Source organism: Pectobacterium parmentieri, assembly GCF_001742145.1.
In the GTDB taxonomy this organism is placed as follows: domain Bacteria; phylum Pseudomonadota; class Gammaproteobacteria; order Enterobacterales; family Enterobacteriaceae; genus Pectobacterium; species Pectobacterium parmentieri.
Genome location: NZ_CP015749.1, coordinates 2,130,814 through 2,592,186, shown reverse-complemented (window position 1 = coordinate 2,592,186; position 461,373 = coordinate 2,130,814). Strand labels below are relative to the sequence as shown.

General features: G+C 48.2%; 441 protein-coding genes, 9 tRNA genes and 18 pseudogenes (2 of these 468 cut by a window edge). 231 read left to right on the top strand and 237 right to left on the bottom strand.

The features are described from left to right. The 3 genes from gspL to A8F97_RS11775 form a co-directional block, all read left to right on the top strand. Window positions 1-168 carry the 3' portion of a type II secretion system protein GspL gene (gene gspL, locus A8F97_RS11785; RefSeq protein ID WP_033071094.1) on the top strand. 1,110 nt of this gene lie to the left of the window's left edge, so the window shows 168 of its 1,278 coding nt (coding positions 1,111-1,278); its start codon lies beyond the left edge, outside the window; it ends in the stop codon at window positions 166-168. After that, window positions 165-659 carry a type II secretion system protein GspM gene (gene gspM / locus A8F97_RS11780; protein ID WP_033071095.1) on the top strand — a complete coding sequence of 165 codons (495 nt, stop codon included), beginning with the start codon at window positions 165-167 and terminating at the stop codon, window positions 657-659. The genes gspL and gspM overlap by 4 nt, the downstream gene beginning before the upstream one ends. 63 nt (window positions 660-722) lie before the next feature. Then, on the top strand, window positions 723-1,571 hold the full coding sequence (locus A8F97_RS11775) for a prepilin peptidase (RefSeq protein WP_033071096.1): 849 nt from the start codon (window positions 723-725) through the stop codon (window positions 1,569-1,571). A 141-nt stretch (window positions 1,572-1,712) separates the two neighbouring features. On the opposite strand, the gene ypdK is transcribed toward A8F97_RS11775, so the two are convergent. After that, window positions 1,713-1,787: a membrane protein YpdK gene (gene ypdK, locus A8F97_RS23890; RefSeq protein ID WP_099606229.1), complete on the bottom strand. Its 75-nt coding sequence runs from the start codon at window positions 1,785-1,787 to the stop codon at window positions 1,713-1,715. A gap of 356 nt (window positions 1,788-2,143) precedes the next feature. Beyond that, window positions 2,144-3,169, bottom strand: coding sequence for an LLM class flavin-dependent oxidoreductase (locus A8F97_RS11770; RefSeq protein WP_025919199.1), 1,026 nt, complete (start codon window positions 3,167-3,169; stop codon window positions 2,144-2,146). 351 nt (window positions 3,170-3,520) lie between these two features. On the opposite strand from A8F97_RS11770, the gene A8F97_RS11765 reads away from it, so the two are divergent. From A8F97_RS11765 to A8F97_RS11740, 6 genes are all read left to right on the top strand, one after another. Continuing rightward, complete coding sequence (locus A8F97_RS11765; RefSeq protein WP_033071097.1) at window positions 3,521-4,585, top strand: ABC transporter substrate-binding protein; 1,065 nt, start codon at window positions 3,521-3,523, stop codon at window positions 4,583-4,585. Continuing rightward, window positions 4,582-5,601, top strand: coding sequence for a FecCD family ABC transporter permease (locus A8F97_RS11760; protein WP_015729956.1), 1,020 nt, complete (start codon window positions 4,582-4,584; stop codon window positions 5,599-5,601). The genes A8F97_RS11765 and A8F97_RS11760 overlap by 4 nt, the downstream gene beginning before the upstream one ends. A gap of 1 nt (window position 5,602) precedes the next feature. Next, complete coding sequence (locus A8F97_RS11755) at window positions 5,603-6,373, top strand: ABC transporter ATP-binding protein (protein WP_033071098.1); 771 nt, start codon at window positions 5,603-5,605, stop codon at window positions 6,371-6,373. After that, complete coding sequence (locus tag A8F97_RS11750) at window positions 6,370-7,104, top strand: molybdate ABC transporter substrate-binding protein (RefSeq protein ID WP_014699090.1); 735 nt, start codon at window positions 6,370-6,372, stop codon at window positions 7,102-7,104. The genes A8F97_RS11755 and A8F97_RS11750 overlap by 4 nt, the downstream gene beginning before the upstream one ends. 119 nt (window positions 7,105-7,223) lie before the next feature. After that, window positions 7,224-8,606 carry an ATP-dependent RNA helicase DbpA gene (dbpA, locus tag A8F97_RS11745; protein WP_033071969.1) on the top strand — a complete coding sequence of 461 codons (1,383 nt, stop codon included), beginning with the start codon at window positions 7,224-7,226 and terminating at the stop codon, window positions 8,604-8,606. Between the two features lie 38 nt (window positions 8,607-8,644). After that, window positions 8,645-9,232 carry an alpha/beta hydrolase gene (locus A8F97_RS11740; protein ID WP_015729959.1) on the top strand — a complete coding sequence of 196 codons (588 nt, stop codon included), beginning with the start codon at window positions 8,645-8,647 and terminating at the stop codon, window positions 9,230-9,232. Between the two features lie 91 nt (window positions 9,233-9,323). Here A8F97_RS11740 and A8F97_RS11735 read toward each other — a convergent pair whose 3' ends face one another. Continuing rightward, on the bottom strand, window positions 9,324-9,854 hold the full coding sequence (locus tag A8F97_RS11735) for a hypothetical protein (protein WP_014699093.1): 531 nt from the start codon (window positions 9,852-9,854) through the stop codon (window positions 9,324-9,326). A 525-nt stretch (window positions 9,855-10,379) separates the two neighbouring features. Between A8F97_RS11735 and A8F97_RS11730 the strand changes: the two genes are divergently transcribed. From A8F97_RS11730 to A8F97_RS11720, 3 genes are all read left to right on the top strand, one after another. Continuing rightward, the gene (locus tag A8F97_RS11730) at window positions 10,380-10,646 is read left to right on the top strand and encodes a hypothetical protein (RefSeq protein WP_014699094.1); all 267 of its coding nucleotides are present in this window, start codon (window positions 10,380-10,382) and stop codon (window positions 10,644-10,646) included. 128 nt (window positions 10,647-10,774) lie between these two features. Further along, window positions 10,775-11,536: a hypothetical protein gene (locus tag A8F97_RS11725; RefSeq protein ID WP_033071970.1), complete on the top strand. Its 762-nt coding sequence runs from the start codon at window positions 10,775-10,777 to the stop codon at window positions 11,534-11,536. 313 nt (window positions 11,537-11,849) lie between these two features. Further along, the gene (locus tag A8F97_RS11720; RefSeq protein ID WP_033071099.1) at window positions 11,850-12,641 is read left to right on the top strand and encodes an NPP1 family protein; all 792 of its coding nucleotides are present in this window, start codon (window positions 11,850-11,852) and stop codon (window positions 12,639-12,641) included. Between the two features lie 256 nt (window positions 12,642-12,897). Here A8F97_RS11720 and A8F97_RS11715 read toward each other — a convergent pair whose 3' ends face one another. The 4 genes from A8F97_RS11715 to A8F97_RS11695 form a co-directional block, all read right to left on the bottom strand. Further along, window positions 12,898-13,701 (bottom strand): hypothetical protein, encoded by an 804-nt coding sequence (locus A8F97_RS11715; RefSeq protein ID WP_033071100.1) that lies wholly within the window; start codon window positions 13,699-13,701, stop codon window positions 12,898-12,900. Then, entirely contained in the window at window positions 13,698-14,495 is a 798-nt protein-coding gene (locus A8F97_RS11710) for a lysozyme inhibitor LprI family protein (RefSeq protein WP_025919203.1), read from the bottom strand. Before A8F97_RS11710 ends, A8F97_RS11715 begins: the two co-directional genes overlap by 4 nt. A 22-nt stretch (window positions 14,496-14,517) precedes the next feature. Then, the gene (locus A8F97_RS11705; RefSeq protein ID WP_033071101.1) at window positions 14,518-15,144 is read right to left on the bottom strand and encodes a hypothetical protein; all 627 of its coding nucleotides are present in this window, start codon (window positions 15,142-15,144) and stop codon (window positions 14,518-14,520) included. Between the two features lie 1,245 nt (window positions 15,145-16,389). Continuing rightward, entirely contained in the window at window positions 16,390-17,184 is a 795-nt protein-coding gene (locus A8F97_RS11695) for a TIGR02642 family protein (protein ID WP_033071102.1), read from the bottom strand. Between the two features lie 48 nt (window positions 17,185-17,232). On the opposite strand from A8F97_RS11695, the gene A8F97_RS11690 reads away from it, so the two are divergent. Then, on the top strand, window positions 17,233-18,069 hold the full coding sequence (locus tag A8F97_RS11690) for a hypothetical protein (RefSeq protein ID WP_033071103.1): 837 nt from the start codon (window positions 17,233-17,235) through the stop codon (window positions 18,067-18,069). A gap of 21 nt (window positions 18,070-18,090) precedes the next feature. Here the strand turns inward: A8F97_RS11690 and A8F97_RS11685 are convergent, their stop codons facing one another. The 12 genes from A8F97_RS11685 to A8F97_RS11630 all read right to left on the bottom strand — a co-directional run bounded on the left by A8F97_RS11685 (window position 18,091) and on the right by A8F97_RS11630 (window position 29,004). Then, window positions 18,091-22,236, bottom strand: a complete 4,146-nt coding sequence (locus A8F97_RS11685; RefSeq protein WP_033071104.1) for a hypothetical protein — start codon at window positions 22,234-22,236, stop codon at window positions 18,091-18,093. Window positions 22,237-22,249: 13 nt separating this feature from the next. After that, window positions 22,250-22,546, bottom strand: coding sequence for a hypothetical protein (locus tag A8F97_RS11680; RefSeq protein WP_033071105.1), 297 nt, complete (start codon window positions 22,544-22,546; stop codon window positions 22,250-22,252). A gap of 5 nt (window positions 22,547-22,551) precedes the next feature. Next, complete coding sequence (locus A8F97_RS11675; protein WP_033071106.1) at window positions 22,552-22,836, bottom strand: helix-turn-helix transcriptional regulator; 285 nt, start codon at window positions 22,834-22,836, stop codon at window positions 22,552-22,554. Next, window positions 22,833-23,357 carry a hypothetical protein gene (locus A8F97_RS11670; RefSeq protein ID WP_033071107.1) on the bottom strand — a complete coding sequence of 175 codons (525 nt, stop codon included), beginning with the start codon at window positions 23,355-23,357 and terminating at the stop codon, window positions 22,833-22,835. The genes A8F97_RS11675 and A8F97_RS11670 overlap by 4 nt, the downstream gene beginning before the upstream one ends. Window positions 23,358-23,505: 148 nt before the next feature. After that, the gene (locus tag A8F97_RS11665) at window positions 23,506-24,321 is read right to left on the bottom strand and encodes a DUF2971 domain-containing protein (RefSeq protein ID WP_050512638.1); all 816 of its coding nucleotides are present in this window, start codon (window positions 24,319-24,321) and stop codon (window positions 23,506-23,508) included. Window positions 24,322-24,733: 412 nt separating this feature from the next. After that, a complete protein-coding gene (locus A8F97_RS11660) occupies window positions 24,734-27,436 on the bottom strand; it encodes a TOPRIM and DUF927 domain-containing protein (protein ID WP_033071108.1) in 2,703 nt (900 codons plus the stop codon). A gap of 10 nt (window positions 27,437-27,446) precedes the next feature. Next, window positions 27,447-28,076, bottom strand: coding sequence for a hypothetical protein (locus tag A8F97_RS11655; RefSeq protein WP_050512639.1), 630 nt, complete (start codon window positions 28,074-28,076; stop codon window positions 27,447-27,449). After that, window positions 28,073-28,273, bottom strand: a complete 201-nt coding sequence (locus A8F97_RS11650) for a hypothetical protein (RefSeq protein WP_033071109.1) — start codon at window positions 28,271-28,273, stop codon at window positions 28,073-28,075. Before A8F97_RS11650 ends, A8F97_RS11655 begins: the two co-directional genes overlap by 4 nt. After that, a complete protein-coding gene (locus A8F97_RS11645) occupies window positions 28,270-28,455 on the bottom strand; it encodes a hypothetical protein (protein ID WP_033071110.1) in 186 nt (61 codons plus the stop codon). The genes A8F97_RS11650 and A8F97_RS11645 overlap by 4 nt, the downstream gene beginning before the upstream one ends. After that, window positions 28,448-28,648 carry a hypothetical protein gene (locus A8F97_RS11640; protein WP_033071111.1) on the bottom strand — a complete coding sequence of 67 codons (201 nt, stop codon included), beginning with the start codon at window positions 28,646-28,648 and terminating at the stop codon, window positions 28,448-28,450. Before A8F97_RS11640 ends, A8F97_RS11645 begins: the two co-directional genes overlap by 8 nt. Beyond that, entirely contained in the window at window positions 28,638-28,823 is a 186-nt protein-coding gene (locus A8F97_RS11635) for a hypothetical protein (RefSeq protein WP_033071112.1), read from the bottom strand. The genes A8F97_RS11640 and A8F97_RS11635 overlap by 11 nt, the downstream gene beginning before the upstream one ends. Next, the gene (locus tag A8F97_RS11630) at window positions 28,813-29,004 is read right to left on the bottom strand and encodes a host cell division inhibitor Icd-like protein (protein WP_033071113.1); all 192 of its coding nucleotides are present in this window, start codon (window positions 29,002-29,004) and stop codon (window positions 28,813-28,815) included. Before A8F97_RS11630 ends, A8F97_RS11635 begins: the two co-directional genes overlap by 11 nt. Before the next feature lie 192 nt (window positions 29,005-29,196). Between A8F97_RS11630 and A8F97_RS24455 the strand changes: the two genes are divergently transcribed. Beyond that, complete coding sequence (locus A8F97_RS24455; RefSeq protein WP_005971433.1) at window positions 29,197-29,370, top strand: YlcI/YnfO family protein; 174 nt, start codon at window positions 29,197-29,199, stop codon at window positions 29,368-29,370. Between the two features lie 90 nt (window positions 29,371-29,460). Here the strand turns inward: A8F97_RS24455 and A8F97_RS11625 are convergent, their stop codons facing one another. The 7 genes from A8F97_RS11625 to A8F97_RS11595 all read right to left on the bottom strand — a co-directional run bounded on the left by A8F97_RS11625 (window position 29,461) and on the right by A8F97_RS11595 (window position 33,538). Next, the gene (locus A8F97_RS11625; RefSeq protein WP_033071114.1) at window positions 29,461-30,258 is read right to left on the bottom strand and encodes an antA/AntB antirepressor family protein; all 798 of its coding nucleotides are present in this window, start codon (window positions 30,256-30,258) and stop codon (window positions 29,461-29,463) included. 13 nt (window positions 30,259-30,271) lie between these two features. After that, entirely contained in the window at window positions 30,272-30,718 is a 447-nt protein-coding gene (locus A8F97_RS11620) for a hypothetical protein (protein WP_033071115.1), read from the bottom strand. Continuing rightward, window positions 30,715-30,912 (bottom strand): helix-turn-helix transcriptional regulator, encoded by a 198-nt coding sequence (locus tag A8F97_RS11615; RefSeq protein WP_033071116.1) that lies wholly within the window; start codon window positions 30,910-30,912, stop codon window positions 30,715-30,717. Before A8F97_RS11615 ends, A8F97_RS11620 begins: the two co-directional genes overlap by 4 nt. A gap of 218 nt (window positions 30,913-31,130) precedes the next feature. Beyond that, window positions 31,131-31,595: a hypothetical protein gene (locus A8F97_RS11610; protein ID WP_033071117.1), complete on the bottom strand. Its 465-nt coding sequence runs from the start codon at window positions 31,593-31,595 to the stop codon at window positions 31,131-31,133. 14 nt (window positions 31,596-31,609) lie between these two features. Then, window positions 31,610-31,939 (bottom strand): hypothetical protein, encoded by a 330-nt coding sequence (locus tag A8F97_RS11605; RefSeq protein WP_033071118.1) that lies wholly within the window; start codon window positions 31,937-31,939, stop codon window positions 31,610-31,612. Between the two features lie 144 nt (window positions 31,940-32,083). After that, window positions 32,084-33,298: a tyrosine-type recombinase/integrase gene (locus A8F97_RS11600; protein WP_033071119.1), complete on the bottom strand. Its 1,215-nt coding sequence runs from the start codon at window positions 33,296-33,298 to the stop codon at window positions 32,084-32,086. Between the two features lie 165 nt (window positions 33,299-33,463). Beyond that, a tRNA-Arg gene (locus A8F97_RS11595) sits at window positions 33,464-33,538 on the bottom strand. A 701-nt stretch (window positions 33,539-34,239) separates the two neighbouring features. On the opposite strand from A8F97_RS11595, the gene mlaA reads away from it, so the two are divergent. Both mlaA and mqo read left to right on the top strand, forming a co-directional pair. Further along, a complete protein-coding gene (gene mlaA, locus A8F97_RS11590) occupies window positions 34,240-35,001 on the top strand; it encodes a phospholipid-binding lipoprotein MlaA (protein ID WP_014699100.1) in 762 nt (253 codons plus the stop codon). 378 nt (window positions 35,002-35,379) lie between these two features. Next, a complete protein-coding gene (gene mqo / locus A8F97_RS11585; RefSeq protein ID WP_014699101.1) occupies window positions 35,380-36,963 on the top strand; it encodes a malate dehydrogenase (quinone) in 1,584 nt (527 codons plus the stop codon). Window positions 36,964-37,141: 178 nt separating this feature from the next. Here the strand turns inward: mqo and A8F97_RS11580 are convergent, their stop codons facing one another. Beyond that, the gene (locus A8F97_RS11580) at window positions 37,142-38,044 is read right to left on the bottom strand and encodes a LysR family transcriptional regulator (RefSeq protein ID WP_014699102.1); all 903 of its coding nucleotides are present in this window, start codon (window positions 38,042-38,044) and stop codon (window positions 37,142-37,144) included. Window positions 38,045-38,186: 142 nt separating this feature from the next. On the opposite strand from A8F97_RS11580, the gene A8F97_RS11575 reads away from it, so the two are divergent. Beyond that, window positions 38,187-38,939: an SDR family oxidoreductase gene (locus A8F97_RS11575; protein WP_014699103.1), complete on the top strand. Its 753-nt coding sequence runs from the start codon at window positions 38,187-38,189 to the stop codon at window positions 38,937-38,939. Between the two features lie 216 nt (window positions 38,940-39,155). Here the strand turns inward: A8F97_RS11575 and fadL are convergent, their stop codons facing one another. After that, entirely contained in the window at window positions 39,156-40,487 is a 1,332-nt protein-coding gene (gene fadL, locus A8F97_RS11570; RefSeq protein WP_033071120.1) for a long-chain fatty acid transporter FadL, read from the bottom strand. Between the two features lie 381 nt (window positions 40,488-40,868). Here fadL and A8F97_RS11565 point away from each other — a divergent pair, with 381 nt between their 5' ends. The 3 genes from A8F97_RS11565 to fadJ all read left to right on the top strand — a co-directional run bounded on the left by A8F97_RS11565 (window position 40,869) and on the right by fadJ (window position 44,904). Beyond that, window positions 40,869-41,165, top strand: a complete 297-nt coding sequence (locus tag A8F97_RS11565) for a YfcZ/YiiS family protein (protein WP_014699105.1) — start codon at window positions 40,869-40,871, stop codon at window positions 41,163-41,165. Between the two features lie 245 nt (window positions 41,166-41,410). Continuing rightward, window positions 41,411-42,724 (top strand): acetyl-CoA C-acyltransferase FadI, encoded by a 1,314-nt coding sequence (fadI, locus tag A8F97_RS11560; RefSeq protein ID WP_014699106.1) that lies wholly within the window; start codon window positions 41,411-41,413, stop codon window positions 42,722-42,724. Next, window positions 42,721-44,904, top strand: a complete 2,184-nt coding sequence (gene fadJ / locus A8F97_RS11555) for a fatty acid oxidation complex subunit alpha FadJ (protein ID WP_033071121.1) — start codon at window positions 42,721-42,723, stop codon at window positions 44,902-44,904. The genes fadI and fadJ overlap by 4 nt, the downstream gene beginning before the upstream one ends. On the opposite strand, the gene A8F97_RS11550 is transcribed toward fadJ, so the two are convergent. The 5 genes from A8F97_RS11550 to A8F97_RS11530 all read right to left on the bottom strand — a co-directional run bounded on the left by A8F97_RS11550 (window position 44,897) and on the right by A8F97_RS11530 (window position 50,409). Next, the gene (locus A8F97_RS11550; RefSeq protein WP_033071975.1) at window positions 44,897-45,910 is read right to left on the bottom strand and encodes a Csu type fimbrial protein; all 1,014 of its coding nucleotides are present in this window, start codon (window positions 45,908-45,910) and stop codon (window positions 44,897-44,899) included. The two genes, fadJ and A8F97_RS11550, sit on opposite strands and share 8 nt — an antisense overlap. Window positions 45,911-45,914: 4 nt before the next feature. After that, window positions 45,915-48,284 (bottom strand): fimbria/pilus outer membrane usher protein, encoded by a 2,370-nt coding sequence (locus A8F97_RS11545; RefSeq protein WP_033071122.1) that lies wholly within the window; start codon window positions 48,282-48,284, stop codon window positions 45,915-45,917. A 58-nt stretch (window positions 48,285-48,342) separates the two neighbouring features. After that, window positions 48,343-49,113: a fimbrial biogenesis chaperone gene (locus A8F97_RS11540; protein WP_033071123.1), complete on the bottom strand. Its 771-nt coding sequence runs from the start codon at window positions 49,111-49,113 to the stop codon at window positions 48,343-48,345. Window positions 49,114-49,148: 35 nt separating this feature from the next. Next, window positions 49,149-49,685 (bottom strand): Csu type fimbrial protein, encoded by a 537-nt coding sequence (locus tag A8F97_RS11535; protein ID WP_014699111.1) that lies wholly within the window; start codon window positions 49,683-49,685, stop codon window positions 49,149-49,151. Window positions 49,686-49,860: 175 nt separating this feature from the next. Continuing rightward, window positions 49,861-50,409: a Csu type fimbrial protein gene (locus A8F97_RS11530; protein WP_014699112.1), complete on the bottom strand. Its 549-nt coding sequence runs from the start codon at window positions 50,407-50,409 to the stop codon at window positions 49,861-49,863. 939 nt (window positions 50,410-51,348) lie between these two features. Between A8F97_RS11530 and sixA the strand changes: the two genes are divergently transcribed. After that, on the top strand, window positions 51,349-51,831 hold the full coding sequence (gene sixA, locus A8F97_RS11525) for a phosphohistidine phosphatase SixA (protein ID WP_015729972.1): 483 nt from the start codon (window positions 51,349-51,351) through the stop codon (window positions 51,829-51,831). 98 nt (window positions 51,832-51,929) lie between these two features. Here sixA and smrB read toward each other — a convergent pair whose 3' ends face one another. Further along, window positions 51,930-52,472 carry an endonuclease SmrB gene (gene smrB / locus A8F97_RS11520; protein ID WP_014699114.1) on the bottom strand — a complete coding sequence of 181 codons (543 nt, stop codon included), beginning with the start codon at window positions 52,470-52,472 and terminating at the stop codon, window positions 51,930-51,932. A gap of 171 nt (window positions 52,473-52,643) precedes the next feature. Here smrB and prmB point away from each other — a divergent pair, with 171 nt between their 5' ends. The 6 genes from prmB to A8F97_RS11490 all read left to right on the top strand — a co-directional run bounded on the left by prmB (window position 52,644) and on the right by A8F97_RS11490 (window position 57,290). Continuing rightward, a complete protein-coding gene (gene prmB, locus A8F97_RS11515; RefSeq protein WP_014699115.1) occupies window positions 52,644-53,576 on the top strand; it encodes a 50S ribosomal protein L3 N(5)-glutamine methyltransferase in 933 nt (310 codons plus the stop codon). Window positions 53,577-53,650: 74 nt separating this feature from the next. Beyond that, the gene (gene aroC / locus A8F97_RS11510) at window positions 53,651-54,736 is read left to right on the top strand and encodes a chorismate synthase (protein ID WP_033071124.1); all 1,086 of its coding nucleotides are present in this window, start codon (window positions 53,651-53,653) and stop codon (window positions 54,734-54,736) included. A 5-nt stretch (window positions 54,737-54,741) separates the two neighbouring features. Continuing rightward, complete coding sequence (gene mepA / locus A8F97_RS11505; RefSeq protein WP_014699116.1) at window positions 54,742-55,587, top strand: penicillin-insensitive murein endopeptidase; 846 nt, start codon at window positions 54,742-54,744, stop codon at window positions 55,585-55,587. 9 nt (window positions 55,588-55,596) lie between these two features. Further along, window positions 55,597-56,397, top strand: coding sequence for a sulfite exporter TauE/SafE family protein (locus tag A8F97_RS11500; RefSeq protein WP_014699117.1), 801 nt, complete (start codon window positions 55,597-55,599; stop codon window positions 56,395-56,397). A gap of 28 nt (window positions 56,398-56,425) precedes the next feature. Then, window positions 56,426-56,971: an elongation factor P hydroxylase gene (locus A8F97_RS11495; RefSeq protein ID WP_025919213.1), complete on the top strand. Its 546-nt coding sequence runs from the start codon at window positions 56,426-56,428 to the stop codon at window positions 56,969-56,971. Window positions 56,972-57,005: 34 nt separating this feature from the next. Next, window positions 57,006-57,290 carry a YfcL family protein gene (locus tag A8F97_RS11490; protein WP_010285074.1) on the top strand — a complete coding sequence of 95 codons (285 nt, stop codon included), beginning with the start codon at window positions 57,006-57,008 and terminating at the stop codon, window positions 57,288-57,290. A gap of 66 nt (window positions 57,291-57,356) precedes the next feature. On the opposite strand, the gene mnmC is transcribed toward A8F97_RS11490, so the two are convergent. Beyond that, a complete protein-coding gene (mnmC, locus tag A8F97_RS11485; protein ID WP_033071125.1) occupies window positions 57,357-59,384 on the bottom strand; it encodes a bifunctional tRNA (5-methylaminomethyl-2-thiouridine)(34)-methyltransferase MnmC2/FAD-dependent 5-carboxymethylaminomethyl-2-thiouridine(34) oxidoreductase MnmC1 in 2,028 nt (675 codons plus the stop codon). Window positions 59,385-59,556: 172 nt separating this feature from the next. On the opposite strand from mnmC, the gene fabB reads away from it, so the two are divergent. Then, the gene (gene fabB, locus A8F97_RS11480) at window positions 59,557-60,774 is read left to right on the top strand and encodes a beta-ketoacyl-ACP synthase I (protein ID WP_014699120.1); all 1,218 of its coding nucleotides are present in this window, start codon (window positions 59,557-59,559) and stop codon (window positions 60,772-60,774) included. Between the two features lie 104 nt (window positions 60,775-60,878). On the opposite strand, the gene A8F97_RS11475 is transcribed toward fabB, so the two are convergent. The 3 genes from A8F97_RS11475 to A8F97_RS11465 all read right to left on the bottom strand — a co-directional run bounded on the left by A8F97_RS11475 (window position 60,879) and on the right by A8F97_RS11465 (window position 64,140). Then, on the bottom strand, window positions 60,879-61,805 hold the full coding sequence (locus A8F97_RS11475; RefSeq protein ID WP_014699121.1) for an alpha/beta hydrolase: 927 nt from the start codon (window positions 61,803-61,805) through the stop codon (window positions 60,879-60,881). 98 nt (window positions 61,806-61,903) lie between these two features. Next, window positions 61,904-63,169: a flagella biosynthesis regulator Flk gene (gene flk, locus A8F97_RS11470; protein WP_033071126.1), complete on the bottom strand. Its 1,266-nt coding sequence runs from the start codon at window positions 63,167-63,169 to the stop codon at window positions 61,904-61,906. A gap of 86 nt (window positions 63,170-63,255) precedes the next feature. Next, window positions 63,256-64,140, bottom strand: coding sequence for a DMT family transporter (locus tag A8F97_RS11465; protein ID WP_181374901.1), 885 nt, complete (start codon window positions 64,138-64,140; stop codon window positions 63,256-63,258). Between the two features lie 309 nt (window positions 64,141-64,449). On the opposite strand from A8F97_RS11465, the gene pdxB reads away from it, so the two are divergent. The 14 genes from pdxB (at window position 64,450) to hisP (ending at window position 78,203) form a co-directional block, all read left to right on the top strand. Then, window positions 64,450-65,586, top strand: coding sequence for a 4-phosphoerythronate dehydrogenase PdxB (gene pdxB / locus A8F97_RS11460; RefSeq protein WP_033071127.1), 1,137 nt, complete (start codon window positions 64,450-64,452; stop codon window positions 65,584-65,586). Window positions 65,587-65,716: 130 nt separating this feature from the next. Further along, a complete protein-coding gene (locus tag A8F97_RS11455) occupies window positions 65,717-66,727 on the top strand; it encodes an aspartate-semialdehyde dehydrogenase (RefSeq protein ID WP_014699125.1) in 1,011 nt (336 codons plus the stop codon). Then, window positions 66,727-67,578, top strand: coding sequence for a tRNA pseudouridine(38-40) synthase TruA (truA, locus tag A8F97_RS11450; protein ID WP_014699126.1), 852 nt, complete (start codon window positions 66,727-66,729; stop codon window positions 67,576-67,578). The genes A8F97_RS11455 and truA overlap by 1 nt, the downstream gene beginning before the upstream one ends. A gap of 194 nt (window positions 67,579-67,772) precedes the next feature. Continuing rightward, the gene (locus A8F97_RS11445) at window positions 67,773-68,435 is read left to right on the top strand and encodes a DedA family protein (protein WP_025919216.1); all 663 of its coding nucleotides are present in this window, start codon (window positions 67,773-67,775) and stop codon (window positions 68,433-68,435) included. Window positions 68,436-68,659: 224 nt separating this feature from the next. Next, entirely contained in the window at window positions 68,660-69,577 is a 918-nt protein-coding gene (gene accD, locus A8F97_RS11435) for an acetyl-CoA carboxylase, carboxyltransferase subunit beta (protein ID WP_005969895.1), read from the top strand. 105 nt (window positions 69,578-69,682) lie between these two features. Next, window positions 69,683-70,951, top strand: coding sequence for a bifunctional tetrahydrofolate synthase/dihydrofolate synthase (gene folC, locus A8F97_RS11430; RefSeq protein ID WP_033071128.1), 1,269 nt, complete (start codon window positions 69,683-69,685; stop codon window positions 70,949-70,951). Then, a complete protein-coding gene (gene dedD / locus A8F97_RS11425; protein ID WP_033071129.1) occupies window positions 70,941-71,693 on the top strand; it encodes a cell division protein DedD in 753 nt (250 codons plus the stop codon). Before folC ends, dedD begins: the two co-directional genes overlap by 11 nt. A 174-nt stretch (window positions 71,694-71,867) precedes the next feature. After that, on the top strand, window positions 71,868-72,368 hold the full coding sequence (gene cvpA / locus A8F97_RS11420; protein WP_005969889.1) for a colicin V production protein: 501 nt from the start codon (window positions 71,868-71,870) through the stop codon (window positions 72,366-72,368). 21 nt (window positions 72,369-72,389) lie between these two features. Further along, window positions 72,390-73,907, top strand: coding sequence for an amidophosphoribosyltransferase (purF, locus tag A8F97_RS11415; protein WP_005969887.1), 1,518 nt, complete (start codon window positions 72,390-72,392; stop codon window positions 73,905-73,907). A 196-nt stretch (window positions 73,908-74,103) separates the two neighbouring features. Then, window positions 74,104-74,676, top strand: a complete 573-nt coding sequence (locus tag A8F97_RS11410) for a UbiX family flavin prenyltransferase (protein WP_014699130.1) — start codon at window positions 74,104-74,106, stop codon at window positions 74,674-74,676. 413 nt (window positions 74,677-75,089) lie between these two features. Continuing rightward, a complete protein-coding gene (locus tag A8F97_RS11405) occupies window positions 75,090-75,869 on the top strand; it encodes a lysine/arginine/ornithine ABC transporter substrate-binding protein (protein ID WP_014699131.1) in 780 nt (259 codons plus the stop codon). A 147-nt stretch (window positions 75,870-76,016) separates the two neighbouring features. Next, on the top strand, window positions 76,017-76,706 hold the full coding sequence (locus tag A8F97_RS11400) for a histidine ABC transporter permease HisQ (protein ID WP_005969882.1): 690 nt from the start codon (window positions 76,017-76,019) through the stop codon (window positions 76,704-76,706). Next, on the top strand, window positions 76,699-77,415 hold the full coding sequence (locus A8F97_RS11395; protein WP_025919220.1) for an ABC transporter permease: 717 nt from the start codon (window positions 76,699-76,701) through the stop codon (window positions 77,413-77,415). Before A8F97_RS11400 ends, A8F97_RS11395 begins: the two co-directional genes overlap by 8 nt. Window positions 77,416-77,429: 14 nt before the next feature. Further along, on the top strand, window positions 77,430-78,203 hold the full coding sequence (gene hisP / locus A8F97_RS11390) for a histidine ABC transporter ATP-binding protein HisP (protein ID WP_005969879.1): 774 nt from the start codon (window positions 77,430-77,432) through the stop codon (window positions 78,201-78,203). A 366-nt stretch (window positions 78,204-78,569) separates the two neighbouring features. Here hisP and A8F97_RS11385 read toward each other — a convergent pair whose 3' ends face one another. The 3 genes from A8F97_RS11385 to yfcG all read right to left on the bottom strand — a co-directional run bounded on the left by A8F97_RS11385 (window position 78,570) and on the right by yfcG (window position 80,818). After that, window positions 78,570-79,475 (bottom strand): TIGR01777 family oxidoreductase, encoded by a 906-nt coding sequence (locus tag A8F97_RS11385; RefSeq protein ID WP_015729984.1) that lies wholly within the window; start codon window positions 79,473-79,475, stop codon window positions 78,570-78,572. Between the two features lie 206 nt (window positions 79,476-79,681). Continuing rightward, window positions 79,682-80,068 (bottom strand): dihydroneopterin triphosphate 2'-epimerase, encoded by a 387-nt coding sequence (folX, locus tag A8F97_RS11380; protein ID WP_033071130.1) that lies wholly within the window; start codon window positions 80,066-80,068, stop codon window positions 79,682-79,684. 123 nt (window positions 80,069-80,191) lie between these two features. Then, window positions 80,192-80,818 (bottom strand): GSH-dependent disulfide bond oxidoreductase, encoded by a 627-nt coding sequence (gene yfcG / locus A8F97_RS11375; RefSeq protein ID WP_033071131.1) that lies wholly within the window; start codon window positions 80,816-80,818, stop codon window positions 80,192-80,194. A 265-nt stretch (window positions 80,819-81,083) separates the two neighbouring features. Between yfcG and yfcE the strand changes: the two genes are divergently transcribed. Beyond that, window positions 81,084-81,635, top strand: a complete 552-nt coding sequence (gene yfcE, locus A8F97_RS11370; protein ID WP_033071132.1) for a phosphodiesterase — start codon at window positions 81,084-81,086, stop codon at window positions 81,633-81,635. 123 nt (window positions 81,636-81,758) lie between these two features. After that, entirely contained in the window at window positions 81,759-82,409 is a 651-nt protein-coding gene (gene yfcD / locus A8F97_RS11365) for an NUDIX hydrolase YfcD (protein ID WP_015729986.1), read from the top strand. Between the two features lie 87 nt (window positions 82,410-82,496). Here the strand turns inward: yfcD and A8F97_RS11360 are convergent, their stop codons facing one another. The 3 genes from A8F97_RS11360 to ackA all read right to left on the bottom strand — a co-directional run bounded on the left by A8F97_RS11360 (window position 82,497) and on the right by ackA (window position 87,022). Then, entirely contained in the window at window positions 82,497-83,357 is an 861-nt protein-coding gene (locus A8F97_RS11360; RefSeq protein ID WP_033071133.1) for a DUF817 domain-containing protein, read from the bottom strand. 244 nt (window positions 83,358-83,601) lie between these two features. Continuing rightward, the gene (gene pta, locus A8F97_RS11355) at window positions 83,602-85,740 is read right to left on the bottom strand and encodes a phosphate acetyltransferase (protein WP_033071134.1); all 2,139 of its coding nucleotides are present in this window, start codon (window positions 85,738-85,740) and stop codon (window positions 83,602-83,604) included. Window positions 85,741-85,819: 79 nt separating this feature from the next. Further along, window positions 85,820-87,022 carry an acetate kinase gene (ackA, locus tag A8F97_RS11350; RefSeq protein WP_005969866.1) on the bottom strand — a complete coding sequence of 401 codons (1,203 nt, stop codon included), beginning with the start codon at window positions 87,020-87,022 and terminating at the stop codon, window positions 85,820-85,822. 442 nt (window positions 87,023-87,464) lie between these two features. On the opposite strand from ackA, the gene yfbV reads away from it, so the two are divergent. The 4 genes from yfbV (at window position 87,465) to A8F97_RS11330 (ending at window position 91,269) form a co-directional block, all read left to right on the top strand. Beyond that, the gene (yfbV, locus tag A8F97_RS11345; RefSeq protein WP_014699142.1) at window positions 87,465-87,920 is read left to right on the top strand and encodes a terminus macrodomain insulation protein YfbV; all 456 of its coding nucleotides are present in this window, start codon (window positions 87,465-87,467) and stop codon (window positions 87,918-87,920) included. Window positions 87,921-88,085: 165 nt separating this feature from the next. Further along, window positions 88,086-88,580: a YfbU family protein gene (locus tag A8F97_RS11340; protein WP_005969861.1), complete on the top strand. Its 495-nt coding sequence runs from the start codon at window positions 88,086-88,088 to the stop codon at window positions 88,578-88,580. Window positions 88,581-88,601: 21 nt separating this feature from the next. Next, the gene (locus tag A8F97_RS11335; RefSeq protein ID WP_033071135.1) at window positions 88,602-89,258 is read left to right on the top strand and encodes a sugar phosphatase; all 657 of its coding nucleotides are present in this window, start codon (window positions 88,602-88,604) and stop codon (window positions 89,256-89,258) included. 178 nt (window positions 89,259-89,436) lie between these two features. After that, window positions 89,437-91,269, top strand: a complete 1,833-nt coding sequence (locus A8F97_RS11330) for an SLC13 family permease (RefSeq protein ID WP_033071136.1) — start codon at window positions 89,437-89,439, stop codon at window positions 91,267-91,269. A 29-nt stretch (window positions 91,270-91,298) separates the two neighbouring features. Here the strand turns inward: A8F97_RS11330 and yfbR are convergent, their stop codons facing one another. Next, on the bottom strand, window positions 91,299-91,898 hold the full coding sequence (yfbR, locus tag A8F97_RS11325; protein ID WP_014699145.1) for a 5'-deoxynucleotidase: 600 nt from the start codon (window positions 91,896-91,898) through the stop codon (window positions 91,299-91,301). Between the two features lie 142 nt (window positions 91,899-92,040). After that, window positions 92,041-93,255 (bottom strand): pyridoxal phosphate-dependent aminotransferase, encoded by a 1,215-nt coding sequence (locus A8F97_RS11320; protein WP_014699146.1) that lies wholly within the window; start codon window positions 93,253-93,255, stop codon window positions 92,041-92,043. A gap of 500 nt (window positions 93,256-93,755) precedes the next feature. On the opposite strand from A8F97_RS11320, the gene lrhA reads away from it, so the two are divergent. From lrhA to elaB, 15 genes are all read left to right on the top strand, one after another. Then, window positions 93,756-94,706: a transcriptional regulator LrhA gene (gene lrhA, locus A8F97_RS11315; protein ID WP_014699147.1), complete on the top strand. Its 951-nt coding sequence runs from the start codon at window positions 93,756-93,758 to the stop codon at window positions 94,704-94,706. Between the two features lie 675 nt (window positions 94,707-95,381). Beyond that, window positions 95,382-95,822 carry an NADH-quinone oxidoreductase subunit A gene (locus A8F97_RS11310; RefSeq protein WP_005969847.1) on the top strand — a complete coding sequence of 147 codons (441 nt, stop codon included), beginning with the start codon at window positions 95,382-95,384 and terminating at the stop codon, window positions 95,820-95,822. Between the two features lie 17 nt (window positions 95,823-95,839). Further along, a complete protein-coding gene (locus A8F97_RS11305; protein ID WP_014699148.1) occupies window positions 95,840-96,514 on the top strand; it encodes a NuoB/complex I 20 kDa subunit family protein in 675 nt (224 codons plus the stop codon). A 98-nt stretch (window positions 96,515-96,612) separates the two neighbouring features. Next, entirely contained in the window at window positions 96,613-98,412 is a 1,800-nt protein-coding gene (gene nuoC / locus A8F97_RS11300; RefSeq protein ID WP_025919227.1) for an NADH-quinone oxidoreductase subunit C/D, read from the top strand. Between the two features lie 2 nt (window positions 98,413-98,414). Further along, window positions 98,415-98,960, top strand: coding sequence for an NADH-quinone oxidoreductase subunit NuoE (gene nuoE / locus A8F97_RS11295; protein ID WP_005969842.1), 546 nt, complete (start codon window positions 98,415-98,417; stop codon window positions 98,958-98,960). Then, a complete protein-coding gene (gene nuoF, locus A8F97_RS11290) occupies window positions 98,957-100,306 on the top strand; it encodes an NADH-quinone oxidoreductase subunit NuoF (protein WP_014699150.1) in 1,350 nt (449 codons plus the stop codon). Before nuoE ends, nuoF begins: the two co-directional genes overlap by 4 nt. A 187-nt stretch (window positions 100,307-100,493) precedes the next feature. Continuing rightward, a complete protein-coding gene (gene nuoG, locus A8F97_RS11285; RefSeq protein WP_014699151.1) occupies window positions 100,494-103,220 on the top strand; it encodes an NADH-quinone oxidoreductase subunit NuoG in 2,727 nt (908 codons plus the stop codon). Further along, window positions 103,217-104,191 (top strand): NADH-quinone oxidoreductase subunit NuoH, encoded by a 975-nt coding sequence (gene nuoH, locus A8F97_RS11280; RefSeq protein ID WP_011094550.1) that lies wholly within the window; start codon window positions 103,217-103,219, stop codon window positions 104,189-104,191. Before nuoG ends, nuoH begins: the two co-directional genes overlap by 4 nt. A gap of 17 nt (window positions 104,192-104,208) precedes the next feature. Further along, window positions 104,209-104,751, top strand: a complete 543-nt coding sequence (gene nuoI, locus A8F97_RS11275; protein WP_010278884.1) for an NADH-quinone oxidoreductase subunit NuoI — start codon at window positions 104,209-104,211, stop codon at window positions 104,749-104,751. A 9-nt stretch (window positions 104,752-104,760) separates the two neighbouring features. Next, window positions 104,761-105,321, top strand: a complete 561-nt coding sequence (gene nuoJ, locus A8F97_RS11270) for an NADH-quinone oxidoreductase subunit J (RefSeq protein ID WP_005969837.1) — start codon at window positions 104,761-104,763, stop codon at window positions 105,319-105,321. Then, window positions 105,318-105,620 carry an NADH-quinone oxidoreductase subunit NuoK gene (gene nuoK, locus A8F97_RS11265; RefSeq protein WP_005969835.1) on the top strand — a complete coding sequence of 101 codons (303 nt, stop codon included), beginning with the start codon at window positions 105,318-105,320 and terminating at the stop codon, window positions 105,618-105,620. Before nuoJ ends, nuoK begins: the two co-directional genes overlap by 4 nt. Then, complete coding sequence (gene nuoL / locus A8F97_RS11260; protein WP_033071137.1) at window positions 105,617-107,467, top strand: NADH-quinone oxidoreductase subunit L; 1,851 nt, start codon at window positions 105,617-105,619, stop codon at window positions 107,465-107,467. Before nuoK ends, nuoL begins: the two co-directional genes overlap by 4 nt. 100 nt (window positions 107,468-107,567) lie before the next feature. Then, a complete protein-coding gene (gene nuoM / locus A8F97_RS11255; protein ID WP_014699153.1) occupies window positions 107,568-109,103 on the top strand; it encodes an NADH-quinone oxidoreductase subunit M in 1,536 nt (511 codons plus the stop codon). Window positions 109,104-109,109: 6 nt separating this feature from the next. Further along, window positions 109,110-110,567, top strand: coding sequence for an NADH-quinone oxidoreductase subunit NuoN (gene nuoN / locus A8F97_RS11250; RefSeq protein WP_014699154.1), 1,458 nt, complete (start codon window positions 109,110-109,112; stop codon window positions 110,565-110,567). 241 nt (window positions 110,568-110,808) lie between these two features. Beyond that, the gene (elaB, locus tag A8F97_RS11245) at window positions 110,809-111,120 is read left to right on the top strand and encodes a stress response protein ElaB (RefSeq protein WP_010295366.1); all 312 of its coding nucleotides are present in this window, start codon (window positions 110,809-110,811) and stop codon (window positions 111,118-111,120) included. 153 nt (window positions 111,121-111,273) lie between these two features. Here the strand turns inward: elaB and treC are convergent, their stop codons facing one another. From treC to A8F97_RS11195, 10 genes are all read right to left on the bottom strand, one after another. Next, the gene (treC, locus tag A8F97_RS11240; protein ID WP_033071138.1) at window positions 111,274-112,959 is read right to left on the bottom strand and encodes an alpha,alpha-phosphotrehalase; all 1,686 of its coding nucleotides are present in this window, start codon (window positions 112,957-112,959) and stop codon (window positions 111,274-111,276) included. A 63-nt stretch (window positions 112,960-113,022) separates the two neighbouring features. After that, a complete protein-coding gene (treB, locus tag A8F97_RS11235; RefSeq protein ID WP_025919228.1) occupies window positions 113,023-114,441 on the bottom strand; it encodes a PTS trehalose transporter subunit IIBC in 1,419 nt (472 codons plus the stop codon). A 180-nt stretch (window positions 114,442-114,621) separates the two neighbouring features. Next, a complete protein-coding gene (locus tag A8F97_RS11230; protein WP_033071139.1) occupies window positions 114,622-115,419 on the bottom strand; it encodes a hypothetical protein in 798 nt (265 codons plus the stop codon). A gap of 88 nt (window positions 115,420-115,507) precedes the next feature. After that, a complete protein-coding gene (locus A8F97_RS11225) occupies window positions 115,508-116,671 on the bottom strand; it encodes an MFS transporter (protein WP_033071140.1) in 1,164 nt (387 codons plus the stop codon). 105 nt (window positions 116,672-116,776) lie between these two features. Continuing rightward, complete coding sequence (locus A8F97_RS11220; protein ID WP_014699159.1) at window positions 116,777-117,583, bottom strand: hypothetical protein; 807 nt, start codon at window positions 117,581-117,583, stop codon at window positions 116,777-116,779. Between the two features lie 5 nt (window positions 117,584-117,588). After that, window positions 117,589-119,034 (bottom strand): radical SAM protein, encoded by a 1,446-nt coding sequence (locus tag A8F97_RS11215; RefSeq protein WP_033071141.1) that lies wholly within the window; start codon window positions 119,032-119,034, stop codon window positions 117,589-117,591. Beyond that, window positions 119,034-120,311 (bottom strand): glycosyltransferase family 2 protein, encoded by a 1,278-nt coding sequence (locus tag A8F97_RS11210; RefSeq protein WP_033071142.1) that lies wholly within the window; start codon window positions 120,309-120,311, stop codon window positions 119,034-119,036. The genes A8F97_RS11215 and A8F97_RS11210 overlap by 1 nt, the downstream gene beginning before the upstream one ends. Then, window positions 120,304-121,695: a glycosyltransferase gene (locus A8F97_RS11205; protein ID WP_014699162.1), complete on the bottom strand. Its 1,392-nt coding sequence runs from the start codon at window positions 121,693-121,695 to the stop codon at window positions 120,304-120,306. Before A8F97_RS11205 ends, A8F97_RS11210 begins: the two co-directional genes overlap by 8 nt. Window positions 121,696-122,760: 1,065 nt before the next feature. Beyond that, window positions 122,761-123,306, bottom strand: coding sequence for a GNAT family N-acetyltransferase (locus A8F97_RS11200; protein WP_015730003.1), 546 nt, complete (start codon window positions 123,304-123,306; stop codon window positions 122,761-122,763). Window positions 123,307-123,325: 19 nt separating this feature from the next. Then, window positions 123,326-124,222: a PhzF family phenazine biosynthesis protein gene (locus A8F97_RS11195; protein ID WP_014699164.1), complete on the bottom strand. Its 897-nt coding sequence runs from the start codon at window positions 124,220-124,222 to the stop codon at window positions 123,326-123,328. Between the two features lie 117 nt (window positions 124,223-124,339). Here A8F97_RS11195 and A8F97_RS11190 point away from each other — a divergent pair, with 117 nt between their 5' ends. Beyond that, window positions 124,340-125,932 (top strand): ABC-F family ATPase, encoded by a 1,593-nt coding sequence (locus tag A8F97_RS11190; protein ID WP_014699165.1) that lies wholly within the window; start codon window positions 124,340-124,342, stop codon window positions 125,930-125,932. A 96-nt stretch (window positions 125,933-126,028) separates the two neighbouring features. Here the strand turns inward: A8F97_RS11190 and A8F97_RS11185 are convergent, their stop codons facing one another. Next, a complete protein-coding gene (locus tag A8F97_RS11185; protein ID WP_033071144.1) occupies window positions 126,029-128,212 on the bottom strand; it encodes a TonB-dependent receptor plug domain-containing protein in 2,184 nt (727 codons plus the stop codon). A 407-nt stretch (window positions 128,213-128,619) separates the two neighbouring features. Here A8F97_RS11185 and hutW point away from each other — a divergent pair, with 407 nt between their 5' ends. From hutW to fdhE, 7 genes are all read left to right on the top strand, one after another. Continuing rightward, a complete protein-coding gene (gene hutW, locus A8F97_RS11180) occupies window positions 128,620-129,933 on the top strand; it encodes a heme anaerobic degradation radical SAM methyltransferase ChuW/HutW (RefSeq protein ID WP_005969807.1) in 1,314 nt (437 codons plus the stop codon). 14 nt (window positions 129,934-129,947) lie between these two features. Then, window positions 129,948-130,448, top strand: coding sequence for a heme utilization cystosolic carrier protein HutX (hutX, locus tag A8F97_RS11175; RefSeq protein ID WP_014699168.1), 501 nt, complete (start codon window positions 129,948-129,950; stop codon window positions 130,446-130,448). Next, window positions 130,445-131,074, top strand: a complete 630-nt coding sequence (locus A8F97_RS11170; RefSeq protein WP_033071145.1) for an NAD(P)H-binding protein — start codon at window positions 130,445-130,447, stop codon at window positions 131,072-131,074. The genes hutX and A8F97_RS11170 overlap by 4 nt, the downstream gene beginning before the upstream one ends. Before the next feature lie 181 nt (window positions 131,075-131,255). Next, entirely contained in the window at window positions 131,256-131,732 is a 477-nt protein-coding gene (locus A8F97_RS11165; protein WP_227001608.1) for a YlaC family protein, read from the top strand. A gap of 221 nt (window positions 131,733-131,953) precedes the next feature. Then, window positions 131,954-132,676, top strand: coding sequence for a glutamine amidotransferase (locus A8F97_RS11160; RefSeq protein ID WP_015730006.1), 723 nt, complete (start codon window positions 131,954-131,956; stop codon window positions 132,674-132,676). 108 nt (window positions 132,677-132,784) lie between these two features. Then, a complete protein-coding gene (locus tag A8F97_RS11155; protein WP_025919236.1) occupies window positions 132,785-134,236 on the top strand; it encodes an aminotransferase-like domain-containing protein in 1,452 nt (483 codons plus the stop codon). Between the two features lie 244 nt (window positions 134,237-134,480). After that, window positions 134,481-135,410, top strand: a complete 930-nt coding sequence (gene fdhE, locus A8F97_RS11150) for a formate dehydrogenase accessory protein FdhE (protein ID WP_014699173.1) — start codon at window positions 134,481-134,483, stop codon at window positions 135,408-135,410. Window positions 135,411-135,463: 53 nt separating this feature from the next. Here the strand turns inward: fdhE and A8F97_RS11145 are convergent, their stop codons facing one another. From A8F97_RS11145 to A8F97_RS11120, 6 genes are read right to left on the bottom strand one after another with little or no spacing between them, the layout of a single operon-like run. Next, a complete protein-coding gene (locus tag A8F97_RS11145; protein WP_033071146.1) occupies window positions 135,464-135,790 on the bottom strand; it encodes a DUF202 domain-containing protein in 327 nt (108 codons plus the stop codon). A gap of 3 nt (window positions 135,791-135,793) precedes the next feature. Next, window positions 135,794-136,159, bottom strand: coding sequence for a YidH family protein (locus tag A8F97_RS11140; protein ID WP_005969796.1), 366 nt, complete (start codon window positions 136,157-136,159; stop codon window positions 135,794-135,796). Window positions 136,160-136,173: 14 nt separating this feature from the next. Further along, the gene (locus tag A8F97_RS11135; RefSeq protein WP_227001607.1) at window positions 136,174-137,187 is read right to left on the bottom strand and encodes a MurR/RpiR family transcriptional regulator; all 1,014 of its coding nucleotides are present in this window, start codon (window positions 137,185-137,187) and stop codon (window positions 136,174-136,176) included. Continuing rightward, window positions 137,138-138,022, bottom strand: a complete 885-nt coding sequence (locus tag A8F97_RS11130; protein ID WP_082218606.1) for an aldose epimerase family protein — start codon at window positions 138,020-138,022, stop codon at window positions 137,138-137,140. The genes A8F97_RS11135 and A8F97_RS11130 overlap by 50 nt, the downstream gene beginning before the upstream one ends. 7 nt (window positions 138,023-138,029) lie before the next feature. Then, entirely contained in the window at window positions 138,030-139,790 is a 1,761-nt protein-coding gene (locus tag A8F97_RS11125; RefSeq protein ID WP_033071148.1) for a sulfatase, read from the bottom strand. A gap of 20 nt (window positions 139,791-139,810) precedes the next feature. After that, entirely contained in the window at window positions 139,811-141,352 is a 1,542-nt protein-coding gene (locus tag A8F97_RS11120; protein WP_014699178.1) for a PTS transporter subunit EIIC, read from the bottom strand. Between the two features lie 192 nt (window positions 141,353-141,544). On the opposite strand from A8F97_RS11120, the gene A8F97_RS11115 reads away from it, so the two are divergent. After that, complete coding sequence (locus tag A8F97_RS11115) at window positions 141,545-142,762, top strand: anaerobic sulfatase maturase (protein WP_033071149.1); 1,218 nt, start codon at window positions 141,545-141,547, stop codon at window positions 142,760-142,762. A gap of 84 nt (window positions 142,763-142,846) precedes the next feature. On the opposite strand, the gene cydX is transcribed toward A8F97_RS11115, so the two are convergent. The 5 genes from cydX to A8F97_RS11090 all read right to left on the bottom strand — a co-directional run bounded on the left by cydX (window position 142,847) and on the right by A8F97_RS11090 (window position 148,670). Further along, window positions 142,847-142,948 carry a cytochrome bd-I oxidase subunit CydX gene (gene cydX, locus A8F97_RS11110; RefSeq protein ID WP_014699180.1) on the bottom strand — a complete coding sequence of 34 codons (102 nt, stop codon included), beginning with the start codon at window positions 142,946-142,948 and terminating at the stop codon, window positions 142,847-142,849. Between the two features lie 20 nt (window positions 142,949-142,968). Next, window positions 142,969-144,108: a cytochrome d ubiquinol oxidase subunit II gene (gene cydB, locus A8F97_RS11105; RefSeq protein ID WP_033071150.1), complete on the bottom strand. Its 1,140-nt coding sequence runs from the start codon at window positions 144,106-144,108 to the stop codon at window positions 142,969-142,971. A gap of 14 nt (window positions 144,109-144,122) precedes the next feature. After that, complete coding sequence (gene cydA / locus A8F97_RS11100; protein ID WP_033071151.1) at window positions 144,123-145,700, bottom strand: cytochrome ubiquinol oxidase subunit I; 1,578 nt, start codon at window positions 145,698-145,700, stop codon at window positions 144,123-144,125. A 538-nt stretch (window positions 145,701-146,238) separates the two neighbouring features. Then, window positions 146,239-146,856, bottom strand: a complete 618-nt coding sequence (locus A8F97_RS11095; protein ID WP_014699183.1) for a tail fiber assembly protein — start codon at window positions 146,854-146,856, stop codon at window positions 146,239-146,241. Between the two features lie 11 nt (window positions 146,857-146,867). Beyond that, window positions 146,868-148,670, bottom strand: a complete 1,803-nt coding sequence (locus A8F97_RS11090; protein ID WP_033071152.1) for a phage tail protein — start codon at window positions 148,668-148,670, stop codon at window positions 146,868-146,870. A 295-nt stretch (window positions 148,671-148,965) separates the two neighbouring features. Between A8F97_RS11090 and A8F97_RS11085 the strand changes: the two genes are divergently transcribed. The 8 genes from A8F97_RS11085 to A8F97_RS11050 all read left to right on the top strand — a co-directional run bounded on the left by A8F97_RS11085 (window position 148,966) and on the right by A8F97_RS11050 (window position 162,874). Then, window positions 148,966-150,255 (top strand): nitrate regulatory protein, encoded by a 1,290-nt coding sequence (locus A8F97_RS11085; RefSeq protein ID WP_033071153.1) that lies wholly within the window; start codon window positions 148,966-148,968, stop codon window positions 150,253-150,255. Between the two features lie 742 nt (window positions 150,256-150,997). Then, a complete protein-coding gene (locus tag A8F97_RS11080; RefSeq protein ID WP_033071154.1) occupies window positions 150,998-152,257 on the top strand; it encodes a CmpA/NrtA family ABC transporter substrate-binding protein in 1,260 nt (419 codons plus the stop codon). Between the two features lie 12 nt (window positions 152,258-152,269). Beyond that, on the top strand, window positions 152,270-153,184 hold the full coding sequence (gene ntrB / locus A8F97_RS11075; protein ID WP_033071155.1) for a nitrate ABC transporter permease: 915 nt from the start codon (window positions 152,270-152,272) through the stop codon (window positions 153,182-153,184). 10 nt (window positions 153,185-153,194) lie between these two features. After that, window positions 153,195-153,989, top strand: a complete 795-nt coding sequence (locus A8F97_RS11070) for an ABC transporter ATP-binding protein (protein ID WP_014699188.1) — start codon at window positions 153,195-153,197, stop codon at window positions 153,987-153,989. A 19-nt stretch (window positions 153,990-154,008) separates the two neighbouring features. Beyond that, window positions 154,009-158,196: a nitrite reductase large subunit NirB gene (gene nirB / locus A8F97_RS11065; protein ID WP_082218645.1), complete on the top strand. Its 4,188-nt coding sequence runs from the start codon at window positions 154,009-154,011 to the stop codon at window positions 158,194-158,196. Beyond that, the gene (locus tag A8F97_RS11060; RefSeq protein ID WP_033071156.1) at window positions 158,193-160,901 is read left to right on the top strand and encodes a nitrate reductase; all 2,709 of its coding nucleotides are present in this window, start codon (window positions 158,193-158,195) and stop codon (window positions 160,899-160,901) included. Before nirB ends, A8F97_RS11060 begins: the two co-directional genes overlap by 4 nt. Window positions 160,902-160,926: 25 nt before the next feature. Next, on the top strand, window positions 160,927-161,760 hold the full coding sequence (cobA, locus tag A8F97_RS11055) for a uroporphyrinogen-III C-methyltransferase (protein WP_033071157.1): 834 nt from the start codon (window positions 160,927-160,929) through the stop codon (window positions 161,758-161,760). Between the two features lie 157 nt (window positions 161,761-161,917). Next, window positions 161,918-162,874 carry an Rpn family recombination-promoting nuclease/putative transposase gene (locus tag A8F97_RS11050; RefSeq protein WP_033071158.1) on the top strand — a complete coding sequence of 319 codons (957 nt, stop codon included), beginning with the start codon at window positions 161,918-161,920 and terminating at the stop codon, window positions 162,872-162,874. A gap of 90 nt (window positions 162,875-162,964) precedes the next feature. On the opposite strand, the gene A8F97_RS11045 is transcribed toward A8F97_RS11050, so the two are convergent. From A8F97_RS11045 to A8F97_RS11035, 3 genes are all read right to left on the bottom strand, one after another. Next, window positions 162,965-163,426, bottom strand: a complete 462-nt coding sequence (locus tag A8F97_RS11045) for a YehS family protein (RefSeq protein WP_014699193.1) — start codon at window positions 163,424-163,426, stop codon at window positions 162,965-162,967. 84 nt (window positions 163,427-163,510) lie between these two features. Continuing rightward, the gene (locus tag A8F97_RS11040; protein ID WP_014699194.1) at window positions 163,511-164,032 is read right to left on the bottom strand and encodes a 1,2-dihydroxy-3-keto-5-methylthiopentene dioxygenase; all 522 of its coding nucleotides are present in this window, start codon (window positions 164,030-164,032) and stop codon (window positions 163,511-163,513) included. 79 nt (window positions 164,033-164,111) lie between these two features. Then, a complete protein-coding gene (locus tag A8F97_RS11035) occupies window positions 164,112-164,417 on the bottom strand; it encodes an ArsR/SmtB family transcription factor (RefSeq protein ID WP_033071159.1) in 306 nt (101 codons plus the stop codon). Between the two features lie 87 nt (window positions 164,418-164,504). Here A8F97_RS11035 and A8F97_RS11030 point away from each other — a divergent pair, with 87 nt between their 5' ends. The 3 genes from A8F97_RS11030 (at window position 164,505) to A8F97_RS11020 (ending at window position 167,479) form a co-directional block, all read left to right on the top strand. Beyond that, window positions 164,505-165,593, top strand: coding sequence for an NADH:flavin oxidoreductase/NADH oxidase (locus A8F97_RS11030; RefSeq protein WP_015730024.1), 1,089 nt, complete (start codon window positions 164,505-164,507; stop codon window positions 165,591-165,593). Between the two features lie 669 nt (window positions 165,594-166,262). Then, a complete protein-coding gene (locus tag A8F97_RS11025) occupies window positions 166,263-166,739 on the top strand; it encodes a nuclear transport factor 2 family protein (protein ID WP_033071160.1) in 477 nt (158 codons plus the stop codon). A 167-nt stretch (window positions 166,740-166,906) separates the two neighbouring features. Next, window positions 166,907-167,479: a hypothetical protein gene (locus A8F97_RS11020; protein ID WP_227001622.1), complete on the top strand. Its 573-nt coding sequence runs from the start codon at window positions 166,907-166,909 to the stop codon at window positions 167,477-167,479. 67 nt (window positions 167,480-167,546) lie between these two features. Here the strand turns inward: A8F97_RS11020 and A8F97_RS11015 are convergent, their stop codons facing one another. From A8F97_RS11015 to A8F97_RS11000, 4 genes are all read right to left on the bottom strand, one after another. Beyond that, window positions 167,547-168,728 (bottom strand): mandelate racemase/muconate lactonizing enzyme family protein, encoded by a 1,182-nt coding sequence (locus A8F97_RS11015; RefSeq protein ID WP_014699200.1) that lies wholly within the window; start codon window positions 168,726-168,728, stop codon window positions 167,547-167,549. A 107-nt stretch (window positions 168,729-168,835) separates the two neighbouring features. Continuing rightward, complete coding sequence (locus tag A8F97_RS11010; protein WP_033071161.1) at window positions 168,836-170,335, bottom strand: SulP family inorganic anion transporter; 1,500 nt, start codon at window positions 170,333-170,335, stop codon at window positions 168,836-168,838. A gap of 210 nt (window positions 170,336-170,545) precedes the next feature. Beyond that, window positions 170,546-171,331, bottom strand: a complete 786-nt coding sequence (locus A8F97_RS11005; protein WP_014699202.1) for an SDR family NAD(P)-dependent oxidoreductase — start codon at window positions 171,329-171,331, stop codon at window positions 170,546-170,548. A gap of 77 nt (window positions 171,332-171,408) precedes the next feature. Then, on the bottom strand, window positions 171,409-172,896 hold the full coding sequence (locus tag A8F97_RS11000; RefSeq protein ID WP_033071162.1) for an efflux transporter outer membrane subunit: 1,488 nt from the start codon (window positions 172,894-172,896) through the stop codon (window positions 171,409-171,411). 87 nt (window positions 172,897-172,983) lie between these two features. Between A8F97_RS11000 and A8F97_RS10995 the strand changes: the two genes are divergently transcribed. The 3 genes from A8F97_RS10995 (at window position 172,984) to A8F97_RS10985 (ending at window position 177,860) form a co-directional block, all read left to right on the top strand. Then, window positions 172,984-173,598 (top strand): TetR/AcrR family transcriptional regulator, encoded by a 615-nt coding sequence (locus A8F97_RS10995; protein WP_014699204.1) that lies wholly within the window; start codon window positions 172,984-172,986, stop codon window positions 173,596-173,598. A 75-nt stretch (window positions 173,599-173,673) separates the two neighbouring features. Beyond that, window positions 173,674-174,783, top strand: coding sequence for an efflux RND transporter periplasmic adaptor subunit (locus tag A8F97_RS10990; protein WP_033071163.1), 1,110 nt, complete (start codon window positions 173,674-173,676; stop codon window positions 174,781-174,783). Further along, window positions 174,780-177,860: an efflux RND transporter permease subunit gene (locus tag A8F97_RS10985; RefSeq protein WP_015730029.1), complete on the top strand. Its 3,081-nt coding sequence runs from the start codon at window positions 174,780-174,782 to the stop codon at window positions 177,858-177,860. The genes A8F97_RS10990 and A8F97_RS10985 overlap by 4 nt, the downstream gene beginning before the upstream one ends. Before the next feature lie 69 nt (window positions 177,861-177,929). Here the strand turns inward: A8F97_RS10985 and A8F97_RS23220 are convergent. Beyond that, window positions 177,930-178,070: pseudogene (locus A8F97_RS23220) on the bottom strand (Arm DNA-binding domain-containing protein); the annotation flags it as partial. 604 nt (window positions 178,071-178,674) lie between these two features. After that, window positions 178,675-179,097 carry a GNAT family N-acetyltransferase gene (locus A8F97_RS10980; protein WP_033071980.1) on the bottom strand — a complete coding sequence of 141 codons (423 nt, stop codon included), beginning with the start codon at window positions 179,095-179,097 and terminating at the stop codon, window positions 178,675-178,677. Window positions 179,098-179,454: 357 nt separating this feature from the next. On the opposite strand from A8F97_RS10980, the pseudogene A8F97_RS10975 reads away from it, so the two are divergent. The 11 genes and pseudogenes from A8F97_RS10975 to A8F97_RS10925 all read left to right on the top strand — a co-directional run bounded on the left by A8F97_RS10975 (window position 179,455) and on the right by A8F97_RS10925 (window position 184,004). After that, a pseudogene (locus A8F97_RS10975) lies at window positions 179,455-179,889 on the top strand (DUF6387 family protein). Between the two features lie 150 nt (window positions 179,890-180,039). Continuing rightward, on the top strand, window positions 180,040-180,258 hold the full coding sequence (locus A8F97_RS10970) for a helix-turn-helix transcriptional regulator (protein ID WP_033071164.1): 219 nt from the start codon (window positions 180,040-180,042) through the stop codon (window positions 180,256-180,258). A gap of 29 nt (window positions 180,259-180,287) precedes the next feature. After that, window positions 180,288-180,602, top strand: a complete 315-nt coding sequence (locus A8F97_RS10965; protein WP_033071165.1) for a hypothetical protein — start codon at window positions 180,288-180,290, stop codon at window positions 180,600-180,602. Between the two features lie 79 nt (window positions 180,603-180,681). Continuing rightward, window positions 180,682-180,925: pseudogene (locus A8F97_RS10960) on the top strand (hypothetical protein). Between the two features lie 53 nt (window positions 180,926-180,978). After that, on the top strand, window positions 180,979-181,215 hold the full coding sequence (locus A8F97_RS10955; protein WP_015730035.1) for a hypothetical protein: 237 nt from the start codon (window positions 180,979-180,981) through the stop codon (window positions 181,213-181,215). A gap of 39 nt (window positions 181,216-181,254) precedes the next feature. Continuing rightward, on the top strand, window positions 181,255-181,605 hold the full coding sequence (locus A8F97_RS10950) for a hypothetical protein (RefSeq protein WP_015730036.1): 351 nt from the start codon (window positions 181,255-181,257) through the stop codon (window positions 181,603-181,605). Between the two features lie 69 nt (window positions 181,606-181,674). Then, window positions 181,675-181,917, top strand: a complete 243-nt coding sequence (locus A8F97_RS10945; RefSeq protein ID WP_183042273.1) for an H-NS family histone-like protein — start codon at window positions 181,675-181,677, stop codon at window positions 181,915-181,917. 111 nt (window positions 181,918-182,028) lie between these two features. Next, window positions 182,029-182,352, top strand: a complete 324-nt coding sequence (locus A8F97_RS10940; RefSeq protein ID WP_015730037.1) for an antibiotic biosynthesis monooxygenase family protein — start codon at window positions 182,029-182,031, stop codon at window positions 182,350-182,352. Then, window positions 182,345-182,737 carry an amino acid-binding protein gene (locus A8F97_RS10935; RefSeq protein ID WP_015730038.1) on the top strand — a complete coding sequence of 131 codons (393 nt, stop codon included), beginning with the start codon at window positions 182,345-182,347 and terminating at the stop codon, window positions 182,735-182,737. Before A8F97_RS10940 ends, A8F97_RS10935 begins: the two co-directional genes overlap by 8 nt. Before the next feature lies 1 nt (window position 182,738). Then, window positions 182,739-183,440 carry an ArsR/SmtB family transcription factor gene (locus A8F97_RS10930; protein ID WP_015730039.1) on the top strand — a complete coding sequence of 234 codons (702 nt, stop codon included), beginning with the start codon at window positions 182,739-182,741 and terminating at the stop codon, window positions 183,438-183,440. 51 nt (window positions 183,441-183,491) lie between these two features. Beyond that, window positions 183,492-184,004, top strand: a pseudogene (locus tag A8F97_RS10925) (GrpB family protein). 116 nt (window positions 184,005-184,120) lie between these two features. Here the strand turns inward: A8F97_RS10925 and A8F97_RS10920 are convergent. Next, the gene (locus tag A8F97_RS10920) at window positions 184,121-184,519 is read right to left on the bottom strand and encodes a nuclear transport factor 2 family protein (protein ID WP_033071167.1); all 399 of its coding nucleotides are present in this window, start codon (window positions 184,517-184,519) and stop codon (window positions 184,121-184,123) included. Between the two features lie 95 nt (window positions 184,520-184,614). Here A8F97_RS10920 and A8F97_RS10915 point away from each other — a divergent pair, with 95 nt between their 5' ends. From A8F97_RS10915 to A8F97_RS10905, 3 genes are all read left to right on the top strand, one after another. Further along, window positions 184,615-185,271 (top strand): AraC family transcriptional regulator, encoded by a 657-nt coding sequence (locus A8F97_RS10915; protein ID WP_033071168.1) that lies wholly within the window; start codon window positions 184,615-184,617, stop codon window positions 185,269-185,271. A 310-nt stretch (window positions 185,272-185,581) separates the two neighbouring features. Further along, window positions 185,582-185,869 (top strand): hypothetical protein, encoded by a 288-nt coding sequence (locus A8F97_RS10910; protein ID WP_015730042.1) that lies wholly within the window; start codon window positions 185,582-185,584, stop codon window positions 185,867-185,869. 28 nt (window positions 185,870-185,897) lie between these two features. Next, complete coding sequence (locus tag A8F97_RS10905; protein WP_033071169.1) at window positions 185,898-186,182, top strand: conjugal transfer protein TraD; 285 nt, start codon at window positions 185,898-185,900, stop codon at window positions 186,180-186,182. An 89-nt stretch (window positions 186,183-186,271) separates the two neighbouring features. Here the strand turns inward: A8F97_RS10905 and A8F97_RS24635 are convergent, their stop codons facing one another. Next, entirely contained in the window at window positions 186,272-186,520 is a 249-nt protein-coding gene (locus tag A8F97_RS24635) for a GNAT family N-acetyltransferase (protein WP_232830243.1), read from the bottom strand. A 260-nt stretch (window positions 186,521-186,780) separates the two neighbouring features. Continuing rightward, window positions 186,781-186,885 (bottom strand): annotated as a pseudogene (locus A8F97_RS25025) (H-NS family nucleoid-associated regulatory protein); the annotation flags it as partial. A 262-nt stretch (window positions 186,886-187,147) separates the two neighbouring features. Between A8F97_RS25025 and A8F97_RS10900 the strand changes: the two are divergent. The 7 genes and pseudogenes from A8F97_RS10900 to A8F97_RS24100 all read left to right on the top strand — a co-directional run bounded on the left by A8F97_RS10900 (window position 187,148) and on the right by A8F97_RS24100 (window position 193,260). Continuing rightward, the gene (locus tag A8F97_RS10900; protein WP_033071170.1) at window positions 187,148-187,870 is read left to right on the top strand and encodes a hypothetical protein; all 723 of its coding nucleotides are present in this window, start codon (window positions 187,148-187,150) and stop codon (window positions 187,868-187,870) included. A gap of 2 nt (window positions 187,871-187,872) precedes the next feature. Continuing rightward, window positions 187,873-188,361, top strand: coding sequence for a hypothetical protein (locus tag A8F97_RS10895; protein WP_033071171.1), 489 nt, complete (start codon window positions 187,873-187,875; stop codon window positions 188,359-188,361). A 333-nt stretch (window positions 188,362-188,694) separates the two neighbouring features. After that, a pseudogene (gene pilV / locus A8F97_RS10890) lies at window positions 188,695-190,218 on the top strand (shufflon system plasmid conjugative transfer pilus tip adhesin PilV). A 188-nt stretch (window positions 190,219-190,406) separates the two neighbouring features. After that, window positions 190,407-191,797: pseudogene (locus tag A8F97_RS24505) on the top strand (S-type pyocin domain-containing protein); the annotation flags it as partial. Window positions 191,798-191,830: 33 nt separating this feature from the next. Beyond that, window positions 191,831-192,124: pseudogene (locus A8F97_RS23875) on the top strand (VENN motif pre-toxin domain-containing protein); the annotation flags it as partial. Window positions 192,125-192,156: 32 nt separating this feature from the next. Beyond that, window positions 192,157-192,507 carry a contact-dependent growth inhibition system immunity protein gene (locus A8F97_RS10880; protein WP_269150520.1) on the top strand — a complete coding sequence of 117 codons (351 nt, stop codon included), beginning with the start codon at window positions 192,157-192,159 and terminating at the stop codon, window positions 192,505-192,507. Window positions 192,508-192,741: 234 nt separating this feature from the next. After that, entirely contained in the window at window positions 192,742-193,260 is a 519-nt protein-coding gene (locus A8F97_RS24100; RefSeq protein WP_127087865.1) for a hypothetical protein, read from the top strand. A gap of 220 nt (window positions 193,261-193,480) precedes the next feature. Here the strand turns inward: A8F97_RS24100 and A8F97_RS24500 are convergent, their stop codons facing one another. Continuing rightward, window positions 193,481-194,086, bottom strand: coding sequence for a hypothetical protein (locus tag A8F97_RS24500; RefSeq protein WP_050512640.1), 606 nt, complete (start codon window positions 194,084-194,086; stop codon window positions 193,481-193,483). A 13-nt stretch (window positions 194,087-194,099) separates the two neighbouring features. On the opposite strand from A8F97_RS24500, the gene A8F97_RS24360 reads away from it, so the two are divergent. Continuing rightward, window positions 194,100-194,456: a hypothetical protein gene (locus A8F97_RS24360; RefSeq protein ID WP_025919272.1), complete on the top strand. Its 357-nt coding sequence runs from the start codon at window positions 194,100-194,102 to the stop codon at window positions 194,454-194,456. A gap of 173 nt (window positions 194,457-194,629) precedes the next feature. Here A8F97_RS24360 and A8F97_RS24445 read toward each other — a convergent pair whose 3' ends face one another. Then, complete coding sequence (locus A8F97_RS24445; RefSeq protein WP_162939881.1) at window positions 194,630-194,800, bottom strand: hypothetical protein; 171 nt, start codon at window positions 194,798-194,800, stop codon at window positions 194,630-194,632. Between the two features lie 360 nt (window positions 194,801-195,160). Between A8F97_RS24445 and A8F97_RS10860 the strand changes: the two genes are divergently transcribed. After that, window positions 195,161-195,607: a DUF6998 domain-containing protein gene (locus A8F97_RS10860; protein ID WP_025919273.1), complete on the top strand. Its 447-nt coding sequence runs from the start codon at window positions 195,161-195,163 to the stop codon at window positions 195,605-195,607. 35 nt (window positions 195,608-195,642) lie between these two features. Here the strand turns inward: A8F97_RS10860 and A8F97_RS10855 are convergent, their stop codons facing one another. Further along, on the bottom strand, window positions 195,643-196,914 hold the full coding sequence (locus tag A8F97_RS10855; RefSeq protein ID WP_033071175.1) for a tyrosine-type recombinase/integrase: 1,272 nt from the start codon (window positions 196,912-196,914) through the stop codon (window positions 195,643-195,645). A 674-nt stretch (window positions 196,915-197,588) separates the two neighbouring features. Between A8F97_RS10855 and A8F97_RS10850 the strand changes: the two genes are divergently transcribed. The 4 genes from A8F97_RS10850 (at window position 197,589) to avs1c (ending at window position 205,986) form a co-directional block, all read left to right on the top strand. Further along, a complete protein-coding gene (locus A8F97_RS10850; protein WP_014698559.1) occupies window positions 197,589-198,626 on the top strand; it encodes an IS630 family transposase in 1,038 nt (345 codons plus the stop codon). Between the two features lie 139 nt (window positions 198,627-198,765). Beyond that, the gene (gene avs1a, locus A8F97_RS10845) at window positions 198,766-199,953 is read left to right on the top strand and encodes an AVAST type 1 anti-phage system MBL fold metallo-hydrolase Avs1a (RefSeq protein ID WP_050512641.1); all 1,188 of its coding nucleotides are present in this window, start codon (window positions 198,766-198,768) and stop codon (window positions 199,951-199,953) included. Then, on the top strand, window positions 199,947-205,712 hold the full coding sequence (avs1b, locus tag A8F97_RS10840; protein WP_033071176.1) for an AVAST type 1 anti-phage system protease Avs1b: 5,766 nt from the start codon (window positions 199,947-199,949) through the stop codon (window positions 205,710-205,712). Before avs1a ends, avs1b begins: the two co-directional genes overlap by 7 nt. 13 nt (window positions 205,713-205,725) lie before the next feature. Beyond that, on the top strand, window positions 205,726-205,986 hold the full coding sequence (gene avs1c, locus A8F97_RS25020; RefSeq protein WP_033071177.1) for an AVAST type 1 anti-phage system protein Avs1c: 261 nt from the start codon (window positions 205,726-205,728) through the stop codon (window positions 205,984-205,986). 298 nt (window positions 205,987-206,284) lie between these two features. Here avs1c and A8F97_RS23205 read toward each other — a convergent pair. Next, window positions 206,285-206,500, bottom strand: a pseudogene (locus tag A8F97_RS23205) (integrase core domain-containing protein); the annotation flags it as partial. Between the two features lie 615 nt (window positions 206,501-207,115). On the opposite strand from A8F97_RS23205, the gene A8F97_RS10815 reads away from it, so the two are divergent. The 3 genes from A8F97_RS10815 (at window position 207,116) to A8F97_RS10805 (ending at window position 211,272) form a co-directional block, all read left to right on the top strand. Further along, window positions 207,116-208,227 (top strand): IS3 family transposase gene (locus A8F97_RS10815; protein WP_099092839.1). Its coding sequence is split into 2 segments (ribosomal slippage): window positions 207,116-207,377 and window positions 207,377-208,227, totalling 1,113 coding nucleotides; the frame shifts between segments, so codons are not numbered across the junction. Between the two features lie 175 nt (window positions 208,228-208,402). After that, a complete protein-coding gene (locus A8F97_RS10810) occupies window positions 208,403-210,088 on the top strand; it encodes an AAA family ATPase (protein WP_050512642.1) in 1,686 nt (561 codons plus the stop codon). After that, entirely contained in the window at window positions 210,085-211,272 is a 1,188-nt protein-coding gene (locus A8F97_RS10805; protein WP_033071180.1) for a hypothetical protein, read from the top strand. The genes A8F97_RS10810 and A8F97_RS10805 overlap by 4 nt, the downstream gene beginning before the upstream one ends. Before the next feature lie 439 nt (window positions 211,273-211,711). Here the strand turns inward: A8F97_RS10805 and A8F97_RS10800 are convergent, their stop codons facing one another. The 20 genes from A8F97_RS10800 to A8F97_RS10710 all read right to left on the bottom strand — a co-directional run bounded on the left by A8F97_RS10800 (window position 211,712) and on the right by A8F97_RS10710 (window position 228,171). Continuing rightward, a complete protein-coding gene (locus A8F97_RS10800) occupies window positions 211,712-211,999 on the bottom strand; it encodes a hypothetical protein (protein WP_033071181.1) in 288 nt (95 codons plus the stop codon). Between the two features lie 271 nt (window positions 212,000-212,270). Next, window positions 212,271-212,597: a hypothetical protein gene (locus A8F97_RS25150; protein WP_416348679.1), complete on the bottom strand. Its 327-nt coding sequence runs from the start codon at window positions 212,595-212,597 to the stop codon at window positions 212,271-212,273. Between the two features lie 125 nt (window positions 212,598-212,722). Beyond that, entirely contained in the window at window positions 212,723-212,920 is a 198-nt protein-coding gene (locus A8F97_RS10790; protein ID WP_127087866.1) for a hypothetical protein, read from the bottom strand. A gap of 1,100 nt (window positions 212,921-214,020) precedes the next feature. Continuing rightward, on the bottom strand, window positions 214,021-214,305 hold the full coding sequence (locus A8F97_RS10780; protein ID WP_033071184.1) for a hypothetical protein: 285 nt from the start codon (window positions 214,303-214,305) through the stop codon (window positions 214,021-214,023). A gap of 107 nt (window positions 214,306-214,412) precedes the next feature. Continuing rightward, a complete protein-coding gene (gene mobC, locus A8F97_RS10775) occupies window positions 214,413-215,159 on the bottom strand; it encodes a MobC family replication-relaxation protein (RefSeq protein ID WP_033071185.1) in 747 nt (248 codons plus the stop codon). A gap of 10 nt (window positions 215,160-215,169) precedes the next feature. Continuing rightward, on the bottom strand, window positions 215,170-217,044 hold the full coding sequence (locus A8F97_RS10770) for a type IV secretory system conjugative DNA transfer family protein (RefSeq protein WP_033071986.1): 1,875 nt from the start codon (window positions 217,042-217,044) through the stop codon (window positions 215,170-215,172). Further along, window positions 217,041-217,238 carry a hypothetical protein gene (locus A8F97_RS24090; protein WP_127087867.1) on the bottom strand — a complete coding sequence of 66 codons (198 nt, stop codon included), beginning with the start codon at window positions 217,236-217,238 and terminating at the stop codon, window positions 217,041-217,043. The genes A8F97_RS10770 and A8F97_RS24090 overlap by 4 nt, the downstream gene beginning before the upstream one ends. Window positions 217,239-217,768: 530 nt before the next feature. Then, on the bottom strand, window positions 217,769-218,071 hold the full coding sequence (locus A8F97_RS10765) for a TrbM/KikA/MpfK family conjugal transfer protein (protein WP_033071186.1): 303 nt from the start codon (window positions 218,069-218,071) through the stop codon (window positions 217,769-217,771). A gap of 43 nt (window positions 218,072-218,114) precedes the next feature. Further along, on the bottom strand, window positions 218,115-219,131 hold the full coding sequence (virB11, locus tag A8F97_RS10760; RefSeq protein ID WP_033071187.1) for a P-type DNA transfer ATPase VirB11: 1,017 nt from the start codon (window positions 219,129-219,131) through the stop codon (window positions 218,115-218,117). After that, window positions 219,121-220,353: a VirB10/TraB/TrbI family type IV secretion system protein gene (virB10, locus tag A8F97_RS10755; RefSeq protein ID WP_033071188.1), complete on the bottom strand. Its 1,233-nt coding sequence runs from the start codon at window positions 220,351-220,353 to the stop codon at window positions 219,121-219,123. The genes virB11 and virB10 overlap by 11 nt, the downstream gene beginning before the upstream one ends. Continuing rightward, window positions 220,350-221,243, bottom strand: coding sequence for a P-type conjugative transfer protein VirB9 (gene virB9, locus A8F97_RS10750; RefSeq protein WP_033071189.1), 894 nt, complete (start codon window positions 221,241-221,243; stop codon window positions 220,350-220,352). The genes virB10 and virB9 overlap by 4 nt, the downstream gene beginning before the upstream one ends. Next, window positions 221,240-221,923: a VirB8 family type IV secretion system protein gene (locus tag A8F97_RS10745; RefSeq protein WP_025918850.1), complete on the bottom strand. Its 684-nt coding sequence runs from the start codon at window positions 221,921-221,923 to the stop codon at window positions 221,240-221,242. The genes virB9 and A8F97_RS10745 overlap by 4 nt, the downstream gene beginning before the upstream one ends. After that, window positions 221,916-222,056, bottom strand: coding sequence for a hypothetical protein (locus tag A8F97_RS24440; RefSeq protein WP_025918851.1), 141 nt, complete (start codon window positions 222,054-222,056; stop codon window positions 221,916-221,918). Before A8F97_RS24440 ends, A8F97_RS10745 begins: the two co-directional genes overlap by 8 nt. Before the next feature lie 87 nt (window positions 222,057-222,143). Further along, window positions 222,144-223,184 carry a TrbL/VirB6 family protein gene (locus tag A8F97_RS10740; protein ID WP_033071190.1) on the bottom strand — a complete coding sequence of 347 codons (1,041 nt, stop codon included), beginning with the start codon at window positions 223,182-223,184 and terminating at the stop codon, window positions 222,144-222,146. 11 nt (window positions 223,185-223,195) lie between these two features. Next, the gene (locus A8F97_RS10735) at window positions 223,196-223,420 is read right to left on the bottom strand and encodes an EexN family lipoprotein (protein WP_033071191.1); all 225 of its coding nucleotides are present in this window, start codon (window positions 223,418-223,420) and stop codon (window positions 223,196-223,198) included. 10 nt (window positions 223,421-223,430) lie between these two features. Then, the gene (locus A8F97_RS10730) at window positions 223,431-224,147 is read right to left on the bottom strand and encodes a TrbJ/VirB5 family protein (protein WP_033071192.1); all 717 of its coding nucleotides are present in this window, start codon (window positions 224,145-224,147) and stop codon (window positions 223,431-223,433) included. Between the two features lie 23 nt (window positions 224,148-224,170). Further along, window positions 224,171-226,918, bottom strand: a complete 2,748-nt coding sequence (locus A8F97_RS10725) for a VirB4 family type IV secretion/conjugal transfer ATPase (protein ID WP_033071193.1) — start codon at window positions 226,916-226,918, stop codon at window positions 224,171-224,173. Window positions 226,919-226,927: 9 nt separating this feature from the next. Then, the gene (locus A8F97_RS10720) at window positions 226,928-227,209 is read right to left on the bottom strand and encodes a TrbC/VirB2 family protein (RefSeq protein WP_099092837.1); all 282 of its coding nucleotides are present in this window, start codon (window positions 227,207-227,209) and stop codon (window positions 226,928-226,930) included. Further along, the gene (locus tag A8F97_RS10715; protein WP_033071195.1) at window positions 227,206-227,871 is read right to left on the bottom strand and encodes a lytic transglycosylase domain-containing protein; all 666 of its coding nucleotides are present in this window, start codon (window positions 227,869-227,871) and stop codon (window positions 227,206-227,208) included. Before A8F97_RS10715 ends, A8F97_RS10720 begins: the two co-directional genes overlap by 4 nt. Before the next feature lie 78 nt (window positions 227,872-227,949). Continuing rightward, window positions 227,950-228,171, bottom strand: coding sequence for a hypothetical protein (locus A8F97_RS10710; protein WP_033071196.1), 222 nt, complete (start codon window positions 228,169-228,171; stop codon window positions 227,950-227,952). 759 nt (window positions 228,172-228,930) lie between these two features. Between A8F97_RS10710 and A8F97_RS10705 the strand changes: the two genes are divergently transcribed. Together A8F97_RS10705 and A8F97_RS10700 are read left to right on the top strand one after the other, a co-directional pair. Next, window positions 228,931-229,428, top strand: a complete 498-nt coding sequence (locus A8F97_RS10705) for a hypothetical protein (protein ID WP_033071197.1) — start codon at window positions 228,931-228,933, stop codon at window positions 229,426-229,428. A gap of 264 nt (window positions 229,429-229,692) precedes the next feature. Then, window positions 229,693-230,298, top strand: a complete 606-nt coding sequence (locus A8F97_RS10700; protein WP_227001604.1) for a hypothetical protein — start codon at window positions 229,693-229,695, stop codon at window positions 230,296-230,298. A 290-nt stretch (window positions 230,299-230,588) separates the two neighbouring features. Here the strand turns inward: A8F97_RS10700 and A8F97_RS10695 are convergent, their stop codons facing one another. The 5 genes from A8F97_RS10695 to A8F97_RS10670 all read right to left on the bottom strand — a co-directional run bounded on the left by A8F97_RS10695 (window position 230,589) and on the right by A8F97_RS10670 (window position 233,337). Next, window positions 230,589-230,798 carry a TraR/DksA family transcriptional regulator gene (locus tag A8F97_RS10695; RefSeq protein WP_033071199.1) on the bottom strand — a complete coding sequence of 70 codons (210 nt, stop codon included), beginning with the start codon at window positions 230,796-230,798 and terminating at the stop codon, window positions 230,589-230,591. Continuing rightward, window positions 230,788-231,372, bottom strand: coding sequence for a DUF2857 domain-containing protein (locus tag A8F97_RS10690; protein ID WP_033071200.1), 585 nt, complete (start codon window positions 231,370-231,372; stop codon window positions 230,788-230,790). Before A8F97_RS10690 ends, A8F97_RS10695 begins: the two co-directional genes overlap by 11 nt. A gap of 16 nt (window positions 231,373-231,388) precedes the next feature. Continuing rightward, a complete protein-coding gene (locus A8F97_RS10685; RefSeq protein ID WP_015730137.1) occupies window positions 231,389-231,583 on the bottom strand; it encodes an AlpA family transcriptional regulator in 195 nt (64 codons plus the stop codon). 153 nt (window positions 231,584-231,736) lie between these two features. Beyond that, window positions 231,737-232,651, bottom strand: a complete 915-nt coding sequence (locus tag A8F97_RS10680) for a hypothetical protein (protein WP_050512643.1) — start codon at window positions 232,649-232,651, stop codon at window positions 231,737-231,739. A gap of 413 nt (window positions 232,652-233,064) precedes the next feature. Then, window positions 233,065-233,337: a helix-turn-helix domain-containing protein gene (locus tag A8F97_RS10670; RefSeq protein ID WP_033071202.1), complete on the bottom strand. Its 273-nt coding sequence runs from the start codon at window positions 233,335-233,337 to the stop codon at window positions 233,065-233,067. Between the two features lie 146 nt (window positions 233,338-233,483). On the opposite strand from A8F97_RS10670, the gene A8F97_RS10665 reads away from it, so the two are divergent. Together A8F97_RS10665 and A8F97_RS10660 are read left to right on the top strand one after the other, a co-directional pair. After that, window positions 233,484-233,798, top strand: a complete 315-nt coding sequence (locus A8F97_RS10665; RefSeq protein ID WP_033071203.1) for a helix-turn-helix domain-containing protein — start codon at window positions 233,484-233,486, stop codon at window positions 233,796-233,798. A gap of 185 nt (window positions 233,799-233,983) precedes the next feature. Further along, window positions 233,984-234,298 carry a helix-turn-helix domain-containing protein gene (locus tag A8F97_RS10660; RefSeq protein ID WP_025918867.1) on the top strand — a complete coding sequence of 105 codons (315 nt, stop codon included), beginning with the start codon at window positions 233,984-233,986 and terminating at the stop codon, window positions 234,296-234,298. A gap of 134 nt (window positions 234,299-234,432) precedes the next feature. Here A8F97_RS10660 and A8F97_RS10655 read toward each other — a convergent pair whose 3' ends face one another. Continuing rightward, window positions 234,433-235,704, bottom strand: coding sequence for a tyrosine-type recombinase/integrase (locus tag A8F97_RS10655; RefSeq protein WP_033071204.1), 1,272 nt, complete (start codon window positions 235,702-235,704; stop codon window positions 234,433-234,435). Between the two features lie 742 nt (window positions 235,705-236,446). Here A8F97_RS10655 and A8F97_RS10650 point away from each other — a divergent pair. Beyond that, entirely contained in the window at window positions 236,447-236,740 is a 294-nt protein-coding gene (locus tag A8F97_RS10650) for a hypothetical protein (RefSeq protein WP_014699387.1), read from the top strand. A gap of 270 nt (window positions 236,741-237,010) precedes the next feature. On the opposite strand, the gene A8F97_RS10645 is transcribed toward A8F97_RS10650, so the two are convergent. Further along, window positions 237,011-237,193: a hypothetical protein gene (locus tag A8F97_RS10645; RefSeq protein ID WP_033071205.1), complete on the bottom strand. Its 183-nt coding sequence runs from the start codon at window positions 237,191-237,193 to the stop codon at window positions 237,011-237,013. 165 nt (window positions 237,194-237,358) lie between these two features. Between A8F97_RS10645 and A8F97_RS10640 the strand changes: the two genes are divergently transcribed. The 3 genes and pseudogenes from A8F97_RS10640 to A8F97_RS10630 form a co-directional block, all read left to right on the top strand. After that, on the top strand, window positions 237,359-238,210 hold the full coding sequence (locus tag A8F97_RS10640) for a DUF6387 family protein (protein ID WP_014699389.1): 852 nt from the start codon (window positions 237,359-237,361) through the stop codon (window positions 238,208-238,210). 122 nt (window positions 238,211-238,332) lie between these two features. Beyond that, on the top strand, window positions 238,333-238,515 hold the full coding sequence (locus tag A8F97_RS10635) for a helix-turn-helix transcriptional regulator (protein WP_014699390.1): 183 nt from the start codon (window positions 238,333-238,335) through the stop codon (window positions 238,513-238,515). Between the two features lie 863 nt (window positions 238,516-239,378). Then, window positions 239,379-239,537 (top strand): annotated as a pseudogene (locus A8F97_RS10630) (conjugal transfer protein TraD); the annotation flags it as partial. A 256-nt stretch (window positions 239,538-239,793) separates the two neighbouring features. Here A8F97_RS10630 and A8F97_RS10625 read toward each other — a convergent pair. The 3 genes and pseudogenes from A8F97_RS10625 to A8F97_RS10620 all read right to left on the bottom strand — a co-directional run bounded on the left by A8F97_RS10625 (window position 239,794) and on the right by A8F97_RS10620 (window position 241,905). Continuing rightward, window positions 239,794-240,195, bottom strand: a complete 402-nt coding sequence (locus A8F97_RS10625) for a hypothetical protein (protein ID WP_014699392.1) — start codon at window positions 240,193-240,195, stop codon at window positions 239,794-239,796. Window positions 240,196-240,627: 432 nt separating this feature from the next. Beyond that, window positions 240,628-240,922: pseudogene (locus tag A8F97_RS23190) on the bottom strand (IS30 family transposase); the annotation flags it as partial. A 57-nt stretch (window positions 240,923-240,979) separates the two neighbouring features. Next, window positions 240,980-241,905, bottom strand: a pseudogene (locus A8F97_RS10620) (IS5 family transposase). A gap of 417 nt (window positions 241,906-242,322) precedes the next feature. Between A8F97_RS10620 and A8F97_RS10615 the strand changes: the two are divergent. From A8F97_RS10615 to A8F97_RS10590, 6 genes and pseudogenes are all read left to right on the top strand, one after another. Then, window positions 242,323-243,513: a tyrosine-type recombinase/integrase gene (locus tag A8F97_RS10615; protein ID WP_014699395.1), complete on the top strand. Its 1,191-nt coding sequence runs from the start codon at window positions 242,323-242,325 to the stop codon at window positions 243,511-243,513. Then, a complete protein-coding gene (locus A8F97_RS10610) occupies window positions 243,510-244,814 on the top strand; it encodes a site-specific integrase (protein ID WP_014699396.1) in 1,305 nt (434 codons plus the stop codon). Before A8F97_RS10615 ends, A8F97_RS10610 begins: the two co-directional genes overlap by 4 nt. Continuing rightward, window positions 244,807-246,474, top strand: coding sequence for a DNA-binding protein (locus tag A8F97_RS10605; protein WP_014699397.1), 1,668 nt, complete (start codon window positions 244,807-244,809; stop codon window positions 246,472-246,474). Before A8F97_RS10610 ends, A8F97_RS10605 begins: the two co-directional genes overlap by 8 nt. 48 nt (window positions 246,475-246,522) lie before the next feature. Beyond that, window positions 246,523-246,912, top strand: a complete 390-nt coding sequence (locus A8F97_RS10600; protein ID WP_014699398.1) for a hypothetical protein — start codon at window positions 246,523-246,525, stop codon at window positions 246,910-246,912. A 124-nt stretch (window positions 246,913-247,036) separates the two neighbouring features. Beyond that, window positions 247,037-247,447: a hypothetical protein gene (locus A8F97_RS10595; protein WP_014699399.1), complete on the top strand. Its 411-nt coding sequence runs from the start codon at window positions 247,037-247,039 to the stop codon at window positions 247,445-247,447. Window positions 247,448-247,611: 164 nt separating this feature from the next. Beyond that, window positions 247,612-247,952: pseudogene (locus A8F97_RS10590) on the top strand (SOS response-associated peptidase family protein); the annotation flags it as partial. 120 nt (window positions 247,953-248,072) lie between these two features. Here A8F97_RS10590 and A8F97_RS10585 read toward each other — a convergent pair. The 9 genes from A8F97_RS10585 to A8F97_RS10545 form a co-directional block, all read right to left on the bottom strand. Further along, window positions 248,073-248,378 carry a hypothetical protein gene (locus A8F97_RS10585; protein ID WP_014699401.1) on the bottom strand — a complete coding sequence of 102 codons (306 nt, stop codon included), beginning with the start codon at window positions 248,376-248,378 and terminating at the stop codon, window positions 248,073-248,075. A gap of 13 nt (window positions 248,379-248,391) precedes the next feature. Further along, entirely contained in the window at window positions 248,392-249,390 is a 999-nt protein-coding gene (locus tag A8F97_RS10580) for a hypothetical protein (protein ID WP_033071206.1), read from the bottom strand. Window positions 249,391-250,467: 1,077 nt separating this feature from the next. Beyond that, on the bottom strand, window positions 250,468-250,794 hold the full coding sequence (locus A8F97_RS10575; RefSeq protein WP_226311113.1) for a hypothetical protein: 327 nt from the start codon (window positions 250,792-250,794) through the stop codon (window positions 250,468-250,470). 36 nt (window positions 250,795-250,830) lie between these two features. Then, entirely contained in the window at window positions 250,831-251,205 is a 375-nt protein-coding gene (locus A8F97_RS10570) for an META domain-containing protein (protein ID WP_033071207.1), read from the bottom strand. Window positions 251,206-251,241: 36 nt separating this feature from the next. Beyond that, window positions 251,242-252,045 carry a hypothetical protein gene (locus A8F97_RS10565; protein ID WP_033071208.1) on the bottom strand — a complete coding sequence of 268 codons (804 nt, stop codon included), beginning with the start codon at window positions 252,043-252,045 and terminating at the stop codon, window positions 251,242-251,244. 318 nt (window positions 252,046-252,363) lie between these two features. Then, complete coding sequence (locus A8F97_RS10560) at window positions 252,364-253,749, bottom strand: relaxase/mobilization nuclease domain-containing protein (RefSeq protein ID WP_033071209.1); 1,386 nt, start codon at window positions 253,747-253,749, stop codon at window positions 252,364-252,366. After that, window positions 253,718-254,095, bottom strand: coding sequence for a hypothetical protein (locus A8F97_RS10555; protein ID WP_033071210.1), 378 nt, complete (start codon window positions 254,093-254,095; stop codon window positions 253,718-253,720). Before A8F97_RS10555 ends, A8F97_RS10560 begins: the two co-directional genes overlap by 32 nt. A 455-nt stretch (window positions 254,096-254,550) precedes the next feature. After that, on the bottom strand, window positions 254,551-255,093 hold the full coding sequence (locus tag A8F97_RS10550) for a hypothetical protein (protein ID WP_033071211.1): 543 nt from the start codon (window positions 255,091-255,093) through the stop codon (window positions 254,551-254,553). Window positions 255,094-255,387: 294 nt separating this feature from the next. Then, window positions 255,388-256,299 carry a hypothetical protein gene (locus A8F97_RS10545; RefSeq protein WP_033071212.1) on the bottom strand — a complete coding sequence of 304 codons (912 nt, stop codon included), beginning with the start codon at window positions 256,297-256,299 and terminating at the stop codon, window positions 255,388-255,390. Window positions 256,300-256,920: 621 nt separating this feature from the next. Between A8F97_RS10545 and hxsD the strand changes: the two genes are divergently transcribed. From hxsD to A8F97_RS10520, 5 genes are read left to right on the top strand one after another with little or no spacing between them, the layout of a single operon-like run. Beyond that, window positions 256,921-257,196 carry a His-Xaa-Ser system protein HxsD gene (gene hxsD / locus A8F97_RS10540; RefSeq protein ID WP_033071213.1) on the top strand — a complete coding sequence of 92 codons (276 nt, stop codon included), beginning with the start codon at window positions 256,921-256,923 and terminating at the stop codon, window positions 257,194-257,196. Beyond that, window positions 257,193-258,587 (top strand): His-Xaa-Ser system radical SAM maturase HxsB, encoded by a 1,395-nt coding sequence (hxsB, locus tag A8F97_RS10535; RefSeq protein WP_033071214.1) that lies wholly within the window; start codon window positions 257,193-257,195, stop codon window positions 258,585-258,587. Before hxsD ends, hxsB begins: the two co-directional genes overlap by 4 nt. Further along, on the top strand, window positions 258,580-259,692 hold the full coding sequence (gene hxsC, locus A8F97_RS10530; RefSeq protein ID WP_033071215.1) for a His-Xaa-Ser system radical SAM maturase HxsC: 1,113 nt from the start codon (window positions 258,580-258,582) through the stop codon (window positions 259,690-259,692). Before hxsB ends, hxsC begins: the two co-directional genes overlap by 8 nt. Next, window positions 259,689-260,345, top strand: coding sequence for a His-Xaa-Ser repeat protein HxsA (hxsA, locus tag A8F97_RS10525; protein WP_033071216.1), 657 nt, complete (start codon window positions 259,689-259,691; stop codon window positions 260,343-260,345). The genes hxsC and hxsA overlap by 4 nt, the downstream gene beginning before the upstream one ends. Window positions 260,346-260,392: 47 nt before the next feature. Further along, a complete protein-coding gene (locus tag A8F97_RS10520) occupies window positions 260,393-260,674 on the top strand; it encodes a hypothetical protein (protein WP_033071217.1) in 282 nt (93 codons plus the stop codon). Window positions 260,675-260,855: 181 nt separating this feature from the next. Here the strand turns inward: A8F97_RS10520 and A8F97_RS10515 are convergent, their stop codons facing one another. From A8F97_RS10515 to A8F97_RS10500, 5 genes are all read right to left on the bottom strand, one after another. Then, the gene (locus A8F97_RS10515; RefSeq protein ID WP_033071218.1) at window positions 260,856-261,653 is read right to left on the bottom strand and encodes an aKG-HExxH-type peptide beta-hydroxylase; all 798 of its coding nucleotides are present in this window, start codon (window positions 261,651-261,653) and stop codon (window positions 260,856-260,858) included. Then, on the bottom strand, window positions 261,643-262,230 hold the full coding sequence (yhhC, locus tag A8F97_RS10510) for a cyclophane-containing peptide 2OG-Fe(II) oxygenase YhhC (RefSeq protein WP_033071219.1): 588 nt from the start codon (window positions 262,228-262,230) through the stop codon (window positions 261,643-261,645). Before yhhC ends, A8F97_RS10515 begins: the two co-directional genes overlap by 11 nt. A 1-nt stretch (window position 262,231) precedes the next feature. Next, window positions 262,232-263,359: a cyclophane-forming radical SAM/SPASM peptide maturase YhhB gene (gene yhhB, locus A8F97_RS10505; protein WP_033071220.1), complete on the bottom strand. Its 1,128-nt coding sequence runs from the start codon at window positions 263,357-263,359 to the stop codon at window positions 262,232-262,234. A gap of 4 nt (window positions 263,360-263,363) precedes the next feature. After that, window positions 263,364-263,522: a YhhA family cyclophane-containing RiPP gene (yhhA, locus tag A8F97_RS24435; RefSeq protein ID WP_167353658.1), complete on the bottom strand. Its 159-nt coding sequence runs from the start codon at window positions 263,520-263,522 to the stop codon at window positions 263,364-263,366. 700 nt (window positions 263,523-264,222) lie between these two features. Then, window positions 264,223-264,402, bottom strand: a complete 180-nt coding sequence (locus tag A8F97_RS10500; protein ID WP_033071221.1) for a hypothetical protein — start codon at window positions 264,400-264,402, stop codon at window positions 264,223-264,225. 237 nt (window positions 264,403-264,639) lie between these two features. On the opposite strand from A8F97_RS10500, the gene A8F97_RS10495 reads away from it, so the two are divergent. Both A8F97_RS10495 and A8F97_RS10490 read left to right on the top strand, forming a co-directional pair. Beyond that, on the top strand, window positions 264,640-264,834 hold the full coding sequence (locus A8F97_RS10495) for a toxin-antitoxin system HicB family antitoxin (RefSeq protein WP_033071222.1): 195 nt from the start codon (window positions 264,640-264,642) through the stop codon (window positions 264,832-264,834). 81 nt (window positions 264,835-264,915) lie between these two features. Continuing rightward, window positions 264,916-265,734, top strand: coding sequence for a hypothetical protein (locus A8F97_RS10490; protein WP_033071223.1), 819 nt, complete (start codon window positions 264,916-264,918; stop codon window positions 265,732-265,734). Between the two features lie 94 nt (window positions 265,735-265,828). Here A8F97_RS10490 and A8F97_RS10485 read toward each other — a convergent pair whose 3' ends face one another. The 4 genes from A8F97_RS10485 to A8F97_RS10470 all read right to left on the bottom strand — a co-directional run bounded on the left by A8F97_RS10485 (window position 265,829) and on the right by A8F97_RS10470 (window position 269,597). After that, entirely contained in the window at window positions 265,829-266,971 is a 1,143-nt protein-coding gene (locus A8F97_RS10485; RefSeq protein WP_033071224.1) for a protein NO VEIN domain-containing protein, read from the bottom strand. 150 nt (window positions 266,972-267,121) lie between these two features. Beyond that, a complete protein-coding gene (locus A8F97_RS10480) occupies window positions 267,122-267,889 on the bottom strand; it encodes a hypothetical protein (protein WP_033071225.1) in 768 nt (255 codons plus the stop codon). Between the two features lie 175 nt (window positions 267,890-268,064). Then, the gene (locus A8F97_RS10475; RefSeq protein WP_033071226.1) at window positions 268,065-269,342 is read right to left on the bottom strand and encodes a tyrosine-type recombinase/integrase; all 1,278 of its coding nucleotides are present in this window, start codon (window positions 269,340-269,342) and stop codon (window positions 268,065-268,067) included. Between the two features lie 179 nt (window positions 269,343-269,521). Then, a tRNA-Asn gene (locus A8F97_RS10470) sits at window positions 269,522-269,597 on the bottom strand. 379 nt (window positions 269,598-269,976) lie between these two features. On the opposite strand from A8F97_RS10470, the pseudogene A8F97_RS10465 reads away from it, so the two are divergent. Together A8F97_RS10465 and iraP are read left to right on the top strand one after the other, a co-directional pair. Then, a pseudogene (locus tag A8F97_RS10465) lies at window positions 269,977-270,246 on the top strand (LysR family transcriptional regulator); the annotation flags it as partial. Between the two features lie 393 nt (window positions 270,247-270,639). Further along, a complete protein-coding gene (gene iraP / locus A8F97_RS10460; protein WP_014699210.1) occupies window positions 270,640-270,906 on the top strand; it encodes an anti-adapter protein IraP in 267 nt (88 codons plus the stop codon). Window positions 270,907-271,216: 310 nt separating this feature from the next. On the opposite strand, the gene cycA is transcribed toward iraP, so the two are convergent. Further along, window positions 271,217-272,629 (bottom strand): D-serine/D-alanine/glycine transporter, encoded by a 1,413-nt coding sequence (gene cycA / locus A8F97_RS10455; protein ID WP_014699211.1) that lies wholly within the window; start codon window positions 272,627-272,629, stop codon window positions 271,217-271,219. A 336-nt stretch (window positions 272,630-272,965) separates the two neighbouring features. Here cycA and A8F97_RS10450 point away from each other — a divergent pair. Both A8F97_RS10450 and A8F97_RS10445 read left to right on the top strand, forming a co-directional pair. Then, window positions 272,966-273,041, top strand: a tRNA-Lys gene (locus A8F97_RS10450). A 757-nt stretch (window positions 273,042-273,798) separates the two neighbouring features. Next, window positions 273,799-274,086 (top strand): hypothetical protein, encoded by a 288-nt coding sequence (locus tag A8F97_RS10445; RefSeq protein WP_014699212.1) that lies wholly within the window; start codon window positions 273,799-273,801, stop codon window positions 274,084-274,086. 93 nt (window positions 274,087-274,179) lie between these two features. On the opposite strand, the gene A8F97_RS10440 is transcribed toward A8F97_RS10445, so the two are convergent. Continuing rightward, window positions 274,180-274,404 (bottom strand): DUF2594 family protein, encoded by a 225-nt coding sequence (locus A8F97_RS10440; RefSeq protein WP_005974410.1) that lies wholly within the window; start codon window positions 274,402-274,404, stop codon window positions 274,180-274,182. Window positions 274,405-275,036: 632 nt separating this feature from the next. Between A8F97_RS10440 and uvrY the strand changes: the two genes are divergently transcribed. The 6 genes from uvrY (at window position 275,037) to A8F97_RS10410 (ending at window position 278,559) form a co-directional block, all read left to right on the top strand. Beyond that, the gene (gene uvrY / locus A8F97_RS10435; RefSeq protein WP_014699213.1) at window positions 275,037-275,693 is read left to right on the top strand and encodes a UvrY/SirA/GacA family response regulator transcription factor; all 657 of its coding nucleotides are present in this window, start codon (window positions 275,037-275,039) and stop codon (window positions 275,691-275,693) included. Then, window positions 275,686-277,518, top strand: coding sequence for an excinuclease ABC subunit UvrC (gene uvrC, locus A8F97_RS10430; protein WP_014699214.1), 1,833 nt, complete (start codon window positions 275,686-275,688; stop codon window positions 277,516-277,518). The genes uvrY and uvrC overlap by 8 nt, the downstream gene beginning before the upstream one ends. Before the next feature lie 58 nt (window positions 277,519-277,576). After that, window positions 277,577-278,125 (top strand): CDP-diacylglycerol--glycerol-3-phosphate 3-phosphatidyltransferase, encoded by a 549-nt coding sequence (gene pgsA, locus A8F97_RS10425; RefSeq protein WP_014699215.1) that lies wholly within the window; start codon window positions 277,577-277,579, stop codon window positions 278,123-278,125. Between the two features lie 139 nt (window positions 278,126-278,264). Then, window positions 278,265-278,340: transfer RNA gene (locus A8F97_RS10420), tRNA-Gly, on the top strand. 50 nt (window positions 278,341-278,390) lie between these two features. Next, window positions 278,391-278,464 (top strand) — tRNA-Cys (locus A8F97_RS10415). 8 nt (window positions 278,465-278,472) lie between these two features. Continuing rightward, window positions 278,473-278,559, top strand: a tRNA-Leu gene (locus tag A8F97_RS10410). 210 nt (window positions 278,560-278,769) lie between these two features. Here A8F97_RS10410 and A8F97_RS23185 read toward each other — a convergent pair. The 8 genes from A8F97_RS23185 to A8F97_RS10375 form a co-directional block, all read right to left on the bottom strand. Continuing rightward, window positions 278,770-278,988: a DNA-binding transcriptional regulator gene (locus A8F97_RS23185; protein WP_082218609.1), complete on the bottom strand. Its 219-nt coding sequence runs from the start codon at window positions 278,986-278,988 to the stop codon at window positions 278,770-278,772. Between the two features lie 86 nt (window positions 278,989-279,074). Continuing rightward, window positions 279,075-280,232, bottom strand: a complete 1,158-nt coding sequence (locus tag A8F97_RS10405; RefSeq protein ID WP_033071227.1) for a phage late control D family protein — start codon at window positions 280,230-280,232, stop codon at window positions 279,075-279,077. Beyond that, window positions 280,229-280,714: a phage tail protein gene (locus A8F97_RS10400; RefSeq protein WP_033071228.1), complete on the bottom strand. Its 486-nt coding sequence runs from the start codon at window positions 280,712-280,714 to the stop codon at window positions 280,229-280,231. Before A8F97_RS10400 ends, A8F97_RS10405 begins: the two co-directional genes overlap by 4 nt. Window position 280,715: 1 nt before the next feature. Further along, window positions 280,716-283,463 (bottom strand): phage tail tape measure protein, encoded by a 2,748-nt coding sequence (locus A8F97_RS10395; protein WP_033071229.1) that lies wholly within the window; start codon window positions 283,461-283,463, stop codon window positions 280,716-280,718. Beyond that, a complete protein-coding gene (locus A8F97_RS10390; protein WP_050512644.1) occupies window positions 283,456-283,575 on the bottom strand; it encodes a GpE family phage tail protein in 120 nt (39 codons plus the stop codon). Before A8F97_RS10390 ends, A8F97_RS10395 begins: the two co-directional genes overlap by 8 nt. A 14-nt stretch (window positions 283,576-283,589) precedes the next feature. Further along, complete coding sequence (locus A8F97_RS10385) at window positions 283,590-283,886, bottom strand: phage tail assembly protein (protein WP_033071230.1); 297 nt, start codon at window positions 283,884-283,886, stop codon at window positions 283,590-283,592. Window positions 283,887-283,946: 60 nt separating this feature from the next. Then, window positions 283,947-284,468 (bottom strand): phage major tail tube protein, encoded by a 522-nt coding sequence (locus tag A8F97_RS10380; RefSeq protein ID WP_033071231.1) that lies wholly within the window; start codon window positions 284,466-284,468, stop codon window positions 283,947-283,949. Between the two features lie 12 nt (window positions 284,469-284,480). Further along, entirely contained in the window at window positions 284,481-285,650 is a 1,170-nt protein-coding gene (locus A8F97_RS10375; protein WP_033071232.1) for a phage tail sheath protein, read from the bottom strand. Window positions 285,651-285,996: 346 nt separating this feature from the next. Here A8F97_RS10375 and A8F97_RS25145 point away from each other — a divergent pair, with 346 nt between their 5' ends. Further along, window positions 285,997-286,212, top strand: a complete 216-nt coding sequence (locus A8F97_RS25145) for a gp53-like domain-containing protein (protein ID WP_375154049.1) — start codon at window positions 285,997-285,999, stop codon at window positions 286,210-286,212. A 62-nt stretch (window positions 286,213-286,274) separates the two neighbouring features. Here A8F97_RS25145 and A8F97_RS10370 read toward each other — a convergent pair whose 3' ends face one another. Genes A8F97_RS10370 through A8F97_RS10350 form a run of 5 tightly spaced genes read right to left on the bottom strand, consistent with a single transcriptional unit; the run spans window position 286,275 to window position 290,600 of the window. Then, window positions 286,275-288,110 carry a phage tail protein gene (locus tag A8F97_RS10370; protein WP_227001603.1) on the bottom strand — a complete coding sequence of 612 codons (1,836 nt, stop codon included), beginning with the start codon at window positions 288,108-288,110 and terminating at the stop codon, window positions 286,275-286,277. After that, complete coding sequence (locus A8F97_RS10365) at window positions 288,107-288,718, bottom strand: phage tail protein I (RefSeq protein ID WP_033071233.1); 612 nt, start codon at window positions 288,716-288,718, stop codon at window positions 288,107-288,109. The genes A8F97_RS10370 and A8F97_RS10365 overlap by 4 nt, the downstream gene beginning before the upstream one ends. Continuing rightward, window positions 288,711-289,619 (bottom strand): baseplate assembly protein, encoded by a 909-nt coding sequence (locus tag A8F97_RS10360; RefSeq protein ID WP_033071234.1) that lies wholly within the window; start codon window positions 289,617-289,619, stop codon window positions 288,711-288,713. The genes A8F97_RS10365 and A8F97_RS10360 overlap by 8 nt, the downstream gene beginning before the upstream one ends. A 4-nt stretch (window positions 289,620-289,623) precedes the next feature. Then, complete coding sequence (locus tag A8F97_RS10355) at window positions 289,624-289,968, bottom strand: GPW/gp25 family protein (RefSeq protein WP_033071235.1); 345 nt, start codon at window positions 289,966-289,968, stop codon at window positions 289,624-289,626. Then, window positions 289,965-290,600, bottom strand: coding sequence for a phage baseplate assembly protein V (locus A8F97_RS10350; RefSeq protein ID WP_033071236.1), 636 nt, complete (start codon window positions 290,598-290,600; stop codon window positions 289,965-289,967). Before A8F97_RS10350 ends, A8F97_RS10355 begins: the two co-directional genes overlap by 4 nt. Window positions 290,601-290,706: 106 nt before the next feature. On the opposite strand from A8F97_RS10350, the gene A8F97_RS10345 reads away from it, so the two are divergent. Then, window positions 290,707-291,456 (top strand): hypothetical protein, encoded by a 750-nt coding sequence (locus A8F97_RS10345; RefSeq protein WP_127087869.1) that lies wholly within the window; start codon window positions 290,707-290,709, stop codon window positions 291,454-291,456. 45 nt (window positions 291,457-291,501) lie between these two features. Here A8F97_RS10345 and A8F97_RS10340 read toward each other — a convergent pair whose 3' ends face one another. Continuing rightward, window positions 291,502-292,131, bottom strand: a complete 630-nt coding sequence (locus A8F97_RS10340) for an ORF6N domain-containing protein (RefSeq protein WP_033071238.1) — start codon at window positions 292,129-292,131, stop codon at window positions 291,502-291,504. A 343-nt stretch (window positions 292,132-292,474) separates the two neighbouring features. On the opposite strand from A8F97_RS10340, the gene A8F97_RS10335 reads away from it, so the two are divergent. Then, entirely contained in the window at window positions 292,475-292,789 is a 315-nt protein-coding gene (locus A8F97_RS10335; RefSeq protein ID WP_033071239.1) for a type II toxin-antitoxin system RelE/ParE family toxin, read from the top strand. A gap of 11 nt (window positions 292,790-292,800) precedes the next feature. Further along, window positions 292,801-293,142 carry a HigA family addiction module antitoxin gene (locus A8F97_RS10330; protein ID WP_015841345.1) on the top strand — a complete coding sequence of 114 codons (342 nt, stop codon included), beginning with the start codon at window positions 292,801-292,803 and terminating at the stop codon, window positions 293,140-293,142. Window positions 293,143-293,170: 28 nt separating this feature from the next. Here A8F97_RS10330 and A8F97_RS10325 read toward each other — a convergent pair whose 3' ends face one another. The 11 genes from A8F97_RS10325 to A8F97_RS10280 form a co-directional block, all read right to left on the bottom strand. Then, window positions 293,171-293,620 carry a phage virion morphogenesis protein gene (locus tag A8F97_RS10325; protein ID WP_033071240.1) on the bottom strand — a complete coding sequence of 150 codons (450 nt, stop codon included), beginning with the start codon at window positions 293,618-293,620 and terminating at the stop codon, window positions 293,171-293,173. After that, a complete protein-coding gene (locus A8F97_RS10320) occupies window positions 293,613-294,068 on the bottom strand; it encodes a phage tail protein (RefSeq protein ID WP_033071241.1) in 456 nt (151 codons plus the stop codon). The genes A8F97_RS10325 and A8F97_RS10320 overlap by 8 nt, the downstream gene beginning before the upstream one ends. Continuing rightward, on the bottom strand, window positions 294,031-294,273 hold the full coding sequence (gene lysC, locus A8F97_RS24630) for an Rz1-like lysis system protein LysC (RefSeq protein WP_227001619.1): 243 nt from the start codon (window positions 294,271-294,273) through the stop codon (window positions 294,031-294,033). The genes A8F97_RS10320 and lysC overlap by 38 nt, the downstream gene beginning before the upstream one ends. Beyond that, window positions 294,158-294,601, bottom strand: a complete 444-nt coding sequence (gene lysB / locus A8F97_RS10315; protein WP_033071242.1) for an Rz-like lysis system protein LysB — start codon at window positions 294,599-294,601, stop codon at window positions 294,158-294,160. The genes lysC and lysB overlap by 116 nt, the downstream gene beginning before the upstream one ends. Then, a complete protein-coding gene (locus A8F97_RS10310) occupies window positions 294,598-295,107 on the bottom strand; it encodes a lysozyme (RefSeq protein WP_033071243.1) in 510 nt (169 codons plus the stop codon). The genes lysB and A8F97_RS10310 overlap by 4 nt, the downstream gene beginning before the upstream one ends. After that, window positions 295,091-295,312 carry an HP1 family phage holin gene (locus tag A8F97_RS10305; RefSeq protein WP_033071244.1) on the bottom strand — a complete coding sequence of 74 codons (222 nt, stop codon included), beginning with the start codon at window positions 295,310-295,312 and terminating at the stop codon, window positions 295,091-295,093. Before A8F97_RS10305 ends, A8F97_RS10310 begins: the two co-directional genes overlap by 17 nt. Then, window positions 295,303-295,506: a tail protein X gene (locus A8F97_RS10300; RefSeq protein ID WP_033071245.1), complete on the bottom strand. Its 204-nt coding sequence runs from the start codon at window positions 295,504-295,506 to the stop codon at window positions 295,303-295,305. Before A8F97_RS10300 ends, A8F97_RS10305 begins: the two co-directional genes overlap by 10 nt. Next, window positions 295,506-296,009: a head completion/stabilization protein gene (locus A8F97_RS10295; protein WP_033071246.1), complete on the bottom strand. Its 504-nt coding sequence runs from the start codon at window positions 296,007-296,009 to the stop codon at window positions 295,506-295,508. The genes A8F97_RS10300 and A8F97_RS10295 overlap by 1 nt, the downstream gene beginning before the upstream one ends. 91 nt (window positions 296,010-296,100) lie before the next feature. After that, window positions 296,101-296,760 (bottom strand): phage terminase small subunit, encoded by a 660-nt coding sequence (locus A8F97_RS10290; protein ID WP_033071247.1) that lies wholly within the window; start codon window positions 296,758-296,760, stop codon window positions 296,101-296,103. A gap of 3 nt (window positions 296,761-296,763) precedes the next feature. Next, window positions 296,764-297,879 (bottom strand): phage major capsid protein, P2 family, encoded by a 1,116-nt coding sequence (locus A8F97_RS10285; protein WP_033071248.1) that lies wholly within the window; start codon window positions 297,877-297,879, stop codon window positions 296,764-296,766. A gap of 47 nt (window positions 297,880-297,926) precedes the next feature. Beyond that, window positions 297,927-298,781: a GPO family capsid scaffolding protein gene (locus A8F97_RS10280; RefSeq protein WP_033071249.1), complete on the bottom strand. Its 855-nt coding sequence runs from the start codon at window positions 298,779-298,781 to the stop codon at window positions 297,927-297,929. Window positions 298,782-298,920: 139 nt separating this feature from the next. Between A8F97_RS10280 and A8F97_RS10275 the strand changes: the two genes are divergently transcribed. Both A8F97_RS10275 and A8F97_RS10270 read left to right on the top strand, forming a co-directional pair. Continuing rightward, window positions 298,921-300,690 (top strand): terminase ATPase subunit family protein, encoded by a 1,770-nt coding sequence (locus A8F97_RS10275; protein ID WP_033071250.1) that lies wholly within the window; start codon window positions 298,921-298,923, stop codon window positions 300,688-300,690. Beyond that, window positions 300,687-301,712 (top strand): phage portal protein, encoded by a 1,026-nt coding sequence (locus A8F97_RS10270; RefSeq protein ID WP_033071251.1) that lies wholly within the window; start codon window positions 300,687-300,689, stop codon window positions 301,710-301,712. Before A8F97_RS10275 ends, A8F97_RS10270 begins: the two co-directional genes overlap by 4 nt. A 33-nt stretch (window positions 301,713-301,745) precedes the next feature. Here A8F97_RS10270 and A8F97_RS10265 read toward each other — a convergent pair whose 3' ends face one another. The 12 genes from A8F97_RS10265 to A8F97_RS10220 all read right to left on the bottom strand — a co-directional run bounded on the left by A8F97_RS10265 (window position 301,746) and on the right by A8F97_RS10220 (window position 308,302). Next, on the bottom strand, window positions 301,746-302,051 hold the full coding sequence (locus tag A8F97_RS10265; RefSeq protein ID WP_082218610.1) for a DUF1493 family protein: 306 nt from the start codon (window positions 302,049-302,051) through the stop codon (window positions 301,746-301,748). Next, window positions 302,045-302,503 carry an STM2901 family protein gene (locus tag A8F97_RS10260; RefSeq protein ID WP_033071253.1) on the bottom strand — a complete coding sequence of 153 codons (459 nt, stop codon included), beginning with the start codon at window positions 302,501-302,503 and terminating at the stop codon, window positions 302,045-302,047. Before A8F97_RS10260 ends, A8F97_RS10265 begins: the two co-directional genes overlap by 7 nt. Before the next feature lie 418 nt (window positions 302,504-302,921). After that, on the bottom strand, window positions 302,922-303,110 hold the full coding sequence (locus A8F97_RS10255) for a hypothetical protein (protein WP_033071254.1): 189 nt from the start codon (window positions 303,108-303,110) through the stop codon (window positions 302,922-302,924). 148 nt (window positions 303,111-303,258) lie between these two features. Continuing rightward, window positions 303,259-305,556 carry a replication endonuclease gene (locus tag A8F97_RS10250; RefSeq protein ID WP_033071255.1) on the bottom strand — a complete coding sequence of 766 codons (2,298 nt, stop codon included), beginning with the start codon at window positions 305,554-305,556 and terminating at the stop codon, window positions 303,259-303,261. Window positions 305,557-305,743: 187 nt separating this feature from the next. After that, window positions 305,744-305,968: a TraR/DksA family transcriptional regulator gene (locus A8F97_RS10245; RefSeq protein WP_033071256.1), complete on the bottom strand. Its 225-nt coding sequence runs from the start codon at window positions 305,966-305,968 to the stop codon at window positions 305,744-305,746. Further along, complete coding sequence (locus A8F97_RS10240; protein ID WP_033071257.1) at window positions 305,968-306,276, bottom strand: DUF5405 family protein; 309 nt, start codon at window positions 306,274-306,276, stop codon at window positions 305,968-305,970. The genes A8F97_RS10245 and A8F97_RS10240 overlap by 1 nt, the downstream gene beginning before the upstream one ends. Next, window positions 306,276-306,494 (bottom strand): DUF2732 family protein, encoded by a 219-nt coding sequence (locus A8F97_RS10235; protein ID WP_375154055.1) that lies wholly within the window; start codon window positions 306,492-306,494, stop codon window positions 306,276-306,278. The genes A8F97_RS10240 and A8F97_RS10235 overlap by 1 nt, the downstream gene beginning before the upstream one ends. Window positions 306,495-306,586: 92 nt before the next feature. After that, entirely contained in the window at window positions 306,587-307,087 is a 501-nt protein-coding gene (locus A8F97_RS10230) for a hypothetical protein (protein WP_033071259.1), read from the bottom strand. Beyond that, entirely contained in the window at window positions 307,084-307,260 is a 177-nt protein-coding gene (locus tag A8F97_RS24430) for a hypothetical protein (protein ID WP_162939882.1), read from the bottom strand. Before A8F97_RS24430 ends, A8F97_RS10230 begins: the two co-directional genes overlap by 4 nt. 76 nt (window positions 307,261-307,336) lie before the next feature. Next, complete coding sequence (locus tag A8F97_RS23865; protein WP_099092836.1) at window positions 307,337-307,498, bottom strand: DUF3927 domain-containing protein; 162 nt, start codon at window positions 307,496-307,498, stop codon at window positions 307,337-307,339. After that, entirely contained in the window at window positions 307,498-307,932 is a 435-nt protein-coding gene (locus tag A8F97_RS10225) for a tellurite resistance TerB family protein (RefSeq protein WP_033071260.1), read from the bottom strand. The genes A8F97_RS23865 and A8F97_RS10225 overlap by 1 nt, the downstream gene beginning before the upstream one ends. A gap of 130 nt (window positions 307,933-308,062) precedes the next feature. Next, entirely contained in the window at window positions 308,063-308,302 is a 240-nt protein-coding gene (locus A8F97_RS10220) for a hypothetical protein (RefSeq protein ID WP_033071261.1), read from the bottom strand. Here A8F97_RS10220 and A8F97_RS10215 point away from each other — a divergent pair. Further along, window positions 308,295-308,558: a hypothetical protein gene (locus A8F97_RS10215; protein WP_033071262.1), complete on the top strand. Its 264-nt coding sequence runs from the start codon at window positions 308,295-308,297 to the stop codon at window positions 308,556-308,558. The genes A8F97_RS10220 and A8F97_RS10215 overlap by 8 nt on opposite strands. 49 nt (window positions 308,559-308,607) lie before the next feature. Here the strand turns inward: A8F97_RS10215 and A8F97_RS10210 are convergent, their stop codons facing one another. Together A8F97_RS10210 and A8F97_RS10205 are read right to left on the bottom strand one after the other, a co-directional pair. Next, complete coding sequence (locus A8F97_RS10210) at window positions 308,608-309,117, bottom strand: phage regulatory CII family protein (protein WP_033071263.1); 510 nt, start codon at window positions 309,115-309,117, stop codon at window positions 308,608-308,610. A 45-nt stretch (window positions 309,118-309,162) separates the two neighbouring features. Beyond that, window positions 309,163-309,375, bottom strand: coding sequence for a hypothetical protein (locus tag A8F97_RS10205; protein ID WP_033071264.1), 213 nt, complete (start codon window positions 309,373-309,375; stop codon window positions 309,163-309,165). Between the two features lie 117 nt (window positions 309,376-309,492). On the opposite strand from A8F97_RS10205, the gene A8F97_RS10200 reads away from it, so the two are divergent. The 5 genes from A8F97_RS10200 to A8F97_RS10180 all read left to right on the top strand — a co-directional run bounded on the left by A8F97_RS10200 (window position 309,493) and on the right by A8F97_RS10180 (window position 314,071). Then, window positions 309,493-310,080, top strand: a complete 588-nt coding sequence (locus A8F97_RS10200) for a phage repressor protein CI (protein ID WP_033071991.1) — start codon at window positions 309,493-309,495, stop codon at window positions 310,078-310,080. A gap of 27 nt (window positions 310,081-310,107) precedes the next feature. Beyond that, the gene (locus A8F97_RS10195; protein WP_033071265.1) at window positions 310,108-311,442 is read left to right on the top strand and encodes an AAA family ATPase; all 1,335 of its coding nucleotides are present in this window, start codon (window positions 310,108-310,110) and stop codon (window positions 311,440-311,442) included. Beyond that, entirely contained in the window at window positions 311,439-312,287 is an 849-nt protein-coding gene (locus A8F97_RS10190) for a DUF4435 domain-containing protein (protein WP_033071266.1), read from the top strand. The genes A8F97_RS10195 and A8F97_RS10190 overlap by 4 nt, the downstream gene beginning before the upstream one ends. Before the next feature lie 82 nt (window positions 312,288-312,369). After that, entirely contained in the window at window positions 312,370-313,380 is a 1,011-nt protein-coding gene (locus A8F97_RS10185) for a phage integrase (protein ID WP_033071267.1), read from the top strand. Between the two features lies 1 nt (window position 313,381). Further along, on the top strand, window positions 313,382-314,071 hold the full coding sequence (locus tag A8F97_RS10180) for an HNH endonuclease (protein ID WP_033071268.1): 690 nt from the start codon (window positions 313,382-313,384) through the stop codon (window positions 314,069-314,071). A 162-nt stretch (window positions 314,072-314,233) separates the two neighbouring features. On the opposite strand, the pseudogene A8F97_RS10175 reads toward A8F97_RS10180, so the two are convergent. From A8F97_RS10175 to mtfA, 4 genes and pseudogenes are all read right to left on the bottom strand, one after another. Beyond that, window positions 314,234-314,416: pseudogene (locus A8F97_RS10175) on the bottom strand (transposase); the annotation flags it as partial. A 41-nt stretch (window positions 314,417-314,457) separates the two neighbouring features. Beyond that, window positions 314,458-314,670: pseudogene (locus A8F97_RS23180) on the bottom strand (Arm DNA-binding domain-containing protein); the annotation flags it as partial. Between the two features lie 173 nt (window positions 314,671-314,843). After that, window positions 314,844-314,919, bottom strand: a tRNA-Asn gene (locus A8F97_RS10170). 110 nt (window positions 314,920-315,029) lie between these two features. Beyond that, entirely contained in the window at window positions 315,030-315,827 is a 798-nt protein-coding gene (gene mtfA, locus A8F97_RS10165) for a DgsA anti-repressor MtfA (protein ID WP_014699207.1), read from the bottom strand. A gap of 80 nt (window positions 315,828-315,907) precedes the next feature. Between mtfA and A8F97_RS10160 the strand changes: the two genes are divergently transcribed. Further along, window positions 315,908-315,997 (top strand) — tRNA-Ser (locus A8F97_RS10160). Window positions 315,998-316,679: 682 nt separating this feature from the next. Here the strand turns inward: A8F97_RS10160 and A8F97_RS10155 are convergent. The 3 genes from A8F97_RS10155 to A8F97_RS10145 form a co-directional block, all read right to left on the bottom strand. After that, window positions 316,680-317,951: a tyrosine-type recombinase/integrase gene (locus A8F97_RS10155; RefSeq protein ID WP_033071269.1), complete on the bottom strand. Its 1,272-nt coding sequence runs from the start codon at window positions 317,949-317,951 to the stop codon at window positions 316,680-316,682. Window positions 317,952-318,840: 889 nt separating this feature from the next. Continuing rightward, window positions 318,841-319,389 carry an SLATT domain-containing protein gene (locus A8F97_RS10150; RefSeq protein ID WP_033071270.1) on the bottom strand — a complete coding sequence of 183 codons (549 nt, stop codon included), beginning with the start codon at window positions 319,387-319,389 and terminating at the stop codon, window positions 318,841-318,843. Window positions 319,390-319,453: 64 nt separating this feature from the next. After that, window positions 319,454-320,725, bottom strand: a complete 1,272-nt coding sequence (locus A8F97_RS10145) for an SMODS domain-containing nucleotidyltransferase (RefSeq protein WP_033071271.1) — start codon at window positions 320,723-320,725, stop codon at window positions 319,454-319,456. Between the two features lie 434 nt (window positions 320,726-321,159). Between A8F97_RS10145 and A8F97_RS10140 the strand changes: the two genes are divergently transcribed. The 10 genes from A8F97_RS10140 to A8F97_RS10095 all read left to right on the top strand — a co-directional run bounded on the left by A8F97_RS10140 (window position 321,160) and on the right by A8F97_RS10095 (window position 325,714). After that, entirely contained in the window at window positions 321,160-322,035 is an 876-nt protein-coding gene (locus A8F97_RS10140) for a DUF6387 family protein (RefSeq protein ID WP_033071272.1), read from the top strand. Between the two features lie 187 nt (window positions 322,036-322,222). Then, complete coding sequence (locus tag A8F97_RS10135; RefSeq protein WP_033071273.1) at window positions 322,223-322,441, top strand: helix-turn-helix transcriptional regulator; 219 nt, start codon at window positions 322,223-322,225, stop codon at window positions 322,439-322,441. A 32-nt stretch (window positions 322,442-322,473) separates the two neighbouring features. Further along, the gene (locus A8F97_RS10130; protein WP_033071274.1) at window positions 322,474-322,788 is read left to right on the top strand and encodes a hypothetical protein; all 315 of its coding nucleotides are present in this window, start codon (window positions 322,474-322,476) and stop codon (window positions 322,786-322,788) included. Between the two features lie 80 nt (window positions 322,789-322,868). Next, window positions 322,869-323,165: a hypothetical protein gene (locus A8F97_RS10125; protein ID WP_033071275.1), complete on the top strand. Its 297-nt coding sequence runs from the start codon at window positions 322,869-322,871 to the stop codon at window positions 323,163-323,165. A 79-nt stretch (window positions 323,166-323,244) separates the two neighbouring features. Further along, the gene (locus A8F97_RS10120) at window positions 323,245-323,481 is read left to right on the top strand and encodes a hypothetical protein (protein ID WP_033071993.1); all 237 of its coding nucleotides are present in this window, start codon (window positions 323,245-323,247) and stop codon (window positions 323,479-323,481) included. Between the two features lie 39 nt (window positions 323,482-323,520). Next, window positions 323,521-323,871: a hypothetical protein gene (locus A8F97_RS10115; RefSeq protein ID WP_033071276.1), complete on the top strand. Its 351-nt coding sequence runs from the start codon at window positions 323,521-323,523 to the stop codon at window positions 323,869-323,871. 70 nt (window positions 323,872-323,941) lie between these two features. Then, window positions 323,942-324,184 carry an H-NS family histone-like protein gene (locus tag A8F97_RS10110; protein ID WP_033071994.1) on the top strand — a complete coding sequence of 81 codons (243 nt, stop codon included), beginning with the start codon at window positions 323,942-323,944 and terminating at the stop codon, window positions 324,182-324,184. A gap of 118 nt (window positions 324,185-324,302) precedes the next feature. Further along, window positions 324,303-324,626, top strand: coding sequence for an antibiotic biosynthesis monooxygenase family protein (locus A8F97_RS10105; protein WP_033071277.1), 324 nt, complete (start codon window positions 324,303-324,305; stop codon window positions 324,624-324,626). Beyond that, window positions 324,619-325,011, top strand: coding sequence for an amino acid-binding protein (locus A8F97_RS10100; protein ID WP_033071278.1), 393 nt, complete (start codon window positions 324,619-324,621; stop codon window positions 325,009-325,011). The genes A8F97_RS10105 and A8F97_RS10100 overlap by 8 nt, the downstream gene beginning before the upstream one ends. A 1-nt stretch (window position 325,012) precedes the next feature. Then, the gene (locus tag A8F97_RS10095; RefSeq protein ID WP_033071279.1) at window positions 325,013-325,714 is read left to right on the top strand and encodes an ArsR/SmtB family transcription factor; all 702 of its coding nucleotides are present in this window, start codon (window positions 325,013-325,015) and stop codon (window positions 325,712-325,714) included. A gap of 6 nt (window positions 325,715-325,720) precedes the next feature. Here A8F97_RS10095 and A8F97_RS10090 read toward each other — a convergent pair whose 3' ends face one another. Further along, complete coding sequence (locus A8F97_RS10090; RefSeq protein ID WP_033071280.1) at window positions 325,721-326,203, bottom strand: DUF4756 family protein; 483 nt, start codon at window positions 326,201-326,203, stop codon at window positions 325,721-325,723. Between the two features lie 314 nt (window positions 326,204-326,517). On the opposite strand from A8F97_RS10090, the gene A8F97_RS10085 reads away from it, so the two are divergent. Further along, window positions 326,518-326,790 (top strand): hypothetical protein, encoded by a 273-nt coding sequence (locus A8F97_RS10085; protein WP_033071281.1) that lies wholly within the window; start codon window positions 326,518-326,520, stop codon window positions 326,788-326,790. A gap of 144 nt (window positions 326,791-326,934) precedes the next feature. On the opposite strand, the gene A8F97_RS10080 is transcribed toward A8F97_RS10085, so the two are convergent. Further along, entirely contained in the window at window positions 326,935-327,669 is a 735-nt protein-coding gene (locus A8F97_RS10080) for a helix-turn-helix domain-containing protein (protein ID WP_033071282.1), read from the bottom strand. A 1,597-nt stretch (window positions 327,670-329,266) separates the two neighbouring features. On the opposite strand from A8F97_RS10080, the gene A8F97_RS10075 reads away from it, so the two are divergent. From A8F97_RS10075 to A8F97_RS10065, 3 genes are all read left to right on the top strand, one after another. Continuing rightward, the gene (locus A8F97_RS10075; RefSeq protein ID WP_033071283.1) at window positions 329,267-329,461 is read left to right on the top strand and encodes a hypothetical protein; all 195 of its coding nucleotides are present in this window, start codon (window positions 329,267-329,269) and stop codon (window positions 329,459-329,461) included. 145 nt (window positions 329,462-329,606) lie between these two features. Then, window positions 329,607-330,293: a hypothetical protein gene (locus A8F97_RS10070; RefSeq protein ID WP_033071284.1), complete on the top strand. Its 687-nt coding sequence runs from the start codon at window positions 329,607-329,609 to the stop codon at window positions 330,291-330,293. Between the two features lie 66 nt (window positions 330,294-330,359). Then, window positions 330,360-331,349: a phospholipase D family protein gene (locus A8F97_RS10065; RefSeq protein ID WP_050512645.1), complete on the top strand. Its 990-nt coding sequence runs from the start codon at window positions 330,360-330,362 to the stop codon at window positions 331,347-331,349. A gap of 81 nt (window positions 331,350-331,430) precedes the next feature. Here A8F97_RS10065 and A8F97_RS10060 read toward each other — a convergent pair whose 3' ends face one another. Both A8F97_RS10060 and A8F97_RS10055 read right to left on the bottom strand, forming a co-directional pair. Further along, on the bottom strand, window positions 331,431-331,760 hold the full coding sequence (locus tag A8F97_RS10060; RefSeq protein WP_033071285.1) for a hypothetical protein: 330 nt from the start codon (window positions 331,758-331,760) through the stop codon (window positions 331,431-331,433). Between the two features lie 186 nt (window positions 331,761-331,946). Continuing rightward, window positions 331,947-332,324, bottom strand: a complete 378-nt coding sequence (locus A8F97_RS10055; protein ID WP_033071286.1) for a hypothetical protein — start codon at window positions 332,322-332,324, stop codon at window positions 331,947-331,949. 634 nt (window positions 332,325-332,958) lie between these two features. Here A8F97_RS10055 and A8F97_RS10050 point away from each other — a divergent pair. Both A8F97_RS10050 and A8F97_RS10045 read left to right on the top strand, forming a co-directional pair. Beyond that, on the top strand, window positions 332,959-333,513 hold the full coding sequence (locus A8F97_RS10050) for a membrane lipoprotein lipid attachment site-containing protein (RefSeq protein WP_033071287.1): 555 nt from the start codon (window positions 332,959-332,961) through the stop codon (window positions 333,511-333,513). Between the two features lie 17 nt (window positions 333,514-333,530). Next, window positions 333,531-334,184 carry a hypothetical protein gene (locus A8F97_RS10045; RefSeq protein WP_033071288.1) on the top strand — a complete coding sequence of 218 codons (654 nt, stop codon included), beginning with the start codon at window positions 333,531-333,533 and terminating at the stop codon, window positions 334,182-334,184. A gap of 394 nt (window positions 334,185-334,578) precedes the next feature. On the opposite strand, the gene A8F97_RS10040 is transcribed toward A8F97_RS10045, so the two are convergent. Beyond that, complete coding sequence (locus A8F97_RS10040; protein ID WP_033071289.1) at window positions 334,579-335,163, bottom strand: hypothetical protein; 585 nt, start codon at window positions 335,161-335,163, stop codon at window positions 334,579-334,581. Between the two features lie 173 nt (window positions 335,164-335,336). After that, entirely contained in the window at window positions 335,337-336,737 is a 1,401-nt protein-coding gene (gene mobQ / locus A8F97_RS10035) for a MobQ family relaxase (protein WP_033071996.1), read from the bottom strand. A 974-nt stretch (window positions 336,738-337,711) separates the two neighbouring features. Here mobQ and A8F97_RS10030 point away from each other — a divergent pair. Beyond that, complete coding sequence (locus A8F97_RS10030) at window positions 337,712-337,960, top strand: hypothetical protein (protein WP_033071290.1); 249 nt, start codon at window positions 337,712-337,714, stop codon at window positions 337,958-337,960. Window positions 337,961-337,962: 2 nt separating this feature from the next. Next, window positions 337,963-338,247: a conjugal transfer protein TraD gene (locus A8F97_RS10025; RefSeq protein ID WP_033071291.1), complete on the top strand. Its 285-nt coding sequence runs from the start codon at window positions 337,963-337,965 to the stop codon at window positions 338,245-338,247. 187 nt (window positions 338,248-338,434) lie between these two features. Here A8F97_RS10025 and A8F97_RS10020 read toward each other — a convergent pair whose 3' ends face one another. Both A8F97_RS10020 and A8F97_RS10015 read right to left on the bottom strand, forming a co-directional pair. Beyond that, a complete protein-coding gene (locus A8F97_RS10020) occupies window positions 338,435-339,145 on the bottom strand; it encodes a DUF5710 domain-containing protein (protein WP_050512646.1) in 711 nt (236 codons plus the stop codon). A 138-nt stretch (window positions 339,146-339,283) separates the two neighbouring features. Beyond that, a complete protein-coding gene (locus A8F97_RS10015; RefSeq protein WP_033071292.1) occupies window positions 339,284-339,685 on the bottom strand; it encodes an H-NS family histone-like protein in 402 nt (133 codons plus the stop codon). 380 nt (window positions 339,686-340,065) lie between these two features. Between A8F97_RS10015 and A8F97_RS10010 the strand changes: the two genes are divergently transcribed. The 5 genes from A8F97_RS10010 to A8F97_RS09990 all read left to right on the top strand — a co-directional run bounded on the left by A8F97_RS10010 (window position 340,066) and on the right by A8F97_RS09990 (window position 344,632). Next, window positions 340,066-340,422: a hypothetical protein gene (locus A8F97_RS10010; RefSeq protein WP_033071293.1), complete on the top strand. Its 357-nt coding sequence runs from the start codon at window positions 340,066-340,068 to the stop codon at window positions 340,420-340,422. Between the two features lie 59 nt (window positions 340,423-340,481). Next, window positions 340,482-340,727: a hypothetical protein gene (locus A8F97_RS10005; protein ID WP_033071998.1), complete on the top strand. Its 246-nt coding sequence runs from the start codon at window positions 340,482-340,484 to the stop codon at window positions 340,725-340,727. 89 nt (window positions 340,728-340,816) lie between these two features. Next, window positions 340,817-342,406, top strand: coding sequence for a shufflon system plasmid conjugative transfer pilus tip adhesin PilV (gene pilV, locus A8F97_RS10000; RefSeq protein ID WP_033071294.1), 1,590 nt, complete (start codon window positions 340,817-340,819; stop codon window positions 342,404-342,406). A 160-nt stretch (window positions 342,407-342,566) separates the two neighbouring features. Next, entirely contained in the window at window positions 342,567-344,369 is a 1,803-nt protein-coding gene (locus A8F97_RS09995) for an S-type pyocin domain-containing protein (RefSeq protein ID WP_033071295.1), read from the top strand. After that, window positions 344,366-344,632 (top strand): bacteriocin immunity protein, encoded by a 267-nt coding sequence (locus A8F97_RS09990; RefSeq protein WP_005969624.1) that lies wholly within the window; start codon window positions 344,366-344,368, stop codon window positions 344,630-344,632. The genes A8F97_RS09995 and A8F97_RS09990 overlap by 4 nt, the downstream gene beginning before the upstream one ends. Window positions 344,633-344,685: 53 nt before the next feature. On the opposite strand, the gene A8F97_RS09985 is transcribed toward A8F97_RS09990, so the two are convergent. Beyond that, window positions 344,686-345,087, bottom strand: a complete 402-nt coding sequence (locus tag A8F97_RS09985) for an H-NS family histone-like protein (protein ID WP_005969621.1) — start codon at window positions 345,085-345,087, stop codon at window positions 344,686-344,688. Between the two features lie 152 nt (window positions 345,088-345,239). On the opposite strand from A8F97_RS09985, the gene A8F97_RS09980 reads away from it, so the two are divergent. Together A8F97_RS09980 and A8F97_RS24495 are read left to right on the top strand one after the other, a co-directional pair. Then, the gene (locus tag A8F97_RS09980; protein ID WP_127087901.1) at window positions 345,240-345,758 is read left to right on the top strand and encodes a hypothetical protein; all 519 of its coding nucleotides are present in this window, start codon (window positions 345,240-345,242) and stop codon (window positions 345,756-345,758) included. A 12-nt stretch (window positions 345,759-345,770) separates the two neighbouring features. After that, on the top strand, window positions 345,771-346,958 hold the full coding sequence (locus tag A8F97_RS24495) for a hypothetical protein (protein ID WP_183042258.1): 1,188 nt from the start codon (window positions 345,771-345,773) through the stop codon (window positions 346,956-346,958). Window positions 346,959-347,156: 198 nt separating this feature from the next. Here A8F97_RS24495 and A8F97_RS24425 read toward each other — a convergent pair whose 3' ends face one another. After that, window positions 347,157-347,327, bottom strand: coding sequence for a hypothetical protein (locus A8F97_RS24425; RefSeq protein ID WP_162939883.1), 171 nt, complete (start codon window positions 347,325-347,327; stop codon window positions 347,157-347,159). Between the two features lie 882 nt (window positions 347,328-348,209). After that, the gene (locus tag A8F97_RS09970; protein WP_227001601.1) at window positions 348,210-348,521 is read right to left on the bottom strand and encodes an excalibur calcium-binding domain-containing protein; all 312 of its coding nucleotides are present in this window, start codon (window positions 348,519-348,521) and stop codon (window positions 348,210-348,212) included. 672 nt (window positions 348,522-349,193) lie between these two features. Here A8F97_RS09970 and A8F97_RS09965 point away from each other — a divergent pair. Next, window positions 349,194-349,601, top strand: a complete 408-nt coding sequence (locus tag A8F97_RS09965; RefSeq protein ID WP_033071299.1) for a GNAT family N-acetyltransferase — start codon at window positions 349,194-349,196, stop codon at window positions 349,599-349,601. 74 nt (window positions 349,602-349,675) lie between these two features. Here A8F97_RS09965 and A8F97_RS09960 read toward each other — a convergent pair whose 3' ends face one another. From A8F97_RS09960 to A8F97_RS09910, 11 genes are all read right to left on the bottom strand, one after another. Continuing rightward, complete coding sequence (locus A8F97_RS09960) at window positions 349,676-350,953, bottom strand: tyrosine-type recombinase/integrase (RefSeq protein WP_033071300.1); 1,278 nt, start codon at window positions 350,951-350,953, stop codon at window positions 349,676-349,678. 179 nt (window positions 350,954-351,132) lie between these two features. Continuing rightward, window positions 351,133-351,208, bottom strand: a tRNA-Asn gene (locus A8F97_RS09955). Between the two features lie 148 nt (window positions 351,209-351,356). Then, window positions 351,357-352,613, bottom strand: coding sequence for an MFS transporter (locus A8F97_RS09950; protein WP_014699429.1), 1,257 nt, complete (start codon window positions 352,611-352,613; stop codon window positions 351,357-351,359). Window positions 352,614-352,741: 128 nt separating this feature from the next. Further along, window positions 352,742-355,873, bottom strand: coding sequence for a beta-galactosidase (locus tag A8F97_RS09945; protein WP_033071301.1), 3,132 nt, complete (start codon window positions 355,871-355,873; stop codon window positions 352,742-352,744). 295 nt (window positions 355,874-356,168) lie between these two features. Continuing rightward, entirely contained in the window at window positions 356,169-357,245 is a 1,077-nt protein-coding gene (locus A8F97_RS09940) for a LacI family DNA-binding transcriptional regulator (RefSeq protein ID WP_033071302.1), read from the bottom strand. A 181-nt stretch (window positions 357,246-357,426) separates the two neighbouring features. Beyond that, a complete protein-coding gene (gene fbpC / locus A8F97_RS09935; RefSeq protein ID WP_033071303.1) occupies window positions 357,427-358,485 on the bottom strand; it encodes a ferric ABC transporter ATP-binding protein in 1,059 nt (352 codons plus the stop codon). A gap of 5 nt (window positions 358,486-358,490) precedes the next feature. Further along, entirely contained in the window at window positions 358,491-360,569 is a 2,079-nt protein-coding gene (locus A8F97_RS09930) for an ABC transporter permease (RefSeq protein WP_025918871.1), read from the bottom strand. A 176-nt stretch (window positions 360,570-360,745) separates the two neighbouring features. After that, the gene (locus tag A8F97_RS09925) at window positions 360,746-361,780 is read right to left on the bottom strand and encodes an ABC transporter substrate-binding protein (protein ID WP_033071304.1); all 1,035 of its coding nucleotides are present in this window, start codon (window positions 361,778-361,780) and stop codon (window positions 360,746-360,748) included. Window positions 361,781-361,816: 36 nt separating this feature from the next. After that, window positions 361,817-363,142: an MFS transporter family glucose-6-phosphate receptor UhpC gene (gene uhpC, locus A8F97_RS09920; RefSeq protein ID WP_033071305.1), complete on the bottom strand. Its 1,326-nt coding sequence runs from the start codon at window positions 363,140-363,142 to the stop codon at window positions 361,817-361,819. An 88-nt stretch (window positions 363,143-363,230) separates the two neighbouring features. Beyond that, complete coding sequence (locus tag A8F97_RS09915) at window positions 363,231-364,790, bottom strand: MASE1 domain-containing sensor histidine kinase (RefSeq protein WP_033071306.1); 1,560 nt, start codon at window positions 364,788-364,790, stop codon at window positions 363,231-363,233. A gap of 3 nt (window positions 364,791-364,793) precedes the next feature. Then, on the bottom strand, window positions 364,794-365,423 hold the full coding sequence (locus A8F97_RS09910) for a response regulator transcription factor (RefSeq protein WP_014699437.1): 630 nt from the start codon (window positions 365,421-365,423) through the stop codon (window positions 364,794-364,796). A 229-nt stretch (window positions 365,424-365,652) separates the two neighbouring features. Between A8F97_RS09910 and A8F97_RS09905 the strand changes: the two genes are divergently transcribed. Both A8F97_RS09905 and A8F97_RS09900 read left to right on the top strand, forming a co-directional pair. After that, window positions 365,653-366,468 carry a MetQ/NlpA family lipoprotein gene (locus A8F97_RS09905; RefSeq protein WP_033071307.1) on the top strand — a complete coding sequence of 272 codons (816 nt, stop codon included), beginning with the start codon at window positions 365,653-365,655 and terminating at the stop codon, window positions 366,466-366,468. Window positions 366,469-366,683: 215 nt separating this feature from the next. After that, window positions 366,684-367,628: a pectate lyase family protein gene (locus tag A8F97_RS09900; RefSeq protein ID WP_015730219.1), complete on the top strand. Its 945-nt coding sequence runs from the start codon at window positions 366,684-366,686 to the stop codon at window positions 367,626-367,628. 127 nt (window positions 367,629-367,755) lie between these two features. Here the strand turns inward: A8F97_RS09900 and cuyB (A8F97_RS09895) are convergent, their stop codons facing one another. After that, window positions 367,756-368,472, bottom strand: a complete 717-nt coding sequence (cuyB, locus tag A8F97_RS09895; RefSeq protein WP_015730220.1) for a cysteate racemase — start codon at window positions 368,470-368,472, stop codon at window positions 367,756-367,758. A gap of 222 nt (window positions 368,473-368,694) precedes the next feature. Here cuyB (A8F97_RS09895) and hypT point away from each other — a divergent pair, with 222 nt between their 5' ends. Then, window positions 368,695-369,594: a hypochlorite stress DNA-binding transcriptional regulator HypT gene (hypT, locus tag A8F97_RS09890; RefSeq protein WP_014699441.1), complete on the top strand. Its 900-nt coding sequence runs from the start codon at window positions 368,695-368,697 to the stop codon at window positions 369,592-369,594. A 75-nt stretch (window positions 369,595-369,669) separates the two neighbouring features. On the opposite strand, the gene A8F97_RS09885 is transcribed toward hypT, so the two are convergent. After that, complete coding sequence (locus tag A8F97_RS09885; protein ID WP_014699442.1) at window positions 369,670-370,977, bottom strand: dicarboxylate/amino acid:cation symporter; 1,308 nt, start codon at window positions 370,975-370,977, stop codon at window positions 369,670-369,672. A 790-nt stretch (window positions 370,978-371,767) separates the two neighbouring features. Then, entirely contained in the window at window positions 371,768-373,918 is a 2,151-nt protein-coding gene (fdhF, locus tag A8F97_RS09880) for a formate dehydrogenase subunit alpha (RefSeq protein ID WP_014699443.1), read from the bottom strand. Window positions 373,919-374,440: 522 nt separating this feature from the next. On the opposite strand from fdhF, the gene A8F97_RS09875 reads away from it, so the two are divergent. From A8F97_RS09875 to A8F97_RS09840, 8 genes are all read left to right on the top strand, one after another. Beyond that, window positions 374,441-376,120: a methyl-accepting chemotaxis protein gene (locus tag A8F97_RS09875; protein ID WP_033071308.1), complete on the top strand. Its 1,680-nt coding sequence runs from the start codon at window positions 374,441-374,443 to the stop codon at window positions 376,118-376,120. A 542-nt stretch (window positions 376,121-376,662) separates the two neighbouring features. Further along, entirely contained in the window at window positions 376,663-378,567 is a 1,905-nt protein-coding gene (locus tag A8F97_RS09870; protein WP_033071309.1) for an FTR1 family iron permease, read from the top strand. Window positions 378,568-378,693: 126 nt separating this feature from the next. Beyond that, a complete protein-coding gene (locus A8F97_RS09865) occupies window positions 378,694-379,221 on the top strand; it encodes an iron transporter (protein WP_025918878.1) in 528 nt (175 codons plus the stop codon). Window positions 379,222-379,397: 176 nt separating this feature from the next. Next, window positions 379,398-380,795, top strand: a complete 1,398-nt coding sequence (locus tag A8F97_RS09860) for a Fe-S-containing protein (RefSeq protein ID WP_033071310.1) — start codon at window positions 379,398-379,400, stop codon at window positions 380,793-380,795. A gap of 2 nt (window positions 380,796-380,797) precedes the next feature. After that, window positions 380,798-382,087: an ABC transporter permease gene (locus A8F97_RS09855; RefSeq protein ID WP_033071311.1), complete on the top strand. Its 1,290-nt coding sequence runs from the start codon at window positions 380,798-380,800 to the stop codon at window positions 382,085-382,087. After that, the gene (locus tag A8F97_RS09850; RefSeq protein ID WP_014699448.1) at window positions 382,077-383,216 is read left to right on the top strand and encodes an ABC transporter permease; all 1,140 of its coding nucleotides are present in this window, start codon (window positions 382,077-382,079) and stop codon (window positions 383,214-383,216) included. Before A8F97_RS09855 ends, A8F97_RS09850 begins: the two co-directional genes overlap by 11 nt. Window positions 383,217-383,220: 4 nt before the next feature. Then, window positions 383,221-383,937, top strand: a complete 717-nt coding sequence (locus A8F97_RS09845) for an ABC transporter ATP-binding protein (RefSeq protein ID WP_033071312.1) — start codon at window positions 383,221-383,223, stop codon at window positions 383,935-383,937. Beyond that, window positions 383,924-384,421, top strand: coding sequence for a TlpA family protein disulfide reductase (locus A8F97_RS09840; protein WP_033071313.1), 498 nt, complete (start codon window positions 383,924-383,926; stop codon window positions 384,419-384,421). The genes A8F97_RS09845 and A8F97_RS09840 overlap by 14 nt, the downstream gene beginning before the upstream one ends. A 49-nt stretch (window positions 384,422-384,470) precedes the next feature. On the opposite strand, the gene A8F97_RS09835 is transcribed toward A8F97_RS09840, so the two are convergent. Next, the gene (locus A8F97_RS09835; RefSeq protein ID WP_033071314.1) at window positions 384,471-385,448 is read right to left on the bottom strand and encodes a DMT family transporter; all 978 of its coding nucleotides are present in this window, start codon (window positions 385,446-385,448) and stop codon (window positions 384,471-384,473) included. 95 nt (window positions 385,449-385,543) lie between these two features. Next, on the bottom strand, window positions 385,544-386,377 hold the full coding sequence (locus A8F97_RS09830; protein WP_033071315.1) for an AraC family transcriptional regulator: 834 nt from the start codon (window positions 386,375-386,377) through the stop codon (window positions 385,544-385,546). A gap of 348 nt (window positions 386,378-386,725) precedes the next feature. On the opposite strand from A8F97_RS09830, the gene cbl reads away from it, so the two are divergent. Beyond that, complete coding sequence (gene cbl, locus A8F97_RS09825) at window positions 386,726-387,679, top strand: HTH-type transcriptional regulator Cbl (protein ID WP_014699452.1); 954 nt, start codon at window positions 386,726-386,728, stop codon at window positions 387,677-387,679. Between the two features lie 428 nt (window positions 387,680-388,107). Further along, complete coding sequence (gltP, locus tag A8F97_RS09820; protein WP_014699453.1) at window positions 388,108-389,424, top strand: glutamate/aspartate:proton symporter GltP; 1,317 nt, start codon at window positions 388,108-388,110, stop codon at window positions 389,422-389,424. An 83-nt stretch (window positions 389,425-389,507) separates the two neighbouring features. Here the strand turns inward: gltP and A8F97_RS09815 are convergent, their stop codons facing one another. From A8F97_RS09815 to A8F97_RS09800, 4 genes are all read right to left on the bottom strand, one after another. Continuing rightward, on the bottom strand, window positions 389,508-390,611 hold the full coding sequence (locus A8F97_RS09815) for an iron-containing alcohol dehydrogenase family protein (RefSeq protein WP_033071316.1): 1,104 nt from the start codon (window positions 390,609-390,611) through the stop codon (window positions 389,508-389,510). 117 nt (window positions 390,612-390,728) lie between these two features. Next, on the bottom strand, window positions 390,729-391,595 hold the full coding sequence (locus A8F97_RS09810; RefSeq protein ID WP_014699455.1) for an ABC transporter permease: 867 nt from the start codon (window positions 391,593-391,595) through the stop codon (window positions 390,729-390,731). Continuing rightward, window positions 391,567-392,421 (bottom strand): ABC transporter ATP-binding protein, encoded by an 855-nt coding sequence (locus A8F97_RS09805; RefSeq protein WP_014699456.1) that lies wholly within the window; start codon window positions 392,419-392,421, stop codon window positions 391,567-391,569. Before A8F97_RS09805 ends, A8F97_RS09810 begins: the two co-directional genes overlap by 29 nt. A 54-nt stretch (window positions 392,422-392,475) precedes the next feature. Continuing rightward, window positions 392,476-393,498, bottom strand: a complete 1,023-nt coding sequence (locus tag A8F97_RS09800; RefSeq protein ID WP_033071317.1) for an ABC transporter substrate-binding protein — start codon at window positions 393,496-393,498, stop codon at window positions 392,476-392,478. 321 nt (window positions 393,499-393,819) lie between these two features. Between A8F97_RS09800 and A8F97_RS09795 the strand changes: the two genes are divergently transcribed. From A8F97_RS09795 to cuyB (A8F97_RS09770), 6 genes are all read left to right on the top strand, one after another. Continuing rightward, the gene (locus tag A8F97_RS09795; protein WP_033071318.1) at window positions 393,820-394,842 is read left to right on the top strand and encodes a malate/lactate/ureidoglycolate dehydrogenase; all 1,023 of its coding nucleotides are present in this window, start codon (window positions 393,820-393,822) and stop codon (window positions 394,840-394,842) included. Between the two features lie 61 nt (window positions 394,843-394,903). Next, window positions 394,904-395,932 carry a taurine ABC transporter substrate-binding protein gene (locus tag A8F97_RS09790; RefSeq protein WP_033071319.1) on the top strand — a complete coding sequence of 343 codons (1,029 nt, stop codon included), beginning with the start codon at window positions 394,904-394,906 and terminating at the stop codon, window positions 395,930-395,932. A 6-nt stretch (window positions 395,933-395,938) separates the two neighbouring features. Beyond that, window positions 395,939-396,712 carry an ABC transporter permease gene (locus tag A8F97_RS09785; protein WP_015730232.1) on the top strand — a complete coding sequence of 258 codons (774 nt, stop codon included), beginning with the start codon at window positions 395,939-395,941 and terminating at the stop codon, window positions 396,710-396,712. Next, complete coding sequence (locus tag A8F97_RS09780) at window positions 396,709-397,512, top strand: ABC transporter ATP-binding protein (protein WP_033071320.1); 804 nt, start codon at window positions 396,709-396,711, stop codon at window positions 397,510-397,512. The genes A8F97_RS09785 and A8F97_RS09780 overlap by 4 nt, the downstream gene beginning before the upstream one ends. 20 nt (window positions 397,513-397,532) lie before the next feature. Then, complete coding sequence (gene cuyA / locus A8F97_RS09775; RefSeq protein ID WP_033071321.1) at window positions 397,533-398,546, top strand: D-cysteate sulfo-lyase; 1,014 nt, start codon at window positions 397,533-397,535, stop codon at window positions 398,544-398,546. Further along, window positions 398,543-399,259 (top strand): cysteate racemase, encoded by a 717-nt coding sequence (gene cuyB, locus A8F97_RS09770; protein WP_033071322.1) that lies wholly within the window; start codon window positions 398,543-398,545, stop codon window positions 399,257-399,259. The genes cuyA and cuyB (A8F97_RS09770) overlap by 4 nt, the downstream gene beginning before the upstream one ends. Window positions 399,260-399,378: 119 nt before the next feature. Here cuyB (A8F97_RS09770) and A8F97_RS09765 read toward each other — a convergent pair whose 3' ends face one another. From A8F97_RS09765 to A8F97_RS09750, 4 genes are all read right to left on the bottom strand, one after another. Continuing rightward, window positions 399,379-400,719, bottom strand: coding sequence for an anaerobic C4-dicarboxylate transporter (locus A8F97_RS09765; protein WP_014699472.1), 1,341 nt, complete (start codon window positions 400,717-400,719; stop codon window positions 399,379-399,381). 876 nt (window positions 400,720-401,595) lie between these two features. Then, complete coding sequence (locus A8F97_RS09760) at window positions 401,596-404,274, bottom strand: TonB-dependent receptor (protein ID WP_033071323.1); 2,679 nt, start codon at window positions 404,272-404,274, stop codon at window positions 401,596-401,598. A 277-nt stretch (window positions 404,275-404,551) separates the two neighbouring features. Next, a complete protein-coding gene (locus tag A8F97_RS09755; RefSeq protein ID WP_033071324.1) occupies window positions 404,552-405,505 on the bottom strand; it encodes a FecR family protein in 954 nt (317 codons plus the stop codon). 99 nt (window positions 405,506-405,604) lie between these two features. Next, entirely contained in the window at window positions 405,605-406,114 is a 510-nt protein-coding gene (locus A8F97_RS09750; RefSeq protein ID WP_005970817.1) for an RNA polymerase sigma factor, read from the bottom strand. Window positions 406,115-406,358: 244 nt separating this feature from the next. On the opposite strand from A8F97_RS09750, the gene A8F97_RS24355 reads away from it, so the two are divergent. The 4 genes from A8F97_RS24355 to A8F97_RS09735 all read left to right on the top strand — a co-directional run bounded on the left by A8F97_RS24355 (window position 406,359) and on the right by A8F97_RS09735 (window position 412,321). Continuing rightward, complete coding sequence (locus A8F97_RS24355; protein WP_154665127.1) at window positions 406,359-406,526, top strand: hypothetical protein; 168 nt, start codon at window positions 406,359-406,361, stop codon at window positions 406,524-406,526. Between the two features lie 120 nt (window positions 406,527-406,646). Continuing rightward, window positions 406,647-408,071, top strand: coding sequence for an aminobutyraldehyde dehydrogenase (gene patD / locus A8F97_RS09745; RefSeq protein ID WP_014699477.1), 1,425 nt, complete (start codon window positions 406,647-406,649; stop codon window positions 408,069-408,071). Between the two features lie 330 nt (window positions 408,072-408,401). After that, window positions 408,402-409,808, top strand: coding sequence for a putrescine aminotransferase (gene ygjG / locus A8F97_RS09740; RefSeq protein WP_014699478.1), 1,407 nt, complete (start codon window positions 408,402-408,404; stop codon window positions 409,806-409,808). Between the two features lie 851 nt (window positions 409,809-410,659). After that, on the top strand, window positions 410,660-412,321 hold the full coding sequence (locus tag A8F97_RS09735; RefSeq protein WP_015730245.1) for a methyl-accepting chemotaxis protein: 1,662 nt from the start codon (window positions 410,660-410,662) through the stop codon (window positions 412,319-412,321). Between the two features lie 241 nt (window positions 412,322-412,562). On the opposite strand, the gene A8F97_RS09730 is transcribed toward A8F97_RS09735, so the two are convergent. Beyond that, window positions 412,563-413,549: a class I SAM-dependent methyltransferase gene (locus tag A8F97_RS09730; RefSeq protein WP_014699480.1), complete on the bottom strand. Its 987-nt coding sequence runs from the start codon at window positions 413,547-413,549 to the stop codon at window positions 412,563-412,565. Window positions 413,550-413,668: 119 nt separating this feature from the next. Between A8F97_RS09730 and A8F97_RS09725 the strand changes: the two genes are divergently transcribed. Next, window positions 413,669-414,607, top strand: a complete 939-nt coding sequence (locus tag A8F97_RS09725) for an AraC family transcriptional regulator (protein ID WP_227001600.1) — start codon at window positions 413,669-413,671, stop codon at window positions 414,605-414,607. A 123-nt stretch (window positions 414,608-414,730) separates the two neighbouring features. Here the strand turns inward: A8F97_RS09725 and A8F97_RS09720 are convergent, their stop codons facing one another. The 11 genes and pseudogenes from A8F97_RS09720 to A8F97_RS09675 form a co-directional block, all read right to left on the bottom strand. After that, the gene (locus tag A8F97_RS09720; RefSeq protein ID WP_033071326.1) at window positions 414,731-416,191 is read right to left on the bottom strand and encodes an AMP nucleosidase; all 1,461 of its coding nucleotides are present in this window, start codon (window positions 416,189-416,191) and stop codon (window positions 414,731-414,733) included. A gap of 135 nt (window positions 416,192-416,326) precedes the next feature. After that, entirely contained in the window at window positions 416,327-418,105 is a 1,779-nt protein-coding gene (locus A8F97_RS09715) for an ABC transporter permease subunit (protein WP_033071327.1), read from the bottom strand. Window positions 418,106-418,142: 37 nt separating this feature from the next. Beyond that, the gene (locus tag A8F97_RS09710) at window positions 418,143-419,651 is read right to left on the bottom strand and encodes an ABC transporter substrate-binding protein (protein ID WP_025918899.1); all 1,509 of its coding nucleotides are present in this window, start codon (window positions 419,649-419,651) and stop codon (window positions 418,143-418,145) included. A gap of 10 nt (window positions 419,652-419,661) precedes the next feature. Further along, window positions 419,662-420,909, bottom strand: a complete 1,248-nt coding sequence (locus A8F97_RS09705) for an MDR family MFS transporter (RefSeq protein ID WP_014699485.1) — start codon at window positions 420,907-420,909, stop codon at window positions 419,662-419,664. A gap of 100 nt (window positions 420,910-421,009) precedes the next feature. Then, complete coding sequence (locus A8F97_RS09700) at window positions 421,010-421,828, bottom strand: ABC transporter ATP-binding protein (RefSeq protein ID WP_033071328.1); 819 nt, start codon at window positions 421,826-421,828, stop codon at window positions 421,010-421,012. Continuing rightward, window positions 421,825-422,688, bottom strand: coding sequence for an ATP-binding cassette domain-containing protein (locus A8F97_RS09695; RefSeq protein ID WP_099092835.1), 864 nt, complete (start codon window positions 422,686-422,688; stop codon window positions 421,825-421,827). The genes A8F97_RS09700 and A8F97_RS09695 overlap by 4 nt, the downstream gene beginning before the upstream one ends. A 180-nt stretch (window positions 422,689-422,868) precedes the next feature. After that, window positions 422,869-423,249: pseudogene (locus A8F97_RS09690) on the bottom strand (RpnC/YadD family protein); the annotation flags it as partial. Between the two features lie 112 nt (window positions 423,250-423,361). Continuing rightward, window positions 423,362-423,529 carry a hypothetical protein gene (locus tag A8F97_RS24350; RefSeq protein ID WP_154665128.1) on the bottom strand — a complete coding sequence of 56 codons (168 nt, stop codon included), beginning with the start codon at window positions 423,527-423,529 and terminating at the stop codon, window positions 423,362-423,364. 110 nt (window positions 423,530-423,639) lie between these two features. After that, a complete protein-coding gene (locus tag A8F97_RS09685; protein ID WP_033071329.1) occupies window positions 423,640-425,433 on the bottom strand; it encodes an aryl-sulfate sulfotransferase in 1,794 nt (597 codons plus the stop codon). A gap of 23 nt (window positions 425,434-425,456) precedes the next feature. Further along, complete coding sequence (locus A8F97_RS09680; protein ID WP_033071330.1) at window positions 425,457-426,257, bottom strand: ABC transporter ATP-binding protein; 801 nt, start codon at window positions 426,255-426,257, stop codon at window positions 425,457-425,459. Beyond that, complete coding sequence (locus A8F97_RS09675) at window positions 426,254-427,831, bottom strand: ABC transporter permease (protein WP_033072002.1); 1,578 nt, start codon at window positions 427,829-427,831, stop codon at window positions 426,254-426,256. The genes A8F97_RS09680 and A8F97_RS09675 overlap by 4 nt, the downstream gene beginning before the upstream one ends. 237 nt (window positions 427,832-428,068) lie before the next feature. Between A8F97_RS09675 and A8F97_RS09670 the strand changes: the two genes are divergently transcribed. Next, window positions 428,069-429,199 carry an ABC transporter substrate-binding protein gene (locus tag A8F97_RS09670; RefSeq protein ID WP_033071331.1) on the top strand — a complete coding sequence of 377 codons (1,131 nt, stop codon included), beginning with the start codon at window positions 428,069-428,071 and terminating at the stop codon, window positions 429,197-429,199. Between the two features lie 10 nt (window positions 429,200-429,209). Here the strand turns inward: A8F97_RS09670 and A8F97_RS09665 are convergent, their stop codons facing one another. The 3 genes from A8F97_RS09665 to A8F97_RS09655 all read right to left on the bottom strand — a co-directional run bounded on the left by A8F97_RS09665 (window position 429,210) and on the right by A8F97_RS09655 (window position 432,098). Beyond that, a complete protein-coding gene (locus A8F97_RS09665) occupies window positions 429,210-430,148 on the bottom strand; it encodes a LysR family transcriptional regulator (RefSeq protein WP_015730256.1) in 939 nt (312 codons plus the stop codon). Window positions 430,149-430,284: 136 nt separating this feature from the next. Continuing rightward, window positions 430,285-431,037 carry a CDP-diacylglycerol diphosphatase gene (locus A8F97_RS09660; RefSeq protein WP_025918907.1) on the bottom strand — a complete coding sequence of 251 codons (753 nt, stop codon included), beginning with the start codon at window positions 431,035-431,037 and terminating at the stop codon, window positions 430,285-430,287. A 323-nt stretch (window positions 431,038-431,360) separates the two neighbouring features. Continuing rightward, window positions 431,361-432,098 carry a helix-turn-helix transcriptional regulator gene (locus tag A8F97_RS09655; protein WP_014699495.1) on the bottom strand — a complete coding sequence of 246 codons (738 nt, stop codon included), beginning with the start codon at window positions 432,096-432,098 and terminating at the stop codon, window positions 431,361-431,363. Between the two features lie 1,073 nt (window positions 432,099-433,171). Here A8F97_RS09655 and A8F97_RS09650 point away from each other — a divergent pair. After that, window positions 433,172-434,137: a chemotaxis protein gene (locus A8F97_RS09650; RefSeq protein ID WP_005970758.1), complete on the top strand. Its 966-nt coding sequence runs from the start codon at window positions 433,172-433,174 to the stop codon at window positions 434,135-434,137. A 142-nt stretch (window positions 434,138-434,279) separates the two neighbouring features. Here the strand turns inward: A8F97_RS09650 and A8F97_RS09645 are convergent, their stop codons facing one another. Then, entirely contained in the window at window positions 434,280-436,457 is a 2,178-nt protein-coding gene (locus tag A8F97_RS09645) for a TonB-dependent siderophore receptor (RefSeq protein ID WP_033071332.1), read from the bottom strand. A 183-nt stretch (window positions 436,458-436,640) separates the two neighbouring features. After that, on the bottom strand, window positions 436,641-437,918 hold the full coding sequence (locus tag A8F97_RS09640; RefSeq protein WP_033071333.1) for a TetR family transcriptional regulator: 1,278 nt from the start codon (window positions 437,916-437,918) through the stop codon (window positions 436,641-436,643). Window positions 437,919-438,011: 93 nt separating this feature from the next. On the opposite strand from A8F97_RS09640, the gene A8F97_RS09635 reads away from it, so the two are divergent. Then, entirely contained in the window at window positions 438,012-439,268 is a 1,257-nt protein-coding gene (locus tag A8F97_RS09635) for a multidrug effflux MFS transporter (protein ID WP_015730260.1), read from the top strand. 46 nt (window positions 439,269-439,314) lie between these two features. On the opposite strand, the gene yghU is transcribed toward A8F97_RS09635, so the two are convergent. After that, on the bottom strand, window positions 439,315-440,154 hold the full coding sequence (gene yghU / locus A8F97_RS09630; RefSeq protein ID WP_014699500.1) for a glutathione-dependent disulfide-bond oxidoreductase: 840 nt from the start codon (window positions 440,152-440,154) through the stop codon (window positions 439,315-439,317). A gap of 181 nt (window positions 440,155-440,335) precedes the next feature. Here yghU and A8F97_RS24620 point away from each other — a divergent pair. Then, a pseudogene (locus A8F97_RS24620) lies at window positions 440,336-440,497 on the top strand (transcriptional regulator); the annotation flags it as partial. 43 nt (window positions 440,498-440,540) lie between these two features. Here the strand turns inward: A8F97_RS24620 and A8F97_RS23160 are convergent. After that, on the bottom strand, window positions 440,541-441,545 hold the full coding sequence (locus A8F97_RS23160; RefSeq protein ID WP_015730262.1) for a threonine ammonia-lyase: 1,005 nt from the start codon (window positions 441,543-441,545) through the stop codon (window positions 440,541-440,543). 52 nt (window positions 441,546-441,597) lie between these two features. Between A8F97_RS23160 and A8F97_RS09620 the strand changes: the two genes are divergently transcribed. Both A8F97_RS09620 and A8F97_RS09615 read left to right on the top strand, forming a co-directional pair. Continuing rightward, entirely contained in the window at window positions 441,598-441,948 is a 351-nt protein-coding gene (locus tag A8F97_RS09620; RefSeq protein WP_015730263.1) for an ArsR/SmtB family transcription factor, read from the top strand. An 82-nt stretch (window positions 441,949-442,030) separates the two neighbouring features. Next, window positions 442,031-442,258 carry a hypothetical protein gene (locus tag A8F97_RS09615; protein ID WP_050512648.1) on the top strand — a complete coding sequence of 76 codons (228 nt, stop codon included), beginning with the start codon at window positions 442,031-442,033 and terminating at the stop codon, window positions 442,256-442,258. Between the two features lie 168 nt (window positions 442,259-442,426). Here the strand turns inward: A8F97_RS09615 and A8F97_RS23155 are convergent, their stop codons facing one another. Together A8F97_RS23155 and A8F97_RS09610 are read right to left on the bottom strand one after the other, a co-directional pair. Then, on the bottom strand, window positions 442,427-442,645 hold the full coding sequence (locus A8F97_RS23155) for a KTSC domain-containing protein (RefSeq protein WP_015730264.1): 219 nt from the start codon (window positions 442,643-442,645) through the stop codon (window positions 442,427-442,429). 276 nt (window positions 442,646-442,921) lie between these two features. Beyond that, window positions 442,922-444,316, bottom strand: coding sequence for a diguanylate cyclase (locus A8F97_RS09610; protein ID WP_227001598.1), 1,395 nt, complete (start codon window positions 444,314-444,316; stop codon window positions 442,922-442,924). A gap of 209 nt (window positions 444,317-444,525) precedes the next feature. Between A8F97_RS09610 and dsrB the strand changes: the two genes are divergently transcribed. Continuing rightward, complete coding sequence (gene dsrB / locus A8F97_RS09605; protein WP_033071334.1) at window positions 444,526-444,729, top strand: protein DsrB; 204 nt, start codon at window positions 444,526-444,528, stop codon at window positions 444,727-444,729. 68 nt (window positions 444,730-444,797) lie between these two features. On the opposite strand, the gene A8F97_RS09600 is transcribed toward dsrB, so the two are convergent. Continuing rightward, window positions 444,798-446,510, bottom strand: coding sequence for a methyl-accepting chemotaxis protein (locus A8F97_RS09600; RefSeq protein ID WP_015730267.1), 1,713 nt, complete (start codon window positions 446,508-446,510; stop codon window positions 444,798-444,800). A gap of 318 nt (window positions 446,511-446,828) precedes the next feature. Between A8F97_RS09600 and A8F97_RS09595 the strand changes: the two genes are divergently transcribed. The 14 genes from A8F97_RS09595 to flhA all read left to right on the top strand — a co-directional run. Beyond that, window positions 446,829-447,755: a DMT family transporter gene (locus A8F97_RS09595; RefSeq protein ID WP_014699506.1), complete on the top strand. Its 927-nt coding sequence runs from the start codon at window positions 446,829-446,831 to the stop codon at window positions 447,753-447,755. A 765-nt stretch (window positions 447,756-448,520) separates the two neighbouring features. Further along, a complete protein-coding gene (gene flhD, locus A8F97_RS09590; protein ID WP_005970732.1) occupies window positions 448,521-448,871 on the top strand; it encodes a flagellar transcriptional regulator FlhD in 351 nt (116 codons plus the stop codon). 2 nt (window positions 448,872-448,873) lie between these two features. Further along, entirely contained in the window at window positions 448,874-449,452 is a 579-nt protein-coding gene (flhC, locus tag A8F97_RS09585; RefSeq protein ID WP_005970730.1) for a flagellar transcriptional regulator FlhC, read from the top strand. Between the two features lie 135 nt (window positions 449,453-449,587). Next, entirely contained in the window at window positions 449,588-450,475 is an 888-nt protein-coding gene (gene motA / locus A8F97_RS09580) for a flagellar motor stator protein MotA (protein ID WP_014699507.1), read from the top strand. Continuing rightward, window positions 450,472-451,524: a flagellar motor protein MotB gene (gene motB / locus A8F97_RS09575; RefSeq protein ID WP_014699508.1), complete on the top strand. Its 1,053-nt coding sequence runs from the start codon at window positions 450,472-450,474 to the stop codon at window positions 451,522-451,524. Before motA ends, motB begins: the two co-directional genes overlap by 4 nt. Before the next feature lie 39 nt (window positions 451,525-451,563). After that, window positions 451,564-453,552, top strand: a complete 1,989-nt coding sequence (cheA, locus tag A8F97_RS09570) for a chemotaxis protein CheA (RefSeq protein ID WP_014699509.1) — start codon at window positions 451,564-451,566, stop codon at window positions 453,550-453,552. Window positions 453,553-453,583: 31 nt separating this feature from the next. Then, complete coding sequence (cheW, locus tag A8F97_RS09565) at window positions 453,584-454,081, top strand: chemotaxis protein CheW (protein WP_005970723.1); 498 nt, start codon at window positions 453,584-453,586, stop codon at window positions 454,079-454,081. A 135-nt stretch (window positions 454,082-454,216) separates the two neighbouring features. Then, entirely contained in the window at window positions 454,217-455,902 is a 1,686-nt protein-coding gene (locus tag A8F97_RS09560; RefSeq protein ID WP_014699510.1) for a methyl-accepting chemotaxis protein, read from the top strand. A 491-nt stretch (window positions 455,903-456,393) separates the two neighbouring features. Next, entirely contained in the window at window positions 456,394-457,266 is an 873-nt protein-coding gene (gene cheR / locus A8F97_RS09555; protein ID WP_005970718.1) for a protein-glutamate O-methyltransferase CheR, read from the top strand. Continuing rightward, window positions 457,266-458,318, top strand: coding sequence for a protein-glutamate methylesterase/protein-glutamine glutaminase (locus tag A8F97_RS09550; RefSeq protein ID WP_005970716.1), 1,053 nt, complete (start codon window positions 457,266-457,268; stop codon window positions 458,316-458,318). Before cheR ends, A8F97_RS09550 begins: the two co-directional genes overlap by 1 nt. A gap of 38 nt (window positions 458,319-458,356) precedes the next feature. After that, window positions 458,357-458,746, top strand: coding sequence for a chemotaxis response regulator CheY (gene cheY / locus A8F97_RS09545; protein ID WP_005970714.1), 390 nt, complete (start codon window positions 458,357-458,359; stop codon window positions 458,744-458,746). Window positions 458,747-458,755: 9 nt separating this feature from the next. After that, window positions 458,756-459,400 (top strand): protein phosphatase CheZ, encoded by a 645-nt coding sequence (cheZ, locus tag A8F97_RS09540; protein WP_005970711.1) that lies wholly within the window; start codon window positions 458,756-458,758, stop codon window positions 459,398-459,400. A 246-nt stretch (window positions 459,401-459,646) separates the two neighbouring features. After that, the gene (gene flhB / locus A8F97_RS09535; RefSeq protein ID WP_033071336.1) at window positions 459,647-460,798 is read left to right on the top strand and encodes a flagellar biosynthesis protein FlhB; all 1,152 of its coding nucleotides are present in this window, start codon (window positions 459,647-459,649) and stop codon (window positions 460,796-460,798) included. Then, a protein-coding gene (gene flhA, locus A8F97_RS09530) for a flagellar biosynthesis protein FlhA (protein WP_033071337.1) crosses the window boundary here: on the top strand, window positions 460,791-461,373 show its start. It continues 1,499 nt past the right edge of the window; only the first 583 of its 2,082 coding nucleotides appear in the window; it begins with the start codon at window positions 460,791-460,793; its stop codon lies off the right edge, out of view. The genes flhB and flhA overlap by 8 nt, the downstream gene beginning before the upstream one ends.

Sequence of the window (461,373 nt, the reverse complement as noted above, 5' to 3'; positions counted from 1 at the left end):
TACGACGGTTCTGCTGGTGAATTCCGGTTGGCGTTGCAGGGTTCGTCTTATCAGGAGTTAGAGCAGTTTCAGCAGCAGGCGGCTACCTATTATCAGGTGCAGGCAGGAGAGATGCGGCAGGAAAACGATCGGGTTGAAGGCCGGTTAACATTAAGGAGCCAGCAATGAATGAATTACGACAGCGCTGGCAGGCGATGAGCCCACGCGAGCGTCAGCTTATGGTCGTGTGCGCGGCGGTGCTTCTGCTCTGTCTGGTGTATTACGCTATCCTCCAGCCTTGGCTGGAGCGGGAAGAACTGTGGGAACGTACAATTTCCCGTGAGCAACAGACTGTCAACTGGATGCAGAAACAGGCCCCATCGATTCCGCAGGGAAATCAGGCGCAGGGGGAAAATAGTCAGAGGGAAGCCAGTCTGCCTATTTTGATTTCGCAAAGTACCCAGCGTTATGGACTGACCGTTGCACGCTTGCAGCCGCAGGGCAATCAGGCGTCGGTGACGCTCGCTCAGAGCGATTTCAATAGTCTGCTGCGTTGGCTTAGCGAGTTGGAACAGCAAAACGGCGTGCGAGTTGTGTCGCTGGATGTGAATGCCGTCGAGCAAAGTCCGGGGATGGTGGATGTCACCCGGTTGATGTTAGAACGGGCGGATGAAGGCTAAGTCAGGTATTAAAGAATGAAACGCTCACCTACGCCGCTTCTTTATCAATAATCAGGGACTAACGTGGACGATTTGAGGGAATTTGCACTGGTTTTTCCAGCATGGTGGTTCTGTACGCTAGGCGTGTTGGGGCTGATTATTGGTAGTTTTCTGAATGTCGTGATTTATCGCCTGCCAATTATGCTGGAACGACATTGGCTGCAGGACACTGATATTCAGGCGGGAATAACGGATTCCAATTGTGATAGTACGCGCTATAACCTGTGGTGGCCGCCTTCGGCTTGTCCACATTGCCAGCACGCTATTGCGGTGAAAGATAACATCCCGCTGTTCAGTTGGTTGTGGCTACGCGGTCGCTCCCGCTGCTGTCATCAACCTGTGTCTGTGCAATATCCGCTGGTGGAGGCTATCACCCTGCTGGTTTTTCTAACGGCGGGTTTGCTATGGACGCCCGGTATGGCGCTGTGTGGAGCGTTGATTCTGCTGTCTTTCCTGTTGGTATTGACCGTTATTGATATAAAAACGCTGCTGCTGCCGGATGTACTTACGCTATCGCTCTTATGGGTGGGGTTATTGTTTAATCTGTCGGAAACGTTTGTCCCATTGGGCGATGCGGTGGTAGGTGCAATGGCTGGTTATTTGTCACTGTGGCTACTCTACTGGGTATTTAAATATGCCACAGGCAAAGAGGCGCTAGGGTACGGTGATTTTAAGTTACTGGCTGCGCTGGGTGCCTGGCTAGGCTGGCGGGCATTGCCGAATCTCGTCTTGGTGGCGGCGTTGAGCGGGTTGGTTGTGACTCTGGTCTGGCGTGGATTGCGCAAAGAAGAGACGAACAAACCGCTGGCTTTTGGCCCCTGGCTGGCAATCGGCGGTGTGTTCAGTGTAATAATGAACGGCGTCAATTTGTAGATAATGGCACAGACATGGCTACATCATTATTCGACGGCGGATTAAGGGTATAAAAATAGGCTGAGGGTATAAATACCATCAGCCTTTTTTATCTCTGTGTGTGCCCTTCAGCGAATACATCTTTGCCGGGCAAATGACAGGTTATTCTACCATCAGCATAAAGGTACTCACCCAAACGACTAAGCAGAATGAGATACCCATAAAAAAATACTTCACCGATTTATTCTCCAGCAGAAACCACGCCAGCAACGATCCCGATTGTGCGTTTTATTATGGAAGGAAGTAATTACGCTGTTGGTTATATCACCGAAGGGTAATCTTTTCCGTTGTCATCACCAGAATCACACTAGTTATGACGGGATCGGCGCTAAATTTACGCCGAGTGAGGGGGGGAATTCAAGAGGTCCAGACACTATATTTTCAAAATAGCATTAAAAAGCGTTGCGTCGTTTCAGCGGTAGAAAAAACCGGGGGAATTACGGTAAAAATCGTACCTTATTCCCCTGATTCTTGGCGGCGTTAACGGCTCGTGTGACGGTATGGTTACGAGCCCATCATTATAGGTGATGAGGCTAATCTCTCCACCCCATCGCAGGCGCGACATGCTTCAGAATTGCCTCGATAACATGCGCATTGTAATCAACACCGAGTTGATTCGGCACAGTCAGCAATATTGTATCTGCTTCGGCAATTGCTTCATCCTGTTTTAACTGTTGGATGAGTGCTTCTGGTTCGGCAGCATAACTGCGTCCGAAAATCGCGCGCGTTTTCTCATCGAGAAAACCGACTTTATCGCTATCGTTACTGCTTCCGCCGAAATAGGCACGATCGCGCTGATCCATCAGTGCAAAAATACTACGGCTGACGGAGACGCGAGGTGTGCGTGTATGTCCGGCTTCAGCCCAGGCTGCCCGGTATGCGCGAATTTGCTGTGCTTGTTGAATATGAAAAGGTTCGCCGGTTTCATCATCCTTCAGCGTAGAGCTTTGCAAATTCATTCCCAGTTTTGCTGCCCATACTGCCGTGGCATTCGAGCCAGCACCCCACCAGATTCGTTCGCGTAACCCTTCAGAATAGGGTTCCAGACGCAACAGGCCCGGTGGATTCGGGAACATGGGCTGCGGATTCGGTTTTGCAAACCCTTCTCCACGCAGCACATCCAGCAGTGCCTCGGTATGATGCCGTGCCATATCGGCTTCAGACTGACCTTCTGTAGGCTGATAACCAAAATAGCGCCAGCCATCGATCACCTGCTCAGGGGAACCCCGGCTGATGCCGAGCTGTAAGCGTCCCCCAGATATCAAATCGGCGGCACTGGCGTTTTCAGCCATATACAGTGGGTTTTCGTAGCGCATGTCGATGACGCCAGTACCAATTTCAATACTGCGGGTTTTCGCGCCAATCGCCGACAGCAGTGGAAAAGGTGAGCCCAGTTGGCGGGCAAAATGATGCACCCTGAAATAAGCGCCATCAGCGCCCAACTCTTCTGCAGCGACAGCAAGATCGATGGATTGCAGTAATGCATCTGCTGCTGAACGTGTGCCGGACTGCTGCGATGGTGTCCAGTGGCCAAATGATAAAAAGCCAATCTTCTTCATAGGGTATTTATCCTTATATTCAGACAAATATTTAGCACGTTCGCCCTGCACAGCAAGGTGCTACAAATTCAGTAATGGGAACACTTTACGCGATTAATAGTGAGAATAAATATCATTTTTTTAACGTAATAATTCAGTTTATCTGACCAAGCGTTAGCAGAATAAATAATCCTTTTGGGAGATGATTTCTGACGTTGCTCGTGTAAATAGCGCCTTTGTTATTTAGGGAATTATGCGCCCCTGTTTATCTACCCCAAAATTGGTATCTAAATATTATTATGAGTGAGATCAGTATTTTCTTTTTCCTTATCGCTGTATCATTTTATACATAACGAAAACTAGGATACGAACATGATAAAGAAATTTGGCTACACGCTGTGGTTTACCGGGCTGTTTTTGGTGTTTTCCAACGCCTGGGCGGCGCGTCAGGTCACCGATCAACTGGGGCGCGATGTGACGATCCCAGACCATGTTAATCGTGTGGTGGTGTTGCAGCACCAAACACTAAATTTGTTGGTGCAGTTGGATGCGCAGGAGAGCGTCGTTGGGGTGCTGTCCAGTTGGAAGAAACAGTTGGGTGAGCATTATTTGCGCTTGGCACCGCGTCTAGCGGATCTACCGATGCCGGGAGACCTCACGCAGGTCAATATTGAAAGTTTGCTGAAGCTGTCGCCGCAGGTGGTTTTTGTAGCTAACTATGCACCGCCGGAAATGATTTCACAGATTGAGCGGACGGGGATCTCTGTTGTGGCGATCTCGTTACGTCAGGATCAACCGGGAGAAGCCGACAAGATCAATCCTACGATGGGTGATGAAAACACTGCGTATAACGAAGGGCTCAAGGCAGGAATTCGGCTGATTGGTGAAGTGGTTGAACGTCAAAAACAGGCGGAAGCGCTGATTGACTATACCTTTACGCAGCGGCAGAACGTTAGCGCACGGTTGGAGCCTATCCCAGAGGAAAAGCGAATCCGCGTGTATATGGCCAACCCAGATCTGACAACCTACGGTTCAGGAAAATATACCGGCCTGATGATGTCGCATGCAGGAGCGTTGAACGTGGCTGCAGCCTCGATAAAAGGCTTCAAACAGGTATCGATTGAAAATGTACTGGCCTGGAACCCACAGGTGATTTTTGTGCAGGATCGCTACCCGGATGTTGTGAAGCAGATCGTCAACGATCCCGCCTGGCAGGCGATTGATGCGGTGAAACAGCATCGCGTGTATCTGATGCCGGAATACGCCAAAGCCTGGGGTTATCCGATGCCGGAAGCGTTAGCGATTGGCGAATTGTGGATGGCGAAAAAGCTGTATCCCGAACGCTTCGCTGATATCGATATGCAAAAAGCTGCTGATGAGTATTACCAGCGCTTCTATCGCATGGATTACCGTGCAGAAGCCTCTGCGGCGCAATGAGTTATCGCACCTACCGGATCACACTGCTGACGGTGGTGGTGTCCACGTTGTTGATTGCCGTTTGCTCGCTGGGGATAGGGCGTTTTAGCTTATCCCCGTGGCGCATCATCCAGATCCTTATCGAACCACTGTCTGATGGCAATCCTTTACTTGGTGATATCGAGCGGCAGGTGGTGTGGAGTGTACGCTTACCCCGCGTGCTATTGGCCTGGTGTGCAGGTGCGGCACTGGCGCTGAGTGGGGCCACGCTGCAGGGCGTTTTTCGTAATCCGCTGGTGGATCCGCATATTATCGGCGTTTCCGCTGGTGCCGCCTTCGGCGGCACGCTGGCAATTTTATTAAGCTGGACGCCGCTGCTTTTGCTGCTGTCTGCGTTTACGTTCGGCATGTTGGCGCTCCTGCTGATTTTCATGATGGCCGCCGTATTCGGTAAGCAGAACGTACTGATCCTGATTCTGGCAGGTGTCATCCTCAGTGGCTTCTTTGGGGCGCTGGTCAGCTTGATGCAATATCTGGCAGATACCGAAGAGAAGCTACCGAGTATTGTGTTCTGGCTGCTGGGTAGTTTTGCCACCGCACACTGGAACTCGCTGATGACGCTGGCGGTGCCATTAGCGCTTGCGGGGGGATTGCTGCTGCGGCTGCGCTGGCACGTAAACGTGTTGTCGATGGGAGAGCAGGACGCACGTGCGCTGGGTGTCGCCGTACAACCCTTGCGCTGGCTGATTTTGAGTCTGTGTGCCGCCATCGTGGCTGCTCAGGTGGCGGTCAGTGGCAGCATCGGTTGGATAGGGCTGGTGATCCCCCATATCGCACGTAGGTTGGTGGGGGCAGATCACCGTCGCCTGCTGCCGGTGTCGCTGTGGCTTGGAGGGGGTTTTATGGTGCTGGTAGACGATCTGGCGCGCAATCTCAGCGAAGCTGAAATTCCATTGGGGATTCTGACGGCGCTACTCGGTGCACCACTTTTTGCTGTGCTGCTGTATAAAACACAGCGACAGGCTGGAGGGCGCTAGCATGTCTCTCATCAGGTTGTCGACAGAAGAGCTTGTGTATGGCTACCAACAGGGACGGGGCTTTTTTTCACCGTTGAACCTGTGCTGTAGGGAAGGTGAGGTGACGGCAATTCTGGGAGCGAATGGTAGAGGGAAAACCACGCTTCTGAATACCTTACTGGGCCACTTATCGCCGCTCTCTGGGACGATCCAGCGCGAAGGACGTATTGGTTTTGTGCCACAGATATTTACTCCACCGTTTTCCTATAGCGTTCTGGATATGGTACTGATGGGGCGTGCGGCGCGTGTTCGGCTGTTTGCGATGCCCTCCGCCCATGATATCCGCGTGGCTCAGAACGCGCTGACCCTGCTGGGTATCGCCTCGCTTGCCGAGTATGAATTTAGCACGTTGTCCGGTGGACAGCGACAGCTCGTGTTAATCGCGCGGGCATTGGCGTCGGAGTGTCAGACGCTGATTCTGGATGAGCCGATGGCGGCGCTTGATGTTCAAAATCAGGCGCAGGTGCTGCGGCTATTGGCGGATCTGGCTAGAACGCAGCATCTAAGTATCCTGCTGACTACGCACGACCCTTCCCACGCATTAGCCATTGCAGAGCAGGCGCTGCTCCTGATGGATAATCAGCATTATCTTTATGGTCGCTGTGATGAGGTTTTGACGGAGGCCAATTTGTCGCGTTTGTACGGCATCCCGATACGGCAGGTTTGTGTGGAAATCGCACCGCAGCCGTATCGCGCGTTGATACCGATATTAACCATGACGGAGCGTCCGTGACCAACCCTCTGCACCTGTATGCGGCTGGCAGCCTGCGCCTCGCGTTTGCGCCTTTGCTGACGACATTCAGTGAACGTTACGCGGTGGAGGTGATACCGACTTTCGGCCCCGCGGGACTACTGAGTGAAAAGGTGCTGCACGGTGACGCGGCGGATATTTTTGCATCGGCAAACTGTGCGCACCCTTTACGCTTGAAGGCACTGGGACTGGCGGAGGAAACCTCCGTGTTTACGCGCAACCATCTTTGTATCGTCATGCGTAATGTGCCTGAACTCACCACGCAATCCTGGCTGATGGCGCTGCTTGACCCACGCTTTGTGCTTTCTACCTCAACGCCCGGCAGTGATCCCGGCGGGGATTATGCTCTTCAACTCTTTGATCGCATCGAACGTCTGCATCGTGGATGGGGAAATCAACTGCGGGACAAGGCGAAACCGTTGGTAGGCGGGGGGCTAGACCATGCCATTCCAGCCGGTATGACGGCGGGCAGTTACCTGATCCGTAACGGACAGAGTGATATGCACATTGGCTATGCCAGCTATCTGCCGTTGCTGCTCAACCAACCGGATCTGCACGTGGTTCATTTACCCGATCCCTATCGTATTGATGCCGAGTACATGTTGGCCATCATGAAGCCGGTTCGACGTGAGGCACGACTGTTGGCGAACTACCTTTTATCACCCGAAGGTCAGGGCTTTTTGGTGAATAAAGGATTCGCCTCGCTGTTTTAATAGCCTAACGGGAGGTAAATCGGCCAACGATGGCGAACTCTGCTATGATTGCGGCATATCTGCGCCGCTCTTTGACTCGGCGTCACCTTCGTTATCTCGTCCTTGGTAGAGTAATCACTGTGAGTACAACCTCTTTTTCTTCCCTCGCGCTGCCAGCAGAGCAGTTATCCAATCTTAATGAACTGGGCTATACCGACATGACGCCAGTCCAGGCGGCGACGTTGCCCGCTGTTCTGAGTGGCGCGGACGTGCGGGCCAAGGCGAAAACCGGTAGCGGCAAAACGGCGGCATTTGGCATTGGGCTACTGGATCGTATTGTCGTGAGCGACTTTACGACACAGGCGTTGGTGCTGTGCCCGACGCGTGAACTGGCCGATCAGGTGAGCAAAGAGCTGCGTCGTCTGGCGCGTTTTGCACAAAACATTAAGATTCTGACACTGTGCGGCGGTCAGCCGATGGGGCAGCAGCTCGATTCACTGGTTCACGCACCGCATATTGTTGTTGGGACGCCGGGACGTATTCAGGATCATTTACGCAAGCGATCACTGTCCTTGGATAGCCTGAAAGTGCTGGTGTTGGATGAAGCGGATCGCATGCTGGACATGGGTTTTACTGACGCCATTGATGATGTCATTTCCTATACGCCGTCCGATCGTCAAACGTTACTATTTTCTGCTACCTATCCCGAAGAGATCGAACAGATCAGCGCACGCGTTCAGCGCCAGCCGCAGCGTTTCGAGATTGCAGATAACGTCGAAGAGTCAGCTATTGAGCAACGTTTCTACGAGACGACGAAAGAGCAACGCCTGCCGCTGTTGATTGCCATTCTGAGCCATTATCAACCAGCCTCCTGCGTGGTGTTCTGCAACACGAAGCGTGATTGCCAGAGCGTATTTGACGCACTAGACATGCGTGGAATTAGCGTCTCGGCGCTGCATGGCGATCTGGAACAGCGCGACCGCGATCAGGTTCTGGTACGCTTTGCTAATCGTAGCTGTCGTGTGCTGGTCGCAACCGATGTTGCGGCTCGCGGTCTCGATATCAAGGAGCTGGCGCTGGTGGTGAATTTTGAGCTGGCTTTCGATCCTGAAGTTCACGTACACCGCATTGGCAGAACAGGCCGCGCGGGTACGCAGGGGCTGGCTGTAAGCCTGTGTACGCCACAGGAAATGAATCGCGCTAATCTGATTGAAGATTATCTCGGTATGCGAATTAAATGGACATCGGCGGATGAAATTAGCCGCAGTGGTGAGGTCGCGCTCGAACCTGAGATGATGACGCTATGCATCGATGGTGGCAGAAAAGCCAAAATCCGTCCCGGCGATATCCTCGGCGCGTTAACGGGTGATGCGGGATTAACGGCAGCGGAAGTTGGGAAGATTGATATGTTCCCTCTGCATGCTTATGTGGCTATCCGTAAAGACAGCGCTAAACGTGCGCTGCAGCAGTTCCAGAAAGGTAAAATCAAAGGGAAAAGTTGTAAGGCCAGATTGTTAAAGTAGCCCGTGTCTGATAGATCAGACAGGAGTGTTAAGGGCGGATGCAGACAACAGAAATCGATCGGCGGCTGACGGAAGTGGGCCAGCAGCTAACGATGGTGCTGGTGCCGGGATTGCGAGACAGCGATCATGAACACTGGCAAAGCCATTGGGAGCGGCGTTTTCCTGACTGGCACCGTGTACGTCAGCGGGAATGGTATCAGGCCGATCTGGATCGATGGGTGTTGGCGATCCGCCGTGAGCTCAGCGTCTGTACACAGCCTGTGATTCTGATCGGTCACAGCTTTGGCGCACTGGCTTCCTGCCATATTGTGCAACAGGGTCAGGAAGGGATCGCGGGTGTGATACTGGTGGCTCCTGCCGAGCCCCTGCGTTTTGAAATCGACGATCGCATTCAGGCTGCACCGCTGTCGGTTCCGGCGTTGACATTTGCCAGCCATAACGATCCGTTAATGCGTTTTACTCGCGCCCAATACTGGGCGCAGGCGTGGGACAGTGAACTGATTGATGTGGGCGATGCAGGGCATATTAATGCAGAAGCGGGGTTTGGTCCCTGGGAATATGGCCTGACAAGATTAGCTGAGTTTGCGCAAGCACTCATTGCTAATCGACCGGTTGCTATCAAGTAGCTATCTTATAGTATTAAGGTAACGTTATATTTTTCTTTAATGCCAAGGCAATGTGTTTATTTGTCTTGGCATCTCGTTGTTACTAAGACCGTTATTCTTGATCGCCTGAACCGTGCAGCATTTCCTGAATTTGCTGATAAACTTCGGCTGCAGACAAATTGCTGTATGACGTTTTACTCTCAAAATGTAATACCTGTTCGCCATCAGAACCATGAAGTGCACCCATGAGTGCCAAGTCTTCTTGTGTGATGCGCTGTCCTGTAAAGGCATCAAACATTTCAGAATTACCATCTGGGTATTTAACCACTGAAATGAGCTTACCGTTGTATAAAGGAATACTGGTCATCGCCAGAGAGTATTCAGTAGCGGCTTTCTGCTGTGCCTTAATCTGTTCGGGTTGTGAGGTATCTTTCTCTTCAGTGGCACGTTTCTTTTGAGACGACAGCGTAACTTTCGTACTTTCGTTCGAACTTGGCATATTTTGAGAGTCGGAGTTTGCTGATGTGTCGGTTTTATTCCCCGGGCTGATAGCGGCGACAACCGTTGGATTGGCAGCAGCACCAATAGGAGGCATGGTGGCCGGGGTTGTTGTACTCACGATTTGAATATCTGGAATCACCACAGTATAACTCCTTCTTATATCTATTTAATGCTGGTAATGGGGTTTACCAGTGAGTTACTTCAGTGTGTTAAAACCACATACAGTAATGCCACCATTGTTGAGATTCGTGCCACCAACACCAGCAGGTTAATTATCTTCCTTGGAAGAGGCACCAATCTGCTGAGTATAATTTCCTATTCTTCAACACGATGACGCTAATGAAATGGTTCAGTCAGAACACGGTTAATATAAAACGGTATTTATACCAAACACTATTTATGAAAAATGCAATTGCATTAAAAAACACCCTATCAGAAAAGATATCGGCTGTTTTTTATGCTTCATTAATACCCAAAAGATATAAGATTTAACTTTTTGATTACCAATCATGCGATTCTATGTGACTAAATCTTTCCATTTTTAAAAAATTTAAAACTATCATGGTATTAACATCATCCTGCGATAGCGCTTGCAGCGGATGTGCTCTACAAGCGCAGGTGAACGCGATACACTGTTTTCCTGGTCTTTTCCCTGTTAAGAAGCGTTATGTCTAGCATTAAACTCACGGTTAACTATTTGTATCGGCAATCCGGTGAAACGCGAGAAGCATCACAGGCGACAGCGCGTGTTTTTGTCGGTGATGAGCTTATCGCTACTGAGGTGATTACCGGTATGACGGAAAGCCCGGTTAATAAATATTTGCATCACTCGAAGCCAGAGGCGCAGCCTGTACGTGTCGAATGGGATTGCCAGGGAACAACAGCTATGACGGTTTCTGAGGTGGAAATCTGCCCCTGCTGCCACCATGATTAGATTGATGCGCTGAAACTGTTCGTCATTTTTGAACGACGGTGCTTCATGACTGACACACTAAATAACGTGAGTTACGGAAAAACCAACGCACATGCGGCTAAAGTATGGCGGGTAAACAAGGTGAATGTATGAGATTAGCAGTATCAGCCTTAATAGCCTGTGGACTGTGGACGGCAACATGGGAAGTGCATGCCGGTTGGTATGTCGTGAGCAATTACGAAGGCTATATTGGGCCTTATCCGGTGCATTTTTCATTGCAGAAATACAGTATTGACCAAGATAAGAACCTTTTGGGAAGCTACTTTTACGATAAATACCGGGCACCGATCCCTCTGTATGGGCGGATCTCAGAAACGTCGCTTGAGATCTGTGAAATTCATACTCCTCAGGATTATGATAAATATATCGTTCAGGGCGTTAAGTCTGACATGGATATGACACATTGCCCGTTTAAATTAACGGAAGTAGGGGAAGAACTTCATGGCGAGTGGTCAAATGGGAAAGCACGTTATGATGTTAGCTTACGGCGTGTCTCATCCTTTGATGATAGTGAGCCGCACGCAAAGGTAGAAGGGCAGGTCGATATTCCTTTCTGGGGACAAACGGCGACTCACAGCTTCGTTGGAGTGTACCAAAACAGTGATGCAGGCATGGTTGTTGAGGGGATCAAGGCTATTAATAAGAAAAGCGGGAATGTCGATCAGCTTCTTAAGCCTGATTTTCAGCAATGCCAGTTTGGCTTCTTCATGACTCCAGTTTATATGAATATTGAGAATGGTGTGGATAACCGCAGTATCACGCTGAACTGTTATTCCCACGGCGGTGGCGATATTCTACTGGAGTATCGTTTTGATGCTGAAAGCCAGCGTTATAAGGTGAGTGACGAGTAAAGATCCTGACGTGTCAAGTTTGATTCTCTCTATATTCATCATACTTCGAATGACATGTACATTGGTGGGGAAATTCGTTTTCGACGACTTCCCCCCCTTTTTTCCTGAAATTCGAATTAATAAGTATGAATGATAAAATAATATATTATTTTGCAGGCTAAATATATTCGTGTTCATTGTTGTAAATAAATGATTTTTATTTCCTCTTCTTTCTTGCTAAAAGTAATCTTTCCATACTTTCATCATGGTTACATTTTTGTGACTATTGATAGTGTTGGTTTTAAAAGGACTACCATTTATTCAAGGAGTTAATATGCTTTTAGGAAAAAAAAGAGCGCTAGCCTTCTCAATACTGTTCACTACGTTTTCTTCACATGCAGATACTTTCCCAAAATTAAACCAATCCTTGCCATCCGGAATTGATGCGCGGGAGATTGCACCAGTATTTGATTTTGATTCTGATGGCTGCTTTCCCAGCGCCGGAGTGAGCCGTAGTGGTGTGCAAAACGGCGGGCTGAAACCATCGGGCAATATAACAGGTGGGTGCCGATGGAGTAACTTTCTTGACTCGTCAAATACGCTGCACCGGTACGCCTGTGTTAATTCTAGTGGTGCTCGCTATTGTGGTAGTTTCTATTCACTCTATTTTTTAAAAGATCAGATACTGAATGGAGTAAATTCAGGCCACCGCCATGATTGGGAACATGTTGCAATCTGGACTAAAAATGGTGTGGTAACGCATGGTAGCTACAGTGCGCATGGAAAATTGACGACTAAAGATGCGGCGAGCATCGATAAACAGGATGGTCATCTGAAATTTGTTTATCACAAAGATGGGGCATTAACCCATGCCTTTCGTTTCTCTAAAACGAATGAAAATGCGGAAAATCCGTATAAAAAATTTGTAACGCCAGACATCATCAGTTGGTACACCATGTTTGGTGATGGCATTAATAATCAGGAACTGCGAAACCGATTAAACGCATTCGACTATGGGTCGGCCTCGATTCCTCTCAAGGACAACAATTTTCTGACTAACCTAAATAATGGTCGTCCGGCAGGCTATCCAGAATTCACGGCTGCCAGTCTAACGACATCGAAATAATCATGATAAGAGAGGTGTGAGCAAACATACCTCTCCCTATCGTTGCATTTTTCAGCAAGGTGAATTTTTTTTCGAAATAACATATCTCTGAATAATGAATAGGTATATTGCTCTGTCGACCTGTTTTGAGCGCTCTGTCCAGTCGAGCGATAGCTGATTAGTTGCTCGTTATGGCTGAGCTAATAGGATGAGAGGTTTATATCCAGGCTATTGCTAAAATACGAAGCAATAGCCTGAATCCATATTGGTGTTATTATCAATCCTCGCTTGGATTTAAACTCGATACTTGTTCACTCATCGTTACATTATGGCAGTGATAAGCATTAATTTGTTCTTTGATTGAAAGATTACTCGCCTCTAACGATTCGATATTTCCGCATTTTTTAATTCTGTCCTTAACCCATACTTCTTGAGATGCGTGGAATTTTCTCTTTATGTCTTCGGGGGCGTCTTCCAATATTCCATATACGTCAGTGAAAAAGAAAAGATACTCGTCCTTTTCGCTTGCAAGTTTTTTATCTTGCGCGGTTTTTGTTATTTTTTCTGCGTTTTCACTGAGCCAGGCCACGGCATAAATCGCTCTGGATAGCGCATCATAAGTGTCTTTTTCTACTTTTATTTCCTTGCCATTATCAAGAACGCTAAGGTCGTAGGCAAAGGACGGAATGACGATCTTGTTATCGGTGAGTCTATTATCTCTGCTTTCACCTGTTTTAGTGAAAATGTCCTTTTCGATCTTATACATCTGATCTTTTGTGTACAAAAGATCATCTTCATTAAGAATGATATCGACAACCTCCTGACTAACTGGGATTTCAACCCTAAGGCTGCATGAGAATGCTTCTCCCCAGCGTGGTTGTGTCGAGATTTTAGAGTAAATAACGTTTACAGTATCAACCGATTGAGAGGGAGACTTAAAAAACATGGATTTTGCGCGGTCGGAAAACGTTTTTTTAACGACCTCAACCGCTTTGGAATTGCTGCATTGAAAATCATTCTTTGCATACGCTAAAGTAGCAGAAAAGATAATCGCAATTATGGCGTAAAGGATATTTTTCATTTTTTTTCCTTGTTTTTAATCAACCCAAGTTGCGTCAGCCTTTCCTTGGTCATCTGCTGTTGACAGGTATAAATTTTTGCATGTTCTTCCATCGAACGAGGTTTATTCGCTATAGTTTCTATTGCACCGCATTTTTTATTTTTATTTTTTATCCACTGCCGTGCATCCCCTTTCAGTTGCCCTTTAATATAATCAGGTAGACTACTCCAGTAAGTATTTAACTCACTATCAGCCTCTCTGAACTCGACAATTGCTTTATTATACTTAAATCGTGGCGATTGTTCTTCCAGCCTTGCTGCATTTTCTTGTAACCAGGCCAGGCCGTAAAGTGTGCGCGAGACTGACTCATCATGTGGATACATAATATTGGTTTCTTGCTGATTATCAGCAATATGAACATTATAATAGACACGATCCGATACAATATATCCATCCCCTTTTTTATGAAGATAGAGATTGGAGCGGTAAATGCTTTTTGCTTTAGGATCTCCATTATCCATAAGGGGATAGTATTTTAAAAAATTTAACACCTCGGAGGGGATTTTTATCTTGGCTTTGCCAAAGCAGCTTAGGTTATTCTTTGTTTTAAGTTTTGTGATAATGATGTCATATTCAAACTCAATTTTTTTAATTGTCTCTAAGGATACGCGATCGCTGATGGGTTGTGCTTTCTCTTGATCTTCTTTGATCAACGACTGAATGACGAGAGGACTACGACACACCAGATTATTTGCATTAACATAGTGTGATGAAAGTATTATCAATAATAGGGATTTTATTATGATTTTTATCATTTTCAATTCCATTGAAATCACGTTAGCAGGACATGCAGATTCGTTTATCTGAAGATGAATAGGCGTTGGCGCTGACCATCTTATAGGTCTCATTTGTTTTTTTGAATTGATAGATATAAGCCCTTTCGCCTGCTTCTTGTCTAAGTTCAGATTCCCTTTCGTTAAGCAGATTAATAACAATCCCTTTGAGGCCTGGAGGAGAAACGATGTCCATCTGGATATTAATGATACCTGATGACAGCATATAGTAATTCATGACGAAGACCGATCCTGCATCCGTGTAGGATTTTTCAAAATATTTTTCTGACGGCGGTAGGTTTTTTATTTCTTGTAGAAATGAAATAAAAGCTGATTTTCCATTTGAACCATTGAAGATAAAGCTGAAGTCAGATTCAAGTTTTGGCATTATTTCGTTATTTTTATAACTGACTTTATCTTTTTTCGCTATGCTTACACCATAGTTAGCTGGAACAAAATAGGAGTCAGTGAGTTCAATAAATTGGTTATAGTCTTTTTGTGATAATTTACTCTTTTGCAACACACTGGTGAAGTCTGTAACAAACGTGGGGAAGTCTTGCGCATGCGCCCCGATAGAGAGAGAAAGAAAAAGAAAAGGTAAAATGCCGCTTTTTATATAACCCCGTTTCATAATAAACACACATTCCTTACAAATAGTGAATAAATCCTATGGATATTATAAGGATATTCATGGCTGCAAGTATATATTCTTTGTTATTCAAGCCACTATCAATGCTTTATGGGGGCGTCTGCTACGTTTCATCATGTTCAGACCCTATCAGAACAATATAGCGCTCGCCCTGACCTCAAAAGTAGACTCGTCGATAATCTTCCTGGCCGAAGTCGATAGTGAGCGCTGTTTTTATTTAGGCGTGGGTACAAGATTGCTGTGTGCAGCTAACGATGTACATGACTTAATTTTATGAATTTACAAGGAAAAGTGGAGTTTACGACGCGCTTTGAGAAGTGTGAATGGTGTCCCCGACTGGAGTGTGACGTGATTTTTAATTATTTGATTATTAATATTTTATTTTTATTGTGTTTTTATATATACCCCCAATGATACCCCCATGTTGTTTTGTGTGCGGTGTTTTTGGTTGTTTTTTATTCGCAAAAGAGCCAATGCACAAAGTAGCCCACAAAACAGAAAAACTACACATCATCAGCGCTTTCCATTGACTAAAAGCTGGTGGGCTTGCAGACATTTAACCCTGAGCCGAATCAGTTCCAGATATTTCCTGCGGAACGTGTCGCCTCGGATACCTGCGGGTTTTGGAAGTCTGGACATGCTAAACCCCACCCGCGCTATCTGATTCCAGTAATCCGGCCACAGTTCCAACTTTGCCATATTTTCCATGTGTACCAACCGCCGCCAACGTTTTAACTGGCTTTCACTTTGGCTGGCATAGCAAAGGCCGGAGCACGTTCGGCAGGTGAGCCTATCTAAATCAACGTACAGCTTGGTCGAACGCTTTCCGCATTGGGGGCATTGATACCAATAGCGTGTGCCGTAACTCGCTTGTGTAGTGACGAGAAAGAGGGGAAACGTGTTTCCGTTGAGGGTAACAGTAAAACCGTCATCACACCGTGTGAAGGTTGCGGGGATGATGGGTATGTGAAGGTTAACGGAAACGTTTTTCAGGAGGGTGAGGGCATCCAGCCCAATGAAAGAAAGTGATGTGGTGTAACGCCGTGTTCGATTGCGCAATTTTCCCCCATGATCAATACGAAAAGATCTGCGAACGCCTACGCAACGGCGAATTGCACGTTATGGATAGATGCAGACATGGCAAGGGTTGCAGGCCGTTTGCGAATTCCAGTACGTTTCGTTTTGCGAACCGTAGAATTCGCAGATCTGCGCAAGTTTTTTTCGCAGTTACACCAGCGCATTTTCTTCTTGTCGGATTTTTCGCTTCAACTGTTCGATAGCCTGGTGATATTCCACATCCAGCCAGTGAAGGCAGCTATTGACCAACGGCACATAGTCAACCCGCCAGCTTTCTTCATTAACTTTCACGCCCGTTGCAGATAGCGATTTTCTGATATCGTCGATTGTAGATACCAGTCGGCCATCGCCACCACATTCAGGGCAATGGCTGCCAGACTTTTTGATTTGTTCACCTGAACCTTTACAGCATGGGCATACATCGCTATTACCGGCTTCCTGTTCTGACCACTGCCTGAGTGAAGCCTTCTCCAACACTATCTGATTGTCGAGCGTGGCGGCGCGTTCCTGCGTTATCTTGCTGCTGGTTTTGTTCTCAAGGCGTTTTTTCTCTGCATTGAGGCCGCTGATCAGGTTCTTGGTGCGAACAGCCTTGGCACCATAGCGGCGTAACAAGCTGGCGCGTCGGGCAAGTTGTGGAGGTAATGGGCGGTAGACTGCCAGATTGATAGCCAGTAGGCAGGCTGCTACAGCGTGATCCGGTGTGTTCCGTTGTAAATGTACCCACTCTTTAACCGCTGCTTGCAATCTTTCATTGGCTGGGGTATCAGATTTATATCGGAGCATGAACAGGTCATAGCCTACGGGATAGTGTAAGCTGGCGGTAGATAACGCTCCCAGATACTGATCGCGGCCTATTTTACCGCCACCACGGCAGGATGAGGTAAACGCGCTGGCGCTTCTGGCTTCGTGTAAACGTAAGGTGTGTTCGATTATGCTGGACATTAAGACCTCATTTTTATTGGATATATTATTCAACAATAAGGAATGAAAATGATTTTCAATGGAGACGTTTTTTATAGAAAAACAGCCTCAATTATAACTACAGAACAAGATGGTAAAGGCATTTCCCATAGATATGAATTATCTCACTTACGATTAACATCGTCGAAATTAACAGCCATTTCGAGTTATTCAGCATATAAAGACAATAAAATAATAAAAACGTTAAATTTAGATTCTGGCGAAAGACCCAATGACCTAGTAGAACTAAAGAAAGAAAGCAATCATTGTATAAAAATAGAAGCAGATAGTGAGAGCTTTAACCGTTATGTCTATACTGATAACCTAGATAGCCTTGATCTTGAAGATAGATTCGCCGTGCAACTCATTAAAAAGATAGAGATTAACCTATACCCCAGCGATGAGATGGGTTACTTCAAGGAATTTTCTGGCTATTTCCGACCCATGATTTATGCAGACTCCCCCACAGAAAACCCCATCATACTCGGGTTTAATTTTTACATTCCAGAAGAAGATTTTACCCTTCTTATTAATAAAGTCGATAAGGGATATAATTCTGCAATTGTCAATCTATGGATACCAGGCTACTCTGAGATGTATAGTGAGTTGCCTGACATCATTGTTAATCCAAACAGTGAAGTAAAAAGATTTTCGTTTATTTCTTCTCTGAATATAGAGAAAAAGAATTTCACCATTGAATCGGTTGAGGTTATAGACGATACACCTACAGAGTTTGATGATGAAGCCGAACCCACTGAAACAGACAAGAAACTGAACGAATTAACAGAGTTATCAAAGAAGATATTAACCGCATTGACTATAATAGCCGCCTGCATAGTTGGTTTTTCCCTTAAAACGATATTCTGAGCCATCCGTGGCTTGTAACCGTTATTCCACCATCCCTTGAGCGGTAGCCGTAATCGCACGGTTTACCGCTTCAAGGTGACGTTCAAATACCGTGCTTCCTTTGGGTGTGTTCGCCAGTCTTAGCAGCGCATCCCGTACCGGTTGGCTTTCGTATATTCGCCCAACCGCGCCATAGGCTCCCATTGTGCCGATTACCTTTGCGGCGAGTACGGGACCACCAAACACACCCGCTAACCCCGGTCCCATAACGGAACCAGCTTGTGCCACCACCTGCCCATTAGGCAAGGTCACTGACGCCTGAGAAGCACGTTGTGTACTCTCCAAATAACGTTGCAAGCCAGTAAGATATTGCCGCTCTTCACCTTTAAAGAATATGCCTGTATTCGCGGAGTATTTGTTAAGCCTTAGCAAGAAACGATCAGGAGAAGCCTCGCCCTCCAGCGCTTTAGCAATTAATCCGGCGCGGGCGGACTGGCGGCCTCTATTATCCAAGGAATTATATAATATCTCCACCTGGCTTTTTTTAGTATCGAACAACATAGCATTGACGCTTTCCGGCGTAATATGGCCGCTTTCCAGAATTTTCTTTATTTTGGTATGTTGAACTTTATCAGCTTCTCCAGCCCAGATAGCTTTAGCGTGCATCCAGCGGAGTGCCTCTTTTTCGCCAAATTCTTTGCTTATCGCTCGGTTTAAATCTTTGGTCATAGCAGTATAAATACGATTCACTGCAAGTGTAGAGGCGGGTAACATATCTATTCGTTGATCTTTTACGGCTGTGCGGAATTGGGTTCGCTGTCCATCCAGTAAACTAAAATGGAGTTTTCCCGTTGCCAGTTCATCCCGATATTCTGTTAACCTATTGATGGTGGTTTTATCTTTTGTACCACCATAGCTTGATAGGCGGGCAATTTCTTCATCAATAACAGAAACAGAACGCGTGGTGTCAATTACTCCTCTTGCATCCATTTTGTCTTTAATTTCATTAAAGCGTTTTTTAGCCGCGCTTTTAACGGCTGAGTTCTGCCTATCGATGCTCTGAACCACATCAGCAGCGGAGTAAACACCGTATCGCTGTGAAAATTCATCCACCAGTCGGGAGCGTGCCATTTGCTGATCCGCACGCATTTGTCCCGTACCCACGGCTGGGATTTTTTCTGCGTTGGCCTGAATTGAGCGACCGACAAAGGTTTGCGGCGGCATCATGTCGCTGGTCATCAGCGGGGCGTTATTTTGCTTCGTATAATCGATAGCCGCTTGTGCTTCTGGGGCGATTGTTCCACGTGCGGCGCGATAACCTGCACCAATGACATTGCCAGCACCACGCACAACACCACCGATCCCCGCGTTAACCGCTAAATCTTGTAGTGTTTCGTTGGTTGCCTGCTCGATGTTCTGATTTCCGCTATTCTGTGCCGCTGAGCCGATAGCGCTTTCAGCACCTAATCGTGCAGCCAGATTAGCCACACGTTCGGCTAGGTTGCCAACAGTGGGGGCGGCGCGTGATGCCGGGTTGATCAAGAATGGCAAGACATCAGCGGCAATCTGCCCGCCTTGCGTCTGTGGGCCGACACCATCTGGCAATGACAAGCGAGGTGACGGCGCATAGGTTCCATCACCAAGCCCCAGCTTACTACCGATCCATGCCCCGCTACTGGCGAACGAATCAGCCATCATCGGGATGATATTAACCGTATCTACCGCCGCCTGTGCAATCGCGCCACCCGCTTCAGACACACCAAGTAAGCCCTCTTGCAGTAAGCTGCGTGGTTCTGGCGTCTGCTGGACAAACTGCGCGTAGGGATTTTCCTCTTGGCTGGTGGTTGGTATGTCTTGCGGAGAAGAAGGGGTAACAAACTGTGCGTAAGGGTTGGCTTCCTCTGCTGGAGCGCCAACACTCGCTGGCTGTGGCTGTGGCTGTGGCTGTGGCTGTGGCTGTGGCTGTGGCTGTGGCTGTAACGTGCTGGCGAACCCTTCTACGGCTTCCCTCGTCATACCGTCGCCGTTAAGCAGGTATTCCCCGCTAGGGACAGTCACAAAGAGCCGCCCTTGCTCGTCCTGTCTGGTGCTGCCGCCAAATTTGTTCGCTATCTGTTGGGCGATCTGCTGCTGCTGTTCCGGCTTCAGGTGTTTCAGATTGGATTTCATCGAATTCCAGTCCACTGTGCTGAATTCTCTGGCCGCGCCCATTTCAGGATGAATGCCCAACTGTCTGACCTGCGTCATGATGCGTTCCTGAATGGTCGGCTCTACGGTGGCAGGAGTGGGTTGTTGGGGGGATTTCTTCATACTCTGGGCATATTGCGGCACGTCTGGGGCAAGTTCGGGCTGACCACCACCGATCAGCCCTTCATCTTTTGGGGAAGGTTGCCCTCCAAGATAGTGCTGACTGGCACCTTGTCCAAAGGTCTGATCGAACAGGTGGGCGGTATCTGGTCGCTGGCGCAGCATGTCGATCGCCGTTTGCGGTATTGCTGGATTGTTGGGTTGTGCAGATGCGCCTGCTACCGTTGTGTTATCAGGCTGGTTTGGTGGAATAGGCTGGTGTTGACCACCAGCAGACCGCAGGCGAACAGCATAACCACCTTCCACTTTTTCCACCGTCGCGCCTGGCATTTTCGCCCATTTGCTGGCGTTGGCCACACGCTCATTAGAAAAGGGTTTGCCGCCGAATGTTTTCAGCTCGCCTTGCTCCTGCCCTTGATGGGTGTTCATCCCGTAAGCCGTCGCATAACGATCTCGTTTATCCGTCAGAAAGGTTTTTAGGTCATTGGCACGGCGGATAAATTCTTCTTCGGACTGGCTAGCACTTAATCCCGACACGGCAATACGGGCTTGTTCCCCTTCAGCGTTAGACAGCGCCCCCATGCCACGCAATGCCTGAATCGCACTAAGGAAGTTCTGTCCTCCAAATTGCTTAAAGCGAGTATCCCAACTGGCTGCGTCAGTGCCTGGAATATGCTTGGTCACTACACCTAATCCAGCGCCTACAGAGGTGCTAAATCCCGGATCGGTAAGCAGACCGTCAATGGTCTTGATTTGCTGGTCATACGTTTCAATCACGTCCTGCCTTTGCAACTTGCCATCTGTAGACACTTGTTGCTGTTTTTTCATTTCGCCCAAGTATTTTTGCCGCTCCATACCTGAAGCGTTGTAGTCATTAACAATATCGGCGGGCGTTTTTCCTGCGGTAATCTGCTGAACACGGACATGCTGCGGCACCTGCATGTAATCCTGTACGGGCATAAAAGGCGCGTTCGGATCTGGGTCGGCATACGGATCAGCATCTTCAAGGTTGGGGTGCGCCATCCCCAGCAAATGGGAGCGCTGTGCTAGCGTCCTCATAATTTGTTCGCTGGATAGCGGCAACGGTGGGTCATTGGGATCGGTAGAGCGGTTACGTGTGATCGGAGCTTGATACGTAGAGCCATCTTCTCGCGTCACGGTCACGCCAAAGTAAAAGTTATCGCCACCGCGCGGATCGGGCATGATATGCGTTAGTTCCCGCGCTTTCATTGGCTTGCCATCGTCGGCCAGTTCGCCAGTGCGAATCGATAATTCAGGCTGGAGAATACTGTTTGTGGCTGCGATCACTTTCGGGTCATCAGGATTGATTTGCCCAGACATGAGCGCCGGAGCGCGTGATTTAAGGTATAGGGCGCTCTGTGCGGCGTTGGAGTTGGTCAGGAAGTCAGGATTTAGCGCTGTATAAAATTGCTGTGCGTCAGGGGGAAGTTGTGACCACAGATGAGTTGCGCCGTCTTTGTCTCCGGCACGGGCAGAGAGCGTAATACCCTCAACCAGATTCCCGTAGCGCGTGGTCATCTCCTGTAGTTGCTGCTGCCGCTGCTGTCGTTTCTCACTCGCCTGAGAAACGGCCAGACTCCCCGCTGAGATATCGACGCGGCGTTTGTCCAGTGCGAGATCCTGAACCTTGTTTTCCTGCCCGATTTTCTGTTGTTGAACCCGATTATTGTAATCGCGCTCATCGGTAGACTTCTGCCAGTTCTGGGTGTTGACCGCCATGTCATAGTTTCTGTCGGCATTTTTCTGCTGCTGATCCAACATAAAGCGCCGTAGCTCCGATTCTTCCCGACGCTGTAGCGCGTTATCCATCGTATTGAATCCGGCAAGGAAGCCGTCCGCTAATCCTCTTACATCAGCCATAATAATCCCCAAATTATGAAAATAGTGAGCCAGCAATCAAGCCAACTGCTGCGCCTACGCCCATGCCAACCGGACCAGCCCATGAGCCATACGTTGCGCCCATCGCGGCAGATGAGGCACCAATAGCCGCACCGCCAGCCGCGCCCATTCCCGCCATCGTGCCTTTCATCTGGTTGGCTGCCATTTTCTGCTGTGCCTTTAATTGCTCATTAGCGGATTCGCGCTGCTGCTCCAGCTCTGCCGCCTGTTGCATACCTTGTAACCCTTGCTGTCGCGTCTGCGCCGCAATATCAATTAAACCGTATGACATCGTGTTTACTCCTGCTCAAAAAGAGGTTGTGCCAACATGCTGATTGCTTCTGGCATGGTCGGCTCTGGTTTTCCCCAAACTTGACGAGCGATAACGGCCGCACGGCGTTTCGCTCTGGACTGTTTGACGATCCACCCGTCGATATCAGCTTCGCGCCAGCCAATGGCACGACTTCCGGTAAGGCTGAACGGTGCGGGGAATTGGTCGCTTTCCCACATGTGCCGTAGCGTAATCCTGTTAATGCCAACCTTTTCACACACCGCTTTCTCACGTAATACTTTCTCGCTCATGCCTGCACCTTCCGTTGATTGAAGTGATCGACCAGATAGCGCCGCATATCGTTGGGATTCGGGGGGAGTGAGTAAGGATTTACGCCATTTTCTTCCGCTAATTCACGTAACTGGTGGCTGGTGAGCTTTGCCAAATCGATAGCATCATTACCGATTTTCACCACAAAGCTGTTTGCTACGGCGTCGGCCTGCTCTTGTGCCAGCGCTTGCTGGCGGCGATAGTCGGCAATAATCTGCCGCTGGCGTTCGGCTTCTTCCACCTGTACGGCCTTGCGTTTGGCGTTTTCCGGTGTGGCAAACATTTGGGGAAAGTTATCCAGCAAATATCCAGCAACAACGGGGGGAACATCGGAAGGGGTAGACTGGCGAAACAGAAACTTACGCCCCTTGTAATCAATGCGTTTTTCCGGCTTATCACCGATGTAGACAATTCTCAGGTCAGTGCCGCCAAACGTGGTTTCTTGTTCTTCCTGGTGCTTTTCTTCTTCGCGCAATGCTTCAACTAATTCGTGAGCTTCCATCGTATGTATCCATGAAAAAAGCCTGCTGGGCGAACCATACAGGCTTAGGAGTTAGGCAGATTTTAGGCAAAAAAATACCGGAGTGGTTTTTAAGCCATATTCCGGTATCTTTCGGTAAATTAGCGCATGTTTTTATAGAAGGCAACGGCTACCTGTAGGTTGCTGTACTTCTTCCAACGTTAGCCTTTGTTAGTCCATTAATGCTAAGGAATGTTTCTATATCATACTGGGAAAATTTATTTTTCGGGCCTAAAACTATTTCCTTAATAACATTGGAATTAAATTTAAAATCAAAATACGAAGTCAAATAACCATTTGATATTCTATATTTTACATCCCCAATGCTTGGGAATGCTTGAGTTGTTCTGTTTTCTTTGTCTGTCATTATGAGTGCTTTGTATATTATTCGTTTTTCTTTTTCTTCTTCAAATGCGGGGTTTTTAATCGTCATGGATAAATGATTTATTTTTGCGGTTATTTCAAAGAGGTGATTTACATTGTTAATGTATTGCCCTCCTTTTTTGAATATAATCGATTTTATTTCTCTTTGTAATTCATGAGTATCAATGTATTCAATCTCATTTAGTTTTATTGAATGAACGCCCCCCGCAGCGTGCCAAATTGGCATGCCCGAACCTAATCCTAGCTTATCCTCATCAAATCCGATAGCAACACCTTCCCCATCCTGAGCGTAAGCCCGCCATTGACTTAGCGTGTCGCCTTCCTTTGAAAAGCAGCTTACATAAGCTATTTGGTTATTACTGACCACTGTTCTCCATAGATTATTGCACCATTCATGATTATCATCTGTATGATTATCATTCAGAACCTTAGCAAGCACATTCTCAACCCATTTACCTTCAGAAAAATCATTCATGTTATTAGTTGCGGACAGCCATAGGGTTTTATTTTCAATAATCTTATGAAATGTCTCAGGGCTACAATAATGATAAATAATTGCCATGCTGATTTCCTTTTTTTAATGATGAATTTTAAAAGCCAATTTATATTTATTAATAATAGCTACTCAGTTAATGACATATGTTTTCTTCAAACACTCTACCGAAAGAATCTCTATAGATCAGCAGAAAGGTGTTAGTTCGGTTGGTTCAGTTGGTTCACGGGCTTCTAAGCCGCGCCAGTGCTGGATTTATATGAACCAACATAGCCCTTATTACGTTGGTTCAGCCGTGATTGTTGTTGGTTCACGCATCCAGCCAGAAAATTATCGGATAATCGCCGTGTTGGTTCAAATTGCCCGTTTGTTGGTTCAGTGTTGGTTCAAAAAAGAAAATATTTCCCTTATAAAACAAAGAATCTAACAGATTGAACCAACTGAACTGACTGAACCAACATACTTTCTCGCACGTAGGGGATTATTCCTGCGTGGCTTCTTCCTCTGGCATGTAGTGGATCACGTACACGTTAAACTGTCGTCCATCAATGCGGGGGGATTTACGCTGAAACCCTCTGCCGCTGGTGGGCGGGGTCAACATCCCCGTGGTTTTTAATACCTCCGCAAATTGCTTCGCATTAAACCCTTTGGCGATCTCGCCCTCAAATGCCGCAGGGAAGGTATAGAAAATCATCGGCGCATCATCGTGCTTGCCTCTGTCGTCACGGTATCCGGCCAAATCCCGAATAGGCAGGCTGGTAGGGTCGTAAGGGTATGGGGCGAACCGACTCCGGCCATGTGCATTCAGGAACGCTTCACACTGTTCGACAATTTGCCGATGCTCTTTGTTGCCTGTGCCAAACTCCCGCAACCAGGCATTAAAGGAGTGTTGTATGGCATCACGACATTCCTGCTCATTCCATCCCGTGATCGTTCTCCCCACCAGCAATGCCGCTTCCAGAATGGCGAAACGCTCTGCTACACGGTGAACCTGTTCACCGTAGTTGGAAGGGATAAGCGATCGCCAGCGGCTTTCAGCTTCTCTGACAGCCTGAATCGCCTCTTTCTGGTGATGCGCAAGGTAACGTATCCATTCACGGCCAGCCGCGCCATGATTGACACGATACGCTGCTTTCAGCGCATCGGCATGATCTTTACCGCTTTTATATCCGTGGAACTGTTGCGCTTTTTCCAGTGGTAAATTAAGCAAGCGCACCAACTGACCGGCTTTGGATTTTATGCCTGCACTGGTCAGAAAGGTTTCCATGTCCATTTCACCAGTGCTGATCGCCACGGTGCGCCAGCGTTTTAGCTCACGGTTGCCGCCATCCCGTGCGCCTTGCAACTTCCCGACACCGTTAAACAGTGTATAGGCTGAGGTGGAGACAGAACGCGCATCACTGCCTTGTCCCACCTCATCGAGTGGCAGCAGGCCGTCATTGTGCGCTTCGGCTTCGTTAGCAATCCCCAACGCTGTGCCGTACCAGGTGAGTTTTAACACATCGGGATCACCGTAAAGGCTGGTAGCGACATTGGCGGTAGTCGTTTTCCCTGCGCTGGATTGTTCATAGAAATGCAGGCCGAAACCGTCTGATTCAGACAGGCCGATTAGGGGGGCGGCTAAGGCGGCGGCGATCGCGGTCATCATGGAGGGGTTACCCTGTGCGAGTTTGGCTACGCCGTCCTGCCAGCTTGCCGCCGATCCTTTAACCGCATAGCCGCCAGCAGCAGCACTGCGCCCCCGAAACAAGACGGGTTGAAGCGGTGAACCGATAATATCCCCATCTGGCATGATGTAAGCGCCACATTGCCAGCCAGTGGTGTGGCTGATCTGCCAGAGTTCGGCTTTCCCCTGATTCTGTAGCCAGTCGGCCAGAATGGCGCGTAGAAAGGTTTTTGTTGTCACGGTCACGCCACCGGCTTTCAGTGTGCGCCATCCTTCCCGCTCACCAACATCGGCCAGTGGTAACCCAGCGGTGACAGGCGTTTTACGCCCAGCAACATGCCAACGCAGTATCAAAAACTGATCGCTGTCGTCACGGCCACTGCCGATCACGTCTAGCGGTGAGCATAGCCAGCTTTCGTTGTTGATCACCTCACCGCTGACCTTATCCACTTTGGGCGTGATCCAGAAAACGCCATCTTTGCGGCTTTCTACACGCGGCTTCAGCGGGTCATCACAACTCTGTTTTTCGTCAGCCGGCACATCGGCCTGTAGCTGATACAGCGATTCAGTAAACGCCTGTGTAGCGGCATCCAATCCGAATTGCTGGCGGTAATCGTCCCAGTCTGCTTTTTCATCGGTAGGCGGCAGGGCTACCCAGCCGCTCACCTTACGGGCGGCTTTCTCTGCCCAGTCCTTCCCGCCGTTCGGTTTACCTGCCACGATGTCGTTATCCGCAGCAAGGATGATTTGCGCATTGGGATACAGAGCACGCATCGCCTTTGCCACCGGCACCATGTTGCCCGCATCGATAGCCGCGATGGTCAGCGCCTCAGGACGCATCAGGTGAGTGCTTAACGCCGTTGCCAGCCCTTCACCGATAATCACCGTGTCGGGCTGTTCTGAGGCGTTAACAATGTGATACGCACCACGTTTGGCGGAATCGGTCACCAGTCGCTTAGTACCATCGGGTTTTATCGTCTGCGCGGCGGTAGTGGTGCTGTTCGCGTCCTGTAGCGCCAGCAGCAGAGTGCCATCAGACAGCAGCGGATACGAAAACCCCGTTAACCCTTTTCCTTCCAGATATGCAGACTCTCCCGGCTGTGCCTGCGTGGTTAGCTTCGCCAGACGCGGGGTAAAGCGTTGGGCTTTTTCGTCAACGGAAGGAGAGCGCCCGTTATTTTCCGCTGGCGGTTCACTCTGGCGGGTGGGTTGTTCCCATGTTCGGGCATCGATACCCAACACCTCTGCCACCAGTTGCGCCGCATCCATTGCGGCACACTGGCGAACGTTCATCACCAGCGCCAGCCCGTCACCGGCTTCCGGCTCACAGTGGCGGCAATGCCATGTCCCGCGCCCTTCCAGATTATCGAACTGAAAGCGATCGGTACCGCCGCAGGCCGGGCAAGGGGTAAGCGTTGTTGGATGATGGGGAACCTCGATCCCCAATTGAGAAAGTACATCAGGCCAGCGACCAGTAGCAACGGCGGATACCTTGCGGATAAAATCGATATTACGCATTCACTTGCCCTCAGTGCGCCGTTGGTGTGGGTGGTAATTCATTGGCATTACACATCTGAATAAATTCATCGTGCATATCTGCCAGCGTTTGCCGCCCCATCTCGGACAGTCCAGGCACTGTGCTTTGATGATCGAGCATTCCCTGATAAAACAAAATGGCATTACGTGTGCCTTGTTCACGGCCAAATTTCCCAATCAATGCGCCTTCGATATTGTTCGCCATTGCAAAACGTTCCGTATCGGGATAAATGCGCATTGTGCCGTGTTTTCCTCGGTAGATAACCTCACTATGGCCGCTGTTCTCTGTGGTACTTTGCGCACCGTTGCGCTGCTGCTCTTTCATGAATTCGTAAGCCACCAGCCAGCGCCACATCTCCAAATTTTGCTGATCATCAGGCTGGAAATAGCCCTTTTCCTGAGCCTGTGCCAGCGCATGGATCACTCGCACCCCATTTAACGGGTCATGGTCATAATGGCCGCGATTCAGGCTGGAAAGGGCATAATCAAACGGGTGGCTCGTTGCTACTTCGTATTCGCCTTCACCGTCCAGCGCCATCAGGCAGACACCATCAGGGGAAACATCGATATACGGGGCGCGTTCCTGTTCCAGTGACAGGGGTAAAGAAATGATGTTGTTCATGCTGCGGTTCTCTTGGCTTTGTTACGTTTATCACCGCAATGCGCACGGCAATACTCATCATTGATTTCAGCGACCACCACCAGCGCGGTTAAGGCGACATTGCGGAGTGTGTCAAGTTCGGTTGAATCGTCGCAGCAGGTCATCAGGTCAAGAATGCCCCTGAGCATGGTCAGTTTTGTTTCAATCCCACCCTTCATTCTCCCGTCTCCTGTTCCAGTGATTCGCGGACTTCGGCGTGCATATCGCTGGCGATCCCGATAAGGCCGGATAGCTGAGGGGAAAGGTGTTCTTTCTCCACCATTTCCTGAATGACGTGAAACAGGATGGAAATCTGTCCAGCGCGGAATGCGGCCAAATCCAGCGGAATAGCGTTATTCATGGTCTTGACCTCGCTGTTTTTGCTCTTCCAGTAGCCATGAGGATGAGGTGCCGGATAAATCGCATGCCAGTGCTAACGCTGTCGATAAATCGCCGTCATCCAGCTCTCTGTGTGTCATTTCCAGCATCATCAGCAGAACGCCCAACTTATCGGCTTGCTGGGCTGCTTGTGTCAGTGAATGGTTATGCGCCATGTCCCACCTCATCCGTTTCTATCTGGCTGGTGTGGGACAGGTGATCGATGCGCTCTTGCAGGATGAATAACAGGATTTCACGCGCTTGCGGCTCATCGGTGTTAACAGCGGCGTAGGCCAGTGCGCGGCATTGGTCGATGATTTCTTCCAGTGCTAACGGGGTGTTATCGAACATAGCGCACCTCCTGAACGGGTAGGCGGCCAGCGAAAACCATGACACAGCCAGATGGGGATTTTTCCCGTGCTTCGCGTTCGGTAGTGGCAACAATGCGAATAATGCGGCGAGACGACATGCCCAGCGCCAGAAAGCGCCATATAAATTTGGGGTGAGTTTGGGTAGACTGTGAATCAGCCATAGCGTTACTCCTAATAACGGTGTGGTGAGAAGCCCAGTAAGTGTTCCCGCACTGCTGGGCTTCGTTATTTGTGTAACACCTGTGGATAAGGTGTTGAACACCAGCCTATTGCAAGGTGTTGAACACGTCAAGCGTTTACAATCACTTTTTTCATGCCATACTGTTGAACACCTAAAACGGAGAAACACTGATATGGCAACAAAAGCAGTTAATGGCCGGTCGCAAACTATTGCCGCCCGTGTTCCACATGAAGTGGTTAAAGAGGTTGAAGCACTGAAGGAAGAGGGTGAAACAACTGGGCAATTCGTTGTTTCTGCTTTACAGCGTGAGGTGAAATACCGGCAACGCAAGAAGTCAAAAGAATAGCCAGCCAGCGCACGCACAATTGCGTCGGCGAAATGATGTGGGTGCTTTTCGTATACAGCCGGCGCATTGTTCATTAACCACGTGGAAGCATTACGCATGGTTCCCCCCCAAACGTTTTGCCATCCAGCGTTGAGACAGTCGGGTTAACTCAGCTTTTCGCTGGTGATAATCCTGCCCCAGTTCGATCAGCGTGATGTTGGTCTGTTCAAGGTAGGAAAGGTATTCCAACTGATCCGCGCTCATGCTGTCGCGTGGCTCTCCTGCAATACCATTAACCCGCGCCCAATCCTTTGCCGTTAGGCCACCCAATACCAGGCGGGCGATCATGTTGCTCTCGGTGGTGTAGTGGTGCGGTAGCGTTTTCTTGCCCAGTTCAGAGCGGGCGATTTCCAATGCGGCACACATCGGCTTGAAGTAATTCGCAGCGGTCAATCGGGCTTTTAGCTGGCGTCTGAAACGTGCGGCCACTTCCGGCACGCTACGCTGTAGGGCTTCTTCGCACTGGATAAAGTAACGACGAACAGCGCGGCCTTTCTCGTTGCGCTCAACCATTGCCAATTCTTTTGCCATATCCAAAGTGATGGCGTAATCAACCTCAGGGCGACCAGCTCCGGTAATTTCCACCCGTTCCGGTGTTAATTGGTCAAAATCTGTTCCTTTCACAAAACCATACTGAGAAACTCGGCCATTAAACCAACTGGAAAATACACGCCCTGCGCCTAGCGCTGTGTGCAATGATTTGGCGCTAACAATATTATTTTCACGCCCACAAATTCGACCAGAAATAACAGGGACAATCGCGGCAAAGTCATTGCTGTAAATATCGCTCTGGCTGTTTTCAGGGTGAGCGAATCCCTGACCGTTGAGGTCATTATTTTTTGATTTCATAAATCAGGCTCCGTTAGCTGGCGGCGTAATCCGGGTACAGGCTAATGATATGGTTAATTTCTTGCTGGGTAAGCGGCTGGTGGCCGTTAATATCGGCATTGGCATTTACCAGTTGAATGACGCGAGAAATATCATCGCGCTTTGCAAACCGATAACGATAGTGACTGCCGATCCCGTCCGTGTTTGGCTCGTCAATTCGCTCTAACCGAATATCAAGCAGTCTTTCTAATTCTGACGGATAGTTCCTCCCAGAAGAAAGTCGGCAATGTAGGAGAATGTCATTCTCAGTAAAGCCGCCAGTACCGGAACGCAGCATGAAAATTCGTGCGCGGTGCTTCTTAGGGACTGGCCTTATCCGCTCTGGCTGGCTATTATGTCCACCAGCAATATTAGTTTGCGCAGCAGGTTTTATTTGTTCAAGTTGACGCTCGGTAGCACGGGCGTTTTTTATTTGCATTATGCAACCTCCCCGCGAGACTCTGCGATGCGCTGATTAATCCATTCATCAACTTCACTTTCAACGAAAGCAATCGAACGAGAACCAATCTTAATAGCGGTGGGGAAGCGCTGTTCTTTCATAAGGCGGTATAACCATGCCTTACTGTAGCCAGTGCGTTTTTGTACTTCAGCGAATCTTATTAATGACTGAGCCATATTTACCTCGTAACGTCTATTGCGGTTTACGAGATAATCATTACATGTAAATTAAGTTATTTTTCATACCATAAGGCATGATGGTATTTTCTGGGGGGATTACCCTGAGGGGTAAGGGTAATAGACCATTTTTTATAGATAACTACCCTGAGGGTAGCTATCTATTACCCTCAGGGGTAACAGTGATATCGTAAATAAAACCATTAGGGTAATGGTTGTTACCCACGTTTTATAGGACATGCAACCATTTCGATAGATTTTGCTTGAGCATTTGAAAATCCTTTTCCCTCTAGAGTTTGGATTATTGCTACTTGGTTCCCTCTTGTTGCTCTGTCATTTTCGGTGTCGTATTTAGCCCACTCCTGATTCCTTATCTGAATAGCAAGATAAAGGGGATCATCGTCCCTATATTTTTTAATCAAAATTGGACGTTCGTTTTCAAGTTTACGGATTTGCCTCCTAAGTGAATCAATCTCCATACGGAGCATTTCAATATCAGCATCACTCATGGGTTTAATACTTTCAGCGCTATTGAAAGTAGTTGGAGTCACCTCCTCTAGAGGGGTGGATAAATCCATACTGAGTTTATCTGCCAATTCCTTTAACTCAGAACGCCTGAAACCGTACGCATCAAAATGCGGAGCGGACCAATGATCTTGATTTGGTTTTCCCCATCCGTTCATTATTTTTATCTCCGTTAAAATGGAATATCGTCGTCGAAATCCATTGGCGGTTCAGGTGGTGGCGTAACTTCTGGCATATATCCTTCCTCGCGAATGGCCTTGAGAAGCGATATTAAAGAAGGATCCCCATCATAATCATTATCAGTGTATGTAGGCTCAATAGTACCCGCTATACCTTGTTGAACCCATTCAGGAAGATCACCATTAGAATTTTCTATATAAAGAAAATCTGCAATTTGGGATTCACTGACATGTGGCTGTTGCAAACGAATACGTGTAACTAACTCTCTCAAACTAACAAACTCACTTTCTCGCGCTTTAAGTACTTCAGCGATGTCTAGCATAACGCCACCTCACGCCCTCTAATTTCGGCGGCTATGCCAGCCCACAGAGGTGTGCGGGTTTTCGGTGATCAACCTAGACATAGCCTATTCTTTATTCGTCTACAGTAGTCTACTAAGGTATTTTATAACTGTCTATCCATCCAGTTATGCACGTTTCCCAAACGAGCCATGAACCACATTACCGCCGTTCTCCAATGCTTCCATATAGTCGGCATACCACTGAAGCATTTCCCTGCGTCCATCCAGATACTGAGCGTGGTTATAGGTGCCACGGATAGAGTTTTTATCGACATGGGCGAGCTGGGTTTCAATCCATGCAGTGTTGTAACCCTGTTCGTGCAGAATGGTACTCATGGTGTGGCGAAAGCCGTGACTGGTGACTTTGCCGGTATATCCAATTCGCTTAAACACCTGGTTGATACTGGCTTCGCTCATGGTTTTACGAGAATCATTTCTGCCAGGGAACATCAGAGGGTAGTTACCCGTTATTTCCCTGATTTGCTCTATGAGGCTCAGTGCCTGGCTGGACAATGGCACAAGGTGAGGGCGGCGCATCTTCATGCGTTCGGTGGGGATCTCCCATAGAGCGTTTTCGGTATCAATTTCTTGCCATAAGGCACCGCGCAGTTCGCCATTACGCAGGCCAGTAAGAATGAGAAGGTGGGCAGAGAGTACCACCAGCGCACTACCTGAATACTCAGATAACGCGGTGAAGAAAGCAGGCAGTTCTTTTGTTATCAAGAAGGGGTGATGCTTTGACTCGTGCCCTTGCATCGCACTGATTAGGTCAGGGGCTGGGTTATAACTCGCCCGTCCAGTAACGATCGCATAGCGGAAAACTTCAGAACACCGCATGCGCACCTTTCTGGCTTGCTCAGTTGCGCCACGGTTTTCTATCCGTTTGAGGATTTCCAATAGCTCCAGCGGTTTAATCTCCGCTATCGGGCGATCTCCCAGTTTGGGAAAAACATTATTAGTTAGTAACACGACGTTTTCACTGGCATATCCAGCAGACCATTTTTTTTCTTTACTGGCGATCCATTCCAAAGCGATCTCTTTAAACGTGTTCTTTATCTGTGTCTTGAGTGACTCTTTTTCATCTTTTTTGTTTTCAGATGGATCACCACCAGCGGCCAGCGTTTTTTTTGCTTTATCTCGCGCTGATCTGGCATCAGCCAAAGAGACATCTGGGTATACCCCCACCGCCAACAACTTTTCTTTACCTGCAATCCGATACTTTAGCCGCCAATATCGCGAACCGTTGGTATTGACCAGCAGATATAAACCGCCACCGTCAGCCAGCTTATAGGGCTTATCTTTGGGTTTGGCTGTATCGACTTGACGAGCGTTTAACTTCATCTGGGGGTATCTCTTTTAGACCGAACACGGAATACCCCCAAATGTACCCCCTAAAATGTGTTGATTGCAATAGATTGTAGTAGACGTTGAGATAATGACATTTAGCGTTAGGGCTTGGTATGACTGGGTTTTATTGACTTGAGTAGACGTTGTGAGAAGTGTGAATGGTGTCCCCGACTGGAATCGAACCAGTAACTAGCCCTTAGGAGGGGCTTGTTATATCCGTTTAACTACGGGGACATAAAGCTTGGCTATTATACGCATTTTTGCTCTGAGAATAAGCACTTAACGGTTCGTTTGCTCAAAGTGTCGGCAATTAGCGTTTTATGACGGTTCTTTTTCCTCGTTTTCTACCTCTACGTCCTTCTTTCTCTCTTGCCGGGTATGTTTGGATTCTGAGGATGTATTCATAGTAATCCCCCAGTGCTGAACCCGTTGATACTTGGCTAGCGGTACTGACGTGAGTAGCGGTAACCCTGAGGGTAAGCGTAGTCTTTTTTACAACGCGGGATGCCGCGTTATGTCTCACTGATTTAGGTTGGCAGTGCTATGCTTTGAGCGGAACAACGAACTATCGTGTTGTCGTCCACGTAGGGGAGCGCGTTGTCACGATAGCGTATGTTGTCCTGATAAAAAAAATGGCAACCCTCTGAAAAGGCAGTAATACGTAAGCCAGCGTAGCGATAGATCAATAAAATGTTACACTGTTGGCCGATATCCCGTCCTTATCGGTCCAACCTGATAGGTTAGGGCCGATCGTGGGAATACCCATTTTCGGTCGCGGGTATATACCTCCAATAATTCGAGTTGCAGGAAGGCGGCAAGAGAGGGAATCCCAATGAGCTTACTCTGGTAAGTGATTCGGGTGAATGAACGCAGCCAACGCACATGCGGCTTGAAGTATTACAGGTATAGCACACTATAAATCAGGGAGAACAGATATGAATTACCGCCTGAGTGGGGTGGTGTTTGCCAGCGTGTTACTGATCGGCTGCGCCAGTTCCGGGGATCGCGCTCAAGAAGGACGTTCAGATCCGCTTGAAGGCTTTAACCGTACCATGTTCAACTTCAATTACGACGTTCTGGATCCTTATCTGGTTCGTCCGGTCGCTGTTGCCTGGCGCGATTATGTGCCGACGCCTGCGCGTAACGGGCTGGGGAATTTCTTCAGCAACCTGGAAGAGCCTGCGACGATGGTAAACTACTTCGTTGAAGGTAAACCGTATAAAGCGATGATTCACTTTAACCGCTTTTTCCTGAACAGCTTGCTTGGGATGGGCGGTCTGATTGATGTCGCATCGATGGCTAATCCTAAACTGGCAAAAGAAGAGTCTCGCCGCTTTGGTAGCACATTGGGTAACTATGGCATGGGCTATGGACCTTATCTGGTCGTGCCGGGCTACGGCAGTGCTACCCTGCGTGAAGATGGCGGTGATGTCGTGGATACGCTGTATCCGATGCTGAGCTATCTGACGTTTTGGATGTCTGCGGGCAAGTGGGCTATCGAGGGACTAGAAACGCGAGCGCAACTGTTGGATTCCGATGGTTTGCTGCGTAATTCTTCCGATCCGTACCTGATGATGCGTGAAGCCTACTTCCAACGGCATGATTTCCTTGCCAGTGATGGGCAAATCACCCCTCAGCAGAACCCAAATGCCGCCGCGATTGAAGACTCGCTCGACGAGATCGATTCAGCGAAGTAGCGCTACAAGTGGTGCTATATAGCCTCGCTCATTTCAAAGGCACCTGTCTGTGGGTGCCTTTTTCTTTTATAAAATACGGCTAAACGTGTTTTTCCCCTACTGATTCTGTGGTTTGTTTCTTAAAAGTTATTACTTTGTTGTGCATTTATTTACTTACTAAAATTTATTTCCTCCTGTCAGATAACAATAATGTAACGTCATTAACCGCTACGGATGCTCATCGTGGCTGAAATGTGTCAGCGTGCTGATTTTTTTGTTAGCAAAGTGATTAACAAAAAGGTCATAACAACTATGCTTTTTACTCATAGTCGTGCGCCCGCATGTTAATGAATGCCTGAAATTCTATTTACCTGCACTTATAAAAATAGAGATATAAGCATGAAAAAACTACTTGCTATGTTCTTTTGCCTGAGCGTGGTGGTTAGCACCCCACTGGCGATGGCTGAAGATGCTAAAACGACAGAGAAGACAACGGATGTGGTACTGATCGGCGGGGGCATTATGAGCTCTACGCTGGGTGTGTATCTACAGGAGCTACAGCCAGATTGGTCTATTGATATGGTTGAGCGTATGGATAACGTGGCGGAAGAGAGCTCTAACGGCTGGAATAATGCCGGTACGGGTCACTCGGCCTTCATGGAGCTCAACTACACGCCGGATAATCCCGACGGCCCAATCAATATCAGCAAAGCGCTGGAAATCACTGAAGCATTTGAAATCTCGCGCCAGTTTTGGTCCTATCAGGTGAAAAACGGCGTGCTGAATAATCCGCACTCTTTCATTAACAGTGTGCCGCATATCAGTTTTGTCTGGGGCGATGAAAATACCGCCTTCCTGAAACACCGCTATGATGCGATGCAGCACAGCACGTTGTACCGAGGCATGGCGTTCTCTGACGATCCCAATACGATCAAAGAGTGGGTTCCATTGGTGATGGAAGGTCGCGATCCGGCTCAGAAAATTGCAGCAACCCGTATGCCTATCGGTACTGACGTGAACTACGGCGAAATCACACGTCAGTTGGTTGGCGCGATGAAAACCAAGTCCAACTTTGCGTTGCACCTGAATTCAGAAGTGCGCGATATCAAGCGCAATGCAGACAACACCTGGAGCGTGACTTACGTCGATCTGAAGAACGGCGAGAAAGAGAGTGTAATTAAGGCGAAATTCGTCTTTATCGGTGCAGGTGGGGCGGCATTACAACTATTGCAGAAATCCGGTATTCCTGAGGCCGATCTATACGGTGGTTTCCCGGTCGGTGGCGAATTCCTGGTGACAGAAAACCCGGAAATCGTGAAACGCCACATGGCAAAAGTGTACGGTAAAGCCTCGGTAGGCGCGCCACCGATGTCGGTTCCTCATCTGGATACGCGTATTTTTGACGGCAAGCCAGTCCTGCTGTTCGGGCCATTTGCCACCTTCTCCAGTAAGTTCCTGAAAAACGGTTCGCTGTGGGATCTGATAGGTTCAGTGACCTTCTCCAACGTGATGCCGATGACGCATGTCGGTCTGGATAACTTCGATCTGGTGAAATATCTGGTCGGTCAGGTCATGATGGATGATGATGACCGCTTCGCTTCATTACAGGAATACTTCCCGAACGCGAAGAAAGAAGACTGGCGATTAGCAATCGCTGGCCAACGTGTTCAGGTTATCAAAAAAGATGATGATAAAGGCGGCGTGTTGAAGTTGGGGACTGAGATCGTCAGCTCGCAGGATGGCTCGATTGCCGCACTGCTGGGTGCTTCTCCGGGCGCGTCTACCGCCGCGCCGATTATGCTGAGCCTGTTGGAAAAAGTATTTAAAGATAAAGTGGCGACGCCGGAATGGCAGAGCAAGCTGAAAGAGATTGTTCCGTCTTATGGTCAGAAGCTGGATGGTAATATTGAAATGACCAATAAAATCCGCCGCTACACCAGCAGTACGCTGGATCTGGATTATATTGAGGTTAAGCCTGAGTAATTGGGTTAGCTGGGAGTCACGACGTAAGGCCGCGAAAGCGGCCTTTTTCGTCTCTCTGACTCGGTAAATCGGGTGAGAAAAGGGGGGCTGCACTTTGCTAAAGTGGAATACTACATTTGCAATTGAGTACCAATATCGATTGGGTTAAGCAAGTCACTGCAATCGAGAGCAATGCGCGCTAGCGGTAATGATGGCCGGTGTTGAGTCCAGGAATTCTGGAAAACGCTTCTGCAATGAAGTCCATGAATACCATTGCTCGCTTCGGTAGCAGCCGATTGGCAACATAGAGAAATTGAATTGGCACTGGCGGCGCTTCATAGTCACAAAGCACCTGACACAGCCTGCCGCTCTTCAATCCATCCTCGTATAACCATGCTGGCCCATTCGCGATCCCAAGGCCGGCTATGACGGCTTCCTGTATGGCCTGTGGTGAGTTGACTCGGAATCGCCCCGAAACGTTGATTTCGGTATCTCGAAAATGCCAGGTATTACCCGTGTTTAACAGCGAATACAGAATACAGTCATGATCGCGCAGATCTTCCGGTGTTTGCGGTATACCGCGACGGCTTAGATAGTCTGTAGAGGCGACATACACGCGAGTGAAAAGACCAATCCGGCGTGCGCGGAGTGCGCTGTCGGTGGGATGGCCTATTCGGATCGCCAATTCGGCACCTTCTTCCACTAGATCGACGAAACGATCGCTAAGTTGCAAATCCAGCGACAAGCCGGGGTAGCGTGCCAGAAAAGCGGGGATTTGTGGTACCAGGAAGCTATGGGCCATTGCCGTTGGGCAGGCCACTCGCAGAAGTCCCGTGGGTTCCGTCTCATCGCTCAAGGATGACTCTGATTCTGCAACTGCATCGAGAATTCGGCTTACATCTGCGTAGTACCGCTCACCTTCGGGCGTCAGCACAAGTTGGCGTGTTGTGCGCTGAAGTAGTCTTACTCCCAGATGCTCTTCTAAGGCGGCAACGTATCGGCTTACGTTGGGTTGCCCCATATTCAGGTCACGTGCTGCCGCAGAGAAACTACCCGTTTCGACAGTTCGTTTAAAACAGGTCATGAGCAGAAAACGATCCACGTGAAGGCTCCTTTATTCATGCAAAAATGGAATAAATTATATGCGAAATAAGAATCTTATCATTATTTATGCATACAAATATGATTAGCGCTGTCCCAAGCAGCAAATTGCTGCATCCGGCTATTATGATCAGGAGTTCTTAATGTCTCGATTACACAATAAACGTACCCTTATCACCGGCGGCACCTCCGGAATTGGGTTGGAAACCGCAAAGCAGTTTCTCGCTGAGGGGGCTCGCGTCATCGTCACCGGGGTCAACCCCGATTCTATTGCTGCGGCAAAATCCGAGCTTGGCAGCGAAGTGCTGGTGCTGCGTGCCGACTCGGCCAGCGTGAGTGCGCAGAATGAACTGGCTCAAGCCGTGGAGGCACATTACGGAAAGGTTGACGTTGTCTTTCTCAACGCTGGTGTTTCTGTTTGGCAACCGCTGGAAGAATGGACGGAGGAAATGTTTGATCGCTCCTTCGATATTAACGTCAAGGGGCCCTATTTTCTGATCCAGTCGCTATTGCCTGTGTTTGCCAATCCCGCTTCAATCGTGCTCAACACGTCGATTAGTTCGCATGTAGGATCGAGTCGCGCCTCCGTTTATTCTGCGACCAAAGCGGCTTTCCTTAGCCTGTCAAAGACGCTGTCTAGCGAACTGATGGAACGTGGTATTCGCATCAATGCGGTTAGTCCTGGTCCTATAGATACCCCGCTGTATGACAAACTCGGCATTCCCGAAAGCTATCGTAAACAAGTCAATGAGGAGATCGTCAAGAGCATCCCTTCAGGCCGTTTCGGCACGGCGGAGGAGATTGCCAAGGCTGTGTTGTACCTGGCTTCAGATGAGTCCCGATGGACAATCGGTAGTGAGATCGTCGTAGATGGCGGGCGCCTGTTGAATGACTAATCCGGCATGATAGTTATTCTGAATAAAGGGCTTACATCCAATCACAAGGTGTATCGCCCTTATGCTCTTTTGAATCTCGCTTTGCTTCATGTTGTGATCGCGGATCCCCGTGTAAGAAAGCAAGAGATAAGCGCTTTGTGATGAGCAAAAAAAGCAGGTAAGTTGCCTTACCTGCTTTATCACGTTGACTGGTAACAAATAGGACGCGTGCTCTATTTAGAACGCATAGTTGAAGTTCACGCCGTACAGCCAGGCTTTACCTTTGGAGCTGAAGTTGTAACTTGGAGAACCTGCTCTATCAGAGATAGGTTCGCTAATATCAACTTGCTTACCGTGCATATAAGACACGCCAACATCAACAGACGCGTCTTTGTTAAATGCATAGGTCGTACCTGCGCTTAACCAGAAACGGTCTTGATCGGGGATGGAAATGGAACGTTTATCTGCCGGAACAGGGCTGTCATCAAATGCGATACCGCTACGGAACGTCCAGTTATCGTCATGATAGTAGGTGGTGCCGAGTGCGATACGGTAGGCATCACGGAAGCCTTCCTCTTTCTGGAACAGCGTATTACCATTGCTACCTGTCGCTTTCAGTTCCTGGAAATGGCTCCAACTGGTGTAGGTCAGGCTGTAATGCACCGCCCATTTAGGTGCTACTCGGTGGTAGGCGGAGGCTTCCCACATTTCCGGCAGGTTCAGCGTCAGCTTACCGGGAATTGTTGCCCCCCCTGTCCCGACAGGTGTTCCTGGGAGGCCCGCAGGGATATTACTGCGGTAATCACCATCGAAGTCGATGTCGACTTTGGAACGGTAGGTCAGGCCGAAGCGATTGTTTTCATCCACTTCATACAGGATACCGGCATTCCAGCCGTAGCCCCACTCTTTACCTTCCATGTGAACCAGTTCTGAAGATGGGCCTGCGACTACGCCTTGCAAACCACCAGACGGTACTCCGTTAATGACGGGAGGAATGTTTGCCAGTTCACCAGCGCGACGAACAATCTTAGCATCGGCATAGACCGCATTGAGGCCCAGACCAAAGCTGAAATGTTGATTCAGGCGATATGCAGCGCTCAGGTTCAGGTTTGATGTCAACAGGTCGGTCTCTCCGCCGATAGAACCTGCTGCATAGTTATCATTAAATTTAGTCGCCAGACCATAGTTAGTGGTGGCGGAAGCACCAATCGCCCACTGTTCGTTAAGCGGCATGATGAAATGCAGGTTAGGTACCCAGGCATGTGGTGCGATGTTTTTGGCGCTGGTGTTCTGCCCTGGGACTTGGGAGTTTTTCCCCTGAACATCAATATCCGGGTTGATATAAGTGACGCCACCGGAGAATGAAGGGCGGTCAAACATGGTCATGGTTGCCGGGTTACGGCTGCCAGAGGTCGCATTGTCGGCTACGGCACCTTCACCAGAAAACGCGCGTCCCAGACCCGATGATGAATATTCATTAAGCTGGAAACCAGCCGCGGACACATTTGCTGAAAACAGGGCCACCGCAACAGCAATTGTGGATTGTTTGAACAGGTTTTTCTGGCTCATGACCAAAACCTCTTTATATGCTTGTTATTTAACGTTGTTACACGGGGTAACAAGGGACGCGCATTGTAGGGGGCGCACTCAGCCTGACAAATCAGACCAGTTGCCAAAGTATAAGTTGGGAATACGATAATGTTGCATTTGTGTGTTCTAAATATTTCCAAAATGATGCAGTAATTAGATCTACTTAACGTTTTGGTTAATTTGTGTGAGGAAGTATTACGCGATCTTTACTGCCTAATAACACTTTAATGTGACTGATATCACTAAAATTACTGGCTGGCATGAAGTGCTGGTACTGCTTTAGCATGAAGGAGTAAAATATAAGGAAGATAGAAATATTTGAACTGGATCAAATCTCCCGCGTCTTAAGAGGAAAGCATCATGACGAACGTAATCAATAAATGCAGTGCTGAAGAAACCGCAGCCTGCTGTTGTGTCGATGTCGGCACCATCATGGATAATACGGATTGCACGGCGTCTTACAGTAAAGTGTTCGGCGATCGTTCTGATGCAGAGGTGGCACTCACTGCTCTGACGGCAAAAGCGCGCGCGGTAGAATCCGAACCTTGCGACATCACCAGTACGCTGGAAGAGGTAGACGGCGGTGTGAAACTGGACATCGATTTTACATTTAGTTGTCAGGCTGAAACGATGATTTTCCAGCTCGGCCTGCGTTAATTTTTGTGTTGGCAGGAGCCTTTTCCTGGCTCCTGTTGGCTGTTTCTTGTCTTGCCCTAACAAATCGCCTGACCCCTGTTTTTCCCCTCCGCTTTTTGCCATTTATTCATCTTTGTTCGCAGCGACGTGCATGTTCTTCACACTTTTATGTTGCGCAGCTTTGCGTAATGTAACTATCTGGTTAACAATGAAATCAGGTCAGACCTGTTGTGCGCGTACTCTACTTTCGGTTAACAGGAGCGTTTATGAGCGAGGTATTACCTCTGATAACCCGCCGTGGCGATCGCATTGCGTTCGTGAGCGGATTACGCACCCCATTTGCCCGGCAGGCAACGGCCTATCATGGCGTACCTGCCATTGAGTTAGGCAAACTCGTCACCAGTGAATTACTGGTTCGAACGGGTATCGATCCTGAACTGATCGAGTTATTGGTGTTCGGACAGGTGGTCCAAATGCCTGAAGCGCCGAATATCGCCAGAGAGATTGTGCTCGGTACGGGTATGAGCGTGCATACCGATGCGTATAGCGTTTCACGCGCCTGTGCCACCAGCTTTCAGGCCGTCGCCAATGTAGCGGAAAGTATTATGGCAGGCACGGTGGAAGTCGGTATTGCCGGGGGGGCGGACTCCTCTTCCGTACTGCCCATTGGTGTCAGCAAAGCTTTGGCCAGAACACTGGTGGATATGAACAAGGCCCGAACGCTGGGCCAGAAGTTGAAGCTATTAAGTGGCCTGCGTCCGAAAGACTTGCTGCCGGTTGCGCCCGCCGTGGCGGAGTATTCCACCGGGTTGCGCATGGGCGATACCGCTGAACAGATGGCAAAAACCTACGGCATCACACGTGAAGAGCAGGATGAGTTGGCGCACCGCTCGCACAAGCTGGCAGCACAGGCTTGGGAATCGGGTGTGCTGCGGGACGAAGTGATGACGGCGTATGTCCCTCCTTATGAGAAAGCACTGAGTGAAGACAACAACGTGCGCCACGATTCGGCCTTAGAGCAGTATTCGCGTTTACGTCCGGCGTTCGATCGTCGGCATGGCACGGTGACGGCAGCGAACAGTACGCCACTAACGGATGGTGCGGCGGCGGTTTTGATGATGAGTGAATCTAAGGCTAAAAGCCTGGGACTTACGCCGTTAGGCTACCTGCGCAGCTATGCATTCAGCGCCATCGGCGTGCAGCGTGATATGTTGTTGGGGCCGGCTTATGCGTCCCCGCTTGCGCTGGCAAGGGCGGGTGTAGCACTGGCCGACCTGACGCTCATTGATATGCACGAAGCCTTTGCCGCCCAGACGTTGGCAAATCTGAAGCTGTTTGCCAGCGATGAGTTCGCCCGAAGCCAATTGGGCAGAAACGCCGCACTGGGCGAAGTGGATCGCGCTAAGTTCAACGTATTGGGGGGTTCTATTGCCTATGGACACCCTTTTGCTGCCACTGGTGCGAGGATGATCACGCAAACGCTGAATGAACTGCGTCGGCGCGGGGGCGGACTGGGATTAACCACCGCCTGCGCGGCGGGCGGGCTGGGTGCGGCAATGGTACTGGAGGTGACGCCATGAACGATCAACAGCCTTTCCTCGCGGCAACGGAAAGCCCCTCTGCTTTTTCCTTCACCATTCGGCCGGATAATATCGGTGTGATCAGCATTGATATCCCCGGTGAGAAAGTGAACACCTTAAAGCGCGAATTTGCAGAACAGATTATCTCGGTCTTCGAGTTGGCGCGACAGCATGCGACGCTCCGAGGACTCATTTTTATTTCCGCCAAGCCTGATTCGTTTATTGCCGGAGCGGATATCACCATGTTGAACCAGTGCAGCAGCGCCGAACAGGCAGAAAATCTGGCGAAACAGGGGCAGGAGACGTTCGATCAAATTGCCGCGCTACCTTTCCCCGTGGTGGCTGCCATTCACGGTGCCTGTCTGGGCGGTGGGTTAGAACTGGCATTAGCCTGCGACTATCGCGTTTGCTCGCTGGATGAAAAGACGGTGCTGGGGCTTCCAGAAGTCCAGCTTGGCCTTCTTCCCGGTTCGGGTGGAACGCAGCGCTTGCCACGCTTGATTGGTCTGGATAGCGCATTGGATCTCATACTGACAGGTCGCCATCTCCGCGCGAGCCAGGCGCTGCGGCAAGGGCTGGTAGATGAGGCGGTGCCGCACGATATCCTGCTGGATACGGCGGTCGAGATCCTCAAAAAAGGCAAAAGGAAGACGCTCCCGTTGAACTGGCGTTCGCGTCTGCTAAGCAGCCTGGGTGTTCGTCATTTGCTTTTCAAAATGGTGAAACGCAAGACTCGCGCGAAAACACACGGCAACTACCCAGCCACTGAAAAGATTATTCAGGTGGTGCGACGGGGAATAGAAAAAGGCCGTGAAGAAGGATATCGGCAGGAGGCGCGAGCGTTCGGCAAGCTGGTGATGACGCCGGAGTCTGCTGCACTGCGCCATCTGTTTTTCGCCTCGAATGCGTTAAAGAAAAGCGCAGGTGCGGCCTCTGACGCAAAGCCAATCCATCGCGTCGGCATTCTCGGCGGCGGATTGATGGGGGGAGGGATCGCCAGTGTCACGGCGATGCGCGGGCAGTTGCCGGTGCGCATTAAAGATATCAATGAGCAGGGCATCAACCATGCATTGAAGTACAACTGGCAACTGCTGACCAAGCGCGTCGAGCGTAAGCGAATGAAACCGACAGAGTGCCAGCGTGTGATGACGTTGATTTCCGGCAGTACGGACTATCGTGGTTTTGAGCATGCGGATATCGTCATTGAGGCGGTCTTCGAAGATTTGGCGCTGAAGCGGCAAATGGTGGCGGAGATTGAGGAGCATGCCGCGCCGCACACGATTTTTGCATCAAACACCTCATCGTTGCCGATCCATCAAATCGCAGAAGGTGCGCGACGTCCACAGCAGGTTGTTGGTCTGCACTATTTTAGCCCGGTAGATAAAATGCCACTGGTTGAGGTCATTCCCCATGCACACACTAGCGCAGAGACGGTCACGACGACGGTTGCTCTGGCGAGAAAGCAGGGAAAAATAGCGATTGTTGTCGGTGATAGCGCCGGTTTTTATGTAAACCGCATATTGGCACCTTACATCAACGAAGCCGCGTACTGCCTGCTGGAAGGGGAGCCGGTTGAATCGATTGACCATGCGCTGGTGCGTTTTGGTTTCCCTGTCGGCCCGCTCGCACTGCTTGATGAAGTCGGTATTGATGTTGCAACCAAGATCGTACCAGTGCTGAGTGAAGCACTCGGCGATCGCTTTACCTCCCCGCCCGCGTTTGATGCGATCCTGAAAGATGGGCGCAAAGGGCGCAAGAATGGCAAAGGGTTCTATCGGTACAGTAAAACGCATCGCTTCTGGCACGCGGGAAAAGAGGTCGATAGTTCGGTTTACCCGCTGCTGGATGTCACGCCGAAGGCGCATATCGATCCTGCGTTAATCAGCCAGCGTGCCGTGATGATGATGTTGAATGAGGCGGCACGTTGTCTGGATGAAGGGGTGATTCAATGCGCCCGTGACGGCGATATTGGCGCGGTATTTGGCATTGGTTTCCCCCCTTTCCTTGGTGGCCCATTCCACTATATGGATCGCCTTGGGATGGAAACGGTCGTGAAAACGCTGCTGGTGCTGCAACAACAGTATGGCGATCGGTTCGCGCCCTGTGAACGTTTACTCGCGATGCGGGAAGGCCAGCGGACGTTCTATCCGCCAGCCGATGAAGACAGCCGCGCTAGTTGATCGTGACGTTAATCGTGACGGTGTCTTTATATGTTCCCTCTGGTTTATTGGCTTGGCTGGCGTTAATGCGGGCAGTGTAGGGGATATTCTGTGTCATTCCCGTTCCCGTCCCGCTATGGTCGTTCGTCTCGGTCCAGGCGATGTTTCCGGTGCGATAGAGTTGATATTGCAGGTAGTGAGGCGTTCCACCGACGGTTGCGGTCATTCTGCGCCAGTTGGCATCGTCAGGATGGGTACTGATGAGCTTGACGGTATACGCACCCAGTTGCGTACAGTTAACGCCGAGGTTGTTATTGACCGCTACGAAATCAGCGGGAAACGCCGCAATACCAAAGCTGATGTTCGGTGCGCTGGTAATCTGGCAATCATTGGTGATGGTCATAGTGATATTGAGGGTTGACGTCGTCGTTCCTCGATCAGGAATACAGGCGAACAGAACCCCCAGAGAACAAATATTGTAATCCCATTTAATGGTTACCACATCGGTATAGGTACCCGCGGCAATATTGTTGCCGATGCTGGTGCGGATATAAATTGGCATGGTGCCATCCGATGAATTGAACAAGCCGAGTATGCCCAGTACGGTTGTTTGGGTCCAGCGGTTGGTCGAGCCAATGGTGTAATAGGGAGGATTGCAGGCAGAAGTCATGCAAAGGCTATAAGGAACGTAGTCTGTGCTTGTCCCTCTGCGCATCCGCATGGTAGTGCCGCTGGGGTTGCTATCATTCAGTATCGTGGCGTCAATGGTATTTGTTGTCCCCACATTCAATACCCCTCCTGAGCAGCGAAACCCACTTCCCGATGCCACGACCTGCGGTGTACCGTTAACACCGACTACGGAAGAAGCATAAGGCCCCAGCGTGGTGGTGCTGGGGGGCGTAGTACAAGCGGCGTAGCTAAAAGGCGCGTAATACAGCGCCACCAGCAGGAAAGCCAGCCGCAGCAAACGGGAAGCTTGCCGGTTGACGGAAGGACGGCGATGGATCTGCGGTATCGGGGTCAGCATCATTTTATCCTTTTGGGTCAGTCTGGCAGGTAAGCGGGCCGATGGTTGCCATCATGGTCTGTGATTCCGGTAGTGAGAACGCCACACGGCAAAGCCGTCCATCTTCTTGTTTAAAGCGCAAGCGAGTCGATGTCCCCAGATTGGCGAAGTAGGCCAGACCGTCATAGCCGCTGATCGTGGTGTTGCCGCTGGCTTCGTCTGTTATCCAGGTGCCGATGGTGAGAGGATTACCGTCTGTATTGCGCAGCATAATGTTGGCTGAGCGCACGACATGAACGGGGAACGTCACGACGGTGCCGCTGCCTTCTTTTACCGACACGCGTGACTCCACCTGTGGGGTAGTGACGTTGGCTGGCAGTTGTAACGTATCAATTTCCACTTTTGCGGGGTAATTGGATACGACCCACGGTACGAGTAAATGGCCGCGTTTATTGGTTTTCCCCACCAACTGGTTTTCATATTTCACCGGGACGTCGGGGTATCCCTCGGTATCGACAACAATAAAGGCGTCGTTGATGCGGTTACTGGGAAAAAGCCCTCCGTTCATGTAGATCAGAGAACCGCTCAGTTCCCCCCACTGTGTGGTATTTCCTTCATTGCCATACGCCCCGCCAGCCAGCATGGCATACGGGCCGCGCCAATTTAGTGCACCTTGATGATAAGGATTTCTGCCCGCACCATACGCCGCGTTCCAGCCAAAGCCACCTTCTGTCGGCGCGGTACGGTTCACTCCTACGCGCGGTGAATAATCGCCATTGTTGTCGCGCTGAATCCCAGCATTGACGCTGCTGTTGTTACCAAAAGGCATCATGAACTGAAGTTGGGCGCTGTAGCCGTTTTCCCCTAGCGCTTTGTTAACGGCGAGGTAGATGGAGCTGCCTTGCCAGATCTGGCGGCTGAAAGAGAGATTCAGCAGGCGGGTGCGGGTTGAATCGTAGGCACGGATATCGAAATAACCCACGCCAAACGAGCCATTGCCTTTACCGAAAATTTGGCTGCTGAGCGTTGCCTGGTTGCTTTCTCGGCTGAGGCGACCTTCCGTGAGCACAGCCGTTAAATCACGGTATTCTTCACTGCGTTTGGCATGTTGAACGCTCAGGCCAAATGCGGAGGTGTAATAGGAGTAGCCTGCGGTGTATTGGTGCCCGGTCGCGTCCTTTTCGCTCTGACTGTAGGACGAACTCAACGTTCCCCAGCGGCCAAGGGTAAAGTCGGCTCCTGCGCCGAGCAGATACAGATCTTTTACCGCTTCACCATGCGCTGAAACTGTCAGTTTATTGGCCAACCCATATCGATAGATGCCGCTGATGGCAGGATCGTCAGTATAGGCATTATTTTGTACGCCATAGTTCTGACGCAAAACGCCAACCGACAGATCGAAATCGCTTAACCCCTCTCTCAGCAATACGTTGGAGACGTAAAAAGGGATCGTGGTAGAGACTTGCCTCCCCTGAGCGTCCGTCGTAATCACGGTTGCTTCCCCTGCACCGTTCAGGTAAGGCGTATTGGTTAGGGTGAAAGGGCCTGCATTCAGGCTAGTGCTGTTGGCTTTATAGCCGTTGATAAACAGATCAAGCGTGCTGGGTACGGCGGCAGTACCGGTATATTGCAGCATCGGATAGGTTACGATATCCGGGCGAAGGCCGAAATTACGGGCGACACGTAGGCCGCCCATACGTACTGAATTGCTCCACGTCAAGGCGTTGCTAATCAGGTCGCCAACCTGGTAGGTGATCATACGTTCGCTATCGTTATAGCGCCAATAGGTATCAAAACGCCGATAACCACCTTGCTGCGTGTTATTACTGCCCGAAATAAAATTGTAGATCCCCGAATTGGATAAGGTGCCATAGGGGCTAAAAAAACGCTGTTCCATCCAACTGCTGAGTGAATCCGAATTGCTGCGGGGGGCGGTGTAATACAGATTATAGTTGAACAGTAAACCGGGGCTGCTGCGAGCGGGGAGGCGCGCCATGTCTTGTCCTCCACCTTCAACGGATTGTTCGGGTAGCCAGAGCGTGGGTACGGTGATCTGTAGCTGCTGTATGGCCTGATCGTAATCGGCGGTGACGTCTGGCAGCGTGCTGACATTGACGAGCCCCGTGCTTTGCTGCGGCAGGCGAACGTGATTCTGCCGCAGCACCTCGGCATCCACATAATAATTTCCAGCACGATACGTGACGGGCACCACGGTGTTATCGCTCTGTCCGTTAACGGAAAGCGTTAAGTAATAAACGGATTCGCTGAGTGAGGGCATGGCACGAGGGGGGGCCGGAAGATCGGTGTACTCTTCCGCGAGAACCATCGCAGAATAAAACAGCGCAAACGGGGCATACATGAGTAAGGGGAAGAGACCTGTATTGATGATCCTCATACCTGACCTCACCCTGGCTGCACAGGCAATAAACGCACCTCTGTCGTTAACCGTTCCATCATTCGCGTTTAATCAAGATGGGATCGGAGGTGTCGATCAGTTGGGTAAAGAGTTGCATCGCCGCACTCGGTGTGGGTACGCCGGCAGGCAGCGGCCAGCGCATCTCTTGTCCCGGTAGCACATAGCCCAAAAAGCCGTCGGTTAACGTTGTCCGACTCCCTTTGTTCTGGGCGGTGGACCAATAGACGTTGCTCAGGCGGGCATGTACTACGCCTCGGTTGCGGACATAAAGATAGTTTTTCCCCTCTGCCGTGCGGACTCGCCAACTGAGCACTGGCCGCGTAGGCTCAGTGCTGGCACGTCGTTTATCTGGGCGAACATGTGTCCAGATCCCTTCACCATCAAGAAACAGAGGCAGCAGATAGCGCATCTGGAATTGCAGCCCCATCTGCGGTGCATCTTGTTGGTAGGGCGTAGAGATTTCATCAATGATGACACGGTAAGCCTGCTCGGTATTGGCGGGGGCTGGGTTGACACGAATCAGACGCACCATATTGCGCTTACCCGGCTCCAGCGTCATGAACGGCGGGGTGGCAATCACGCTACGTTGTTCTGCATAACGATCCTGAAAGTCGATTTGCTTCCAGGACACGATGCGAATTTGTAAACCGACGGGCGCATTGCCTTTGTTTTCCAGCCACAGCGCCGAACTGCTCTCATCTGATTCAATGACCTGATAAATTGGCCAAACGAGGATAGAACTGGCGGCGAAGCAAGATAAGCTGATACTGCTTAACAAAAAAACCATTACCCGAATAAAAAACGTCATTTTCCTTTTCATTCTGTATTTACCCTGTTTTATTTTTAATAAGTCAGGCTGACGGTCACGTTATCGGTATAAACCCCTGCGGGAGGCAGAGGTGTGCCGCCAAAGTAGCGGGCATAAACCGTGTAGGTCTGGGTTGTGGTAGGAAAAGAGACAATGCTAAGTGCCAGACCTCCCGTCCCCCATACCTGCGTGCGTGCAGCATCGCGATAAAGCTGATACGCCAGCAGGCGCGTTCCTGCTGCATTTATCAGATAACGCTGCGTACTGCTGCCGCCATTGGTGCCGTAGTCCAGTTCAATAATGGCGTTAGTGCCCGGTGTGCAGGTGGCGATAATCGATCCGCCTCCGTCCGTGCTGGCAACATCCACGTTGGTCGCTGTAGAACTGCGAGTCCCGAAATTAAGTGGGCCCATATTGGGCTGGCTATTTGCTGTACTGGTGCCAAAAATACAGCCCTTTTGTATGGTTGCGTCGACGTCAAAGGTGCTGCTAACCGTGAGCGCCATTGTCACCGTAGGGACAAGAGGGCCAAACAGCAGAAGTGACGAAATCAATGCCGGAGGGAAACGCATCACGATACCGATGGTTACTTAGCCTGAATGGCGAGACGGAAAATGTCGGAAGTCGACTGCGGGGCGTAAGCAGTAAACGCGGCCGCGTGTATAAAATGTGGTGACATAGCCGTTCCTTTCTTTGTGGGGCAATGACCCTAAAAGGCCGACATGTAAGCATGTCAGCCTGTAAAAATTACCATTCGATAGTGGCAGTGATGGTGTCGGTATACGCTCCAGCGGCAGGCGACATAACGGTTTGGTCTGCTGGGGCGATGCGTGCATAAATCGGGATCAACTGTGGGTTGCCTGTTGCAGGAATAGCAATACCCGTAGCGTCTATGAGTGGAATTTCTGTCGAGCGTGTTGAGTCACTGTATAAACGGTAAGGCACATTATAGGTTCCCGTACTCGGAGTGAGCCTGCGTAGCGAGTTGAGTGGGTTCCCACCTTGACCTATCTTCAATGCTGCTGATAAGCCGACAGGACAACTGACGGTAATCCCGCTGCTCCCGCTGTTGGTAACCTGGCTGTCAATATTGGTCATCAGGTTTGAATGGGAGCCAAAGTCGATGGTTCCCCATGTGGTGCCGGCACCTCCACCGTTGTCGACCGCACAGGCGGCAGTGATGGTCAGCGATACGGGGATCTCGCCAGTAATCGTCACGCTGCTGGCGATGGGAGAGAGGCCGAATGTGGTGAATAATGTAGCCAGAATAGGTAATGTTATACGTCTAGAATTCATAACGATTCCTTTATAGGTATCTCACTTATTTTCATCGAAAGTATTTTCACGAAAGTGTATTGGTTTCCGTGAAAACTGCTCGTTACGAGTGACTATGACAAAAGAAATCATAACGAGTCGTTTTAATCAGTCCGAATATTTATATGGCATGGGGTAACCTATCGGAAAAATGCAGAGGGATTATTCTCTTTCCTGATTGGTAGAGCCACTGACACAAAAAATTCGCACTGCTGAAATATAGCTTGCTAAAATTTCAGTGTTTTTCGCATGGTGAAAATAAATCTATAAAGGAAAAATGTACTGCTAATTCTCTCTTCCATGATGATGGGGAATTCCGAACATATAAAAATAATAAAAAAGTTCTTCGATTTTTATCCTGAGTTGCACGAACATCCATAAAATAGAAGAGCAATCTATTTTTATTATATGACGTGATATTCCATATGATTTCTTTGTTTATATAAAGTGAATGTCAAAAAAATGCTATTTAAGATAAAGATAGAAGTAGAGTGGTTATTTAACAATATCTCAAAATTGATATGTGTTAAAAAAGTGAAAATGATTGATGTTGGTTTTGTGGTTGGGTTTTTATGCTGATTAATTAACTGGGTGTGGTTTTTTAATCCAAATAATGACCTTGTTGTAAGTGATTTTAATATCCACTTTAAGGTTGCGGTTACCTGTGCTGTAGAGAATACCTTCTGCCGTGTGTCTTTAAACCTTTTGTTTATCATGTGATTACTTCAAGGAGATGGGCGTCGGATGTGCCCGCACCTGAAACCTGCCTCCGTGTGAGTTTATCAACGTGAAAAACTCAGGTAACCTACAGTAATAAGACTGTTTATACCTTCCATACACTTATGTTGCAGGAACGTCAGCGCTCATACAACGTAAAGTATGCAGGATATACCATATATTTCATTAACATAGCGGTGTGATATGCAAGTGTTGATAATGCGTCATGGTGATGCAGTACTTGATGCAGCAAGTGATGCTGTTCGGCCATTAAGTGCCGGTGGTCGTGATGAGTCTCGCCAGATGGCGTGTTGGTTGAATGAGCAAAATATCGATATTGAGCGCGTTCTGGTGAGCCCTTATTTACGCGCCCAGCAAACGCTCGACGTGGTGAAAAAAGTGCAGCCTTTGCCAGAAGAAGCCGACTGTCTCAATGAACTGACGCCCGGCGGTGATGCGCAACTTGTGAGTTATTACCTGCAAACGCTGGCGAGAGAAGGCGTTGGTGCGGTTCTGGTCGTTTCGCATCTGCCGCTGGTGGGCTATCTGGTTGCCGAATTATGCCGGAATGAAACGGCTCCAATGTTTGCCACGTCTGCCATTGCCTGCGTGAAGATAGAAGGGGAATCCGGTAATGGTGTTTTGCACTGGCAGGTTAGCCCGGCACAACTGACCGCGAAACCCTGAGTGCTAACTTCGATCCCCTAAATTCGTAGGCTATATCCTAAATACTACGGGGCGTGTAATGCACTTACACGCCTTTTCGTTCGAGAGTATGACAGGGATTATTCAAGCGAAGGGGCTTCCAGCGCCACCAACACCAGCAGCGCGGCATTCCCGCCAAATTCTTTTGGAGCCTGATGAAAAGCCAGCACGTCAGGGTGCTGTGCCAGCCAAAGCGGTGTTTGTTGCTTAAGGATATGTTTGCCGTGCCCGTGCATCACGCAGGCGCAGTAAACGTGCTCCCGACGACAGGCTGCCAGCAGTGCGCCAAGCTCCTGCTTCGCCTGAAGCTGCGTCAAGCCGTGCAAATCCAGAAACAGCTCCGGTGAATAATCCCCTCGTCGCAGTTTCTTCAATTCATAATGGCTGGCACCCGGGCGGACATAGCGCGTCGGGCCTTCTGCATCCAACTGCGGCTGAAATTCATCCGAAAAATAAAAACTGGCATCAACCTGTTCCTGCAATGCCCGTTTGGCCGGCAATTCGCCTATTTTCCTGCGCAGCGGTTTATGGGTATAGGTATCCTGACGCAACTTTTTTGTGCCAGTGATTGACGTGCGAAAAAGCTGCAATTCGTCGTCATTCAGCGAATATTTATTACTCATCTTTCATTCATCTTGCGTCAACATTCGAGCAGTTTACCTTGTCTCTCCGCTGTCGCTAAATAAAAGTCTGTATCGGGGCGCGTTCAGTCGGTTATATCTGCTGATTTGTCGCGGGCTTCATGGCAAACTAAGCGCCAATTTCCTATTCAGAACTGTCTGCGGAGGACACCCTTGGACAAAATTTTCGTCGATGAGGCCGTCAGTGAACTTCATACTATTCAGGATATGTTGCGCTGGGCTGTCAGCCGGTTTAACGCAGCTAACGTCTATTACGGTCACGGGACGGATAATCCCTGGGATGAAGCTATACAGTTGGTACTGCCTAGCCTGTATTTGCCGCTCGATATTCCTGAAGATATGTATACGTCTCGTTTGATCACCAGTGAACGGCAGCGCATTGTTGAACGCGTGATCCGCCGTGTTAATGAGCGTATCCCGGTCGCCTATTTGACCAACAAAGCCTGGTTCTGCGGCCTGGAATTTTACATTGACGAACGCGTGTTGGTGCCGCGCTCTCCCATCGGTGAGCTAATCAATAACTATTTTGACGAGCAACTGCCGAAAGCACCAAACCATATTTTGGATCTGTGTACCGGCAGCGGTTGTATTGCTATTGCCTGCGCTCAGGCGTTTCCCGAAGCAGAAGTCGATGCAGTCGATATCTCCAGTGATGCGCTAGCGGTGACCGAGCAAAATATTCAGCAGCACGGTCTGGAATACCGCGTGACGCCGATTCGCTCTGACCTGTTCCGCGATTTACCCGCCATTCGCTATGATCTGATCGTGACCAATCCGCCGTATGTCGATGAAGAAGATATGTCCGATCTGCCGCAGGAATTCCGTTTTGAGCCTGAACTGGGGCTGGCGGCGGGCAACGACGGTCTGGATCTGGTTCGCCGTATTCTGGCTTGTGCGCCAGATTACCTTAGCGATGACGGCGTGCTGATTTGCGAAGTGGGTAACAGCATGGTGCACCTGATCGATCAATATCCAGAGATTCCGTTCACCTGGCTGGAGTTTGATAACGGCGGTGATGGCGTGTTTATGCTAACCCAGTCACAGTTGGTTGATTGCAAAGATCATTTTAGCGCTTACCGCGATTAAACGGTCATAACGATATTCATCCGCCTTACCGTTTGACGTTAAGACGGAAACAGAACACATGTGAAGGAGTTGTGATGGCAGGCAACAGTATTGGGCAATTTTTCCGCGTCACTACATTTGGTGAATCCCACGGTATTGCTCTGGGATGTATTGTTGATGGCGTACCGCCGGGTATCCCGCTGACGGAAGCGGATCTGCAACATGATTTGGATCGCCGCCGTCCGGGGACATCTCGCTATACGACGCAGCGACGCGAGCCCGATCAGGTCAAGATTCTGTCCGGCGTGTTTGAGGGGGTGACAACAGGCACCAGCATTGGCCTGTTGATTGAAAACACCGATCAACGTTCTCAGGATTACGGCGCGATTAAAGACGTCTTTCGCCCCGGTCATGCCGATTACACCTATGAGCAAAAATACGGCCAGCGTGATTACCGTGGCGGTGGTCGATCTTCCGCGCGCGAAACCGCGATGCGCGTTGCTGCGGGGGCGATTGCGAAGAAATATCTGCAACAGCAACATGGTGTGAAGGTGCGTGGCTATCTGTCACAGATTGGCGATGTCACCTGCGAGCTGAAAGATTGGGAACAGGTTGAGCAAAACCCGTTCTTTTGCCCGGATATCGACAAGCTGGACGCCTTGGATGAACTGATGCGCGCGCTGAAAAAAGAGGGTGATTCCATTGGTGCGAAGGTCAGCGTCATAGCGGAATCGGTGCCTGTTGGGTTAGGCGAACCGGTCTTTGACCGTCTGGATGCCGATCTGGCTCACGCGCTGATGAGCATCAACGCGGTGAAGGGTGTTGAAATTGGCGATGGCTTTGCGGTTGTCACCAAGCATGGCAGCGAAAACCGTGACGAAATCACGCCGGAAGGTTTCCAGAGCAATCATGCTGGCGGCATTTTGGGTGGGATCAGCAGCGGGCAGAACATCATAGCGCATCTGGCGTTGAAACCGACCTCCAGCATTATGGTGCCGGGGAAAACGATTAACCGTCAGGGGGAAGCGACGGAAATGGTGACGCGCGGACGTCACGACCCGTGTGTCGGGATTCGCGCAGTGCCGATTGCCGAGGCCATGATGGCGATTGTGTTAATGGATCACCTGTTGCGCCAACGCGCACAGTGTGGGGATGTGAACAGTCAAGTTCCTCGCTGGTAAAAATAATGAAACAAGGGTTAATCGGGGTTCTCGCGCTGGCGCTGAGTGCATCGTTGTTGTCAAATGCCACGTGGGCGAAAACGCCTTGGCAGGAGATTGCGCATCCGGTTGCGGGTACGGCACAGTCAATCGGTAGCTTTTCCAATGGCTGTATCATCGGTGCCCAACCGTTACCGTTGCAGTCTTTGGACTATCAGGTGATGCGTACCGACCAGCGGCGCTATTTTGGTCACCCCGACCTTTTGGCGTTCATTCAGCGCCTGAGCACCGAGGTGAAGCGCACGACATCGGGTAATGTGCTGGTGGGCGATATGGGAATGCCTGTCGGTGGACGTTTCAGCAGCGGGCACGCCAGTCACCAATCCGGGCTGGATGTGGACATCTGGCTGCAATTACCTAGGCAGCGCTGGAGTGAACAACAGTTGCTGAAACCGCAGCCTATCGATTTGGTTAACGCCAGCGGGCTGAGTGTTAATCCGCGTGTTTGGCGGCCAGAAGTCACCGCGTTGATCAAGACCGCTGCACTGGATAGCGACGTGACGCGTATTTTTGTTAATCCGGCGATTAAAAAACAACTGTGTGCCGAAGCCGGTCACGATCGTGACTGGTTACGTAAAGTCCGTCCTTGGTTTGCGCATCGTGCGCATATGCATGTTCGTTTGCGCTGTCCGGCAGATAGCCTGGAATGTCAGGAACAGAGTGATCCCCCTATCGGGGACGGATGCGGCGCTGAGTTAACCAGTTGGTTCCAGCCGAAGCAACCGAGCAGCGAAGCCCCAGAGAAAACGACACCACCACCGTTGCCGCCTTCTTGTCAGGCATTGCTCGACAGACATTTTGCCGCGAGATAACGAATAGCGATGGATTGGTTAGTTCTTGGGCCAGAAATGCTGGCCGTGCTGTTTTTTGTCGGGGCGTTGGCAGGGTTTATTGATTCGATTGCCGGTGGCGGTGGGTTATTGACGATCCCTGCCTTGCTGGCGGCGGGTTTGTCCCCGGCGCAGGTGTTGGCAACGAATAAACTTCAGGCAGTCGGTGGATCTTTTTCTGCCAGCCTGTATTTCATTCGTCGTCGTGCGGTGAATCTGGGTGAGCAGAAACTGGCTATTGCGCTGACGTTTGTCGGCTCGACCTTTGGTGCCTGGTTGATTCAGCAAATCCATGCCGATTTTCTACGCCAACTGTTGCCGTTTCTCATCATTGGCATCGGTCTCTACTTTTTACTCACGCCCAAAATCGGCGATGAAGATCGGCAGCGTCGCCTGTCGCCACTTCCGTTTGCGATTGTGGCAGGCGGCTGTGTCGGCTTTTATGATGGTTTCTTCGGTCCCGGTGCCGGGTCGTTTTATGCGCTGGCCTTTGTCACTCTGTCTGGTTTCAACCTGGCAAAAGCGACGGCGAATGCCAAAATCCTGAACTTTACCTCTAACTTCGGTGGGCTGTTGTTTTTTATGCTCAGCGGAAAAGTCGTCTGGGTGGTTGGGGGAGTGATGCTGATCGGACAGATCCTCGGTGCGCGGCTTGGTGCCAGAATGGTGATGACGAAAGGGCAAAAGCTGATCCGTCCTATGCTGGTGTTGGTTTCCGCTATCATGAGCGGCAAGCTGATTTATGACAGTCATGGGCATGCGATTGCTGCCTGGCTGGGACAGCTTTTATGATAACAATTTTATGATAACAATAGATAACATGACAACGACGCACCATTATCAACAACTGATTGATATCTTTAATGATTGCTTTGGCGACGAATATAATACCCGTCTGGTAAAAGGCGACGATGAGCCTGTTTATCTGCCAGCAGATGATGAGATCCCGTATCATCGGATTGTGTTTGCCCACGGTTTTTATGCCAGCGCGCTGCACGAGATTTCTCACTGGTGCATTGCTGGTGCACAGCGGCGTTTGCAGGTCGATTTCGGCTATTGGTACTGCCCGGATGGCCGTGATGCCACGACGCAAAGCCAGTTTGAAGTGGTGGAAATTAAGCCTCAAGCCTTCGACTGGCTGTTTTGCGTCGCGGCAGGCTTTCCGTTTAACGTCAGTTGCGACAACCTGAACGGCGATTGCGAGCCGGACCGTATTGATTTCCAACGACGTGTGCATGCACAAGTGATGCAGTATCTGGACGAAGGTGTTCCCGCGCGTCCGGCGAGCTTTATTCGTGCGCTACAATCGTTTTACAATACGCCACCGCTGACGGCGGCGAGCTTCCCGTATCCAGCCGATCTGTGATGAGCGGGAACTGCAAAAAATTTGAGGATAAGAAATGATCGCAGAATTTGAAACGCGCATTCTGGCGCTGATTGATGACATGGTAGAGCATGCCAGCGACGATGAGCTTTTTGCCGGTGGCTATTTACGTGGTCATCTGACAGTGTCAGTCGCCGAAGCGGAAGAGAACGGGGAACACACGCTTGAAGCACTGCATGTGCGCGTCAGCGACAGCATTAATAACGCGATCAAAAACGGTGAACTGTCACCGCCGGATCAGGTGCTGGTTAACGGAATGTGGGAACGTTTGTTCCAGCAAGCGCAAAACAGCACGCACTGATTTCATCGGTGCTAACCGCTAATTTGTCGGTGCTGGCTTAGCCAAGCCAGCACATCCTCTTATCCATTAATCCTGCGTCACGGGTTTGCCTTTCAGCAGTTTCCTTATCCAGAAGCGATTTGGATTTAGCGCGGATAGCGTATCGCGATCCAGCGGTAGAGGTTCGCCGTACATCTGCGAAGCTAAAATTTCTGCCGCAAGTGGGGCAGAACAAAGCCCGCGCGATCCTAATGCACCGATAATAAACAGATCCTGCCAATAAGGTGCGCTTGGTACCGTGTCAGTACGGTGCTGTGGATGCAGTCGATCTTCATACTCTGCCAGCGTTTGATCATAATCTGGCACCGCGCCTAAGAGCGGCAGATGATCGCGCAACGCACAACGGACACCTTGACGAGCCTGCCCGCCGCTGACATCGACTGTCTTGGTCCAATCTGCGTTGGGCAAGCAATTCAGCAGGCGCTGCCGGTTCTCCTGCTGTTCTTCTTCCCGATAATCACAATGGGCTTCGCCCCGTAGGTAGCTTGCCCCGATGCAGTGTGTTTGATGCTGCGGGCTCGCTGGCGTCAGGTAGCCGTCGTAGCACAGCACCTGCTTTAGCTGCCCCAGCACAGGGTTAGTCGGAATATGGCTGACCTGCCCACGCACGGCGTAGCCGGGTAAGTGGCGGGTTTGTGACCAGTCGGTAATCTGGTGACCGTTTGCCAGCACCACGACCGCATGGCTGACTTGCTGACCCGTGCGTAGAGTGAGCGCCCAGCCTTTGTCCGTTTTTTCCAGTGCTGAAACGGCGGCATTCATCTGTACCGACAGGCCGTGTTGCTGTGCCAGCTTCAACGCAGCGGCTGTCAGTTCTGCCGGACACAGCCAGCCGCCGTCGGGGTAGGTGATGCCATTTACGCCGGGATTCAGGCCGCTCTGCTTTTCCAATTGCTGTGCATCCACGCTAACGACCAGTTCTTCCGGCCATTCCCCTTGCAGAATCTGCTCGATCTTACGCGTGCTCTTTTCATCCCAGGCAAGCTGGCTGACGCCGCACCACTGATGTTCAAATTCCAGACCTTGCTGCGCCAGCGCCGTGTAGCTACGGTGGGCGAAGTCAAAGGCGAGCGAGAAAAATCGGGATACGGCGTCGTGCCGGTTATTCAGCAGAGGATACAGCGCGCCCTGACGATTGCCGGATGCGCCAGTGGCAGGCTGTGACTCTGCACAGTAGAGCGTGACGTTTGCGCCGCGCCGTTGCAGAGCCAGTGCCGTAAGCACGCTGGCGATACCGCCGCCGATAATCGCAATATCGTCAGTCGTGCTGGCAGCAGGGCGCGCGTACCACGGTGTCGGCGAGGGGACGGGAAGTGCATCGGGCAGCATGCCGCTAAGCATCTCGCGCTTTTGCCCAAATCCTTTGACTTTACTAACGTGAAAACCTGCCTGTTGCAGGCCGCGACGCACAAAGCCTGCGGCGGTAAAGGTAGCGAATGTGCCTCCTTTACGACACAGGCGCGCCATCGTCTGAAACAGATTCTCCGTCCACATATCGGGATTTTTAGAGGGCGCAAAGCCGTCCAGAAACCAGGCGTCAACCTGATGGTTTTGAGTGTCATCCAGCTCTGGCAGCAAGACATTAACGTCACCAAACCATAAATCGAGCGTGATGCTGCCTTGCGCCAGAATCAGACGGTGACAGCCCGGTAGCGCTAACGGCCATTGCTGGCGTAATTCATCTGCGAATTCTGCTAGCTCCGGCCACTGTGCGTGTGCAGCCGCCAGATCGTGCCGGCGCAGGGGGAATTTCTCGAAGCTGATGAAATGCAAGTGTCGTAGTGTTGCCTGCGGCTGCTGTTGACGAAAGTGAGCAAAGGCTTGCCACAGCGTGAGAAAATTCAGGCCGGTGCCAAAGCCAGTCTCCGCTATCACGCAGTTTGTACGCGGGTGCGTAGTGAAGCGTTCAGAAAGCTGATTACCCTGTAAAAACACATAACGGGTTTCTGCTAACCCATCCTGATTCGAAAAATAGACGTCATCAAACTGTTGCGATACAGGTGTACCCTGAGTGTTCCAACTTAACGACGCGTGTTGGATGGGGAGGTTCGCCACGGCAAAAGCTCATTATTCAAGTGATGGCGAGATTTTAACGGGCTGGAGATCGTGGTGCAAATTTAGCAATAATTTCGCGATAGTTCGGCTGATCGGACTTGTTCAGCTTACAACTGTACGCTAAAGTGCGAAGCGAAATCCCAAACTTTATAAGTGGAAGAAGAGGTATTAAATGAAACGTGCAGTGATTACTGGCCTGGGGATCGTATCAAGCATTGGTAATAACCAGCAGGAAGTTCTGGCATCATTGCGGGAAGGCCGCTCGGGCATTACTTTTTCTCAAGAGCTGAAAGATTCCGGCATGCGTAGTCACGTCTGGGGTAATGTCAAACTGGACACCACTGGCCTCATCGACCGCAAAGTTGTGCGTTTTATGAGTGATGCGTCGATTTATGCCTACTTATCTATGGAGCAGGCGATTCAAGATTCTGGGCTGTCTGATGAGGTTTATCAGAATAACCCACGCGTTGGCCTGATTGCGGGTTCCGGTGGTTCTGCTCGCTATCAGGTATTTGGTGCTGACGCGATGCGTAGCCCGCGTGGCCTGAAAGCCGTTGGCCCTTACGTTGTGACTAAATCAATGGGTTCTGCGGTATCTGCGTGTCTGGCAACGCCGTTCAAAATTCACGGTGTGAACTACTCGATCAGCTCTGCCTGTGCGACTTCCGCGCACTGCATCGGTAACGCGGTTGAGCAAATTCAGATGGGCAAACAAGACATCGTGTTCGCGGGTGGTGCTGAAGAGCTGTGCTGGGAACTCGCCTGTGAGTTTGATGCGATGGGCGCACTGTCTACCAAATACAATGAGACGCCAGAAAAAGCCTCCCGTACTTATGATGCAGGTCGCGATGGTTTCGTGATTGCAGGCGGCGGCGGTATGGTCGTGGTAGAAGAATTGGAACACGCGCTGGCACGCGGTGCGCACATTTACGCAGAAGTAGTTGGCTACGGCGCGACGTCTGACGGTGCGGATATGGTTGCCCCATCCGGTGAAGGTGCGGTTCGCTGCATGAAGATGGCGATGAACGGTGTGGATACCCCGATCGATTACCTGAACTCTCACGGTACGTCTACGCCAGTTGGTGATGTGAAGGAACTGGGCGCAATTCGTGAAGTGTTTGGTGATAACTCACCAGCTATCTCCGCGACGAAAGCGATGACCGGTCACTCTCTGGGGGCTGCTGGCGTTCAGGAAGCCATTTACTCTCTGCTGATGCTGGAACACAGCTTTGTTGCACCGAGCATCAACGTGGAAAATCTGGACGAGCAGGCTGCTGGCCTGAATATCGTGACCGAACCGACGGAACGTAAACTGACCACGGTGATGTCTAACAGCTTCGGTTTCGGTGGTACGAACGCGACGCTGGTGATGAGAAAACTCGATAAATAATCGGTTTTTCACCCGCGTATTATTATGAAAAGTAATAAAAACCCCGCAGGCGCAAGCCGCGGGGTTTTGTTTTTGGGATGGTGTTCAATTAGTGTGAGGTTCTGTTATGGAAGAGGTACTGTCCATTTTTTGATTGCGGTAGTGACATCCTGCATTGCGTCTTTTGCCGCCTGACTGATGCCCCCAAGCTGGAAAAAACCGTGAATAACCCCCAAATAGCGCCGGCATTGTGCATTGACACCCTGCTCGGTTAGCGTGCGGAACAATGCTTCTCCTTCGTCTCGCAGCGGATCATATTCCGCTGTAATTATCAGCGTTGACGGCAAACCCGATAATGGGCTGTGCATTGCCGGGCTGGCTTCGCAATGATTGGGAGTCAAGGAATCAAAATAGGCTTCATATCCACTCACCAATGTTTCTCGTGTAATGACATAATCTTTGCCATTTGTACGGTAACTATCGCTGCTGGCTGTGGCATCCAGCATGGGGTAGATCAGGATTTGTCCGCAGGGTTTGAATGTACCGCGATCGCGTAACCGTATGGCAGTCACTAACGCTAGGTGGCCTCCAGCACTGTCACCCATCAAGATGATATTGTCGGGATCGATATCCAGCATGCTGGCGCGTTCATGGATCATTTTAGCAGCATGGTAGGCATCATCATGTGCAGCCGGGTAGCGATGTTCTGGGGCTAAACGGTACTGTACTGCAATGACTTTACAGCCGCTGTGAAAGGCGATATGTCGTAATTGGCAATCGTGTGTGGCGAACCCACCGCTGACGAAACATCCACCATGATAGTAAATTACAGCAGAAGCGTGTGGCTGTGCGGTCGGTGGCGTGTAAAGCCGCAGTGTGAGTGATTGCCAATTTATCTCTTCACAATTGACGCCAGGAGGTGCCTCTCCTGCCAGCACGGTACTGGCGATATATCCTTCACGGCGTTCTGCCAACGTTTGATTTTTTACTGAAGGGCGACCATTACGGATAAACGTATTGACGAGTTCAGCAATGTTTGGCTCAAGAGTCATCCTGTCTCCTTAGATGGGAAGAAAGCTGAGTTGCGTGATTAAGGTGTACTATCGTGGTGTGGTTGGGTTTAACACGTATTGTGCAGACTAATTTTGCGCTACAGCAACACCCAGAGCAGAAACGCAGCCACGCAGGTGCTGACAATCACCAGAAACATCGGTTTATGGAACAGGGATTGCCAACTGAGCGGTAGCGATGCAATCAACGGGTTAAACAGCGGGGGCAGCAACTGCGAGGTCGTCGTCCAGTCAGTTTCCTGTGAGCGCTGAATTCGTTGCGTAAACAGGAACGTCAGCAGATCGCTGACCTGCATCGGCGTCAACGGGGTTTGCAAGCTGATATTGAAGCGATTCTGTGTGTAATCTATCAATAATTGCTGTTCCTGCGCGGTCATCGGCTGTTGTAACAGGGCCTGCAACGGAGCAAGGTTCGGGGAAAGCTGGGTATTCTGCGTTGGCAGTGGCTGTGATGATGAGAGCGTGGCTGTTGACGCTGAATTTGTATTTGTCGCGTTAGCCGTATTGGTTGTGTTGGCTGTCGGCGGTTCCTGATGTGCCCCAGCCGTTCCCGTATTGGTCGGCGTTCCCTGTGGCGTCAACGTGGTGCGAAGCAGCGTCTGCGTCTGTTGCAACTCAACTTGTGCTTGCAGGAACTGTGTTAGCAGAGGCAGATGCTTGAACGGGATGGCGTCGCCAGGGGTAAGATTCTGCATCGTCATCAGATTACTCAGCACTCTCGCAGGTTGTTCCCCTGTCATGGTTGCTAGCCGGGTGACTAACTGATTCAAGCTGCGCTGTTCAACTGGAGAAAGCGGACGTTCGGGCGAATTAGGAGCCTGAGCCGCTTGCGGCGTTGAGGCCGGTGCCGTTGACTGCGGAATTTGCCCATTTTGTAGCAATGTAACCACCTGCTGTAGCTGCGTTTTACTCAGCGCGCTTAGCGTGGTGCTGCCGAACTGTTGACGGATGAAATCACTGACTGCCTGACGATTATTGCCCTGAGGCAGCATCTCTGTCAGGCGCTGGAGCAACGGCTGACGGCCACTGTTATCTTGCGCCTGCGTTAGACGCGTCTGAAGTATCTGCTCGGCCGGCTGGTAGTGGCGGGACTGCAGTTCATTATTCTCAGCCAGCCCTAATCCCTGTTTTACCGTCGTCCAGACTTCTGCCGCCTTTGACGTTGTCAGTGCGGCAACTTTAAGCACCAGATTTTCCAGCGTCGTGCGCTGTGCCAGCGTCAGCGGCCGATCGCCGCTGCTGGAACCTGCGGCGTTAGAGGATGCAGATGAGGTTGACGATGTGGTTGTCGGCGTAACCGCACGTTCGCCGGGCAGCGGGGCACCTGGGCCACTTACAGGTTGCATATCGGTTATCCTCACTGCCGTCATGATTGAAATGAATCATAGCAATCTCCCGTGGCGGCCGATAGTCATGCGTCGCCTAAAACGCACTAATCACTCGAGGTTCGCCCTAACGGGACGCGCAAACGCTGGGCGAGGATAACGCCAAGTAGCGTAATGCCCCCGCCAACCAGATGATAATGGTGTAACGGTTCGTGTAAAAAACCAATCGCAATCACTGCCGCAAAGATTGGCGTCAGGTTCATAAAGATGGCGGCTTTGCTGGCTCCCAGACGCATCACCCCTTGAATCCAGAGAAAAGGCGCAATAATGGAGGCCATGATGCCGGCGAAAATGACCAGCGGCAGATTTTGACCATTGAGCTCGACATTGTCCGTCAGCAAGAAATTAGGAATCAGCACCACCACGCCAAAGGCAATTTGTACATAGAGCGATACCCAGTTGGGCAACGGGATGCTCCAGCGTTTGGTTAACACGCCATAGAGTGCATACGACAACGCGGCACAAAACATCATAAATTCACCGGGGCCGATGCCTTGCGCCAGAATCTGTTCGGGATGCCCTTCGCCAATCAGCCAGACAATGCCTGCCAGCGACAGTAGGCTTCCGAGCAGCACACCCAGCGTGGGTGCCACGCGTAGCAGAGGAATGCTGAGCAAGACGGTGAGTAGCGGCACAAGCGACCCCATGATCCCCATCATTACGGCGCTGATCGTGTGCGCGGCGTAGTAGGCCAGACTTTGATACAACACCATGCCGAGCAGACCCAACACCAACAGTTTCCATGCGTTCTGGCGAATGGTTGCTGCATGATGGCGCAGGGCTGGTAGCATGAATGGCGTCATGACGAGGAACGCCAACAGCCAGCGGTAAAATGAAATGGCAGCGGGATCGATGACGCTCGCGGAAAGTTTGTTGACGATGACGTTAACTGACCAGATCAGGACGGCGATGGTGGGAAATAGAGCGTTCAACGTTGGGTTTCTCGTAGGAGACCAGACGGAAAATGTATCGGTTGCCAGTCTGGTTGATAAAAATGGGCAAGTGCCGCAATGGCAAACAACATAGCAGAGCCACGTGACGACGATCAACCCAGTCTATCCTTCAAGAGGTATGGTTTGGCTACGGTAAATTGCAGTCTATCGTGAGAACGATGACGTTACGATAGCGACGTGAACCGATGGAGGAAAGGGATTGCATCGTAATTGCCTTGGGTTTCTGCCCCATTCGGTGGCAAAATATCTCCCCGCTTTTTTGCTGGCTACAGGTTACCGGAGAAGAGAATGAAGATTCTGGTTGATGAGAATATGCCGTATGCCCGCGAGCTTTTCAGCCGTTTGGGTGACGTTCAGGCCGTACCAGGACGCCCTTTGCCGCGCGATCTGCTGGCAGGCGCTGATGCGCTGATGGTGCGATCGGTCACGAAGGTGAACGCAGATCTGCTGTCTGGCACAGCGGTAAAATTTGTCGGCAGCGCGACGGCAGGCACCGATCATGTTGATGAGTCCTGGCTTAACGCTAACGGCATCGCGTTTTCTGCCGCCCCCGGTTGTAATGCCATTGCGGTCGTAGAGTACGTGTTTTCTTCTTTGCTGATGTTGGCCGAGCGTGATGGTTTTCAACTGCGTGATAAAACTGTCGGTATTGTCGGCGTGGGGAATGTTGGTCGGCGTCTTGATGCACGCCTGAAAGCCTGGGGTGTGAAAACGCTGTTGTGCGATCCGCCGCGTGCCGACCGCGGGGAGGCGGGTGATTTCCTACCGCTGGAAACGCTGGTGCGTGATGCCGACATTCTGACGCTGCATACGCCGCTGTATCTCGACGGTCCGTACCGTACTCATCATCTGGTTGATGCCGCCGTACTGAACGCGTTTGCGGACGGACGTATCCTGATTAACGCCTGCCGTGGCCCGGTGGTGGATAATGCTGCACTGCTTGAGGCGCTGCAACAGGGTAAAAAACTCAGCGTAATTCTTGATGTGTGGGAGCCAGAACCTGCGCTATCGACCGATCTGCTGGCGCGAGTAGACATTGGCACGGCGCACATCGCCGGTTATACGTTGGAAGGCAAAGCGCGCGGTACCACTCAGGTCTTTGAGGCGTGGAGCGAGTTTATCGGAACTCCGCAGCAGATCGCGCTTTCATCGCTTTTACCTGTGCCAGACTATGCTGAAGTGACATTAACTGCGCCAGTGGATGAGGCGTTGCTAAAACGTCTGGTGCATCTGGTGTATGATGTGCGCCGAGACGATGCGCTGTTACGCCATGTTGCGCATCAGGAAGGCGAGTTCGATCGCCTGCGTAAACATTATCAGGAACGACGCGAATGGTCGTCACTCCATGTCATCTGTGCCGATGCTGAGAGCGCAGATTGTCTGAACGCGCTGGGATTCACCGCGTCGGTGCGGGGCACACGCTAGCGGCGCTCCTCTTGCGACGGTGTTGCGCGAGTATGATCCTTTTTTATTCAGGAACTGACAAACGATGTCGCTATCGTCTGTCGGTTTCCTCCATTATTTGTGTTTCATTCAAAATTTGGGAGAGAACCAAATGTCTGACGGCTGGAATATCGCTCTGCTGGGCGCAACGGGCGCAGTAGGCACGGCGTTACTGGAATTATTGCAGGAACGCGAATTCCCAGTGGGTGAACTGTATCCGCTGGCCAGCGAACGTAGCGCGGGTGAAACCATACGTTTTAACGGCAAATCCTGTCTGGTCACGGATGTGGCTGATTTTGACTGGTCACAGGCGCAGTTGGCGTTTTTTGTCGCCGGGCAAGATGCCAGCGCTCGCTATGCCGAAGCAGCAGGGGATGCGGGTTGTCTGGTTATCGACAGCAGCGGCCTGTTTGCGCTGGAGCCGGATGTGCCGCTAGTGGTGCCTGGCGTGAATACGCATACGCTGGCGGATTACCGTAACCGCAATATTGTTGCGGTGGCGGATAGCCTGACCAGCCAACTGCTGACGGCGATTAAACCGTTGACCGATGCTGCTGGGCTTTCGCGTCTGCATGTCGTCAATATGCTGTCAGTTTCCGCACACGGTAAAGCGGCGATAGACGATCTGGCTGGGCAAAGTGCCCGCTTGCTGAATGGTATTCCGCCCGAAGCAGGGTTGTTCCCGAAACAATTGGCGTTCAATCTGTTGCCCTTACTGCCGGATGACGCGGGCAGCGTGCGTGAAGAACGCAGCCTGGTCGATCAGGTGCGTAAAGTCTTGCAGGATGAAGGCCTACCCGTTTCAGTGACCTGCATTCAATCCCCTGTGTTCTATGGTCACGCTCAGGTTGTTCATCTTGAATCGCTGCGTCCGCTGTCTGCGGAAGAGGCGCGTGACGAGCTGCTCAATGCCGGAAATATTGAAGTCAGCGATGAGCAGGATTACCCGACGCAGGTGGGTGATGCTTCCGGCAATGGCCAACTGAGCGTCGGCTGTCTGCGTAATGATTACGGTATTCCTGAGCTGCTGCAATTCTGGTCCGTTGCCGATAACGCTCGCTTTGGCGGCGCGCTGATGGCAGTGGCAACGGCAGAATGTCTGGTGCAGGAGTATCTTGGGTAATGTCGGAAACCACTCAGGCGGCGGCTATTCAAGCCACCGCCGTTGCGGAAAACGAACGTGCTTCGCTGAAAATTGCGCTAGGCATTGAGTATGACGGTAGCCAGTATTATGGCTGGCAGCGTCAGAATGATGTCGCTAGCGTACAGGCCTGTCTTGAAAAGGCGCTGAGCAAAGTCGCGGATGAACCGATAGAAGTGTTTTGTGCCGGAAGAACCGATGCCGGGGTTCACGGCACTGGGCAGGTCGTGCATTTCACCACGCAGGCGATCAGAAAAGATGCCGCCTGGACGATGGGCGTGAATGCGAATTTACCGCCGGACATTGCCGTGCGCTGGGTGAAAACGGTAGATGAAGATTTCCATGCACGCTTTAGCGCAACAGCACGTCGCTACCGTTATGTTATCTATAATCACCGCTATCGCCCTGCGGTGCTCTCGCACGGTATGACGCATTTTTATCATCCGCTAGATGTGGAACGGATGGAACGCGCCGGACAGTGTCTGCTGGGGGAAAATGATTTCACCTCTTTTCGTGCGGTTCAGTGCCAGTCGCGCACGCCGTGGCGCAATGTAAATCATTTAAAGGTTACACGTCACGGTGACTATATCGTGGTAGATATTAAGGCCAATGCATTCGTCCACCATATGGTGCGCAACATCGTTGGTAGCCTGATGGACGTCGGGTGTGGCAATCGTCCCGAGTCGTGGATTGCAGAACTGCTGGTAGCCAAAGATCGTACGCTGGCAGGCGCAACGGCCCGAGCAGAAGGGCTGTACTTGGTGGCGGTAGATTACCCGACGCGCTTTGCTTTGCCGCAGCCTACGATGGGGCCGCTCTTTTTAGCAGATTGATGTTTTTGCTGTAACGAGTGCGTTTTTTGCGCATTGCATGCTGCCGGATGGCTATAAATCAAAAAGCCGTGTGCGATGCGTGATAAGGACGATACGAGTTAGCGTGCTATACGCAAGGCAACACGGATGGTGCGGCTGCCTTGCGTATATCGACCGCGTGCGTTTGGTATACATTCTTGGGAGAAGATGTTGTGGTGGAGTTCATACAGTTTATTATTGATTTTATTCTGCACATTGACGTCCACCTGGCGGAACTGGTGGCGCAATATGGTGTCTGGGTTTATGCCATTTTGTTCCTGATCCTGTTCTGTGAGACAGGGCTGGTGGTGACACCGTTTTTACCGGGGGACTCGCTGCTGTTTGTCGCAGGGGCGTTGGCGGCGCTGCCGTCGAACGATCTGAATGTGCATACGATGGTTTTTTTAATGATTGCCGCCGCGATTACCGGCGATGCAGTGAACTACACGATTGGACGACTGTTCGGAGAGAAGTTGTTCAGCAACCCGAACTCAAAGATTTTTCGCCGCAGCTATCTGGATAAAACGCATGCGTTTTACACACGTCACGGTGGCAAGACGATAATTCTGGCACGCTTTGTCCCGATTGTGAGAACATTTGCGCCGTTTGTCGCCGGGATGGGGCATATGAGCTATCGGCATTTTGCCGCCTATAATGTTATTGGTGCATTGCTGTGGGTACTGTCGTTCACCTATGCGGGCTACCTGTTTGGCGATTTGCCGGTCGTGCAGGAAAATCTGAAATTACTGATTGTCGCGATTATTTTTCTGTCTATCCTGCCGGGGATTATTGAAATCGCCCGTCACCGTAGAGCAGCTTCGCGTGGCAACGTGAAATAAGTGAAGTATTTTAACATCCGGTTTGACCAGTTTTTTATCCACAGTCCCGGAGCGTTATGGTTTAATGGGCAGCATTTATGGTCTGTTCTCGGGAACACCCTTGGTGCCGATGCCTTTGTACCGCGATTGTCGTGCGTCTCAGGCATTTTTTCATTGGCAATGTTGTCAGGGAATAACATGAACAGCGGACTGGCATTTGCCAGGTTCAAGCAGAAAGGTTATCAATGAGCTGGATTGAACGAATTCTTAACAAAAGCAATATCACACCGACCCGTAAAGCAAACATCCCTGAAGGGGTCTGGACAAAATGTGATAGCTGCGGTCAGGTTCTTTATCGCGCTGAGTTGGAACGCAATCTGGGGGTCTGCCCGAAGTGCGATCACCATATGCGTCTTTCCGCGCGTGCCCGTCTACAGGCTTTTCTGGATAAAGAAAACACTGTCGAGCTGGGAAGCGAACTGGAGCCGAAGGATGTCCTGAAATTTCGGGATTCCAAAAAATATAAAGATCGTCTGGTTTCTGCGCAGAAACAATCCGATGAGAAAGACGCGCTGGTTGTCATGAAAGGTACGCTTTACGGCATGCCGGTTGTGGTCGCGTCGTTTGAGTTCGCTTTCATGGGCGGTTCAATGGCGTCCGTCGTCGGGGCGCGATTTGTGCGTGCCGTTGAGCAGTCACTGGAAGATGGTTGCCCGCTGGTGTGCTTCTCCGCCAGTGGCGGGGCGCGTATGCAGGAAGCGCTGATGTCGCTGATGCAAATGGCGAAAACCAGTGCGGCATTGGCGAAAATGCGTGAGCGCGGCTTGCCTTATATTTCCGTACTGACCGATCCAACCATGGGCGGCGTTTCTGCGAGTCTGGCGATGCTGGGCGATCTGAACATTGCTGAACCGAAAGCGTTGATTGGTTTTGCTGGCCCACGCGTTATCGAACAAACCGTGCGTGAAAAACTGCCGCCGGGCTTCCAGCGTAGTGAATTCCTGATTGAGAAAGGGGCGATTGATATGATCGTTCGTCGTCCGGAAATGCGCTACAAGCTGGCCACTATTCTTGCCAAACTGACGAATCACCCAGAACCGGGCAACGATGACGTGGAAATCCGCAGCGATGCGCCGTCTGAATCATCACAGGATGACGCATAATTGACATGATGGGCTGGGCGTGTGGCATTCGACCACGTCGTTCTCGACTGCGTTGTAATGTGCACGCTCTGCCTGCAATGAACCGTAAGCCAGTGAACGGGACTCATGGATACTCTTCAAATACCTCAAGCCACGTCACCTTTGGTTACGTGGCTTCATTATCTTGAACATCTGCACGCTCAGGCCATTGATTTAGGTCTGGAACGCGTTAAGCAGGTTGCTGAACATCTTCAACTGCTACAGCCTGCTGCCACGGTTTTCACCGTCGCGGGGACGAACGGCAAAGGAACCACCTGCTGTACGCTGGAATCTATTCTGTTGGCCGCAGGCCTGCGGGTTGGCGTGTACAGTTCACCTCATCTTGTTCGCTATACCGAGCGGGTGCGTATTCAAGGCAACGAATTGCCTGAAGCGCAGCATACTCAAGCGTTTGCGGATATCGAAGCAGGAAGGGGGGCGGTATCGCTCACCTATTTTGAATTCGGTACGCTGTCGGCGCTGCAACTCTTCAAACAAGCGAATCTGGATGTCGTCATTCTGGAAGTGGGATTAGGCGGGCGTCTGGATGCCACCAATATTGTGGATGCGGATGTCTCTGTGGTCACCAGCATTGCGATCGACCATACCGACTGGCTCGGTAATGATCGGGAGAGCATCGGTCGTGAGAAAGCTGGGATATTCCGACAGGATAGACCCGCAGTCGTTGGTGAGCCGGATATGCCAGGAACCATTGCCGATGTTGCTGCTGAGAAAGGCGCACACCTGCGTCGGCGCGGTCGAGACTGGGAATTTTCAGTTCAGCGTGAGACGTGGAGTTGGCAGGATAAACAGCGTGAATTGTCGCGTTTACCCTTACCCAATGTTCCGCTGCCGAACGCCGCTACGGCATTGGCTGCACTGCACTATTCTTCACTGAATGTGAGCGAAGAGGCGATTCGTCAAGGCTTACAGCGTGCGGCATTACCGGGCCGTTTTCAGGTCGTGCAGCAATCACCGTTGTTGATTCTTGATGTTGCACATAACCCTCATGCGGCGGCGTATCTGGCAAATCGTTTGGCTACGTTGCCAAAAACCGGAAAAATACGTGCGGTGGTCGGTATGCTGGCGGATAAAGATATCGCGGGTACGCTGGCCTACTTAACGCCGTTGGTGGATGAGTGGTATTGCGCGCCATTGGAAGGGCCGCGTGGCGCAACGGCGCAGCAGATTGCCGAGCATCTGACGTGCAGCCAGTCGTTCCCCAATGTTGTTACTGCCTGGCAGCAGGCGATGTCTGAAGCGACAGAACAGGATATCGTCATTGTGTGTGGATCTTTTCATACGGTAGCGCATGTGATGGAAGCGCTGGATGAGGAGAAGGCGAATGGCGAGTAAATTTCAGAATCGATTGGTTGGCACGGTCATTCTGGTCGCGCTGGGCGTGATCGTCTTACCTGGCCTATTGGATGGTAAGAAAAAGCACTACGAAGATGAGTTTGCCTCGATTCCGCTGATCCCGAAACCGGGCGACAGCAATGAGATGGAATCGCTGCCTGCGCTGAACCCGTCGTTGCCGAGCCAGCCACCGGAAGGGGCGGGAGCGGCGATGCAGAACAGCCCGGAAGCCGAAACGCCGGAAGCTAAATTACCTGAATCCAAGGCACCTGAAACGTCCACGCCACCATCGTCGCCTCGCTCAGGCACGAATACGCCAGCCATGACGGCACCGCCAGTGGTGGTTGAGCGTCCACCAATTCAGACGCCAACGCCTGTGACGCCGAAGCCTCAGCCAAAACCTGAGCCCAAGCCAGAAGTGAAACCGAAGCCTGAACCTAAACCAGAGCCGAAACCGGAAGTGAAGCCTGAAACGCAACCGACGCAGCAAGCGCCTGTCGGACAGGCCTATATTGTGCAGCTTGGTGCGCTGAAAAATGCGGATAAGGTGAACGAGATTGTCGCTAAGCTGCGTCTCTCTGGCTATCGCGCGTATACCGTACCGTCAACGCCGGTTTCAGGACAAATTACGCGGATTTATGTCGGGCCGGATGCCTCGAAGCAAAAGCTGGAATCTTCTCTGAGCGAACTGCAACAGTTGAGTGGGTTAAGCGGGCAGGTGCGAGCGCATTCGGTTCGCTGAGACCGATAGATAATAGAATCAGGTGTAAAGAATTGTTGGTTTTTTCGCCTGATTATCTATCGATGAAATCGGCGGAAATACGCTACGCAAACGTTTTCTTTTTCTGTTAGAATGCGCCGCGAACAGGATGACGTAGCGGCTTATCGGTAGCATCGTTCATTATTAGGATAGTTCATGGTTTGGGTTGATTACGTCATTATTGGCATCATCGGATTTTCGGCTCTGGTTAGCCTGATCCGGGGGTTTGTTCGTGAAGCGCTGTCGTTAGTAACCTGGGGATGTGCTTTTTTTGTTGCCAGTCATTACTACGCGTATCTCGCGGTTTACTTCACCCGTTTTGATGATGAGCTGGTGCGTAACGGCATTGCGATTGCCATTCTGTTTATTGCAACGTTGATTGTGGGAGCTATCGTCAACTATGTGATTAGTTCACTGGTTGAACGTACCGGATTATCCGGCACCGATCGCGTTCTGGGCATCTGTTTTGGTGCGCTGCGCGGGGTGCTGATCGTTTCCGCACTGCTATTCTTTCTGGATACGTTCACCGGTTTTTCACAAAGTGATGACTGGAAGCAGTCCCAGTTAATCCCGCAGTTCAGTTATATTATCAGGTGGTTTTTTGACTACCTGCAAAGCACGTCAAGTTTCTTGCCGCAGCATTTATCGCTGCGGTAGCGCTGATGAGGAAAAGACACCATGTGCGGTATTGTCGGTATCGCCGGTTTTACACCGGTCAACCAGTCGATTTATGACGCGTTAACGGTGTTGCAACACCGTGGGCAGGACGCTGCGGGTATTGTAACCATCGATGCCTTTAATTGTTTTCGCCTGCGTAAGGCCAATGGCCTGGTGAAAGATGTGTTTGAGGCGCGGCACATGCAACGCTTACAGGGAAACATGGGGCTTGGACATGTGCGTTATCCGACGGCGGGCAGTTCCAGCGCTTCGGAAGCACAGCCTTTCTATGTTAACTCTCCGTTCGGCATCACGCTGGCTCATAACGGTAACCTGACGAACGCCCACGAACTGCGTAAAAAGCTGTTCGAGCAGGAGCGTCGTCACGTTAACACCACGTCTGATTCTGAAATTCTGCTGAATATTTTTGCCAGAGAGTTGGATCGTTTCCAACATTACCCGCTGGAAGCCGATAATATTTTTGCGGCTGTTGCTGCAACGCACCAGCAAATTCGCGGTGCCTATGCCTGTGTTGGCATGATTATCGGTCATGGCATGGTGGCGTTCCGCGATCCTAACGGTATTCGTCCGCTGGTTATCGGTAAACGTGACCTGGAAGATGGCCGCAGTGAATACATGGTAGCGTCAGAAAGTGTTGCGCTGGATACGCTGGGCTTTGAGTTTTTACGCGATGTTGCGCCGGGAGAAGCGATCTACATTACGGAAAAAGGACAACTGTTTACCCGCCAGTGCGCAGAAAATCCAAAGAGCAACCCGTGCCTGTTCGAATATGTGTACTTCGCTCGCCCAGACTCTTTCATCGATAAAATTTCGGTCTACAGCGCACGCGTTCGCATGGGTCAGAAGCTCGGTGAAAAGATTGCGCGCCAGTGGGAAGATCTCGATATTGATGTTGTGATCCCTATCCCTGAAACCTCGTGTGATATTGCGTTGGAAATCGCGCGCATTATTAACAAACCGTATCGTCAGGGATTCGTGAAGAACCGCTATGTTGGCCGCACCTTTATCATGCCGGGGCAGCAGGCGCGTAAGAAATCTGTACGTCGTAAGCTGAATGCTAACCGTGCCGAGTTCCGTGATAAAAACGTGCTGCTGGTGGATGACTCCATCGTGCGCGGTACAACGTCGGAACAGATTGTGGAAATGGCGCGTGAAGCGGGAGCCAAACGTGTTTATCTGGCCTCTGCGGCACCGGAAATTCGTTTCCCTAACGTGTACGGCATCGACATGCCGAGCGTTAATGAACTGATTGCTCATGGTCGCGAAGTGGATGAGATCTGTAAGATTATTGGTGCCGATGAACTGATATTCCAGGATCTCGAGGATCTGATCGACGCAGCGCGTGAAGACAACCCAGATATTGTTCAGTTTGAATGTTCAGTGTTCAACGGAATTTACGTGACCAAGGACGTCGATCAAGGCTATCTGGATTATCTGGAAGTTCTGCGTAACGACGACGCCAAGGCGTTGCGTAGTCAGAATGAAGTCGAAGATTTGGAACTGCACAACGAAGGCTAACGGCTAGCTTCACGTAAGGCTTTAGTGAAGGGGGAGGGCGCGAAAGTGTCTTCCCCCTTCTTGTATATAGAAAACAGGTTGTCTATAAAAACACCGTTCCGGTGCTTGTCCTTGCTTATCGACAATCAATACGGCAAAGTTTGCGCAGATGATTTTTCCGCGTTTCTGCTGACGCGGCTAGCCAGAGGCAGCAAGAATGAAACGACTCATTATAGGGATTTCCGGTGCCAGCGGTGTTATTTACGGCATCCGACTGTTACAGGTGTTACAGACGCTGGAAGGCATCGAAACCCACCTGATCATGAGTCAGGCGGCTCGTCAGACGCTGGCGTTAGAAACAGATTTTAGCCTGCGTGATGTACAAGCGTTAGCTGATGTGGTGCATGACACGCGTGACATTGCTGCCAGTGTCTCTTCGGGGTCGTTTAAAACGGCGGGGATGGTGATTTTACCCTGTTCGATAAAAACCCTCTCTGGGATTGTGCACAGCTACAGCGACAATTTATTGACCCGCGCAGCCGATGTGGTGCTGAAGGAGCGTCGTCGTCTGGTGTTGGGTGTGCGTGAAACGCCGCTGCATCTAGGACATTTGCGACTGATGACCACGGCCGCTGAGCTGGGTGCGATAATCATGCCGCCGGTTCCCGCGTTTTATCATCGCCCAGAAAGTGTGCAGGATATTGTCGATCAGACAGTGAATCGCATTCTGGACCAGTTTGATATCGACCTGCCGAAAGATCTCTTTACCCGCTGGCAGGGCGCGTCGTAGCAGGATAAACGGCAATACGTATTATTTTCTTTTTTGGGGTAGCCAAGCTTTGCTGCCCTTTTTTTGTGCGCTTTTACTGTGTTGCACTAATTTTGTGCACCAAAGCACTAAAATGGTGCGTTTCCGTTTCTGTGTTCGCGCCAATGTTATCTATTCTTATTGTTATGCGCCAAAAAAAATTATAAAAAATATTTTTAAATCAAATGGTTAATCATTATTTACTGTGTGCTTTACGCATGGGACTTTTATGACTCCCTACGTTCATTGTGGCATGAAAACTGCTTATGAAAACGGTAATAGTCGGCGTAGAAAACAAATAGCACTCATATCGTTCATATTTAAAGCAATAAATCGATATATCGTTCCGACATTGACGACACATGACATCAATCACTCATGATAAGGGTAGCAATATGAAGAAACTGATCAAAGTTTTGCCGTTGGCACTCATTCTGGCTGCGGGCAGCGCGATGGCGGATATTCCTAAGAATATTAAAATCGGCACCGATCCTACCTATGCGCCTTTTGAATCCAAAAATGCCAGCGGTGAACTGGTCGGGTTTGATATCGATCTGGCGAAAGAGTTGTGCAAGCGTATTGAAGCTAACTGTACGTTTGTAGAAAGTGACTTTGATGCGCTAATTCCCTCCCTGAAAGCTAAAAAAATTGATGCCATCATCTCTTCTCTGTCCATTACCGAAAAACGCCAGCAGGAAATTGCCTTCACCGAGAAGTTGTATGCGGCTAACTCTCGTCTGATTGCGAAGAAAGGGGCGAATATTGAGCCAACGTTGGCTTCACTGGGCGGCAAGCGTGTTGGTGTATTGCAGGCGTCAACGCAGGAAGCTTTTGCCAATGCGAACTGGCAGCCAAAAGGTGTTGAGGTTGTCGCTTATCAAAATCAGGATCTGATTTACGCAGATTTGGCCGCAGGTCGCGTCGATGCTGCTTTCCAGGATGAAGTAGCGGCAAGTGAAGGTTTTCTGAAACTCGATATGGGTAAAGACTACGCGTTTGCTGGCCCGGCAGTAAAAGATGACAAGTTCTTCGGTGTCGGTACCGGCATGGGTCTGCGTAAAGCGGATACTGAGCTGAAAGCGGCACTGGATAAAGCCTTTGAAGCGATGCGTAAAGACGGCACTTACGATACTTTCGCGAAAAAATACTTCGATTTTGACGTCTACGGCGGCTAATTTCGTCACCCCTATTCACATTTCGTTATCACGGTAAATTGTGAAGCGGATTCGCAGGATAATACGACACGGGAACGTTCCTCCCGTGTCGGGTTTCTGATCGATAACGCACCGTGCCATTAATCGCTATTTCAACGGATATAATCGATGCTCTATGGCTATGCCCCGCTAATTTTGGATGGTGCCATCATGACGCTGGAGTTGGCGGTGAGTTCGCTGCTGCTGGCGCTGGTTATCGGCCTGATGGGGGCGTCGGCGAAGCTGTCTTCCAACCGCCTGCTGGCAGGGGGCTTTTCTTGCTATACCACGTTGATTCGCGGCATTCCTGATTTGGTGCTGATGCTGCTGATTTTCTATGGCTTACAAATCGTCTTAAACGGCGTGACGGAATCGATCGGTCTGGAGCAGATTGATATCGATCCTTTGACTGCAGGGGTGATTACGCTGGGCTTTATTTACGGTGCCTATTTCACGGAAACCTTTCGTGGTGCTTATCTTGCCGTACCGCGCGGACAGATCGAAGCGGCGGTGGCGTTCGGTTTCTCTCCTCTAAAAGTATTCCGCCGTATTCTGTTTCCTTCCATGATGCGCTTCGCGCTACCGGGGATCGGCAATAACTGGCAGGTGATCCTGAAAGCGACGGCGCTGGTGTCATTGCTTGGCCTGAATGATGTGATTAAGGCGACGCAACTGGCAGGCAAGGGCGCTCACGAACCGTTTTATTTCGCACTGGTTGCCGGGGCGATGTATCTGATTTTTACCACCGTTTCTAACGGTGTGTTGTGGTGGCTGGAGCGGCACTATTCGCAGGGAGTCAAGAAAGTAAACTATGAATGAGATCCTGCAACAATACTGGCAACCGCTACTGTGGAGTGATGGTTATCGTCTAACCGGGCTGGCGATGACGCTCTGGCTGCTGATTTCCTCAGTAGCGATCGGTGGACTGATGGCACTGCCGCTGGCGATTGCCCGCGTGTCGCCGCGGCGCCGGTTCAGCTTCCCGGTTTGGCTCTTTACCTATGTATTCCGAGGTACGCCGCTCTACGTGCAACTCCTGGTGTTCTATTCCGGCGTGTATAGCCTGGAAATCGTGCGCGGCACCGATCTGCTGAACGCTTTTTTTCGCAGCGGGCTGAACTGCGCCATTTTAGCGCTGGCGCTCAATACCTGTGCGTATACTACAGAGATTTTCGCGGGTGCAATCCGCTCTGTACCGCATGGGGAAATTGAAGCCGCCAGAGCATACGGTTTCTCTCGTTTTAAGCAGTATCGCTGCATTATTTTGCCGAGTGCGCTGCGTATTGCACTGCCAGCCTACAGTAACGAAGTGATTCTGATGCTGCATTCGACGGCGCTGGCTTTTACCGTGACGGTGCCGGATATTCTGAAAATCGCACGCGATATTAATGCTGCTACCTACCAGCCGTTTTATGCGTTTGGCATCGCAGCGGTGATCTATCTGGCGATCTCATTTGTATTAATCGGGCTGTTCAGAAGGGCAGAGCGACGCTGGTTACGTCATCTTTATACCCGTTCATCTCATTAAGCGCAGGAAAAAACATGTCGAATAACAAATTGATGGTGACGGAACTGCGTAAACGTTATGGCCAGCATGAGGTACTTAAAGGGATCTCATTGCAGGCGAAAGCGGGGGACGTTATTTCGATTATCGGGTCGTCTGGGTCGGGGAAAAGTACCTTACTGCGCTGCATTAATTTTCTGGAAAAGCCCTGTGAAGGGGCGATTTACGTCAGCAATCAGGAAATCCGCATGGTACGTGATACTGACGGACAACTGAAGGTCTTTGATAAAAAGCAGCTTCAGATGCTGCGGACGCGCCTGACGATGGTGTTTCAGCACTTCAACCTGTGGAGCTTCATGACCGCGTTGGAGAACGTGATGGAAGCGCCGATCCAGGTATTAGGGCTTAGTAAAGCGGAAGCGCGTGAGCGGGCAGTGTTCTACCTGAATAAGGTTGGGATCACGGATTCTGCCCAACAGAAATACCCGTCGGATCTCTCCGGGGGCCAGCAGCAGCGCGTATCTATTGCGCGAGCGCTGGCGATGGAGCCAGAAGTTCTGCTATTTGATGAACCGACGTCGGCGCTCGACCCTGAACTGGTGGGTGAGGTACTGCGCATCATGCAGCAGTTGGCGGAGGAGGGGAAAACGATGGTGGTGGTGACGCATGAGATGGAGTTTGCCCGTCATGTCTCCAGCCACGTTATCTTCCTGCACCAAGGGGTGATCGAAGAGGAAGGGCCGCCTGAGCAACTCTTCGGTAGCCCGAAAAGTGCGCGGTTGCAGCAGTTTTTATCAGGTGCATTGAAGTAGGTTTTGGGGCTGATGGTTATCAGCCTCTAGCAGTTAACATGTACTCATGCTCTAGCATTTTCATAATTCTATGTCGGATAGTGTAAAAGTTTCGTGCGTGTTAACCACCGAGTATTCTTATACTTTATCTACACGCCCGACAAGGAGCGCTCAGTTGCCGCTGCTCCTTGACCACTGGCTTTTGGGCGAGAATTGTGCCGCTGCGCGGTGCCTTCAGCGTTCCTGACCGCTATTCGGGCCGCCAGTGACGCGTTCCCGACGCGGCACTGACTTTCGCCGCGTCCGTGCGGCTCACCCGACGGTCACGCCCACTTCAGCACAATTTTTACGCCAGAAGTGCAGAATATTTGGGCATTTTATCAAACTTCAGCCCGGTTTTTTGATGACGTCCTGTAAGGCTTCTTCCAGCTCAAGGAAGCGGAAATTAAAGCCAGCGGCCTCTAACCGCTGTGGGATGGCGCGCTGTCCGCCCAGTACCAGCGTTGAGGCTTCGCCCATCAGCAGTTTGATGGCAAAAGCGGGGGCTCGCAGAAAGCCGGGGCGATCCAATACGTGTGCCAGCATGGCGGAAAATTGTTCATTATGAACCGGATAGGGTGCAACCATATTGAAGGGGCCGCGCAATATCGGCTGGTCCAACAGATAGATAATGCCGTTAACCATGTCATCAATATGAATCCACGGCATATATTGCTTGCCGGAACCCATTGGCCCGCCGAGTCCGCAGCGGAAAATCGGCAGCATTTTTGCCAGCGCACCGCCCTGTGGCGAAAGAACGATACCGGTACGCAGCAGGCAGACGCGCGTGTTATCGCTTTCTGCAGACTGCGCCAGCGCTTCCCAGCGGGCGCACAGGTGATGTGTGAATTCATCAACCGGGGATTCCTCTTCCGTGACCAGCGCTTCTCCCTGATCGCCATAGTATCCGACGGCAGATCCCGAGATAAAAACGGCGGGGGGATCACTGCTGTCCTTAATCAGCGTGGCAAGCTGTTCGGTGATGCTCCAGCGACTCTGTGCCAGACGCTGCTTTTGCTGTGGCGTCCAGCGTTTATCGGCAATAGGTTCGCCGGCTAGATTGATGACGCCATCAAAATCGTTCAGCGAGGTGATATTACTCAGCGTTGGCCAATATTCCACCTGATTGCCGAGAACACCTCGTGCGCGCTCAGGATCGCGTGTCAGTACCGTGATGTGATGGGAAAGCAGTTGTAATCGTTGGATGAGATGGCGACCAATAAGGCCGGTTCCGCCTGTTATGAGTAATTGCATCGCACGCTCCCATATACCCGTCATACTTCAAGTTTCATGTGTGTTGGCTACGATACTCGGCACACTGGCGTGAGCCTCGCCCCGTTGGGGCCGCTGCAAGCAGCGTTCAAATCTGCCTCTGGCAGATTTGTCACTCACCCGAATCACTTACTGGAGTAAGTGATTCGGAATTCCTTCCCTTGCCGCCTGCCTGAAATTCGAATTATTTAGAGTATATTATTTTGTGTCTTGTGATAATGCAGGGTCATGGAAACCGAGTCGGCGTATCGCAGGGCAAACGGCTTATCTATTTCTACTTCAGCATAGGTTATCCATTCGTGATCGCTGGCGATGTTGAGTACATCCTGCGTTAATTTTTCCAGCAAAGCGAAGCGGTTATCTTCTACGTGGCGAATAATATGTTTGGTGATAGTACGGTAGTTCAACGCATCAGCGATATTCTCGCTGTTACGTGCCTGCTCTGCTGGGTAGTGAATCACAACGTTGATGATTACATCCTGCTTATTCGTGATTTCTTCGTCTTTAATGCCGATGAAGGTGCGTAGCCGCAGATTTTTTATACGAATAATGGCGTCGGAAGGGGGATGTGGCATTGCTCGGCCCTCTGTTGCTTCTGTTGCTGCGAGTCAATCGCAGCGTCAGGGGTATTGTTAACAATAATATGTTGATTACCATAGCAGAAGATACCCAAAGGCCGAATGAGATACGCCAAAATTTTACTGCTCTGCTCGCTGGTAAGCTCGCTGTGTTGCCGGACGTTCTCTGATACGGGTATACCACGCCTTCACCGCTGGGTAATCATCAAGGTCGATGCGCTGACGCGCATAAGAAACAACCCAAGGGTAGGTCGCAATATCGGCAATACTGTAATGTTCCCCCGCTAGCCAAGGGCTGTCTTGCAGATGTTTATCCAGCACGCGATACAGGCGCTGCGTTTCTTGCTGATAGCGATCAATGGCATAAGGCACCGGCTGAGGTGCATAGTGGTTAAAATGATGATTCTGCCCCAGCATCGGTCCGAAACCAGCGACCTGCCAGAACAGCCACTGTAGTGTGGCCGTGCGTTCACGTAATGATGAACCCAAGAGCACGTCGTGTTTTTCCGCCAGATAGAGCAGGATCGCACCGGATTCAAAGAGGCTGATTGGCGTGTCGCCTTCAGATGGTTGCGTGTCGACAATCGCAGGAATTTTGTTGTTAGGCGAGATAGCTAAAAACTCCGGCTTGAACTGTTCGCCTTTGCTGATATTCACGCGGTGGAGTTGGTAGGGGAGATTAGCTTCTTCCAAAAACAGGGTGATCTTGTGCCCGTTAGGGGTTGGTGCGTAATACAGGTCAATCATGAATCACGTCTCCGTTTTAATTCAGAAAAACATCATGGAACTGTATGGCAGGTGATCGCTTCAGAAAGCGAGGCGCTGTCAGAATAGCGTAGTGGGGAACAGGTTATTACCCTACCACTTCTGCGAGCGAAAAATAAGCGATGGCGCACGCTGTTGCACGATCTTTACCGGAAGCACACTGCCAACTTTGGTAGACTACGTCCTATAGCTGGGTGAGCGTATTGTGGCTATAACATGGTTGGTATAAACGCGGTGGAGATAAGCGATGAAGTTGATGTTTGCGTCCGATATACACGGTTCTCTTAGTGCAGTAGAACGTGTGCTGACGATTTTTGAGCAAAGTCATGCCGACTGGCTTATTTTACTGGGCGATTTTCTTAATCACGGCCCGCGTAACCCGTTGCCGGAAAAGTATCAGCCTGCAGAAGTGGCTGCTCGATTGAACGCTTATGCGTCACGCATTATTGCCGTGCGGGGAAATTGCGACAGTGAGGTTGATCAGATGCTGTTGACTTTTCCAATCACGGCACCGTGGCAACATGTGCTATTGCCGCAGAATCGTCTTTTCCTGACGCACGGTCATCTTTATCATCCAGAGAATCTACCGCCGTTACACTCGGGGGATGTGCTGGTATACGGCCATACCCATATCCCCGTTGCTGAGCAGCGCGGTGAATATTATTTTTTTAATCCCGGTTCAGTGAGCTTGCCAAAAGGGGGGTACCCCGCGAGCTACGGTTTGCTTGAGCAAGACGAGCTGCAGGTTCTGCCGCTACACGGCGGTGAGCCTATTGCACAGGTCGCGATTAGGCACTAATTTAGCGTATACCCTGTTTTTGACCTTGAATAATGGCAGAGTAGTAGGGAAGATTCACAGCAAAGATCGATCATTTAAAACAGATGCGCGTAGCAACGCGCCAATACTAAAGGGTTTCAGAGGATGGCGGAACAAAGTCAGGCAGCAGGCACAGAGTGGGTTGATATCGTCAATGAAAATAACGAGGTAATTGCTCAGTCAAGTCGTCAGCAGATGCGTGCTCAGAGTCTTCGTCATCGCGCCACTTACATTGTTGTACATGATGGCATGGGTAAGATCTTGGTGCAGCGCCGGACGAAAATCAAAGATTTCTATCCCGGTTGGCTGGATGCGACGGCTGGCGGCGTGGTGCAAAGCGGTGAGCAGATGTTGGAATCTGCGCGCCGTGAAGCGGAAGAGGAGCTGGGCATTGCTGGTGTACCGTTCGCGGAACACGGCTTGTTTTATTACGAAGGCGAAAATTGCCGAGTGTGGGGCGGGTTATTTAGCTGTGTCACTCACGGGCCGTTCGCGCTACAGGAAGAAGAAGTTGATGAGGTCAGTTGGCTGACGCCGCAAGAAATAACCGCACGCTGCGATGAGTTTACGCCGGATTCACTGAAAGCCCTGTCGCTGTGGCTGACGCGCTATAGCGATCAGGAATATGGCAAACCGATTTCACGTCAATTGATCGAGGCGGTAGAAGCCTCTGCGACGTCTGTTGTTTATGATGAAAGTACTCATGACGAAAACCACAGTAACGCAGAGTCATCGGAAAACGATTCGCAGAAATAGTCCAACGTCAGCCAAATTCCTGCCCCGCCGCTGCTTTTTTTTCTCTCCGCAGCGGCGTCTATTTTCCGAGTGATGGCACGCCGTTCATCATTCAGGAACATGAATACTCTTTTTGATGTTCTTCAGGTAAATCACGATGGTGAACGTCATGATCACCAGCAAAGCCCATGAACTCCATTTCCCTACGTGAACCATCGACCAAGCGCCAAGTTGTTCTGGGTAATTCCAGATACTGAAAAACGTACTGATATTTTCAGCCAGCCAGATGAAAAAACCGATCAGAATAAAAGCCAACGACAGCGGCATTCGTCGTTCCCGATCGTAAGGTGTGAAAATGACGGTGGTTCGCGCGTAGAGCCCGACGGCTAGTGCGGCGATATACCAGCGGTAGTCGCCGATGTAGTGGTGGGTGAAGAAATTGGCGTAAATGAGGATCGCAACCAGCGTCGCCAGCCAGTAGGGCGGGTGATGGCGAATTTTAAGATCGAATAGTCGCCAGGACTGAATGATATAGCTACCCACAGAGGCGTACATGAATCCGGCGAACAGCGGTACACCGAATACTTTGGTATAGGCGAAATCAGGATAAGACCAGGAACGAATTCCCGATGAGGTTTTAAAAACCTCAAGCGCAAAACCCACGAAGTGAAATAGCGTAACGGCTTTTAGCTCGTCCCAGGTTTCCAATTTACTGGCGACCATCCATCCCTGAATCAGAATGGCGAATATCAGCAGCAAATCATAGCGCGGGATAGAAAACCAGCCAGCTTTCGGCACGCTGAAAACCGCAAGAAAGAACAAACCAACGAAGATACAGGCACGGGCTTCTTTGACGCCGAAATAGAGAAATTCAATCAAAAAACGGGCTAACCCTTGTGGTGATGAGGGTGTGATCCCTTTTTCTAATTGCTGCTGAAAGTGTTGATCCAATAATCGTATTACAGTCATCCATCGACCCTGTTTTATGGTTATTTTTGTGTCTGCGCGGTGTGGTTTTGCGTGTGGATAGCAATAAAAAATGCCAGCGCTAAGGCTGGCATAGAAGATAACAGAATTAATCTGAATATATCCGTCATACTTCAAGCTGATTGTGCGTTGGCTCCTTTACTCACCCCAGTCACTTACTTGAGTAAGCTCCTGGGGATTCGCGCAGTTGCCGCCTTCAAGCAACTCGAATTATTTAGGATATAGATTAGAGCTGTGTAGCCTGAATTGCGGTCAGAGCGACGGTGTAAACGATATCGTCTACCAGCGCGCCACGAGACAGGTCGTTAACCGGTTTACGCATGCCTTGCAGCATTGGCCCGATGGAGATCAGGTCGGCAGAACGCTGTACCGCTTTGTACGTGGTGTTACCGGTGTTCAGGTCAGGGAAGATGAACACGGTAGCTTTACCCGCAACAGGTGAGTTTGGTGCTTTAGACTGTGCAACGTCTGCCATGATAGCGGCGTCATATTGCAACGGACCATCGATGACCAGATCAGGGCGTTTTTCTTGCGCCAGACGGGTCGCTTCACGCACTTTCTCAACATCGCTACCCGCGCCGGAGTTACCGGTAGAGTAGGAGATCATCGCAACGCGTGGATCGATACCGAATGCAGTCGCTGAGTCAGCAGACTGGATAGCGATTTCAGCCAATTGCTCTGCGGTCGGATCAGGGTTGATGGCGCAGTCGCCGTAAACCAGAACCTGCTCAGGCAGCAGCATGAAGAACACGGAAGACACCAGTGAACTGCCCGGTGCAGTTTTGATCAACTGTAACGGAGGACGGATGGTGTTAGCGGTGGTATGGACGGCACCAGAAACCAGACCATCAACTTCGCCCTGTTCCAGCATCAACGTACCCAGAACGACGTTATCTTCGAGCTGTTCGCGCGCAACCACTTCGGTCATGCCCTTGCTCTTACGTAGCTCAACCAGACGCGCAACATAGCGCTCACGCACGACAATCGGATCGACGATTTCGATGCCTTTGCCCAGTTCTACGCCCTGAGCGGCGGCAACGCGTTGAATCTCTTCCGGGTTACCGATCAGCACACAGTGTGCAATGCCACGCTCTGCACAGATTGCAGCGGCTTTAACGGTACGTGGCTCATCACCTTCTGGCAGAACGATACGTTTGCCCGCTTTGCGTGCCAGTTCAGTAAGCTGATAACGGAATGCTGGCGGAGACAGACGGCGTGAACGCTCAGATTCAGCGCTCAGAGAGTCGATCCACTGGGTATCGATGTGGCGTGCAACATATTCCTGCACTTTCTCGACACGCTGACGGTCATCAGCCGGTACTTCAAGGTTGAAGCTTTGCAGGCTGAGTGAGGTCTGCCAGGTGTTGGTATCGACCATAAATACTGGCAGGCCAGTCTGGAAGGCACGCTCGCACAGCTTGGCAATGCTTGGATCCATTTCGTAGCCGCCAGTCAGCAGCAAGGCACCGATTTCCACGCCGTTCATGGCAGCCAGGCAAGCCGCGACCAGAACATCAGGACGGTCAGCAGAGGTCACCAGCAGTGAACCTGGACGGAAATGCTCCAGCATATGAGGAATGCTGCGTGCGCAGAAAGTCACAGATTTAACGCGACGCGTCTGAATGTCACCTTCATTGACGATACGGGCATTCAGGTGCTTCGCCATATCGATGGCGCGCGTGGCAATCAGGTCGAAGCTCCACGGGATGCAGCCCAGAACCGGCAGTGGGCTGTTAGCGAACAGTTGCTTAGGATCGATGTTGGCAACGCTGGCTTTCGTGGAGTCATCAAAGATTTCAGACAGGTCAGGGCGAGTACGGCCCTGATCATCTACCGGCGCATTCAGTTTGTTGATGATCACGCCAGTGATGTTTTTGTTTTTGCTGCCGCCGAAGCTAGAGCGTGCCAGTTCGATGCGGTCTTTCAGTTGTGCCGGAGAATCGTTACCCAGCGCCAGTACGAAGACGATCTCTGCGTTCAGCGTTTTGGCGATTTCATAGTTCAACGCGTTAGCAAACTGGTGCTTACGGGTAGGAACCAGACCTTCAACCAACACGACTTCAGCATCTTTGGTATTTTCGTGGTAGCGCGCGATGATTTCTTCCATCAGCACGTCTTGCTGGTTGGAGCTCAGCAGCGCTTCAACACGGCTCATTGCCAGTGGCTCAGCAGCGTTGATAGCGGAATTAGCACGAATAATAGTGGTCGTCTGATCTGGCGTATTATCGCCGCTGCGCGGCTGGGCGATAGGTTTGAACACGCTCAGGCGGACGCCTTTCTGTTCCATGGAACGAATGACACCCAGGCTGACGCTTGTCAGACCGACGCTGGTGCCAGTTGGGATCAACATGATTATACGGGACACGGCCGAACCTCTTTACGGTTGCTCGTTAGTCAAAAACAACACCGTCAGCCTTGGCTGACGGTGTTGGGAGTTACGTGTTTCACGCAGTCAGACGGTAAGCGTCTTCGGCGATGACCAATTCTTCATTGGTCGGGATAACCAGCGCCGGGCGGGTGCCATCTTTAGCGATGTTGCCACCTTTACCAAAGCGTGCCGCCAGGTTACGTTCGTGATCGACGTCAAAGCCCAGCAGACCCAGTTTTTTCAGCGACAGTTCGCGAACCATTGCTGCGTTTTCACCGATACCACCGGTGAAGATGACGGCATCCAGACGACCTTCCATCAGTGCCGCGTAAGAGCCGATGTACTTAGCCAGACGGTGGCAGTAAACGTCCATCGCACGTCTAGCATCTGCTTTCGTTTCGTAGTTATCTTCAACGTAGCGGCAGTCGCTGGTCACTTCAGTCAGACCCAACAGACCAGACTCTTTGGTCATCAGAGTGTTGATGCGCTCGATGTCCATGCCCAGTGCGTCGTGCAGGTGGAAAATCACAGCCGGGTCGATATCGCCACAGCGTGTACCCATCACCAGACCTTCCAGCGGGGTCAGCCCCATAGAGGTGTCAACGCATTCACCGTTACGGATTGCAGTAACGGAACCACCGTTGCCCAGGTGGCAAGTAATGACGTTCAGTTCTTCTACTGGTTTGTTCAGCACTTTAGCGGCTTCACGAGAAACAAAGTAGTGGCTGGTGCCGTGGAAGCCGTAGCGGCGGATATGGTTTTCTTTATACAGTTTGTACGGCAGTGCATAAAGGTAGGATTCTTCCGGCATGGTCTGGTGGAACGCGGTGTCAAAGACAGCGACGTTTTTATCAGCCAGGTGCGGGAAAGATTTTAGTGCTTCATCGATACCGATCAGATGCGCCGGGTTGTGCAGAGGTGCAAAAGGTACGGAATCTTTGATACCCTGAAGAACATCATCAGTGATGATCGCGGATTGGGTGAACTTCTCACCGCCGTGAACGATACGGTGACCGATAGCAACCAACTGAGCAGACAGCTCTGGCTTCTGAGACAGAATGGTATTGACGATGAAGTTCAGCGCTTCGCTGTGAGCTGCACCGGCACCCAGTTCGGCGTCGTGTTTACCGCCGTCCATTTTCCATTTGATGCGGGCTTCAGGCAGGTTGAAACATTCGGCTAAACCAGACAGGTACTCTTCTCCGTTAATCGCATCGATGATGGCGAATTTCAGGGATGAGCTACCGCAGTTAAGAACCAGTACTAACTTACTCGACATGGAAGTACCTACTTGTTATACATGGTTAAAAAAATGTCATACAGGGCATAGCGTATCGCATGCCGCTGCTGGCATTTATGATTAACATCATGCCTTGGTGTGATACACCAGACACGATGATGAATAAGGGTCGATACTATGATGCATGTTATACCGGATAATCGGTACACCATAATCTCTACAACAAGGTGATTTCGACCTGATGTAAACCGCAGCTTTTAAAGCGATGATAACCGCGTTATGACCGTTGGCTGCGCTTGTATCGCGAAGGGAATTATACTCCTTGCGAGTAGTCTACTACTTTAGGTTATACAGCGGCCAAAAGGCCGGTTTAGGATACCGATTGCGTAGGGTAAATACAAAATATATTTTAACCTTATCAACTTGAGTTGTTGATTTGTGCAAAAGTTTTATTTTTTATCTGTAAAGTTGAGGTGTGGCTATGGCGACGAAACCAGACAGTAGAATTAGTTGGCTACAGTTACTCCAACGTGGGCAGCATTACATGAAGACGTGGCCAGCAGAAAAGCAGTTGGCACCGATATTTCCAGAGAACCGCGTGACGCGAGCGACGCGGTTCGGTATTCGCATCATGCCGCCACTGGCGGTGTTTACCTTAACGTGGCAGATTGCGCTTGGTGGCCAACTCGGCCCGGCTATCGCTACCGCGCTTTTTGCCTGTAGCCTGCCGTTGCAGGGCTTGTGGTGGCTTGGCCGCCGTTCCGTTACGCCTTTACCACCGACGTTGGCACAGTGGTTCCATGACATTCGCCACAAGCTCGTGGAGTCGGGACAAGCCTTAGCCCCGTTAGAAGAAGCGCCAACTTACCAAGCGCTGGCGGATGTGCTGAAACGTGCATTTAACCAGCTTGATAAAACCTTCCTTGACGATTTGTGATCGGCGTCAGGCTGTGTGCGGGTTGATGGCTATTTTGTTCTTTCCCCTGTTTCAAATCAAAGAAGCGGTAGCTACTGCTACCGTGACACGATTCAGTATGCGATTCTGCAGGTAATACCTATTTAGTGACATTGGCCTACACCAAAGAGGGTTCAGGAGAGCAACATGGAAATGACGAATGCCCAGAGATTGATCCTTTCAAACCAATACAAAATGATGACGATGCTCGATCCAGATAACGCCGAGCGCTATCGTCGGCTACAAACGATCATTGAGCGTGGTTACGGTTTGCAGATGCGTGAATTGGACCGTGAGTTTGGTGAGCTGACGGAAGAGGTTTGCCGCACCATTATTAACGTCATGGAAATGCACCATGCTTTGCAGGTGTCGTGGACCAATTTGAAAGATAAGCAGGATTTGGATGAACGACGTCTGACCTTCCTGGGCTTTGACGCAGCAACGGAAGCTCGCTACCTGGGCTTTGTACGCTTCATGGTACATGTTGAAGGCCGTTACCCTCACTTTGATGCGGGCACGCATGGTTTTAACGCCCAGACGAAAATGTGGGAAAAATATAACAGAATGCTGGCTGTCTGGCAGTCCTGCCCGCGTCAGTATCACTTGAGTGCGGTTGAGATCGCACAGATTATCAACGCCTGATTAATGAAAAAGGGGCTTTCTGTGGAGTGTAAAGGTTTTCTGTTCGACCTCGATGGTACGCTGGTTGATTCACTGCCTGCTGTAGAACGTGCGTGGATTAACTGGGCAAAAGATCACGATATTGAACCACAGGAAGTGCTGGATTTTATTCACGGCAAACAGGCCATCACGTCGCTGCGCCACTTTCTTCAAGGGCAGAGCGAAGAAACGATTCAACAGGAGTTCGATGCGCTGGAGCAAACGGAAGCCTCTGACACGCAAGGTATTGTTGCTATGCCAGGGGCGAAGGCGCTGTTGGAACGGTTGGATGCTCTGGATATTCCCTGGGCAATTGTGACATCCGGCACCGTACCGATTGCCAGCGCGCGTCATCACCGTGGAGAACTCCCTGCTCCTCGCGCTTTTATTACGGCGGAACAGGTTGCCAAAGGTAAACCTAACCCTGATGCCTATTTACTTGGCGCACAGCAGTTAGGGCTGAAACCGCAAGAGTGTGTGGTTGTTGAAGATGCACCCGCGGGGGTGCTATCGGGTCTGGCGGCTGGCTGCAAGGTTATTGCGGTGAAAGCACCAACGGATACGCCGAAGTTGGATCAGGTCGATCTGATTCTTGATTCGTTGGAACAGATAAAGGTAGAGAAGTCACAAGGTGGCGTTAAGGTGCTTCTGTGCCAATAGCTCGTCTGTAATATAATGACAGAACTGTGACTAAATATGATCAAACCTCGCATCCGTGAGGTTTTTTTTATGGCAGACTATATCTGTTGTATTTCAAGCTGCATGGGTGCTAGCTTCCTTTCTTGTGGCAGGCTGAACCTACACCTCTCACTCTGTATTTTCCGTCAGGGGAACCGTTTTGAATAGCGAACTTCTCTGGGTTTTATCCCTGTTGCTGATCGCCATTGTGTTGTTTACCACCAATAAATTACGCATGGACGTCGTCGCGCTGTTGGTCATCATCGCGTTTGTACTGAGCGGCACGCTGACGCTATCTGAAGCGCTAGTGGGGTTCAGCGATCCTAATGTGATATTGATTGCTGCCCTGTTTGTGATTGGTGAAGGGTTGGTTCGTACCGGTGTTGCTTATCAGGTTGGTGACTGGCTGGTGCGCGTTGCGGGCAGCAGTGAAATGAAGATGCTGATCTTGCTTATGGTCACCGTTGCGCTGTTGGGGGCTTTCATGAGTTCCACTGGCGTTGTCGCAATTTTCATTCCCGTAGTACTGAGTGTTTCCGCGCGGATGAAAATTTCTCCCGGAAGGCTGATGATGCCGCTGAGTTTCGCTGGGCTGATTAGCGGCATGATGACGCTGGTGGCGACGCCGCCGAATATGGTAGTGAGCAGCGAACTGATGCGTGAGGGTGTTGCGGGTTTTGGGTTCTTCAGCGTGACGCCGATAGGGATGGTAGTCCTGTTGCTGGGCGTGGCGTATATGATGGTGGCACGTTACTGGCTTGGCGACGCTGAGACGGCAACAGCAAAAGAAATGTGGAAGAGAAGAACGTTTCGCGATCTGATTCGCGATTACCGACTGACGGGCAGGGCGCGTCGGTTGGCTATTCGCCCAGGCTCGCCTTTTATTGGTCACCGTCTGGATGATTTACGCCTGCGTCAGCGCTTTGGTGCGAATGTGGTTGGGATTGAACGCTGGCGTAAATTTCGCCGCGTGATGATCAGTGTGGCTGGCAATACCGAACTTCGTCTGAATGATGTACTGCTGATCGACATGTCGGCATCTGAGGTGGATTTACGCGAATTTTGCACCTCACAGCGGCTTGAGCCGATGGTACTACGCGGTGAGTATTTCTCTGAGCAAGCGCGCGATGTGGGGATGGCAGAAGTTTCTTTAATCCCCGATTCTGAGCTGTTGGGAAAAACGCTCTACGACGTCGGATTTCGCAGTCGCTATGGCCTGAGCGTCGTGGGGATCCGCCGAGCGGGTGAAGCATTGGACGGTATCCTCGCTGATGAGCCGCTCCAGCTCGGTGATATTCTGCTGGTGATGGGTGACTGGCGCATGATTCGGCAACTGCACATGCAGAAAAATGACTTCCTGTTGCTTAATCTTCCTGCTGAAGTTGATGATGTTGCACCTGCGGTGAGTCAGGCTCCACACGCGCTGTTTTGTCTGGCGCTGATGGTAGCGATGATGCTGACGGATGAAATACCGAATGCGGTTGCCGCGCTGATCGCCTGTTTGTTGATGGGCAAGTTCCGCTGTATTGATATGGAAAGCGCCTACCGAGCCATTCACTGGCCAAGTATTATTCTCATCGTCGGGATGATGCCATTTGCGCTGGCGTTGCAGCAAACGGGCGGCGTCGCGTTGATTGTTAAAGGCCTGATGGATGTTGCCGGGAATGCCGGGCCGCATGTGATGCTGGTATGTTTGTTCGTGTTGTGTGCCATCATTGGCCTGTTTATTTCCAACACGGCGACGGCGGTGTTGATGGCACCCATTGCGATTGCCGCGGCGAAGCAAATGGGTGTGTCACCTTATCCCTTTGCGATGATTATCGCCGTTGCGGCATCTGCCGCGTTTATGACGCCTGTATCGTCACCGGTGAATACGCTGGTGTTGGGGCCGGGCGGTTATAAATTCGGGGACTTTGTGCGCATGGGTGTCCCCTTCACCGTACTGGTGATGCTTGTCAGCGTGGTGATGGTGCCGTGGCTGTATCCGTTCTAAGGGGTCCAGCTCGTTATAGCGGATGTTCGCTATAACGGAGAGTCTTGACTAATTTCGTCGAGCGACAGGCTGAAACTGGGAACGAACACTGTCATGAAATAGTCCATTTCCGGACTGTGGCGCAACTGCAATGTTTTTTCCAGCCGCGCTTTAGCAAGCGTGAATTCCGCGTTGCCCGCGGATAATTCTTCCAAACATTTCAGGTAGGCGCAGAGTGCGTCTGCCTGCTTAACGATGGCGCGCTCTTCTTCGCTGGTGTAGTTGTCATCCAGCAACATCCGATAATCCTGCTGCAACTCTTCCGGCAGCATTTCGATCAGCTTCTGCTGGGCAATTTTCTCTATCTTCTTATACTCATGCGCGATCTGCGCATTGTAGTACTTGATCGGCGTCGGCATGTCGCCAGTTAGCACCTCGCTGGCATCATGATACATCGCCAGTAGCGCGATGCGTTCTGCGTTCAGCTTCCCCTCGAATTTACGGTTTTTGATTACCGCCAGCGCGTGAGCGACAAAGGCAACCTGAAGACTGTGCTCGGAGACGTTTTCCGTGCGCACGTTGCGCATCAGTGGCCAACGGCTGATGAGTTTCAGACGGGATAAGTGGGCGAAAAAGTGGCTCTGATTCATGGCGATCTCTCAGACAACAGCGCGGTGAAATATCGATATCGTGGGCGTCTATTGTGAGCACTTGCCAAAAATTATGCAAACGAAGGTCTGGTTTTCGCCGGGCGACGATTGCCCGGCGATGGCAAATTCGCTTACTGCTGGGTTATTGATGATAATGCCCCAGGAAACGCCCTAATTTGTGGATTGCCATGTCCAGCTCATCAATACGCGGTAGCGTGACGATGCGTACATGGTCTGGGTAAGGCCAGTTAAACGCTGTGCCCTGAACCAGTAGCACTTTTTCCTGCAACAGCAGATCCAGTACCAGTTTTTGGTCGTCATGGATATTAAAGCGCTTGGCATCAATGCGTGGGAACATATAGAGCGCCCCTCGTGGTTTTACGCACGATACGCCGGGGATTTGATTGATCAATTCCCAGGAGCGGTTACGCTGTTCATACAGGCGCCCACCGGGTTGAATAAATTCGCTGATGCTTTGATATCCCCCCAACGCGGTCTGAATCGCATGCTGCATCGGCACGTTGGCACACAAACGCATTGAAGCCAGCATTTCGAGTCCTTCAATATAGCCTTTTGCGTGTTTTTTCGGGCCGTTCAGTACCATCCAGCCTTGACGGAAACCTGCCACACGGTATGTCTTGGACAGCCCGTTGAACGTGACTGTCAGCAGGTCCGGTGCCAGAGCGGCAATCGAGTGGTGTTGCGCATCGTCATACAGAATTTTGTCGTAAATTTCGTCGGCGAAAATAATCAGGTTATGTTCACGCGCGATAGACACGATATCCAGCAACAGTTCTTTGCTGTAGACCGCACCCGTCGGGTTGTTCGGGTTGATGATGACAATACCGCGAGTGTTAGCAGTGATCTTTTTGCGGATATCATCCAGATCGGGGAACCAATCGGAGGACTCATCGCAGAGATAGTGAACGGCATTGCCGTTAGACAGGGAAACCGCCGCGGTCCAGAGAGGGTAATCCGGTGCGGGAACCAGCATTTCATCGCCCGGATTGAGCAGCGCCTGCATGGATTGTACAATGAGTTCGGAAACACCGTTGCCAATATAGACGTCTTCAACCGTCATATCGCGCATATCCCGCGCCTGATAGTGCTGAACGATGGCTTTACGGGCGGAATAGAGCCCTTTGGAATCACAGTAGCCCTGTGCTGTTGGCAGGTTACGGATGACATCGACCAGAATTTCGTCCGGTGCCTCAAAGCCGAAAGGCGCAGGGTTGCCAATATTCAGTTTAAGGACCTTATTACCTTCTTCTTCAAGCCGCTTGGCTTCCTTTAGAACTGGGCCACGGATGTCATAGCATACGTTCTCCAGTTTCTTGGATTTTTCAATCGGAGACATAAATAGTACGAACCTTTTGCAGAGAGCGCATATTCCCATACGGAATAGCATAACCTGCTTAATGTACTCCTCCTAAAGTACCTTTTGAAGAATGATTATCGCTTTCGCTGCAAATGATTGCGCATCTGCACTATATGGTTGTGTACTCGTCGAATGGTGCGATATTGTAGGGGGCGGATAACCGTTCAGGCCGCACTTTTTAGCGCCAGAATTGGGTGACAGGGATAGCGTGTTTATTTACGCGTGGAGCGTATTTATTTCGCAGGATGAAATAAAAAGAACGTGTCGTTGTTATTGAATAAAGGATTAAGGCAGGTGAGCCATTTAATTATGTGATGTCTTACCAATGGAAAGGCGATAGGGGTAACGAAATATAAGTATTTTTTTGCCCTTATCGTGCGTCTGCGATAGTGTCTTTAAATGTATCGGTCATTACCTGTACATGTAATAAAACACCAGGAATATTTTGTTAAAATTAAAATAGATAAGTGAAAAATCGTATGACCAGTGCAAATCGACCAGTACTTAATCTCGATCTTGATTTACTGAGGACGTTTGTTGCCGTTGCAGATTTAAATACATTTGCGGCGGCGGCGGCGGCAGTCAATCGGACTCAATCGGCTGTCAGCCAGCAGATGCAGCGGCTGGAGCAACTCATCGGAAAGGAGCTTTTTGCCCGGCACGGGCGTAATAAATTGCTGACCGAACATGGTATACAATTCCTAGGTTATGCCAGAAAAATATTACAATTCAATGATGAAGCCTGTATTTCATTAATGTACAGTGATATCCAAGGCACGCTAACCATTGGGGCGTCTGACGATACGGCAGACACCATCCTTCCTTATATCTTACATCGGGTAGCATCCGTATTTCCTAAACTCTCCGTCAACGTCAGTATAAAACGTAGTGCTGAAATGATGGATATGCTGAATCAGGGGAAAATAGATCTGGTCATTACCACAATGAGCGATGTGCTGTTTCCTCATGTGCTATTGCGTAGTTCCCCGACGTTATGGTATTGCGCGGCGGATTATCAGTTCCGGGCGCAAGAACCTGTGCCTTTGGTTGTGCTGGATGAGCCAAGCCCTTTCCGTTCGTTGGCCACGCAGCAACTGACGGCCGCAGGGATCCCTTGGCGAATCGCCTATGTGGCTTCAACGCTCTCTGCTGTGCGTGCCGCCGTGAAGGCAGGCATGGGTATCACTGTGCGTTCGGTCGAAATGATGAGTCCAGAACTACGGGTGTTGGGCGAAGAGGAAGGGTTGCCGAGATTGCCTGAAACTCGTTATTTTCTTTGCCAGAATTCTAACCAGGAGAATGAACTGGCGACGGCAATCTTCAATGTGATTGAATCAGGGAAGCCTTCTCACATTACGCCTGTCAGTATGTTGGCAAATAGCGTGAATGGAAAGTTGTCTTCTGATTCGTCGCTGAAGGGCGCGATCTAATCGTAATGGGTAGTTAACTATCATTCGGGGAGGGTAGGGACGCACCCCGAATGATGATGATTTATGACTAATGTGTTAAACCCGGTAGGCAGCGTCTTATTGAGCTAATTTCTCCAGTTTTCTCCCGCTTTGCATTTTCCATTTGGTATCAATAGTCTAGGTGTAGGGAAATAAGACGCCATTTCTTGTTATAAAACAGCGGTTCTATTTTTTTAAAATTATGTTATGGAAAATGACATCCCTCCTTGTCCTGAATCTGTGTGATTTTTTTACTAACTAAATTGGTAAAAATGTGTGCTGGATCAAAAAATACCCCTAATAACCACATGGGGGAACAGGCATTTTCTGTGGAAATGGTATAGTGACGCTGCAAACTTGCTTTTTATGCCGCTGCGCTCTGGTTAACTGAGGAAGGCACTGACTCGATTTAGCTACGGGTGAGAACACAAAATGTTAACAAAACAGCGTGCATGTAAAGTAATGTACTGTTATTTTTAGTAAGGTTGAAAAAAAGGTTACAAATTTAGGGGCTCAACCATACCAAGCAAGGCTTACCTGATACGTTTCCGTGCTTTTTTGTGGTTATTAATCCTTCCTTTTAATCGATGTGGCGCATTAACTGCCGATAACAGAGCAGAGATATTACTCGCCACTTTTGATGAGTAAGCAAAGAGAATGTCAACAACTACTGAAATCCTCGCCCATCATTGGGCGTTTGCGCTATTCCTTATCATCGCCATAGGCCTTTGCGTCTTCATGCTGACCGGCGGATTCTTGCTGGGTGGGAGAGCAAAAGGCAGAGCCAAAAACGTACCTTATGAATCCGGGATCGATTCCGTGGGTTCAGCGCGGTTACGTCTGTCTGCTAAATTTTATCTTGTCGCTATGTTCTTCGTTATCTTCGACGTTGAAGCCCTCTATCTCTACGCTTGGGCGGTGTCTATCAAAGAAAGCGGCTGGATTGGCTTCATTGAAGCAACCATTTTCATTTTGGTGCTGTTGGCTGGTTTGGTTTATCTGGTTCGCGTTGGGGCACTTGACTGGACCCCGGTTCGTTCCAAGAGACAAGTCGTCAAATCAGACATCATCAACACTACCAACACTCATCCGCAGTAACAGCGAGGCATTTTAAGATGGACTATACGCTCACCCGCATAGAGCCGGACGGTGAGAATGACCGTTATCCCCTGCAACGTCAGGAGACCGTTTCCGACCCTCTGGAGCAACATGTTCACCGCAGTGTCTACATGGGCAAACTGGAACATGCATTGCACGATACGGTGAACTGGGGTCGTCAGAACTCCCTGTGGCCGTATAACTTTGGCCTTTCCTGTTGCTATGTAGAAATGGTGACGTCATTTACCGCCGTTCATGACGTTGCACGCTTTGGTGCCGAGGTTCTGCGTGCGTCGCCACGTCAGGCTGACTTCATGGTCGTAGCAGGAACCTGTTTTACCAAAATGGCTCCTGTTATTCAGCGTCTGTACGAGCAGATGCTTGAGCCTAAATGGGTTATCTCTATGGGCGCGTGCGCTAACTCTGGCGGTATGTACGATATCTATTCCGTTGTCCAAGGTGTAGATAAATTCCTGCCCGTTGATGTGTATATTCCGGGCTGCCCTCCGCGTCCAGAAGCCTACATGCAAGCGCTGCTGCTGCTGAAAGAATCCATCGGTAAAGAACGCCGTCCTCTGTCATGGGTGGTAGGTGAACAGGGCGTTTACCGCGCCAATATGCAATCTGAGCGTGAGCGCAAACGCGGCGAGAGAATCGCAGTGACCAACCTGCGTTCGCCTGATGAGATTTGACCTGTAGCTGATAAATCCGGTGGCCGTGTAATACCCCGATAATAGTGTGCGGTCATTATCAGATACAGAAATAGCACATTTAATGTGGTGACATATTTATGACAGATTTAACGACACACGATCTCGCTCAGCCAGGCTGGCAAACTCGCGATCATCTTAATGATCCGGTCGTTGGCGAACTGTGTAACCGTTTTGGACCAGATTCATTTACTGTACAGGCAACCCGCACGGGTATTCCCGTTGTGTGGGTTAAACGTGAGCAATTACTCGATGTTGTCACATTCCTGAAAAAACAGCCAAAGCCTTATGTCATGCTGTTTGACCTGCACGGTATGGATGAGCGTCTGCGTACCCATCGTGAAGGTTTACCTGCTGCCGACTACTCCGTTTTTTATCACTTAATTTCTATCGAGCGTAACCGCGACATCATGCTAAAAGTCGCGTTGGCCGAGAGTGATCTGCATTTGCCGACCGTGACCAAACTGTTTCCGAATGCCAACTGGTATGAGCGGGAAACGTGGGAGATGTTCGGCATGACCTTCGATGGTCACCCAAATCTGACGCGCATCATGATGCCGCAGACGTGGGAAGGGCATCCACTGCGTAAAGATTATCCGGCGCGTGCGACCGAATTCGATCCTTTCGAGCTGACCAAGCAGAAAGAAGATCTGGAAATGGAGTCGCTGACGTTCAAACCAGAAGAATGGGGCATGAAGCGCGGCACGGAGAATGAGGATTTCATGTTCCTCAACCTCGGTCCCAACCACCCCTCTTCACACGGTGCCTTCCGTATTATCCTGCAATTGGATGGTGAAGAAATCGTCGACTGCGTGCCTGATGTGGGTTACCACCATCGTGGCGCAGAGAAAATGGGCGAGCGTCAATCCTGGCATAGCTACATTCCTTACACTGACCGTATTGAATACCTTGGCGGCTGCGTTAACGAAATGCCGTATGTGCTGGCCGTTGAGAAACTGGCGGGTATTGAGGTACCGGATCGCGTCAAAACGATTCGTGTGATGCTGTCCGAACTGTTCCGTATTAATAGCCATCTGCTGTACATCAGTACCTATATTCAGGACGTCGGCGCAATGACACCGGTGTTTTTTGCATTTACGGACCGCCAGAAAATTTACGATTTGGTTGAAGCGATTACCGGTTTCCGTATGCACCCAGCCTGGTTCCGTATTGGCGGTGTGGCGCACGATCTGCCACGCGGCTGGGAACGTCTGCTGCGCGAATTCCTTGATTGGATGCCGGCCCGCCTTGATACCTATGTCAAATCCGCGTTACAGAACACCATTCTGAAAGGACGTACTCAGGGTGTGGCTGCCTACAATGCGAAAGAAGCATTGGAATGGGGCGTAACGGGGGCGGGTTTGCGCGCCACCGGCATCGGTTTCGACGTGCGTAAATGGCGTCCCTATTCCGGCTATGAAAACTTTGACTTTGAAGTGCCAGTAGGCGACGGCATCAGCGATTGCTATAGCCGCGTTATGCTGAAAGTTGAAGAGCTGCGTCAGAGCCTGCGGATTCTGGATCAGTGCCTCAAGAACATGCCGGAAGGGCCGTTCAAAGCGGATCACCCGCTGACGACGCCGCCACCAAAAGAGCGCACGTTGCAGCATATTGATACGCTGATTAACCACTTCCTCCAGGTTTCCTGGGGACCGGTGATGCCTGCCAATGAATCATTCCAGATGGTTGAGGCAACAAAAGGTATCAACAGCTATTACCTGACCAGTGACGGCGGCACGATGAGCTACCGTACCCGTATTCGCACGCCGAGCTATGCGCATCTGCAACAGATTCCTTCTGTAATTCGCGGGTGTTTGGTATCCGATCTGATCGTTTACCTCGGCAGTATTGATTTCGTAATGTCAGATGTGGACCGCTAACTATGCATGATCACAACAATCACGATCATATTGACGCTCTGGGACAACCGGCTGCCGATTCGCTGACAAAAGAAAGTACTTTTGTATTGAGTGACGCTGAACGTGACGCCATTGAGCACGAAAAACATCACTATGAAGATGCACGTGCCGCATCAATTGAAGCACTGAAAATTGTGCAAAAAGAACGCGGTTGGGTGCCGGATGGGGCTATCCACGCGATTGCCGACTTGCTGGGTATCCCGGCCAGTGATGTGGAAGGCGTGGCTACGTTCTACAGCCAGATTTATCGCCAGCCTGTCGGACGTCACATTATTCGCTATTGCGACAGCGTCGTGTGCCACATCAATGGCTACCAGGGCGTTCAGGCTGCGCTGGAGCGTAAGCTCAGCATCAAACCGGGACAGACAACGTTCGATGGACGTTTCACGCTGTTGCCGACCTGCTGCCTGGGGAACTGTGATAAAGGGCCATCAATGATGATTGATGACGATACCCACAGCCATGTGACGCCGGAAGGTATTGAAACGTTATTGGAGCAGTATCAATGAGTAAAGACATTGTTCTGACGGCTGAGCAGCATCCTCTGACCTGGCGTTTACGCGCAGACAAACAGCCGGTGTGGCTGGATGACTATCGCAGCAAAAACGGTTATGTCGCCGCGCAAAAAGCGTTAACGGGCATGGCACAGGATGAAGTGGTCTCACTGGTTAAAGACGCTGGCCTGAAAGGGCGTGGCGGTGCGGGCTTTTCAACAGGCCTGAAGTGGAGCCTGATGCCGAAAGACGAAAGCATGAACATCCGCTACCTGCTATGTAACGCAGATGAGATGGAGCCGGGTACTTATAAAGACCGCCTGCTGATGGAGCAAGAGCCTCATCTGCTGGTTGAAGGCATGCTAATCAGCGCGTTTGCGCTGAAAGCCTACCGCGGCTACATCTTCCTGCGTGGTGAATACATCGAAGCTGCAGTTAACCTGCGCCGCGCAATTGAAGAAGCAAAAGCCGCTGGTCTGCTGGGCAAGAATATTCTGGGCAGCGGGTTCGATTTCGAGCTGTTCGTGCATACGGGGGCGGGGCGTTATATCTGCGGTGAAGAAACTGCATTGATTAACTCGCTGGAAGGCCGTCGTGCCAATCCGCGTTCCAAGCCGCCGTTCCCGGCGTCTGCGGGCGTTTGGGGTAAGCCGACCTGCGTCAACAACGTGGAAACGCTGTGTAACGTACCGGCGATTATCGAGCACGGTGCGGCGTGGTATCAGGGGCTGTCTGCCGGTAAAAGTAAAGATGCCGGCACGAAACTGATGGGCTTCTCTGGCCGCGTCAAGAATCCGGGCCTGTGGGAACTGCCTTTCGGCACCACCGCGCGCGAGATTCTGGAAGACTACGCGGGCGGCATGCGCGATGGTCTGAAGCTGAAAGCCTGGCAGCCGGGCGGTGCAGGTACGGATTTCCTGACGGAAAGCCATCTCGATCTGCCGATGGATTTTGAGCACATTGCAAAAGCAGGTAGCCGTATGGGCACTGCGCTGGCGATGGCTGTCGATCACGAAATCAATATGGTCTCGTTAACGCGTAACCTCGAAGAGTTCTTCGCTCGTGAATCCTGTGGCTGGTGTACGCCGTGCCGTGATGGTTTGCCGTGGAGCGTGAAGATTCTGCGTGCGCTGGAGAATGGCGAAGGCCAGCCTGGCGATATTGAAACGCTGGAGCAGCTTTGCCGTTTCCTCGGGCCGGGTAACACCTTCTGTGCGCATGCGCCAGGTGCGGTCGAACCGTTGCAAAGTGCCATCAAGTATTTCCGGGAAGAATTCGAAGCGGGTATCTCTAAACAGTATTTAGGCAATCTTAAAGCGATTGGCGGTATCCAGCCTAACCTGTTGAAAGAGCGCTGGTAAGCTATCGCTCAACATGTGCGAGATGCAGTGAATGTATCCGCAGGGTGGCGCAAATAAGCCACCCTCATAAACCCAATAGATTTCAAGGCGCAGGTAGCCAACGCATTTGCGATTTGAAAGATGAGGGTATACAGAATTTTTGATTAGCGCTCGTGGCAACACGGGCCATTATGGAAGCATGCTGACTATGGCTACTATTCATGTAGACGGCAAAGAGTATGAAGTAAACGGAGCAGACAACCTTCTGGAAGCTTGCCTGACTCTGGGACTTGATATTCCTTACTTTTGCTGGCACCCCGCGCTCGGGAGCGTCGGATCTTGCCGCCTCTGTGCGGTAAAACAGTATCAAAACGCGGAAGACACCCGCGGTCGTCTGGTGATGTCTTGTATGACACCAGCAACCGATGGGGCGTTCATCGCGATCGAAGATGAAGAAGCGAAGCTATTCCGTAAGACGATAGTTGAGTTTCTGATGACCAACCACCCGCACGATTGTCCGGTGTGTGAGGAAGGCGGTAACTGTCATTTGCAGGATATGACGGTTATGACGGGGCAAAACTTCCGTCGCTATCGCTTCACCAAACGTACCCACCGCAATCAGGATCTCGGGCCGTTTATTTCTCATGAAATGAACCGCTGTATTGCTTGCTATCGCTGCGTGCGTTACTACAAAGACTATGCGGATGGCAAAGATCTCGGCGTTTACGGTGCGCACGACAACGTTTATTTCGGTCGCCCGGAAGATGGCACGCTGGAAAGTGAATTCTCCGGTAACCTGGTTGAAGTGTGTCCTACTGGCGTATTCACCGACAAAACGCACTCCGAGCGCTATAACCGTAAATGGGATATGCAGTTTGCACCGAGCGTCTGCCAACAGTGCAGCGTCGGCTGTAATACCAGCCCCGGTGAACGCTATGGTGAACTGCGTCGTATTGAAAACCGTTTCAACGGTAGCGTAAACCACTATTTCCTGTGTGACCGCGGCCGTTTTGGTTACGGTTATGTCAACCAGAAAGACCGTCCGAACCAGCCGCTGCAACGTCGTGGTAATGACTGGATCGCACTGAATGCCGATCAGGCACTGCAAGGTGCGGCGGATGTGCTGCGTCAGGCGAAGAAAACGATCGGTATCGGCTCGCCGCGTGCCAGTATTGAAAGCAACTTCGCATTGCGTGAGCTGGTAGGCGCAGAGAACTTCTACACTGGTATCGCGCAGGAAGAACAAAATCGCCTGCAACTGATTCTGAAAGTGCTACGCGAAAGCGGTGTGAGAACGCCAGCACTGCGTGAAATCGAAGGCTACGATGCCGTTCTGATTCTGGGTGAAGACCTAACGCAAACCGGTGCGCGTATCGCGTTGGCCGTTCGTCAAGCCGTTAAAGGCAAAGCCCGCGAAATGGCAGCAGCGCAGAAAGTAGCTGACTGGCAGATTGCGGCGATCATGAACATTGGTCAGCATGCCAAGCACCCGCTGTTTGTCACCAACGTAGACAGCACCCGTCTGGACGACATTGCGGCATGGAACTATCGTGCACCGGTTGCCGATCAGGCGCGCCTTGGTTTTGCCATTGCGCACGGTCTGGACAGCAGCGCGCCGGCAGTTGCCGATCTGGCTGCGGGTCTTGACCAGAAAGTCGATATTATCGTACAGGCTCTGGCCGGTGCGAAAAAACCGCTCATCATCTCTGGCACCAATGCCGGCAGCGAAGAGGTTATCTCTGCTGCGGCAAACGTTGCTAAAGCGCTGAAAAGTCGCGGCTCTGACGTCGGCATTACCTTTGTTGCACCTGCTGCAAACAGCATCGGGTTGTCAATCATGGGCGGCGGTTCGCTGGATGACGCGCTGGTGCAGTTGGAAAACGGTGAAGCCGACAGCGTGGTGGTTCTGGAGAACGATCTCTACCGTCATGCACCAGTCGCTCGCGTTGATGCGGCCCTGGAAAAAGCTGAGAACCTGATTGTGGTCGATCATCAGCGTACTCGCATCATGGACAAAGCCAGCATCATTTTGTCTGCCGCCAGCTTCGCTGAAAGCGACGGTACGCTGGTGAATCAGGAAGGCCGCGCTCAGCGTTTCTTCCAGGTTTATGACCCAACGTACTACAACGACAAAATTGTGATGCTGGAAAGCTGGCGCTGGCTGCACTCGCTGTATATCACCTATAACAGCCGTCAGGTTGACTGGACGCAACTGGACAACGTGATTGACGCCTGTGTTACGGCATTACCGCAGTTAGCGGCGATTAAAGATGCTGCGCCGGACGCTTCGTTCCGTATTCGTGGGCAGAAATTGTCGCGTTCACCGATTCGCTCCAGCGGCCGTACTGCGATGCGTGCCAATATCAGCGTGCATGAACCGCGTCAGCCTGTCGACAAAGACACCATGTTTGCCTTCTCAATGGAAGGGAACAACAGTCCGACAGCTAACCGTCAGCAAATTCCGTTTGCCTGGGCGCCAGGTTGGAACTCACCGCAAGCCTGGAACAAATTCCAGGATGAAGTGGGCGGACATTTGCGTCATGGCGATCCTGGTGTGCGTATGATCGAAGCCGGAGAAGGTTCGCTGGCGTACTTCGACAACATTCCTGCGGCTTTCGTCCCACAAGCGGGTCAATGGCGTGTTGCGCCGTATTATCACCTGTTTGGTAGCGATGAAATGTCACAGCGTTCTGACGTGATTCAGCAGCGTATGCCAGAGCCTTACGTGATGGTGAACCCGGCTGATGCAGCGACGCTCGGTGTAAACGCCGGTACGTTGCTGGAATTGACCTGTGCAGGGCAAACGCTACGTCTGCCACTGCGCTTAAGTGCGGCATTGAGTCAGGGACAGGTTGGTTTACCGCTGGGCTTACCGGGTATTGCGCCGGTGCTGGCGGGTGCAACCGTTGAAAATCTGCGGGAGGCCGCACAATGAGTTGGTTAACGCCGGAATTAATCGAGATTCTGATCACCGTCGGAAAAGCGGTCGTGATTCTGCTGGTTGTGGTGACCTGTGGCGCATTCATGAGTATGGGTGAACGTCGGCTGCTTGGCCTCTTCCAGGGACGTTATGGACCAAACCGGGTAGGTTGGGGTGGTTCATTACAGCTTGTTGCTGACATGATCAAAATGTTCTTCAAAGAAGACTGGGTGCCGAATTTTACCGATAAGGTGATCTTCACGTTGGCACCGATGATCGCGTTTACGTCAATGCTGATTGCCTTCGCGATTGTGCCGATCACACCAACCTGGGGTGTCGCCGATCTGAACATCGGTATCTTGTTCTTCCTGATGATGGCGGGTCTGGCCGTTTACGCGGTGCTGTTTGCCGGTTGGGCGAGTAATAATAAATACTCGCTGCTCGGTGCGGTACGTGCTTCCGCTCAGACCGTGAGCTACGAAGTGTTTATCGGCCTGTCGCTGATGGGCGTTGTCGCACAGGCAGGTTCGTTCAACATGCGTGATATCGTCGATTCTCAGGAACATCTGTGGAACGTTATCCCGCAGTTCTTCGGCTTTATTACATTTGCCATCGCAGGCGTGGCGGTGTGTCACCGTCACCCGTTTGACCAACCTGAAGCTGAACAGGAACTGGCAGATGGTTACCACATTGAATATTCCGGTATGAAATTCGGTCTGTTCTTCGTGGGCGAATATATCGGGATCGTGACTGTTTCCGCGCTGATGGTGACCTTATTCTTCGGTGGCTGGCATGGTCCGTTCTTGCCTCCGTTTGTCTGGTTTGCGCTGAAAACAGGCTTTTTCATGATGATGTTCATCCTGATCCGTGCTTCGTTACCCCGTCCACGTTATGACCAGGTGATGGCTTTCGGTTGGAAAGTCTGTCTGCCGATAACGCTTTTGAATCTGCTGGCGACAGCCGCCGTCATTTTGTACAACGCTTAAGAAGGGGTGAATAAACCATGACATTGAAAGAGTTAGTGGTTGGTTTCGGCACCCAGATACGCAGTATCTGTATGGTGGGATCGAATGCTTTCAAGAAGCGCGAAACCAGGATGTACCCAGAAGAGCCTGTGAATCCACCGCCGCGCTACCGTGGCCGTATCGTGCTGACGCGCGATCCCGATGGTGAAGAGCGCTGCGTTGCCTGCAACCTGTGTGCGGTGGCCTGTCCGGTTGGCTGTATCTCATTGCAGAAAGCAGAAACCAAAGATGGCCGCTGGTATCCAGAGTTCTTCCGCGTCAACTTCTCGCGCTGCATTTTCTGTGGCTTCTGTGAAGAGGCATGTCCGACAACCGCGATCCAACTGACGCCGGATTTCGAGATGGGCGATTACAAACGTCAAGATCTGGTGTACGAGAAAGAAGATCTGCTGATATCGGGGCCGGGTAAATATCCGGAATACAATTTCTACCGGATGGCTGGTATGGCAATCGATGGGAAAGACAAAGGCGAAGCTGAAAACGAAGCCAAACCTATTGATGTCAAAGGCCTGTTGCCCTAAGGAGCTAGCATGGAATTCGCTTTTTATACCACAGGTTTGATTGCGATACTGGCGACACTGCGCGTCATTACGCATACCAATCCTGTGCATGCATTGTTGTATATGGTCACCTCGCTTATGGCGATTGCGGGCGTCTTTTTCTCGCTGGGGGCTAATTTTGCTGGCGCGCTGAGCATCATCGTCTATGCCGGCGCCATCATGGTGCTGTTTGTGTTCGTGGTTATGATGCTCAACCTCGGTAATTCCGTAGAAGAACAAGAGCGGAATTGGCTGAAGCCCAGCGTCTGGATTGGACCAAGCATTTTGTCACTGGCGTTACTGGTGATTGTGGTTAACGCCATCCTTAGCCTGAAAGAGCAGGGCATCACTGGCACGCCTGTTGAGGCGAAAGCCGTGGGTATCAGCCTGTTTGGTCCTTATGTTCTGGCGGTTGAATTAGCGTCAATGCTACTGCTGGCGGGATTGGTTGTCGCTTTCCACATTGGTCGTGAAGATAAACGTGGTGACGTTGTCAATAAAGAAGGCGCAAACCAGGATGTTGAGAAAAAAATAACGGGGGAACGCGCATGATTCCGTTACAACATGGATTGATTTTAGCCGCTATCTTGTTTGTTCTGGGGCTGACCGGTCTGTTAATTCGTCGTAACCTGCTGTTTATGTTGATCAGCCTGGAAATTATGATCAACGCTGCCGCGCTGGCTTTTGTCGTCGCAGGCAGTTACTGGCAGCAGCCGGATGGTCAGGTGATGTACATTCTGGCGATTACGCTGGCGGCGGCTGAGGCGAGTATTGGTCTGGCGCTGTTGTTGCAGATGTATCGTCGTCGTCAAACCCTGAATATTGATACAGTCAGTGAGATGCGCGGATGAACTTACTCTATTTAACAATACTCTTCCCGCTGCTCGGCTTTCTGCTGCTGGCATTTTCCCGTGGTCGCTGGTCTGAGAACACGTCCGCGACGGTCGGTGTTGGCTCGATTGGTTTGGCAGCGTTAGTTACCGCTTGGGCTGTGGTCGATTTCATGGGCCAGCAGCACAGTGGCGGCGTCACCTTCTTTAATCAGCATCTGTGGACATGGATGACCGTGGGTAATTTCGACATTAGCGTAACGCTGGTGCTCGATGGTCTCTCGGTGACGATGCTGTCCGTGGTGACGGGGGTCGGCTTCTTTATTCACCTATTTGCTTCTTGGTATATGCGTGGGGAAGAGGGATATTCTCGCTTCTTCGCTTACACCAACCTGTTTATCGCAAGTATGGTCGTTCTGGTACTGGCTGATAACCTGTTGCTGATGTATCTCGGTTGGGAAGGGGTAGGGCTGTGCAGTTATCTGCTGATCGGTTTCTACTACACCAATCCGAAGAACGGCGCGGCAGCGATGAAGGCTTTTATCGTTACGCGTGTCGGTGACGTCTTTTTGGCCTTTGCGCTGTTCATCCTCTACAAAGAGTTGGGTACGCTCAACTTCCGCGAGTTGATGGTCCTGGCACCGCAGAAACTGGCTGAAGGTTCACCTGAAATCACCTGGGCTACGCTGATGTTGCTGGGTGGTGCGGTGGGTAAATCAGCACAGTTGCCGTTGCAAACCTGGCTGGCAGATGCGATGGCCGGTCCAACGCCGGTGTCTGCATTAATCCACGCCGCAACGATGGTTACCGCAGGTGTTTACCTGATTGCGCGTACCAACGGTTTGTTCCTGATGGCACCGGATGTGTTGCATCTGGTGGGTATTGTCGGTGCTGTGACGCTAGTGCTGGCGGGTTTTGCTGCCTTGGTGCAAACCGACATCAAACGCGTGCTGGCCTATTCCACCATGAGCCAGATTGGTTACATGTTCCTGGCGCTGGGCGTGCAGGCATGGGATGCCGCCATTTTCCATCTGATGACGCACGCATTCTTTAAAGCGCTGCTGTTCCTCTCTTCTGGTTCGGTGATTTTGGCCTGCCACCACGAGCAGAATATCTTCAAGATGGGTGGCCTGCGCAAAACGATTCCGCTGGTTTATGTTTGCTTCCTGGTCGGGGGCGCAGCGCTGGCTGCACTGCCGCTGGTTACCGCGGGCTTCTTCAGTAAAGACGAGATTCTGGCTGGCGCATGGGCAAATGGTCACATCAATCTGATGGTGGCTGGATTGGCTGGTGCCTTCATGACCTCGCTGTATACGTTCCGTATGATTTTCATCGTGTTCCACGGTGAAGAGAAAACCAAGGCGCATGCAGGAAAAGGCATTTCTCACCACTTACCGCTGGTTGTGCTGATGGTTCTGTCCACCTTTATTGGTGCGATGATTGTTCCTCCGTTACATGGCGTATTGCCGGCAACGACAGTGCTTGAACACGGCCAGTTGCTGACATTGGAAATTACCTCTGGCGTGGTGGCGATTGCCGGTATTCTGCTTGCCGCTGTGCTGTGGCTGGGTAAACGTCAGGCGGTGAATAGCATCGCGAAGAGTGCCCCGGGTCGTTTCTTCTCGACCTGGTGGTTCCATGCGTGGGGCTTCGACTGGTTGTATGACCACGTCTTTGTTAAACCGTATCTGGCTATCGCGAAGCTGTTGCAGCGTGATCCGTTAAATGCATTGATGACCCTGCCTGCCATCGTTACCCGTTGGGGTAATCGTGGGCTGGCACTCAGTGCGAATGGTCAGTTGCGCTGGTACGTTGCCTCTATGGGCTTTGGTGCCGTGCTGGTGCTGGGCTTGTTACTGCTGGTGTAAGGCAGTATCCGGTAACGTATGAAAGGCAGGGCATTCCACATAAAGGAATGCCTGCCACGGCAAGTTTTCAGATTTCTTTAATTTAGGGACACAAAACGCCATGCTACTACCTTGGCTAATTCTTCTCCCCTTTATCGGCGGTCTGCTGTGTTGGCAGTTAGAGCGTTTTGGTACGAAAGTACCGCGCTGGATAGCGTTGATTGCAATGGGGCTGACACTCGCACTGTCTCTGCAACTGTGGTTGCAAGGCGGTTATTCACTCGTCGCACCGAAAGGCGCCCCAGACTGGCAGGTTGAATACTTTGTGCCGTGGATACCACGCTTTGGCATCGGTATCCACCTCGCACTGGACGGCCTGTCACTGTTGATGGTCGTGCTGACGGGGTTGCTGGGTGTGTTGGCAATTCTCTGTTCCTGGAATGAAATTCAGCGCTATCAGGGGTTCTTCCACCTGAACCTGCTGTGGATCCTGGGCGGTGTTATTGGTGTGTTCCTTGCCATTGACCTGTTCCTGTTCTTCTTTTTCTGGGAAATGATGCTGGTACCAATGTACTTCCTGATTGCACTGTGGGGGCATAAAGGCTCTGACGGTAAAACCAGAATTACGGCGGCGACCAAGTTCTTTATTTATACCCAGGCAAGCGGCTTGATCATGTTGATCGCGATCCTGGCGCTGGTCTTTGTGCATCACAATGCTACCGGCGTTTGGACGTTCGACTACGAAGACCTGCTGAAGACACCGATGTCATACGGTGTCGAATACCTGCTGATGCTCGGCTTCTTCATCGCGTTTGCCGTAAAAATGCCGGTTGTGCCGTTGCATGGTTGGCTACCGGATGCACACAGTCAGGCACCGACCGCAGGTTCTGTTGACCTGGCCGGTATTCTGTTGAAAACCGCGGCCTATGGTCTGCTGCGTTTCAGCCTACCGCTGTTCCCGAATGCCTCCCATGCCTTTGCACCGATTGCGATGTGGCTGGGTGTGATTGGTATCTTCTACGGTGCGTGGCTGGCGTTCAAACAGACGGATATCAAGCGTCTGATTGCTTACACCTCGGTGTCGCATATGGGCTTCGTGATGATTGCCATCTATTCCGGTAATCAACTGGCTTATCAGGGCGCAGTGATTCAGATGATTGCGCACGGCCTGTCTGCTGCGGGTCTGTTTATTCTGTGTGGTCAACTGTACGAGCGTCTGCATACTCGTGACATGCGTGAAATGGGCGGTCTGTGGTCGCGGCTGAAGTTCCTGCCTGCGCTGTCTCTGTTCTTTGCTGTGGCGACACTCGGGATGCCGGGAACGGGCAACTTTGTTGGCGAATTCATGATTCTGTTCGGCAGCTATCAGGTTGTGCCAGTTATTACGGTGATCTCAACCTTCGGTCTGGTATTTGCATCGGTCTACTCACTGATCATGATCCAGCGTGCTTATTACGGTACGCCTAAATCTGATGAGCCATTGAAGGGTATGTCGATCCGCGAATTGTCTATCGTGCTGCTGTTGGTGGTGTTACTGGTGTTGTTAGGGGTTTACCCGCAACCGATTCTGGATACCTCCGGTGCCGCGATGTCAAATATCCAGCAGTGGTTTATGTCGTCTGCTCCAGATTCAATTATTTCAACAACAAGGCCGTAATTCGCCATGACAATAACTCTTCAACAACTAATTGCGCTATCGCCGCTGTTGATCGTCGGATTGACGGTAGTGGTTGTGATGCTGTGCATTGCGTGGCGACGCAACCATTTTGTCAACGCAACCATGACGGTTATCGGCCTGAATATTGCGTTGCTGTCACTGTACTTTGTTGGTCAGGCTGGCCCGACAGACGTGACACCGTTGCTGCGTGTTGATGGCTTCTCGATGTTTTATACCGGACTGGTTCTACTTGCCAGTCTGGCAACCAGTACGTTTGCCTATCCGTGGCTGCAAGGCTACCCAGACAACCGTGATGAGTTCTACCTGCTGGTTCTGATTGCTGCGTTAGGTGGGATCCTGCTGTCGAGCGCCAATCATCTGGCTTCGTTGTTCATCGGTATTGAACTGCTTTCACTTCCGCTGTTTGGTCTGGTCGGCTATGCCTTCCGTCTGAAACGTTCGCTGGAAGCCAGTATTAAATACATGTTGCTGTCGGCGGCGGCGTCTTCCTTCCTGCTGTTTGGTATGGCGCTGATTTATGCTGAATCGGGCGATATGAGCTTTGCCAGCCTCGGTAAGAGCCTGAGCGATCACCAAATCCATGAGCCGCTGTTGCTGGCTGGTCTGGGGCTGATGATTGTCGGTCTGGGCTTTAAACTGTCTCTGGTTCCGTTCCAACTGTGGACACCTGATGTGTATCAGGGGGCACCAGCACCCGTGTCTACGTTTCTGGCGACGGCAGGTAAGATTGCGGTTTTCGGTGCGGTCATGCGTTTATTCCTGTACGCACCGATGGCTGACAGTGAATCCGTCAGAATCGTGCTGGGCGTTATCGCGTTCGCGTCGATCCTGTTCGGTAACGTAATGGCTGTGTCGCAAACTAACATCAAGCGTCTGCTCGGCTACTCTTCCATTGCGCATCTGGGCTATTTGCTGGTTGCCCTGATCGCGGTTCAGAGCCATCAGTTGGCGCTGGAAACCGTTGGCGTTTATCTGGTGGGTTATCTGTTCAGCAGTCTGGGGGCGTTCGGTGTGGTTAGCCTGATGTCCAGCCCGTATCGTGGCCCGGATGCCGATTCACTGTTCTCTTACCGTGGCTTGTTCTGGCATAAACCGATTCTGTCTGCGGTCATGACGGTGATGATGCTGTCTCTGGCGGGTATCCCGATGACGCTGGGCTTCTTCGGTAAGTTCTACGTGTTGGCTGTCGGCGTGAATGCTGAACTGTGGTGGTTGACCGGTGCCGTCGTGCTGGGTAGCGCTATTGGTTTGTACTACTACCTGCGTGTGATGGTCAGTTTGTTCCTGAATGCACCTCAACAGCTACAGCGTGATACACCAAATAACTGGGCCTTAACGGCTGGCGGTGTGGTCGTATTGATCTCCTCCATTGCTGTGCTGTTCCTTGGTTTGTACCCGCAACCGCTTATCTCTCTGGTGCAGTTGGCGCAGCCAATGATGTAACCACTGGCGAGTGTCAGGTTGAATAATGAAGCGCCGTTGATGAGAGTCAACGGCGTTTTTTTGTCAGCAAAATTACCGCCACTTAGGGAGGTGGTGAGAGTAAGCAAAGTTCGTTTTAGGAATGATCTGGTCTGTTGAAGCCGTAGAAGGCAGGAAAAATTGTCTATAGTTAAGAAGACAACGATTTATAACTCATGGTTTTTCATAACCAATGACTTCTCATAACAGAAGGAAGCACTCTATGGCGGCAACCAAAAAACAGCCTGAAGAAATTCGTGTCGATGATGATTTAAAACTTCTGTCCGAGACGTTAGATGAGGTGCTGCGCTATACGGGCGATCAGGCAGACCAAGCCTATCTTGATTTGAAGAAGGGGGCGGAAAAAGCACTACTTGAAGTTAAAGCCCGCATTGGTGTGACCGACAGCTATTATGCCCGCGCAAAGCAGGTGGCCGACAAAGCCGATGTTTATGTGCATGATAAACCCTGGCATGGTATTGGCATCGGCGCCACTGTTGGTCTGGTGTTGGGGCTACTGTTAGCTAAACGCTAATTTTTCCACACTGAGTTGGAATGTCCCTGAGAGCGAATCTCTCTGAGAACATTGCTCTATTCAACAATGGCGGGCAATGCCAGTCATCGTTTATGTCAGATAATTGGCAATGTAGCGGGATGGCCCGCTACATCTCACCGGATACTCGATCCCCTAGATCTTGTCCTCTTTCTCCTGCATCCCTTGTATCCAATATATGGCCTCAAATGGGCGTAGTGCCAGAGTAGCGGGTTGGGGCTGTGCATCAGAATAATTGCTGAATAACAGCCGCCAGCGGTGGTCATGGGTATCCGTTGGCGGCTGCCAGCGCTGAGGCAGTTTGCTGAGATTTGCCAAAACCAGCAGTCGCTGTCCTTCCCAGATACGTTGATAGCACCAGACCGTGGGATGGTCAGGGAGCAAATCCTGATAGCTCCCGTGCGTTAACAGCGGAAGGGCTTTACGCATAGCGATAAGCTGTTGGTAGGTATAGAAGACGGACGCTTTATCTGCCAGCGCCTGCTCTGCGTTGATGTGGGGGAAATTTTGGCATGGCGTTATCCACGGCGTGCCAGTCGTGAATCCAGCATGATTGCTGGTATCCCATTGCATTGGCGTGCGGCCGTTATCGCGTGATTTGCTGGCGAGGATCGCTAAGATTTTGTCATCTGCCTGACCGCGATCGCGCTGTTCGGCAAATTGATTCAGGCTTTCAATATCGCGATATTGTTCAATTTGCGTATAGCCGGGATTCGTCATGCCCAGTTCTTCACCCTGATAGACATAGGGCGTGCCTTGCATACCGTGAAGTACCATTGCCAGCATCTTGGCGGATTGCACACGGAATTCACCTTCATCACCAAAACGCGATACGATGCGCGGCTGATCGTGATTACACCAGAACAAGGCATTCCAGGCGTGGTTGTGCATCCCCTGCTGCCAGTGATTAAAAATTTGCTTGAGCTGAATAAAATCAGGTTCCGCCAGCGTCCATTTTTCCTCATTCGGATAATCAACTTTCAGGTGGTGGAAATTAAACGTCATGGAGAGTTCGCTGCCGTCTAGTGCCGCGTAGCGGCGACAATGATCCAACGAGGTCGATGACAGCTCGCCGACGGTCATCAAGCCGCGAGGCCGAAAAACATCCTGACTAAACTCCTGCAAGTATTCATGAATAAGGGGACCATCGGTATAGAAACGGCGTCCATCGCCCTGTGTATCTGACGGGAAGTCCTGCTGCTTGGAAACCAGATTGATCACATCCAGTCGCAGCCCATCCACGCCTTTATCCGCCCAAAATTCACAGACCTGTTTTAGTTCATCCCGCACACGCGGATGCTCCCAATTCAGGTCAGCCTGTTCGGTGGCGAACAGATGTAGATAGTACTGTTTGCTTTCCGCGTGCCACTGCCAGGCTGGGCCACCAAATTTTGAACGCCAGTTATTGGGCGGTGTGCCGTCATTACCGTCACGCCAGATATAAAAATGGCGATAGGGGCTACGGCGATCTTGCGCGTTCTGGAACCAGTTGTGTTGCGTTGAAGTATGATTGAACACCATATCCATAACGATATAGATATGGCGTCGATGTGCTTCGGCGATCAACGTTTCCATATCGGCCATCGTGCCGTAGGTGGGATCGATGGCGTAGTAGTCGGCGACGTCATAGCCGTTATCAACCTGAGGAGAGAGGTAAACCGGAGTCAGCCAGATCGCATCGACGCCCAACTGTTGCAGGTAATCGAGTCGGGAAGTGATACCGGCGATATCGCCAATCCCATTTCCGGTACTGTCCTGAAAGCTCTTCGGGTAGATTTGGTAAATTACGCCGTTTTGCCACCAAGGGAGTGATGCACTCATGAAAAATCCTCCTGTAGCGATAGCCACGGCTCAACAGACGTGACTGAATAAATATTGGGACAGTTATACAGGATCTAGCGTGCCATTGCGGAGCTTACGCTTATAGACCAGCGGCGTTAGCACTATCGGAATGGTGGCGGCAACCAACATGGCAAGGGCAAAGATTCCCCAAAACTGTGGTTTGATGGAGAGAATGCCCGGTAGTCCTCCCACACCGATGCCATTCGCGGTTACGCTGTATAGACCGCAAATAAGCGCGGCGGTAGCGGAGCCGATCATGGCGCATAGCATTGGAAAGCGGTATTTCAGGTTAATCCCGTACATGGCCGGTTCGGTTACGCCAAGAAAGGCGGAAATTGCCGCAGGGACAGAAATCTCACGTTCGTTGGCTTTCCGGCTAACCAGTATTATTCCGACGACGGCAGAAGCCTGCGCAATATTGGACAGCGCAATAAGCGGCCAGACAGGCGTGCCCCCCATACTCTGAATCATCTGCATATCAATCGCCAGCGTGGTTTGGTGCACGCCAGTGATGACTAGCGGCGCATACAGGAACCCAAACAGCGCCGCACCAACGGGGGCGAAGCTACCCGTCATGACTGCTTTAACGGCCCAGGCGACGCCATCGCCTATCATACGGCCAAACGGACCAATTAAGGTGTGTGCCAGGAAAACGGCCAGAATGAGCGATGTTACAGGCACAACCACCAGATAGAGGTAATCCGGCACGATTTTTTTCAGCCGAGTTTCGATCAGCGCCAACGCCATCCCGGCTAATACGGAAGGGATAACCTGTGCCTGATAGCCTATCTTCTCAATCGTGAACCAGCCAAAATTCCACACCTCCGGCGTTTGTTGGCCGATGAGGTAGGCGTTCATTAACTGCGGCGACACCAGCGTGATACCCAGAACAATACCGAGGATGGGCGTGCCACCCATTTTACGCACGGTTGACCAGCAGACGGCGACAGGAAGATAGAAGAAGATGGCTTCGCCTAATAGCCAGAGGAAATCATAGACGGTTTGCCAGGTTGGATAGAGCTGTACCAGCGTTTGCCCGTCGCGCATCGGGATGTCGCCGATAACGTTACGTGCCCCGAGGATCAAACCTCCGCTGATGAGCGCAGGGAGCAGTGGGAAAAAGATCTCAGCAAAATGTGAAATGCTGCGTTCAAACCAGCTCATATTCTGGCGGGCGGCGACTTTGGCTTCTTCTTTATTAATCTCACCGTTGCCCGTGGTGGCGAGCAGCACCTTGTAATACTCGTCTACGTCAGTGCCGATCACGACCTGAAATTGTCCGGCATTCGTGAAGCACCCCTTCACCATTCGCATTTCTTCAATGTTTTTAGGATGTGCTTTGGAAGCATCATGCAAAACGAAGCGGAGACGAGTGATGCAGTGCGTGACCGCTGCGATGTTCTCACGTCCACCGACCAATTCGATCAGACGGTCAATATCCTGTTGTTTCACTTTACTCATGGCGATGTCCTTCTTACTTTAGGTTAAAGAAGTCTAATCAAGCAGCAATGATTGAGTAGCGACATCTTTTGATTGCGGCTGGCTTCCCGAGAGAAGTAGGCGATCGGGAAATATCTTGCCTCTAAAAGCCAGGGGCTAAATACCTCCAGAAAATTCGGAAGGCTCAGATACCAGTTTAAATTATAGTCCGTGGCCTGCAATTGTAATGTAGTCGGTATAGATTTGTGGCGCGCCGGAGAACGAGGCAAGTGCTCGCCATTCGTCATACATGCATTCTGTGTCGGCATGTTCGCGTACAAAAGTCAGCGCTTTCTCTGTCGAAACATCGAGTTCTGGATGAAAAGAATTGAGGGATGCCAGACTTTCGATTTCCAGCATTACGACGTATTGATCGAGACGGTTACCTCCCTCGCCTTTTAACATATGGAATTTCCAACCTGGGTAGTCCTCCACACGATGAATATTGTCGTTAATGAATTTTTCAAAGGTTTCTGGTGCTACGCCTGATCGCAATGCCAGATTATGGATACCTACCACGCGTGCAATGTTTTCCTGGCCAGATGTGGTCTGGTAGTTTGGCCCTTCGGGTAATGAACTGTGAGTATTTTCTGCGATCAGTGAGAAGTACGAGAAGATGGTCGGGGGCTCAGGGAATGTGGCGAATGTTTTCCATTCGTCAATCAGCCTAAGCGCTTCGGGGTGTTGTTGCCAGAATGCACTCGCTTCATCGCTCTGCTCACCATGGCTATCGATATAACGTGCGTACTGCACTGCATCAGGCGCTTCATACAGCATCATGTACTGATTCTCTCTTTCCCCGCGCAGTCCTTTAAGTAACGACCAGCGCCACCCCGGATACGCAGGGATCTTTACGCCATGTTGGCGGGCAAAATGTTCGAAATGCTGGGCTGTAATGCCTTTTTTCAAATTGAGGCCTATGTAGTATAGGCTAAAAACTGGATTGGCTAATTGAGACATGCATAGCTCCATGTAATGAATAAATAACGTTGGGAAAAATTACAATTCTTGAGTCATCAACGAGTGGTAAGAAAAAAGCCGAAGAACCTTAACGTGTAATCGTGCGGGCAAAAATGCCGATCAGTAGCAGGATCACAACCCCTGCACTAAATGCCACCGTCAGGCTGAAGTGGTGAGAAATCCCCCCGATCAGCGCTGGCCCGCTTAATAATCCCGAATACCCGACAAACGTCACGGTTGGAATGGCCACGTGAGTGGGCACATTGGGTTGATTTCCCGCAGAGGTAAATAGGAGGGGGATAATGTTGGACAGGCCGATGCCTGCCAACATAAACCCAGCGAAAGAAAAAAACGTGACATCCGTGGAGACAATGATCACAAGTCCGATGGCCGCGGATAGACACCCCAGAACCAGTATGCGAAGCCTGCCAACGATATTGATGAGGCGATCGCCGTACAATCGGCCCAGCGCTACGGCGATCGAATAAAATGTATAACCAAAACCCGCCATGCTTTTTTCCATACCGCGTTCCGTATGTAGAAAAACCGCTGACCAGTCGAGCATGGCTCCTTCGATTAAAAAGATGAAGAAACAGATGATCGCAATAACTAGCAGTTTGGGGTGTGAAAGCGCCTGTAGCGTGGCATAGGATGACGACACTCTCTGGGGTAATTTCGCCAACAAATGCGCCGATGTTGTGACGATGATAAGAATAATAAACAATACAATCAGCCAAATAGACTGCTTTGGTGTCGCGCCGAACCATAACAGTAGGCTCATACACCCTGCGCCAGCGATGCTGCCAATGCTGTAAAAACCGTGGAAGCCAGACATTTTTGCCTGCTGGCTTTCTCGCTCAACAATGACGGCTTGTGCATTCATTGTTACATCAAGCAGGCCATTTACCGCACCAAAAACGAGCAACGCCGCTCCCATTCCCATGAGCGTGGTGGCGGATACGATGACTGGAAGCACTATGCAAAAAACAATTGCGGAGGTGATAATTAACGCCTTACAGCCAAATTTTACGATTAAGCGGCCGGTAAATGGCATGACCGCCATTGACCCTGCGGCGATGCAAAACAACAGTAGCCCCAGTGTACTGTCATCAATATTGAGATGAGATTTGGCAAAAGGAATTAGCGGAGCCCATGCTGACATCCCCAGACCCGCCATAAAAAAGATCCCACGGGTTGAATGCTGCGCCTGGATATTTGATTTTGTCTGGGGACGGGATAAATCCGCATTCACAATGGTGTTCCTTTTTTCATGATTAACTCCATTTGCCTTTTCTCGTTATTAAGCGGTTGTTATGTGAGCGCCCGTAAAATGAAATGTAAAGTTCAATACATCGCGCTACCGTAGGCTTTGCGCGATGGCCAGATAATCGGTATAAACCTGTGGCGAACCTGAGAAGGACGCGAGCTGTTTCCACTCTTCATACATTTGTTTAGTATCCTGATGTGCTTTGGCAAACATGGCCGCTTCTTTGGTTGCGATATCCGCCTCGGGATAGAAGGTATTGAGCGCGTCCAGACTTGTAATCTCCATTAACACCACATATTGATCCAGACGGTTCCCACGTTCGCCTTTCAGCAGGCGGAATTTCCAATCGGGGTAATCGACAATGCGATGGTGGTTCTGGGCGATAAAGGTTTCGAACGTCTCGGCTTGAACATTGGGACGTAATGCAAGGTTATGGATACCGATAACTCGCGCGATAGGGGGGCTCCCAGAGACGTCCTGATAACGTGGCCCATAGGGCACGGTGCTGTCTTTGTTTTCTGCCAGTAGGCGATAATCGGTATATAACGTTGGCAGTTCGCTAAACGTGCCGAATTTTCGCCATTCACGAATGATATCCAACGCATCTGCATTCTCTTGCCAAAACTGACGTGCCAGCCCAGTCTGGTTGCCATCTGCGGACAGATAGCGATCGCGTTGCGCCGCGCTGTCGATTTCAAACAACATCATATATTGCCCGGTTCGTTCGCCACGCAAACCGCGCAGCAGCGTCCAGTTCCAACCGGGATAACAGGGAATATGTACGCCTTTCTGGCGCACAAATGCTTCAAATTTTTCCGGTAATACGCCAGCCTCAGTATCGAGCGCGATGTAGTACAGACTAAAAACGGGAGTGTGTGGGGGGGAAGAGTGCATCATTAGGCCTACTCCTTCGCTGAAGAGTGAACGAACTGCGTGTTAATTATCGCTTCTACCAGCGTTACGCCATTGGCCGTCAAGGTGATGACACCAGCATCAATGGTGACCAATTCCTTCTGAACCAGTATGTTGAGTGTTCGATTGATAATGACGTTATCGAAAAAGCTACGTCCTGCAAAACGCTGTTTGAAGATGTTGTCATCGACGGGAATGAGCGTTGATAGCGCCATCTTGAAAGCATTCACTTCCCGTTGCAGTGGGGTGAATCCTCGGCTTTCATCAATGGGCAGTCGGTTCTGATCCAACGCGTCCTTATATTTTTTGTATCCCGTGATGTTGACCGCTTCTGCCCGGGCACACTTCGAACTGCCGCCAAGACCTATCGCCACTTCTGGGTACTGCTGGGTGAGATCGGTGATTAATCCCTTCCATTTTTCTGGTGGCTGGTTGACCTGATGAAAATACATGGTGGGGTGCTCGAGATAGTGGGGAGTGAGGTATTTTTCGACCACTTCGCGCATTTGATATTGCATCCCTAACCCAGGGAAGCTCATGCTATTAATGTCGATAAGCCCTTTCTTTTGCCACAGACTTTCGCGTTCTCCCGAAACGCCAGTCCGCGTTTTCATGAATTCTTCCATGTGTAGCTTGGTACAAACGACATGCGAAAGTGCTAATTCCAGCGCTTTTTCCATGTCGTATTTCACATCATCAACGCGTTGCCCCAGCATGCCATAGATCAGATCCATACTGACCCAATTAAAGCCGACATCTCTGGCGTTGTAGAGCGTCTCTATACACTCTTGTGCGGAATGCTGACGACCACAGGCATGGATAATTTGGTCATTGAAAGATTGTGCACCGAAGCTGATTTTGGAAAAACCAAGCTCTTTTAATAACTGCAGATAATTTTTAGTCAGCGTGCCAGGTTCACCTTCGAAACGCATCGACGCCGCCGAAAAATTAAAATGGCTTTGGTAAAAATCCATCAAGCGACGCAGTTCTGGTGCAGGAAGTAGCGAAGGGGTACCGCCGAAAATATTGAATTCACCCACTTCTGCTTGTGCAAGGCTGGGAATATTCTGCAGCCACATGGTTGCTTCTTTAATATTGTAATCAACGATATCGCGGAACACAGCTTCTGCCGATGCTGCCTTCGGGTTAAGCAAAACGGTAGGAAATTGGCAGAAATGGCAGCGGTAACGGCAAGTGGGGATATAGGCCCACAAATGGATCTGTTTAGCCTGCTTTATTTCAATTTCCATATCATGGAAAAAAGTATCAAGAGGATGATCGGTTATGTCGCCGGGGAAAATGTGACAACCAAAAGGATCTTTAAACACATAATCTAGAAAATCGCTATTCTCTGCTCGAGAGAGAAAATCATACACGCGCGGTATCGGATAGTTCGGATCTATTTCGTTTAAGGATGCTAAGGCGGCATGATTCATCAGAACACCCCCCCGTTGGCGAAATAGTTATGCGCTTCTCCGGATTCGCGATCCTCACAGAAGTAGTAAACAAATCGTTCAAAGTCTTCGGGCGCAATGGCGTCGAAACTCGCGGGGAGTGGTGGTGGAAAGCCGATATCCTCGCCAACCGCATGGCGCATGGCGCTGAAAATATCTTCCCGGAATTCGAAGTAAAGTCGGTAGGCGGGTGTTTTGTAAGAATGAATGGGTTTGAAATCGATAATACGGCTGTCATGTTTGATTTCATGAATCCTCTGGTAGAGGCGATCTGCTACCGACTCGGTAAAAAATTCACGTACTGCGCGGTTGTCCAGTAATATCGTTGGGTTTAGCAACGCGGGCAGTACGATATTTTTAGGAACATAATCTTTAATCGAGTAGTTCCAGGCTTGTTGCGATTGTTGGGGGGTGGTATCTCTCAGAATAGCCTTTTGCTTTTCTGTCTCTGGTCGCACGTCTTTCATGACGATGATGCCATCCTGTCCGTAGGCAACACCGGTGATCACATCCTCGAGAATGGTATCCACGCGGCGGCTGTTAATTTCAACTTTGGAATCTCTGGCGTAAACCGGCTTTCCACCCCAAGCGATGACGCGGATCCCAAAGTCCCAGTCATCGGAAAGGTGTTCCACAAATCGCCCATTATCGAGCTGATAAAAAATCTCTATCCCGCCTACGTTGTCATAGAGTGTGCGTTCGACCGCGAAGCCTTTGCCGTCAGGAAAGCCGCCAAACAGCGAGAACGACATATCACGACAGCGTAATGTTTTTTGTATTTCTCGTAAGAGATTCGGGCGGTTGAGGAAAGTGTCCTCGTTGTAATAGTAATTACACGTTCCTAAATCCCCATTTTCTTGCACCATTTTTTCTATTAATGCATGCAGCCAGTAAGGATCTACGATGCAATCGGCGTCAGCCGAAGCAATATAGTGCTTCTTGTTCACGCCTAAACGGGCATCTCTGACTTTTGAGCGTAGAGAGGCGTAGTCCATGCCTCGTTTTCTGGCAGATGAAACACCCTGAATCGTTTCCTTGATGACATGAATATCAATGTATGGGTGGCGCACTTTAAAATCATTAATTTTATTAATGGAATCGTCTGTGGAATTGTTGTCAACAATGATTAACTCATAGGTGTCATGCGTAATCAGGTTGTTATGTGTTTTTTGATAGAGTAGTGAAAGAAGGACCTGATCAATACGATCACTTTCGTTATAAACTGGGAGTACAACGGAAACAAAAATATCATTACGCATATGTCTCTCCGGAGAAATCTAAGTCAAAAATGTCAATAACATTGTTAGTGAGTACTTTTTTTCCAATGTCATAATTGTGGTTGGCTATCTCTGTCATTAACGATTTATTAATGAGGAGGTTATAGACTTCATCAATAAATGTATCATCGGGTAAATTGTCTTGCTGCTCTGATATGTTGAGCACGGGGGCAATAAAACCGTATTGCCCGTAAACCTCTTGGTAATATTCGTAGTCGGTAGTGATGTAACAGCGCTGGCAGCTAATAGCCTCGCCAATCGGGTTGCCATAACTGTCATAATCCCAAGAGGTAAGGAAAGAAACCAAATCGCAGGAGTAGTATAAATCCTCTATGGTGTACGCTTGTTTTTTGCTTGAAAGGCATCGATGTTGCAGCAAACCGATAAATTTAATGGCTGACTTTATCGCTAATTTTTCAGATAAGTTGAGTAACGCCTGATAATAATCTCGATTTTCGCTAGGTTCTCCAGAAATAACGAGGTAGATTTTACGATCGATATTGTTCTCGGCGAACCTCTGGTTTAAAGCATGTACTAGATGAAAATCTCTATCTATACGTTTTTGCGGAATAATTCGAGTTGTCCGAACGATAAGAATATCATCGTCACGTATGGATAAGTGTTCTCTTATGTTTGTATAACTTATCTGATCATTGAACTCGTAGGTGTTTCTTTTAACGTTGACTTCGATTGCGTTGTCGCACCAGGCTTCGAGGTTTTTTTTCAGATTGTTATTGAGTGTAACATAGGTGATATGGGGGGATTTAACTGGTTTGACTGCGTTGGGGTAAGGTGGGCAACCATACTTCATTGTGGTTTTTTCACTGTTCCACATAAGGTCATGATCGCGCCAGATAGCAAACATGCCCAGTTGGTGGCGCTTTCCGTAACCTTCAATAGCTTGATATAGCGCTTTGGTATAAATGATATTTTCCGGTAAGGTGCCATTCTCAACGATTACATAACCTATATTCAGGTTTTCCCACTGCTGAATGATTTTTTCAGCCAGTCGTTGAGACATTTCATCGATAGTGCATAAAATTCTTTTTTCTTCTGTTGGGGAAATAGTGGTTTTTTGGTTGATAAGAACACGGTGTGAGTATTCGATAAAATCGGATGTGTAATTAGGAATACTCTTAATATCATCCAGGCGAACAAGAGTCACATTATTGTCATAAATTTCTTTTTCCCAACTGTATGGCTTATTCATCATCCCTTTGTCTATTTTTATATCATAGCCTAGGTCAAGGTAAGCGTTTAGTCCTTTCTGAGAGAGAAGCTTAGCTATCTTAAGTGCTTCAACGGTAATTCCTGATACGGCAACCGCATCGAATGATATAAATATAGCTCCGGTGTTTGTATTCATCCGTATGTCCATTTTTATCAAAAGTTGATTAAAATAATTTTTTCAGTAACTTAATAAATTCACAGGCTATCTTTCTGCTTTTATCACTTCTGCGACAGGCGATAAAATTTTTGTAATAGGGCAGATAAAACTATCTGCGGTGGGGCGATAAAACTACCGCAGAGATGATAAGTTGTGGGGCTGTGTATTAATGTGTTCGGTTGCTGCTACTTCGATATACTTTAAGTGTCAGGTTCAGCTACGGTAAATAGGTGCACAGGCGTAGTCACATAAATCTCTTGTCCTGTTCTATATAGCTTCAGCCCAATCCGTGGGTTGTCTTTTCTGTAAGCGCTCAGTTCGCAATGCATCAGCGAATTTACTTGAATTTTTAATTATTCAGTTGCGTTACTTGTTTTTAAGTTATGCATAAATTAATTCTGAGATAAAGTTTTTCAGAGGATAGTTTGTGTTTATGTGATTATAATCACGAAAATAAATGAATTACCCTCAATTTGTTAACCTAATCAATCAATATTGATAGCATTTTTTGATTTTTATTATTTTGTGCTTTCTGTTAAGGAAATGTAACGTTAGCGTTTTTGTACATTAAAGCCGTAACACCTGATGGTATCGGTTGATGTGTCAGTCAGCGGTTACGCTGTTGCTGGAATGAGTAGATTTGAATTTGCGCTAAAGTGAGAAGGGGATGAAAGCGAGGCTAAAAGGAAAAACAAAAGCCGCCTGATAGAAGGCGGCTTTAGAGATTGTTTACATCACAATCAGAATGGGCTGATGATTGATCCAATACGTTCACAGTAGCTAACATAAACATCTCCCACTCTTTTGAAGAATTTGCTGATTTTACGAAACATAGTCATTTTCAGACTCCTCTGACGGGTTAATTAAGTGTGATGTTCATCACGTTTTTAATAGTAGCGGAGATGAAATTGGATTTCAACATTTTTGTGATGTTGGTCACAAAAATATAACGAATTGGCAAATGGCCTGTACCGTAGTGCAAAAAGAACCTGATGCGCGCCCGATAGAGCAGCGGATCAGGTGAGGGAATATAATTCGGGGGTGTCAGGCGGAATAGTGATAAATATTGTGATCGAACCACTGCTCGCCAATCTGCTCGGCATTTTTTGCCGTGTGATGAAAACGGAAGCCAAGTCGTTGGGCGACGGCATTACTACGCGTGTTGACGGTTGAGGCTTTGATCACGCAGTGCTCAACGAGCTTTGCGTCGGTATAAGCGGCTATCAGCGTACTGACGGCCTGAGAAACAATGCCTTTCCCTTCGAATTCTTCGGCGATCCAATAGCCGATGACGCCTTCTTTATCCTGAATCGTATTGAAGGAAACGATGCCAGCCAGCGCGTCGTCCCAGCGAATGACGTACACGGCGGCCGTTTTGGCGAAGAATTCCTGTCTATTACCGCGAATAGTTTCACGCGTGTCATCGACGCTCTTGACGGAATCCGGCCAGGGTAGCGTTCGGCGTAGGCGTGGCTTTTCCTGTTGAATCAGAGTAAAGAGCGCATCGGCGTCGCTCTCTTCCTGTACCGTTAGGCGCAGGTGGGGCTGATGGCGTAGTTCATACAATTTATCTGCAAATAGCGTTTCCATAAGCGAGATCTCCTATTTTTTAACGTAGCAACGTACCGTCAATGATTGTGACGCTGTGTCCGCCGATCCAAGGTTCATTGTTCAGGTAAGTCACGGTAATACGACCATCGCAGTGCAGCATCGTACCTTGTCGTGCAAGATAACTGAGTGGTGCGGTAACATTATTCGTGGAATGCTGCTGGCGAAGCAGCACAGCCAGACAGGCATTGGCGCTGCCGGTAACCGGATCTTCTTTGAGAAGGCCACATTCAATGTATAACGTGCGAACTTCATAATCGACAGGCGTTGCGCTGTCGTGTGGGCCGTAGATAGCAATGCCATTGGTCTGGCTGAGGTTTTGCACGGCGGTGAGCGCTTCTGCATCCGGTATGATGTTCAGACAGGAATCAGCGCTGTCTACACGAACCACGAGCCAGCGAATGCCCATATATACGGCGGCAGGCGGATAGCGCTTATTGATGTGAGCACTACCAAGACCGGTGATGCCAAGCGCTTTTTCCAGCAGCGGCGTGTGTTCATCATCGAACGGCACGATGGTAGCCTGCGGTGCGTGAAAAGCTAGACTGCCATCATCATGAATATTGATCGGGACTAAGCCAACGCCGCATTGTTGCACCAATTGGCCCGGGGATTTAGGGCGTAACCCGTCTTCCAGCAGGGCATGTGCAGTGCCTAGCGTGGGGTGTCCGGCAAAGGGCATCTCCGCTTCTGGCGTAAAAATACGGACATGATAATCTGCCATGGGATCGGTAGCGGGCAGAACAAACGTGGTTTCCGACAGGTTTGTCCAACGCGCGATATCCTGCATTTGCGCATCGGTTAACCCACTCGCCTCCATAATCACGGCAAGTGGATTGCCCTTGAAAGGCTGCTGGGTGAAAACGTCGACCTGTTTGAAACGACGTACTATAGGCATCGCATTTCTCTCCTGTATGCGTTATCGCTTAAATATTACTCAAAACTAACCGCGATCCTGGCGCGCGCTTGTGGCATAATGCGCGCCAAATCACATTCCGACTCGAGTATAAGTGCTGTGCTAAGTACCAACAATATCACCATGCAGTTCGGCAGCAAGCCGTTGTTTGAAAACATCTCCGTTAAATTTGGCGGCGGCAACCGTTACGGTTTGATCGGCGCGAATGGTTGCGGTAAATCTACCTTTATGAAGATTCTCGGCGGCGACCTGGTGCCGAGTGGCGGTAACGTCTTCCTCGATCCTAATGAACGTCTGGGTAAACTGCGTCAGGATCAGTTCGCGTTTGAAAAATACAGCGTGCTGGATACCGTTATCATGGGCCACGGTGAGCTGTGGGCGGTAAAAGAAGAGCGCGACCGTATCTACTCATTGGCTGAAATGAGCGAAGCCGACGGCTATAAAGTGGCCGATCTGGAAGTGGAATACGGTGAGATGGATGGCTACAGCGCAGAATCACGCGCTGGCGAACTGTTGCTGGGCGTGGGTATTCCTGTTGATCAGCACTATGGCTTGATGAGTGAAATTGCTCCCGGTTGGAAACTGCGTGTCTTGTTGGCACAGGCACTGTTTGCCGATCCTGAAATCCTGCTGCTCGACGAACCGACCAACAACCTGGATATCGATACTATCCGCTGGTTGGAGCAGGTGCTGAACGAGCGTAACAGCACCATGATCATTATTTCGCATGACCGTCACTTCCTGAATATGGTCTGTACGCACATGGCGGATCTGGACTACGGCGAGCTACGTGTTTATCCGGGTAACTATGATGAATACATGACGGCCGCGACGCAGGCACGCGAACGTTTACTGTCCGATAACGCGAAGAAGAAAGCACAGATTTCCGAACTGCAATCGTTCGTCAGTCGCTTTAGCGCCAACGCCTCTAAATCCAAGCAGGCGACATCGCGCGCGCGCCAGATCGATAAAATCCAACTGGATGAAGTGAAAGCCTCTAGTCGTCAAAACCCGTTTATCCGTTTTGATCAGGATAAGAAACTGTTCCGTAATGCGCTGGAAGTGGAAGCGTTGACCAAAGGTTTTGATAACGGCCCGCTGTTTAGCAAGCTGGGTCTTATGATCGAAGTGGGTGAAAAAGTCGCCATTTTGGGTCCTAACGGTGTGGGTAAATCGACATTGCTGAAAACGCTGGTCGGTGATTTCAAACCCGATAGCGGCACCGTTAAGTGGTCGGAAAATACTCAAATTGGTTACTACGCACAGGATCACGAATACGAATTCGATGAGACGCTGACGGTGTTTGACTGGATGAGCCAGTGGAAACAAGAAAAAGACGATGAACAGGCGGTACGTAGCGTGCTTGGTCGTTTGCTGTTCAGTCAGGATGATATCAAGAAGAAAGTGAAGGTGTTATCCGGTGGTGAAAAGGGGCGTATGCTGTTCGGTAAGCTGATGATGCAGCGTCCGAATATTCTGGTAATGGATGAACCGACCAACCACCTTGATATGGAATCCATTGAATCGCTGAATATGGCGCTGGAAATGTATGAAGGGACGCTGCTGTTCGTTTCCCATGACCGTGAATTTGTTAGCTCGTTGGCAACCCGTATTTTGGAAATGACGCCAAACAAAGTGAACGACTTCACCGGCAACTATGAAGATTACCTGCGCAGCCAGGGCATTCAGTAAGCATATTATACGGCCTCATAATTGAGGCCGTTGTCATTTTTGGGGTACGCTAACGTGGGTGAACATCACGATTAGGTGCCCCTGTCATCATACACCTCAGAATGAGAACGCCGCGCCAATCGCGGTGCTGAAACCGGATGCCGGAATGCTTTCGTGCGCGGTGGTGTAACGTTTATCCAGCAGGTTGTTCAATGCCAGCGTGACTTGATACTGATTCTCGCTGCCGAAGGTACTGGTGAATTCCAGATTGGCCGTTGCCCAACCGCTATGCTGGACGGCGGTATCTGCTGTTTCATCCTTCGCTCGTGAGACTGCCCGGAAGTAGAGATCTGATTCCAGCTCCATTCGCTCGAACAACGTGATGTTTTTGACCCCGATCTTGCCAGTAAAGGTGGGTTCACCGGTGCGATAGGTGCTGCGAGTCGGCAGTTCCAGCTCACGGCGGATGATGTTACCGTTAACGTAAGGAGACAGCGTCCAGCCGAGGTATTCCGCATACATTTCCATCCCGTATGTGGTCGCACGATTGGCATTAGCGTAGTAACGGCTACCTTCAGCCGTACTGCCGGAACAGATGGCGTTACCCGCGCAGTTAAGCGTGGTGATGTAATCTTTAGCGCGTGAATGATAAACGGCGCTATCTAGCAGCCAGTTCTCATCTTTATAGCGCATGCCGACCTCATAATTATCCGACGTTTCCGCTTGTAGAGCGGCGTTACCATAAGTGGTATTCCCGCCCGCCGCCGTGTCGTAAAATTTATGCGTCAGGGTCGGGTAGACATAACCTTGGGCAAAGGAGGCGCGCAGTTGGATATTGTCAAAGCCGGAATAGCGCAAACTGCTGGCGGTGACTAAGGTACTGTCATTTTCCTTCTTCGTGGCGAACGTGCTGTTGTTCGGCATCACCATACCGTTCATTCTTATTGTGCCTGTCTTTTGTCCGCCGTATGAGAGTGACTCAACCCAATACTGGCGCGCGCCTAGCGTCCACGTCCAGTCTGGCGTTATTTTCCATGCATCCTGTGCGAACAGTGCCCAGCTATTTTGCCGCCAGTGGCTGTTGGATACCGAACTGGGGTTAACCGAGATAGGGAAAGGTGCGACAGGAGAGAGAAAACCGTCTGCATGAACATCGGAGAAGGCGTTTTGCTTCACCACATCGGAGAGCCACTGTCCCCCTGCAATCAGCGTATGATCGGCTAATGGCGTGATATCCGCCTGTAAGGTCAACCCTCGACTGGTCTGCTTGTCGTCGGTTCCTGTACTCATCGCCATTTTGCCCTGATAAAGCGACATGCCGTTATAACGCAGCGGGTTACCGCTCTGCGATAAATCGTTACGGAACTCACGCTTAATATTTTGCTGGTAGGCGTCCAGATGCAGATTTTTCAGCACTTCGCCGCCGAGCTGCCAGTCATAAAATAGGCCGACCTTCTTTCTTTCCAATTCAGGAATTCGCACGCTAAAACTGTCGTATTCATCCGAATCGGTATAGGTCTGCGTACTGAGTTTGAAGCTGTCCAGCGACAGGCCGAACTTATGATCGCCCAGACGATAGCCGAGCCAAGCTGACTGGCCGCTGTTACGAAAATGGGTATCCGGCAGACGGCCATCCGGCGTGCTGCGGTTGCCTTGGTCGCTATAGCTGCCGCTGAGGCGGTAGTCAAAGTTGCCGATGGACCCGTAGGCTAAGCCGGATTCCTGCCAGCCAGCGGTGGCGCTGTCGTAAACGGCTTTGATTTTGCCACTCAGCGGCTTGTCTCCGCCTTTGCGGGTTATAAAGTTAATGACGCCGCCGATAGCCTGTGAACCATATAATACCGAATGCGGGCCTTTTACCACTTCGATGCGCTCGATATAAGAAGGATCAATTAATAATCCGAGGCTGTAATTGGGCCCCGCACGTTGATAAGTGACTTCCTGTCCGTCAATTAACACTAATACGCGTGAGGCTTCTTCCCCGCGAATACGTATTTGTTTACGACCCGCTAATGCGGTATCAGTAATATCGACGCCGGGAATATCACGTAGCGCTTCGGCAATAGAATCGCTGGTATATTTACTCAGCTTTTCATTATCGACAACCTGCATAGTGACGGGACTTTCCCATAAATTCTGTTCCGTTCTCCCTGCGCTAATAACGGTTATTTCATCACTGTTTGTCGTTGAATGGCTGGTGGATGAATGTGTTATGGATAAATCGTTTGTGGCTGCATTAATTGCACCGCTATAAATAGCAGGCAGCATAAAGAGTGCCCAGCGTGTGGCCTTTTTATTCATGGCTTCTTCTCTGAAGGTTAATGATTCTCATTAACGTTATCATTTGGGCGTAAGTGGCGATAATTAAATTTAAATGAATATCTAAAAATGTGACTGTCGTCTCACTTGTTATTAAATAAGAACTTGCAATATTTTATTGCTTGTTAAGTTAACGAACTTTAATGTAGTGGCTTTTTTTTTCATTTATTTAACATTTAAAAATGATGTAGTGGATTAATACTATGAAAATAATGAGAAATAACCGTGTTTGTTCACGGAGTAAATTTTAAGGAAAATAAGCAAATCGGTTAATTTAAAGAGAAAATGACGCAGAAACAATAATCGGTCTCCCTTCTGCCTGTCGGGCTGGTTGCTAAATAAAAATAATTATCATTTAATTTATTTTATTGATTATTTGGGGGCCGTTAATGAACATCGATTTGACGCCGTATTATGCCGAGCCCGGTGAGCAGCCTTTTGGCGCCCGACGTATGGCAATGCCTTGGCGCAACCATGTGCCACTTTCACCAGAACAAATTCCGGCCGGTTGGCAGGCGTTGAAGCAGCAGATCGTGCCTGCACGTAAGCGTCTGCTCTACCTGCATATCCCTTTTTGCGCCACGCACTGCACGTTCTGCGGTTTTTACCAAAATAAACTGCGTGATGACAGCACCGCGACCTATACCCGTTATCTATTACAGGAATTGGCGATGGAAGCGGAGAGTCCGCTGCATCAGTCTGCACCCATTCATGCGGTTTACTTTGGCGGTGGTACGCCAACGGCGCTGGCGGCCGATGAACTGTCGCAGATTATTCGGGCGATCCGCACCTCTCTGCCGCTGGCACCGGACTGTGAAATCACAGTAGAAGGGCGGGCGATGGATTTTGACGATGAACGGATCGACGCCTGTCTGGATGCAGGAGCGAACCGCTTCTCTATCGGGATTCAGACGTTTGATACCCGTATTCGTCAGCGTATGGCGCGCACCTCGGATAAACAGCAGTCAATTCGCTTCCTTGAGCGGTTGTGTGAGCGCGATAGGGCTGCGGTCGTATGCGATCTGATGTTTGGTCTACCGGAGCAAACGCCGGAAATCTGGCGCGAAGATTTGGCCATCGTCAGCGATTTACCGCTAGACGGCGTCGATCTGTATGCGCTGAATCTGTTACCGACGACGCCGCTGGCGAAAGCAGCCGAAAACCAGCGTGTTGCGCTGCCTGATGTGGTCGCCCGACGTGATTTTTACCGGACTGGCGCGGCATTTTTGGCCGATGCGGGCTGGCACCAGCTTAGCAACAGCCACTGGGCGCGCACCACGCGTGAACGCAATCTGTACAACCTGCTGATTAAACAAGGTGCGGACTGCTTCGCCATGGGCAGCGGTGCGGGTGGCAATATCAACGGGCAAGCCTACATGATGGAGCGCAGTCTGGAGCGCTATTATCAGCAGATCGATCAGGGGCAAAAGCCGATCATGATGATGACGCCAGCTAGCCCGACCGGGCCGTGGCAGCATCAGCTTCAGGCGGGCATTGAGGTCGGTCGCATCAAGCTGCCTCAGCTTACCCAACATGCCCGTGAACTTCAGCCTTTGCTAAGTCAGTGGCATCAGGCAGGGTTAACCTGTGACGATTCCACCTGCCTGCGCTTGACTAACGATGGCCGCTTCTGGGCGAATAACCTGATGCAGGCATTACAACAAATTATCCCTCAACTTAATGCCGAAGAGCATGCGCACTAACCGGAGACGCAACCATGACCATGACACTGAATGAATTACTGGCAACCAACCCTGATGGCACATTGGAAGAGATTGCTGGAAAATACAATACCTCGCTGTTTGCTGTCGTTGAGGCGTTGCCTGCGGCTCAGCGTACTCTGGTGACGGGCGATCGTTTCGATCAGGTGTGGGACACGATTGCGACCTGGGGTGAAGTGACGCTGATTAGCCACACGGCAGATGCGATTCTGGAATTTAAGAGCGAGCTACCAACCGGTACGCATCGTCACGGTTATTTCAATTTGCGTGGCAAAAATGGCCTGAGCGGACATATCCGTGCGACGAGCTGTCAGCACATTGCGTTTATTGAACGCAAGTTCATGGGGATGGACACAGCCTCCGTGGTGTTCTTTAATGCCAGTGGTGCGGCGATGTTTAAAATCTTCCTTGGACGAGACAGCCACCGCCAACTGCTGAGCGCTCAGGTTGAGGCGTTCCATGCGCTGGCGAGTGAATTACAACCGGAGCAGGTATGACATGGTTACTTTTTGGCGCAGGCAATGGGGTCGGCGCCTGCTTATTACAGCGAGCTATTGAGTGCGAGCAGGCGGTAGTACTGGTATTACGCAACCCTGAGCAGGCTAAACACTGGCGTGAACAGGGGATGACCGTGGTGGAAGGTGATGCCTGTGACCCGGAAACGGTAGCAGAAGCCTGTCGCATTGCTGGCCCCTCGGCCATTGTGGTGTCGACGATGGGCGGCGGTACGGTAAATTATCAAGGGCACCGGACGGTGATCGACGGTGCAGAACAGGCGGGCATCAAGCGTATGTTGCTGGTGACTTCGCTGGGCTGTGGCGATAGTTGGCCACAGTTGTCGGCACGCGCCAGAGCCGCGTTTGGTTTCGCAGTACGTGAGAAATCACTGGCAGAAAGTTGGTTGCAAAGCAGTACATTGGATCACTGTATTGTTCGTCCCGGTGGTCTGCTGGATGTGGTTGCGACGCACAATGCGCAGCTGACACAAGGTGCTGCGACGCTGGGATTAGTCTCTCGCTGGGATGTGGCGCTGGCGGTTGATCAACTGCTGCAACAGCCTGTGTTCGGTAATCACATTTACAATCTGATCGATCCCGATCTCACGATGCCTGCCATTCCATAATTCTCGTGATGTCGTCATCCATGTTGCCGGGATCGTTCATCCCGGCATCAGACGAACTGTTATAGTCAATCTGTCGAAAACTGTATCTGTTATCTCTGGTATGGCTATGTTCTAATCAACGCCAGCCGTGTTGTGTTTTTGTTAAAGCATGACAGTTTTTATATGCATGATGGTGATGACGATGGATGAAGTAAAACGCCTTCTGACTGAAGAGATTGAACGTATTAATCGGGAAGAAAAACGCGATAATAAAATACGTTTTAGCCGCAAATTCATGCAGTCACATCCCTATCTGTTTGGCGCGATGCTGGTGAGTTACGTGCCGGTCGCGATGATCCTGTTTTACGCCCCTTATTTTGGTTTGCCATACCTGATTGGCTTTACCGTCTTCCTGTTGGTGATGTCGCTGGCACTCTCGATGGACATTAATCCGACCTATCGCTTTGAAGACATTGATACGTTGGATTTACGCGTTTGTTACAATGGAGAGTGGTTTACGATCCGTCATGTATCGCAGGACACGCTGGATAAACTGATACGTAATGAACTGGTGCCGTCCGCCGTGAAAGCGGGGATAGAGAAGATTCAACGCACGAAAGGTGATGTTGATTTCTACGACATTTTCTCGCTGGCCTACCGGCAACAACCCTCTGCATAAGCCCAGATCTCCCCTCCGGTTATCCACTTTCCTAATGACCAGATGATCCCGTCGTTTTCACCATGCTGAGGTTTGCATGGTGTTTGGTTTGCTCAGGGATTCGTTTTCATAAGGACTGGTTTTCATAAAGACAGAGTGCTACGTTCGTTGTAAGCGACGAATGTCGCATTTTTTTTGATTTTCCAGACTGATGGTTTTTCGAATACAGGTAGAACAGGACGATGAGCGAAAAGGTATTGCTGGTAATTCAGTTGGGTCAACCGCCGGAAGGTATTGCCTCTCAGGTTGGGCAACAGGGGAAATGGTTTAGTGATGCGGTACAGGGTAATACGCAGCCAGTGCAGGTGGTGCGTCCCGATCTTGGGGAATCACTACCGCCGTTTGACGCGCTGGCCGCCGTGATTATCTCCGGTTCGTGGTCGATGGTCACGGATCGGCTGGATTGGAGTGAATACACCGCTGGCTGGCTGCGCGAGGCGTATTACGCGGATGTCCCGCTGCTGGGCGTGTGTTATGGGCATCAGTTGCTGGCCGATGCGCTGGGCGGCAAAGTAGGCGATAACCCGAACGGTAAGGAAGTTGGCGTTCAGGTGGTAACAATCCTCGATGCCGCGGCACAAGATCCCTTACTGCGTGATTATCCGCCGCAGTTTGGCGCTTACCTGACTCACCAACAATCCGTGCTGGAAGCGCCGGAAGGTGCGCAAGTGCTGGCGAGTTCAGAGATGGATGGATGTCAGATAATCCGCTACAGCGAGAAAGTCTTAACGGTACAATTTCACCCGGAATTCAGTACCGACATCATGTTGACGTGCCTGCGCCATAATGAAACGGCGCTGCGACAGGGCGGTTGGGATGTGGATCGGATGATGGACATTCCGCAAGAGCCGGTCTGGGCGCGTAAGATCCTGTTGGATTTTGTCGCGTGCTACGCGGCGAAATAGCCTTCGCTCGAAGCGTGTTTTGCGGTAACTCGTCCTGCTCGATCGTCATCTGTCGGTGATGATCGACCCCAAAATAATGACATATTCACCCAGCGAAACCGTAGTGTTATGGCAAAGTTTGAACAGCTTGCTCACCAGATCCGTGAGCAGCTTCAGGAAGGTATCTGGCAGCCGGGCGACAAACTGCCCTCGCTGCGGGAAAAATCACTGCATTCTGGCATGAGTCTGATGACGGTGCTGCATGCGTATCAACTGCTGGAAAATCAGGGGTTGATTGTGTCGCGCCCGCAGTCTGGTTACTACGCGGCCCCGCAGTTATCACCCACGCTAACAGATAGCCCACACTCGCCAGTCGGGCCGAGTCGCGTTCAGATTACCGAAGATGTGGACGTTAACGCGTTCATTTTTGACGTGCTTCAGGCCAGCAAAGATCCGGCGGTGATGCCGTTTGGATCGGCATTTCCCGATCCACAACTCTTTCCGCAGCGCCAGTTAACGCGTTCGCTGGCCTCGGTTGCTCGCCACATGCAGCCACAAAGTGCGTTGGATAATTTACCGCCGGGTAACGAGAATCTGAGGAAGAACATTGCTCAGCGTTATGCGTTGCAGGGGATTGCCGTCACGCCCGATGAAATTGTGATTACGGCAGGGGCGATGGAGTCCCTCAATCTCAGCCTTCAGGTATTGACGGAGCCGGGTGATTACGTGGTGATCGAGTCTCCGGCTTTTTACGGTGCGCTACAGGCGATTGAACGCCTTAAGCTCAAGGCCATTGCGATTGCGACCGATCCGCAACAGGGCATCGATCTTGATGCGTTGCAGCAGGCGTTGAATGACTACCCGATCAAAGCCTGCTGGCTGATGACCAATTTCCATAATCCGCTTGGCTACACGTTGTCCTGGGAGAAGAAGCAGCGGCTGGTGGCGATGCTGGAAAAACACGACGTCGGGCTGGTCGAGGACGATGTCTATAGCGAGCTATACACGGGCCTGCAACGTCCGCTACCCGCTAAGGCGTTGGATAAAAAAGGGACGGTCCTACACTGTTCCTCATTTTCTAAAAATCTGGTGGCAGGATTTCGTATCGGCTGGGTGGCCGCGGGGCGCTATGCGGGAAACCTTCAGCGTTTACAGTTAATGAGTACATTATCAACCAGCGCACCGATGCAACTGGCGATTGCGGACTATCTGGCGACCAGCAGCTATGACAGCCACCTGCGTCGTCTGAGGCGTGCGCTGGAGCAGCGTAAACAGGCGGCGTTACAGTCGCTACGTCGGCATGTTCCGGGGGAAGTTCGCATTCATCATTCGCAAGGCGGCTATTTTCTCTGGCTGGAATTGCCTGAGAGCGTCAGCAGCACTGCGCTCTACCGTCGTGCGCTGGAGCGGGGCATCAGCATTGCGCCGGGGAAAATGTTCACGACCGGTGACCAATTCGATCGCTATTTCCGTTTCAACGCCTCCTACGAATGGGACGACCGCTGTGAACAAAGCGTGATCGTATTAGCGGCGTTGATTCGGGCGCAGATAAACGAACGTCTGACGCGAACACCTCTTTAGAGGTGTGGAGAGGTTTACCGCTTTTCTGCTACTGTTCCCGTTATGGCGGAAAGTGGGAAGGCCGCTGCATTGATGGCTAAAAACAGGCATAACCTTGCCGGAAATCAGGAAGTCGATCTGCGCGATGGGTATAATTCCTATCAAAGGTGAGCGATACCCGCTATCTTTCGGACCGTGCTGGCAGCCTTCCTGCCCCCCGAAATCTATCGGATAGACAACGTAAACAACAGGAAAAATCCCCCTGATGAGTATTCGTATTGTTCCTCAGGAACAGTTAGAACAGAATGAAAAATCGATGCCGGAAGGAAATATCCCTCCGCTGCTTTTCGCTAATCTGAAAAGCCTGTACAGCAGCCGTGCGGAGCGTCTGCGTCAGCTAGCTGAAGATCACCCGCTGGGGGATTATCTCACCTTTGCCGCAGGCGTAGTTGAGGCTCAGCAGAAAGTGTTGCACGATCATCCGTTGCAACTTGATCTGAGCGACGTGCTGAAACAGTCCGGCGAACGTCCGCCGCTCGACATCGCCGTGTTCCCGCGTGATGCACACTGGCATACGCTACTGCGTGCGCTGATTGAAGAATTAAAACCGGATGCCAGCGGACAGGTGTTAGCCACGCTGGAGAACCTGGAAAAGGCTTCTGAGCAGGAGTTGGAAGAACAGGCAACGGCGCTGCTGCAACACGAATTTCGTGCCGAAAGCAACGATAAGGCTCCGTTCATCTGGGCGGCGCTGTCGCTGTTCTGGGCGCAGATGGCAGGCCTGCTGCCCGGCAAAGCACGTGCTGTACCCGGTGAACATCGTCAGTTCTGCCCGGTGTGCGGCAGTATTCCGGTATCGGGCATGGTGCAGTTAGGCACGTCCAGCGGACTGCGTTATCTGCACTGTAATCTGTGCGAAAGTGAATGGCACATGGTGCGGGTGAAATGCAGCAACTGCGAAGAATCGAGCGAGCTTAATTACTGGTCGCTGGATAGTGAAAACTCCGCAATCAAAGCGGAAAGCTGTGGTCACTGCGGAACGTACCTGAAGCTGTTATATCAGGAAAAAGATCACCGCGTTGAAGCCGTCGCCGACGATCTGGCGTCGCTGGTGCTGGATGTGAAGATGGAGGAAGAAGGTTTTTCTCGCAGTAGTATCAACCCGTTCCTGTTCCCGGAAAGTTCGATCGAATAGCCTGCCTAATCGGTGAAGCGCATTTGGGCTTCACCGTCTTTCTTTCAGAAAACCTATCCTTGCCACACGCCGCTGAAATGCAGTAATAACATCAGCGCGGTGATCGCTATTGATGCTGATGTTAGCGCGATCAGCCCGTGGCTGGCGCGTGACAGCACCGATTGGCAACTGGCATTAAAACGATAACGCGCAATCGCCAGCATCGACATTAGCGCGGAAACGCATAAGAGCAGTATGGCGCAGGCAAACACCGCGCGGCTGTCGTCTACCATGCTCAAGCGAAAGCACAACAGGCTGTTTATCAGCATTACAAACAGCGTGCGGGACCAGGCCATGCCGGTTCGCTGTGGCTGCAATCCCGGATCGCGAGGGGTTTCCATGCGCTACCCGAACAGGATCATGGCGGCAAGCGCGAGAGCAATGAGGGTGATAAACAGCGTCACGATTAGCAGCATCGGCGTGTACGGCATATCATTTTCCTGCCGCATGGCTTTTTCATTGCTGACCCAGCGGCGATAGGCCAAACCGCCAAGCAGCGCCGCGCAGACGACCAACAACAGAGCCAATCCCTGACGCACCAGTGGATCGATGTGCACGGTAAATTGATCGATACCGACCGCACCCGCAAGAAACGCCAGCGCAGTACGAATCCACGCCAGAAAGGTGCGCTCATTCGCTAATGAAAAACGGTAGTCCGGGGTTTTCCCCTGACTCCACCACGGGGTCTTTTCCTGTCTGGGCGTTGTCATGTCGTCGTCTGATTTCAGGTTGAATGTTGTTTAATGCGTTCTTTAATTAACAGCGCTTTGATTGAGATGCTCTGGCTGGAAAAGTCTTTAAAGTTCTGCTTGGTGAGCTCGGTACAGAGAAACTCGATCATGAAAAGCTGCGAAACACGGGTGCCAATCGAATCTCCCTGATAGCGTTCACTTTCGCCACAGGTTAACAGCACATAATTTCCTAAACTCGTGAGCGGCGAGTGCGTGCTGTGGGTAATCGCAAGCCGCGTGGCACCTGCTTTTTCTGCGAGTTTAAAAGCATTCACCACTTCCGGCGTTTCACCAGAGTGCGAAAACGCGACGACGAGATCGTCAGGCTTCAAATTCGCCAGTTTTAACGTCATTGAGAAACGATCGGTAAAGGCGTCGGAATCAATACCGATACGGTTCATCTTGTCACGTGCCTCCAGAGCCGCGAGGCCAGATGCACCGAAGCCGATAAACATAACGCGACGTGCTGAGATAAACAGACTGACTATCTGATTGATCGTCTGCATATCAATCAGATCGATGGTTTCTTTGACGGCTCGGTCTACCGTGAGAGCAATTTTCTGTGCGACATCGTGGCGCGTATCATTCATCAGAATATCGGGGGTGACGGGTAACGACAGATCGCTGTCATCAAACAGTTCACGGTTCAGCGCGCTTTTCAGCTCCAGCAGCCCAGCATAGCCGATGTGTTTGCAGAACCGGACGATGGTCGCTTCACTCACACCGATCTCCACTGCGAGCTTTTTGACCGGCAATTGGGCAACCATACTGGGGTTTTGTAGCACGTAATTAGCAATAGTCTGGTTCGTGTCGCTGAGGCCATGCAAGATATTCGCGATATACGTTCGAACTTTTTCTTTATTGATGCTCATGGGGGATTCCTGCGTCGCCATCGTACACAGGGCGTGCTGATTTTGAATCAGGCCTGTCGTACCGCTGCTGAATATTCCCTGCATTTTACCTTGCTCTTCCTTTTTCGTCTGCGTTGACGGTGAAGTTAAAGCCACATTCAAAGTTTTCTCCCGATGCTAGCGATAAAATTCCCCGCTTGTGCCGTAGCTCTCCTGAGAAATCAGGTGCATCTGTCGTCCCGAACAGCGGTTCAATACAGAGCAAATCGGACCCCGGTTCTGACCAGAGTGCGAGCCAAGGATGCATATCGGTACAGAATCGAATCAGGCTCATTCCTGCGGGCGAAATGACGTCGATCGTCTGCTGCTCCGCATGACTGAAATAAAGTGCGCCATTGGCAAATGTCTCGGACGTTAACGTCAGCGTCCCGGCAATCGGGGCAGGGTCAACTTCATTCACGATCAATGTCCTATTCTGGGTGCGCCACGGCCCCCGGCAGCGTGTGGATGAAAAGCGAACCTGCCAACCGGGTTCTTGGCTAATAGGAAGAGCAAATCCGGGATGCGAACCCAGTGAAAACCACAGCGTGCTGTCGTCCATGTTGATTAAGCGATAGCGAACCGCGACGCGTCTGTCGTGCAGCACATAATGGACATCAAGTTGCCAGCGAAACGGCCACATCGCGAGCGTTTCTGGTGTGTTGTGGCAGCGAAGGTGCAGCGCTTCCTGACGCTGCTCTATCACCGTAAACCGCTGGTGCCGTAAAAAACCATGAGCAGGCAACGGCCAGAGTTGGCCGTGATGATAAACCCCTTGATGAATGAGTTGCCCGACAACCGGAAAAAGCAGCGGGGCGGTACTCTGCCAACCCGTATCGCCGGGCTGCCAGAGCCATTCCCGCTGAGCATCCGTCAGGCTGCGCATTTCCGCGCCGTTGGGATGCACTTGCAGCGTCAACTGCGAATTACTCAGCGTTAATGTGTTCATCATTTCCCCGTTAATCAATTCGCAGGAGAAGGCGTGCCTGATACACCAATTCCGGCTGTGCTGCTGGGGAAAACGCCGTCGCAATCATCAGGAAAATATCGCTTTCGCGTAGCATGGACGTTTGAGGGATCGTTTGCAGCATCGCGGTGAGCGAGAGCTTGGCCACTTTTCCTGCATTAATCAGCAAACGCAATGCTTCATAAACGCCACGGTGCTCGCAACTAACACCCAGCCCAGACAGTTCAGGATAGTGCTGATAGCGAGCCAGATCTTTCTGCTCCTGTTCGGCGTTCAGTGTGTCGAGGCTGAAACGGGAATAGAGCTCTGGCGGCGCGTCATTGTCCCTGAACAATTCGGCAATCTGCTGGGCATAGGCCATCGCCCGTTGCGGATCCTGCAAAGCCTCTTTCTGCCGTGGGTCGTCAGCGACATGGAACAGCTTGTCGCCATAGCGATAGGCATTAAGGTAGCCAAAGGTCGCTGGAATCTTCATGACCTGCGCACCCTGGGTGAAATCAAATCCGGGGTGCAATGTCATATGCTGAAAATCACCGAGCGCAAACGGGCTGTCGATGCGCGTGGGCATTAAGGTGTATTCAAACAGATCCGTCTTGTCATTTTGCCGTGGTCCGCGCATGTAGACGTATTCGCCGTCGGTGATATTCACGTGGCCGCCAAAATACCCGTACAGCGCGCTCTTGCGAATGGGCTTATCGTTTTCAATCGCCGGTCGCAGCGGTCTGCCGTGCATCGTTGGTGGCAGCGGTACGTTAAAATAGTCGAGCAGCGTGGCAGGAATATCGATGGTTTGCGCCAACGCCTGCCGCCGCTCTCCCTGAATCCCGCTACGCGGATCGCGAATGAAGAAAGGCGTGTTGGCGATTTCGTTATACACCGGCATGATATTTTTGCCCCACCATTGGTGCTCGCCGAGCAAAAAACCGTGGTCAGTACACACGATAAATAGGGTATCGTCCCACAACCCGTTCGCCTTGAGGTTGTCCATCACTTTGCCGAGATAATCATCACACATCGTGACCAGCGCTTGATAAAACTTCTTCACCTTCTCGGCATGCTCAGGGCTTTCCGTCGCGCAGTAGTAGGGCGTCCAACCGTTGAAGTCTTCCGCCTTGCAACCGTACATGTCCAGATATTTTTCAGGCACGAAGAAGGGTTCATGGGGATCGAAGCATTCAATCTGCAAGAACCAGTTATCGTCGTCTTTATTACTGTTGATAAAGTCCAGTCCGGCCTGAATTGTGCGCTCGGTATAGTGCTCTTTTTGCGTCGGCATCGCAGCGCGGTTGATGAAATCTTGCGTGATGCGCTTGGTTCGCCGCTGGCGCGTGTTTTCATCCTCCATGCCTTGATAGTGGATGGCAGGCTTGGCAACTTTGCCTTGCCAACAGTCGCCTTCTTGCCCGCGAATAAATTCAAAGGTGGAGTAGCGGGTATGGTAGGTTGCCCCACCATCGCGCCAATAGTGTTTGTGGTCGGTCACCATATGGGTATGGATACCGTGCTTATCCAGCGCCCGCGGCATGGAGAAATCAAACGGTTCCAGCGGTCCCCAACTGCGGTGCAGAAAATTATACCTGCCGGTATGGAGTTCGCGCCGTGCCGGCATGCAGGGCATGCTGCCGACATAAAAGTTATCGAACTGTACTGACTCCTGTGCCAAACGGGCAAAGTTAGGCGTAATCGCGTCGCCACCATAGGGTGAGAGGTGGTTACGGGTCAGCGTATCGAACATCAACATAACAGCTTTCATTTTCTTATCCTTGCTAACCGTTAGACGGCCATTAATTCTTCAACTTCGTTCTTAATCAGCGTGACATGCGGGCCATAAACCACCTGAACGCCTTGCCCGCGAACAAATGCCCCACGGCTGCCCAAGGCTTTAAAATCGTCGGTTTTTACCTTTGCGGGATCGCTAACGGTAATACGCAGTCGAGTCGCGCAGCAGTCCACATCAATGATGTTGTCTTTCCCGCCCAGTGCGGCAATGATGCCCTGAGCGCGCTCGGTTCCCGTGATTGTTGGCGCTTCGTTATCGCTGGTGGATTCATCTTCACGACCGGGCGTTTTCAACTGGCGTAACTGAATCAGGAAGCGGAACGAGCAGTAGTAAAGGGTGAACATCACGGCGCCCAGCGGCAGCATCAACACCCAGTTGGTCTTGGCATTACCCTGCAAGACGCCGAACAGCAGGAAGTCGATCAGCCCGCCGGAGAAGGTTTGCCCGACAGTGATTTCGAGGACGTGCGCCAGCATGAAAGCCACACCGGTCAAGACGATATGCACCAGATACAGCAGCGGTGCGCAGAACATAAAGGCAAATTCTAGCGGTTCGGTAATACCGGTAACGAATGCAGTCAGTGCGGCGGAAAGTAGCAGTCCAGCGACTTTGCCACGGTTTTCGGGCTTGGCACAGTGATAGATCGCCAGTGCGGCACCGGGTAAACCAAACATAAAGTCGGCAAAGCGGCCAGCCATGAAGCGGGAAACACCGATGTAATATTGTGTCACGCTAGGATCGGCTAACTGCGCAAAGAAGATTTTCTGCGTTCCCTGTACCAGCGTACCGTTCACCATTTGCTCTCCGCCGATGCTGGTCAGCCAGAACGGTAAATAGAAAATATGGTGCAGGCCGAACGGGATAAGACATTTAAGGATCATGCCGTAGAACAGCGTGCCGATATAACCGGTCTTTTCTACCAGCCCACCCAGATGGGAAATACCGCTCTGAATCGGGGGCCAAACGTAAAAGAGCAATACGCCAAGAAACAGCGCCGCAAATGACGCCACAATCGGCACGAAGCGCGAACCACTGAAAAACGCCAACAGTTCCGGCAGTGCGATTTTGTTATAGCGGCCGTGTAACCAGGCGGTGAGCAGGCCGCTAAGTATACCGCCGAGGACGCCGGTCTGAAGTGTCGTAATACCAAGAATCACGGCTTGTCCATGCGCGGCGAGATTATCTGTCGCCAGCGTATGTGTGATCACCAACATGGCGTTAATGGCCTTGTTCATCACCAAAAAGGACAATACGGAAGCGAGCCCGGCGGTTCCTCTGTCGGTGTTGGTCATCCCGACCGCAATCCCGACGGCAAACAGTAGGGGCAGGTTATCAAACACGGCGCTGCCGCACAGTTTCATCAACGTGAAAATGGCCTGCAAAACGGCGTTATCGAGGAAAGCGTAGGTTTCAATGGTAATCGGGTTGGAAAAGACGCCGCCAATACCCAGCAGCAACCCTGCGGCGGGTAAAACAGCAATGGGTAACATAAACGATTTACCCAATTTTTGTGCGCCGGAGAAAAGACTGTTCATGAGAGAACCCCTGGTGTTGTGATGCAGTTAAGGAAATAATAATTTCATTTATTTGTGTTTTTATTGAAATTATTATTTCCATTGTTTTATGACACTGTCAATATCAAATATCCAGAGAGTGATCATGGTCACTTTTCACGTGAACGGATAACCGATGATCACCGACATACGACAATCCCAGTGGGAGGTAAGATGAAACGACCTTTTCACCTGATGGCAAAACCCACCAGCTATCAGTGTAATCTTGCCTGTGACTATTGCTTCTATCTTGAGAAAGAGCAGGGAACGCTGAAAGCCACACAATCGAAGCGGCACATGGACGATGACATCTTGCGCCAGTACGTGCGGCAGTACATTGAGGCAAACCCCGCTGGTAAAATTGAATTTACCTGGCAGGGCGGTGAGCCCACGATGGCTGGCATCGATTTCTACCGCCGCGCGTTGGCCTATCAGCGACAATATGCGCAGGGAAAGGTCATCCGCAACAGCATGCAAACCAACGGTGTATTGCTTGATGAGGAGTGGGCTGCGTTTCTAGCAGAGAATCAGTTTCTGATTGGACTGTCGATAGACGGGCCAAAGTGGTTACACGATCGCTACCGTGTCACACACAGTGGAAAATCGGTTTTTGATCGGGTAATCAATGCGGTGGCGGTGCTGAAACAACACCAGGTTGATTTCAATCTGTTAACCGTCGTGAATAATGAAACGGCGCAGGCCCCGTTAGAGATCTATCGATTTCTGACGCAGGAACTGGGGGCGCAGCACGTTCAATTCATTCCCGCCGTTGAACAACGTTCAGTCGATAGCCGCTATGGTGAGCTAATTCATCCACAGACGTTGGAGAACACGCAGGTGACGCCGTGGTCAGTCAGTGGTGAAGCGTACGGCCATTTCATGAACACCATTTTTGATTACTGGGTGCGCCACGATGTTGGGCGGGTATTTGTACAACTGTTCGATAATGCATTGGCCGCATGGGCGGGAGACAAGCCTAGCCTCTGCGTCATGCAGTCGACCTGTGGCACAGGGCTGGTGGTTGAGATGAATGGTGACATTTACAGTTGCGATCATTTTGTTTACCCGGCGCATCGGCTGGGTAACCTGACCTCTGACCGTTTGGATAAGTTGGTTAATAGCAAGCAGCAACGCCAGTTTGGCATGCAGAAAGCCAACCTATCGCCAGAATGCGTGCGTTGCGAATACCGTTTTGCTTGCCACGGGGGTTGCCCAAAGCATCGTATTCATCGTGTTGACAAGCATTGGCATAACCATCTTTGTGCAGGCTATAAGGCCATTTTTTCCCATATCGATCCCTACATGCGTTATATGGCGCAGCAGTTGCAGCGGCATCAGCCACCCGCCAATGTGATGAATGTGGCGGCCTTTATTGCGGCGGAGCAGGCATAGCCTAAGAGTGAGTGACGACAGGCCATTAATCTCGTAGAGAAAAAGGCCTGTCAAAAGCGAGAGGGTGTCAACACGATGTTTTAGCTACGCGTCTTTCCCCGCTTCATGATTCTCTACGGCTAATGCGGTGACCAGTGCGAACGCGCAGGCCAGCAGCGTGCCGAGTATCCAGGCGAAATACCACATCTTCTTTCTCCTCAAAATCGTTAGTAAACGGAATGCTTATTTTCTTCGATGTAGCGTGCGTCGATCCGGCCAAACATTTTGTAATAACACCAACTGGTATAAATCAGGATGGTGGGGACAAAAATGCAGGCCAAAATCGTCATCACCTGAAGCGTAAGTTGGCTGGAGGTGGCATCCCAGAGGGTCAGGCTGACGTTGGGATCAAAGCTGGAAGGCATCACAAATGGGAACAGCGTAATCCCGGCTGTCAGAATCACGCAGACAACGGTCAGTGACGACGTCAGAAAGCCCCAACCGCAGCGATTCATGCGTGAGAAGAGACTCGTGAACCACGGCAAAACCACACCCAATACAGGGATCGTCCATAGCACGGGGTACGCAGTAAAGTTGGTTAACCAGGCTCCGGCCTGTTGGACCACTTCTTTTTTCAACGGATTGGACGGTGCCGCTTTATCCAGCGCGGAAATAATCACGTAGCCGTCGATGCCGGTTAATACCCAGGCGCCGGCCAGTAAGAAGGTCAGGCTCATCAGTGTGCTGGCGATCAGTACGGTTTTTTGCGCGCGACGCTGAAGTGCATCGGTGGTGCGCATTTGCAGGTAAATCGCGCCGTGGGTGACGATCATGGCGACACTCACTAATCCCGCTAGCAACCCGAACGGATTCAACAGGCCAAAGAATCCGCCGTGGTAAGTGAGGCGCAAATACATATCGACGCTCAGCGGCACGCCCTGCAACAGATTCCCGAGTGCGATGCCAAACACCAGCGTGGGGACGACGCTGCCGATGAAAATGCCCCAGTCCCACATATTACGCCAGCGGCGGTTTTCCAGCTTGGAGCGGTAATCAAAGCCAACCGGGCGGAAAAAAAGAGCCGCCAGCACCAAAATCATTGCGAAATAAAACCCGGAAAAAGCAGCGGCGTAAACCATCGGCCAGGCGGCAAACAGCGCGCCCGCCGCAGTGATCAGCCAGACCTGATTACCGTCCCAGTGCGGGGCAATCACATTAATCATCACCCGCCGTTCGGTGTCGCTCTTTCCCAACAGACGCAGCAGAATGCCCACGCCCATATCAAAGCCATCAGTGATAGCGAAACCAATGAACAGCAGGCCAATCAACCCCCACCAAATCAGACGTAATGTTTCATAATCCAGCATTATTGTAGCTCCCATTAAGGTTTCGCAGGTGCGGCGCGTGGCGGTGTTGTCGGCTGTTCAAAGTGGTAGCGGCCGGTTTTCAGGCTACTTGGCCCCAGTCGAGCAAATTTGAACATCAGATACAGTTCCGCGACCAGAAATAGCGTATACAGCCCACAAATCAGCCCCATCGACAGCAGAATATCGTGTGCTTCCAGAGACGAATTGGCGATAGCGGTAGGCAGAACTTCGGCGACGGCCCAGGGTTGACGACCGTATTCAGCGATAAACCAGCCGGATTCAATGGCGATCCAGGGCAGGGGAATTCCGTACAGCGCCACGCGGTGCAGCCATTTACGTTGCCCCATGTGGCCGCGAATCACGCTCCAGAACGACAGGGCAAAAATAGCGAGCATCAGCACGCCACAACCCACCATCAGGCGAAACGCGATATACAGCGGTGCGACGCGAGGAATCGAATCCTTTGTTGCCTGCTGAATCTGATTTTCACTGGCGTTGGCAACGTCATCGGTATAGCGCTTAAGCAGCATGCCGTAGCCAAGATCGTGCTTGGCAGCTTCAAAACGTGCGCGAACGGTGGGATCGCTGTTGCCTGAGCGCAGTTCCTCCAGCAGGTCATAGGCTGCCATACCGTTACGAATACGTATCTCATGCTGCGCCATCAAGTCTTTAATACCGACGACGGGTTTGTCGAGCGAACGGGTGGCAATCAACCCCAACAGGTAAGGAATATGGACGGCGTAATCGTTCTGCATCGTCTCCTGATTAGGAATAGAGAACAGCGTGAAAGCGGCAGGTGCGGGCTGCGTTTCCCACTCGGCTTCGATCGCTGCCAGCTTGGTTTTTTGCACATCGCCCATCACATAACCGGATTCATCACCCAGTACGATGACGGACAGCACCGAGGCCAAACCGAAACTAGCGGCAATGGCGAACGAACGCTTGGCAAACGCGATATCTCTGCCCCTCAACAAATAGTAAGAACTGATACCCAGCACGAACATTGCACCGGCGGTGTAGCCTGCTGCCACGGTATGTACGAATTTCACTTGTGCGACGGGGTTCAGCACCAGTTCGGCGAAGCTCAACATTTCCATACGCATGGTTTCGTAATTGAATTCGGCGGCAATCGGATTTTGCATCCAGCCGTTGGCGACCAAAATCCACAGGGCGGAGAAGTTGGAGCCCAGCGCAACGAACCAGGTCACCAGCATATGCTGGACTTTGGTCAGGCGATCCCAGCCGAAAAAGAACAGACCAACCAGCGTGGATTCCAGGAAGAACGCCATCAGCCCTTCCATCGCCAGCGGCGCGCCAAAAATATCGCCCACATAGTGAGAATAGTAAGACCAGTTAGTACCGAACTGGAATTCCAGCGTCAGGCCGGTTGCCACACCCAGTGCAAAATTGATAGCGAACAGCTTGCCCCAGAATTTGGTCATATCTTTGTAGATTTGCTTGCCGGTTAACACGTATGTGGTGTTCATAATGGCCAGCAGGAAAGACAATCCCAGCGTCAGCGGGACGAAAAGAAAGTGGTACATGGCAGTCAGGGCAAATTGCAGCCGCGACAGCTCGACGACATCAAACATGTTACGCTCCTAGCTTCAGGCAGGAAAATGCAGTTATTCCGATGCTTGTCGGAATAAATAGTGATGAATGAAATTCGAATAAATTACTGCCGACGGCATTTGCATTCGCCAGAAATTAACTTCACTGATTGAAGTGAGATAAGAATAAATAGTGAGTGAAACGTGCGGGGATTATAGCGGAAAAAAATAACGAATAAATAGTGCAGTTTTTCGATTCGTGGTTTTTAGCTTTAATGTTGGATTTTTGGTTTTATATTTTAATTTTTAAAATTTAAAGGTATTTAATTCCAATTTAAATAATACATTGGTTTTTTATTTTGATGTTAATTCGATATTAAAGTGAGGCGTAAGTTTAATTAGTACAGATTTGAAATTGATAAATATAACAGTTTCATTTTTTATTAAATTTTACATTTGTTGATGAGTAATAATGGGGAATTATCAGAACATCCTGTCTAAAGAGATTGAAATGATGTAAGTGTGCCGTATGCTCAATACAGCACACTTCATTTATGTAATGAATTGCTGGTGTTGCCGATTAGACGGAAGGCGCTTCTGGCCACACAACAGATACGGCGGTGAGATCAATGCGGCTCAGCGCGACCAGATAAATTTTCCACTGGGTGAGCTGTTCTTGCTCTTCATCCGTGGCAATGGCTAGGTCCACTGCGTAGCTCAATTCGGTAATCCGGCTATTTGCTGTCGCGCGTCGTGCCGCCAGTTCCTGCTGTAGGTTTTTGGTCGCGGCAAGCTGTTGTGCCTCGACGTTTGTCACCCAGGTCGTCCCATCCCACTGATCAAATTCGGTTGCAGGAGCCAGAAACGTCATGTTTTCAGGCAATTCACCGAATTGCATCACCGCCTGCGACTGGCGGGTTTCCGTGCTGTAAACTGTCTGGCCTCGATAGTCCGGCACCTGTTCCCACGATGTGCCATTAGCGGAACGGCGCAGAGCGTGTCCAACCGGCGGCAATTGCGGTTCATCGGCATAGCTATCGGCAGGAAGACCAACACCCTGCATCACATATTCATAGCTGGCGCTCTGATATTCACGCGTAGCCGGATTAACGTGATAAACCGTGATCCAGCCTGCGTTGATGGCTAAGCCGTGTTCGTTCAGTTCTGCGTTTTTAATTTGTGTTGAATAGTTGCTCATATAATTGCTCATTATGCTGCTCTCACGATGTAGTTAAAGGCGATATTGCGGGGACGGTTTTCGTTTGCTGTTGGGACGATTTTTGACGCATCAAATGTGACAATTCTGCCTCCGTTTCCGCCAGCCAATCCTGCATGCGCCCCAGTGTATTTATTAGCATCAAAAACTCCGGCTGTTTCTGTTGTGTTAACGCGGTCGTTTAGCTGACCGATTGTCCCAACAATATTCCTAATTGCATCTCCTTGTGCTGACAACAACGCACGCCCGGCATCAGCGCCGCGCCCATCATCCCAGCCGCGCACGAATTCGCCGCGCAGGTCTGGTAATACACCGGATGGGTAGAGGGATGCCAAAATCGGATACAGTGATTTATCAAATGCCTGGCCATTGCATTTCAACCAGCCTGCGGGGGCGACAGCGCCGGGGAACGGAAGTGGGATGCCAGCCAGTTCGCTTATTGACATAGCGCCAATCGTGGTAGGGGTTAAGTTCCCTGCGTGATATGCGGGATGCCATGGGCCCCAGTCAGTGCGAATATATAGATTGTCTTTGGTATTAATAACCATTGAACTAATAGGGTTACCAACGACAACCGTATCATCACTTGCTAATGACAACATCTGTCTGTAGCTATCTCCGGGCAATACTCCAACAACAGCATCATTAATTGGGAGATCTAAATTCCCCCCTTTTAATCTAATCCCTCCCGATAGCACGCCTCCTGTGATTGGAAGCGCGCCAATGTCCGTTGCAGTTGGTTTGTTGTCTATCCCATCCAGCATTACGTTCCAGCCCAGAGAGTAGCTAACGCCATCCCAGTTTTGACGCGTTGCGATAGGTCCCCTATGAGGTAAATATGTCTGACTAATGACCCCCGAGATTTCTTCAACAAATAAAAAACCATATGAATACAGAATATCTCCCCGAATATTTGTGGGCATATCTGTAACTGAGAGTCCGTCACTAATCGCTACCAGATAAATACCATTCTTGTTACACGCCGCGAATGTTTCACCATTGGCTAATCTGCCACGGTACTTGAGACTTGACAGAAAACTCGCTTTATCTGGAATATCCGCCCCGTTCTGGTCTTTTGCCAGCTTCCCAGCCAGTGCATTCAGTACGGTTGTGCTGAAGTTTGGATCATTTCCCAACGCATTCGCTAGTTCTTGCAGCGTATCGAGCGCCGCAGGTGAACCATTGACCAACGCCGTCACTGCCGCTTTCACAAAGGCTGTGGTTGCCAGTTGTGTGTCATTCGCACCGGGTGCTGCTGTCGGGGCGGTTGGCTTTCCTGTGAATGCTGGACTCGCTTTTGGGGCATATTGAGGGTGCGCATCGAGGATGGAAGCATGAGCATTCAGCCTATTGGTCGCGTCTGTTTTCACCTCCGCAATTGCACTTAGCACCGTTGTGCTGAAGCTTGGATCATTGCCCAACGCTTTAGCCAGCTCTTGCAGCGTATCCAATGCTGCTGGAGAACCATTAACCAATGCAGCAATGGCCGATTTCACAAAGGCCGTAGTGGCAATCTGTGTGTTATTTGCCGTTTGCGCTGTGGTTGGCGCGGTGGGCGTTCCCGTTAGCGCTGGGCTATTTTTGGGGGCGTATTGCGAATGCGGATCGCTGGCCGCGAGATGCTTTTGCAAATTATCGCCCGTCGTTTCCTGCATTTTTTTCAGGTAAGCCGTGCGGCTGGCCAACTGCTCAGCCTGACGGTTGGAAATTCCCCCTGGGCCCGCGACAACCGGGTCCGATGTTTCAAGCTGATAAATCCCATCAATCCAGCTTTCTTGTTCAGATAAATTCGCCATGTTCATGCGCTCCTGTGGGCTGTGGCATAGCTACGATGTGACTTTTACTGCGGTTCTTTCTGTTTCCGGGTAAGCGTCAGTATCTTGGCTATAAAACCGTTTTAGTAACGGTGAGGAGAGTACCTTTTGGGATCGGGAAGGTTTAGCAACGGAGTTTAAAAATTAAGGTGAAAAGTGCACGAAAGCGGCTGCCACAGTGAGTACAACTGGCTCTTGCCGCTTGCCTGCCGTGGGCTGATGTAACTGGCGCACTAATTGCATATTCCTAAAGGTGGTTTTTTCAGGAGAGACAGCGATGGTAGCGGAGCCTTCAACAACAATTCGATTTTTACTTGCCTCGCGCCAGTGTGAGCTAAACAGTCTGCGCTACCTGCTGCAAAGCGGTGAGCTGGTAGGGAAAATCAGCCAGCTTGTGCATCTATTGCAGCGTGAGCGAGGAACGGCCAACCTGTTTCTTTGCTCCGATGGACGGTTCTTCGCCGACGAGCTGGTGCTACGTGAAAAAGACGTGCGGGCAGCGCAGGCGCATTTGATGGCGCATCTGACCGGGTTGGAAAAAATGACGGCGGAATTGTCGCAGGCGAGTCGCCTATTCAGCCGTGTTGCCAGCGTGGTTTATGCGCTGAGTCTGCTGCCCGCATTGCGCCAGCAGATTCGCCAGCGTTTGCTGCCCCAGCCGCAAGCGATGACGTTTTTCAACGACATTATCCGTAACCTATTGGCGCTGGTTTTTGAGGTGTCGGACACGGCGGCCGATCCGGGGATTTCCCGTGCGTTGATTGCCATGTTTAGCTTTATGCAGGGTAAAGAACTGGCGGGGCAGGAGCGTGCTGTCGGTGCGGCGGCCTATGCGAGGGGTAGAGTCGATGAAGATACCCGGCAAAAGCTGCTGGATTTAATTGAACGGCAGGAGCGCTGTTTTGATACCTTCCTGAATTTTAGTGACGAAGAAAGCCAGCAGCGCTGGTGCACCATCGCGGTGGACAGCGAGTTTGAACGTCTGCGCCGCATTGTGTGTACTCGCAGCCCGATAGAAAAACTATCGGAAGCGGATAGCCTGCACTGGTTTTCGATTGCCACGCGACGCATCGATGAAATGAAGCAGATGGAAGATGAGCTGGAAAACACGCTGATGCAGCGTTGCCGTACTCGTATTGCGGCGGCGGAGAAGGCGTGCAGCGATCAGCAGGCGGATTTTGAAGCGTTGATGGCACAGCAGGAAAGCGATGATTCAGGTTATTCGATATTTATTGCAGGGCATGACGTGGAAGGGCAAAACGCGCAGCCTGGCTGGCTACATAGCGATGGCGTCAGCCCACAGTTGGGGCGATCGCTGCTGTCGCTGGTGCAGCAACAGTCGCGGCGCTTGCAGGAGCAGGATCACGAATTGGCCGCGCTGCGTGCCACGTTGAATGAAAGAAAACAGATCGATCGTGCGAAGGGCTTGCTGATGCAACACCGTGGATTAAGCGAAGAAGAGGCTTACAAAACCCTGCGCCGCATGGCGATGAGCCAGAATAAAAAACTGATTGAAATCGCCACAGCGATGCTCGCGGTGGCAGATGTATTCGAGGATACCCCTTAAGAGGTATATGCACATGAACTGTGCGTGTTCTGCTTGCTGGCGGTGCAAGACGCCGTCTTGTGAAGAGGAAATCGTGCAGTCAATGGTTGTGGGTGGTGGCTTCGTGCGCCAATGATATTGGTTGGCTCTCACTGTTGTTGTGCTGTGATGAGCGTAAATAACGCTGAAGGAAAAACAGGCTTAGGATGAGCGGCATGGAAGCCGCGAAAGCCGTTGCCGCGTCGGACAAAAACGTTAAAGACGTTTTTGAACAGCACGTGTGCTGGCCCGTAGGGCGAGTTCCGTTTATGGGACGAGTATTCGCGTCAACGACGGTCCGTTAAGAGACTGTTTTTTCTGAAGGTATCGCGTAGCGACGTTATTTCTCGCGAAAAAGCCACGGGTCACGGGGCGGCGGCGGCTGAGCGCCCCGTGTCGGGCGCGTGCTACGACGTAGCATAGAAATGGCAATATTCTGGCGCACGAAATAATAACCTTAAATTACATATTGTTATCGAAATTTCAATTCACCTCTCGATTAAACAATCCCTCTCGTGAATACGTAAAAGTGTGATAGCTGGCACAAACCTTGCTTTAACTCATTAGCAACAACCAAACATTCATAATGCGTTTCGGGCCAACGGCGGTGCGGAAGGTGTTAATCGGACAACGGCGTCCATAAGCGTGCAGATCCTGCATGGGCTTGTGGACGCCGTTTTTGTTTTTACCGCCTGAAAGGGTGTTTTGCGTAAGGGTGTCGTTGATGAGTGATTCCAAAACCAAAAGCATGACCGTCTCTCGCCGCCAATTTCTGTTGGGGAGCGCCGCACTGGGAGGCAGCCTGATGCTGCCAGGATTAATGAGTAGCGCCTGGGCTGCGGGTTCCGATGCGCCGGAGAAAAAGGAAATTCGGGTTGGGTTCATTCCGTTAACGGACTGCGCCTCGGTCGTGATGGCGGCAGTGAAAGGTTTCGATAAGAAATACGGTATCACTATCGTTCCCAGCAAAGAAGCCAGTTGGGCAGCGGTACGCGACAAGCTGGTATCGGGCGAATTGGATGCTGCGCACATTCTGTATGGTCAACTGTACGGCCTGCAAATGGGGCTATCCGGGTCGCAGAGCAACATGGCGGCACTGATGACGCTCAACCAGAACGGACAAGGGATTACGCTGGCGAACCAACTGCGCGCAGCCAACGTCACCGATCTTGCTGCACTGCAAAAGTATGTTGCTGCCAGCCCGGCGGGCACCTACACCTTCGCGCAAACCTTCCCGACCGGCACGCACGCGATGTGGCTCTACTACTGGCTGGCATCCGCCGGAATTCATCCGTTGAACGATGTGCGCACCGTAGTGGTGCCGCCGCCGCAGATGGTGATGAACATGAAGATTGGCAACATGGTCGGCTATTGCGTCGGCGAACCGTGGAACCAGCGTGCCATCAGCGAAAAAATCGGCTTTACCGCCGCCACCTCGCAAGACATTTGGCCGGATCACCCGGAAAAAGTGCTGGGTACCCGTGCCGACTGGGTAAACGGCAACCCGAATAGTGCTCGTGCGCTGACCGCCGCAATTCTTGATGCCTCGCGCTGGATTGATGCTTCTGACGACAACCGCCGTGAGACAGCCGGTGTGATCGCCGGACGCGCCTACATCAATGCCAAAGAAGAAACCATCGTTGGGCGCATGCTGGGTCAGTACGAAAACGGATTAGGCAAAAGCTGGAAAGACGAACACGCGATGCGTTTCTACCACGATGGTTCGGTGAACTACCCGTATCTGTCCGATGGGATGTGGTTCCTCACCCAGCATAAACGCTGGGGCTTGCTCACCGAAGATCCGGACTACCTGGCCGTCGCGAAGCAGGTTAACCGTGTTGATATCTACAAACAGGCGGCCGAAGCCGTGGGAAATGTGTCGTTGCCCGGTAGCGATATGCGCAGCAGCGTGCTCATCGATGGTCGTCGCTGGGATGGTAGCGATCCGGCGGGTTATGCCAACAGTTTTAGCGTGAAGAAATAAGTGAGGTTGATGATGAAAAACCAGGCCCAGGTCATTCCAATTACCGCGGATAACGCCCCTAAAACCGTACACAGCGCCGAAATTACGCCGCTGCCAACCAAACCAGTGACGCCTGAGAAAGCGTCAGCGACTCCCGTTTTCGCCTACCGCCCGCTGCTGCGTAAGCTGTTTCAACAGCTTTTCCCGGCGGTACTGGGGCTGGGGCTGTTGGTTGCCGTCTGGCAGATTGCTGCGCTCAACAGCGAGAACTTCCCGACGCCGTGGACGACCTGGCTTGCGGCGCTCAGCCTCTTCGCCGATCCGTTTTACATCGCAGGGCCGAACGATCAGGGCATCGGTTGGAACGTATTAGCCTCGCTGCAACGCGTGGGTATCGGTTTCGGATTGGCGGCGCTGGTGGGTATTCCCGCTGGCTTCCTGATTGGCCGTTTTACCTTTCTGGCCAACATGCTCAACCCGATCATTTCGCTGCTGCGTCCGGTTAGCCCGCTGGCGTGGTTGCCGATTGGCCTGCTGTTGTTCCAGCGTGCGGAACCGGCATCCAGTTGGACCATTTTTATCTGCTCCATCTGGCCGATGATCCTCAATACTGCCGAAGGCGTGCGACGTATCCCACAGGATTATCTGAACGTAGCGCGCGTCCTGAAGCTCTCCGAATTCACCATCATGCACAAAATTCTGTTGCCTGCGGTGCTGCCTAACGTGTTAACGGGCGTGCGCCTGTCGATTGGCGTCGCTTGGCTGGTGATTGTAGCGGCAGAAATGCTGACTGGCGGTGTGGGCATCGGCTTCTGGATTTGGAACGAATGGAACAACCTGAATGTAGAAAACATCATCATCGCCATCGTGGTCATTGGCGTTATTGGTCTGCTGCTTGAGCAGGGACTGGTGTGGATTGCTAACCGTTTCAGCTATGACAACCGCTAAGGAGTCGACGATGCGTACAACACCGATTATTCAAGTGCAAAAGGTGAGCCAGCGTTTCAATACCGCTAGCGGTGAATTTCTGGCGCTGGATCAGGTGAGTTTTGATATTCACACCGGAGAGACGATCAGCCTGATAGGTCACTCCGGATGCGGCAAATCTACGTTATTGAACCTGATTGCCGGTCTGACGCTGCCGAGCAGCGGCGGCCTACTGTGCGACAACCGCGAAATCGACGGACCGGGACCGGAGCGCGGCGTGGTTTTTCAGAACCATTCTCTGCTGCCGTGGTTGACCACCTACGAAAACGTCGCGCTAGCGGTACGGCAGGTGTTTCGTGGGCAGATGAACAAGCATGAGATGCACGAATGGATTGCCCACAATCTGGAGCTGGTACACATGGGGCATGCGTTGAACAAGCGGCCGAATGAGATTTCCGGCGGGATGAAGCAGCGTGTGGGTATCGCCCGCGCGCTGGCCATGAAGCCGAAAGTGCTGCTGATGGATGAACCGTTTGGCGCGTTGGATGCGCTGACCCGTGCGCATCTTCAGGATGCGGTGATGGAGATTCAGCAGCGTTTGCAGACCACGATTGTACTGATTACGCACGACGTAGACGAAGCGGTGCTGCTGTCGGATCGCGTGCTGATGATGACCAACGGCCCGGCGGCGACGGTGGGTGAGATTATGACGGTCGAACTGGAACGTCCACGTTCACGCGTTGCGCTGGCCGACGACCCTCGCTACCACCACTACCGTCAGCAGGTGCTGCATTTCCTCTATGAAAAACAGCCTAAAGCAGCCTGATAGCGAGGCCATAACGATGATGAAACCGCATCTGATAGTGATTGGTAACGGGATGGCGAGCGCGCGATTTGTCGATGTGCTGCGGCAACTGGCCGCGACGCGCTACCGAATCACCGTGATTGGTGATGAACCGCGCGCCAGCTATAACCGCATCCTGCTGTCGCCGGTGTTGAGCGGCGAAAAAGCGTTTACGGATACGCTGCTGACGCCGGCGGCTATCGACGATGATGCGGCGCTGCCGGTGAGTTATCTGTTGGGTGAACGGGTCACCCATATCGATCGCCAGGCGCGTGAGGTGACAACGACGCAACGGCAGATGCATTACGATCATTTGGTGCTGGCGACCGGTTCTACGCCGTTTATGCCACCGATGCCGGGTATCGATCTGGCTGGCGTGTGCGGTTTCCGCTCGCTGGATGATGTTGAACTGATGCTGGCGACGATTCGCCAGTCCGTTCCTGCGGTAGTGATTGGTGGTGGTCTGCTCGGTATTGAGGCGGCTGCGGCGCTAAGACTGCGTGGTGCTGACGTTACGTTACTGCATCGCATTCCCATTTTAATGGAGCGCCAACTGGATGCCACGGCGAGCGACTTGCTGTGCGACAACTTGCGCGCACGCGGTATTGCCTGTGAGACGGATGTGCAGGTTGCTGCGCTGCACGGTGATGCACACGGCGTAACGGCGGTCGCGCTGGCGGATGGCCGCACGATCCCCGCCGGACTGGTGGTGGTGACCGCTGGCGTGACCCCTGCCAGCCAGTTGGCTCGTGAGTGTGGCTTGCCCTGCAATCGTGGTGTGCTGGTGGACGGACAACTGCAAACTGCCGATCCCTATATCAGTGCGATCGGTGAATGCTGTGAGCTCAATGGCGAAATCGTCGGGCTGGTTGCCCCGTGCTTCGCCCATGCCACGCTGGTGGCTGAGCGCCTTGCTGGACATACACCGCAAGACTATCAGCGTGAACAGGCGACGACGCGGCTGAAAGTCACAGGAATTGGTGTAGTCAGCGGCGGTGATATTAACGTTGCACCGAATGATGAGGTGTACACCACTTTTGATCCGCAGACGCAGCACTATCGTCGTCTGCTCCTGCGCGACGGTCGGCTGTGCGGTGTCCTGCTGTATGGCGACACTGACGACAGCTCACGTTTGCTAGCTGCGATGGAGAGCACCACTGAAGGCGAGATGATACCGCCTGCCTCGCTGCTTTTCGGTCTTTCTTCCCCTGATTCTGACTCACAGCCTCAAGCTGTAAGGATCCCTGTCATGAGCAAACCTATTTTGGTGGTCGTAGGCCACGGTATGGTCGGCCACTATTTTCTTGAACAACTGGTTGAACGTGACCTGCACCAGCATTACCACATCGTCGTCTTTGGCGAAGAACGCCATGAAGCCTACGATCGCGTTCATCTCTCCGAGTATTTTTCTGGGCGCAGCGCCGCCTCGCTGTCGCTGGTAAAGGACGGTTTTTTTGCCGAGAGCGGCATTGAGCTGCGCAGCGCCAGCGAGATCGTGGCTATCGATCGTGAACGTCAGTGCGTATGCGATGCGTTGGGCCGAGAAACCGCCTACGACAAACTGGTGTTGGCAACGGGTTCTTACGCGTTTGTTCCACCGATCCCCGGCAATACGCGCCCCGGTTGTCTGGTTTATCGCACGCTGGACGATCTGGACGCGATTGCGGCGCAGGCGAAAAAGGCTACATCCGGCGTGGTGATTGGTGGCGGTTTACTGGGGCTGGAAGCCGCCAACGCCCTGCGCCAGTTGGGGCTGGACACCCATGTGGTGGAGTTTGCACCACGCCTGATGGCGGTGCAGTTGGATGACGGCGGTGCCTCGATGCTGCGGCGCAAGATCGAGGCGCTGGGCGTACAGATTCACATCAGCAAAGAAACGCGTGAAATTACCGACGGCGAACAGGCGCTGCATCGTCTCTGCTTTGCCGACGGCAGCGTGTTGGAAACCGATCTGGTGCTGTTTTCCGCGGGCATTCGCCCACGCGATAAGCTGGCGGATAGCTGCGATTTAGAGAAAGGCCCACGCGGTGGCATTGTGATTGACGATCGTTGCCAAACTTCCGACGACGCGATTTTCGCTATCGGCGAATGCGCGCTGTGGAAAGGTCAGATTTTCGGGCTGGTAGCACCGGGCTACCAAATGGCTCGTAGCGTGGCGGATACGCTGGCTCAGCGTGATACGCCATTCACTGGCGCAGATATGAGTACCAAATTGAAGCTGCTGGGCGTGGAAGTCGCGTCGATTGGCGATGCGCACGGGCGCACCGCGGGGAGCCAAAGCTACCAGTGGACGGATGGCCCGAACGAAGTCTACAAGAAAATCGTGGTGTCTGCCGACGGTAAGCATTTACTGGGGGCGGTACTGATTGGCGACAGCAGTGATTACAGTACGCTGTTGCAAATGATGCTTAACGATATGCCGTTGCCTGCACAGCCGGAAGGACTGATTTTACCTGCACGTTCTGGTGATGCACCGAAAGGGCTGGGCGTGGCGGCTTTACCCGCCAGCGCACAGATCTGTTCCTGCCACAACGTCAGCAAAAGCGATATCTCCACTGCGGTAGCGGGCGGCTGCGGCGAGCTGGGTGCGCTGAAAACCTGCACCAAAGCGGGGACCGGTTGCGGCGGCTGTGTACCGCTGCTTAAACAGGTGATGGAGTACGAACTGACACAACTGGGTGTCGAAGTGAAGAAGGACATTTGCGAGCACTTTGCCTATTCGCGTCAGGAACTGTATCACCTGATCCGCGTGCATGAGATCCGCTCGTTCGACAGCCTGCTTGAACGTTACGGTCATGGTTTAGGCTGTGAAGTGTGTAAACCACTGGTAGGGTCGATGCTGGCCTCCTGCTGGAATGACTATCTGCTGCAACCGCAGCATCTGCCGTTGCAGGATACCAACGATCGTTTCTTTGCCAACATCCAAAAAGATGGCACCTATTCGGTGGTGCCGCGCGTGCCGGCAGGGGAAATCACCCCGGCAGGGCTGATCGCCATCGGTCAAGTGGCGCAGCGCTATAACCTGTACACCAAGATCACTGGCGGCCAGCGGGTGGATTTATTTGGTGCACGATTGGAACAGCTTCCGGCGATCTGGCGTGAACTGATCGATGCTGGGTTTGAAACCGGCCATGCCTACGGTAAATCGCTGCGTACCGTGAAATCTTGCGTGGGATCGACCTGGTGTCGCTACGGCGTGCAGGACTCCACCGGGCTGGCAATCCAATTGGAGCACCGTTACAAGGGGCTGCGCTCGCCGCATAAAGTCAAAATGGCGGTATCTGGCTGTACCCGCGAATGTGCGGAGGCACAAAGCAAAGATATCGGCGTGATTGCTACCGATAAAGGCTGGAACCTCTACGTCTGCGGCAACGGTGGGATGAAACCGCGCCATGCGGACCTCTTTGCCAGCGATCTGGATACCGAAACCCTGCTGCGTACTATCGATCGGGTGTTGATGTTCTATATCCGCACCGGCGATCGCCTCCAGCGTACCAGCACCTGGATGGATAATCTGGAAGGCGGTATCGACTATCTGCGTCAGGTGATTCTGGAAGACAGTCTGAATATCGGCGAAGAGTTAGATAAAGAGATGCAGCGCGTAGTAGAGGCCTACCAGTGCGAATGGCAAACCACGCTGGAAAGCCCGGAGCGTCTGGCGTTGTTCCGTGGCTTCCTGAACAGTGACAGCCCGGATGAAGCGGTGGTGATGGTACCGGAACGCGGGCAGATCCGTCCGGCGCACGATGAGGAGAAAGTGATATCGCCAGCCCCCGTTGTCCTGAAACCTGCCGTGCACGAAGCGGAATGGGTACAGGTCGCGACGCTGGGTGATATTCCGCGTCATGCCGGCATGGCGGCTCGCCTTGGGCAGCAGCAGATCGCACTGTTCCATTTGCCGGACAGCGAGCAGCAGGTGTACGCGTTGGAAAACCATGAGCCGGGTAGCGGGGCGAATGTGTTGTCGCGTGGGTTGATCGGTGACGTGGCGGGCGAACCGGTGGTGATTTCTCCGCTGTACAAAAAACGCTTCAAGCTACGAGATGGCGTAAGCACGGATGACAGTGCGTTGTATGTTCGCGCCTGGCCGGTGCGCGTGGAAAACGACGAGATCTGGGTATGCCGTCAACCCTTGGCCGTGCCTGACAGTGTCGCTCTGGCAGACAATGATATGGCGAAAGCATCATGAATGCGCGCGTCTGTCGGACAACCTGCCCGTATTGTGGCGTCGGCTGTGGTGTGCTGGCAGAACTCGATGGGCAAGGTGCGGTAAAGATCAGTGGTGATCCGGTACATCCGGCCAATTTTGGGCGTTTGTGCGTCAAAGGTTCCGCGCTGGGAGAGACGCTGGATTTGAAAGGCAGATTGCTGTGGCCGCTGGTGGAAGGTCGTCGCGTTAGCTGGGAGCAGGCGCTCGATACGGTAGCCGAACGACTGCTGGCGACCATGCAGCAGCACGGCCCGCAGTCGGTGGCGTTTTACGGTTCAGGTCAGTTGTTGACGGAGGATTATTACGTTGCCAACAAGCTGATGAAGGGCTTTATTGGCGTCGCTAATATGGACACCAACTCACGCCTGTGTATGGCGTCGGCGGTGATTGGCTACAAGCGCGGATTGGGGGCGGATGCCGTTCCCTGTAACTATGAAGATATCGAACAGGCAGATGTCGTGGTGTTGGTGGGCTCGAATACCGCCTGGGCGCATCCGGTGGTGTATCAGCGGTTGGTACAGGCGAAACGGCAGCGGCCGCAGATGCAGGTGGTGGTGATCGATCCGCGACGCACCGCAACCTGCGATATCGCCGATTTGCATTTACCGCTCCAGCCTGGCAGCGATGCCGGGCTGTTTAACGGCCTGCTGCATTGGATTGCACAGGACTCGCGTATCGATCTCGTCGCATTGGCTGAGCGCTTTTCTGGCGTGGAGGAAGCACTACAGTCAGCGCAGGCATGGTCGGTGGCGCAGGTGGCGAATTTCTGTCAATTGGATGAAGCCGATATCGCGTGTTTCTACCACTTGTTCAGCACCAGCGAGAAGGTGGTCACGCTCTACTCGCAGGGTGTTAATCAGTCGTCTTCCGGCAGCGATAAATGTAATGCGATTATCAATGCTCATCTGCTGAGCGGGAAAATTGGTTTACCCGGCAGTGGTCCCTTTTCGATAACCGGACAGCCAAATGCCATGGGCGGTCGGGAAGTCGGCGGACTGGCTAATCAGCTTGCCAGTCATATGGGATTTACGCCGCAGGATATCGAGCGCGTGGGGCGCTTTTGGCAGAGCGATAACGTAGCGACACAGCCCGGCTTGAATGCGGTGGACCTGTTCCGCGCGGTTGAACGTGGCGACATTAAAGCCGTGTGGATTATGGGCACCAATCCGGTGGTATCGATGCCGGATGCCGATCGCGTGAAACAGGCGCTGGAGCGCTGCCCGCTGGTGATCGTCTCCGAGGTAATGCGCCATACCGATACCGCAGAAACCGCCGATATCTTGCTCCCTGCGTTAGGCTGGGGGGAAAAAGACGGTACGGTGACCAATTCCGAACGCCGGTTGTCTCGTCAACGTGCCTTTCTGCCTGCGCCGGGGGAGGCCAAAGCCGACTGGTGGATGTTAAGTCAGGTTGCACAGCGCATGGGATTTGCCGACGCGTTCGCTTATCAGCATCCCGCAGAGATTTTCCGCGAACATGCGGCGCTGTCGGGATTTGAGAATAACGGTAGTCGTGCATTTGATATCAGCGGGCTGGCAACGCTCAGCAATCAGCGGTGGCAGCAGTTGGAACCGATACAGTGGCCGGTGAATACGGCATTTCCGCACGGGCGTGTGCGACTGGGTGACGATGGTCGATTCTGGCATGTGGATGGCAAGGCATGTCTGGTGGCGGTAGCACCTGTGCTACCGCAAAGTCCGTGGAACGCGGCGTATCCGCTGGTGCTGAACACCGGACGCATTCGCGATCAGTGGCACACCATGACGCGTACCGGTAAAGCCACCCGTCTGATGCGTCATATCAGCGAACCTTACTGCGAGCTGCACCCACAGGATGCACAGACTCATGCTATTCAGGCCGGTGATTTGGTACGTTTGTCATCGGTTCATGGCTGGATGTTGGCGCGGGCACGCCTCGACTCCGGGCAGGCGCGCGGTAGCGTGTTCGTGCCGATGCACTGGAATCAACAGTTCAGCGCTCAGGCGCGGGCCGACAGTTTAGTTGCCCCGATTACCGATCCTTATTCCGGCCAGCCGGAAAGCAAGCACAGTCGGGTGCGTATCCAACCCTGGCATACCGCCTGGCAGGCCACGCTATTTTTTGCCGACGAACCGGCTTCAGCGTCGTTAACACCACCCGCAGAGCATGATGTTTTGCCGCCGCCTGCGACGTATTGGAGCAAAGTGCCTCATGAGGGCGTGACGCAGTATCTGTTTGCCGACTACGCACCGGTAAACGACTGGCAGGCATGGCTGACTGAGCATTATGGATTGGAAGATATGCAATGTCAGATTGCGCAGGGCAACGGCGTATTTCATCTGATTGGTTGGCGCGAGGGTCACGTGGTTCTTGCCTGCTACGTCAGTACACAGGTGCTGTGTATCGACAGCGATGCGGTGCGTCAGGCGTTTATCACGCCACCGAAACTACCGCACGAGCGTCAGGCGCTGCTAGCCGGTCAGGCACCGCAAGGGCAAGTGAAGCAAGGTGCAACGATTTGCAGTTGCTATAGCGTTGGCGAAGCGATCATTGTTGGCGCGATTCGTAAAGGGTGCCACAGCGTGGCGGAATTAGGCGGCACGCTGAAATGCGGCACTAACTGTGGTTCCTGTATCCCCGAACTGAAGGCGTTATTGAGTCTGCATGTACCGATAACGGCCAATGAATTGAAAAAAGCAGGTTGAGCGCCACGGCGTAATGAGGTGTGACATGATGACAACACAATCAATATTGGCGCAGGGGCAGCGGTGTCAGCCCGTACTCGGTGGTGAAATCTGGCTGGTGGGTGCTGGGCCGGGTGATGCGGAACTGCTGACGCTGAAGGCGCTGCGGGCAATCCAGCAGGCGGATGTGGTGGTTTACGATCGACTGGTGTCGGCAGAGATTATGGATCTGGTACCAGAACAGGCGCTGTGCATCGACGTGGGTAAAACGCGGGGCTGTCATCGACTGTCACAGGAAAAAATCAATCAACTGTTAGTCGAGTTGGCACAAGCTGGACAGCGGGTGATCCGTCTCAAGGGCGGCGATCCGTTCATCTTTGGGCGCGGCGGTGAAGAGATGAACTATGCCCAGCAGGCGGGAATTGTCTGCCATGTGGTGCCGGGTATTACCGCCGCGACAGGCTGTGCAGCGGCAGTGGGACTACCGCTAACGCACCGTGCCTGCGCACAGTCGGTGCGTTTCGTCACCGGTCATTCGCGCGACGGCGAACCACAACTGGATTGGCCGACGTTGGCAGACAGCCAGCAAACGTTGGTGTTTTATATGGGGTTGAGCCATAGCAGTCGGCTGTGCCAGCGCTTGATTGAACACGGGCTGTCAGCACAGACACCAGTTGCGATTATTGAACGCGGTACCCAGCCCGATCAGCGGTTGTTGACCGCTACGCTAGCGACTCTACCAGCATTACTGGCGCGCTATCAGCCACAGTCGCCCAGTCTGCTGGTGGTTGGTGATGTCGTCCGCTTCTGTCGCCATCCAGCGCTGGGTGTTGACGCGATTCCCGCACGGCTGACGATGGAAAAAGATGAAGCCGCCTGACGGAAACGGCCTCCTGTTTACAGTCAGCGCCTCGAAATAAACAGGCTTTTCTTCGAGGCGCTTTCCACTTTCTACGCTCTTTTCTGCTTTATTATCGTGTTCCCGTTACCCTCTCGACTGAATTTTTAGCCAACGTCTGACAGGGAAGGGGGGCGAGATGCCATCGCATGATGCGATCTTCAAACAGTTTTTCAGCGATATCGCGGTCGCACGGGATTTTCTGACTATCCATCTACCGGATAGCATCCGTGAGCGATGTGATTTCAACACGCTGCAACTAGAGTCTGCGTCGTTTATCGATGAAAAACTGCGTGCGCGGATATCGGACGTGTTGTACTCACTGCACACCTCGGTGGGTAAAGGATACATTTACTGTGTGATCGAACACCAAAGTCGCCCAGAAAAGCAGATGGCTTTCCGGCTGCTGCGCTATTGCCTGGCTGCCATGCAGCAGCATCTGGATCAGGGACACGATCGCTTACCGTTGGTGGTGCCGCTACTGTTTTACCACGGCAGATCGCGGCCTTACCCTTATAGTCTACGGTGGTTGGACAGTTTTGCCGATCCTGTACTGGCACAAACGCTGTATGAACAGCCCTTTCCGCTGGTCGATTTAACCGTCATGCCGGACGATGAGATTCGCACGCATCGACGTATGGCGTTACTGGAACTGGTACAGAAGCACATTCGTACCCGTGATATGCTGGAGTTGGCGCGTGAGATTGGGTTACTATTTGAACGCTGGGCGGTGCCGCTGACGCAGCGTCGGGCGCTGTTATTTTATATTGCACAAGTGGGAAACACATCCAAACCCGCAGATTTCATTGACGCACTGGCAGCACCGCTATCAATCGGTCAGGAGGACATTATGACGATTGCAGAACAATTGAAAAAAATGGGATTCGATGAAGGAATCCAGCGCGGTATTCAGCAAGGGTTAGCACAAGGATTGGAGCAGGGTATTGAACAAGGGATGAAAAACAGTGCCAGACAGATTGCCCGTCATTTATTGTTAACAGGAATGGATAAGAACAGCGTGCAGCAGGCAACTCAGCTTGAGACAGAAGAGTTGGAGCAACTGGTCACAGCGATCCAGCATGACACACAGCATTGATGTGTGGCGCTAAAAATTGAGCGTTGTGACTGCCTTTTACGGGAAAGGTCAGAAAGGCAACGCCCACCTTTTTTCGTTAACGCAGCGCTTTTAGCCTTTGACCCGTGCAGTCAGCCCTTTCAAAAAGTAGCGGATCACCTGATCGCCGCAGGTGCGGTAGTTTTTGTGGTCAGGGGCGCGCATCATCGCGGTGACTTCCGGCACTGAAATACGAAAATTTTGTGCCATGAGGATCGCCTGAATATCATCCGTTTTTAGTGAAAAGGCGACGCGCAGCTTTTTCAGGATAATGTTATTCGTCATCTTGCGTTCAAACTGTGGTGCAGGTTGGTTCTCATCTTGACCGCGCTTTTGCAGAATCAACCCATTCAGGAAATAACTCATCACGATGTCCGGGCAAGGCTGGTAGCCTTCCTCCCCCTCTTTTCTGACGTAGCTCGCCAACTGCTGGGGAGGGACGGTCATCTCCACCAGCGCCAGGATCTTCAGCAGGTGGTCATTATTGAAATTCAGCATATAGCGCACGCTGCGCAGGACATCGTTGTTCATCATTACTGATAGGGTCTCGCCGTTCGTCTTGGAACAAAACGCACAGTATAAAGGGAACGGCGGAGAAATGCAGAAACGATCGTGGAATTAGTGAAACGTCTCCCGTCCGGTAAAGTGCCCAACCCAGCCTTCTGGATTGGTAAAAATGCGGATCGCGACAAAATCAGGAAATTCACCACAGTCAAACCAGTGCGGCGTGTTGGCAGGGACGCGTAAGAGATCGCCTGCTTCACAGGTCAGTTGGAAAACCTGCTCGCCAATCGGCACGAAAAACGCGCCGCTACCATGCACAAAAAAGCGCACTTCATCTTCGCTATGGGTATGTTCCTGAAGAAACTTTTCCCGTAGCGCCTTTCTCTCTGCGTGGTCTGGCGTCAGGCTAATCACGTCGGCTGAGGTGTAGCCTTCTTGCTGCTTAAGACGTTCAATATCGGCATGATACTGCGTCAAAATGGTTTCGCTGCTGGCACCGAACGGAGGCGCTTCGGTCTGCCAGTGTTCTAGCTGAATTCCAGCGCTAGCAAGCAGTGCGGCGATGTCATTAAACGCGGTGAGTTGCTGAACGGGCTGTGTGATGTGTGGACGGTGGTAAATCGCGAGTGTTGTCATGTCTGCTTTTCCCTTAGGTATAAAAGAACCTTAACCATTCATTTTATAGGGATAAAAAGCAAGATGCTTTTTTTATAACTTATTCCGCCGCTTGAGACAGAATGGCGTCGAGCAGACCAGGGAAGCGCTGTTGCATTTCGCTGCGGCGCAGTCGGTTGATGTGCGTAGTGCCGCTGTTGCTGGTATGCAGCAGACCCGAATCGCGCAATACGCGAAAATGGTGCGACACGCTAGATTTTGGGCGGCCGCCATCGAGTTCGCTACACGTCGCTTCCTCTTGAACGGATAAACAGCGCACGATGGCCAGGCGCAGCGGATCGCTCAAGGCATACAGGACGCGCTCAAGAGTAAATTCTTCAGGGGATGGATGCTTAAAAGGTCTCATAGTTGAATTATAGCGATAGGGTTGTCTAAAATCCATTGTTCGATTAATATCGAAATATCGAAGTAACCAAACAAGGTAGAAAATGTTATGTCCGCACTGTTTCAACCCTTCAAACTGAAAGACATTACGCTACGTAACCGCATCGCCGTTCCACCAATGTGTACCTATTCCGCGAATGATGGCCTGATCAATGAATGGCATCAGGTGCATTATGCATCGCTGGCACGCGGTGGAGCGGGGTTGGTTATCGTGGAAGCGACGGCTGTGGCGCCAGAAGGCCGTATTTCTCCGCGCTGTACCGGAATTTGGAATGATGAGCAGGCGCAGGCGTTTGCCAAGGTCGCCAAATCTATTAAGGATGCGGGCTCCGTGCCGGGTATCCAGATTGCGCACGCTGGACGTAAAGCCAGCGCTAACGTTCCCTGGGAAGGCGATGACCATATTCCCGCAGGCGATTCGCGCGGTTGGCAGACGATTGCCCCTTCTGCCGCGCCGTTCGGTGCGAATTTACCCAAGCAGCCGCAGGAAATGACGCTGGAAGATATCGCTCGCGTTCGTGATGACTTTGTCGCTGCCGCTCGCCGTGCGTTGGAGGCTGGGTTTGAATGGCTGGAGTTGCACTTTGCGCACGGCTATCTGGCACAGAGTTTCTTCTCCGTTCACTCTAACAAACGCAACGATCAGTACGGTGGCAGTTTTGACAACCGTAGCCGTTTCCTGCTGGAAACGCTGGCTGCCGTTCGCGATGTATGGCCACAGCACCTGCCGCTGACCGCCCGTTTCGGCGTGATTGAATTTGACGGTCGCGATGAAGAAACGCTGCAAGAATCTATCGAACTGACGCGTCGTTTCAAAGCTGCAGGGTTGGATATGCTGAGCGTCAGCATCGGTTTCTCCACGCCGGAAGCGACTATTCCGTGGGCACCTGCTTTTATGGGACCGATTGCTCAGCAGGTGCGTGAACAGGCCGATCTTCCTGTGTCCTCCGCTTGGGGCTTTGGGACGCCGGAACTGGCTGAGCAAGCGGTGGCATCAGGCCAGTTGGATCTGGTGATGGTAGGGAAAGCGCATTTGGCGAATCCGCACTGGAGCTATCTGGCTGCACGCGAACTGGGCATCGATCGTGCCTCGTGGACGCTGCCAACGCCTTACGCTCACTGGCTGGAACGTTATTAATCACCGCGCAATATCTCTGTGACAGGTAGCGTCAATACAAGGGCTCATCGGGTGTCGTGCGTGATAAACAGAACCATTTTTCTGTAGTATGGATGTCACGCCCGACTGAGGGGGCCCAATCGCTGACCCCCTCAGCACTCTTTTTCTGACGGGAATACGTTTTTTGACGGGAATTCCCCCACTAACGTGACACACCTTCGGTGCCTAACGTCTTTTCGAGCCGTCAATGATGCGTTCCCTCTGTGTGTCAGCTCAGCTCTGAGCTGACTCTTTTCACTGTTCAGAATCATTCCTCATCCCACAGACCGTTTTGTGCCAAAAATGGACGCTTCCAGCTCAGGTTCTATTCGCAAATGGGATCCGTCCGTTATCGTACGCGGACTGCATTTTTTCATTTTTTGAAAATTCTTTTTGAGATACCTATTGACTGAGTAGAACGATCGTTCTACTTTTATCGCATAAACACGAAGCCAGCCATTACCAGAGAAAGAACCTTAACTACCGTTGAGCAACTTATCTATCACCCCGTCACAGGTGATAGGCGATGGCAGCGCCGCCGACACCGCAAGGGACATTGCGAACCTTTTGCTGGAACGGGTCTCTCCTTAAGGCCTGAGTATTAAAAAGACGGTTTCTACTGATATATCCAAATTTACAGGAGGCTTTACCATGTCTGATACACACATTCGCCCGCCACTTCCTCCTTTCACTCGCGAATCGGCGATTGAGAAAGTACGGCTCGCTGAAGATGGTTGGAACAGCCGCGATGCCGAAAAAGTATCGCTGGCGTACTCGCTGGATACTCAATGGCGTAACCGTGCTGAGTTCGCAAATAATCGTGAAGAAGCCAAAGGGTTCCTTGCTCGTAAGTGGAAAAAAGAACTTGAGTATCGTCTCATTAAAGAATTATGGGCGTTTGACGGCAACCGCATCGCGGTCCGATATGCTTATGAATGGCATGATGATTCCGGTAACTGGTTTCGCTCTTACGGAAACGAGAACTGGGAATTTGAAGCTGATGGCCTGATGTACCGTCGCTACGCGTGTATCAACGACATGCCTATCAAGGAAGGTGAACGTAAGTTCTACTGGCCACTGGGGCGTCGTCCTGATGATCATCCAGGTCTGTCAGAACTGGGTCTGTAAATTAGTCGGTTATCTCGCAAGAAGCCCACGACGACTGTCTTAGCCGGTGTTTTCTCAACCAGAACGTCACGTTCAGCAGTTCTGAACAGCAGTGGAGGGAAGCCCATTGAGCAGTTGCCTCCACAGGACGCGCGCCAGGTGCAGAAGCGTATCCGACCTACCGCTGGATCCATACCGCTCTGGAATCCTTCGAACGCGTACAGCACGAACTGGCACTAGCGCCGCACAGCATCGACGTTATTCGCGTTAAAGGTCGCCAGAGGCTGGCCGCTGACTTTATGGATACCCGGCCGCAAAATGCGACGGATATGCAGTTCAGCCTGCAATTTGCACTGGCCTGTCTTGCCTACCGTATTCCACGCCATCGCTGGAGTGCGGGCGATACCTTAACCAATCCGGCACTTTTGGCGCTGGCCGATAAGGTTCACGTTGAGGTGTCTCCCGAGCTTGACCAGCTTATGGCGCAGGCGCGCCGTCCGGTGTTGCAGGTTGAAGTCATCACTCGGGGGGAAATTGTGGTGGGTGAGCGCATTGCTTTTCCGCTGGGGTGTGCGGAGCATCCGTTAGAGGAAAGCGGCATCATGGCGAAATTGTCGGAAAATCTATCATCACGCTTTGCCCCTGCTGATATTACGCAGGTAACAGCGGCGTTATATCAGATTGAGCAATGTCGCGCTGTTATAGGACAGGGCATCGACACAGCCAGCATAGAATGCGGCTACGCCCTCATGGGTAATTGACGAACGGCATGCTGATTTGGCAGGTCGTGGCGCTATCAGTGACGGATCACGACCTGTCTACGCGCTCTTACTGATCGACGACGGAACCGTCGATGTGCAGTCGGGTTTTCAGGCCGCGACGGCGGTAGGGGAAGCGGTTTTCCAGATCGTCCGCCAGCTCAATGCCGATGCCGGACTGTGTCGGTATCTCCATAAATCCATCTACGCATTTGAACGTGTTCTTCACGACGTCTTTTTTCCGCACGCCGTTCTCTACACCCGTCGCACCAAATTTTTCTGACAGTGCAGGTTGATCATCCCCCGGATACTCCAGCAGCGCAAAGTTCGGGATGCTGACGGCAATCTGTAAACAGGCAGCGGTTGAGACGGGGCTAAGCGGGTTATGCGGTACCACCATCAAATCATTGGCCTCTGCCAATGCTGCTACTTTTTTCGCGCCGGTAATCCCGCCGCACATGCAGACATCAGGACGCACATAGGCGACCGCATTACGGCGAATCAGCATCGCGAACTCCTGCGGATTATTCAGGCGTTCACCCGTGGCAATAGGAATATTGATTTTGTCGGCCACTTCCGCCATGGAATCGAAGTTATCCGCGCCGATAGGGTCTTCAATAAAATAGGGATAAAACGGCTCAATGCCGCGTGCGAACACCACAGCATCGGCGGGCTTTAGGCGACGGTGGACTTCGATACAGAGGTCGACATCGTTACCGACCGCTTCCCGGTAGAGGCCGATGCGCTCGATGGCTTCGCCGATCTCTTTGGCGTGGGTGGTGAAATAGGGCGTATCACGCGATTCATCCAGAAAAGGTGTCAGATGACCAATTGCGGTAAAACCGTCAGCTTTGGCTTTTTTCAGATTGGCGATGGTTTCTTCGGTGGTGCGTCCTCCCGCATGCGCATAAACACGCGCCTTGTCACGGCAGCGCCCGCCCAGCAGGTTATAAACCGGCGTATCGTAATACTTGCCCGCGATGTCCCACAGGGCGATATCGATGGCGCTGATAGCGCCCATGATGGCGGCACCGCGAAAATGCCAGCAGCGGTACATATACTGCCAGTGGTGCTCAATGCGTAGCGGATCTTGCCCGATCAGGTAAGTGCGCAATGCCTCCACTGCACCTTTGGACGCATCGAGAAAGCCCCATGCACCGGATTCGCCAATGCCCGTCAGCCCCTCATCGGTGGTGACTTCAACAAACATATAGCGATTCGCTAAAATTACGCGCACATCGGTAATTTTCATCAACGCTTTCCTTAAGTTAGCTGGCTTAGCATTGAATCTACTCACAGAGATGAGCGGGTTGTCAACGATGATGTCACAATGGTTGCCACCTTCTAACGCCGAGTGACTCAGAGATGCCCTGACAGGCGCTGGTGGATTTTGCTACTGTGGTTATCCAGCCCGACGATCGCGACTTTCGCCTCGTAACGGTGATAGCGGGTTTCGATCGCGTCGAGCGCCGCCACGCTGGAGGCATCCCAGATTTGGGCGTGCGTCAGGTCGATAGTGACGTTCTGTGGGTCCTGCGCATACAGGAAGTGCTCGAAGAGATCGTTGCTGCTGCCGAAGAATAGCGGCCCGCGTACCGTGTAGTGCACCGACTGCCCGTCTTCGCTCACGCGACGTTCCGCATGAATGACGTGCGCCACGCGGCGTGCAAACAGCAGGATGGCAAAGATAACGCCACCCGCCACGCCGATAGCCAGATTCCCCGTTGAGACGGTGGCGATAACCGTTACCACGACCACCAGCGTTTCCGATAGCGGCATCCGTTTTAGCGTGGTGGGGTGCAGGCTATGCCAGTTCATCGTTTTCAGCGCGACAATCATCATAATTCCTGCCAGCACGACCATCGGAATCTTAGCCATGATTTCGCTCAGACCTGTTACCAGTAGCAACAGCACCAGTGCGGCGGCGAGAGTAGAGATACGTGTTCGCGCTTTCCCTAACTCCACATTGACCACGGTTTGCCCGATCATCGCACACCCGGCAATGCCGCCGTAGAATCCGGCAAAGATATTTGAAACTCCCAGCCCCCAGCATTCGCGGCGCTTGCTGGACGGGGTATCCGTGATGTCGTCGACCAGTTTTGCGGTTAGCAGCGATTCCATCAGCCCGACGAAGGCAATGCTGAGCGCGGTCGGCCAGATGATGCGTAGCGTTTCAAAATTGAATGGCACCAGCCATTGAGTGAAACTTGGCAATCCGGGCTGCATAGGGCCAGCATCGCCGACGTTAGGCACCGTGATGCCAGTAAACATGGCAATCGCTGTCACGGCCACAATCGCCACCAGCGGTGCAGGAATACTTTTCACCACATAAGGTAGCAGCAAGACAATCGCTACCGTTAACGCAAACAGTAACCAGACCAGCGAAGATTGCCCGTAAACATGCGGCACCTGTGCGGCGAAAATCAGGATGCCTAGCGCATTCACGAAACCGATCATCACCGAGCGGGGGATGTAGCGCATCATTCTCGCCAACCCAGCCAGCCCAAACAGAATCTGGATAAGTCCCGCCATAATCACCGCGGGCAGAATATAGGCCACGCCGTGCGCGTGCACCATCGGGCCAATAACCAGCGCCACTGCACCTGCCGCCGCGGTAACCATCGCCGGTCTGCCACCGAGAAAGGACATGGTGAAACACAACACGATAGAGGCGATCAGGCTGACTTTGGGGTCTACGCCCGCGATGATAGAAAATGAAATCACCTCTGGAATAAGCGCTAGCGCGGTGATAGTGCCTGCCAAAATTTCTCGCATCAGCAGCGAGGGCGAGCGTAAGGCCGCAAGCGTTGACGTGGTTGATTGAACCAACGTCGGCGTTGCATTGGAGGATGGAATCATAGGTGCAGGCTCTTACTTTTTCTTATTTATAGGTCAATGACGAAAGGCGGGAGAGGATAAATTATCGGCAATATAAAAGATACTGTCCTGTGCTGGCGGACAAAGAGACATTTTCTGGAGGATGAAGGAGCGGATAGCGCTTTCGCCATACCCGCCACCGTTGTGTGATTTCACTCTTCTGAGATTGAACACAAACGCATGGGCTGCGTTTTATACACCCATCACGCGGGCCATGATGGCCTGATGTAACCAGCGTGGAGTGGCCCAGGTCAGCAATGTAATTGCCTTATTTCCCATCCCCGGAACAACGCTCATTCGTCCGGCCTGAAGCGCTCGGATGCCAGCCTGTACAACAGGTTTAGGCTGCATCATTACCCCTTTTAATAGAGGGGTTACTTTCTGTTTGGCGACGGTAGCAAAGCCGGTGTCAGACATGCCCGGGCAAAGCGCGGTGACGGTGATGCCGTCGCTTTTAAGCTCACGATGCAGAGCATCGGAGAATCGGAGCACATATGCTTTCGCTGCTGAGTAAACGGCAAAATTCTTTACGCCCTGATAGGACAACAGGCTGGCGACCATCAAAATATGTCCTTTACGTCTGAGGCGCATATCTTCTGCAAAGATCCGGGTCATTGCTGTCAAACTTGCGATATCCAGATTGATCATGTCCAGCGCGTCATCCAGCGGTTGATCCAAAAAGCTGCCCTGCAAACCATGGCCAGCATTATTAATTAATATATCAACCACAATATTTTGTTCCTGTAGTCGACTGTGCAGATCGCTGATTGCGGTAATCACAGAAAGATCGGCTTGTTCAACCATGACATCGATGTGAAAACGCTCGCGTAGTTCCTTTGCGAGTATTTCAAGCTTATTGAGCCGACGTGCCACCAGGATGAGCGATCTTCCTTGGGCGGCATATTGCCTCGCGAACTCTTCGCCAAATCCGCCTGAAGCTCCTGTGATGAGCACCCATGCATTGTTTTTTACTGTCATGTTAATAATTCCGGTTGTTTATTGTGAATGGTGCAGGTGACTGTTGGTGGCATGTTTGCGCTCAGGTCGCAGATGTTTTAGGGCATCCTCTTGGTGGCTTCTGGAGGCTGCCAGCCGCCGCCGAGAGCTTTGAATGCGGCGACAGTTGCGCGTGCAGATTCCGTCTGGGCCTGCGCTCTGGCGTCGGAAATCTGCAACAGGGTTTCATCGTTGTGCAGGACGTCAATCAGACTGGCTGTCCCTTTCTGGTAAGCGATGAAAGATGACTGGCGTGCGCTAGCCAACGCAGTTTCGCCTGCGGTTAATGTTGTTGTCTGCGTCTCGCGATTGAGCAGTGCCGAGAACGCGTTCTCAACGTCTTCGGTCGCGCTTAATACTGACAGGCGGTAAGCTGCCAATGCTTCGGCTTCTTGCCCCTTAGCCTGATCGATCTGAGCGTTAATACGGCCGAAATCGAATAGCCGCCAGCGTAACCCCAATACACCCGCCGATTGGCTAGCGCCGTTGGAGAACAGATTGCCGCTCGATACTGACGTTGTACTACCGAGTAATGCGCTGAGTGAGAATTTAGGATAATACTCGCTGATGGCGACCCCGATACGTGCGTTGGATGCCGCGAGATGGCGTTCGGCTACGATAATGTCAGGTCTGCGACGTAGCAGATCGGCAGGTGTACCCGTTGGTATGAACTGTGGGGGCTGTGGAATGGCACCCGGAGAAGCCAACTGAGTGCGATGGGTTCCGGGAGGCGTGCCGAGCATGACGTCCAGCGCGTTCATCGCGCTATCTATCCCGGTCTGAAGAACCGGCACGGTTGCCTGAACCTGTGAAAGCGTGCCCTCGGCCTGACGGACTTGATACTCTGCGGCGAGCCCTTTGCTGTGGAGTAGCTGTACTTTGTCCCGCAGTTCTTGCTGGGTATTGACCTGTCTATTGGCGATCTCCAGGCGAGCTTGTAATCCGCGCAGAGTAATATAGATATCGGCAGTCTGCGCGGCGACGGCTAGACGAGTGGCCGTGACGCCAGCCTCTGAAGCCTGATAGTCAGCCAGTGCCGCCTGACGATCGCGCCTCAGACCACCGAATATATCAAGCTCCCAGCTTGCGTTAAGGTCGGTTTCATAGGCATTCCCGTAGCGATTATAGCCAGGAGTCGAGTTGAGTAGCCGACCTTGTGGCGTTTCAACAGACTGATAGGCGCGGGCACCTTGTCCGCTGATGCTGCCCGATGGCAGCAGAGCCGCAGTTGCCGCACCAAGCCCGGCGCGTGACTGGATCACCCGCGCAGACGCCTGGGCTAAATCAAGATTCTGTGCGAGTGCGCTTGAAACTAGCTCACTCAGTAAGGGATCATTGAAGCCCTCCCACCAGACCGCAATGTTGGTCGACTGGATTGCGTTTCCTTGTTTTTCGATGGATTGTTGCGCAGCAGATTGTTTTGCGACAGATTGCGCCTGATAACGATCCGACAGCGGAGCGTCCGGGCGATGATAATCCGGTCCAACCGCACAACCCGCCATTAAGCTAGCGGCTACAACCAAGGCAAGGGGATGGAGGGATGACATAGTAATTCCTTGAGCCAAAAATGATGTGACCATATTACGTATTGGTCACTCGTTGTCAATCAAGACCCGATGAGCTAAGCTGGAAACATGACTACACATATGAATACACATTCCCCACGCGGCCCGTCGGACCATAGCGTCCGCGATCAGATTGTTGACGCTGCCACTGAGCACTTCGGACATTTTGGATATGAAAAGACAGCCGTGTCCGATCTGGCCAAAGCGATTGGTTTTTCTAAGGCATATATCTACAAATTTTTTGATTCCAAACAGGCTATCGGCGAGGTGATCTGCGCTAACCGGCTGGCGATGATTATGGATATTGTCAATTCAGCGATCGTGGATGCGCCAACCGCTTCAGAAAAGCTGAGACGCCTGTTCAGAGCCTTGACAGAAGCGTGTAGCGACTTATTTTTTCATGACCGCAAGATTTATGATATTGCCGCGGTATCCTCTCGCGACCGGTGGCCTTCAGCCGCGGCATATGAAGAAAAGCTACGCCAGCTTATTCAGCAAATTCTTCTTGAGGGACGACAATCTGGGGAGTTTGAACGCAAGACGCCGTTAGATGAGACGGCGAATGCGATCTATCTGGTTATGCTCCCTTATATCAGCCCTGTTCAATTGCAATACAACCTGGATACGGCAGCATCAGCGGCGGTATTACTGTCGTCGTTGATATTACGTAGTCTGGCACCTTAAAGATGTGACCATTGACAATATTGGTCACTGGTTGGAGAATGCGGTTTCTGTCCTGTTAATGTAATAAGGGAACCCATGCTTCGGCTCAAATCTACCACTATCGCTGTTTGCCTGTTGCCTCTCGCCCTGGTGGCGTGCGGTGACGCTTCTGACGTCGACGATCCCCGCAATCTGCCTCCTCTGGTGAGAGCGGCGACCGTGGTAAGCGCCGCTGAGATTGCTCGCTCGTTTACTGGCGTCGTCGTCGCCCGAATTCAAAGCGATCTGGGTTTTCGGGTGCAAGGCAAAATTCTTGAACGTCTGGTGGACACCGGCCAGACCGTGAAACGCGGTCAGCCTTTGATGCGTTTGGACCCCGTCGATCTCAGCTTGCAGTCACAAGCCCAGCAGCAGGCCGTTACTGCTGCCCGGGCCCGGGCCAAGCAGGCGATCGATGACGAAGCGCGTTATCGTGGCCTGGTCGTTGCAGGTGCTATATCCGCTTCAGCCTACGATCAGATAAAGGCTGCTGCTGAGACAGCGAAAGCGGATCTGAGCGCTGCGCAGGCTCAGGCCGATGTGGCGCGTAATGCTACGGGATATACCGTACTGCTGGCCGATGCAGACGGCGTGGTGGTAGAAACGCTGGCTGAACCAGGGCAGGTGGTTAGTGCAGGGCAACCTGTTGTCCGACTGGCGCGAGCGGGGCAGCGGGAAGCTACCGTGCAATTACCCGAGACGCTGCGTCCGGCTGTTGGAAGCGAAGCTCAGGCAACGCTGTACGGTATCGATAAACAGTCAGTTCCAGCGAAACTGCGCCTCCTCTCCGATGCGGCAGACCCTGTGACACGCACCTTCGAGGCGAGGTATGTCCTTGAGGACGCGTTGGCTAGCGCACCGCTTGGCTCCACCGTCACACTCAATATTACTGAAGGTAAGTTACCTGATCAGGTTCTTCAGGTGCCTATCGCTGCGATTTATGACGCGGGTAAAGGGCCGGGTGTCTGGGGGATTTCAGGCAAACCCGCCAACGTGTCGTGGAGGCCCGTACAAGTAATTGGATTGGGTGATGACTCGGCGAGGGTGATTAGCAGCCTACAGCCCGGCGAACAGATTGTGGCTTTAGGCGCACATCTGTTGCATGACGGTGAAGCAGTCCGAACGATTGCACAGAGCGATGTCAGTGTCGCCGGGAGCCAGCCATGAGCGAGGGGCGATTCAATCTTTCAGCGCTTGCCGTGCGTGAGCGTTCAATCACACTGTTCCTTATTATCCTGATTACGGTAGCCGGTATTCTTTCGTTCTTCGAACTAGGGCGAGCTGAAGATCCGCCCTTTACGGTCAAGCAGATGACGATTATTTCTGCCTGGCCGGGTGCTACCGCGCAGGAAATGCAGGATCAGGTAGCCGAACCGCTTGAAAAGCGTATGCAAGAGCTCAAGTGGTATGACCGTAGTGAAACTTACACTCGGCCTGGGCTGGCTTTCACCATGCTGTCATTGCAGGACGGTACACCGCCTTCACAGGTGCAGGAAGAATTTTATCAGGCACGTAAGAAGCTCGGCGATGAGGCGAAGAATCTGCCGGCCGGTGTGATCGGACCGATGGTTAACGACGAATTCTCCGATGTCACCTTTTCGCTCTTTGCGCTGAAGGCGAAAGGAGAGCCACCGCGACTGCTGGTCCGCGATGCGGAATTGTTGCGTCAGCGTCTGCTTCATGTACCCGGGGTCAAGAAGGTCAATATTATCGGCGAGCAGGCTGAACGTATCTTTGTCTCGTTCTCTCATGACCGACTGGCAACGCTCGGTATTGCTCCGCAGGATATTTTCTCCGTTCTCAACAGTCAGAACGTATTGACGCCCGCCGGCTCGATTGAGACCAACGGACCGCAGGTTTTTATTCGCCTTGATGGTGCCTTCGACAAACTGGAAAAGATCCGCGAAACACCAATCGTCGTACAGGGCAGGACATTGCAGCTTGCGGATGTGGCAACCGTTGAACGTGGCTACGAAGATCCAGCGACCTTCTTGGTCCGCAACCAGAGCGAACCTGCACTGTTGCTGGGTATCATTATGCGTGAGGGTTGGAACGGTCTGGATTTGGGTAAGGCACTGGATATCGAGACGACCAAAATCAACGAAAGTATGCCGCTTGGCATGACGTTAACGAAAGTTACCGATCAGTCAGTGAATATTAGTTCGTCCGTCGACGAATTCATGATCAAATTTTTCGTCGCGCTGCTTGTCGTGATGGTGGTCTGCTTTGTCAGTATGGGCTGGCGCGTGGGAGTGGTGGTCGCTGCGGCCGTGCCGTTGACGTTGGCTATTGTCTTCGTGGTGATGGAGGCTTCCGGCAAAAATTTCGACCGTATTACGCTGGGTTCATTGATTCTTGCACTGGGTTTGTTGGTTGACGATGCCATCATCGCCATCGAAATGATGGTGGTGAAAATGGAAGAGGGCTATGACCGCGTTAAAGCCTCGGCCTATGCCTGGAGTCACACGGCGGCACCGATGCTGGCTGGCACGCTGGTGACGGCTGTCGGTTTTATGCCCAACGGGTTTGCGCAGTCCACTGCCGGTGAATACACCAGCAACATGTTCTGGATTGTGGGTATCGCCCTGATTGCTTCGTGGGTGGTAGCGGTGGTCTTTACACCTTATCTGGGCGTGAAAATGCTGCCGGATATCAAAGCGGTGCAGGGTGGGCATGCAGCCATTTACGACACTCGCCATTACAACCGTTTTCGCCGGGTGCTGACCCGCGTTATCGCGCGAAAATGGATAGTGGCAGGTACTGTTATTGCCGCCTTTACTGTCGCTATTCTCGGTATGGGACTGGTTAAAAAACAATTCTTCCCGACCTCCGATCGCCCGGAGGTGCTGGTAGAAGTCCAGATGCCCTATGGCACTGCTATTGAGCAGACCAGCGCCACAACGGCGAAAATCGAGGATTGGCTGAGAACGCAGAAAGAGGCAAAAATCGTGACGTCCTATATTGGGCAGGGATCACCCCGTTTCTTCCTGGCCATGGCACCAGAGTTGCCCGATCCGTCTTTTGCGAAGATTGTTGTGCGGACGGATAATCCAGAAGCGCGTGAGGCGCTGAAGTTCCGACTTCGTGAAGTGGTGGCCGATGGGCTAGCGCCTGAGGCGCGTGTCCGTGTGACCCAACTGGTGTTTGGTCCGTATTCACCTTATCCGGTGGCTTACCGTGTCATGGGGCCTGATCCGGCACAACTGCGTGAGATTGCCGCTAAGGTAGAAAAGGTGATGCTGGGTAGCCCAATGATGAGAACCGTCAACACCGATTGGGGCCCGCAAGTGCCGGCATTGCATTTTTCACTCAATCAGGACCGCCTGCAGGCGGTGGGGTTGACATCGAATGCTGTCGCGCAGCAACTGCAGTTCCTGCTCTCGGGCGTTCCGATCACGTCTGTGCGTGAAGACATTCGTTCAGTACAAGTCATGGCGCGCGCGGCGGGGAATATCCGGCTTGATCCTGAGAAAATAGCCGGTTTTACCCTGGTGGGGTCTGCCGGTCAGCGTATTCCTTTGTCACAGATAGGAGATGTTGTTGTGCAGATGGAAGACCCTATTCTGCGCCGCCGCGATCGTACCCCGACGATCACCGTGCGTGGTGATATCGCTGAAAATTTGCAACCGCCGGATGTCTCGACGGCGATCCTGAAACAGTTACAGCCCGTCATCGATACCCTTCCTGCCGGATATCGTATTGAGCAGGCGGGGCCAATTGAAGAATCGGCAAAAGCCACCGGGGCGATGGCTCCGCTATTCCCTATCATGATTGCCATGACGCTGTTGATCATCATCCTACAGGTGCGTTCGATGTCGGCGATGGTGATGGTCTTTCTCACCGCACCTCTGGGGCTGATTGGGGTAGTGCCAACGCTGCTGATCTTCAACCAGCCCTTTGGTATCAACGCACTTGTGGGACTGATTGCGCTATCGGGGATCCTGATGCGTAACACCTTGATCCTGATAGGGCAGATCCACCACAACGAGCAGGAGGGGCTCGCGCCGTTCCACGCGGTGGTTGAAGCGACAATACAGCGAGCCCGGCCGGTGTTGCTTACGGCGATGGCCGCCATTCTGGCATTTATCCCGCTGACGCACTCGGTATTCTGGGGAACGCTGGCTTATACCCTGATTGGCGGGACATTTGGCGGCACCATCATCACGCTGGTGTTCCTGCCTGCAATGTATGCCATTTGGTTCAAAATACGCCCTGACCATCAGTTGCAGAACGAATTGGTGTAAGCCTAATTGGGGTGAGAATGGCTGAATAATGTTTTTACTGATGATTTCTACAGGCTAAAAGTGAACGGCCTTTCTATTGATACGATAGTTGAGATACCAGAGACGTGAACCGCCTGGATTAACTAAAAGGTACAGACCGTGAGAATCGGAAACTTTGAAGGATTTTGCTGATGGTTTTAATTTGCGGATTTTTGAGTCGTTAAGAGACATTTGGGGATCACACCGTCATCGAACCAACTTGACCCCAAATCTGACCACCAAATTCTCCCGATGCAGAGGGAAAACTGAAAATGCATCGGGAAGATATTTTAATCTAACTCATTGAATAATATGTAAAATAGCAAAAATCCCGCTTAAGTTTCCTTAAGCGGGATTTTCTAAATTGGCTCTGGCTGGACTCGAACTTCATCTGTATGTCCTTTTATTAGTGACTTTGTTTGTCTAAGTGTTATTTATACCAACAATTCTACCAACATTATTTAATGCATATAGATAAAATGTCAATTAAAACAATTTGTTATAACAACATTTTGTTGTCAATTGCTATCCAATGACATTATCGAGTTCAATATCATGTTGTCATCATTACTATGATTTTAATGCAATAAAAACATCTTATTGTGAAGTTATAAGTCGATTTTTTACTTTGTTCATAGTTTACAATCTATAGTTCAGGAGGTGTAGATACTATGAGTAAGGACCTCCATCTAGTTAATTAGTACAAGCAAAATCAAAATCCGAAGTATCTACAGGCTATGTGATAGGCTGCTTGGAGCGAAAATCGGAATTTTTAGCGTATTTAAACCAGTATTGGCTATCCCAGATTGAGTTTTATCAGTGTTAAGTTCTGAATTCCTGCTTCTGGGAAATCAGGCAGACTCATCTGTAATTTATAGCCCTGCTTTTCATAAAAGGGCTGAGCCTGAAAACTGAACGTTTCAACCAGTGCATGTCGGCAGCCAGTTCGTATCCCTTCCTGTTCAGCCAAGTTGAGCAATTTGCTTCCAAGCCCCGAGCCTCTGGCATCATCATTTACCCACAAGTAATCTATGCAAAGCCACAGGCCTTTCGTGGTGCCAATAAGACCTCCAGTCATTACTCCTGAATCACTTCTGCAAAAAACGCCAAGATCCCCCCATGATTTGGTTTTTACGTACCGATGGTTAAATCCTCGTAACCCTTCCAATAGCTCGGCCTTAGCCATTTCGGTAATTTGTTCACAAATTTCGATATTCAAGTTGCATTTTCCGTTGAATTGCGAATGTTGAGAATGATTATACATATTGAGTTTAAATCTGTACTTCCTTTCGACTTGGTGAGTCGGTTATCGACGGATCTGTACTTTCTCCCCCTATTATCGCCCGTTGCTGGCACTCAATGGAAGAACAGCTTAAGCCATAGATAAACTTCTTAAAGGTATGCGGGAGCAAGTGATTTGCGAAAATCGGTCAAGTAATGATCAATTAAAATCAATTCTTCAATGCCCCTATCTTGGGATGCCTGACATCTTTTTCACTTTCTCTATGTTGTTGAATAAGATAGCTTTATCACAACTCAAAACCAACATTTATAGAGAAAACAATGACAAAAAAAGATGTCTAAAGCGGAGATCGTCGAAGCATTAAGCGAATGGTTTGATGTAAGTCGCTATGATGTGCTGAAAGATTTAACGCTAGAACAAATTTATGCCGAGTTGGAAAGGCGGATCTTTGCTTATAAAGCAAGGTAACAGTGGGAAACCGCAGGTGAAGAGAACCAAATGCTGGCGATATACCATGATGCCATGATTCGTTCTGGTAAGGTTATACATGAGGCTAAATGGGTCTCTGACAGCCATATTCTGGCACACAGTTATGCTGTCAGGCCAATGACAAGGACTTCGTTTGAGTTTTTAAACAATGATAATTATTTCAAATCGTTGAATGATTTTTTCATAAAAAATATGCTTATAAAGAGTTCGAATATTATTGAAGTCATAGGCATGAATGACAAACCTGAAGACAAAAAGAAAACAAGGGATGTTCGCTAAGCCTGAACGTCCCCGGCATTCACCCCTCATAAAAATCCCCGAAATTCACTGGTCCTGAACTTCCCTTCTATTCAGGGTTGGTGAACCAACCTCGTTTTTTACAAGCGTTATCCATACAATTATTTCCATCAACTAACACAGGAGATAAATATGGTTCAAATCGTAGCAAATAAAAAACACCGCCTTATTCGTTTACCAGAGGTGATTAGAAGAACAGGGTTCGGAAAGACGTGGGTTTATGAGCTTATTAAGGCTGGACGGTTTCCTTCGCAGGTTAAAACGGGATTAAGGTCTATTGCTTTTATAGAAAGTGAGATTGATGAGTGGATTGAGAAAATAATTTCTGATTCACGCCCTGTATTTGAATAAAAATATTAATAACAACAAGAGGAAATAAAATAAATAATCTAGAAATGAAAAATATCAAAAATTCATCCACAAAAACTTTTTATGCTATGGCAAAGTATTTTTATGTGACAGGAATTCTGATATATAAAGAGCAAAGAGATCATGAGTTAGTCGCATCTATTATGTTAGATAATAATAGAACGGAATCGTATCTTTCACATGTTAAAGATTATCTGGCTAAGCGTTTTGATGGACATATGGAAGAGGCTGGTAAAAGAGAAAGACTGATTTATGTTGATATGGATAAAGTTATATTGGAAATGAAAAGTGCCCATATCAAGGCATTACTTTTTAGCATGAGCTAACAGCAGAGTATTCGGCCCCGAAAGGGGCTAATGAAAAACACAATGAATTAAATAAGCATTTAACTATGAGGGTATAAATATGTTTAAAGAAATAATAGGTGTTAATAAATCAACCGAACTGTTCTATGACCTTGCCTGTAGAACGTATTCCGCAAGCTGGAATATGTTCATGGAAGTCGATGGTGATGGTGACGTCAATGATTATTTAGATGACCCGGGTTTTTATGAGTCTATTTATTATCCATGTGATTAACCATATTCAGAACAACTTTGAACTGGTCGCTGCCATGTTAGTAGGGTATTCAGAAGGTTTTAGAAAGTAAGAACTAATCTTGCCCCGTAAGGGGCTAACCAAAAATATAAGAGGGAGATATAAATGACTAATAAAATATCAGTAGTAGTCAGCATGTTGTGCGACGGAACGCCAGAAGTAATGAATACCATTCAAGAGCGGTTTGAAATATTTATTGCCATTACTGGGTATTCAGTTGAAGAAATCATGTGTGATAGAAACTTACTTGATGAGTTAAATCGATTTATTAATAACGAACTAGTCGATGATTTAGGGCTGGAGTATGGCTGTGTCATCATCAATATCGTTTATAATAACTAATGTTTTACTAATTATTTACTGAAAAATAAGGATGAGGAAATGAAAGAGATTGTATTAAACAGTCATGATAAAACAACAAATGAGTTTGTCGCTAATATACTACAAGGATTCTGCGATGAGATATACAACATTTATGAAAAAGATCCTGAAACAGCAATCTATATTTTTAGTTGGGGGAAGATTTCAGAAGTTACTTATGATTTGTTGATAACTCGTGAAATAATGAAATGCTCTATCAAAAATAATATATCTGGTATCAATAAAAATGATTTGAAGGAAGAGGTTTTTCATTGGCATCTGGAGCATATCATTGAACTCGTGTTTAAAAATATAAATCAAGATGAAAATCAAGATTCTGTTTATTGGAAGATGAAAATGACAGTTGTTTGAACTTTAGATGTAATGACTATTCCCTCGAAAGAGGGAAATAACATGAATGATAAAAATAAGGGATATAATATGATTGATGAATTCCATGTTATGTATATGTATAGAGAAATCCAAGCTGAAGCGGCTACAACTGATTTAAAAACCTTGAATCAACTGTTGAAGAAGTTCCGTAAGGTAGTAGCGGAGCGCCGTGAAGAATACTATCAGGAGATTGGTGAGAAAAAGGCTCAGAAATTGAGGGCTAAGAGATTACAACAGTTATTTGAGAAAATGAGGCGTGGCTGTGTATCACCGGAAGACCTTTATCACTGACACTACCACAGATGCTATTGATGATGACATTCATATTTCGCTCTCTGTCGAAGTGTTCAGCACTGAAAACGGTACAGTCATACCCGTGTCTAATACATAGAGGGTAGGAATGTGATCGCAGTGCTTTTTGAAGCAAATGTTGTTGACGCACAGCAAGAGCGTTATCTCCAACTTGCTGCTGAATTGAAACCGCTATTAGCCGATATTGATGGTTTCATTTCTATCGAGCGTTTTCAGAACCTGACAACATCGGGAAAGATACTGTCATTGTCTTGGTGGCGGGATGAAGAAGCCGTATTGTTATGGAAACAAAACGTTCTGCATAAGGCGGCTCAGGCAGAGGGACGTCAATCTATCTTCTCTTTTTATCGCATCCGTATTACCCATGTGCTCAGAGACTATTCATCAGAAACCAGAGGTCAGGCCGATGTATGACATCCATGTTGTTTTAAATAATGCGCCGGGCGAACTGGCGGCACTGGGGACGGTATTAGGTCAAAACGATATTGGGCTTGAGGGTGGTGGCGTATTTACCGTCGCAGACAAAGCACATGCGCATTTTCTTGTTGAGAAGGGGGATGCTGCCAAGGCCGTGCTGGAAAACGCAGGATTTCAGGTTGAAAGCGTATGCAGGCCATTGATCCGAAAACTTAAGCAAGAACGCCCCGGCGAGTTAGGCGAAATTGCGGCAACACTGGCTGAGAAGGGAATTAATATTCTGTGCCAATATAGCGACCATGCAAACCAGCTGATCCTTGTGACCGATAATGATAGGGTTGCCAGTAAAGCAACGGAGAAATGGGCTGTCGTGCCTGAGTAACATGTTAAAACACGCTAATTCAACAGATAGCGGTGATGAACTGGAACATTCAATGGCGGCCTTAGCTGCTGCCATGTCTGATCCGTCCCGCATAAAAATGCTGTGCGCCTTGATGGATGGACGTGCATGGACAGCGACAGAGTTAGGTGCGGTCGCTGATATCGCAGCGTCAACAGCCAGTGCACATCTGTCCCGGCTGGTTAGTGAGGGACTGATTACCTGCCTTTCGCAGGGGCGTCATCGCTATTACCGTCTGGCTGGAACAGATATTGCCGGGCTGATTGAAAATCTGATGGGCGTATCATGGTGCTCAACATCATCAACTAAAATCAGCACACCTCCCTCATTACGGGTTGCCCGGACGTGTTATGACCATTTAGCAGGTGAGATCGCGGTTCATATCTATGATTTTATGGTTGCTGAAGGTTGGGTTACGTCAGATGGCGTGTCAGTGACGCCATCAGGACAAGAACAGTTCCGGGAGTTAGGTATTATGTCCAAGCCAAAGACACGACGTAAAACGTGCTGTGGCTGCCTTGACTGGAGTGAACGGCGATTTCATCTTGGTGGTGAGGCTGGTGCTGCCTTTTTTGCGCATTGTGAGCAAAAAGGGTGGTTAACCAGAATACCGGGGTTCAGAGAAGTAACTATTACCACCAGTGGTAAGCTGGCATTTAAAAAATTATTCGGGCTGTATACGTAATTTATATAACGCGATAACTGTAAGATAGCAGGGAAAGGAGAATGTATAAATATGCGACAATTAACGATTGTTCCTTATGATGAATAGTGGCCCGGTTTATTTGAAGCTGAAAGCGTGCTTTTACAGATAACACTTGGGCAGGTTATCTCACAGATTCACCATGTTGGAAGTACAGCGGTACCGGGATTGGCGGCAAAACCCGCAATCGACATATTGTTAGAGGTCATTGATTTGAATGAACTGGACCAATTAAACGATGCAATGGAATATGCTGGATACACTGCGCGTGGTGAAAATGGTATTCCAAATCGCCGATATTTTACTAAAGGTGGGGATCAACGTACTCACCATGTCCATGCTTTCGTCGTAGGTGATACGCAAATAGTAAAGCATGTGGCTTTCCGTGATTATCTGATAAAAAACAAGAAATCAGCCAAACAATATGCCGAAATAAAATGGGCAGCAGTGCGGGAAAGTGAAAACGATACACATCGCTATAGCGCCCTTAAGACGGACTTTATTAAACATCATCTGCGGTTGGCTCTCATTGAGGTAGCACGATAGGAAGAATTTTTAACGCCCTGTAAGGATGCCACCAGAATAGCATCCTTTAAAGAGCGATTTTGAAAGTAAACTGTATTAGCCGCGACTAGATCTGGTACATGGTTTTGAAAAACTGACTAAAGATTATATTTTTCTGGTAAATCCTGATCGCCAATATCTCCATTAATCATACGGGTTAGTTCTTCACAGCGGATAATTTTTCCTGACGATAACGTGAAACGTGCTAATACCTCAAATCCGCTCTTTTCACCCTGACGTTCTTCCAAATCTACAAAGTGGTGTGTAAAAACAGTATTACCTTCAGAAATGACTGAATTGACGGTGATATTTATTATCGTTGTTAGCGATTTGAGAGTATCCATGTGTCTAATGAAGTCCTTGTATCCAAGTTGATGACCATCAACTACCTGTTGGTAATTCGGGGAAAAATACATGGCGATTTGGCTCTCATCATGCGCTGAACTGCAGACAACCTTTTCTAATGCATCGATTACTATCTTGCTTGCGTTTTTCATTTGTTTCTCCTGTTTTAAAAGAAACACTCTACGGAAAAACCAATGTAGGGTAATATCCGTATAAAGACATTTTTTACGGTGAATCGGCCAATTTAATGAAAATTCAGCAATTTGAATATGGGGCACAGCACTCAACGCCATGGCATAAACATTCATCTGGGCAGTTATACTGGCTTAGAGAGGGGATCATCGTTATTGAGACTGTCCTTGCGCAGTGGACTGTTACGCCCGGTTCCGTAGGATGGTTTCCACCAGATTTGAATCACAGAGCTTGGGTACCCGGAAATGTAATAGGCAATAACCTTTATCTTGACCCTGTGTCCAGTAATCATTTTCCTTATCATGCAGGTATTTATGGTGCTGATCATTTTATTATTGCTTTGCTGGAACGGTGTAATAATAGTCACATTAAGCACTCTGAAGAGTATGAGAACCTCATTTCGAACCTGCTAGGTTATGAAATAAGACAATGTTCTGAGTTGCCACTTGAGTTAAAATTACCAACAGATCGTCGGGCTAGAAATGTAGCCAGTGAATTATTAAAAAATCCGGGGTGTATTCTTGATCAAAGCCAATTGGCCCAGAAATGGGGGCTTAGTGTCAGAAACCTTAGTCGCTTGTTCAATCAGCAAACTGGCCTTAGTTTTAGCCAGTGGCGACAACAGGCAAAAGTAGTGGCTTCGCTCCAGTGGGTACTTTTAGGGCTACCAGTTAATGAAGTTGCATCGCTCAGTGGCTACATATATTCATAAGAGGTATCTGTAGGCTGATAGACTTACTTTTTCCTCTTTTATTTCTATATTTAATAATATCCTTTTTACTTGCTATTTTCATTAATATTAATTAGATAATAACAGGCGTGAAATAAAAGGGAAATAACATGAGGCTTGGTGAGTTAGATGAGACAGTATTAACTTTACTGACAATAAATACTGTGGTGTGGGGAATAAATATTGGGCTGTTGAGTTTGTGAGTTATCAGATAAAAATATAATTCTCTATCCTGTTGATAATTATTCAAAATGTGTTAATTGAATTGCACTGAATATTACAAGGAGAGTATATGCATAAAAATCATGATGAAGCCATTGATTGGGTAGCCAGACGATTAATTGAAGACGGTATTTATACTGATGTTGAACAAGCCTATGCTAAGGCAGCAGAAATTATTTATCGAAAAAGAGAAGAGATAAGGGTTAAACAAGAAAAGGATTATTTCCGTTTTCGTATTAAGTCCATAAAGAAAAGAATAGTATCAGGATACGAATACGCAAATATTCCATACAAACCTAAAAATCCGATAGTTAAAAACAACAATTCAGATTCATTTTGGGATTCCGATGATAAATAAAATCATAAAAATATAAAGGAGAGAAATAATGACAACAAAAACAATCAAACAACAAATTGCTTCCGCACAGGAACGCCTATACTTCTTGGAAGCTAAAAATAAACAACAAACGAAAAAAGAGAATACCCGTCAGAAAATTATTTTCGGTGCAGAGGTTGCCAAAATCTTAGGATGTGATATTGGTTATGTAGATAAGGAATTGGTCTTTGGGATTCTGCTTGATATCCCTAATCTTCATGAGAGTGATACTGAAAGGTATAAAGCACAAGGACAAGTCTATATTGATAATGTTATAAATAAATCCAAGTCCTAATCATGTTTTTCACGTCCAAACGGTGAACCGGCCTAAAACTTGTTTTTAGGTCGGTGAACTGTTGAGCAAGCACTCAGAGAGTGCGATAGCTAATGTTGTCGAAATCGAAGATGAATAAGTGGGTAAGGGCGTCCCTGACTGTCAACTTCAGAACGTCCCACACGTTCAAAGCCAATGCGTTCATAGAACCCCACTGCCTGTGTATTCTGTTCGTTAACATCAGTAGTTAATCGAGAATATTGTGAAAGCGCTATCTTCACCAACGCTTTTCCTACACCTTGCCCATGATAATCCGGATATATAAAAAGCGCTTCCATATGCCCGTCATGTAAATATATGAAACCAATTGCTTGTCCTGTTGATTCACACGTAATGTAAGTTCGACCGTAGGAAAGAATAAGATCAGTTCTTTTTTATCGCCGAACGATCTTTTATTGCCAAGAAATGATGTGTCACATCAACAACTTTACGCCATATTTCCATAATACGCTGAGTATTTTGCTTTGTAGATGAATGGGTTTTAAACATGCATGGACTTGATTTATAAAATAACCGTCAGCTATGAGTTCTGCCAACGGTTTTGGTAAAAATAAATCTATCAGATCTCAAAATCTTCCAAAGTCTTACCATTTTTCAAGCGCAGCGGTGATAGCTTTTGGTGTACGGCCCTGACCTGTCCATAACTTTCATTGCCGTTTTCATCGACTGTTATTTAATAATTTAAGTGCTTCACGCATTGGCCACCATCCTGATTGTTAAAAATGTATAGATAACATGCACTAGACTATTCAAACAATATTATATACTTACGAATGAGGTTATTACTTTATATAAAATTTTTTTATTAGTTAGGACATTTCTGATATGTGTGGTTATGACGGAATAGCATAGTGTGTCGATGTTTGGTATGAGCCAAAGTATGGTTCCTATTCAGGAAAAAAGTCATCATATTTTGAGGGGGATGTATGGATACGGCTCTTTTGAGTCCTTTAGATAAAAGAGGAAAAGAGCAGTTCGAGCAGGTTATTTCTGCTTTTCAGGGAGATATGTCTGCTGCTGCCGCGCAACTCTCGATAGATCCCCGGTTGCGACTTGAATATTCAAGGCTGATTAAAGCTATGTCCGATGAGCTTCGGGAGCGTGCAAACATAGGGATCCTTACGTGGGAACAGGCGGCAAAAGAAGCGATGGATGCGCGTAACATGACGATGGAAATGATCCGGGCGAAGTCTACCCCCGTTGGGAGGGTGTTAGCGCAAAAAATGAAGCTGACAGGGAAAACCTTCAATGATCTCGTTGCCAGAAAAACTACTCAACTCTATGGTGGCAACGCCAATTTTAATACGTTATCTGATATACAAAGGAACAATGTGTTTGGTGCCATAGTGGAGTCTGCTGGGCGTTCAAATCCAAAAGTGGATTTAAATATGCTCAGGTTTTCGCAGGCAGGGAAAGGACTTGTTGTGTTTTCCGTTGCTGTGGCGGTTTATGAAGTGATGAATGCCGATGACAAACTTAATGAAACGGGAAGACAGTTATCCATTAGTGGCGCAGGGATCGCAGGTGGTTGGGCTGGTGGTGCTGTTGCCGGTTTGATGTGTGGCCCCGGTGCTCCTGTGTGCGTTGTGTTGGGCTGTTTTGTTGGTGGTGCACTTGCCGCGTGGCAAATGGGTAATATATGGAGGTAAAAATGGAAGTGACTAACGCTATCTCACTACAGATTATCCATGAGGCTATGCAGTTTAAGGAATCAGAATGTGAAGTGCTACTGAATGGCAAAGCTACAGGTGTAAAAGTGTCAGGTAAAGTGTTGGAAGCGGCGGTTAAGGTGGATGATGTGCTTTATCTGATATTTTTAACAGACGATGTTGTTTTTGAGGAATCACTGAACATATTTTTAATTGGCTTAGGCCGTAATAATACTGTTGTAGATTATGCATCTATTGGAGCAATGTATTCCACAGGAATGTTCAAAAATATAAGGATAGCATCCTCTGATTCAGTTGTATTTGATTTTATGGATGACGTTCGATGGAAGGTGATAGTCCATGCTTCTCCAAAATTGAGAGTCCCTTTTATTAATGAAGATAAAAGAGTAGCGCGTCCGGTCGGTTTTAAACGTTATTTTTCTATTTCGGCAAATTCTTCACATGAAAAATCATTAAATAAAGTGAATTAAAAAATATTGGCTAATTATATATTCCCTGATTTAATGGTTTTTTTTAGTTTTTAAATTCCCATGAAAATGGTGGTTTTGTTTTATTAATATTCACCATAAGTTGAATTTTCATCGGTAAAAATATAAATATCAATTAGAAAGGCCAGTAATGATATGAGTATGGTGACAGTAACTTCAATATATCAGTCAGGTGGAGACAGCAACGTTATTACCTTCACATCATTATAAATAAAATGGCGTTCGTCCTTTTATCAATTAATCCCTTATGGATATCTTGACCACTTTTTAATTTTTGATAATTAAAATGTATGTAAATTAAAAAGGACGATGAAAATGAAAATAACAAATCAAAAAGGGTTTTCCCTATTGGAAATCACATTGGTGTTAGGTATCGGCACAGCCATGGCATTCATAAAGTTTCAGGACATGAAAAGCGATCAGGAAAACATCATGGCGAATACCGTAGGTTCACAGATGAAACAGATGGGGGAAGCAGTTAATCGTTATATCAGTATCCGTTATGACAAGCTTTCAACATTAACTTCAAGCAGCAGCCAGAGCAGCGATCCGGGACCAAGAACCTGTTCGGCTAATGGCTGTGAAATTACGCACCAGACGTTGGTAAATGAAGGGCTGTTACCTGCGGGTTATACTGGCGTCAACATGCAAAAATCCTCTTATAAGATACTGTTGAAACGCGCAGGAACCACACCTAACTACGTTATTAATGGACTTGTTATTACCACGTTGCCGTGGTCTGAAGGAAATCGTGTTCGTTATGACTTGTTAGGTCGTGCCATGCAAGTTTCTGGTATTGATAGTGGTATGACGCAATCTGCAACGGTGGCATCAGGCACGGGTGGTCAATGGACTGAGAACCAAAATAACTATAGTGGCATCAATGCTGCGGGATTGCTGGCCTACCGTGTTGGATACGACAGTGCTATGTATTCGGTTTACCTACGCCGTGATGGAACATTACCGATGACAGGGGATCTGAATATGGGCGGCCAGAGTATCGACAATGTAAAAGACATTACTGCATCTGGAACAATCAAAAGCCAGCGATTATCCTCATCCGGTATTGTGGAGGAAACGCATCTCAACGCGACTGAAATTGTGCAGAGCAAAAATGGAACGTTCAGTAATAATCTTAAGGTTCAAAATCAATTAACTGTTGATGGTTATTCGACGTTTAACAATATCGTGAAAGTTAATCAATGGCTGGAAAGTGAACAAGGTATCAGATCTCGTGGCGCACTCATTGTTGGTAAAGAAAACGAAAGAAGATTATGGTTAGGCTGTGGCACATTTTCCAGTTGTTCTTCTGATAACTCGATACCATTAAGAATCGAAGATGAGTCAGGAAAGAATAATTTCATCTCAATTACCGGAACAACATCATCAACTTCATCAATGAAATTAGATGTCTGAGGAAGCCAAAGAATAAGAGGCGATTTAACACTATCGCCTTCTAGTGATAGTTTAGCCAAAGGCGATATTGTGGCATCAGGAAATATCGCTTCATCAGGTATTGTTTCAGGGCAATATTTACAGGTTAAATCGACTTCTGTGGCTGGCGCGAGTTGTTCACCTGATGGATTAATTAGTAAAGACGATAAAGGCGCTCTACTAATTTGTCAGTCAGGAAAATGGACAGGGAGTGATTCAAAGCAAGGAGCACTGTGTGGCTTTTCATCGGATGACCATTTGAGTGGGAATATTAATGTGTATTTATGTAAGGGGTTTAATCCAAGAAAATCTTGTCCGGCTGGTTATGTTCAGTCCAGAATATTTCAGGCCGATTCAAATTTTTTATATTCCTGTGTCATTACTGAAAATTTGAGTGGTGAATAGCCTCTTAAACTGACCAGATGATAAAACCATACAGCCTATTGGCAAAGGATGATATCTGAACCTAAATAAAATTATCATGGATTACGTCTGTATCGAAGCCTGATAGCCATTTCGGTATTGAATCTCCCATAAAAAGTGCCCAACATTCCGTCATCAAAAGGAATGTTTTACTGTCAAAGGAGAATGACATGCCGGGTGCTGCCCGTCTTAATGATATCGGAAGTGGTCATGACTGCTTCCCTGAAACACCGATAATCGAAGGCAGTTCTGATGTGATTATCAATGGTCAGCCCGCCGCTCGTAAAGGCGATACGGTTCTGCTTCACGGTTGCCCCTGTCCCAATGCACCCCATGGTGTTCATCCCCGAAAAATCGCCGAAGGTTCATCGACCGTCATTATTAACGGCAAACCTGCTGCGCGTATTGGCGATGGCATCAACTGTGGCGGGGTGATTATCTCCGGCATGGTGATACACCACATCGTTCTCCGGTTCAGGAATGCGCGAAACAGGCGGTATTAAATCGTTCTCCGATATTGGCACTAACGCCGATGCTGGCAGTAGAACCCGTTTTTGCCAAATCCTGTTTACGTGGCGCGGGTTGTACCGACGCGGGGAAGGAAGACGAACCACAGAGCAATATTGGGGAAATGAGTGTCTATTTCTCTATGCCGGCTGGTGAATCCATTGTTCCGACTGATGAACCCGGTGAAGTGAAACAGTATGCGCAGGCGGCGAAAAAGAAAGGTGGGTCTTCTGCTGTTTCTCCTCAGTCATTTGTCGGGAAAAGTGAACCGTTACCCAAACCCTCGCCCGGTCTGATTAACAAACCCCAAATACCCCCGATTGAGCCGTGGTACCAGACAATATTTGATCTGTTAGTGGGTAAAGCGGATGCTGCCATGTTGCCACCACCCCAATCACTGGTCATGGCAGGCACGGCAGCACAAGCGGGGGCGACGGCTGCTGCAGGTGGTGCTGTGGCTCAGGCTAATCAGAATGCGGCAAAAGCACTGACTCGTGAAATGAAACGGTTATCTGGTCCATCAGTCTGGCAAGGCCAGTTGTGGATGACACCGAGTTTTTTGTTGATGGGGGCGCTGATTCAGGATCGCCTGAAAGGCGAAAAAGAAGATCTGCTGACACCTGAAAAGTTATTGGAAGTCGCGAAGAAACAGGGAACGGTGCCAAGTCGTGTTCGTTATCAGTGGGTGGAAGATGAAGAAACTGGCAGGCTGAAGGCGGTTGGCTACCACACCAGCATGGAAAGCGGACGTGATCAGGTGCGTGTCAGATTACTTAACTATGATTTCCCCAATAATCGCTATGAGTTTTGGGAGGATGATACCGTTACGGGGCCGACCATTTTATGGACGCCGGATAATCCGGGCATGGAATTACCTACAGATACGGCACATGGTGAACAGCCTGTTATTCCGTCAGCAATACCGGGATTTGAAATTCCAGAGATGGATGATGTCAGTATTCTTGCGACACCGATGCCTGAGGAGAAGGATTTTCGGGATTACATTCTGGTTTTTCCCATAAATCAATATCCACCGGTTTATGTTTATTTGAATAGTATGGAAAATACTGCTAAAAAGCAGGGTGGAGAGCTGAATCAGAAACAAAAAAGTGCAATTAAAAAGATAGATAACACGATAAACAATGCTCTGAAAGATCATGATATAATAGGTACCCTCAAGGATATGGATGGTAATCCAGTGCCTAAAAATAATGGTGGATATTGGGATCACATGCAGGAAATGAAGAACACGCTCAGAGGACTAAGGAATAATGCAGATACATTAAAGAACGTAAATAACTCTGATGCTCAAGCTGCATATAGCCGTGCAACTGATGCGATTACTAAAATAGAGTCAGCTTTGAAAGGATATGGAATATGACGACTTTGCGAAAATTAGTAGGAGACATCAATATGACTAAAGAGCCACATCAACAATCTTCTCTTGAGTTGTGGTTTGATCGTGTTCTTGATGTACCAATTGAAAAACTAACAGTAGAAGATCTTTGTCGTGCTATCCGGCAGGAGCTTTTTATTGAACAGTTGATACCAAGAGTGCTAGATGTTCTGAATGAGGACCCGTTGGCTGGAGAATATTATGATGGCGAACTAATTGCAGCATTATCAATAATAAAAAGGGAAAAATTAATGTATCATAAAAATAGTTTTATTAAAATAAAGGAAATTATAAATCAGATAAATCCTGCAGACATTAGCGATGATTTAAAAAATGACATATTAAAAATCAACCAAATGATTTCCTGAATCATCTCTATGTGGGGCTATTTGTATATAATAACATTGCATTTTTGAATAACGGAATGTTTTAAATATATGGTATTTCTGTGTAACTCAAAGCTGTTAACTGAATGTTTATTAGATGTAAATCCTGATTTTTATTGTTATTTGATATGGTTAATAAAAATAACACCGCAGACACTTGTCAATATAAAATAAATTGATTATCTCCTGAGTATACGTAAAAATTCAGGAGGGATTATGTCATTCAGTAAAAAAAGGTGGTTATGTTTATTTTTAGCCAGTGGATTTACATCACAAGCACTATCAGCCGATAGTGTTTTTAAGGCTCCGGTAGGTAGTATTTATTCATTGGAATACAACCCAACATACACTGGTGCTAATGTTTTAAAGTTAACACTAAGCCATGTGCCAGATAAGTCCTGTGCGGCATTGGCGACGCAATTAGCAGGAAAATATTTTGAAGTGCTGGTCAATAATCAATATGTGCCATTAACGCCGCCTGCTTCTGGAAACACATGGAACAGAAACATGGTCGTGACGGATAAAACAGCAGCATTATGTAAATTGGGAAAAGATAACACCATTGTAGTCAATCATTTTGTTTATCCTAAAACCTACGCCCTTTATCAGTCTGGTGGGGATATTTTTCATTCCTTTGGTGGTTCTGCTCAAAAAGAAAGCCTCGTTAATGTCAGTTATGAGATTTATCGAAAAACCATGCAGACCAGAGAAAACCATCAGTTATCGATTAAATAAGGATAAACATTATGATAAGAAACAAAAAGGGCTATTCAATATTAGAAATTGTTTTGGCACTTGGAATAGCTTCAGGAATTGCCTACACCGCATTGAGCTTTTACCGCAATGAAAAACATGATGCGGCAGTCAGGGAAACGGTTCAACAGGTTCGGACCATATCCGATACGGCAGATGCTTACCTAATGAGTGCCAAGCCAGATGGAAGCGTTCAGGAAACCTATCCTATTTCCATGCAGATCTTAAAAAACACATTGGCTTTTCCGTTGAACCTTGGGGAACTGCGGGAAGGTTCAGAGGCAGAAGTCGCGGCAAGTACGGCAATATCAACCTCTGCATCCAAATCTGCCAGTACGTCAGCCTCACTTTCTACCAGTAAATTAGCATCAACAGCGGCATCGGTGAGTGCCAGTAAGTCGGTATCGTCGTCTATATCAAGTTCGGTATCAGCTTCCAAATCGGCTTCAGTGTCAGCAAGTTTAAGCACTTCAACCAGTGCATCACTATCGGCTTCAACATCAGCATCAAATTCTGTAAGCGTAAGCCAGTCAATTAGTGCTTCAACGAGTAGTAGTATCAGTGCCAGCCAATCAGCATTGATCTCTACGTCTAAATCTGCTTCAATATCAGCAAGTTTGAGTGCTTTGAGCAGTGCCAGTCTATCGGCTTCAAAATCAGCAAGCACCAGTGAAAGCCTAAGTGCTTCACAATCCGCTTCGTTATCTGCCAGTAAATCAGCGTCTGTTTCGGCGTCAACGAGTGCCAGTGTTTCATCAAGTATCAGTGCATCGATTTCAGCCGGAGCAGCGACAAAGAAAACAGTCATAACGCAATCTGATATGGAATGGTTCCTGATTTCTTATACATGGATTGCAGGGGCAGCGTTGGATAATGAATATGCAGGAGAATCCATTGCTCAATTGATAGAGCAATATCATTTCAAGAGCACGGGGGTTATCGGAGGCTTTCTTATTGGAGGCAACGTGATTAGTCAGCAGCCATTAAAATATTATAATAATTCTTATAACTCAAAAGTAAGCCTTCCTGTTTTGATCTCAACATCTGATGCGGATGATGCTGATTTAATGAGGATGTTGTTTATTATGGCCGTTGGGTATTATCAGGGGACTATACGATGGTATAATTCTGAAAATGTAACAACAGAATCGGTTATGGCGAAATTTATTTATAAATAAATTAATTCTAATTGTTTTATATATGTCTCTCAAAGACATTCACGTTAACAAAATGTCTGATTGCCCCATACATAGAACTATTTCTTTTACTCAATGGGTAGAGCCTCACAGGGGCAGATAAAAGGGATTAACAGCCCTTTTGTCGTTACTGAAAACCATATGGATGGATAATGTTAATTTGCAGCTTCTTTTTGGTAGGTCAGATACAATGTATTTAGCCTTTCCCACAAAATAAAAGACAAAATCTCTTTTGCCTTGGGTTCATCCAGTTCAACAACGGCATAAATTAATGCCCGACACTGATCGACGATTTCTTCCAGTTCCAGCGGTGTGTTATCGAACATGATAAGCCTCCGTTGCTGGATGTTGAGTTGTGGCAAAAAAAGCAGTAGCCAGATGCAGATTTTCAGGAAGGGAATAGGTAAACTGACAGACAGCCATAGCGTTACTCCGTATAACGTTGAGGTTAGCCCCTGTCTGGTATTACTGTACCTTTCAGGGGCGAAACTGGTGTTCAGATGGTCTTTTGTGAAGTACGTACCTGATTCGCTGCAATGTAAGGTTAGGACCGTTGCTAGTCAATTGCTAAACGCAATACGAGAAAATCTAAGGCTGGCAAGCCTCCAACCTTTGAGGATTGAGCCGAAAGGATGATGAGTTATTACTCCCGAAATTCTTCCTTATTCATATCATAGGAAAAATTAGTGAACCAAGAAATAGAAGCGTTATTAATCGAAGTAATAGACTTAGCTGCAAAGTATAAAAAGTTAACAGGAAAACCTCTTGGTATAACAGGAGAGGTCGCTGAGTTTTATGCTGCTAAATTATTAAATTTAAAACTAATGGGTGCAAGAAGTCCCGGCTACGATGCTATTGGTTCTGACTCTCGAAAAATCCAAATTAAAGGTCGTTGCCTTCCTGATAAATTTAAAACAGGGCAAAGGATTGGTTCTATCCGATTAGAACACCAGTGGGATTCAGTTATTTTGGTTTTGATGGATGAGTTTTTCGTTGTCACCGAGATGTGGGAAGCTGATCGGTCTATGGTGGAAGCTGCGTTACTGGCTCCCGGTTCAAAATCACGTAATGTACGTGGTGCTTTGTCAGTGAGTAAGTTTAAACAAATCAGTAAAAAGGTATGGCCTGTTTAGATATATTGGCTTAAACAAGCCATCCTTGGCTTTAGCTACGTTATCCTTTCTGCGCAAACTACCATCCCGTTGTTGTTAGCATCAAGAAAATCAGCCCACCATTGCAACATGAGACGGCGTTGCTCAAGATATTTAGCCTTGTGGGTATAGGCAGCTCGAACGTTGTTCTTTTCCATGTGGCTCATCTGAAGTTCAACCACATCTTCAGGCCAGATACCCGATTCAATTAAGGCGCTACACGCCAGCGTTCGGAAACCATGACCACACAGGTCGGTTTTGGTGTCATAGCCCATTTTTCGCAGTGCTTTGTTGATGGTACTTTCACTCATCGGTTTCATCGCATCATAACAGCCAGTCAGGATAAAACCGTCATCACCGTTAACGTCATAGGTGAGGTCTTTAAGCTCTTCCAAAATTGCCAGTGCTTGATCGCATAGAGGAACATAGTGTTTTCTGCGCATTTTTGCACCACGGCCTGAATGTTTTATCCCTTCAATGACTTCACGCTGTTCAGGGATAACCCACAAGGCGCTTTTGAAATCGATCTCTGACCATCTGGCAAAACGGAGTTCACTTGAGCGAACAAAAATCAGCAGATTGAGTTTTATCGCCAATTGAGTCAACCTGCTACGGCCTTTATAGCCTTCAACGCGTTCCAACAGGGTAGGTATCTCTTCCAGTTCGATAGCGGGACGGTGTTCCGTCTGTGGCTTCTGAACCGCACCGTCCAAATCATAGGCAGGATTGAAACGGATCATCTTTTGCTGGACGGCATAACGCATGATGGCGGTGGCGTACTGTTTCACTCGCATGGCAATTTCCAGATAACCCAGCTTCTCTATCTTTTTGATGGGAACCAGCAGATCGCCCGTATCCAGTTCAGCAATGTCTTTGTAGCCAATATCAGGGAACAGGTAGGTTTCCAGTCGTGTCCATACAGAACGCTGATAATCTTCCGACCATGTGGTTTTGGTGGCAAACCAGCTTTTGGCAACTGTTTTGAAAGCGCGGGTGTTGTTACGTCGTTCCTGAACGATTTTGTTGTCAGCCTGTTTTTTGGCGCAGGGGTCGATTCCCGCCGCTAACAGTTTTTTTGCTTCATCCCGGCGTTGTCTTGCATCAGCCAGAGAAACAGCAGGGTAGACGCCGATGGAAAACACCTTCTGTTTCCCTTCAAAGCGGTAGCCTAACTGCCAGTATTTTGAACCATTGGGATGCACCAGCAAATAGAGGCCGAACCCGTCAGTAAGCTTCACCGCCTTTTCTGATGACTTGGCATTTTTTACTTTAGTATCAGTAAGTGACATGACGGTTCCCTCCGATTGCTGGTAAAAACGAAATCGAACCAGCTTTACCAGTATTTTTACCAGCAAAAGGGTATGGCTTCGAGTGTTTTTTGGTGGACGAGGGTGAACCTGAAGAAGGGGATAACCAATTGATTAAAAGCAAAAAAGCAGACGTCAGTGAACGTCTGCTTTCTTTAAATTGGCTCCTCTGACTGGGATCGCCTTTGCCAGTAACTGACTAATAAATAGGCTAAACCTGAATTCCCTTTCTGTCAAGACCACCATAATGACCACCAATGGTTGCGGATTCCATAAATCTGGTATGAGCGTTCCGAGGCATGGGTCATCGTTACTAATGTTTTCCCTGAAAACGAAGCATACCTAGAGGTAACGTGGAAGATGTCGCACCTAAATGAAAATGTGTCCAAAGAGGTTTAACTGTCGGCTCAGTGTCATAAGAGAATGTTTTTAACAACTGCGTATGAAGTATCTTGCGCAGCACTTTAATTCCCTTTTAGAGAAATTACAGTACACCGGCATTGCCACAAAGTTGAGCACTATAACTGGTAAGTAAGAGAATATTATTACTACTCTAAATAGCTTCGCCAAATAGTAGATCACTTGAAGGGAACTCAGTCCGAGTTGAGCGATCTGATCAATCGCCAAACATCACAAATCACCAACCGGACTGAGCGATGCCGATCATAGCAGCAATCCCTGATGAAGAACGACGACTAATGCGTAAAGAAGCCCAACAAACACATGATAAAAACTATTCCAGACGACTCATCGCCATATTGATGTTACATAAGGGAATGACCGTCACCGATGTTGCCAGACTGCTCTGTGCGGCTCGCTCATCCGTTGGAAGATGGATAAATTGGTTTACTTTACAGGGTGTTGAAGGTCTAAAGAGCCTCAAATCCGGACGAGCACCACGCTGGCCTGTCGCAGATATCCTGCATACTCTACCGCTTCTGGTTCAGCGTTCTCCTCAGGATTTTGGCTGGCTGCGCTCCCGCTGGAGCACTGAGCTGTTGGCTCTTATCGTTAATCGGCTTTTTAATGCAGAGCTTCATCCTGCCACGTTGCACCGCTACCTGAGACGAGCGGGTATTGTCTGGCGCAGAGCCGCGCCAACACTGAAAATCAAAGACCCGCATTATGAGGAAAAGCGACTCGCCATCGAACAGGCGGTCGTCCGGAAGCAGCCGGCCCATCCGGTATTTTATCAGGATGAAGTGGATATCGACCTGAACCCGAAAATCGGCGCGGACTGGATGCTCAAAGGGCAACAGAAACGTATTACTACGCCGGGACATAACCAAAAGTATTATCTGGCAGGGGCACTGCATTCGGATACGGGACGAGTTCATTACGTCGGCGACAGTAAAAAGTGTTCTGATTTATTTATCAATCTGTTAGAGACATTACGGCGGACATATCGGCGAGCGAAAACCATTACGCTGGTCGTTGATAACTACATCATTCATAAAAGCCGCAAGGTGGAAAGGTGGCTGGAAAAAAATACGAAGTTCCGGTTGCTGTTCCTGCCCACGTATTCGCCGTGGCTGAATCCAATCGAGTTGCTGTGGTTGTCGTTACACGAGACCATAACGCGTAACCATCAGTGCCGGTATATGTGGCAGTTACTGGCACAGGTAAAGCTATTTATGAATGCCGCCTCGCCGTTCCCCGGTAATCAGCATGGTCTGGCTAAAGTGGAGCGGTAATATGCGAAGCTATTTAGTCTTAACATCCTGATTTAGTTGATACAAATCACGTATCAAAGGCTACTGAATTCTGTAATTTGGACAAAAATTGCTTATACTTAGCATATTTATAGGATCATAACAGCCCCAAGGATGTACCGTGCGAATCAAAATGTACCCAGCCCAAAATGGAGATGCTTTTCTACTAAGTACCAACAGAACTAACATCCTTATAGACGGTGGGTATGCCAGCACCTTCAGTTCATACATACAAAAAGATCTCAAAGAGTTAGTAGCTAAAAATGCATGTTTAAATCTAATTATCATCACGCATATTGATGCTGATCACATTGGAGGTATCATTCGCCTTCTGGCCTCAAACGGTGATTCAAATGCTAAAAATATTATTTCTATTGAAGAGGTTTGGCACAACAGTCTCCGAAGCTTGACTTCAGTAAATCAAACCACTCTACCACCTGAAGACCTTGAAGTGATTGACGCCATCATTAAGCGAGGTCATCCGAAAGAGATCAGCTCGCTCCCAAGCGTTAACGAGATCAGTGCCAGACAAGGCTCTACATTGGCAACTTTGATTAAAGCTGGAGAGTATACCTGGAATCGAACTGATGGCACACAAAGCATATGTATCGACTCCGTGCAACATAAGCAATTCCAAGATGGCTTCGTAAGAGTACTAACACCGTCAAGAGATCGACTGAACAGCTTAATTAAATCATGGCAACGGGACTTAAGGCGCTATGGTTTTACTAGTCCTGTAAGCACGAGCCAAACTATTGACGATGCTTTTGAGCTTAACTTTGAGCACAATAATAAAGTACAGGCTAAAGGAGAAAGTCTCATATCTGCAGGGTGCAATAAAAGGCTTGAGGATATATATAAACCGGATGACTCACCAACTAATGCTAGTTCTATTGCAACCATTATCGAGTTAAATGGAATTCGATTGTTAATGCTTGCAGATGCATTGGCAGAAGATATTTTGATGGAGATCCAGAGACTGAAGTCTCAGGGAGAAACCATGATGTTTGATGCAATAAAAATATCTCACCATGGAAGTAACTACAATACTAGTCCTGAGCTACTCAGGGTTATAGATGCTCCAAGGTATTTCATTTCATCAGATGGTAGCAAACACAATCACCCTGATATTGAACTTCTTCGAGCGATAATTGATAGGGAAGCAAGCTTTACAAGGACTCTCTATTTTAACTATTCGACCCCAGCATCGAGAGAAATTAGAGATTATCAAGCAACTACAGGCGCTACTTTCATTGTTGAAGAAGACGCAACTGGTTGGATAGAAATTACAAAGGAACAATCATGTTAGACACTGAAATGAAAGTAGCAACTTGTAAGATTGAATGTGGTGATGAATATGGTACAGGATTACTAATTACACCGAAAATAGTATTAACTGCTAGGCATTGTGTAGCCAATGCAATTGAAAGTGATTCAGAATTAAGTATAATTTTTGATTTTGGTTCCCCCATTTTAGCAATGAAAGCTCATGTTCTTGGTCATGATGCAAAGTTAGACATCGCTTTAGTAGAGTTAGAAATTGAGTGCAATATTTCTCCAGTCAAACTTAGTGGGATATTACCATTAGGTGGAAGCCGATTTTATTCCTACGGATGGCCTGTTACTAAATTAACTATGGGGCATCGTTTAGAGGGAACAATTATTCAGACGTTTGACAGACCTAAGCTTCGCTCTGATATAGAGATCAGTATAGATGAAGCATTATCTTTAAACGACTACAAAGGATTTTCTGGAGCATCAGTAGTTTGTAACGGCACTTGTGTGGGCGTTATTAGAGTTTCCGTAGAAAAAACTATTGGTGTTGTTTCTGTATTTAGTATGCGCACCTTTTTGAATGAACATGGATTGAATGTCGAAACTAATAACGATGGGTATAAGCGTAAAGATTTAGCCTCTAGAAATTCATTTATTAAGCAATTTGATAAATTTGCTATTGAGCAAGAAAACAGTTACCTATTCATTAATGGTGCACATGGTATAGGTAAATCAACATTTTGTGAAATATACACCCCTATAGACTCTTCTTTAGAACACTTCGGTACATATAGTTTTACCCCCCCAAAAAGCTCCAAAAACGCCACTCGGCTGGCCCAACCACAAGAGTTTTTCAATTGGTTAAACATGCAAGTATCGATCTTCACCACAGGATCTCCTGGACGTATAGAAAATGGTGATTATCCAGAGTTAATAACTAAGACAGAACAACTTTTCATTAAGCTAAGTGGTGTTTACTCCTCAAGAAATGTAAAAGGAGTACTGTTCATTGACGGATTAGATGAAGTTGAACGTCAAGATGCCGAAGCTCTTAACAAGTTCATTGGGCTGTTACCTATGACATTACTTCCTGGATTGGTAATTGTTCTTTCCGCACCTAACTATGAGCAAGTTGCAACTCGATTAGGTAAAAGACTTGGAGTTGAGGCATGTATTTCTATGCCCTCTCTTACAGATAATGATGTCAAAGATTATTGCTATAGAGCTCTTACAGGTGTGCACGTTAGTTCAAAAACTATAAACTTAATCTGCGAACGAGCCCAAGGACACCCATTATACCTTCGCTATTTAATCGATCTCGTCAACTCAGGAGCGAGCGAAGATGAAATCTGTGAATTGCCGTTAATTGATGGCAGCATTCGAAAATACTATGACTTGCTGTGGCTGAAGCTGATGGAAGATAATGACGCCATAAATTTACTAGCAATAGTTGTTCGTTTGCGCTGGGGAGTCCCCATTAACCAATTCACTAAAATTTTGAATCCAAACGAACAGTCGATATTGATTAGCACTTTAGCAAGAATACGGCACTTATTGTTGTCTCCAAATCAGACAACAATCTATCACTCTTCATTTTCTGACTTTCTACTTGAGAAGACAGCATTACGAGAGCAGGATATTCAATCACGGCTGGTTGAGTACTGTAAAAAACAAAAAGACGAAAAGTACAGTGTACTTAACCTAATTTATCATGGACTTAAGTCCGAGGGGCAAGATAAAGCGCTATTAGTAACTTTATGTACTCAAAACTGGGTTGATGATTGCGTTTATCAAGGGGTTGAGCCTGATACTATCCTTGAAGATCTTAAAGGTATTTTGAAAGTAGCAACTGAGCTAGGTAGTTTAGTTGAAACAGTACGAATCCTTTTGCTTAATCAAAGAATTCGATTCCGCTACAACACTCTATTTGCTCAATCTGCTGATTTAACAGCAAATGCTTTGATCTCTATAGGGAAAAACCAGGAAGTTCTGCAGCATGTAAGTCGATATAAGCAGTTAATTATACCGCTGGAAGAAGCTCTCACAATTGCATTGAAGCTAGTTGACTCTCACAGCTATATGGAAGCTTTAGAGTTATTAAGTATTGTAGAGAAGAACTTAACTGAAGAACTCGAACAAGTGTTTAACGGAAATGGGCTTTCTTATAGGGTGTTTCTTGATATTTATGACCTTCAATTACAGCAGTATCTTCTAAGGATTCGCGCTAAAGACAAAAATTCGCACGCATCACTTGCTAATTTCCAATTTTATTGGATGAAAGCCATCGATGAATCTTCTAAAGATGAGGAGACAAGTAAGCATCTTCGAAGTGAGATGATGACTTACATGCTAGCTGCATCAATGTGTTTATCTGGCCGTTACATGTCCCTTGATCAAATACGAAAACTTTACAACGGACCACTAGAAGAGATCGCAGAACCAATTGTATTTTCCGCTATTTTATATAAAGGCCTATGTGATAACTATGGTATTAATACTGATAAAGTTCTCCTTGAACAAGTGTTTCCTGACATAAAAATCTTAATTTCAGAGTGTTGTAATGAAAAAATAAAAGTTCACCCTAGTGTAATCGACTGTTTTTTGTCTCTGGGCGCATCTAGCGATATTATTCTTGCGTTAGGAGAAATTTCAAGTGACAAACCATCACCGATAACATTTATTGCAGATGACAATATTTCCATTGATCACTCAAAACTAGAGAATGGTTTTGCAGCATGGAGACTTAAGGCATTTATTGATACAGAATTTACTTATCCTGACTTAGTCACTATATCTCCACGTACTTGGTTAAACGGCCTCAATTCAATGTATAGCGTTGTAGCTTGGTGTGATGGTTCTGCTAGAAGATTCAAAGAGGCTGGGGACAATATAGGCTTGCAAAAAGTTTGGGAAATTTTAAAAAAGGATATTTTTGACTATTTAAAGTTTAGTCTTGCACAGCGTGTTCAATGGGAAGATGCCTATGGTTTACCAGAAAGTATAGTTCCCCAATTATATCAATCATTAACAATACTAATTACTGATGTATATCCTGATAAAATCAGTGAATTACTTAACTTTGTCGAGGGACAATTTAGTTCCCAATGCGGTATCTACTCTGAAGGATTTAGAAGAACTCTAAACCTAATCCTGGCAAATATTGTTAATAAGCCAATGGATTTAAATACAGAAGATCAAGTGTTTTCCCTGGTGGAGCGTTGGAAAGAGTTCGTAGTTAATAACTTAGAGAATAGATATGAACTTGTACCAGAGTTGCTTAGCATAATTCCATTTTATACCAAATTAGACGCTTCAGACGAAGCAAATAAAACTTATCAACTTGTTTTATCATTCTCGATGGGACCTAGTTGGTATAAAGAAGATCAGTTTGGGTTAAGTGTTACCGTTCTTCAGTCTCTAAGTCATACGTCGAGTTTAGTGTCAGGTGAACTTAGCAAAATTGCTGGTCTACTAGATGCAGCGGCTGGAGAAATGACATTTCAGCGTTTCGTTCGGTACGCTAAACGTGATTTCCTCAAGGCTTTATGTTCACGTAATGAATTTTCCAGTGCAGTTAAATATTTTATAAGACAAACCTACGGAACCTTAGAGCAAATGCATCAGGAGGTAACTAAAGGTGACATTGATAGAATATCTGCAATAAAAGGGACTCGGTTCCCTGGAGGAGCATTGGATGAACAAGATTCGATTCTGTACCTTATTAATCCATTAATCTCAAGTGCCGACTGGCAGCTTTGCTGGGCATTATTAGAAAGTTTTCAATTTGGTGACTCTCGCTATATTAATAGATTTGCTGAATCCTATAAACTTTTGATTGACAAAGTTTCAGGTGATGATAACGCTCTCACCATGATAATGGACCGATTAGAAGTTATTTGTGAATCTGAATTTGAAAATAAAAAAGATTGTTCCGAATTTATCGTATTGATTGCTTCATCCATACCTGAACGATACACAGAGACATTCGAAGCTAGATTCACTAATTATATGGTTTTGCCCGAGCCCCAAAGAACCACACTTACAATACCTGAAGAAAATACGGTTAAGGCGAATAATCGAGCAAATGAGCAGAAAGAAGATTCCGACGCTATCTATATGCCGGGACTTTTTGGCTCCAGAACTTCAATCTCTGAAGCTACTACCTCTCTAGCTAAAGTGGAGAAATATCTACGACGCCGTAATTTTTCGGAAGCACAAAAAGAAATCATTTCAGGATTGACATTAATTCAAAGTGGTGGATGGTCAATATGGGGTGGTCAAGTTTCTAAGGTAGCGGATGGACAATCTCTGCTTTTGAGAACGAATGGCTCAGTTTGTGATTTAGTCAAACTGTACTCACCTTTAATACTTAATGAACGCCATACGGAAAATTGGCGGATAGCCAACGACTTAATAGAGTGGTTAGCTAGTTATTCTTCTAACGATGAGCAAGCAGAACTTCTTCGTGTAACTAACGAGCACACAAAACTCATGGTTGGTGCTGCGGACAAAGAAACCGCTGGCTATAGGTTTCTAGATGAGAGGGACGATAATGAGTTACCTCATTGCCTAGCCACTTTGCTTCTTCATGTGATTGACCACCCTCTTTGGTTAAGGCGAGAAAAAGCATCTGAAATGCTGATTTGGTTATCAAGAAGCTACCCAGACTTTGTCCGGCTTTTTGGCGCCAAAGCTTTTTCAATGGATACAGGCATTCACCCTGATGTCATTTGCGGTGCTCTTGATCAAATGTCTATAACAAAACAAATTTGGGAGACACTGGCTCAAGAGCTCGACTTTAACTCTATACAACAGGGCTGTAAACATGTCGGAAGATATTCAGTTCTAATACGCATTGCTAGGGAAGCTGCTATGAAAGATTTTGAATCTGCAGCAGAAGCTTTAAGTAAATTAAGAGGTCGACTTTGCAATACGGTTGATAACAGCAGATTGATGGATGTTGACTTACCTTCATGGGCCGAATGCATTAAGCCTAGTTGGTTAAGACTAGAGAAACTAGGTTTAACAAGCGCCTATGTATTGACTCAAGCCGAGTCGGCATTGAAAGATGTGTGTTTACCATTATCTATAGAAGTATGCTTGGAGCTGGAACAGTTGTTGGCGGAGGGTTATTATGAAAATACTAAATACCCTAATCGTTGGTCGGATAGAGTTCGCTACGTATTTCAAGTAGCATTTACAGATGTTGCAAATGAATCAGAATGCAAACATATTGAAAATGTTTTCAGAAAATATAATCCTACTCGTTTAGACAACTTGAGAATTAGCAGTTTTGACTCTCCAGCTTTACAATGGCTTCATTCTAAGGAGCCAAAGCCGTTACATGGAAAAAGTATTTACTTAGATTATTTTGAAAGGGTTTGGTTTGAAGGTCAACTGAGGTTAGTAAGATTAACTGCATACTTATCAGATAACCCAGAAAATCTTCCTCTTCCTTCAGGGCGCTTCTTGTCACTTGATAAGCCTTCACTAGATAAGACTTGCGTGATTGACACTTGTGCTAATGTTGAAGCTTTACCTGCGTACTTTGGTAGCTTTACCCCTGCAATACCAACAACGCATTTCATGCAAATCACTGGAGCAACTAGCTCAAATTTAAAACGGAATTGGTGGAAGTCAGGACGACTAAAAGAAAAGTATGAGGGGGCGCCATTTAATGAGGGTTGCTATCTGTCGATTGATGCAAATGCTCTCAGGTTACCACATGGCTTCAAATTGATTTGGGTATTTGAGTTAGATCTAAAACCTATTGGACTAGTTTCTTTCGGATAACATTGGAGAACATATGAATTTTGATACATTTGAGACACCGCAAACTAGATCGGAGTTCGAACTTCGATTTCACTGTTTACATAATATAATGAAGCAAGGCAAGTTTCATGTGGCTCCCCATATATCCATGGAAGGAATTCTAAAAGTTAGGAAATTGCCAAATGGACGAATTGATTTTCTCAGTGTCAATGAACAAGCTAGACTTAACGCAAATATGATGTATAAGATGCGGAATATGAAGGTGCCCAATACCACCAGCTCTAGTGATAGCTGAGAGTAAATAGGTGGAAATAATAAGTATCACTTAAGTAGTACAAGTCGTATTTTTATCCTAAATTCTACGGGTAGAAATGCTGATAAGCCGGAGTATTAAACCGCTTAACATCAATGTACTCAATAGCTATTAAAACACTAAACGGCCTTTAGCTTCTTAAAAGCCGTTTTTTTCCAAGCACACAAATAGTTATGCATGCTGATCTGCACCCCGTTGATTAATACACCGTGATGTTAGTAATATCTTCATTTGACCCTGACCCCGAATATGCTCCAGTCATAATCAGGAATAACCGGCTTCATGTTGGTTGCATGTTCTGGCAACCGGCAGACTTTTCAGCAAATTCGGACGGGGCCATCCAGCCCAGCGCAGAATGGGAGCCTCTCTGATTATAGTGTATGCGCCAGGCCTCGATTTTGCACTGTGCATCCTCCAGGGACATGAACCAGTTTTCGTTCAGGCACTCCTGCCGCAGCCTGCCGTTGAACGACTCCACTGTGGCATTGTCCGTGGGGTTCCACACTAGGCAGCGTGACGTCAGATTGAAGCGACGCCGAAACTCGCCGCGGCGTTCCATTTCGTAGATCATCGTTTCGGCTAGTACGTCGCCACAGTCGCGGCAGGTTGTTCGCTCTCCATTCGCGACAGGTGCGCGCTTCTGGTCGTCGATCCAGGCATACCGCATCTTGGCCGTTCCCTTTTAGGCGTCGGCAGCCGGCCAACGCAACTTTCCGCGGCCGACGCGTAGAGCATCCACGAGCCGGGTTTTGCCCGGTAACCGTCCCGAGAATAGGCTGGGCTTGGGATCAACCGCTGGCTTCCTGAAGACGGCGATCCGCTGGTAGTCGGGGGTTGCCAGCCAAGTCCGCGCGTCCCCTTCATCGGTGAGGATTCGATAGAGGCCAGCGGGCGGGGAGGACTCGGTATCGAGTAGGCACTTGTAGCGTTCGACTGACCATTTCTGGATGCCTCCGCTGAGAGCTTCGGTTCGGAAGCGTGCCCATAACGCGGAGGTGTCGGGTGTTGGCCAGTCGCCTGCGTCGGTTTTGGTGTAAGTATCCCTGCAAAACGGCCCATTCACTTTTAGAGATCTTCCGACATACTGATTATGTCACTTGAGGAGATCGTCATGCGTAAAGCCCGATTCACTGAGCACCAGATCATCGCCGTTCTGAAGTCCGTCGAAGCTGGACGTACCGTCAAGGATGTCTGCCGCGAAGCCGGCATTTCCGAAGCCAGCTATTACAACTGGAAAGCGAAGTTTGGTGGTATGGAAGCTTCTGATATCAAAAAGATGAAAGATCTGGAGGATGAAAATCGTCGTCTGAAACAGATGTTTGCCGATCTGAGTCTCGAGTGTCGTGCTCTGAAAGATGTCATCGAAAAAAAGCTTTAAAACCAGCGATAAAGCGTGAGCTCGTCAGTTACCTGACCGCGCAGTTTGCGATGAGCATACGCCAGGCATGCAGGACATTGTCGCTGAGCAGGACGGTGTATTTTTATCAGCCGGACACCTGTCGTGATGAACCGGTGATCCAGGCTCTGGCGGAGGTGGCTGAACGCTATCCCCGTTACGGTTTTAAGAAGCTGTTTCAGGTGCTGCGCAGGCAAGGCAATGCCTGGAATCATAAACGCGTTCATCGCATTTACTGCCTGCTGAAACTGAATTTTCGCCGTAAGGGAAAGCAACGTCTGCCGGTGCGCAATCCGACTCCGCTGGCGACGCCGGAAGCACTGAACCAGAGCTGGTCGATAGATTTTATGCATGATGCGCTGGTCTGCGGCAGACGCTTTCGGACCTTCAATGTGGTGGATGACTTTAACCGCGAGGCTCTCGCAATAGAAATCGATCTGAATATCCCGGCGCAGCGGGTGGTCAGAGTACTGGACAGGATCGTGGCAAACCGTGGTTATCCGCTGAAACTGCGGATGGACAATGGCCCGGAGCTAATCTCGCTGACTTTGGCACAGTGGGCTGAAGAGCATGGCGTGATGCTGGAATTTATCAAACCGGGAAAACCAACGCAAAATGCCTTCATCGAACGTTTTAACCGAACGTACCGGACAGAGATACTGGATTTTTATCTGTTCAGAACCCTGAATGAAGCGAGGGAAATCACAGAACGCTGGCTGACGGAATACAACAGCGAGCGGCCTCATGAATCCCTGAATAACCTGACGCCGGAAGAGTACCGGCTGATGGCTGAAAATCCGGAAATCTCAAAAAGTGTGTGGAACTAAAACAGGTGTGCTTACACAAAGCTGCAGATAAAAAACTCAACAATCATAATGGTCGTTAAGTAAATGTAAGTTCCCTTTAAACAGATAGCAATCTCAAAAAAGATGAATAGTTTACGTCAAATTGATAAAGTATCTTTCATACTGCAAAGTGATATCATGGAAAAGGAGTAACATTATGAAGTTGGCTTACATATGGATAAGTGAGCATAAAGTTTTGAAAAACATACAGCTAATCATTGATTCATCTCTGGATTGTGATTATAAACATGGTAACCTCACAATCCATCGAAATGAATCTGCAAAAATTTATTATAATGGTGTATCAATAAGTGCCATTATTGGAAAAAATGGTACTGGTAAATCAACGGTCCTTGAGTTTTTAGAAGATTCAGCTTCGGGCGGTAATTCTTCAGGAATTATTGTATGGTACGATGATGTCGGAAATGTATTTATATGCCCAGTGAATATATATAAGAAAAATATAAATATTCTAACCACTGAAGAATACAGTGTGATTGATGATTATCAAGATTTTTTAAATATAAATAATGTCTCATTGATAAAATCTAGCAATTTGACAGATGCGAACAGACTAGAAGTCATAAAAAAAAATAAATCTAAGCTAATCTATGATTTATCATTATCTGATTATCAGAAACAAAGTCTTAGTTTTATTCGTGAAAGATTTTCACGCCTAATGTCTTATTTACAACATTACTCAGCATCAGATGACTTACAAAAAACAACAATAAAATATACATTTAAATTTTCACCTTCATCAACAGCATTTCTTAGATCGGTTTTAGATGAGGTTATAGATAGAAATTTTATTTTCTTCGAAAAAAGAGATTTAGAAAAGCTACATTTTGAATTCATTGATCATTACAATAGCAATAATCACTTTAGCATAGAGTCTCAACTAATAAAGTTCAATATTTCATTGATTTGTCAAGGAGCATCTAGGAAAATAAAAAAAGAAAGGTCTATTCAAGATGTTTTATATTTAATATTAATGATCTGTTATGTTCGAGATAATTCCTCCTTCAATATTAATTTCATCACCGACTTACTATCTCAATATAACAAAAATATAAATGATCAAAAAAATAACTTTTTTGAAAAAGATGATATTTTTGAAATAATTGAATATATTGATAAGGAGATTAAAAAGATAATAAATCTCTCTTATGAAGTTAATCATTTAATTAATGATGAGAAGGTGTTATTTATCAAGAATGAGAAACTTGATGGGTTTTATCTAGAGACTAGTCATGTTGATACAATATTTAACCTCTCAGAATTGATAGGTTATCTTTCAAATAGTATAGCCAAAAATATACCATATGGCTGGGAGGGGTTTAGTACAGGTGAATTTGCTAAGTTGAACCTTTTCTCTGAATTATATTATTTTATTAACAATCCAAAAAGAAGTAGTAAAGAAAGTTATTTCATTTTCATGGATGAGGTTGATCTCTATTTACATCCCGATTGGCAACGTAATTTCTTAAGTGATCTGCTTATTTTTATATCAAAAAATTTTCCAATTGAGCGGACACAAATATTAATGACCACTCATTCTCCTATCATAATAGGGGATTTTTTGCCAGAAAATATCATTACCTTGATAAAAAATAATAAGGGAATCGTTAGTATTGGTGAGTCACATGGTTTTGGAACGCAAATAACAGATTTGTATATCAATGGATTACATATTGAGTCAACTTTTGGAGTGCACTCTAAAAAATATATCGAAGGAATACTGCATCGAAGAAATAATGAGGAATTAACAGAATATGATCATTGGCTAATATCTAAGATTAAAAGCGAAAATATCAGGAAAATGCTCGGTGGTATGCAATGATATCGACATCTTCTACTTTTGATTCTAAGTTCATTGGCATTTATAAGTCAACAATTATCGTACAAAAAGTAATACCCTCACTGACATTGCTACGTCAAAAAGTGTGCGTTAAATATTTAAGTGCTTTTGATCTTTGCTTTTCAGAAAAGAAAGTAACCAGCATGGTTTTGTGCCCAGCTGATAAACTAGAGCAGCATATAAATTTTATAGAAGATAATTTTTTACTATTGATCGAACGTTTTAATCCTAGTAGATATTTAAAAAATATACATCTGGATGATGAGGTTGATAATTTAAATGCACGCCAAGATGCAAATAAAATCAATGAAATAAAAGGGGTGTTGATAGTAGACTTTACTATTAATCTAAAAAATGATTATTTTTTAAAGAAACACCTATTATCAAAATTGCAAAAATCTAAAACACCCACACAAACTCTTAACGTACTAAAAGACATTAATAATATAATCAAAGGTTGTTCAAAAAAACGGAAGAAATACTATGAGGTAAATTATCCTGATTGGTTAAATGAACTTCCAGATTCATTTAAATATAAAGATGTTAGTGATAATTATGGTTTCGACATCGTAACTAAGTTTGATTTGCGATTTTGCCCTTATTGTAACGACGAACCTATTCCTACTATCGTTGGAGTCAATCGAAATTATAGAACAGCTATAGATCATTTCTATCCAAAAGCAAGATATCCATTTCTCGCTGTGTCATTATATAATTTCATACCGGCAGGGACTCGTTGCAATTCAGGTTTTAAGTCCGAGGCTGACATGGTTGGTTATTTTAATCCAAGCATTCATAAACTTAAGAAAGAAGCTTTGTTTGATTTTACTTTTAGTCCTGACAATAAAATTCAGCATGATACTTTGATTGTTTCTTTGAATAAAAATGATGATTTACTCAATAAAAACATTTCATTATTTGAATTGGAAAGTGTTTATAATAATGATGAATGTAAGATAGAGATTGAAAAAATACATGAAAGAATTTTACATCATCGCTCATTAGGTGATGAACATTTGGATAGTATATTATCGAGTGAACAACTAATTAGGCGTGAGTTTAATGTTGATTTATTTATTTCGGCAAAGCACGTACGCTGGCAGAAATATCTTGTTGATTTTTTGAACCAAATTTGCAGTAGAGATTATACAATTAAACTGTTATAAAAAATAAATTAACTAAAAGTCTTTGAACGGTCAGCTTCAATTTCGTAGTGGACCAGCACCCAGTATTAGACACACTGCCAGTCAGTTATGTCGGTTTGCTTACCTTGAAAGGTCCGCTTCTGGCGCGAAGCGGCCGACCTAACTGAGCAGAAGGTTCGCTGTGAGCGAACAGCGGGCGTTTGCAGTTGTTAACACGAACCAATACTTTAATCGAATAGTCTTCTTCAACAGGGCACGGGTCGCTTCCCCTGTAAGTCCGAGTAAGCTTACCAACAGCCAGAAGCGGCGATTCAGACTTGGCAACCTAGATTAGATGGTGAAAGCCAAGGTTGCTTAAACAGTAAGTTCCTGAGGATGCATAAAATAAATAGACAGTCTTCTCTTGCTAAGTTTACTCTCAGAATAAGGTTTGCAATCGAATGCAGAGAAAGATTATATGTTAGATGCTAAAGAACTCAATTGCTTCAGTAATGTTATTCATCATCTGCTTATCACCGTTTGTCACCGCCTGGTGCAAAAGGCCAGAGAGCATGGCATTACGTGTGTTAGCCGGTATGACACAGGGACTGAGTATTCCACGCGACTGCGGATATCCATCCCAGTGAACGCCGAGTTCTTTAGTGCCGCCGTTGTATTCGTGCTTATGATCATAGTGACCATAAATTAATACCATCCCATCATCTTCATGGAATGGTTTAGAATTTTTCCAGTACGAAATCATCTTCATTTTTGATTCCTTTAATCACAATGCGTTAAGTTAGCTTGCTGTACCCTGATTGAAGTTAGCGTTTATTTTCTTGATAGCAGGCCAATACATATCCTCGAAGTTATCGCCTATTACTTCAATTGTAATAACTTTGACACTGAACGCTTCAAGCAACCCTTTCTTTTTATCACTAATGTTATGGGTATAAAAATAGATTTTTTATTTATTGTTGCTTCAGATAAAAAGCAGGCTCGTTTATTTAACAACCACCAGATGTCCGTCTCGCTGTAGTCTAATGAAAAACCGAGAATGTGGACATTGCTTGAGAAAAAGAGATCAACCCAGGATGTGTGACAAAAAATGAAAAATCCCTCAGTTTGTCTAACATGGACTTAACAGTAACGTCAACACCATTAATCTTATGTGAGTACGTACCTTTAACATATGCATCGATTTTACTCACTGAACCACAATAATGATCTAACCCAAGCATAATGGATTTAGGGTTATCTATTTCACCGTGTATATTCCAGAGAAATTTTGTATCGTTCTCTGACTCGTACATTCTCTTTCTTCTCAGGCTATAGATATCTTCTGAGCTGAGCTTTACTGGCGAAATGTTAAGTGCCTTTTCGAAAGCGTAATCATAATTAGTAGTAAGATAATGCTCAATGGGTAATGATGCTAACTCCTCAAGAACCTCATTTGGTCCTTGTTCTCGCAGTCCATTAGCTATAACATTTTTTATTTCAAGTTCATCTTTTTTTCGCTTCTATCTGGCGCATGTTTTTCCAGAAAGATTCGTTCATACACCATAGTGTTTGGCAGTTGCCCGCTTTCGAATTTGTTGATGCCTTTTATATTATCCAGCAAATCACTCCAGGTGACGTGATTTTCAGAAAGCCTGTTTATTCCATTACCACAAAAAAGAGTGTTTGCCATATGTACCATTTGTTTTTAGCCAGTTAACTATGTTCTTAAATTCAATATCTTAAAAAAATATTCGTGAACCACGATCATTGCTTTTCATTAGTAGCGTGAAAAGATCAAGTGCTCGCTCGTAATTAATTTTATGTTTCCCGTGTGGTGTCGCCTCTATGAACATCCGCATTTCCTGGGGGGAGAACGAGAATTTTTTCGGCAGTTTAAGCATCCTTTTTACTGTTCCATCTGCTGAATTACACTGGTCACAAATTAGTGTTTCAGGAAACCGAGACACGCCTAAACCCATGTAGTCAGTAGAATGGTCGTGGTGTTTGTGTAACGCTGCAACCCAATCCATAAAAGCGGCCGGTGTAGTCGGGAATCTGAGGGTCCATCTCATGATCTGAAATTTGCTGCGTCCACACCCAGGGCAGATCCAGTTGTCTCCCGTTGCTTTCCATAGTCTATGATAATGGAGTCCAGTGTGGTTCCGATAATCTTCGTATGTAGGCGTTTTGTTCTTCATTATTTCACTGGCGCTCCACTTTTACGGCACTTTTGCGGTTGGGTTGCCATTCAGGATGGCTGGAACATCGTTGTAATCTGTAAGCACTAGCACACATGTGAGCACAGATACGACTACTCTAGAGCTGTCCTAAATCATCATCCAATGTGGCTATACGCTGGATCATGTCGTACAAAACGGGCCTCTCCGTCACCAGGTGAAAACCACAAGAACATAAATAGCGGCTCTTTCCGGGCGAGGATTTGACAGAGGTCAACAATTCGCTTCCCACTAGCTAGGGGAAATTTTCCCGCTGGCAGCACATAGGGTACGGCAAAGGCTTTTCTGCAGGTTTCACTGTGGCAAAAATAATCGCCCGTCAAAACTATTGCATCCGTATTGGGCATGCTTACAAAGGCAGCTTCCCTTTCATTTTTCTACCATACCTACTTAAGAAGTATGGAATTAATAATTATCACAATCGCAGATAGATGGCTATAGATCCGTTTCATTCACTGTGTAACTCTCAGGGTTCGAATGACTATACCTACCCAGAGCAGCCTGTCAGATGAGGTTTGGCCCTGTGTCGTAGTTGTGCCAGGTCAAGTCTGAGCTAATACAAGTCAGTATCTTTCTGCAGCGTCTGCAGCCGCTGCTCCAGGCAATCTAGTCTTTCTTCGAGGTCATGGCTCTGCTGCTCAATATCTTCCAGCGTTTCTGACAGCACATCACGCAGCAGCACAAAATTTGCTTGTAAGTCATATACAAAATCGTTGCCGCGTTCCAGTAATGCTTCACGCGGCAAGCCATGTAATGCAGAATGTGTCATCCACGTCACCAACGCTTTTGCGCTCATTTCGGTCAGTACGTCCGAAAGTCGGTCAGTTTCTCTGTTCATTCTGGAGTCCTGTCTGTTCTGATAGTGGGGCAGTATTTTGGTAGGGCATTACTTCCGGTCGTTGCGCTGCCGGCGGGCGGGTTGGGGCAGTTGGTGATACAGAAAAACTATATGCAGTGGCTTACATCGAGCCGTTGCAACTCGTCGAGTGTATAGATGCGAAAGACATTCCGATGGCGGGTTTCCAGCGGGATGTGCTGATGGTTAACCATAACGTGCCGGATGCTGTCAAACAGCCGTTCAAGACCGCGCTTTTTCTGCGGGTCCGGCACGATATAAAAAACGTAGATCCAGTCTTTACGGGTCCGCGCCAGCAAATGGCTGGCGATGATCAACTGGTAACGGGCTCTGGTTTTCAGACGGCGCTCGGTCTCAATGGCGATCACTGTGCCGCCGGGCAAGGTGATCAACCCGTCCGGGCGGTGACTGACCTGATAACGGCTGAGGAAGGTTGTGCGATCGCCGTTTATCCATCCGGATGCGCCTTTTTGCTCAAGGATGATTCGTGCTGCCTGATTATCAAGGTGATGTTCCAGCGTCCAGCCGGTGATTTTTGAAGGCTCAAACCGTGCCGGGAAAAGCGCATCGTTTGGGGTTAACACAACGGCCAGTCCGTCACTGGTTATGCCCCATAATGAAATTTTCATTGTGCGCGATATCAGGACGCGCTTTTGTATTAAGCCCATGCCCTCGACTTTTGAAAGCAGGGAATACAGCGATTTATGATCCCTGAAGCCAAACAGCAGCATCAGCGTTTTAAAATCACTGTACGTTTCTTCCTTCAGAAAATTCAGTAGTCGTTGTATTTTTTCGCGGTGTCGCGTCTGGCGTTCGCTATATGCGGTGATCAGCATCATTCCCCCTTTAAAAATCCAGCAATGATGGGTTTTCCTCTTTATCTGCGTTCGGTGTTGTTGTGTCTTCTTCGTCCGTATTATCAAAAAAAAGATCGGGTCGCGTTGTGGTGATATCCGTCTTTGATGCGGGTCCGGGGGAAGTTTCCACCTCGTTAAAATCCAGGGTGATATTTACCGTTGCGGCGGTGGCGGCAATCGCGGGCGACACGGCACAGATCTCCAGTTCGCGTTTTTTCACCCTGATGGGCGAAATCAGAGAAGCAGACGGGAGTGCTTTTGTCGTGAAGATGAAGCTGACAAAATCGGGTAAGTTCAGGATCATATTGCTGTCGGTAAAGAAACGCTCCGCCTGCCTGATGGTGCGTTCACCGTCGATACTCTCTGTCAGCACGGCATCGGTTTTCGCTTTGCGGACCTCATCATCGACTAATATGGTGCCTGACATCCGGGCCACCCATTCAGCGGTGTCAGGATCCATGACACGATAAACCAGTTTGAATTTAGCGTTCTCAACGACTGCGCCGACAACGGCGTCGCCTTTCAAATCTGCCGGACAGTCTTTTAAATCGGCAATCGACTGGTGGTCCATAATAATGTGTACGCCTTTATCGCGTGCCGCGCTTAAACCTTCCAGCGCGGGCCTGGATAAATGGTATTTCAGTTCGGAAAGATAAATTGCAATGGGGCGGGGCACGTCTTTCACTCGCTCGCGCCTTTCTGCCAGCTGGTACAGGCGAACCAGCAGCATGCGCTGAGCGGTAATGATTTTGCTGTTGCGCATTGAACCAATTACATAACAGCAACCGCCTTCCTCAAATATTTTATTAAGCGAAAATCCGGTGGGGGCATTGATGGCATTGAGTAAGGCCAGCTCTTCAATTTTCCCGAAAAAGGCTTTTATCTTATCGGCAATACCCTGAACGTAGTCGCCGTTATACACATCCCGAATGGTTGAGTCAGTATTACGGGTGACAAACTGCGCGGCTATCCGGGCCGCTTTCCGGTCATCAATGCGATAAAAGTCAGATTCCTGACCTTTCTCTGCCAGGCTGAAACCGGCAACGAAAAGCTCTTCCAGCTCATCGGCGGTGATCTCTTCAATCAGGTTTAACTGGTACTGGGGTTTTCGCAGGTCAATCAGGGCAAAAGGTTTGCCTGCATCCTCGCAGGCTTTCCGGTAAAGGTGGGGGGCCCATTCATCATCCTTGGGGTCCATCACAAATACGCCTTCCCCGGCCAGGATACTTTGATAAAGTAATATCCCGGAGGCAACGCCCTTACCGGCGCCGGTGGTGCCGATAATATCCGCGTGTTGTTTTTGCCAGTCTTTTAACGGCAGATACATCGGCTGAACATCGCGGTCCATGCCGATAAATAACCCTTTGTTCAGGTCGATATAATCCAGCGGATTATAATGCAGTGTTTCCGGCAGCAGTGATTTCACCGTACGGACATCGGTGCGTAATTCCCGTTCAAGCGTGGTTTTTCTGACGAGGCGTTTCTTTATTTTGTCTAATTCAGGGGTTAATACCCTGCGCAGCAGAATATGCAAAATAAAACCCGTTACGGTAAAAGTAATCAGAACCGGCCATGCCAGAACGGGAATGCTGGCGACTACCCGGCCACGATAAAGCCACTGGAAAATCCAGATAACAACCGGGGCCATCGTACCCGAAAGAAAACACAGTATGGAAAAAGCAATAATCAGCTTTTGCCACAACGGGGCTTTTTGCCGTTCATCGCTTTTCATCGACGCGAAAAACGGCATCGTCAGCCCCGATAACAGCGCTAGCATCAGTTGATGCTGTTGCATAAAAGCCATGAAGCTCAGCGCGCCATTCACTATCGGCGACAGTGAAACGGCCAGCTTATTCAAAATCACGATGCCTCCTTCGTCAGCAGTTCGCCCCATGACGTCGCCCCATCAGTTCGCCCCACGGTGTCGGGCGAAAAGGCGGGGCGACCATCAGGGGCGAAGAAGGTGGCCGCGTTGCGACCATGTGCAGGAAAGCATGCTTGCCTGCCCGAACGACGTGCGCCAGTACATGCGGGTTGGACGCCCTTATGTAATGTCACATGGGGGTAATGTCGCGGCTGGACGCCGTGCCAAAACCCCCAACGTCAACGGCGGCACACCGTCGCCCGCTACGCGCGACCACCCCCTTTGAGACGCCGTTTTTCGCCTATTTTTTCTTTTGTCCGTTCCGGCCAAGCGAAAAAATGGGAAAACGCCTTCAAAGCGGGTGGTCGCGCCACGCTACCGGCTTTTGGCCGGAGACTTAGCTGCGACGGTGTGCGGGGCAAGCCCCCCAAATAAACCGCTATCGTGGGCGATAGCTTTTCGCTCGCTGGGGCGGCGAAATTTATTCGGCTCCCCCCGGTCTGCAAAATCCGCGTGGGCGCGTCTGTTTGCAGATGGGTTCGGCGACGCAAATTAGCAATTTCTTTGAAATTGAATTTACTCGCCTTACGCCACTTTTAAATTTCTGCTATTCGCATAAATTTAAAAGCCTAAGACCGTCACGACCAGTGCCGAGTGTTCCATCCAGAGTTGACAGGGGGAACGGTAATAATCCCGATATTGTTATTACTGTTTTTCTTTGAATTCAATTACGCACGCGGCCAAATTTATTAATTATCTGGTCGATAATTTTTGGGTCGGCTGATTTGCATTTGAGCAATAAGGCTTTTCGGGCATCGGCAGTACGGCTGAGGTGAAATCCGTGTCTGTTCTTTTTTACAACATTAAAGAAAGAGCGTTCAGCGGACTGACATTCATTTCCTCCTCCGTTACCAGTTGTTTTACCGTACAGACATAAAAAAATTTCACAGGCATCAGCGGCCATTACGGAAGAGGGCAGTAGTAAGTTCATGCAGAAAAGGCAGGTGGTGAATATGATCGTTTTCATATCAAATACCTTTATTGGGAATGAGGGGGCTTTAACGGTTCAACTATCTGAATGATTTCTTCGTTTGATGAAGGTGTACAGGTTTAAAATAAATATCCCCCATCCGACGAATATCACCGTGAATATCTATGCTGACGATGATATCTACGCATTTAAGCACCTTGCGTAACAGCACATCGAACGGGATATTTTTGCAGTCAGGGTTCTCATAACAGCGGTCAATGATTCCTTCAATACACTCTTCCGGACTGCCTGCGTGCATGGAGGTGATAAGGCCTTCATGCCCTGAACCGATAATTTTCAGCGCATCCCACGCCTCCCGCCCACGAATTTCTGCCAGCAGAATGCGATCCGGATTCATTCGATAATTCGCCCGAATAAGTCTGCCGGGCGTGATAATCGCATCGTCTCCGGCATCTGCCGGGTAAAACAGATGGACATAATTAGCGTGGCGGTAAAAACGGATTTCAGGATTGTCTTCAATCGTGGTTAGCCTGAGATGTGTCGGAATATAGTGCAGCAACGTCTTCATATAGGTGGTTTTACCGGAGCCGGTTTCACCAACAATAAAGATCGTTTTGCCGTACTCAACGGCCTTTTCGATAAAGCTTGGAATATTACCATTGTTGTAGCATCGGGTCAGTTCATCATCTTTGCTTTCGTTTCTCTCCTTACCCGCTATCCGGTTATAAAACCCGGCATCAATCCAGGACTGATGTGTTTTCTGCTCAAATGACGGATTTCGTAGCGTAATCGATACGGTATTCCGCTCGCAGGCCGGGGGAATAATGGTCTGGATACGTTCACCTGATCCTAATGTGGCGGAAAGGATAGGGGAGGTATCATCGATATTATCCTCATTCCATGAGGCCAGTGCTTTGGCAAAAGCATGGCACTGACGCAACGTAACCGGAGAATCATGCTTCTGCCATCGACCGTTTATTTTGGTGTGGATCTCTCCGGGGCGGTTAATGGCGATTTCCGTCAGGCCATCCAGTTTGAGATAATCGCCGAACAACTGGTTTTTCATAAAATCCAGCGACAGATTTTCAGCGTTCATACCACCTCTTTTTTAGACGTAGTTGATAAACGGAAGAGAAATCGATATCCGTACCGGTCATGATGCCGATCACATCGCCCTGATTGAGGTACATCGTGGGCGGGATATTGATACTGTTTTCCAGTGCGGTTATTGCCATTTCTGATGCAGCGGCGCGGGTGTTTTCGGTGTAATCGGTATTGCGGTCTTTCCCCGGTGCTGAATCTGATGCGGCGGCAGCCACGTCCTGTACGGTGCTCAACATCAGCGCATTGCCGAACCGTTCCCAGAAATGGGTATCAATCCAGCCGCTAATCCCAGCCTCACCCAACGGGCCGGTGGCTTCGGTATCAACCAGCGGAATTTGCAGGCTACCGGGTTCCGGTGTGCGTAATTCCGTCCAGATAACAAACATCCGGCTCCGGCCATGTTGCAGCTCCCCGGTGCGGTAGAACCCTCTGGCGACGGTTCCGGCTGGGATCAACTTCACGTAGGTGTTGGCACTGTAGACATCTTCGCCGATAAGGCAGGAAATACGACCGCCCACATCAGAGACAAAACGCCGCATCATTGAGCACGGAATATAACGATCAACCGGCAGGTAAAGATTGGGATCGAGACCCAGTCGCCTAACGCTGGTCACTTTTGCAATACCGGGATTGGTGTCGTTAGCCTCTGTGCCAGACGTGGTTTCTGGTGTGCTTTTGTTCTGATAGCTCTGTGTGTCGGAAGGGGCAGTTTGTGACGCTTGCGCATTACTGCTTTGTGCGGTATCAGCGGTACTACTTGAGCCATCGACCAGTGCCGCCGCCTTATTTAAAGCAGGTGGCTCTGACGGTGATGCCGTCTGTATTGGGTGATTATCTGTTGCGGTTTCCTGTTTGTCCTGACCAAACAAGCCGAACGGATTGTTGTCCATGCCGAGATTTTTACGCTCATGTTGCCCTGTACTGGCTGACGGCGGGGCTGTGGTTTCAACTGCCTTATCATCGCGTTGCTTTAATGATGCAAGGAAGCGATCTCCACCCAATGCCAGTGCAATCAGTGCGCCCAGACTCAGCAGGCTGACCAGCAGCGTCCGGCGGCTGGAGGCTTTTCTGAAGCGGGTGACTTCGGGTTGGCCGGGAGGCGTGTTCTGCTCCGGTGCCTGACTCGCCATCGCTGAACGGGCGCGTTCACGGGCTTCAGCCTCCAGCTCTGCCACGGTTTTTTCCGTTGTTTCTGGGAGCGATTTATCAGTCATTTAGCCTCCAGTGTGACGGCAGGCGAAACGGTATCGCCGCTGCCAACGGTAGCGTTGCCGAATGACGTATTCTCAATCCCGACTACCGAACCGCCATAGCGCAACACCAACTGTGGCGACATTGCCCGCACGACGACCACGGTGTAGCTTCCGTGTTTGGTTATGCGGGGTGTTACGGTCTGTTCCTGCCCGTTAACGATCCAGAAGATCGACGGAAGGATTTTGACGGGAGAAAAACCGAGATAGATAAAACGACCATCATCATAAGTGAAATCTGGTGCAATGGATGCTGAACCGGCAGCAACTCGCTTGGTATAAAGCCAGTTACGCGGCGTGGTAGCCTGCTCAAATGCTGTCGTTATCTGCTGCTTTTCCTGTGTTTCACGCAGGAGTTTCAGACGCGCTGCGCTGGCTGCGTCTGCTTGCCTGCGCTCGTCATCCGGATAGCGAAAACGGATAATAAAGGCCTGAGACGGTGAGTCATTCTCCAGTACGTTCAGCTCCAGACTGTAATCACGCTTCGATGTCACGACAAAGAGATTGGTTCTCCACTCGCTTGCCGTTGGCAGAAACACCTTATTGATGTTGTTGCCGTTATCATCGGTTACCGGCTGGGTGATAGGGTTTGGACTGACACCGACCCGGTTATCGCTTTTTGTGACTTTCCAGCCCTTTGGAAAACCCGCTTGCGCGTCGATGACTTCTTCATCGTCATCAAACAGGAGTGTGGTGAGGTAGCCGGGGCGGGTGTTGACGATGGTCGCATTTTGGCTGTTATAGGTGACATTCTGCATTCGGCTGTCATACGTGCTGCTGCGCGGTATCGCCGCGCTCCAGGCGATGGGTGACACCAGAAGGAGGCTCAATATCACGGTTGTTTTCAGCATCATTCACCCCTCAGTTCTTTATCGCGTTGGTAGCTGGTCACGATGAACCCCAGCGGGTTCACTTCTCGCTGGCTGTCTGTCAGTTGTTTGCGGGGGAGGTATCGATAAGTCAGCCGGATGTTCCAGACCTCTGTTTTAACCGAGTTATCGACAATGCGGCGGATAGTCCGTTTAATGCGTAAGGTCGCCAGATGGTCAGGATCTGTCGCGGTCGCGTGAACGTTGGAAATAATGTCGATAGACACGACATATTCCGCTTTATTGAAAATGATATCGGGTGCCTGATTGCTGTTAAACCCGTCGAGATAATCACTGTTAACGCTGTCGCTATTGAATAACTGCACATCGTCGTAATCGCGCTGGAGAGCAAAATAGTTATAGCCCTCGCGGAGCCTGACATAATGCGCCGCTAACGCTTGAGCCAGTGCTTTCTCTGTGGAAATACTCTGCTCTTTAATCCGGGTCATATATTCATAACGTCCGGTCTGTTTATCCACCGACCATAATTCTATTTCGGTGGTTTTCAGCGGCAGCAGAATGATCAGCGCGGTGATCGCCATAGCGGCCAAAGCAAACCCTATGGCCGCTATTCGCCACGCCAGCTTTTTTTCCCGTTCATCCTTTTCCAGCAGGACAGACTCAAAGGTTCGGGATGACGCAATGATGTTTTCTGTTTCAGACATGTTTTGTCAGCTCCTGAATAATTGCGGGGGAATTAACCGGTTGAGGCTCGCCAGATACTGGCGTCAAATCGTGCTGACGCTGTGCGCAGCCCGTGAGGACGCACAGCATCAGAAAAATGAGGCTGGATTTCATATCGATTCCTGTGTTTGTCGAAGACAGAAATACCATACCGATGGCGGTTACCACGGCATGCGGTGGAGAGACTGCGTTAGAAGGGGATTAGCGGTTACGTTGTTGGTTGAAGCGCTTCATGCTATCGATAGACGCCGCACGTTTTTGCCATGCGGATAGGGCTTTGCTGGTGCCTGCGGCGATAAGTGTACTTGCTGCATTGGCGGCGCTGGCGCTCCCTTTTGCCGCTAACCGGGTACCCGCCGCACCGGCTTTCATGACTGGTTTCGCTGCGTCAGAAGACGGTTTCGCTAGCCCACGTAGACCGCCCATAGCGGCACCCTGTAGTGCGACCTGAACGGCGACGCCGCCTAATGCGTTCGCGATTTTTGCTGAAAACCAGATAATGACGCCAGAAATGACACCTGCAACGCAGCACTGAACGCCCAGTGTGATGATGTTGGCGCTATCTGCAAAATTAACCGCTTTATCTAACAGGCCATTAAGATAATTGATGACAATCCTGATGGATAACGCGGAAAACATAATCGTCAGGATCACTGTGAAGATAATTTTCAGCCAGTTGTTAAACATCGGAATAAGGAATCCATACAGCAGGCAGAAAATAAATAGCGGTGCAGTGGTGGTCATTAATACAATGATAATTCCGGCTAACAGGTTAACCGCCGAACCAAATAGCAAAGTGAAGATTGCACCTCCCCAGACCAGAAGTTGGGCAATACCGCCGTTGAGCTTTACATAGGTGGAATCATCCTGCTGATAAAGCTTTTGTCCTATTGTTTGCGCTTTCGCCCAAACGGTATCCAGTAACACCCAGACATTGTCATCACCGCTGACGCCGTCAGTTAATCCGTTAATGGCAGAAATGGCTAAATCCAGCCAGCCATCGAGATTTAAAACGAATGTCATGATTAATAGCATTCGCGCGACATCCCATATGACATCTTCTACAGGCGTTTGGAGTTTTCCAGCCAGGGTTTGATAACCCCGATAAGTGACAAATAACGTGAAGGAGCTGACGGCGATAACGCTTACCATATCGCCGTACACGGAGGTCTGTCCCCGCAGTACGGCATGTAAACCGTCAGTGATCGTGTTGTTCATTCCAACAAACATACCACCTGACATAGATGACCCCTTTAGTTCAAATCGGGAACCTTGGCATTTTCCTGACGGAGTTCAAATCGCGCTTCTCGCGCATTCTTGCAATCTTGGGAGTCATCACCGGATGATTCACACGCTTTATATCGCTGACTCATTTCATCCGGATGTTCTTTGTACCACTGCGTTGATTTCGGGTTGTCACACCCCGCCAGAAATAATGAGCCTAAAATAACCGGAAAAATGCAAAGTGACGTTTTCATTCTTACCCTCTCAATGATTAAAGTCAGGAATCGGGGAGACGAGTTGTTGTTCATTGAATGCTTTTTGCCGCTGTTGAGTCAACATCGCGGCACGCTGTTCAGCCTGCTTGACTGACATTTCCCATTGGCTGGTTAATGCATTCAATTGTACGCTTTTGGCTGCCACCGCGTTAGCCAAGTCCTGTGACTCTTTCGAGTCTTTGGCGTTGGCTATGCGGTCGGATAAGTCTGATATATCGTTTAATGTGCTATTAATCTTGTTTTGGACATAGCTGGTATTCTCAATTGAGACTGCCTGATTGAGGACAAGTTGTTTGCAACTTTCAAGATAACGTTGCGATGAACTGGACTGATTACAAATATCAAACGATTGATATTTGTTATATAGGCGCTGAAGGTCAGAAGAATAATAACCGCTTGGGTTGGTCAGCAGGTCATCCAGTGAAATACCATTTTTACGGAGATGTTCGATATCGTTTTTTAGGTTTTTAGCATCGTGGAGAAATCCCTGAATATCCCGTATGCCTGTTGCGGTCGCTAATTGCTGCTTATAGGCGTCAAGCTCGCTTTTATAATGGGTAACCGTTTCCTGCCATTGCTGGAGTTTCTGTATCCATTGGTTAATTGACTCGGTATTACTGGCGGCATCAAACACCGGAATACCGGCGCTGAGTACGGGTGTGGAAACCAATAGCGATAACGCCAGAAAGACGTTTCTGGTCTGCATGGTGATAACCTCCGAGGTGAATATCAGATAGCCTGGTTAAGGAACGTTTCTTTCCAGTCTTGAGGGGGCATGCCTTCCTGATAAATGGCATCAAATATTTTCAAGTTGTCTTCACTGCCGCTCAAAATTTTGGTGATGTTACCGAGGCCCGATAAATCCATTCTTGCCATGGCGACAAACGGGCGAGTTTCACCGGCACGTAATGGTGTTTTCAGGACAACCATATAGTGCTCGCTCGGATCGAGGTTACGAACAACGTCGTAAACGCTTTCTGGGACTTTCATTTTCTCCACGTAATCCGCATGGCTGGCTTTGGGGTTAGCGAGAAAGATTTGAGTGCTACACTGCTCAATAATCGCCGGAGCGATGGGATGCCTGACGATTTCATCGGGTGACTGGGTGGCGGGGATAAAAATGCCGTTCAGCTTGCGGATCACCTTGAGCATATTGAGGGAGAATTTAGAAAACTCGACATCAGCCAGCCATTTCCAGAACTCATCCATGAACATCACCAGTCGGCGACCATCCAACAGGCTGGTGACGCGGTACAGCAGGTAAAAGGTGATCGGCCCGCGAATGTCGTCATCATCCAGAAATTCCGTGCCGTCGATACCAAAGTTATCAATATCGCTGATGTTGAAGGTGTCCTCCTCGTTATCGAACACCCAGCCGAATTCACCGCTCTGCGCCCACTGTTTCAGGCGTATACGCAGGCCGTTAGTCCGAGCCTCTTTGGTCGGTGGTTCGGGCAACACTTCCAACAGTCGGGTGATACCATAACGGCGGTATTCCGGCGGATAGTCCAGCATAATGGTATCCACCGCAGTGCTGATACGCTCTTCATCGCGTGGATCGAGTGGCTTACCGTCACGACGGCACAGCATCCGGATCAGTCGCTTGATAAAGCTGATATTCCGTCGAGTGGGGGCAAGTGAAAACGGGTTGAATCCGGTAGGGATACCTGTCCGGATACGGAAGTAACGACCGCCCATCTGGCGGATCGACATTTCTGCCGCTCTGTCTTTATCAAAGTAAACGGTAGTCAGCCGTTTGATGGTGGCAGAGGCGGAAAATGTCGCCGGATTGCGGTACTTCTGCATCAACTGTTTCATCATCGTCATCAGCAGGGTCTTTCCTGAACCGGTTTTACCGATGATGGCAGTATTCCCCGGCGTTTTCTCATTGAAGTCATCGCGTCCTGCCTGACTGTCATGCAAGTTCAGATAATAACCGCCACCACCGGGAGATTTCAGGATGGCGATAGCCTCACCCCACGGATTGCCATTACGCTTGTGAGGATGAAAGTTATGCAGACTCCCCATATCTGCGTAGTTCTGGCTACTGACCACCACCAGACGAGGTCGCAGTGAATAGACGCCGGGGAGTTGAGCCAGATAGGCGGCAGGTAACGACAGCGTGGACAGGGATGTCATGATACCGAGGTCGTTAAAAGGCTGGGCCAGCGCATTGGTCTCCTTGACCACCTGATCGGCGCTGGCGGACGAGACCAGAAGGGAAAAGTGATACTTGCCGCAAGATACATGCCCGGACTGGAGCAGATCGCGTAAGACGATCAATTCCTCACGCTGTGAAATGGCGTCATCGTCGGTTGAATTCAGCCGTTTTTCCGCCAGTCGGATATGATTTTGCGCTTCATCCCGTGCCATACAGGTAAAAGACTGTGTCAGTACATACTCGCTTTCGGCATACAGCAGTGCATCGAGCAGGCCGGTATAGGTCTCCGGTGAATAGTCTTTAATTTCCAGACTGCGGAAGAAGCGGGAACCGCCGACCGTCTGACATTCGGCGGTATCGGTAGTGAAGAACACATCCGGCGTGCTGAGTGTTTGATAAAACGGTGTGCGCGTCACTGCCACGTTCTGCCATTTGCCGGTAATCAGGCGATGGTAGAAAGCCAGTTGCGAAGAGTAAACCCGACCTTTTTCCTCATAGAGGCCCAATGGCTTTGCCACGTAACGTGACAGGGCGGTGTGGATGACTTCATGGTGCTCCAGCATCCTTTTCAGTGCATCATCCAGCGCTGCTTTCCTTTTTCCGGCGGTCTGCGTCTTCATGATTTTTTTCTCCAGCGTGGAGAAAGGAACATAACAGACGGTAAAAAACAGTCGGTGCCGCCAGAGCGGTTTCTCTTTTAGTGGTTGGTAATAGCGTTCAGTGACCTCATCTGAAAAGGGAATGCCCGAACTTGCATCAAAACCATCCTGATATTTCTCTCGTATGCGGTGAATATAGAAGGTGATCGGTAGCCCTTCATACGAGCGGATCAGGTTGTTGAGGTGGCTTGCCAGCAATGTCAGATGATGTTCGTCCTCACATTCAAACACAGTGCCGCCCAATTCCCAGCTAGCGACTAAATCACTGGAGCGATTTCGTATTATGTGAGGATGAATATGGGAGGAGTAGGGAATGTATTTATCCAGCGTGATGCGCTCGTTTAATTTCATCTTATCGGTAAACTCCGAAACATCGACGGCGTCATAGTGGCTTGCCAGCACGGCACGGGCACCGAAATGGCGATTTGTGGCAAATCGCCCACGCGTTTTAAAGGCCAGCCACAGCAGTCCGAAATAATGAATATCCGTTCGAGCTTTTGCCTTCATTTCCAGCCAGGCTGGGATCAACAAAAACGCAAGGTAATAGCTGGTGTAAACCGACAGCAGGGCGATAGCCCCGCTGACGATCACGAACGGGACGAGAGGGATACCCATAATGGCGGCAGGGCGGGTCAGTGCTTTGTTCAAGGTGGTCATCGGCTCCCCCTAGGATGCCCAATAGGCACCAAAGCCCGATGCGCCGACAATCAGGATGGCTCCGATAATGACGTTGCGCATGTCATGCAGGCTTTTACCGTCAAACAGTACCTTGTAACCCACCCACATGGTTGCCAGCGTGATCGTGACGGCGGCCAACCCAAGCAATCCGGTGGAGGTATTACTCAGCGTATCGTTGGCTTTATTAAATCCGCTCCCTGCTGCCAGCGTTTGGGTCGATATCAACAGGGAAGAAAACGCAGCCCAGTATTTACGTTTTTGCATCGTCATTTCTCCTCATTAATTACAGGTAGGGATATATCTCCGCGAATGATGGCGTCGGGATAGTGCAAGGAGGTCAAAACAGGTGTGGCTATATCGGTAAGTTCACCGCGTAGGATGGTGGTCGGGTAATGAATCTCTGGGGTAGATTGGCTGGTGGTACTGCGCTTGGGATCTTCCCGCGTAGGCGGGACCACATAGCCAATACGCTGGATATAACTGGTTTGCTTAAAGGCGGATTCTGGCTGCTGACCCGTATCAAAATTGCCGGAATAGTAACAACTGAGTGCTCTTTTCAGCGTGCCACCTCGCTGGTAGCAGTCGGTGAGGATGCGCTCAAAAACGGACAGATTAGTGCAGGGGTCTAACAAGTCATGCGCTGTTACGCCGTAATGGCGAAAGTTGGTGTTGGTGATTTGCATCAGCCCGACCGAATAGCGGCGACCTTTTGCGACTACCTGCTTAATGATGTTGATGGCAGTTTGTTTGCTGGTGGGCTGATGAGAAATGACACCTACGCTGCCGGGTGTTCTTTCTTCCTTTGGTACAATCTCTGCGACGGCGTAAGGATTAAAACTGGATTCTACCTTTGCTACATCAGACGCGGTGGATGGGTGAATAGTGGCGGCACACTGCATGGCCGCCGCCAGAAAGGCAGTGGAGGAAAGCATAGTTGCCTCGGTAAAAAATCGAGCCACACGTAGTCATCAGGTTGGCGGTGGCAGGGGAGAGAAGCGAGGGGGGGAGTGTTAATCGTGTTGGGGGGCTGGCGGTATGTCGCTATCGTCTCTCGGTTCCAAGAGCACCAACTTACCGGAGACAGCAATGCCGGGCGTCAGTACGATGTTCAATCCGGGTTTGCCGTTATGCGCGAACGCTACGCCGACTTTTGTCCAGTAGGTGTTTTTCTCTCTGCTGGCATCGGGTTGGCTTTCCTGCGTGACAAACACGTGATAGGTAGGTTTTCTCATGCTATTTCCTTTAATAGAAAGTCATGGTGAGTTAATTACATCGATCACATCCCGATTCTGCATTCCGGTTTCAACGGGTCAGCGAGAACATTCAGCGGCACCCTGAATTGTGGTTGTGTGACAGCCCGATTCGTATTGTTAAAGAGCAATACCCGCCCCGGACGAATGAACGTCCATAAAGCTCACCAGTGGAAGGTGGCGTGATTAGCGTGCGATATTGGCGTCAGGATTAGAATGAGAAAATCAAAAAGGGAATGAGAGAGAAAATATATATCGTGGTAATTATTTCGAAAGAATTGGTTTGAGTGGATTAGAACTGTTACTTTGTAGCCTATGGACATACCTAATCTGACAGACAGCTTTGTGCCAGGTGCTGAAGTTGCTAACTCCCCATTTTAATAATCGTTGGGAGTAGATCATCTCAATATAAACATCTTTATCCTCAGAATTGAGTTAGCGGCGTGTGCATTGTGAATCTATATTTTATGTATTTAAAATATCAGGAATTTCAGGTTAAACATCCCGTTAAGGCTGTGTTTAAACTGACAGCCAGTTTTTCATGCTATAAATAAAATGGTTACGGCTGAACGGCTCAAAAATGTACTTCGCAGTCTCCGAGATATAACGCATGCTCATTTTTTCCGAATAAAAAATAAAACTGCTTTACTTTATAATGGTGTGTTGGTATTTATTTCCTGTATCTGAAATGAGTAAACAAGAATGCATAATCATGAAATATTTTATGCCAAAGGAGGGTCTATGATTCAGCTATCCGACATTGAAAGGATCGCTCCTGGTGTTGCGAACCTTTCACCTGAAGAGCATGAAGCACTGCAAAGGTTTACGCTTCTCTGGACTCTGTTCGAGGCCCAAATGTTGGGGAGCAATGCATCAGTCAGAACGATTTCTGAAAAAGTCCAGAATATTGACCCGCAGATCATTCGTGGCGGTTGGTTCGCAGAACATCTAGAATACTTTTGTAATCGGTATGTTGATGACGGTAATACGAACCAACTCTTTGAAAATCTCCACCTACGCAGCAATGACAACCCCGGTTTGGTACGTACGGTGCTAACTGGTGAGAATGTCGATCTAGCTTCTCAGCTGATCTGTTGCTTGATCATAGTTTATCGTTTCAGAAATAATTTCTTTCATGGCGTCAAATGGGCATACGACTTACGGGGCCAGTTCGACAATTTTTCGCATTCAGCATGCCTTTTAAGAGCGTTTTTAGAACGGGTTCCGAATGGAATTTAAATTCGCTTCATACGGTCGCCTGAACTATGTTTTTCGCGCTTTTGATGTAAAGCATTAGTATTTGGAGAGTCTATTTTGGACATTCGAAAGGATCTTGAGTCTGTAGCCCCGTACATATCTAGGCTTCTGTCTGTCGGAGAGGAATTCAGATCTTTTGACAGAGACTGGAGTCACTTGAAGAACCGAGAAGATTTCCGGTTTGTATCGAGAGTCCCACAACAAGAACGGCATAAAGTGGAAGCCGTATATGCATGCGGCCGAGACATGGCAATCTATATGTACGGTTCTTTGCTAGCCATAAACGACGACTTCAGCAGATATCCAACACTTACAGCAATTATCGAAGCATTCAAAAACTCTTGGGTGTATGGGAATTACGACCAAGACATACCGCATGTCGCAAAATCCATATGTGAAAAGCATCACGTTAATCTTTGGTCTGTAGATCAGATGGTGGTTCTATTCAAAAAGCAAGAGCAATTGCTAGCAGCAGTGCGCGTAACCCTACAGATGCTAAAAAATAGCGATCTATACAAAATGGAAAATGGTATAGCAATCATGAGACAAGAAGCAAATATTCATGTCAGTGGAGTGTCCGGATCCAGCATAAACATAAACTCCTCTGGCGCTACAGCAAACGTAGCAAATAATTACAACGAGCCAGCCATCTTTGCCGATTTGATCTCAGCAATTAAGTCTAACTACTTTGACAGCGAAACCGAGTTAAATCTAATAGACAACGTGCACGCGCTTGCGGCTAGCCACCGGGGCGGTAGTTTTAAAGATGCATATAAAGACTTCATGCAAAATATCTCTGCACACATAACAGTATTCACACCATTTATTTCTGGTCTGTCCGCATTGTTGTAGTGCTAAAAACTTGTTCAACTCGTTCGTTTCTCTCACTTTAGCCGGGCTAAAGTTCGCTCTTTAACTAAACGTTAGGGGCGTACTATAGATCGCGTCATACGAAAAATGCGCAAGCAAGGCGCGCTACGAGAAACTTCCGTTGACCACCTTGACCGGATCCTACACAGATAAATAATAATGGCGACAGATTCCCATCCAGTATTTCACTATTGATAATATGTACAATGTTTATTCAAATAATAAAAAACACACAGAGAAGATAATTTCTCTGTGTGTATATTTGCATATTATCAGCGCTGAAGGCGCTCAAGAATAGTCTGGCATTCCGTACAGGTTGTCACGCCCGGCAGGGTTTGTCTTCTCTGCTCGGGAATGGGTTCACCGCATAAACGACAGTAATGTAATGAGGGCGTGGTTGCTGGCTTAAAACGGTTTTGTTCAATCATTTCTTCCAGACGTTGCTCATTAAATTCCTGATCGCGATCGATCTCATCTGGCATGCGATGTCCTCCTGTTCAGTGCTTCTTTCTCACAAAGGGTGATACGGTTCCAGACGGCGGTCAGGGAAAGCCCTTTTTCGCGGGAAGATAATGATTCAGTCACCTGCATCATGGCTTCCAGCGCGTCAGGTGTATCAAGGTTTTCAGAGCGGTTCTTTTTCCATGACAGCCAAATTTCTGCATCAATGACTTCATCTGGGATAGGCGTTCGGCCATAAGGGATGGTGACACCCAGCAACCGGCGACGAGCGCAGACTTCATTCGAGGTGAGGCCAAAAAAATGATTAAGGAGTGCAATAGATCCTCCCAATCTGACGGCGCGATTTATCTGCTGCTGGCGTTGCGCTTCCTGGTGGGACAACGTCAGGATCTGTTGTAGAACGTCGTGACTGACAGTGATCGACATAAACTGTGCCGATGCCCGACTGACGATAAATAGTTCGTCTAGGGATAGCTGATTGAGGGCATTCAACTCGTCTATTGTGAATCCTAACGTTTCACAATAACGAAAATTGCCTTCCTTGAGCGCGGCAAGGGCATTTGTTAACACTACGTAATTCAGTGAGGGGAACATAATGTTGTATCTCCCTTCAGCGCATTAAGCGGTTAGCTAATTTGAAGTTAATCCATTCGTCAATTTCAGATTCAAGCCAAGCCACACTGGCAGGTCCAATCTTTATTGAAGAGGGAAAGGTGCCTTCTTTCATGTACAGGTAGATTTGCGAGCGTTTCAGACCGGTTTTTACTTCCACTTGTTTCAGGCGTAATAACTGATGAGCTGTCATAAATACCTCCAGTGCAGAAATGGGATATGCCCGGAGATGACAAAAAAACACAGTGAGGAAAGGAGTGAAAGTTGAAGAGCCCGTATTACGGACACCACAATCCTTAATACGGGTTTTTAGATTGAAGCGTGTAATGTCATTTTAATTGGGTGCTTAAACGGACGTCGGCGAACCACGTTCAAGCGCCGTTTTTAACGTATCGCCACTGAATCGATCGGTCATGCCTTCGTCTGATGCCCATTGTTCAAAGATGGACAGAAGCTTATAAGGTTGCCTGATTAATGGGCTGATAGCTTCATTGTTTTTACAGGCAAGCCAGAACAGTCTGGATAATGGCGTGGATATACGTGTCGAGGAGGGGGGAGAGGTATCGTTTTTGGCGGGCATGTTAATTAATTTCTCAAGTTCGGCATGTTTGATGACAAAACAGGCATCCTTTGGCAAATCATGAATCGGAAAATATTCTCTATGGCTATACTGCTTTGTTTTCTGGTATGGGATTTTTTCAGTAATATGTGATGCGATATTTTTAGGAAGTCTCATGATTTGCTGTTTTATCCTTTCGCGATACCTGATTTTCTCAAATATTTGAAAGTGATCGTCGCCGATATTGACAGTAAGACCATAGTTAACGTGATTTTCTCCGATTACAGGTAGTGGAATACCTAGAGATCTCGCTAATAAACGTTGAACCAGTACATATTCATAGCCGATAAGCGTTGTATCAATCACTTGTTGAATGGGGTAAGTATATTTCCCCTCGGTGGTGACGATTAGGTTTCTGTTATTGATGAAACAGTTTTTTTCGAGAATGCATAGCTGGTTAATCAAATGATTGCCTATAGGCTTAAGTTTTGCCTTAGCATTTGATGTTTTGATTCTTCGTAAGATGGCTGGAGATTGGAAGTAGATCGAAAGATTGATGTCACCATATAAGGCATAGCGATAAATATCAGCTTCTGTTAACGGTGAGTTTCTTATCTGAGTCGCTATCGCAATAGCTTCTGGTATCGTAATCCAGTTAAATGCATCACTTTTGGTATTGAACATCCTATTTTTCATTATCATGATTCATCTCCTTTATATGAAAATGATATATGCATAGGTGTCTAACATTCCCTTATGCAGCCATGACGTATAGATAGGATTCTAAAAATGAGGAATAGGATTAATGAGAGGTTGTTATTATAACGATGATGTTATTAATCGCTTTTCGCTGGCGGTCACAAAAATGTTCCAACTGGGACGCTATCAGCAGCTGGATCAACTTCCTCATGTCGATTTTTATTCTTTGTGTTGCTGGTTTTATTCAGAGCAATACGGCCAAAGCTCCGCATCAAAAAGGAATGAAAATATCCTGATTCAGGGCATATCAATTGGTTCGAAGTAACTAACGAACCAATTGATGATGTGGAATGATTGAATCGAGTGGAGACCAGAATGTTATTCCCTATTGTTGGCGATTAAGCCCAGCAAGTGATCTAATTGTTTTTATGACGAATTTCTCGCGGAATGCGTTGCCCTTGTGAATCGAAATAACGATTCGGCCAGATGTCACTCGCTGGAATGCCCAGTGCGTCGGCGATCAGTCGTTCACCTTTCGGCCAGGGGCGGTTTAGTGCATTTGCAAGCGTTGATGAACTAAGACCCGCCTCACGTGATACGGCTGCTAACGTCGTCTTTCGTTTGCGCAGGGCTGCAATGATATCGGCAGGATGCCAGTCCATTCGTTGTTTCTGTTGTTCAATGTTCATACTTCCTCCTCTTGGATTGAAACTTTACTTCTTCCAGTAAACTATATCTTTATTATGGGTGAAGAAACAACCGAAAATAAAGATTAAATTTATTTAGGAAAGAAATACTTTAAGAAAGGCTTACTGAGAGAAGTGATAATCAGTCTATGTTGATCAGTACCATGGATAACACTGTGATTGGTAAGCGATTAAGACTAGCCCGAGTGAACAAGGGATTAAAGCAGGCAGAGCTCGGTTGCCTAGCTGGTCTGGATGAGGAAACGGCAAGCTCTCGTGTGAGCCAATATGAAAGAGAAATCAGTGCGCCAGATTTTGGGTTGGTTTCTCGGTTTGCTACAGTGCTGGATGTTCCTGAAGCGTATTTCTATGCTGTTGATGACGATCTCGCCACCTTGATCTTACAGTATCACCGTTTCAAGAAAGCCAACCCAAACTCCACGCTGCTCATCACACCTCAGTAAGGTTGATGCCTTACTGTGTCATGGTGTTCAATCTCCGTGCGTTTACCCTTCTAAATTTAATTATTCCTACTTTAAATAAATTAAATCTTCATTTTTGGGTTTAAAATAACCAAAAATAAATTTTAAATTTACTGAGTGAAGAACCGATTTAAGAGTGACATGGCGGGAACGGCGATAATCGGCTTATGTTAATCTGCGAAGCAGGTAATGCCGTGATTGGTAAACGATTAAGATTGGCCCGAGTGAATGCAGGATTAAAACAGGTCGAGCTCGGTTGTCTCGCTGGACTGGATGAAGAGACGTCGAGTTCCCGCGTAAGCCAATATGAAAGGGAAGTCAGTTCACCAGATTTTGGTCTGGTTTGCCGGTTTGCGGCGGTGCTGGATGTGCCGGAAGCCTATTTCTATGCTGTCGATGAAGATCTCGCGACGCTAATCTTGCAGTACCATCGTTATAAGAAAAGTAACCCTAATTCTACGTTGTTGATTACCCCGCAATAGACCTTCATTTATGTATCCGGCCTGAGTAATTTCCTGACGTTTCAAGATTTTTTGTGAAATGCTGAGGTAAAAATTTTCTCGCTGTCTGAAAAGCAGATCCTGTTATCAGGATCTGCTCTTAGGAGCGTTATCGATCAGGCCGCTCCAGCCGTCTTATGTTGTTGAGCATAAATGTACGGCGCAATATATCCTTCTCGGTTGGTATCCAAATAATCCGACCACCATTGCATCATCGCTTTACGGGCATCGAGATATTCTGCTTTATGGATGTAAGCCGCTCGAACGCTATTGCGTTCTTGATGGCTCATCTGTCGTTCAACCGCATCCTGCGCCCACAGCCCAGATTCCATCAGGGCGCTACAGGCCATTGCCCGGAATCCGTGGCCGCAGATTTCATCTTTCGTGTCATAACCCATCAGGCGTAGTGCCTTGTTGACCGTGTTTTCGCACATGGGTTTATACGGATTATGGTCACCGGGGAATATCAGTACCTGATGCCCGGATATTTCACGTATCTGTTTCAGAATAGCGATGGAATGACGAGAGAGGGGAACGATATGTGGAGTGCGCATTTTCGCCCCACGCCCGGAATAACGCACTCCAGGGATGGCTTCACGGGTAGCTGGAATGGTCCAGATTTTGTTTCTGAAATCGATCTCAGACCAACGGGCAAAACGCAATTCGCTGGAACGGATGAACAGGTGCAGGGTGAGTGAGACTGCTAGGCGGGTTAATTCACGTCCTTGTTTGTAGTCCTCAATGCTGGCCAACAGCTCCGGCAGTCGCTCCAGCGGAAGGGCAGGGTAATGGCGTTTAACGGGAGGGGCGATTATCCCGTCCAGATTTGCCGCCGGGTTGTGCTCTATCAACTCCTGATGCACGGCATGACGCATGATGTTGCACATATGCTGTCGGGTTCGTGCCGCCACTTCCAGCAAACCTTTTTTCTCAATCCCTTTCAGCAGATCGATGAAGTGGCGAGTTTTCAGTTCTGTGACCGGCAGGTGTCCAATTATCGGGAAGATATGGTTGTTCATGCTGGCAAGCAGACGGGCGGCATGGTTCTCTGACCATGAGCGGTTGCTTTTATGCCACTCCAATGCCACATGCTTGAAGGTTTTCTCTGGTGAGGAAGTGGTTCTTTCAGCAGAGCGCTGTTGTGCTGGATTGATATTCTGCGCTAGCAATTTGCGGATACCGTCACGCTGCTGACGAGCGTCGGCCAGAGATACATCAGGGTAGGCACCTAAGCCGAGGCGTGATTCTTTTCTATTGATGCGATATTTGAGATACCAGAGACGTGAACCGCCTGGATTAACTAAAAGGTACAGACCGTGAGAATCGGAAACTTTGAAGGGTTTAGCGGATGGTTTTAAGTTGCGGATTTTTGAGTCGTTAAGAGACATTTGGGGGTCACTCCGTCATCGAACCAACTTGACCCCAAATCTGACCACCAAATTCTCCCGATGCGGAGGGAAAACTAAAAATGCATCGGGAAGACTTTTCACGCTAACTTATTGAATCTGAATCATATAAGGATTCGTAGAGTGGCATGAAAACAAGAATTTGGCTCCTCTGACTGGACTTTAACATGCACCTATCTGGTTGTTTTTTCATGTTAAAACCGATTTGTCGGAAAACCTCTACCAACAAATCTACCAATAACACTATCTGTTTTTAGAAACCAATGTCAATAAGAACCTAAGCTAACTTTCGTGGCAGAAGTAAGAGATTTATCAGCCAATACAGTCATCATCAAAAAAATGGAGTATGCCGATCTAGGATCGTCTGTTGGCGATGATCCATTTTATTACCGAATTCAGTGAGCGTCTCAGCGATCACCTTTAATTAGGGACAATTACCCGGAATTATTTACAGGTTCCACTTAGGACTTGAATCCGCCGAGGACGTATTTTATATTATATATCTTTTAGCGCGTTAATGAAAAGTACGTAATTTGAAAATAAAATGTCCAATGTTAGTTACATAACTTTTGATAAAATCCTCATCGCTTAAATATGTTGTATTTTCCCATTCATGAGTATAAAAAGATAAAGAGTGTCGTTATGGATACACTTTTTGTTTATAACGTCACGAGGTGGTTATATCGTATAGTGTTCTTAGTCACTCCATATAAGGATTGCACAAATGAGTTATGTATATGAAAGCCAGGTTACAAAATGGTTAAATGATAACACTAACCTGTCATGGACTCGTACAGGAACTGATACACCAGCTATAAAACTTGATCGCCTTTATACAAACCGAAGTGAAGCCTATGAAGTTCGGGATGTAATGCTTCGTTTTTTCAAGGATAATAATGTTACTCACAATGATGCATCATATAAGATTATTTTTGATGGCATTATTGCCTATAAGAAAGGTGAACGAGTTAAAACAGATGATTTACTCGAGCATTTGAAAATTTTCTTGAAAAAATAAGCTCTTGTTGATTAATCCAGGAGCGTAGTTTTACTCGCTCCTGTGTGTTCAACATCTTCTTCAATGATATCTGATGATGTTCTTTTATACTAATGAAGAATAAATATCGGGAAATCAATGAAATGAAGTGGGCAGGAGGTTTTTTTATTTTGGCTTCGCACGTACTCTCATTTGGAATGAGAGCTCAGTAGCACAAGTAGTATGAGCGATTTATTACGACTTAATGGTATGTCTATAATTACCCACAATATTATTAAATGTAATGGGGATTTAATCCAATATAAATTTTGCAATATTTTTTAAATTAGACGGATATGTGTTCTGGCCCTCTTTATCGTTAGTGACAGATTCTCGACTTATGATTTCAGCGGAATGCACAACAATATAACGCTCATCATTTTCACGCACTTTAATTTCAAAATTTTCTACGATTGTAGTTTCATCTTTTCGCATAAGAAAACATTGCCTCAAACTTCGAACCTTCAGACGATAAAGTATTACATCGGGTCTACGCTGTTCAAGTGACAGGAAAATTGAAAAGAGTGGTGAATAGTTAGTCATTCAGCTTGGTTCAACTATCCTTTTTTAAGGAAAGGACAATTGATAGCGGATGATCATATGAAAAACTTGTCGGACAAAGACATTAAAGAAATCAAAAAATGGCTAAATATCGATACCTATCGGCAGTTTGAAAACATATCTCTTGAGCGGCTTTATCATGAGCTAGTGATGAGGTCGCTGTTTTTTAAGTCTGACCAGAGCGATGATGAACGCTGGATGGATAAAATTTATGCCAACAGTCTCTTCCGTGGGGATCTCTTCCTCATTACAGATAGTCGTATGAATCAGCTTAAAACAGAAGCCAGACTTTCGTTATCCCCATACTTTTCTGTAACAATGACCGGAAGGTTGGCAAACCTTTGTTTTGACGGGATGAAGAAGTCGTTGTTTGGCTGGGACAATGTTGATGATTATTGGATAGATGAAAAAGTCGACAAGATCCCTGTTGCAGAGGCTATGCCGGTATTATGCGAATACCGGGTTATGATAGAGATAGATCTCACCAATGGCTCTGACGAAGAAATCGCGGAATCACTGAAAGCCATGCTTCCTCAGTGGCGTAAAATCCGGAAGATTGAGCCGGAGTCATTAGACACCATTCGCTTTGGTCACAGCACAATCAAGAAAATTATCGATTACAGACTGATCCCATTACTCGACATGCTGACATGGGCAAAGCACCATGATATTCGGGTGTCAGATGCTCATCTTTCATCACTGCTCTATGACCATGCGGATAAAGAAGGGAGAATCAGAGCGAATAATCAAATAAAAGATACCGATAGACCACTGGCGTTAAAAGCGGTTTGCAAGCCATTCATCCTTCAGTTTCATCATTTTCTTAACAAGAACAACCATTTGAAAGAAATGCGGGTTTCGGATGTTATAACGCTCGCAGACAAGGACTGAAAACACGCGAATTCTGGATGTGCTGAAATTCGCTTGTTTCCCTGATCTTTTCATATAGTCTCTTCTAAAAAGCGAGGAGAGACTATGAATACCCAGAATCGCCTTATTCTAACCCCGAAGTAATGAGAAAAACCGGCTTTGGAAAAGCCTGGATCTATCGCCTTATTAGTGAAGAGCGTTTTCCCCGCCCCGTAAAAATTGGTATCCGTGCTGTCGCATTTGTTGAAAATGAAATTGATGAATGGATATTGACCGCGATTGAAAAAAGAAATGTATTTAAAAGTGTAAAGAATTTCAATCAATAAAGGCTATATATTTTACAGAATATTTGAAAGATTTTAATGAGGGGTTTTGTTGAAAGATTTCGTGGGGAGTTATTAAGTCTCAGGTGTACTTAAAATAAAAAAACTCAGGGGGTGACGTTGAACTTGGTTTTGCTTTTAGCCTGAGGCAGCAACCGTCGGTAGACCCCACACGCTCACGAAGTGAGCATATAAGTGGGCATCGCTTTATTTTTATATCTCCCAAAGGAGCTAAAAATAACGACAATGTATAAAGTTTTTCTATACTTAAATAATAACGCTAGTTTAATTTCTGTGAAATTAACAGGGCCAGAATCGGATAAGCGGTTGAGGTAGAACCATAATATTAAATATTGTGATTTTATAAGGTGCCCGTAAGGGAAAAAGTAGTGTTTCCCCTCACACCGTAAGGTGGGAAAGTGGATTTACGATGAAGTAATGAAAATAAAAGATGATTTTATGTGTTGCACAATTCACAGGTTAAGACCAGAAATCAGAGTCTAAAAAAATATTAAATTATTTTTATTTATTTGATAAAATAAGTAACACGGAGAGTGTTAGGTAAATAGTTTGTGGTTTCTATTACCTAGTATTTTTATATCTCGCCCGCTTTGATTGATAGTGGTAGGGGGTAGATTGCGATAGTATTTGGTTAATTGAATTGTGGTTTGTAAAAAATAGGAATGCCTATTGTTAATATTCCAAAATATGTTAAGGAGTAATTGAAAGTAAGAAAAGAGGTGTTATGTATAAAAATAATGATGAAGCTATCTATTGGGATGTTAAAAGACTTCTCGATGATAGTACCATACTAATTATGTTGACGCCCCTTATTCCAAAAGAAATAAGTATTAGGGAGAAAAGTTATGACAGTAAAAAAATTCAAACAACAAATTTCTTCAGATCAAGAGCCTTTATACTTCTCGGAGGCTAAAAAGAAACAAGGAACTAAAAAAGTAATCACCTGCCAGAAAATTATTTTCAGTGCAGAGGTTGCTAAAGTCTTAGGATGTGATATTGGTTATAATTACGATTATGCTGATATCCCTTACACTAAAAAAAGGAAACATTGGGGAGAACATCAATGACAATAAAAAAGATCAAACAATAAGTTAATTTCTCGGTGCGGAGATCGGTTTTTGTCTCTGAGCGAGAAGCTGTAGTTGGCCTTAAAGAGAGTGGATAAACTTTGAAGATGGATAGTCTGATATAAATGAACATGGTAAAAATTTTATTGATACCATGCTCATATTATACTTTATAAGTAGGATATTCTCTGACTCAGGCACTACCGTTAGTACTATTATTTATATAAAAATCAGTAAAAATTATATCTAATTCGTTCTGTGATAAAACCTCGACAATTGTTCCGTTCATGTCATTAATATTCAGACGACTTACAAGGAGTTTTTTTGCTTGTTTATGTTGTTCTTCTGTGTGAGTGTTTTTTTCAAATATTTCTTTTGCTATGGACGCAAGCTCATGAGATTTAGAGTCCTTAATGGACGAAATAAAAACACATGCAGCAATTATCTTCTTTTTCTCATTACTTATGCTTGCCAGATAAAAATTACCACATTCTGGATAAACTTCATGCGCATTACAATCTATTTTTATAGGATAGGATGTAATTGATATATCATCAAACACACAAACGCTAATAGGTATCATATAATGATTCATACTTATTTACCTTATGTTTAAGCTGAAGGGAACTCAGCACGGATTGTCCGATCTGCTCAATCGCCAAATCAAAAAAATCACCAACAGGACTGAGAGATGCCGATCATAACACCAATTCCCTGTATTGACCGACATCTTATGCAGAAATTGATCAATAAAAATCATACCGCAGGTTGACTGCTATGCTGATTTTAAAATAATCTTACAGAGTTGGTTCATTATTTATAACACATCATTGTCATATTATTTGACCTTTTCATTTTTTAATTGTATTGCAATGAGTAATTATTGAACAACAAAAGGAAAAATAAATGACACATAGATACATTAACTTCATGGGGCCGGATTTCAATAAGATAGCGGAGACGAAAAAATCGTTCACTGGATTTAAAAAACGAATGCAAATGGCGCATTCAAATCCGAAGTGCAACGCTAAGCCGCCATTCTTAGTCCCTCAAATACCCTCAATGGTTGCCTGAACCCGAGACACTTTGCGGCCTGCTGTTCAACACGCCCTGATAGCGTTTTAAGTCCCCTTCCGACACCGTATTAAGATTAAGGTCTGTTCCTTTCGGGATAAACTGCCTTAAAAGACCATTCGTGTTCTCGTCCAAACCCTGCTCATATGACGCATACGGGTGAGCGAAATAGGTTTCCGCCTCCAGCGTTCAGAGATTGACTTGTGGCTGCTGAACTCCCTTCCGTTGTCGAACATGATGGTATGACACGGCTTTGTTGAATAAATCAGAGTCAGCCGACAGGATAGCTCCCGCTGGAACCATTGTTATGCGATCCTAACGCTGTCCGGCATACTCAACAACGTCATCCGGTGAAGCGCTTTGACCATTGCCAGCGCTTCACCTACTTGGGCGTCATACTCCCGCAGGCTCAGATGACTACCCAGTAACGTTTTGATGCGTAACATCGCTGTTTCCGCCACTGAACGGCGGTGATAACCCACTTTCTTTTTCCAGACGTCATTGCTACCACTCAGGTGCTGATTCGCCACGGCATGGTTATGTTCATGGTACTTATCGGGCCAGTATTGTGCACCGTTTCGCGGTGGGATGAGCGGCCTGATTTTTTTCTTCATCAGGGCATCATGGCAGTAGCAGACATCGTAAGCTCCATCTGCTGAGGCTTGTTTGATTTTGCGGTGAGTCTGGCTTATTAATGCGGGGAGTGCCTGTGCCTTAGTTGTTCCACTGAGAGATAAATCGGCACAGATAATCTCATGCGTTACACTGTCTGTTGCCAGATGGAGTTTTCTACATACTCTGCGCTTATCTGCCCCATGTTGCCGGATCTTCCATTCCCCTTCACCGAATACCTTCAGTCCGGTAGCGTCAATCACCAGATGTTCAATCTCACCGCGTGTTGGAGTTTTAATGCTGATATTAACGGTCTTTGCACGTTTTCTGACCAGTGAATAATCGGGGCAAGCGAGAGCCACTCCCATCAACTGAAAAATATAGAGTCAACGAAGCCCTGCAACGCCCGTAACGAAAGGTTAAACACGCGCTTCATCATCAGAACGGTGGTGATAGCCATATCGGTGTAGTGGCGTGGGCGGCCACGATGTGCGGGTGTCGTATTCTCCGTCCATGCCGCAATGACTGACTTATCAAGCTAGACAGTCAGGGAACCGCGCTGTCTGAGCGCTTTGTTGTACGCGGGCCAGTTGGTGATTTTAAATTTTTGCTTTGCCATGGGAGTCTGATGTCGCAACGGACGTAACGATCAGATCTGCCAATCACTTAAAAGTTCGATTTATTCAACAAAGCCGAATGGATATTGACCGCGATTGAAAAAAGAAAAGTATTTTAAAAGTGTAAAGAATTTCAATCAATAAAGGCTATATATTTTACAGAATATTTGACGGTTTTTAATGAGGGCTTTTGTTTAAAAGTTTTACGTGGCGTTATTAAGTCTCAGGTGTACTTAAAATTTATTAAGTACACCATAGATATTAAATGTAAAAAATATCGTTATTATCCTATTGATTAAAAATAAATTTAATTATTATTGTCTTGTCATTTTCTTAAGATTTTTTTGTAAATTTATTATTTGTAATTTAATAATATATTGCACCTAGAGTGCTTTTGTAAAATATTTTAAGGAGAGGTCATGGATCATATTAGAACGAATACATTTATGTTTGATAATGGTGAGCGATATTGCCATATTATTAACAGTCTGACAGGAGAGCCGCTTTTTGATCCTAATCTTTATATAACGACAAACGTCAGGAGCAAATCGGTGTCGATTAATACAATGGAGGTGGTTGCCGGAAGTCTGGTATTACTTTATCGATTTTTTCATATGAGAAAAATAGACATCGTGGATCGGATCACCCGAATGGAATTTTTAAGTTCTTATGAAATTGATGCGCTGGCTGATTTCGCTTCGGAAAACTTCAAAAATAGGAAAAAAACGTCCGGTAGCAGAAGTGTGAAAGCGCCGACAAAGTATTTCAGGCTGACGTTTATTTGCCATTACCTTGACTGGCTATACCATCATCACTTACCGCATTCGGTAGACGTAAATCTTGACGCCAGGATCACAAGGATGGTGGCTGAACTGAAAAATAAAAGACCTGATTCTGACGGATACCGTGACTATATCCCTGAAAAGTCCTTAACGAAGGCGCAGCAAGATATTCTGTTTAATGTAGTCAGCGTCGGGTCTGCATTAAATCCGTTTTCTCCTGCGGTTCAGACACGGAACAGGCTCATCATTTTATTACTGTTCAGTTACGGGGTCAGAGCCGGTGAGCTTTTAAATCTCCGGATCAGTGATATTGATTTTGCCTGTTCCTCTATTACTATCCAGCGCCGCGCCAATGACAAATCAGATCCAAGGGTTAAGCAGCCGCTTGTCAAAACGCGGGGAAGGGTGCTCCTCTCTGAGGAAGCGGTCATGTCTGAATTATATAATTACATCCAGCAAGACAGGCTAAAAATAAGAAATGCAAAGAAAAATGATTTTCTTTTTATTACCTATAAGAAAGGGGATACAGAGGGAAATCCCCTGTCGATGTCGGCTTACCGGAAAATTATCCATACGATTAGCCAGTGCTCACCGGAGTTGTACGGGGTAACCGGGCATCAACTGAGACACACATGGAATGATCACTTTTCTTCCATGTCAGACGCCCATGGTCTTTCTGAGGTGAGAGAAGGGCAATGCAGAGTGTATTGTATGGGCTGGGTGCCAGGCTCTGAGATGGCGATGATCTACAACAAAAGACATCTTACTAAAAAGGCAAATGAAACCTCACTGGCTGTTCAGCAAGAAATCATCAGGGAGATGTTATGAATAAAGTGAAAGAAAACAAACCCTGTTTAATGGCAACACGTTCAGGTTATTCATTTTCTCTCTCCGATACACGGTGGCACCTGGATAAGGATAATACGGTCAATGTTTATTCTGTATTGCAAACATTAACCCCGTCATTGCATGAGGGGTATCTCAATACACTGGCTTTTTTTGCCTGTAAAAAAAGTGCAAGTTATGTGATGAATATCAATAACAGCCTGAAGCGGTTTATCCGTGAGATGTTCCCTGATTATATTGATGAGTCAGCGATCCTGAATTACAGAGCTTCACCTGCAACGCCGCTGGCAAGTCTGATGGTGCTGAGAAGTTTTCTGATTAAGTGGCATTCCCTGGGTTATACGGGTATCGATGACAATGCCATTACGCTGTTGAAAGCCATGAGAATAAAGGTTAAAGCGCCCGGAGACGTTGTAAAACAGGAAAGCCCTGAAAAGGGCCCCTTAACGGATACGGAGCATAAGGGATTAAACAGGGCGATCCACCATGCCGGGAAAAACGGCAGGATCACGCTGTCTGAGTCTGCAATGGCATTGCTGGTCAGCCTGACCGGAAGACGACCCTTGCAAATCACCTCATTAAAATATCAGGACATAAAAGAAGAGAATAATAGTGATGCTGGCTATTTCATCAACTTCCCCAGGATCAAACAGGGGGGCGGATTCAGGACGACCTTCAGGCTCCTGAACGTTGATAAATATCTGTTTGATATTGTCAGGCAACAGGCAGAGGCGTCGGTAAGCCGGATTGAGAAGGTTATCGGCAGGGCGCTTCAACCGGCAGAAAAAGAGGATGTGCCTGTTTTTCTGTGTGAGTCGCAATGTCGTCTGAGCGAAGGTCAGAATATGACGGCGTTACTGGCGTCGGACAGACTTCATGCTTCCCGAAACGGGGTTAATGATGCACTGATCAACGTGGTTAATACCGAGCAGGTCATCTCTGAAAGAACCGGTGAAATCATGAAAATAAGTCCCCGACGACTCCGTTATACCCTTGGCACCAGGATGGCGCGTGACGGGTATGATGTGCAATACATTGCAGAGTTGTTAGATCACTCTTCCACCGCCTGTGCCGGGATTTATGTTGAAAATTTACCGGATAGTGTCGTCAGGATTAACCAGGCTGTTTCTGACAAATTATCCTTTATTGCCGATGTTTTTCTTGGGAAAGAAAAGCCGAAAGTAAAAAGCTGTTCATCCTGTGCGACAGCCATTCCGTGTCATCAGTGCCTTTATTTCAGACCTTTCACTCACCAGAATAATGACGAGGTGGCGCATGGGTAACGTGACCGTATTCAAATCTCAGGCCGGGTTGAGTGTGGAAAAGAATACCGGTGATTTTATTGCTTTTTGCCGGGATAAGCTGACCGTATTTGGTGCGGATTTAAACTGGCATTCACCTGTCTGGAAAGGCATTGCAACGTTTTGCAAGCTGGGGACGGGGAGAGGCGCAGTCAGCAATGAATGTGCCATGGACAGCGATTTCATTTCTTTTGCCAAAAGCTATATCCGTTACCAGCAGGCGTTACGCCCGGTCAAAAGTCACGGTGCGGCACTCATGGCTCTGAGGTGTCTGGAAAAAGCGCTGTTGCAGGTTTGCCGGAATGCCCATATTTATAACACGTCGGTTCTGGTGCTGGATGAAGCGATGCAGACCGCCAGACAGTATTATAAAGATAATGTGTTATACCAGTGTGGCACACAGCTTGAAAAACTGGCGCAGTTTCTTACGACCCACCGCTTCGTTAGCTGTGGTTTTTTTCGCTGGTGCAATCCGGCTAAACCCGATTTCAAAAATCATTACCTGCCTGAGAAAGAAGATCCGGACAGAAAGCATAAATTACCGGACGAACGGGCTTTACTCGCTATCGCTGAAATTTTTTCACGACCGGATGATGAACTCAGTGAGCGGGATTTGTTTACCACCTCGGTCTTTGCCCTGCTGATGTGCTCACCAAACCGTATTTCAGAAATTCTGGCATTACCGGCAGACTGTGAGATCACCCGGAAAGATAAAAATGGCGTGGAGCGTTACGGGCTTCGCTTTCATGCCGTCAAGGGCTATGGGGCCACTATCAAGTGGGTGCCTGATGTTATGGTGCCGGTTGCCAGAAAAGCGGTCAGCCGGTTACGCCTTCTGTCGGAAAAGGCCCGTTCAATAGCGAAACGGGCAGAAAATCAAACATGTTCAGCAAAACCTGAGACTGCTGCACGCTCTGTAAACGAGAAGGTGATGCCGTGTCTGCCTGCGGATTTTCCCTGGTTTGATAAAGAAAAGTCTGTGCGATATAGCAATGCGCTGTGTCTGCTGAACAAATATCAGGGCTGTGAGAAAAGGGAGACGCGGGACGTTCAGATTTGCAGGCCAGCGTATCATTTCTTTGCCTCTGATATTGCAAAGATGAGACCTTCCGGCACGGTGAAGAATATCTTTGCACGTCATGGTTATACCGATGATGAGGGGAACCCCTTATTTCTGCGCTCCCATCAACCGAGGCACCTTCTCAACACGCTGGCGCATCAGGGGGAACTTTCAGAAATGGAGATCGCTAAATGGTCAGGCAGAGTCAGTGTCATGCAGAACCGTGCCTATAATCATGTCTCTCAGGAAGAGATGCACGAGAAAATCAAAGAGCTGAAGCTGGGTGCTCATGGCTACGCTCTGCCTGTCAGTATTCCGGTTATCACAGAAGAGCCGGATCACGGTGCGGTTCACGTCACGCCCTACGGTTATTGTGTTCATGACTACCTGATGCTCCCCTGCAAGAAATTAGCCAGCGCGTTGCATTACGGCTGGGCAGGGGGAATGAACGGGCATGAGCCTGTCAAAAAAATCCGTCAGCACCTTCGGATGGCGAAAAAGGCAGTGAAAGACGCGTATTTTGGTGCGGATAAATGGGTGGCGCACCACGAAGCCGTATTATCTGTTTTAGAGAAAATGTAGAGCAAAAAAATGAAAATATCTTATAAAAATTAATCATCAGGAGGCCGTATGGCAAAACATTTAACATCATCAGATATCACAGTCATTAAAAAAACGCTTCAGGGCTGGCAAGGAAAATTAACATGGGAAGCGCTTTGTATCGAAGTTGAAAAATTTATCGGAAAGAAACCCAGTCGTCAGTCATTGAATATGCATAAAGATATCGTGACGGCCTATTTAATGAAAAAGAAAATGATACAGACAAGCCGCGTTGAACCAAAGAAACCCGCCAGCCTGAAAATTGCGGCGCAGAGAATACGACATATTGAAAACGAGATGGCAATGCTTGAACAGCAAAACAACCGTTATAAAGAGCAGTTTTCCCTGTGGCAGTATAACGCCAATAAATATGGGGTGAAATCGCACCAACTTAATGAACCGTTACCTGAAAAAAAGTGACTGTAAACGAAATCAGGTAGCGTAAATATATTTTTAAGAATTGCTTGATTTTTAATTCAATGGTGATATTGGTATGTTGTCAGGACGACAATTAATAATAATTTAAATGCAAGGATGCATAGTTATGAAAAAAATAAATATGAGTTTAATGGAAAGGTATCTGCTGTTGCTGGACAGGTTTGTTGATAAGCTCGATGAATCGGGCTTTTCAGAAGCGGAAATCACCGAGCAGTCTTATCTTTTTTGTGCCGGATTTTATATTAAATATCAGCAGGACATAGAAAATCTGGCGTTTTCAAACCGAGAAGTGGTGCTGAGCTTTTTGCTTCTCTCTTACTATTCTCATATCGAAAAAATCAGTGATGATTTGATTGATAAAGCCCGACTGAATAAAGTCTTTCTTTCCATCATCAGCTTCATCAACAACAACGGTGGAAGAACCGAGCGAATCTATGTGCATGAGAAAAAGAAGTATGACGCCAACAAGCTGATAAGAGCCTCAGCAAGCGTCAGGAAGAGTGGTTGCCGGATGTGATGGCATGTATTAGCTAAGAACTGAACTGGCACAGTTGTTGCGTAGAGTTAAGCGTAATTTGACAGACTGCTCTGTGCCAGAAGCGGCCGTTCGTTACGTTAGGGAGGGGATATTGTTGTGGTGCCGGCTAACTGGTCAGCAAGTATGTCAATAATCAGATTGTGTGGAAGAAGGAAGGTGATATAAAGCAACCCTACTTCATTCACCGCAAAGATTGCCAGCTGATATTCATGGCTTCGAGCGAAAGCACACCGTTTGAGCGTGGCGATGAGGCGGAAGGATTTCTGATTATCACTGCTGCTGATAAAGGTCTGGTTGATATAGACGAACGTCGTCCACTTAGCCTAGTGCCCGAAGCTGCCCGGGAATGGATGAGGCAGGATGTATCTGGTAAAGAGGCAGAAAAGATAGCCACTGACGGAGCGGTTTCAACTGGCATCCAGTAACGCGCGCGGGCGGGAATGTGAAGGATCAGGTGGCGGAGCTCATCGAGCCTGTTGAATGATGAGGATACTGCAACTGAGTGACATAGTTATTATGTGTTATTTTGATATAAGATATAAAGACAGCCAGAGTAATTCTGGCTGTCATTTATAGTGTGGATGCACATTTTTATTCAGGGATGTTATTTAATTACAGGGAATTGGTCTGCGAGTTTTCCAACAGTAGTATTTAACACAGCTAAATCATCTTCTTCGGTAGGTGTTTTCAATGCATTAATAGACTGGTTTGCCCAGAACATTAATTCAATGATGACTTGGTCGCTGAATATAGAAAAATCATAACTATCCATAGTCATTACAAAGGATGTTAGTTTGATGCTGATATATGCGTATACACTACCATTTTCACCATCAATTTTTGAATCACATAATTTTTTTAATTTTAGAATTATATTAATGAGATCATCTTTCTGCTGTTGCGTAGCCATAAACTCTCTCCTATTACATTGCAGTCATAATGACTGGGCCAAGTTCTTGAACGAAGTCTTTAATATATCTGAGTCCTTCTTTGATATTTTCCTTTTGAATAGCCACTTTCTCCTCTTTTATTTTTTTATCGGTAATGTCGCCATCAATTATTGAAAGAAGTCCTTTGTTATATACTTTGTATTTTTCAATGGCTACTTCAGTTGCCGTTATGTTTTTGATGTAATTTTGTGTTGTATAATTAAGTTGTACTATTTCTTTAGGTGAAACAGACTGCTGTGGTGGAAGTTTGGCTCGATTGTTGAAATTTAGTAAAGCTATGTGTAATATGTCTCTATTCATTGTGTTGAAATATCTTTCTTTTTTCTCCTCTATATCTTTTCTTAGTAAATCTAGGTTTTCAGATTGCTTTGGGCCCATTTCCTTTAAGATGGAAGCTATATCTCCCTTATTTTTTTCCTCTGTCGCTAGCCGTTGTAAAAATGAGACAAGTCCACTGATGGATTTTTTCTGTTTATCATTAAGGTTAATGCTTTTATTGATGTTATCAGCATTTTCAAGCGCTTTATCAACGAGTTTGCTTACAGAATATGAAGGTTCATCCGACGTATAAGCTGTCAATGCTGTCAGATAATCTGAGAATGCAGACAGGATTTGTTCATTTTCTTTAAATATTTTTCTGTCAATAGGTTTTGCATTTAGATAGATAGTCTTAATTCTCTTTTCTTCATGTGGTGTCACGCATATCCCAATACCAAGATTAGAACTTTGTTCCTCTCTAACAGGGATGGTCATATCAGATCTAAGTCTGCAATTAGGATCGGAACCAAGGAGTGCCGCTACCCAATCATTATGTAGAGTTATTAAATTTTCATTATATTCTTTAGTGGCTTTGATGATTTCATTACCTGATTTAGCAACCTCTTCGGTATGGTTCATGGCCAGTTTTCCTGAACTACAGGCTGTAAGAATAAGAGGTAGACTAAATATAGTAATCAGCTGGTTTTTTTTCATAGGAATCCTCACAATTCAATTAAGTATGTCTGTGTTATAAATTAGTCATAAACTAATAAGCACGCTTATTAAAGTGGGCATCAAAACTCTTATTTGAATATAAAGATTGATGACTTATCTCTGCCAAGCTCCGAAGTCAATATATTAAAGTGAGATTGGGTTCTGTAAATATAACGACAATTTTATTTTATTCCATTGCCATCAATGATGATTAAAGCCATTGACATAAAAAATGTTTTAATCATCTAGTAAAAGACGCGGAGATAACATTTTTTATTGAGAGTATAGTAAAAAAAAGAATTCTGTAATACTTTTGTAGCATTCTATATCCGAGGAGATAGGTGGATGAGAGTTTTTATATCCGGTTAAAAAGGTGTCTTATAACTTAAACATACAAATGTAGCGACCAACCACCCATGTATACGAATCATATTGCCGGTCGGCTATCGTCAGGTTCATTGACCTACTCCCTGTCGATTAACACACCGGAAGGTGAGTAGAGCATCACCAATGGCGACGACAAGTTGTGAACTTCCGCTTTTCGCTCAGACTGTGTGAAAACTTTTTTGGTCGCAGAGACTGCCCAAAATAGGGGCGAAAACCGAATCCTACGTAAAATTTGACTCTGTTGACCAGCCGATCTACTTCAGATTTTGCGTAGATAAAAGGATTTCAGTTTTTGGTCAAGGTTTTCACACAGCCTTCGCCTCATAGCGGACCCTGGGTACCATAATCCAAAGTGAAAAAACTCCGCTGCATGAGCCGTCATCAGGATCCCTTGCTGGTGAATCTACGTGACCGACATCTTAACTTAGCCCAGAACGGACATTACAACTTTGCTGCTACATAGATTGTCAAAGCTCATTAGGATTGTTCAGTCGTTGAGATGACTGCTTTATGCTGTGTGTTGCATCCATCGGTTGAACTCACAGCTCAATGCAGACTGTCAGATTTGATTGTGTTCTGTCCTGCCTGCGAAAACTTCCAGTTCAAGTCTAAGGTAATGCAGATGAAAAAAGCCCGTAGCGGTGAAACTACGGGCTGATGCTTTCCCTGATGCTGCTTATGACTTATAGGTTATTTCGACGGCGAGACTTTCCACTTGCCTTCAAATTTAAAGAACTTGAGCTCCATAGTCGATGTTCTTTCACCCAAAAACGGGAGCTTTGCATTGTATTCGACTGTGCATCTGTAACCGCCGTCACTGTCTTTGTCTTTGCATGCGATTTTCTTGGCTGAATTGAAAACGACTCTTGCTGATTCGGACGGTGCGCCTTTGTTCATCTCTTCAGTAAAAGACTGCATTGCCTTAGATACGTCAGTATCGGATGGTTCGCTGTCACAGCCGGTGAGAAAAAAGGACAGCACCAGTAATAAACCTAAGGATAATTTTTTATTCATCATGGCTCTCGTTTTGAGGATTGCTGAATTTAAAAGGATTTAAAAGGCACCGCGTTTCATTTCACTGGCACCGGCAGTGAATTCATAAGAACTGACTTTTTCACCTTTAAACGTGATGAGAATTGATTTTTCTTCAATATCCGTTCCGCCAGTCAGTATTCCGACAATCGGAATATATGATGTTGGTTTACTGCGGTAGTTATGCATAGAATAAGACCATTTCTCCTCATCATCTGAGGTGATACGTTTATCCGGCTCACCAAAGGCGGTTAATACTTCTGCCTTGGTGGTTTTTCCTTTTACAATTTTAGCTTTTACGTCTTCCTGCGTTACATTTTTCAGAGTCTGATTACCGAAGGAATAACATCCAGAGAGAGTGAGTGATACCAATGTTACGATGATAAATTTTTTCATTAATTTAAACCTTTAAGGATTTACTATTATTAGGTCTTAACGTGTAAATGAAATAACCAGACGATTGAACTTGATATTAAACTTGCTAGACCTGATGTTTAACCATCTGATGAGGACATGACAGACCAGTGTTGATAACAAATAGATATTCCATAGATCATCATTTTTAAAATCAAAAAGGAAAATAATAAATGAAACGGCAGAGATAATATTAGTTACGATAAAGGTAACAGGGAAAAAGCTTGGGACGGGCATAGCAGAACTATAGATACTAGCAGTAAATCTTACTATAGGTCGAATAAACAAAAGCAGAGTCAATGTCGTTAATCCGAAGACAATAAAACATTTTTCCGGCATGTTTACATGTCGTTCTTTGGTGGTTTCATTAACAATCAGTGCATCATGAAATGATGCATAGGAATGATGGTCATGATAGCCATTAAATTCGTATTTTTTAATACGATGTGATTCACGGAATGGTAGGCCATGCGCGGAAATTTGTGTCTCATCCCCAGCATCTGTTTTTACCCAGATAGTGTCATTGTTCGGGTTGTAGCTGATGACCGTGCCTGAGAGGGTTTCCTGAAACGTATACGCGCGACCGCAAAATTCAAATTTTTCAGTAGTGATTTTCTCTTCCCACTGTTGGCGGATCCAGATTCTTGAATCTGCGTCTTCTTTCCTATTTTTGTTGTAGGCAAAAAAAGCCCAGATGAGCAGGGGAGCACTGATAGGTAACCAGAGCCACCAAAGCTGAATTGCGCCTGCCATAAAAAGCCAGTCGATAAACACAGGAAGCAATACGCCGATCCAGAAACGTCTCATGAATAAAAGGCTCATACAAATTCCTTAATAGCTGAGTGAAAGTCATATTCGATGTATGAAGAGGTCAGGAACTATGTATGAGACGAAATTTGTCATTGCTGAACCTATATCGTTAGTTGAATAAGTAAATAGACCAGTTAAATCAGTCTATTATGGGAAAAGGAACAGCTACATTTTGAACAGTTGTGATCAAACAAAGCAAATCGCTTATAACGATCGATGGTTTACTTGTGATAGTTAAAAACTATCATAAATTAAATATAGATCGTTTATACCGATCGTTAATCTTGTGTTTTTTGTATGAAGAAAGGCTTGCTGGACGGCTTCTCAGCCCTACATTGGGAATGATGATGAGTGTGATTTTTGCGGAGTTTGGATAGTGGTTTTTGGTGTTGCCGTAATTTCTATCATCTTCACGCCAGTGATGGTGTTGTGCTTGTCTGGGCGTTTGAGTGTCGGGATTTTCAGTTTTTTCAACATGCCAATGATGATGTTGAGGTATGGGATGGTTTCTAACCATCTGAAGCCTGTCTGAATCATAGAGAGGGGTTTTCTGTGGTGAGCTTCTTTTGCCGCTTCGGTTGCATGTGCTTCTTTAGCATCTGCACCAGCTTCTTTTACTGCTTCGGTTGCATACGCTTCTTTGTTACTTGCAACAGCTTCATTGTGAAGCGTTGTAGGATAATTGATAGCGTATTCGTCCTGACCGCCGTCTTTATTGGGGGTAAGCGTTTCGGCGGGGCTGTTAACGTCTTCTTTGATGATTTCAGGGGTATCTATAGCTATGGTCATATCAAGAGCTTCGCTAACCGATGCCTTACTGACTGATGGCATTTTCAATGCAAACAGGAAAGCATTGTCGCGTTCCGGCTGGTAATCGAGTTTGTCTTGTAGGGTAGACCAGGAATAACATTTACCTAATTGCGAAGCTTTGAAAGCAATCCCAGCATATTCGAATGAAAATCCATTCATCTTTCCGGTAGAAGCGATATTCGGGACTACCATGATGTTTTGTGCCACAAGCTGTGTCACAAACTCAGTGGTGGATGGTTTACCGACAAGTAATTCCTCCAAGGCTTCCTGGATGAGTGATTTGGGTGATGGCTCTCCTTTATACTTCTCCATCATCGCTTCGTTACGTGACAGCTTTTTAGGCTTTGGTGTTGCGCCCATCGGTTTCTGTGTCGGGGATTTTCTGGATAGCGAAGGAGGGAAGGGCGAAGCTGGGGATGGTGATGCTACCAATTCTGGTCCTTTGGTTCTGGTCAGTGAATAGTCGTGTTCAAGCTGCTGGATGATACGGGTGCTGATCAGGTTTTCGTTTTTGCCCAAGTAAAGGCTTCCGTTGGTGAGATCTATACGACTGGCAATAATGTGGATGTGCTGGCCTTCAACATCATCATGTAACACATAGCATCTCAGATGCGTTTCAGAGAAGCCCATACGAGACATGTAATCATCAGCAATCTCTGACCATTGAGCATCTGTCAGCGCTTCGTTCTTCGGTAATCGAAGCGAATTATGCCATACGGGTTTAGCCACATCCGGGCGAAGCGTTTTGGTGGTATTAAATTCGGCGATCAGATCTCCGGCTATATCCCCCAGCATGTTCCCACCAATGACATAAGGTGTGCATTTATGGTGAGATCCTGGTCTTAATGCGTAGAGAACGACACCGGCGAAGTTTTTACCTCGTCTGATTTTCTGCATTCCCTTCATGGGAAGCACTCCACAAATTATCAGTAAGTAAGTGCTGGCGAAGCTCTGAGATCTGACGCTTCACTGCAAAGAGTTCAGTTTGTGAGAGAGAACTATCATTGCTCTTGCTATCCAGATGAGCGACCAGTCTGTTCAGCTTCTGCGAAATCTCACCAAGGGTTTTCCATGCTTCAAGATTAATAGAAGGAATAACGGAGGGAAGGTTATGCAGAAATGCCATACGCAGCCATTCACCTTTGCGATGACCGCCACGTTTCTGATTAAGAAGCGTTAGCTCTTCATTATTTAATCTGACACTGATGCAGTGGCAGCGAAGGATATTATTAAAAGTGTTACCAGTGCTCATATGAACTCCTTTTCATATAATTAAATAAAAGCATATTCCTTATGCTTAGACTTATTTATATGACAGAAGCTAACAATGTCAATGCATGATATTGATTTTGCTTTTAATTTTTTTCAACCGAAGGGCGAAAAAACAAGGGAGAACTCGGAGAAGCCAGCGTAGCGCTTCGTAGAGTTAGCCCTTGCTTATAATGTATAAGTGGTACTTATTGACAATATGCATAATGACGTTACATTATAATAAATAAACGATATGGATAATTTATGAGTTATTACAAAACATCAGCAACGTTATTTATAGGGCTCCATGCGTTAATTTGGAGTGGGTATTTATTAGCTGAAAAAGGTTTCTTTACAGAGTTTATGAGAGAATATTTTGAATGGGCACATCATATTATTTTAATAGGTGATGTAATAACGGGAGTAATGTTTTCTCTTTTAGTTTGGTATGCATTATTATCCTTTCTTTCTAAGTATTTCAATAAGAGAAGACGCAAGTTTATAAAAAAATAACTCTTTATCACTGTGATTGCATTTTATAACACTAGTGTTTATTAAAAAACTCCGTTCTTGAATGAATTCAATGGATGCAATAAACGCTTTGGAGAAAGAACAGGTTAAAATAAATATTTGCCATCCCATGTAAGTCATGTTTTTACACAACATACTGTTGTCATGATACTCAAGATAAGTTTCATGATCCATTATATAAAAATAACTTGCAACTGCGGCAGAGAAAAAGAGTAATAAATCATTTAATGCCTTTATTGATTTACCCTTTAAGTAATACCAGTATGACATTGCTAGTGAAGCTAAAATTATACAACTCATACTCACCCAGTTATTTTTTATATTACATTCACGAGTTCCATTTGAAAGGTCTGATTGTATAAGTAATTTAAGTATGAAACCAAAAATTAATACACATACAATTACTGTGAATATTAACAATAAAATGTCAGACACTAATGCTTTTTTTAAATTAGGTTTTCTGCTCATGATTTTATTCTCAGTTTTTAATCAATAATTAATTTTTTTTATGTTGAATGATGAGATGTGGTAAACAATCAAACTGCGATTGATAATACTGAGAAATTAAAAATTTAATTTTTTCATTGACATGGATAATGTTCATTCAGTTTTCCATTTCTCCGCTATGAAATTTATACCTATCATACTTCAAGCTGCATTTTCGTTGGCTACTTTCAGTCACATGAATCACTTACCTGAGTAAGTTCATCGGGACTCCTTCCCTTGCCGCCTTCCTGAAACTCGAATTGTATTAGAGTATGTTTATATTAATGGCAGTTTATTATTTTCTCTTTCTATTACTTCTTTAAAAGAATTCAATTTTTCTAGTACTGTAATTTGTCCTGTTTTTGAGGCTATAAGTGTGTTGATGATTTCTAGACATAGTTGATAGGACTTTTTTACTATTGAATTAGACGTTAACCCAGCCCCTTTTGGTCCCCTGACGTAGACCACATCATCATTTGCAAAAAAAACAAAGCTACCATATTTTTTCACGGGATTATACTTCCTGTTCTTTAAAACTAATTCGAAGTTATCCTGAATCGCTTCATCATAATCTATCGACAATAAACCTTTTATTATTTTGTCTTTAAATAAAAATTCGTTATCTGCTGTAAATCTAAGAAAATGGTACTTAATAAATTCATCTTTTGATGAACCTGACTTCAACCAAAAACCACGTAATCTGGCATTGTGTTTTATATAATTGTTGATTTCATATAAAATATCATAACGCCCACTTATAATAAACTCTAAATATTTATCGAAATGTTCGCTGCATCTATTAAGATATGTTTTTTTTTCAACGTCGCTACCTTTGGTTAATTCGCCAATTTTGAATCTCTTAAAAATATCATTTTTTTTATGAATGTAATTAGAATTGTCGAACCCTCTAAATTCTATTTTTTGGGGTTTATCCAGAATAGTACCAATAAGTGAATAAATGACGTTGGAGAAATAATATTCAGTCAAGGTGGCAATGTTATTAATCAATGTGTCGAATAAGAAATAGCTTTCATTTTCTAAGTCATTTGAGTGACGGTCCTCACGTAATCGTGTGCTAAACTTTTCAGCACACCAAATAACTTTCTCTAATTGATATTCAAGTGAAAGTTCATAATCTATTTTCGCAGGGATTGTTGCAGATCTCGGTTCATATCCGGGGAGTATCATAATAATTTATCCATGTTATATTTTGTAGGTGCTTAGCTGGCCGTTAGAATTTGTTATTGCATATAGTATTTATGGTGTCATATCAATAACGGGGTAATATATCTAATACCTGTGATTTTTCAAATGGTTTTCGGAAAAATTACAAGGTTTAACCTTCCACCAAAAAAGCGGAACCTTAATTTTAAATTTTATACAGGTGTTATTTTCTTTTCAGTCGATAGTGACTGTATAGCATAATTCATGAAAGGAGTAAATAAAATTTCTAATTTCTTTCTCTGAAATGATTATCAATCTAATTTTTTATTAAATTAATAATACCGTTTACAAGAGATACTGTGGCTGTCTAACCTCGATTACTACGTAGATCAAAGCTCTTCACTGATCTACCTACTGTAACGTAACATGCCATCAATTGAATACAAGTTAAATCAAGATAAATTGATACTGTTATCTTGCTGTTATTTTTTTAATTAAATTTATTGGATTAATTATTTTTAGCTCTCAGGTGGATCTTTTTCGATAGTAGGGCTATATCGTATAAGCAGTATTTTAAAAAATCATTAGCATAAAAATATTTCACGTCTACAATTTTTTAATTGTTATTAATTAGACAGGACAGCAATGTTTATAAAAACTATAGAAAAAACAAACCATTCTGAATGGGTGGTGAGAAATAGTTTGTATTGGATGTCTGCTTACACAAGATGGCAACTGGGGGCAGATGACAACGACTGGATCGTTTCTTTTGAGTCCTTTGACGGCACCATCAAGTTTGAATTTGAACGCCTCCTGAATGATTACAAGCTCCGCGAAGCTCATCAAAGCCATACCGGACATATCAGGGCTTCAATCATCTCCACGGTGCTAAGAAGCATTGATGTGAGGCTGAGCGAATGAAGCCAATGCCATTTAACTTTGACAGGTTGAATGATGGCAGGGTATTCATCAGCAATCTGGCTGGCTTTCATCACTTCATCTCTAACGATGAATTAGAAAGCCTTTCCTGCAATAAATGGTCGCCGGAGTTCCGGTCTAGTGACATCCTGGAAAGTAAGCTGTTCATTGCCGACGATGCTTCCGAAGACCTGGCTTCTGCTTCACTCAGTTCAGGATTTGCTAAACGGCTGATGAGCGATCTGGCTGTCAGACCGATTTTCATGATTGTGCCAACATTGAGATGCGATCATACCTGCAAGTATTGTCAGGTCAGCCGGGCGGCAATCGGTGCTGAAGGTTACGATCTTGATCCGCATCTCATCCCTGACATCGTTCAGACCATTAAAAAACTGTCTTCTCCTCCCTATAAAATAGAAGTGCAGGGTGGGGAGCCTTTACTCCGGTTTGATCTGATCCAGGAAATATACGCTGAGTGTGAGAGAACGCTGGGTCAGCAATGCTTTGAAATGGTGATTGCCACAACGCTTTCACTGCTTGAATCGTCCATGATGGACTGGGTTAAAGATCGCAATATCACGTTCTCCGTTTCTCTGGATGGTGGTGAGGATATCCACAATAAGAACCGTCTCCTTGCCGAAGGTAAATCCTATTCAAAAGCCGTTGCGGGGATGCTGGCGGTGCGAGAGCAGCTTGGCGCAGGTCGCGTGGCGACAGTCACGACCGTTACCAAGGCATTGATCCAACATCCGGGTTCAATCATTGATGCCCATCTGGGATTAGGCTTGACTGATATCTTTGTCAGACCTGTTAGCCCCTATGGATTTGCCCATAAAGAAAGTTTCACTTTCTCGATGCAGGAATATTTCGACTTTTACGCCGCGTTGATTGACGAAATTCTGTGGCATAACCAGAAAGGCACTGCTGTGGTTGAACACTCAGCCGCGATACATTTAAAGCGGATTTTCAATCCTGGTTTTAGTGGCTATGCCGATCTGAAATCCCCCAGTGGCGTCGTATTGAACTGTATTCTCTTTAACTATGATGGCCGTGTTTATGGTAGCGACGAAAGCAGAATGCTTCAGAAGGTGAATGCAGATGCTGATTTTAGTGCCGGGGCTGTTTCAGGATTGTCTTTTTCTCAAAGCCCTTACTATCAGTCAGTTCTGAGTTCATCGTTCAATTTCGCTCTACCGGGTTGTGATACCTGTGCTTACCAGCCATTTTGCGGTGCTGACCCTTGCCAGAATATCAGTGTTCAGGGAGAGCCGGTAGGCGATAGAAGTCGCTCCATCTTCTGTCAATATCATAAGGGAATGTTCCGGTTCCTGATGAATGCCATTGCTCAGGATGGGCCTACCGCAACGATGCTGAAAAGGTGGGCTTATGTCTGAGGTGCTAAGAAACGATATCTTCCGTTTTACGGCAAAAAACACGGTTGAAATGGGTTTCTATCGGCTGTGCAAAAAGAAGCCCGTTGATCCACAGTTTTTTCTGCCAAATTTACTGATCCAACCTTCTTTTGATGATGGTGCGGTTGCACCTTATTATGCTGGCTCTATCGTCAGTAACCAGCTATACGAGTCCGTAGAAGATGGCGATATTGGCGTTGTGAATAATGGCAATATGCTCAGAGTGATTTTGTCTCGCAGAGCGAATCATAATACTGTCCTTGTGACGGAAAGATGTAATAACCGATGCCTGTTCTGTTCTCAACCGCCAAAAACACCCAATGATGACTGGCTTCTTACACAGTCTGCCCTTGCGATTGCGGCATTTAACTTTAATGGGCTTGTCGGGGTCAGTGGTGGTGAACCGCTGCTATATGGCGAAGAATTTCTCTCGTTTCTTGATTTCGTTATTGATAATGCTCCTGATACCTCTCTGCATGTATTAACCAATGGTCGACAGTTTGCTGATGCTCGCTTTGCTGCAAAGGTGAGAGAACGAAGCAAAAGAATGAACATCACCTTTGGGATCCCGCTTTATTCTTCACGACAACACATTCATGATCATCTTGTGGGGAGTGATGGTGCTTTCAGGGACACCGTTAAGGGTTTAATTAACGCTGGAAATTCAGGTATCAACATTGAATTAAGGGTCATCCCAACAAAGGCGAATTACCACGATCTTGCTGACGTGGTGGAATATATTGGCAGGGTTTTTTCTAACATCAGTCAGATCTCCATTATGGGATTGGAATCTATTGGCTGGGCAAGAAAGAACTGGGATGAGATTTTTGTCAGTCACGATTCGTATGCGACCTCTCTGTCCTTAGCTACCGACACGGCTAACAGAGCGGGCGTCCCGTTGGTGATATTTAATTACCCATTGTGTCACTTACCTGAATCTCTGTGGGATTATTCAACACAATCCATTTCTGACTGGAAAAATTACTACCCAGAAGCGTGTGAGCCATGCAGTAAAAAATCATCCTGTGCTGGTTATTTCTCCTCATCAAAAGGCCGTTTTCATCAAATGCCGAGACCAATCCTATGAAAAGATTAAAGTTAGCCTCTTTATTACCTGGGTTTTTAGCACTCAATAACTCGGTGTGGGCCAGTGATGCCGCGATGAATATTGAAGAGTTTGGCTACTCTCCATTAAATGATCACGACCTTGTGCTTGCACCGCTCAATACCGAAGTGCCTTTTTATATTGCCGGTCACCGAAGCCACAGCTCTCATCGTAGCCACAGTTCGCACAGCTCCCACCGTTCTTCATCCGGTGGTGGATATTATGGTGGTAGTGCTACACCATACTACCCTCGCAGCAGTGATTCATCTTCCGGGAGTAGCGGCTCAGGAGTGACGTCATCACCGTCTTCGCCAGCGGCATCTTCACCTTCAACGAGAGCGCTTCGTCCTGAAACCGGAAATTCTGTAAGCTCTTCAAGATCTGGAACGAGCCAAAATACCAATACCTCCATGAATGGTGTCTCTTCCGATCAGGAAAAAAGACGCAGGCTTATCATGCGTGTGCAATTTGCCTTGTTTGATAAAGGCTATTATGAGGGCATCATTGATGGCGTTATGGGGCCGGGAACCCGATCGGCTATAAAAACATATCGAATTAATAAAGGTCTCCCTTTACCAGCTACTGAAACGTTAGATACCCAGTTGCTGAATTCATTGGGGGTTTTGGCTCGGTGAAATATATTTACTATTTTCGTCAATTAAATAATGTAATGAGGTGAGAAATGGCTCTTTTATCACAATCAGATTTAAAGCATACATATAGTTGGACAGCATTAGGTAATGATGATCCGAAAAAGACAGGAAAGCCAGATAGCACATTGCTTAACCGACATGAAGGATATGAAGTCCTTCCATTTATCAATAGATTTGCTGAGAAACACTCTTTAAAGAATAAGGCGATTGGTCTTAAAGTAGAAAAGATGATCAGAGAAAATCTACCAGGTGATGTCCGTAGCCATAAAAATGTAATTGCTTGGTTAGAGAATAACTGGAATAACTATTGATTTTTAGATGACAGCTATAAACATAGCTGTCATCTAATTTATATTCTGCTTTATCGATTGTTGTTAATTGTTTTTATAAAAATAAATTTTATGCCGAGCATACCGACTACTACTGCTCAATAAGATAGCGCTCCTATAAAGAATAAACATATTGTCGGTTAAATTAAATATGTTATCTTGACTATAAGTCAGAAAAACAGAGTGTTGCGAGTCTACTGCCTTCCTTTGTTAAGGCCTTGCTTGTAAATATATGCTCAGATTTTTCTAATTCGTTCGTTATAGAAATTATTCTTCTTTCTATGAAATTACTATTTTTCACAGATGAGTTGTTCATTGTAATCCAGTATTTTCTGATGTTTGAGAAAACATAAATGGCATGAAGTAGGCCTCTTTCATTTCTACCTTCACCTTTCCACGGAGAATAAAAGTGGTTAGATAAATACTCTTCGTGAAACAATGGAATGTGTTTTTCAATACAAGTTAGTTGAAGATGTAAAGTTTCGTGAATAACACTTTCTGTGAATCTTTCTAAACGATTCGCTTCTTGAATCGATGGTATAGAGCAAAAAATATCAAAAGGAATATCTGGGTCACTGAAACTAACGTCATTATTTGGTGCCGATAAAATTGGATGAAATACCAAGGCAAATGACGAAATGGAGCTTTGTAAGTTTCTGACGCATGCAAGGCTTTCATACATCTGCAATGCTAAATCATTGAATGAGCTATACTGGAAATTCTCTTCCTCTACAAAAGATATACCCATCGATTCCCATGCTATTTTTTCTGATTCAGACAGAAATTTTGGATGTATATAATCTATGCCCGGTTTTTTTAAAAAAAATTCTTTGTCTGAATTATTTTGGGGTTGGGTCGTATTTTTTATAGTATATCCAGCATGGTCCTCACATAAGGATAAAAAAATAGGATCGTTATATCCCCATGATAATGGTTTGCATATGAATTTATTAATGTCCATGTTTTTTCCTGTAAAAAGAATATAAGATACTATATCTTTCCATATCATATACTTTGCTAACAGCATGATGTGAGTTTATGGAGATTTCGAATCCTTGGACATTTCCATGTAAGGGAGGAATTATGGCATGTAACGACTCGGGGTTGTCCTTAGAAAAAACCATAAAATATCCACCATTATTTTCGTTCCACTCCTTATTAAAATGAAAAAGAATCCTGTGACTCTCCTGTCCTTCTATATAATCATTGTGGATTTTAATTTTATCACCTGATATAAGTTTGTGAGCAACAATATCAACTTTGTTTGACAAACATACAGTGAAGTTTTTTTCGAGAAAGGATTTTAGTTCATTAATAAAAATATCGCTTTTAATAAAACTGATTTTTTCTGGTAGTTCGGCATCATAAAAACTAAATTCATATTGGTCATAAAATGACTGATTAACTCTTTTCCAGGGGGCATTGGTTTCAAGCCAACCTAAAATATCATCTGATATCTCTGATGGTAACCCTGAAGAGCAAGAGAAATATTTATATGGAGAGGTATTTATTTCTTTTTCCCATGCTGTTGTAATCATTTCATTGCTCACTTATTAGACTGTTATCAATTAAATATTTTTTTATTTCATTTATAACAACTTTATGATCTTCACAATATACGGAGGGATTATTAAATCCATTTTCCTTACTCCATCTATACAGCGGCATCCCCCCGCCACAAACATGAATGTGTTCACAGGATTTGCAAGTCTCGGATATCGGCATGGATGTTTTTGTGTATTTTTTAAACTCATCAGTGTTGATCACGTCTGAAATAGACGAACTATAAATATTCGGGCGATTGATAAAATAATCTACTCCTTCGAAAGAAGCTCTCAAAGTGTCATTTTTTCTAATTTCTCCATCAGATTCAATCACAAGAATTCCAAAATCATTTTCTCCTTTTCCCTCTTTACTTGGCGTGCCACCAAGTAAAATTTTAATAATGTCATCCAGGATTTTTATTGGTACAGGGGAGGGATCATTAATATAAAGTAAAAAAATAGAGTGTAACCAGTTTCCATATTCAGTTGAGACAAAGCCTCTTTTCCCGACAGGAAGTTTATCGTGGTTTCCATCCTGAAAAAGAAAATCCATACTTGGTGTATTTAATTTTTTTAAATAGTTATAAGTATCCTGTGGATGTATATTGGGGTGTACGACGGATAAAGTTCCTGCAAACAAGAACTTACTATTAGGATGCGAACTTAGTTTTTTTATACCAGCAACAACTTCATTGAAGCTACTTTTCCCGCTCCTAGTAAACCGAGCAATATCATTCGCTTTTCTTGAACCATCTATACTTACAGAGATGCTTACTTGATTCTTTTCACATAGTTCAAGAATTTTATCACTAATTAAAGCTCCATTAGTTTGTATACTTATGGGGTATTTTTCAGGAATTAAATAATTTCTTAGCCCTGTAAGTAGGGATACGAGACGTTTGTATCCAAGTAAAAGTGGTTCCCCACCATGTAGAACTATGGCAAAACCAGCACTTTGATAAGTGCTGTATTCAGACAGTCTTTCTATTATTTTTTTGATCGTTGTATCTGACATATGATACGGCTGTTCCTTCCAGCTCGTATCTGCCCCCCGATACACATAGCAGTAGGTGCAATCCAGGTTGCACCTACTTGCTGTTTTTAACAGAACTGTGTCTAACATTTGACTAACGGTTGTGGCGGTTGTGAACACGATCATAACGGCTGTTTGCCATTATATCTTTTTCGTGTCTAACCTCCTCCATTAGACGTGCTAGAACTGCATTATTTTTTATAGTAACGGCTTTGTTTTCAATAGGTTTTTTTGCTGTGTTTTCAGATTTCATCTTATTGCTCCAACCAGATATGTAACAGAATCCTACATCAAATCCATCTGATTGTAAATTTGTTGTTATCTTTTTGTTTTTTAGATGATTTAAATTGTTTATTTTTACAACGTATTGTTTTTTAATGAATTTAAAATGCCTATTTTATAGCATACGTATATATGTTTGACCCAAATAGTTTTTTCATAATATAATTTTATATACGGTAGATATGCCATATATGATAAATATCATAAGACAGTAATGCCAATACACAGCTTTCTTTGTCTACCGTTACACTTCAGATAGCTTGTGTTTACCCCGCGATAAACTTCTCGTCTTTTGTGGATGATGTAGTTCTATGCCAACTAACGTTATGGTCTTCACTCACGCTGTGTGCTCAGGACAGATAATAATTCTGGTTCTGTGCTTGTGTGGCAAAGTGTCCTTGTTGCCCCTAGTCACCGATCCCGCACTGATTATGGGATTCAGATTGATATCGACTTCATCATGATGTAGGTCTTTGATTTTTAGCGTTAGCGCAGATTTTCGCCAGACAATACCATACTGTTTCAGGTAACAGTGCAAGGTGCTGGGCTGAAGCTCTACATTTAAAACTCGGATTGAATTCACTTAAAGTGATCTATTAAGGGGGGATCTGACTGGCAGAGTATGCCTGTATGCCAGATCCGATTACGGAAGGAATGGTGATTATTTCACATTACTGGTTTTGAACGACTTCTTCTGCATGAAAATCCTGATATAACCAGTCGAGCCTTTCCCAGAGGATGAACGTCAGAATTTCTTTGACTTGAGGCTGTTTGGTCTCGATAACGGCATAGATCAATGCTCTGCACTGATCGATGATTTCTTCCGGCTCTAAAGGTGTGTTATCGAACATGACGCACCTCCGTAGCTTGCCAGAACAGATTAAAACAACGCTTAACTTGTTTAAGGTGCTTATCAATAAGGGAATTGCTAGACTTGCTGATAGCCATATCGTTAACTCCATAACGGTGTGGTTAGCCCCTGCCTGGTAGTTGCATACCTTTCAGGGGCGAAACTGGTGATGAGTGTAATGTGCTTTTGTGGTAGTGTACGTACCTATAAAATCCAGCATAGTTAAAAAGGTACGTACATGTCAACGATAAAACGTGATACGAAGAAATCTTCATCAACAGGTAAATCACCGACTTTCCAGATACGCATCTCGCCTGAGCTCCGAGAACAGCTTGATGAAGTCGCAGCAAAAGAAGGTGTCAGCCTCGGCAATTGGTTCAAAGAACTGGCCCGTCAGGAGTTGAGAAAGCAGGGGATTGAGCCGAAGGGGTGAGCTGGTAGAAGATGCATATAATGGTCCTATGCCGTCTTCTCTTGTTATTAACTTAGCATTATTTTTTCGATGGAGAAGACAATGCAGGAAGACATTATCACTTCTAAGAATGGCAAAGGTATATTTAATCGAAAGGATTGGCTTGACGAGTCTAAGAAATTATATCTATCTGCAAAATTACTAAGAGAGTGTGGTGAAGATAACAAAGAGCTTCTTAGAGATAAAGGAGGAAACATACCATATAATAAAGCTTGTGATTATATTGATATGGTATCTTCAACTGCAAAAACGAGTAGGTTATTATTAGGTTATTCCTTTGAAATGTTATTAAAGTCAGCAATTTTATTAATGAACTATGGTGCCAGAAAAGAAACGCTAGATAAAATATTTAGGGAGTATGGGCATAACCTGGAAAAAATGGCTGCTGATTTAGGTTTAATGCTAAATAAGGATGAAATGATACTTTTGAAACTTTCCGCCCATGATATCGTATTGCAGGCAAGATATCCAATTAAAGTAGAGGATGATGATAAATATATCGATGAGTTAAATGAAAGGAACTCTCAATTGGCGAGTAATAAAACATTTTATGACATGGTTTTTCTGTATGATAAAATAAAGTCAATTGTCGCAAAGTTTGATCGTGATGTTAATAATTGTGCTGATTTTAATAAGTTTAGATGTAATGATTTTATTCTTTTTATGAGAAGTGGCGGTGGATTGAAGTCAAGAGCGATAGTGAGTTTCTCTTCATCTTTTATTGCAAGTAATAAAAATAAATTATTTTTAAAGAGTTTTATCCAAGAGCATTCAGGAAAAATAGCCTTACTTTACATATGGCAATGGGATTCTTTTGAGTTCTTTGAAGATACAGGAAAGAAACTTCTTTCGCTTGGATAGTGATTTTTATATACCCAATAAACCTATATTTTGAGATTTATTGGGCGTATTTTCGACCTGTTATAGTTGGTTTGGTTATAAAAATGTGGGCATTTTAGTCATTTTCTTCAAGATCAAACCTTACTACATAAGAACAGGGAAACATTTCACTGTTTGAATAAAAATCTTTGGCACGTTTGGCTAGGACATCGTAAGGGTTTCCATCCTTGCTATAGAATACTAAGTAAAAGTAATAATCCTTGCTACTCTCATCAGAGATAGAAACTGAGCGTTCGTTTTCAGAAAGATAAAACTGGAAGCATTCTTCTTTTCTGTTTCTGCCAACTGATTTAACCTCTATATATCTTTCATGTCCAGGCGTATTAAAGGAAAGGTAGTCATATCCATAGGAAGGTGTGTCACGACGATCTTCTATTTTCTCGACTAAATTTTGATATCCAAGACCAATTAAACGATTTCTTTCCCATTCGATAGCAAACTCTTCACTCATCTTTCCTATGGCATCTCTGCTTGCAGAAATATCTTCGAAGTTAACCTTCCGCCTGGCTTTTTTTCGAGTTTTCTTAATAGTAATTGAAATGTTTTTTTTCAAATCTTCACGTATGAACTTGGCATAAAGAAATGACATGAACTTAGGGTTACTCCAGTCCTTTGTGATTTTATTAGCTAATTTATTTTCAACTAATAAGTTCTGATATCTGCTCACAAATTTTTGCTCCTGAATTCCCATTTTCAAAGCAATTTCAGTGAGATGTTCAGAGCTACATATATTTAAATAAATGTCAGGGAAGTAGAGACTTAATATCTTAGCCTTAAACATTTGGGAAAGAGGGTTTTCATCTATCTCACGGAAATTCTTTGATTGACCTGCTTGAATAAGGTTTAATAGAGCTTCTTTAACCCGATGAAAAGCTTCATTTGTTGTTTTCCCGAACTTCTTAGTAAAACGATATTGAGTTTTTAGATCATCTTTTGTTTTTCCAAAATAAACGCCAAACTTATATGCTGTTGCTCCTTGCATATTTGCCCAGGCTTTTGTTTTTGCTTCGACACATGCGCAAAACGATGCAGTTCCTTTGCCGATCACATACTCATCAAGGGTGATGTCTTTAAGTCGGTTAAGTGGATAGGCATGCAGAAATTGTCCACGGGAAATTAACGCTTTGTCTTCATATACAGTATCAAAATCTTTTCCAAAGGTATGGAGATCAGAATCAAAATTATATATATTCATCATTGGTAACCATTTATTTAAATTTTTTAATGAGTCATTTATATATCATGCCAGTAGTGTTTTTAGCTTTTTGAACGAAGCTGATTGCAGAAAAAACTTGTATTAAAATAAAGCCAGACTGTAACATTTAAATTATTCGATTATTTTTATGGCTTAATGAATCTCTTTGTTAGAGCTGGCTTCAGCCTCTTTGATGTTCTCATCGTGATCTCCCTCTTTGTTTTTATTGAACGATAGTAAAACACCACCATCCTTTTCTATACATATATCTTTATTAATTGAATTTACGAAAAAGTAATTACCACTAAAATAACCTAAGTAAATAATCTTTGATTTTTTATCAACGAGACAATTTTTTGAACTGGTTTTTAAATAATAAAAATCAGAACTACCTTCTAGAAGATTAGTTATGTTTTTGCTTCCTTGGAAATAAGATATTGTTGGCAGTGTGCAAGTGAATATGATTACGAAATTTCTAATTAATTTTTCTTTGTCTATCAAAAATGGTGGGTTGTGTAAAAAATAAAATATACTGACCATTGAAGCAATTGGTAAGGCGTAGGAGATTTTTTTCTCTGGCTCTGTAATAAATAGATTATATAAATAAATAGACAATGAAAAAATATTCATTAATGTTAACATTATACCTAATGACAGTATCAACCAGAAAAGTATTTTTATGATTTTCGGATCGTCATCTTCTGGTTTTCTTGTTCCTTTTGAATTATATGAATCCATCAATACCCAAAAGAATACTCCTAATGCGGCAGGTATTAAGGGATATGTTGCTGATTTGATTATGTCTACGGGGGACATGAATTCTAATACGTTAAAATGTAAAGGTATCCAAAAACCTAGGAGATAACATACTCCTACAAACACAAAATAGAAATAACAAAAAGCGGAAAGACTCCAGTTCATCGTTGTATTATTTCCTTGTGTTTTTACTCGAAGCTAGGAGGACTGGACCACTGCTTAAGTCGCCCCAGCCAAGGTAGTTAGTTGCGACGACGCTGTTCGTTATATCATTAATAGGCTTAGGTTGATAGAGCTCCAATAAGCCCCAACGACCATGAAGGGGCTAAAAGGGCAGGGGTTATTGCTTCCTGTTGGCAAACTCAAACGGGCTAACTACTCCATTGCGGTTCGCATCCAGAAAATCAGCCCACCATTGCAGCATCAGTTTACGCTGGTCAAGATGACTGACTTTATGGGTATAAGCAGATCTAACGGTGTTTTTCTCTTTATGGCTCATTTGAAGCTCAACCGTGTCTTCCGACCATAATCCTGATTCCGTCAATGCACTACAGGCTAACGTGCGAAAGCCATGCCCACACAGATCCGTTTTGGTGTCGTATCCCATACGCTGAAGGGCTTTATTGATAGTGCCTGAACTCATCGCAGAATCACTGTCGTAAAACCCGGTGAAAATAAACCCGTCACCCGCTTTTTCACCATAAGTGATCTGTTTAACCTCTTTCAAGATCTCAACTGCCTGCCTGCACAGTGGGACAAAATGCTTTCTCTTCATTTTGGCACCACGACCTGAGTGTTTTACCCCTTTAACTTCCTTGCGTTGTTCAGGGATAACCCAGAGAGATTTTTTGAAGTCGATTTCACTCCATCGGGCAAAACGTAACTCACTTGACCTGACAAAAACCAATAATGTGAGTTTGATCGCTAATTCTGTTAAAAGACCCCGACCACGGTAGTTGTCGAGTTTTTGTAAGAGATCGGGAATTTCATAGATTTCGATAGAAGGGCGGTGCGCTGTCTCACCTTTTTCGATAGTGCCTTGCAAATCATAAGCAGGGTTGTAACTGATGATTTTCTGCTGGACGACGTATCGCATGATAGAGGTTGTATACTGCTTCAGGCGCATGGCGATGTCGAGATAGCCTAATTTCTCAACTTTTCTGAGGGGGATGAGTAAATCGCTGGTATCAAGCTCTGATACATCACGATTTCCCAGATCTGGCAGAAGGTAGTTTTCAATGCGTCTCCAGACCTTAACTTTGTAGTCTTCTGACCACTTGGTTTTGGTCTCAGCCCATGCACGAGCCATTATAGCAAAGGAGCGAGATTCATCGTGTGTTCCTTGTCGCTCACGGCCTGATTTTTTTCTGGCTCCTGGATCAATCCCATAAGCAATCAGCTTACGCGCTTCATCACGACGCTCCCTTGCGTCAGTCAAAGAAATCGTAGGGTAAACCCCCAGCGCTAACAGTTTTTGCTTTTGTGCAAAGCGGTAGGAAAGCCGCCAGTATTTAGAGCCGTTCGGGTGGACAAGCAGGTGCATACCAAAACCATCAGTAAGCTTGTATTCTTTCTCAAGAGGTTTAGCTTTTTTTACTTTGGTGTCAGTAAGTGACATAGATTCTCTTTCCTTTTTGTTGGTATAAGGAAAATCTAACCAGAACTACCAAGAAATCTACCAACAAAATTGCTGGATATAGGTGTATTTCAGTGGATGTTAGTAGACAAGAGAGGGGAGGCAAGTGATTGATTAAATGCAAAAATGTAGACGCCCGTAGGCATCTACATTCTTTAATATGGCTCCTCTGACTGGACTCGAACCAGTGACATACGGATTAACAGTCCGCCGTTCTACCGACTGAACTACAGAGGAATCGGTTAAGTGCGGTGGATAATAGCGGTAGCGTTTCAGGTTGTCAAAGGCTGTTATCGATGGATGCGTTTGATTGCCGAACTAATAACCAACATATTGAAATTATTGCTCAAGTTGAACACTAAAAAGTAATGAAATGTGCCGATTAGCGGGTAGGCTTGCACCTTAAAATAGCAAGATTTGCTTTAAGATGGTGCAGACGTAGGTTGTCCCGATGATGGGTTCCCCATACAAAATCAAAGAGGTTGGTTGGCAGAATCATTTCTTTTCCTTATTTTACCTGTTTCTTATCAAGGCAATATCACTTTTTCTTAGACATAGGAACATAATATGGCGCGCTTTTTGCTACCTCTTTAGGGTAATTACTCAGGAGGCAGGCATGAATCTTAGACGGCTCAAATATTTTGTGAAAATCGTTGATATCGGTAGCCTGACACAGGCTGCTGAGTTGTTGCATATTGCACAACCGGCGCTGAGCCAGCAGGTCGCGACGCTGGAGAGTGAACTTGAAAAACAACTGCTGGTGCGGAGTCGACGTGGTGTTACGCCTACTGAAGCGGGGAAAATTCTTTATTCTCATGCACAGACGATATTGTCACAGTGTGAACAGGCAAAGGATGCGGTGAGTGGTGCACGGCAATCAATGAGTGCGTAAATGTTAACTATAGAGCCAGCCGTTTCCCGATGGCTGGCTATTAATCTGACTTCCTTGTTTGACGTCCTATCATAAATGAGCGCCTTTTATTTTTTTCTGTGAAAATCATCACAATTTATAACACTGGTGTTTTTTTAAAACAGTAATTTTCTCTCAAAAATAAAATGGTTTTTTAATTTTTTTACTTATTTGATTTATTTATCTGTAGCGATTCATTTTATTGCTGTAGTGCGAATATGATTTTCTTAAAATGATAATAGACACTAGCGGTCAGGCCATTCACAGTGTTACATTAATCTCCGTTATGTTTTCTCTAATCCTGTGCGACAAATAGCGGGTGTTGCCTTGTGGATGCATGGTGGTTATTTTTTTGATTAAGGAGTTCAAATGAATAATATCCTCTCTCATCTTTTAATAAAGTTGGCAGAAAAGGAAGTTGGAGAAAAAGCGCTTAATGCTAAGATTGAATCGTTAGAGATGCTGATTTCTGCTATTGTTTCAACGTTAGATGATAATAAAATCAATGAGTTAAATAAAAGAATAGAAGGTGTTGTTGCTGATGCGTCGCAGCGAAAGGATGAGTGTAATTGCTTAGCTTTCGAATTATTGGCGAAAAATATCAATCGAATCACAACCGTTTCATTGCGGGAATAACTTTTTTATATATCAATGGTGGCGACATTAATTGGTCGCATATTAATTCCTGTACATCAGTTGAGAATTATTTATATCCAATAATAGAGAGTACTTGTGCTATGCGCGATTTTTCTGAAAAAAATTGAAGGCGCTGACATTGTCTGCGCCTTTCTTGCATTAATACCCGCCATGCTTCAAGTTACATGTGCATTGGTTGCGTTCAAATACTCAGCCTGTCGTGGGCCTCAGCCCAAAGGGCCAACACGTTGTGTTGTTCAAAACGCTAACTTTTTGTCCTGAAACTAGAATTATTTAGTGTATATACACGTTACTTCACGTCCACTGCCTGCTTTTTTCGGCGAATAAACTGATAAGCAATAGCCAGAATAATAAACCATAACGGTGTGACAATGAGTGCTTGGCGTGTGTCCGGCTGCAATGTTAGCAGTACGATAACGAAAGCGAAAAAGGCCAAGCATACCCAGCACATGAAGATACCTAATGGCATTTTATATGATGACTCTGCATGCAACTGTGGGCGTTTTTTACGATATGTTAAGTAAGAGCACAGGATGATACTCCAGATAAACATGAATAAAATTGCAGAAACGGTGGTCACTAGCGTAAAGACGGTCATCACATTCGGAATCAGATAAATCAACACCACGCCTGAGAGCAAACAAATACAGGAAAACATCAGCCCGGTAGAGGGGACTGAGCGTTTAGATAGCATACCGAAACTTTTTGGCGCATCGCCTTGTTTAGCAAGGCCAAAGAGCATGCGACTGGTTGAGAATACACCACTATTGGCGGAAGATGCTGCAGATGTCAGCACGACGAAGTTGATCATACTGGCAGCAGCAGGTAAGCCGACAAGTACAAACATTTCCACGAAAGGACTACGATCCGCAGTAATTGCACTCCACGGCGTTACGGACATAATCATGATTAATGCAAAAACATAAAACATGATTATGCGAATTGGGATGGCGTTAATCGCGCGGGGCAACACGATTTTTGGATTTTTAGTTTCAGCGGCGGTCGTACCCACCAGTTCGATGCCGACAAACGCGAATACGGCTATCTGGAACCCAGCAAAGAAGCCACTAATCCCTTTAGGGAACATGCCGCCATCATTCCAGAGATTGGTAAAAGAGGCGACATTTCCAGATGGAGAAGAAAACTGCATCATGACCAGTGCGACACCGACCACAATTAGTGCGACGATGGCGACAATTTTTATCATTGCGAACCAGAATTCCATTTCGCCAAACAGTTTCACCGTTGCCAGATTTAGCGTAAGTAATAGCAGAACGCAAAGCAGGGAAGAGACCCACTGCGACAAGTCAGGGAACCAGAACTGAGAGTAGGCGCTAATCGCTACGACATCGGCAATCCCGGTTACTACCCAGCAGAACCAGTAAGTCCAGCCAGTAAAAAAACCAGCCCATGGCCCAAGCAGGTCGGCAGCAAAATCACTGAATGATTTATAGTTGAGGTTGGAGAGTAATAACTCTCCCATCGCACGCATGACGAAAAACAGCATAAATCCAATGATCATATAAACGAAAATGATCGAAGGACCAGCCATGCTGATTGTTTTGCCCGAGCCCATGAATAGCCCAGTACCGATCGCTCCGCCGATGGCGATGAGTTGAATATGACGATTAGTCAGATTCCGTTGCAGTCCCTCTCCCTGTTCAGAGGTAAGGTCTGCGGATTCTTTTGATTGTTCGACCATTTAAGTACACTTTCCTGTTTCTGTCTGTGATGTGTTTTGAGCTCTTTGGCGGCTCTCGTTTGCGAAAATCGAAGAGAATAAGATAGCTCAACCGCAGTACTTATTACAGCGGATGTCTGAGATAGCCAAGCATAAAGAGGGCAGATAATGATGTAAGATGCTGTTGTATGTTTTTTGCCCTAAAATGAGAATGATATAAAATGACGCGGAGTATAGATATATAGCTCGAGCAGGTTAACAAAATTGCCAGTCGCTAACAATGCTATTATTGCGGTATAAAAAATTAATATGAAGTGTTTGACAGGCGAGCCTGGGAGGAGAATAATCCCCCCCGTTGGGTCGTTAGCTCAGTTGGTAGAGCAGTTGACTCTTAATCAATTGGTCGCAGGTTCGAACCCTGCACGACCCACCAACAATTTCAAGCAGTTAAGATTTTTGATCCAAGTTTTTTGGATTGATTTTGATCTATATATATCCGCACTTTAATTTCATTTTCTCTTATTAATTCTTATTTTTCATTTAATTTCAAGATTCTTCCCATTTAATACATCCGATGGCCTTTGGTGTGTCTTTTATTCATATTGTGTATTAACGTCGAGAAGAAATATAGAGAATTGGTGGTATATACCCGCCATACTTCAAGTTGCATGTGTGTTGGCTTCTTAACTCAACTTGATTTACTTACGCGGGCCTCGCCCGTTGAGGCCGCTGCTGCTGGCCGATTTTCACTCACTCGAATCACTTACCTGAGTAAGCTTATCGGTATGAAATGAGAGACAGCCTGTTTCTCACCGAAGGTCAGCTATTGATTGGTAAAATTCGTTCCCGACGAATTTGTTCTTCGCTTACCGCGTTACGATACACATGACTGAACATTTACCCTAAAGGGGTAACGCTTCGCGCTGTTCAAAGCGCTAATGTTTTGTCTTGGAACTCGAATTGTTTAGGGTATAGCTAAAAATTATTGTTCCGCTCGGTCAAGATGTGCTTCATGCATCCTGATGAGTTTCGAGAAGGTGCTATGCTAACAAGTGGAATAGTCGATAGATCGTATATGATGTTACGAATTTGCACAGGGTAGTGTTTACATCCACTGGGGCGGCGTTTAGAAGTCGCTGGAGTTTCCTGATTAGCAATAAGCAAGTGTCTGCTTGATTTCGGAGATTCATATGGGATTCGAAAAATTACTGGCTGTCATAGAAAAAAGTTACCAGGACCCAAAATCAGTTATCTCATTGTCTGAACTGAGCCAGGCAATCCATGAGATAATTTGTACGGAAAGTTCAAAAGAGTACAAAATAAATGAGTGCTTCACCGAGTTGAGGGAGCTGGTTGATGAAAGAAAAGCGCTCTCTCGGAAACAACTCCTGGGTAAGGCGTTGGTGATGGAATTAACGCAGTATAAAAAGAAAGAAGAGGCGCTGCTTCTGAAACTTATCAGTATCGGAAATAGATAGACGAGGGTCTCTATTTTTTAAATCAAAAACGGTATGCTAAATATCACTACACCGCCAGATCAAATTACTGAGATGGCGGTGTGGCAAATAGTGCTATTTTCGGTAGCTGGTTTTGATTTGTTTAATCGTGTTGTCAAATACGGCTGCTTGCTCGACGTCTTCCAATTGAGCAATATATCTTTCCATATTGATTATCACTTTACCTGCATCCGCCTGGCCGATTGCTTTTAATAACAGTGTAACCATCGCTTTCAGACAGGTAACCTCATGGGCTAGGGTCTCAGCGGATGCGGTAGTAGAAAAATCTACGTTGCTCATGTTTTCTCCTCAACAAGAAAAAAGGTGTTTTCCTTCGCCTGCTGCGGCGTTACCGCTGACACGACAGGCAGAATCAGATAACGGGGAGTATAACATAAAGCATATTGTGGATTGATATTATTCGTGGATAACGCCATTTTAGTGACTGTTTTTTATGCATTTAACTGATTGGAATAGCGTCTATATTTTGGATGTTGTTTTGTGGCAAAGGCTATAGATGTGTTTCGCCTAATACATATGATGTTCACTATGGACGCTTTTCTCTGAATATATTATTTGTATAATATCGTTGTAGGCGATGATGGAATGTGTAATCACATCCTGATTACAATAATGATTTTTCGTTGACATTCAAGATATAAAGCCAATTGTATGCCATTTGTTTTCTACACATTTTGTGTCATCAAGCGGTTTATACTGCGTAGCGTATTTGAAATGTTAAGAGTGTGATCAGCATGCGCCCTCAGGTTAACGATATATTGTTATGATCGAGAGTGCGCTTTATTCCTTCTCGGTATATTTTAAAATACATATTCATATAAGCCAGTGTTCATTATTTTTTGAAATCAACGTAGTATCACCTGCAAGCAACTTTTCATGTAAGTGTTACTCCCTTTTTTGGAGAATTATCTTTGATTAGCGTTTTTCTTGTTGATGACCATGAACTGGTGCGGGCAGGGATACGACGCATTCTTGACGATATCAAAGGTCTAAAAGTGGTCGGTGAGGCATGCTGTGGTGAGGATGCCGTCAAATGGTGTCGAAGCAATGATGTCGATGTTGTTTTGATGGACATGAGCATGCCAGGTATCGGTGGGCTTGAAGCGACACGTAAGATCCTGCGATTTATGCCAGATATCAAAGTCATTATGCTCACTATTTATACCGAAAATCCGTTGCCCGCTAAAGTGATGCAAGCGGGCGCTGCGGGATATGTTAGTAAAGCTGCTGCTCCTCAAGAGGTCATTTGCGCTATTCGAGCGGTACATGCAGGTAAGCGGTATATCGCTTCTGATATTGCGCAACAAATGGCATTAAGCCAACTGGAACCGCAGACAGATGCACCACTAGAGTGTTTGTCTGAACGCGAATTACAGATTATGCTAATGATAACTAAGGGGCAGAAGGTGACTGAAATCTCAGATCAACTCAACCTTAGCCCTAAAACAGTGAACAGTTATCGCTACCGTATGTTTAGCAAGCTGAATATCAACGGTGATGTAGAGTTAACGCATCTGGCTATCAAGCACGGGCTTTTTACCGCGGAGACATTGTTAAGTAGTGAGTGAGAGTTTCGATGCTTCGGCATTTTTAAAAACGGTAACGAGCCAGCCTGGGGTCTACCGGATGTACGATGTCGGTAATACGGTCATCTATGTCGGTAAGGCAAAAGACTTAAAAAAACGACTTGCCAGCTACTTCCGCAGTCATGTCGCTAGCCGTAAAACCGAGGCATTGGTCAAAAGCATCAAGCATATTGATGTCACGATCACGCATACAGAAACTGAAGCCTTACTGCTGGAACACAACTACATCAAGCTTTATCAGCCGCGTTATAACGTCTTGTTACGCGACGATAAATCCTATCCCATGGTTTTTTTGAGCGGTGATGCTCATCCACGCCTGACGATCCACCGTGGCGCTAAGCATGCGAAGGGTGAATACTTTGGCCCGTTTCCTAACGGCAATGCTGTGCGTGAAACGCTAATATTGTTGCAAAAACTGTTTCCGGTACGCCAGTGTGAAAACAGCGTCTATCGCAACCGCTCTCGCCCTTGCCTGCAATATCAAATTGGGCGCTGCCTTGGGCCTTGCGTTAGCGGTTTGGTTAGCGAAGAAGATTATCAGCAACAGGTTGAGTATGTTCGTCTGTTCTTGTCCGGCAAAGATCAGCAAGTGCTGAATAAGCTCATTTTCCGGATGGAGGCGGCCAGTCGGGAGTTGCATTTTGAAGATGCCGCACGGATACGCGATCAGATCCAAGCGGTTCGTCGGGTGACGGAAAAACAATTTGTTTCCGGTGACGGCGAAGACTTGGATGTTATCAGCGTTGCCTTTGATGCTGGCATGGCTTGTGTCTATGTTCTGTTCATCCGACAGGGAAAAGTACTTGGTAGCCGGAGCTATTTCCCCAAAGTGCCTGGCGGTACGGAATTGGGGGAAGTTGTGCAAACTTTTGTCGGGCAATTCTATTTACAAGGGAACTTAGGCCGAACGCTTCCTACCGAAATTCTGCTTGATTTCACCTTGCCCGATAAAGATTTGCTGACAGAGTCTCTGACGGCAGTGGCGGGCAGAAAAGTACAGATTCAAACGAAGCCCCGTGGCGATCGGGCGCGTTATTTAAAATTAGCTCGGACGAATGCTGCCACGGCGCTGGTCACAAAATTGTCTCAGCAATCCACGATTCATCAGCGTTTAGCTACATTGGCTAACGTCTTACAGTTGCCAGAAATACATCGGATGGAGTGTTTTGACATCAGTCATACGATGGGGGAGCAAACGGTGGCATCCTGCGTGGTATTTGACGCCAACGGCCCGTTACGTTCGGAATATCGCCGCTATAATATCAGTGGGATTACGCCAGGTGATGATTATGCCGCTATGGCACAAGTCCTACGACGTCGGTATGGCAAGGCGTTGGATGACAGCAAAATACCAGATGTCATTGTGATCGATGGTGGGAAAGGGCAACTCAGCCAGGCTCAGTCCGTATTTGACTCGTTGCAGGTATCGTGGGATAAAAACAAGCCACTGCTACTTGGCGTCGCGAAAGGCAGCGATCGTAAAGCCGGACTGGAAACGCTGTTTTTTGAGGCGACGGGTGAGGGCGTAGCACTGCCCGCTGATTCTCCTGCGTTGCACGTCATCCAGCATATTCGTGATGATTCGCATGACCATGCGATTGGCGGGCACCGCAAGAAGAGAGCAAAAGTGAAAAACACTAGTACGCTGGAACTTATTGAAGGTGTCGGCCCTAAGCGTCGCCAAACCCTGCTAAAATACATGGGAGGGTTACAGCCTTTGATGAATGCCAGCATTGAGGAGATTGCAAATGTTCCAGGAATTTCACATGCATTGGCAGAAAAAATCTTCCATGCATTGAAACACTAGGGACAATGTAGCAACATACTCCTAGTATCCACTCCAGCCAGATAGTTACCTAAGCGCTATGCAATTTAATATACCGACGTTGCTTACCCTGTTTCGTGTTGCTCTTATTCCGTTTTTCGTGCTGGCGTTTTATCTTCCATTCGTCTGGGCACCGCTGCTTTGCGCGTTGATCTTCGTGTTTGCTGCAGTAACGGATTGGTTTGATGGTTTTCTTGCTCGTCGCTGGAAACAGACCACGCGTTTTGGTGCCTTCCTCGATCCTGTTGCGGATAAAGTGATGGTAGCTGTCGCGTTGGTGCTGGTTGCGGAATACTATCATTCCTGGTGGATTACACTGCCTGCTGCAACGATGATCGCACGAGAAATCATTATTTCAGCATTACGCGAGTGGATGGCTGAAATTGGCAAAAGAAGCAGCGTTGCCGTGTCGTGGATAGGGAAGGTAAAAACCACAGCTCAGATGATGGCGCTTTTTGCTTTGCTATGGCGACCAGAACGCATTGTTGAAGGTATTGGCGTTGTCGCGCTGTACATCGCTGCCGTGCTGACTTTCTGGTCCATGTTTCAGTATTTGAACGCTGCGCGCCACGATTTGCTTGAACCTTGATCGAAGCGCCGTAAAAACCAGCAAACGAATGCGATTGCTTGATAATTCTGTTGACTCATCGCGTCAGGTCAGTAGAATGCACCGCATCGACAGCGACGCTGATTTGTAAGAAGTTAATCAAATCAGTAAGTTCTGTGTTGCGGGAATAGCTCAGTTGGTAGAGCACGACCTTGCCAAGGTCGGGGTCGCGAGTTCGAGTCTCGTTTCCCGCTCCAATTTAAAACATCGGCAATAGCGGATGTTAGTCACTAAGACTTGGTATTTTGGCGCGTTAGCAAAGCGGTTATGTAGCGGATTGCAAATCCGTCTAGTCCGGTTCGACTCCGGAACGCGCCTCCAATATTTTGGCCCGGGTGGTGAAATCGGTAGACACAAGGGATTTAAAATCCCTCGGCGTTCGCGCTGTGCGGGTTCAAGTCCCGCCCCGGGCACCATTGATTTAAAAAGAATTAAAACAAGCACTTATGTGCAATGTCGTAGACCGCCGAAAGGCGGTTTTTTGTGTCTGAAAAAGGGCAAGTGGCGACAAAATGGCGGCAGAGTGGCGACGCTTATTTTGAGCTTATGATAAATAGTCATTCTTATGACTGAAAGATGAGTTATTTATTAAGGCCTGTCTTTTACTAATTATTCATTTTTACTGATTATACCCACATCTGGAATTGCTTATTAGAAGCAGGGTGGGGCGTCACTGGGTTTATCTTCCCTGGTTCCACGATAGAGCGAGTGACGCTTTCAAGCGTAACAAACGTATGGCCACAATTGATGTTTGTACATTGGTGATAGCGTTCTTTCGTGGATTCGCTTAAGTAACGGCTTGAACGAGCATGGGCAGCATGTCGGCAGAGTGGGCAATGCATCATAATCTTATCCTTAACTGGCTTTTTTCTATCTAATATTACCATTTAATTCAAATAATGGAATTTTGTTCAAAAAATTGATTTTAATCCTACTCACTTCCCTCATATTCCACATCAGACAGCAGCACCTCCAACTCCAGCGCGGTAACGTACCCTGAATTACTCAAACTGTGCGTCACTTTTGAGATTGTCCATTCCTGTTCGTCGATCACCTGTTTGAATCCGCTCACCTGAACAGGCGTTTCCGGGAACAGGTCGGCGCGCCCCATTGCCAACGTGATAGAGAACTCCGCGACACCGCGTTGCAGCTTGTCCCACTTAGCTTGTGCGGCACGCGTGGCCTGTGCCTTAGTCGCAAAAACCGTGGTCAGCGCCAGCACGTTTTCATCGGTGCCGGCCAGATAATCCCCCTCGCGGGCTTCTGGCTCCTTCTTTGCCTTTTTCGCTTTAGGGTGTGTCTTCTGTGGCTGTGCCCCTTGATGTAATAACACTTTTTTCTGACGTTTTACCTTCACCGTTTTCGGCTTTTCAGGCTGTGGCTCTTTGGTATGCAGCCAGCTTGCCGTTACGCCTGTGTACGCGCCCCGGTCAGCCAGACTAAAACTGTGCTGATCGCCGTCGCTGCGTTCAATAATCTGCGGCGGGATGGGCTTGCCGCTGGCCGTCTTCCCCGTTCCGGGACGGATGAACAGCAAACGCCCGGCCTTGATTGCCACAATCGCCCCGTTGCGCTCGGCCAGCCGGGTAATAAATACCGCATCGGTTTCCTGAGTCTGGTCAATGTGCGGAATTTTTATCCCCGCGAATCCGTCAGCCAGCATCGGCGCAAGGTTGTTACGCTTCGCCACCTGTTCAACAATCGCACCCAGCGTGGTGTCGTGATACGACAGCTCACGCCGGGCGTTCAGTGACCCGCGAAAATCGGCACTACGCGCCCGGATGGTCAGCGTATCTGGCGTGCCACGGTGCTCTATTTCATCCACCGTAAAATCGCCTTTGCCGATCAGCGCTTCACCTTCCCAGCCCAAAAACACCGACAGCACCGCGCCCCGGCGGGGTAACTGCATCTTTCCGTCGCTGTCGTCCATCTCGATGTCGAGCTGGTCGGCCTCAAAGCCCCGATTATCGGTCAGGCTCAGTGATAGCAGGCGCGGAGTGATAACGGTCGTAATGTCCTGCTCATTGAGTCGCAGCAGGTACGCCGGGGCGGTTTTACTGCCCGCACGAACATTCAGCGGGTTAATCATGCGAATAATCCCCCGATAGCGGATTGTGCCCGGTTAGCCATTTCCCCGGCGCTGCCGATCAGTCCGTCGGCCTGCTGGCGTAAATCACCTAACACGGCAGACAGTGACGAGTCTACGCGGGTCAGCGTGACGGTGAACTCAATCCGCCGGGCGCGGCCATCAGGGAAAAACTCGGTTTTCGTCAGGCTGATACTGTTCACCACAAATACCCCGTAAATCGTGCCGCTACCCTCAATCAGCGGCCATGCACGCCCCTGATCGGCCATCGTTTCCAGCATCAACAGTGACAGCGTGCCGCCTGTGATTTCCGGCAGCAACTCCCCCGACAGCGTGATTTTTTCCTCTTCAATACCTAAGAACTGCAACGCCGGGCGCTGACCGACGCGGCTGTTTGACGGCCAGCGGTAATCAACGTTGCGCTGCATGTTCTGGTAAGGCAGGGTCTGGAGCTGGAACACAAACAGACCCAATGTGAGCATCATCTTATTCGCCTCCCTGATAACTGTACTGACTGAATGCGCGTGACCGCGCCATCCGTTCCCGCTGCTCAAGCTGACGTGTGACTTCCTGCGCGATGTCCTGCGCACTCTGGCCGGGCTGGGCAACAATGCTAATCGGCGCATGAATGCTGACCGGGGATGATGCCGGGCTGGCTTGAACCGTTGGCGCTATCGGGCGATAGGCTGACATGCTCATTGCAGCAGACGCCATCGCCGCCGTTTTTTTACGGCTGGTCACATTGACCGGACCCTCAACGATTTCAGGACCATGTTCACCGACAACGGCAAATTCTCCCAACCTGATCCCGCCGCCGTTGTCACGTACACCACTGTATCGGGCTGCAATCGCCTTTGCGTCGTTGCCCTGCGGGGTTGGTGCGTTACTGACGCCAGCTTGTAACGCGGCGGCTTCCTTCGGCGGCATGATATTTTCAGCAGTCGGAAGCTTCTTCGATTTCTCATCAACCAGCCCCAGCTTTTCTAGCAGCCACGACACGCCTGATATCAATGACCTCATCGGGATCGTTGCGATATCCAGCCCCTTTGCCAGCATTTCACCGAACCGTTTCCCCATATTGGCCGCGCCGTCCAGCTCGGCGGCAGTAGATTTGACAGGCGTCAGCAGGTCACCGAACCAGCCAAACAATGCCTTTATTTTGTCGCCTATCCATGTAAAGACAGGCTGTAACGGCTCAAACGCCGCAATGATAGGCGCACTGGCTGCAACAAACCCCGCAACCACACCACCGATAAATGCCTTGATGGGTTCCCAATATTTCCAGATAAGCAGCGCGCCGCCGACAATGGCCGCGACAACCAGCCCAACCGGGGACAGCAGGACGCCTAATGCGCTGCCAATAAACATGATCCCGGTGCGCAACAGTGCCAAGGGTGAGGTGAACAGCCACATCAGCACCCGGCCAAAACCTGACATCGCGCCCCGGATAACCGTCAACGGGCTACTGAGCGCCCCGAATCCGGCACTCAGCAAGCCCGCCCCGGCGACCAAGGCATTAATCCCGCTCATAATAGGCCACGCAACCAGCCCGATCCCGCCCAGCACCGTAATCAATGCCGTTGCCGCGCCAGCCACGATCACAATCTGGCGCGCCAATTCAGGGTTAGCCTTCACCCATTCATTAACCCGGTTCAGCCAGGCGGTGGCGCTTTGCGTGAGTTTACGCAGTATGCCGTCGTCGTCATTGAACAGGTTAAACCGCAGGCTGGCCATCGCCCCGCGCAGCCGCCCGATATCGCCTTCGAGGTTATCGCGTAGGGTATCGCCCATGCGGTCAGCCGCCCCGGACACATCACCCAGCTTGTTTTCAGCTCCGGCCAATGCGGTCAAAAATTTCGGTATCTGGTCAATCGACAGGTCTTCAATCGGCGTACCAAACAGGGCAATCGCGGCATTCGCCCGCTCTGCCGGATCTTTGATTTTCAGCAGCCCCTGTGCGGTTTTCTGCATTGCCGCCCGCGCCTTATTGCCGCCGCTGGCGATAGCGGTAGACATTTTGGCGGCATTGAGTCCGGCAGCGTCATAGGCTTCAATGCTGGCCTTTGACATGTCCGACCCGCGAATGCTGAACTCTTTAACCGCATCGCCGGTCTTGTCCAGCGCAAACTTGCCTTGCTGCGCCATCTCGACCAGCAGCGTCATCGCCTCCGATCCGCTGAATCCCATGTTGCGGAAGTGGGTCGAATACTCGTGCAGGATTTCCGGCAGTTCGCCGCGCATCTGTGCAGAAACACGTTGCATCCCGGATACCATTAAATCAAACGCCTCGTCGCTGTTTTTAGCGAGGCCGTTTTTCATCATGATCGCCGCAATCTGGATACTCTCGGTTGCCTCACCGCCTAGCGCCGCCTGCATGTCGAGCGCTTTACGCGATATCCGCGCCAGCTCGGTTTCCCCCACATCGCCCAGCGTCCCCAATGTACTGCGCACTGCGGCCACCGCGTCGGCTATCTGAGTGAGATCGTTACTCACGCCAGAGGCGTTAACCTCCTTAATAATGCGGGTGTACTGTTTGCCGTCAGCCGCATTGCCGCCCGTTTGTGCGGCGATACGCGCCCCGTGTCCGTCGGCTTCAACGCTGGGCGCAATCAATCGGCTTTCGGCATACAGCGCCGCTGAACCGAGGCCAAATGCTGCCGCCCCGGTATTACGCACCCCGGCGGTGATGGCTTTGCCTTGCTCATAACGCTTGCTGACCGCGTTCAGCTTTTCCTGTTGCTGACTCACACGCGCCAGCGCTGCCCGCTGCCGGTTCAGCGTATCTGTAGCGCCAGCAATATTCGTTCTAAGCTGGCGCTCTGCGGCAGACAGATTGCGCGTATCGATGCCGGCGGCACGCAGTGCGCTGCGCTGGTTCTGCACGGACAGCCGCAGGCGGTTATGCTGGGTCTGTAATTCCGCCGCTTTTTGACGCGCCTCCTCCAGCGCTTTGGTTTGGGCGCGAGTGGGGTTAGTGGTATTGCGAAACGCCATCGCCAGTGCGGCCGCGTCGGCCTTGGCTTTTTCCAGCGCCTGACCCGTGATTGCCAGTTGCGCGCTGGTCTTTCTGAATCCCTCAATGCGCTTGGCCTGTGCTTCCAGCGTTTTCAACTGCTCTTGTGAACCCTGAATTTCACCGGATAGGGTTCGTGCCGCATTTTGCACGGCACGAAACGGGCGCGTCGCCTGATCGACGGCGCGCAACAATACGCTGAGTTGTAGGCTGTTACTCATTGGCATGTCCGCTACGTTTGAGCGCTTTATCGCGCCACAGGATCAACTCGGTGAGGCTCATCGGGTACAGTTCGGATGGCGGCCAGTGAAAAATCACCGCGATATCCGCCATCAGTTCATCTACCGTCAGGCTTCGGGGGAGGTTCCCTGTTGCGATTTCGGCGTCAAAAAACCGATCACCTTGCCTGCAATGGCAATCATATCCGGCAGTTCCATGCGGGTGATTTCGGCCTCAGTCAACGCCGGAAGAGTCATACGCGGCAGCACCTTAATCATCGCGTCTACGTCAGACCCGGCCACGGCCGCCAGACTGACGCCGCGCAGTGTTCCGGCGGTAGGTTTAATCAGAGTGACCGTCTCGATCAGGGTGTCGCCGCGTTTGATTGGGGTGTCAAGTGTCACAATGTTGTCGTGTTCGTTCATGAGGTTATCTCTGTATTCAAGGTAAAAAGGGACGGTCAGCACGGGGCTGACCAGACAGGGTTACACCAGACCAATTGCCCGGCGGTGCTGTTCCAGACGGTCAACGCCCATAACACGTTCAATCATGTTGATGGTGTCAATTTCGATCATCTCTTTGCCGTCAATGGTCAGCTTGTAATAGGTGCATTTGGTTGACACCTTGGTTTCGGTGGCTTCCCCTTGCTTGCTCTCGCCACCGTCGATTTCTTTGTGACGGCCACGCATCACCACTTCAACGGCAGAAATTTCCCCGGTGTCATCGCGCTGGTATGACCCGGTAAAGCGCAGCAACACTTTATCAGCGCCCGGTGCGGCGTATTGGCTCCACAGGGTTTCGTCAGCAAAACCGCCGAGCGTAAACTCCATCGACAGCGCATCATCATCCAGCCCAAAATCGATGGGCGCGCTGCCGGGCATGCCGCCGCCGCGATAATTCTCCAGCTTGCGGGTGAGTTTCGGCAGCGTAACGGCAGTGGCGACACCCATGTAGCTCATGCCGTCGTTGAACAGGTTCATAAATTTCAGATTGCGAGGCAGTGCCATAGCGCTAGCTCCTTAGCTGTTGACCGACGCAACCAGATTCACCAGATATTTATCGGTGATGCGCTGGCGTAGGGTGAGATTTTCAAGCGGCGGAACGGGGGTATAGTCATAGTCGATATACAGTTTCCCGGCTTTGAGCGTGTCTTTATCGTTTGCGGTTTCATCCAGCCAGCAATCGGCATCGATAATGTAGCCACCGGATTTCAGCTCGCGGAACTTGGCCTTGATACCTTCGATAATGTCGTCAATAAGTTTGGCGGTGACGGGCTTATCGACCGCCCACAGGTGCGCTTCGGCCATGGTATCGGCCAGCACCTGCGCGGTGCGGGTGTAGTTCTCAAACAGGAACAGCGGATCGTCAGAACAGGTGCGGTTACCCCAGAAGCGGAATCCGTCTTTACGCACCAACGTGGTGACGCCTGCCTGATTCAGCAAATCCGCATCGGTGCCGGGTGCCTGTAAATCCCAATAGACTGATGCACTGATGCCCGTCACGCCATTCACGCCGACGTTAGACAGGGTTTTATGCCATCCGGTTTCTTGGTCGATTTTGGCGCGCAGTCCCAAAGCGCGTGCAGTGGCATACGCCGTGGCGCTGGCGTTGGCCGTGGTGTCCCACGCGATAAAATCCGGCCAGATCACCATCAATTCACGCTGGCTGAAATTCTCGCGGTAGTTGATGGCATCCGACAGGGTTTTACAGCCCCATGCGCTAACGTAACCAAAGGCACGCAGTGACTGACAGATGGACGCTAACGCAGTGGCTACGGGTAACGAGTCCAGCCCCGGCACACCGAGAATGCGGGGCTTCACGCCCGTTACCGACATGGCATCTAACAGGGCTTTCATCCCGGTATATTTGCCGTTTTCGTCACTGCCGCCGATCACATTGCTGATGGTTTCGGCCTCGTCTTTGCCCTCAGCCACGCGCACCACAACGGTGACGGGCTTGGACTGGTCGGCGATGGCCAACAGGGCAGCGGCCAGCGTGCCTTTTTTCCCGGCCTTGCCAGCGGCAGACAGCACGTTAGTAATCAGTACCGGGGTATTGAGGGGAAAGGTGGCCGCGTCGGCATCAGGTGCGGTGCACACCATGCCGATGATCGCGGTGGAAACGGTGGAAATAACACGCGTGCCGTCGTTAATCTCGACGACCTGCACGCCGTGGTGAAAATCACTCATACATTCAGGCTCCAGCTAATAGCACGATTGCTGATTAGGAGCGGCTATTGTCTGGCGCGGGGAGAATGTGGGCGAGTAATGCAGGTACGGTGGCGACTGGCACAACATCGAGTTGGGAAAAAGGCATGAAAAAAGCCCACTGCCTGGCAAACAGTGGGCTTCGCTTTCCCTGATATCATTATTGTTTTAAAACCATACACATAATGACATCTGGGTCGGTTGTTTTATAAACGTTTATACAGATCAATTTTTCGTTATTGATCGGCTGTGGCGATCAATTCTTTAAAATCTCGGTTTTGGAGAGGCGCTTTTAAGTGAAAGTGGTTATCAAAAATTTCCGGGGGGATTGATCGTTCAGTGGGGCGTATCAACAGAAGGCGCGAACGTATTCCCTATTCCATTCCCTGCCCAGTGTTTTTCGTTGACGGCTACATTAAAACGAACCAGCTCCCCATGGGATGGATCTGTCACTGCTGCATACATTATTAGCAGAAGCGAATTCTATATCGGTGTCGGTATGCCTAACGGCGATCCGATATATTGGATGGCAATTGGAAAATAATATTTTCCGTGGGCGGCACGGGTGAGATTAACCTTCCCCGTTCCGCTATAAACTACTAATTTTCAAAAATTAATTATTTTTAAAACTGCGGCCCAGTTATCCAATTCATTTTGTGTTCCGATAATAATCCCGCCGCCGGATAATTTATCACCGCCAAAAAAACCACGGTTGGGGACATTGAATTGAATATGCGTTTTCGACACCCCTGCGGTTAACGGTAAATATCGTGATGCGCCTGCAATTGAAACCAGCGCGGCTGGGCACATCAATACATCCCCCACACTGTACGCCCCGATTGACGCAATACACACGATCATCACGTCTGTAATACATGAATCGACATTCAATTCAGATATGTGATGTTCAATTATGATTGGCTCATTCAGGATCATACGTTGCCGCTCGGAAAACCACACTTCCCCAAAACCGAGGTTTGCGGGAGTCAGGGTAATATCATTTGACCCATCAAATGGCACGCCATTAATCTTACGCGGCGTCGCTAATTTTGTGGCTGCGGCAGCAGTCGCCGTCTTCATCAGATAACGCCCATCTGATTCTGTTTTATTCCACGTATCGATATCACTGGCTAATAAATTGACGTCAGCAGACAGCGGCTTTCCGTTGATTTTAATTGAACGTAGCGCATATTTTTGCGCGGCCTGTGTATCGGTTAAGGCCCCCACATCCCCCGCATTCAGCACAATATCTGCCGTCAGCGCTTTGCCGTTAACGGTTCGACCAGACGGCACACGGCCATTGGCGTTGGTATTCGCGTTGGTCGCTGCCGTAGCGGCATTATTCGCGGCAGTTGTGGCAGCAGTGACGCGGGTGTCGGTTTCGGTTTTGGTATAGGCACCGACATCCCCTGCACCCAGCGCGATATCAGCAGACAGGGCTTTGCCGTTGACAGTTCGACCAGACGGCACACGCCCATTGGCGTTGGTATTCGCGTTGGTCGCTGCCGTAGCGGCATTATTCGCGGCAGTTGTGGCAGCAGTGACGCGGGTGTCGGTTTCGAGTTTGGTATATGCGCCGACATCCCCAGCACCCAGCGTAATATCAGCGTTCAGCGGCTTGCCGTTCACCTTGCGCGCCAATGGCACACGGCTTTCAGCATTGGTGTTGGCGCTGCTCGCCGCCGTCGCGGCATTACTGGCGGCGGTCGTGGCGGCACTGACTTTGGTGTCGGTTTCCGCCTTGGTATACGCGCCGACATCGCCAGCCGTTAGCGCAATATCAGCCGTTAGCGCCTTACCGTTCACTTTACGGCCAGACGGTACACGCCCGTTGGCGTTATCATTCGCCGCTTTTACCGCTTTCGGGGTTGCGGCCAGTAGCTCGCTGTCGCTGTTTGTCGCGCTGCTCAGTTGCACGAATCCCTTTGCCGTCAGCGTCCCGTCTGGATGTTTGCGGCTTTTTTCGTGTGCCTCAATCACCTCATCGACATAGCCCCGCGTGGCTAACACGACCGCCGGATCAATTTTCAGCGTCACCGCGTCAGTGCTGCTGACAATCAAAATCATGCGCACGGTCTGGATGCGGCCGCTGCCCTCCTGCAATTGGGGCTTGTAGGTTTCGGGGCAGTTGGCGACCGCAATCAGATTGCCATCGTCGTCAAACAATCCGATCTCACGTATCCAGAAGCCGCCTTCATTTTCGGGAATAACCTGCTCAGCAATAATCTGGCTGGGGTTTTTTGGGGCAACGCTTAGCGTATTCAGTGCCGCCCGGCGTTTTTCGTTGATCAGCGTAGTTTGTGCCGGATTGGGAACGGGTAGTGAACCGCCACCATCACCGACAGCCATGCGGGTGATGTTCAGGCGGCTTCCCAGCGTGGTGGCGTTAGCCAACTTGGCCGCGCCGATGTTCGTTAACAGGGCAAAATAGGTTGCGCTCATGCGGTTACGCTCATGTTGTCGATTAAATGAAGTGCTGCTCCGGTCACATTCAGACCGGACACCGTGATGTTTTCAGGGAAATAGGGGTATACCGTCAGGTCATCACCGCAGTAGACAGTGGCGGCAACATAGGCCGCGCCCTGTGTGTCGAGGTTGATATTCAGCCCCAGCAGGTGACGGGAAGCGGGTTTGGCGTCGGCAATCAACCGCTCCAGCTCGTAAAAAGTTTCCTCAGTGATGCCGCTATCCTGCACGCCGATATCTAACCGAAACGTGCCGGGTGTGCCGTCGTTTTGCCACCATTCGATAATACGAATTAGGTAGCCGAACGGCTCCACCACGCGACGCAGCGCACCGATAGTGCCTTTATGACGGTGGATAAAGAACGCATCGCGGATCACCTGCCGCTTCACGCTCTCCGGCCATGCCTCATCCCAGCGGTCAACGGAAAACGCCCACGCCAGATACGGCAGCAGGTGTGCCGGGCAGGTGTCCGGGTTCAACAGCAGACGCAGGGGAACGGGTACGCGGGTAATCTCAGCGCAGGCTTTCGCGGCGGCGACTTCCAGCACAGACGATCCGACAGGCAGCAGGCGGCTATCACTCATCGGCACCGCCTACACGCAATTGATAACCGGAACAATAGGATGCCTGAGCGTCAGTCAGTACGATATCGGCGGCGGGTGTCGTCAGCTCGACCCGTTGCACGCCCTCGACGTGCAGCGCAGCGTAAATCGCCGAGCGACGAATATCCCGCCCTAATCGGTGCTGCGCACTGATATAGGCTTTCAGCTTCTGTTCGGCAGCGGCGCGAACAGGCTCTTGTTCCGGCCCCGGATACAGGTACAGCGTGGCGTCAATCTCATACGACACAATGGCGGCAGACTGTACCGTCACGCGGTCTGCCACAGGGCGAACGTCTTCACCGTTCAGCGCAGCGGCCACGATAGCGACCAACTCTTGGCTTGCGCTGCCGTTGCCCTCGCGTGACAGTACCGACACGGTGACGCTGGCCGGGCTGGGGCTGATAACTGATACATCGGCCACACGCCCGTCGGCACTGCGTCCGTGGTACTGATAGGCACCGACCGACCCGGCAACGCTCAGTCCTTCAAACGACTGTTGAATGCGCAGGCGAAAATCGCTGTCAGACTCCATCAGTGCAGGTGTGGGCGGCAACGTTGAATCGTCAGCCGGGGTAATGACCAAACGTGACACGCTGAAATTTGCGCCGAGCTGGTCGAGGTCATCACCCTGTGCAAAGGCCACCATCACGGCGCGGGCAGCTTCATTGACACGCTGCCGCCACAGCAATTCACGATAAGCATTTTCCTGTAACAGCTTGACGAGCGGCTCCGATTCCAGCGTCAACGTGCGCGCAACGGCGGCGCGCTGGTCTTCCGGGTAGAGCGATAGCAGCATCGCTTTGCGCTCGGTGTAAATCGCCTCGTAGTCCAGTTCTTCCACCACGGCAGGCGCGGGAAGTTGGCTTAAATCAATCATTGCCATGGTGTTAGCTCACAGGAACGGAAAGGAAAACGGCGTTGCTGTCAGCCAGCACGCCCGTGATATCAACGTACAACTGACCGTCGAATGCGCTGGTTAGATTGATGCCTGTCAGCGTGATACGCGGCTCCCAACGTAGCAGCGCCATGTAACACGCCGCCATCACCTGCAATTTCACGGCGGGATTTTGTGGCTGGTCGATTAAGGCCGACAGCAGCGACCCATAGTCCCGGCGCATCACCCGCGACCCGACGGGCGTGATGAGAATATCGCGCACGCTCTGGCGAATGTGCTCAAGGTCACTGAGCGTCTGGCCGCTGTCACGGCTCATGCCGAGGTAACGTACTGTCATAGTGGCGCACCCGTTATACCGCCGCTGTCTCCGGGGTGTTTGTGGGTGTGTAACACTTTGCCGTTGGACGACAGCGACCCGCCTGAATGCTGAATATTGCCGCGCATTTCCCCACCTTGCTGTACTTCCAACGTTCCGGTGATCAGCTTGTTGGTGCAGACCACTTCGGGTGTGTCTAGCGTGATGCGGGTTGACGCTCTCACGGTGACGAGTGGCGCGGTGGCGATGAGGGATTCAGACGCGGTGATATTGGCAGTTTTAATCCCGCTGACGGTCAGCGCCCCGGTAGCGGGTTCATACTCGATCACCGCACCGTCGGGAAAGCTGACGTGATACGCATCGGCAGACGCTGACGGCGCGGGGTTGGCATCGGAATAGATGCCGGGCAGCACAAAGGCGGTGTCCAGTTCGCCACCGATGGACAGGATCAGCACCTGCTCACCGATGGACGGTGCCCACCAGTCTCGTGAACGTCCGGCACGGCGAGTTAACCAGTTCAGCCAGTCTGTGGTCATGTCTCCGGTTTGTACCCGGCACAGGGCGTCCGCTGTGTTGACGTGGGTCACGACGCCGACACGGATCAGATTGCGCAAGAGGCGCAGGATTTCAGTAAGGGTGGCTTGTGTTTTCATGGGGGAAATGTTGCCGCCACGAATTAAATTCGACAATAAATTGACGTTTAATAGTCAATCACACAACATTGTTAGAATTTTTAATCTCCTTTTTATTGGGGGCACCATGTTTGATGTTTTCTCTGATTCAGTCGATTTTTATAAGAATTCGCTTTTATTTGTCACCTTGGTTTTATGCATGGTAAGAGTTGGGGGGGTGTCTTTTTTCATAAAATTACTACTGAAAGCGGTAAGGTTGGATTATTCTGATAATAAAATTAAATCGTATGAAGACGACTTTTTTAATGCGCAACTTTTCAGACTGTTTAATGGGGTTAATGTAAAAACAACTAAAGATGCTGAGTTGGTATGTGAAGCACTGAAGACAGGAGAAATTAAAAGGACTGATTTTAGGTTTAGTGGTTTTTTTGGAGCGGTAGGTGTCAACCGACAAGACAGAATGAGCGTTATTGCAATGAGTGGTCTATTCGTTTTTTGCTTAGCATGTGCTCTTTCATTAATGTATTTTTCACCACCAATGAAATTTGGTTACGCAACTTATAACTATCGTGATGATGTTGTTTTAATTTCTCATGAAAATATTTACGATCCAATAGAAAAGAAATATTTTAACAAAAAGGATTGTGACGGGAATGGCGAAAGAAAGGAGATTTTAAAACTTTCATGTGAGTATTTAACAACAAACGAAGGTGAGATGAAAAAAGAGCTAGAAAAAGCGATAGATAACGAAAGAACATCTTCAACTATATATCTTACGCTTGTTGCTTTCTTTGGCTCTTTTGGAGGGATTATGTTTGTTGGCTATATGAATTTCATAAAGATAAATAAGGTTATATGTAATTTAAAAAACAGATGAATTTATTAATTGTAGCCCCGCCATCCAGCGGGGCGGCTATCTAACTTAGTCCTGCTTACTCAACTCATCTGCCTCTGCACGCTTATCCTTCAATAATCGCATCAACAGATTCACGGTATTAACTGCTGACCCGTGTTTGCAATCCAGTGTTGGAAATAGTGCCTGCATGTGCGGCCAAAAATCCATGGTCAGATATTCTACCGATTTGAATAACGCATTCAGTTGCGAGGTTTGGATATGGTTGAAGATCAGCGGCGTCTCAGGAATATAAAACTCCAGTTCGCAAGGGTGAACAGGCTTTTGCGGTAGTGGCTGAATGGCTTTTGCCTGCGGATTGAAGTAGCTTTCTTCCAGCCACTCGAACACATCCCATGCCTGATCGGTTTCCAGTATCTTAGCGTGACGGGCTGAGCCGCGTTCTGTCCAGAGGATGAGGCTACGGGTTTTGGCGGAAATTTGTAAGTTACTATAAGTGACTCGCAAATCTACAAGCTCTTTCCCTGTGATTTTGTAGTAATGCTTGCCGCATATAAAACGGGATACGTTACTACGATGATTTTTTGTGATGGAGTGTGCTGTGGTGCCATAAAGTTGTGCCAGCAGCTCGGTAGTAACAACGGGTATATTGTTGTAAGTGACAACGGAAAGGCTTTCGACAGATAGTTGGGTAGTCATAATGACCTCGTGATATTTCTTTCTAGGGAAAACCACCATAGGTGGTGTCGGGAGGCTAGAAACGGCTTCACGAAACCGCGAACTTATTCCCCTTGCGGGTGTTGTATTCGTCGCCCTCCCGACATTGATCGGGGTGTGGCCGCGCAATGCGTCCATTGAATGACAGGCATAAAAAATCCAACACTAACGGGGTTGGTTCTGACCGCGTGAAAAGAGGTTTCTAGGCCTCGTAGAGCAAACCATAGCGGAAACTGTCAGGTAAAATCAACCGTTTTGTTTATGCACTTGCGCACAGTGCATGAGTGCATTACAATCATATGCACAGTAAACGAGGGAGCGACGAATGCAAAAAATGCGCAGCATTCATAGCTTTCGGGATAAGTGGCTGGAAGATTTTTTTATGTATGGTAAGTCGCATAAAAAGATACCTGCCGATGTGGTTACATCCTTGTCCCGCAAGCTGGATATCATCAACGCGGCGGTATCGGCAAAAGATCTGAGATCGCCACCGGGGAACCGATACGAGAATCTCAACCCACCATTGGGGGAATACTCATCCATCAGAGTGAATATCCAATATCGCCTGATTTTTAAATGGGTTGATGGTAAAGCGATTGATGTTTATCTGGATGACCACGGTTACAAAAATCATAAGTAAGAGAGGTATCTATGGCACAGGCACAACGCAAGCCGACATCCGTAGGCGATGTTCTGTTGTATGAATATCTTGAACCGACGGGGTTGAAGATTAATGACCTGGCGGAAATGCTGAACGTCCACCGCAATACGATCAGCGCATTGGTCAACAACAACCGTAAGCTAACGGTTGATATGGCTTTCCGGTTGGCGAAAGCGTTTGATACATCAGTTGATTTCTGGCTTAACCTGCAAAATAGTGTTGACGTATGGGAAGTGGAAAATGACGCGCGCACTCAGGAAGAAATTAGCCGGATCACCACGCTGGAAAATTTTCTGGCGCAGCGCGATGAAAATGTGAAAGACGTCGCATAATCCTAGCCCCGCATTCGCGGGGCTTCATTCATTGACTCAGATGCTTTATCACCAATCCTTCAACCTCTTTTATCTCCCGATCGCTAAACCCTAGCAGCGGCCTTGCCTCGTATTGCACATCGTCACCATTACGACTAGGCCGATCGCGTAAACCGTAGTGATGTACCCGCGCCATGCGCTGCACCCGTCCGATAAATTCCACGCTGGCTGCATCGGCCGTGCCTTTGGCTTTCAGGTATTTGGCTGTGCGCAGCTTCTGGAACATCTGGCGCTTAACCCGGCCTTTTTTACTTTTAATCGGCTGAGCTTTACGGGGGGAATAAGCCGTGCCGTCCGGGGCGGTCTGCGCTTTAATGTGCTGCTGCTGGCTACCGCGCAGGGCTTTTGCCACCGTTCCGGCCAGCTTTCGACGGCCAGATGCTGACAGGCTGGCGATCAGCGCGGCCAGCTTATCGTCAAACGGTTTCAGCTCATTCATGCCACTGGCTCACTAACTCGCCGCTGAGGTACAGCGATACGGGACGCTCGACGGGAACAGGTAACGGCGGCTCTGGCGCGTGGGTAACGTGCAGTGCTTTATCAACCTCTTTGACGATCACCCGCTCGGTGAGTTTCAGGCTGATGCTGATATCACAGCTACCGTTATCGTTAATGTCAGCGAGGTAAGTAAAGCCCTGGCTGTCATGAGTGATATCCGGCTGATTCTCTCGTAACCACACCTGAATCGGCACTAATAGCCAGTCGATATCGTCAGTAAAATCCGTGATAACCAGATTCAGCGTGTACTGATTCTCAAACGACAGCGACGCGGCCAGCGTGGACACCACCGCGCCACTGTCGATAAAGACATGCAGCATGTCCGGGTTATTTTTCAGTACCGGCACCGCGTCATTTAAGGCGCTGCGCAGGCTGTTGGGTTTCAGCATCGTGTTGTTCCTGACAGTGTTTGGTGGTTTCGACCTGTAGCGCACAGCTCACCAGTGCGTTTTCCAATTGGCGGTTATCCGCGCTTAAATCACCGTTGGTTTCCGGGCTGCTGCCCGGTATCGGGCAGCTCTCCACTTTCGGACAGCCAACGTAAATAAGCGTCGGGGTTGCCAAAGGTGGGGCGGCGGTGCAGCCGCTTAATATCGTCAGGCAAAGCAGTGCCGTACCAGCGGCGCAGATCGGCATTCTCATTGAGTAACCTCGTGATTTTTTTATCGCGGGACGCGGCCAGTTGCCCGGCCTGTGACAGTTTCTTGCGGAGTTCCGCCTGTGCCTGTTCGTTGCGTATCGCGCTGGACTGCAACGCGTCGATCACTCCATCCCTGACCAGCAGTTCAAGCGACTGCTTAACCAGCGTTTCGCTCTGTTCGTTAATCAATTTTTTCGCGTCAGACAGTTGCCGCTTAGTCACGAACAGCAGCACGATAAACAGCGCAGCAACAACAAGGATTACGCGGGTCAATGTGCTCATGTTGCCCCCTTAAGACAGACGGCACGTTCACGCTGGCGACGGGTTTCAATACCGCGTGATACCTCGCCGTTGACATACACCCAGCGCAAGAGCTGATCACAGGCGTTGCGCCACTGGCCTTTGTTGATAAAAAACGCCAGTGTAGAGCGGCACGCCGCACCGACACCGACATTAAACGCAAAGCTCACGATGGCGTCATAGACGGCCTGCGGCATATTCACGGCCACACAACGCGCCAGCGCCTTTTCTACCCGTAACACATCGGCCACCAGATTGACCGCCGCTTCACGCTCGGTGATGGTTTTCCCCGGCACCACGCCTGCGGTGTGTCCGATCCCGTTTGTCCACACGTTCGCGCTGCACTGGTACGGACTTAATCGGCATCCCTCAAGGTCAGCAATCAGCGCCAGCCCCTGCGGTGACGTTTTCAGCAAGGAAAAATCCGGCACTAACGCGGCCAGTGCTAATACCGTGGCAATAACGCAGCGTTTAACGAGTGATTTCATGGATAACCTCGCGGGGACTGTCGATAGTTTTCAATAGCTGGTAGCTCTTGCGGCGGTAGTACCAGTTAACACCGACGGTGAAAACCACCCCCAGCGCCCCGAAATAGGCCGCGAAATCCTGCGGCGTCATCGCCCCGAAAAAGGCCAGCGCCACGCTTATCCAGTACGCGATAAATGACGTGATTCTTTCCATATTCAATCCCATAAACTCACCGTTTCTGCGACAGAGGCGGCAGCAATATCTGGCAGCGTTACCGGGGTGCCGTGGGGCAACATCGCCCCGAATTCAGCCAACCCCGGATTAGCGCCTAACACTGACTCAACCGCGCCCTGTGTGCGTCCGTAGTGGCGATAACACAGGGCGTCCAGCGTGTCACCCTGCTGTGCGATAACGTTCATCAGATATGCCCGATGATGCAGCGGGGCGCATCCTGCAACTGACTGATAGCCCAGCGCGCATCGCGCCAGAGTTCATCAATCGTGCCGTCGAGCGCGTCGGCCTTGCGGTCGCCTTTGGCGCTGGCGTCATAGCCTCGGTAACGCTCGTATAACGTGGCCGTGGTAATGGCGCTGACCGCACGCAGGTAGTGATGATGTTTTTCGCTCTGGCCGTCGAGCTGCTCGGCGGGAACCTCGGCCAGCGTGGTAAACCCTGCCGCCCATTGCGCCTTTCGGTACTCGAACAACTCGGCGTTCACCTCGGCAATCGCGGTTAACGCCGCATGGCGCAGACGCTCTGGCGTGACGGTGTTCTCCAGTCGCATCAGTATGCGCAGCGTTCCCGGCTCCACGTCCGGCCAGAAGAAGGTGTTTTTGATTACGGCATCCTGTTGCACAGGCACGGGGATAACCACCGCATCCGGGCGCAACTCCGCTTTCGCGGGGAAAATCATTGTCGTCATGACAACCTCAAAATAGGTGGGCGGTGGACACAGGCTCAGAAAACGGATAACCGTTCCGGCCTGTGTGCCGCCCGGCGCGGGGCGCGTTGGGTTAACGGCTGGCCGCTGCTTTGCGCAGCGCAGTTTCCAGCCGCTCTATGTCTTTTTTTACACCGCTTCGGCTATCAAGCTGAAAGGCGCGTTTCAGGTGAAACAGGGCGTGCTCCGGCTTGCCGCTACGCAAGATCAGGCCGATGATTTTGTGTAGCTTGGCGCGCACCTGATCGGGCATGTCTTCGGCGTCGGTGAGCGTCAGCGTATCAATGAGAAGATCAATATTGACCGCCTGCCCAGCGGTATGGGCGCGGGTCGCGGCGTCGGCGACTTCCTCAGCTAACAGGTACGGCGTCGGACGGGTGTAGCCCTCTGGCATCACCAGCTTGTGTTGGAGCGCATAACGGGCAATCTCCAGCGCGCCGGGAACGTCCCCGGCATCGAGCTTCCACACCATGACCGTCATCAATACCGCATCCTGTGCGCCGCGACCATTTGCCAGCACACCCGCGACCCACGGCGCATAGCTGGGCAACAGCCCGCTTTTCATTTCGGCTTTACGCTCGATGGAGCGCACCTGTTTTAACGTGCGTTTGTCAGCCGCAAGCCGGAACAGCATTTGCTCGTACCCGGTGGCCTGTCGCAGCGGATCATTCTCCCGTTGCGACGCCTCAGCAGCCGACACCCGCATCATGTGACGCTGGGCGGGGCTTAACATGGTTTAGACTCCGGTGTTGTCGGTTGAGGTTTCAGTACCTGACGCGGCAGGCTCTGCGGCTTTTTCCGCTTCAGGTGGTTTCGGGAACTTACCGAGCTGGATGTTTTCGATCACGCAGCCACAGCCGTAATCTTCCACGACATAATCCTGTTTGATGGATTCGTAGTTTTCGATACGGTCACGCTTAGCAACCTCTTCAATGTGGCGGCGGTGGCTGTCGTCCATGTAGTAGATAGACAGGTTATCCAGACGGGTGATCATCAGGGCATTGGCCGGGAAGTATGGCACGCGCACGGCAGGTAAATTGCCGATACGCTTCTGGCTGATGATGACGTCAGCGGCCAGTATTTCGCTGTTTTCCTGCTGCTTGTTGACCAGTGGGAAATATTTGTCAGACAGCAACTGGCGACCGCAAATCACCACCAAGTCAGGGTCTTCCTGATGCCATTCGTCAATCATGATGTTGGTCGCATCCATCACCAATGCGTCAAGGCTGACATAATCGCCGTTCTCACCGACGCGGATTTTCTCGGAAATCACCGCGCCGTCTTCACCTACGACTTTGCTCATCACGCGTTTGGCGGATTCGTTGCGGTATTTCTGTAACCAACCTACCGCCACATCCTGCAATAGCGGATATTTAGCGCGGTCAGAGGTCGCCGCACGCTTCACGCCGTGCCAGCCTGCCATGATGTAATCCAGCGATTGACGTTTGGCGATGGCGTTACGTAAACGCAACTGGAAGTCCTGAAAACGCGCCCACAGGTCGAGGGTGTTGTAACGGATATGGAAATCAAAGTTCATTTGTTCGCACTTGTACTGGCGCGCCTCCAGACTCAGCAAGTCAGCGGTTTCACGCTCGTCGCCGTTTGAGGTATCCGTGGTACTGGCAACCGACCCGGATACGCCGAGGCCGATTTTTTCCCCGGTCAACTCGGCAACCGGCACGATGTTGATACGGGTCAGGAAGTCGCTGGATTCCTGCACCACGTCCATCAGCGACTGCGTGACGGACGGTTCAACGCTGAATTTCTTACTCAGCGTTTCCACCTCAACACCATTAATGGCGGCAAGCTGGGTCAGGTAGGCATTAAATTTAAAACGAGTCTCTTTACGCATGGTATTTCCTGTTGGTTCTGAATAAGGGTATTGAGGGCTACGCCCCGTTAGCAGTTGGTCAGCAGCGTGGCTTCACCGTCGCCACCTGTCGCCGCCGGGCGGCGCGTCTGTGACAAGCTTTCGGTGCCGTCCAGCGTCGCTTTGAGGTCGGTTAACTGCTGCTCACTGGCGCTCAACTTTTGCGTCAGCGTGGCAATGTCCTGCTGCTGGCGCTGCTCAAGCTGGGTAAAGCGCTGCTCCACGCTATCGGCGTTGGTCTGCACCTGTCCGGCAACTTCGGCCACCGCTTCATGCACATCATTAAAACGGGCGTCATCACTGGATTGCTTGCGGCCAAACAGGGCGGTGATGCGAGACAACAGCGTCGGCTCCACGTCCGGCAGGTCTTCAAACTCCAGCGTCACTTCGGTGGCGACAGAAAAGAGGTTTTCCGGGGAGAATTTGCGGGTTGCTAGTGGGTTGAGTTTTGCCTTTGCGCTGAATTCCAGCATTTCCGTGCCGAGGCTGGCCGGGTCATCGGTGACCGCCAGACCGACCAGATAGGCTTTGCCTGTGTTGGCAAAGTTGGGCTGGATCTCCATAGAGGTATAGATTTTCTGTCTGGCTTCATTCATTGCCACCAGTTCATCTGTCGGGGTGATTTTGGCGAACAATGCCAGCTTGCCACTGATAGCCGAATCATCATCAATCGTCTCTGATTTCAGTTCGACTACATCGCCATAGCGGCGAAACGGGCTGTCAGGCAACAAACCTTTCAGGTGTTCAAGGTTGATGCGGCAACCATAGACACGCGGATCAAACGTCTCCGCCATGTTTTGAATGTCATTCGCGTCAATCACGCGACCGTCGCAGGTGTCACCTTCAACACCGACGCGGAAAAACTTAGAAACTTTCTTTGCCATTTTCTCATCCGTTATTTGCGGGAAGTCGGGGCGAGTATCCGGCGTGACAACAGGCCACGCCATCAATCACGGTTCGCTAACCGCTGGCACAACAGGCACTTAAGGCGGTGATGGTCGGCGCTGACGTAGCCTTGCCGTCATGAATACAGCCATCGATACCACCATCATCAGCGACCCACGGCGACAAGCGGCCTTGCTTTACTGGCAGGGCTTCTCGGTACGTCAGATTGGGGAAATGCTGAACCAGAAAACGCCGACAGTTCAGAGCTGGAAGCAGCGCGACGGCTGGGACGCTATCGCCCCGGTATCGCGTGTTGAAGCCAGCCTTGAGGCGCGGTTGATTCAGCTCATCATGAAGACGAAAAAGGAGGGGCATGACTACAAAGAGATTGACCTGTTAGGCCGTCAGATTGAGCGGCTGGCGCGGGTGAACCGCTACAGCCAGACGGGTAACGAGGCCGATCTCAATCCCAACGTTCGCAACCGCAACAAGGGCGACCGCAAAGCGCCAGAAAAGAACCACTTCAGCGAGTCGGCTATCGAGAAGCTGAACGACATTTTCCTGAGTGAGATTTTCGAGTACCAGCGCGGCTGGCATCAGGCCGGGCTACAGCACCGTATCCGCAATATACTGAAATCGCGCCAGATTGGGGCGACGTTCTATTTTGCGCGGGAAGCGCTGATTGATGCGCTGACTACCGGGCGCAATCAGATTTTTCTGTCAGCGAGTAAGGCGCAGGCACACGTCTTTAAAAACTACATCATCGATTTTGCCCGGCTGGTTGACGTTGACCTGAAAGGTGACCCGATGGTACTCCCCAACGGGGCGCGCCTGTTCTTCCTCGGCACCAATATCCGCACCGCGCAGAGCTACACCGGAAATCTGTACCTGGATGAATATTTTTGGATACCCAAGTTTCAGGAACTGCGCAAAGTCGCCAGCGGCATGTCGTTGCACAAAAAGTGGCGCAGCACGTACTTTTCAACGCCATCGAGTCTGGCACACAGCGCTTATCCGTTCTGGTCGGGTGAGCTGTTCAACAAGGGGCGCAGCAATAAGGCCGATCACCTCCATCTGGATTTAAGCCACGCGAATTTGTCCGGCGGCGTGCTGTGCGGTGACGGCCAGTGGCGGCAGATTGTGACGGTAGAAGATGCGTTGTCCGGGGGCTGTAACCTGTTCGACCTCGACCAGCTCACGCTGGAATACAGCCCGGCAGAGTATCAAAACCTGCTGATGTGCGAGTTTGTCGATGATAAGGCGTCGGTGTTCCCGTTTGAGGAGTTACAGCGCTGCATGGTCGATGCGCTGGAAGAATGGGAGGATTTTAACCCCTACGCGCTGCGCCCGTTTGCCTATAAGCCCGTTTGGATTGGTTACGACCCGTCACACACGGGCGACAGCGCGGGCTGTGTGGTACTGGCACCGCCGCAGGCACCGGGCGGTAAGTTCCGCATTCTGGAGCGCTTCCAGTGGAAGGGCATGGATTTTGCCGCACAGGCCGAGGCTATCAAGCTGCTGACGGAAAAATATATCGTCGAATACATCGGCATTGATGCCACGGGCATCGGTCAGGGCGTTTACCAGCTTGTGCGCGGCTTCTTCCCCGCAGCACGCGAAATCAAATACTCACCAGAAATCAAAACCGCGATGGTGCTGAAAGCCAAAGACACGATCACCAGCGGGCGGCTGGAGTACGACACCAGCCACACCGACATCACCCAATCGTTTATGGCCATCCGTAAAACCATGACGGCCAGCGGTAACCGCACCACCTATGAAGCCAGCCGCAGCGAAGAAATCAGCCACGCCGATGTGGCATGGGCAACCATGCACGCGCTGTTAAACGAACCCCTGACCGCGATTAACGGTCATGTCCCTGTCAGCATTTTGGATTTTAACGAATGAAAAAGCGTAAATATCGCAAATCCCAATCAGCGCCCGTCAGCCAGGCACAACCGATAGAGGCTTTCACTTTTGGTGAACCGTCCGCCGTTCTGGATCGCCGCGACATTCTGGACTATGCCGAGTGCATCCATAACGGCAAGTGGATTGAGCCGCCGATCAACTTTAGCGGGCTGGCTAAAAGCCTGCGCGCCGCAGTACACCATAGCTCACCTATCTACGTGAAACGTAACATTCTGGTGAGCACGTTTATTCCGAACCCGCTATTGAGTCAGCAGGATTTCAGCCGCTTTGTGCTGGATTATCTGGTGTTTGGGAATGCGTTTCTTGAAAAGCGCCTGAACCGCACAGGCGGCATCCTGCGCTTAGATTCCAGCCCGGCAAAATACACCCGGCGCGGAGTAGAAGAGGATGTTTATTGGTTCGTGCAGTCATTCAAAGAGCCGCACCGCTTTGAACCGGGTAGCGTGTTCCATTTGCTGGAGCCGGATATCAATCAGGAAATGTACGGCCTGCCGGAATATATCAGCTCGTTGAACTCGGCATGGCTGAATGAGTCTGCGACGCTGTTCCGGCGCAAGTATTACCAGAATGGCGCACACGCGGGTTACATCATGTACGTGACCGATGCGGCACAAAGCGGTACTGACGTGGACAAGTTGCGCGCCGCGATGAACGGCACTAAAGGGCTGGGGAATTTTAAGAACCTGTTTTTCTACGCACCCAACGGCAAGCCGGACGGCATAAAGATTGTGCCGCTCAGTGAGGTTGCTACGAAAGACGACTTCTTTAACATCAAGAACGCCAGCCGTGACGACCTGCTCAGCGCACACCGCGTACCACCGCAGATGATGGGGATTATCCCGAATAATACGGGCGGTTTTGGGGATGTGGAAAAGGCGAGTCAGGTTTTTGTCAGGAACGAGCTGACGCCGCTACAGGAACGGATGAAGGAAGTTAATAACTACGTCGGTGAACAGGTTATCTCTTTCAAACCATACTCACTGGAAATCGCGGATAAATAAAAACTGATTGGCGTCTGTTACTGCGGGCGCTATCTATTTTCCAAGCCAGCGGCCAGCATTCGCAGAATCAATGAGAAGTTGAATAGTAAGCGGGTCATGAGGGTCGGAGAAACTTTCTGGAAAATAACGCTCAAAATGTATCGTTTTCGGGTTTATGTCGAATTTATCAACGTAGCTTTCCATTAGCTCATAGGCATCCTCAGGGGCCATGCGAAAATCTTCGTTAAGATCGGTATCATGTCTTAATTCAAAACGTTTTCGTGAAAAAAGACTTCTACCGTTATAAGTCTCAACCAGTTTAAAAACTTCCTTTTCTACATCTTGGCCTTGGTTTACCACAATCTATCCTCCTTGCTTGCGATACGATTATACCGGGTTGTAGCCTCATACCCTATCAGCGACACATCTACAGCAAGCACAAGCCAGCCGATGACAGGAATAGTTCGCCCCACAAAAGTGGATAGCTTCAAAGTCATTATTTTTTTTATTTTAAATGGGTTCTGGGGAGCACTGACAAAGGTGGGAAGTCTGACCGGTAATTGATAGCCTTTCAGCAGTTTTCTTGAGTATTTTGACGCTAAGGAGGTGCCGGGCGTGGCGTTCGCAAACTTACCTGAAACATGAATATTGTTCTGCCCCGAATAGACAGCAGCCGCAGCAATGACATCTTTCGCACCCGTAAAATGCTCTGCGGTGACATCGATCATGATCCAAAAAAAGAGTTCTCCGGCTGAAAGATTTGTCAGGCCGCCATAGAAATAAGTACCGCCAATCTCTTCAATCGTATCCACAATACCTCCTTTCTTTAAGTTAATTATGAAAACATAGGAGGAATTTCAACACTAGCTTAGTTATCCAACTTTCAGAGCATTCCTGCGACAGTAATCGTCTAACCAGCGGCTTTTTTATATCCCTTTCAGGACTTACCAATCGCGTTTTACGCGCTTCAGTAAAAAACCAACCCAATGCATGATATCAAAGCAGAACATCTCACAGCGGGGCGCATCGGTGCGGGATGAACCACGCCTAAACGCCCTCGCGCGCAATGCTATCCCCGCCACGCCTGCCCGCTTTGTGTGTCGCTTTTCATGCACTCGCACGATCCAGCGCGATCCATGTAGGACAGGGGGCTATAAGGTTTTTGAGCTATGGGATCCAGCATGCAAATTCATGCACATCGATGCGATGAGCACGACATACTTTATGGCGTTAATTTTTGGTGCCGTAAACAGTAGTTGGACTCACCAGGCCACGTGTTTTTAGTTCGACCTCGACCAGATGGGATATGGTAGCTAACGCTGTCTGTAGGTCTTTCTTGTCGCAATCAGCTACTAACGCTATCTCAGCGATAAATTGCACACGAGAAAGTGCAAGCTGTGCGTTTTCTAAGGTTTCCATACTATTCCTTTTTACTGTTTTTATATACAGTATTTTTCAAAATGAAACGGCAGTCAATGAATTATTCAACGTGTTGTATATTAAAGATTAAACTGTTTTATTGGTGATTCTGATACATCAGCGTAGTGCTAGTAGCCTGGTATCCAAGCTATTCCTGGAAATGCTCACTAAACCCCGGCCATTCATCAGCCGTCGGGTATGAAATAAGCTCACCGTCAATTTTCATTTTTGCCCCACGCGCCAGCGCTTCCAGCTCCCAACGTTGAGTGGTGATACCGCGCTGGAATAAATCACGCTGAATGCGAGGTATCCGCTCCCGTTCTTCGCCCGTTAATCTGGCCGACGGTGACGGATCTCGGAGGGTATTGGGGTTAAAGTCGCGTTGCTTATGATTCTTCCTGGCGGATTGCTCACGTAGACGCATTCCTAGCGCCCTCACAGCCGCGTCGTCATTCCAGTCAATCGGTGTGTTATCGGTTTCTGATGTCGTCGCTATGCCGCTGTTTTCGGCCTGCGTTTTGACATTTTCGCCTGACCGTTGAGAACCCAACCCACAGTTATTGACAGGACTCCGAGGCGCGCCGGGGGCGCTTTTTAAAGTCAAAGGATCAAGGTCAACGGCTTTAGAAACGATGCGCCATTCGGTTGTCCGGGTTTCAAAAACATGACCCGCGCCCAAATGCGGGGCAAAAATCCCGACCACCTTTTGCACCTCTTCGTCATACTCGTTGAGCTTGTCCGATACCCGGCGTGCAACACGTACCGTTTGCAGTTCGCGGGAAACATTCGCGCCGCCCTGTGCGGCCATGTATGCGGAAAAATCGCCAGCATCAGCAGCACAGCGAACCGCTTCGACTTGTTCATCGAACTGGTCAGTAAGATTGACACTGCGTAACGTGCCGCTACGGCATTCGCGGTAAGCGCCCATCGTGGGGATACCGATAGGTTTAAATTGAGGGATACGCCACGTTGACGCCCACGCGGTAACGGCTACCGCCATATCACGCAGCGGCTTTCCTGTGTCTTTATCGATCTCACCGTCAAGCGCGTAGCCGTCAATATTTTTGGCAATGTACTTAGCGATATAGCCAGCGGCACCACCTTTATTGAGATGTTTACATTCAAAGCGGTAAGTTGCTGCGCCGCGTTCGTCGCCGTCTTCTTTCAGGGCATAGCGGCGCATAATATCGATCACCGATTGGCGATGTGCGCGCTTGCAAAACAGCATCATGTGCCAGTGCGGTGTCCCGTCGTGATGCGGCTCGACAACGCGCATCCCGTACACCTTCAGGTCATTATCTTTAAACGCGGTGCGCATCTTGCCCCATATCTTGACCAGATAGCGCTGGCCGTCTTTGGGCGTAAATGCTTCCTTGTCCCATTTCCTATTAAACTGGACTTTCTCGTTGTCGCGCTTACCAATAGTGCGAGTCGGGTGATATTTTGACGGGGTAGTTATGGTGATAAACATCCCGACGTCTCGTTGCTCGCTGGCGTAACGCTCAATCCCGGCGATAGTGCTCATCAGCTCCATACGCCGAATTTCTGGGTTAGAAATACTCGCCATCACCTTGTCGATCAGGTCGATACGCTCACCTGTTGCGACGTTCTCCAGCTCACAGTTTTTCAGGTAATCCATGTTAGCGAGGCGACGCGCCAGCACATCGCGGATCGCCATCTTGCTGGCATACGGTGACGCTTTTTTACTGACCTGACCGACGGCAATCATCAGCGCTTCACGCCAGCGGGTGCGCTGGGCTTTAAGCTGGCGAGTCCACCATTCCTCATTAATCAGGCGAGACACGCTGGCTATTGCCTTGCGTATATCCAGCGTGCCTTTGCGGTAGTTCTTCCAGAAAAGAGGGGTGATATTGAACGCACGCGCCATGCTGGCAACATGGCCGAAAAGTTCGGCCTGTACCGCATCGGTAAAGAGCGCATCAGGCTGGCCGCCGCGCTCCGCTTTCATGGCATCGCTCAATTCTTCATACGCCGAAAATATCTGGCCGGAAATGCGCGCAGCCAGACGCCCCAGCGCCTTGTCATTCATGCCGGACAATGTTTGATAGGCGTCAGATTCAGACAGGAAACGCTCGGAAGCATTGCGATTCATAGCGTGGCGGGCATTGATCGCCTCGATACGCGGCCACATGCGCTGCATAAAGCTGTTAACCAGAAAACGATTCGCGCTTAGCTGGCCTTTATTCTTTTTCAGGTAAACATAGCGATTCAGGCAGATTTCACGCAGGAAATGCGGTTGCTGGTTAATTTTCGCTAAAACGGCTTGCCCCTGAGTCCATTCCTCACGGGTAAGCTGTCTTTCTTCCGGTACGATTGCCGGGCGTGGGGCGTTCCATGAATACGCACCCACGAACGTATCGCGGGTGCTGCCGGGGAAAGGTGGCGGTGGGGTGGGAGCGGAGCGCCCCCGATGGGTATGATTCATAGCGTAGCGCCGGAGCACACGCCCCGGTGGGCAGTTGTATTTTCTCTTAAACAGGTTGCTCGGTACTGTTTGCCATCTTTCATCGTGACAAAGAAAGCGCCGCTTTCGACGATTGACGGGAAGTAAAAAGCCACGTCTTCGCTAGGTACTGAGATCTGTTTCTTACCACAGGTAAAAGAAATTGAGGTCACAGCCCACCCCGATAATGCTTACTTTTCAGTTCGTGGATTCCCTGGCAGGTCGCGCAACGGGTCACGCCGTCGATTGCAGCGCGGCGAGCTTCGGGAATGGGCTGATCGCAGTCTTCACATTCAAACGCAGAAACACCGCGCTGGACGTTCCGGGCGTTGGCGATCTGATGGTCTAAAGTGTCTTGCTGGCGCTGTTGCACCATGTCCATAGCATCCGGCATTATTCTTGCCCCTTATCGTTGTTGAGCTGGTCAAAGGCTGACTGACACAGCGCGGCAAAGCGCTTGCTTTCGGTTAGTAGTTTCTTTGTGTCGGTAACGTTTCCACGCCAAATTTCGGTGGCGATAGCACGATGCACAAAATCGTTAATGAGGCTGACGGGATTCTGATAAACGGCCAGCGTGGATAAATACGGTTGGTCACCGTCTTCTTTTCCGCACTTAATTTCGCCTAATCCGAAGTCATAGCCGACTTTCGCTATTGCGTAATTGCCGTTGATATCGACGCGGTTATAATTTGGGTTTTCCATTACATCACCGCCTTAATATCTGACCCGGAGTTATTAAAGGCTTCGGATTCCTGCCGTAATAACTCGATGATTTCCACTCTGCTTAATTCATTGATAGAAGCATGAGTCGCCAGCTTATCCAGACGAGAAGAAAAAGACGTGTGCGCATCGGCTTTCGCCTCGGTGCGTGCCTGAGAAAGCATTAACTGAATGCCCTCGTTTTCAGCCTTGCGGTGCATTGCCTGACCGACTGTTTTATACATGTGCATATAATCCTCAGATAAAGGGAGTCCCGACGCGGTTAAGCGCCTAATTATTTTCAGGTGGTTATTTAGCTCAGATATTCTTCAGGTTTAATTGCCGTCAAAATTTCGGGGGCAGCTTCAGATAAACTAGCCAGTTCGTTTAATGCACGTAATATTGGTTGACGCCACTGACACGAATTATCATCAATACGCCAATAGGGCTGATTAAACTCTTTTTCAGTTAACCCCGCGTGCATAAATAACGTTCGTCTTTCACTAACGCTTAACCAGCTCAGAAATGTTGAGATATTCACGCCCCGGCTGCGACCTTTTGAAAATGCCTGGCGCATTTCATCAATGGCGCAAACAATTTGCTCACGTTCAGCCGTCGGCATTTCTTCCAGGCGGTAAACGGTGTGACGTTTTTTCATCTGCGCATGAAAGCAGATGGTTAAACGATCGCGCTCATGCAGGCTGTTGTAATAGGCGCAGGTTTCGCGCCAGCGGCTATCGGCAAAGTGCTTGCCGATCACGTTGCGCAGCCCGGCGGGTAAGTTCTGCATGCTGCTGACGGTAAAGGCTGTCATGCTTTCCCCCGTATCACTGACTTGATAGAACGGATAACCCGCTGGGCATAATTTGCCGAGCGGGTACGGATGATGATCCCCTGACGGCCTTTGCCGTGGGTGATCGTAAAGTCTGGCTTTGTCTCCGTCTGGTGCCACCAGAGGAACGGCGCGATTGATATTGGTGCTTGCATGGTTTCCCCTCCTATTGGTAACCGCCCACGGATAGACGGTTGCGAATAGGTGCCGGGCTAACCCGGCACAGGTTGCTTATTTCTTTTCCACCCCGGTCATTAACGGTGACCAGACAATGAAAACTAATGCGCTGATGAATAACGCATCACTGATGACAGAAAGCAGATAGCTTGAAAAATCTACTGCGACGCCCATAAACGCGAACAAGAGAACACCAGCCAGACGCAACGTGTTCATTACAGGTAATCTTCAATACGCAGACCGAGGCGGCGGCCAACCTCTTCCAGCACTTTCTGTTCTTCTGGCTCAATTTCTCCGTCAGCTTCGGCAATCGTCAGCATGTTAACGAAAACCTCTTCGGCATCTTTTGGCGTGTTTTTGATATCGTCGATTTCACGCAAGATGTTCATGCGTCCAACGCGAAAGCCTGCCTGTAACTGTTCAGTGAAGCGGCTGATAGTTTGGGTGATTTCATTCCCGTAATGCCCCAACTGAGGGTTAGAGCGCAGCAACTTATCCAGTTTGTCTGTCTCTTCTTTCTCGATTTCGCCATCAGCCGCCGCGACGAGCAAACAACCGCCCACGATTGCCTCCATCAGATCGCGATTCTCGACCTTTTTAAGTTCGACTTTTGCTGCTGCTACTTTTTTTCCGAATCCAAAAAAACTCATTTTTACTACTCCAGTTGTTGATTAAGTTGCCTATTGGTAATCGCCCACTGATAGACGGTTGCGAATAGGTGCCGGGTTTTAGCCATGCCCGGCGCATGGTCTTGTGGTAGGATTGAATCGCCAAAAACAATCAACCACGTTTTATGCTGATGACTTTCAAAGGAAATGAAGGACTAGATGCGTTAACACAGATCGCATCTTCAGTCGCAACAACGGAAGAGTTCGCAATCACTGCGTCTTTCATCCAATCTAAAATTTCAAGGGCGATTCTTGTATCTCCCCCTTTGAACGCATCTAATAAATTGTTTGCGGCACAATGTATTGATTCGGAATATTTTTGACTTTCAGAAGGATCGTTAAATATGTGCATAAATATTGTTATCTCTTGTAAAAGCCGCTCAGAATGGAATTGGCGGATTGTTGATAAAAGTGGTAATACTGTTGTGAATAGTCCCCGTATTTTTGAAAACCGCCCGCTCTGTATTGAAGATGCTGAAAGGTTTTTGTCCTTAATTGATGACGCCAAATTTTATGATAATGCGGGGGTTCCAATCGACCAGATGCATTTAAGTGACAGTAGTCGCACTCAACGCGGTACGCTTATAAAAACTCACCCAGCTAATTAATTTTTAAGTGCTATCGGACTATTCCATATAGTTTGATAGCTATTTCACATTACCCAACATTCAAAGACGCTCCGATCCCGCTCAGTGCATCTACGGTTGAAGCCATTGCGGGATTGGCTTGTATTCTGGTTTGCAGCGTCAACCCGACTAACGACAGATAGCGAATGCCGGAATTGATGCTTTCCATAAAAGAATTTCGCCGTGTTTGACTCATTCGCTCGGTAGAGAGGCTTTCCGCAGCAACAGCGCCGACGGCTGCGGTTGCCTGCAACACGTAAGTGGTAAGGCGTTCTGTTTTCGCTTCGTTGACGGGAACAGCAGGTAGGCAATTAAGCTGTGCCAGCAAGCCGTCGATCAGCGTTGAATCCTCAGAAGCATCCGTGATGGTCAACAGGTCATCGCACGTTAAGCGGTGGGGCTGTTCCGGGTTCAGCTTGTTGCGCAGCATCTGCGGGTTCATTCCTACCATTTCCGCCAGTTCAACCAGGTTGTGCCTGGTGGCAAATGCGCGACACGCATTGGCATAGTGCGGGTGTTTTGCGATTTGGTAATCAAACATGGTCAAATCCCTATTGAAATCGATAATAAATTCACAAATTTGAATTTATGCACCAAGCCGCGCTTCCCATTCGGCTTCTTTTGTTAGCGCCAGGAGGTTAATCATGGTTCGCTCGTTTTTAGCGTTTTTAGCCCGGATAGGCAGCTTTCCCTGGTGCACCCACTGGTAGCAGGTCTTTATGGGTAAACCACTGATGCGAGAAAATTCGCTTAATGTGACGTACGGTGTAGCCAGAGTGATTGAAAGTGGCGTTTTCATAAGGCATTCTGTTCTGTTAGTTAAGTTATGCTACTGGTGGGTATCATTTGTTATCTATTGGCCAAGGTAATGTCAAAATTGATATCTGTCAATCAAATAAACTGGAATTTGATATCTATGAAGTTTGATGGCGGGAAAGGCGTAGTTGAAAGAATCCTCAAAGCCTATGGGTTCACGATGCAAAAGCAGTTACATGACCATCTTGATGTTGGTAATGGCACCGTTAGCACTTGGATAAAAAGAGAATACTTTCCTGGAGAGGTAGTTATCCGATGCGCCCTTGAGACTGGAGCTTCGCTAACTTGGTTAGCTACAGGCGAAGGCGAAATGTTTCAAGATCTTGCAAAGCCTGCCGAAAGTGCTATTAATAGTGCCTACATCTCATTGAAAAAGATCAGGATTGTCGGCGGAAGATTACAAGACGCTGGCACATGGATTGCTGACGGCACACTGCTTGATGATTCTGTTTCCGAACCCGCTTTCATAGAGAAAGGCAACAATGCCTGGATCGCCGATATGTCTGTTACTCAGGTCAGCAATGGCCGCTGGCTTTTAGATATTGATGGCGATGTGGATGTGTACGACGTAGCCCGCATCCCAGGTAATCGTATTCAGGTATCCGGTAACGCAACTAAATTCGAGTGCTCTATTGATGATGTTAAGGGCGCTGGGATGGTTGTTATTACTGTTGAAAAAAACATTTAGTTTTTTATTATATTAATGGTGACCTTTATGTATAAAATATCCTCTGTTAGAATTTATGGTCTTTGGGGAGAAAAAACTTTAAACTTTAAATTTGATGATGATGTAAATATATTGATTGGAATTAATGGGACAGGAAAAACAACAGTAATTAATATATTGTATTCAATCCTAAATGCAAAGTCTGAAATTATATCTAAATGTAATTTTGATAAAATAACAATTCATCTTGAAGATGAAGGAAATCCATTCAGTACGAAAGTTATATATGCAGCAAGATTTGGGAAGAACGAAGACGGCTATGATAAGGAAGTATATTACGATATCGATGGAGAGGGATATCTTCTTGTTCCTGATGAGTCTAAACGATTAATCTATAATAGAACAAAAGATGTTTCACCTGCTAAAGCAAGTATTGTTTCAGAGGAACAGTTAAATAAAATTATTAAAGAAATAATAAATGTTGTTGGCATATCAACGAATAGAAGTAAGATTGGTGATGAAAATAGTAATGATGATGCTTTTTTTTCTGATTTCTTGAAATCTAGTGTGGTGTCAAGTAAAAACATTGATACTATTCTAGAAGAGCAAATAGAGAATTTAAAGTCTTATCAGATTGAAAAAAATAATAAAATAAAAGAAATGTCAATTAAATATCAAAAAGATATTCTTGTTGAAACATTGATTGAGGTTGATGCTAAATTTAATAGGCGAGATTTAAAATATAAATCAGAAAATTTTGTTATTAAAGATAAATCCAATGAATTAATTCAAGCTTATAAAAATTTAGGAGTAATCGAGAATTATAATGAAAATAAATACAGAAAAAAAATTAACGATAATTTACAGACAGTAAATAATGTTTTAAAGAATTTAAAAGATAGGGAATTTAAGGGGATAATGATACAGGATGTTGTTGTTCTCTCGCTGTATGAAAAACTTAATCAAGTTGTAGATTTAAGTGAGCGATTTAAAATAGAAACGGAAAATGAATTATCTTCATTACGTGATTTTACAAAAATAATAAATGATGATTTTTACATTAATAAAAGTGTCGAAATAAATTACAGCGGAGACTTAAAGATTTACCTCGAAGATAAAAAAGAAATTAATGTTAAGGACCTCTCATCGGGAGAGAAGCAGATTTTAACTATATTAATAGAATCTCTATTGCAGCGAGGAATGCCTAATATATTCATTGCTGATGAGCCTGAAATATCTCTTCATATAAGTTGGCAGTCTAAAATAATTAGTTCAATAAAGAAACTAAATAAAAAAGCTCAAGTAATTATAGCAACACATTCACCAGAAGTGGCTGGCAGTTACCTATCAAAAATTATTGATATGAAGGAAGCTGCTGAATGACTTCATCGCTGACTTATTCCGTTAACGCTCTTAATATCTTACATGCATTTCATTCTGGAAACAAAATTGTATTTGTTGAGGGAGATAGTGATAAGCGATTCTGGGATGGATTATATAACTCATTTGGTATAAATAATATAACAACTAAATGTGTTAATGGCTGTAAGGTGATTGATGAATATATAGAAAAAATAAAAGAAGGTGCGACGGGAGTATATGTTGCTAGAGATAGGGATTATAAATATTTATTTGATGAACCCGAAGATTTGATTAATGTAATGTTCTCGTATGGATATAGCATCGAGAACACATATTATACAGATGATATCCTTAAAGGAATAGTTAAAAGCCTTGCGGCTAAAGACATTCCTGATGATTATATTTCCATTGATAGAGATATAATAAAGCCTAATATTAATTTGTTTTTCAAATTGGTTTCCTTTGATTATGCCTTGTTTTCTCAAGGGGTGGGGGAAAAAATAATGGGTGATAGTTCATTTCGATTTTTAGAAAAGCAAGATGGCTTTCAACTGTGTAAGAAAATAGTTGAGCCAATTATTTTAAATGCTAAAGGTAAAATAGATTACTCGATATATTTGAGTTACAGGAAAAAGTTAATAAAATATAAAGGTGAACCATTAATTTGCGTTAGAGGGCATTTTCTCACAGGCATGATTTCGAACTACATTAAAGAAAAAGTTAAGAATGCTTCTGGTTCAAAGATTACATACGATAATAAATTACTTGAATCTATATTTAGTAATTTAATGAATATAAATTTAAGAGATGATGTTCATCCACATAAAGAATACTACTATCATCAAGTAAGTATATTAAAAAAATAGTGTATTTAGATGACACTTAAACATTGATTACTGATTTTATATACAGTAAAACTATCTCGTTTTTGATAACGGGATAGGGTCGATGGCCGTAAGGAAGTTACCCACTGGAAAGTGGTTGAGTGAAACATATCCGAAAGGGCGAACCGGAAAACGCCTGCGTAAGCAGTTTGTCAGCAAAGGTGAGGCGCTGTCTTATGAGCGTCAGCTCAAGTTTGTGGGGATATCGATTGATACTTCTGCGGCAGAAGATGCCGGGCAAAACTTATCTGAACTGGTTCAACGCTGGTTCGATATGCATGGCCGTTCTCTGGCGGATGGGGAAGGGCGGTTACGCAAATTAGAGCTGCTTTGTACGAACTTGGGCGATCCGATAGCCAGTCTATTTACGAAAGCTGATTTTGCTGAATACCGTAAGCAGCGGTTAAACGGTAAGTTTGGGCGTTTCGATAAGCCAGTGAAAGAATCCACCATCAACCGTGAGCATTCGTACTTAAGTGCAGTATTCAATGAATTAAAACGCCTGGGCGAATGGCAAGGGGATAATCCGCTAGATGGGATTCGTCAGTATAAAGAGAGTGACAGCGAGTTAGCCTTTTTGTATCACGATGATATTCGCCTCATTCTTAGCGAGTGTGATGCTTCTAGTAATCCCGATCTCGGTAGTGTGGTGCGTATTTGTCTGGCAACAGGTGCCAGGTGGAGTGAAGCCCAGGAGCTAAAGCAGTCGCAGCTTGTGCCGTACCGTGTGACTTACATTAATACTAAAGGGAAACGTAACCGCACTGTGCCGATCTCACCGGAGCTTTATCAGCGATTACCGCGCCGCCGTGGCCAACTGTTTAGCCCTTGTTATGATGCTTTTCGACAGGCGTTAAAACGTTCCCAAATTGATTTACCAGAAGGGCAGTTAACGCACGTTTTGCGGCATACCTTCGCCAGCCATTTTATGATGAATGGTGGTAATATCCTGGTGCTAAAAGATATTCTCGGCCATACCTCGATCCAGATGACGATGCGCTATGCACACTTTGCCCCCGATCACCTGGATGCGGCCGTTACGTTGAATCCGTATGACAGATTGGAAATGGTGTGAAATGGAAAAGCAGCAGAATACTGGCTGGAGTGATGAAGAATTAAGGGCGTCAGTTGAAGCCTATGTCGAAATGAAGCGGTTTCACCAGGTTGGGCTGACGTTCATTAAGAAAAACTATTACGACTCACTGGCCGCACGTTTTCCCCGTACCGCTAAATCCTTTGAATTTAGGATGCAAAACATTTCATTTGTCTATCAAGAAATGGGACGCGACTGGCTACCAGGCTTAACACCAGCGACTAACGTCGGCGCTAAAATATTCCCTCGCCTGAAGCAGTTTATTGATGACCTTGACCCGATTGGGGAACAGACTGAGAAACAGTTTGAAGCCCAGGTTAGCGCACTGCGTAAAAAAGGTGTGAAGAGTAAGCCGACAGGCAACAGCAATCCACCAAAGAAGACAACGCAAACAACTTCAGTAGTACGCGATCCGGAAGTGAAAGCCTACGTTCTCCAGGAAGCGAAAGGCGTATGTGAATACTGCCGTAACCCAGCCCCTTTTATGCAAGCTGACGGATTGCCCTTCCTTGAGGTACATCACTTGAAGTACCTGGCAAATGGCGGTTCTGATACCGTTGAAAATGCTGCCGCACTCTGTCCGAACTGCCACAGAGCCATGCACTATGCCGTGAATAAAAATGCGTTGCTTGAAAAGCTATATCTGGCCATTCCACGACTCGTTAGGGAATGAAAAACGCCACTGTGAAAGTGGCGGCAGAATGGTAACTAAGGAAAATAAACAGCACTAACCAGAAACGGCAATCAGTGGAATTACAGTAACTTATTGTTTTCATTACTCCCTTACAGGTTTTTAAAATCCCTCGGCGTTCGCGCTGTGCGGGTTCAAGTCCCGCCCCGGCACCGGTATTTCCTCTGCTTTCGCCTTGTTACGCCAGTAATAGAGAGTAGCTTCCGATATCCCTTCCATCGGTGCAACAGCGGTGACGGTCATGTTGTAAGGCGGTAGTAATTTAGCCAGTGCAGCAGCTTTACGTTCTGGTGAAATTCGTTTCACGATCTGTTCCCATCTTGTCATGAGTATTTTCGATGGGGGTGACAACTACCCTGACAGAGGGGGATACCGTCACGCTGCTGACGAGCGTCGGCCAGAGATACATCAGGGTAGGCACCTAAGCCGAGGCGTGATTCTTTTCTATTGATGCGATATTTGAGATACCAGAGACGTGAACCGCCTGGATTAACTAAAAGGTACAGACCGTGAGAATCGGAAACTTCGAAGGATTTTGCTGATGGTTTTAAGTTGCGGATTTTAGTGTCATTAAGGGACATATGCGGGTCACTCCATTATCGAACCGGAAAGACCCCAAATCTGACCACCAAATCCTCCCGATGCGGAGGGAAAACTGAAAATGCATCGGGAAGATATTTTACGCTAACCTATTGACTAATATGGTAAATAGCAAAAACCCCGCTTAAGTTTCCTTAAGCGGGGTTTTCTAAATTGGCTCCTCTGACTGGACTCGAACCAGTGACATACGGATTAACAGTCCGCCGTTCTACCGACTGAACTACAGAGGAATCGTGTGAACGGGGCGGATGATATCTGCCACCAGTGGCGCTGTCAACGGCAAAATCAGCTTTATCGTCTGACTGTTTAGGCTGTGTACAATTCGCTGTTTTTTTATGAGTTAGTAAATAGATGGTGCATGATAGTTGATGCTGTTTTGCCAGTTTTTTAGCCGAGTGAGTGGATCTTGCCGATAGAATTTTTGGAAGCAGCGGTACAGAGCGGGAAAGCGCTCTTCAAGAAGCTCAGGGGCGCTGAAGAAATATTCCGACAGCACTGCAAAGCACTCTGCTGGATCGTGAACGGCGTAGGGGTCCATGCTGGCGGCATCTTCGCCTACCAGATCGATTTCTTCCTGTAAGGCATCCATCGCGCCGTGCAGTTGTTGTTCCCAAGCTGCAATATCGCGCAGTGGAATCAGGGGAACGCCTGTTGCTTCACCGCTGCTGCGAATATCCAGTTTGTGTGCGACCTCATGAATAATGAGGTTGAAACCGGAGAGATCGAAGGAATCCTGCACTTCCTGCCAGTTGAGGACAATCGGCCCCTGATCCCAGCTTTGCCCAGACTGCACTATTTTTCCCTTATGCACGAGCCCGATGTCATCCTGCCACTCTTCCTCGACAATAAACGGGCCAGGGTAAACCAGCACTTCGTGAAAGCCATCCAGAGCATCAATGCCCAGCGATAACACCGGCAAGGAAAACAATAGGGCGATGCGCTGTTGCATGATTTCCGTTAACACCAACTCCTGCAATGGAATCAGGCGTTTTTGCTTTAGAAACTGTTCAGCAAGGGTGACCAGTTGCTGAAGTTCCTCATCATTTAAGGGCGCAAGGAGCGGGATAGAAATCGCTCCTTGCCAGTTTTCCTGTGTCTGTACCTGAGGTTGAGTGTTTTTCCACGGCCATTTAATCATTGTTATTGCTCATTAAGTAAAGGCGAGGGAGGGCGCTGTTAAAATGCCGTAAAAGCGGGCATTATGACAACGGATTAAACGGAGAGATGCCGGAGTGGCTGAACGGACCAGTCTCGAAAACTGGAGTAGAGGCAACTCTACCGGGGGTTCAAATCCCCCTCTCTCCGCCAATAATTGAGAAAAATAAATAACTTAAGGAAGGTTTTCGATTTTTCTCTACATAAATCCCTGCATTAAAATTTCTTTCTCTCGCTCTGTGTCTGTGCCTCTAACGCTGCCATTTTTATCATGTTGCTTCTTGTTGGGCATCCACTTTTACCCTCTCTAGCTCACACTCTCAAAACAAATTATCTTTAGGTCCTTGCTGGCATGCAAAAATCGCTCTGACAGATGGATTCACATATTTGTGTGAGAAAAGGGAAGTGGATGAAAGCGATCGAAGTCATATCGCCGTAGGTCCTATTGATAATGACATTCACTGATCTTCTCCCTGAAAACAGAGCCAGGCTAAACTGGAGTATCGGGTCTTTCTTTCATCTCACAAAGAGGCACATCAGCCATGAAAAAGATCCATTATACCGAAGAACAAATTGTCTTTGCGTTGAAACAGGTCGAAACCGGCACTGGACTGACCCCAGCCCGGTAGATGATCCTGCCCAGCCATTTTCTGCATAGTACGTAAGGACCAGCCACTGGTTTAGAGTATAAGCGAATGCTTCTACCAGTTCTGAGTGCGCGGCAGCGTTTTAACTTTCCCGCAACTAACCTTCCTACGCCTTCAGGAGCGGTTTCGCCATCTATTGGCGTTGTTAGCTGAACAGGTAAAAGTGCACAATCCTCAATCAGGACTAGTCAGTTATTCAGTCTTAATGCTATTACCTTGCCCCTGGATATACGGGGGACATAGGCTTCCCGGCACGTATCCAAATAATCGGACCACCACTGCATCATCGCTTTACGGGCATCGAGATATTCAGCTTTATGGATGTAAGCGGCTCGAACGCTATTACGTTCTTGATGGCTCATCTGCCGTTCAACCGCATCCTGCGCCCACAGTCCAGACTCCATCAGCGCACTACAGGCCATTGCTCGGAATCCGTGACCGCAGATTTCATCTTTTGTGTCATAACCCATCACACGCAAAGCCTTGTTGACCGTGTTTTCGCACATTGGCTTATACGGATTATGGTCACCAGGAAATATCAGCTCCTGATGCCCGGATATTTCTCGTATCTGTTTCAGAATAGCGATGGACTGACGGGAGAGTGGAACGATATGTGGAGTGCGCATTTTTGCCCCACGCCCTGAGTAGCGGACTCCGGGGATAGCTTCACGAGTGGCAGGAATGGTCCAGATTTTGTTTCTGAAATCGATCTCAGACCAACGGGCAAAACGTAGTTCGCTGGAACGGATGAACAGGTGCAGGGTGAGTGAGACGGCCAAGCGGGTTAATTCACGTCCCTGCTTGTAGTCCTCAATACTAGCCAACAGCGCCGGCAGTCGCTCCAATGGAAGGGCAGGGTAGTGACGTTTAACTGGAGGGGCGATAATGCCATCCAGATTTGCCGCCGGATTGTTCTCTATTAATTCCTGATGTACGGCATGACGCATGATGTTGCACATATGCTGTCGGGTTCGTGCCGTTACTTCCAGCAGACCTTTTTTCTCAATACCTTTCAGCAGATCGATGAAGTGGCGAGTTTTCAGTTCTGTGACCGGCAGATGTCCAATTATCGGGAAGATATGGTTATTCATGCTGGCGAGCAGACGGGCGGCATGGTTCTCTGACCATGAGCGGTTGCTTTTATGCCACTCCAATGCCACATGCTTGAAGGTTTTCTCTGGTGAGGAAGTGGTTCTTTCAGCAGAGCGCTGCTGTGCGGGGTTGATATTCTGCGCTAGCAATTTGCGGATACCGTCACGCTGCTGACGAGCGTCGGCCAGAGATACATCAGGGTAGGCACCTAAGCCGAGGCGTGATTCTTTTCTATTGATGCGATATTTGAGATACCAGAGACGTGAACCGCTTGAATTAACCAGCAGGTACAGACCGTGAGAATCGGAAACTTTGAAGGATTTTGCTGATGGTTTTAATTTGCGGATTTTTGAGTCGTTAAGAGACATTTGGGGGTCACTCCGTCATCGAACCAACTTGACCCCAAATCTGACTACCAAATTCTCCCGATACAGAGGGAAAACTGAAAATGCATCGGGAAGATATTTTACGCTAACTCATTGAATAATATGCTAAATAGCAAAAACCCTGCTTAAGTTATCTTAAGCAGGGTTTTCTAAATTGGCTCCTCTGACTGGACTCGAACTTCATCTGTGTCTCCTGTTATTAGCGGTATTGAAATGGTAGTGTGATTTTTTACCAGCATTTTTACCATCATTATTTAATCCAATCACATAAAATGTCAATTAAAAACAATTGGTTGTTGTCATAACGTGTTGTCTATTGCTGTTTGTGCAAGGTTTGATGTTCAACATCATATTGTCAGAGTTTATATGATTTTTATGTTTGTGAAAAAATGATTATTGACTGATAACTCAATTTTTAACATTGTCTATTGATTGGAGCTGATACAGGTTAAAGCTGAATTCACCATGCGTGAGAATCTGTACCCAGTTGAACACCTCCAGCAAAACCTGAGATACCTACATGCCATGCGACAGGCTGCTTTGAGAGCAGACTGTGTGGAAACGCTGACCAAAAACTGAAGTAAGTGCAGATATGTAAAATCTGAAATTGATCGGCTGGTTAGTTGAGCTGGATTTTACGTATGAGCGCGGTTTTCAGCTCTGTTTTTGGTGATATTAGCGACCAAAAAAAACGTTTTCACACAGCCTGAACGATAAACTGACATTTATTATCTTATGAAAAGCGTTCTTTGTAAGAATGCTTAAACAGTGAGTAATAAGTGAATGCTAAAAACTTACTCAGGAAAAAATTTTAAAAATAGGAAAATCAATTCCATAATGTTAAAGGATTGGCCAACTATAATCCATGGGTTTATTTTCGTTTCAATTCTGTAGGGAGGAATTTATCAATTTCCTCATCAGCGAAAGTCATATCTTCAAGTTCCTTAAGCGCCTTTTGAGCCATTGTATATGCCCTATAATTCGTGGATGGTGCTCCGACATAAATTGCAGATAGTTCAATCATCAAGGCATCTCTTTCTTTCAGAACTTCCTCAATACTTTTAGTTTGCATTTTCAAGTCTATGAGTAGAGATAAATATCTTTCCCTGATTAACCACATCTCCCCAGCAGCTTGTCTGTGCTTTTGAGCTATAGTGCCTAAATCATAATCCTTCAAATATGAGTTTAAAAAGAGGAGTATAGCGGAAAGTATTGACCCAATTATAGCTCCTATTTTAGCATCACCCACCACTGTAGCGATAAAACTACCAGTAGTTATTGCCAAAAGAACTAGCTGTAGGTTTTTCATACAGCTTAGTTTTTTTTGAAGAATATCTGCACATTTTTCGTGAGTTTTATGTGTGTAAACAACCCTTCCATAGCATTCTCTTAGTTGTCCTTCTAATATATTTCTATCCATCCGATTCACCATTATGATATGTTAGGTTAATGTTAGTTTAACACTAACCTAACATAAAGTGGGACTAATTATGTATAGGTACGTCAATTTTATCTCTTGCTACAACTTGATTGCCGTGAATAACATAACACTCAACAAAATGAGGTCCAGAGAAGTCCGCGGTCTCGAAACGTTCAGAATAGCCTTCATCATCTAAAATTTCACCTCTAAAATTTCCACGGCGCTCTGCTTCATCACCTATATTTTTTATTTTCCATTTAATTTTATATGGGTGAGGTATATTATTTATCTCATCCACATAGAATCTTAACTTTCGATTTGTACTAATATCATGTCCTTCACCAAGAAGATTTGAAAGAAGAGCTTCCAATAAATTATTCTTTCTAATCTCGCATTCGATAGAAACATGACCATATAAATTCAGCTCATATTGATCTTCAATATACTGTTCAGATACATTGACAGCGCTGAGAGATTTAGTCGTAGAATTAGGAAATGGTCTGCCGAAAATTTTCTTCCAAGCTACTCTCCTAGAGTTTTCACTAGTAGCAGATAAAGCTTCTTCACAATATTCCCTTGTTAATTTTGCCACTTTATTAAACGATTTCTTTACGATCACTTTTGAGTGACTACCGGGAGCATAATAAAATGCTCTATCACCTTCATTCTCTAAGAAAGTGAAAAAATCAAGCGAGAGTTGATCATAACTTTTAAAGCTCTTGTCGTTATATTCAGATAGATTAGAAAAAAATTTATAACACAGTGTATCAATTAGGAATCCACTTATCTCAACTTCATGACGAGTCTTCCATGCTCGAACCATTTTAGATAGACGTCTCAGATGCCCCTTTCTATCATCATTTAGTATCCTAAAGGATGACATTTCGGCCCTAGGATTACATATCTTCCACGAGCCACCATCATGTGTATCTGGGTATTTAAAAGAACCATCTTCATTACAGAATACTGGAACTATCTCAACCTCTTGATTTTTAAATTTAACAACAACAACTTGCCCATCGCCGCGAATATCTGTGTTTTTGTAAGCTTTCTTAATTTCTGTTTTCACAACCTGTAATAAATACGATTGCTTATCTCGGAATCTTGGCCATTCAGTTGCAGGAAGAAAGTAAAGCATATCAAGATCAGAGATCCCCCGAATCCCTGTGAAACGTCCATAGGAACCAACCTGTAGTGAATTGGCTGTCTTAGAGTCTATGTCATAAAAATATTGGTTCAGGACCTTAGTTATACGACCATATCTTTTACTAATCTGACCTGCATTATCTATTTTTATATTATCGAGAAGGGTCTTAAAGTCAGTTGCTGTGCTCATGTAATTTCCTTGTTGAGGTCATTAATTACATATGCTTCCATAAGAGACATTATCAAGAGTAAAAAGCCAACTTCTAATTAAAAACATGATCTCAATCAAATTTATGGTTATAATATGTTCCTTATTAACCTAATACAAATTGAATCATAACAAGTGAGTTGATCGACTCCTCGTTACCAGCACATTGCAATGCAAGCAATGCCCACTCTGGCACTTAGCAAAAGAACCGTTTAGGTCATGGCAAACTTCTTGAAGGTCTGAATGAGCAAGTGATTTTTTAGCATTGGTCAAGTAATGTCCAAGGAGGATACCAAGTTACATTCAATTCTTCAATGCCCCCATCTTGGGAAGCCTGACATCTTTTTTCACTTTCTCTATGCTGTTGAATGAGATAGCTTTATCAAAACTCAAAATCAACATTTATAGAGAAAACAATGACAAAAAAGATGCCTAAAGCGGAGATCGTAGAAGCTCTAAGTGAGTGGTTTGATGTAAGCCGTTACGATGTGCTGAAAGATTTAACGCTAGAACAGATTTATGCTGAGCTTGAAAGACGGATATTTGCCTATAAAGCAAGGCAGCAGTGGGAAACTGCAGGCGAAGAGAACCAAATGCTGGCGATCTACCATGATGCACAAATCCGTTCTGGTAAGGTCATACATGAGACTAAATGGGTCTCTGACAGTCATATGCTGGCCCATAGCTATGCAGTCAGGCCAATGACAAGGAATTCGTTGTTCAACTATGGGCGAGCTATGTATCGGCTGGAAAACTCTGATCAGAAAGATGATGTTTCAGTGAGTTCAGAATACATATCTGAATACCTGAAACAGGGAGGGCTGAACCCTACCAATAAGATGCTGATTGAAATTGATCTGGATGAAGCCAGCAGTGACGATCTGGCAGAACACCTAAAAGTGCTTATCACTCAGTGGCAGAAGCACCTCAAAGCGCCCAAGCCACCGGAAAAAGACTTCCGTTTTGGTCATAAAACATTCCAAAAGATACTCGATTACAAGATCATCCCTTTGATGGATCTCATTGGTTGGGAACAGCTCAACAATCAGAAAATCCCTTATCCTGTGCTGGCTGGTATCCTGCATACCGATATGCGTTATGCCAGAGGTAGTGAGCAAATCAAAGATACGGATTACCCTCTAGCCTATGATTTTTTGAACAATGATAATTATTTCAAGTCGTTAAATGACTTTTTCATAAAAAACATGCATGTGAAGAGTTCAGATATCCTTGCTGTCATCGGCATGAATGACAAACCTGAAGACAAGAAGAAAACAAGGGACAGTCGCTAAGCCTGAACGTCCCCGGCATTCACCCCTCATAAAAATCCCCGAAATTCACTGGTCCTGAACTTCCCCTCTGTTCGGGGCTGGTGAACCAACCTCGTTTTTTACAAGCGATATCCATACAATTATTTCCATCAAATCACATACTGAAAAACGAAATATTGAAATATTACGTAAAAAATAGGAGATAAATATGGTTCAAATCGTAGTAAACAAAAAACAACGCCTTATCCGTTTACCAGAAGTGATTAGAAGAACCGGATTTGGAAAGACATGGATTTATACGCTTATTAAAGCCGGACGCTTTCCATCGCAGGTTAAAACGGGTTTAAGGTCTATTGCCTTTATAGAAAGTGAGATTGATACATGGATTGAGAAAATAATTTCTGATTCACGTCCTGTATCTGAATAACAAATAGTTTAATAACAACAAGAGGAAATAAAATGAATAATCAAGAAATGGAAAGTATCAAAGAGTTATCCACAAAAACATTTTATGCTATGACAAAGTATCTTTATGTGGCTGGAATGCTGATATATAAAGATCAAGGAGATCATGAGTTAGTCGCATCTATTATGTTAGATAATAATAGAACGGAATCGTATCTTTCACATGTTAAAGATTATCTGGCTAAGCGTTTTGATGGACATATGGAAGAAGCGGGTAAGAGAGAGAGACTGATTTATGTTGATATGGATAAAGTTATATTGGAAATGAAAAGTGTCCATATAAAGGCATTGCTTTTTGGTATGAGCTAACAACAGCGTATTCGGCCCCGAAAGGGGCTAATAAAAAACACAATGAATTTAAATAAGCATTTAACTATGAGGATATAAATATGTCTAAAGAAAAAATAAGCATTAATAAATCAACCGAACTGTTCTATGAGCTTGCTTGTAGATCGTTTGCCGCAAGCTGGAATATGTTTATGGAAGTTAATGGTGATGGTGACGCCAATGATTATTTGGATGCCCCGGATTTTATGAGTCCATTTATTATCCATGTGATAGACCATATCCAGAACAACTTTGAAAGATTCACTGCCCAAGAAGGTAATAGTGGTGACATTAATCAAGTTAACTTTGAACTGGTCGCTGCCATGTTAGTCGAATATTCAGAAAACTTTAGAAAGTAAAAATAATCCTGCCCCGTAAGGGGCTAACAAAATATATAAAAGGAAAGTAAAAATGGTAAACAACAACGAACAAAGTTCTATGACAAATAAAATGTCTGTAGTTGTAAGCGTGTTGTGTGATGGACCTCCAGAAGTAATGAATACTATTCAAGAGCGTTTTGAAATATTTGTTGCTATTACTGGATATTCAGTAGAAGAAATCATTGATGATAAGAATATACTTGAGGAGTTAAATCGATTTATTAATAACGAGCTAGTAGATGATTTATGGCTAGAGTATAGCTGTGTCATCACAAATATCGGCTATAACAACTAATGTTTTACTGACTATTAACTGAAAAGTAAGGGTGAGAAAATGAAAGAGATTGTATTGAATAGCTATGATAAAACAAAAAATGTTCTTGTTGCTAACATCTTACAAGGATTCTGTGATGAGATATATAATATTCATGAAAGTGATCCTGAAACAGCAATCCATATTATGAGTTGGGGTGAACTTTCAGAAGTTATTTATGATGTGATTATAACTCGTGAGATAATGAAATACTCTATTAAAAATGATGCGTCTGGTATCAATAAAAATGATTTAAAGGATGAAATCTTACATTGGCATCTTGAGCATATCATTGAACTCGTGTTTAAAAATATTAATCAGGATGAAAATCAAGACCCTGTTTATTGGAAGCTGAAAGTGACAGTTGTTTGATTATTCAGATGTAATGAGTATTCCCTCGTAAGAGGGAAATAAAATCAATGATAACACTATGAGGTTTAATATGATTGATGAATTCCACGTTATGTTTATGTATAGAAACATCCAAGCTGAAGCCGCTACTACTGACATCAAAACACTGAACCAGCTTTTGAAGAAGTTCCGTAAAGTGGTAGCGGAGCGACGGGAAGAATACTATCAGGAGATTGGTGAGAAAAAGGCCCAGAAATTGAGGGCCAAGAGATTACAACTGTTGCTTGAGAAAATGGGGTGTGATCGTGTATCACCTGAAGACCTTTATCACTGATACCAGTCATTGCCACAGGTGCTATTGCTGATGACATCCATATTTCGCCCTCCATCGAAGTGTTCAGCACTGAACACGGTACAGTCATACCCGTGTCTAATACATAGAGGGTAGGAATGTGATCGCAGTGCTTTTTGAAGCAGATGTTGTTCCCACACAACAAGTGCGTTATCTCCAGCTTGCTGCTGAATTGAAACCGCTATTAGCCGATATTGATGGTTTTATTTCTATCGAGCGTTTCCAGAGTCTGACAACATCGGAAAAGATATTGTCATTGTCTTGGTGGAGGGATGAAGAGGCCATATTGCTATGGAAACAAAACGTTTTGCATAAGGCGGCTCAGGCGGAAGGACAAAAATCTATCTTCTCTTTTTATCGAATCCGTATTGCCCATGCACTCAGAGACTATTCATCAGAAACCAGAGGTCAGACCGATGTATGACATCCATGTTGTTTTAAAGAATACGCCGGGCGAACTGGCTGCACTGGGGGCGGTATTAGGTCAAAATGGTATTGGCCTTGAGGGTGGTGGCGTATTTACCATTGGAGACAAAGCACATGCGCATTTTCTTGTTGAGAAGGGGGATGCTGCCAAAGCCGTGCTGGAAAACGCAGGATTTCAGGTTGAAAGTGTATGCAGGCCACTGATCCGAAAACTTAAGCAAGAGCGCCCCGGTGAGTTAGGAGAAATTGCGGCAACACTGGCTGAGAAGGGGATTAATATCCTGTGCCAATATAGCGACCATGCAAACCAGCTGATCCTTGTGACTGATAATGATAGAGTTGCCAGTAAAACAACGGAGAAATGGGCTGTCGTGCCTGAGTAATATGTTAAAATACGCTAAGTTAACAGATAGGGGTGATGCTCTGGAACATTCAATGGCAGCTCTGGCGGCTGCCATATCCGATCCTTCCCGTGTAAAAATGCTTTGCGCGTTGATGGATGGACGTGCGTGGACGGCAACAGAGTTAAGTGTGGTCGCTGATATCGCGGCATCAACTGCCAGTGCACATCTGTCACGGTTGGTCAGTGAGGGATTGATTACCTGTCTTTCTCAGGGACGTCATCGTTATTACCGTCTGGCAGGAACAGACATTGCCGGACTGATTGAAAACATGATGGGCGTGTCATGGCGCTCAACATCATCAGCTAAAATAAACACACCTTCATCATTACGGGTTGCCCGGACGTGTTATGACCATTTAGCCGGTGAGATCTCGGTTCATATCTATGATTTTATGATTGCTGAAGGTTGGGTTACGTCAGATGGCGCGTCAATGACGCCATCAGGACAAGAACAGTTCCGAGAGTTAGGTATTATGTCCAAGCCAAAGACACGACGTAAAACGTGCTGTGGCTGCCTTGACTGGAGTGAACGGCGATTTCATCTTGGTGGCGAGGCCGGCGCTGCTTTTTTTACGCATTGTGAGCAAAAAGGGTGGCTAACCAGAATACCGGGGTTCAGAGAAGTAACTATTACTGCCAGTGGGAAAATGGCATTTAAAAAATTATTCGGGCTGAATACATAATACAATTTAAATAGCCATTTTCCTGCGTTTTGTATTCAATGTCCCAAGATCTGATGAGATACTGGAAAGCTGTTCAAGGCTCTGCTCAACAGAACGTTGAAACTCAAGTGCTGCCTCTGTGCGCTGTTTTATAATTAGGGATACAATTTCTTCATCACTTTTTTCTACAATTGCTTTCCCATAAAGCCTACTCTCATAAAATTTATCAAGATCCCCTGATGATTTTGCAGATGTGTTAGCTGTTGAAAAACTGATAGGATTAAGTTCTTCAATAAAAAAATCCATAAGAGATTTTCTCTTTCTATCCAACCTGCGTAGTTCCGTATGGGCTGAGTAATATTCTCTTAGTTTATATTGTGGCACAGAGTCATCTTCACGCAGTCTGAAATATTCTTTTCTATACTCGTCCATTGATGGTTGTTTTTTAAGCTTTTGAACAGTATCAAAATATGCTAATAAATCGCTGTTATCTAATTTTACATTTCTCATAAATACCTCGTTAATAATTTTTGTTATATTTATATGTTAAGGTATATAGAGAAAGTGTCAAATTAATCGGGTAATAAATAAGTGACTTTGTTTTGAGTAAAGCAAGGGGTATTATGTCGCTTTATAATATAAGTGTTATTCATGTTGGCTAGCATATCGTATACATAATAATATAAGATACATCACTACTATTTTTTCACTAGAATCCTCTTGTAAAAAACCAGTACACTTCTTATACTCATAACCGCTATTTGCAGTGGAATATGATACATCCCATAAGAAACTATTATCCAGCTAATTATATGAGGTGATTTATGTCAAATAATACTGTTGGTGGTTGGAGTGCTTTTCGTGATGTTGACAATGCAGATAAGTCGTTCTTTGAATCAGTATTGAATGGGTTGGTTGGCATGAAATACACGCCTATATTTGTGGCGACCCAAATAGTATCCGGGACAAATTATTCTTTTTTATCCAAGGCTATTGGTGCATTTCCCAACGCACAACTAAATATGACGCTGGTACGTATTTATAAACCGTTAAGTGGTGAGGCCCATATTACTTCTATTGAAAAAATAGAGCCTTAAAAATCAAGCGTAATTTGGTTATATGATTTGATATATTAATAATCTGGCAGCTATCTAATATTTTACTGGTTTCTGTCAGATTATTTTAATATAGTGTATGTCAATAATATATTATCTTGGTTATTAATATCTATGATTTCTTATTTAGGAAACGATTTTTAAATGGTTTTCAAAGCTGGTCATGACTTTTCTTGCCGCTTCATTTTCTTTCGTTCGTTTGTATACCTTTCGAGGTTTATCGATCTTGAGACTATTTTTAGCATTAGGAACAGCATTATTCTTTTTCTTCTTACTAAAAATAAAGGCATCCGTATAGATCTCTTTCGTTTCTGTTTCTAAAGCTAGGTTTCGTCTTTCTTGCTTTGAGTAATCAGTATAGTTTTCTGGATATTGTTCGAGCTCCGCATGAAGACCTCTGGCATTACTTAAATGCTCTTTACGTTTCTCATCAAGTTGATGGCTCATACCCTTGGCGAAAATATTCGAGTTAATATACAGGTGTCCATGATGCTCAACGAGTATTCCTTTCTGTTTTAGTTTTTTGAATATGTTTGACATATTACCGGATGCAATATTCAATGCTTTGCAGAGTGATGATTGAGACAGATTGATAAGGTTTCCGAACTCCATGTATTCTAAGATGTAAGTTAATACACGGAATTCATTTTTAGATATATCAAGATCAGAAAAAACACGAAAGTTAGATGTAAAAGCAAAAACATAAGGCTGTGCAAATGAGATTGCTTTATCTTCTTCTGTTGCAATAACAGTAGTTGATTTTATATCTTTGTTTTGCAATAAGTGTCTTGCGATATCAATCTTTTGTTCAGTGGTTAATGTTTCAAATAAGCGAAGTAGTTCAGTGTCATTAGTATTCATATTATTCTCTCTTATAGTTTTTATTCTGTATTTTTAATACTATGCAGAAAAATAAAAGTCAATAGTTAAACTATAAATAAAATAGGACTTTTATTATTATGCTATTGTTATATGTTAAAAAACCTATGTTCAAACATAGATCTTGCTATGTTCGAACATAGGACGGATCTATGTGCGCACATAGGAGTTTGCTATGTTCGAACATAGCAAAAAAAGTTGTGAAGCCTTGATTCTATTGGGTTGGGATAGTGCTTATAATTAAATAATTAGTAAGAAGTTAAGAGAGTCCAGTTTTCCTTTTGCCTTATGTGCAGGGTGTTTTACATGGGAATATGTGGCTTTCTTGATGCTTATTTTCAGCGAAGTGATTGTTTCATACAATCACGAGGCGCTGCTGGCGTTTTAGGAATAGTGTAATTGTTTTCCTTTTATTTTACTGGCGGCTATCGCCGCAATTCTTTATGGATAAATCCATCATTAACAGGGATGAACCCTGTTTCAGCGATGTGATTGTTTTGGACAATCACTAAGCGCTGCTGTTGGGGTTATAGTTTTCCTATGCGTTTAAGAGCAAATGCTATAGCTTTGATGAATTTCTAATTAATATACCAACAAAGGGCGAAGCCATGAGCGAAAGCTCATAAGAAAGGATTTGTTTTTCAATATGAAATTTTAATTAAGTATAAAGTAAATCTGGTATATATAATATCTTAAAAACTAAACCGTACATGAAGTCGTAAGATTAATTATACTATTTCTGCTTTATCGGCTATCGCCGCAATTCTTTATGGATAAATCCATTATTAACAGGGGTGAACCCTGTTTCAGCAATGTGATTGTTTTGGTCAATCACTCAGTGCTGCTTCTCTGAATATAGTTTTCCTATACGTTTAAGAGCAAATGCTATATGTTATCGCGGTAATTCTGTGTTCAAAAAATAAGATCAATTTTATTTTTATGATTAAACGATCTGAAAAAGATCTTTCCTCTTTTTGCTATCAATACTAAAAACGTACTTCATCAAGATAAAAATACATATTTCAGTGTTAGGGCGTAGCCGTGCTCATGAAAACAGGTTCATCGTTTTCGGCAGCACATGAGCGTTAGCTCATAGATGGTGTTGATTTTCAAAAAAGAGTTTTAGTGAAATATAAAGGAAAGCCTCGCAATAAAAAATGCAAATTTCACTCATAAATGACTAATAATATTTAATGTTGAAACCCCATATGGCGATCATAAAAATCGCCCAGTTTATTTTAATCCTCTTGAGTATTATCTCTTACTTCTTGTAAAATTAAATTAAGGAAAAATCGGCCTGTAACCCTTGCGGTATAAGGCTTAGGACGAAAGTATGCGACTGACTGTACGGTCAGTGTTTCTGACTCTATAGTCAGTATTCCTGACTGCGCGGTGAGCTTTCCTGACTTTGCAGTCAGTTTCTATGTCATTTTATAGCTTAAAACGGCAGCTATTTAAATTATTGTCACTGGAATAGTTGCGATATTTAAAACATTTTTACAAAAAATTTGAGATATCATTATTAGTGATGTATTTATGATAAATAACTTGATGATTAATTTTTATAAAAGGAGTGTGTATGAAAAAAATATTTTCCCCCTTGATTAAGGCTGTTTTTGTCGGTGGAACAATTTTAGCCCCAATGGGACATGTTTTAAATCAATTAAATGTTAACCAAGGAGTATCCTTTCTGATAGTAGGAACTGCTGGTATTATTTTGGGATATACAAAGTGGTCTAATGTTGATTTTAATAAGTGCAATACTAAAACATAAGAGGGACTACATTAGCTCGTAAGACAAATATCTTTTCAAAAAAATATTAAAACAATACGGGAAACGTTGTTGTCAAAAAGTTAAATTTGATTTTCATGAAATAAATATGGTATTAAAAAAATAAAACAAAAAGGAAAATCAAAGAATGAATAATATTAAAGTCATTACGCTATTTCACGCTAACAAAAATGTACCATTTATGACCTGTATGGTTAAAGACATTGAAGAAGATAAACACGGAATAAAGCTTATCCTTGAAAACGGGAATAATATCTATGTCAAAGGTTACGATTCTTTCTTCCTGTCTGAATCAGCAAATGATTGTGATAAGGAACGAATGGTAAATGTGTATGGGAGATTGATTTCTGAACTCAGTCAAGTCAGTGAGAAAACAATAAGATCGCTGATGTCAGAAACCAAAGCCTACAACAGCCAGTATCCCAACACACCCGTTAGTGTTTTGGATGATTATTACTATTGCTGCAGGATAAAAGCTAATGCTCCAGATGAATCCGCACTGATGAACGCGCTTGGCCTACAGGATCTACGTGAGGCTATCGCTGAAGATAACTTTTTATCCGAAGTGGAAGCCCTTGGTGGTATCGTGCTTCACTCCGACATGGGCTATCCGGTGCTCGAATACAAAGGTACAGACATCAAAATAGCCATCGAGCCTATAAACCTTGCCCACATGCGAGATCTGACCAATGGCTATGTAGTCATGTTCAGGGACGGTGAGTATGAGCAGGAGATGAAGGGAGATCTCCATGAGGCGTTATCTCTTGCTGTTGATAGGCTTAATATCGCTGTTGTTTTTTATAAAAATAAGTAAAATAAATCAACGTTTTTTAATTATATAAATCTGCTTCGCACAGCAATGATTAATTAGGAGTTATTCGTGTTTATTTCATCATTTGAATATCTACAAGCTGTAAAATCGATCGTGTCTGAAGAGAATGAAGTTCGTGCCGCAGTTGCTTTTTGGGGAAATGGTGCAGATTCAATTTTCACTAACAAAAAAAATAAAAAGGTAAAAATAATCTGTAATTTGGCAAGCGGGGCAACTAACCCAGTAGTCATTCAGAATTTAAGCCTTCTCTCGGGATATGAACTGAGACAACATGATAGGTTGCATGCAAAAGTTATTGTTGGCGATAAAAAAGCTATTGTTGGTTCTGCGAACTGTTCTTCAAATGGTTTAAACTTTGAGGGAGATGAACTGACCGGGTGGGAAGAAGCAGGTATCTTAACAGAAGATGAACTACAAATTTCTAATATTAATAAATGGTTCGATGATATGTGGGAAGAATCAAGTTATATAAGTTTGGTTGATATTGAAGATGCTATGCAAAAATGGAATAAAAAAAGAGCTATGAGATCAACCTCATCATCGATCAAGAAATTTTCTCTTTCGAAAATACCCCGAGCAGAACTCCTTGATAGACCTGTGTATTTAGTCGTGTATCGTGAGGAGTTATCTTACGAAGCAAGAGAAGCATATCATAAATATGATAAGAGTTTCACAGAGCAAGAAAGAAAATATCCTAATAAATTACCTCCTTTATATGAAGGTTGGCCTGAATTACCGGAAGATGCATATTTAATAGATCTGAAATATGGGCCGCGTGATGGATTATACTGCTCAGGTGTTTATATGCGTGTTGGTAATGATATAGAATTTAATTATAGTGATGGTCAAGCGGGTCATCTGGCAATCTGTTGCAAAAAAAATTCCGTCATGGATTATGAGTTCAAAAACAGTGAAAATAAGCTATTTGTTGAAGAAATACGAACTCATTGGGGAAAAATAAAAAAATTAGTCACAGAGAAGAGTGGTGCTAAATGTATTTCACTCCTTGATATCATAGATATATGTAGAAAGAAATAAATCGTGGTTTATATATGGGCGTTCACGCCCATATATATGATGTGTGTATTAATTTACAAACAGATTAAAGTAAGGTTCTATTTATAAATTAGAGCTGACTTTGTTAAAGTATTTCCCGTTGTATTCAAATCCAGATGATAGATTATCTGGATTATATTCTGATGAAATACGATTGTCTTTACTGTGTGTGTCTCCTCTAAATGCTATCTTACTTTTATCACCAAATATAATCTGATAATTTGGTCTAACAAAATCAGGAAAGCCTTTTAAGCCAAATTGTACCTGAAGTACGCCTTCACGAGTCTCCCCATAGGCGCTGGCTGTTTTATTAACATCATATTGATAACCACTCGATGCTGGTGATGCAAAGAAATTTACAAGTTGCTCTTCTGCTATTTTTTTATCAGTCATGAGATTTTCCTCAATAGTTGCATATGCTCTCTTATATTCTGAGCAAGGGGTAAAAATTTAAGCAAAACAGTAAATTTCGTTACGGAAATGTGATTTGTATCTCATTTATTACATATTTTATTCTTTGCTGCCTCATTCTCATTAATTTGGTTCGATTATTGCTTTTCTGGCGTCGTTAACGACAAATTAATCCAACAACCCACGCGAAACCTTACTCGCCGTCTGGCTGAAATTATATCGATCAACAACATTTCCCTTGAACCAGATCTCAAGGGAGTTCATATGCGCCGTGCTGCTGTTCTTAAGCAGGGCCAGACCGGGAATGTAGTTTGAGATCTGAGTCTCGCCTGACATGCTGGAGTAAGACCACATTTCCTGACCATCATTGGTGGCTCGTGTTTGTGGTTCTCCGAATGTGTTAATAACATCTTGCTGGGTAGTTTTCCCCTTAACGATTTTGGTTTTTACGGTTTGTTGGGATTCATCTTTCAGGGATTTGTTGCCGTAAGTAGTGCAAGCGGTAAGAGGTAAGATCACCAACGCAGCAATAAACAGTTTTTTCATGTTAACTCCATATAAACAGTAAACGTAAAAACAGGCGTAAAGAAGCCGGGGCCAGAGGTATATCGAATCTGGCTATATAAATTTGTGTTAATGGCTGGCGAAGAAAGCCGCTTTTCAGAAGCCTATAAGTCTTTTTATCTAATCAGCTAACGGCATCCCTTATGGTTGTTTTCCCTGATGTTGCATTGATAACAGTAACGTAAAGGCTATAGAACCGCTTTTGTAGCAGGTCTTGCGGCCTGTAGTCCCACCTGCTTGAACCTGCGTATAAATCATCCTGTAGTCCTGTCGCTCACTTTATCCAGTAAATATTCATCTAGCAAGAAAATGATCGATAATACGGATCGATAAATTGATATTGATAGATATTATCGATTGATAATGCTTTTTCGATCGGTGTTTTAATTGCTTTAATCGATCGAATATGTAAATAACGATAGTTAACGCCTATCATTATTTTATTTTTGATCGTTACAAACGATATGACGGCTCTTAAAAATAATTGAATCCTATCAATTGGTTAATCAGGTGGTTTTGCCGTGTTATGCCAGTAAGAGCAAGCTTCAACGACTACGGGTGCACAGCAGACAACCTCTACATAACAGCATTTTTGATTATCAGGATGGATAGGAAGATGAAGAAGATTTTACTCGTTACTTGCACAGCTCTTGTTCTGACGGGATGTGGTGAGAAAGGCGATTTTGAGAAAGCGATCAACACGAAAATTTCAAAATCAAAGTTGTGCTACTCACTGCAAAACAATGACTTTGCGTTCAATAAAGGTTTTCCGATTAAGGTTAACCGTGGCTACCGTTCTGCTGGATACAGCGCCAGCGATGAAATCCTGAATGGTCTTGTTGAACAGGGGCTTCTCACTGTTTCACAACAGGCAAATGACTTTAGCAGTGTTGATGTTCTGGAAGTAACAGACAAAGGGCAAGAGGTTGAGTTTTGGGATCGGGAAGACGGTGCTTGTGTCGGTCATCGTGCTGTTGCTGAGATTACAAGCTGGACTGAACCCAGCGAAGGTAATGGCGCTAAAATCACGCAAGTGACCTATACGTGGAAACTTGATGGTGTTCCGAGCTGGGTTGATAAAAATGCGTTCTCTGGCGTTAAAGGAATGGCTGAAACAGAAGAGGCCAAAATTGTTCTGGTGAAGACCAATAACGGTTGGGCCGCTCGGTAATTACAGGAAAAGACGCTATGAACACTATCTATTGGGCGTTTTTCATCGGTCTGCTGATGAACATACCATCATTGGCACCGGTGCTTTTTCTCAAAAAGACACAAAAGAGCGTGAAGGTATCGATGGCGGTCAGGCTTTACCTGCTTAACATTTTCTTGGTGCTGTCGCTGGTGACGTTATCGCAAAATACTACGCAAAAATACGAACTGTTCCCGATATGGCTGGTTATTACTGCTATTGGGCTGTTTGCGGTCACGCTGGTGCCAACGATAAAATTTATACGTAAGTATTTAAGTGTAGGTAAAAGTCGGGCTGTTATCGTCTCATCATTCCTGATTGTCTATGCCATTAGGTTTCATGGCGTGTTTTCAATTGGAAATGATAGTGGATATACGATTAACGGCTACAATACAGTATGGACATTGTTCTTCCTGTTTGCCTGCCTGCTGGCTTATCTTGGTTGTGCAGGGAGTAAAACATATTCTGGTTATTCTGCGTCGTCATCTGCATCGCAACCAGATTATTTTAAGCCGACCAAAGAATATGAGACGCAATCACAGATTGATTACGATATTGCTGTGAAGGGGCGGGGTGTTCTGTCTGATCCCAACCTGAGTATTGTTGAGCAACAGCGCTATCGAGATGCAATTATAAATAGAGGAGATAGTTAACTATATGGCTATATTATTCTAAGCATGTAAAACCGGGTTAAATTCGGCTTTTTTCATTTTCATATCAATATATTTATATTTGATATGATTCATTGAGCTATATTAGTGGAAATTACTTTTCTAAATAACTTCGACATGGATGTTTCATCGTGCGAAGCCAAAGTTGATGAGATATCGTACACTTCCAAGTGTAGCACTATTATGCGAAATTTTTAGTAACTAGATAAAATCCAGTCAAGCGGGTTTACTTAAATAAGATTGAGTCTTTATCTTAGGTAGGTGTTTTTGTATTTTATATTATGTGAATCGCGTAGTTATCTTAATTTTATTTTTATAAAAGTTGTGACGCATGTGAACATTATATTCTTAATATGCGTCACGATTAACTATGATATTATTTATTTTTAAGGAGGCTGTTTGCTCTCCATTCTTTCAGCTCATTAATAATTATTCCCACATTTTCCTTATCCATTAAGATTCTCACTTTGGTTGTATAACCAATTTTTCGGTTATAGGCTAGGTAAGGTTCATTATTTTTTACGGAAGGATTCATGAATAAGTAGAAATCTGTTTTTCCGGTTTTTATATCTGGATCGTTATCTGGAAGACTATTCTGAACTTGAGTGATAGTTTTTATCCTCTGCTCATAAGGCTCATTGGCCCAGCTTTCGAATATTGTTAACTTCTGGATAGTTTTATCATAATCTTCAACAGTAACCATTGGAAATCCGACTAGGAAACTTCCGGTATCAATCAAATATCTTACATATCTATCTTTTCGATCTATCGTAACATTATAACTCATTGGTGAGGTATATTGCACAGTGTTATCCATTTTATAAACTAGGGCGCTTGCAGAGCTTCGATATACATCGAAACCTTCTAGCCGTAGTTTTATGTTTTCAACGATAACGCATCCTGATAGAGATATCAGTGATAGCAATAGTATCCCATATTGGAAAGCTCTTTTTATATTCATTGATAATTCCTTTTTATATGTAGTATGTTTTACAAATTAAGAGTTGAAAAAACCATTATTATCATATTATTTACAATTTCAAGTGATATTTATACGTGGTTGTACAATACTTTTCACAGTGCTGTGATTTTTAAATGGTATATAGGATGGCTCCTATTATTTATTAAAAATGATTATTTATACTTGATGCGATCTTTATACATCCTCAATTTAGGCGCTGGCTTTTCCCTGTCTGGGTTGAGTGTTGGTATGTAGTCAAGATCGCTATCAGACTGTGCTGGTTTAACCGGACGGCTTGGAAAGCGTCTGATCTCATCAGGAGTTGGACTATAAGTGTCACTGTTTAACCTTGCTCGTCTCTCATGCTCAGTGCGTGATACATAGATACCCTGCACCTCATCAAACACATAGTGTTCGGCAATACGCTTATCATGTTTCGCATCCACGGAAACAGGTGCAGGCTTCTTCTTAGCCCAGATAAACCTTTCTTTTATGTATCCTACTACCAGTAAGGTAAAGCGTTTAAAAATATTTTCCTTCTGTGGCTTATCCTGCTTCCTCTTACTTTTAACAGGAGCGCGTTTAATCGCTCTGGTAGTTGAGGAGGGAGAGGTTTTCAATTTAGTGCGTGTATGAGGTGCAGGGGCAACCAGAACAGGTTTTTGACCTTCTGATGATGACGACTGTGAACCCGTTTCAGTCAGGATAATTTCTACTGGCTCTGGCAGATGTGAAACGGTGAAACTGTTGAGGTCTACCACTATCTGTAGATCTAAATCTTTAAAGACACCATATGTGGCTATAGCTTCCTGTTTCATTTCATCACGAACAGCCTGTTCAGCAGCACGTTGTTTTTGCGCTGTTTGACTGTTCCATTTAGCACGGGGAATACGTTGCATAGCCGGGCGGCTGGTTAAGGCTGCTTTAGAAATCCACCATGCTTTTTCTTCAACGTCTAATGTTATAGTGGCATTCTCAAGCGCTTCATCATGCTGGATCTCAATTGAACGGTGGTCAATACGCTCATTACTGCCAGCAGCGGCAAGATAGTGATTGGTAATTACTGACCATGACTCACGCCATTTGATCACATTACTCTTATCATTCCAGCTTCTGTCTTTTTTACCAAAACCTTCAGCGGTGATCGGTTTTAATGTCAACATCACATGTGCATGAGGGTTTTGACTATCAAGGTCATGGAAAGCGATATCAGCAATCATGCCTTTATCCACAAAGTTCTTCTGACAGTATTCGACTACTAATTTTATCTTGTCGTCATTACTAAGTTCACACGGAATAGCAACATCAAAATAACGGGCTGTTTGACCATCCTTCTGACGCTCAACCCTTTCAACTTCATTCCATAGTGCTGTTGAGCTTTCAGTAATATAAGAGAGTGCGGAAGCAGGGGCTAATATCTGATGATGGAATAAATCAGAACGGTGGCTGAAATCGTAGGTATTGCCAGTGCGGTCATCTGTTATTCTTGATCTACTATGGTAAGCAGCCTTCCTACAGGAAGACATGCCTTCTGAGCGTTTCACAATTTTAAACTCCAGATGAAATATTGCCATATAATAAATAACCTTAAATATAATAAAAACTATCAAATAAACATTAACGCTCACCATGCTGGTTTTAGTTTTTCGTAAGAAAAACTCCGGGGTTGATGTTGAACTTGGTTTTGCTTTTAGCCTGCGGCAGGCAACCGTCGGTAGACCCCACACACTCGAAGAGTGTATAAGTGGGCATTGTTTTCTTAAAAAAAGAAACAATGTAAAAGTCCCTCTCATTAATTAATACGAAATATATTAATGCCTGTAAAACAAAACGCCGAATTAAGCGGCGCAATCTGGATAAAAGGACGAAGTATTCCGCGATATTACCCCGATGGGTTTTAAAAATGCGTCCGAAGGACAAAAGGAGTGTTAATTTATCCCGCCGTAAGGCGGGAAAGCTCTAAAACAAGAAAATAGGCAAGTTATAGGTGGTTTTCCTTGTTGCACAATTCACAGGTTAACTATGGAAATTAGGATTAAAATTTAACATGTGAAATGAAAAACACTAACGAGAAAAATTAAGTAACGTGGTGAGTATTAAGCAAAATAGTTAGTGATTACTATCGCATAGTGTTGCTTGATTTAATTTTACACCATCATATTTTCCATTCTTTTCAACTGGTCAGACTGCCATATCTGCTCTGCTAGTGTGAATGTTATGGGGTAGTTAATCGCTCACAAATAATCTATTAACCAATTTAACCGTACATATGTGAGCGGCTAAGTTAAATTGTATGTAACGGCTAATAATAAAACTTGCCAACATGTAGGATTTAAGTTAAATAAAGTTAAACGTGAAAAAGGAGAGTGATATGAAGCTCGGTGAGTTGGATGAGACAACATTAATTTTGATGGGTATTAATGCTGTTATGTGGGGTATCAACATCGGTTTAATGAGTTTATTTTTTATAAAATAAAATGAGTTTCCTGTATTGATAATTATCCAAAATATGGTAAAGGATAATATACAACAAATACAAGGAGGTGTAATGTATAAAAATAATGATGAAGCCATTGATTGGGAAGCGAAAAAACTGCTTGATGAAGGTGTTTATACCGATACAGAACAAGCCTATTTAGAGGCAGAAAAAATAGTAGTTAACATAAGGGAACAAGCAAAGCAGCGCCAGATTAAACAACAGTTCAAGATGAAAATAAAATCAATCAAGAAAAAACTGAATAATGATGACTATGCGAATATCCCTTACAATAAAAATAGAAAAAATTGGGATAATTAAATATGACAACAAAAACGATAAAACAACAACTTGCAGCAGCACAGGAACGATTATATTTCTTGGAAGCTAAAAAGAAACAGCAAACGAAAAAAGAAAACACGCGCCAGAAAATTATTTTCGGTGCAGAGGTTGCCAAAGTCTTAGGATGTGATATTGGTTATGTAGATAAGGAATTGGTCTTTGGGATTCTGCTTGATATCCCGAATCTTCATGAAAACGATATCGAATCTTACAGAGCACAAGGCCAAACTTATATTGAAAATGTCTTAAATAAATCCAAACAGTAGTTTTCCTTTTCACGTCCGAACGGTGAGCCGACCTAAAACTTGTTTTTAGGTCGGTGAGCTGTTGAGCAAGCCCCAGAGGGCGCGATAGCTGGTAAGGGGCAATGCGTGACAGAATATGGCTATCGTCTCTGAGCGAGAAGTAGATATTGTGAAAATTAACTAGCAATATTTTCACAGAGTCTACCAGCTAAATTACGTGTGTCATATCTTCATAAAAGTCGCATGTTGTAAAACAGGTTCCACCTTTTAAAAATACAGGCTCATCTATTTTGTGTAATTTGATCTTTGAAGCCTCTTTTTGGGTAGAAGGTAGAAATGCTCCTCCGGGTTCACTGAAAATCATAAAGTCGCCCTGCAACCTTGAACAATGTGGACAATGATTAGCATAATAGCTATAACCTGCCATTTTACTGTTTCCGGGACGCCAGTTCGTTGTAAAGTGCCTAATATAACCTAATGCACGGGGAGTCACGTCAGTAATATTGGCGACTCCAGAAAAGCAAGGGCTGGTAGACCACGAATAACAAGTACCATCACTTTTGCCGCGAAAGAGATAGTTGTCATAATAGCTCCATTCGCTGGAGTCCTCAATCGCTTCATCATCTGGATCAAGGTAATCAATGGTCAGATATTTATGACCTCGTGGAAGGCAGAAAGCAAACAGGCTGATTAACTCCCCACATTTCCAGCATAGACGCTCATTCTCACCAATGAAGTAATATTCATTGAATAAGTGATATTTCTTATTATCTGTAAGTTCAGGTATCCATGGGATGAATTGCAGGCTTGATTTTCCCGTTGGCACATACCATTTTTTTAGTTCTGGATCCCATCGGGCACCTTTCTGCTTTGCATCATCCTTCTCGCTAAAGGGGACATTTAGTATCAAACGACTCATATTTATGACCTCCTAATCTTTGATCTAATTCCCTTCGACTAACATAACACTGTGTTAGCAAAGTCTACGTCTGGCACTGAACTGCCTGTCCGATCAAATAACTCCTCATTGTATCGAATACAACAAGGAGTTATTTTATCAGATCTCAAAATCTTCCAGAGTCTTACCATTCCCTAGCGCAGCAGCAATGGCTTTAGGAGTACGACCCTGACCTGTCCATAACTTTTCATTGCCGTTTTCATCGGTATATTTGTATTTAGCTGGACGAGGAGCGCGTTTAGATTTTGCCGACTTGGTGACAGAAAAAGAGCCAAGTAGTTCAGCCGGATCGATACCATCTTCTAACAGTTTGGCACGAAGGGCTTCAATTTTTGCCAGACGCTCTGACTGTTCTTGTTGGGTTTTAGCTTCTTCTTCGCGGCGCTCTTCAACAATAATGGTGAGTTTTTCCAGCATTTCTTCCAATGTCGCCAGATCGGTTTCTCGTGCCTGAGCACGCAGGGTACGAATGTTATTTAATACTTTGAGAGCTTCACTCATGGTTATTTATCCTGATGGTTGAAAATCGGATTTAGGATACAGGATATTCGTTAATAAAACGAGAGTTAAGTGTTATATCAAAGAACAGTGATTATAGCGTGTCTGACTGTTATATTAGAAATTAATTGAAATAAATATCAATAATATATTTTAATATGAATTAAATTTGAAATTAACAATGCATTAATTGCATTATAAATATAAATCCGAAACAGGCAGCATCATAGACCTCGTGTTATCGTGTATTTTACTTACGATGCTATAGTTATAAATACATATTTCATAACACTGGCGGGGTGGACAGGTTTCGACCACCATGCTCTCCGATAAGAGCAGAGCTATTTTAAATGAGGGTTGATAATTTATAAAAAGGAGTTGGCATGTATTACTCAATAAGAAAAAGCAGAGCGAGCAATCTACATATCATTTCGTTTAAAAAATCTTTTTTTAAACGAATAGAAAATGAAGATGGTTGGGTTGTCAGGGTTTTTATTCATGTCTTATTACATAAGATAAGAGAATTTAAGCCAAATGCTGTATTGGATTTGGATTCTGAAAGTAAAATTAACGATATAATAAATAAAAATGGTGACTATATTTCTAATGATCATGTTTTCACTGTTATCAGTGAGTCTTTTATCGATGGGCTTACGCATTCAACCATCAAAGATTTCGAGGTGATTTTTACTGCTATCAGTACATTTTTTATGAAAGTTCTGGCGAGTGATGTGAAATAAAACAGACGCACAGGATTTTGTGTTTTTTAGCAATCAATAAGATGTCAATGAAAATGGTTATGAAAAAGAAAAAATCAAAGAAAAATCCACTTGAGGATACAGCGGTATTAAGTCGAATTGCCAAGAAAGCATCACAGAAAGCGATTAAGGAGGTGTTCAGGGCTGGAATGGCTATCCATTATATTTCAGACGGAAAGTTGGTAAAAGTGTATCCTGATGGAAGAAAGGAGTGTGTTAAAGAACTGAATATGGAATCTATTTCCCTCGCGTCAGCCGTTCGTCAGTTAGCCGGACTTATTGAATAAGTTATCTATGAGTAAGAGTCAATGATATCTTGACCACTTTTTTATTTTTGCTAATTAAATAGTACGTGAAAATAAAAAGGACGATGAAAATGATTAAACATAAAAAAGGGTTTTCCTTATTGGAAATAACGCTGGTGTTAGGTGTTGGCGTAGCGATAGCTTTCATGAAGTTTCAGGACATGAAAAGCAATCAAGAAAACATCATGGCGAATACCGTAGGCGCTCAAATGAAACAGATGGGGGAGGCGGTAAACCGTTATATCAGTATCCGTTATGACAAACTTTCAACGCTCTCATCCAGTAGCAGCCAAAGCAGCGATCCGGGACCACGAAACTGTACGGCTAACGGTTGTGAAATCACTTATCAGACGTTGGTGAATGAAGGGCTGTTACCTGCGGGTTATACTGGCGTCAACATGCAAAAATCCTCTTATAAGATACTGTTGAAACGCGCTGGGACGACACCTAACTACGTTATTAACGGACTGGTTATTACAACACTGCCGTGGTCTGAAGGAAACCGTATTCGCTATGACTTGTTAGGCCGTGCTATGCAAGCCTCTGGTATCGATAGTGGCATGACGCAATCTGCTACTGTTGCATCGGGTACGGGTGGTCAATGGACTGAGAACCAAAATAGCTATAGTGGCATCAATGCAGCAGGATTGCTGGCCTATCGTGTTGGATACGACAGTGCGATGTATTCGGTTTACCTACGCCGTGATGGAACATTGCCGATGACAGGGGATCTGAATATGGGCGGCCAGAGTATCGACAATGTAAAAGACATTACCGCATCTGGAACGATCAAAAGCCAGCGATTATCCTCATCCGGTATTGTGGAAGGAACGCATCTCAACGCGACTGAAATTGTGCAGAGCAAAAATGGAACGTTCAGTAATAATCTTAAGGTTCAAAATCAATTAACTGTTGATGGTTATTCGACGTTTAACAATATCGTGAAAGTTAATCAATGGCTGGAAAGCGAACAAGGTGTCAGATCTCGTGGTGCACTCATTGTTGGTAAAGAAAACGAGAGAAGATTATGGTTAGGCTGTGGCACATTTTCCAGTTGTTCTTCTGATAACGCGATACCATTAAGAATCGAAGATGAATCAGGAAAAAATAATTTCATCTCAATTACCGGAACAACATCATCACCTTCATCAATGAAATTAGATGTTGTAGGAAGCCAAAGAATAAAAGGAGATCTAACACTATTGCCTTCGCGCGATAGTTTAGCCAAAGGCGACATTGTGGCATCAGGGAATATCGTTTCATCAGGTATTGTTTCAGGGCAATATTTACAGGTTAAATCGACTGCTGTGGCGGGAGCAAGTTGTTCACCTGATGGGCTAATTAGCAAGGACGATAAAGGCGCTACACTTTCTTGTCAATCTGGCATATGGGGGACAAATAGCGGTGGTTTAATTACGGTTGATGGGGGAACATGTCCTGCCGGGGTTGAGCCTGTTTTATATTATGCCTCGATCGCCGTATTTTGGAACGGACAAGTACGAACCAATCCGTATGGTGATGAGAAACTTTGGGTCCCTCAATACAATATCAATGAAATGGGTTCACATTGTACGACCCACGGCGGGGGCGAAAAAGGTGAAAAGGAAAGTTGCCGTCCGATACCAAAATATATCAATATAACAAAAGTGAAATGTGGGTGATTTGAAACAGGATATTTAAAATAATGTTCTTATATAAGTAAAATTATCATGACGCATCGCTGTTTCCTTATCTGTTAACGGTTCCGGTATTGAATCTCCCATAAAAAGTGCCCAGAATTCCGTCCTCAAGAGGAAAAGTTTATTGTCAAAGGAGAATGACATGCCGGGTGCTGCCCGTCTTAACGATATCGGAAGTGGTCATGACTGCTTCCCTGAAACCCCGATAATCGAAGGCAGTTCTGATGTAATTATTAATGGTCAGCCTGCCGCCCGACAAGGTGATGCTGTTCTGCTTCATGGTTGTCCCTGTCCCAATGCACCACATGGTGTTCATTCCCGAAAAATCGCCGAAGGTTCATCCACCGTTATTATTAACGGCAAAAATGCTGCGCGTATTGGAGATGGTATCAATTGCGGCGGTGTCATTGTCTCCGGCAGTGGCAACGTTATTATTGGTGATACACCCCATCGTTCTCCCGTTCAGGACTGCGCTAAACAGGCAGCATTAACCCGTGCGCCATTGCTGGCATTAACACCAATGCTGACGGTTCCCCCTGTTTACGCGAAATCTTGTTTGCTTGCTGACGGTTGTACGAAGGCTGGAACAGAAGAAGAGCCAGTTAAAAATTTCGGGGACATGGTGCTGTTTGCCCAGTCTGAGCAAGATGATTGCTGTGGTTATGGTCATCATGACGAAAGCCATGAGGTCGTTCAACATGCGCAGGTGGCTAAGAAGAAAGAAAAGAAAACGGTCGCTACTGCACCATCATCTACTAAAGCCCCTGAGCTAGAGCCTTGGTATAAAACGTTGTTTGATTTGTTGGTTGCGACGGATGATAAAACGCATTCTCCGCTACCGACGTCTAAATCGGTTGTTCATCCCGTCGCCGTGGAGAAACAGGAAGAGCCTACTGTTGCCAATGCAGGTGTCGGTTTACTGACGGCTACAGGGGTCATGACACAAGTCTGGGGAGAATGGTCGCTGGGTGGTGTGCTGAGCGCAGCTAGGGGCGTGCCGTATATTGGTGCATTAGCCTCAGCACTCTATATTCCTTCTGCTGGGGCAGGCAGTGATAAGGTTCCGGGACGAGATGAACACTGGTTAGAGGATGAGTTACGGCGTAAAGGCTGGGCAGGGGAAACGGCAACGACGCGCGTCCGGTTTTTCTGGCGTCCCGATATTCATGGCAAGATGCAGGTGTATGGTGTTCATACGGGCGAGGGAACGCCCTATGAAGGTGTACGTGTTGCTAATATGGTATGGGATGCGAAGGTTCAGGGTTATACTTTCACCCCCGCGCCCGGAGTGGATGGGCCAACCATAACGTGGACCCCGGAAAAACCTGAAGGAGCAGAGCCTGTTACACATACAGGTAGCCCGGTAAACCCGATTGACCAACCCACTATACTCATTTATCCGATCCCGGGTGATGAAATAGAAACCTCCACGCCCCCGTTTCCCGTGCCGGATGAGCAGGATTTTAATGACTGGATATTAGTTTTTCCGGCTGACTCTGGTGTAAAACCAGTTTATGTTTATCTGCAATCAGCGCGGAATAAACCCGGAGCTGTAACAGGAAAAGGTGAGGTATTGAGTGGTGAAGGTAAATGGTTGGAAGCCGCCAGTTCAGGATTAGGTGCGCCAGTGCCTGCACAGGTAGCGGATAAACTGAGAGGCCAAAAATTTGAACGTTTTGATGATTTCAGGGAGGCGTTTTGGCTGGCTGTGGCAGAATGTCCTGAGTTAATTGAGCAGTTTTCTCCTGCTAATAAAGCACTGATTAAAAAAGGTCGTTCGCCCTACGCAGTGCCAAAAGAACAGTATGGAGGAAGGAAAGTATTTGAAATTCACCATAAAATACGCATAGTTGATGGTGGTAGCGTTTACGATATTGATAACCTATCTATTGCCACACCTAAAAGGCATGTCGCTATCCATTCCAAATCCAAGGAGAATTCATGACAATACTAAAACTCACTATCAATGATTATACTGAAAAGGATTTTCTTCAATTTGTTAGAGACATTGTTGAAGCTAATTCTTCTTCCGAGGATGAACATTATAAATGGGTCAGCCATTTTGAAAAACTAGTTGGGCATCCAGATGGTAATGGCATTATTTACTATCCAGAAGATGATAATGATGGGACTCCAGAAGGGATCGTTAAATTTGTAAAACGATGGAGGCAATCTCAAAATCTTCCATTATTCAAAGACTCGAAGTGATTTTTTTTCGCATCTGCAACCCATAGCAAAGGGTTGCAGATTGATCTAAATAATCAGATCTCAAACTCTTCCAGTTTTTTACCGCTCTCAATAGCAGCAGCAATCGCTTTAGGTGTACGTCCCTGACCTGTCCATAACTTTTCATTGCCGTTTTCATCGACATATTTATATTTGGCCGGGCGAGGCTCACGTTTGGATTTTGCTGACTTGGTTGCAGAAGCAGAACCAAGCAATTCAGATGGATCAATGCCATCTTCAAGAAGTTGAGCACGAAGGGCTTCAATTTTGGCCTGACGTTCAGCATTTTGTTGCTGTGCGCTGGCTTCTTCTTCACGGCGATCTTCTACAATCACAGTGAGCTTTTCCAGCATTTCTTCCAATGTTGCCAGATCGGTTTCACGCGCCTGAGCACGCAGCGTCCGAATATTGTTTAATACTTTTAGTGCTTCACTCATGATTTATTATCCTGATGGTTATTTATCGGATTAATCATAAAAGGTGTGAGTTAAATTAGCAACATTAAAAAATAAAATAACACCGAAGATACTTGTCAACATAAAATAAATTGATTATCTCCTGAGTATACGTAAAAATTTCAGGAGGAATTATGTCATTCAGTAAAACAAGGTGGCTATGCTTATTTTTAGCCAGTGGGTTTACATCACAAGCACTATCAGTCGATAGTATTTTTAAGGCTCCGGTAGGTAGTATCTATTCATTGGAATACAACCCAACATACACTGGTGCTAATGTTTTAAAGTTAACGCTAAGCCATGTGCCAGATAAGTCCTGTGCGGCATTGGCGACCCAATTAGCAGGCCAATATTTTGAAGTGCTGGTCAATAATCAATATGTACCATTAACGCCGCCTGCTTCTGGAACCACATGGAACAGAAACACTATCGTGACGGATAAAACAGCAGTGTTATGTAAATCAGGCAAAGATAACACCATTGTAGTCAATCATTTTGTTTATCCAAAAACCTACGCCCTTTATCAATCAGGTGGGGATATCGTTCATTCCTCCGGTGGTTCTGCTGAAAAAGAAAAACTCGTTAATGTCAGTTATGACATTTATCGACAAACCATGCAGACCAGAGAAAACCATCAGTTATCGATTAAATAATAAGGTGTAAAAATGAAAAATAAAAAAGGATATTCAGTATTAGAAATTGTTTTAGTGTTTGGGATTGCTACTGGTATTGCCTACACCGCATTGAGCTTTTACCGCAATGAAAAACACGATGCGGCGGTAAGAGAAACCGTTCAACAGATCCGTACCATATTCGACACAGCAGATGCGTATCTGATGAGTGCCAAACCGGATGGAAGTGTTCAGGAAACCTATCCTATCTCTATGCAGATCCTAAAAAATACATTGGCTTTTCCGTTGAACCTTGGGGAACTGCGAGAAGGCTCAGAGGCAGAAGTCGCGGCAAGTACGGCAATATCAACCTCTGCATCCAAATCTGCCAGTACGTCAGCCTCACTGTCTACCAGTAAATCAGCGTCAACATTGGCATCGGTGAGCGTCAGTAAGTCGATATCGTCGTCTATATCGAATTCGGTATCAGCTTCTCAATCGGCCTCAGTGTCAGCAAGTTTAAGCACTTCAACCAGTGCATCATTATCGGCCTTAACATCAGCATCAAATTCTGTAAGCGTAAGCCTGTCAATCAGTGCTTCAACAAGTCATAGTATCAGTGCCAGCCAATCAGCATCGATCTCTACGTCTAAATCTGCCTCAACATCGGCAAGTTTGAGTGCTTCGAGTAGTGCCAGTCTATCGGCCTCTGTTTCGGCGTCAACAAGTGCCAGTGTTTCATCGAGTGTCAGTGCATCGATTTCAGCCGGAGCAGCGACAAAGAAAACAGTTATAACGCAATCTGATATGGAATGGTTCCTGATTTCTTATACATGGATTGCAGGGGCAGCGTTGGATAATGAATATGCAGGAGAATCCATCGCTCAATTGATAGAGCAATATCATTTTAAGAATACAGGGATTATCGGAGGCTTTCTTATTGGAGGCAACGTGATTAGTCAGCAGCCATTAAAATATTATAATAGTTCTTATAACTCAAAAGTAAGCCTTCCTGTTTTGCTCTCAACGTCTGATGCGGATGATGCCGATTTAATGAGGATGTTGTTTATTATGGCCTTTGGGTATTATCAGGGGCATTATACGTTCGTATCCAAACCTTCCAGTTTAGAACAGGCAATAACTAACATATTAAACATGACTCGTTCTCAGGGGACTATACGATGGTATAATACTGGGAATGTAACAACAGAAGCGGTCATGGCGAAATTTATTTATAAATAAATTCATTTATATTATTTGAAAAGTAAAAATAATATATTATTTAATATATGTCGTTCAAAGATATTCATGTCAATGACGTGTCCGATTGCCCCATACATGGGGCTATGTCTTCTACCCAATGGGTAGTGCCTCACAGGGGCAGATAAAAGGGCTTAACAGCCCTTTTGTCGTTACTGAAAACCATATGGATGGATAATGTTAATTTGCAGCTTCTTTTTGATAGGTCAGATGTAATGTATTTAGTTTTTCCCACAGAACAAAAGACAAGATTTCTTTTGCTTTGGGGTCATTCAGTTCAACAATGGCGTAAATTAATGCCCGACACTGATCGATGATTTCTTCCAGTTCTAGCGGTGTGTTATCGAACATGATAAGCATCCGTTGCTGGATATGGCAAAAAAGCAGTAGCCAGATGCAGATTTTCAGGAAGGGAATAGGTAAACTGACAGACAGCCATAGCGTTAGTCCTTCTAACGTTGAGGTTAGCCCTTGTCTGGTATTGCTGTACCTTTCAGGGGCGATTATTTCATAAATAGCTTTTCGTTAAGGTGTGTACCTGCTTGGCTGCAATGTAAGGCTAGGATTGCTGCTAGTCAATTGTTAAACGCGATACAAGGAAATCTACGGCTGGTAAGCCCCTTAACTTTCAAATTCATATAACCCCAGCTCTATGTGGGTAGTTAGATAAGTGGCTGCGAATGTAGGTATGAGTAATGTCTTATGTCGAGTTCCCAAATGGAGTTTTTCTGAGTTGAGTTGCAGAATATTTATTCTTTATCAAGTCAGGTTAATAACCCTGTGCTTAATTTTAGCGATAGAGATAACATTGAAAAATACAGCGTGTTAAAGCCAGTTGTGACTTATATCTCTTCATTGAAATATATTTCGCATAGCCAACTAAAAAACTGGGCTATAGGTCAGTATGGGCTTAGTTGGGTTTATGACCAGAACGATCCGATTTGGTGATGACATTTTTTCATGAAAAAAACTTGATGATTTTTATTGGTTATATTTGACAATAAAAAACAATGTATTATTTAATATATGTCTTTCGAGATATTCACTTTAACAAAGTGTCTGATTGCCCCATGCATGGGGAGTGTTTATAGTTCTATAGACTGGTTTGTTTGCCCTATACATGGGGCTATGTGTTCTAACCAATGGGTAGTGCCTCACAGAGGCAGAGGAAAGGGCTTAGCAGCCCTTTTTTATTGATTATAAAGATTTAGGTGAGTTGGTCCTATTACTCTCTTAATATCTTCTTTTTTTACCAAAACGAGTGTCATTTTCACAGGGATCTCCATCATTATCTCCATCCATTTTTGTATTAGGACAATTCTGGATGAAAAAAATAGCCTCTTCTTTAGATCGCATCTGCGTGCAGTATTGTCTTCCATCGCAAACAAATTCTTCAGATGTGCGTTTTTTGCTATTATTATAGTTTTTATTAGTGCTCCAGTTTTCAACATCATCTGTGGGATTATTGGCACCAGAGTATTTTGCTTGAACTGTGAATGAATATAAAGCAAGAAGTGATATAACTAATGAAATTCTTACCATCATTTATCCTCTTATAAAAGTTCAGCCCTCAAAAGAGACGTAATGCGTGAAGGCGGCATAGGTAGGTATCTGAAATCATATAAATGATAATAAATATCATTATCAAGTGCAACGAAAATTATCACTCTCATCTTATTCATATAGGCCGATGTTCACAGGTCTTCTAATCTTGTCTAAAAAATTTAGAATGATGCCAAAAAAATGCTATCTGATGCGGATTTTTTGAGGATGTATTAGTAAACTAAAAACTGGTGTAGTTTCAGTGCTAATTGAATAGCTAGATGAGATTTCTGCTAAAGTTAAAATCAATCTTGGCGGCTGAGTTATGGTTCTTAATAAGAGCTAAAAAAAACGTGATTTTAAGAGTAACCAACTGAAAAATATAAGTAATATTTTAGGTGAATGAAAATGACTATAAGCAAAACAGGCTACCCCGAAGGTAAAAAACTCCGTGCTGTATGGGATTGTTGCCATGACCTTTATGAAAACCTTGGTGGAATTCCACCAACTAGGAAACAGTTTTATGAAGAGATAGAACGACGTGAACCTGAGCGTAAGGGCATAAGTACTCATAGTCGCCAATGGGGAGAATGGATGAGGCATCATGGGTTTAGATAACTTAAAACATGATAACTGATTATATTGTTTTACTCTTTTTTAGATAAGGACAGTGAAATGAAAATAATTAACAATCCACCTGAAGTGGTTTTACAGAAAATTCAAAAAATTCTAACCAAGGAAAATGAAGACACTAAACCTAGCGTTGGCATTGTAGATTTAGGCGGGAGTGACGGATGTTTGCACTACGTTGCTTTAGACGATGACGAAGAGCCTATTGGCGCTGCAACATTACAGTTTGAAAGTGAACTATACAAACTTTACGTTGTTCCTCTTCATCGAAAAAATAAAGTAGCAGAAGGTTTAGTAAAGCACGTAATGGAAATCGTTAAACAAAAAGGTGAATCAGAACTCTTCATCGAAACAACAGAACAGGCAATACCTTTTTGGAATAAGTTAATAAACAACAATAATTTTAAGGTAAGAATTATTCCTAATAGACAGAAATTTTATATACTGTTGTAGTGAAATATTTTGCATTTATGAAGGTGCTTCTGGTGGTCAGTGTATTCATTGATTTAACCATCAGAAGCCTATAATTATTTTATCGAAATAAACTCAAACGGCCTAACCATACCGTTGCTGTTCGCATCCAGAAAATCGGCCCACCATTGCAACATCAAGCGGCGTTGTTCAAGATGTTTGGCCTTATGAGTATAGGCGGCGCGAACGTTGTTCTTTTCCATGTGGCTCATTTGAAGCTCAACCACATCTTCAGGCCAGATCCCCGATTCAATTAAGGCACTACACGCCAGCGTTCGGAAACCATGACCACACAAATCGGTTTTGGTGTCATAGCCCATTTTGCGCAGTGCCTTGTTGATGGTGTTTTCGCTCATAGGTTTCATCGCATCATAACAGCCAGTCAGGATAAAGCCGTCATCACCGTTAACGTCATAGGTGAGGTCTTTTAACTCTTCTAAAATTGCCAGTGCTTGATCGCATAGAGGAACATAATGTTTTCTACGCATTTTGGCACCTCGACCTGAATGCTTTATCCCTTCAATGGCTTCACGTTGTTCAGGAATAACCCACAAGGCGCTTTTGAAGTCGATCTCTGACCAACGGGCAAAACGGAGTTCACTGGAACGCACAAAAATTAGCAGATTGAGTTTTATCGCCAATTGGGTAAGCCTGCTACGACCTTTATAGGCTTCAATGCGTTCCAATAGGGTAGGTATCTCTTCCAGTTCGATAGCGGGACGGTGTTCCGTTTGCGGCTTCTGAACAGCACCTTCCAAATCGTAGGCCGGATTGAAACGGATCATTTTTTGCTGGACGGCATAACGCATGATGGCGGTTGCGTACTGCTTCACCCTCATGGCAATTTCAAGATAACCCAGCTTCTCTATCTTTTTGATGGGAAACAGCAGATCGCCTGTATCCAGTTCAGCAATATCTCTTTCACCAATATCAGGGAACAGGTAAGTTTCCAGCCGGGTCCATACCGAACGCTGATAATCTTCCGACCATGTGGTTTTGGTGGCAAACCAGCTTTTGGCAACGGTTTTGAAAGCGCGGGTATTGTTACGCTTCTCTTGAACGATTTTGTTATCAGCCTGCTTTTTGGCGCTTGGGTCAATACCAGCGGCTAACAGCTTTTTCGCCTCATCTCGCCGTTGTCTGGCATCAGCCAGAGATACGGCAGGATAGACGCCGATGGAAAACACCTTCTGTTTCCCTTCAAAGCGATAGCCTAACTGCCAGTATTTGGAACCGTTGGGATGTACCAGCAGGTAGAGGCCGAACCCGTCAGTGAGCTTCACCGCCTTTTCTGACGGCTTGGCATTTTTTACTTTAGTATCAGTAAGTGACATGACGGCTCCCTCCGATTGCTGGTAAAAACGAAATCGAACCAGCTTTACCAGTATTTTTACCAGCAAAAGGGTATGGCTTCGAGTGTTTTTTGGTGAACGAGGGCGAACCTGAATAAGGGGATAACCAATTGATTAAAAGCAAAAAAGCAGACGTCAGTGAACGTCTGCTTTCTTTAAATTGGCTCCTCTGACTGGACTCGAACCAGTGACATACGGATTAACAGTCCGCCGTTCTACCGACTGAACTACAGAGGAATCGTGTGAACGGGGCGCATAATAACGGCGTGAGCTGCGCATGTCAAAGGCGTAAACCACAAAAATGCACTGTTCGGTGAGAGAATGTGCAATCTGCCGATATTTTTGGCAAATATCGGCATTTCAGCGTATTTCTCTATCGTCAGGGCTATCTTATTGGTGCTTTCTGTCTATCTGACAAGACATATAGCGGCCCTTTTCCTGACAGTGTGAATAAGGATATCACTGTAAAAGAGAGGGCTATACCGCCTAAAATCAGGTAAGTGCCATGAAAACCTATGCTGTCATACATATTGCCAGCAAAGATGGACATGAAAATAATGGATATTTGTTTGAAGAAACAGAAGCACACCAGATAAATCGTCGCGGAAAAGCGGACTTCAAAGATAGTAGTAATATATTTGAAGCAACCGACGATCAGGAAGGGGACTTCGAACATGTGTAGCGTTTTTAGTACAATCACTTCCAGTACAGAATCGGCAAAAGCAGAGCCAATAATTCGTACAGACATAATCGTCCCAGCGATGAGGAGCGCGTTTTTACCGCCGATGCGGTTCACAATCAGCGGAGCGAAGAACATGATGGTGGCATTAAGTAATTCACCCAGCGTAGTGACATAGCCAAATACTCTTGTTCCTTCCTGTCGGGTCTCGAAAAACGAGGTGAAGAAGTTGGCAAACTGCTGATCGAACACATCATAAGTACAAGAAACGCCGACGACATAGAGGGTCAGAAACCAGATTTTGCGTTCTTTTAGCAGTTCGAATGCCATTTTCAGGTTAAATGGTTTCTGGTTAGAGCCTAGCTGGTCGGCAACGAGAGCGCTGGAGGAGGTCTCTGGTTTTGCCAGCAGTAATAGGGCTGCGAGGATGACTGCACAACCTGAGCCAAGCCAGAAAACAAACTGGTTATTGATGGTGAACATGATACCGACAATAGACGCGCAGAGCGCCCAACCGAGGCAACCGAATAGGCGCGCACGGCCAAATTCAAACTGGCTACGGCGACTGACTTTTTCGATGTAGGCCTCAATGGCCGGTGCGCCTCCATTGTTGATAAACCCTAGATAAATCCCACCGATGATAGAACCTAAAACGATATTGTATTTTAACAATGGGCCAAAAACATAAATAAAGAACGGAGCAAAAAATACCAGCATTATGGTGATAATCCATAACAGGTGTTTTCTCAGACCTAATTTATCGGACAGCAAGCCAAATATAGGTTGGAATAGTAAGGCGAAAAAAGAGATACAGGCAAAAATGATCCCTGTGTCACTTTTACTTATTTGATTAATGTCGTGAAGCCAAATAGGGAAGAAGGGAAAGTAAGCCCCCATGATGAAGAAATAGAAAAAGAAAAACAGGCCGAATATCCAAAAATTTTTATTATGTAGGTAGTACATGTTGTTTTCTCCGATATGCATAATATCCGCAACATTTATTTTGACGGCGGATATATACGTGCTGGATTCAACTAGAATGGAAAGAGATAGTGCAACCGTGCCCTTTCGTTATTTTTAATACTATTTTATTAATACGGTTGGTGATGTTTGATAGCGACACGATAGTGATAATGCGTTGCTGTGAGCAAATCATCCCAATGAACGCTGGGGCTCCAGGAATCATCGCCACCGATTCCCATGTGGAAGCCATCCAGATTGAGCCAAACGCCTTTTTCCTTTTTTAGTAAATGGTGGTGGGTGCATGCCATCAGTTGTGTTAGTCCGTAGCGACTTAGCCCGAAATGGAAGTTTCCGGTGATAACCCATTTTCCATATGTCAGCGTACGCGTGTTGCAGCGTAATCCGTTCTCCGATGGGAAAATGTAGGGCGTGTGAAGATCATCTAGTGGCAGGCTCCAATGCCCGTGTTGTGCGGCGAGCTGCCGGTCTGGGTAATTTTCATGTGGCCCAAGCCCGACCCAACTGACTTGAGGCGTGATGTCAGCCAATTGGCAGCTCAAGCCCACTCTGGCCAGTGACGGCAATACAGTTGCAGCATCAACGTCGACATCAACGGTCATCACACCATGTGCATCAATCTGCCAGCATTTTTTACTCCGTAACAGGATCTGCCCGGCATGGCAGAATACATGTTCGGTGACAATGTGTACGGCATCGGCGAGTTGGTCAGCCTGAATGGCAACGCACTGCGCCTGCAATTGATAAAGCCCGGCCGATTTCCAGCGCTCGGCCCAGGCGTGGGGATCGATGCGATCGACTTCACTGATACCGATGTCATTATCCAGCGGTGCCCGAACAAACTGATCCTGTAAGGGGGCTAGCAGCGTAGGAATATCTGTTGTCCACCACTGTTCTAGCCAACCGCTTTGGCGGTTAAAACGCCAGCGCTGTTCGCCCTGAACGATTTCAATGTATGTCTCGGATGCTTGTAGAACTGGTGGTTTTTTCTGCCCAGAACATGATACTTCGGGTAGATGAAGCGGTGTAGGGAGTTGCCACTGATCCCAGGCACAGCGATGGTTTGCTTCTGACCAGGCAGTTTTTTTGGGCTGTACGACTTCAACATTGAGCCACAACTCCCCTGCGCGATCGGCTATGGGAAGTGCTTCCAACAGCGTCAGGATCTGAGTGGACTGAGGGGCAAGCGCCAACGGTAGCGAACCTTGCGCAAGCGTGCCACCGTGCAGAGTAATGCTCCAGTTCAACAGCTCGTTGTCCGTATGGCGAAACAGATATTCGCTGGTGACGTGTAACTCACACGGGGATTCAGCCTGCCAGGCGAATTGAATATGCTGCTGTGCCCGTTGAGCTTCATATAAGCTAGGGTGGGGAGTGCGATCGGGAAAAAGAAGGCCATCCAGACAGAACTGGCGATCGTTAGGCATGTCGCCAAAATCTCCACCGTATGCCCAGTAGGCATTGCCTTGTTCATCGTGGCGGGTCAGCGATTGATCAACCCAATCCCAGATGAATCCGCCCTGTAACCGAGGGTACTGACGGAATGCTCTCCAGTAGCGGGCGAATCCCCCCAAGCTGTTGCCCATCGCGTGAGCGTATTCACAGAGGATGAGTGGCCGATGCTCATCCGGCATACTGACCCATTTTGTGATCGACCACTTAGGCACGCTGGGGAAGGGCTGGTCTTCATCAACACGGGCGTACATAGGGCAAACAATATCGGTCGCACGGCTATTCGCGCCGCCCCCTTCGTAATGCACGGGGCGAGTCGGATCGTGGCGTTTGATCCATTGGTAAAGTGCATCATGGTTTGCGCCATAGCCGGATTCATTCCCCAATGACCAAATAATGATGGAAGGATGATTACGGTCGCGTTGCACCATCCGCGATACACGTTCACTGTAGGCTGGCAACCAGACGGGGTCATCCGACAGACGATTCATCGGCTGCATGCCGTGCGTCTCAATGTTTGCTTCATCTACCACATACAAACCGTAGCGATCGCATAGCCGATACCACAGCGGGTGGTTTGGGTAATGTGAACAGCGTACCGCGTTAAAATTATGCTGCTTCATTAGCATAACATCGAGCAGCATCGTGTCTTCGTCCATAACCTGTCCGTGCTGTGGATGATGCTCGTGACGGTTAACGCCACGGATCAGTAATGGCTTGCCATTTAGTAGCAGTAGGCCGCTGCGGATTTCAACTTTTCTGAAACCAACATCATAAGCTTCCGCTTCGATTAGCTCGCCTTCTACGGTTTCCAGTGCGATAACGGCGCGATACAGGTGTGGCAACTCGGCACTCCACAGCTCCGGCTGTGGCACATCAATACAGAGAGAAGCCTTGTCGTGGTAGGCACCGCGTTCATCGACAATATCGTAACCGAACGCCTGGTGTGCATTGCCGATGAGTTTATTACCACGCCAGAGTTGGGCGTGAATACGATGGTTTTTGACCTCAGATTCAAGGAGTGTTGCTCTCACCTGAATATCCAACGTACCGTGGCGGAAATCTGCACTGAGCGGGGTTGTCAGTTGGATATCGCTAAGGTGAACCGCTGGTTTATGTAGCAGCGTGACGTCGCGGAAAATACCGCTCATACGCCACATGTCCTGATCTTCCAGATAGCTTCCGTCAGACCAGCGTAGCACCATCACCGCCAATCGATTCTCTCTGGCGGTCAGATAAGGACCGATATCAAACTCCGCAGGCAGACGACTATCCTGTGAATATCCTACCCAGTGGCCGTTACACCAGAGGTAAAATGCGGAATTGACGCCATCAAAAATAATCCGGGTTTGTCCGCGGTTGAGCCAGTCATGATTGACTTTAAAAGTGAGCGAATAACAACCTGTAGGGTTATCTTTTGGAACATAAGGCGGGTTGACGGGGATCGGGTATTTTACGTTGGTGTAAATCGGCGTGTCATAGCCCTGTAGTTGCCAATTGGAAGGCACCGGAATGGGAGTAGAATCAGGCAAATCCTGCCGTAGCCAGCTTTCCGGTACGGCTTCGGGACGAGTAAAATAACTAAATTTCCATTCACCATTCATGCGACGAAGGCGCTGAGAAGGCTCATCTTGCTGTGCAGCAGTAATGCTACGCCAACTGCTGAATGGAGGATGAGCAGGGAGCCTCTGATAGTTTGTGCAAGCCGGATTTTCCCAATCACGCCTAGCAAGGATCTCTTGCAGCGTGACGTGCTGGCGTGTTGGGTTAGGTAAAACGGTGTCGCCCATGCTGGCTTTGCTCCTGAACGTTTATGAGTCTGTCATTGTGATTGGTTTTTTTAAATTGTTATTCGCTCACAATTTCTGTTTTCCATAACATATCGACTCTCCAAGGCGAGTAAAGCGGAATGTGATAATAAAGTGGAAGCGATCACAAGATCGTTTGTAAAACGAATCGGAATACATAGGATTTGGAAAGTGTTACGCAATAAAATAATGAGGTGTAATAAATAACTTATTGTTTATCATCTTATTTTGTTAGGGTTTGTCGTCGGTGGTGGAAATGGCATTATTGTGTAAAGGGTTACAGTCTTTGAAGTTGGCGTGTAATGTCCAACAGATTTTTTGTTAATTCTTGCAGGGAGGCATGGGTTGATGACTGTACGGTGGTGCTATGGCGCACGATCAGTTCGGTGGGTAACAGCAGTGACGACGCATGAGCAGGATCGTGCAGCGTGGCGAGCAAGCGGGTGACGCCTTCTTTGCCTAATAGCTTAAAATCCTGGCGAATAGTTGTCAGTGGCGGGGTGTAATAAGCACTGTCCTGAGTATCATCAAAGCCGATCACCGACATCTGCTCTGGCACACGCAGGCCATATTCGTTCAGCGCACGTAGAACGCCAAGCGCCATCTGATCGTTTGCCACAACAATGGCGGATACGCGCAGGGATTGTCCCAGTAAGGCTAGTGTCTGGTGATAACCGGCAGCGGCACTCCAGTCACCGTGTAGCACTGAGGCGGGGGACAACTGTTGTTTCTCTAACTCGGTTAACCAACCTTCATAACGTAGGCGGGCGGAAATCGAAGTCATTGGCCCAGTTAACAGAGCGATATGTTGGTGCCCAAACTGCACCAAATGGGAGATTGCCAAACGTGCACCGTGATCGGGATCGAACATAACATTGAGTATGTCGGTATGTGGATCGGCATCCATAAACAGCACGGGCGTATCAGCACAGGTTTGGCTAATGTGGGTTGCTTCATCCGCTGATAGCGGAACATTCACGATGACGCCGCTGACTCGCTGAGAAAGTAGGTCGTTAACCGCATTATTGCAGGTGTTGACATCTGGGTTGTTCAACATGGACATCACGATGTTGATCCCCAACTGGCTGGCGGTACTCTTAATCGCGGCGGCAATTTGTGAAGGGGCGTGCAGTGAAAGATCGGTGGTTACCAGCCCCAGCGTGGTGATGGTTTTCCCTGCTAGCTGCTGTGCGACACGGTTAGGTGTGTAATTCAGCGCAGCCATCGCCTGTTCCACTTTACTGCGAGTACGAGATGAAACATGAGGCGCTTGATTCAGCACGCGGGAAACTGTCTGATAAGAAACCCCTGCGTACTCGGCGACATCGTGTAATGTTATGGGTTTCTGTTTCATAGCGACTATTCCGTGCGTGAAAGGGCATTATCATAGCAAATCGTGCGGGGAATCCGTAATCGATGTGTGTACTCTGACGCAATGAAACAGGTCAAAATGAAAGTGTGTCAGAGCCGAAGTATGTCAAAAGTAAAACCGGGAACTGACGCTCCCGGTAGTGTGGTGGATGGTTATCCGATGTTTACTGTTCGGACAATACAAACATGCCATAAGGGTGAATTTGCAGATAGTAACTGTCGCCCGGATTCGGTTGAAGCTGAGTAGCGTTAACCTGCAACAGCATCGATTGACCGTGCCAGTCTACCTGCACTTCATACTGTGGCCCCATGTAGGCGACCTGTGTAATGGTGCAGCGCTGGCTTTCTTCACCTTGATGGCTGAGCGTAATTGCTTCCGGGCGGACGCCGACGGTCGATTCGTTCAATCCTGCTGCAAATCCCTGTGGGCGTGGGATGAGGTAGCCGTAAATATTCACACTGTCTGCCGTGAAGGTAGCAGGGAAGATGTTGGCATCTCCCATAAAGCTGGCCATGAAGCGTGAAGCTGGCTGGCGGTAGAGCTCCTGCGGCGCACCCAACTGCATGATTTTGCCTTTGTTCATCACCAGAACCATGTCGGACACCGCAAAGGCTTCGCTCTGATCGTGTGTGACGTACAGCGAAGTGATGTTGAACTGCTGCTGAAGCTCACGTATTTTTTCACGCATACTACGGCGTAGGTTGGCATCCAGGTTACTCAGTGGCTCATCGAACAGCAGGACTTTAGGTTTGAGGATCAGTGCGCGCGCCAGAGCGACACGCTGTTGCTGTCCACCGGAGATCTGATCGACGTAGCGATCTTCAAACCCTTCCAGATCGACCAGCGCCAGCGCTTCTTTCACGCGCTGATTGATTTCAGTCTTCGGTCGACCGAGCATTTTCAGCCCATAGCCGATGTTTTCGCCCAGCGACATGTGCGGGAAGAGGGCGTAAGACTGGAACACCATGCAGATATCACGTTGTTGAATCGAGCGCTCGGTGACGTCTTCGCCGTCGATGAAAATCTGACCTTCTGTCGGTTTTTCCAATCCGGCAACCGCTCGGAGTACCGTGGTTTTTCCGCAGCCTGATGGCCCTAGCAGCGTGACCATTTTTCCCTGTGGGATCGCCAGATTCAAATCATCAATGACGGTGTTATTGCCGAAACGTTTAGTGATGTGCTTCAGTTCGACAAAGCTTTTTTCAGTATTCAAGGTAATCACTCCGCTTAGTCACTATTCTTGGCTTTCGTGCGGGAAACCCGCGCTTCACCGACCAGATAATCGAACAGGAAAATAATGGCCAGCATGACCACAATCAGGATGGAACCGTAGGCAATTGCCATGCCGTATTCGCCGTCTTCCACGCGGTTAAGAATGTAAGACGTAGCGACACGGGTGTCTGGCGTAACCAGGAATATAATGGCGCTGACGGTAGTAATGGCACGCACGAAGCTGTAAATCAGTGCGGACAGAATGGCCGGGCGCAGCAGCGGGAGCAGAATATAAAACACCGTGCGCATCGAACCCGCTCTCAGGCTGAGCGATGCCTCGTCCAGTGATTTATCCAACTGCCCCAGCCCGGCGATACCGGCGCGAATACCGACCGGTACGTTACGCATGACCATCGACATGATGACGATCACCGCCGTTCCCGTTAAGTAAACCGGCGCGCTGTTAAAGGCCAGAATGTAAGACACACCGGCAACGGTGCCTGGCACGGCAAAGCACAGCATAGTGGTGAACTCGATAGCCTTCTTGCCGTAGAACTGCTGGCGCACCACGATGTAGGCGATAAGCAGCCCGAACAGTGCTGTAATCGGTGCGGCGATGCCCGCGAACAGCAGTGTATCCAGCAGGGAAGGCCAGGCGCCGTCGTTAAAGCCTTGCCCGAACAGCTTGCTGAAGTTTGCCAGCGTCAGGGTGTAATCCACGCCCCAGTTAACGGTAAAACTGCCGTAGAAAATGCTGCCATACAGCAGGACGTTAAAGGCAATCCAGACATAAAGCAGGATGCTGACGATCCATACCAGCGAGACGGGCAGCGGCTGCACATCACCCCGAGAGGATTTGCCGGAAATCGTGACGTAGGAGCGTTTACCGATCCACAGATATTGCACGCAGAATACGGCCAGTGAGAACAGCAGCAGGACAACGCCGAGCGTACTGGCTGACTGGTAATCCAACTGTGCACCCGTGATGTAGAAGTAAATCTGGGTCGCGAGTACGTCGAAGTTACCGCCTAACACCAGCGGGTTACTGAAATCAGCCAGCGACTGGACGATCACGATCAGGAACGAGTTAGCCAGTGCCGGTTTCAGTAGAGGCAGGAAAACCCGCTGAAAGGTTTGATAGCGGTTAGCACGCAGCGTGTAAGATGCTTCTTCCAGCGACGGATGAATCGTCTTCATCGCGCCTTCGAGAATCATAAACGACATCGGTGTGAAGGCGAGCACCTGCGCCAGCCAGATGCCGGTGAATCCGTACAGCCAGTTAGTGTTCGTCAGGCCAAACCAGGCCACCATCAGCTCGGTGATATAACCTGAGCGACCCATCATTAGTGTCACACCTAACCCGACGACAAACGGTGGCGTTACGATAGGCAGAATGGAGAAAATACGGCCGATAATCGCGGAACGTCGGGCAATGCGCGAGGTATAAATCGCCAGCACCATACCGAAGAAGGTACAGCCGATCCCAACAGCAACCGATAGCAGGAATGAATTCCAGATCACTCGTAAAATGTGGGCCTGACTTAGAATTTGCATAAACGACAGCGGCGCAAATTCACCACTGTCATTGGTGAACATCGGGATGAAAATGGCGATGCTGGGGTAAAGAATAAAGACGCTAATCAGTGCAATGATGCTGATGAGCGAGCCGATAACGAAGCGATCGCCACCCAGCCAGTCAAGCCGCGAGAGCGCCAGCGTAATAATTGCACTCAGCGCCACAAACAGCCCAATGGAGCCATAGCCCATTCCGCGGCCTTCAATGGTTGCACTGATGACCACGAAGAGGATGCAGAACAACGCATAAGCTGCATCAAAACGGTGGCGACCACGCTGTTCCCGGCTGGGTGTATGCAGTGGACGCGCCAGTAATCCTAACGGGAGCAGAAACCAAAGCAGGCTGATATTCAGGTTCGACCAACTGTAGGCCGCCAGCAGTTCATCGTGTGAGGCATCGAGCAGGCCATAATCCAGACTCCACGCTGGCAGCAGCAAAAATGTCGCAGCAATCAGCGCCAGCCACAGGAAAACGGGATCCCGTTTAGGTGTCGGTGAGAGAGTTAGTGTGTGTGACATAAGGTTCCCTGGTGCTTTATAGAATTGTTTTATGAGATTGAATCGTCACAGGTATTGGTTGGTGAATCATATTGAGTAAGGGTCAATCAGCGATGTTGAGAACACGGCGTTAAGCGAAACGCGATATCGCCGTGTTCTCGTTCTTTTTGCAATCAATCAAGAGCAATGAAGCGAGATTATTGGCCCATTTTGACTTCGTTAACCCACTTGGAAATCAACTCTTTACGCACGTCTGCCGCGCCGTATTTGTCCATGTCGTAGTTGATTAGTTTCAGATCCTGCAACTTCAGCGACAGTGGGGACGCTTCGGCGGTGGTGTTAGTCAGAATTTGGTAGGACTGGCCTTTCTTCCAGGAGATCTCTTGTGCTTCTTTCGACAGCGCCCAGTCAACGAATAGTTTGGCGTTATCCATATTGCGCGCACCTTTTAGGATGCTGACGCCGCCAATTTCATAACCCGTACCTTCACACGGGGAGATCAAGGCCAGCGGTGCGCCTTTCTCTTTTTCCAGCGAGTAGTCATGCAGGAAGCCAATGCCGATGGCGGTTTCGCCACGCGCAGCGTTACGTGCCGGGGCAATACCTGACTTGGTGTACTGCGATACGTTGGTGTTCAGTTTCTTCAGGTAATCAAAGGCCTGATCCTGACCCCAAAGCTGGGAGAACGTTGCCAGCGCGGTATAGGCTGTGCCGGAACTTTGTGGATCGGCAATCTGGATTTCACCTTTGTAGACTGGATTGGTTAGATCTTTCCAGCACTGTGGTACGGGCAGGTTTTTCTCTTTCAAGCGGTCGGTGTTAACGCCAAAACCGAGGATGCCGACATAAATGGCCGACGAGTAGTTACCTTTACGTTTGGCAGGATCGCGGAACTGCGGCATGATCTGCTCAAGGTTTTTAGACTGATACGGCTCCAGTAATTCCATTTCACCGGCCTGAGATTGTGGGTCCAGCGTGCCGCCGTACCAGACATCAGCCTGTGGGTTCTTTCTCTCCGCATCGATTTTTGCCAGCGTGCTGCCCGCACTGTTACGGAGGAATGATACTTTGACGCTGTATTTTTCGCTGAAAGCTTTAGTTTCTTCCTCGCAAAAGGTGTTGGTAGCACCACAGTAAACGACTAAGCGCCCTTCAGCCCGAGCAGTGGTGGTGGTGACGGCAGCAACGGTTAGTCCAGCGGCGATGAAGGTCGTTAAGGTACTCAGTTTCATGATGTTTTCCTTATAGGTATCTATCTGTTGTTATTGCTATTTTGATGTCATCAAACGTTCCCGGCGGCTGACGCCTGCCATCAGCAGCGGCATCAATAACAGTCCGATACAGGCTGAGGCCAACGCCAGAAGAGTAAAAAACCCTGACCATCCATAGTGTTGCAGTACCTGTGCTAGCGGCCAGCCCGCCAGTGCTGCTCCCAAGTAGGCAAACAACGCGAGAAAGCCTGTCACCGTGCCTGCGGCATCCTTATGGCTGTATTCCGTCGCAGCCAGACCAATCAACATCTGTGGTCCAAAAACAAAAAAACCGGTACTGAAGAAGCAGGCCGCGAGCAGTGAATAGTGGTGGATCGGTGCTAGCCACAGCGCGGTCATGGTTAAAAACAGTCCGAGTGCAAACAGCAAAATCATTGGTGCGCGTTGACCACGAAACAGCAAATCCGATCCCCAACCGGCAAACAGCGCTCCCAGCAATCCACCCAGTTCAAACAGCGACAGCGTTGCGTTCGCGCTGAGCAGGTTGAAACCGTGGCTCTCCGACAGCCAGATATTTCCCCAGTCATTCAGTGCGATGCGAATCAGGTACACCAGAATGTAGGAAAACCCGAGTAGCCAAATGGTACGGTTACGCAAAATCGCATCACGCAGAATTTGACGCATCGGCATTGGTGGACTCTGTTGCTCCTGACGAAGCTCCAGCGCGTCGCGTCGCCACTGGCCGACGCTTGGTAACCCTTGCTGCTGCGGTTTGTCGCACAACTGCCAACACAGCCACAGCCCGATCACAATGCCGATAATACCCGGCACCAGCAGCGCCGCTTGCCAGCCCCATTCGGAAGCCAGATAGCCCGCGAGTAAGGGAACCGCCGCGCCGCCGATGTTGATTGACGTATTCCAGCATCCCCACCAGAGGCCGCGCTCATTGCGCGAATACCAACTGCTCAGCAGTCTGGCGCAAGGTGGCCAACCCCAGCCCTGAAAGAAACCATTTAGCGCCCAGACAATGAGCAAACCGGTGAGCGACTGGCAGTACATGAACAAAATGTTCAGCACACCGGTAATCATCAACCCGACGCCCATAAACCAGCGTACCTGAGTGCGATCGCACACGATGCCGGAGATAAATTTGGACGCGCCATAACAGAGATAAAACAGCGTCCCCAGCAGACCGATATCGCCTTTGCTTAACCCTAATTCCAACTGCATCACTGGCATGACGAAGTTGATGCTTTTACGCGTCAGGTAAAACGTCGCATACCCGATGACCATGGAAATCAACAACCGCGGTCGCCAGTAGCGATAGCGCTGACTGATTTGTGCTGGTGAAAGCTGTCCCTTTGGAAACATGGGTGCCTGCATGGGTTCTCCGTCGCGTTGAGAGAAGAGTAGGGGGATGCGAATTAAAAAGGATGAGACAAGGTTTTAGATGACTAGGAAAAATTCCTAATTAGTCGTCTTTTTGTTTAAATTTTGTGGGCAGGTTAACAATTATGTGTGTGCCACGCGGCGCGGCGGGTTGCACTAACCAGTTGCCACCCAGTGCCTGCACCCGTTCTTCAATGCCCCGCAAACCGAAGCCACCGCCTGTCGAATGAGCATTGCCTTTCTGTGCGATGCCCACGCCGTCATCAATGACGTCGAGCGTAATCAGATCATCCTGCTGGCTGAGACGGACGGTAATCTGCGTGGCGCTGGCGTGTTTGTTGATGTTGTTGAGCAACTCCTGCACCAGCCGGTAAAGCGTGAAAATCACCACGTCATCATGAGGGGGCGTGGGAAGCTGATAATCCAACTGAAACTGGATACCACGAGTCGCGAAGGAGAACTCATCCGCCAGGTGGTTCAGCGCTTTATCCAGCACCATTTCATCCAGTACTGGCGGGCGCAATTGGCGTAATAACTGGCGCGTGGTGTGATGGATTCGTCGCGACAGCTCGCTGATTTGCCCGGCGGCATGTTGGGCTGCCTCAGCCGGTGCGCTGTGTTTCACCAGCATGGCCTGAATCTGAATAGCGGTGATGTTTTGACCGATATCATCGTGTAGCTCACGCGCGATATCTTTGCGCACGACTTCTTCGGTATGAATGATGCGTTCCATCAGCCGGTGGCGGGTTTTTAGCTCCTTTTCCAACTGCTGGCGGTAGCGCTGAAGACGCTGTGCCAACTGTTGCTGACGGCTGATAGCGATCCCCAATCCAATGCCGAGCAATGCCTGTGTAGAGAGAAAAAGTTCTAGCTCGAGCAGGTCATCAAAAGCTCCGCTCACCTGGCGAGTGACGGCAATCATCAGGCTGCCGAGTACGGCGGAAAGTACGCCACCTTGCCAGCCGAATTTATACGCCATCACCACATTGGGCAGAAAAACGAAGATCAGCAACAGGCGTTCCATCTCGGGCGTGAATGCCATTTGCAGGCAAACGCCGATAGAAAAAAACAGCGAGCACCAAATTAGCAGTGAGGTACGCAGTGGTGGATCGGGGATCTCCTGTGCCAGCAATGTCTGCAAGTGCTGCTGTTTGATGTATTCGTACAGCAGATAGATGAACGGAATCAGCAGGACACCGCCGGTAAAAGTAGCCAGCAGCGTTTGCGTCAGTTGCGAGGGTAACCAGGGTCCGATAGCGATGCCGTGCAGAATGGTGTTAAGCGTCAACGCTGCCAGCAACAGCAGCAGTCGTTGCCAATAGAGCGTATAGCGATGCCAGATTTTATGCGTGATGATGGCCGGAATCAGGCTCAGAAAAGGGGAAAACAGTAGCAGCGAGCGCGTCATGAGTTGCTCGCTGATAAGCCAACTCTGTATAGCGATTTCCGCAAGCAGCAAAGTCGGCCAGTATTTGCGCGGCAGCAAAATCATCAACGCCAATCGCAGCCCTTGGGGTAACAGTAGCGCCGCCTGCTGGTCGTTATTGCTTAAATAGAAACTGATAGTCCATAGCGCCAGCCAAACCAGGCTGTAGAAAAAGGCCAGAAACAGCGTCATACCGATGACGTGTAGGCGGCGCATAGGCTATTTCCCAGCCAGCAATTGGTGTTGCAGCGCAAAATGCACCAGTTCTACTGTGGATTCACACTGTAATTTACTGAGAATATTAGCGCGGTGGACGTGAACCGTCTTATGGCTGAGTTCGAGCTGTTCGGCGATGCTTTTCACGCTAATCCCGTTAATTAGCAGGCTGAATATTTCCCGCTCGCGTGGGGTCAGCGCCAGTAGTTCCTTCGGTGGCTGCTGCTGATGGCGAATGGCGTGTAGTGCATCGGCACACAGATAAAGGCCACCGCTACTGACTACGCGAACCGCCTGCACTAATTCTTCCGGGCCGCAGCGCTTCGTGAGGTAGCCGCCCGCGCCCGCATCCAACGCGCTTTGTACAAACGCAGTGGTGTCATAGATGCTCAGAATAATGGCGCGAAAATTGGGACGTTGTTGACGCAGGCGGTTTAATAACGACAGGCCGCTCTCATCCGGCATGGCGATATCAATCACGGCAACGTCAATCGACTGTTTGAGCAAATGCGGCCACGCCTGCGCTGCCGAGGCATATTGCCCTACGACTTGAATGTCGTTCTCTAATGTCAAAAGCTGTGCAAAGCCAGACCGTACAACGATGTGATCGTCAACTAAAGCCACATTAATCATGGTTTCGCCGTGTGAATCTAAAGTCATCAAAGTGTCATAATGCGGGGGAATCCAGAGGCGAGCAATAGCAGATAGGTAAAATGGAATCGGCTTAGCAGATATCCCCACACTGATTTGATCGAATGATGAAAAGCATATTGATAGAACGCGGAGTTATTTGACTCGGTTAAGCGAGGAACATACTGTTTTTCTCTTTAAATCTATATGTTTAAGGTATCAGGGAAACAGAATGATGAATAAATGGCGTATAGCGCTGGTGGCGGGAATGGTCACCGCGGCAATGGTGTTGACTGCGTGTGATAATGCAGGTAACTCTGCCAATCATATTAAAGTCGGTGTGATTAATGGCGCGGAGCAGGATGTTGCTGACGTTGCGAGGAAAGTAGCAAAAGAAAAATATAATCTGGATGTCGAGCTGGTTGGATTTAGCGGTTCACTATTGCCGAACGAGGCGACAGATAAACGCGATCTGGACGCAAATGTATTTCAACACCCCCCTTTTCTGGAACAGCAAAATCGTGAACATGGTTATAAGTTGGTGGCGGTAGGGAATACCTTCGTTTTCCCAATGGCGGGGTATTCGAAGAAAATTAAAAGTATAAACGATCTAAAAGATGGCGATACCATCGCGATCCCTTTCGATCCCACCAATCTGGGGCGAGCGCTGTTATTGCTGGAAAAAACCGGATTAATAACGCTAAAGCCGGATACGGGGTTATTACCTACAGTGCTGGATATCACGACCAATCCGCATAATTTGCGTATTATGGAAGTCGAAGGTGCGCAGTTACCACGTTTATTAGACGATCCGCAAGTGACAATCGCGGTTATCAGTACGACCTATATTCAGCAAACGGGCTTAACGCCAACGAAAGACGGCATTTTTATTGAAGGTAAAGAATCTCCGTATGTGAATATCATCGTGACCCGCGAAGATAATAAAGAGGCTGAGAACGTGAAGAAGTTTATTAAAGCGTATCAGTCTGATGAAGTTGAGCAGGCTGCTGACCGTGTTTTTAACGGTGGTGCAGTAAAAGGTTGGTAATACGCATTTTTTTCGCTGCCATTTTTACTAAAAGATGGCAGCGTATTAATTGATGTTTTAATTATTCGCAAGGTTGTTTTTTTATTAAACTCACTTAATAAGCTTAATAAAATTCCCTATATACACTCTTTAATTGTCGGCGGTGTGTTATTTGTCATCGATTAAATAACGCATCGTAAGGCATCACTATTCACTAATTGTAAAGAGGGATATTTATGGCTTATCCAACAACAAATATTACTGGGATTATTGGTTTTGCAAAAGCGGCGAATGTCACCGGAGGAACGGGTGGTAAAGTTGTGACGGTAAATTCTTTGGCTGATTTTAAATCAGCCGTGAGTGGTTCCGCAAAAACCATCGTAGTGCTGGGCGCATCGTTGAAAGCATCAGCATTGACCAAGGTTGTATTTGGCAGTAATAAAACCATTGTCGGTTCTTTTGGCGGAGCTAATGTACTGACCAATATTCACCTGCGTGCTGACAGCAATTCCGCTAACGTCGTTTTCCAGAATCTGGTTTTTAAACATGATGTCTCTATCAAGGACAATGATGATATCCAACTGTATTTGAATTACGGTAAAGGCTATTGGGTGGATCACTGCTCATGGCCGGGGCATACGTGGAGTGATAGTGATGGTAGTCTTGATAAACTGATTTATATCGGTGAGAAAGCAGACTACGTCACGATCAGTAACTGCTTATTCTCAAACCATAAATACGGTTGTATTTTCGGCCACCCGGCAGATGACAATAATAGTGCCTACAATGGTTATCCACGTTTAACCATCTGCCACAACTATTACGAAAACATTCAGGTTCGTGCACCCGGCCTGATGCGTTATGGTTATTTTCATGTCTTCAACAACTACGTCAATAAATTTAATCTGGCCTTTACGGTCGCGCAGAATGCCAATGTGCTTTCTGAACGCAACGTATTTGGCACTGGTGCAGAAAAGAAAGGCATGGTTGATGATAAGGGCAATGGTTCAACCTTTACGGATAATGGCAGTTCACCGGCAGCGGTAGCGAGCAAATCGCCTGCTGCTAAATGGACGGCGTCATCTAACTATTCATACAGTTTGATGACTACTGCGGCGGCTAAATCCTGGGTGGTTTCTAATGCGGGAGCACAAAATAGCGCGCTCAAGTTTCCATCATAATCATTGAACGTTTTTTATTAGGGGTTGAAGCTTATTAAATATTGAGTATGTGTAATGTGCCACTCGGTGAATATATTAATTCGAGTGGCATATTTATTTCAATCGGTTAATTGAAGCAATCACCTACTTAAGCGGCGATACTACCTCTCTGGCTGTGGGTAAAGTACCATTCGACCGTTTTCTTAATTAACTCTTCTGTCGCATCGACATAATGTTGTGGGGTGGTTTTGATTTCCTGCTCCAGAATTAGTGGAAGTTCTGTACAACCCAAAATAATTTTTTCGACGCCAGCCTGCAACAGGCGATCTTTTACCGGTGACAGCATGCTATAGGCGCCAGCAATATTACCAGATTTATAGGCATAGATACTTTCCATTACCTGGTGTTGGTCAGCCTCATCCGGCGTGTAGCACTCAATATTATCGTTTATCAGGTTGTCCTGATAAATTCTCGCTGTCACTGTTGCCGTCGTCGCTAATAAGCCGACGCGTGTGGTATTGGCGCTCCTAATTGCCTGACAGGTCACATCAATAATGCTGATCATTTCCGCGCGACACTGTTGTTTTAATTCATTGAACCAATAATGTGCGGTATTGCACGGAATAATGATGCACTCAGCGCCTGCATTTTCGAGAATTTTCATATATTGCAGCATCTTACCTAGCGGCGATGCGCTGTGCTGGAGGATGCACTGCGTTCTGTCAGGAATATCAGGAATAGAAACCGCAATCATTGGAATGTGGTCTTGATCCCGATACGCTGGCGTGTTTTTGATCAGTTTTTGCATCGCATCGACGGTGGCGCCCGGCCCCATACCACCAAGAATTCCCACGAGACTGTTCATGCTGTTAACCCTGTAGCATTATGAAATTAAAAGGATAATCGCACACCAGCGGGCAATGTGAATTGCTAAATTCCCATCTGCTATGTATGATTTGCATAACGATTGGCATCCCTATGCTTTTACTGGGTTTAACGGCGTGCCATAGAAAGAATCTTTGTGGATGATGTAAAGCGTGGGTATTGGGGACGAAAACATGACGCTGAGCGTTTTGAGTGAGGGGTGATGCTAAACAATATCGAAACCAAGTGGCTCTATGATTTTATCATGTTGGAAGAACACCGGAGTTTTACGCTGGCTGCCGAGAAGCGGAATATCTCTCAATCCTCATTCAGTCGGCGCATTCAGGCGCTGGAAGCGGCCGTCGGGTTTGATATTTTTGACCGCAGCGCGCTGCCGTTGCAATTAACCGAACAGGGCCGCGTGTTCCACGCCTATATCCGCAATACGCTGGACGATTTAGAGTATCAGCTCAATAAGTTGCACGGTGGGGATAATTATAAAAATAAGATCACCATTGCGGCAGCGCATTCGCTGTCGGTGTTTATCATGCCGGAGTTGTTAAAAGACGTGCCAGACCCGCAAGAAAAAATCTTCTATGTTGAATCGATCGATGTAGATGAAGCCGTGCTGAATCTTAAAGAAGGGCGCAGCGACTTCATTTTCTCGTTTTACAATGAGGATCTAATGGGGGAGCCTTTTATGCACGAGAAGATACTGGAATCCCGGCTTTATCCTGTCTGCGCGTGCGACAGTGCAGGGAAGCCGCTGTTTGACGTGAGTGCTTCATCAGTGCCACTGCTCAACTATACCGAGACAAGCTACATGGGGCGTCAGGTCAGTCGTTACTTATCCAGTGTTGACGGCGATAAGTTCACGGTCAATTTTGTTTCTTCCATGAGCGACTTGCTCAAGCGCATGACCAAGAAAGGTTATGGTATTGCCTGGTTGCCGGACTATTCGATTCAGGAAGAGTTGAAAAATAAAGAGTTGGCGATACTGAGTATGGAAAATGCGGTGATCCGCATGGGCGTTTATCTGTATCGGCTTGATGCGCGTCTGAATATGGCGTCCGAGAAGTTTTGGCGCTACATGAAAGGGCTGTCATCGACGTCTGGGCTATAAACGTCGCGATAATATACTCTAGAGGTAAAAAAATAGCGGCCTGCAGGCCGCTATAGATCATTTACTCATTCAGCATTAGCTATTTTGTGTCGCTTGCTGAGGTTCCTGATAGGCGACGATCTCGTCGGTAGCTTCTTCTTCCTCATCGTCGTGGATGTCTTTTTCCAGACTGGCCACAACGGCAGTAGAGATACTGTTACCGATGACGTTAGTTGCAGTACGGCCCATATCCAGGAACTGGTCGATACCGATAATCAGCAGGATCCCGGCTTCTGGCAGGCTGAACATTGGCAGCGTTGCCGCAACCACCACGATAGAAGCACGCGCTACGCCTGCCATCCCTTTACTGGTGATCATCAGCGTCAACAGGATCAGGATTTGCTGGGTAAGGCTGAGGTCAATGTTGTAAGCCTGTGCGATGAACAGAATCGCAAAGGACTGGTACATCATTGAACCATCAAGGTTGAACGAATAGCCCAGCGGCAGCACAAAGCTGGTGACTTTTTTCGGTACGCCGAATTTGGTCAGTGCTTCCATGGTTTTCGGGTAAGCGGACTCACTACTCGCGGTAGCAAAGGCCAGCATGGTCGGCTCGCGAATCAATTTCGCCAACGTCATGATAGCTTTGCCCAGGAACAGATAGCCAACCAGGAACAGCACGCCCCACAACACGGCCAGGCCGAGGTAGAACTCACCGATTAATTTACCGAAGTCGTAAAGCAGCCCCAGACCTTGTGTGGTAATCGCGGAAGCGATTGCGGCAAACACAGCAATAGGTGCCAGCGCCATCACGTAGTCGGTCACGCGGAACATCACTTTAGTCAGTTCTTCGATCATGGAAATGATCGTGGTCGCGTGTTTGTTTTTGCCTTTTACATAGGCTAGCGCGGAGCCGAAGAACAGAGAGAAAACCAGAATTTGCAGGATTTCATTGTTCGCCATCGCTTCTACGATACTTTTCGGGAAGATATGGCTAATGAAGCTCTTGAGCGTAAATCCATCCGTATTCAGGCCAGTTGCAACCTGTTGTGCAGGGATGTCGAGATTCATGCCTGCTCCCGGTTGGAACAGGTTAGCGAAGAGCATGCCGATCAACAGGGAAATGAATGATGCGCTGACAAACCAGATCATGGCTTTCATACCGATACGACCAACGGCAGAAGAGTTTCCTCCCATGCTTGCCAGGCCAGAAACCAGCGTAGCGAAGACCAGTGGCGCGATGATCATTTTAATCAAACGCAGGAAAATATCGGTAACCATGTTGAAATAAGATGCAACTTCTTTTGCTCGACTGCCATCAAGATATTGATGGCAGGCCCATCCGATTAATATCCCCAGGACGATAGCCAAGACTATCTGTACAAGTAACTTCTGCCTTTGCATATAAACCTCATGTTGATGAATTGATTCAGACAACACAATATTATTGCCGCGTGATGGTTGGTGCTTTCCCTGAATACACCAACCCCTCACCCGAATCTGTTATTGGGGTGTTGTGTCTGCCCGGCGATATTACAACGATTCTTGCTTTTTACATTTTTTTTCTGCGGATTGTTATGTAATTGTGATCCTTGTCATGCGAAAAATGCATGTCCGCACCGCCTGTAATGACAAATGGGGATGTGGGACGCAAATCGAGGAAAAAACACTTCCTGCATTAAATGCTTGATAAACAATGGCTTAGGTTATTTTTTGCTGAAAAAATAAGGTGAATCAAGGTGTTGAATTAGTGTTGCTAATGATGTTGTGGATTGCATCAATAAAAAATATGGTCAATTGGTTAAAAACTAGGTAGTAATAAAAAAACAATCAACGAAAGAATGATATATATCGCACTTTTTGGTTACATTAGTTTTTTAATTATTTTAACTATGACTTGTATTTATTAATCATGGTAGTCGATCTATTACGCCAAATAAAGTGTAATTATTAATCAAAGTGTTTCCGTTTTGTAATATTTACCGGGCTGCGGTTATTTAAAATGGTGTTCTTTGTTGCCTGAATAGGGGTTGTCGATTATTTAAAATAATGTTGTTAATTTGTTTCACTGAAAGATTGCTGTTTACTTATGGTGTTCTGGCCAAGCCGAAACAGCCTTGTATCGAAAATGATGAAACCACCACGTAAAAGCACGTTATGCCAACATTCCGTGGTGGTTCAGTAGGGCAATTCGTTAGTTGACGTTTTCTGCCGTAGAGCGCAGGCGATCTTTCAACTGACTGTACTCGTGCTGCACATAGGTTTCCGCTGCCTGCTGATCGTCAATAGCCTCTAGCCTAACGGCGCAGTGCTTGTATTCTGGCGTTTTAGAAACGGGATCGAGATGATCCAGAGTGAGTTCGTTACAGGCCCCAATCCACCATTGGTAAGTCATATAAACAGCACCTTTATTGATGCGTTCGCTAACGGCAACACGAGAGATAACCTTGCCACGTCGTGAGGAGATCCAAACCAGTTGCTGGTCGTGTATTCCTAAACGCTCGGCGTCATGAAGGCTAATCTGTACGTAACCTGGCTCATCCGCCAGCGTTTGCAGTGCGGTGCAATTGCCCGTCATGGAACGGCAGGAATAGTGACCGACTTCACGCACGGTACACAGTACCAGCGGGTAATCCTCATCCACCAATTCCATCGGTGGCCGCCATTCTGCCGTTAACAGCAGGCCTTTACCGCCGGGGCGATCGAAGTGATTGCCTGCGTATAACCACGGAGTACCGGGGCTGTCTTCCGTCGGACATGGCCACGGCACATAGCCGAGTCCGGCCATTTTCTCGTAGGTTGCGCCGTAATACAGCGGGCAGAGCTGTCGCAGTTCGTCCCAGATTTCCTGCGTATTGTTATAGTGCATCGGATAACCGAGCGCCGTCGCCATCAGGCTGATGATTTCCCAATCGGGTTTGACGTCGCCCTGAGGTTCCACCGCTTTATAAAAGCGTTGGAACCCTCGGTCAGCGGCGGTATAAACCCCTTCGTGCTCGCCCCAGGAGGTTGCCGGTAAAATGACATCGGCAATCGCGGCAGTTTTGGTCATGAAGATATCTTGTACGATCAGTAAGTCCAGTTCGTTGAAGGCATCACGCAGCATCGACAGGTCTGGCTCGGTTTGCAGCGGATCTTCGCCCATCACGTAATTGGCTCTGATTTTTCCTTCTTTTATTTTGTGTGGTAGGTCGGTCAGCGAATAGCCAATTTTGTCAGAGAGATCGGGGACGCCCCAGGCATCGGCAAATTTTGCCAGCACTGCCTTATCCGTGACGTTTTGATAACCGGGGAACATATTAGGTAGCGCGCCCATATCGCACGCTCCCTGTACATTATTTTGACCACGCACCGGCCCGACGCCAACGTTCGGACGCCCTAAATTGCCGGTCAGTAGTGCCAGACCGGACAGCCCTTTGACCACATCAACACCTTGACCCCACTGCGTCACCCCCATTCCCCACAGAATGGTAGCGGACGGCGCGGCGGCATACATCCGCATCGCGTCTCGAATCAATTTAGGTGATAAACCGGTAATGCCAGCGACATATTCCGGCGTGTATTTCGCAACGGTCTGACTGAATTCTTCGAAACCTTCGGTATGGCGGGCGACGTAGGCTTTATCGTAGCGACCTTCATTGATCAGGACGTTAGCAAATGCGTTGACCAGTGCCATGTTGGAGCCATTTTTCAACGGTAGCCACAGATCGGCAATGCGTGCGGTTTCGATGCGACGCGGATCGCACACGATGATTTTTGCTCCGCGCGCTTTGGCTTTCAGTATCCGACGCGCCACGATGGGGTGCGAGTCTGCGGCGTTGTAGCCAAAAATCAGGATGCAGTCGGTCTTTTCAATTTCGCAGATGGAGTTACTCATTGCGCCATTGCCCAGCGTAACCTGTAGCCCGGCAACGGAAGGGCCGTGGCAGAGTCGGGCACAGCAGTCGATGTTGTTATTGCCGGTTACTGCCCGGGCAAATTTCTGCATCACGTAATTGGTTTCATTGCCGGGTCCACGGGACGATCCTGTGTGCATGATCGACTCGGCACCGTACTGCGCTTTAATGGCTTTCAGCCGGGAACTGGCGAAGTCGATGGCTTCATCCCAGGAAACGGCCTCAAAGGGTGCACCTTTCTGACGGCGGATCAGCGGCTGTTTTAAACGAGGAGTAAGAATCTTAGTGTCGTTGAGAAAATCCCAACCGTAGTAGCCTTTCAGGCACAGCTCACCTTCATTGGTGACGCCGTTTGCCCCTTCCGCACCAACCACTTTGCCGTTCTCTACCAGCAGGTTAATTTTGCAGCCTGACCCGCAATACGGACAGACGGTAAGCACTTTCTGCATGATTGTTCTCCAAAGCTGAGTCTTGGATCGTAAGAACTGCAGGTGTTGATGCAGTTGTCTAACTTTTGATAATCGCCGATAAAGAAAATTAATTTACTGATCGTAGTCATGCTCAGCGCGTGACTACGAGTCCTAACACGTTGAGCGTTGCGGCCTTTTCCATTGGATTTTTGTCTGGAAAATAACGCCACAGCATATTCATCCTCTTTATCTGTTAATGCCTATACTGTTTTTGACGATACTTATTCTATGTGCCACCGATCGGGCTGATGTATTTATGCCTGTTGGCCGTTTAAAACAACGAGGACTGGCACATCAAGGAAGATAATGCATTCTATTGGTTGAATTTTAAGCATGTCTTCCCCATCACAACGGGTGATGAATCAGGGAATTCCAGAACGTTTGTTAGATCGCGCGGGATAGGGCGGGATACAACGGACGGCACAGTCATGAGCAAAAAGTAAATACTTTTCCTGCAGAGCGTGCGGGCGGGAAATATTTGTTAACGTCGCGGAGTGCATTATGGGATTTCTAAAAAATGTCAGCATAAAAATAATGGTGCTGGTGATAGTGGCTTCCTTACTGGTGGCGTGGGGAATAGCATCTGGTTTTAGTCTTTACTCACTTTATCAGGTTACCCATTTACTTGATAAAAGTGAGACTCAGCAAAAAACGTATTCCCATCTGGTCTATGGCGCCGATCAATATTTTCGGGCCGTCACGCGGATGGAAAGAACGATGGATTACTTGCAGCGTAACGAGCCAGACAACGCCAAACAGACGTTGGAAATGGCACAGATAGCGCTAAAAAATACCAGGGATTCGCTGGAGAAATTCCAGGCGGCAGAGCATGTTGGCGTTGAGCACGCGACAGTTGATGCGGTAAGCAAAACGTGGAGCGCTCTGATTGCTACCGCGATCGAACCGATGAATGCGGCGCTGCAACGTAATGATTATGAAGGGTTTCGACAGATATTTCGCTCTACTTACCCACCTATTAGCTTGACATTTGGGGATGATATTAAGCGTTATTCGGACGGCATTACCGCCTCGTCATTGATCCCAACCGTAAATGAACACAATGATAAAAACCGCAATGCGCTCATTGCCGTGATGGTTCTTGGTCTTATTGTGTTGATTTTCACAGAATATTACTTGAGGAACTATCTGGTTATCCCAATTTCGGTGCTTAAATCTCATTTAGCACAGCTAACGGCGGGGCGGTTGGGGTGTGAACTGGTTGAATTCGGTCGAAACTGTGCGGGAAGGTTGATCCCCGACATCAAGGCATTGCAGAAAAGCTTGCGCGATACGGTAACCGTCATCCGGCAGAGCACATCAGAAATCAACAATGGGACATCCAGCATTAAGGATGGCAATGATAATCTCTCTAGCCGCACAGAAGAGCAGGCGGCGGCATTGCAACAGACGGCTGCCAGCATGGAAGAGATTAGTTCTACGATACGGCAAACGACCGACCATGTGCATCAGGCGCGTAAGCTGGCACAGGATGCGGCTGACATGGCGCAAAAAGGCGGAAATATCAGTACCAACGTGATGGCGACGATGGATGGTATTAGCGCCAGTTCGCGGCATATTTCCGATATTACTTCGGTAATTAACAGCATTGCGTTCCAGACTAATATCCTGGCGCTGAATGCGGCTGTTGAAGCTGCGCGAGCGGGGGAGCAAGGGAGAGGGTTTGCCGTGGTCGCTGGAGAGGTACGCACGTTGGCGCAGCGTAGTGCGCAGGCGGCAAAAGAGATTGAGGCGCTGATTGCGGAGTCTGTTTCGCGGGTTGAAACCGGCGCTGGGCAGGTGAAGCAATCTGGTGAGGCAATGTCGGCAATTATCGCTTCCATCGCGCACGTGAACGATCTGATTGGTGAAATTGCGGCGGCAACGGACGAACAAACACGCGGTATTACGCAAATTAGCCAGGCGGTGCATGAAATGGATAGCGTCACACAGCAGAATGCGTTGTTGGTGACACAGTCGGCAGAGGCCGCAGCCCGATTGGATGAACAAACCAGCGAGTTGTCTGCCGTTGTGGATGTGTTCAGTCTGGATTCGGATAGCGATCTGCAACCTGCTTTTTCCCGCTCAGCGTTGTCTTCCCCTGCTCACCGGGCTATCGGACAGAGCACCACTCCGCTGTTGTCTGTTCATGGCCGTCACGGTGAGGGGTGGGAAAAATTCTGATCCGCCGTGGGGTTAACACGTGGCCGTTGTTGAACGTATGTAGACAGTGAGTGCGAGAGAGTCAACGAGGCTGGGATGAACTGGCAGAAAGGAGTCTGCCCGGTTTTTCCTTGGCTGCCGTTTGAAGGTTCGTTGGTCATCGCATAAAAATGTCAGTGAAAAGCATTAACGTATGCAATGCTTTGGACTACAGCGGGAAAAGGTGTTTTTTCTGTAAATCTGACCGTGGTAACGTAAAGAAATATCATCTTAAGACGAGGGTCTCTAGACTTTTAGCTGATAACGTTAATGAATGGCATTATTTTTGCATTTATTTTTGTGTTGGTTTAAGTGGCATTTTTGCCGTTTTTACGATCAAAAAAACCGTATTTACCTTATGGGTTAGGAGGTGAGAGGATTTTTTGACTGATAAATAAGTCCTGTAAGTTTTTGTTACAAACTAAACCTCTTATTGCTTGTGTTTTCGTGACGTAAATCAAGACAGATGACGACTATCAAAGTGATAATAAGAATAAATATCATTTGTTATTCATCACTCGCTTATGTCTATCTGGCAAAAAACGCTTCTGTTGTTGTGTTGGCTGTTTAGCTGTTCAGTGGCAGTTGCCGCGACCGATTACGCCTCATTCATTCACGATATCGAAACCCGGCTGGATAAAACGGCTCAGCTCTATGAGCAGCAAAAGCCGGATGACGCCCGCACTGAAGTTCAGATGGCCTATTTTGAGGTGTTTGAAAACCTCGAAGGTCCCATCCGCATCAATATCTCCGCGCAAAAAAGCTATCAGCTCGAAGCGACCTTCGGTGAGATTCGCCGCATGATTGGCGAAGGAAAGCCGCAGGCCGAGGTACAGGCAAAAATTGCGTGGCTGAAGGGCGAACTGGATGCTGTTTTGCCCGTGCTGTCGGGAGGGCACAAACTGGTTGCGCAGGAGCAGCACGGCGCCTATGACAATTCAGAGATCGCGCCGTACTGGCAGCAGAGTTTTAAAATTATCGATGACCAGCTCGCGCTGGCCGTGACGGAATATCAGGCTGGCGATTACAAAAAAGCCAGCCAAAGCGTGCAGCAGGCGCACTATCAGGGTTTTAAAAACTCCGAGATGGAGATGTCGGTCAGACAGAATCGCTCCGCGCAGCAGGCCGCTTCCATTAATCAACAGTTCTCCGCACTGATTGCGCTAGCCAGCCAACCCGATCAACTGACGGACGTTGCCTATCGGGTTACCACGCTGTTGCAGGATATCGAGGATGTCCTGCCGGGGCTGCCGACAACGCGCGATAGCCAGCAGGCGACGGCAGCACCTGCCGCGAGCGGCGATACTGGTGGTGTACCGGACGCGAACTGGGCGAAGGTTTCCGACGATATCAATCAAGCGATTGCCGCCGCAATTGCACAATACCGTGAGGGTCAGGTCAAACCCGCCATCATGGCGGTGCAGGACACCTATTTCGATCTGTTTGAAGCCACCGGTATGGAGAACAAAGTAGGTTCTCGTGATGCTGCGTTCAAATCTACGCTGGAAGGGTATTTCACCCGTCTGGTAAGCATGATGAACGCCAGGCAACCGGTGGAACAACTGCAAGGGCAGGCTGACGCGTTGCAGCAGGAGCTGGCGAAGGCGGTCACCATGTTGGGCGACGGCGATGAAACGCACTGGAGTCTGTTGATATACAGTCTGCTGATTATTGTGCGTGAAGGGTTGGAAGCGTTGCTGATTGTGGCGGCGATCGTGGCCTATCTGGTGAAAAACAATCAGCAGGACAAACTGCCGCTGATTCGTCAGTCGGTTTACGTCGCATTGCTGTGCAGCGTGATTACTGCGGTGATTTTCCAACTCGTGTTCACCAACTCTGGTGCCAGCCGTGAGTTGCTGGAAGGCATTACGATGCTGATCGCCGTGGTGATGCTGTTCTTCATGAGCTACTGGCTGTTGTCCAAAGTAGAAGCGCGGCATTGGAAGGCTTATCTGGAAGGCAAGCTGTCCCATTCGCTGAGCAGTGGTTCCATGATCGGGCTGTGGCTGACCAGCTTTCTAGCCGTGTACCGCGAAGGCGCGGAGACGGTGTTGTTCTACTATGCACTGGTCGGTGATGCTAGCAATATGGCGGGGCATCTCTCCATTCTGGCTGGGTTTGCCATCGGCTGTGTAATCCTGCTGATCGCTTACTTCGTAATGCGCTACACCATTGTCAAATTACCGCTTAAGCCGTTCTTCATGTTTACCGGCTGCTTTATGTACCTGATGGCGTTTGTGTTTGCAGGAAAAGGTGTGCTGGAACTGATCGAAGGCAAACTGTTTGAACCGACGTTGCTGACGGGTGTACCGGAAATCAGTTGGCTGGGTATTTATCCTTATGTGGAAACGCTGATACCACAGAGTGTGCTGGTTGCCGCAGCGTTAATCGCTCTGTGGGTGATGCGGCGTAGAGCGTCCACCGTCTGATAAATAATGAATCTGACGTGACTGTAATACTGAAAGCAACAAAGAGTAGAACATAACCATAACACCTCCTGCTCGCTTAGCGAAATAAGCGTAGGGGAGACGACTGAGATGATGAGGATGGGTTTGATGAATATGCAAAAAAGTCTGATTGCAGGTGCCGTTATTGCTGGTATTTTCACTGCGCCTGCCGCACTGGCGTTTAAAGAATATCCAGCGGGTGAACCTGTTTCCCTGAACGAAATGGAAATTGCTGCCGTTTATCTGCAACCTATCGACATGGAACCGCGTGGGATGGGCCTGCCAGCCGCGAAAGCGGACATCCATCTGGAAGCGGATATTCACGCTGCTGAAGGTAACAAGAACGGTTTTGGTGCCGGTGAATGGATGCCGTTCCTGACCATCGCGTACACATTGACTAACACCGATACCGGTGCGAAGCAGGAAGGAACCTTCATGCCGATGGTTGCCAGCGATGGCCCACACTACGGCGCGAACATCAAAATGATGGGGGTGGGTAACTACAAAGTGACTTACCACATCGATCCGCCATCAAAAGCGGGTATGCACCGTCACACCGATGGTGAAACGGGTGTAGGCCGCTGGTGGAAACCGTTTGACGTCAGCTTTGACTTCAAATACGTCGGCTTAGAATAAGGTCTTCTGTCCGCGATGCGCTGTCGCGGGCATATTCACGTCTCTGTGGTTTGCTATCGCAGCCTACAGAGGCGGTGATTTTTCGGTCAGCGTGCTGATGCCACCACACATCATGCCCAACTGATACACCTGCAAAACGCAGTCAACGCACATGTAACGTGAAGTGTGACGAGCCTATGAGTTATTTCTTTATCACGACACTCCAATCCTTCCTGCCGATTGCACTATTACTGGGGCTGAGCTGGAGTCACCGTTCCACGCCGACGATCGGGCCGCTGAGCTGGCTCACACTGCTGGCGCTGTGTGCCGGTACGTTTATTGGCGTTCATTTTCCTAACGGGCAAGCGTTTCTGCTTGGGTTTACGGTGCTTCAAGCGCTTGCCTTGATCCTGTTTCTTGCCTGCCAGTGGTTTTCCCATCCGCGTCTCGGTTATCTGTGGCAGGCGTTGCTAGTGGCGGGTGCTGCGGTACAGTGGGGCAGCGATCCCAATCTGACGGCGTTAACGTCCACCCATGTGGTGAATACCGATCTGTTGCTGAATTTCAGTGCCGTGGTGCTGGCGTTTGGCTGGCTGGTATTTTGCGCCGCGCTGTGCGGCATGATTGTGCGTCGCATTCCTTTACTGCGTTGGCCGCTGCTGGCGTTGCTGGTCGCACTCCTGCTGTTGCCGATAAGCGGTAACCTGTTGCTGTTACTGATGAAGTTACAGGCGCTAGGGTTAACCAAGCCACGCCTGAGCTATGTGGCACACGTCACCAACAGTGCGTATTTATTAAATTATCTCAGCGCGCTATTCATGGCGGTATTGGCTGTGGGGCTGGTTTGGCCGCTGTTGCATGCACGTCATCAGGTGCTGGTTACGCATGAAGCGATTGAAAAGCGTAAAGCGACGGCAGGCTACCGCACCGTGCGTCGCACGCTGCTGGCGACAGTCACGGCGCTGCTGGTTGTCGTCTTCGCTCAGCTCTATTGGGATAAGGTCGCATCGCAGCCGCCTCGTCTGTCGGAAGCGCAGCCAGTGACGCTGGCGGCCGATGGCAAAGTGCATATTCCGATTGAGCAGGTGCGTGATGGCAAGCTGCATCGCTTCGTGTGGGTTGCCGATGATGGCAAGGCTGTGCGCTTTTTTATCATTAACCGCTATCCCGATCGTCTGCGTCTGGGCGTGGTGTTTGATGCCTGCCTGCTGTGCGGCGATCAGGGCTACGTGATGGAAGGAAATCAGGTAATTTGTGTCGCGTGTGGTGTGCATATTTTCATCCCTTCTATCGGGAAGGCGGGGGGCTGTAATCCGGTCCCGATTGAAGGGTGGAGCAACGACGACAATGAATTGGTGATTGGGCGAGCCTCGTTGGCGGCAGGTACTAACTACTTCTCGACGGTAGTGTCGATGGAAGTAATTGATCCGGTTGATGGTTCCAAATTAACCAACGTGACCGCAGAGCATAAATATCGCTACGGCGGTAAAACGTACTTCTTCTCGTCAGAAGCGAATTATAACCGTTTCCGCGAAAGTCCCGCGAAGTTTGCCACGGCCAAAGCGGCGACAGGCGAACCGGCGGAGGAGGAATAATCATGCTGTGGCGACTGTTACGCCAGTCCTGGCGCAGAAATATTCGGCGCAAATCGCTGGCGGTGTTGACCGTATTTTTGGCGGCGGGGTTGATCTCCGCGCTGCTGGCGGTGTCCATAGACATCGGCGATAAAATGGCGCGTGAGTTGAAGTCCTACGGCGCGAATATTTTGATTGAGCCAGCAGGGCAAGCGGCGTTGCCTGCGCTGTTTGGCGAGCGTAGCAATCCGCTGGACGGACAGGATTTCCTCGATGAGGCTGAGTTGCCGAACATCAAAGATATCTTCTGGCGCAATAACATCGTCGGCTTCGCTCCGCTGTTGAGCGGCGATGTCGAGATCAATGGTCAGCCGGTTGCCGTATTGGGCACCTTCTTTTCCCAGCCTGTCGCGGTGCCGGATGAGGAAGACTATCGCACGGGACAAATGGCCGTTAGTCCATACTGGCAGGTGGCAGGGCTGTGGCCTCAGGAACCGGTGACGACGGAAAATGTGGCGCAGGCGCTGGTAGGGAAACAACTGGCGACGCAAATGGGCTGGAAAGTGGGGGATAAACTCGCGCTGCACGGTTTGAAAGGCGACGCGACGGTAGAAATTAGCGGCATTCTGAGCAGCGGCGGTGATGAAGAAGGTCGTTTGGTGATGCCGCTGGCAACGGTGCAATCGCTGCTAGGACTGGCGGGTAAAATTCAGGCCATTCGTGTGTCGGCGCTCACCGTGCCGGAAAATGAACTGTCGCGGCGGGCGCGTGAAAATCTGGAAGCGCTCAACGCCGAAGAATATGATCTCTGGTACTGCACCGCGTATGTATCTTCGATTGCACACCAGTTGGAAGAGGCGATTTCCGGTTCGGTGGTGCGCCCCATCTGGCAGGTCGCAGCTTCGGAAGGTGTGGTGATCGACAAGATTCAACTGCTATTGGCGGTGGTGACCTTTGCGGCGCTGGTGGCTTCTGCAATGGGGATCGCCTCGCTGATGACTAGCACCATCATGGAGCGTGCCAAAGAAATCGGGCTGATGAAAGCGCTGGGTGCAAGACAGTGGCAAATCATGTTGCTGTTTTATCTTGAGGCAGCACTGAGCGGCCTGGCGGGCGGTATCGCAGGCTGCGTCGCTGGCTGGGGGCTGGCGAAAGCGATTGGCCTGATGTTGTTCGGCGTACCGCTGAGCTTCGCGTGGATCGTCATCCCCTGCGTACTGGTGATCTCAATGCTGATCGCCATCATCGGAACGTGGTTCCCTGCGCGGCGTATTGCCAAACTGTATCCGGTGGAGGTGCTGTATGGGCGCTAATGGCTGGATGAATAGTATGTTCTGGCGTTTGGTGTTTCGTGCGCTGCGGTTGCGTATGCAGCGCGTCAGCGTGGTGTTCGCTGCACTGATGGTTGGGGCGGCGATTGTGACAGCGATGTCCGCCGTTTATTTTGATATCAATGCCAAGATGAGTCAGGAACTACGCACCTTCGGCGCGAATTTTTATATCGGCCCGGCGCGCGGCAATTCACTTCCACAAAGCACCTTTCAGCCGATTATCGACAATGCCCCAGCGGGGTTAATCAATGCATCCAGCCCTTATCTGTACGGCATGGCACGTACAGAACTGGAGAAAGTGGTGCTGATGGGCGTGTGGTTCGAATCGCTGCGTCAGCTAGCACCGTACTGGCAGGTCACGGGCAACTGGATTGGTGTGAGCTTTGACGATCGTAATGCCATGATCGGGGTGAAACTGGCAGAGCGATTAAACGTCAAAGTCGGCGATAGCATCACGCTGGTGGGGGACGGCGGGAAGCAGCGCTTGCAGATTAAAGGCATTGTGGAATCCGGCGATGCGACGGACAACATGCTGATCGTGAATCTGGATCTGGCGCAAAAGTGGTTGGATAAAGAAGGTGCGATCAGCAATGCCTTGCTGAGTGTTAGCAACGATCTGGGGCAGGTCGATCGCTTTGCTGCACAGCTTCAGCAGCAATATCCGCAACTGGAGATCCGCCCGATTCTGAAAGTGTCGGCGTCGGAAGGTCAGGTGCTGAATAAAATCAAAGGGCTGATGGGGCTGGTTTCAGCGGTGATCCTCGTTTTGTCTTCACTGTGTGTGAACACCACGCTGATGGCGATTGTCGGCGAGCGCGCGCGCGAGTTTGCGTTACAGAAAGCGCTGGGCGCAAGTGGGCGAGACATCATTCGGCAAATGCTGGCGGAAACCGGCATTATCGCACTGGCTGCCGTGGTGTGCGGTTCGCTGCTGGGCTATTTGTTGGCACAGGTGTTAGGCATGGCGGTATTCAACGCGACTATTTCTCTGCGATTGCCGGTGTTCCCGCTCACGCTAGGGCTGTCTTTGCTGGTCGCGGCGGTTGCCGCCGTGGTTCCTACCCGGCGGGCGATTTATGTCGAACCGGCCAAAGTTTTGAAAGGAGAGTAGGTCGATGTCTGTAGAGGTGAACGTGCAAGAAAGGGCGCAGGCAGCGGAAGCGGTGATTGAAACTCGCCAGCTCTATAAACGCTTTGGTCAGGTTACCGCGCTGGAAGATATCAATATCCGCATCGCGCGCGGTGAATTTGTCGCCATCATGGGCGCGTCCGGTTCTGGTAAAACCACGTTGATGAACATTCTTACTTGTCTGGATACGGTCAGCGAAGGGCAGGTGCTGTTGGACGGCGTAGATGCTGCAGGGCTGGACGAGGAAGGACGGCGACAGTTCCGTGCTGATAAAATTGGGCTGGTATTTCAACAATTCCATCTGATTCCGTTTTTGACCGCCTTGGAAAATGTGATGCTGGCGCAGCATTACCACAGTGTGGTGGATGAAGCAGCGGCACAGCGCGTACTTGAACAGGTTGGGCTGGCGCATCGTGTGGATCACTTACCGAGCCAGCTTTCCGGCGGTGAGCAGCAGCGTGTCTGCATCGCCCGCGCGCTGGTGAATGAACCTCCGGTGATTTTTGCCGATGAACCGACGGGAAATCTGGATGAAGAGAATGAACAGCGAGTGCTGGATCTGTTGAAAGATCTGCATCGGCAGGGGCGTACCATTGTGATGGTGACGCACAATCCTGAATTGGGGCGGTTTGCCGATCGTATTATCCGCCTGCAACACGGCAAGTATTTCGGTGAAGAGGTGAATCATCATGAAATGGCGTAATGGGATTACCGCGCTTTGCCTGCTGGGGGCAGTGGCGCTGAGCGGCTGTAAGGAAGAACAGGTTAGCGTCGGGGCGCAGGCACCTGCGCTGGCAGCCTACGATCTGGCTGGACAGCAGGTGGATCTGTCGCGCTGGCAGGGGAAAAGTGTGTACCTGAATTTCTGGTCGTCGGGCTGCGGTGGCTGCATGATCGAAATGGGGGCGCTGGAGAAGTTGAGCAAGGAGTATGGCGATAAAGTGGTCGTTGTGGCGGTCAACACCGATCCTGATGGCGTAGATATCACCTCGATGCTGGCACATCACGGCGTGACGTATCCGGTGGTGCGGGATCAGTTGGGTATAACTAAAGAGCGCTATCAGGTCAGCGGCACGCCAACGTCATTCATTATTGATGCTAACGGCAAGGTGACCGATCAGCATCAGGGGGCAAGGGATGAAGCGCAACTGACAGCGTTGTTTCAGAAGCTGGCAAGCCGGACATAACAACCAGCCTGCCCTTATCTTATTTTCTCACATCCTCTGCGGTGTGCGTTTATTCTGCCCGTGAAATCGGCACCTGCACTTCTGCCACTACAGGTTCCGGTTTCACCCGCATGGCGTAGATCACGCCAACAATCAAGCAGGCGATGCCGCAGAGTGTTAGCAGCGGCGGCCAGGATTGTCGAATGATGAAGGCATAGGTCAATCCCGCCAGCGTTTCAAACACAATCAGCGGCCCGACAAGTACCGTCGGCAAACGCTGGCTAGCTTCGTTCCAGAATAACGTACCGATCCATGAACAAAACAGACCAATCGCAATCATCAGCGGGATGAAAACCTCGGGTCGTGGGCCGAACGGCTGAGTAAACGACTCATCCGTCAGCACCAGGTGACCGCACACTAGCATATAACCCAATAGCGCCAGCGGTAATGTAACCAGCCCCTGTGCGGTAGCCCACGTGGTCGGCGTATGGTTTTTGTGGTCGCGCAACCAGCGGGCGTTACGTAGCGGATACCAGGTCCAGCAAATGACCGCGCAAAACGCCATCGCAATACCGCTGGTGTAACGCCAGAAATCGAAGGCGATCTCAGCTCCCCTTAGCTCCGCAATATTGACGCAGACAAGCCCAGAAGCAATCAGCAACAGCGAAGGGAGAAGCCGACGCCACGCCACGCGACCATCATGCTTGCTGTACAACAGATTGGCGGTGACGGAAATCACGACGGGCAGTGTGCCGATAATCATCGTTGATATGGGTGCCCCGGTGCGTTGGATCGCGCTGGCAAGCAGGAAGTAGTACAGCAGGTTGCCGATAACGGTAAGCTTCGTGGCTTCCAGCCAGTCGCTGCGGGTTAGCTTGCGTAGGCGACGGCGATCGAGCCATGCCAGCGGTAAGGCAATCAACCCAAAAGCCAGATAGCGCCCTGTGGACTGCAAGGCGGCAGAATAGTCCGGTACGAGCAGCGGCCCAACAAAAATCAGTCCCCACATCAGCCCGGCAGCAAGCGCAAATAAAACACCAATCAGCATGATAAACCCAGTTGTTCACAATAGTGCATCGCGCCAGTCTAGGGAAAGTCGGCGATGAATTATTGTAGGATATTGCTGTTTATTATCAGAAGAGACTAGCGTTGAATTGGATAAACCTGCTTTTGATAGCGTATAGGTGTGACGCCATAACGCTGAGCAAAGGTGCGAGTCAGGTGTGCTTGATCGGTTAACCCAACGGCGACGGCAACATGAGCGGCAGCCATACCACGTGTCAGGAGTTGTTTAGCTTCATAAAGCCGAATCGCCATCAGCATCTGGTGTGGTGTCACGTGAAACTGAGCTTTGAACTGGCGCAGGAAATGATATGGACTGAGGGATACCAGCGCCGCCAGCTCTTTTAAGGTGATCGTGTGGGCGAAATTCTCCCGCAGGTAGGCTTTCACCACATCAAAGCGGTGGAACGGTTCAATAATTTGACGCTGTGCAATACGCGCATGGGGGCGGAAAAGCGCAATCAGCGACAGCAGCAGGCTTTCACTCGCCAAGGGATCGGTTGTCTGCCACATGGCGGCTAGCGTCATAGCCAGTTGGCGCGCGGTTGCGGGATCGTGGCGCACGACGTCGGTAAACCACCAGCCTTTCTCACCGGAGACGCTTTCCAGCACATCGGGTGGAATGTAGATCATGCGATAGCGCCAGCCATCTTCCGTGGCAGATTCTCCGGTGTGCAGTTCATCTGGGTTCATCAACACTAACGAATCGACAGGCGCAATATGTTTGGCACCACGGTAGCGGAATCGCTCCGCGCCGTCGTCAATGGTGCCGATGCCAAACGCTTCGTGCGTGTGTGGCTCAAAGGCATAGCGGCAGATATGTGCGTGATAAAGCTCGATGCCAGGTAGCGTCGGCAGGTGCCGAAACTGGGCATAGTCTCTTTCATCGGTAAAGTGTTCCGGTACGCCCTGCATGCTGCTACCTAGTCTCTGATCCTGCTTTCCATCATAGCAGTGATAGCACGCCCGCTTGAAGTTTAGTGGAGGAAGTAATATCGAAAATAGGAATAAAAACGCCCAGGTAAATAGATCAGAAAGGCATAAATCATAGCGAAATGGTTGATTGACGTGGTGTGTGGCATAAAAAGGTTTTTATTTAACATTTTGATTTTACTATTTATGTCTATTCCTTGTTAGGTAATCTAACGTGGTAGATATACCGTTAGTATAAAAAAATATAATCAACTCCATTTGCTTATTTGTTATGCCTCTCATTCCTTGGATCAATGTTGTTATCTGTAATAAAGAGCAAGGGAGTGAAAGGTGAACTTTCAGCAACTGAAGATTATTCGTGAATCAGCACGGTGCAACTACAACCTGACCGAGGTGGCGAATACGCTGTTTACCTCTCAATCCGGCGTGAGTCGCCACATCCGCGAGCTGGAAGAAGAGTTGGGGATTGAAATCTTTATCCGTCGAGGTAAACGCCTGTTAGGGATGACCGAGCCGGGAAAAGAGCTGCTGGTGGTGGCTGAGCGCATTCTGAATGACGCTAGCAACATTCGTCGGTTAGCGAATGTTTTCACCAATAACGACACTGGGCAACTGGTGATAGCAACTACGCATACACAGGCGCGTTACAGTTTGCCGCCAGTGATTAAAGCCTTCCGTTCTTTGTATCCGCAGGTGCGCCTGGTGCTGAATCAGGGGACGCCGGATGAAATCGTGGCGATGCTGCATTCTGGCGAAGCCGATATCGGTATTGCCAGCGAACAATTAATTAACGATCCTTCGCTAGCCGCGTTCTCCTACTACCGCTGGCACCATTCGGTGATTGTGCCGGAGCACCATCCGTTGACGGAAAACCCCGTGATTACGCTGGAGATGCTCAATGCGGAACCGCTGATTACCTATCGTCATGGGATAACGGGGCGTTCACGGCTGGATCGTGCGTTTCATGCGGCGGGGATGTCGCCGGAAATTACGCTGAGCGCACAGGATTCGGATGTGATTAAAACCTATGTTGAGCTGGGGCTCGGCGTTGGAATTCTGGCCGATATGTCATACGATCCCGTCCGTGATAAGGGGCTGGTGCGGTTGAATGCCGAACACTTATTTGAAGCTAATACGGTTTGGCTGGGGTTAAAAAAGGGTCAGTTACAACGTAACTATGCCTGGAAATTTATTCAGTTGTGTAATACCGAACTGTCGCTGGATGAAATTAAGGATAAGGTGTTCTCAGATAACGATGAAGCGGTGATTGATTACCAAATCTGAGTCGCGACACATTTGCCTAACCTGATGCCCAGCCAGCGTTTTTCTGACTGGGTGAGATTTTTCCTTCCTACATCGTCACGGTTTATTGTCGTGTGACGCCTGCCATTTTCTGTTCTCGATTCAGCATAAGTATGATTTATCGTGCCGATAATCTGCTTGATCTGATCGTGCTGGAATAGTAACATTCTTGCTATAACAATAACTTATGTCTTTGTTTTTGTTAAGCGATACAAATACTTGTGCGTTTTTATTGAATAATTATGTTAATGGTTTTTGTATCACAGTAGAAAAATAACGGTAATAGCCTATCAGACATTCTCAATCTCAATGATTGATCACCTCCACGTTGATTTTTTCGGTTCGTATTGCGCCGGAGTCGCGCTAGCGCCATGTTTGTGATGGCGGGGAGTTTAAAACGGAAAATAACGATGAAAACACAAAAAATCAGCCTTGCCTGGCAAATTCTTATCGCGTTGGTTCTTGGTATTGCACTCGGTGCCGTGCTGCATGAACAGCAAGAGAGCCGCCAGTGGCTTATCAGTAATATTCTGAGCCCGGCTGGCGACATCTTTATCCGCTTGATTAAAATGATTGTTGTTCCGATCGTTATTGCTACCTTGATTGTCGGGATTGCGGGCGTGGGGGATGCCAAAAAGCTCGGACGTATCGGTTTCAAAACCATCCTCTATTTTGAAATCATCACGACAGTGGCGATTATCCTTGGTATTACGCTAGCCAATATCTTCCAACCTGGGCACGGCATTGATATGTCGACGCTGACCGCTGTTGATATCTCGCAGTATCAAAAGACGACGGAACAGGTGCAGAGTGGTTCGCATAGTTTGGTTGGCACGGTGCTGTCGCTGATTCCGCCGAATATCTTCGCGGCGATGGCACGTGGTGACATGCTGCCTATCATCTTCTTCTCGGTGCTGTTTGGTTTGGGCTTGTCTTCGTTGCCTAAAGAGCATCGTGACCCGCTGCTGAATGTCTTTCGTGGCGTGTCGGAAACAATGTTCAAAGTGACGCACATGATCATGCGTTATGCCCCGGTTGGGGTGTTTGCGCTGATTTCCGTCACGGTTGCCAATTTCGGTTTTGCTTCGCTGTGGCCACTGGCTAAGCTGGTGATGTTGGTTTACGCGGCGATTATCTTCTTCGGGCTAGTGGTGCTCGGTGCAGTGGCGCGGTTGTGCAAGCTGCGCGTTACGATGTTGATCCGCATTCTGAAAGATGAGCTGATCCTCGCGTACTCTACCGCCAGTTCAGAAACCGTGCTGCCGCGTATCATCGAAAAAATGGAAGCTTATGGTGCGCCGAAATCAATTACCAGTTTCGTGGTACCGACTGGCTACTCTTTTAACCTTGATGGGTCGACGCTGTACCAGAGTATTGCGGCGATCTTCATCGCACAGTTGTACGGAATCGAACTGTCGATCGGGCAGGAAATCGTGCTGGTGTTGACGTTGATGCTGACGTCCAAAGGCATTGCGGGCGTACCGGGGGTATCGTTCGTCGTACTGCTCGCCACGCTGGGTAGCGTTGGCATTCCGCTGGAAGGTCTGGCGTTTATTGCGGGCGTCGACCGTATCCTCGATATGGCGCGTACTGCACTGAACGTGGTCGGTAATGCGCTGGCGGTGCTGGTAATTGCCAAATGGGAACACCAGTTCGATGAAAAGAAAGCGCTAGCCTATGAGCGCGAGATTAAAGGGATGAGTATACGGCCTGCCCAGCAGGGATAATCCCGTCACATTTCAGACTACATGGACAACGGGCGCATCGAAGAGTTGATGCGCCCGTTTCTATTTTACAGGGTGAGTATCAACTACGCCGCGTGGCTGTTGATCGTATTCTCTCCCAGCGTTTGCGTGCGCCACAGCGCCTGCTGAATATGTTCGGCATCCGTTACGAAAGGCAGACGAGCGGCAATTTTCGGTGCAATCTTCACGTTCTGCGCAATGCTTTCAACTAATTGTGGACGTTCGTTCAGGCCGAGGGCGCTTAACGTCACTGGGCTTCCGTAGCGGCGCAGTTGGGCGAACAGTTCTTCACGGTCAGCATCGTTATCGTGTTCCAGAAACGCCTGCGCGGCCAGACCAAAGCCCACTTTTTCCCCATGCAGCCAGTCATGCAGTTCCGGCAGGCGTGTCATGCTGTTGTGAATAGCATGCGCGACGCCGATGCGCGGCACCTCGTCTTTCATGCTGTTCGCCACGCCAGCCAGTGCGATAACGGCGTCGATCACGCGATGTAGTGCTGGCGTGACCAGACCTTGCTCATTATCCGCAATGGCCTGCTCGCCATATGTATTAAACGTCTCCACGGCCAGTCGTGCCGCTTGCGCTTTGAGCGCCAAGGCCAGCCCGTCATCGCCGTGACGCAAATACGGTTGAAATTCGTACCACTTTGCCAGTGCATCCACGATACCGGCTTTGAGGTAACGCGAGGGGCTGTGGGCGATAATCTCGCTGTCTACCAGCACCCAGACTGGTAGTCGCGTCAGCGGAAAGGGGCCGTTATGTGCGCCACTGTCGCTGTAAATCACGCTGATTGGCGACCAGGCAGCACAGGTAGCGGCAATGGTAGGAACGGCGATGACAGGGATCTGCCCCAGAATATCGCCGACGGCTTTGGCGACATCAAGCACGCGCCCACCGCCGATGCCTAAAATCAGTTCTGCGCTGAATGCGCGAGCCTCTGCGGTTAGCGCCTCTATTGCCGATTTGGTGCAATCGCCCGGCAAAAATTCGACCTGATAACGTAAGCCATGTTCATTGAGGCTACGTTCGACGGCATTGGCCGTCCTTTCCCACGCCTGCGGACTCGTCACAATCAACAGCGTGCTGGCGTGAGGGGCAACATAGTCACCAACAGAACGAATGACGCCGTCACGATTCAGATAGGTTTGTGGCGCTTGTATTGCAATCATGTACGCGATCTCTCATCTCTGTAGGAAAAGACAAATCAGTTGTAACAGCGATAGAGATCGCCGCAAAAGAACAATTCTGGCTATGAACGGGAAGATTTCGCATAACTGAAATAGCATCTAGCGCTGCATTCCCCAGCGTTTAACCGTCACTCTCTCGATCGTGGAAAACACCAGTCCCTCAACGAGCAATCCGATGATGATGACGGAAGCCAGCCCGGCGAAAACCCGATCGGTATAAAGCTCGTTACGGTTCTGGAAGATGTACCACCCCAAACCGCCATTGCCGCTCGATGCCCCGAACACCAACTCAGCGGCGATCAGGGTGCGCCAGGCAAATGCCCAGCCGATCTTCAGGCCGGAGATAATCGACGGCAACGCAGCAGGGATCAGGATCGCGCTAATGTAGCGAAAGCCAGTCAGGCCGTAGTTACGCCCCGCCATACGCAGCGTTTCTGAAACGCCAAGAAAGCCGGAGTAGGTGTTCAACGCCATCGGCCACATCACCGAGTGGACGAGCACGAAGACCAGACTTTTTTCTCCCAGCCCAAACCACAGCAGAGCCAGCGGCAGCAGCGCAATCGCAGGCAGCGGGTTGAACATGGAAGTCAATGTACCTAAGAGATCGCGGCCAAAACGGGTGGACACCGCCAATGCGCTGAGCGCCAGCGCGAGCAGGCTGCCAATGACATAGCCTTTCAGCAGTGTTCCAAGTGAAACCACCATCTTATGCGGCAATTCGCCGCTGGCGAGATCGTCGCGAAACGCCTGAAATGTTTGCAGGAAGCTGGGCAGCATTAGGTCGTTATTCTGCCAGCGTGCACCCATTTCCCACAGCAGTAACAGCCCAGCCAACAACACCAGCTTGCGAATCCAGGTTTGATTCCACAGACGGGTTGCCAGCGGCAGAGGTTGGGCAAGGGTAAAATCTTTCAGCGGTGCCAGTTCACGCTCATACTCAGGCCGCACGGGGGGCTGAATGCTCATAGGGTTTACCTTGAGTGGATGCGGCAGGCGAGCGCGTGTCGGCATCGGTTGGAAAAAGAAGATGGTGAATGCGCTGTGCCGTGTTTTGAAAAACGTCACCGCCTTGATCGCTCAGTGAGAACTGATGACAGTTGATTTCTGCCCGCACGCGACCCGGATGCGGCGAGAGCAGCAAAATTCGGTTGCCGACGATCAGCGCTTCCTCAATCGAGTGGGTGACAAACAGCAGTGTGAAGCGCACCTCTTCCCACAGCGCCAGCAATTCTTCCTGCATTTTGCGGCGGGTTAGCGCATCCAGTGCGGCGAACGGCTCATCCATGAGCAGCACTTTCGGCTGCATGGTTAGCGCCCGTGCGATGGCAACACGCTGTTTCATCCCACCGGATAAGGTATGCGGATAAGCATCGACAAACTTCGTCAGCCCGACCTTATCGAGAAAATAGCGGGCGCGTTCCTCTGCTTCGGCTCGCGTTGCCTGACGGCTGGCAACCAGTGGAAATAACGTATTTTCCAGCACGGTTTTCCACGGCGGCAACTGGTCAAACTCCTGAAAGACCATGATGCGATCGGGGCCCGGCCGTGTGACACGTTGGCCGCCGAGGCGGATTTCTCCTTCTACCGGAGACAAAAAGCCGCCGATAGATTTGAGCAAACTGGATTTGCCGCAACCGGAAGGCCCTAATAGCACAAAACGTTCGGCGGGAAAGACGTCAAAACTCACATCATGGGTGGCGCGCACCAGACTACGCCGCGTGCGGTATTCCAGCCCGACACCGTCAACCTGCAACAGCGGTTGGTCGAAGGCATTGTGAATTGGGTGCGTCATCTTTTTCTCCTGCGTGGTAACGAACATGAATATCGGGTTAGCGTAATGCGGCGTTTAGCTGCCCGGCTGGTCGTGGATTTCTGCAAAGAAATAGTCTTTCCAGGAGGTTGCTTTGTTTTTTAGCACGCCAAGCTGTTGCAGCTTTTCGGCATAAACATAGGTGCGTTCTGGGATGATGGTAAAATCGATCTCGGGATCGGCGACGATGCGTTTCACCAGTTCAGGGTCTAATTTCGATTTCTCTACCCGAATATAGGTTTCGGCCGCTGCGGCTTTATCTGCCTTGACGATCTGTGAGGCTTCCTTCAGGGCATCGTAGAAGGCGCGATAGGTTTTCGGATTTTCATCATGGAATTTCTGTGTGGTATACAGCACGTTGAACGTCGCCTGACCGCCCAACACATCATAAGAGCTCAGAATTTTGTGCACATTGGCATGTTCCAGCGCCTGATATTGGAAAGGCGGGCTGGAAAAATGGGCATTGATTTCGGAACCGCCCGCGATAAGCGCTGCGCTAGCATCGGGATGCGGCAGGCTGACGGAAATCTTGTCGAAACGTTTGAAATCCTTTGCACCGTAGAGCTTCGCGGTTTCGATTTGCAGCGTGCGTGACTGGAAGCCAACTCCTGCGGCAGGCACGGCGATACGGTCTTTATCGCTCAGGTCGCGGATGGATTTCACTGCCGGGTTATTGCTGAGCAAATAGTTGGGCATGGAGCCGAGTGAGGCGATCGCTTTCACATTCTGGCGGCCCTGCGTGCGATCCCACACGGTGAGCATCGGCGGAACACCAGCAGAGGCCACATCCAGGGCACCGGATAGCAGCGCTTCGTTGATCGCCGTCGCGCCAGAAAGCGTGCGCCAATATACCTTAATATCCAGCCCTTGCTGTTTACCGTGCTTTTCTATCAGGCTTTGATCGCGCACGACATCCAGGATCAGATAACCAATGCCAAACTGCTGCGCAATGCTAATGGTACCTTCCGCATTAGCACCAAATGCCGTTAACGTCAGGCCAATCATGGCGGCAAGACGTGTGAAACGCGTCGATTTTTTCGCGGGAAGTGAGTGATTCATTATCGTTATCTCTCATGGTTAAGCAGCAATAAATACGGGTATGAAATAAATAGAAAAACGGCAGGTGAATATTTAAATAAATAACGCGTCGTAAATAACACCTTAAAGAAAGCATCCTATTTTCTTAGCCCGTTGCCGCTAAAGTGTTTTTTGGAATAAGTTAGAATAAATGTGATTTTAAATAGTAATGCGCACGAGAAAACAAGCCAATCACTGCCTTAGCTAAATAGTTGCTATAGATAGTTTTATTTTTCAGTTATGGATAAAAACCTGCGCGTTATAGTGGGCCTTACATTTATATTTCAGTATACAGAGAATGATATGCCTGTTTTTAGCCATTACTATTTACGTGATTATTTACGCGACCGACTGACAGAAAATGATGTGGACGCATCAATTGCAGAAATTGTGGCGGATAATCTTGTCGAATCCAGCCTGAAAGGGCATGACTCGCACGGCGTTAGTATGTTGCCGCGTTATATTGAAGCGATTCGCGAAGGCGGGCTTTCACCTCACGCGCAGGTGGAAAAAACGCTGGATTTTGGCTCACTGGTCTCGTTTGACGGTCAGCAGGGTTTTGGGCAAGTGGTGGCAAAGCAGGCACTGGCAGAAGGTATAACACGTGCGCAAACGCATGGTCTGGCGGTGGTGAGTTTAGCCAATGCTCACCATCTGGGGCGCATTGGCGCGTGGGCGGAACAGGCCGCAGAGGTTGGGCTGGTATCGCTGCACTTTGCCAATGTGTATACCAAGCCAGTAGTGCTGCCGTGGCAGGGGCAACAGGCGCGTTTTGGAACCAATCCGTTCTGCGCTGGTATTCCGGTCGAACAGGGTGACCCCGTGATTCTGGATTTTGCTACCAGCATGATTGCCGGTAACAAGGCTCGTATCGCATGGAATGAGGGTAAATCGGTTGCGCCTGGCTGTATTGTCGATAACGAAGGTAATCCGACGGTGGATCCGCGCTGGCTGATGGAACAACCGCTGGGTGCACTGTTGCCGTTTGGGGAACATAAAGGGTCGGGGCTTTCGCTGATTTGTTCTTTACTTGGCGCGGCATTGACCGGAGGGAAAACGGAACGCACGGCGAAAGGCGAGGGCAAGCAGATTATTAACAGTATGTTGTCTATTTTAATCGATCCGAAAAAATTAGGTGGAGCGACAACCTATCAACAGGAAATACCTGCGTTATTAGAATGGGTACGCCAATCCCGTGATGATGATGGATTATTACTGCCGGGTGATAAAGAAAAACAAACCTATCGTCAGCGGTTAACGGACGGTATTTTCGTCGATGATATCAGTTGGGGACAACTATCTTATTTAAATAATAAAGTGGCCTAATGAATTAATGATTTATTAACTTATTTAACTGGTTGTTTATTTAACGCCATAGGGAAAAACAATGAAAAATATATTGAGCGCAGTCGGCGTAGGTGGTTTGTTATTAATGGCAACCTCTGTACTGGCGGCAGAAAGCAATGCTCCTGAAAAGCATCCTGATGAAGTGCGCGTGGCTTATAGCGGCGGTTCACAAGTTTTAGTGTTAGCTAAAGCCGACGGCTCGTTGCAAAAAACGCTAGGTGCGCCAGTGAAGTGGGTACAATTTGCTTCCGGTGCTGATGCGCTGAATTATTTCGCCAGTAACGCGATTGATATCGCCAACTTCGGTTCCAGCCCAGCGACGGCAGGGATTGTCAGAAAACTGCCGGTAGAGATTGTCGGTGTATCCGGTGTTATCGCCACGTATGAGCGCCTGATTGCCAAGTCTGGCATCACTACGCTGAAAGATATCGAAGGGAAGCGCGTAGCTTATCCGCCAAATTCAACGGCGCAGTATGCGCTGGAAGCGGCAATCGCGGTCAACAAGCTAGACCGCAGCAAGATTACCCTTATTCCGCTACGTCCGGCTGAGATGGTGGCGGCATGGAAACGTGGTGATATTGATGCAGGCTATGTCTGGGCACCGTTCGCGCAGGAACTGGAAGCCTCCGCTGGACACGCGATTTTTGCGACCAAAGACCTGCAAAAAGACGGTTATCTGATTTACAACAATTATGTGGTCAGGAAGGCGTTTGCCCAGCAGTACCCAAAAACGGTGGCACGCTTCCTGCGGGTACATCAGCAGAAAGTGGATGAATTCCGTCAGGACCCAGAAAAGGCCGCGGCGATTGTGGCAAAAGAGGTGGGGGCGCCCGTTACGACGGCAACCAATACGCTGTCAGGGCTGGAATATCCGACGCTGGAGCAGCAGGCGACGGCACAGTGGCTAGGTGACGGCAATAACACAGATCGTAGCGGTATCGGTCAGGCGGTCGCCAAAACGGCCCATTTTCTGGAGAGTATTGGCGAGGTTCGCCAGCGCGATATTCCCGCATCGTTCGCTGACTCCATTAATTCCTCCTATCTGAAGCAGGCCGCGAAAGGGAATTAACGGGTCGTGAAAAGAACGTCTTATGTGTTATTGAGCATCACCTCTGTGGCGGTAGTGCTCGCATTATGGCAGTGGGCGGGGGCGCAGCAGTGGGTGGATCCGCTGTTGCTACCGCCGCTGTCGGATATTCTCCTGACTGCGGGGGAATTAGCGCAAGATGGCTATCGGCAGGTGTCGCTATGGGAACACATTGCCGTCAGTGTTGCTCGAGCGCTGAGCGCCTTCAGCGTTGCCATTATTCTTGGTGTCCCGCTTGGGCTGCTGATGGGGTTATCGCCTCCGATCGCTGCCGTGTTTAATCCTTTCGTTCAGTTTCTGCGACCGTTACCTAAAATTGCACTGATCCCGCTGGCGGTAGTCTGGTTGGGAATTGGCGAAGCATCCAAATTCTTTCTGATCTTTATCGCGACTTTTCTCAGCGTTGTGGTCGGTGCCTGTGCCGCCGTGGATCGCGTGGAACGTTCCCGTATCCGCGTCGCGCAAACGCTCGGCGCAAGCCCTCGCCAGATCTTTCTCCACGTGGTGTTGCCCGATACGCTACCGGAGCTGTTCACTACGGTGCGGCTGGCTATCGGTGTTGGTTGGACGTCGCTGATTGCGGCTGAAATGGTCGCTGCTACCTCGGGTATTGGCTGGATGGTGATGAATGCCAGTGCTTATCTGCGTACCGATATTGTCATGTTGGGCATCTTACTATTGGGGGGGATTGGCTATGTGCTCGATCTGCTACTGGTCGGTGCGCAGCGCATCTTTGTGCCGTGGGCGGGAAAATCATCATGACAGAACATTCTCAACCCGATGCGCCACACATTGCTGTTGAACACGTTAGCCTCGCATTTCCATCACAGAGCGGCCCCCTAACGGTGTTGGATGATGTTTCTCTCCAGATTGCCAAGGGCGAGTTTGTGGTGCTGCTTGGCCCTTCCGGCTGCGGTAAATCAACCATTCTCAATTTGATCGCGGGTTTTGAAACCGCTGATGCGGGACGGGTACTGTGCAGTAGCACGCCTGTTCGTCGTCCGGGGCCGTCGCGCGGCATGGTATTTCAGCAGGCCAATTTATTCCCCTGGCTTACCGTGCTGGAAAACGTGACGTTTGGCCCACGGATGCAGGGTGCAGATAAAATCCGCATTCAACGTGAAGCGAAAGATTATCTGGCACTGGTTGGGCTGGAGGGCTTTCAGCAGCACTATCCGTGGCAGCTTTCCGGCGGGATGAAACAGCGAGTGGCGCTGGCGCGAGCCTGGTTGCCGAACCCCGAGGTGTTGTTGATGGACGAACCGTTTGGCGCGCTGGATGCACAAACCCGTTTGATGATGCAGGAGCTGCTGCTGTCCGCCTGGCAGAAAACCGGCACAACATTGTTGTTTGTCACACATGACGTCGATGAAGCGCTATTTCTGGCTGATCGAATCGTGGTGATGTCTGCACGTCCTGGCCGTATTGCGGAAGAGATTCGGCTGCCATTTGGCCGTGAGCGAGACATTGAAACGCTGGCTCAACATCCCGACTACGCCGCATTGAAGCAGCGTATTTTACATCGTGTTCGTGAAGAAGCGCGCCGTCACCTTAATTTGTAATCAATTTTCAGGAGAACATCATGCACCTTGCCCGATTCCCCCGTTTATCACTGGGCCATTTCCCTACGCCGCTGGAGGCGCTGCCGAACCTGTCTGCCTATTTAGGCGGGCCGACGGTTTATATCAAACGCGACGATGCAACCGGGCTGGCGACCGGCGGGAATAAAACCCGTAAGCTGGAGTTCCTGTTAGCCGATGCACAGCAGCAGGGCGCGGATGTCATTATCACGCAGGGCGCGACACAGTCTAACCATGTGCGGCAAACCATTGCAGCGGCGGCAAAGTTGGGGCTGAAAACCAAAGTGCTGCTGGAAAAGCGCGTGGAGGACTACGGTGAAGACTACCAGCGCTCCGGCAACGTGCTGCTGGATAATCTGCTGGGCGGTGAAATTATCGATCATCTGCCTGCCGGCACGGACATGCAGCAGGCGATGGAAACGTTGGCGGCATCACTGCGTAAAGAAGGATTTAAGCCTTATGTCATCCCCGGTGGCGGCTCCAGCCCGGTAGGCGCGTTGGGCTATGTTGCCTGTGCGGAAGAGCTATTGTTCCAGTCTAGCCAGCAGCGTCTGCGTATCGATCACATTGTCCATGCAACGGGCAGCACGGGAACGCAGGCTGGGCTGGTTACTGGGCTGGTGGCAACACACAGCCAGATTCCGCTACTAGGCATCAGCGTCAGAGCGCCTAAAGCAAAGCAGGAAGAGAATGTTTACGCGTTAGCGCAACGCACCTGGCAACTGCTGGGGATCTCCGGTGAACTGCCGCGCAGTGCTGTGCAGGTAAACAGCGACTACGTTGGCAAAGGCTACGGTATTCCGACAGAAGGAACGCTGGAAGCGCTCAGGCTGTTGGCGCAGTTGGAAGGAGTTTTGCTCGATCCAGTCTATTCCGGAAAGGGGATGGCGGGGCTGATCGATCTGATTCGTCAGGGGCATTTTCGCACTGATGAAAATATCGTCTTTATTCATACGGGGGGAGCAGCGGGGTTGTTTGGCTACCGTCAACTGTTCGAACAAACGGCAGTACAATGAGCACGCCGCTGATTGGTGTACTGGGGGGCATGGGGCCGCTGGCGACGGTCGATCTGTTGTATAAGATCGTTGAAGAAACGCCAGCTAACCGCGATCAGGATCATGTGCCAGTGATTGTCTGGAACGTGCCACAGATTCCCGACCGCCAACAGGCTCTGGCAGGAACCGGTGAGTCGCCGTTACCGGCGCTATTGCATGCTGTCCTACAGCTTAACCGCTTGTCGGTCAGTCATATTGTGGTGCCGTGTAATACCGCACACCACTGGTTTGATGCATTGTCTGAAGCAAGCGATGCGCCTCTGGTGCATATTGCCGATGCCACGCTGTATGCCATTACACAACCTGCGAAGACAAAGAAAGTACCGCAAAAAATCGGGCTGATTGCGACCCATGGGACGCTAAACGCCGGGTGGTATCAGCAGCGTTTTAGCACGCAGTTAGGTGCTGAAACGGTAGTGCCAAACGAGCAGGAAATGATGACGCTCTTCGTGCCGGGGTGCTATGCGGTAAAACGTGGTGAACTCCAGCACGGTGGGCGTTTGCTCGAACAGCTTGCTGCACAATTGGTGGAGCGCGGGGCAGAGCGTTTGGTGCTGGCCTGTACGGAGGTCCCCCCTGCGCTGGAGGCGGTGTCGTCACGCTGGCGGGATATCAGCATCGATCCGACACGAGCGCTGGCGCAAGCCTGTGTCCGTATCTGGCAACAGAGATAAAAAACGGATAGTGTGTTTTTCAACATCGCTTGCGACGGCTCGTGAGGGGGATATGCCGGAGGGGGCGCCATAAAAAAGCCGCCCATTGCTGGACGGCTTTTTAGGGGCAGATAACCGAATTACAGGAAGCCGTACATCGCCGCGAACACCCAGCCAAAGACGCAGGATGTGCTTACGCCGATCAACCCTGGCAGAATGAAGCTGTGGTTGATGACGAAACGACCGATTTTGGTGGTGCCGGAGCGGTCAAACTGGATAGCAGCCAGATCGCTTGGGTAGGTCGGCAGAATATAGTAACCGTAGCAAGCTGGTGCCGACGCCACGATATAAGCGGGATCGACCCCGATTGCCAGTGCAACAGGGACAATCGCTGCCAGTGCTGCCGCCTGCGAGTTAACGAACTTGGACACGATCAGCAGGATAATGGCATAGGCCCACGGATAGACCTTAACCAATGATCCGAGCGTGGTTTTGATCTCTTCCAGATGCGCACCGAACATGGTTTCCGCCATCCAGGCGATACCATATACCGCGACGATGGCAATCATCCCCGAGCGGAATACTTCATTTTTCGAGATCGATGACGGATTGGTTTTGGTGGCGATAATGATGATAGCGCCGGAAAGCAGCATAAACATCTGAATCACCAGCACCATCGACAGCGGCTTGCCAGCGAAAACCGGACGCAGCTCTTCAACCGCCCCTAGAATTGCCACTGCACCGATAGTTGCCAAGAATATCCACATGGCGACCCAGTTGCTGCGCGGCAGTTTTCTGTCCAGCAGCGTGGCGGTATCGCCATACACATACTGTTTGTTTTCTGGGTCGGCGATGAATTTCTGGAAATCGGCATCTTTGTCCAGATCCTTACCGCGGAACCAACTGAAAATCCCTATCGCCAGAATACCCAGCAGGGTAGAAGGGATGGTGATTGACAGCAGGTCGAGGAATCCCAGATGCTTACCCTGGAAGGTGAAATTAGCCAGCATGGCAACCAGTGAAACGACGGCAACGGAAACCGGGCTGGCAATAATCCCCATCTGTGCGCCGATTGAACTGGCAGCCATTGGCCTTTCAGGACGAATATTATTCTTGATGGCGACATCATAAATAATTGGCAGAATGGTATACACCACGTGGCCCGTACCGCACAGGATCGTCAGAATACAGGTGACGAACGGCGCGATAATCGAAACGTATTTCGGGTTACGTCGTAGCATACGCTCCGCGAGTTGTAGCATGACATCCAGCCCGCCCGATGCCTGAAGCGTCGCCGAGGCAGCCACCACGGCAATAATAACCAGCATGACGTCAACGGGTGGTTTACCCGGTTGCAATTTAAAGATAAAGACCAGAATAACAAGTCCGACCCCGCCTAATAAACCCAGCGCGATCCCGCCTTTTCTTGCCCCGTAAAAAAGGCAGATCAGGACAATGACTAATTGAATGATGAAGTCCATAGTAGCCCCATTGCATTGCTTTATTCCCGTCATACTTCGAGCGGCTTGTGCGTTGGCTGCCTTTGCTCACCTCAGTCACTTACCTAAGTAAGTTCCTGAGGATTCGCTCAGTTGCCACCTTCACGCAACTCGAATTATTTAGGGTATATAAGATGAATTGATTAGTTAGAATTAAAATAAGTAAAGATTTACTGTGGGTACTATATGGACGGGTTGTTATTTGTTTTCTTGATCTAAATCTATTAATTTTTATCTTTGTCCTCTTTCCTGAAAATAAAAGATCCCGCTCGCAATAATTACATTTTTATGGTTACTTTAGTTTTTTAAGTGTAAATTTAATTTATTAATGTGTGATTGGCGCGTTGGCTAGCTGGATTGTTAATGGTTGATGGGTTGTTTTTAAAAGTGATTAAATTCTTGTTCTTATTTTGTTGTGGTTCATGTTGTTTTATTTTTTGTTTTCGTTAACGCTTACCACGAAAAATCGTATTTAGATGTTAATTAATCTACCTAAAATGGGGTATTTTTTTATATTCTGTTGTTTTTAAATGATTAGTTTAAAACGTGAAAAATGAATCCCTTTTTGACTATGAAGTCAACGCCAGACCATTAGGGTATTGCCGAAAAATAAAATATCGGCCCGTTGTTGTGATTCATTTCAGGAATATAGCTGATTTGTTCTTTGCTATGTTTGCCTTCGATGCGAAGGGCAATGTTACTTTATAGTATGATTGGTTATTAATATAAAATCCCTATGGTTTTTTTAGAATATCTGGATGCCAGATATTTTCCCTCCAAAGCAGAACATGGCCGAATATCAGCATGCCAGTGGCCATTCCCTTTTTTTCCTGCTTCCCATGTTGGGAAGCAGAGAAATCAGAATCGGTATTCCGCCCCAGCCTGCACCGTTCTCCCTCGGCTTGGTGTGTAACCAAGTGATTCGCCATAACTCACGATGTAAGTACGGTTAGCCATGTTTTCGATGGAGCCGCGCAGCGTCAGGCTGTCAGTCAGGCGATAGCTGGCGTACAGATCGTAAACTTCATATTTAGGCCAGTCGGCTAAATAGGCGGAGTTGGCCGGTGCGGCAGTGTCCTGATAGCCCGGAGCAAAACGCATCGTGACACCCATATCCAGCTTGCGATCGAAGATGCGCGTCCCCAGCGTGACAGAGCCGCGATCGCCGGGGAGGTAGGCCGCGTTGCTGAATAACAGCGTTTTCTGGCAAGAGAAGTCACTGGCCGTGGTATCGACAGGCGTGGAGTAATAGTTACCTCTGGAGCCGCCAACCGTCGTGACGCCACCCATCCAGGCTACCGGTGCACAGAAATCGTTATTGCCGATCATGTGAGTGTAGGTTGCATCGACATACAGAAAGCCCGCGTCGTAATTAAGTTGATATTCCATCCCGCGGAAACGGCTCTTCACCAGGTTGTTCTGGAACACGGAATTACTGAGCGAATAGCCGTTATAGCCCGGTTTGTTACGTGCGCCGTTCAGGCTGATGTAGTTGTTTATTCGGGTGTCAAAGTAGGACACTTTGGTGACCAGCCTGTCGCCATCCATAAGCAATTCGGGCTTCTGAATATTGAATCCGACCTCCCAGGCGCGTGAGCGCTCTGGCTTGAGGTTAGGATTCGGATACAGGTAATAATTACCCGCGCTGTAGGTGCCGTTGGCAAAGGTTTCGCTGACGGAAGGCGGCCGCCAGGATAAGCCATAGCTGGTGAACAACTGTAGCCAATCAACGCCGGGTCGGACGCCAGCAAATAGCGTAGGGGAAAGCTTGCCGTGTTCGTCATCGACATTCCAATCCTGCGTGGTGGTCACGAACGATGGGCAACGCGCGATCGACCTTTCCCTACAGGGGTCCGTGATGGTATAGGGAATTTCCCTATAGCTGATGCTGGTGGTGCCGCGTAACCGATAACGATCGTAACGCAGGCCGCCTTGCAGCGTTACCCACTCATCGTAGGCATAATTCAGATTGAAGAACTGGCTGACTATCGCACGGTTCCCTTCCGGAGTCGCGTTACTGGCCGTGCTATTGGTACTGTCCGTGGTGATTTTGTCGTAATAAAAATCCAGTCCGTAATCGGCTTTTAGCTCGTGAGCACCCCGTTGCAACAGCGTCGAAGTGTTTTGCGCCTGCACCCCGTAGGTGCGTAATCGCGTGCGCTCGTGATATGCGCTGGTATTGGAAAGAGCATAGTTATCGGTGTTGTTATTGGTATCGGCGTAATAAATCTTGGTCTTCAAATCCAGCCAGCGCTGGTTGTCTGGCTTCAGGCTGTAATCCAGCGCGGTACTACGCGCCATAATATCGCTGTGTCCGCTGGCTCTCCACCCCAGGTCAGTATTGGAGAGATTGGATAGTGTCCCTGCGTTTTCGGAAGAGGTTTGTGTCTGCATATAGCTGAGTTGGAAACGCTGGTTAGCGGGGAGATTCCAGCCGACTTTCGCCAGCCGTGAGCGCATGGTGTAGGCTGCACTGCTTACTTTCTGATGCTTTAAGCTATCCGCCCACGTTGCGTAATTACTCGAATTGCCGGGAATACGGATATTCCCGAGGTTGCCGTCGTTACCCGGCCAGTAGTCGCCCAAATGGCGTTCGCTGGCACCCACCAGAATATCGCCGCTTTCGTTGCCGAGCGCGAGGATGCCGCTGCCGATAAAATGTGTCCCGTTGTCGCCCGTGCTGGCGTGCAGTTTTCCGCCCAGTTCTTTACCTGGAGCCAGAAAATCGTGGGCGCTGGCCGTATTAAAGGTGGCGACGCCGCCTAGTGTCCCTGCGCTGCCCATCACGTTTGTCGCGCCCTTTTCAATCGTGGCACTGGAGAGCAACTCTGAGTCGATATACATCTGCCCGTTGCGCTGTCCGTAGCCGGTTTTTTGGAAATTCTGGCGCACGCCATCAATGTTCATATTCACGCGCCCGAAGTCCTGTATCCCGCGAATGTTCACTGACAGTGCAGGGTCTTGCTGGCTGACGCTGGAGTACACGCCAGCGGATTGTTCCAGCATATCGGCGGCGTGGCGAGTGGGGCGGTTATCCAACTGCTCGCGTGAAATCACGCTGATGGCGCGCGGTTGCTCATAGATCCAGTCACCGGGATTGGCGACGGTGAACGCGCGTACCGTCATGACATCGTCTATTTTGGCTGTATCGACATTGGCCGAGCGAGGCCGCAGGGTAATCACGCCGTTGTTGTCGATCTGAAAATCAACCGGGTTGGTGCCGATCAACTGGCGTAGCCCTGGCTCGGGCGTGAAGCGGCCTTGAAGCGCGGTGGCCTGCATATTTTCGAGGTTGACGTCAGCAAAGAACACCTGTAGCCCGGCCTGCTCGGCGAAGCGGAGCAACGCGCTACTCAGTGGTTGCGGGCTGATGGAAAAGGTAATGCTTTGACGAATCGATTCCTGAACGTTGGCGGCCTGTGTCTCTGCTTGTGCAGAGTGGTACGAACTCAGCAGTGAGAGTGCAATGCCGACGGCGAGAGAAAGGGGAGTGAGTTGTAATAAACGGATATCTTGCTGTTGTGTTTTTTTTAACATTTTTGCCTGGTCTACCGTCAGTTAAATGACTAATAAACATTAATAAACAAAATGATAAGTAATTCTTTCGTCATTAATGGAAATGATAATAAAAATCATTATCTAAATATGAAGACGGTTGAGGTAACAGAACCCGTAAAAAAATATTAAAAATTTTTTCACCGATGAGTTACGGCATTGTAAACGTCGTGGTTCTTGATGAGTGCTCACCACTCCCGAACGGTATTGCAGGAGCGGTAGCGAAAGGAAATACCGGAGGGAGGTGAATCGGTATAGATCAGTACAAAATAGTGATGCCGGGGAGCGAAACGGTTTTGGCACCCAGCTCAACGGCCATGGTTTGCAGCGCGCCATCCAGTTCGTTAAGCGAAAACATGCCGCTGACCTGGCGTTGGCGCAGTGCTGAATTAGGGATGACGATCGTACCAGAGCGGTACTGATTGATACGGGCGATCACGATAGCGAGCGGTTGTTGATCAAATATCAGCAGACCACGTCGCCAATCGCCGCGTTCGCGGCTATTCCAGCCGGGAAGACGTGTCACACCTTGTTTGGTATAGCGTGCGGCCTGCTCTTCATCAAGCTGCAGTGTTTGTCCACTTGTGGTTACCTGAACGCTGTGCTCCACCACGCCGACCGTCGTGGTCTGCGGTGTATTCTGCACAATGAATTGCGTACCCAACGCCTGTGTCGTTCCCGATGCCGCTTCAACTAAGAAAGGACGTTTTTCCTGTGCATTCGTTGGGGCAACGGTGAACCAGGCCGAACCTTGTAACAACGTAACTCGCCGTTCCTGCGACGTGTAGGCAAGAACGATGGCGCTACCTGCATCCATATCGACCAGGCTGCCGTCCGGTAGCGTAACCTGTTTAACCTGATGATCCGCGTGGTAGTCTGAGCGCAGCGTGATGATGCCGTCGGAAATCCACGTCGTGCCGAGACTGAAACCCAGCAACAATAAGGCCGCGATTTTCCATTGTGTCACGCGATTGACGCGTCTGACGGGTAATTGGGCTACCGGTTGTGGTTGTAGCACCTGCTTTTGCTCGGGGCTGAGCGACCCTAACTCATGCCAGAGCATCCCTGCCTGTTCCAAAGCGTGGCGATGGCGGGGATCCTGTGCCAGCCAGCGCTGGAATGTCAGTTCCTGTTCATCGTCCAGCGGTGCTTCGGCCAGACGTATGGCCCATCGTGCTGCCTGCTGATGGATTTCAGGGGGATAATCGTTCATGTTATAGGCCTGGAGTGGGTAGGGTCTCTAAATAAGTAGACGTCTGAGGGTAATAAACCCGTAAATAATTTGTGATTATTTCATTATTGCCGACTATTTTCACGAGGAGCGGATCGTCAGCATGGCATGCAGAGCCATAGCAAGATGTTTCTCAACGGTGCTGAGGGAAATATCCAATTGCTGAGCAATTTGTGCCTGCATCATGTGTTCGAACCGGTGTAGGTGAAATATCTGCTGCGTGCGTTCAGGCAATGTTGCCAATACGTTTGCCAGACGCTCCAGTTCCTGTTGAGCGATCGCTGCTCGATCGAGTTGGGGAGTAGCATCCGGCAGAGAGTCCAGCGTCGTATCCACGTCGTCAACACACGCTGCCATCTGCCAACGCTGCTGGTGGCGGACATGGTCGAGCAGTAAATTATTGGCTGTTTTATAGAGATACGCTTTCTTGTCGTCTACATCGTCCTGCTGCTCCAGCCGTTGTGCCAACCGTAAAAAACTCTCTTGCACCAGATCTGCCGCTGTTTGAGGGTCGCGCAGTTTATGATTGAGATAGCGTTCTAACCGTTCTGCATAGTGGTTGAACAGCATTCTGAGTTCAGACTCTGACATGCCAACGTCCCGTCAGGTAATCTTCCTGCCGCCTCTGCGGCAACAGAACCCCTTTTCCTTGTCACAGAGCTATCCATAGTGATTGTCCGCTAACGGGGTAAGGCCCTGAATAATAAATGTGATGTAATTGATAATTATTATCACATATGACGAATCGGAAAGCAGCGTTAAATCTTCTTCAGGTTGGCGGATTTTTGCCGTCGACTACACTTATCTTTGTCGACGTATTACTTGATTGAGAGGCATGACGATGACAACGCAGGACGATCCCAAAGACGTGACCGTCAGCGAAGGGCTGGCAAAGGTGCATGAGGCGTCAGATCAACTGACGGAAGAAGAGATTGAGGCGCTGGCGGAGGAAGCACGACAAGCCGCGACGCAGTCGAAGAAAGAATCGGGTAACGCGCCTTAGTCTGACGCCGCCTGTTGCAGAACGGATTGACGATCAAACATAACGTGGCAGGTTTTTTGCACAGACATTTTGCAGATAGTGATGAAAAACACGATCGTTTTCTCTCTGTAAGGAAAATGTATGCATGACAAATTACTGATAGAAGGCAAGTTGGTCGCAGGAAAAGGCGAGATATTGCCGGTATTCAACCCCGCAACGGGGGAGCAAATTGCCGCTATTGCCCAGGCCGATCTGCACCAGGTTGATGCAGCCGTTCTGGCTGCGGAGTCCGCTTTTGCACACTGGGGACAGACCACGCCGAAAACGCGTGCGACGCTGCTGTTACGGATTGCCGATGCCATCGAGAAAAATGCCGAAACGTTCGCTGAGCTGGAATCACTGAACTGCGGTAAACCCTATCATGCGGCGCTGAATGATGAAGTGCCGGCGGTGGCGGATGTCTTTCGTTTTTTTGCCGGGGCGGCACGTTGCCTAAGTGGTTCGGCGGCGGGAGAATATCTGGAAGGGCATACCTCCATGATTCGGCGCGATCCGGTTGGCGTGGTGGCGTCCATCGCCCCGTGGAATTACCCGCTGATGATGGCATCGTGGAAGCTGGCACCGGCGCTGGCGGCGGGAAACTGCGTGGTGTTGAAACCGGCGGAGCAAACCCCGCTGACGACATTCTATCTGGCACATTTGCTGGCGGAGATACTCCCTGCTGGCGTGGTGAATATCCTGTTCGGGCGTGGTGCTGACATCGGTGATGCGCTGACAGGGCATGAGAAAGTCAACATGGTGTCGCTAACCGGTTCGATCGCGACCGGATCGCATATCCTTGCCCATACTGCTGCCAGCGTAAAACGCACGCATATGGAGCTGGGTGGCAAGGCACCAGTGATTGTGTTTGATGATGCAGATATCGATCAGGTGGTTGATGGGATCCGCAGTTTCGGTTTTTACAACGCAGGGCAAGATTGTACCGCCGCCTGTCGACTCTATGTGCAGCGTGCGATTTATGATGAGGTTGTGGAAGCATTAGGAAAAGCGGTGGCAACGCTGAAAATGGGCGATCCGCACGATGAAACGACCGAGTTGGGGCCGTTGATTACTGAGCCGCAGCTTGAACGTGTGATTGGTTTTGTCGAACGCGCCAAAGCGCTGCCGCACATCATGGTCGTGACCGGTGGTGAGCGGGTGAAAGGACAGGGATTCTATTTCCAACCGACGGTGTTGGCAGGCGCGAAGCAGGAAGATGAAATTGTTCAGAAAGAGGTGTTTGGCCCTGTCATCTCGATTACGCCGTTCGACGATGAAGCGCAGGTGATTGGTTGGGCGAATGCCTCGCATTACGGGCTGGCTTCGTCGGTTTGGACGCGCGATATCGGGCGAGCACACCGTCTGGCCGCGTGTCTTCAATACGGTTGTACCTGGGTGAACACCCACTTTATGTTAGTCAGTGAAATGCCGCACGGCGGACAGAAGCTATCCGGCTACGGCAAAGACATGTCGATGTACGGGCTGGAAGATTACACCATCGTGCGCCATATCATGATCCGGCACTAAGGTTATTCATTCTACCGAAGAGGCACTACTTGTTTTGCTTGAGAAGTAAAGTGATCAAATAGCGAGTTCGTCCAACCTAGACGCGCCCCAAAAGAGGGCGCACTGGGCAAAAGTGGAGCAGTCGTAAGATATATTGATGATCTCCACGCTGGCATTCGCCATGTCATTTGGTTATTAATTTCAAATATTCGTATTTAGTTCAAATCATCTGCCATATTTTTGGTTTAGATCGCGTTTTTGTATTTTATTTTGATTTGGGGCGGGCGGCTGGTGTGTTATGTGCATTAATTAAATTGGCATCACATGATGTCCGTTTTCAAGGAGCGCATTTTGTCCAGATCAAACGCCCACCTTAACCCGCTAGAGTGTACTCAGCAGGCACTAGATTGGATTCATAGTGACACGCTATCCCACGATGACATAGCGGCACTGAATCGAGAAGTTTTGAGTTGTTTTCGTGAATACGTCAACCCGGGTTTTCTGGAGTACCGAAAATCTGTCACTACCGGCGGCGATTACGGCGCAGTCGAATGGCGCGCCAGTGGCCCGAATACGCTGATTGATACCCAAGGGAATGAATACCTGGACTGCCTGGGTGGTTACGGCATTTTTAACGTGGGGCATCGTAACCCTACTGTAATTGCTGCCGTTGAGAGCCAGCTTGCCAGACAGCCACTGCACAGTCAGGAACTGCTTGACCCGCTGCGGGGATTGCTGGCAAAAACATTGGCGGCGCTAACGCCGGGCAATTTGAAATACAGCTTCTTCTGTAATAGTGGAACGGAATCGGTGGAAGCGGCGCTGAAGTTGGCGAAGGCCTACCAATCACCGCATGGTAAATATACCTTTATCGCCGCAACCGGTGCTTTCCACGGCAAATCGCTAGGTGCGCTTTCTGCTACCGCCAAACCCGCGTTTCGTCGTCCTTTCATGCCGCTGTTACCCGGCTTCCATCATGTTGCTTTTGGCGATATCAGCGCCATGCGCAAGCAGGTTCAGCAATGCCAGAAAACCGGCGATGACGTTGCAGCCATCATCCTTGAACCTATTCAGGGGGAAGGCGGCGTGATTGTGCCACCGGAGAATTATTTGCCTGCGGTCAGAGCATTATGTGATGAAATCGGGGCATTGCTGATTCTGGATGAGGTGCAAACCGGCATGGGGCGCACGGGCAAGATGTTCGCCTGTGAGCATTATGGCGTGCAGCCTGACATTCTGTGTTTGGCGAAGGCGCTGGGTGGCGGTGTGATGCCGATTGGCGCAACGGTGGCGACGGAAGCCGTATTCTCCGTACTGTTTGAAAATCCCTTCCTGCATACCACCACGTTCGGCGGCAACCCGCTGGCCTGTGCGGCGGCGCTGGCAACGGTCAATGAACTGCTGACGAAAAATCTGCCAGAACAGGCGGCAATACAGGGAGAATTTTTGCTACGAGGCTTACGGCAACTGGCGGTTGAGTACCCTCAATTGATTATTGAAGCGCGCGGAATGGGGTTGTTACAGGCTATCGAGTTCAGGAAAAACGAGATCGGCTATGCCTTTGCGAAAGAGTTATTTCAGCGCAATATCTTAGTTGCAGGTACTCTGAACAACGCTAAATCGGTCAGAATTGAGCCACCGCTTACCATCACGCGTGCGCAGTGTGCCCGCGTGCTGGAGGAAGCAAGAGAGGTACTTAAGAAACTCAGTGGCACCCTGCCTGATGAAAATAAAATGAAGGAATATGCAGTAGAGTGAAAAACGAGACGGAAACACGCAGTACCCTATTACGTTCATCCCGAAAACCAGTCAGTTCTCACTGACTGGTTTTTTGCATTGATGGGCATTAGTGGTCTGCTTTTATGTTTAAAATCTAATTAGTTCATCAATGTTACACTATATCTAAGGCCTCACAACGTCGTGGTATGGACGCCATCCTGATGCACCCTAAACTATTAGCCTTCTAACTTATAAATTAACGTTAATTAATTAAAACCGGAACTTCTTTTCTGATAGAAAAAAACGATCGAATAGAGGGGATTGAACGGTTTAATGATCGTTATTTTCGATCGATCTTCTATTTATGATAGTGTAAGGTTATAGAACGTAGTTGGTTGACTCTCTACGTTGTTTTTATTATTTCATAACATTAACTAAACGTAGCTGGTGTCAAATTGGGTGGGGCGAAAAATGAAAACAGAGCCATCTTTTAGAATTGGTTTGCTTTAAATTATTCGCGTACACCGCGTGATGCTTAGGGTGGAATAAAGAAGAGGGGTGAGTTACTTTATCAGGTAAACAATTTCAGTAAGCAAGTGTTGTCAACATTTATATAATTTTAAAGCTATATCCGAAATAATTCGAGTTGCAGGGATTCAGTGCGCACGCGGCTTGAAGTGTCACGGGTATATCTATGGCTAAATGAATTTCTTATGCCAGTATTCTGCCTCATGTATCTAAAAATAAGAAATTTAGAGGGGCCAGGGACCCTGTTGTGATAACGATTATTTTTACCGTTTGTCGTATTTGCTTTGATAAGCAGCAGGTAATATGTCTATCAATCGCAATAGGGTAAAATTTTTGTAAGAATGTAAAGTTCTGGTGCTAATATGGATTTTTTTAAAAATATAAAAATTGGAAAGCGGCTTTCTCTAGGGTTTGGCATGTTAATCATATTAACGCTCATTTTGTCGGCAGTAGGCTACTATTTTATGAAAAATATTGGTGCTGAAGTCGATGGAATCACTGAGGACAGAATGCCAAAAGTCGATATGGTGCGTGATATTCAAGATATATTAAATACTAATGTTCGCACATTGCGCGATATTATCCTCCTTCCAGGGGACAAGGTTCAGGAAAAGCAGGCTCTCAAGGCGATCATCGTAAAAACGACCAATTCGGCTGGTGAAATATATAAAACCCTCGACAGTCGTATCAATGCGGGAAAAGGACGGGAGTTATTTAATCAACTTATCGATATCAGAAAACAGTATAGCCTGAGTATTAATAAAGCCGTTGACTATGCGATGGAAGGTGAGGATGCGCTGGCTACCGAATTGGTGTTTGGCGATATCGCCACTATCCAGACGCTCTATTTCACCAAGCTCAGCGAGTTAGCTGCATTACAGGTATCGTTCGTTGACCATTCCAAACAGGTGACGAAAGAATATATCCATGATGCGCTGTTGTGGATGTTAGTGCTATCTGTCTTCTCTACGGTTTTGGGCTGTTTTACTGCCTGGTTGTTAACCCGAAGCGTCACCGGGCCGTTATCTATTGCTCTTTCTTCTGCGAAGCGCATCAGTGTAGGTGACTTGAGTGGTTCTATCGTCGTCAATAATCGCGATGAGACAGGCTTGTTGTTAGAGGCAATGCAGGAAATGCAAGCGGCGCTGACACGAATGGTGGTCGGCGTTAGAAACAATGCAGAGAGTGTTGCCACCGCCAGTATGCAGATTGCTCAGGGTAATGCTGATTTGTCATCACGGACGGAAGAACAGGCGAGTGCGCTGGAAGAAACGTCTTCGACCATGACGCAATTAGGTATGACGGTAAAAAATAATGCCGACAATGCCCGTCAGGCTAATACGCTAGCCCAAAATGCGAGTACCGTGGCGCTTCAGGGAGGGAATGTTGTCAATGACGTAGTGGATACGATGAAGGCCATTAATGATAGTTCGCGCAGCATTGTCGATATTATTAACGTCATCGATAGTATTGCGTTCCAGACGAATATTTTGGCACTTAATGCCGCGGTTGAAGCAGCCCGAGCGGGCGAGCAGGGGCGAGGGTTTGCTGTCGTTGCGGGTGAAGTGCGTAATCTCGCGCAGCGTAGCGCAGAAGCCGCTAAAGAAATCAAGAATCTGATTACTGCGAGTGTTGAACGCACCGAGCGTGGTTCTGTGCTGGTGAATAAAGCAGGGGAAACGATGCAGCAGGTTGTTGAGTCTATCCGCCAGTTGAGCGATACCGTATCAGAGATTAGTTCCGCAAGTGCTGAACAGTCGACGGGAGTCGAACAGGTCGGCATTGCTGTTAGCCAAATGGATCAGACAACACAGCAGAATGCCGCATTGGTGGAGGAATCCGCTGCGGCAGCACAAAGTCTCAAGGAACAAGCGGATCAACTTGTCAGAGAAGTCTCGGTGTTCAAAATAGCGAATTATGGGCTCTCAACACCGAAGCCAGCAACGCAGACACTCTCGCTTGCCCGGCTCCCTGCTGCTGCCAGTGCATCAGCCTCAGGTGCATCAGATTGGACAAGTTTCTGATATAGATGCTCTAAATAATTCGAGTTTCGGGACAAGACGTTAATGTTTTGAATACCACATATGCAACTTGAAGTATGACGGGTGTAAAAATTATGACTGCCAGCATGTCAGGGATATATAAGAAACAAAAAAGTATAATAAATAGATAGTGACATAAAATTTTTACTTGCCAGTCAGCATACGCTGACTGGCTTTTTGCATCAGTCTCTCCACATTTTCGCTACGCTATGGCGTAGCGCTATCACCTGTATTTGCGGGCAATCAGGACATTTAACGGCGCCATGGGAAATGCCTGATGACGTCGGGTTTCGACAGAGGTAAAACCCGCCTTCAATAACCACTGCGTAAGTTGTCCTTCTCGCGTGACGTGGCGTCCACTCATTTGCATCGGCAGATAAAACGGCAAAACCGGAGCCGCGGCGTTGGCTTCTTCGCTAATTTCCGCCTGTGCGAGGACCAGCGTTCCCTCTGGCGCGAGTGTGTGGTAAAGCGTTGCCAGCATGGCGGGAATGTCCTCGACAAAATGCAGGAAGGAGGAACTCCAGATCAGATCGTATTTTTCGCTGGGAAACGTACCGCTTTGTGCTGACAGCCGCGCGGATAACCCGGCATCATCGATATTGCGCTGTGCCACGACAGCAGTTTGCGGTAGGTCATAGACCGTGCCGGAGATCTGCGCGTGGCGCAGCGCCAGCGTAATCGCTACCCAGCCAGGGCCACCGCCCAGATCGAGAATGAGCCTGATTTGTGGGAAATCCGGCAGGCTGGAGATCAGTTGATCGGCAAGGTCTGCGGTTACCGAACGCTGCTCCTGCGCGATTTGCTGTTCTGCCGCGTTGGCCCACGCCGCATCACGCGGTAATTCACTCAACTGTGTGGGCAGCGGCTGGTGCATTCCGTCGCTGAGTCCCTGACCAAACTGGCGTAGGCTGGTGAGGCGAAAACGCCAGGCATCCCCCAGAAAGCGCGGACTGCTGCGACAGAGCACGGCTGCGCTGGCGGATGTGGTTCGATAACTGCCATGATGGCGCGTCAAAAGCTGCATACTCCATAGCATCTCAAGCAGAAATCCGGTTTTCTCCGGCTGCCACCCCAGCGCGTCCGCCAGTTGTTCCGGCGTGGCGGCATCCTCCAACCGGTCGAAAATCTGCTGCTCCAGCGCAAGATGTAAAGCGTCGGCTTTCACGCTGTTGGCGGCAAGCTGCCATAATGTCTCTAGTGGGTTCATAAGCGATCTTTCTCATTGATGGTCAGTCGATAGGGAATATGCTATCTATAAATGAGAATGGTTATTATGTTCATTGTTATGCGAGACGGCGTTTTTCATATGCGAAACGGCAAGGGAAGATGATGCAAAGACAGCGACAGAGGCGAAGTGAAAAACCAGCAGGCGATCGATGCTGTGCGAATGAGGTTGACATCTCTGGTTCACGCCGCACTTTGCCAGATGACATCGGTGAATGCTGGTCGGATTTCAGCCGTATTGATGCCGGCCTGTCGTTAGCTCGTTCACAATATCGCCCACGTCGTGCATGGGTGGAGGAAACGCAGAACCCACATTCACAGCCAATGCTGGTCATGACGTTTGCGCTGGCAGGGGAGTCGACCTATTGCGATAGCAGCGGATCACAGGTCTGGTTTCGTGAGCAACATGTCACTATCACGGCGTTTGGCTCCTGTGTGGGCGAACGCCGTTATCAGGCTCAGCAGCATGTCGATCAGTTACGGCTGCTGGTGGAGAAAACGGCGGCGGCACGTTATTTTGGTTTAGCCTGTTCGGAACAACTATTCAGTGGCGATGACGTGCGGCTGTACGCGTTTACATCGGTATCTGCGGCCAGTCAGATGCATGTCAATGCGCTGTGTAGCGACGCCGACCCGCTGAATCGCCATATTCATGCGTTAAGCCTGCTGTCACAGTATCGGTATCTCCTGCAACCGAAAGACAGGCGTGACGCTATTCATCCACAAGAGCGAGAGCTGTTGGAGCAGGTATGTTGCTGGATGCGGGAACATCTGCCGGAACCGCTGACGCTGGCTTGCATTGCGGCTCAGGCGGGCATGAGTGAATCCCGGCTCAAACTTGGGTTTCACCGCTGTTTCGCGACTACACCGGGGCAGATGCTATTACGGATGCGGATGGAACGGGCGCACCAGCTATTGGAGCTGGGGTTTCAGGTAGCGCAGACGGCCTGGCAAGTCGGCTATCGGCATCCTGCTAATTTCAGCCTGGCATTTACGCGCTATTTCAACCGTAATCCGAAAATGATTGCGGCGCGTAAGTAACCTCTCTTACTGGCGTTAATATGAGTGCTTGATTATCACGCTTTATCCCTGTGAAGAAAACGTCATGCCAGTTCAGGCGAGCGCATAAATACGGTCGCCTGTCCTAACAAAAAACTCATGCAATTAGCGGAACGGTGGCTCGTTAAAGGTGCGGAGCTTGCGCGAATGCAGCTTGTCACTTTCCGCTCGCAGTAGATCGATGGCGCAGATACCAATCTGCAAATGCTCCGAAATCGCCCCTTCATAGAAACGGTTCGCCTGTCCCGGCAGTTTGATCTCACCGTGCAACGGCTTATCTGAGACGCACAGCAGCGTACCGTAAGGCACGCGGAAGCGATAACCCTGTGCGGCAATCGTCGCGCTTTCCATATCCACTGCAACGGCGCGGCTGAGATTAAACCGCAGGGCGGAAGCGGCGTAGCGTAACTCCCAATTGCGATCGTCGGTGGTGACCACGGTGCCAGTGCGCAGGCGTTGCTTCACTTCTTCCCCCGGCATACCGCTGACCATCTTGGTGGCGTCGTACAACGCGCGCTGCACCTCGGCGATGCTGGGGATCGGGATATCCGGCGGTAAAACGGCGTCCAGTACATGATCGTCACGCAGATAAGCATGTGCCAGCACATAATCGCCAATAGACTGACTTTCCCGCAGGCCGCCGCAGTGGCCGATCATCAACCAGGCATGCGGGCGCATTACCGCGAGATGATCGCAGATGGTTTTCGCATTGGAAGGTCCGACACCGATGTTGACCATCGTAATGCCTTTCCCGTGGCGGGGGATCAGATGATAGGCGGGCATCTGGTGGTTTTTCCAGGCCAGATCGGACACGGTCTGTTCGGGGTTGGGCGTCTCGGCCGTGATATAGATACCACCCGCGCAGGACAGCGCCTCGTAGGGGCTAGCGGGATCGGCAATTTGCGCACAGGCCCAGCGCACAAACTCATCAACATAGCGGGTGTAGTTGGTGAAGAGGATGAACGGCTGAATGTGCTCTACGGGTGTACCGGTATAGTGACGAAGGCGAGCTAGCGAGAAGTCGGTACGCAGCGCGTCAAAATGCGACAATGGCGATGTAGTGGTGGCATGATACAGGCCATCAGCCGTCTCGTCTCCAATCTGTGACAGCTCCGTGGTCGGGAAATGTTTCGCGATGCCCGCGCTCATGGAACGGTCAAGGATCAGATCGGAACCGTCGAGCACGTAGGGAAACGGAATTTCCTGCTGTGACGGGCTGACTTCAATGGTGACATCATAATCACCTTCCAGCAGCGTCAATTGTTCCGCGAGATAAGCACGCAAAAATGCGGGACGGGTGACGGTGGTAGAATAACTGCCGGGATGGGTAAAACGCCCATAGGCACGATGCCGCGGATGTCCGGTTGATTCACCGTTCCAACTTACGCGTAAGGCGGGGTAGGAAAATAATCCTGCTGCACGCGCGCTGGCATCGGGCAGCGTACCGTGGTTGATGAAGTCTCCGATGGCGTCGCGCAGTGCTGAGACGGCATCATCATACAGCGCTTCCAGTTTATCCAGAGCCTGAGTGACGGTGAGGCTGATGTGGGATTCGCTGCTATGCATATTCTCTCCTTATTCACACTCTGCACTATTCATATTCTGTACTTCGGCAGAGGTTAGCTAACAGCGTAACTGAAGATGCACTGACCCGCCATCGTCAAATCTGGCGGGTAAACGCTCATGAAGCGAAGCGTGCGGCTAGTGCTTGTGGCGACCGGAGAGATTCGCTGCGCTCACCGCCAGTATCGACAGCACGCCGAGCGCGGCAGCCGGTGCCAGTACGCCCCAGAAGGCGCGTTCGATATACGGCATACCTTCCGCCAATACGCGTCCCCACTCCGGCGTCGGCGGTGACGCGCCCAGCCCTAAAAAGCCGAGCGATGCCAGCGCCAGCGCGATGCCTGGCAGCCGCAGCATGGCGTGACGAAAAAGCGGGCCAGTCAGTGCGGGCAGAATATAGAACAGGCTACGTCGTATTGGGCCTACGCCGAGTATCGGCAACATTCGAATATAAGGGCGCGCATTAATTTCAGCGACCAGCGCTGCCGTGTGGGCCGCGAGTGGCGCCCAACTGACGGCGATGACCGCAATCGCCGCACCTGTGGCCGTTGGGCCGTTGACGGCGGCAACCAGCAGCCCGGCGATCACCGGTGGCAGGGCGTTAGTGACTTCGATGGGGCCGGTGAGCAAACGCGGGAACAGCCCGACCAACAGGCCAATCACGAGACAGGCCAGCGATACCGCCAGTGCTAACAGGCAGGTATTCAACGTACCGTGTGCGACGCGCGCCAGTAAATCACGCCCCATGGCGTCGGCACCAAAGGGCAGCGCGAATGAAGGCGGTTGCAGACGCAAAAAGGCAGAGGTGACGGGATCGCGCGGCAGGCCAGCGAGTAGCAGAAGTGCCAGCAGCAGTACGCAGACAATCGGTAGCCAGATGGCGTGACGAGACACGGGGCTACCGCGTTCTTCCGGCACGGGCATCGCTCCGCTGCGCAGTGCGCGTCCGAGGATCAGCAGTCGCACACCACCAGCCGCCATGCCAGCTAGCGAGGCAATAAGGAGTAAGATCAGCACGCCGACCTGCAATGCGGGGAGATCCTGTGCGGCAGCGGCACCCAGCGTTGCGCGTCCTAAACCGGGAATGGCGAACACTTTTTCGACGGCAATCGCGCCGCCAGTCAGCGATACCAGTACCAACCCGACCAGCGGCATCACGCTGGGCAGCGTGCGTTTCAGCACTGCCAGCGCGATATGACGCCGGTTCACCCCTGCGACGCTCCAGGTCGTTAACCAATTTTCGCTAAAAGTGGCGGAGAGCGCATCGGCAATAATCCGGCCAAGGTAACCGCCTGCCGGAATACCGAGTGCCAGCGACGGCAGCACCGCGTAATGCAGCCCCAACCAGCCATAAGGTGGGAACCACTGTAGCCAGACAGCACCGACGACCAGTAGAAACGACGCTAGCAGGAATTCGGGCAGTGCGGTAAATAAGGCGGCAAACAGACCACCTGAACGATGAATATGACCACGCAATCCCTGCCGAAAAGTTGGGACGCATAGCGCAGCAGCCAGTGTGAAAGCCACCAGCGCCGAAGAGGCCATCAGCGTGAGCGATACGCCTGCTGCCTGCAACATGCCTGGGAGCACGGGTTGACCTGAAACCCAGGAGTTGCCTGCATCGCCGTGTAACAGGCCCGTCAACCAGTTCAATAGCAACTGCAACGGGCCTTGATCCAGCCCGAGCGACTGACGAATCGCGTTTAGTGTTTCTGCCGTTGCTTCCTGTTCACCAGAACGGGCGCGCAGCAGTGCCAGCGCCGGGTCCTGACCGGATAACCACGGCAGCATACCAATCAGCACCACAATCCCTGCCAGCGTCAGCAGTCGCGAAAACAACGGGATCAGCACGCCATATCGTGGGCGTTGCGTCTGGTTAATGTGGGCACAGGTGCGGCAGTACAGCGATTCGCTCATAGATTCTTCATCTTTCTGGTTATCGGTGCGTTACCCGTTATTTTGCTGCGGCAATATGCGTGGCTGCATTGATCAGTGTGCGTTCGCGCGGATCGCGCAGTGCGTCTTTTACCTGTGCGCCTTCACCCTGAATGACGCGCTCATGCAGCATAGGGATTGCGGCATCGCTGGCAAGAATTAGATTTTCAGCCTGCATAATGGCCTGACGGCGTGCTTCTCCAGCCGGGATCGCAGCCGCTTTTTGCAGCGCCTGATCGATTTCCGGGCGGCACAACTGAGCGATATTGAACGATCCTTCACAGGCGAAATCACTGTACAGGTAAGCAACGGGATCGCCAGAATCTAGCACCGTTGCACGCGATAAAATAAAGGCGTCAAACTTGCCTGCCAGCGCGTCGGACTCAATCTGCGCATACTCACGGACGACCTGCTTCACCGTAAATCCAGCGGCGGTGAGTTGCTGGGCCAGATAGACTGCGACTTCAGGTAACTCGGCGCGATCGCTGAAGGTGGCTAACGTGATGGTTGCCCCTGCGGGTGTACTGGCTTTGACTGGGTTAGGTACGGGCTGGCGCAACTCGGCAGCCCATGGCAGCGCGGGGCCTAATAGCCCTTGGGCGACATCGGCACGCTTCTCATAAACGTTATCGACTAACTGCTGGCGGTTGATCGCATCCCGCACGGCAGCACGCATCGTGGGATCTTGCATCACGCCATGACGCGTATTCAGATACAACGTGTTGGTGCGCGGCATGGGGACTTCATGCACCAGCGATTGATCCAGCAGCGGAGCCTGAGAAACTGGAATGGCTTCGACAATATCGGCCGTGCCGGTACGTAAGGCGGCAGCACGTGCTGCACCATCGGACACAAAGCTGACATCGATACCGCTGGCCTGTGCTTTCTCACCCCAGTAACCGTCGAATCGATCCAATACCGCGCTGCTGGTGCCCGTGACGCTACGCAAAGCGAACGGGCCGCTTCCGGTGTTGATCGGGTTAACGACACGATTTTTACCGTAAGCACGTGTAGAGAGGATCGCCAACTGTGGGCTGGATAAGCGCTGTGGCAGCAGCGGGTCTGGTTTCGCAGTGGAAACGATAACGGCGTTGTCTCCGTCGGCTTTTATCGTTAACTGCACGCCGTCCAGAATACGTGGCTTGGGGGCGGCGGTGGACGCAACGGTCAGCGCATTTACTACCGTGTCGGCGTTTAACGTGGTGTTGTCATGAAAATGGACGTTCGGACGCAGTTCAAAACGCCAGGATTTATCATCGATCTGTTGCCATTTTGTCGCCAGCGCGGGCTGAGCTTCACCAAGTTTGTCGAGCACCACCAGCGTTTCCGCCGTACTCCAGCGTGACAGTTTAAAGGCGTCATCGCTCAGCGGCGTTAGGCCGGAGCGCGGTGGCTGGAGCATCGCCAGTTTGATTCGACCGTCATGATGTGAGGCGTGGTTTTCTTCCGGTTCATTAAAGCAACCTGAAAGCAGCAGTGTGGCTGACAGCAGGCCGGAAACGGGCCACAGGAGGTTACGACTCTTCATCAGTCTATCCTTATCCATTTATGGTTGAAGCGGATTTAAACGGGCGGCAGATAACCAGCATGGCCAGTGAACTGCACAAGGGTACGGCGGCGAGCAGCACCCACGGAATGGCAGCCTGTGGTGATGGCGTCAGTGCTCGATCGAGTTGGCTACCGAGTATAAAATTACCGACCAGCACGGCGATGCCGCCCATTGATGCCAATGCGCCATAGTGCGCACCCAGGTTCTGGTTATTAGCAAAGCGGGGAATGAGGTCCATCCCAACAGGTACGATCAGCATCTGCCCCAGTGTCAGCAGGGTAATTAATGAGATAGCGGGAAGCAGACGTTGCCATCCCTCCGGCGGCGTACTGGAGGCAAACAGTGCGACGCTAAGGAATGAGGCTGCCAACAACGCGAAACCCAATGGCAGCATGCGTGCCGCGCCAACCCGGCGGGCAAAACGCGCCAGTGGGAGCTGTAACCCGATCACCAGCAGTGAGGCCAGCACAAACAGTGGGCCGAGGTCTTTCTCGCTGCTGCCGGAGCGATGCAGTTCAACCGGCAGTGCCAGATAGAGCTGGTTGTAGCTGAACAGGTAAGCGCTGTAGGCGATGATAAACGCAACAAAGCGCCGTTGGCGAAAGGTCTCCCACCACGGGGCAATCTGTAATTCTTCCCGATTACGCTGCGTTGGCGGCAGGCTGAAAAACAGGATAATAAGCGCGATGACAAACACGCCCGCACCGGCTAGCGCCACACGCTGGAATCCGTACCCGGCCAGCACTGAGCCGAGCAACGGCCCCAGTACGGCACCCAGTTCGCCGCAAATGGCAAACAGGGCGAACCACTCGGAGCGGCTGCGTTTTCCCTCTTTTTCGCTTTGCGTCCCGGCCTGCGCCATCAGCGCTTCAATGGCGGGAGAGAACAGGGCACCACCAACACCCGTCAGACAGGCACCGAGGATGATCGGCCACAGCGAGTCGCCCAGCGCCAGCAGTAAATAGCCGCTGATGCGCACCACGCAGCCGCACAGGATAATCACGCGTGCGCCGAAGCGGTCCGCCAGCGCGCCGCCGACTAAAAACATGCCCTGCTGAGAAAAGGTGCGTAGACCAATCACTATCCCGATAGCCCAGCCGGAAAGCAGCATGTCATCGCGCAGGAAAATTGCCAGAAACGGCACAACGGCATAAAAGCCAATGTTGAAAACAAGCTGGCTACCCAGAAGCAGCGGAGGGTAAGGCCGTGGGCCGCGGTTGGCGGTAAGGTCTGACATTTAATCATCCGTTATAGAACAAGCCGTGATAAAAATCCCCGTTATGGGGAAATGTGTTATTGACGTGATATTTTATTGTAAAACGGGTGTTTTCAGCGAGCTAATAGCCTAAGGCCGACAGTGCGGGCACGGCCTGCAACAAACGGGCCGTGTGCGGCTGCTGCGGTGAAGTTAGCACCGCAGCCGTGGGACGATCTTCGATGATACACCCGCTGTCCATAACCAGCATTCGGTCGCACAGCCCGGCGAGCATGGAAATGTCGTGCGATACCATCAGCAACCCCATCTTGTTTTGTTCAGTGACCTGTTGCAGCAGGGTTTTGATCTGTTCACGTAACGGCAAATCCAGGCCGCTGACGGGTTCATCCGCCAGTAAAAAATCGGGACGAATAATCAGCGCTCGCGCCAGTGCGACACGCTGTGCCTGCCCACCGGAAAGTTGCCCTGCGGCGTTGTCCAGCAGCGTTGTGCTGAGTTCGACTTGTTCCATGACGTCGCGCAGACACGCTGATACATTTTCACCAGGACGCAGGCGCTTCAGCGGCTCAGTGAGAAGATCGGCGACGCGCTGGCGTGGGGCGAGCGAACCGGCTGGATCTTGCGGAATATATTGAACGCGGCGGCGATACCAAAGCAACGAACGTACCGAACCGGGTTTAATCAGGTTACCGTCGCAGTACACCGCGCCACTCTCCGGCGCTTCAAGTGCGAGCAGCGTTTTCAGTAATGTAGATTTACCGCAGCCCGAGGCACCGACCAGCCCGACGCGCTCGTGACGGTGTAAATGTAGCGACAGATCGTGAAAAATCGCGCTGGCAGGATCGGCTTTTTGCCACGGTAAGTTCGACGTCTGACGATAGCGACTGACGTGCTCAAGGCTTAAAAACGGTGAAGGAACCGCATGCAGGAGGGGATTCATCCAGCAAGCGCTCCGGCAACGGGTAACACATTGGTGGGTAAGATATTGATGGGTAAAACATTGGTTGATAAAACATTGGTTGATAAAACATCGTCAGCGCGACGGGCTGCAGCTACCAAACGACGGGTATAAGGATGCTGTGGTGCATTCAGTAGTTGCAGCATACTGCCGGATTCAACGATCTGACCATTTTCCATCACCAGACCGCGTTGGCAGAGCTGGGCGGCGACGGCAATATCATGCGTAATAAACAGCAGTGCAGGTGCATCCGGCTGTGCACTACGTTCCTGTAAGACGCGCAATACCTGTTGCTGGGTGATGACATCAAGCGCGGTAGTGGGTTCATCCGCCACCAGCAGACGAGTCTTGCCAAGCAGCGCGAGGGTAATACAAATACGCTGACGCTGACCGCCGGACAATTCGGCAGGGTAACGCTGTAATAGGTTAGGAATATCGTCCAGCTTCATGGCTGTCAGAAGCGCAGCAAGCTCAGCGGAAGAGGGAGTTTTCAACGCCAGAGAGAGCTGTTTTCCCAACGGCATGAGGGGGTTGAGCGCTGTCGCAGAATCTTGAAAAACCGCAGATACCCGGCTGGTATGCGGGCGCGCCAACGCTTTCAACTGACTGACCTCTTCACCATTGACCTTAATACTGCCGCTAATCTGGCAGCCTGTGGCTGGGGTGCCGATCACGGCTTTAGCCGTGAGGGATTTACCTGAACCCGATGCGCCGAGTAAACAGACGCGTTCGCCTGCGAACAGCGTAAAGCTGATGTCGCTGACTTTGGTTTCGCCACCAATAGACAGGCGAAGGTTCTCCACCTGAAGAATGGCGTCTGTGTGTCTGTTCCAACTGGTCATGGTTAAGGTATACGGTTGATGTGAATCGATATGTAATAACATAACAAATTAAAGCGAAATGATGCAAAGGAAATGTGATCCAGGGCGAATAAATTACGCATCGACGCCGCCCTGATAGCATGCGTCGATGGTGGAATTGGAGAGAGTAAATCGTAGGGAAGTGCGGGGTATCTTTAGTGGCTACGCATTAGACGAATCAATAAGCGGTGCCAGTTCCGCCTCGCTCAACTGAGTAATTTGACTGACCTGAGCAGGTTCCATACCGCTTAGCCGGAGCTGACGAGCAATGTTGCGAGCACTGGTCTTAATACCATGCTGTATTCCTTGCTCCACGCCATGTTTGATGCTTTTTTCAAACCCGATTTTCTCAAGCTGCTGTGCGATGGTCATGATCGCCTCCCGATCCGTTGACAGAGGCTGCGCGACGGCCTCAATAAATTCTGTCGGTCTTGACGTATTACCGCTCCGTGCAATGTAAAACAGTATTGCTCTTTTTTGCGGTAGTGGCACCTGCCAGTGCTCAAATAATAGCCCGATACCCTGCGCCAGTTCCAGCATATCGAGTCGCATGGCTACATCTTAGCCATATTCCCATGAAGATTCAGAGGTCGTTTCGTGCGCTGTACTGTCGCTATTCATCTTTGATACCGAACATGCGCCCGACTCAGGGCGCTCAGTTGCCGTCGCCCTGAGAACCCTGGCTTCCGGCTAAATTATGCCGCTGCGCGGTGCCATCGGTGCCCATGACCGCTAGTCGAGCCGCCTGTGACGTGCTCTTGGCGCGGCACAGGCTTTCGCGGCCTCCATGCCGCTCACTCGGCGGCCACGTCCACCGCTGCATAATTTTTTAAGCCGGATATAAACCACCTCAAATTGAGGCATTTGTGTAAGAGGCAGTGTACAGATAGACGCGATCTCACTGGGAACGAGATCGCGTTCAAGGTGTGAGAGTTAAATCTGTTGCTCGGCTAACCACTGGCGCAGGCGTTCGGGCTGCTGTGCGCCGCTTAGGCGAGCTCGTTCTTTACCGTTTTCAAGCCACAGCAGCGTCGGTAGCGTTCTGACCGCCAGTTTCTCCGCCAGTGTAATATGATGGTCGGCATCCAGATAATGGCTCGACAACTGGCGATATTTCTCGTTATCCAGAATCGTTTCCAACTGACGGTAGAGGCTCTTACAGTGGACGCAGCGCTCAGCACCGACCAGCAACAGCCGTGGGCCAGCCTGTGCTGCCAGTTCTGGCCAGCCGTTGGCGGTAAGCGGAGCAAAACGTTCTCGGTTGACGGCAAAGAGCTTCGGGCTGCGCTTGAGGTCTTCGCTGTCGGTTGCGACACACAGAGCCTCGCCGCTCTTTTTGTAGGGGCGCGTGCCGTCAATACGAACGATGCTGGCGAAGCCAGGCGCGGCGGCACCGGGTTGACGTAGCTGGGTGTTATCCGGGGCGATCACCCGTGTTTCCTGTGGGCGCGGCAGTTGTGGTACCCACTCATAGGGTACGCGGTAGGCGCGATACAGCATGTTGGTGTTTACCGTCTTGCCCCAGTAGGGGGAAATAAATTCCCAGACAATTTCATGATCGACGGTGACTTCAAACAACCGGCCGTTAGCCCCTTCGTTAATCAGCGTGTTGCCGTTCGGCAGGCGCTGGATATTGCTGATGTACGGGCTGTAAAAACGAAAGGCGTCGGTCGGGTGTGGAATGCCGGCTTCATAAGGCGAGTAGCGCCAGACAATATCCAGCGTTACCGGATTGATCTCTAACACGCGGGAATGATCGCGCCAGGCATTTTTCACTCCATCAGGGGATGCCGGATTGGGCGCGCCGTAGCCTGCCCAGCCGCCGTTATCAAACACCAGAATATTGCCAGCCCCCGGTAAACCTGCGGGGATCATATGCGCGTGGTGCTGGCCGATAATCCAGCCGATGTGTTTGAGTTCGGGTGTATTGTAATTAGGGCCAAGCTGCCAGACGATATTGCCGCTCTGCTTGTCGATGATGGCGATGATGTTGGATTCGCGAGCGTCCCAGATGATGTTATCGGGGTGGAAACGGGTATCGCCCTGATCGAACCACGGATTGGGGCCAAGCGCCGACATGGAGTTGATATGCATCCAGTCCCCCATTCCGCCGCCGCTTTTGCGCAAGTTGGGATTGTTGTACAGCGCGGTTTTTGCGTCGTCGTCAAAGCCCAGTTCGTCGAAATGGTCGCTGCACCGCCACTCCCATAAAATGTTGCCCTGCCAGTCTACCTCGATGATAGTGTCATCAAGCAGTAGTTTGTCGCTGATGCGTTCATTGTGCAGATTGGTGTGCGCCAGCAGTAGCGTATTGCCGCCAATCGACTGCGGTTCTTGCCCCGGTGCGTAGTAGCCGACTGGGTTGCCGCTGCGCTGGTAATCATGATGGACACGCGCCATCCATTCGGGTGGGAGATCAGGATCGGTAATGTGCTCATAGCCGTTGAATTTCCAGACGACGTTGCCATCCCAGTCCACCTGAATCAGATCGACCATGTCTTGCATACCGTAGCGCGAGTCACGTTCGCCGCTGTGGCCGAGGATGTAACCGCCGGGCAGGATTTTGTTGGGGAAGCCGTGCAGGCCTTCCCACAGACGCAGTTCGGTGCCGTTCATATCCACCAGCACTGCACCGCGCTCCAGCGCCTGAAAGACGGTGTAGCCGCCCCAGGCTTTTTCCGGGTTGTAAATCGTTGTGCCGGTTGGGTAGACGGAAGGGTGTCCCATAAGGTGCTCCAGTATTTACGTGTTCAGAGAGAAGGAATGGCCGCTGTATCGGCAGGCTGAGTCAGCAGTGCGAGCAGATCGCTGCACTGTTGGTGAAAGTCTTGGCTGTCACGCTGGCGCGGATGCGGCAGCGAAATGGTTGCAATCTGACGGATACGCCCCGGCCGTGGTGCCAGCACGACAACGCGATCAGCGAGGTAGACGGCTTCTTCGACGTCGTGCGTCACCAGTAGGGTCGTGGTGCCTTCCGCCTGATGAATACGACGCAACTCCTGCTGCATCTGCTGGCGAGTCAGCGCATCTAATGCACCAAAAGGTTCATCCAGCATTAGGATACGGGGATTGGCGACAAGCCCGCGCGCGATGGCGACACGCTGTGCCATACCGCCGGAAAGTTGGGCGGGCAGGGCATCGGCAAAATCCTGCAAATGCACGAGCTGAATAAAGTGGTCGATCAGGCGTTTTCGCTCTTTTTCGCTGATTGACTCATTCGCCAGCCCGAGTGCGATGTTTTGCCGTACCGTCAGCCATGGAAACAGGCGTGGTTCCTGAAACACCATGCCGCGCTCGCGTCCGATACCGCGAACGGTTTTTCCTTCAACCAGCACGCGGCCCTGATAGTCGTTGTCTAATCCGACCAACATGCGCAGCAGTGTGGATTTTCCGCAACCGCTGCTGCCGACAATCGCCACCAGTTCACCGCTGTGAATCGACAGTGAAAAATCATCGATTACCGTCAGCGGTTCGCCTTGTACACGAAACTGTTTGCTCAGATGGTCGAACTGCACCACAGGCGGCGACACATCAAGGGAAGAGGACGTCATACGATTTCTCCTGCGGAACGCCAGCGCGTCATCCACTGTTCCAGACCTAATCCGACGCGGTCGAGCACCGCGCCAGTTAATCCAATCAGCAACATGCCGCTGATAATCAGAGGCATATCCAACAACTGTTGGGCGTTGATCATCAGGCTGCCGATCCCGGTGCCGGATGACATGAAATATTCTGCACCGATAGTGCCAAGCCAGGCGTAAATCAACGACAGGCGTAAACCCGCGAAGATCGCAGGCGCTGCGCCCGGCAGGATCAATACTCGCAGACGGGTTGATAAACGCAGTTGCAACACTTGCGCGACTTCCTGTAAGGCTTGTGAACGCTGGCGAATACCGCGATGGCTGGCCACTAGCATGGGAAAGAAGGAGGCGAGTGCGACAAACGTGATTTTTCCGGTTTCATCGTTACCGACCCAGGCGGTCAGCAGCGGCAGCCAGGCAAACAGCGCAATCTGGCGCAGCGTCGAGATAGTCGGTGTGAAGAGGGCGTCGCTGGTGGCGTTCAGCCCTAGTAGGATGCCGCACACGAGGCCTGCAACAATGCCGCATAGCGCACCGGCGAGCGTGCGGGTCAGACTGGCCTGCATCGCCTCGGTGAGCGAGTCGTTATGGATGCCTTGTAGCAGCATGTGCCACACGTCGGCGGGCGGAGGAAGCAAGAGCGGATCGATCCAGCTAAAGCGGCTGGTCTGCTGCCAGAACAGCAGAAGCAGAAAGGGTAAAATCAGTGCCGACAGACGGCGAGACGGCGCGGTGGTTAAGCGGCCGAGCGGCGGGTGTGGCCAGAAAACCAGACGGTTCTCCAGTTGGTTAATCACCCACTCCATCGTCAGCCCTGCCAGCCCGATGATGGTGATGCAGACAAACACGATGTCTAGCTGAAATAGCTGACGTCCCCATACCAGTAGGTAGCCAATCCCCTGAGATGACGCCAGCAGTTCGACTACGATCAGCGATACCCACGCCTGTGAGAGTGCGAGCCGCAAGCCGGTGAGCCAGGTCGGGAATGCGGCGGGCAGTGTTAATTTGATGAGGCGCTGATGCCACGGCAGGCGCAGAGTACGTGCGACTTCCTGTAGCGCAGGCGGCACATTACGCACGCCCGTTTGCGTATGCAGCGTCACGGGAATAATGACGGCCTTGATGATGACCGCGAGCTTCAATGCGTCATCAATACCGAATAGCACCATAAACAGAGGTATCCACCCCAGCGTTGGGATCTGTGCCAGCATATATACCGTCGGGTGCAACAAGTGTTCGGCGCGGCGTGATGCTCCCATCAGCGCACCCAGTAAGGTTCCTGCAAGTAAACCGGCCAGCAGGCCGCTCGCCAAGCGTTGCAAACTGATAAAGAGCTGTGGCAGAAGATTGTTGTGCCAAAGCTCGACGGCGGTGTTGGCGACAATATGGGGTGCAGGGAGAATCTGGGTGGGCATCCAGCCGTAGTAGGTACTGATATACCACAGTGCCAGCAACGCCAGCGGCACGACGAACGGATAGGCCAGCGCTATCGGCAGCGAAGGCCAGACGATCACGGTTTTTTTCAGCACTATCGACTTATTCATTTTATTCCACGAAAGCATCACTGTTGGATGGATAAGGAATAAAAAACAGGTTTCAGCGTTGAACGCCAATGCAATAAAGCGATGGTCGCCGTGCAATAAATGCATATGCATACCCCAAGCCCGTCAGCGCTGATTTATGCTTTTTTCCGCTGAGCAAACCTGTAAATGTTATTTAAGCCTGAGGCCAACGGTTCGCTAGTTTCATGGCAGATAAAACGGATTACTGAGGAAAACCGTATGCAGCACGCTACCCTTTTAGATTTGATCGCTCCCTACTCTGGCTGGCGGCAGGGAATGCATAAGATTCTAGCTATTACGCTACTGATGAGCGCCGCGCTGGTTTCTACGGTGCAGGCGAACGAGAGCGTCGAGCCGGATGCGCAGAAGCCGACGGAGATTCGTATCGGTTTGCCAGACCAAAGTGCAGGTAGCAAGCCCTTTATCCGCGGGCCGCTGGGGTTGGCACATATTCAAAAACAGTTGGAGAAGGAATTTGAGCCGCAGGGCATCAAAATTCGGTGGTCGTTCTTTAAAGGCGCAGGGCCCGCGGTGAATGAAGCGCTGGCAAACAAGCAATTGGATGTGGTGTATCTGGGCGATCTCGCCGCCATTATTGGCCGTGCGGGGGGACTACCGACGCGGGTGCTGGTGGGATCGCGCGGTTCTAATTCCTATCTGGCGGCGACACCGGAATCGGGTATTCAGCGCATTGAGGATTTACGCGGCAAGCGGATTGCAGTCTACAAAGGAACGGCCGATCAACTGTCGTTTGAACGCGCAATTAAAAGCGTCGGGCTGAACGAACGTGATGTGCGGGTCATCAACCTGGACTGGACGGCGGGCAAAGCCGCGCTGGCCGCCAGACGTGTGGATGCGGTGTGGGGCGGTGTCTCTCTGCTGGCGCTGCGTAAGCAGGGCATCAATATTGTCACCACCAGCCGGGCGCTAGGTTGGGCAAATACCACGCAGGCTGCGGTGCTGGCGACGCAGGATTTTATCGATCGCTATCCGGGCACGACGCAGCAACTGGTGAATGTACTGGTGGATAATGCGCAATGGATCGGCGATGCACAGCACCTGCCGGAATACACTGCACTGATGTCCGAACAGAGCCAGATTCCGCAGGCAATCTTTCAGGAAGAACTGAAAGTGGAAGATCTCCCCTTCCAAAGCTCGCCGCGTCTCGATCCGTTCCTGCTCAGCAGCTTGCAGGACAGCATTGATCGAGCGAAATCGGCGGGGCTGATTCGCAGCACGTTTTCAGCCAGCGACTGGTTTGCTGGTGAGTTTGCCGATCGGGCATTGAAGGCCAAAGGGCTGGAGTCAAATTGGCCAGTGTATGACGCCAGCGGTAATCCGACCAAATAATCACAAGTGCTCACAGGGTCGGTAGTGCCGGAACCGGTGAGCGCAGCCTGTCTTGCGCCAGTAAGGTTTCGATCATCAGTTCGGCTAACGGGGGCAGCGTTCTTTGCAAACAGGTGACAATCCCGAAGCGGGTTTGCATGTGTCCCCATTCCGGTGGGGTGCCCGTTAGTGGAATTTCGACCAACTGATGGCTTAATCGTCCTAGCGCAAAGCCATCTTCGCTGGCGAAGCTGATGGCCTGCGTATGTCGCAGGATGCTGAAGACAGAATAGATATGATCACACTGGATTTGCGGGCGATAGTCGGGCTGACGCGTCAGGGCGGCCAGAATTTTGCGCATGCCGACAGGCATAAAAGGGGAGGCGAGTGGAAAGCGCAAGAGGTCGTCCGGCGTCACGTTTGTCTGCTGGGCCAGCGGGTGTGAGGAATGGCAGATAAAGAAGCAACGCTGTGGGCTTAATGGCTGCACGTGGAGGCTGGTTTCCATTTCGGCCTGCCAGGTATCCGCGACAATAAAAGGCCACTCGTCCGCCAACAGCCGCTCACGCAGGGATTGCCAGTTATCCACGCTGTAAGTGACCTTGGCTCGTGGCCGTAGTGCATGGAAATGCGCTACGGCCTTGGGGATCAGCGTGGTAGACGGCGCGGGGCCACAGCCAAACGTCAGTTCGCCCTCCTGCGCCTCGCTGATTTGCCGCATGTCGGTCATCAGTTCCCAGGAAAGCTCCTGCATACGCCGCGCAAACGGCAGCAGCGTATTGCCTTGCCACGTCAGCGCAAAGCGTCGGCTCTGACGATCGATAAGCGGATGTCCCACCGTTTGTTCCAACGCCTGAATGCTGCGGCTGAATGCCGACTGCGACAGACAGACCGCTTCTGCGGCCTGTACAAAACTCCCCTGTTCGGCCAGTGCAAGAAAATTGCGTAATTGCCGTAAATCCAGATGCATGTTGCAGCTACCTACCGTGTCGATTTTCCCCACTTTTTAGGCGGAGGATGGCTGGCAACGCAATGAACAAAAAGTCATAACTTATAGCGAATTGATTGCTATAGGTCTTCAGGCCGCCGTCTGACGCGGCCTGCGGCTATTGTGCCAACGCACAGGAAAAATCCTGAATTTCCTCCACGGAACCGAGACTCATATTAAACACGTCAAGGCTGCTGGCGAGCAGCACCTTGTCGCCCGTTGGCGTAGAAACCATCGCCAGGCCGTATTTGCCAATAGATTCATTTCGCTGCTGTGCGTAGCGATCTAAGGTTTTGAACGGATCGCTGTGCGCCAGTTCGTTCGCCGTCAGCGTTTTTGCCAGATAGATATGTCCGTTAATTTTCACGGATAGCGGTTTCCAGTCGGTAGAGAGCGTGGGGAACTGCTGATTCAGCGTGTGATAAACCTCTGGGCGCAGGCAGGCAATGTGGATATGCAGTTGGTTTTGCGTGCGGCCATAGCGCGAGTTAATTGCCAGCGAGAGATAATCATCTTTGATCGGTTTACCCGCTTCACGTGAAAGGTGACCACGTCGACCCCATGCCTGCATGAAGAAATTAGCGGTGTTTTGCTGCAAGAGTTCAGGGCTTTCGATACCGCTGATTTTATCGGTTGGAAGCAGCAGGTCGTGATAGGGGCCGTTTCTGTCATCAAAGAGCACGTAGCCGTCTGCCAGATTAACTTCCAGACAAGGGGCTGGATTATTGTTGCGCTGTTGGTTAGGTACGCACTGTTTGCTGACGATTTCCCACAGCGCGTTGCTGTTTCCCCGACTTAACGACCACGACAGCACGGCAATCAGTGAGACAACAGCGGTAACCAGAAGGAGGAATAGCTTATTACGCGTCATGGTTGCTCTCCGGCAGAATGCGATTGGCGCAAAAAAATATCAGGGTAGACAGAAGATGAGAAAATCGCGAGGGTCAGTATGTAACAGGAACGGTGTCATTAATATGACCCAGAGGAAAAGACCAAGCTTAATCGGTAACGGATTGTAAGATGAATAAGCGGCAGAGGAACGGGCAGTAAGGAGATATTACCTGCTGGAATGGCAGATAATTACCTCGGCAGTGAACACGTGACGAATTATTTATTACGGAAGGATGTTGTTACACGCAGCAGAACGAACGTACCGTCGTCTATTCCAACAATGTGAAATAGACGTGATGATGGCTATAGTGGTTCTGGCTTGATGAGCTGTAATTCCACGCCTAGTCTGATGGCATGTTTGGCATTGAGAACACCGAGTTTTTTTACCACATTACCGATATGAAATTTCACGGTGCTAATCTTTATATCCAAAATTAGCGCAATTTCTGGATAGGTTTTCCCCATACTGGCCCAGTAGAGAATTTCGTTTTCACGCTGGGAAAATATCTCTTTATCGCTTTGCTTTTTGCTCTGCGGGGTTTGCGTTATCTCTTTGTAAAGAGTGGTTATTTTTTCATGAATGACAATAAGCAGCATTTGTAATTTGTCTTTGTTTTTTTCAACAATATTTTCCATATCCGTTAGCGCATTTTCTTCAAACATAATCGATAACGCAGCCAGATTGTTATTGTTGTCATGCAAGACAAAAGTATAACCATTAACAATATCGTATTCTTTTGACAGATTAAAAATCTTGGAGAATTTCAGTTTGGAATTAATAACAATGTTATCTTCCCAAGAGAACGGCGAGACTTTATTGATCGCCGTTAAAATAACGGGGTCGATATGCTGATAGTTATTTTCTTTATACGTATTAACCCATTCTTGTGGGTAATTTGAAATGATCACAACCTGGGATGGGTTTTTCTTGTTCATGATCATGTAGGCGTATTTCAGATCGCCATACTGTTTTAACTTTCGGCTGAGATAGGTTTTTATCGTGTTATTGATAATTTCATTATCAGAGCAAAATACAGACATGTAACGACCTCAATAAAAGCGAGAATATACCTATCGTATCGACAGGAACATAAAAGTATAGCCCGAACCTATACCTAAGTCTAACTACTGTTACCCCATGATATCACTTATAATTTTTTCATGAATAGGACAATTTATAAAAAATTTAAGACAGTAAGTTTTTAAAAAAAAGTGTTACAAATTGATTTGCCAACCCAGGGAATTACCCATAATTTTGCTCCTATTCTGTTTACTGAATTTAGGGGGCGTGGTGTTAAGTTACGCCCCCTAAAAACAGGCCTTTCGCCATGCTTAAAATCGCCTATACGCTTACGTTCCTGCGACCAGGACATCTCTGCATTCGGAGCGGGATAGTAAATAATCCGTTTTAGCTTATCAACCCCCATCATCCTTTGGCGTTCATTATCGCGTTTTTCCCATTTTCCATCGTATTTTACCGGCTGTGATGTGGCCTTGGGTAAAGCATTTGCTGCGATGTGCAGCAGGAACTGAGTTCGCGGAACTCACATCAGATCGTTGTGCAATTCTTATCGCAGCTACCAGCAGAAATCGACGATCGCAGATCTCAGTCCATCATATACAGTAGATAGGCCTTAAATATCTCGGTGAGATAGTCCAGAGAGGCATCAGTATGCGTATGGTAACGCGACGCTGCATGAACCCAAGGCACCTTTCATGCCAGTAGGCCCACCTTGTACCGTGTTTTTTTAGCTTCAGTCTCGAGAGGGGCGTGAGGTTTTCTTCTCCGACAACATTTCTGCCACGATTTGGGATAAGGTGTTGGCAAAGTCTGCCGATATTAATGGTTCAGGGAATGTTATCTGCGCCTTAAAGGATGTGAGCCAACCGCTATACTGAGAGGGTTGATATCCGTCTACTGCTCCGATGATTACCATCGTTGGATGATGAAGTTGACACAACTAATAAATATTTTACGTTTGACGCTGGATAAGATTGAAGAACACGACTATCACGTACAGTGGAGCGGCCAGATGTTAGTTCATGTTTACTCACATCTCGAATGTTGCCTGACTACGCTACACCTATAAATAATGACTCGCACTGAGGAAAGCATGGATAATTTTCAAAAAGAGATAGATGAGAGAACAAACCTCACCGCTGCTAATAGATTCGAACTCTTACTATTCCAGTTGGGCAAATCACCTGAAGGTGGCAAGTCTGAGCTGTTTGGCATCAACGTGTTTAAACTACGTGAAATTGTTCCAATGCCTACATTGACCAAAGCGGCTGGCATGAAATCGCCGATGCTGGGTATGGTCAATATTCGTGGGCAAATCATTCCCGTTATCGATCTTCCTGCTGTGGTGGGTAGTGCGCCAGAAACCGGGCTGAACATTCTCCTTATCACTGAGTATGCACGTAGTACGCAGGCATTTGCAGTGGAGTCAGTAGACGATATTGTTCGTCTGGAATGGAGTCAGGTTCTGGCTGCTGAAGCGGGCGTGAGTAGCTCCTATATCACCAGTATTGCGCGTCTTGATTCCGACAAAGACAGCAATCGTCTGGCGCTGGTGCTGGATGTTGAACAGATTCTGTTTGATATCATCCCCGGCGATCGTGAAACCAAGCTCAAGAATGCGGAAGAGAAGGTCTATCCCTACACGCCCGGTGCGATTGCGATTGTGGCGGAAGATTCCAAAGTCGCCCGTTCACTGCTTGAACAGGGGCTAACCCAGATGGGCATTCCGTTTAGTATGCACATCACTGGACAGGATGCCTGGAACAAGATACGGCAAATTGCGCAAGAAGCGCAGTCAGAAGGGCGACCGATTTCGGACAAGATCTCACTGGTTCTGACCGATTTGGAAATGCCAGAAATGGACGGCTTTACGCTGACAAGAAATATCAAGCGTGAGGAGTATCTGAAGAATATCCCTGTGGTGATCCACTCTTCGTTATCCGGTAGTGCGAACGAAGATCACGTGCGCAATGTCGGTGCGGATGCTTACGTCGCGAAATTTGAGATCAACGAGCTATCGACGGCGATTCAGACTGTGTTGAGCAAAGTACGCCGTTAAGTCGTTTAACGATGGTGTTACAGCATTCGGCCTTTGTCTCCTCCTTTGCGGGAGAAGACAGAGGCCGATTTTTTAGCTGCTAATTATCGGAATAACGTATTCACTGTTGCGCTGAACAAGCTCAGTCAGAAAGGCATCGCTATCAGAATGAGGTTGTTATCCCCGCATAGTAAGCGCGTCCCGGTTCGTTATAGGTAGACGCACCTTTTGCCTCGCGATAAATCCGCTTATCAAACAAATTACTGATACCGGCATTGACGCGCAGATTCTTGTTGAACTGGTAGTTCACGCCCACACCTGCAACGGAGTAGCTGCCGATTTCGCGTGAAGAAAGTCCGTTAGTCCCGGCCTCTATCTTATTTGTCGCATATTGGCGCGGTTTCTGCTTACCGTACAGGGTCCAACTGATGTTGGCGGACAGTTTATCCGTCGCCTGCCAATCCAACATCGTATTGACAGTGTATTTCGGAATAATCGACAGCGGGTTGCCAGTGTCTTTATTTTTCGACTCGATCATATAGGTGGCGTTGGTGTTCCAGTCTAGCGTGTCCTCAACTACTGGCACCAGCAGATTGGCTTCCAGCCCTTCTACCAGCGCTTTGCCGCCATTTTCCCAACGTAAAATGGACTCATTTAACTGCGTTTGTCCGAGAATATCGGTACCGGACACAATTTTGTTTTTATAGTCATTGCGGAAATAGGTCACACCCGCCTGCCAGCCGGCATGCTTGAACTCCAGACCGATCTCTTTGTTGACGCTAATTTCGGGCTCCAGATTGTCATTCCCCATCAGATAACAGCCTTGAAGTACGCTTACCGGGCAACCGTTACCACGTGAATAGAGCAAATAACCAGTAGAGGATTGGTAAAGGTTCGGCGCTTTAAAGGCGCGTGCAATACCGGCTTTCACGCTGAACATCTCGCCCAGTTCCTGCTGAATGTTCAGGCTTGGGCTGTAGTTGCCACCAAATTTGTCGTGATAATCGAAGCGCAGACCGGGAATCACCTTGGTGCCAGGTACGACTTCGATGTTGTCTTCAAAATAGAGTGCGCTGAGTTCGGCACTGTTTTTGCTGCTGCGCTGAGAAGGATTGACGGATGTGCCGGGGAGGGTATCGCGGCTGTCTCCTGTATAACTGCTTGAAGCAGGATCGTTTAACTGTTCCCGATTCCACTCGGCACCTAGCGTGAGCGTTTGTTCAGCCCAAAGCGCCAGCGGAATATTCAGTTCGCTGTTAATACGCAAGTTTTTCAAACGGCTGGTACTGTAGCGATCGCTATTGATAGACCCTTCAAAACGGCCGAATAATCCTTCATCAAGCCGGGTGTTATTCGTTTGATCGTAAGCGAGGCCCAGCTTGGATTGTCCCCAATCCCAGATGCCGTTATGCGTAATGGCATAATTCTGGCGGTACAGTCGGTTGGTTTCAGCGCCGCTCTTGGCAAGACTTTCGGGGATTGCGCCTCCACCGCTGAACTGGGTATCCCCAGTATAGATATTACCCTGACGGCTATAGCCGGCTTCGACATCAACAATTTGCTGTGGCGAGAGTTTCCAGGACAGCAGCGTATTGAGGTCTTTATTGCGCACACCTTCGCGTCCGGCCGCGGCAGAACCGTTCTGGTTCCGGTTGATATCCCAACTGTCGGAATCGGTTTTATTGATATTGCCGTACAGACGCATGGTGAGTGCATCTCCGGCCAGCGGGCCGCTCAGGTTGATATTGGCGCGGCGTGTGGCACCTTCTTTGCTGTTTTCCGGCTGATTGCCGTACAGCGAGAGTGAACCGGTCCAGACGTTGGACGGGCGTTTGGTGATGATATTCACCACGCCGCCAGCAGCACCAGAACCGTAGCGCGCCGCCGCCGGGCCACGTATGACTTCAATACGTTCCACGTCTTCGACAGGCACCCAGTTGGTATCGCCCCGCGTATCCCGTTCGCCATCCCAGGCGTAGCGAACCGCATTACGCGACGTGACTGGGCGGCCATCGATGAGGATCAGCGTATTTTCCGGCCCCATGCCACGTAGATCGATCTGGCGGTTGTTGCCTCTGGCACCCGTGGCGCTGTTGCCTGTAAGGTTCACGCCCGGCATTTTGCGGATAATGTCAGAGAGATCGTTAACGGGCGGCGTTTTTTTAATGTCTTCAGCCGTAATGATGGACACTCCGGGCTGTTGTTTTAATTCTTGTTCCGCGGTGGCTTTGACGGTCATTACATCCTCATCGGCAGCCTGTGCCATACCCAGATGTGCTCCAAGTAGTCCGGCAACGATCGCAGCCAATGGTTTTATGATATGGAATTGCTGTTTGTGCATTTTTTATTTTCACCCTTACAACGCGCAGATATATGAATACAAACGAGAGTCATTTGCGTTTGGTAGTTTGATAAAAAATGGTACACATGTACAGTTTTATTGTGAGGATTGGCCGCAACAAGGGAGAATGAGGGCCGCGGAGGGAAAGGGATTAAACGATTTCTCTATGAGAAACCGTATGACTTAGCGAAAGGCGTGATACAACGCGGAAACAGCCTGATAGACCAGATCGCGCGGTAGAGTTCGCTCATGTTTCTCCAGTAGCGCGCGGATGAAAAAACCGTTCAACAGCGTACCTAGCGGGAGTGCGGCGTTATCTGGAGCGACCACTTTGATGATAGCGACAACAGTGTTGGACCACTCAAGCGCGATAGGGCGTAGGGAAGGGCGTGAAATGGCGGCGGTAAAGAGTTCGTACTCGCGTGCCAGCTCATCAATATCTTCTATGCCTCGCATGACAAAATCGGTCAGGACATCGCATGGATCGTCATGGCGGCGTGTGTAAAACCAGCTAAACATGTCGTCACGAAATAGCGCAATCGCGCTAATCATAACGGCATTCAGCATGTCATCCAGACTAGTAAAATGGTAGGTCGTTGACCCTAACGGTATGTGGGCGTCATGCGCGACGGCGCGGTGTGTTAGGGCGCGAATACCGTCATGCTTGATGAGATTCGTGGCAGCTTTAACAATGTGAGCGGCGCGTGGGTGTGCCGCTTCCAATCCGGTTCCGCTCGGCGTGACGCCTTTTTCTGCCAGCCAGGCGATCGCCTGTTCGGATGTCGTTTCGCCAGCAAGAACGATGGACGTTTCTCGTGGGGGAAAAGCTGGCTGACTAGCCAGAGGAGCTGAAATGGTGTGTGCAATAACCGTATGTTTAGCATCGTCCGGCTGGAATAAGGATTTGGCATCATCGAGCATCGTTTGCCGTTCCTCACGATCTAGCGTCACGAAGCCCAGCCCTTGTAACAGGAAAACGCCTTCTGCCGCGAGAAAAGCCAGGCGGATACGCCGCATGGCTGGCGTAGCGTCACGTAGCTTGTCCAATCTGGTGCGATAAAATGCCCGCACGGGCTCTAACATCGAAGGGGAATGAACCAGCGCGGTGAGCAGGCCAACGGCGCGCGATGTCGTCTCTTCTTCTTCCTGGGCTATCGCAGTAATGTAACCCAATACATCGGCATGAGGTTGATCGATGTAGCGTGCGGTTTGCTGTTGTGCATCCTGCTCAAAACGGGCAAGTTCACGTGACAGCATAGTCATGATCAACCGATCTTTGCTGGGAAAGCTGTAAACCAGCCCACCTTTGCTAATACTAGCTTCCGCCGCGACGGCATCTAACGTGAAGCGATGCACGCCATCACGCAGCAGCACCTTTTCCGCGGCATCCAGAATCAGATCGTTTTCAATGGTTTTTTTGCGCGCCATCACATTGCCTTGTATTTTCGACTGGTCAGTCATATATTGCGCTCAGCAATACGCATCTTATCCGATTAGCATTCCCTTTGCTGTCGGTTATTCATGACTAAGTGGTCCATTTTTGAGGTGTTATCGATGTCTGACTCGTCTTTACTGGCGTCGCGCAGTTTTGTTCTCATCGGCATTTTAGGCATTCTGTGCGCGTTTGATGCTATGTCGATTGATATGTATCTCCCTGCTTTTCCTGCGATTCAGCAGGATATTGGTGCGGATGCAGCGGGAATGCAGACCTCCCTGTCTGTTTTTTTGATCGGACTGGCGCTTGGACAACTCGTTTATGGCCCTCTGATCGATCGCTATGGACGAAAGGGACCGTTGCTGCTGGGCATCGTGCTGTTTTCCATCTCCTCCTTACTGATCGCCCATGCTTCCACGCTATCGTGGTTTGTCTTCTTCCGCCTGATGCAAGGCCTCGGTGGCGCAGCCGGATTGGTGATCCCGCGTGCCATCGTGGCAGATTTGTATTCGGAACGTGATGCTGCAAAGGTGTTCTCGCTGCTCATGCAGGTGATGGCGATCGCGCCGATTATCGCACCGCCGTTGGGCGGTGTTCTGCTCGGTACTCTGGGTTGGTCAGCCATTTTCTGGGTACTGACGTTTGTCGGCATGCTGATGCTGTTTGCCACCTGGCGCTGTGTTCCGGAAAGCCTGCCACGGCGTGACCGCACTCGTGGTGGTATGCTGTCGGCTTTGACCGGTTACGCTGTGCTGCTGCGGCAGAAAAAATTCATGGGTTATACACTATCCGGCTCTTTCGTGATGGGTGGCCTGTTTACCTATATTGGCGCGTCAGCCTTCATCTTTATTGAATATTTCCACCTGTCACCGACAACTTACAGCTATATTTTTGCATCTAATGCGCTTGGCATGGTGCTGCTGGGACAAATTAATATCTTCCTGTTGAACCGCTGGCGTGAATATCAAATCTTGCCTATCGGGATCGCTCTGCATGTTGCCGGAGGGGTAGCACTATGCGGTGTGCTGCTGGCTGGCATAACGTCGCTGTGGATCATCACGGGGCTGATATTTCTGACTATGAGTTTCCTTAGCCTGGTGTTCGGCAATGGGGTTGCGGTGGCCATGAATGCGGCACCGGGCCAGACGGGTTCGGCTTCTTCGCTACTCGGCGTATTGCAGTATGTTTTTGGTGGGGTGGCAGGTGTGATTATGGGGATCGTGCATGATGGCACGTTACTTCCGCCGGTGATGTTATTAACAGTCTATGCAATAGGGGCGTTGCTGAGTTGGTGGTATGCCTGGCGACAAACGGATACCGATGCTATGGAAAATACGCTGACGGATAACCGCACGCCGGAAAGGGAAGGGAGCTAAAGGCGAATCGGGATGCCGCCTGCATTGTTCGGCAGGCGGCAGAGAATTAATCCAAATCGGATGCCTGATGGCGCTCGGCAACCTGCTCAGATTCCTCGCCCCAGGTCCGGTTGACCTTCCGACCGCGAATCACTGCCGGGCGGGCGGCAATCTCGTCAGCCCAACGTTTCACATGCGTGTATTCATGTACGGACAAGAACTCTCCGGCAGAGTAAAGCGCGTTCTGCACTAGCCCGCCGTACCACGGCCAGACGGCAATATCTGCAATGGTGTAGCTACTGCCTGCCAGATAGCGGTTTTCCGCCAGTTGACGGTTGAGAACATCTAACTGGCGCTTGGTTTCCATCGTGAAGCGGTTAATCGGGTATTCAAATTTTTCCGGCGCGTAGGCGTAAAAATGCCCGAATCCGCCGCCAACGTAAGGGGCAGATCCCATCTGCCAGAACAGCCAGTTCAGGGTTTCAGTACGCGTGGCGAGATCGTTCGGCAGCAGCGCACCAAATTTCTCGGCCAGATATACCAGAATTGAACCGGACTCGAACACGCGAATCGGTTTTTCGCCGCTTTGGTCGAGTAACGCGGGGATCTTGGAGTTCGGGTTGACGTCGACAAAACCGCTGGAGAATTGATCTCCATCGCCTATCTTAATCAACCAGGCATCGTACTCTGCACCTGTATGACCCAGCGCTAGCAGTTCTTCCAGCATGATCGTCACTTTCACGCCATTCGGTGTCGCCAACGAGTAAAGCTGAAGCGGATGCTTACCAACAGGTAGTGCTTTTTCGTGCGTTGGACCGGCTATTGGGCGGTTAATATTGGCGAAAGCACCACCGGAAGACGCGGGCTGCCAGACTTTTGGCGGCACATAGGTCGGGGACGTAGCCATTCAAAAACTCCTTATGCATGAAAAGAGAGCGAGTTAAGCTAACACCATAACAAACTCATGCATTTTGCTGATACCGTTCTGTTCTATATCTTCCTCATATTGATATAAAGCGAGACCCGCACACTGTTGAAAGAGGTGATCAATGTGCGGATCGTCGTCAGAGCTTAATAGCCGACGCTAGGCACAGGTACTTGGGTTAAAACAACCGACTGTGGCGGGAATGGATAAACCCGGTCGAGACCTAAAGCTTTCTACACTCAAGCGCGATGTTGAAGCGACCGGCAGTAAGCTACGTCTTGATGTTGAACTGCCAGACGGTTCCCATTATGGGTTCACCCTGTAGCGCCTTCTTCACATTTTGACTGCAAAGAGGGCGCTTGAATGCTTTATCCGTTTACACCGGCTGTCGCCTCATTAAGCAGCATAAGATAGCGTTGGCTTGAAATGTTCCTGCCAGTGACAACACAGACGGTTTTACGCCCTCCAATCTCCTTCGCGTAGCGAATGGCTCCCGCGACGACGGGTACTCCTGATGGTTCGACAACATGACGGTGAAGAGCGAGCATTGACAGCATCGCGGCTTTGATTTCAGCTTCTGAGACGGTGAGTACGCGATCAACACGGTCGCGCACCAGCGGCCAGGTCATTGCGCTGGGTTCTATATAGCCGCTAACGCCCTCGGCGATGGACGGTGCCAGATCGACGGGAAGCGTTTTACCTGCCTCTTTCCAACGGGCGAATGTCGGGCTGGCTTCACTTTGTATGCCCCACACTTCGATAGCGGGGTTGATTGCTTTGGCTGCCGTCGCAATCCCTGATATGAGCCCGCCCCCGCCGATGTTTACCAGAATGACCTCCGCACCCATCCAGTCTTCCATAATCTCAAGACCGATGGTGCCGCCACCGGCAATCATATACGGGTTATCGTAGGCAGAAACGAAGGTGGCACCAGACTGTTGTGCGGCAATAATCGCTGCTTGTCTTGCTTCTTCGACGCCATCAAAAAACGTAACACGGGCACCACAGCCTTGCATGGCTGCAATTTTCATCGGATCTGCCGAGCGTGGCAAAAATAAGGTTACGGGTATGCCCACGACCTGACCAGCATAGGCGAGCCCTAATCCGTGATTTCCTGCCGTCGGGGCGATGACGCCAGCGTGGCGCTGTTCTGCATCCAGATTGGCAAGAACGTTTGCAGCGCCCCGCAGTTTGAAGCTGCCGGTCTGTTGAAGATTTTCCATTTTGAGTCGGATTTCTGCACCAACAAGCGCGGATAATTCCTGCGAATGGTCCAGCGGTGTTCTGCGTATCGTTGTTTTAATCTGCTGAGATGCGTCGTAAATATCTTTCAACGTTACGGAGTCGGTTGCTCTTTGGTGTTTGCTTGTCATAGTATTCCCCTATCAACTGTATATGGAAATAACTATATAGGTGTTTGGCTATATGAACAAGCGGGCAACGACAACGGCCGATCTACTACGGGCACTCGGCAATGAGCAGCGACTCATCATTTTGGAATGGCTCGCCGATCCTCGGGCACACTTCCCGGAACAGCAGGATGGCGATCTGGTTAAGGATGGAGTATGCGTAGGGTTTATCACTGAGAAGATTGGCCTAAGTCAGCCGACCGTCACTGGCCATCTCCAATATCTCGCGAAAGCCGGGATTGTCACCCCGAAACGTATCAAAAACTGGGTGTTCTACAAACTCGTCCCTGAGCGTTTAGACGAAGCTGTCGCGGTATTATCTGAGCTTGCACAGGCCGCCTCATGTCAACATTCGTCGTCAGAATAAGCGATTAAGCATCTCTTTTGACGTCATCACTTTCCCTGAAATTTGTCAGCTTATCTGTGCGGTTGATGTACAGATAACGTTAGTGCTTACGCGGCTGTATCCGGAGTTGACGGGTGAAACCAATCGCAACCATATCGCTACACCTGCGCTGGCGAATCTGGCAGAAAATGCCGATTTCTTTATTTTCTCCAGTAATGGCTCAAAACATCAGGCATTTTATATCGCCTCTGATTGTCGTAAAGAGATCATCTATTTTTCAGTAAGGGGGGAATCGAACAGGGTTACCGCCTTAGTCCAGGCGTTGGAATAAATAAGATGGGGCTGGTTCTTTGGCTATTTTATCGCGGTAAATACACCCGGCAGTACAGGTTTCTTTCACTATCACCGCACTCAGAAGAGACAATTCACCCGATTTACGTTGAAACCCGGTGATGAAACGCCTTCGCATTAGGTATCTGTTAACTCTATAGCATTCTACCTATCTGACTTTTCTGCATAAGAATTTATCTTTTATTACGCCATCAAAGAAACGACCTTTAGAGACGACAGCGTCAGAAATAAATTTTTTATAGATAGATTCAGGCACGCCAACATATTGATAGATATCTTTGTTATGAAATGTTACCTCAAGGGTGTGCGTCTTTGGGTCATACCCAATGAAATCAATTCGTGACGATGAAACCTGCTGTCGCTGCAATGCTTGTTCCTCTCCTGCGTAAAATAGGATTAAATTATAAAAGATTTACTGCATGACGCATTGTCGATGATCATGCTTATTTATTGAATATGTATCAAATTTCTGGCGGGTTGGTTAGTAAAATCGTTGCTTTATCATTTTTATGCTGTGAATTTGTTCAATGTAGGGAAATTTTTCTGTTTGGCAAGGGGAACGATGCAAACCTACGATAACGAATAGCTCACTATTCTTTTTCAGGCGTGGCCTGAAACGTAGATTTGCAATAAGCCAGAATAGCTATTCCTGCGCGTATTCGATTCTGTTTCTGCCGTTTGCCTTAGCTTGATAGAGCGCATCGTCTGCTGCCTTTATCAAGCATTCATAATCTGGATGACCACTATACACGGCGATGCCTGCACTTATGGTCATTGTCACGCTTTCTCCGTTTTGGAGATGAATAGTGTGATCCTGAATTTTCTTTCTCAATCGTTCGATGATGGTGTAGGCGGCGACTTTGGGCGTTTCTATGAGCACGATCATGAATTCTTCTCCTCCATAACGGAAAACATAATCGCTGTTCCTTGTGCTCTCATACAGAATTTCCGCAATTCGTTTTAAAATGCTATCGCCAGCGGCATGACCATAGGTGTCATTGACGGATTTAAAGTGGTCAATATCAATCATGGCGATGCTGAGTGGCGTATTTGAATGCATTGTCAGCGATATTTCATGTCGAAGAATGGTCGGTAGGAAGCGGCGATTTAGTAAGAGGGTCAATGTATCCTTACCACTTTCCAGTTTTTGGACTTCGTCAAATAGCGATCCCAACAGCATATTTATTTTATAAATTTTGCTTCTGACGGCTTTAAGCAGTGGGGCATAGTCTTGCTGTGTTAGTAGTGCGGTATTGCTGTAGTTACGAATGTAGTCATCAGTTTCAGTTATGATTGTAGCGATAGTCCGTATTCCCTGAATGTTACTGAAACTGGATTTCCCTTTATGGTTAAACCACAGACCGAATTCTGAATCACTTAGGTCCTGGATACTGGAAAGGGGGGTGCCGGTAGCAACGCTAAAAATAAAGGCATTTTCCCAATTGAGCAGTGATGCATTCTGTCGCTCTCTCTCCATGCTGGCATTTTCCAGAATAGAAAATAACCGATAGGACTCTTCGTTTTTGGCCTCCAAATCGTGCGATTGTGAATATGTTTTATTCATTATCTCTATGGCAATATCCATGGAAATAGAAGCGTAACGCATAGCATCAAAACATAGCGCTTTATCATCTGCCGCCTGTGCAATGTCTTCATAGAGTTGCCATTTTAGGCGTCGGGCTCCACGTTCAACCAGATCGACTGGAATACCAATACGCGCATGAATCTGACCAATTTTCCTTTGATAGTTGATCAAATCTGCCAGGTGGCTCCCGGTATTGGTTAGAATGTCTACTATCCATTTGCTCATAGACCCGTGGAGTCGATCGTGGACTTGCTGGCTGGAAAGAAAAAGAGAAGCTTCCTGATCTTTAAGCATGTAGGAGTAGAACTTGTCAGCAAAATCAGATGCTTTTTGTGCGGCGAGGGTTTGCAGGAGGTTAAAAGATTTTTGTGAGGTTGTGGTTATCAGTTGCATCCATTCAGATGTTATAACTTGATTGTAGTCCTGCTCACCGTTATCTCTCTGTTCATCCACGTTCCGTAGTTCGTTCAATTTTTCATCTCTTTTGCGAATATGTCGGGTGTACTAAGATAGAAATGATCAATTTTTTAATGACAGAGAGAGTTAGCATGTCGTTGCTAAAAACAAATAAAACTAATCATTTCATATAGGTACTGTTATTACCGCCAGTATAAATGATAATGCCGTTCTTTTGATGTTAGAAGCTATTTTGAGATAAATTTATGAAAGTTAATGATCTGGTTACTGTTAAAACCGATGGGAAGACTCGTAGGGAAGGGGTGGTTCTGGCTGTGGAAACGTTTCAGGAAGGGATAATGTATTTAGTTGCATTAAACGATTACCCTGCTGGTATCTGGTTTTTCAATGAGGTTGACAGTAAGGATGGTACGTTTGTTGAGCCAAGGACATTGCTGGAAAAAGAGTAACAGGGAATATACCAACCTACGGGCATTGTCCGAGTGAACAATGCCCGCCGTTATTCTAGTAGGCAGAATTAGAATGTTTCCCAGTTACCGTTTTCTGTATTGGTTTGACGGGGAAGGGCTAGTGATGAACGGCTCTTCGCGGCCAGAGCGTTTGGCCGAGCGGGTGAGGGGGCACTTGATAAATGGCTGGATAACTTAAATGTTGCAACTGCACGGGTTAGCAATGCCGCTTGTTCTTCTAGCGATGCGGCTGCGGCACTGGCTTCCTGAACGAGCGCAGCGTTCTGCTGTGTCACGCTATCCATTTCAGATATTGCTTGGCCGACCTGAGTTATCCCCCGGCTTTGTTCGTCAGATGCTGATGCAATTTCACCCATGATGTCGGTGACATTAGTGACGGCATCGACGATCTCTTTCATTGTTTGACCCGCGTTATCAACCAAAACAGAGCCGCTATTAACCAGCTTGACTGATTCGGAAATCAGCGTTTCTATCTCTTTCGCTGCTTGCGCACTACGTTGTGCGAGGCTGCGAACCTCACTGGCGACGACAGCGAAACCACGACCTTGTTCGCCCGCTCTGGCTGCTTCAACCGCTGCATTTAGCGCAAGAATATTGGTTTGAAAAGCAATGCTGTTAATGACGCTGGTAATTTCAGATATTTTCTTTGAGCTACCCGAAATGTTGTTCATTGTATTGACAACGTTTGCAACAATCTCTCCACCTTGCTTGGCTTTCCCTGAAGCGTTCGCTGCGAGTTGGCTTGCGTGGTGCGCATTTTCTGAGTTTTGTTTCACGGTTGCGGTTAGCTGTTCCATGCTTGCAGCGGTCTGTTCAAGCGCCGCTGCTTGCTGTTCGGTACGTGAGGAAAGGTCTGTATTACCGGATGAAATCTCCGTCGAACCTTGATAAATAGAGTCTGCACTTTCCCGAACGGTAGTGACGGTTGTGACCAATGAAGATTGCATTTGGTGAACGTTGCTGGCTAGCGTACCGATTTCATTCTTGCCATAACGGTCCGACACTTGAGTCAGATCGCCCTGCGCAATGCGTTGAATTCTCATAACCAGTTGGTTCATTGGTTTGATGAGGACGCCTCTCAGAAGGAAGAATGTCAGAAGTGTTAAAATGGTGGCCAGAGCGAAACTGCTTCCCATTAACGAATATCCGAGTAGCGCGTTTTTATGTGCGGTTTCGTTTAATTCTTTAGCTCTTTGCGTGCGATAGGCGACAGCTTCGAGTAGATATTTGTTATAGGCCAAATCTAAAATCCGTGTTTCTTCGGATTCAAGGGTGATGACTTCTTCAAATAGCCCTTGTTTTGCTGCCGTGAGCATCAGCATAAGACCTTGATTGACATAAGCATCATAGGATTTGCGTAAATCTTCATCCAGCGCCACGTCCTGAGGCGTTTTAACTGGGCGCTGTTCGTAGACAAGGAATGCTTTTTTTGACTGTTCTAGACGCTGTTGAGCCTGCGTCAGGTTGTCATTGAATACCTGAGAGTCACCGATACGCGCTGCCGCAGCCGCTTGAATTAACAACAGCCGAGCGGTGCGAAGGTGGTTGGAACTGTTTGAGATCCCCATTCGGGTATCGATTTCTTGTGTGACATCATTTAATGACTGGTTACTGTTCTGTAAAAAGTAGCTGGATGCGCCGATAGATGCTGCAAATAACAGCATGATACCACCCAAAATAATGACGAATAAGGGAACTAGCCGTAAATTGCTCAGCACGCCAGCCTTGACATGTTGCTCAGACCTTGAGGTTATTTTCATATTTATTCGCTCATTTTCAGGAAATTATGATTTACCATGCCGCTAGCCGTGCTGTTGGCGTTTAGGTTTTAGTGTCTACATTAATGATAATCCATTAGCTAAACAACCAATGTAAAAGATAATCGGCATATATTGAGAAACCTTAATCAAATTCAATGCGATCTCGATCACGTTTTTAACGCTTTAAAAAGAAAAGAAAATTTCGTGGTGTGAAATCATACAAATTGATAATGAAAAATAAAGAACGACTGGCCTTCTAACTTTATTTGTCTAGGGTTCAACGCTATTATGTCGGCTTTATCTTTGGAGGGTCTTTTCTTGGAAAAGCAGAAGCATTTTTTTTCCGATAAAAAAATTGTTTTTTTTATCGCCACATTATGCTGTTTACTATGGGGGAGTGCTTATCCGGCCATTAAAAATGGTTATGAGCTGTTTCATATTGCGGATAATGATATTCCAGGGAAACTTGTCTTTGCGGGCTACCGTTTCGCGCTTGCGGGACTGTTACTGTTAGTGCTTGCGGTGTTAAGTGGTCGGTCTATTGGGCGCTTTCAACGTAGGCAGTTAGCCCAACTGACAATTTTGGGGACGTTTCAAACATCATTGCAGTATGTTTTTTTCTATATAGGTCTGGCTTATACCACAGGTGTTAAAGGTTCAATAATGAATGCAACCAGTACTTTTTTTAGCGTACTACTTGCTCATTATTTATACCAGAATGATAAATTAAACGGCAATAAGCTAATTGGTTGTATATTAGGTTTCGCTGGCGTAATGGCCGTTAATATTAGCAGTAATGAAATGAGTATTGGTTTTACGCTGCTAGGTGATGGGTTCGTTGTTATTGCTGCGTTTATTTTATCGGCATCGACCATATATGGCAAGCGGATATCACAAACGATGGATCCAACTATTATGACGGGCTATCAATTAGCGATTGGCGGAGTTATTTTAATAGTGTCAGGATATGGTAGCGGTGGATCACTCGTCATACCCGATTGGAAAGCTGTGCTGATGCTAGGTTACCTTATTTTACTCTCTTCAATCGCTTTTTCATTATGGAGCCAATTGCTGAAATATAATCGAGTCGGTATGGTTGCGCCATTTAACTTTCTCATTCCGGTATCTGGTACTTTGTTGTCAGCGTTGTTTCTCAATGAAAGCATCTTGGAGTGGAAATATATCTTTGCACTTGTCTTAGTGTGCTCAGGCATTTGGCTGGTTAACCGGGTTACAAAGATGTGATCAGGAAATGATTTGGATAACGCCATATCGCAGCTTTTGCAATTGGTCCTAATGGTTTGTTATTTCATTTAATATCAATGGATTAGTTTATTTTTTTGTTTTTGATACTCATGTTTTTTGTTATCGTTGTAACCGTATTTTTGCAAAAAATAGGTGAATTTTGCATCAAAACATATCTTTAAGAGTTTTTTGGGGAAAAAGTGTAAGTTTCTCATGAAAGGTATAGACTTACATAACGGTATCTATGTTGGGTATAGCGGGTTTTTTGTATATCTATCATTTATATAGCAGTCAAATTGTTTCTTTTTTATTACTTTCAATGCTTTTTTTTGTGACGTTTAGTGCGTATTTTTGATGCAAAAATACGCATAAAAGTGACTTGACCAGATACAGGTTGGTTCATAATGCTTCCATTTTTGTGATGCTCGTCACATAATTACTAAAATTTTCCTTCGGTCGCGTTGTGTGTGCTACGGATTAGGCGGTACAGTTGCGCTGCTTTAGGATTAATCCTATGCTTTTGGTCGGGGGAGTCTTCAGCGAAGGACTTGGAAAGCAACGGATGAACGAATTCTCCGCGTGATGCGTTAAAGTTGACTGAAGTTGGCAAGTCGTGATTGCCCAAATAAGAAATGATGAAGTAGTAACTTGCAGTATCTGGCACCGATAGTTTTTTATGCCATCAATGGAGAGTGATTTTCGAACTGGGCGATATGGTCTATCACCTAACTTATGTTTTAAACATAGCCTGTCGGGATGGGAAATATGGGTACCTCTGAATTACTCAAACACATTTATGACATTAATCTGTCTTATTTGTTACTGGCGCAACGCTTAATTAATGATGAAAAAGCTTCTGCGATGTTTCGTCTGGGAATCAATGACGAGATGGCAGATATCTTGATGCAACTGACTCTGCCGCAGATGGTAAAGTTGGCAGAAACTAACCAACTAATATGCCATTTCCGTTTTAACGATCACAATACAATCAAAATCTTGACTCAGGAATCACGTGTGGATGATTTACAGCAAATTCATACCGGGATTTTGTTGTCGAGCCACTTATTACAACAGTTAACTTCGAAAGAAGAAAACCTGCCTAAGAAAAGGGCATAGTAATGGCGGAGAAAAGTATTGTTCAGGAAGCGAAAGATATCCAGTTGGCGATGGAGCTCATTTCGCTTGGTGCTCGTTTACAGATGTTAGAAAGTGAGACTCAGTTAAGCCGCGGGCGTTTGATCAAACTGTATAAAGAACTTAGAGGAAGTCCGCCACCAAAGGGAATGTTACCTTTTTCAACGGATTGGTTTATGACCTGGGAACAGAATATTCATTCATCAATGTTTTACAACGCGTACAGTTTTTTAATCAAGAATGGGCAGTGCAGCGGTGTTGAAGCAGTTATTAAATCTTATCGATTGTACCTGGAACAGTGTGCTCCGCAGAGTGATTCTCCACTGTTGGCATTGACTCGGGCTTGGACATTAGTCCGGTTTGTTGACAGCGGTATGCTGCAACTGTCGTCATGTAATTGCTGCAAAGGGATGTTTATTACTCACGCTCATCAACCTAAAAACAGTTTTGTTTGTAGTTTGTGCCAACCACCTTCTAGAGCGGTAAAAAGGCGTAAACTTTCGCAAAACCTTGCCGATATAATACCTCAACTGCTGGATGAACAGGTAAAACACGCAGTCTGAGCCTGTAGCGCGATTTGTGAATCTATCACTGTTGGTTGTGAAAGCAGTGATAGATTTCTTCCTCAGGAACGTCTTGGCTACGGTTCCGCAGTTTTATCTCACCTTCCGCCACCTTTTTTATTATAAGGATTTCTTGTGCTGGTTATATTGGGTTATATCGTAATTGTGGCCTCGATACTCGGCGGTTATCTCATGGTCGGTGGGGCTTTGGGGGCACTTTATCAGCCTTCGGAGCTACTGATCATCGGTGGCGCAGCGCTAGGTGCTTTCATTGTCGGTAATAATGGAAAGGCGATAAAAGCAACAGTACGTGCGTTACCTCTTTTATTTAAAGGTTCTAAATACAACAAAGCACTGTATATGGATCTTATGGCCTTGCTCTTTCGAGTGATGGCTAAGTCTCGCCAGCAAGGGATGCTTTCGTTGGAATTTGATATTGATAATCCTCGTGAGAGCGAAATCTTCTCAAGCTATCCGAATATCCTTTCTGACAGTAATATTGTTGAGTTTATCACCGATTATTTGCGTTTGATGGTCAGTGGTAACATGAATGCGTTTGAGATTGAAACGTTGATGGACGAAGAGATCGAAACGATTGAACACGAAAGTGAAATTCCCGCGAGCAGTTTGACGATGATGGGGGACGGTCTCCCGGCATTTGGTATTGTCGCTGCCGTTATGGGCGTTGTTCACTCATTAGCCTATGTTGATCGGCCTGCTGCTGAGTTAGGAATGATGATTGCCCATGCGATGGTGGGAACTTTTCTTGGTATCCTCCTCGCTTATGGTTTCGTCTCTCCATTAGCAGCCTTACTGCGCCAGAAAAATGCAGAAAAAATCAAAGTATTGCAGTGCATTAAAGTTACTTTGCTGTCGAGCCTTAATGGTTATGCCCCGCAAATTGCGGTTGAATTTGGGCGTAAAACGCTGTACTCCACGGAGCGCCCTTCTTTCACGGAATTGGAAGAACATATTCGTCGTGTAAAATCGCCGACCCAGCAAGCGTCGGATAGTAACGCATGAAACATCAGCATCCCATTATTCGCAAAAAGCGCAAATCTGGGCATGGGGGACACCATGGTGGCTCTTGGAAGATTGCCTACGCTGACTTTATGACAGCAATGATGGCGTTGTTTTTGGTTATGTGGCTTATCGCAATTTCTACGCCTATGCAGTTGGCTCAAATCGCGGAGTATTTTCGTACCCCACTAAAGGTTGCATTAACTTCTGGTTCTAAATCAAGCGATAGTTCCAGCCCGATCCCTGGTGGGGGAAATGATCCAACTCAACAAGATGGTGAAGTGAAAAAAGCCATCAAAACGGATAATGTAGAAAAGAAACTGGATGAGGCTCGACTCAATAAATTGCGTGAGCGCTTGGATCAGTTAATTGAGGCAGATCCCCGATTACGCGCACTCCGTCCCCATTTGCTGATTGAAATGATTGAGGAAGGGTTGCGTATCCAAATCATTGATAGCCAAAACCGCCCAATGTTTAAAACCGGGAGCGCGCAGGTTGAGCCTTATATGCGGGATATCCTGCGTGCGATAGCGCCTATTCTGAATGATTTCCCCAATAAACTGAGTATTTCAGGCCATACCGATGATGTTCAGTATACGACAGGGGAACGCGGTTATAGTAACTGGGAATTATCTGCCGATCGTGCCAATGCATCCCGCCGGGAGCTTACTTTTGGTGGTTTGTCTGATGGAAAAGTTTTGCGCGTTGTGGGTATGGCTGCGACAATGAGCCTCAAACAAGCGACAAGTGGGAATGATGCGATTAATCGACGCATCAGTCTTCTGGTATTGAGCAAACAAGCGCAGAAAGATATTGAAGAAGAAAATGCGGAAAGCACTGCTGTAAATATAGACAAAGCAGAAAATTTACAAAATATGGGGTTGGATAAGCCTAAACCTACCACGCCGACTGCCGAAAATAATGATAACAATACGAGTGGAAGTGGCGAAGCATTGCCGCAACCAACAAATGGAGTTCCTGCTCCAGAGCGCCAACAGCCAACTACTGCGTTGCCTGCTGCGCCGGATAGCCAGGCGACGCCTTCTCAATAAGCCGCGATTCACAGCAGAGGTGACCACGTGAGCATGGACATGAGTGCTTTCTATCAAACTTTCTTTGATGAAGCAGATGAATTACTGGCAGATATGGAACAACATTTATTGTTGTTGGATCCTTCAGAGCCTGATACCGAACAATTGAATGCGATTTTCCGAGCAGCTCACTCCATAAAAGGGGGCGCTGGCACATTCGGTTTTAAGGTATTGCAGGAAACTACGCACCTTTTAGAGAATCTACTCGATGGGGCAAGACGCGGCGAAATGCGTCTTAGCACTGATATCATCAACCTGTTTCTGGAAACAAAAGACATCATGCAGGATCAGTTGGACGCTTATAAAACCGCACAGGAACCCAATGCTGAAAGCTTTGAGTATATCTGTCAGGCCCTGCGCCAGCTTGCTCTGGAGTCTAAAGCCGATGGCGACACAACCCAGCCTGATGCCGCACTGCACTCTGTCAGCCCAACATCTAATGATGTAGGTAAAGGTGAAATGCGTATCGCATTAACCGGCCTGAAATCTCAGGAAATACCTCAGATGCTGGAAGAACTTGGCAATCTGGGGACCGTTAAAGATCCTCACCAGACTGACACTAGCGTGGAAGTGACATTAGTTACGTCTGAAAGTGAAGACGATATTAGCGCTGTGCTGTGTTTTGTTCTTGAACCCGAGCAAATCAGCTTCAAGCCTGCCGTAGCCAGCCAACCCGTTGCCGCTGAAGTCGTGGAAATATTGGCTGCTGTTGAAGCGCCGGTCGCGCTAGTCACAGCGCCTGCACCCGTTGTAGCAAAACCACAATCTGCTCCGGAAAATGGAAAAAATAAAGCAAAAACCGGTGATACCAGTATTCGTGTAGCGGTTGAGAAGGTTGACCAACTTATCAACCTCGTTGGTGAGTTAGTGATTACGCAATCTATGCTGGCACAGCGTTCAAGCGAGCTAGACCCTGTGGCGCACGGCGATCTGCTCAACAGTATGGGGCAGTTGGAACGCAACGCTCGCGATCTGCAAGAGTCGGTTATGTCCATCCGTATGATGCCAATGGAATATGTATTTAGCCGTTTCCCTCGTTTGGTGCGTGATTTGGCTGCCAAATTGGATAAGCAGGTCGAATTAACGCTGATGGGGAGTTCGACTGAGTTGGATAAGAGTTTGATCGAACGTATTATCGATCCTCTGACACACTTAGTGCGTAACAGCCTTGATCACGGTATCGAGTCTCCAGATAAACGCGTTGCTGCAGGTAAGCATGCTGTGGGTAATCTGACGCTTTCTGCGGAACACCAGGGCGGTAACATCTGCATTGAGGTTATCGACGATGGGGCTGGGCTAAACCGCGAAAGAATTCTTGCTAAAGCCCTGTCTCAAGGGTTGGCAGTGAGTGATGCAATGTCTGATGAAGATGTGGGGATGCTGATTTTTGCCCCTGGCTTCTCCACTGCAGAGAAGGTCACGGACGTTTCTGGTCGTGGTGTCGGCATGGACGTCGTTAAGCGAAATATCCAGGAAATGGGTGGACATGTTGAAATCCACTTCCAGGCTGGAAAAGGAACAACGATAAGAATCTTGTTGCCATTAACGTTGGCCATCCTTGATGGTATGTCCGTTAAAGTTAACAACGAGGTCTTTATTCTGCCGCTTAACGCTGTGATGGAATCTTTGCAACCTCAGTCGGAAGACCTGTACCCGTTAGCTGGTGGTGAGCGTGTACTACAAGTCCGTGGTGAATATTTACCTCTCGTTGAACTATTCCACATCTTTGATGTGGATGGCGCTAAAACGGATGCTACCCAGGGTATAGTCGTTATTTTGCAGAGTGCGGGGCGACGTTATGCCTTGTTGGTCGATCAGTTGATTGGGCAACATCAGGTTGTCGTCAAAAACTTGGAAAGTAATTATCGCAAGGTACCAGGCGTTTCAGCCGCTACCATTCTTGGTGATGGCAGCGTTGCGCTGATTGTGGATGTTTCGGCGTTACAAGCGCTTAATCGTGAAAAGCGTGTGGTTGAAACTGCTGCTTAATAAAACAGATCGTTAATAAAGGGTGGAAAACATGACTGGACTTGCAAGCGTCACCAAATTAACTGGCGAAACCGTAGGACAGGAATTCCTGATTTTTACGCTGGGTGACGAAGAGTACGGCGTTGATATTTTAAAAGTACAAGAAATTCGCGGTTATGACCAGGTAACGCGTATCGCCAACACGCCTTCTTTCATTAAAGGTGTGACTAATCTACGTGGTGTTATTGTTCCGATCGTTGACTTGCGCATTAAATTTGCCAAGCAAGATGTTGAATACGATGACAACACAGTTGTCATTGTTCTGAACCTTGGTCAGCGTGTTGTCGGCATCGTTGTAGATGGCGTGTCTGATGTATTGTCATTGACAGCGGATCAAATTCGACCAGCACCAGAGTTTGCCGTAACCCTGTCAACAGAGTACCTGACTGGTTTGGGGTCTCTGGGTGAGAGAATGCTGATTTTGGTTGATATCGAAAAACTGTTGAGCAGCGAAGAAATGGCGCTGGTTGATAGTGTATTGAAAGCCTAATCCATCGGCCTTCAGGGGCTACGAAAGTAGCCCCGAAAACCTTCCTTAGCCATATCCTTGTCAGTTCAGAAATTCGTAAAGATATCCAGAATAATGCCGATACTACCGGTGGTTGCTTTACTCAAAAGGCGTTGTATGTTTAACCGTATAAAAGTTGTCACAGGTTTGATGCTTGTGCTGGTGTTGTTTGGAGCCCTTCAGCTTATTTCTGGTGGTTTATTTTTTAGCGCATTAAAAAATGATAAGGATATCTTTAGTTCGACTCAGGTTATTAACCAGAAGCGTTCTGAGCTGGATTCAGCATGGTCATATTTATTACAGACGCGCAATACACTTAACCGCGCGGGAACACGTTTTGCGCTTGATGCCAGCGGTACGGGTGCGGGGGTTGGGGGTAAAGAACTTTTAGCTTCTGCTCAGAAGCAACTGTCTGTAGCAAACGATTTTTTCTCACGATATGAGAAATTGCCGCAGGATGCGCGTCAGAGTGAAAGTGTTACTCGGGATGTAAAAGAGAATTATGTGGCCCTGAATGGTGCGTTGATTGAGTTAATTCAGTTTTTGAATGCGGGAGAATTTAAGAAATTTATTGATCAGCCGACACAGCGTTTTCAGGACAACTTTGAAAAAGCGTATTACACCTATAAAGCCGAAAGCGATAAGCTTTATCAGGCTGGTATCGCTAAAAATGATGAAGCTTATGATTCGGCGCTTTGGATACTTGGCTTCATTATCGTGTTGGTTTTTGCGTTAGCCCTGATTTCCTGGATTGGTATTCAGCAACTGTTAATTAGGCCGCTAAATAATATTGTTGAACATATTCGTCATATTGCGAAAGGTGATTTGACAAAAACAACCAATTTTCATAGCAGCAATGAAATGGGGATTCTCGCTGATAGTATTCGCCATATGCAAAGTGAGTTTGTTTCAACGGTGAGTGCGGTCCGACAAGGTGCTGATGCTATCTATACTGGCGCGACAGAAATTAGTGCAGGGAATAACGACCTTTCCTCACGTACTGAACAGCAGGCAGCCTCATTAGAAGAAACGGCTGCCAGCATGGAACAACTGACGGCAACGGTGAAACAGAATGCGGAAAATGCCCGCCAAGCCAGCCAGTTGGCACTAAATGCGTCGGAGACGGCGCAGAAGGGAGGCAAGGTTGTCGATAATGTTGTCAAAACCATGCACAATATTGCTGGAAGTTCGCAAAAAATTGCCGATATTACTAGTGTAATTGATGGTATTGCTTTCCAAACCAACATTCTTGCGCTGAATGCAGCGGTTGAAGCTGCCAGAGCTGGGGAGCAGGGGCGTGGGTTTGCGGTTGTTGCAGGGGAAGTTCGCAATTTAGCACAGCGTAGTGCTCAGGCTGCGAAAGAAATTAAAAGTCTGATTGACGATTCTGTCGGCCGAGTCGATGAAGGTTCTGTACTGGTTGAAAGTGCTGGTGAGACGATGGGCGAAATCGTTAGTGCAGTCACTCGTGTAACAGATATCATGGGTGAGATTGCCTCGGCTTCTGATGAGCAAAGTAAAGGCATCGATCAGGTTGGTCAGGCTGTTACTGAAATGGATCGCGTAACGCAACAGAACGCTTCCTTGGTTGAAGAATCTGCAGCAGCAGCAGTTGCTTTGGAAGAACAAGTTAAAGTGTTGAACCAAGCTGTTGCTGTATTCCGCCTGTCCGAAGATGCGGGTTCGTTTAGAAGAACGACGCCTGCGACAACGGGTCAAAAGCCTGTATTGTTGGCCCCATCAGTGAAGGGCGGGCAGAAAGCGAAAGAAGGTTCCTCAACTGATAATTGGGAGACGTTCTGATAAAACCTTGGTGTAGGCTATAAGTAAGCCTAAAATATAGGAATACTGCTACTAATCCCCCAGTTGCTTATATGTTGGTGGCTGGGTGATTGTTTATTTATCGTAATTTATCTGCGCACATTTTGGATTCACGGTGATATAGCACTTGGTGCTTTGAAGCAGGGCAATTCATGGTATTGTTCAATCTGTAACTTATGTTATGGATATGATGGGGTGATGTTGACTTTGGTATTAAAGCCAGAGAGCAAAGCAAGCAGGTAGCACGGCTGTGATGAAAGGGACAACGCCACCCGACAGCATGTGGCTTTGGTAGAACAGACATACCACGCGTTCTGTTTTCAGAACTTGTGGTGTGTATTACCAATACAGTGTCAGTTTTAATCGCAATGCGATGAGCAATTGACGAATGACAATAAAAACCTGCGTTAGCTGTAAAGGAAAGTTCAGATTGAAAAACACCATAGCAAAAAACACTATTCGAGCGGTTTGATATGAAAAGCACACCATCGCAAAATCGCCCCGAATCTGCCTCTATTCTGACACAGATGGTTGATCGGTTGCCTCTGTCGGATACGCATTTCCGGCGAATCAGCCAATTAATATATCAGCGCGCTGGAATTGTCTTGGCCGATCACAAACGCGAAATGGTTTATAACCGTTTGGTTAGACGTCTCCGTTTACTTGGAATCAATGATTTTGGCCAATACTTAGCGCTCTTGGAGTCGGATCCAAACAGTGCGGAATGGCAAGCCTTTGTTAATGCATTAACGACTAATCTGACGGCGTTTTTTCGCGAAGCTCACCATTTTCCTATATTGGCAGAACATGCCAGAAAACGTCCGAATGGCTATACCATTTGGAGTACAGCAGCTTCCACAGGGGAAGAACCTTATTCATTGGCGATGACTCTTGCTGAGGTCTTAGGTAATAAAGCGAGCGGATGTCAGGTGTGGGCCAGTGATATTGATACTCAAGTGTTAGAAAAGGCAACCGCTGGCATCTACCGTCAGGAGGAGTTACGCTCTCTTTCTCCACAGCAGCTCCAGAAGTTTTTTTTACGCGGCACCGGGCCGCATAGCGGCTTAGTTCGAGCCCGCCCGGAACTTGCGTCTATGGTGCATTTCCAACAACTCAATCTACTCGCGCCTGATTGGTCCGTCCCTGCACCATTCGATGCTATTTTTTGTCGCAATGTAATGATTTATTTCGATAAAGAAACCCAAGAGCGTATTCTCCGTCGATTTGTCCCGATGCTTAAACCGGGCGGGTTGCTATTCGCTGGGCATTCAGAGAATTTCAGCCAGATTAGTCGAGAATTCTATTTGCGTGGGCAAACTGTATATGGACTGGCTAAGGAAAGATAATGAGCAAAATAAGAGTATTATGTGTTGATGATTCTGCCCTGATGCGCCAGATCATGACTGAAATAATTAATAGCCATCCCGATATGGAAGTTGTCGCGACCGCACCAGATCCATTAGTTGCTCGTGATTTGATTAAAAAATTCAATCCTCAGGTATTAACACTGGATGTTGAAATGCCGCGTATGGATGGGCTGGATTTTCTTGAAAAACTTATGCGTTTGCGTCCGATGCCTGTTGTAATGGTGTCGTCGCTGACGGGAAAGGGTTCAGAAATTACGCTTCGCGCGCTGGAACTTGGTGCTATTGATTTTGTCACCAAACCGCAACTGGGTATCCGCGAAGGGATGCTGGCGTACAGTGAACTGATTGCAGAAAAAATTCGTATGGCTGCGAAAGCGCGTTTGCCGCAACGTAGCACCGCAGCAGAGCCGACAAAAATTATTCAGCATATGCCACTGCTCAGTAGTGAGAAGCTGATCGCGATTGGTGCATCCACGGGGGGGACGGAAGCAATACGACATGTATTACAGCCCCTGCCGCCAACAAGTCCTGCGCTATTGATTACACAGCACATGCCACCTGGCTTTACGAAGTCATTTGCTGAGCGTTTGAACAAGCTATGTCAGATTACGGTAAAAGAAGCAGAAGACGGGGAACGTGTGCTTCCTGGGCATGCATACATTGCTCCTGGAGCTCGCCATCTTGAACTGGCTCGTAGTGGGGCAAACTATCAAGTACGTTTAAATGATGGGCCTCCAGTGAATCGGCATCGTCCATCAGTTGATGTGTTATTCCGTTCGGTTGCACAATACGCCGGGCGGAATGCCGTAGGGGTAATCCTTACTGGGATGGGGAATGATGGGGCGGCTGGCATGTTGGAACTCCATCAGGCCGGCGCTTATACTCTGGCCCAAAATGAAGCAAGTTGTGTGGTTTTTGGGATGCCACGTGAAGCGATTGCTATGGGTGGCGTTGATGAAGTGGTGGATTTGCACCAGGTGAGCCAGCGTATGTTGGCACAAATCTCTGCCGGACAGGCATTACGTATATAAGTAGCTCTCGGTGAGCAATAAATATTTTAGGAGTAGGTATGGCCGATAAAGAACTCAGATTTCTGGTAGTGGATGATTTTTCGACGATGCGCCGAATTGTCCGTAATCTGCTGAAGGAACTGGGATTTAATAACGTAGAAGAGGCAGAGGATGGCGCAGATGCACTGAATAAGCTTCGCGCTAGTGCTTTTGATTTCGTCATTTCTGACTGGAATATGCCCAACATGGATGGACTGGAACTGTTACAGACTATTCGTGCTGACGGTGCGCTTTCCAGCCTTCCCGTGCTGATGGTAACGGCGGAAGCTAAGAAAGAGAACATTATCGCTGCAGCACAAGCGGGTGCTAGCGGCTATGTAGTTAAACCATTTACTGCAGCCACCCTTGAAGAAAAGCTGAATAAGATTTTCGAAAAACTGGGTATGTAAGGGGATCTTATGACGCCACATATGCCGTCTGTGAACGACACAGCTTCAGCTACCGAGATCATTTCGCGTATCGGCCAATTAACTCGTATGCTGCGCGACAGTTTGAAAGAACTGGGTCTGGATAATGCGATAGCAGAAGCCGCAGAGGCTATTCCTGATGCCCGCGATCGTCTTGACTATGTTGTCCAGATGACTGCGCAAGCAGCGGAGCGAGCTCTGAACTGCGTAGAGGCTGCACAGCCGCGTCAGAACCAATTAGAAGCTGATGCTAAATCTCTGAAGGTTCGTTGGGATGAATGGTTTGAAAATCCAATCGAATTGGCTGATGCACGAGAATTGGTAACAGATACGCGTAGCTATCTTGAAGATGTACCACAGCATACCTCGTTTACCAACGCTCAATTGTTGGAAATTATGATGGCGCAGGATTTCCAGGACCTTACCGGTCAGGTAATCAAGCGTATGATGGATGTTGTTCAGGAGATCGAAAAACAATTGCTGATGGTGCTGCTGGAAAATATCCCAGAAAAACCAGATGCACCTAAGCGTGCGAATGATGGTCTTCTTAATGGACCACAGTTGGACAAAGGTGCAGCAGGTATTGTAGCCAACCAAGATCAGGTTGATGACCTTCTGGATAGTCTCGGGTTCTAATGAGCTTTGCTTTAAAAAAAGGAATCATTTTCTTTTTTTAGAAGGTTAGAGTGCCTCTGCTCCGGTTATTTATGGCCAGATTTATGGCCATAAATAGCTAAATTTGATTTTCCCCTTTTTCCTTTCATTCTTACTATTCGCTAAAGAAGCGTTAGTTTTTCTCGTTGTTCCAGCCATAAATTTTTCCCATATTTGTCATGCTAAGCAGCAAACTCCTATCCCGAAAGTTGTAACAGGAACGCCATAGTGGCTGAAGATAGCGATCTGGAAAAAACAGAGGCCCCCACTCCCCAAAAGGAGGAAAAGGCACGAGAAGAGGGCCAGGTTCCACGCTCTCGAGAGTTGACCTCTGTTCTGATGATGGTCGCAGGGCTGGCTATTTTGTGGATGGGTGGCGATGCTATGGCTGGCCGATTGGCCGTAATTGTCGCGCAGTCATTAAATTTTGATTACGCGACGATTGGTGATGATACCCAAATGCTACGGCATGTAGGTTCATTGTTACACCAGGCGGCATCCGCGGTGATACCAATTATGCTAGGGTCGGTGTTGGTGGCGTTGTCTGCTCCGATGCTGCTGGGTGGAATATTATTTAGCACTAAGTCATTAAAAGTTGATTTCAAAAAACTCGATCCTATTTCTGGGTTAAAACGTTTATTTTCTGCCCAATCACTGGCTGAACTTTTCAAGGCGATATTGAAATCAGTTATGGTCGGGATCATCAGTACCTTGTTCCTGATCCATAACTGGCCGAAAATATTGCATTTGGTGTCCGAAGCGCCGATTGCGGCTTTAGGTGATGCGTTAGAATTGGCCGTAATGTGTGGCTTTCTCATCATTATGGGCCTCATTCCTATGGTTGCGTTTGATGTGTTCTGGCAAGTCTGGAGTCATATTAAAAAATTACGGATGACGAAGCAGGAAATTCGTGATGAGCATAAACAGAGCGAGGGTGACCCTCACGTCAAAGGACGTATTCGTCAGCAGCAAAGAGCAATGGCTCAACGTAGAATGATGGCTGATGTTCCCAAGGCTGATGTGATAGTCACTAACCCAACACATTATGCGGTAGCATTGCGATATGATGATAAAAAAATGAATGCGCCGAAAGTGTTGGCCAAAGGGGCTGGTGAAATCGCTTTGCGTATTCGCGAACTGGGGATCGATCATCGCGTTCCTATTTTAGAAGCGCCGCCGTTGGCGCGAGCGTTATTTCGTCATTCAGAGGTCGGAGAGCATATACCTGCTGCGTTGTATGCTGCTGTTGCAGAAGTCTTAGCTTGGGTTTATCAACTGAAACGCTGGAAGCGGGAAGGTGGATTAATTCCTAGAAAACCGAAACATCTGCCAGTGCCGGATGCACTGGATTTTGCTAAAGAGAATACTACTGATGGCTAATTTGGCCGCTTTTCTTCGTTTACCGAGTAATATGAAAGGTACCCAGTGGCAAATATTAGCCGGACCTATACTGATCCTGCTGATACTTTCCATGATGGTATTGCCGCTGCCGCCATTCATTCTGGATCTGCTATTTACCTTTAATATCGCACTATCAATCATGGTATTGCTGGTTGCGATGTTTACACAACGGACACTGGAGTTTGCGGCATTCCCTACGATCCTGCTGTTTTCTACGCTACTTCGCTTGTCACTCAACGTCGCCTCTACACGTATCATTTTGCTGGAGGGACATACGGGGACTGCAGCGGCAGGAAAAGTTGTCGAAGCATTTGGACACTTCCTTGTAGGTGGGAATTTCGCTATTGGTATTGTGGTCTTTATCATTCTTGTCTTAATCAACTTCATGGTTATCACCAAAGGTGCCGGGCGTATTGCTGAAGTTGGTGCCCGCTTTGTGTTGGATGGTATGCCAGGCAAACAGATGGCGATCGATGCCGATCTTAATGCTGGGATAATTGGTGAAGAAGAGGCGAAAAAGCGTCGCTCTGAGGTAACTCAGGAGTCAGATTTTT

Excerpts from the sequence above, each read along its gene's own strand:
- gspM (WP_033071095.1), top strand. The coding sequence starts at position 165 with ATGAATGAATTACGACAGCGCTGGCAGGCGATGAGCCCACGCGAGCGT.
- A8F97_RS11770 (WP_025919199.1), bottom strand. The coding sequence starts at position 3,169 with ATGAAGAAGATTGGCTTTTTATCATTTGGCCACTGGACACCATCGCAG.
- A8F97_RS11765 (WP_033071097.1), top strand. The coding sequence starts at position 3,521 with ATGATAAAGAAATTTGGCTACACGCTGTGGTTTACCGGGCTGTTTTTG.
- A8F97_RS11760 (WP_015729956.1), top strand. The coding sequence starts at position 4,582 with ATGAGTTATCGCACCTACCGGATCACACTGCTGACGGTGGTGGTGTCC.
- A8F97_RS11755 (WP_033071098.1), top strand. The coding sequence starts at position 5,603 with ATGTCTCTCATCAGGTTGTCGACAGAAGAGCTTGTGTATGGCTACCAA.
- A8F97_RS11740 (WP_015729959.1), top strand. The coding sequence starts at position 8,645 with ATGCAGACAACAGAAATCGATCGGCGGCTGACGGAAGTGGGCCAGCAG.
- A8F97_RS11730 (WP_014699094.1), top strand. The coding sequence starts at position 10,380 with ATGTCTAGCATTAAACTCACGGTTAACTATTTGTATCGGCAATCCGGT.
- A8F97_RS11725 (WP_033071970.1), top strand. The coding sequence starts at position 10,775 with ATGAGATTAGCAGTATCAGCCTTAATAGCCTGTGGACTGTGGACGGCA.
- A8F97_RS11720 (WP_033071099.1), top strand. The coding sequence starts at position 11,850 with ATGCTTTTAGGAAAAAAAAGAGCGCTAGCCTTCTCAATACTGTTCACT.
- A8F97_RS11715 (WP_033071100.1), bottom strand. The coding sequence starts at position 13,701 with ATGAAAAATATCCTTTACGCCATAATTGCGATTATCTTTTCTGCTACT.
- A8F97_RS11710 (WP_025919203.1), bottom strand. The coding sequence starts at position 14,495 with ATGATAAAAATCATAATAAAATCCCTATTATTGATAATACTTTCATCA.
- A8F97_RS11705 (WP_033071101.1), bottom strand. The coding sequence starts at position 15,144 with ATGAAACGGGGTTATATAAAAAGCGGCATTTTACCTTTTCTTTTTCTT.
- A8F97_RS11695 (WP_033071102.1), bottom strand. The coding sequence starts at position 17,184 with ATGTCCAGCATAATCGAACACACCTTACGTTTACACGAAGCCAGAAGC.
- A8F97_RS11690 (WP_033071103.1), top strand. The coding sequence starts at position 17,233 with ATGATTTTCAATGGAGACGTTTTTTATAGAAAAACAGCCTCAATTATA.
- A8F97_RS11685 (WP_033071104.1), bottom strand. The coding sequence starts at position 22,236 with ATGGCTGATGTAAGAGGATTAGCGGACGGCTTCCTTGCCGGATTCAAT.
- A8F97_RS11680 (WP_033071105.1), bottom strand. The coding sequence starts at position 22,546 with ATGTCATACGGTTTAATTGATATTGCGGCGCAGACGCGACAGCAAGGG.
- A8F97_RS11675 (WP_033071106.1), bottom strand. The coding sequence starts at position 22,836 with ATGAGCGAGAAAGTATTACGTGAGAAAGCGGTGTGTGAAAAGGTTGGC.
- A8F97_RS11670 (WP_033071107.1), bottom strand. The coding sequence starts at position 23,357 with ATGGAAGCTCACGAATTAGTTGAAGCATTGCGCGAAGAAGAAAAGCAC.
- A8F97_RS11665 (WP_050512638.1), bottom strand. The coding sequence starts at position 24,321 with ATGGCAATTATTTATCATTATTGTAGCCCTGAGACATTTCATAAGATT.
- A8F97_RS11660 (WP_033071108.1), bottom strand. The coding sequence starts at position 27,436 with ATGCGTAATATCGATTTTATCCGCAAGGTATCCGCCGTTGCTACTGGT.
- A8F97_RS11655 (WP_050512639.1), bottom strand. The coding sequence starts at position 28,076 with ATGAACAACATCATTTCTTTACCCCTGTCACTGGAACAGGAACGCGCC.
- A8F97_RS11650 (WP_033071109.1), bottom strand. The coding sequence starts at position 28,273 with ATGAAGGGTGGGATTGAAACAAAACTGACCATGCTCAGGGGCATTCTT.
- A8F97_RS11645 (WP_033071110.1), bottom strand. The coding sequence starts at position 28,455 with ATGAATAACGCTATTCCGCTGGATTTGGCCGCATTCCGCGCTGGACAG.
- A8F97_RS11640 (WP_033071111.1), bottom strand. The coding sequence starts at position 28,648 with ATGGCGCATAACCATTCACTGACACAAGCAGCCCAGCAAGCCGATAAG.
- A8F97_RS11635 (WP_033071112.1), bottom strand. The coding sequence starts at position 28,823 with ATGTTCGATAACACCCCGTTAGCACTGGAAGAAATCATCGACCAATGC.
- A8F97_RS11630 (WP_033071113.1), bottom strand. The coding sequence starts at position 29,004 with ATGGCTGATTCACAGTCTACCCAAACTCACCCCAAATTTATATGGCGC.
- A8F97_RS24455 (WP_005971433.1), top strand. The coding sequence starts at position 29,197 with ATGGCAACAAAAGCAGTTAATGGCCGGTCGCAAACTATTGCCGCCCGT.
- A8F97_RS11625 (WP_033071114.1), bottom strand. The coding sequence starts at position 30,258 with ATGAAATCAAAAAATAATGACCTCAACGGTCAGGGATTCGCTCACCCT.
- A8F97_RS11615 (WP_033071116.1), bottom strand. The coding sequence starts at position 30,912 with ATGGCTCAGTCATTAATAAGATTCGCTGAAGTACAAAAACGCACTGGC.
- A8F97_RS11610 (WP_033071117.1), bottom strand. The coding sequence starts at position 31,595 with ATGAACGGATGGGGAAAACCAAATCAAGATCATTGGTCCGCTCCGCAT.
- A8F97_RS11605 (WP_033071118.1), bottom strand. The coding sequence starts at position 31,939 with ATGCTAGACATCGCTGAAGTACTTAAAGCGCGAGAAAGTGAGTTTGTT.
- A8F97_RS11600 (WP_033071119.1), bottom strand. The coding sequence starts at position 33,298 with ATGAAGTTAAACGCTCGTCAAGTCGATACAGCCAAACCCAAAGATAAG.
- mlaA (WP_014699100.1), top strand. The coding sequence starts at position 34,240 with ATGAATTACCGCCTGAGTGGGGTGGTGTTTGCCAGCGTGTTACTGATC.
- mqo (WP_014699101.1), top strand. The coding sequence starts at position 35,380 with ATGAAAAAACTACTTGCTATGTTCTTTTGCCTGAGCGTGGTGGTTAGC.
- A8F97_RS11575 (WP_014699103.1), top strand. The coding sequence starts at position 38,187 with ATGTCTCGATTACACAATAAACGTACCCTTATCACCGGCGGCACCTCC.
- fadL (WP_033071120.1), bottom strand. The coding sequence starts at position 40,487 with ATGAGCCAGAAAAACCTGTTCAAACAATCCACAATTGCTGTTGCGGTG.
- A8F97_RS11565 (WP_014699105.1), top strand. The coding sequence starts at position 40,869 with ATGACGAACGTAATCAATAAATGCAGTGCTGAAGAAACCGCAGCCTGC.
- fadI (WP_014699106.1), top strand. The coding sequence starts at position 41,411 with ATGAGCGAGGTATTACCTCTGATAACCCGCCGTGGCGATCGCATTGCG.
- fadJ (WP_033071121.1), top strand. The coding sequence starts at position 42,721 with ATGAACGATCAACAGCCTTTCCTCGCGGCAACGGAAAGCCCCTCTGCT.
- A8F97_RS11550 (WP_033071975.1), bottom strand. The coding sequence starts at position 45,910 with ATGCTGACCCCGATACCGCAGATCCATCGCCGTCCTTCCGTCAACCGG.
- A8F97_RS11545 (WP_033071122.1), bottom strand. The coding sequence starts at position 48,284 with ATGAGGATCATCAATACAGGTCTCTTCCCCTTACTCATGTATGCCCCG.
- A8F97_RS11540 (WP_033071123.1), bottom strand. The coding sequence starts at position 49,113 with ATGACGTTTTTTATTCGGGTAATGGTTTTTTTGTTAAGCAGTATCAGC.
- A8F97_RS11535 (WP_014699111.1), bottom strand. The coding sequence starts at position 49,685 with ATGCGTTTCCCTCCGGCATTGATTTCGTCACTTCTGCTGTTTGGCCCT.
- A8F97_RS11530 (WP_014699112.1), bottom strand. The coding sequence starts at position 50,409 with ATGAATTCTAGACGTATAACATTACCTATTCTGGCTACATTATTCACC.
- sixA (WP_015729972.1), top strand. The coding sequence starts at position 51,349 with ATGCAAGTGTTGATAATGCGTCATGGTGATGCAGTACTTGATGCAGCA.
- smrB (WP_014699114.1), bottom strand. The coding sequence starts at position 52,472 with ATGAGTAATAAATATTCGCTGAATGACGACGAATTGCAGCTTTTTCGC.
- aroC (WP_033071124.1), top strand. The coding sequence starts at position 53,651 with ATGGCAGGCAACAGTATTGGGCAATTTTTCCGCGTCACTACATTTGGT.
- mepA (WP_014699116.1), top strand. The coding sequence starts at position 54,742 with ATGAAACAAGGGTTAATCGGGGTTCTCGCGCTGGCGCTGAGTGCATCG.
- A8F97_RS11500 (WP_014699117.1), top strand. The coding sequence starts at position 55,597 with ATGGATTGGTTAGTTCTTGGGCCAGAAATGCTGGCCGTGCTGTTTTTT.
- A8F97_RS11495 (WP_025919213.1), top strand. The coding sequence starts at position 56,426 with ATGACAACGACGCACCATTATCAACAACTGATTGATATCTTTAATGAT.
- A8F97_RS11490 (WP_010285074.1), top strand. The coding sequence starts at position 57,006 with ATGATCGCAGAATTTGAAACGCGCATTCTGGCGCTGATTGATGACATG.
- fabB (WP_014699120.1), top strand. The coding sequence starts at position 59,557 with ATGAAACGTGCAGTGATTACTGGCCTGGGGATCGTATCAAGCATTGGT.
- A8F97_RS11475 (WP_014699121.1), bottom strand. The coding sequence starts at position 61,805 with ATGACTCTTGAGCCAAACATTGCTGAACTCGTCAATACGTTTATCCGT.
- flk (WP_033071126.1), bottom strand. The coding sequence starts at position 63,169 with ATGCAACCTGTAAGTGGCCCAGGTGCCCCGCTGCCCGGCGAACGTGCG.
- pdxB (WP_033071127.1), top strand. The coding sequence starts at position 64,450 with ATGAAGATTCTGGTTGATGAGAATATGCCGTATGCCCGCGAGCTTTTC.
- A8F97_RS11455 (WP_014699125.1), top strand. The coding sequence starts at position 65,717 with ATGTCTGACGGCTGGAATATCGCTCTGCTGGGCGCAACGGGCGCAGTA.
- truA (WP_014699126.1), top strand. The coding sequence starts at position 66,727 with ATGTCGGAAACCACTCAGGCGGCGGCTATTCAAGCCACCGCCGTTGCG.
- accD (WP_005969895.1), top strand. The coding sequence starts at position 68,660 with ATGAGCTGGATTGAACGAATTCTTAACAAAAGCAATATCACACCGACC.
- folC (WP_033071128.1), top strand. The coding sequence starts at position 69,683 with ATGGATACTCTTCAAATACCTCAAGCCACGTCACCTTTGGTTACGTGG.
- dedD (WP_033071129.1), top strand. The coding sequence starts at position 70,941 with ATGGCGAGTAAATTTCAGAATCGATTGGTTGGCACGGTCATTCTGGTC.
- cvpA (WP_005969889.1), top strand. The coding sequence starts at position 71,868 with ATGGTTTGGGTTGATTACGTCATTATTGGCATCATCGGATTTTCGGCT.
- purF (WP_005969887.1), top strand. The coding sequence starts at position 72,390 with ATGTGCGGTATTGTCGGTATCGCCGGTTTTACACCGGTCAACCAGTCG.
- A8F97_RS11410 (WP_014699130.1), top strand. The coding sequence starts at position 74,104 with ATGAAACGACTCATTATAGGGATTTCCGGTGCCAGCGGTGTTATTTAC.
- A8F97_RS11405 (WP_014699131.1), top strand. The coding sequence starts at position 75,090 with ATGAAGAAACTGATCAAAGTTTTGCCGTTGGCACTCATTCTGGCTGCG.
- A8F97_RS11400 (WP_005969882.1), top strand. The coding sequence starts at position 76,017 with ATGCTCTATGGCTATGCCCCGCTAATTTTGGATGGTGCCATCATGACG.
- A8F97_RS11395 (WP_025919220.1), top strand. The coding sequence starts at position 76,699 with ATGAATGAGATCCTGCAACAATACTGGCAACCGCTACTGTGGAGTGAT.
- hisP (WP_005969879.1), top strand. The coding sequence starts at position 77,430 with ATGTCGAATAACAAATTGATGGTGACGGAACTGCGTAAACGTTATGGC.
- A8F97_RS11385 (WP_015729984.1), bottom strand. The coding sequence starts at position 79,475 with ATGCAATTACTCATAACAGGCGGAACCGGCCTTATTGGTCGCCATCTC.
- folX (WP_033071130.1), bottom strand. The coding sequence starts at position 80,068 with ATGCCACATCCCCCTTCCGACGCCATTATTCGTATAAAAAATCTGCGG.
- yfcG (WP_033071131.1), bottom strand. The coding sequence starts at position 80,818 with ATGATTGACCTGTATTACGCACCAACCCCTAACGGGCACAAGATCACC.
- yfcE (WP_033071132.1), top strand. The coding sequence starts at position 81,084 with ATGAAGTTGATGTTTGCGTCCGATATACACGGTTCTCTTAGTGCAGTA.
- yfcD (WP_015729986.1), top strand. The coding sequence starts at position 81,759 with ATGGCGGAACAAAGTCAGGCAGCAGGCACAGAGTGGGTTGATATCGTC.
- A8F97_RS11360 (WP_033071133.1), bottom strand. The coding sequence starts at position 83,357 with ATGACTGTAATACGATTATTGGATCAACACTTTCAGCAGCAATTAGAA.
- ackA (WP_005969866.1), bottom strand. The coding sequence starts at position 87,022 with ATGTCGAGTAAGTTAGTACTGGTTCTTAACTGCGGTAGCTCATCCCTG.
- yfbV (WP_014699142.1), top strand. The coding sequence starts at position 87,465 with ATGGCGACGAAACCAGACAGTAGAATTAGTTGGCTACAGTTACTCCAA.
- A8F97_RS11340 (WP_005969861.1), top strand. The coding sequence starts at position 88,086 with ATGGAAATGACGAATGCCCAGAGATTGATCCTTTCAAACCAATACAAA.
- yfbR (WP_014699145.1), bottom strand. The coding sequence starts at position 91,898 with ATGAATCAGAGCCACTTTTTCGCCCACTTATCCCGTCTGAAACTCATC.
- A8F97_RS11320 (WP_014699146.1), bottom strand. The coding sequence starts at position 93,255 with ATGTCTCCGATTGAAAAATCCAAGAAACTGGAGAACGTATGCTATGAC.
- lrhA (WP_014699147.1), top strand. The coding sequence starts at position 93,756 with ATGACCAGTGCAAATCGACCAGTACTTAATCTCGATCTTGATTTACTG.
- A8F97_RS11310 (WP_005969847.1), top strand. The coding sequence starts at position 95,382 with ATGTCAACAACTACTGAAATCCTCGCCCATCATTGGGCGTTTGCGCTA.
- A8F97_RS11305 (WP_014699148.1), top strand. The coding sequence starts at position 95,840 with ATGGACTATACGCTCACCCGCATAGAGCCGGACGGTGAGAATGACCGT.
- nuoC (WP_025919227.1), top strand. The coding sequence starts at position 96,613 with ATGACAGATTTAACGACACACGATCTCGCTCAGCCAGGCTGGCAAACT.
- nuoE (WP_005969842.1), top strand. The coding sequence starts at position 98,415 with ATGCATGATCACAACAATCACGATCATATTGACGCTCTGGGACAACCG.
- nuoF (WP_014699150.1), top strand. The coding sequence starts at position 98,957 with ATGAGTAAAGACATTGTTCTGACGGCTGAGCAGCATCCTCTGACCTGG.
- nuoG (WP_014699151.1), top strand. The coding sequence starts at position 100,494 with ATGGCTACTATTCATGTAGACGGCAAAGAGTATGAAGTAAACGGAGCA.
- nuoH (WP_011094550.1), top strand. The coding sequence starts at position 103,217 with ATGAGTTGGTTAACGCCGGAATTAATCGAGATTCTGATCACCGTCGGA.
- nuoI (WP_010278884.1), top strand. The coding sequence starts at position 104,209 with ATGACATTGAAAGAGTTAGTGGTTGGTTTCGGCACCCAGATACGCAGT.
- nuoJ (WP_005969837.1), top strand. The coding sequence starts at position 104,761 with ATGGAATTCGCTTTTTATACCACAGGTTTGATTGCGATACTGGCGACA.
- nuoK (WP_005969835.1), top strand. The coding sequence starts at position 105,318 with ATGATTCCGTTACAACATGGATTGATTTTAGCCGCTATCTTGTTTGTT.
- nuoL (WP_033071137.1), top strand. The coding sequence starts at position 105,617 with ATGAACTTACTCTATTTAACAATACTCTTCCCGCTGCTCGGCTTTCTG.
- nuoM (WP_014699153.1), top strand. The coding sequence starts at position 107,568 with ATGCTACTACCTTGGCTAATTCTTCTCCCCTTTATCGGCGGTCTGCTG.
- nuoN (WP_014699154.1), top strand. The coding sequence starts at position 109,110 with ATGACAATAACTCTTCAACAACTAATTGCGCTATCGCCGCTGTTGATC.
- elaB (WP_010295366.1), top strand. The coding sequence starts at position 110,809 with ATGGCGGCAACCAAAAAACAGCCTGAAGAAATTCGTGTCGATGATGAT.
- treC (WP_033071138.1), bottom strand. The coding sequence starts at position 112,959 with ATGAGTGCATCACTCCCTTGGTGGCAAAACGGCGTAATTTACCAAATC.
- treB (WP_025919228.1), bottom strand. The coding sequence starts at position 114,441 with ATGAGTAAAGTGAAACAACAGGATATTGACCGTCTGATCGAATTGGTC.
- A8F97_RS11230 (WP_033071139.1), bottom strand. The coding sequence starts at position 115,419 with ATGTCTCAATTAGCCAATCCAGTTTTTAGCCTATACTACATAGGCCTC.
- A8F97_RS11220 (WP_014699159.1), bottom strand. The coding sequence starts at position 117,583 with ATGATGCACTCTTCCCCCCCACACACTCCCGTTTTTAGTCTGTACTAC.
- A8F97_RS11215 (WP_033071141.1), bottom strand. The coding sequence starts at position 119,034 with ATGAATCATGCCGCCTTAGCATCCTTAAACGAAATAGATCCGAACTAT.
- A8F97_RS11210 (WP_033071142.1), bottom strand. The coding sequence starts at position 120,311 with ATGCGTAATGATATTTTTGTTTCCGTTGTACTCCCAGTTTATAACGAA.
- A8F97_RS11205 (WP_014699162.1), bottom strand. The coding sequence starts at position 121,695 with ATGAATACAAACACCGGAGCTATATTTATATCATTCGATGCGGTTGCC.
- A8F97_RS11200 (WP_015730003.1), bottom strand. The coding sequence starts at position 123,306 with ATGGAAACGCTATTTGCAGATAAATTGTATGAACTACGCCATCAGCCC.
- A8F97_RS11195 (WP_014699164.1), bottom strand. The coding sequence starts at position 124,222 with ATGCCTATAGTACGTCGTTTCAAACAGGTCGACGTTTTCACCCAGCAG.
- A8F97_RS11185 (WP_033071144.1), bottom strand. The coding sequence starts at position 128,212 with ATGAATAAAAAGGCCACACGCTGGGCACTCTTTATGCTGCCTGCTATT.
- hutW (WP_005969807.1), top strand. The coding sequence starts at position 128,620 with ATGAACATCGATTTGACGCCGTATTATGCCGAGCCCGGTGAGCAGCCT.
- hutX (WP_014699168.1), top strand. The coding sequence starts at position 129,948 with ATGACCATGACACTGAATGAATTACTGGCAACCAACCCTGATGGCACA.
- A8F97_RS11170 (WP_033071145.1), top strand. The coding sequence starts at position 130,445 with ATGACATGGTTACTTTTTGGCGCAGGCAATGGGGTCGGCGCCTGCTTA.
- A8F97_RS11165 (WP_227001608.1), top strand. The coding sequence starts at position 131,256 with ATGGATGAAGTAAAACGCCTTCTGACTGAAGAGATTGAACGTATTAAT.
- A8F97_RS11160 (WP_015730006.1), top strand. The coding sequence starts at position 131,954 with ATGAGCGAAAAGGTATTGCTGGTAATTCAGTTGGGTCAACCGCCGGAA.
- A8F97_RS11155 (WP_025919236.1), top strand. The coding sequence starts at position 132,785 with ATGGCAAAGTTTGAACAGCTTGCTCACCAGATCCGTGAGCAGCTTCAG.
- fdhE (WP_014699173.1), top strand. The coding sequence starts at position 134,481 with ATGAGTATTCGTATTGTTCCTCAGGAACAGTTAGAACAGAATGAAAAA.
- A8F97_RS11145 (WP_033071146.1), bottom strand. The coding sequence starts at position 135,790 with ATGGAAACCCCTCGCGATCCGGGATTGCAGCCACAGCGAACCGGCATG.
- A8F97_RS11140 (WP_005969796.1), bottom strand. The coding sequence starts at position 136,159 with ATGACAACGCCCAGACAGGAAAAGACCCCGTGGTGGAGTCAGGGGAAA.
- A8F97_RS11130 (WP_082218606.1), bottom strand. The coding sequence starts at position 138,022 with ATGATGAACACATTAACGCTGAGTAATTCGCAGTTGACGCTGCAAGTG.
- A8F97_RS11125 (WP_033071148.1), bottom strand. The coding sequence starts at position 139,790 with ATGAAAGCTGTTATGTTGATGTTCGATACGCTGACCCGTAACCACCTC.
- A8F97_RS11120 (WP_014699178.1), bottom strand. The coding sequence starts at position 141,352 with ATGAACAGTCTTTTCTCCGGCGCACAAAAATTGGGTAAATCGTTTATG.
- A8F97_RS11115 (WP_033071149.1), top strand. The coding sequence starts at position 141,545 with ATGAAACGACCTTTTCACCTGATGGCAAAACCCACCAGCTATCAGTGT.
- cydX (WP_014699180.1), bottom strand. The coding sequence starts at position 142,948 with ATGTGGTATTTCGCCTGGATACTCGGCACGCTGCTGGCCTGCGCGTTC.
- cydB (WP_033071150.1), bottom strand. The coding sequence starts at position 144,108 with ATGCTGGATTATGAAACATTACGTCTGATTTGGTGGGGGTTGATTGGC.
- cydA (WP_033071151.1), bottom strand. The coding sequence starts at position 145,700 with ATGTTTGATGTCGTCGAGCTGTCGCGGCTGCAATTTGCCCTGACTGCC.
- A8F97_RS11095 (WP_014699183.1), bottom strand. The coding sequence starts at position 146,856 with ATGAGCAACTATTCAACACAAATTAAAAACGCAGAACTGAACGAACAC.
- A8F97_RS11090 (WP_033071152.1), bottom strand. The coding sequence starts at position 148,670 with ATGGCGAATTTATCTGAACAAGAAAGCTGGATTGATGGGATTTATCAG.
- A8F97_RS11085 (WP_033071153.1), top strand. The coding sequence starts at position 148,966 with ATGGTAGCGGAGCCTTCAACAACAATTCGATTTTTACTTGCCTCGCGC.
- A8F97_RS11080 (WP_033071154.1), top strand. The coding sequence starts at position 150,998 with ATGAGTGATTCCAAAACCAAAAGCATGACCGTCTCTCGCCGCCAATTT.
- ntrB (WP_033071155.1), top strand. The coding sequence starts at position 152,270 with ATGAAAAACCAGGCCCAGGTCATTCCAATTACCGCGGATAACGCCCCT.
- A8F97_RS11070 (WP_014699188.1), top strand. The coding sequence starts at position 153,195 with ATGCGTACAACACCGATTATTCAAGTGCAAAAGGTGAGCCAGCGTTTC.
- nirB (WP_082218645.1), top strand. The coding sequence starts at position 154,009 with ATGAAACCGCATCTGATAGTGATTGGTAACGGGATGGCGAGCGCGCGA.
- A8F97_RS11060 (WP_033071156.1), top strand. The coding sequence starts at position 158,193 with ATGAATGCGCGCGTCTGTCGGACAACCTGCCCGTATTGTGGCGTCGGC.
- cobA (WP_033071157.1), top strand. The coding sequence starts at position 160,927 with ATGATGACAACACAATCAATATTGGCGCAGGGGCAGCGGTGTCAGCCC.
- A8F97_RS11050 (WP_033071158.1), top strand. The coding sequence starts at position 161,918 with ATGCCATCGCATGATGCGATCTTCAAACAGTTTTTCAGCGATATCGCG.
- A8F97_RS11045 (WP_014699193.1), bottom strand. The coding sequence starts at position 163,426 with ATGATGAACAACGATGTCCTGCGCAGCGTGCGCTATATGCTGAATTTC.
- A8F97_RS11040 (WP_014699194.1), bottom strand. The coding sequence starts at position 164,032 with ATGACAACACTCGCGATTTACCACCGTCCACACATCACACAGCCCGTT.
- A8F97_RS11035 (WP_033071159.1), bottom strand. The coding sequence starts at position 164,417 with ATGAGACCTTTTAAGCATCCATCCCCTGAAGAATTTACTCTTGAGCGC.
- A8F97_RS11030 (WP_015730024.1), top strand. The coding sequence starts at position 164,505 with ATGTCCGCACTGTTTCAACCCTTCAAACTGAAAGACATTACGCTACGT.
- A8F97_RS11025 (WP_033071160.1), top strand. The coding sequence starts at position 166,263 with ATGTCTGATACACACATTCGCCCGCCACTTCCTCCTTTCACTCGCGAA.
- A8F97_RS11015 (WP_014699200.1), bottom strand. The coding sequence starts at position 168,728 with ATGAAAATTACCGATGTGCGCGTAATTTTAGCGAATCGCTATATGTTT.
- A8F97_RS11010 (WP_033071161.1), bottom strand. The coding sequence starts at position 170,335 with ATGATTCCATCCTCCAATGCAACGCCGACGTTGGTTCAATCAACCACG.
- A8F97_RS11005 (WP_014699202.1), bottom strand. The coding sequence starts at position 171,331 with ATGACAGTAAAAAACAATGCATGGGTGCTCATCACAGGAGCTTCAGGC.
- A8F97_RS11000 (WP_033071162.1), bottom strand. The coding sequence starts at position 172,896 with ATGTCATCCCTCCATCCCCTTGCCTTGGTTGTAGCCGCTAGCTTAATG.
- A8F97_RS10995 (WP_014699204.1), top strand. The coding sequence starts at position 172,984 with ATGACTACACATATGAATACACATTCCCCACGCGGCCCGTCGGACCAT.
- A8F97_RS10990 (WP_033071163.1), top strand. The coding sequence starts at position 173,674 with ATGCTTCGGCTCAAATCTACCACTATCGCTGTTTGCCTGTTGCCTCTC.
- A8F97_RS10985 (WP_015730029.1), top strand. The coding sequence starts at position 174,780 with ATGAGCGAGGGGCGATTCAATCTTTCAGCGCTTGCCGTGCGTGAGCGT.
- A8F97_RS10970 (WP_033071164.1), top strand. The coding sequence starts at position 180,040 with ATGGTTCAAATCGTAGCAAATAAAAAACACCGCCTTATTCGTTTACCA.
- A8F97_RS10955 (WP_015730035.1), top strand. The coding sequence starts at position 180,979 with ATGACTAATAAAATATCAGTAGTAGTCAGCATGTTGTGCGACGGAACG.
- A8F97_RS10950 (WP_015730036.1), top strand. The coding sequence starts at position 181,255 with ATGAAAGAGATTGTATTAAACAGTCATGATAAAACAACAAATGAGTTT.
- A8F97_RS10945 (WP_183042273.1), top strand. The coding sequence starts at position 181,675 with ATGATTGATGAATTCCATGTTATGTATATGTATAGAGAAATCCAAGCT.
- A8F97_RS10935 (WP_015730038.1), top strand. The coding sequence starts at position 182,345 with ATGTATGACATCCATGTTGTTTTAAATAATGCGCCGGGCGAACTGGCG.
- A8F97_RS10930 (WP_015730039.1), top strand. The coding sequence starts at position 182,739 with ATGTTAAAACACGCTAATTCAACAGATAGCGGTGATGAACTGGAACAT.
- A8F97_RS10920 (WP_033071167.1), bottom strand. The coding sequence starts at position 184,519 with ATGAAAAACGCAAGCAAGATAGTAATCGATGCATTAGAAAAGGTTGTC.
- A8F97_RS10915 (WP_033071168.1), top strand. The coding sequence starts at position 184,615 with ATGAAAATTCAGCAATTTGAATATGGGGCACAGCACTCAACGCCATGG.
- A8F97_RS10910 (WP_015730042.1), top strand. The coding sequence starts at position 185,582 with ATGCATAAAAATCATGATGAAGCCATTGATTGGGTAGCCAGACGATTA.
- A8F97_RS10905 (WP_033071169.1), top strand. The coding sequence starts at position 185,898 with ATGACAACAAAAACAATCAAACAACAAATTGCTTCCGCACAGGAACGC.
- A8F97_RS10900 (WP_033071170.1), top strand. The coding sequence starts at position 187,148 with ATGGATACGGCTCTTTTGAGTCCTTTAGATAAAAGAGGAAAAGAGCAG.
- A8F97_RS10895 (WP_033071171.1), top strand. The coding sequence starts at position 187,873 with ATGGAAGTGACTAACGCTATCTCACTACAGATTATCCATGAGGCTATG.
- A8F97_RS10880 (WP_269150520.1), top strand. The coding sequence starts at position 192,157 with ATGACTAAAGAGCCACATCAACAATCTTCTCTTGAGTTGTGGTTTGAT.
- A8F97_RS24100 (WP_127087865.1), top strand. The coding sequence starts at position 192,742 with ATGTCATTCAGTAAAAAAAGGTGGTTATGTTTATTTTTAGCCAGTGGA.
- A8F97_RS24500 (WP_050512640.1), bottom strand. The coding sequence starts at position 194,086 with ATGACTGTTTTCTTTGTCGCTGCTCCGGCTGAAATCGATGCACTGATA.
- A8F97_RS24360 (WP_025919272.1), top strand. The coding sequence starts at position 194,100 with ATGGAATGGTTCCTGATTTCTTATACATGGATTGCAGGGGCAGCGTTG.
- A8F97_RS24445 (WP_162939881.1), bottom strand. The coding sequence starts at position 194,800 with ATGTTCGATAACACACCGCTGGAACTGGAAGAAATCGTCGATCAGTGT.
- A8F97_RS10855 (WP_033071175.1), bottom strand. The coding sequence starts at position 196,914 with ATGTCACTTACTGATACTAAAGTAAAAAATGCCAAGTCATCAGAAAAG.
- A8F97_RS10850 (WP_014698559.1), top strand. The coding sequence starts at position 197,589 with ATGCCGATCATAGCAGCAATCCCTGATGAAGAACGACGACTAATGCGT.
- avs1b (WP_033071176.1), top strand. The coding sequence starts at position 199,947 with ATGTTAGACACTGAAATGAAAGTAGCAACTTGTAAGATTGAATGTGGT.
- avs1c (WP_033071177.1), top strand. The coding sequence starts at position 205,726 with ATGAATTTTGATACATTTGAGACACCGCAAACTAGATCGGAGTTCGAA.
- A8F97_RS10810 (WP_050512642.1), top strand. The coding sequence starts at position 208,403 with ATGAAGTTGGCTTACATATGGATAAGTGAGCATAAAGTTTTGAAAAAC.
- A8F97_RS10805 (WP_033071180.1), top strand. The coding sequence starts at position 210,085 with ATGATATCGACATCTTCTACTTTTGATTCTAAGTTCATTGGCATTTAT.
- A8F97_RS10800 (WP_033071181.1), bottom strand. The coding sequence starts at position 211,999 with ATGAAGATGATTTCGTACTGGAAAAATTCTAAACCATTCCATGAAGAT.
- A8F97_RS10790 (WP_127087866.1), bottom strand. The coding sequence starts at position 212,920 with ATGGCAAACACTCTTTTTTGTGGTAATGGAATAAACAGGCTTTCTGAA.
- A8F97_RS10780 (WP_033071184.1), bottom strand. The coding sequence starts at position 214,305 with ATGAACAGAGAAACTGACCGACTTTCGGACGTACTGACCGAAATGAGC.
- mobC (WP_033071185.1), bottom strand. The coding sequence starts at position 215,159 with ATGCTGATCACCGCATATAGCGAACGCCAGACGCGACACCGCGAAAAA.
- A8F97_RS10765 (WP_033071186.1), bottom strand. The coding sequence starts at position 218,071 with ATGAAAACGATCATATTCACCACCTGCCTTTTCTGCATGAACTTACTA.
- virB11 (WP_033071187.1), bottom strand. The coding sequence starts at position 219,131 with ATGAACGCTGAAAATCTGTCGCTGGATTTTATGAAAAACCAGTTGTTC.
- virB10 (WP_033071188.1), bottom strand. The coding sequence starts at position 220,353 with ATGACTGATAAATCGCTCCCAGAAACAACGGAAAAAACCGTGGCAGAG.
- virB9 (WP_033071189.1), bottom strand. The coding sequence starts at position 221,243 with ATGATGCTGAAAACAACCGTGATATTGAGCCTCCTTCTGGTGTCACCC.
- A8F97_RS10745 (WP_025918850.1), bottom strand. The coding sequence starts at position 221,923 with ATGTCTGAAACAGAAAACATCATTGCGTCATCCCGAACCTTTGAGTCT.
- A8F97_RS24440 (WP_025918851.1), bottom strand. The coding sequence starts at position 222,056 with ATGAAATCCAGCCTCATTTTTCTGATGCTGTGCGTCCTCACGGGCTGC.
- A8F97_RS10740 (WP_033071190.1), bottom strand. The coding sequence starts at position 223,184 with ATGTCAGGTGGTATGTTTGTTGGAATGAACAACACGATCACTGACGGT.
- A8F97_RS10735 (WP_033071191.1), bottom strand. The coding sequence starts at position 223,420 with ATGAAAACGTCACTTTGCATTTTTCCGGTTATTTTAGGCTCATTATTT.
- A8F97_RS10730 (WP_033071192.1), bottom strand. The coding sequence starts at position 224,147 with ATGCAGACCAGAAACGTCTTTCTGGCGTTATCGCTATTGGTTTCCACA.
- A8F97_RS10725 (WP_033071193.1), bottom strand. The coding sequence starts at position 226,918 with ATGACCACCTTGAACAAAGCACTGACCCGCCCTGCCGCCATTATGGGT.
- A8F97_RS10720 (WP_099092837.1), bottom strand. The coding sequence starts at position 227,209 with ATGACGATGCAAAAACGTAAATACTGGGCTGCGTTTTCTTCCCTGTTG.
- A8F97_RS10715 (WP_033071195.1), bottom strand. The coding sequence starts at position 227,871 with ATGCTTTCCTCCACTGCCTTTCTGGCGGCGGCCATGCAGTGTGCCGCC.
- A8F97_RS10710 (WP_033071196.1), bottom strand. The coding sequence starts at position 228,171 with ATGAGAAAACCTACCTATCACGTGTTTGTCACGCAGGAAAGCCAACCC.
- A8F97_RS10705 (WP_033071197.1), top strand. The coding sequence starts at position 228,931 with ATGATTCAGCTATCCGACATTGAAAGGATCGCTCCTGGTGTTGCGAAC.
- A8F97_RS10700 (WP_227001604.1), top strand. The coding sequence starts at position 229,693 with ATGGCAATCTATATGTACGGTTCTTTGCTAGCCATAAACGACGACTTC.
- A8F97_RS10695 (WP_033071199.1), bottom strand. The coding sequence starts at position 230,798 with ATGCCAGATGAGATCGATCGCGATCAGGAATTTAATGAGCAACGTCTG.
- A8F97_RS10690 (WP_033071200.1), bottom strand. The coding sequence starts at position 231,372 with ATGTTCCCCTCACTGAATTACGTAGTGTTAACAAATGCCCTTGCCGCG.
- A8F97_RS10685 (WP_015730137.1), bottom strand. The coding sequence starts at position 231,583 with ATGACAGCTCATCAGTTATTACGCCTGAAACAAGTGGAAGTAAAAACC.
- A8F97_RS10680 (WP_050512643.1), bottom strand. The coding sequence starts at position 232,651 with ATGATAATGAAAAATAGGATGTTCAATACCAAAAGTGATGCATTTAAC.
- A8F97_RS10670 (WP_033071202.1), bottom strand. The coding sequence starts at position 233,337 with ATGAACATTGAACAACAGAAACAACGAATGGACTGGCATCCTGCCGAT.
- A8F97_RS10665 (WP_033071203.1), top strand. The coding sequence starts at position 233,484 with ATGTTGATCAGTACCATGGATAACACTGTGATTGGTAAGCGATTAAGA.
- A8F97_RS10660 (WP_025918867.1), top strand. The coding sequence starts at position 233,984 with ATGTTAATCTGCGAAGCAGGTAATGCCGTGATTGGTAAACGATTAAGA.
- A8F97_RS10655 (WP_033071204.1), bottom strand. The coding sequence starts at position 235,704 with ATGTCTCTTAACGACTCAAAAATCCGCAACTTAAAACCATCCGCTAAA.
- A8F97_RS10650 (WP_014699387.1), top strand. The coding sequence starts at position 236,447 with ATGAGTTATGTATATGAAAGCCAGGTTACAAAATGGTTAAATGATAAC.
- A8F97_RS10645 (WP_033071205.1), bottom strand. The coding sequence starts at position 237,193 with ATGCGAAAAGATGAAACTACAATCGTAGAAAATTTTGAAATTAAAGTG.
- A8F97_RS10640 (WP_014699389.1), top strand. The coding sequence starts at position 237,359 with ATGAAAAACTTGTCGGACAAAGACATTAAAGAAATCAAAAAATGGCTA.
- A8F97_RS10635 (WP_014699390.1), top strand. The coding sequence starts at position 238,333 with ATGAGAAAAACCGGCTTTGGAAAAGCCTGGATCTATCGCCTTATTAGT.
- A8F97_RS10625 (WP_014699392.1), bottom strand. The coding sequence starts at position 240,195 with ATGAATCATTATATGATACCTATTAGCGTTTGTGTGTTTGATGATATA.
- A8F97_RS10615 (WP_014699395.1), top strand. The coding sequence starts at position 242,323 with ATGGATCATATTAGAACGAATACATTTATGTTTGATAATGGTGAGCGA.
- A8F97_RS10610 (WP_014699396.1), top strand. The coding sequence starts at position 243,510 with ATGAATAAAGTGAAAGAAAACAAACCCTGTTTAATGGCAACACGTTCA.
- A8F97_RS10605 (WP_014699397.1), top strand. The coding sequence starts at position 244,807 with ATGGGTAACGTGACCGTATTCAAATCTCAGGCCGGGTTGAGTGTGGAA.
- A8F97_RS10600 (WP_014699398.1), top strand. The coding sequence starts at position 246,523 with ATGGCAAAACATTTAACATCATCAGATATCACAGTCATTAAAAAAACG.
- A8F97_RS10595 (WP_014699399.1), top strand. The coding sequence starts at position 247,037 with ATGAAAAAAATAAATATGAGTTTAATGGAAAGGTATCTGCTGTTGCTG.
- A8F97_RS10585 (WP_014699401.1), bottom strand. The coding sequence starts at position 248,378 with ATGGCTACGCAACAGCAGAAAGATGATCTCATTAATATAATTCTAAAA.
- A8F97_RS10580 (WP_033071206.1), bottom strand. The coding sequence starts at position 249,390 with ATGAAAAAAAACCAGCTGATTACTATATTTAGTCTACCTCTTATTCTT.
- A8F97_RS10575 (WP_226311113.1), bottom strand. The coding sequence starts at position 250,794 with ATGATGAATAAAAAATTATCCTTAGGTTTATTACTGGTGCTGTCCTTT.
- A8F97_RS10570 (WP_033071207.1), bottom strand. The coding sequence starts at position 251,205 with ATGAAAAAATTTATCATCGTAACATTGGTATCACTCACTCTCTCTGGA.
- A8F97_RS10565 (WP_033071208.1), bottom strand. The coding sequence starts at position 252,045 with ATGAGCCTTTTATTCATGAGACGTTTCTGGATCGGCGTATTGCTTCCT.
- A8F97_RS10560 (WP_033071209.1), bottom strand. The coding sequence starts at position 253,749 with ATGAAGGGAATGCAGAAAATCAGACGAGGTAAAAACTTCGCCGGTGTC.
- A8F97_RS10555 (WP_033071210.1), bottom strand. The coding sequence starts at position 254,095 with ATGAGCACTGGTAACACTTTTAATAATATCCTTCGCTGCCACTGCATC.
- A8F97_RS10550 (WP_033071211.1), bottom strand. The coding sequence starts at position 255,093 with ATGAGCAGAAAACCTAATTTAAAAAAAGCATTAGTGTCTGACATTTTA.
- A8F97_RS10545 (WP_033071212.1), bottom strand. The coding sequence starts at position 256,299 with ATGATACTCCCCGGATATGAACCGAGATCTGCAACAATCCCTGCGAAA.
- hxsD (WP_033071213.1), top strand. The coding sequence starts at position 256,921 with ATGTTTATAAAAACTATAGAAAAAACAAACCATTCTGAATGGGTGGTG.
- hxsB (WP_033071214.1), top strand. The coding sequence starts at position 257,193 with ATGAAGCCAATGCCATTTAACTTTGACAGGTTGAATGATGGCAGGGTA.
- hxsC (WP_033071215.1), top strand. The coding sequence starts at position 258,580 with ATGTCTGAGGTGCTAAGAAACGATATCTTCCGTTTTACGGCAAAAAAC.
- hxsA (WP_033071216.1), top strand. The coding sequence starts at position 259,689 with ATGAAAAGATTAAAGTTAGCCTCTTTATTACCTGGGTTTTTAGCACTC.
- A8F97_RS10520 (WP_033071217.1), top strand. The coding sequence starts at position 260,393 with ATGGCTCTTTTATCACAATCAGATTTAAAGCATACATATAGTTGGACA.
- A8F97_RS10515 (WP_033071218.1), bottom strand. The coding sequence starts at position 261,653 with ATGGACATTAATAAATTCATATGCAAACCATTATCATGGGGATATAAC.
- yhhC (WP_033071219.1), bottom strand. The coding sequence starts at position 262,230 with ATGATTACAACAGCATGGGAAAAAGAAATAAATACCTCTCCATATAAA.
- yhhB (WP_033071220.1), bottom strand. The coding sequence starts at position 263,359 with ATGTTAGACACAGTTCTGTTAAAAACAGCAAGTAGGTGCAACCTGGAT.
- yhhA (WP_167353658.1), bottom strand. The coding sequence starts at position 263,522 with ATGAAATCTGAAAACACAGCAAAAAAACCTATTGAAAACAAAGCCGTT.
- A8F97_RS10500 (WP_033071221.1), bottom strand. The coding sequence starts at position 264,402 with ATGTTCGATAACACACCTTTAGAGCCGGAAGAAATCATCGATCAGTGC.
- A8F97_RS10495 (WP_033071222.1), top strand. The coding sequence starts at position 264,640 with ATGTCAACGATAAAACGTGATACGAAGAAATCTTCATCAACAGGTAAA.
- A8F97_RS10490 (WP_033071223.1), top strand. The coding sequence starts at position 264,916 with ATGCAGGAAGACATTATCACTTCTAAGAATGGCAAAGGTATATTTAAT.
- A8F97_RS10485 (WP_033071224.1), bottom strand. The coding sequence starts at position 266,971 with ATGATGAATATATATAATTTTGATTCTGATCTCCATACCTTTGGAAAA.
- A8F97_RS10480 (WP_033071225.1), bottom strand. The coding sequence starts at position 267,889 with ATGAACTGGAGTCTTTCCGCTTTTTGTTATTTCTATTTTGTGTTTGTA.
- A8F97_RS10475 (WP_033071226.1), bottom strand. The coding sequence starts at position 269,342 with ATGTCACTTACTGACACCAAAGTAAAAAAAGCTAAACCTCTTGAGAAA.
- iraP (WP_014699210.1), top strand. The coding sequence starts at position 270,640 with ATGAATAATATCCTCTCTCATCTTTTAATAAAGTTGGCAGAAAAGGAA.
- cycA (WP_014699211.1), bottom strand. The coding sequence starts at position 272,629 with ATGGTCGAACAATCAAAAGAATCCGCAGACCTTACCTCTGAACAGGGA.
- A8F97_RS10445 (WP_014699212.1), top strand. The coding sequence starts at position 273,799 with ATGGGATTCGAAAAATTACTGGCTGTCATAGAAAAAAGTTACCAGGAC.
- A8F97_RS10440 (WP_005974410.1), bottom strand. The coding sequence starts at position 274,404 with ATGAGCAACGTAGATTTTTCTACTACCGCATCCGCTGAGACCCTAGCC.
- pgsA (WP_014699215.1), top strand. The coding sequence starts at position 277,577 with ATGCAATTTAATATACCGACGTTGCTTACCCTGTTTCGTGTTGCTCTT.
- A8F97_RS23185 (WP_082218609.1), bottom strand. The coding sequence starts at position 278,988 with ATGATGCATTGCCCACTCTGCCGACATGCTGCCCATGCTCGTTCAAGC.
- A8F97_RS10405 (WP_033071227.1), bottom strand. The coding sequence starts at position 280,232 with ATGATTAACCCGCTGAATGTTCGTGCGGGCAGTAAAACCGCCCCGGCG.
- A8F97_RS10400 (WP_033071228.1), bottom strand. The coding sequence starts at position 280,714 with ATGATGCTCACATTGGGTCTGTTTGTGTTCCAGCTCCAGACCCTGCCT.
- A8F97_RS10395 (WP_033071229.1), bottom strand. The coding sequence starts at position 283,463 with ATGAGTAACAGCCTACAACTCAGCGTATTGTTGCGCGCCGTCGATCAG.
- A8F97_RS10390 (WP_050512644.1), bottom strand. The coding sequence starts at position 283,575 with ATGGCGGATATCGCGGTGATTTTTCACTGGCCGCCATCCGAACTGTAC.
- A8F97_RS10385 (WP_033071230.1), bottom strand. The coding sequence starts at position 283,886 with ATGAACGAACACGACAACATTGTGACACTTGACACCCCAATCAAACGC.
- A8F97_RS10380 (WP_033071231.1), bottom strand. The coding sequence starts at position 284,468 with ATGGCACTGCCTCGCAATCTGAAATTTATGAACCTGTTCAACGACGGC.
- A8F97_RS10375 (WP_033071232.1), bottom strand. The coding sequence starts at position 285,650 with ATGAGTGATTTTCACCACGGCGTGCAGGTCGTCGAGATTAACGACGGC.
- A8F97_RS10370 (WP_227001603.1), bottom strand. The coding sequence starts at position 288,110 with ATGAGCGCAACCTATTTTGCCCTGTTAACGAACATCGGCGCGGCCAAG.
- A8F97_RS10365 (WP_033071233.1), bottom strand. The coding sequence starts at position 288,718 with ATGAGTGATAGCCGCCTGCTGCCTGTCGGATCGTCTGTGCTGGAAGTC.
- A8F97_RS10360 (WP_033071234.1), bottom strand. The coding sequence starts at position 289,619 with ATGGCAATGATTGATTTAAGCCAACTTCCCGCGCCTGCCGTGGTGGAA.
- A8F97_RS10355 (WP_033071235.1), bottom strand. The coding sequence starts at position 289,968 with ATGACAGTACGTTACCTCGGCATGAGCCGTGACAGCGGCCAGACGCTC.
- A8F97_RS10350 (WP_033071236.1), bottom strand. The coding sequence starts at position 290,600 with ATGAAAACACAAGCCACCCTTACTGAAATCCTGCGCCTCTTGCGCAAT.
- A8F97_RS10345 (WP_127087869.1), top strand. The coding sequence starts at position 290,707 with ATGTTTGATGTTTTCTCTGATTCAGTCGATTTTTATAAGAATTCGCTT.
- A8F97_RS10340 (WP_033071238.1), bottom strand. The coding sequence starts at position 292,131 with ATGACTACCCAACTATCTGTCGAAAGCCTTTCCGTTGTCACTTACAAC.
- A8F97_RS10335 (WP_033071239.1), top strand. The coding sequence starts at position 292,475 with ATGCAAAAAATGCGCAGCATTCATAGCTTTCGGGATAAGTGGCTGGAA.
- A8F97_RS10330 (WP_015841345.1), top strand. The coding sequence starts at position 292,801 with ATGGCACAGGCACAACGCAAGCCGACATCCGTAGGCGATGTTCTGTTG.
- A8F97_RS10325 (WP_033071240.1), bottom strand. The coding sequence starts at position 293,620 with ATGAATGAGCTGAAACCGTTTGACGATAAGCTGGCCGCGCTGATCGCC.
- A8F97_RS10320 (WP_033071241.1), bottom strand. The coding sequence starts at position 294,068 with ATGCTGAAACCCAACAGCCTGCGCAGCGCCTTAAATGACGCGGTGCCG.
- lysB (WP_033071242.1), bottom strand. The coding sequence starts at position 294,601 with ATGAGCACATTGACCCGCGTAATCCTTGTTGTTGCTGCGCTGTTTATC.
- A8F97_RS10310 (WP_033071243.1), bottom strand. The coding sequence starts at position 295,107 with ATGAAATCACTCGTTAAACGCTGCGTTATTGCCACGGTATTAGCACTG.
- A8F97_RS10305 (WP_033071244.1), bottom strand. The coding sequence starts at position 295,312 with ATGGGATTGAATATGGAAAGAATCACGTCATTTATCGCGTACTGGATA.
- A8F97_RS10300 (WP_033071245.1), bottom strand. The coding sequence starts at position 295,506 with ATGAACGTTATCGCACAGCAGGGTGACACGCTGGACGCCCTGTGTTAT.
- A8F97_RS10295 (WP_033071246.1), bottom strand. The coding sequence starts at position 296,009 with ATGACGACAATGATTTTCCCCGCGAAAGCGGAGTTGCGCCCGGATGCG.
- A8F97_RS10290 (WP_033071247.1), bottom strand. The coding sequence starts at position 296,760 with ATGTTAAGCCCCGCCCAGCGTCACATGATGCGGGTGTCGGCTGCTGAG.
- A8F97_RS10285 (WP_033071248.1), bottom strand. The coding sequence starts at position 297,879 with ATGCGTAAAGAGACTCGTTTTAAATTTAATGCCTACCTGACCCAGCTT.
- A8F97_RS10280 (WP_033071249.1), bottom strand. The coding sequence starts at position 298,781 with ATGGCAAAGAAAGTTTCTAAGTTTTTCCGCGTCGGTGTTGAAGGTGAC.
- A8F97_RS10275 (WP_033071250.1), top strand. The coding sequence starts at position 298,921 with ATGAATACAGCCATCGATACCACCATCATCAGCGACCCACGGCGACAA.
- A8F97_RS10270 (WP_033071251.1), top strand. The coding sequence starts at position 300,687 with ATGAAAAAGCGTAAATATCGCAAATCCCAATCAGCGCCCGTCAGCCAG.
- A8F97_RS10255 (WP_033071254.1), bottom strand. The coding sequence starts at position 303,110 with ATGGAAACCTTAGAAAACGCACAGCTTGCACTTTCTCGTGTGCAATTT.
- A8F97_RS10250 (WP_033071255.1), bottom strand. The coding sequence starts at position 305,556 with ATGAATCATACCCATCGGGGGCGCTCCGCTCCCACCCCACCGCCACCT.
- A8F97_RS10245 (WP_033071256.1), bottom strand. The coding sequence starts at position 305,968 with ATGCCGGATGCTATGGACATGGTGCAACAGCGCCAGCAAGACACTTTA.
- A8F97_RS10240 (WP_033071257.1), bottom strand. The coding sequence starts at position 306,276 with ATGGAAAACCCAAATTATAACCGCGTCGATATCAACGGCAATTACGCA.
- A8F97_RS10235 (WP_375154055.1), bottom strand. The coding sequence starts at position 306,494 with ATGCACCGCAAGGCTGAAAACGAGGGCATTCAGTTAATGCTTTCTCAG.
- A8F97_RS10230 (WP_033071259.1), bottom strand. The coding sequence starts at position 307,087 with ATGACAGCCTTTACCGTCAGCAGCATGCAGAACTTACCCGCCGGGCTG.
- A8F97_RS24430 (WP_162939882.1), bottom strand. The coding sequence starts at position 307,260 with ATGCAAGCACCAATATCAATCGCGCCGTTCCTCTGGTGGCACCAGACG.
- A8F97_RS23865 (WP_099092836.1), bottom strand. The coding sequence starts at position 307,498 with ATGAACACGTTGCGTCTGGCTGGTGTTCTCTTGTTCGCGTTTATGGGC.
- A8F97_RS10225 (WP_033071260.1), bottom strand. The coding sequence starts at position 307,932 with ATGAGTTTTTTTGGATTCGGAAAAAAAGTAGCAGCAGCAAAAGTCGAA.
- A8F97_RS10215 (WP_033071262.1), top strand. The coding sequence starts at position 308,295 with ATGTGCATAAATATTGTTATCTCTTGTAAAAGCCGCTCAGAATGGAAT.
- A8F97_RS10220 (WP_033071261.1), bottom strand. The coding sequence starts at position 308,302 with ATGCACATATTTAACGATCCTTCTGAAAGTCAAAAATATTCCGAATCA.
- A8F97_RS10210 (WP_033071263.1), bottom strand. The coding sequence starts at position 309,117 with ATGTTTGATTACCAAATCGCAAAACACCCGCACTATGCCAATGCGTGT.
- A8F97_RS10205 (WP_033071264.1), bottom strand. The coding sequence starts at position 309,375 with ATGAAAACGCCACTTTCAATCACTCTGGCTACACCGTACGTCACATTA.
- A8F97_RS10200 (WP_033071991.1), top strand. The coding sequence starts at position 309,493 with ATGAAGTTTGATGGCGGGAAAGGCGTAGTTGAAAGAATCCTCAAAGCC.
- A8F97_RS10195 (WP_033071265.1), top strand. The coding sequence starts at position 310,108 with ATGTATAAAATATCCTCTGTTAGAATTTATGGTCTTTGGGGAGAAAAA.
- A8F97_RS10190 (WP_033071266.1), top strand. The coding sequence starts at position 311,439 with ATGACTTCATCGCTGACTTATTCCGTTAACGCTCTTAATATCTTACAT.
- A8F97_RS10185 (WP_033071267.1), top strand. The coding sequence starts at position 312,370 with ATGGCCGTAAGGAAGTTACCCACTGGAAAGTGGTTGAGTGAAACATAT.
- A8F97_RS10180 (WP_033071268.1), top strand. The coding sequence starts at position 313,382 with ATGGAAAAGCAGCAGAATACTGGCTGGAGTGATGAAGAATTAAGGGCG.
- mtfA (WP_014699207.1), bottom strand. The coding sequence starts at position 315,827 with ATGATTAAATGGCCGTGGAAAAACACTCAACCTCAGGTACAGACACAG.
- A8F97_RS10155 (WP_033071269.1), bottom strand. The coding sequence starts at position 317,951 with ATGTCTCTTAACGACTCAAAAATCCGCAAATTAAAACCATCAGCAAAA.
- A8F97_RS10150 (WP_033071270.1), bottom strand. The coding sequence starts at position 319,389 with ATGGATAGAAATATATTAGAAGGACAACTAAGAGAATGCTATGGAAGG.
- A8F97_RS10145 (WP_033071271.1), bottom strand. The coding sequence starts at position 320,725 with ATGAGCACAGCAACTGACTTTAAGACCCTTCTCGATAATATAAAAATA.
- A8F97_RS10140 (WP_033071272.1), top strand. The coding sequence starts at position 321,160 with ATGACAAAAAAGATGCCTAAAGCGGAGATCGTAGAAGCTCTAAGTGAG.
- A8F97_RS10135 (WP_033071273.1), top strand. The coding sequence starts at position 322,223 with ATGGTTCAAATCGTAGTAAACAAAAAACAACGCCTTATCCGTTTACCA.
- A8F97_RS10130 (WP_033071274.1), top strand. The coding sequence starts at position 322,474 with ATGAATAATCAAGAAATGGAAAGTATCAAAGAGTTATCCACAAAAACA.
- A8F97_RS10125 (WP_033071275.1), top strand. The coding sequence starts at position 322,869 with ATGTCTAAAGAAAAAATAAGCATTAATAAATCAACCGAACTGTTCTAT.
- A8F97_RS10120 (WP_033071993.1), top strand. The coding sequence starts at position 323,245 with ATGACAAATAAAATGTCTGTAGTTGTAAGCGTGTTGTGTGATGGACCT.
- A8F97_RS10115 (WP_033071276.1), top strand. The coding sequence starts at position 323,521 with ATGAAAGAGATTGTATTGAATAGCTATGATAAAACAAAAAATGTTCTT.
- A8F97_RS10110 (WP_033071994.1), top strand. The coding sequence starts at position 323,942 with ATGATTGATGAATTCCACGTTATGTTTATGTATAGAAACATCCAAGCT.
- A8F97_RS10100 (WP_033071278.1), top strand. The coding sequence starts at position 324,619 with ATGTATGACATCCATGTTGTTTTAAAGAATACGCCGGGCGAACTGGCT.
- A8F97_RS10095 (WP_033071279.1), top strand. The coding sequence starts at position 325,013 with ATGTTAAAATACGCTAAGTTAACAGATAGGGGTGATGCTCTGGAACAT.
- A8F97_RS10090 (WP_033071280.1), bottom strand. The coding sequence starts at position 326,203 with ATGAGAAATGTAAAATTAGATAACAGCGATTTATTAGCATATTTTGAT.
- A8F97_RS10085 (WP_033071281.1), top strand. The coding sequence starts at position 326,518 with ATGTCAAATAATACTGTTGGTGGTTGGAGTGCTTTTCGTGATGTTGAC.
- A8F97_RS10080 (WP_033071282.1), bottom strand. The coding sequence starts at position 327,669 with ATGAATACTAATGACACTGAACTACTTCGCTTATTTGAAACATTAACC.
- A8F97_RS10075 (WP_033071283.1), top strand. The coding sequence starts at position 329,267 with ATGAAAAAAATATTTTCCCCCTTGATTAAGGCTGTTTTTGTCGGTGGA.
- A8F97_RS10070 (WP_033071284.1), top strand. The coding sequence starts at position 329,607 with ATGAATAATATTAAAGTCATTACGCTATTTCACGCTAACAAAAATGTA.
- A8F97_RS10060 (WP_033071285.1), bottom strand. The coding sequence starts at position 331,760 with ATGACTGATAAAAAAATAGCAGAAGAGCAACTTGTAAATTTCTTTGCA.
- A8F97_RS10055 (WP_033071286.1), bottom strand. The coding sequence starts at position 332,324 with ATGAAAAAACTGTTTATTGCTGCGTTGGTGATCTTACCTCTTACCGCT.
- A8F97_RS10050 (WP_033071287.1), top strand. The coding sequence starts at position 332,959 with ATGAAGAAGATTTTACTCGTTACTTGCACAGCTCTTGTTCTGACGGGA.
- A8F97_RS10045 (WP_033071288.1), top strand. The coding sequence starts at position 333,531 with ATGAACACTATCTATTGGGCGTTTTTCATCGGTCTGCTGATGAACATA.
- A8F97_RS10040 (WP_033071289.1), bottom strand. The coding sequence starts at position 335,163 with ATGAATATAAAAAGAGCTTTCCAATATGGGATACTATTGCTATCACTG.
- mobQ (WP_033071996.1), bottom strand. The coding sequence starts at position 336,737 with ATGGCAATATTTCATCTGGAGTTTAAAATTGTGAAACGCTCAGAAGGC.
- A8F97_RS10030 (WP_033071290.1), top strand. The coding sequence starts at position 337,712 with ATGTATAAAAATAATGATGAAGCCATTGATTGGGAAGCGAAAAAACTG.
- A8F97_RS10025 (WP_033071291.1), top strand. The coding sequence starts at position 337,963 with ATGACAACAAAAACGATAAAACAACAACTTGCAGCAGCACAGGAACGA.
- A8F97_RS10020 (WP_050512646.1), bottom strand. The coding sequence starts at position 339,145 with ATGAGTCGTTTGATACTAAATGTCCCCTTTAGCGAGAAGGATGATGCA.
- A8F97_RS10015 (WP_033071292.1), bottom strand. The coding sequence starts at position 339,685 with ATGAGTGAAGCTCTCAAAGTATTAAATAACATTCGTACCCTGCGTGCT.
- A8F97_RS10010 (WP_033071293.1), top strand. The coding sequence starts at position 340,066 with ATGTATTACTCAATAAGAAAAAGCAGAGCGAGCAATCTACATATCATT.
- A8F97_RS10005 (WP_033071998.1), top strand. The coding sequence starts at position 340,482 with ATGAAAAAGAAAAAATCAAAGAAAAATCCACTTGAGGATACAGCGGTA.
- pilV (WP_033071294.1), top strand. The coding sequence starts at position 340,817 with ATGATTAAACATAAAAAAGGGTTTTCCTTATTGGAAATAACGCTGGTG.
- A8F97_RS09995 (WP_033071295.1), top strand. The coding sequence starts at position 342,567 with ATGCCGGGTGCTGCCCGTCTTAACGATATCGGAAGTGGTCATGACTGC.
- A8F97_RS09990 (WP_005969624.1), top strand. The coding sequence starts at position 344,366 with ATGACAATACTAAAACTCACTATCAATGATTATACTGAAAAGGATTTT.
- A8F97_RS09985 (WP_005969621.1), bottom strand. The coding sequence starts at position 345,087 with ATGAGTGAAGCACTAAAAGTATTAAACAATATTCGGACGCTGCGTGCT.
- A8F97_RS09980 (WP_127087901.1), top strand. The coding sequence starts at position 345,240 with ATGTCATTCAGTAAAACAAGGTGGCTATGCTTATTTTTAGCCAGTGGG.
- A8F97_RS24495 (WP_183042258.1), top strand. The coding sequence starts at position 345,771 with ATGAAAAATAAAAAAGGATATTCAGTATTAGAAATTGTTTTAGTGTTT.
- A8F97_RS24425 (WP_162939883.1), bottom strand. The coding sequence starts at position 347,327 with ATGTTCGATAACACACCGCTAGAACTGGAAGAAATCATCGATCAGTGT.
- A8F97_RS09970 (WP_227001601.1), bottom strand. The coding sequence starts at position 348,521 with ATGATGGTAAGAATTTCATTAGTTATATCACTTCTTGCTTTATATTCA.
- A8F97_RS09965 (WP_033071299.1), top strand. The coding sequence starts at position 349,194 with ATGAAAATAATTAACAATCCACCTGAAGTGGTTTTACAGAAAATTCAA.
- A8F97_RS09960 (WP_033071300.1), bottom strand. The coding sequence starts at position 350,953 with ATGTCACTTACTGATACTAAAGTAAAAAATGCCAAGCCGTCAGAAAAG.
- A8F97_RS09950 (WP_014699429.1), bottom strand. The coding sequence starts at position 352,613 with ATGTACTACCTACATAATAAAAATTTTTGGATATTCGGCCTGTTTTTC.
- A8F97_RS09945 (WP_033071301.1), bottom strand. The coding sequence starts at position 355,873 with ATGGGCGACACCGTTTTACCTAACCCAACACGCCAGCACGTCACGCTG.
- A8F97_RS09940 (WP_033071302.1), bottom strand. The coding sequence starts at position 357,245 with ATGAAACAGAAACCCATAACATTACACGATGTCGCCGAGTACGCAGGG.
- A8F97_RS09930 (WP_025918871.1), bottom strand. The coding sequence starts at position 360,569 with ATGTCACACACACTAACTCTCTCACCGACACCTAAACGGGATCCCGTT.
- A8F97_RS09925 (WP_033071304.1), bottom strand. The coding sequence starts at position 361,780 with ATGAAACTGAGTACCTTAACGACCTTCATCGCCGCTGGACTAACCGTT.
- uhpC (WP_033071305.1), bottom strand. The coding sequence starts at position 363,142 with ATGCAGGCACCCATGTTTCCAAAGGGACAGCTTTCACCAGCACAAATC.
- A8F97_RS09915 (WP_033071306.1), bottom strand. The coding sequence starts at position 364,790 with ATGCGCCGCCTACACGTCATCGGTATGACGCTGTTTCTGGCCTTTTTC.
- A8F97_RS09910 (WP_014699437.1), bottom strand. The coding sequence starts at position 365,423 with ATGATTAATGTGGCTTTAGTTGACGATCACATCGTTGTACGGTCTGGC.
- A8F97_RS09905 (WP_033071307.1), top strand. The coding sequence starts at position 365,653 with ATGATGAATAAATGGCGTATAGCGCTGGTGGCGGGAATGGTCACCGCG.
- A8F97_RS09900 (WP_015730219.1), top strand. The coding sequence starts at position 366,684 with ATGGCTTATCCAACAACAAATATTACTGGGATTATTGGTTTTGCAAAA.
- cuyB (WP_015730220.1), bottom strand. The coding sequence starts at position 368,472 with ATGAACAGTCTCGTGGGAATTCTTGGTGGTATGGGGCCGGGCGCCACC.
- hypT (WP_014699441.1), top strand. The coding sequence starts at position 368,695 with ATGCTAAACAATATCGAAACCAAGTGGCTCTATGATTTTATCATGTTG.
- A8F97_RS09885 (WP_014699442.1), bottom strand. The coding sequence starts at position 370,977 with ATGCAAAGGCAGAAGTTACTTGTACAGATAGTCTTGGCTATCGTCCTG.
- fdhF (WP_014699443.1), bottom strand. The coding sequence starts at position 373,918 with ATGCAGAAAGTGCTTACCGTCTGTCCGTATTGCGGGTCAGGCTGCAAA.
- A8F97_RS09875 (WP_033071308.1), top strand. The coding sequence starts at position 374,441 with ATGGGATTTCTAAAAAATGTCAGCATAAAAATAATGGTGCTGGTGATA.
- A8F97_RS09870 (WP_033071309.1), top strand. The coding sequence starts at position 376,663 with ATGTCTATCTGGCAAAAAACGCTTCTGTTGTTGTGTTGGCTGTTTAGC.
- A8F97_RS09865 (WP_025918878.1), top strand. The coding sequence starts at position 378,694 with ATGAATATGCAAAAAAGTCTGATTGCAGGTGCCGTTATTGCTGGTATT.
- A8F97_RS09860 (WP_033071310.1), top strand. The coding sequence starts at position 379,398 with ATGAGTTATTTCTTTATCACGACACTCCAATCCTTCCTGCCGATTGCA.
- A8F97_RS09855 (WP_033071311.1), top strand. The coding sequence starts at position 380,798 with ATGCTGTGGCGACTGTTACGCCAGTCCTGGCGCAGAAATATTCGGCGC.
- A8F97_RS09850 (WP_014699448.1), top strand. The coding sequence starts at position 382,077 with ATGGGCGCTAATGGCTGGATGAATAGTATGTTCTGGCGTTTGGTGTTT.
- A8F97_RS09845 (WP_033071312.1), top strand. The coding sequence starts at position 383,221 with ATGTCTGTAGAGGTGAACGTGCAAGAAAGGGCGCAGGCAGCGGAAGCG.
- A8F97_RS09840 (WP_033071313.1), top strand. The coding sequence starts at position 383,924 with ATGAAATGGCGTAATGGGATTACCGCGCTTTGCCTGCTGGGGGCAGTG.
- A8F97_RS09835 (WP_033071314.1), bottom strand. The coding sequence starts at position 385,448 with ATGCTGATTGGTGTTTTATTTGCGCTTGCTGCCGGGCTGATGTGGGGA.
- A8F97_RS09830 (WP_033071315.1), bottom strand. The coding sequence starts at position 386,377 with ATGCAGGGCGTACCGGAACACTTTACCGATGAAAGAGACTATGCCCAG.
- gltP (WP_014699453.1), top strand. The coding sequence starts at position 388,108 with ATGAAAACACAAAAAATCAGCCTTGCCTGGCAAATTCTTATCGCGTTG.
- A8F97_RS09815 (WP_033071316.1), bottom strand. The coding sequence starts at position 390,611 with ATGATTGCAATACAAGCGCCACAAACCTATCTGAATCGTGACGGCGTC.
- A8F97_RS09810 (WP_014699455.1), bottom strand. The coding sequence starts at position 391,595 with ATGAGCATTCAGCCCCCCGTGCGGCCTGAGTATGAGCGTGAACTGGCA.
- A8F97_RS09805 (WP_014699456.1), bottom strand. The coding sequence starts at position 392,421 with ATGACGCACCCAATTCACAATGCCTTCGACCAACCGCTGTTGCAGGTT.
- A8F97_RS09800 (WP_033071317.1), bottom strand. The coding sequence starts at position 393,498 with ATGAATCACTCACTTCCCGCGAAAAAATCGACGCGTTTCACACGTCTT.
- A8F97_RS09795 (WP_033071318.1), top strand. The coding sequence starts at position 393,820 with ATGCCTGTTTTTAGCCATTACTATTTACGTGATTATTTACGCGACCGA.
- A8F97_RS09790 (WP_033071319.1), top strand. The coding sequence starts at position 394,904 with ATGAAAAATATATTGAGCGCAGTCGGCGTAGGTGGTTTGTTATTAATG.
- A8F97_RS09780 (WP_033071320.1), top strand. The coding sequence starts at position 396,709 with ATGACAGAACATTCTCAACCCGATGCGCCACACATTGCTGTTGAACAC.
- cuyA (WP_033071321.1), top strand. The coding sequence starts at position 397,533 with ATGCACCTTGCCCGATTCCCCCGTTTATCACTGGGCCATTTCCCTACG.
- cuyB (WP_033071322.1), top strand. The coding sequence starts at position 398,543 with ATGAGCACGCCGCTGATTGGTGTACTGGGGGGCATGGGGCCGCTGGCG.
- A8F97_RS09765 (WP_014699472.1), bottom strand. The coding sequence starts at position 400,719 with ATGGACTTCATCATTCAATTAGTCATTGTCCTGATCTGCCTTTTTTAC.
- A8F97_RS09760 (WP_033071323.1), bottom strand. The coding sequence starts at position 404,274 with ATGTTAAAAAAAACACAACAGCAAGATATCCGTTTATTACAACTCACT.
- A8F97_RS09755 (WP_033071324.1), bottom strand. The coding sequence starts at position 405,505 with ATGAACGATTATCCCCCTGAAATCCATCAGCAGGCAGCACGATGGGCC.
- A8F97_RS09750 (WP_005970817.1), bottom strand. The coding sequence starts at position 406,114 with ATGTCAGAGTCTGAACTCAGAATGCTGTTCAACCACTATGCAGAACGG.
- A8F97_RS24355 (WP_154665127.1), top strand. The coding sequence starts at position 406,359 with ATGACGATGACAACGCAGGACGATCCCAAAGACGTGACCGTCAGCGAA.
- patD (WP_014699477.1), top strand. The coding sequence starts at position 406,647 with ATGCATGACAAATTACTGATAGAAGGCAAGTTGGTCGCAGGAAAAGGC.
- A8F97_RS09735 (WP_015730245.1), top strand. The coding sequence starts at position 410,660 with ATGGATTTTTTTAAAAATATAAAAATTGGAAAGCGGCTTTCTCTAGGG.
- A8F97_RS09730 (WP_014699480.1), bottom strand. The coding sequence starts at position 413,549 with ATGAACCCACTAGAGACATTATGGCAGCTTGCCGCCAACAGCGTGAAA.
- A8F97_RS09725 (WP_227001600.1), top strand. The coding sequence starts at position 413,669 with ATGATGCAAAGACAGCGACAGAGGCGAAGTGAAAAACCAGCAGGCGAT.
- A8F97_RS09720 (WP_033071326.1), bottom strand. The coding sequence starts at position 416,191 with ATGCATAGCAGCGAATCCCACATCAGCCTCACCGTCACTCAGGCTCTG.
- A8F97_RS09715 (WP_033071327.1), bottom strand. The coding sequence starts at position 418,105 with ATGAGCGAATCGCTGTACTGCCGCACCTGTGCCCACATTAACCAGACG.
- A8F97_RS09710 (WP_025918899.1), bottom strand. The coding sequence starts at position 419,651 with ATGAAGAGTCGTAACCTCCTGTGGCCCGTTTCCGGCCTGCTGTCAGCC.
- A8F97_RS09705 (WP_014699485.1), bottom strand. The coding sequence starts at position 420,909 with ATGTCAGACCTTACCGCCAACCGCGGCCCACGGCCTTACCCTCCGCTG.
- A8F97_RS09700 (WP_033071328.1), bottom strand. The coding sequence starts at position 421,828 with ATGAATCCCCTCCTGCATGCGGTTCCTTCACCGTTTTTAAGCCTTGAG.
- A8F97_RS09695 (WP_099092835.1), bottom strand. The coding sequence starts at position 422,688 with ATGACCAGTTGGAACAGACACACAGACGCCATTCTTCAGGTGGAGAAC.
- A8F97_RS24350 (WP_154665128.1), bottom strand. The coding sequence starts at position 423,529 with ATGCAGCGGTGGACGTGGCCGCCGAGTGAGCGGCATGGAGGCCGCGAA.
- A8F97_RS09685 (WP_033071329.1), bottom strand. The coding sequence starts at position 425,433 with ATGGGACACCCTTCCGTCTACCCAACCGGCACAACGATTTACAACCCG.
- A8F97_RS09680 (WP_033071330.1), bottom strand. The coding sequence starts at position 426,257 with ATGACGTCCTCTTCCCTTGATGTGTCGCCGCCTGTGGTGCAGTTCGAC.
- A8F97_RS09675 (WP_033072002.1), bottom strand. The coding sequence starts at position 427,831 with ATGAATAAGTCGATAGTGCTGAAAAAAACCGTGATCGTCTGGCCTTCG.
- A8F97_RS09670 (WP_033071331.1), top strand. The coding sequence starts at position 428,069 with ATGCAGCACGCTACCCTTTTAGATTTGATCGCTCCCTACTCTGGCTGG.
- A8F97_RS09665 (WP_015730256.1), bottom strand. The coding sequence starts at position 430,148 with ATGCATCTGGATTTACGGCAATTACGCAATTTTCTTGCACTGGCCGAA.
- A8F97_RS09660 (WP_025918907.1), bottom strand. The coding sequence starts at position 431,037 with ATGACGCGTAATAAGCTATTCCTCCTTCTGGTTACCGCTGTTGTCTCA.
- A8F97_RS09655 (WP_014699495.1), bottom strand. The coding sequence starts at position 432,098 with ATGTCTGTATTTTGCTCTGATAATGAAATTATCAATAACACGATAAAA.
- A8F97_RS09650 (WP_005970758.1), top strand. The coding sequence starts at position 433,172 with ATGGATAATTTTCAAAAAGAGATAGATGAGAGAACAAACCTCACCGCT.
- A8F97_RS09645 (WP_033071332.1), bottom strand. The coding sequence starts at position 436,457 with ATGCACAAACAGCAATTCCATATCATAAAACCATTGGCTGCGATCGTT.
- A8F97_RS09640 (WP_033071333.1), bottom strand. The coding sequence starts at position 437,918 with ATGACTGACCAGTCGAAAATACAAGGCAATGTGATGGCGCGCAAAAAA.
- A8F97_RS09635 (WP_015730260.1), top strand. The coding sequence starts at position 438,012 with ATGTCTGACTCGTCTTTACTGGCGTCGCGCAGTTTTGTTCTCATCGGC.
- yghU (WP_014699500.1), bottom strand. The coding sequence starts at position 440,154 with ATGGCTACGTCCCCGACCTATGTGCCGCCAAAAGTCTGGCAGCCCGCG.
- A8F97_RS23160 (WP_015730262.1), bottom strand. The coding sequence starts at position 441,545 with ATGACAAGCAAACACCAAAGAGCAACCGACTCCGTAACGTTGAAAGAT.
- A8F97_RS09620 (WP_015730263.1), top strand. The coding sequence starts at position 441,598 with ATGAACAAGCGGGCAACGACAACGGCCGATCTACTACGGGCACTCGGC.
- dsrB (WP_033071334.1), top strand. The coding sequence starts at position 444,526 with ATGAAAGTTAATGATCTGGTTACTGTTAAAACCGATGGGAAGACTCGT.
- A8F97_RS09600 (WP_015730267.1), bottom strand. The coding sequence starts at position 446,510 with ATGAAAATAACCTCAAGGTCTGAGCAACATGTCAAGGCTGGCGTGCTG.
- flhD (WP_005970732.1), top strand. The coding sequence starts at position 448,521 with ATGGGTACCTCTGAATTACTCAAACACATTTATGACATTAATCTGTCT.
- flhC (WP_005970730.1), top strand. The coding sequence starts at position 448,874 with ATGGCGGAGAAAAGTATTGTTCAGGAAGCGAAAGATATCCAGTTGGCG.
- motB (WP_014699508.1), top strand. The coding sequence starts at position 450,472 with ATGAAACATCAGCATCCCATTATTCGCAAAAAGCGCAAATCTGGGCAT.
- cheA (WP_014699509.1), top strand. The coding sequence starts at position 451,564 with ATGAGTGCTTTCTATCAAACTTTCTTTGATGAAGCAGATGAATTACTG.
- cheW (WP_005970723.1), top strand. The coding sequence starts at position 453,584 with ATGACTGGACTTGCAAGCGTCACCAAATTAACTGGCGAAACCGTAGGA.
- A8F97_RS09560 (WP_014699510.1), top strand. The coding sequence starts at position 454,217 with ATGTTTAACCGTATAAAAGTTGTCACAGGTTTGATGCTTGTGCTGGTG.
- cheR (WP_005970718.1), top strand. The coding sequence starts at position 456,394 with ATGAAAAGCACACCATCGCAAAATCGCCCCGAATCTGCCTCTATTCTG.
- A8F97_RS09550 (WP_005970716.1), top strand. The coding sequence starts at position 457,266 with ATGAGCAAAATAAGAGTATTATGTGTTGATGATTCTGCCCTGATGCGC.
- cheY (WP_005970714.1), top strand. The coding sequence starts at position 458,357 with ATGGCCGATAAAGAACTCAGATTTCTGGTAGTGGATGATTTTTCGACG.
- cheZ (WP_005970711.1), top strand. The coding sequence starts at position 458,756 with ATGACGCCACATATGCCGTCTGTGAACGACACAGCTTCAGCTACCGAG.